The sequence below is a fragment of the Streptomyces cyaneus genome (assembly GCF_004028635.1).
In the GTDB taxonomy this organism is placed as follows: Bacteria; Actinomycetota; Actinomycetes; order Streptomycetales; family Streptomycetaceae; genus Streptomyces; species Streptomyces cyaneus.
Genome location: NZ_RQJW01000003.1, coordinates 1,093,272 through 1,469,982, shown reverse-complemented (window position 1 = coordinate 1,469,982; position 376,711 = coordinate 1,093,272). Strand labels below are relative to the sequence as shown.

The window sequence follows — 376,711 nt, the reverse complement described above, 5'->3', positions numbered from 1 at the left end:
GGCTGGGGCGGGCCGTGGTGGTCCGCGGTGTGGTGGTGTGCGCGGCTAGGTGGGCTGGGGCGGGCCGTGCTGTGGTGTCCGTGGCTGCGGCTGGCGGGGTGGTCTGCGGTGCCGTGGTGTCCGCAGTTGTGCGAGCGGGGGCGGGTTGGCTTGTGGTTGTTACTGCGGCTGCTGGGATGGCCCGTCGGGCGGTCGTGGCCGCATGTTCTGTAGTCGTCCGCGGCTGCTGGGGCGGCCCGTTCTAGCGGCGGTGTAGTGAGGCACGTGGCTGCGCGGGTTGGGGCGGGCGGTCGTGTGGTGCTGGCTGGGGGGAGGTTGGTGTCTGGCGTGGCTGTCAGGGGTGGGGGTGTGGCGTTCTGGGGCCGTTGTCTTCTGGGGTTTCCGTGCCTGCCAGGTTGCCGAAGTCACGGTCCGGGGGTGGGGAGGGAGGGGCCACGTCGAGGCCGTAGTGGTGGTAGAGCTGGAGTTCCTGTTCGGGGGAGAGGTGGCGGCCTACGCCGAAGTCGGGGGCGTCCTTGATCAGGGCGCGCTCGAAGGGGACGTGGAGGCTGCCCTCGACCAGCTCGCTGGGTTCGAGGGGGACGAAGGCGTCCCGGGAGAACAGGCCGGTGCGTATCGCCGCCCATTCCGGCACTCCGGTCGCGTCGTCGAGGTAGACCTCGTCGATGGTGCCGATCTTGGTGCCGTTGCGGTCGAAAGCCTTGCGGCCGATCAGATTGCGCGGATCGATGTCGGTCTGCACGGGCCCTCCACTTGGTCGCAACTCATCCGTAAGCACTACGAAAAGGCACATTGGGGAGCGCGGCCACTCGAAGGTTCGTGCGTTGACCCCGCTGGTAGGCTGGCAAGCGGCTGCTGACCCCGTGCGGGAGAGTCCTCCGGACACCATCCGGAGGCGCCGAAGGAGCAAATCCTCCCCGGAATCTCTCAGGCACACGTACCGCACGGACGAGGTCACTCTGGAAAGCAGGGCGGGTGTCGACGGCTTCCGCTCTCACCGACGGTGAAAACCGGGAACCTTGTGGTGCCCCGGTGAAGCTCTCAGGTTGAGATGACAGAGGGGGAGGCCGTCCGGGTACCCGCGCCGTGGTGCCCCTCGAAGGTCGTGTCAGACCAGGAGGCCTCCGCAATGACCGCCCATCGCATTCCGCTCTCCGAGCTCGAACAGGGGATTCCCTTCGAGCAGCGTCATATTGGTCCTGATCATGAAGCTCGGGCCAAGATGCTCGCCCATGTCGGGTACGGCTCGCTCGACGAGCTCACCGCCGCCGCAGTGCCGGATGTGATCAAGAACGCCGACTCCCTTGATCTGCCGGGGGCGCGTACCGAGGCCGAGGTGCTCGCCGAGTTGCGGTCGCTCGCCGATCGCAATCAGGTGCTGGACTCGATGATCGGGCTCGGGTACTACGGGACCTTCACACCGCCGGTCATCCTGCGGAATGTCATGGAGAACCCGGCGTGGTACACCGCTTACACGCCGTATCAGCCCGAAATCTCGCAGGGCCGGCTCGAAGCCCTGCTGAACTTCCAGACCATGGTCGCCGACCTCACCGGCCTGCCGACCTCCGGTGCCTCTCTGCTCGACGAGGGGACGGCGGCGGCGGAGGCCATGGCCCTGTCCCGGCGTATGGGCAAGAACAAGAAGGGGCTGTTCCTGGTCGACGCGGATGTGCTTCCGCAGACCATCGCGGTGATCGAGACCCGTGCCGAGCCGACTGGTGCGGAGGTGGTCGTCGCCGATCTCAGCGACGGTATTCCGGCCGAGATCGCCTCGCGTGAGATCAACGGCGTGCTTCTTCAGTACCCGGGCGCCTCCGGTGTCGTACGGGACATCAAGCCCGTCATCGAGCAGGCCCATGAGCTCGGTGCCCTCGTCACCGTCGCCGCCGATCTGCTCGCGCTCGCGCTGCTGACGTCGCCCGGTGAGCTCGGGGCGGACATCGCGGTCGGGACGACGCAGCGGTTCGGTGTGCCGATGGGCTTCGGTGGGCCGCACGCCGGTTACATGGCCGTACAGGAGAAGTTCGCGCGCAGCCTGCCGGGGCGGCTTGTGGGTGTGTCCGTGGATGCCGATGGGAACAAGGCTTACCGGCTGGCCCTGCAGACGCGTGAGCAGCACATTCGGCGGGAGAAGGCGACCAGCAACATCTGCACCGCTCAGGTGCTGCTCGCCGTGATGGCCGGGATGTACGCCGTGTACCACGGGCCGGAGGGGCTGAAGGGCATCGCCCGCCGGACGCATCGGTACGCCTCCGTCCTCGCCGCCGGGCTCACGGCGGGTGGGGTCGAGGTCGTGCACGGTTCCTACTTCGACACGCTGACGGTGCGCGTGCCCGCGAAGGCCGCCGAGATCGTCGCCGCCGCCCGGCAGAACGGCGTCAACCTCCACCTCGTCGACGCCGACCACGTGTCCGTCGCCTGCGACGAGACCACCACGCGGGCCCAACTGGGCGCCGTATGGACGGCGTTCGGGGTCGAGGGTGACATCGAGGCGCTGGACGCGGTGACCGAGGAGGCCCTTCCTGGCGGGCTGCTGCGCAGCGACGAGTACCTCACCCACCCCGTCTTCCACCAGAACCGCTCCGAGACCGCGATGCTGCGTTACCTGCGCAGGCTCGCCGACCGCGACTACGCGCTGGACCGGGGCATGATCCCGCTCGGGTCCTGCACGATGAAGCTCAACGCGACGACCGAGATGGAGCCGGTCACCTGGCCGGAGTTCGGGCAGCTGCACCCCTTCGCGCCGGCCGAGCAGGCGCAGGGCTATCTGACGCTCATCCGCGAGCTGGAGGAACGCCTCGCCGAGGTCACGGGCTACGACAAGGTGTCGCTGCAGCCGAACGCCGGATCGCAGGGGGAGCTGGCCGGGCTGCTCGCCGTACGCGGGTACCACCGGGCCAACGGGGACGAGCAGCGGACCGTGTGTCTGATTCCGTCTTCCGCTCATGGCACCAATGCCGCCAGCGCCGTCATGGCCGGCATGAAGGTCGTCGTCGTGAAGACCGCCGGGGACGGTGAGATCGACGTCGAGGATCTGCGGGCGAAGATCGAGCAGTACCGCGACGAGCTGTCGGTGCTGATGATCACGTACCCGTCGACGCACGGTGTGTTCGAGGAGCACGTCGCCGACATCTGTGCGCAGGTGCACGAGGCCGGCGGGCAGGTGTACGTCGACGGCGCCAACCTCAATGCCCTGGTGGGGCTTGCCAAGCCGGGGCACTTCGGTGGCGACGTCTCGCATCTGAACCTGCACAAGACCTTCTGCATCCCGCATGGTGGGGGCGGTCCGGGCGTCGGGCCGGTCGGTGTGCGTGCGCACCTGGCGCCGTATCTGCCGAACCACCCGTTGCAGCCCGCCGCCGGTCCGGAGACGGGCGTCGGGCCGATCTCGGCCGCGCCCTGGGGTTCCGCCGGGATCCTGCCGATCTCGTGGGCGTACGTCCGGCTCATGGGCGGCGAGGGGCTCAAGCGGGCCACGCAGGTGGCCGTGCTGTCCGCCAACTACATCGCCAAGCGGCTGGAGCCGCACTACCCGGTGCTCTACACCGGGCCGGGTGGACTCGTCGCGCACGAGTGCATCATCGACCTGCGGCCGCTGACCAAGGCGACCGGAGTGAGCGTCGACGACGTGGCCAAGCGGCTCATCGACTACGGGTTCCACGCGCCGACGATGTCGTTCCCGGTGGCCGGAACGCTGATGATCGAGCCGACCGAGTCCGAGGATCTGATCGAACTCGACCGGTTCTGCGAGGCCATGATCGCCATCCGAGCGGAGATCGAGAAGGTCGGGTCGGGTGAGTGGCCCGCCGACGACAACCCGCTGCGGAATGCTCCGCACACCGCCGGGGCGCTGGGCGGGGAGTGGGAGCACGCTTACGGCCGTGAGGAGGCCGTGTTCCCGGCGGGGGTGTCCGTTGCCGACAAGTACTGGCCGCCGGTGCGCCGGATCGACCAGGCCTTCGGTGACCGCAACCTCGTGTGCTCCTGCCCGCCGCTGGACGCGTACGAGGACTGACTTACCGAGGGACCTCCCGTAGAGACCTAGGTGAATGAAGGGCTCCGCACTGGCCGTACCTGGCCGGGCGGAGCCTTTCTGCTTCAGGCGGTCTTCAGGGCAACTTCCGTCGCCTTGACCAGCGCGACGACGGGGGCTCCGGGGGCGAGGGCGAGGTCGGTGGTGGCGTCCCTGGTGATGGCCGCGGTCAGAGCGCCGCCCTCCACGGCGATCTTGACCGACGCCATCGCGCCGCCGGTGGCGATGCCGGTGATCGTGCCGGGGAGTTGGTTGCGGATGGACAGACCGTCGATCGGGGCCGTGGCGAGGGAGATCTCCGTCGCTTTCACGAGGGCCTTCACGGCGGTGCCTTCGGCCAGGCCGAGGTCCTCGACGGCCTCCAGGGTGATCGCCGCGGTGAGGTCCTGGCCGCCGTTGAGGCGGAGCTTCACCGTTGCCATGACCTCGCCGGGGGTGATGGCCGTGATCGTGCCGGGGAGTTGGTTGCGGATGCTCAGGGTCATGCGGAACGCCTCGCTGACGGTGGGAGGTGTGGGGGTGTGTTGTTAGTTGTGGCTTTTGTGGCGGTCCCTACCGTAGTGCGGAGCTCAGGAGATCCCTGACGCCTTGAGCACCGCCTGCGCCGTCGCGTCGTCGATCTGATGCCCCAGCCGCTCCAGTACGTCCGCTCCTTCACGCAGCGTCCCGCGTTGGCGTGAACGGCGTACCCCGGTGTCCAGCTCGTGCCACAGCAGCGGGTTGGCGACAAGGATCCGTGGGTCCAGTTCCAGGCGGCGGCCGTCCGTGTCCCACAGGGTCAGGTGCGCGGAGATGTCACCGTGCTGCCGTACCGTCACCAGCGCGTCCGTGCGCACCGACTGCCGTCGTACGAGGCCACGCACCGCCAGCCAGCCCGGGCCCGCGGTCACGCGCTGCGGGAGCAGGATCGCGAAGACCAGGGCCGTCAGCACCAGCCACAGCAGGGCCCGGGGCGGGGTCAGGGTCTGCGCGTCGTAGTCGACGAGCAGGGCCATGCTGAGGAAGGCCAGAGCGCAGCCCATGGCGAATCGGGCGTTGACGCGCCAGTGGCGGTCGCCGGTCGGGGCCGGACGCGGTCTACTTCCTCCGGACGGCACAGTGCTGACGGTAGGGGCCCCGGCGCCGGAACGGCTCACCGCTCACGGCGCTCTGACGCCATACGGTTCAACCTTGACGCGATCCTGATGGCTGCGGCCGTTTCAGCCGGTGTGTACCCGTGGCCTGCGATCCCGGTCCGGCTCGGCCTCGCGGAGCACCTCGCGGGTGACCGGGGCGACCTCGCCCTGGCCGAAGAGGAAGAAGCGCAGGAAGTTGGCGAAGGGATTGCCCTCGGTCCACTCGAAGTAGATGTGCGGGATGCAGCCGGTCGTGTCGCGGACGTGCAGGAGCAGGGCGGCCAGGGCGTTGGGGATGGAGGAGGACTCCAGGGTGAGGACGCGGTAGCGGTTGTGCAGGACCTCGCCGCGTACGGTCAGGCCCGCCTCGAACTCGGACGGGTCGGTGACCGTGACCTCCACGAAGACGAAGTCCTCCTGCTCCGGGACGTCGTTGTCCGCCCGGATCTGCTCGATCTTGTCGCGGTACTCGGCCTTGTCCCGGCGGTCCGGCTCGTTGGCGATGAACCGGATCCTGCGGCTGGCGATGTCCCTGACGAATCGTTCCGCCATGTCGTCCAGCGTCACGCTGGTCACGCGGAGCTCGAAGGCGCGCAGCAGCCGGGAGAGCAGCGAGATGAGGATGATGCCGGCGATGAAGCAGGCGCCGATCTTCACGCCGTCGGGGCGCTCGATGACGTTCACGACGGTCACGTAGAGGAACACCGCCGAGATGACCGCGAAGCCGATGGTCCAGTTGCGCTGGCCGGCCTTGCGGGCGGCGATGGTCACGGCGATGGCCGCGGAGCTGATCAGGACCAGTACGCCGGTGGCGTAGGCGCCGCCCTGGGCGTCGACGTCGGCGTCGAAGATCCAGGTCACCAGGAAGGCGACCAGGGTGAAGACGATGACCATGGGGCGGACGGCCCTGGCCCAGTGCGGGGCCATGCCGTAGCGGGGCAGGTAGCGCGGCATCAGGTTCAGCAGGCCGGCCATCGCCGACGCGCCGGCGAACCACAGGATGGCGATCGTCGAGACGTCGTAGACCGTGCCGAAGGCGCCGCCGAGGTACTCGTGCGCGAGGAAGGCGAGCGCGCGGCCGTTGGCCTGGCCGCCCGACTCGAATTCCTTCTCCGGGATCAGCAGGGTGGTGATGAAGCTGGTGGCGATCAGGAAGACGCTCATGATGAGCGCGGCAGCGGTCAGCAGCTTCTTCGTGTCCCGGATCCGCCCCGTCGGACGCACCTCGGTGTCGCCCGCATCGCCCTTGACGTGCGGCATCACGGCGACGCCGGTCTCGAAACCGGAGAGGCCGAGGGCGAGTTTGGGGAAGACGATCAGGGCGACGCCGATCATGACGAAGACGTTGCCGTGCTCGGCCGTCAGGGCGTTGGACCAGTCGGTGACCACGTGCTCCTCGGTGAGGACGTGGTACAGGCCGACGACCACGACGACGGCATTCAGCGCGAGGTAGACGGCGACCAGGGCGACGGCGACGCCGATCGCCTCCAGGAAGCCCTTGAGGAACACCGCGCCGAGCAACGCGACCAGGATCAGGGTGATCAGCAGCTGCTTGTCGTGCAGGGCGCTTTCCAGGTGCGGGTTCTCGACCAGGTGGGTCGAGGCGTCCGCGGCCGACAGCGTGATGGTGATCAGGAAGTCGGTGGCGGCGAAGCCGAGCAGGGTCAGGACGAAGAGCTTGCCCTTCCAGAAGGACAGCAGTCGCTCCAGCATCGCGATCGAGCCCTCGCCGTGCGGGCTTTCCTCGGCCACGCGGCGATAGACGGGCAGGGCGCCGGCCAGGGTGACGATCACCAGCACGATGGTCGCGATCGGGGAGAGCAGACCGGCCGCGAGGGCCGCGATGCCAGGCTGGTAGCCGAGGGTCGAGAAGTAGTCGACGCCGGTGAGGCACATGACGCGGTACCAGGGCTGGCCCTTGGGGGCGGGCTCCGGCTCGGCGTGCGGGCCCTGGGGACCGTGGCCCTTGCCCATGTCGGACAGCCCCTGCAGCATCCAGGCGCGCAGGCGACTGGGCGGCGGGTGTTCGGTCGTGGCGGCCATCGGCGTGCTCCTGATGTGCGGCTCTGCGTAGGGTTCCGGCCATCACGCGGACGGCCGCACCAGCGTATGCAGAGAGTGACGCATGGGCCCACGGATCGGGGGGCGCTCAGCGTCAAGCTTCCGTTAAGACTGGCCGGGTAGGCGTTGGCTGCACATCAACAATCGAGCTCGGGGCCTTGTGTGTGCCTTGTTGGGCTGTACGGGGGACGAGCGGGCGGCTTGCTGCCGGTGGATACCCAGCGTCATGGTGCGGGCGGGGTCCGTGCGGTGCTCGCGCGGCGAGTTGGGCGGGGGGTGTGGGCCCGGGCCGCCGTACGGCGCCTTGTCGGCCTCGTGGCCCGGCTGCACGAACAGCACGGTCTGGTCCTGCCCGAACTCGACCTGGGCGGCGGTCACGGCATCGCCTACCGGCCCGGTGAAGCGGCCCTGGACCTGACCCTGCTGGCCCGCAAGCTGCGTGCGGAGCTGACCGAGGCGTGCACGGCAGCGGGGCTCGCGGTGCCCCGCCTCATCATCGAACCCGGGCGGGCGGTAGCGGGCCCGGCGGGCGTCGCGCTCCACCACGTGCTCGCCGTCAAGCGCACCGGCGCGCACACGTACGTCGCCGTCGACGGCGGCATGAGCGACAATCCCCGTCCCGCCCTGTACGGGGTCCGGCACGCGTCCCGGCTGGTGGGTCGGCACAGCACCGCCGAGCTCCGCCGCGCCGACCCTCGTGACCGTGGTGGGCCGCCACTTCGAGGCGGGCGACGTAGTGGCCGCCGACGTCGAGCCCCCCGACGGCATCCGTCCCGGGGACCTGCTCGCCCATCCCGGCCGCCGGTGCCTGGCACCTGCCCATGGCCTCCGGCTACAACCTGGTCGGCCGCCCACCGGTAGTCGCCGTGAACGACGGCCATGCCCGGCTCCTGATCCGCCGCGAGTCCCTGGACGGCATCCGCAGCCGCCACATCGGCCTGTGACCGGCGCGCCCTCCCCGACTCGCCTCCGGCGAGAGGCGGCCCAAGCCTCGCCCGGAGGTGCCGTGCCCTTTCTGGAGTTCGCTCCGTAATGTTCGTCCGACAGGTCGAATGTTTCGGTGCGCCGTGTGGTCGTTGGGTAGCGGCAGGGGCCCGCCTTCAGGGGGCGCCGTCAGCGGGGGAAGGCTGAGAGTGACGGTCCGCCTAGGCCCCGTGCGGCAGTGCAGGGGCGGGGTCGGCGGGGCCGCCATGACAGTTGGCGGCAGATTCACCGCGTACAAGGGGTTGCCACCGTTTGGCAGCTGTCCTTAGGGTGCGGCAACAACGCAGCTTTCTGGATCAACTCCGAAACTTTCGATCCAGTGGACGGCCGTGGACGGGCCGTCCCGTACTCAAGGAGCGCATGATGGGCGACCCGGGACTGTCCCGCCGCGGCTTCCTCGCCGCCTCCGCCGCAGCCGGTCTGGGCATGACGGCACTGAGCGGTTGCGGCGGCGACTCGGACGGAGGGTCGTCGGACGGGACGACCACCATCGAGTGGTGGAACATCTCCACCACCGAGCCGACCAAGGGCGTCTGGGCGGCGCTGGCCAAGAAGTTCGAGGCCCAGAACCCCAAGGTGAAGATAAAGATCGTCCAGATGGAGAACGACGCCTACAAATCCAAGATGACGGCACTGACCGCCTCCGGGAAGCTGCCCGACATCTTCCACACCTGGGGCGGCGGCGTACTCAGGCAGCAGGTCGACGCAGGCCTCGTCGAGGACCTCACCGACCGGACCAAGGACTTCGCCGGCAGCCTGCTGCCGGTCGCCAAGGAGCCGTACCTCCTCGACGAGAAGGTGTACGGCATCCCGTTCGACATGGGCATGATCGGCTTCTGGTACAACAAGGCGCTCTTCAAGGACGCCGGCATCACCGAGCCGCCGACCACCTGGAGCGGCTTCCTCGACGCCGTGCGCGAGCTGAAGGCGAAGGGCACCACGCCGCTGGCCCTGGCCGGCAAGGAGAAGTGGCCCGGCATGTACTACTGGGCCTACCTCGCGATGCGCACCGCCGGCGCCGCCGCCCTGCAGAAGGCCTACGACGACAAGGACTTCACCGGCGACCCCTTCGTCCAGGCCGGTCAGCACCTCCAGGAGCTCGTCGACCTCCAGCCGTTCCAAAAGGGCTTCCTCGGCGCCGCCTACTCCACCCCCACCGGCCAGGCCGCGGCCGTCGGCAACGGCAAGGCGGCGATGGAACTCATGGGCCAGTGGGCCCCGGTCGTGCAGGCGGACTCCGGCAAGGGCCTCGGTGACGACCTCGGCTTCTTCCCCTTCCCGGCGGTCGACGGCGGCAAGGGTGCGATCACCGAGGTGTTCGGCGGGGGCGGCGGGCACGCCCTGCGCAGCGGGGCCCCGCAGGCCGCCGTCGACTTCCTGAAGTTCTTCGCCTCCGAGGCGACGGACGTGGAGCTGGTCAAGAAGACCGGCGTTCTCCCCGTGGTCCCGGCGGCCGAGAGCGCCATCGCCGACCCCAACATCAAGGCCGTACAGGCGCAGCTGAAGGGCGCCACCGGCTTCCAGCTCTATCTCGACCAGGCGTACGCGCCCGCCGTGGGCCAGGAGGTCAACGACAGCGTGGCCGCGCTCATCGCCGGGTCCAAGTCCCCCCAGCAGGTCACCGAGTCCATCACACAGGCCGCGAAGGAAGAGCAGTAGCCGGCGATGACCTCCACGTTCCTGCCGGACAAGCGGACCGGCCCCGACGTCGACGTCCCGCCCATGTCCGCCGGCGCGGCCAAGGGGCGGGCCCGGCGGCGCGCACTGCACTGGCTCACCGCGGTCGCGTTCCAGGTGCCCGCCCTGGTGCTCTTCCTCGTCCTGGTGCTGCTGCCGATCCTGTTCGCGCTGTACGCGGCCTTCTTCCGCTGGGGCGGCTTCGGCATGCCGTCCGACTACATCGGCACCGACAACTTCACCCGGCTCTTCCAGGACCCGGTCTTCCTCGGGGACCTGTGGCGCTGCCTGGTCCTGGTCGTGCTGTCGGTCGCCGTCCAGCTGCCGTTCGCGCTCGCCATGGCCGTACTGCTCAACCAGAGACTGCGCGGCCGTGCCGTGTACCGGATGCTGTTCTTCGCGCCGTACGTGCTGTCCGAGGCCATCACGGGCGTGCTGTTCAGCATGATCTTCGCCCCCGACGACGGCCTCGCCGACCAGCTCCTGGGCCACGTCGGGCTGGACGGGCTGGGCGGCGAGTGGTTCGCCGACCCGTCCATGGTGATGGCGACGCTCTTCCTGGTCATGACGTGGAAGTACTTCGGCTTCCACATGATGCTCTACCTGGCCGGACTCCAGTCCATCCCCCGGGAGTTGACCGAGGCCGCGCTGATCGACGGCGCGAACGCCTGGCAGCGCTTCCGCAGTGTCACCCTGCCGCTGCTCGCGCCCACCCTGCGCATCAGCGTCTTCCTGTCCGTCATCGGGGCGATCCAGCTCTTCGACCTGGTCTGGGTCACCACCGCGGGCGGCCCCGACCACCACTCCGAGACCATGGCCGTGACCATGTTCCAGTACGGCTTCAAGCGCTACCAGGTCGGCTACGCCAGCGCGATCAGCGTGGTCATGTTCGGCATCAGCCTCGTCTTCGCCCTCGCCTACCAGCGGTTCGTGCTCCGCCGCGACCTCGAAGGGGCCACCACGACGATGAGGGGAGACGCCAAGTGACGGCCACGTTGGGCAAGTCGGCCAAGCCGAGCAAGCTGAGCAAGCCGAGCAGGTCGGGCAAGCCGGCGAAGCCGGGCCGGAAGAGCCTGCCCCTGCACCTGATCCTCGGCGTGGTCGGCGCCGTCATGGGCCTCCCGCTGCTGTACGCCGCCCTGTCCGGCTTCAAGTCCACCGACCAGCTCTCCCGCAACCCCGTCGGGCTGCCCGGACCGTGGGTGCTCTCCAACTACGGCGACATCCTGGGCTCGGGCGACTTCTGGCGGCTGGTCGGCAACAGCACGCTGATCGCGGTGGCGACGACCGTGCTGGTGGTCGCCGTGTCCGCGCTGGCCGCCTTCTCCTTCGCCCGATTCGCCTTCCGTGGGCGGGAGTTGCTGTTCACGCTGTTCACGATGGGGCTGATGTTCCCCTTCGCGGTGGCGGCCCTGCCGCTGTTCCTGCTGCTGCGTTCCATGGGGCTGCTCGACAACCCGCTGGGCGTGATCCTTCCGCAGGCCGCCTTCGGGCTGCCGATGACGATCATCATCCTGCGCGGCTTCTTCCGGGAGATCCCCGGCGAGCTGGAGGAGGCCGCCACGGTGGACGGGTGCGGACCGCTCGGGTTCTTCTGGCGGGTCCTGCTGCCCATGGCACGACCGGCGCTCGGCACGGTCTCGGTCCTGGCCGTCGTCACCAGCTGGAACAACTTCTTCCTGCCGCTTCTGGTGTTCACCGACTCGACCTGGTGGACCCTGCCCATCGGCGTCCAGCAGTTCCAGGGCCAGTACTCGGCGGACTACGCACGCGTGTTCGCCTACCTCGTGCTGGCCATGGTCCCCGCCCTCGCCTTCTACTCGGTCGCCGAGCGCCAGCTCGTCGGCGGCCTCACCGCCGGCGCCACCAAGGGATGACGCGCGCAGGCGGACGTACGGCTCGACACACCACCGATCCGTGAGGAGTCGCACCATGCGCAGTACGACCACCCGCTCCCGCACCCGGCTCAGACTCGCCGGGGCCCTCGCCGCCGTACTGGTCGCGGCCGGCGTGGCCACCGGCCCGGCGGCGCAGGCGGACGAACGGCACGGCAAGCAGCCCACCCTCGCCGACCTCGCCGAGCGCCACGGCCGCTACTTCGGCAGCGCCACCGACAACCCCGAGCTCGTCGACGAGCCGTACAAGGCGATCCTCGGCAGCGAGTTCGACCAGATCACGCCGGGCAACGGCATGAAGTGGTACGCCACCGAGCCCCAGCAGGGCGTGTTCGACTTCTCCGAGGGCGACGAGATCGTCGACCTCGCCCGCGCCAACCGCCAGAAGGTACGCGGCCACACCCTCGTCTGGCACAGCCAGCTGCCCGGCTGGCTGACCGGCCGCGAGTGGACGGCCACCGAGCTGCGGGCCGTACTGAAGAAGCACATCCAGACGGAGGTACGGCACTACCGGGGCAAGGTCTTCGCCTGGGACGTCGTCAACGAGGCGTTCAACGAGGACGGCACGTACCGCGAGACGATCTTCTACAAGACGCTCGGCCCCGGCTACATCGCCGACGCCCTGCGCTGGGCCCGCCAGGCCGACCCGAAGGTGAAGCTCTACCTCAACGACTACAACATCGAGTCGATCGGCCCGAAGAGCGACGCCTACTACAACCTCGCCAAGGAGCTGAAGGCCGAGGGCGTACCGCTCGACGGCATCGGCCTCCAGGCCCATCTGGCGCTCCAGTACGGCTATCCGACCACGCTGGAGGACAACCTCCGGCGCTTCGCCAGGCTCGGACTCGACACCTCGCTCACCGAGGTGGACATCCGGATGATCCTCCCCGCGACCGAGGAGAAGCTGGCCCAGCAGGCCGACTGGTACGCGGACCTGACCGACGCCTGCCTCGCGGTGCGCCGGTGCGTGGGGCTCACGATCTGGGACTACACCGACAAGTACAGCTGGATCCCGGCGTTCTTCGAGGGCCAGGGCGCGGCGCTGCCCTGGGACGAGCAACTGCGTCCGAAGGCGGCGTACTTCGCGCTGCGGGAAGCACTGAAGTAGGCCCCGACTACGGTGGGTGACCGGCCCCGGACACACATCGGGGCCGGCTCGCAGTCAGGGTCTGCGACCGGCCCCTGGGGTACGCCGGGCGTCCGTCTCGGCGCCCGGTGGTGCGGGCTCTCCGGCGTGGTCCGCCGGCAGGCCTTACGCGGCGGTCATCACCTTGCCGGTGCCCAGCGGACGGTGCGGGGCGATGATCTGACCGTCCGGCAGGAGCTCACCGGTGTCCTCGAAGAGCAGAACACCGTTGCACAGCAGGCTCCATCCCTGCTCCGGGTGGTGCGCCACGAGACGGGCGGATTCCCGGTCGGCGGAGTCGGCTGAGGGGCACGGTGGCTGGTGCTGGCACATGGATGGGATCTTTCGCTCTGTCGTGATGTGTGAAGTGGCTGTGGTGTCTGTTTCGCGGCGTGAAGCTTCGTTCATGGCCGCCCCCCGTTTGTGATTGGTCGGTCGGAACCCAGTGTTGCCCCACGGGCGTGAATCCGCAGGCATTTCGCAGCACCGCTTCTCACAGGTTGATGACGCATCGCCAGCGCGGACGGTTCATTCCAACTGCACTGTCACTTCGGGTGGTTCGAAGTGGTCGGATGGGGCTAGTCCGGAGGGGTCGGGGGACTTGGGGGCTCATTCGAGCGCATTCTCGCTCGTACGAGTTATTTACGGTTCGTGTGTGCGTGTTTTTCTTGTCCCGTACGAGCCTAATCCCACCGCTCCGATCCCACCGCAAACAGCGCCGTACCCCGCCACCCGGAATCGGGCAGCGGGGTACGGAGCCGCTCGCGCGGTGCGCTGTCAGGCGGGCGAACCGAGTAGTGGAGGCAGTGGAGCCGGGGTCGCCCGATGTGTGAGCACCGGGAGCAGTTCGGCGACCCGGTGCGGCACGTGGGCCGCGATGCCGGGCGGGGCCGGGGCCAGCGGCACGAGGATGTCCGTGCCGTCGGGGTGCCCGGTGGTGCCGTCCGCGGTGCAGTCGCTGTGCAACCAGAGGGTCAGCATGTAGAGGGCGGGGAACGACAGCAGGCGCGGTTGGTAGGCCTGCGTGATCGTCTCTGCCTGGCGCAGCGCCCGCTCGGTGGAAGCGATGTAGGGGCCCTCGAAGAAGTGCGAGAAGGCCCAGCCGTCCGGGGTCAGCCGGGTCTCGGCCGCGGCCACCGCGCGGTCGCCGCAGCGGATCAGGAAACGCCAGCCGGCCAGTCGGGTCGCGGCCACCCCTGCCGGGGTGATCTCGTCCACGACATGGACGGGCAGCGGGAGTTCGGGGGTCGCGGGCCCCTGGGCGGCGCGCAGGGAGGGAGTTCGGGCCTCGAGGACCGCGGTGGGCGAGCTGAGTGCGGTCAGGACGGAGCGAAGTGCGGGCGCGGGAGCCGGGGGGACATGCAGCGGCATGGTGGGTCGCCTCTCTCGTTCGACAGGCACGGTGGCGCGAGGGCGTGGCGGGGGCGGACGGCGCTGTCAGCTCACGAAGGTCAGAGAGGCGGGGGCCGGGGTCTGTGAGCGAGAGACGTGGGTGAGGCCTGCCGTACGTCACCTGGACGGCAGGTCCTGGACCGCGGGCGCCAACCCTCTGCCTTGATTGCGGAGTTTATACGACGAGTGTTCAGACGGTGTTTCGTCTAACCGCTTTTGGTGCACCCGGCAAGGGTTCATTCGGTCGGCGATATGCGGGAATCATCCCGATTCCCAGCCGGTCCTGCGGCGATGACCTCGGAAAATGCCCCGGCTGCGGTCGGCCAATTGTCATCGGCGTTTTTCACGAGTTCGTGAGCCGACCGAAACTGCACAGTGGTCCATGCCTGGTGAATGTGCCGCCGGTCACCTCCGACAGCCTAGCGGGCGTCGGCCTCGCGCGGGACGTTATCGATCGCTTCGGCTGGGCATCATCCCACCTGACCCGGGAGACCGGCGGCCGGATCCGCCGGGCGGGCCCTAGAGTCCGCCCATCCGAGGAGGGAAGCTTCGATGGGGGAGAAGGTCGTGGCAGGTCGGTTCGATCTGTCCGATCGCCAGCGCTACCGCCACAAGCTGCGGCAGTGCCTGACGGGTCTGGAGCGGCTGCTGGAGGCGAAGCGGTTCGACCGCCCCAAGAACCTCATGGGGCTGGAGATCGAGTTGAATCTCACCGGTGCCGACGGTATGCCAAGAATGTTGAATGGACAGGTACTCGAGCGGATCGCGAGCCGCGACTTCCAAACAGAACTCGCCATGTTCAATCTGGAAGTCAACATAGCCCCACATCGATTGCAGGGGCGGGTATTCGACCGGCTCGCCGAGGAACTCCGTACATCACTGGCATATGCCGACCGAAAAGCCGGTGAGCTCGACGCGGGAATCGTGATGATCGGCATTCTGCCGACCCTCGACCGCGACGACCTGGTCTCCTCGAACCTCTCCGACGTCGATCGCTACGCCCTCCTGAACGACCAGATCGTGGCCGCCCGCGGCGAGGACTTCACGCTCGACATCGACGGCGTGGAGCATCTGACGTGCACGTCGAAGTCGATCGCACCCGAGGCCGCCTGCACCTCCGTGCAGCTGCACCTCCAGGTCACCCCGGGCCGCTTCGCCGACGTGTGGAACGCGGCCCAGGCGGTCGCCGCGGCTCAGGTCGCCGTGGGCGCCAACTCGCCCTTCCTCTTCGGGCGGGAGCTGTGGCGCGAGTCCCGCCCACCGCTGTTCCAGCAGTCCACCGACACCCGCCCGCCCGAGCTCCAGGCCCAGGGCGTACGGCCGCGCACCTGGTTCGGGGAGCGGTGGATCTCCTCCGCGTACGACCTCTTCGAGGAGAACCTGCGCTTCTTCCCGGCCCTGCTGCCGATCTGCGACGACGAGGACCCGCTCGCCGTCCTCGACGCCGGCGGCGTACCCAAGCTCGCCGAACTCGTCCTGCACAACGGCACCGTGTACCGCTGGAACCGCCCGGTCTACGGCATCGCCGACGGCGTCCCGCATCTGCGCGTGGAGAACCGCGTGCTGCCTGCCGGGCCCACTGTCACGGACGTCATCGCCAACGCGGCCTTCTACTACGGCGTCGTCCGCGCCCTCGCCGAGGAGTCACGGCCGGTGTGGACCCGGATGCCCTTCGAGGCGGCGGCCGCCAACTTCGACGCGGCGTGCAAGTACGGCATCGACGCGCGGCTGCGCTGGCCCCGTCGGGGGCGGTACGGCGGGACGACCGAGGTCGACGCGGTGAGCCTCGTACGCGACGAGCTGCTGCCGCTGGCCGAGGTCGGCCTGGAGGCGTGGGGAGTCGAGTCGGCCGACCGGGATCTCTACCTCGGGGTCATCGAGGAGCGGTGCCGCAGGCGCATGAACGGGGCGTCCTGGCAGTCGGCCACCTTCCATCGGGCACTGGAGTCGGGGCTGAGCCGGGAGGCGGCACTGGCGGCGACGACCCGCCGGTACCGCGAGCTGATGCACCGCGGGGATCCGGTGCACACCTGGCCGGTGGGGTTGCTGGAGCCGGTGCCGCTGGGGTGACGGCCGGGACGAACGCCGAGGCGCCCGGCCGGGACGAATGCCGGGGCGCCCGGCCGAGTCAGGTCCGTCAGCCCTGCCTGCCCGGGGTCCCCGCCTCGACGATCGCCTTGAGGATCACCGACTGGATCTGGGACGGGTCCGTCACCTCGTGGCCCGAGCCTCCCGTCGCCTCGGCGATGCGGTCGGCCCCCTCGCGGTCGGCGTCGGGGCCGACGGCGATCATGATGAGGGGGACCGGGCGCTCAGGGCTGGTCAGCCGCTCCAGCTGGGCGATGAGGTCGGTGCGCGAGATGCTGCCCGGGTCTTCGTTGACGCCGTCGGTGAGGATCACCAGGGCATTGAACTTGCCCTTGGCATAGGAGGCCGTCGCCTCCTTGTACGCGGCCAGCGTGGTGTCGTACAGGCCGGTCGCGCCGTTGGGCACCGGCGCCAGGTCGCCGAACGCCGTGGACAGGCGGTCGCGCTGGGTGCCCTCGCCCTTCGGGGCGCCGAGCCGCTCGGTCGGCACGCGGACGCGGTAGTCCTTGTCGCCGTCCAGCTTGGTGGAGAAGTCCCACAGACCGACCTCGTCGTCGGGCGTGAACGTGGCGAGAGCCTGGAGCAGCGACGCCTTGGTGACGTCCATCCGGGACCGCCCCGTGCCCGCAACCGGCTCGGACATGGACGCGGAGGCGTCCACGACCGTCGTGATCCGCGCGCTCTGCACGGTGATCGTCCACACCCCGAGCGCCTCCTGGAGGGCGACCTCCGAGGCCGGCCGGCCCGGCGGCTTGGCGTACGGCTGCGGGCTGCTGCCACCGGCCCGAGCGACCAGAGCGTCCGAGACCTCGTCGTCGGAGGTCCGGAAGCCGTACCGCTCCAGCAGCCGCTGCTGTCGGGGATCACGCAGGTAGCTCATGAACCGGATCGCGGCCCGGCTCTCGTCGGTCGTCAGCCCCGTCTCTTCGAGGAGCGTGTACGGGTAGTCGAGCCGGGGCGAGCCGTCCTTCGGATGGAAGAAGTCCAGGCTGCCGCCGTCCGCCCTGGAGTTGTACGTGTACGCCGTCTGCTCGCTGACGACCAGCGCCTGGTTCCGCTTCGGGTTGCCCTGCTCCGTGCCGGAGGAGTCGCGCGGCAGGGTGTCCAGGACCTGGCCGTCACTGTCGGAGACGCGCTGCGACAGCGCCTTCATCAGCGCCGCGGCCTGGATGTCCCCACCCTCGACCCCGGCGGCGGCCGAGCTCAGCCGGGTGAGGGCGAGCAGCCCCGTCGCGCTGCGGGTGGGGTCGGCCGCGCCGAGGCGCAGTGAGTCGTCGCGCAGGCCGGCACCGGCCAGCTCCAGCCAGCCGTACGTCTTCTTCGGCCACCCCAGCGACTTCGCCGCCGCGGGCACCATCGCCACCCCGACCGGCGTGGAGGCGACCTGGCCCACCGTGGAGACCTGGGCCGTGCCGCCGTCCGCCGTGAGCCGCTGGATCCACACATCCGAGTCCGGGACCCACACCTGCGCGTCGGGGTCCTCGCCCGCCAGGAGCGTGTCCGCGACCTTGTACGGCTCCTGCGCGCTCACCGTCACGGCGACGCACCGGCCGTCGGAGGTGAGGTCGGCGTCCCGGGCCTGCTTCGCCGCCGCTTCGAGGGCGGGGGCCAGGTCGGGGGAGACGGCCAGGGTCAGCCGCACCGGGTCGTCCTGGCAGGAGGAGCCGAAGGAGAGCAGCCCGCCCTTGACCGCGGCGGCCATGCCGCCTGCGACGGCCAGGACCAGGACCGTCGCGACGGCCACCGTACGGCGGCGTGTCCGTCGGCGGGGGTCGGGCCGGCGGGGGTCGCGTCGGCGGGGGGCGCTGCCGCCCGCCCCATACTGATCGGGCAAGCTGTGACGTCCCATGACGGTGGTGCCCCTCCCTGTTGCCCTGCTGAACCTCGTGCCGGAGTCCGGCCGTATGGCAGGCAAAGGGGCGGTACGCCCCGTACGGCGCCCGTCCCCCCAACGGCCTGTCGCGCACGGTCTTCGTAACTGCTTTCGAGACCCTAGCGGCGCGGTGATGAGGATGAGGCGGGATTACTCAACTGGAGGCAGGAGTGCAGGGCGAGGCAGGCCCCGTGGCCGATTCTTTTCCGCACGAGCGGCCCGAGCGACGGATTCTCCGTGATGAGACGCTGCTCGTTCTGGGGCTTTCGCTCGGTGCGAGCGGTGTGTCCGCCCTGATCAGTTTTATCGGTTCGGTCACCAAACCGGGCGGTCTGAAGGATCAGGCAGCCACCCTCAACGCCTCGGCCGCGCCGGGCCGGCCCTGGCTGGATCTCGCCTGGCAGCTCTTCGGAATCACCACTGCGCTGATTCCCGTCGCCCTCGTCGCGCACTTCCTGCTGCGCGAGGGACAGAGCCTGCGCACCCTCGGCTTCGACCGCACTCGCCCCTGGCCGGACCTCGGCCGTGGAGCGGCCGTCGCTGCGGTGATCGGCAGCACCGGAATCGCCTTCTACCTGGCCGCCCGTGGACTCGGCTTCAACCTCACCGTGGTGCCCGAGGCCCTGCCCGACGTGTGGTGGAAGTACCCGGTGCTGATCCTGTCCGCCCTGCAGAACGCGATCCTCGAAGAGGTCATCGTGGTCGGCTATCTGCTGCGCCGACTGGGCCAGTTGGGCTGGACGCCCGGCACCGCGCTGATGGCCAGTTCCGTACTGCGCGGCTCCTACCACCTCTACCAGGGCATCGGCGGCTTCCTGGGCAATATGGCGATGGGCGTGGTGTTCGTCTACCTGTACCGGCGCTGGGGTCGGGTGGGTCCCCTGGTCGTGGCGCATTCCCTGCTCGACATAGGGGCGTTCGTGGGGTATGCGCTGCTGGCCGGGAAGGTGGGGTGGCTGCCGACGGCGTGAGCCTCGTCGAGGGGGCGTACGACGGCCTCGTACGCCCCCTTCGTCATGGCTGGTCGGCCCTGCCGACCGTATGCCGGCCCTGCCGACCCAATGCCGGCCTGGCATGACCGAATGCCGACCCGCCTAGGCGATCAACTCCCCCTCGATGACGGTCACCGCGCTGCCGCTCAGCAGGGTGCGGTCGCCGCGCAGTTCGGTGCGGACGCGGCCGGAGCGCGGTGAGGCCTGCAGGCCGGTGAGTTCGGCCCGGCCGAGGCGCTCGGACCAGAAGGGAGCGAGGGCCGTGTGGGCGCTGCCGGTGACGGGGTCCTCGTCGATGCCGACGTTCGGGAAGAAACAGCGGGAGACGAAGTCGTAGCCCCGGGTGGGGTCCTCGGCGCGGGCGGTGGCGATGATGCCGCGCTCGGAGTAGGCGCCGAGGGCCTTGTGGTCGGGGGTCAGGGCGTGGACCGTCTTCTCGTCGGCGAGTTCGATGAGCAGGTCGCCGACGTTCGGGCCGGTGTCGAAGGCGGCGAGCGGCTCGGCGCCGAGGGCTTGCGCGACTCCGTCCGGCACCTCGACCGGCGTGAGCGGAGCGGTCGGGAAGTCGAGCGTGAGGGAGCCGTCCTCGCGGGGTGTGGCGACGAGGACGCCACTGCGGGTGGCGAACCGCACGGGCCCCTCGTGGGCGCCGGTGCTGTGCAGCACGTGGGCCGTGGCCAGCGTGGCGTGCCCGCACATCGCCACCTCGGCGACGGGAGTGAACCACCGCAGCGCCCAGTCGGCTTCCCCGCCCGTGTCCAGCCGGTGCGCGAACGCCGTCTCGGCGTGATTGACCTCCATGGCCACCTTCTGGAGCCAGTCGTCCTCCGGGAAGGCGTCGAGCAGCAGGACCCCGGCCGGGTTGCCGGCGAAGGGGCGGTCGGTGAAGGCATCGACGATTCGAATCCGCATGACGCCGACGCTAGAGGGTGCGGCAAGGAGGCGGCCAAGGCCAATTCGGGGGCGCTGGACCGATTTCGGGAGGGCGGGCCGCGATCGACGGCACCCTACGGCCGCGTACCGATGGCGTGGTTGATCGCGGAGGCGACGTCGTGAGCCGTGTGGGTGGGGTGGCAGGAGCCGTGTGTCCAGGGCCGTCCGTCCGTCACCCACACGCTGCGAAGTCCGAGCGCGTCGGCGCCGGCGATGTCGGCGTGCGGTGAATCGCCGATGACCCACGCGCCGCGCAGAGGGGCGCCGACGGCTGTGGCTGCCGCCTGGAAGATCTCCGGTGCGGGCTTCTTGTGGCCGACGGCCTCGGAGATGACCCAGCCCTGGACGAGTCGGTCGAGCCCGGTGTTGCGGATCTTCGTCTCCTGCTGAACGGTGCGGCCGTTGGTGACGATGACGCAGGTCCAGCCGTCGGTCTGTGCGTTCACCAGTGCCTGGCGGGAGGAGTGCGCCAGCCGGACGCGGTCGGCGGCGCCGGTGTCGAGCAGGGTTCGGACGGCGGTGGCCGGCACGGCGTCCCCGTATCGGCCGGTCATGGCTGCGGCCAGCTCATCGCGGGCGGTGTACCCACCGGCGTCCGTGGCCATCAGCCACGTGAGGTCCGAGGCCGGCAGGCCGTGCTCGGCGAGGAAGTCGGCGGCGGCGAGACGGAAGGCCGCGTCGCGGTCGACCAGCGTGTTGTCGAGGTCGAGCAGCAGCAACGGCATGGCCGGCAGTAGATCACGGACTCCTGTCTCAGTTCGTCTCTGTCACGGCCTACGATCGGGGCGACATCACTCCATCGACTGCAGGATGCGGTCGAGTGTCCGGCGCCCCATTCTGCTCATCGTCGGATTGCTCTCGACGTAGTACCAGACAACACCCATCGCCTGTTCGAACGCCCATGCCTTGCCGCGCTCCCACTCCAGATCGTCACAGACCAGTGTCCGCCGGAGCACTTCCCGCGGGCCTGGCTGCAACAGGTGCCAGGCACTGACCAGATCCAGCGCGGGGTCGGCCGGGCCGAAGCCGCCGGTGTCGAGTACGCCGCTGAGCCGGTCTCCCGCGACCAGTACATTGCCGGGAATCAAGTCACCATGGCTCATCACGTCGGCACCCGTGCGTGGCAACTCCCGAAAGCGGCTCCACACCTGGCGCAGCCGGGGCACGTCGAGCAGCCTCTTACTCTCCTCGAAGCACTTCGCCATCCAGTCGTCGTGGTGAGCGAGAACGCCGCCACGACTTTCACCGCTGAAAAACCGCCCCCGCGTCTCGGCGCCCCGCAGGGCTGCGATGAAGGCCGCAAGGTCCTTGGCAAACGCGTCCGACCCACTCGGGTCGGCATCAAAGGCGATCGTTCCCGGCAGCCATGTCTGGACCGACCACGGCATGGGGTAACCCGCTCCAGGCTTTCCCAAGGCGACGGGTTCCGGGGCGGGGAACCGAGACACCTGTGCCAGCTCCGCGCTCGCCTGGGCTTCCTGTTCCAGAACCGCCAGCGCCTCGGCAGCGTCGGCCAGACGCAGTGGGAAACGTGCAGAGAGGTCGTTCCCGATGCGGAAGATGGCGTTGACCGTCCCGGTCGGCGGCAGGCGTTGGATCGTCTTGCCGCTCCACTGAGGGAACTGTTCTTGGATCAAGGTCGCAACGATTTCGGTGGTCACGTCCACTTGGTCATCGTGCATGGTCATCTCTCGCAGGCTCTTCCACCAGTTCAATTCGAAAACGCCGGAAGCAGACCAGATCAACTGAGACGACAGCCAGTATTCATACGCCAGGGTCCAGATCAACTGAGATTTTCGGGCACAGACACCGTGGATGCCGGTAGCGCGACAGCCACCGGACGGAGCCGTCCGCGCGGCGGACGAAGTAGTCCGGGGCGTGACGACGCTCCCGCTCGCCGTCATGCCAGTGCAGCCAGAACGGCTGCGAGCCAATCATCACCACGCTCGGGTCGAAGTCGATCAGCAGCAACTGGTCCCGCTCCAGCCACGACTCGAAGCCGACGTGCCGCCCGGTCGTCGCCGCCCAATGCCAGCCCGGGAAGTGACGCTCACCGCGCGACCAGCGAAGCGCGCGTACCGGACGGACATCCTCGAACCGGCCCGTCCGCAGTCCCGTAGCGGACGCCCGACGACACCCATGCACCGCGTCGACGTACGACAACTCGACGCACGGCCCTGCGTGATCCACCCCAGCCGGTACGGCCGTCCAGCACTCCCAATGCACTCAGCAGCGCGCTTCGGCATCCTTGCCATGCGAGCTATTCCGATATATCGTTGAGCCATCGCGACAGATCAACGATGGAATGGAGTGATTGCGATGCGTTCCCATGGATTCGAGCGTGGACACGGTGGGCACGGTCACCACGGCCGGGGCGGCTTCGAGGGGCTTCGTGGCGCCTTCGGGCCCTTCGGGCCGGGCGGGGGCCCGGGGTTCGGTGGGCCTGGATTCGGACCCGGCCCCTGGGGGCCGAGGGGTGGTCGCGGCGGACCGCGGGGGAGGGCCCGGCGCGGTGATGTGCGCGCCTCGATCCTCGCCCTGCTGAAGGACCGCCCGATGCACGGCTACGAGATGATCCAGGAGATCGCCGAGCGCAGCGGCGGGGCGTGGAAGCCCAGCCCCGGCTCGGTGTACCCGACCCTCCAACTGCTGGAGGACGAGGGCCTGATCGCCAGTGAGACCGAGGGCGGCAAGAAGCTGTTCTCGCTCACCGACTCGGGCCGCGAGGCAGCCGAAGCGGGGCCCGAGGCGCCCTGGGAGGAAGCCTCCCGTGGCGTCGACTGGGAAGCCCTCGGTGAGATCCGTCAGGCCGGCTTCGGTCTGATGGAGGCCTTCGGGCAGGTCTGGAAGACGGGCAACAAGGAGCAGCGCGAGAAGGCGCTGGCCGTCATCAACGAGTCCCGCAAGAAGCTGTACCTGATCCTCGCCGACGAGGACTGAGGCGAGGAGTGGGAAGAGCCGGCGGCCTCCCCGCCGCGGGCGAGGTCGCCCGTGAGTGAAGGTGCCCCGTGGAGTGATCCGCGGGGCGCCTTCGTGTGTGCTGTGCGGGCGTTCAGGTCACCAGCCCGGCCAGCTTGCGCAGCGACTCGTTCAGGGCGGCCGTCGCCGAGTCCTTCAGCTTGCCCGCCATCAACGACACCGCCGCGCCCGTGAACTCCCCGTCGATCCGCACGGCCGTGGCACCGTCGCCGTCCGGGGTCAGCGTGTAGCGCGTGGCCACGGTCACCGCCATCGGGCCCTTGCCGCGAATGGCGAGCAGGCGCGCCGGTTCCAGTTCCTCGATGGTCCACTCGACCTCGGCCGGGAACCCCATGAGCTTCATGTTCTCCTGGAAGGTCCCGCCCACTTCGAGGGCCGCGGGGCCGCCGCTCGGGAAGCTGGTGTGGGTGGCGTTCCACTGTCCGTACGCCGACCAGTCCGTCAGCTGCGCCCAGATCTTCTCGGCCGGTGCCTCGATGTGTGCCTCCGCGCTGACTTCGGCCATGCGACCACCCCTTCGTCTCGGGCTTCGGTGTCGCGGAACGTAGCCGTGGGGCGTGGAACATTCAATACTGATGAACCGTCAGAAAATGTGGAGACGTCGGCTGAGCCCGCCCGATCGGTCCCCGACCGCCCGCGTCGAGTTCGGGGCCGGACCCGCCGGCCGGCTGTGTTCCGGCTAGGCCCGCCGGCTCAGCCCACCAGCCGTATCACCGCCGCGTACACAAGGCGGCGCGCGCCCCTCGGGGTCGGTCGGCGTGATCTCATCCGTAAGGAGGAGATTTCGGCCGGGGGAGTCCACTCTGTGTGGGACGCGAAAATGCTTCCTCTCGGGGATGACTCGGCTCGAAGTGGTTGATGGGGTGGGGATGTGCAACCCCGTATCCCCCGGCAGTCGGCCCAGGAGCAGGACTGTCGGCGCCCGGACGCCGCGGCGGACGATGCCAGGCTCAGCGACGAGCTGGCAGCGGTGATCTCCGGTGCCCGCCGCCGGGCGGTCAGGGACGGGGACCGGCAGATCGACACGGCTCATCTGCTGCACTCGCTCCTCGAGCGCGACCCGGACGTGTACGCCGTCTTCGGCGACGGCCCCCAGATCGCTCGCCTGCTCGGCTACCTCGTGCAGCGCAGCATCGGCTACGGCCTGCGCTGGCAGGGCACCGTCGAGGACTCCGGCGCCGTCCCCGTGGTGCTGGACGGCGAGGGCTTCTCCCCGTTGGCGGCGAGCGCCATGGAGTACGCCGGCCGACGCGCCGCCCTGCGTGGCGATCCACGTGCCCGCGGCATCGATCTCCTCGCGGCGATCGTGACGGACCCGCAGGCACGCGCCGTGGAGGTTCTCGCCCGCGCCGGCATCGACGCGAACGCGGTACGCGCCGGTATCGACCAACGACGGGACGAGTACGCCGCCGACGGCGAACGGGCCAGCTAGGTCGACACCCTCGGCGCGCTGGACCTCGCCGCCCGGCGCGCCGACTCTGCCCCGGCTGGACCTTGGCCGCCTGGTGCGGCAGGTCTGGCGCAGCTGAACCCTCGCGGCCCGGTGCGCGGCTATCCGCCCGGCCGGGCCTTCGCCGCCTGGCATCCCGACGCGTCCTGCCGCTGAGCCCTCGTCACCTGGCTTCCCGACGTGTCCCGCCGTTGGACCTTCGCCGGCCGGTGTCCTGACGTGTTCCCTCGTTGGGCCTTCGCCGCCCGTTGGGCCGACGCCGCCCAGCATTCCGTCCGGCCCCAGCTCCTACGTCCCCACCGCGAGCTGCTCCCCGCCCGGTGCCGTGGGCTGCTGTCCATTCGGGCTGCTAGAGGCTCCCCGCCCGGCCGTGGGGCCGCTACCCATCCCGGCGGCGGGCAGCCCACCCCCGCCGTGCGCCCCACCCCACCCCTGCCGCGAGCCGTTCCCTGCCCGGCCGTGCGCCGCTGCCCGCCCAGGCCGCGAGGGCTCCCCACACCGCCGCGAGGGGCTCCCCGCCCCGCTGTGCGCCACTGCCCCCCAGCAGCAGCGGCCTCCCCACGGCCGCGAGCCACCCTCACCCCCCCCGAGCCCCGACCTCACACCACCCCATCCCCAGTCCACTCGGCGAGACAGGTGTCATCGGGGATGACGCTCATGTCATCGCCTGTCATCATGTGCCCGTGCGTATGTCTGAAAGCAGTCAGTTCGGCCGTGGCAAGGGCGTCGGGCTCGGGCTGGCGATCGGGTCCGCGGTCGCCTTCGGTGGGTCGGGTGTCGCGGCCAAGCCGCTGATCGAGGCGGGGCTCGACCCGCTCCATGTGGTGTGGTTGCGCGTGGCCGGCGCCGCCCTGGTGATGCTGCCGCTCGCCGTGCGCCACAGTGCGCTGCTGCGCAGCCGTCCCGCGCTGCTCGCCGGGTTCGGCCTGCTCGGCGTGGCCGGAGTACAGGCGTTCTACTTCGCCTCGATCTCCCGGATACCGGTCGGTGTCGCGCTGCTCGTCGAGTACTTCGCCCCCGCCCTGGTGCTCGGCTGGGTGCGGTTCGTGCAGCGGCTTCCGGTGACGCGTGCGGCCGCGCTCGGCGTGGTCCTCGCGGTCGGGGGCCTCGCCTGCGTCGTCGAGGTCTGGTCGGGCCTGAGCTTCGACGCCCTCGGCCTGCTCCTCGCGCTCGGCGCCGCCTGCTGCCAGGTCGGCTACTTCGTCCTGTCCGACCAGGGCAGCGACTCCGGCGAGGCAGCGCCCGACCCGCTCGGCGTCATCGCGTACGGCCTGCTCGTCGGCGCCGCCGTCCTCACCGTCGTCGCCCGCCCCTGGAACATGGACTGGTCGGTCCTCGCCGGCACTGCCCACATGAACGGCACCCCGGTCGCCGCCGCCCTGCTGCTGGCCTGGATCGTGCTGGTCGCCACGGTCGTCGCCTACGTCACCGGTGTGCTCTCCGTGCGACGGCTCTCGCCGCAGGTCGCGGGAGTGGTGGCGTGCCTGGAGGCCGTCATCGCGACCGTCCTCGCCTGGTTCCTGCTCGGCGAGCACCTCTCCGCGCCGCAGATCGTCGGCGGCGCGATCGTCCTGGCCGGCGCCTTCATCGCGCAGTCGTCCGCGCCCGCCAAAAGCCCCGCCGAGCCGGTGGCGAGTGGCGGCCCGGAAAGGGAATTGTCCGCCCGCGGAAACGTTGCATAAGCTGCGTGACCATGCCTTCGACACTCGTTCTTCCGCCTCCGGCCGCCTGAGGCGGGCCCTCCGGAAGCCGCGCCCCGATGCCTGACGGGAACTGAACCCGCGCATCGCCGGGCGGAACGGTGCTGCCCGCAGAAGAAGTCCACGGACCCCGCTGACCCGGGGCTCCTTCCCGAACTTCCGCGCACTCGCGCGTCTGCGGAGAACAACTCGTGTCGAACACTGACTCCGGCCTGCCCATCGGGCGAGGCCTCCTCTATCTGATCGTTGCCGGTGCCGCCTGGGGCACCGCCGGCGCGGCCGCCTCACTGGTCTACCGGACCAGCGACATGGGGCCGATCGCCCTCTCCTTCTGGCGCTGCGCGGTCGGCTTCGTGCTGCTCCTCGCCGTCCGCGTCCTGCGTCCGCGTGCCCGGCCCGCACAGCTGACCGCCGCCGTATCCGAACCCCTCGGCCGCAAGGCGCTGCGGGCCGGAGTCACGGGTGTCGGGCTCGCGGTGTTCCAGACCGCCTACTTCGCGGCCGTCGAGGCCACCGGACTGGCCGTGGGCACCGTCGTCACCCTGGGTGCCGGACCCGTGCTCATCGCGCTCGGCGCCCGGCTGACACTGGGCGAGCGGCTCGGCCGCGGGGGCGTCGTGGCGGTGGCCGGTGCGCTCACCGGGCTCGCGGTGCTCGCGCTGGGCGGCGAGGGCGCGACCGTACGACCGTGGGGCGTGCTCCTCGCGCTGGTGTCCGCGGCCGGGTACTGCGTGATGACCCTGCTGACCCGCAAGTGGGGCCGCGACGGCGGGGCCGACGCCGCCGGTACGACCGTCTGGGCCTTCGCGGTCACCAGCCTGTGCCTGCTGCCACTCGCCCTCGCCGAGGGACTGCTGCCGCACACGGCCGACTTGGCCCGGCTCGGCTGGCTGCTGGCGTACATCGCTGCCGTGCCCACGGCTCTCGCGTACGCCCTCTACTTCGCGGGCGCGGCCGCCGTACGGTCGGCCACCGTGTCCGTGATCATGCTGCTGGAGCCGGTCAGCGCGACGGTGCTCGCCGTCGTCCTGCTCGGCGAACACCTGACGGCGCCGACCCTCGCCGGCACCCTGCTGATGCTCGGGTCGGTCGCGGGTCTCGCGGTGGCGGAGACACGCGGGGCGCGGCGGGAACGGGAGGAGGAGCAGGAGCGGGAACCGCTGCCGGCGTGACGCCGAGGGGCCCCGCACCACACGGGTGAGGGGCCCCTTCGCCGCGAAGCCGGCATCGTCAGGCCGGTCGGCGGCGCAGCATGTGCTCGAGCGCCGCCGCGTCACGCGGACCCGCCCGGCCCGCCAGCTTCCCCGCGATCCGGTCCTGGACCTCGCCCGACCGCCTGCCCCCGAACTTGAACTTCGCGCGCACACCGGTCACTTCGAGCCGCAGCCCGCGGATGCCGGACAGCAGCCTGCCGTACGGCGCTTCACCGACCGCCACCTCCGCCGAACCGCCCTCCGGCTGGAAGTGACCGACCTGGCGGTTGAGCAGGGCCGCCTTCTCGGTGGGATCGTCCACGACGAGGGCCCGGCACCGGAGTTGGACCGCCGCGTAGAAGCTGGTCGGCTCTCCGTGCTCGGACGGTTGATCCGGTGCCGCCTGCCAGGGGCCGGGCACGTACACGTAATCGTCGACCACGCTCAGCACGACCTCCGGGTTCGCCAGCAGCGCCGGCCACATCGGATTGGGGCGGGCCAGATGTGTGACGACCTCACCGCGCTCGGCGTCGTAGGTGAAGTGCAGCGGCTGGACATGGGGCGGCTCGCCGTCCAGCCCGTTGACGACGAGCTGCCCGAAGTCGTGGACGTCCAGCCACCGCTGCCACTCCGCGTCGTCGCGGGGCGCGTCCCAGGGGTGGATCAGCATCACAGGGATCCGAGATAGTCGGGGAGCTCGGTGCCCGGGGCCAGGTCGGGGTCCCCGACGGGCGCGTCGTAGCCCTTGCGCAGCGGGACGACGCCGGCCCAGTGGGGGAGGGCGAGGTCCTCGGGCTCGTCGTTCACACCGCCGGTGCGGAGCTTGGCGGACACCTCGTTCAGGTCGAGGCGGATGACGGCGGTGGCGGCCAGTTCCTTCTTGTTGGCGGGGCGGGAGTCGGCCGACCGGCCCGGCACCACGTGGTCGACCAGGGCATCGAGGGCGACCCGCTTCTCCTCGGGGTCCGTCACGTCGTACGCGAGGCCGTGCACCACCACGGACCGGTAGTTGATCGAGTGGTGGAAGGCGGAGCGGGCCAGGATCAGCGCGTCGACATGCGTGACCGTCAGACACACCGGCAGCCCCGGGTCGGCCTGGCCGGTCATCCGCAGCGGGCGCGAACCCGTCGAGCCGTGCACGTAGAGCGTCTCGCCCACCCGGCCGAACAGCGTGGGCAGTACGACCGGCACGCCGTCTCGCACGAAACCGAGATGGCAGACATAGGCCTCGTCGAGGATCGCGTGCACCAGCTCCTTGTCGTACGACGCCCGGTCCGGGGAGCGCGTGGGGACGGTGCGGTCGGTCGGCGTGTAGGCGGCGGTCGGCGACGTCGGCTGCCGGGTCTCCTGCATTGCGCTCTCCATTGCACTAGTGCATAATCTGGTTTGTGCTAGGAGAATATCGGATCGAAGGGCGACGCGCAGCCGAGATCGCGGCGAGCGTCGAGCGTGCGGTCGGGTCCGGGGAGATGGGGCCGGGTCAACTGCTGCCGCCCATGCGGGAGTTGGCGATCGAGCTGGGCGTGAATCCCAATACGGTCGCCGCCGCGTATCGCATCCTGCGTGAGCGCGGGGTGATCGAGACCGCGGGCCGCCGGGGAAGCCGGGTGCGGCCCAGGCCGGCCACGACCGGGCGCGAGTACGTCCGGGTGGAAGTGCCCGAGGGTGTGCGTGACGTGGCGAGCGGCAACCCCGACCCGGCGCTGCTGCCCTCGTTGGCGAAGGCTTTCGTGGCCGCGGCCGAGCAGAGTGACCGGGAGCCGGTGTTGTACGGGGACGATCCCGTGGAGCCGGAGTTGGCGCGGATCGCCCGGGACCGGATGGCCGCCGACGGGGTGCCGGAGGGGCCGCTGGTCGTTGCCGCCGGGTCGCTCGACGCCATCGAGCGCGTCCTCGTGGCCCACCTCAAGCCCGGGGATACCGTCGCTGTCGAGGACCCGGGCTGGGGCAGCCTGCTGGATCTGATCCCGGCACTGGGGTTGCGCACGGTCCCGGTCGGCGTCGACGACGACGGGCCGCTGCCCGACGACGTACGGCGAGCCCTCGACGCCGGGGCCCGCGCCCTGATCGTCACCGACCGCGCGCAGAATCCCACGGGTGCCGTGGTGAGCGCCACGCGCGCGCTTGCCCTGCGTTCCGTGCTCCGCGAGCACCCGGAGATCCTGCTGATCGAGGACGACCACGGCCACGGCATCGTCGACCTGCCCCTGCACCCCCTGGCCGGCACCACCCGCAGTTGGACCTTCGTCCGCTCGGTCGCCAAGGCGTACGGCCCCGACCTGCGGCTCGCCGTACTCACCGGGGACCCCGTCACCGTCGACCGGGTGCGCGGCCGGCAGTGCCTCGGGCCCGGCTGGGTGAGCCGGCTCCAGCAGCGGGCCGTGGTACGGCTGTGGACCGACGACGCCCAGGACCCGACCGCGGTGGCGGCGGCGTACGGCAGCCGACGCGACCTGCTGCTGAGGGCGCTGGCCGAACGCGGGGTCGAGGCCTACGGGCGCAGCGGCCTGAACGTCTGGATCCCGGTCCCCGACGAGACGGGCGCCGTGGCCCGCCTGCTGCACGCCGGTTGGGCGGTCTCCCCCGGGGCGCGGTTCCGGATGAGCGCGCCGCCCGGGATCCGCATCACGATCTCGACCCTGGGTACGGACGAGGCCGGACCGCTGGCGGATGCGGTGGCCTCCGCCATCGGCCCCGCACCAGCGAGGAGTTACGTATAGGCACGGTCCTTGCGGTCCATTCGGCTAGGCACCCCGCCGAACTTGAGTAAGCGCCGCCCCCGCCAGCACGATCACCGCACCCACCGGCGTCGACCAGCTCAGCGACTCCCCGAGCAGGGCGACACCCGCGGCCGTGGCAATGACCGGAATGAAGTACGTGACCATCTGGGCCGTCGTCGGACCGACTTCGGCGACCAGGCCGTACTGGATCAGAACGGCGATCCCCGTGCCCAAGGCCCCCAGCGCCACGACCGCGAGCAGGGGCAGCAATGGAAAGCGCGTCGGCAGGGATGTGAACAGCGGTGTCACGACGGCGAGTTGCAGCGTCGCCAGCAGCAACTGCGCCCCGGTCAGCGACAGATGCGAGTAACCGGACCCGGCGAGCGTGCGACGGACGTAGATCCAGCCGATCGGGTAGCTGAGCGAGGCCAGCAACGCCATCGCCACACCCCCGGCATCCAGCCCGGCGAAGCCCTGCCAGGCCCCGAGCACCGTCAGCACACCGAGGAAGCCGATGCCGAGCCCCGCGACCCTGACCCGCGTCGGCCGGTCCTCCGAGAGGGCGACGAGGGAGAGGGCCATGCCCCACAGCGGCGAGGTCGCGTTGCAGATTCCCGCCAGCGTGGAGGGGATCGTCAGCTCGGAGTAGGCGAACAACGAGAACGGCAGCGCGTTGAGCAGGAACGCGGCGACCGTCAGATGCCCCCACGTGCGCGCCCCGCGCGGCAGCCGCGCCCGCTTCACCGCCATCGCGGCCGCCAGCACCGCCGTACCGAACACCAGCCGCCCGAGCGTGACTTGGAAGGGGGCGTAGCCGCCGGTGCCCACCTTGATGAGCAGGAAGCTGAAGCCCCAGATCAGGGAGAGGACAGCGAAGCGCAGCCGCCAGTCGAGGCGGGCGCGGGGGAGTGGGCGGGCAGCGGCTTCGGCTTCGACTTCGGCCGGGTTGCGGGAGGCGGTGACAGCGGTCATGTCAGCAACCATGCTGTAGCCGATCTCGTAGCACAATCGAGATTTCGCACGCGATATCTCGTAGCATTGCTTACATGTTGAATCTGGAGCGCCTGCGCACCCTCGACGCCCTGGCCCGGCACGGCTCGGTCAGCGGCGCGGCTGAGGGGCTGCACATCACGACGTCCGCCGTGTCGCAGCAGATGTCGAAGCTGGAGCGGGAGGTCGGCCAGCAGCTCCTCGCCAAGAACGGCCGGGGGGTACGGCTCACCGACGCGGGTCGGCTACTGGCCGAGCACGCGGCGCGCATCCTGTCGCAGGTCGAGCTCGCCCAGTCCGATCTGGAGGCGCAGCGCGGAAAGGTCGTCGGCGAGCTGAGACTGGCGGCGTTCCCGACGGGCGCCCGTGGGCTGTTCCCGGCCGCGCTCTCCGCCCTGCGCACGGCGCACCCCGGGCTGCGCGTGCGCTCGTGCGAGCTGGAGCCGGAGAGCGGCATCGCCGGAGTGATCCGCGGCGACCTCGACCTGGCCGTCGTGCTCGACTGGTACAACAAGCCGATGGCGCTGCCCGAGGGCCTGGTCAAGGCGCACATCCTGGACGATCCGGCCGACGTGGCGATGCCCGCCGGGCACCGGCTGGCCGATCGGGACGAGGTGGACCTCACCGAGTTCGCCGAGGACGAGTGGATCACTTGGGGCGAGGGCGAGTTCTGTCATGAGTGGCTGATGTTCACGCTGCGCTCCAAGGGCATCGAGCCACTGCTCAGCCACCGCGCGCCCGAGACACACACCCAGCTCGCGCTGGTCGCGGCCGGGCTCGGCGTGTGCATCGCGCCGCTGCTGGGGCGCCATCCGATGCCCGCGGGGGTGGTGACCGTGCCGCTGAAGCAGCGGGTGCGGCGCCATGTGTACGTCGTCTGGCGGGCCGACGCCGACCGCCGCCCGTCGATCCGGGCGGCGGTGCGGGCGCTGCAGGAGGCGGGAGAGAACGTCTCCTGACGCCGCCTACAGCCCTCCCAGCTTCCGGAAGTCCCAGGACACGATCTTCTCGGGCGTCAGCCGCACCCACGCGTGCCGCCCGTCGTGCGGCATCTCGTCGAGGCCGAAGTTCTTGCGCGCGAACAGCGTCTCGGGCACGTCGAGTTCGGCGCGCAGCTCGCCCACGCGAGGGCTCTCGCCCACGAACTCGACGGTGCCGGACAGCTCGACGCCGCGCAGCTGCTCGTACTCCTCACCCGTGTCCACGACTACGGCGACCCTCGGATCGCGGCGCATCTCGGCCCACCGCTTGCTGCGGACGACCGAGTACAGCCACAGCGAGGTGCCGTCCCAGGCGAACCACAGTGCGCTGACATGCGGGAAGCCATCGGCGGACACCGTGGCGACCCGGCAGGTGCGCTGGGCGGTGAGGAACTCGTCCAGCTCGCCGGGCGTCATCATGATCTTCCGGCCCCGGCGCTGAGTGACGGTCATGCGGCCCCCTCTTCTCTCACGTCGTGTCAGAGGAGAGATCCTCTGACATCACGTCAGAAAAGGATGAGTCGTCTTCCGTCCACACGCAATGGTGGTTCCGTCCTCACTCGAACGTGGCTACGCTCGCCGGCCCACGCCGCCGTCGATCACAGGGGGAACCATGCCGTCGTCCGCAGAGCTCAGCGAACTCCTCGACCCCGCGACCACCGTCCTGCTCACCGTCGAGTGCCAGCAGGGCGTCGTCGGTCCGGACAGCGCACTGCCCGAACTCGCCAAGGAGGCCCGCTCCTCGGGAGCCCTCGTCAACGTCGCCCGGCTGGTCGCGGCCGCCCACGAGAGCGGCGTCCAGGTGATCCACGCGGTCGCCGAACGCCGCCCCGACGGCCGCGGCGCCAGCCGCAACGCCCGCCTGTTCCGCGCCGCCGAACGGCTCCCCGTCCAGCAGCTGTCCGGCACGACCGCCGTACGCGTGGCACCGCCGATCGAGGTCGCCGAGGAGGACTTCGTCGTACGACGGCTGCACGGCCTGTCCCCGATCCAGGGCACCGAGGTCGACGCCCTGTTGCGCAACCTCGGCTGCCGCACGCTGATCGTCACCGGCGTCTCGGCCAATGTGGCGATCCCGGGCGCCGTCTTCGACGCCGTGAACCGGGGTTACGCCGTGGTCGTGCCCCGGGACGCCATCGCAGGGGTGCCCTCCGACTACACCCCCGCGATGATCCGCCACACCCTCGCATTGGTCGCCACGGTCGCGACCACGGACGAGGTACTGGGCGGCTTCAAGCGTCCACGCCGTACGGCTCGGGCGTGAGCCCTGCCCTGCGCCGCCGGGTCAGGCGAGCGTGATCGAGTCGCCCGCCACGCTGATCTGCTTGGCCTCCAGCGGCTCGGTGGCGGGCCCCTTCTTCACGCTGCCGTCGAGGACGGAGAACTGGCTCTTGTGACAGGCGCAGGTGATCGTGTCGCCCTGCAGGTCCGTCATCGGACATTGCCGGTGGGTGCAGATCGTCGAGAAGGCCTTGTAGTCGCCCGCCGCCGGCTGCGACACCACCACCTTCTCGTCGCTGAAGACCTTGCCGCCGCCCTCCGGGATGTCGGCGGTCTTCGCGAGCGCCGCACCACCGGCACCGGCCTCGCTGGACGAGCCGCCCGCTTCAGTGGTCGCGCCACCACCGGCGCCGCCCTGTCCGGTGGACGAGCCGGACGCGTCGTCGTCCGACCCGCACGCGGTCAGCGCCGCGGCGAGCCCCGCCGCGCCGACCGTCGCCACGACGGTACGGCGACTCGGGCCCGACACCGGCTGAACTGATTCGCTGGTCATGCTGACGTTCCTTCCGCGGATTCCTGATCTGGCGAGAGGTACGGTCCTTTGGGACCGGCTGTTCAGACGCAGTCGAAATCCTGACCCGGTCCGGTGAAGAGGTGGGTAAAGCGGAGCTGTCGGTTCCCTGTCCGGGGCTGTCGATCTGCTGTCGGCGCAAACCGCCCCCGCCCGCCCGGCCGTCCCGTGCCCCCGCCTCCGCGCCAGTAGCCTGGGGCGATTCTCTGAGGAACATCATCTGGAGGTGGCCCGCAGGGCGCGGGGCCTCTCTCGCCCAGCCAACTGTCGCGTATTCCTTGGTGATTGAGGGATCGTGTCAGCGTGTGTGGTCGCAGGGAGCGTGGTGGCGCCAGGCGCCTCCGGCCTCCAAGTCCTGTGACCGCGTAGGGACATGAGCGGCTGGCGCCGCCCCCGCGCGCCGATGTGCCACCTGTGCACCCGTGCGCGGGGCGCTCTCTAAGTGCCTGGTGGGCACGCTAATGAGAGTCGGCTTCACCTGCGTCCAGCGGCAGGAGGTTTGGGCATGGCAGCACCGCGCATGACTCGGCGACACAGAGGGATCCTCCTGAGAATAGGCGGACGGTCGGGGACCCGGTCGAGGTGGCTCCTGCTGGGCGTCTGCCTGATCATGAGTGCCTTCGGCTCCAGCACGACATCGATGGCCGCTGCCACCCAGCCGTCGGCCCAGCAATGCGACGAGGTGCCGACCGGCGTCGCCGCCCGCGATCACTGGCTGAGGTTCAGGGTGCCGCCCGGGCTCATGCCGGACCCTCAGTTCGACGGGCGCCCGGCGAGGATCCAGGTGCATCGCGTGCAGCCGGTGTACGCGAACGGCAAATGCCCAGGAGTGCCCAAGAGGGCCGCAGTGCTGATCCACGGCCGCAGCGTCACCGCCTCGCCAAGCTTCGACCTGCGCCACCCCGCCCCGGAAGGTGGCTCGCTCAGCATCCAGGACGGCCTCGCGCGGGCGGGAATCGACACCTTCGCCCCGAGCTTGCTCGGCTACGGCCACTCGACGCGCTTCGACGAGGGCCTGAACGATCCCGGCAACGCGAGCCTGAGGCCCTACCTCGCGGACGGCACCTGTCCGTACCCCGAGGGGTGCGACCGCACCCACAACCCGATCTTCACCCTCGATCAGCAGGGGACCCTGCTCTTCACCAATCCGCTGGGCGGGGAGAGGCGCGCACACTCAAGCAATCACCGCTTTGCGGGCACCGACGTCTGGGTACGCGATATCCGCCAGGTCATCGACGACGCCATCACGCGCGCGCAGCCGACGGACGGCAAGGTCACCCTGCTCGGCTATTCGCTCGGCGGGCCGCGCGTCGGGCGGACGCTGTACGCAGCCAACCCCAACCCGCTCCTCCCCGGAAGCGCCGACGTCATCGCGAAGGTCAACCGGGCCGTGTTCATGTCGTCGCTCTTCGGTGGTCCGACTGAGGAGACGGAGCCCTCGACGGGCTTCGTCACGTTCCCGCTGACGCTTGACCGCCGCCCGAGGGCACCGGTGCTGCCGCCGGATCGCGAGGCCGAGTGCACCGGGCGGGTCGTCCCCGGCAGCCAGGATCAGTTCTGGAAGCAGATCATGGAGCAGGACACCGAGGGGCGGAACTGGGGCGGGGACGAGCCCGGCAACCCGACCGGCCTCAACCGCTCGCCGACGTTCTCCAGCTACGGCTGGAACACCGCCGTCGCGGGGCAACTGACCCCGCCCACACTGGTCATCCACGGTCTCGACGACGCCACCGCGCTGCCGGCCAACGCGCCCGCCATCTTCAACGCGCTCCCGGCGTCGATGACGAACAAGGTGCTCGTGCAGCTCCAGTGCGCAAGCCACCAGATGCAGATGGAGGGCTGCTCCGGCCCGCGCTGCACACCGGAGTCCGGAACGCCCTACGGCGGCCGCCCCGGCGAACCGTGGGCCGGCCCCCATGCCACGGTCAAGGCGGCGCTGATCGAGTGGATCAGCAGCGGGACCTTCAACGGCGCCGCGAACGGACAGTTCACCGTCGACGAAAGCGGCGTGGCCAGCGCCAGCCCATAGAGGGACCCCGGGCTCTCAGTTGACAGCGGGGGGGCTTCGCACGAGAGAACAGAAGCACCCCCTGCGGGCCCGCCTACGACGCTCATGCGGGCCAACTCGACTGCTCACAGGCCAGATCAATACTCAGTCACATGTGTGGTGACTGAGCGTTCCAGTGGCCAGTGAGCGTCGTAGTTGGCCAGCTGAGCGTTCGGCTTCCGTCAGTCCCGGCTGCGGGGCCGGTAGCCGTGGAAGAGCTGGTCGGCAGGGACCAGGCAGGGCCACCGGCTCCTGCAAAGCCGCGACGCCGCTGCCCAGTACGACTGCGTCCTCGCCGCCCTCCAGGATGGCGAGACTGAGCATCCCGGCTGCCGCCGGAGGACGGCCCTGCACCAAGTTCGAGACCCCTGAGATCTCAGTCGGTGGCCTGGGGTTGTGCCGGGCCGAGGTAGGACACAGCGGTCTGATCGGCGTGCGGGGCGAGGAGGTCCTGAAGTTCGTTCGCTGCGACCTTGAGGAGATCGCCGTCGCGGTCGGCGTGGAGGGTTTCGAGGATGAAGGCGACGTGGGTGGAGTCCTCGGTGACGCGGGTGCGGTGGGCGTCGCGGTGGTTCCAATGGCGGGTCAGGACCCCGTTCGTGTCCGCGTAGATGATCTCGCCGGGCTTGGGGTGCTCGATGGTGTCGGGTTCGCCGAGCGGGGTGAAGGACTCGGTGCCGTCCGCGTGGCGGATGTCGACGTCGCCGGTGACGTGGTCGAGGTCGAAGGCGCCGGCGGGCAGGCCGTGCCGGACGGAGACGGCGTTGTAGGAGTCGACGGCCGGGTTGATACGCGGCAGGCTCCCCTTCTTCGCGAGGCGGCGGCCGAGCGCGTCGACGCTGGGGCGGATACGGCGGGGGTTGGTGCCGAAGGAGCGGTAGGCGGTGTGCCAGGCCTCGATGCGGGGGTCGGCCTCGTCGGCGGGGTGCCAGGTGCCGTGGGCGAGCTGTTGCTCCAGTTCCTCCACGGCGGCGGCGGTGTGCGGCCAGGACTCACGGCCGCGCAGGCCGGTGGCGGTGACCAGGGCGATCAGGGTGTCGGGGAAGGCTTCGGCGACGGCGGGGGCGATGCGGAAGGCGGGCATGGGCGGAGTTTCCGTTTCCTGGGGGCGAGGGCGGGGGCGGTCAGGACTTCCAGGGACCGATGCGGTCGAGGCGGCGTAGCTGCTGGCGTGCGGTGGGCACGTCCAGGCCTCGGCCCCGCTCGGTGAGGCGTTCGGCGACAGTGCTGCGGTGTTCGAGGGGCTTGTGGTCGTCGTACTTGAACTTGGCCCGTACGTCGGTGACTTCGAGGCGCAGCCCGCGGATGCCCGAGAGCATCCGGCCGTACGGCGGCTTGTCGACCGCTACGGGGGCGTGGTCGCCGTCGGGCTGGAAGTGCGCGAGCTGGCGGCGCAGCAGCTCGGCCTTGGCCTCGGGATCGTCGACGATCTCGGCGCGGCAGGTGAACTGGACGGCAGCGTAGTAGCTGGTGGGGACGCCGTCGGCGGGTGGGATGCCGGGCTTGGCGCGCCAGGGGCCGGGGATGAACGCGTAGTCGCCGATGACGGTGAAGACGACGTTCGGGTCCTGCTCGATCGCCTTCCAGGCCGGGTTGGGCTTGGCGAGATGGACCAGGAGACGGGTTCCGTCACAGGTGAAGTGGGTGGGGACGACCATGGGCGGGTGGCCCGGCAGGCCGTTGACGCTGAGCTGCCCGAAGTCGTGGCCGTCGGCGATCCAGGTCTGCCACTCGGCTTCGTCCAGACCGGCGTCCCAGGGGTGGACCAGCATGCTCATCTCCATGGTTGTGAGGGCCTGCTCAGGTCAGGGCGAGGAGGCTGACGGCGACGGCGGCAGTGCCGAGGCCGGCGAGCTGGGCGCGGTGTATGCGTTCGGCGAGCACGCCGCGGGCGAGCAGGACGGTGCCGGCCGGGTAGAGGGCGGTGATGACGGCGACGACGGTGAGGTCCCCGCTGCGGGCGGCGAGCAGGAAGAGCAGGTTCGCGATGGAGTCCAGCACACCGGCGGTCGCCGACAGCGCGTAGGCGGGCCGCTCGGGGCCCAGCCTGCGGTGCATCAGCCCGGCCGCGGCCAGGGTGACGGCGGAGGAGACGGCCCGGCCCACGATCAGCGGGGCCACACCGCTGTCGGACGGTGCCTGGTGCAGGAAGACCAGCTGCAGGGCGATGGCGGCGCCCGCGCCGAAGGCCAGCAGCAGAGCCGTACGGGAGGGGCGCGTCGAGCCCGTGCCGTGTCCGGCGCTGACCAGCACCACCGCGACCAGCGCGAGCGGCAGACCCACCAGCCCGGTGGCTGCCAGGTGCTCGCCCTGCAGCAGGCCGACGCCAACGGGCAGCGCTGCGGAGACCAGCGCGGTCACGGGTGACAGCACGTTCATCGGGCCGATCGCCAGAGTGCGGTAGAGCAAGGCGAACGCGGCGGCCGAGGCGACGCCCGAGGCGGCACCCCAGCCCAGGGCTCCGGGGCTGAAGGAGGCGCCGAGCAGCGGCCACAGCAGCAGCTCGACCGCGAGACTGGCCGGGGCGGCGATCATCACCGTACGCAGCACATGAGCTTTCCGGGCGCCGAGACCGCCGAGGAAGTCGGCGCATCCGTACGCGAGTGAGCTGCCCAGAGCCAGCAGCAGAGCGAGCACAGCACAATCCCTTAACATTCAGTGGAACGACCACACCGTACAGCGAATCGACCGAATGCCACAACCGATCGACCGTACGGTGCATTGGAATGTCCAGCCGCAAGGAAGGTGACCAGGTGGCGGAGACAGCCGCAGCCCTGCGAACGGTCGCGCACAACGTCCGGGCGGCACGCATGCGCGCGGGCCTGTCCTTGGACGAACTCAGCCGCCGCGCCCAGGTCAGCAAGGGCGCCCTCGTGGGACTGGAGAAAGCCCAGGGCAACCCCAACCTGGCCACGCTGGTCCGGCTTGCCGACACTCTGGGCATCTCTGTGTCCGCCCTGATGCAGGGATCGCCCGAAGGCCGTGTACGGGTCGTGGCCGCCGACACCGTGGCACCCCTGTGGACGGGCGAGCGGGGTGGCGAGGCCCGGCTCATGCTGACGACCTCGGGGCCGGCTCCGGTCGAGGTCTGGCGCTGGCGACTGGAACCGGGCGAGGAATACCCCAGCCACCCCCACCAGGCCGGTGTCGTGGAGACCGTCAGCGTCACCTCCGGCCGGATGACCCTGGTCGTCGACGGCAGCGAGCACACCGTCGAAGCCGGCCAGACCGCCACGTTCGACGGCGACACCGCGCACACCTACCGCGGCGTCGGCACCGAGACCTGCCACCTGATCATGACGGTCCACCTTCCGCCCGGTCCGGCATCGACGACCTGACCCACGGCACAGCACACTCGTCACAGCGCCGCGGCCACCGCCGACAGCAGGCGCCACAGCCGGGTGTGGGGCGTGGGGACGGGGATGGCCCGGTTGGTGAGGAAGGGGATCGCGGGTGTTCCATGCCGGCCCCGCGATCACCGAGGATGCGACCCGGCCCCAGCCCGTCATGCTCGCGCAGCCGTCGCGACGTTGCTCGGGACACCTTGATCTGCTCCATGGCTCGCGCATGCGTGAGGAACCGGGTCAGGGCCGGCGACGGCGGTGTGTCGATGCGCTGGACGAAAACGGTCTGAGGCGTGCCGCTCGACAACAGCGGCGGGCAGCAGGGTGAGGCCCATGTCGGCGCCGACGCAGCCGAGAATGCCGTCCAGCGTTCCGAACTCCATGCAGCGAACGCCGATGGCGCCCCGCGCCTGCAGGATGCTCTCCAAGCGCCTGCGGTAGGAGCAGCCGGTACGGAATACGAGAATCTTCGGGTCGCGCATGACCCGCCGTGACGAGGACGAGGAGTTCGAAGACGCGTACCGTCGACATGCCCTCTTCGGTGGCCGATGAGCTGAAGCGCCACGTCGAAGCGTTCCCACCGGTGGAGGTGGAGCTTGCGTGGGGGAAGCCGGAGCGGCAGGGGAGGAAGTTCTCCCCGCTGCTCACCACACGACTCGGCAACTCGTCGCGGTGAACACGTGGAACACCTACACCCGAGGGAGCGAAACCCTGGCAGTGGGTGGCGGCCGGAGGGGCTGTCGTGGCCTTGGCGCGGTGGCTCGCGCACTCCTCGCCCGCGATCACCCTCGGTTACTATGCTCACTTCATGCCGGAGGCCGGAAGCAAGGGGCGCACCGCCATCGTCGGACTGCTTGGGGAGCGGGGAGATCGGCATGCCAGCCGAAACTCACCAGATTCTCCCCAGGCTCGTTGACGGGTGATTCTCGCAGCTCCACTCCGCCAAAGGCGGCCGCGGATTGCAAGGTTGAAGAAACGGGTGGCCTGGGAAAATGTTGCAAGAGGTCACCGTGACCCGCTACATCACGCCCCTGCGTGAGGGCGGTTCACTGCCGGGGCTCGTCGAGGCCGACGACTTCGGGACGTACGTCCTGAAGTTCACCGGCGCCGGACAGGGCCGCAAGACGCTGGTCGCCGAGGTCGTTTGCGGTGAACTCGCCCGCAGGCTGGGCCTCAGGGTGCCCCGCCTGGTGACCGTGGAGCTCGACCCGGTTCTGGGGCTCGGCGAACCCGACCAGGAGGTGCAGGGGCTGCTCAAGTCCAGCGGCGGCACCAACCTCGGCATGGACTTCCTCTCCGGTGCGCTCGGCTTCGACCCCCTCGCCTTCGAGGTGAGCCCCGAAGACGCCGGCCGGATCGTCTGGTTCGACGCCCTGGTGAACAACGTCGACCGCTCCTGGCGCAACCCCAACCTGCTGATGTGGCAGGGCGAGTTGTGGCTCATCGACCACGGCGCGACCATGATCTGGCAGCACAACTGGCCCGGGGCACAGGCCTCGGCGGCCCGCCCGTACGATGCCGTCGGCCATGCCCTCGCCTCCTTCGCGCCGGATGTGCGGGCAGCCGCGGCCGAGTTGGCGCCGCTGGTCACCGAGGAACTGCTCGCCGAGGTGACCGCCGAGATCCCCGGCGTGTGGCTTGAGGACGAGCCGGGGTTCGAGTCGGCGGACGCACTGAGGAAGGCGTACGCGCAGCCACTGCTCGCACGGGCCGCCGTCATCCACGAACGCATCGAGGGGATCAAGTGAGCGAGCGCACCCTGGGGACCCGTTCCCGCACGCAGGACGTCTTCGAGTACGCGCTGCTGCGGGTCGTCCCGCGCATCGAGCGCGGAGAGTGCCTCAACGCGGGCGTGCTCGTGTACTGCCGCGCCCGGTCCTTCGTCGCCGCCCGGACCCACCTGGACGAGAGCAGACTGCAGGCACTCGACCCCGCTGCCGACGTCGCCGGCGTACGGGCCGCACTCCGTGCCGTCGAGGGCGTCTGCGCGGGCGGCGACGCGGCGGGACAGGCCGGGGCCGACGACGCCGGGCGGCGCTTTCGCTGGCTGATCGCGCCCCGCTCGACGGTAGTCCAGCCGGGGCCCGTGCACACCGGGCTGACATCGGATCCGGCGGCGGAGGCGGAGCGGCTGCTCGATCTGTTGGTGAAGTGACGGATCGGGTTACAGATCGGGTTACGGATCAGGTAATGGATCACATGCGCGCGGTGGCCGTTGACACCGCGTGCCAGGACTTCTAGCGTCACGTCCATCGAAGGTACTAAGCGGTCGCTCACCCGAGGAGAGTCATCCATGTCCACCACTGAGCAGCGGGTCGCCGTAGTCACCGGCGGAGCGCGCGGCATCGGCGCCGCCACCGCCGTACGACTGGCCGCCGAAGGCCGCGCGGTCGCCGTGATCGACCTCGACGAGTCCGCCTGCAAGGACACCGTGGAGAAGATCACCGCGGCCGGCGGCAAGGCCATCGCGGTCGGCTGCGACGTCTCCGACGAGGCGCAGGTCGAGGCGGCCGTCGCGCGGATCGCCGAGGAGCTCGGCGCCCCGACGATCCTGGTCAACAACGCGGGCGTGCTGCGCGACAACCTGCTGTTCAAGATGAGCGTCGCCGACTGGGACACCGTGATGAACGTCCACCTGCGCGGCGCCTTCCTGATGTCCAAGGCCTGTCAGAAGCACATGGTGGACTCGGGCTTCGGCCGTATCGTCAACCTCTCCTCGTCCTCCGCGCTCGGCAACCGCGGCCAGGTCAACTACTCGGCCGCCAAGGCCGGCCTCCAGGGCTTCACCAAGACCCTCGCCAAGGAGCTCGGCAAGTTCGGCGTCACCGCCAACGCCGTCGCCCCCGGCTTCATCGCCACCGAGATGACCAAGACCACCGCCGACCGCGTCGGCATGGGCTTCGAGGACTTCAAGGCCGCCGCCGCCACCCAGATCCCCGTCGCGCGGGTCGGCGAGCCGGACGACATCGCCAACGCGATCGCCTTCTTCACCGGCGAGGCGGCCGGCTTCGTCTCCGGCCAGGTGCTGTACGTCGCCGGCGGACCGCTCGACTAGGGAACTGGGGACACACGGACATGACTGCACTGCCTGAACTCTCCGGCAAGGTCGCCCTGATCACGGGCGCCAGCCGCGGCATCGGCTACGGCGTCGCCGAGGCGCTCGTCGCCCGCGGTGACCGCGTCGTCATCACCGGCCGGGGCGAGGACGCCCTCAAGGAGGCCGTCGAGCAGCTCGGCGCCGAGCGCGCGATCTACGTCGCCGGCAAGGCGCACGACGAGGCCCACCAGGCCGCCGCCGTCGAGCGCGCCATGGAGGCCTTCGGCCGGGTCGACTACCTGGTCAACAACGCCGGCACGAACCCCGTGTTCGGTCCGCTCGCCGACCTCGACCTGGGCGTCGCGCGCAAGGTCTTCGAGACCAACGTGATCTCGGCACTCGGCTTCGCCCAGAAGACCTGGCACGCCTGGCAGAAGGACAACGGCGGCGCGATCGTCAACATCGCCTCCGTCGCCGGCATCGCGCCCTCGCCGTTCATCGCCGCCTACGGCGTCAGCAAGGCCGCGATGATCAACCTCACCCAGCAGATGGCGCACGAGTTCGCGCCCAAGGTGCGGGTCAACGCGATCGCCCCGGCCGTGGTGAAGACCAAGTTCGCCCAGGCCCTGTACGAGGGCCGCGAGGCCGAGGCCGCCGCTGCCTACCCGCTGGGCCGGCTCGGCGTGCCCTCCGACATCGGCGGCGCCGCCGCGTTCCTCACCTCGGACCAGTCCGACTGGGTCACCGGGCAGACGCTCGTCGTCGACGGCGGCATCTTCCTCAACGCCGGCGTCGGCTGACGCACGGGACGCGACACCGGCATCGGCACCGACACGGGCGCCGCTGGACACCAGCGGCGCCCGTGTCGACGTATGGGGAGATCAACAGCCCTTGACAACGTAGTCACCGCAGAGGTGAGCAAGTGCTCCTGAGACTGGAGGTCCACCGGCCGGAACACTGCGGTATGTTTTGCCGACCCTTGGCATGGCAGATCGAGGAGCGTGCGCGTGTTCAACCGGATCCGACGCCTGCGGCAGGTGGCGGCCATCGCGTCCATATCGTCCCTGGTGGCAGGGTGCGGTGTCCTCTCGTCCGATTCGACGGAAGAGGAAGGGGCGATCGTCGTGGGGACGACCGCCGCCCCCAGCACCCTTGATCCCGCCGCGTCCTGGGACAGCTCCTGGGAACTGTTCCGCAACATCTACCAGACGCTGCTCAGCTACCCCTCGGGCTCGAGCGCGCCCGAGCCCGACGCTGCCGAGAGCTGCCAGTTCACCGACAGCTCGAACATGAAGTACAAGTGCGAGCTGCGCGACGGCCTGAAGTTCTCCGACGGGCACACCCTCGATGCGCAGGCGGTCAAGCACTCGATCGACCGTATCCGGAAGATCAACGTCAACGGCGGCCCCGCCGGTCTGCTGGGCAGCCTCGAACGGGTCCAGGTGCTCAACGACCGAGAGGTCGTCTTCCACCTCAACAAGGCCGACGCGACCTTCCCGTTCGTGCTTGCCACGCCCGCCATGTCGATCGTCGACCCCGAGGACTACCCGGCCGACAAGCTGCGCGAGGACGACACCGTCGTCGGGTCAGGGCCGTACACCCTCGATTCCTACGAAGAGGGCCAGCAGGCCGAGCTCGTCAAGTACGACGGCTACCGCGGGTACTCCGAGCGCAAGAACGATGCGGTGACCATCCGGTACTTCCAGGACTCGCCCACCATGGTCTCCGCGCTGCGCGACAAGGAGCTCGACGTCGCCTTCCGTGGCCTCGCCGCCGACGACATCGTCGACATCCAGGCCGACGACGACGACCATCTCCAGCTGATCGAGGGCTCCGGCACCGAGATCAACTACCTGGTCTTCAACCCCAAGGACCCGACGGCGGGCAAGTCCGCCGTCCGCAAGGCCATCGCCCAGGTCGTCGACCGTCCGGCGATCGCCCACAAGGTCTACAAGGACACCGTCGAGCCGCTGTACTCGATGGTCCCCAAGGGCCTGACCGGACACACCACGGGCTTTTTCGACGACTACGGCGATCCCAGCAAGGCCAAGGCCGGCAAGATCCTCACCGAGGCGGGCATCACGACCCCCGTCCCGCTTGAGCTCTGGTACACCAGCGACCGCTACGGCTCCGCCACCAAGGCGGAGTTCCAGGAGCTGAAGAGCCAGCTCGAGGCGTCCGGTCTCTTCGAGGTGACCCTCAAGAGCCGCCCCTGGAAGTCGTACGTCACGGGCTACCAGAACGGCGAGTACCCCGTGTTCGGACGCGGCTGGTTCCCCGACTTCCCGGACGCGGACAACTTCATCGCGCCGTTCGTCGGCAAGCAGAACGCGCTCGGTACGCCGTACGTGACGCCCAAGATCACCGAGACCCTGCTGCCCAACTCCCGCGCCCAGAGCGACCGTGCCAACGTGGTCAAGGACTTCGAGGAGGCCCAGCGGATCCTCGTCGAGGACGCGCGACTGCTGCCGCTGTGGCAGGGCCGGCAGTACGTGGCCGCGAGCGCGGAGATCTCGGGCGCCGAGCGGGCCCTCGACCCGTCGACGATCATGATGGTGGGGGAGCTGTACCGCAAGACCAGCTGGTAGCGGCGGGATGTGCGGTGGGCGGGGCGATTGTCAGTGGCCGCCTGTAGGTTCGGAGGCCTGGAAGTGACCGCGGGGCGGTCACCTCTCACCGTTCGCCGCACATCGTAAGGAAGTTGACGTGACCGACATCGCCATGCTGCCCGAGTCCTGGCGCGGGGTTCTGGGTGACGAGCTGCAGCAGCCCTACTTCAAGGAGCTGACGGAGTTCGTCGAGGAGGAGCGGGCGAAAGGTCCCGTCCACCCGCCGCGCGAGGAGGTCTTCGCCGCGCTGGACGCGACGCCGTACGACCAGGTGAAGGTCCTGATCCTCGGTCAGGACCCGTATCACGGCGAGGGCCAGGGACACGGCCTGTGCTTCTCGGTCCGCCCCGGGGTGAAGACGCCGCCGTCGCTGCGCAACATCTACAAGGAGATGAAGGAGGAGCTCGGCCTCCCCGTCCCCGACAACGGCTATCTGATGCCCTGGGCCCAGCAGGGCGTCCTGCTGCTCAACGCCGTGCTCACGGTCCGCGGCGGTGAGGCGAACTCGCACAAGGGCAAGGGCTGGGAGAAGTTCACCGACGCGGTGATCCGTGCCGTGGCCCACCGGCCCGACCCGGCGGTGTTCGTGCTGTGGGGCAACTACGCGCAGAAGAAGCTTCCGCTCATCGACGAGACGCGGCATGTCGTGGTCAAGGGAGCGCACCCCTCGCCGCTGTCGGCGAAGAAGTTCTTCGGGTCCCACCCGTTCACGCAGATCAACGAGGCGGTGGCCCGCCAGGGGCACGAGCCGATCGACTGGCGGATCCCTGACCTGGGCTGACCCACCCCACCGGGTCGGTCCTTCGCCGGACCGGCCCGGCCCCGTACGGAGCCGCCTGACCGGGATTGCCGGTGCGTGCCGTTAGCGTCGGGAGGGACCAGCCGACGAGGGCCCGGAGGACGCGGTGGCGGAGCAACAGGAGCAGGCGGCACCGGACGCGGTGCTGACGCGGATCGGGCAGGTCGTCATTCTGCATCACGCCGGGGACCGCGAGGAGGCCCGGCGCCGGTTGCTGGACCTGTGGACGGAGCTGGGCGAGGACGGCGACCCGCTGCACCGCTGCACGCTGGCGCACTACCTGGCGGACACACAGGACGACCCCTCGGACGAACTGGCCTGGGATCTGCGGGCGTTGACGGAGGCCGAGGGTGCCGGCGGCGCGCTTGCCGTGCGGGCTCTGTATCCCTCGCTGCATCTGAATCTGGCCGCCGACTATGTGAAGCTCGACCGCGCGGAGGCCGCCCGCGTGCATCTGCGTCGGGCGCGGGGAGCCGCGGGGGAGTTGCGGGACGACAGCTACGGGGACGGGGTGCGGGCGGAGCTTCGGCGGCTGGAGGCGTGGCTGGGGGAGGGGCCGTAGTGGTTGGGAGGGCCGTAAACGCTGAGTGGGACCGTAGGGGCTGAGAGGGATGTCCCCCCTGGCCCCTGCGGGGCGGCGCTTCGGCTAGGCAGGCGGCCGGCCGGCGTCGGCCCGCCCCTCAACGGCCGTACGTCTGCTCGCAGATCCTCGACTCCGGGCTGTCCGCCCTCCAGCCGCCGTACTTCTTGCCCAGCCCGCAGAGGTCCGAGTTCCCTCGCGGGACCTCCTTGCGGATCGACTCCGACACGTCGGGGACCTCGATGCGCGGCCGCTTCGGGGCGTCGACGGCGGGGCGGTGGGGTTCCCGGTGCTCGGGCCGGGGGTGGGGATGGGCGTGGGGGTGTGAGCGAGGGGCCACCGGTGTGTGCGCCGCTGGTGGGGCGGTGGGGGGCGCGGAGTGTGCGGCGGACTTCGTGGAGGCCGGGCTCGGGGACGAGCCGGTCAGCGCCAGGGCCTCACGGGCCGGTGCCTCCACGATCCGCGGGTCCGCCTGATCGCCCGGCCGGGGCGCCGGCGGCTGGGACGGTGCCGTGGGCGGGACGGGCGACGGTGAGCGCGGGACCGTCACGCAGCCCGAGAGGGCCGAGACGGCCACGGTGACCAGGAGCGTTGCGGTGGTCGTCGTTCGATGCACCCGTGCAACTCTGCTGGGTGCGGCGGCTGTTGGGACAGCGGACAAGCAGAGGTTGCTCCGCACGGGTGATCTCTGTCCCCGTACGGGCGGTGCGGGGCCGTCGCGGCTGACGTCAGTCGCCGGTGGCGCCGTCGAGGCGCTCGCGGACCAGGTCGGCGTGGCCGTTGTGGCGGGCGTACTCCTCGATCATGTGGGTGATGATCCAGCGCAGATTGAACTGTTCCCCCCGCCGGCTCCGGCCCTTGGAGACGTCGTCCAGGCCGAATGCGGCCGCGTTGCGACGCGCGTTGTCGATCTCGGCCTGCCAGGTGGTGTGCGCCTCGGCCCAGGTGTCGGCCTCGGTGAAGTGGAAGTCGCCGTCCCGGTCCTCTTCGCTGCAGTAGAGCAACCCGAGGTCTTCGTCCAGGAGGATCTCGTGGAACCAGAATCGCTCCACCTCCGCCATGTGCCGCACCAGCCCCAGCAGGGTCAGCTCGGACGGCTCCACGGAGGCGGTTTTGAGCTGGGCGTCGGTCAGGCCTTCGCACTTCCACGCGAGGGTCTGCCGGTGATAGTCCAGCCAGCCCTCCAGCATGGTGCGCTCGTCGGCAGTGGTGGCGGGCTCATTACGTTCGATGGTCATGCCCGAATCCTCGCCCAACTCCCCTGAACTCACCATCAGTTTTACGCTGCCGGAGCGCCTCGCTGCCGGGTGCTCATCAGTCACCAGGGCGGTGAGCTGGTCGCGGACGCGGGCGTCCGTCGCGGCGAAGCAGGCGCGCAGCTCGGGGCGGCACCTCGCCTCGAGGCCATCGCCGGCCGGCGGCCGCCGCAGGCGCCGTATGCTGCCGAGAAGACCCGGCAGGCAACCACCAGAGGAGAACACCCCGTGAAGGTCGGCTGCATCGGACTCGGTGACATCGCGCAGAAGGCCTATCTGCCGGTGCTCGGCGTCCAGCCCGGGGTAGAACTGCATCTGCAGACCCGTACGCCCGCGACGCTCGCCCGGGTCGCCGACGGCCTCCATCTGCCGTCGGAGCAGCGGCACACGGACCTCGAATCGCTGCTCGCCCAGGGTCTCGACGCCGCCTTCGTGCACGCGCCCACCGTCGTGCACCCGGAGATCGTGACGCGGCTGTTGGAGGCGGGCGTGCCCACGTACGTCGACAAGCCGCTCGCCTATGAACTCGCCGACTCCGAGCGGCTGGTGGCGCTCGCCGAGCGGCGCAACGTGAGTCTCGCCGTCGGCTTCAACCGGCGTTACGCCCCCGGCTACGCGCAGTGCGCCGACCATCCGCGCGAGCTGATCCTGATGCAGAAGAACAGGATCGGGCTGCCGGAAGAGCCGCGCTCGATGATCCTGGACGACTTCATCCACGTCGTGGACACCCTGCGCTTCCTGGCGCCGGGCCCGGTCGACGACGTGACCGTGCGCGCCCGCGTCGAGGGCGGGCTGCTGCACCACGTCGTGCTGCAGCTCGCCGGGGACGGCTTCACCGCGCTGGGAGTGATGAACCGGCTCAGCGGCTCGGCCGAGGAGGTCCTGGAGGTGTCCGGGCAGGACACCAAGCGTCAGGTGCTCAATCTCGCCGAGGTGATCGACCACAAGGGTCAGCCGACCGTGCGGCGGCGCGGCGACTGGGTGCCGGTGGCCCGGCAGCGCGGCATCGAGCAGGCGGTGCTGGCCTTCCTCGATGCCGTGCGCGCGGGCAAGGTGCTCAGCGCCCGGGACGCGCTGGCGACCCATGAGCTGTGCGAGCGGGTTGTACGTGCGGTTCAGGAGCGGGGCGCCTGAGCCGCGGCCGCAGGGTTCGTACGCCCTCGCTCGCACCCCAGGCAACGATGACCAGCAGCGCCGCCTGGACCGGCCAGTCACCGAAGCGGACGTACGGTGTGGTGCCACCGGCCAGCGGCACGGCGTAGACCGCGCTGGTGCTCTTGTCCGTACCCAGCCAGGAACCTATGCGCTGTCCGCTCGGGCCGTACACGGCGGAGACGCCGGTCAGCGTCGCGTGCACCATCGGCCGGCCGGTCTCGGCGGCACGCAGCGCGGCGAGCGAGGCGTGCTGCTCGGGCGCCCAGCTCTGCTGGAAGGTCGAGGTCGCCGACTGGGCGATCAGCACTTCGGCGCCGTCCTCGGCGAGATTGCGGCTCATGTCGGCGAACGCGGACTCGAAGCACACCATCGGACCGATCCGCAGCCCGTGCCCGGCGTCCATCACGACCTGCTCCGTGCCACGCCTGCGGTCCTCGGCCGCCGCCTCGCCCACGGAGGTGGCCCAGCCGAGCAGCGAGCGGAGCGGTATGTACTCCCCGAAGGGGACCAGCCGCATCTTGTCGTAGCGGGCGCCGGTACGGCCGTCCGGGCCCACGAGGATCGAGCTCTTGTAGATGCCGGGCTTGTCGGAGCGCCGCGCGTCCACGTTGACCAGGATGTTCGCCCCCGTCTCGCGCGACAGTGCCGCGAGCCGCCGGGCGAAGTCGGGCCGGTCGTCGAGGTCGTAGCCGACGCTGCTCTCGCCCCAGACGACCAGGTCGACGTCCTGGCCGGCCAGCTCGCGGGTGAGCTGCTCCTCCCGGTCGAAACGCCGTTCGGCCTTGCCCGCCCCCTGGATGACGCCCGGCTGCACGACGGCGATCCGGACCCGGTCCGAGACGTCGGGGCGTGGGGACCACACCCAGGCGGCCGAGGTGGCGACGGCCGTGGCGAGGAGCCCGGCCACCGCCGGCAGCCGGCACCTGCGCAGCACCACCAGCACGGCGACCGCGACATTGACGGCCACCACCAGGAAGCTGATCAGCCACACCCCGCCCACCGAGGCCAGCCGCAGCGCGGGCTCCACCTGCCACTGACTGGAGCCCAGCACGCCCCACGGCCCGCCGAGCCCCTGCCAGGAGCGGACGAGCTCGATCAGTAGCCAGCCCGACGGCAGGACGGCGAGGGACGCGGCGACCCGTCGCGGGGACGGATTCCCGCTGAGGAAGCGGCGCACCAGCCCGCCCCAGGGGGCCCACAGCGCGCCGAGCAGGGCGGCAATGACGAACGTGAACACATGCAGGTTCGGCAGCAGCCAGTGGTGCATCGCCAGCATGAAGCCGAACCCGCCCCACCAGCCGTCGTAAAGCGCCCGCTTTCCGGTCGGCGCGGAGCGCAGCAGCGCGATCCACGGGACCAGGGCGACGTACGCGAACCACCACAGCGACGGCTCCGGGTAGGCGAGCACGGGCAGCGCACCGGCCAGCGTGGCGGCGGCCGAGCGCCGCCACGGCGAAGCGAGCCAGTGGCCGATCCTCTTCATGCGGCGCCTCCCTGCCCTGTGGGTCCTTCCAGTGTGCTCGCAGGCACTGACAGCGGACAGTGGGCCTCCGCTCAGTCGATCACCGCCGGCGCGGTCCGGCCGGGCATCCGGCGCCACTTCTCCTGCACGACCACCTCGCGCAGCCGCCAGCCGTCGTACGTCCGCAGTAGCCCGAAGGTGTACCGGCCGCCGCACACGAAATCGGGGGCGGCAACGGCGTCGCCGTTCTCGGCGAAGCGCATCGGATTGACGTAGTCGGCCTGGACCCCGGCCGTGTCCCCGGCATCCTGCTCGAGGACCCCGAAGCGCACCCGGCGGTTGACGATGAGATGCTGCCGCATCGAGAAGACCCGCATACTGTCCGCGAGCCAAGCGGCGACCTGCCCGGCGTCCCCCTCGATGCCACCGGCCGAGCGGTAGTCCGCGCGCCCGTCGGGGGCGAAGAGGTTCCGGTACGCCGTCCAGTCGCCGTCGTCCACGGCCACCGCGTAGTCGGTGATCAGTTCGTCGACCGCGAGCCGGTCCCTCAGGGTCGCAAGCTCCACACGCTGCGTCATCGGCTCAGTGTTGAGCATGAGGTGGACGGAGCCAAGAGGGCGTGCGGCGATATTCGGTGGATGTCGGCGGGGCCGGGGGCGAGGCTGTCCCCGTGAACGACCAAAACCAACAGACCGAGCCCAAGTTCCGCATACGCGCACACCACACCGAATCCACGGTGACCGTCTATCAGGCCTACCGACCCCAGATCGGCAGGGCCGCCGCCCGCGACGGCCGTTTTCCGGCCTCCTGGAGCCGCGACCGCATGACGTGGGTCAAGCCGTCGTTCCTGTGGATGATGTACCGCTGCGGCTGGGCCACGAAGGAGGGCCAGGAGACCGTCCTCGCCATCGAGATCAGCCGCGAGGGCTTCGCATGGGCACTGCGCCACGCGTGCCTCTCGCACCACGTCCCCGCCCTGCACGGCGACCAGGGCGCCTGGAAGCGGCAGTTGAGGACGGCACCCGCGCGCGTGCAGTGGGATCCGGAGCGGGATCTGCACCTCAATCCCTTGCCGTACCGATCCCTGCAACTGGGGCTCACCGGCGAGGCGGCCGCCCGGTATGCGGACGAGTGGATCGTCGGCATCCAGGACGTGACACCGCTTGCCACGGAGATCCACGCGCGCGTGCGGGCGGGCGAACTGGAGCGTGCGGCCGAGCTGTTGCCTCAGGAGCGGCCGTATCCGGTGGAGGACGAGGTCCTCGCTCATCTACGAGCCCGGAGTGACCAGTGATCGTCGCAGCTGTTCGAAGGCGGTGGGGCTGGCCTGCGGGGCGGGAACTCCTTGCCCTGCTGCAGCGCACTTTGACGAGGACGACGTCCTCGGCCAGGGACAGCGACAGGCAGTCCCGGAGGATCCGGGGGCCTCACGCCGCCTCGATGACCTCACCGCGGATGGCGGCTGCCCATTCGACCACCAACAGCTCGTACTCCGCGCGCTCCTGTGCCGACAGGGAGCCGCCCGCGCGCAGCCACAGGGCGCGTATCTCCTCGTTCACCTCGGCAGCAGACCGCACGGAACCAGGGCCTAAGGAATGGGGGGACATGCGGACAAGCCTAGGGGCAAGGACTGACAGTGCGCTACCGGACGGCTACGCACAACGTATGTGATTGGTCACGGATTTCGCGGTGGGGTGCTCGTACTGACTCGCCGGTCAGCGGGCCGGACGCTCAGTCGGTCCAAACGACGACACACTGCCCGCGTCGCGCTGCCCCGCCGTAGCACCCCCGCATCGCCGCGAAGTGTCCGACCAGGTAGTCCCGCACGTCACCGTTGAATCCGCGCCCGAACCCGCAAGCGGCGGCCGCGCCCTCGGTGGTGGCCGGCAGGTCCGCGAGGACGGCGTCGATGTCGACGGCGTCGAGGGCACGGGCGATGTCCCCGCCAGGGTCCCCGGAGACCGCCCTGTCGAGCAGCGCGATCAGGTCCGCTTCGGTTCCCTGCGTACGGCAGTACCGAATGAGGCCCCACACTGCCCAGTCCGTGTCGAGGAGATCGTCGGACGGCGGCTCCCAACCGGGCGCCGCCCCCGGTGAGTCGCGTGCCGAGGTGCGGCAGCGCTCCAGGTACGCCGGGGTCACGCGGGCGAACTGTTGGGTGAGGGCCACGGCTCCGGACTCGATCAGCCCGCCGACTCCGCCGCGTGCGGGCTGAGGGCGCCCGTTGCCACGAGGGCGATGATGACTATGCCGAGCGCGATGCGGTACCAGACGAACGGCATGAAGCTCTTGGTCGAGATGAACTTCATGAACCATGCGATGACCGCGTAGCCGGTCGCGAAGGCGATCACGGTCGCGAAGATCGTCGGGCCCCAGGAGACGTGGTCGCTCTCCAACGCGTCCTTGAGCTCGAAGAGGCCGGAGGCGAGGACCGCCGGGATCGCGAGGAGGAAGGAGTAGCGGGCCGCGGACTCGCGTGTGTACCCCATGAAGAGGCCGCCGCTGATGGTGGCGCCGGAGCGGGAGACTCCGGGGATGAGCGCCGCGGACTGGCACAGGCCGAAGATCAGGCCGTCCTTGACGTTCAGGTCCTCGAGGCCCTTGCGCTGCTTGGCGGCGCGGTGCCGGCCCCCCGACTCGTCGCGCGCGGCCAGCCGGTCGGCGACGCCGATGATGATGCCGACCACGATCAGCATCGTCGCCGTGATGCGCAGGTCGCGGAAGGGGCCCTCGATCTGGTCCTTGAGCGTGAGGCCGAGCACACCGATCGGGATCGAGCCGACGATCACCAGCCAGCCCATCTGCGCGTCGTGATCCTGTCGCATCTCCTTGTTGGTCAGCGATCGCGCCCATGCCGAGATGATCCGCCCGATGTCCTTGCGGAAATAGATCAGTACCGCGGTCTCCGTGCCGATCTGGGTGATCGCCGTGAAGGCCGCACCGGGGTCCTCCCAGCCCGAGAACGCCGCGGTCAGGCGCAGATGCGCGCTGGAGGACACGGGGAGGAACTCGGTCAGCCCCTGGACGAGTCCGAGGATGAGCGATTCAAACCAAGACATGAAGTTACGGAGTCCAAGTGCTGATCGTGGCAACGGGCGACGGGGACACCGCGTCGGCGGCGCAGAGATCGCGAGTGTCGAGGGGCAGCGTAGCGTCCCGCGATGACAGCCCCGGCACAGGGGCCGGGCGGGCGCTCGCCTATCCCGGCCATACCGGTGTTGACCTGCGCCGGGGCCGCCGCTTACGTTGCTGCGAGCTGAAAGCGCTTGCTGTCGATGCCTGCGCCCGTGTCCCGTAGGAGTCTGATCACGTCCATGGCTAGATCCGAGACCGCCCCGCTCGCCGGCCGCCGCATCAGGGTCGCCGTGCTCGGCACCGGAGCCATCGCCCGCGACTCCCACCTGCCCGCGCTCGCCAGGCTCGCCGAGGAGGGCGAGACGGAGATCGTGGCCGCCGTCGACATCGCCGCGGAGTCGGCCGAGGACTACTGCGCGGCGGCGACTGCGGCTGGGGCCGCGGCTGGGTCTGGGCTTGGCACTGGGGCAGGGGCATGGGTTGGGGTTGAGGCAGGGGCTGGGGCAGGGTCTTGGGTTGGGGCTGGGGCGCCGCGCGCCTATACCGATCTCGACCTGATGCTCCAGGAGCAGCGGCCCGACCTGGTCATCATCTGCACGCCGCCGACCCTGCACCGCGACCAGACCGTCGCCGCGCTGCGTGCCGGTGCCTGGGTGTGGTGCGAGAAGCCGCCGGTGCCGAGCCTCGCCGATTTCGACACCGTGGAGGCGGAGGAGGGCAAGGACGGCGGCCCGTACGCCTCGATCGTCTTCCAGCACCGCTTCGGCTCGGGCACCCGGCACGTACGAAGCCTGCTCGCCGAGCAGGCCATGGGCCGGCCGCTCGTCGCGCACTGCCAGACCACGTGGTACCGCGACACCGCCTACTACGCCGTGCCCTGGCGTGGCCGCTGGCAGACCGAGGGTGGCGGCCCCGCGATGGGGCACGGGATCCATCAGATGGATCTGCTGCTCGACCTGCTCGGCCCATGGAGCGAGGTGCGGGCCATGGCGGGGCGCCTGGTGCACGACGTGGAGACGGAGGACGTCTCGACCGCGCTCGTCCGGTTCGCGAACGGCGCGATGGCGACCGTCGTGAACAGCGTGCTGAGCCCCGACGAGGTCAGCCGCATCCGCATCGACTGCGAGCGGGCCACCGTCGAACTCACCCACCTGTACGGCCACCGCAACGACAACTGGGTCATCACCCCGGCCCGGGACGTGCCGGACGCCGAGGCCGGGGCGTGGCAGGACTTCGGCGCGGACGTGCCCAGTTCGCATCTGGAGCAGCTGCGGGAACTGGTCGCGAGCATGCGCGCGGGGGAGCGGCCGCGCAGCAGCGGCGCGGACGGGCGGACGAGCCTGGAGCTGATCGCCGCGCTGTACAAGTCGGCGTTCACGGACGCGACGGTGAAGGCGGGGGAGATCGGGCCCGGCGACCCCTTCTATACGGCGATGCACGGGGGTGCGCCCGGCTGGGCGCCCCTCCTGGGGGATCAAGGCGCCTCCGGTCAGCGGGTCGCCTCCGGTGAGCTGGTCGCCTCCGGCGAGGAGGTCGCCGCGTGACCGGGCTGCGTATCGTCCATGCGCACGGCGACCGCATCACGGTGACCGAGCCGGTCACCGGCGTCGAACTGCTCGCCTACGTCTACGGCCCGGAGGCAGCCTGGGAGGCCCCGAAGCCGTACGTCCACCCGCTGCGGACCCTCGCCGGGGACATCGTCACCGACTATCGGCCCAACGACCACCGGTGGCACAAGGGGCTGTCGCTGACGGCCTCGCATCTGTCGGGGGCGAACCTGTGGGGCGGCAACACCTATGTCCATGGGCAGGGGTACCTCGAACTGCCCGAGCGGGTCGGGTCGATGGCGCACATCGGGTTCGACGAGGTCTCGGCGGACGGTGACCGTGTCGTCATCGCCGAGCGGCTGACGTGGCAGCCACACAGTGGTGAGGTGTGGGCCGACGAGCAGCGCCGGGTCGAGGTGCACGACGTCGAGGCGGAGTCGGGGTCGTGGGCCCTGACCTGGGTGAGCGCCGTGACGAACCGGCGTGACGAGCCGCTGCGGTTCGGCAGCCCCACCACCGCCGGGCGCGAAATGGCCGGCTACACAGGCCTGTTCTGGCGTGGCCCGCGCGCCTTCCAGGGCGGCCGGATCATCGCCCCGGACGCCGAGGGCCCCGGCTTGATGGGCGCGCAGGCGCCTTGGCTGGCCTACTCCGGTGAGCACGACGGCACCGACGGTCAGGCGACCCTCGTCTTCGCGCACGCCCCCGAGAACGACCACGCCGGTGAGCGAGGCGCCCACCCGGCCCACTGGTTCGTTCGGAACGAGCCCTTCGCGGGCGTGGCCCCCTCCTGGGCGTTCCACGACGAGCTGGAGCTGGCACCCGGCGAGACCCTCACCCGCCGCTACCGGGTCGTCGTGGCCGATGGGGCCTGGGACCGGGAAGAGATCGCCAAGTATCTGCAGACGCACCCCTGGTAGACGCACCCCTGGTAGACGCGGGCTCGGGCAGGCGCGGGGCTGGGGTGGCGTTCGCGTCGGACGGGACTGTCGGTCCGGTCACGCCGCCGACGGACCGGCCACCGTCCATCCGGGCGCCTGAGGGTGCGCCGTGAGGTCCGCGTGGTCCACTGTGCCGCCGCACGCCTGGCAGGTCACGAGCGGGACCAGTTCGTTGCCGCAGATGTGCTCGATCACCATGGGGCGGTCGTCGTCCTTGCGGAGGTGGCGGTCGCCCCACGCCATGAGGGTCATCAGGACCGGCTCCAGCTCGAGCCCCGCCTGTGTGGGCCGGTACTCGTACCGCTGCGGGCGCTCGCTGTAGGCGCGCTTGGTCAGGATGCCGGCCTCGACGAGACGGCGCAGCCGGGTGGCCAGGATGTCGCGCGGGGCGCCGATGTTGCGCACGAGCTGGTCGAAGCGGCCGTTGCCGAGGCACACCTCGCGCAGGACGAGCAGGGAGTACTTCTCGCCGACGAGCGTCAGGGCATCGGCGATGGAACAGGGGCGCGGGTCTTTGGTGGCGGCCATGACGCTCAGTTTAGGGGAGGGTTCGGGTTTCCAACTTAATGGGTTTGATTTTCCAACTCACAGGGCTATGGTGAGTTCAAATTTCCTACTCACCGGTAATCGCGGAGGCCCGCACCATGCGTGACGCAGTCATCGTCGAAGCCGTACGCACCCCGATAGGCAAGGGCAAGCCGAACGGCTCCCTCGCGCACATCCACCCCGTCGAACTCCTCGCCCACACCCTGCGCACCCTCGTCGAGCGCTCCGGCGTCGACCCGGCGCTCATCGACGACGTCATCGGCGGCACCGTCGACCAGGTCGGCGAGCAGGCCATGAACACCACCCGCTACGCCGCCCTGTCGGCCGGCTTCCCGGAGACGGTCCCGGCGACCACCGTGGACCGCCAGTGCGGCTCCTCCCAGCAGGCCGTGCACTTCGCCGCGCAGGGCGTCATCTCGGGCGCGTACGACCTGGTCGTCGCCTGTGGCGTCGAGTCGATGAGCCGCGTGCCGATGTGGTCGAACGTGCCGCCCGGCAAGGACCCCTTCGGCCCCGGCATCGCCGAGCGCTACCCGGAGGGCCTCGTCCCGCAGGGCATCAGCGCCGAGCTCATCGCCGCCAAGTGGTCGATCACACGCGAGCAGATGGACGCGTTCGCCGTCTCCTCGCACCAGAAGGCGGCCGAGGCCTGGCAGCAGGGCCGTTTCGATGCCGAGGTCGCGCCCCTGGACGGCGTCTCGCGCGACGAGTGCGTACGACCCGGCAGCTCCCCTGAGATCCTCGCCGGTCTGAAGCCCGCCTACTACGACCCGGCCTTCGCCGAGCGCTTCCCGCAGATCGAGTGGAACGTCACCGCGGGCAACGCCAGCCCCGTCAACGACGGCGCCTCCGCGGTGCTCATCACCTCAAGTGAGACGGCGGCCCGCCTCGGCCTGCGCCCGCTCGCCCGGCTGCACAGCTTCGCCGTCACCGGATCCGACCCGCTGCTCATGCTCACCGGGGTCGTCCCGGCGACCGAGAAGGTGCTGCACAGGGCGAACCTGCGCCTCGACGACATCGACCTGTTCGAGGTCAACGAGGCCTTCTCCAGCGTCGTCCTGGCCTGGCGGCAGGAGACCGGCGCCGACCTCGCCAAGGTCAATGTGCACGGCGGTGCGATCGCCATCGGCCACCCCCTCGGCGCGAGCGGGACCCGTCTGACGACGACCCTGGTGCATGCGATGCGCGAGCGCGGCGCGCGCTATGCCCTGCAGACGATGTGCGAGGCGGGTGGCCTCGCCAACGCGATGATCCTGGAGACGGTGTAGCCGTTTGCGGGATCGGCGTCGCGGTTCAGCGGCCCCGCAGGTGGTGGCGCTTGCGCCAGGCCACTACCACGCCCGCCAGTGCCGGTAGGGCGATGCAGGCCAGCGCGATCAGGAAGGCGGGGGACGTCGGTGCGGAGGCGCGGGCGCCCGCGACCACGTACGCGGCGGTGTTGGGGATCGAGCCGAGCGCCGTCGCGAGCAGGAACGGGACGTAGCCCATGCGGGAGACGGCGGCGGCGTAGTTCGCGGCCCAGAACGGCACACCGGGGAACAGTCGCACCGCCAGCATCGAGCGGAAACCGTGCCGGCTGAACTGGCCGTCCGCCGCCTTCAGCCACCGGCCCCGCAGCAGCGGGCGCAGCGCGTCCTGGCCGAGCAGCCGGCCCAGCGCGAAGGAGATGCCGGCACCCAGCACCGTGCCCGCCAGAGACACGCCGATGCCCCACCCGGAGCCGAAGAGCGCGCCCGCCGCGAGGTTCAGCAGCGGCCGCGGCACGAACGCCACCGTGACCAGCCCGTACGCCACGGCGAACAGCACCACCGCGGCCGAGCCCTCGACGTGCGGCGGCCAGCCGTTCGCCAGAAGCTTCTGCGGTTCGAAGAGCAGCACGGACGACGCGGCCGCCGCGAGCAGCACCACCAGCAGGGACAGCCGCGACCACGGCGAGAGCAGCGCTCTCGAACAGCGCGCGGTGAAGCCCGCGGGTGCGGGTATGGGCGCCGGCATGGGCGCGGGGACGGCGAGTTGCGTGGCGGTGGCCCGGGGAGAGGCAGTGGCGGTGCCCCCAGAGCGGGTGGTGGCATCGTCGAGCATTCGGCGACAGTAACCGACGAAGATGTGTGATCGCCGTATGGTTCGTCTCATGCGCGTCACAGGTGCGGGAACGTGGGAAGTTCCCCGCAGCGTTCTCGCCGACTCGGTCCTGGAGCGGCTCACCGCCGCGTACGCCGCCGCGGCGGACCCGGAGCGGGCCGCCACCGCTCAGGCGTACATGAAGGACGTGGCCCCGTTCCTCGGCATCCCCACACCCGAGCGCCGCGCCCTGTCCCGCACCGTCCTCGAGGGCACCGCGCGCCCCGACGAGACCGACTGCACCGCCATCGCGCTGCGCTGCTGGCAGTTGCCCGAGCGCGAGTACCACTACTTCGCCGTCGACTATCTGCGCCGCCACGTGCGGCGCTGTTCCTCCGGCTTCCTGCCGGTGACCCGGCACCTCGTCACCACAGTCCCCTGGTGGGACACCGTCGACGCGCTCGCCGCGCACGTCGTCGGCGGGCTGGTCGCGGCCGACCCGAAGCTCACCGCGGACATGGACGCCTGGATCGTCGACGACGACCTGTGGGTGGCTCGCACGGCCCTTCTCCACCAGCTGCGCTACAAGGAAAGCACCGACGCCGAACGCCTCTTCACCTACTGCCTGCGCCAGTCCGGGCACCCCGACTTCTTCATCCGCAAGGCGATCGGCTGGTGCCTGCGCGAGTACGCCAAGAGCGACCCGGACGCCGTACGGGCCTTTCTGGAGCGGGAGCGGGGGCGGTTCGCGCCGCTGTCGGTGCGGGAGGCGCTGAAGAACATCGGCGCCTGAAGCCCCGTGCCGCACGTCCCGTGCCGCAAGTCCCGTACCGCGAAAAACCATTCGACGTCGGGCAAAGCGTCGACGATGATCGACCTCATGTTCCGGCACGCCTTCGTCCTCGCAGCATCCGCAGTCGCGGATGCTCCGAAGGCTGCCGTTCCGGTCTTCCTGGCCGCAGTCGACGGCGCCCGAAGCTGACCCTCTCCGGACAGTCCGGCGGACCCCGCAGGGGGAGGGTCGGCAAGTCCTTGGGGTCCCCATCTCCTTCGCCGAGACTTCTGTAGAGACTTCGAGGTACAGCCATGTCCAAGACGGCATACGTACGCACCAAACCGCATCTGAACATCGGCACGATGGGCCATGTCGACCACGGCAAGACCACGTTGACCGCCGCCATCACCAAGGTCCTCGCCGAGCGCGGATCCTCTACGTTCGTCCCCTTCGACCGCATCGACCGGGCGCCGGAGGAGGCCGCGCGCGGCATCACCATCAACATCGCGCACGTCGAGTACGAGACCGACACCCGGCACTACGCGCACGTCGACATGCCGGGCCACGCCGACTACGTCAAGAACATGGTCACCGGCGCCGCGCAGCTCGACGGGGCGATCCTCGTCGTCTCCGCGCTCGACGGGATCATGCCGCAGACCGCCGAACACGTGCTGCTCGCCCGGCAGGTGGGCGTCGACCACATCGTCGTCGCCCTCAACAAGGCCGACGCGGGTGACGAGGAGCTCATCGACCTCGTCGAGCTGGAGGTCCGCGACCTGCTCAGCGAGCACGGCTACGGCGGCGACGCCGCGCCCGTCGTACGGGTCTCGGGGCTGAAGGCCCTGGAGGGGGACCCGAAGTGGACGGCGTCGATCGAGGCGCTGCTCGACGCGGTGGACACGTACGTTCCGATGCCGGAGCGGTATGTGGACGCGCCGTTCCTGCTGCCCGTGGAGAACGTGCTCACCATCACCGGGCGAGGGACGGTCGTCACCGGGGCTGTCGAGCGGGGCACCGTGCGGGTCGGAGACCGGGTCGAAGTGCTCGGGGCCGACGTCGAGACCGTGGTCACAGGGCTGGAGACCTTCGGCAAGCCTATGGACGAGGCGCAGGCCGGGGACAACGTGGCGTTGCTGCTGCGGGGGGTTCCGCGGGATGCCGTGCGGCGGGGGCATGTGGTCGCGGCGCCGGGGAGTGTGGTGCCTCGGAGTCGGTTCTCGGCGCAGGTGTATGTGCTCTCGGCTCGTGAGGGTGGGCGTACGACGCCGGTCGCCACGGGGTATCGGCCGCAGTTCTACATCCGCACGGCGGATGTGGTGGGTGACATCGACCTTGGTGAGGTGGCTGTCGCGCGGCCCGGGGAGACGGTCACGATGACCGTTGAGCTGGGGCGTGAGGTGCCTTTGGAGCCCGGGCTCGGATTTGCCATCCGTGAGGGTGGCAGGACCGTGGGCGCGGGGACCGTGACCGCCGTCGTGTGAGGGTGGTGCGGTGCGTGGGGGACTGCGGGGCCGTCGTGGCTGGTCGCGCAGTTCCCCGCGCCCCTTGAGGGGCGCTCCCGTGCCCCTCGTAGAGAGCTCCCCGGCACAATGAGCAGGTGAGCGATCCGATACCTGTCACCCGCGCTGTCGACTACGGCACCGCCAAGCTGATGCCCGACGTCGATCGGAAGCGGGCCTGGTTGCTCACCGTCGACGGGGCGCCCCAGTCGTATGTCGATCTCGACGAGCCGACGTATTTGGAGTTCGAGTACGCCCGGCGGCTCGGGCATGTCCTCGACACCGTCGCCGAGCCGGGGCAGGCGCTGGACGTGCTGCACCTCGGGGGCGGGGCGCTCACCCTGCCCCGGTATGTGGCGGCCACCCGGCCCGGCTCGCGGCAGGACGTCGTCGAGGCGGATCGAGGGCTGACGGAACTGGTCGTCGAGCATCTGCCGGTTGCGGACGGGGCCGGCATCCAGTTGCACGCCGGGGACGCCCGGGACTGGCTGGAGGCGGCCCCGGACGACTCGGCCGACGTGCTCGTCGCCGATGTCTTCGGCGGGTCACGGGTGCCGGCGCATCTGACGTCGGTCGAGTACGCGCGTCAGGTCGAGCGGGTGCTGCGGGGGAGCGGCGTGTATCTGGCGAACCTCGCCGATGCCGCGCCGTTCACCTTCCTGCGCTCCCAACTCGCCACCTACGCCACCCTGTTCGAGGAACTGGTGCTGATCGCCGAGCCCGGCGTGCTGCGAGGACGTCGCTTCGGAAACGCGGTGCTCGTCGCCGCGCACCACCCCCTCGACACGCCCGCCCTGGCCCGGCTCACCGCCTCCGACGCCTTTCCGGCCCGCGTCGAACACGGGCCCGCCCTGCGGCAGTTCATCGGCGGCGCGCGGCCGGTGCGGGACGAGGACGCCGTACCGTCACCCGAGCCCCCCGACGGGGCTTTCAGCATCGGCTGAGTCGAGCCGGGTTCCGGCGCTCACCTGCTTGGTACGACGTCGTAGGTTCCGTACGTCCGGTACGCACAGCACCGCCGCCGTGACCACCACGACCAGCGCGGCGCAGCCCCACAGCGCCGACGTGCGCCCGAACGCCGCCTCCGCCGGACCCGCCAGGGCCGTCGCCAGCGGGACGAGGGCGACCGAGCCGAACCAGTCGTACGCCGCGACCCGGGACAGCTTGTCCTCCGGTATCTCCTGATGGAGCGCGGTCATCCAGGAGACGCCGAACACCTCAAGCGTCACGCCGGTCAGGAACATCACTGCGCAGAGCACGGTGATCGGCACCGGTACGGCGAGCGCCGCGGAGGGGAGGGCGAGCGGGAACACGCACAAGGTGCCGGCGAGCAGCAGGCGCCGCGGCTTCCAACGGGTCATGAGCAGGGCCCCCGCGACCGTGCCCGCCCCGAAGAAACCGAGGGCGACGCCCCACGGACCCGCCCCGCCCAGATGGTCCCGGGCGACCAGCGGGCCGTAGACCGCGTCGGCGGCGCCGACGACCGCGTTCGCGATGGAGAACTGGACGACGATGCCCCACAGCCACGGCCGCCCGGCGAACTCCCGCCAGCCGTCCCGGAGATCGGCGAGCATGCCGCCGCCCTGCGTGCGCCGCGGAATGTGACTCACGTCGAGGAAAGCCCGCAGGGACCCGGCGACCGCGAAAGCCGCCGCGTCCGCCGCCAGCACCCAGCCCGGCCCGATCGCGGCCACCATCGCACCGCCGAGCGCGGCACCGCCCACCGCCGCCCCCTGCATCGCCATCCGGAACACCGCGAACGCCCGGCTCGCCTGCTCCCCCTGGACCGACGACAGCAGCATGCCCTCGGCCGCCGGGCTGAAGAAGGCCTGGCCGGTGCCGCCGAGGGCGGTGAGCAGCATCATCTGCCACAGCTGCGCTTCCCCGCCGAGGATGAGCATGGCGAAGGCGGCCTGGGAGAGGCAGTTGAGGGCGTTGGCCGCGACCATCACCCGGTGTCGGGGGAGGCGGTCCGCGACGGCGCCGCCGATCAGTAGGAAGAGCACCAGGGGCAGGGTGCGGGAGGCGGCCACCAGACCCACGTCGCCGCCGTCGCCGCCCGCCTCCAGCACCGCGAACGCCGCGGCGATCAGCGCACCGTGACTGCCGAGGTTCGTGACGAACGCCGAGGCGGTCAGCAGGCTGTAGTTGCGGCCCGCCCAGGAGGGGCGGCGGGAACGGCGGAGGTGCTCGGGGGCGGAGGTCACCGGGCGACTATCGCCGTCCGGACCTCGATCTGCCAAACGAATTGCAGGTCACGGGCCGGGCGCAGCACTCCGGCTCGCGGGTGGTCCGGCTCGACCGGTGGCTCGACCGGTAGTGATACGACGCTCGTCACACAGGCCTGTTCCCGCACCCTACCCGCGGGTAACATGACCGCCATGAGCGCAGACCAGATGTCGATCGGCGAGATGCTCGCCGCCACCGTGCCGATGGCCCGGACCCTGAACCTCGAGTTCCTGGAGACCACGCCGGACAAGGCCGTGGTGGCTCTGCCGGACCAGGGCGAGTACCACAACCACGTGGGCGGGCCGCACGCCGGCGCGATGTTCACGCTCGGCGAGTCCGCCAGTGGCGCGATCGTGCTGGCCGCGTTCGGCGACCAGCTCTCGCGCGCCGTGCCGCTCGCCGTGCGGGCCGAGATCTCCTACAAGAAGCTCGCCATGGGCGCCGTCACCGCCACCGCGACGCTGGGCCGCCCGGCCGCCGAGGTCGTCGCGGAGCTGGACGCGGGGGAGCGGCCCGAGTTCCCCGTGGCGATCGAGATCCAGCGCGGCGACGGGGCTGTGACCGGGGAGATGACCGTCGTCTGGACCCTGCGGCCGAACGGCTGAGCCAGCCGTACGGCTGAGCCGGTCGTCCGGCAGCAAGAAGGGGCCCCGTGTGTGGGGCCCCTTTGTCTTTGGTGCCGCGAGCTCTCAAGCGGCGAGCCGGTTGCGCTCCTGCCCGCCGTCCTCCTCCAGTCCTGCCACGAACTCCTTAAGCCAGGCCACGAACTCCGGCCCCAGGTCGTCCCGGGCGCACGCCAGCCGTACCACCGTGCGCAGATAGTCCGCCCTGTCGCCGGTGTCGTAGCGCAGCCCGTCGAAGACGACTCCGTGAACCGTTCCGCCCGTCGCCAGTTCCTGGAGGGCGTCAGTGAGCTGGATCTCGCCGCCGCGGCCGGGCGGGGTGCGCTCCAGGACACCGAAGACGGCCGGGTCGAGGACATAGCGGCCGATGACCGCGTAGCGGCTCGGCGCGTTCTCGCGCGACGGCTTCTCCACCAGGCCGGTGACGCGGACCACGCCGTCCTCGCCGGACGGTTCGACGGCCGCGCAGCCGTAGAGGTGGATCTGTTCCGGCGGGACCTCCATGAGTGCGACCACGCTGCCCCCGTACTGGTCGCGGACCTCCAGCATCCGGCTGAGCAGGGTCTCGCGCGGGTCGATGAGGTCGTCGCCCAGGAGAACGGCGAACGGCTGGTCGCCGACGTGATGACGGGCGCACAGCACCGCGTGGCCGAGGCCGAGCGGGTCGCCCTGGCGGATGTGGTGGATGTCGCCGAGCCGGGCCGGGTCGCGCACCGCGTCCAGCCGTACTGTGTCGCCCTTGGCGGTGAGTGCCTGCTCCAGCTCGAAGGCGTTGTCGAAGTGGTCCTCGATGGCCCGCTTGTGCCGGCCGGTGATCATCAGCACGTCGTCGAGCCCGGCCGCCGCGGCCTCCTCGACGACGTACTGGATGGCCGGCTTGTCGACGACCGGCAGCATCTCCTTGGGCGTCGCCTTCGTCGCGGGCAGAAACCGGGTGCCGAGGCCCGCGGCCGGGACGACCGCCTTGCGGACCGTCCGGGTGGCACGGGGCGCGCCGTCCGAATCAGGGGTGGGTGTCGTGTGGGGGACGATCATGCGGCTCATGCTGGTGCACGGGGATGAGAGCACGCCGAGAGAAACCTCGGAGCTTGCTGTGCAGCATGCGGAGTTGAAGATTCCGTGGACCGATGGTCTTTGGCTGCACACAACTTGGCGCCCTGTTCGGTGGCGGTATCGAAAGCTGGTGCTGATACCGCCGGTAACCCTTCGGAATTCGCCGGTTTTTGAATGTTGGTCACTCGGACTTCTTGTTTCTTGTGCGTTGCTTGTGCGAAAGTGAGCGACCCGATAGCCGGTCCTTAGGTGACGCGGCCCAGGTATGCACCAATCAGGCACCTGCTTTTCCGACGGACGTGTATTCCGCATGCCGTCCTGCGGCTGGGAAGGAAATGGTTCAGTGCAATCCCCCTACCCCCCACGACCGCCGTACCCGCCCCGGCCCGGGGTGAGCCCCGGAGAGTCCGACCGCGATCTCCTCGCGAGTCCGGGACGGGCCGGGACGGATCCCCACACCGTCCCCCTGCTGATGGCCCGGCACTGGCGCGCTACGTACGACTACGCGGCCATCTGCCTGGCGTCCACGGCAAGTTCGGCCTCCATGGTGGCCGCCGCGGCCTTCCATCGCGTGCTCGGCAGGCCGGCCGCCGGCGCGCTGCGCCCCCAACTCCTCGCCGCCGTACGGGACCTGGTCAGGGAGTGGGCCGCCGACGACGGAATTTCCGCCCTGTTGCCGGAACTCGGCAAACCGACCGGAGGGCGCGGGCTGCGCGCCGCACGGTCCGTGACGCCCGAAAGGCGGCAAATCGCCGAGCGTGCATTTCGGGCTCTGTCGGGGGCCTCGCAATGCCTCCTGTGGCACACCGAGGTCGAGGCGGAACCGATAACCATACCCGCCGGTCTGCTGGGAGTGGACGCGGGCACCGCGTCGGCGGCGCTGGAGGGAGTGCGGGAGCAATTCCGGCAGGGTTGTGTCCGCGCCCACCGCGAACTCGCGCCCACCCGGGAATGCCGCTACTACAACCGTCTCCTCGACGTCCCCATTCGCCGGGGCGGCGGCCTGCTGCCCGATGTCCAGCAGCATCTGACGGAGTGCCGTTACTGCCGCCACGCCGCAGAACAGCTCAGCCATTTCGAGGGCGGCCTCGAAGTGCTCCTCGCCGAAACCGTGCTCGGCTGGGGCGCCCGGCGCTATCTCGACTCCAGGCCCGGGCGAGGCGGCTCCGGATCGGCGCCGGACGCCCGCCCGCGCCGGGGCGGACGGCACCGCCCGGCGCCTCCCGCCCCGCCGCGCGGACGCGCGAAGGCCGTCGCGGTGGGCGTCGCTGTGACCTCCCTGGCCCTGCTCGTGACCGTGCTCACCGTCAAGGGCTGGTCCGAGGAGAACGGGGCGCCGGACCCGGGGGCCACCTGGGGCGCGCCCAGCGGTCAGACCGTCCACCCCGGCGCCGTCTCCCCGCCCTCGCCCTCCTCCGGCGGGTCACCGTCGGCCGCCTCGGCCGAGGAACCCGTCGCGATCGCCCAGGGCAGGCTCCGCAACCTCGACCGCGGCCTGTGCCTCGACCTCCGCGACGGCAAGGTCCGCAGCGGCACCCGAGCCGAGCTGGCGTCGTGCTCGTCCGCCGCGTCGCAGCAGTGGTCGTACCAGGACAACGGTCTCCTGCGCAGCGCCGCCGTCCCCACCCTCTGCCTCGACTCCGACCCCGACACGGGCACGGTCGTCCTGGCGAACTGCCTCGCACACGCCGGCGAGGTGAGCTACGACCTCACCGTCCACGGGGAGCTCCTGCTGCGCCGGTCCGAAGGGCTGGCGGTCGCGTGCGGCAAGGGCGAGCGCGTGGTCGTCACCGAACGGGACGGTTCCGAGGCGCAGCGCTGGATGCTCGACGGCGGCCTGGCGGACGTACGCAAGGCCGAGCCCGGGGCGAAGGAGGGGAAGCGGGACGAGAAGGGGGAGGGTGGCCCGCCCGTAGAGCCCGAGTCCGACTCCCCGGACGCCGACGCTCCCGAGCGACCCGAGGCCGACTCCCCGCAGGAGGATCCGGAGCCGCGATACGAGACGCGCTACGTCCAGGACGATTTCGGCTCCGATTCCGGCTCTGGCTCCGGCTCCGATTCCGGCTCTCACTCCGGTGGCCGGGCCGAGCCCGCCACCCCGGTCGATGTCGTCGTGACCCTTCCGGCCGAAGCGTCGGCCCCCGTGTCCGCCGTCGTCGGCACCGTTGTGACGACGGCCGATTCCGCCCTCCACTAGTCATGGAGCTCAGGGGCCACTCCGCCGGGGTGGCCCCTCCTTCGACTCTTGGCGCCATTCAGCCGTTTCTCGTTCACTTCATTGACACGAGTCACCGGCGCTCATAGTTTTCCCGCCGCATACAGCAGCTGGAGGTGGACCGGTGATACGTCGTATGTCCGTCGCACTGTTGGCCCTCGCGGCCGCGCTCATCACTCCCGTACCCGCGCAGGCCGCCGACCCCCCTGTCGTCCGCACCGAAGCGGGCTGGGTGAGAGGCGAAACCACCGCCGAGGGACGGCAGTTCCTCGGCATCCCCTACGCCGAGCCGCCCGTCGGAAAGCTCCGCTGGAAGGAGCCGCGGCCGGTCCGGCCCTGGCAGGGAGTGCGTACGACAGGGGAATTCGGCAACAAGTGTGTGCAGAGCGCGAGTTGGGACCCCGGCTATGAGCAGCCCAGCCACACCGAGGACTGTCTCGGCCTCAATGTGTATGTCCCCGAAGGCGCCGCACGCCGGGCCGTACTGGTCTGGTTCCACGGCGGGGGCCTGACCGCCGGGGCCGGTCAGGACGTCGTCCCGGACACCTTCGCACGGCAGACCGGCACTGTCGTCGTGACCGTCAACTACCGCCTCGGCGCGATGGGCTTCCTCGCGACGGCAGGCCTCGACGGCGAGGCACCCGACAGGGTCTCCGGCAACTTCGGCATGCTCGACCAGCAGGCAGCACTGCGCTGGGTGCGCGCCAATATCGACCCTTTCGGCGGCGACCCCGGCCGCGTGACCATCGCCGGCGAGTCGGCGGGCGGCCGCTCGGTCTGCACCCAGCTGGCCTCGCCGAAGGCCAAGGGGTTGTTCCGGGCGGGGATCATCCAGAGCGGGGCGTACGACGACTGCGCTGCGCGTACGCACGAGACGGCCGTGGCGCAGGGTGCCGCCTTCGCGCAGCAGCTCGGCTGTGCCGACCTGGCCTGTCTGCGCGCCAAGCCGGCCGCCGAGATCCTGGCCGCCCAGGGCGCCTTCGACTGGGGGCCGGTGACCGGCGGCGCCTTCCTGCCGAGGCAGCCGCAGGAGGCCTTCGCACAGGGGGCCGCAGCCGGCGTGCCGGTCATGAACGGGGCCAACCAGGACGAGGGACGGCTGTTCGCCTTCGCCCGTTTCGACCTGAACGGCACCCCGCTCACCGCCGACCAGTACCCCACGGTCATGCGCACGGACTACGGCGACGAGGCGCTCGCGCGCTACCCCCTGCCGTCGTACCCCTCCCCGACCATCGCGTACGCCACGGCTCAGGGCGATCAGTTGTTCGCCTGCCCGGCCCTCCGCCTCGACGGCGCGCTCGCCGGACGAGGCAAGGTCTACGCGTACGAGTTCGCCGACCGCACCTCCCCGCCCTTCGCCTCCCTGCGCAACCTCGGCACCGACTTCGACTTCGGCGCGACCCACGTCAACGAGGTGCAGTACCTCTTCAAGCACTTCGGCCTTCAGTCACCGCTGAACGCCGAGCAGCGGACGCTGTCGCGGCAGATGATCCAGTACTGGGGCTCCTTCGTCCGGGACGGGGTGCCGCGGGCCGCCGGCCAGCCCACGATGCCGACCCGGCCGGGGACGGTGCTGACACTGCGCACAGTGTCCGCCGGCGGGAACGTGCCGAGCAGCACTGCTCACGGTGAGCACCAGTGCAACCTCTGGGACTCGGAGACCGTCACACAGAGCGGGTAGGCTTCCCCGGCGCACGCTCACAGCCGAGCGTGCGCCGGGAACACAGCGTTCAGTACATGGGAGGAAGCGGCGTTGCACGTCCAGGAATGGCTCGAAACGGTGCCCCCGCTCGCCATCTATCTGCTGGTCGGCGTGGTCATCGGCCTGGAAAGCCTGGGCATCCCGCTGCCCGGCGAGATCATCCTGGTCTCCTCGGCGCTGCTCGCCTCACAGCACGGTGAGATCAACCCCTTCGTACTCGGCGCCTGCGCGACCGCGGGCGCGATCATCGGCGACTCCATCGGCTACGCCATCGGCCGCAAGGGCGGCCGCCCACTCCTGGCCTGGCTGGGCGGGAAATTCCCCAAGCACTTCAGCGAAGGCCACATCGCCACGGCCGAGCGCTCCTTCCAGAAGTGGGGCATGTGGGCCGTCTTCTTCGGCCGCTTCGTCGCCCTCCTGCGCATCTTCGCCGGCCCCCTCGCGGGCGTCCTGCGGATGCCGTACTGGAAGTTCCTCATCGCCAACGTCTTCGGCGGCATCCTCTGGGCGGGCGGCACGACCGCGGTCATCTACTACGTAGGAGTGGTCGCCGAGTCCTGGCTGAAGCGCTTCTCGTGGCTGGGCCTGGTCGCGGCGGTCCTGATCGGCCTGACATCGATGCTGATCATCAAGCGCAAGGCGAAGAAGGCGCAGCCCGCACAGCCGGAACCGGAACCTGTTCCTGCCGGGGACTGAGGCGCCCTCAAGGGGCGCGGGGAACTGCGCGACCAGCCACATGCGGCCCGCAGACCGCACACAGCCTTACTCCCCGTGCTCTTCCCGATGAGCCTTCGCCAACTCGGCATACATGGTTCCGTTGAGGGTGACGCCCTGCTGCTCTTCCTCGCTCAGAGGCCGCCTGACCTTCGCCGGCACCCCCGCCACAAGCGACCCGGGCGGCACCTGCATCCCCTGCGGCACCAACGCCTGCGCGGCCACCAGAGACCCGGCACCGATCACGGCACCGTTCAGCACAGTCGCCCCCATCCCGATGAGGCAGTCGTCCCCGACAGTCGCCCCATGCACCACGGCATTGTGACCGACCGACACCCTCTCCCCGATGGTCACCGGGAACCCGGGGTCGGCATGCAGCGTGCAGTTGTCCTGGATATTGGACTGGGCCCCGACGGAGATCCGTTCCACGTCACCCCGGACCACCGCGCCGTACCAGACACTGGCCCCCGCCTGAAGCGTCACGTCCCCGATCACCGACGACGTCGGCGCCACGAACGCAGCCTCGTCGATCTTCGGTTCCCTGCCCCCGATACCCATGACCAGCGCCTTGTGCGTCATTGCCCTCTCCTTGCCGCCGACGTCGTAGACGAACCGTACGACACCCGGTGGGGCGAAGATCACAGGCCCTCGACCGCATGAGGGAGCCGAACGCTCAGTACGGTAAGCGGGTGCTCAAGCGCAAGAACACGTTCTCGTCCTGGCGGCGCAGCCTCACGCAGCGCGCCGTCCACGCGGGCTGGGCCTGGGCGCAGCGCACGGGTTCGGTGACCGCCGAAAACCCCGGCCGATTCCACTTCGGCTCGATCGGCGAAGCCACTCGCCTCGCCTTCCCGCTCGGTACCGTCTTCGGCGAACCCTGGATCCACCTCGGCTCCCACTGCATCGTCGGCGAGCAGGTGACGCTGACCGCCGGTCTGATGCCCGACCTCGACCTCGGCCCGGAGCCGATCCTGCGCATCGGGGACGGCGTCGTGCTGGGCCGCGGCAGCCATGTCATCGCCGACACGACGGTCACCATCGGCAGCGACTGCTACTTCGGGCCGTACGTCTACGTCACATCCACGAACCACTCCTACGACGATCCCCACGAGCCCATCGGCAAGCAGTGGCCGCGGATGGAACCGGTCGAGATCGGCCCGGGGTGCTGGATCGGCACCGGGGCCGTGATCCTGCCCGGCGCGCGGATCGGGCGGAACGTGGTGGTCGCGGCCGGTGCGGTGGTCCGGGGCGTGGTGCCCGATCACGCGGTCGTGGCGGGGGCGCCCGCCCGTGTCGTACGGCGCTGGACGCCCGACGACGGCTGGCAGCCGCCGCTGCGGACCCCTGCGCCGGTTCCGATCCCCGACGGAGTCACCCCCGAGCAGCTGCAGGCGCTGGCCGAGCTGGACGAGGAGACGGCGGCGAAGCTGGCCGAGCTGGACGAGGAAGCGGCTGCTCGACTGGCCCAGGTGGACGCGGAGTCCTGAGTCAGCCGGTCGCCAGCAGCACAGTGCCGACCAGTGCGAGCCCCGCACCCGCGGCCTGCACCGCCTGCAATCGCTCCCTGAGGATGCCGCGCGCGGCCAGGGCGGTCACCACCGGGTAGAGCGAGGCGAGTACGGCGGCCACGGTGACCGGGCCGTGGTGGGCGGCGACCACATAGGTGCCGTTCGCCGCGACATCGGCGAGGCCGACGAAGGCGAGCGCCGGCAGCGTGCGCCAGGGGAAGCCGCCGTCCGGGAGAGCGGTGCCGCCCCGCCGCACGGAGACGTACAGCGCGAGGCCGCCCGCCGCGACGTTCACCACGCGCTGGACGAAGAGCGCGAGGAACAGGCCGGTGATGGTGGTCGACGCCTCCGCGATCAGCGCGAACACCGTGCCGAAGCCGAACGCCGCGACCAGCGTGAGCAGGATGGCCTGCCGCTGTACCGGCGCGCCCCGCAGCTGCGGTCCGCCCGCCAGCACGACGCCGAGCACGGCGACCGCGATCCCCGCGACCTGCATCAGGCCGGGCCGCTCTCCGACGAAGAGGCCCACGCCGACCGGGACCGCCACTCCCACCGTGCCGAGCGGGGAGACCACGCCCATCGGGCCCAGTGCGAGCGCCTTGTAGAAGCAGAGCAGGGCGACCGGGCCCACCACGCCGGCGGCGACCGCGAACCACAACTGGTCACCGGCCTCACTCCAGCCGCCGGTGGCCACCACGATCACGCCGAGCACGGCCGCGGCGATCGCCTGCGAGACCACCACCACCGTGAGCGCCGGGGTGCGCCGGGTCAGCAGTCCGCCGCCGAAGTCGGCCAGCCCCCACAGCAGGCTGGTGGCCAGGGCGAAGAGTGCTGTCACGGATGCCTCGCAGTACAGTTCGGTGCACGATGGGGTGCACCTCACCGTAGTGCAGTGAACTGGACCCTGTCATCCAGAATATTTGACCCTAGTTTTGGCCCCTCTCTTGACCTCTCTTTTGGCTCCGGAACGATGGACGGAATGTGGCGGACCTCGACCTGCTGACCCAGTCCCTGGCGCGCAACGTCAAGCACTGGCGGGCGGTGCGCGGCTTCACCCTGGACGTGCTCGCGGCCAGGGCCGGCGTCAGCCGCGGCATGCTCATCCAGATCGAGCAGGCGCGCACCAACCCGAGCCTCGGCACGGTGATCAAGATCGGCGACGCGCTCGGGATCAGCATCACCACCCTGCTGGACTACGAGCAGGGCCCGAAGGTGCGCGTCGTCTCGGCCGACCAGGTGGTACGGCTCTGGCACACCGACGCGGGTAGCTACAGCCGGCTCCTCGCGGGCACCGAGGCGCCGGGCCCGCTGGAGATGTGGGAGTGGCGGCTGATGCCGGGCGAGAGCAGCAGCTCGGACCCGCACCCCGTCGGCACCTTCGAGATCGTCCACGTCACGGCGGGCGAGCTGACCCTCACCGTCGAGGGCGAGCAGTACCGCGTCCCGGCCGGTGCGAGCGCCACCTTCGAGGCCAACGCCCCGCACACGTACGGCAATCAGAGCGACGCCCCGACGGAGTGGGTGCTCGCGGTGTCGGTGCCGCCCGTCCGCTGAGATGCCCGGTCGAGGGCCGGTCAGGTGCTGTTAGCGTGCGCTCATGGACGCACCCATCGGACACTTCGACAACGCCACCCCGGCCCCCGACTGCCTCGACGAACTCACCCGCCCGGTCGCCGACGCCGTACGCCACTGGAGCGGCAGCGTCCCCGCCGACCAGCTCGTCTATGTCGAGACCGACCCGCAGTGGGCCGACACCGCCGTCTTCGTGGAGCACTACGGGCAGGAACTGCTCGAGCAGTCCGCGAACTGCGTCGTCGTCGCGGGCAAGCGCGGCGGCGAGACGACGCTGGCCGCGTGCGTGGTGCTCTCCACCACCCGGGTCGACGTGAACGGCGTCGTACGCCGCCAACTCGGCGCCCGCAAGGCGTCGTTCGCCTCGATGGACACGGCGACCGGCGAGACCGGCATGGAGTACGGCGGCATCACCCCGATCGGACTGCCCGAGGGCTGGCCGGTACTGGTGGACTCGGCCGTCGTCGACCTCCCGTACGTCCTGGTCGGCAGCGGGCGCCGGCGCGGCAAACTGCTGGTGCCGGGCAAGGCGTTCGCCGAGCTGCCGGGGGCGGTCGTACTGGAGGGGCTCGGCGTCGCCTGAGTTCAGGCCGCGGTGTGGTGCGCCAGGGCGAGATGCGGATCCGCCTCGCCCGGCGCCGGTGCCGGGTCGGCGTGGACGAGGGCCGCGGTGAGCCGGGGCACGGCATGCAGCAGGGCGTGTTCGGCGTCGACCGCGATGGCGTGCGCCTGCCGTACCGTCGCCTCGCCGTCCACGACGACCGCCACCTCGGCGCGCAGCCGGTGCCCGATCCAGCGCAGCCGCAGCTCGCCGACCTCGCGTACGCCCGCGACCTCCCGCAGCGCCTGCTCGGCCCGGTCCACGAGGGCCGGGTCCACGGCGTCCATCACCCGCCGGAACACCTCGCGCGCCGCGTCCCGCAGCACCAGCACGATCGCGGCCGTGATCGCCAACCCCACGATCGGGTCCGCGAGTTGCCAGCCCAGCGCCGCGCCGCCCGCGCTCAACAGGACGGCCAGTGAGGTGAATCCGTCCGTACGGGCATGCAGTCCGTCCGCGACGAGCGCGGCCGAGCCGATCGCCCGGCCGACCCGGATCCGGTAGCGGGCCACCCACTCGTTGCCCGCGAACCCGACGACCGCGGCCACGGCGACGGCCGGTATCTGCTCCACCGGCCGCGGATCGAGGAGGCGGTCGACGGCCGTCCACGCCGCGAAGGCCGCGGACGCGGCGATCGTCAGCACGATGACGATGCCCGCGAGGTCCTCGGCCCGCCCGTAGCCGTACGTGAAGCGACGCGTCGCCGCGCGCCGGCCCAGTATGAAGGCGATCCCGAGCGGTACGGCGGTCAGCGCGTCCGCCGTGTTGTGCACCGTGTCGCCGAGCAGCGCCACCGAACCGGAGGCGACCACCACGACCGCCTGAGCGAGCGCCGTCACGCCGAGCACCGCCAGCGAGACCCACAGCGCACGCATGCCGCGGGCCGAGGACTCCAGGGCGGAGTCGAGCTTGTCGGCCGTCTCGTGGGAGTGGGGTTTGAGGAGGTGGGCGAGGCGGTGGCGGAGGGGTGACGGGGTGTGGGTGGTGTGCGGGTGCCCGTGCCTGTGCCCGTGTGGGTGCCGGTGTGGGTGCTCGTGGTGGTCGTGTGTCTGCCCGTGATCGTCATGGTGCTCGTGCGAGTGCCCGTGATCGTCGTGGTGGGCGTGGTGCCCGTGCGCGTGACCGTCGCTCACAGCGATCCCCTTCTCGTGCGTGGGAGTGGACGTGTGACCGCCCACGAGGCCATTATGTGCGTATGAGCGCACGCATGCACCTATCACCTGCGCACGATGCGCACCCGCGCACCCCGGGCGAGGAACAGTTCGCGCTCGCCGCCGAACTCCTGGCCCTGCTCGGCGACCGCACCCGCCTCACGCTGCTGCATGCCCTGACGGCAGGGGAGACCGACGTCACGACACTCACCGAGGCCTGCGGCGCGGCCCGGCCTGCCGTCAGCCAGCACCTGGCGCGGCTGCGTCTCGCGGGGCTGGTGAACACCCGCAAGGAGGGACGCCGAGTGATCTACTCCCTGCGCGACGGTCATCTGCGCCGCCTCGTCGACGAGGCGCTGAACGTGGCGGACCACCGGCTCAGCGACCGGCCCCTGCACGACTGACCGATGGCCGGCCTCGGTGATAATCGGCTCCGCCACGCCCAACGGAACGACCGGAGGCCACCGTTGCCCTCGATACATGACTTCGCGACCTGGGAGCCGGTACTGCGGCTCCTGCGGGAGAGCAACGCGGAGAGCCTTGCCGCCCCGGGCGGCCACGTGGCGGGCCGAATCGACCAGTACGGGTGGAGTCTGCCGCTCCAGCGCCGACGTCCGCGGCCCGGGCAGGCCGCTCAAGTCGAGGACCACCAGGACGAGTTCGATGCGGCGGAGCGGGTGCGCAGCGCGCTCGCGGAGGCCGGCGTCGACGGGTACTCGTTCGTGGCGGAGATCTCCCCGGCCGGGCGGACCGTACTCCACCTGCTCGGTCCGAGCAGCGCTGTGGAGCCCGGCATCGGCGGCCCGCACCCGGGTTCGCTCGTCCTGGTCGAGGACGCCGTTCCCGAACCTTGGCGCCGCCTGCCCGAACCCGTGCCCGGGGCGGTGCCGGCGCCGTCCGCGGACCCGGCCGCGCTGGAGCGGACGCTGCGCGAGCGGATCCCCGATGCCATCGGCGCGACCGAGGCGGAGATCGCCGCCGCCCAGGCGCGCCTCGGCGTCGCGTTGCCCGACGAGCTCAAGGCGCTCTACCGGGTGACGCGGGCGCGGTGGGAGGACTGGGGCGACTACGAGACGGCGGAGCGCGTTTACGACGCGGTCGGCTGCGAGCTGTTCTCCCTGGACGGCCTGTACGTCGCCGACGCGCCGAGCCGTCCCTGCCCCTGGCGGTTCGCGGCGATGGAGGCGGTCGTGACCGCGCCCGACGCCGCGGTGCAAGGGGTGGTCGGCTCGCCCGGCTGGATCGTCTTCGGTGACACGGGCGGCGGGGACCGGATCGCAGTCGACCTGACCCCGGGTTCGCACGGACACACGGGGCAGATCATCGTTCTCGACCACGAGGAGAACATCGGCGCCCACCTGCTCGCGGAGTCGCTCACCGACCTCGTGCTGAACCGACGCGAGGACTGGTACACCGGCCGCCGCGGGGACGAGCTGCCGGCCGTGGCCAGGGTCAACAGGGCGAGCCTGCCGAGTGTCCGGGCCGCCGCCCACCCGGAGTTGGAGGTCCTGTCCATCGGCGTGTGGGAGGGCGAACCGCTCAGCCTCGCGCCCGTCACCGGCCTGCCCCGCCTGCGTACCCTCACCGCCTACCCGGGCACGCTCGCCGACCCGCTGGAGATCGCCAAGCTGACCGGGCTCGAATTCCTGGAGCTCGGGCCGCAGGAGTGGCGGGTTCTCCTCGATGCCGGAGCCGTCCCACGGAGTCTGTCGGCCGCCGCCATCGAAGTGCACGGCGATCGGCACCCACTCCCGATCGTGGAACTCGCCAACGACATCCTCGCCCTCTGGGACCGCCCTCCGATCACCCGGACCGTCGTCGAGGGCGACCTCGGTCCCGAGGCGTAGTCAGTAAAGGTGCAATCAGTGGAGGCGTGTCAGTAGTCGGCGTTCTTGCCCAGATACTGCTCCGCGAACGCTCTGGCCGCCGTCGGGGAGCCGAAGATGCGGCGGAGGCGGGCCAGGGTGGTGCCCGCGCGGTACGGGTCGCCCGATGACGTGCCGTGGTAGACCTCGGAGAGCCAGTGGGAGAACTCCTGGTAGTCCCACACCCGGCCCAGGCAGGCCGCCGAGTAGCCGTCCAGGCCGGTGCCGTCGCCCTTCGTGACGTACGCGACGAGTCCGTCGCCCAGCAGGAAGGCGTCGTGCAGGGCGAGGTTCATGCCCTTGGCGGCGATGGGGGCGGTCAGGTGAGCGGCGTCGCCGGCCAGGAAGAGGCGGCCGAACACCATGGGCTCGACCACGTAGTTGTGCATGTCGAGGACGCGCTTCTCGATCAGCCGCCCCTCGGTCAGCGGCGGCGCGCCGTTCGCCCCGAGCCGCTGCTGCAGCTCCGTCCAGACCCTGTCGTGCGACCAGTTCTCCGGGTCGTCGCCGGGCGGGCACTCGAGGTAGTAGCGGGTCACCTCGGCGCTGCGCGGCATGTGCCCGGCGAACCCGTTCGGATGCATGCCGAACAGCACACAGTCGGCGGACGGCGGCGCCTCGGCGAGCAGCGCCAGCCAGCCGATGCCGTAGTCACTGCGGGAGATGTGGGCCCGGTCGGCCGGCAGCGCGGCGCGCGTCACCCCACGCGCCCCGTCGCAACCCGCCACGAAGTCACAGTGCACGACCTCCCGTCGACCCGTCTCCGGGCAGATGTACGACACCGAAGGCCGGTCGGTGTCGAGGTCGTGCAGCTCCACGTCCCGCACACCGAAGCGTATGGCGCCGCCGCGCACGTCCGCGTACTCGCGCACCAGGTCCGTCACCAGGAACTGCTGGGGGTAGACCCAGTGATGAACCCCCGTGAGCTCCCCGTACTCGAACCGGTAGCGCTCCCCGGCGAACCGGAACTCGCACTCGGTGTGCCGCTGCGCCCGCTCCAGCAAGGTGTCCGCCAGGCCCCGCCGCTGGAGTCCGTGTACGGCCCACTCCTCCAGGACTCCCGCCCGCGGCCGCTGCTCGATGAACTGGCGTGTCTCGGTCTCCAGGACCAGACAGTCGACGGACGCCGCCCGCAGGATGTTGCCGATGGTGAGACCGGCCGGTCCGGCGCCGACGATGACGACCGGGAAGCCTTGCGGGGCACCGGAGTTGGTGTGGGGGGAGGTGGAAGTCACCCGAGCATTATGGGGCGGCTGACGTGGGGAGGGGAGGGCTCCGGGGTGGCTCGGTGCATCGGCGGGAATCGACTTATCGCCGCCGCCCGGTCAGCCCAGGCGCGGAATCTCGATCGCCGGGCAGCGGTCCATCACCATCTCGACGCCGGCGGCGCGGGTGCGGTCGTACGCGGCCTCGTCGATGACGCCGAGCTGGAACCAGACGGCCTTGGCGCCGATGGCCGCGGCCTCGTCGGCGACGGCACCGGCGAGGTCGCTGTTGACGAACACGTCGACGACGTCGACCTCGAAGGGGATCGCGTCCAAAGAGGGATATCCCTGCTCCCCGTGGACCGTCTCCGCCTTCGGGTGCACGGGCACGATGCGCTTGCCGTAGCGCTGGAGGACGTCGGCGACCCCGTACGCCGCACGCCGCTCGTTCGTGGACAGACCCACGATCGCCCAGGTGTCACCGAGCTCGGTGAGGATCTTGCGGACTGTCGCCGGGTCGCCGTACACGCTCGGCCTCCTTGGGATGCGGGCAGGGGCTGCTGCCCTGGACAACAGCGGGTGGGGTGCGGTGATTCCCGGCGGTGGCGACCTGGTGCCCTGCGATCTCCCGCCGAGCAGCGAACTGCCTTGCGTCGGGCGGGAGTTGATTCAGTCGGCCATGGCCTCGCGGACGAGGGCCGTGTCGACGAACTGCTCGAAGCGGACGATCAGCCCGCCGCGGACGGTGAAGTGGTGGGCGACGCGGACGTCGATCGCCTTGCCGGTCGCCTTGTTGGTCGCGGTGTACCGGGCGAGGACGACGACGTTCTCGCCCTCGGTGACATAGGTGTCGTCGTGGGCGATCCAGTCGTCCCAGTCCTGGCCGAGCTTCTCCATGACGTTGCTGGTGACGCCGTCGGGGGTGCGATAGGTGCCGGCGAGGGGGAAGCCGGCCATCTCCGTCCACTCGACGTCGGGGGCGAGAGTGGCGCGCAGGGCTGCCAGGTCACGGTTGGCCGAGGCCAGGTACTGGCGGCGTACGACGTCGGCGGGTGCGGTGGAGGTCGCGAAGTCGGTGCTTTCGTGCGCCACGGAGGTCAGCCCCACTTCATCTCGCCCTTGGCGACCTTCGCGCCGATCTGCGCGGCGATCACCATGCCGTTGCCCGGGTAGCGCTTGACGAGGGCGTCCGTCAGGGCGGCACCGTCGGCGGCCTTGCCGAGCTCCTCCTCGAAGGCGACGAGGTAGTCACGGGTCGCGGTGATCGCGGAGGCGTCGGCGGGGGCATCGGGCAGGCGGTGGCCGGGGACGACCAGCTCCGGCTGGAGGGCGGCCATCTCGTCGAGCAGGTCGATCCAGGCGGCGCGGTCGGCGGGGGTGGCGGTGTCGGCGACCCAGACGTGCTCCTGCTGGAAGAGCAGAACGCCGCCGAGGAGCGCGCGCTGCTCGGCCTGCCACAGGTAGTGACGGTCGGGCAGCGCGGCCGGACCGCCCTTGAGCTCGAAGAGGTGGCCCTCGAGGGTGAGGTCGCCGGTCAGCGGCTCGAGGTCGACCAGGCGGGTGGGCAGGTTCTGGCCCAGGGGCGCCCATGCCTTGAGCTTGCCCTCGTAGGAGTGCTGGATGTGCTCGATCGTCTGCGGGGTGGCGACGAACCGCGCGCCGGGGAAGGCGTCGGCGATGACCTCGGCGCCGAAGTAGAAGTCGGGGTCGCCGTGGCTGATGAAGACCGTCGTCAGCGTCCTGCCGGAGTCGAGGATCTCGGCGGCCAGGCGGTGGCCGTCGGCGCGGGTGAAGGCGGCGTCCACGAGCAGGGCCTCGTTCTCGCCGGTGACGAGGGTGGCGGTCTTGTTCTTGCTGCCTGCCGGGAAGTCCAGGTCCAGGACCTTGAAGGACAGGGTGCTCATCGGTGGCTCCTTGACGGGACGTGGTGGGTGGGGGCGGGGGAGAGGTTCAGGGGGTGAGTACGGCCGCGAGCCGCGCGTCGACCTCGTCGGCGGTGGCGTGGCCGTAGGCCAGGGGGGTGACACGGTCGCCGTCGACGGCGAGGAGGGTGGGGAAGCCGGTGACGCCCAGTTCGGCCCCGAGGTGGAAGTCGGCCCGTGCTGTCGCCCGCGCCTCGGGGGCTTCGAAGGCGGTGACCACGGCGTCGGCGTCCAGCCCGGCCCGCTCGGCGAGCTTCCGGTAGGTCGCGGGCTCGGAGAGGCTCAGGCCGTCGACGTAGAAGGCCCGCTGCATGGCCATGACCAGCTCGGCCGCACGATCCGGGGCGATCTGCCGCAGGGCGGCGACTCCCCGCGCGGCGTCCTCGGAGTCCATCACGAACGACCCGTCGGCGATCAGCCGCTCGTACGCGTCGCCGAACTCGGCGCCGGTCTGTTCGGCGATCTTGGCGTTCGCGCCCTGGACGTAGCCGAACTCACCGATCGGCAGCCGACGGGTCCCGGTGAACAGGCCGCCGGAGACCACCACCACCGGCAGCTCCGGGTGGCGGGAGGCGACCTCGCGCAGGGTGCCGGAGAACCCGTGCGACCAGCCGCAGTAGGCATCGAAGACGTAGACGAGCTGCATGGAGATCCTCGGCACGGCGCCCGCCGGATGCGAGCGATTCATCTGACAGAACAGTAACTGATGAGTCAGATATTTCCTTGTTCGTGTGACCGTGACCACACCTCTGTCCGTTTTGCTCAGTGCACCAGCGCTGCCGATCAGCCGCAGCCCGAGGAGCGCCTCAGGGCAGGCGAGGCAGCTCGTTCCGGGCCGAGTGACTGAGGAGGCGCAGGTTCTCGGCGAACCGCTCTCGGTCCTCGGGAGGCAGCGGCGCCAGGAAGTAGCGGCGGATGTTCTCCACGTGCAGCCGGGACGCGCGCACGGTGGTCTCCTCGCCCAACGGGGTCAGACGCACCAGTCGCCCGCGCCGGTCGCCGGGGTCCTCGGCCCGCTCGACCAGTCCGGCCGCCTCCATCCGGTCCACGAGACGTGTCACACCGCCTGTGGTCAGCACCTGCTCCTGGGCGATGGCCCGCATCGGCATCCCCGGTCCACCGGTCCGCCCGAGGATCAGCAGCACCTCGAACATCAGGTGGCTGATGCCGCACTCCCGCTCCAGGGCCCGCCCCAGGATGTACTCCAGCCTGTTCGCGGCCCCCTGCAGCCGCCCGAACGCCAGCACCAGCGCGTTGTCCGCCGCCTCTTTCGGCGACGAGATCTCCGCCTGCTCACCCACGTCCCCACCGCCCGTCCGGTCCGCCACGCCCTTCATCCCATGATCATGCCGTGTTCCCGGGCCGGACGGGCCGGTCCCGACCCTGCAATGCCCGGATCCGCCGATCGTGACGGACCCGGGCGCCCGCTTGGGGCACCGGCGGCGGGTCGCCGCCGGTGGTGTTCACCTCATCGCACCTCCCGCGCGTAGGGCGCGACCGTGATCCGGTCGATCAGCGGCGCGTTGCGGGAGCGGAGCAGCACGCCGGGGAAGGTGTCCGAGGCGTAGGTGGTGCCGTCGAAGTTCGGCAGTTCCTCGGAGCGCAAGACGATCGTGTTCTGCCCCTTCCTGAGCTGGACCGGGACGGTCAGCTCCCAGAAGTTGTTCTGGTGGAAGCTGTGCGGGAAGCCGACGCGCCGTATCTCACCGCCGTTGACGGTGATGTCGGCGTGGCGCGCGAGCGGGTCCGGGTTGTAGTGGGTGGCTTCGGACTGCTCGGGGTTGGAGTAGCGGATGCGCAGCGCGTACAGGCCGGCGCGGTCGGCGGAGACGGTGAACGTCGCCGTGTTGTCGTTGCCCGGGGCGCCGCCGATGCCGGTGATCGCCGTTCCGTCGGTCGCCAGGGACAGCGGGGTGAGCGTGGCCGAGCCCACGAGCTCGGCGTCCCGTGCCTCATACGTACGTGTCGGGAGCGCGCCCTCGGTGGGTGTGACCGTGAGGCGATCGACGAGGGTGGCGGACGAACCCCCGGTCAGCGTCACCTTGTTGACGCCACCCGACAGGGAGACTGCCACGCTGCGCTTCCCCTGCGACAGGCGCAGGACGTCGTGCCCGTTGACGGCGAGTCGGGCGCCCGTGCCACCGAGGGTGTCGACCTTGAGGGTGGCCTCGCGGTCGGCGGGCGAGTAGACCCAGAACGTGGCGGTCCCGTCCTTCGGGAGCCGGACCGCGCCCGAGCCGGTGGCGGGGACTGCGGCCTGCTTCGGCAGGTCGTAGACGGGCCGCGCGTCCCCGTCCAGCCAGGCCAGCTCGCCCTCGTACACCTGGGTGGCGGCCGAAGCCTCCGGCAGGGAGAGCATGAGGCGGTCGACGATGGCGTCGCCCTTGGTGGCGCGCTTGCCGTCGAGGCTCTTCGCGGCGAGCGTGAGGGTGTGCTTGCCCTTGGTGAGCTGGACCTTGGTGTCGGTGTGGTCCCACACCACCCACTTGTAGCCGAGCGGCAGATGCAGCTCCTGCTCGCTGTCCGCCTTGCCGTCCACGCGCAGGAAGACGTTGGTGGGACCTTGTTCCTTCACCTTGTCGAAGGTGTTGAGGGAGTTGGCGAAGACGCTCAGGTCGTAGGTGCCGTCCTCGGGCACGTCGACGGTGAAGTCGAGCGTGACGTCCGAGCCGGCGCGCAGGCCGCCGACGTCGTAGCCGCCGGAGGTGTAGAACTTCGACACATCGCGCGGCGACCCCTCCGGGCCGTTCTTCGAGTAGCCGGACCCGGTGTGGGCGGCGTCCTCCGCCTCGTACGACCCCTGCCAGCGCGCCGGCGGGGACTGCGTGCTCCTCGCCTTTCCTGCCGGGCTGAGGACGATCTCGTACGCCGAGGACTCCTTCAGCGTCGGCAGCCCGCCGTCGCCGAAGTCGACGACTACCTCGCCGTCGTCACCGACCTTCAGGTTCGTCTCCGTCAGCAGCTTCGGGCCGGAGTTGTCGCCGACCTGCCCGCTCCACTCGATCTCGCGGACCCAGGCGTGCACGCCGTCCCCGAAGACGTTCTTCGGGACGCCCGCGAAGGTGATGTGGCCCTTGCCGTCGGACCCGCCGAAGATCAGCCGGGCCTGCCGCTTCTTGGCGTCCAGCGTGGCGACGCCCTGCATGGTGTAGTTCTCGCCGGGGAACGGCGGGGACACCCGCACCGTGTGCCCGCTCATCGAGGCGTACGAGTTCAGCAGCCACCACTGGCCGTTGCCGCGGTTCGACTGCACCGCCGAGTCGGAGAGGTTGCCGTCGATGTTCCAGTAGGCGATGTCGGCGTCAACCTTGGACTCCTCGATCGCGGACACCCACTGGATCATCTGGCCGGGGACGGAGGTGTGGTAGTTGAAGGCGTACTCGTTGATGTTGATGGGGAGTTGGGTGCCCTCACGCTCGGTGCCCTTGAACAGCTCCTTCTCCCACGCCCGGTACTTGGCGACGCTCTCGCGCACCGCCTCCGGGTGGCTCAGCTCGTGCCAGGTGATGACGTCCGGGAGGGTGCCGGCGGCGAGGGTGTGGGTGAGGAAGCCCTTGACCTGGTCGTAGAGGACGCTGGTGTTGGGGCCGGCGATGCGGGCGCTAGGCATCTTCCCCTTGATGAGCTTGTAGGCGTCGTCCCAGGCGGCGAAGAAGTCGTCGGGGTCGTTGAGCCAGCTGATCTTGTTGTAGCTCCACTCGCCGGTGCCGAACATGTTGCCTTCGGGCTCGTTGAACGGCACGAAGACGATGTTGTCCTGGTACTGCTCAGGCAGTTGCAGGACCTGGTCGACCTGCTTGGCCAGCTTCTCCTGGTAGAGCTTGAGCTTCTGCGCCGGGGTGTCGCCCGGCCACTGGTACGGGAAGCCGCGGTGGATGTCGGTCATGTAGATGTACACATCGCCGTCGGTGGAGTCCGCCAGCGGTTTCACCACCTCCAGCGCGTCGGCACCTGGGTGCTGCGGTCCGTCCTGCGCCTTGGTGGAGACCGTGCGCAGACCCATGCCCTCGATGAGGTTGTTGGTGGGGACGTCCGGTCCGTACAGGCCGTAGAGGGTGCCGGACGCGCCGCCGTGGAAGGCGCCGGTGTCCGAGCCGAGGTCGACGGTGAGCTGCCCCTCGCGGACCACCGTGACCGTGGCCTTCACGGCGCGTCCGGCCGCCGTGCCCGACACCGTGAAGGTGCCCGGCCGGGCGTACCTGTCGGACGGTACGGCGTCCCAGGTGATCGGCAGGTCACGGTCGTAGCCGTCCGAGAAGGAGGACCGGACGGCGGTGGGGAGGGACGGGGCGGTACCCGTCGTCGTACGCACCTCGAAGGACGTCTTCGAGAGGTCCTGGACCGTGGGCATGGCCCCGACCGTACCGGCCACCTGCTCGGCGTTCAGCGCCGCGTGCCACACGGTGAAGTCGTCGATCGCCCCCTTGAGCAGCGGGTCCGGCCAGAAGGACTTGCCGATGTAGCCGGCCGCCGTGGCCGAGCCGTCCAGCAGCTCCTTGGCCTTGATGCCGGTCGCGGCGGAGGAGACCGCCACGCCGTCGAGGTAGGTGGTGAGCTTGCCGGCCGTGGTGTCGAGGGTGACGGTGACCGTCCGCCACTCGTTCGCGGGAAGCGCCGCATAGCCGCGGACCTGTGCCTCCGCGCCGCCTCCGCCGGTGGTCACGGAGGTCTGGAACAGGCCGCCGCCGTTGTACGGGGTGCTGAAGAGGTACTTGGTGGTGTTGGTGCCCAGATCGAAGATTCGCTGCCAGGACGACTTGTCGCCGCTCCACTTCACACGGGCCGAGACCGTCAGGTCGGTCGCGTCGCCGACGACCTCCCGGGGCAGACGGACGTACGCGCCGTCGGAGGTGGGCGCCCCGCCGGGCAGGGACAGGGCCTTGCCGCCGCCCGTGCCGTCGACGGACTGGGCGGTGGAGCCGTTCACCAGGGTCGCCGTCAGGCCGTTGCCGGAGCTGTCGGTGATCCTGCCGGACGTGAGGTCGTCCTCGTCGAAGGTGTAGCGGGCGGCGGGCTGGGGCGCGTCGGCTGCCTGCGCGGGGACGGCTGGTGCGGTCAGCAGGCCCGCGCCGAGAGCGACGGCCATGGCGGCCGGGGCTCGGCGCCGGGCGGGTCTTTCAGCGGATGGCATGGATTGCGTCCTCAATCCTCGAGTAACGGGTGCTGGGTCGGGGCGGCATCTGTCGAACCGTCTGTCGAGTCCGTCGAACCGGTTCGATCGTCCGAGCCGCTGAGGTGCGGGATCTCGTCGTGCAGCGGGTAGGGCGGGCCCGGCATTCCGGGGAAGGCGCGGGACGGGCTCGCGGTCGTCGGAAGGATCACTTCATCGAACCGGTTCGCGAAGCTAGCACCGGGACTCCCGGGCATCAATCCCTCTCGCGCAAGGTTCTACCGGGTGAATTGCCCGGACGTGGAAGTACGGCCCGAGGTGTTGACAGGCGCCCGGGCGGTTCCTACCTTCACTTCACGCGAACCGGTTCGACAACGGTCCGCGTTCGAACCGGTTCGACGAAGGAGTCCCGTGAACATCGGTGAGATCGCCCGGCGGGCCGGTGTCTCGCGGAGCACCGTGTCCTACGCGCTGAGCGGCAAACGCCCGGTCTCGGAGGACACCCGACGCAAGATCCAGCAGGTCGTCGACGAGCTGGGCTACCGGCCCAGTGCCAGTGCCCGTGCCCTGGCCAACGGGCGGACCAGCACGATCGGCCTGGTCTTCCCGCCGGCCGGCAACCACTACACCGGCATGCAGCTGGACTTCATCGGCAGTGTGGTGGAGGCCGCCGCGGCCTACGACTACGACGTGCTGCTCTCGCCCAGCGGCGTCGACAGCGACCGTTCCTTCCAGCGGCTGCTGGGGGAGCGGCGCGTCGACGGCGCGATCCTGATGGAGATCAGACTGGAGGACGACCGGGTCGATCACCTGGCCGCCCTGGACTTCCCCTCCGTAGCCATCGGCCGCACCGCCCATCAGGAGGGCAGCTGGTGGGTGGGCCTGGACCACACCGCCCTGGCGGCGGCGTGCGTCCACCATCTGGCGGACCTCGGCCACCGCCGGGTCGCCTTCGTCAACCGGCCCGAGCAGCTACTGCGGGCGGGGTACGAGTCCGCGCACCGCGGCCTGGACGGTTTCACCAAGGCCGCGGCCGAGCGCGGGCTGACGGTGCGGACGTACTGCTGTGGGGACGACGCCGCCTCGGGCCAGGCCTGTGTGGAACGCATCCTGCACGACGACCCGGCCACCACGGCCCTGGTCACGCTGAACGAGGCGGCCCTCGGCGGCCTCTACCGGGGGCTCGCCGTGGCGGGCCGCCATGTGCCGCGCGACTTCTCCGTGACCGGGGTCGTCGCCAGCCGCTGGGCGGAGACGGTGACCCCGCAGCTCACCGCGGCGGACGTGCCGGCGGAGGAGATGGGCCGGCGCGCCGTCGAACTCCTGATGGAGCGGCTCGACCAGCCCGACGGACCGCCCCGGCACCACCTCCTCGTGCCGCCGATCTCCCTGCGAGCCAGCACCGGGCCCGCCGGGACCGGTACTGCGCCCTGACCGCACCCGCGTAGTTCTCCTCAACTCACTTCACTTCACCGCTCGTTCGAACCGCTCCGCAGCGCCGTTCGTCGTGCCCTCTTTCCCTCGCTCGTGCCCTCGCCCGGTGCCCTCGCCCCCGTGTCCTCGGCACCGGCATGCCCAAAACAAAGGAACCCTGGCAATGAACAGCTCCTCCAGACAGCGCCGTCTGACCGCCGCGGCCCTCACCGCCCTGGCCGTCGCCACCACCGCCACCGCCTGTGGTTCCGGCTCCGGTGGCAGCGGGGCGAACGCGGCGGACAGCGGTACGTACACCATCTGGGACCCGTACCCGCAGTTCGACAAGGGCTCGGCCTGGGCGAAGCTGCTGGACTCCTGCGGCACCGAGGCCGGCGTCAAGATCAAGCGGACCGCCTTCGACACCAGCGACCTGTCCAACAAGGCGCTGCTGGCCGCGCAGCAGGACAACTCGGCGGACGTCCTCATCGTCGACAACCCGGTGGTGTCGACCCTGGCCGAGGCGGGCGTGCTCACCACGACCGACGACAACAAGCTGGACACCTCCAAGGTGGACCCCAACCTGCTCGCGGCCGGCCAGTCGGACGCGAAGACGTACGGCACACCGATCGGCGCCAACACTCTTGCCCTCTATTACAACAAGGAGGTGCTGAAGGAAGCCGGCGTCGACATAGCCTCCGTCAAGGACTGGAAGTCGCTGACGGCGGCGCTTCAGAAGGTGAAGAAGGCGGGCAAGAAGGGCGTCACGTTCTCCGCGATCGGCACCGAGGAGGGCAGCTTCCAGTTCCTGCCGTGGTTCTGGGGATCCGGCGCGAAGCTCACCGAACTCGACTCCGCGCAGGGCGTCTCCGCGCTGTCCCTGTGGAAGGACTGGCTCGACAAGGGCTACGCGCCCAACTCGGTCATCAACAACACCCAGACCACCAGCTGGCAGGAGTTCGCGAGCGGCGACTACGCCTTCGCCGAGAACGGCACCTGGCAGCTCGCCAACGCCGAGAAGGCGGGCTTCGACTACGGCGTCCTGCCCATCCCCGGCGCCGACGGAGGCAACGCCTCGGCCCCGACCGGCGGCGAGTTCGTCACCGTCCCGGTCCAGGGCGACACCGGCCGATACGCCACCTCGCAGAAGCTGGTCACCTGTCTGACCAGCACCGACAACCTCTACGACACCGACACCACCCTGTCCTACGTGGCCCCGACCAGCGAGGTCCAGGACAAGCAGGTCGCGGCGAACGCCGAGCTGAAGCCGTGGGTCGACGCGGTCAAGGCGGCCAAGGGACGCACCAGTGACGAGCTGGGCACCAAGTACCCCAAGATCTCGGAGCAGATGTGGAAGGCCGTCCAGTCCGCCCTCAGCGGCTCGACGTCCCCGAAGGACGCGCTGAGCGCCGCCCAGTCCGCCGTCAAGTGAGCGCACCCCAGGGCCCGTTGATGAGTCACACGACCGAAGTGCCGCACCGCCGGCCCACACCGGGCCACAGCGGTGCGGGCCCCACCACACCGCCCCGGGCACGGCGCCGCCCCGGCTCCCAGCAGTTCGCCGCCTGGGCGTTCCTCGCCCCGGTGACCCTCTACCTCGTCCTCTTCTACGCCTATCCGCTCTACCGCAACATCGACCTGAGCCTGCGCAACTACACGGTCCGTTCCTTCGTCCAGGGCGACGCGCCGTTCACGGGCGTGGAGAACTACCGGACCGTCTTCGACGACCCGACGTTCGCCCCGGCCCTGCTGCACACCGTGGTGTTCACCGCCGTGTGCCTGGTCTTCCAGTACGTCATCGGTCTGGCCCTGGCGGTCTTCTTCAACCAGCACTTCCGGCTGTCGGCGACCCTGCGCGCGCTCTTCCTGGTGCCCTGGCTGCTGCCGCTGATCGTGTCGGCCTCCACCTGGTCGTGGATGCTCAACAGCGAATCCGGTGTCGTCAACGCCCTGCTGGGCGCCGTCGGCGTCGACCAGGTCAACTGGCTGACCTCGCCGTCCTGGTCGCTGACCTCGGTGATCATCGCGAACATCTGGATCGGCGTCCCGTTCAACCTGGTCGTGCTCTACAGCGGCCTCCAGTCCGTTCCGGCCGCGCTGTACGAGGCCGCAGCCCTCGACGGGGCGGGTGCCTGGCGGCGGTTCTGGAGCATCACCTTCCCGCTGCTGCGCCCGGTGTCCGCCATCACCCTTCTGCTGGGCCTCGTCTACACGCTCAAGGTGTTCGACATCATCTGGATCATGACCAAGGGCGGCCCGGCGGACTCGTCCACGACCTTCGCCACCTGGTCCTACCAGCTCGGCTTCGGCAACCTCGTGCCCGCCTTCGGCCCGGGCGCGGCCGTCGGCAACCTGCTCGTGGTCGCCGCCCTGGTCTTCGGCCTGGTGTACGTCCGGGTGCAGAGAAAGCAGGCGCTGTCATGAACCGAAGCGGCAAGCGTACGTGGGGGAAGACGGCCGTCGGTGTCCTGCTGACCGGGATCATGCTCTTCCCTGTCTACTGGATGCTGAACGTGTCGTTCACCCGCGACCAGGACATGCGCAAGAGCCCACCGGACCTGTTCCCCGTCCACGGCACCCTCGCGGGCTACCGCACGGTCCTCGACGAGCAGTTGCCGTATCTCGGCACGAGCCTCGTCATCGGCCTGGGCACGGTCGTCCTCACCGTGGCCCTGTCCGCCCCCGCCGGCTACGCCCTGGCCAAGCTGCGCCCCCGCGGCGGCGGTGTGCTCAACTTCCTCCTCCTGGCCGCCCAGATGATCCCCGGCATCATCTTGGCGATGGGCTTCTACGCCATCTACCTCCAGCTCGGCCTGCTCCAGTCCGTCCCCGGCCTCATCGTCGCCGACTCCACCCTGGCCGTCCCCTTCGCGGTCCTGATCTTCACCGCGTTCATGTCCGGCATCCCCGGCGAACTCCTCCAGGCCGCGAAGACGGACGGCGCCGGGCCGCTGCGCACCTTCTGGTCGATCGTCCTGCCGATGAGCCGCAACGCCGTCGTCACGGTCTCCCTGTTCGCGTTCCTGTGGTCCTGGTCCGACTTCGTCTTCGCGGGCACGCTCGTCAACGGCGGCGCCCACGAGCCGATCACCCTCGGCATCTACCACTACATAGGCAACAACAACCAGGAGTGGAACGCGATCATGGCCACCGCCGTCGTGGCCTCGCTGCCCGCCGCGGTCATCCTCGTCCTCGCCCAGCGCTATGTCGCCGCCGGTGTGACCGCCGGCGCGGTCAAGGACTGACCCCTTCCGCCTCGCCCCCACGGACCACCGTCCGTTCGCCCGCCGGACGGTCGGCCACCCCTGCCCGAGAAACGAGTGACGCTGTCATGACCGCCGACCGCCCCGGCCCGGACTTCTCCGTCGACGACATCCCCTTCAGCACCTACGGATCCTGGTTCGGCATCTCCCCCGTGGTGGCGGAGAAGACCCGCGCCGAGGACCTCCACCTGGTCTCGCACCAGAACGGCATGCACGCCGTCCTGCGCCTCATGCCGCTCGATGCCGGGACGGGCGAGCGGGCCGAGACCCGTGTGGAGGCCGGCCCGGGCCTGCTGAGCTGGGTCGGCGCGAGCGGCCGCGTGGACCTCGCCTACGAGTCGCCGGACACCGTACGGCTGCGCGGTACGGGGATGCCGTTGCGTGTCAGTGCGGCGGCCCGGACGCTGACCCCGTTCAGCGGCACCTACTTCTTCCGCGACGCGGCCGCCGACGCGTACGTCTTCACGTCGTACGAGACCGGTCGCCGCTACCGCGTCACCGTGCTCTCCGGCACGGCCGACGCCGTCGGCGCCCAGGCCCTGGGCGACGCCGACCGCGGCCTCACCGTCGCCGCCGGCACGGACGCCGAGGTGCCCTGGGAGATCGCGGTCGAGGAAATCGACACCGCCCGCCCGCCGTACGCCTCGGCGGTGACCTTCGGCAAGGTCGTCGAGGCCGCGCGCAACTCCTTCGCGGACTTCGTCGACAGGGTCGCCCCCTGGCGCTCGGCCGCGACCCCGGCCGCCGAACTCGCCGCGTACGTCCTGTGGTCCGCGACGGTACGCCCGGTCGGTCTGGTCACCCGGGCCGCCGTCCTCATGTCCAAGCACTGGATGGACAAGGTCTGGAGCTGGGACCACTGCTTCAACGCCCTGGCCCTGGCCCCCGGCCACCCCGAACTCGCCCGGGACCAGTTCCACCTGCCCTTCGACCACCAGGACGAGACCGGGGCACTGCCCGACTCGGTCACCCACTCCGAGGTCCTGCGCAACTTCGTCAAACCGCCCATCCACGGCTGGGCGTTCGGCCACCTGCGCCGTCGCCTGACCACCCCGCCGGGCCGGGCCGAACTGGCCGAGACGTACGACAGGCTGGAGCGCTGGACGGACTTCTGGCTCACCGCACGCCGCGCCCCCGGCGCCGCGCTGCCCCACTACCAGCACGGCAACGACAGCGGCTGGGACAACGCCACCACCTTCGACCCCGAACGCGTCGTCGTCACCGCCGACCTGGCCGCCTTCCTCGTCCTCCAGCTCCGCGAACTCGCCGACCTGGCGACGCGGTTGGACAGACCCGACGACGCCCGCCGGTGGACGCGGGCCGCCGAGACGACCCAGGCCGCGATGCTCGAAGAGCTGTGGAACGGTGACCGGTTCGTCGCCCAGGGCGTCGACAGCGGCGACACCTGGGACAGCGCCGGCCTCCTCGACCTGATGCCCATCGTGCTGGGCGAGCATCTGCCGGAGGAAGTCAGCGGTGTGCTGGCCGCCCGGATCGAGGCCCACCTGACCCCGTACGGGCTGGCCACGGAAGTCACCACCTCGCCGCACTACCTCTCCGACGGCTACTGGCGCGGCCCCATCTGGGCACCGGCCACGGTCCTCATCGAGGACGGTCTGCGCCGTGCCGGGCACCACCGGCCGGCGGACGAGATCAGCGCCCGTTTCCGCGCCCTGTGCGAGGCCCATGGCTTCGCCGAGAACTTCGACGCCCTGACCGGAAGGGGCCTGCGCGACCGCGCCTACACCTGGACCGCCGCGAGCTACCTGCTCCTCGCCGAAGCGCACGCACACCGGGACGGCAGCTGACCGGCCCTCTCCCCACCGCCCCGGGACCGCTCGGGGCCCCGGTCACCCTCCCTCCCCCCAGGAGCGCACAATGAAGTCGCCCACACGGCTTGCCGACCCCTGACGCGCACCAGACGCCGAGCGGTCTCGTCCGCCGCCGTCCTCCTGGCCACCCTGGCCACGACCCTGGTGCCCGCCGCCCCGGCACAGGCCGCGGACACCAGCGTCACCATCGACTTCGCCACCGCCGGCGGCGCGCCCACCTACCACGCATCCGGCATGATCTACGGGATGACGCCGAACGGCTCACTCCCGCAGGACCACTTCTTCAAGGACATCAAGTGGCACCTGATGCGGGCCGGCGGCGCCCAGCTCAACAGCGGCGGCTACGCCACCAGCCTCGCCGACTACCAGACCCGCTGGAACTCGACCCTGGCCCAGTACAAGCGCACCGCAGCCCTCGGCGGCACCTTCGTGCTGCTCCCGCACGACCTGTGGGGAGCGGACGGCACCACCAACCAGGGCCGGCCGGGCGACAACGGTGACTGGACGAAGTTCGACGCCTTCGTCACGCAGCTCATAGGCGACGTCCGCGCCAACAACATGACGGTCCAGTGGGACCTGTGGAACGAGCCCGATCTCGAAGGCGGTGTCTTCTGGAGCGCCTCGCAGGCGCAGTACCTGCAGATGTGGTCGCGCACGACGAGCCCGGCGCCCCGGCCACCGACGTCGGCCGCGCCAACTCGACCCTCGCCGCGGCGGGGCTGGTCAACACCCGCCCGTACCAGATCAACGAGTACGCCACCCTGTCCATGCAGTCCCCGGGCGGCGGCGCCTGGTTCATCGGCCGCCTGGAGCGGGCCGGCGCCGACGGCATGCGCGGCAACTGGGCCTCCGGCACCGGTCTGCACGACAACGAGGCCAACCTGCTCACCAAGAACAGCGCCGGCCAGTACCTGCCGCTGGGCGAGTGGTTCATGTACCGCTACTACGGCTCCCAGACCGGCAACATCGTCAACTTCGTCCCTGGCACCAACACCGACGGTCTCGCCACCAAGGACAACACCGCGAAGAACGCCAAGATCCTGCTCGGCAGCAACGGCAACACCGGCACGGTCACCGTCAACCTCACCGGTCTGGGCGCGACCTCGGTGGTGGAGAACAGCAGGGTCCGTGCCGTCGTCCAGCGCGTCCCCCACAACAACGGCGCCGCGGTGGCGGGCCCCGAGACGATCTCCGACACGACGGTCTCGACCGTCGCGGTCAGCCAGAACAGCGGGCAGTGCCTGGACGACACCGGCCTGAGCACCGCCAACGGCACCCAGTACCAGCAGTGGTACTGCGAGGGCGGCCACCAGCAGATGCTGGACCTCAAGCCGGTGAGCGGCAAGGCGAACACGTACACCGTGGTGAACGAGCTCAGCGGCAAGTGCCTCGACGTCTCCGCCGCGTCCGCCGCCGACGGCGCCGCCGTCATCCAGTACACCTGCAGCGGCGGCACCAACCAGCAGTTCACGCTCAACCCCGTCACCGCACTCGGCAACGGCAAGGACTACCAGCTGGTCGCGGTGCACAGCGGCAAGTGCGTCGACGTCAGCGAGGTCTCGACCACAGCCGGCGCGAAGATCCACCAGTGGACCTGCGACCCGGCGAGCGTGCTGAACACCAAGAAGAACCAGATCTGGCGCCTCCTCGGCAAGGGTTGAGCACAGACGCCCCTCCGAGCGGTCCCCGAGCCGCATGGCCGTCCGGTGATCCTGCCGGACGGCCTTGACAGGAGGTCGGCAGTCGGGCTTCCTTAGACGCGTTGCGTATGGCGGCACTGTTGTGTGTTGCGCAACTTAGCTTATTCCCTACACCGCGGAGTAGCGCTACAGATGACTCGCAAGCCACCTGCTGAGGACCCCGGCGACGCCCGTCTGCGGGTCGGCCCCCCGAAGGAGTACGCCGCCGGCCTCCCCGCGGTCACCTCCTCGCTGCGGCACGCCGGCGAACAGATGGGGGCCCGCCGCAGCCTGCTCACACTGCTCCGGGTGAATCAGAAGGAGGGCTTCGACTGTCCGGGGTGCGCCTGGCCGGAGCCCGACCACCGGCACAAGGCGGAGTTCTGTGAGAACGGTGCCAAGGCCGTCGCCGAGGAGGCCACCGTACGCCGGGTGACCCCGGACTTCTTCGCCGAGCACACCCTGGAGGACCTGCTTCCGCGCAGCGACTACTGGCTCGGGCAGCAGGGACGCCTCACCCACCCCATGTACCGCCCGGCCGGCGCCGACCGCTACGAGCCGATCTCCTGGGACGACGCGTTCGCCGTGATCGCCCGCGAGCTCGGCGCGCTCGATCACCCGGACCAGGCCGCCTTCTACACCTCCGGACGGGCGAGCAACGAGGCCGCGTTCCTCTACCAGCTCTTCGTCCGCGGCTTCGGCACCAACAACCTGCCGGACTGCTCCAACATGTGCCACGAGTCCAGCGGCTCGGCCCTGGTGGAGACCATCGGCATCGGCAAGGGCAGCGTCAGCCTGGAGGACCTCTACGAGGCCGATCTGATCCTCGTGGTCGGCCAGAACCCGGGCACCAACCACCCCCGGATGCTCTCCGCGCTGGAGAGGGCCAAGCAGCAGGGCGCGCGCGTCATCGCGGTCAACCCGCTGCCCGAGGCGGGGCTGCTCCGGTTCAAGAACCCCCAGAAGCCGTCCGGCGTCATCGGCGGCGGCACCAAGCTGGCGGACCAGTTCCTGCAGATCAGGCTGGGCGGCGACCAGGCGCTCTTCCAGGCCTTCAACCGCATGCTGCTGGAGGCGGAGGACGAGGCGCCCGGCAGCTGCCTGGACACCTCGTTCATCGAGCGGTACACGCATGGCTTCGAGGAGTTCGCCGAGCACGCCCGCAAGGCGTCGTGGGAGGAGATCCTCCAGGCCACCGGGCTGCCCGAGGACGAGATCCGGACCGCGTTCGGCCATGTGCCGGCCGCCAAGAAGATCGTCGTCTGCTGGGCGATGGGACTGACCCAGCACAAGCACTCCGTGCCCACCATCCGGGACGTCGTCAACTTCCTTCTGCTGCGCGGCAACATCGGCCGCCCCGGCGCCGGTCTCTGCCCGGTGCGCGGCCACTCCAACGTGCAGGGCGACCGCACGATGGGCATCTACGAGAAGCCGGACGCCGCCTTCCTGGACCGGCTCGGCGCCGAGTTCGCCTTCACGCCCCCGCGCCGCCACGGCCACGACGCGGTCGACAGCATCCGCGCCATGCGCGACGGCGACGTGAAGGTCTTCGTCGCGCTGGGCGGCAACTTCGTCGCCGCGGCCCCCGACACCGACCTGACCGAGCAGGCGCTGCGCAGGTGCCGGCTCACCGTCCAGATCTCCACCAAGCTCAACCGCTCGCACGTCATCGCCGGGGAGCAGGCCCTCATCCTCCCGTGCCTCGGCCGCACCGAGGCCGACCTGCGGCCGGACGGGCCCCAACTGGTCACGGTGGAGGACTCCATGGGCATGGTCCACCTGTCGCGGGGACGGCTCACCCCCGCGTCCGAGCACCTGCTGAGCGAGGTCGCGATCATCTGCCGGACGGCCCGAGCCACCCTCGGCGAAGCACACCCGCAGGTGCCGTGGGAGGAGTTCGAGGCGGACTACGACCGCATCCGCGACCGCATCGAACACGTCATCCCCGGCTTCGAGGACTTCAACGCCCGGGTACGGCAGCCGGGCGGCTTCGCCCTGCCCCACCCACCCCGCGACGAGCGCCGGTTCACCACGGCCACCGGCCTGGCCAACTTCACCGCCAACCCGCTGGAGAGCCCCAAGGTCCCGCCGGGCCGGCTGCTGCTGCAGACGCTGCGCTCCCACGACCAGTACAACACCACCATCTACGGCCTGGACGACCGCTACCGCGGCATCCAGCAGGGCCGCCGGGTCCTCTTCCTGCACCCCGACGACCTCACCGAGCGCGGCCTGTCCGACGGGGACCTCGTCGACATCGTCAGTGAGTACGGGGACGGGGTGGAGCGCCGGGCACACGCCTTCCGGGCCGTGTCGTACCCGACCCCCCGAGGCTGCTGCGCCGCCTACTTCCCCGAGACCAACGTCCTCGTACCCCTGGACTCCACGGCGGACATCAGCAACACACCCACGTCGAAGTCCATCGTCGTACGGCTGGAACCGGCGTCCGCCGACGCGTAGGCCGTCGCTCCCGCCGCGCCGCTGTCAGAGCTGCGGAGGCTGGTTGCCGGTGAGGATCTGCGTCGCCGTCTCGGTGACGTTCCTCAGTGTGCGCGGATCGGCCGCGGACTTGCGCAGATGGAAGAGGAACTCGGTCTTGCCGTCCTTACGGTGGACCTTGATCTCCACCTTGGTCTGGAGCCAGGAGACCAGTGCCGCCAGGACGACGATGCCGGTGACCGCGGTCTCCACGGCGAGCTGGTCGTCGACAGGCGGGTCCGCCGCGATCGGGGCCGCGACGGGCGCGGTGTCGGCGTCCTCCAGCACGACGGCGAGCAGGCGGCGGGCCGCGGCTGTGGCGGAGGCCTCGTCGCCGAGGACGCCCTCCAGGTCCGCGCCGTCCGTCAGCGCGCGCAGGGACTCGCGGGCCTCGGACTCGGTGAGCGGAGCGGAGGGCTCCGCGGTGCCTCGCAGCTCCTCGGTGAACTCCTGGAGGACGAGGACCAGGGCACGATCGTCGAGGGTGTCGGTCAGGGACATCTGTCATCTCCAGTCGCCGTTGAGGATCATGGGGGCGAAGTGGTAGGGGTGGGCGAGCCACGGGGCTTCGGCGCGGTCGAGCAACTCCCGTTGGGCACGCCAATAGCAGCGCCAGAGCGGCGCGTCCGAATCGGCGGTCATCCGTGCGTAGAGGGCGGAGACGAGCCGGCCGGAACTCTCCTGGTGGACGTTCCAGAGCGTGGACAGCACGGAGCGCGCGCCCGCCTGGAGGAACACCCTGGTGAGTCCGGCGGACTCGTCGCCACGGTTGGTCTCTGCCTGCCATGCCGAGGAGCAGGCCCGCAGGGTGATCAGCGCGGGCACGGCGGGTTGATCGGCGAGCTGGGAGGGACGCAGCAGCGTGAGGCTGCGTTGTGCGACCGACATGCGCCGGATGTGCTTGGTGGGCGGCCGGCGCGTGCCGTAGGCGCTGAGTACGAGCCCTGACTCCATCGGATGGGCCGGGTCCGTGAAGCCGTGGCAGGTGAAGTGCGCGACGTCGACGTCCCGCAGCGCGTCGAGGACCACCGCCGGGTCGGCGGCCGCTCCGGTGAGTTCGGTGACGTCCCAGCCCGCCGCCCCCAGCAGCCCGCCGTCCGTCTCGAAGAGCGCGGGGTTCGGATCCTCCTGCGCGGCGACGCCGACGAACAGCGCGCGGCCGGTGCGCCGCAGCGGGGTGTTCCTGCGCAGGACGGGGGCGAGCACGCTCAGACTCGGGCAGTACGTCACACAGTTGCGCTGGACCAGGCGGGTGCCGTCGGCCAGGGGCAGGGCGTGCAACGGGATCAGGTGCAGCGGGCCGTGGGGCGCCGCGCAGATCAGGGTTCCCGGGGCGGTGGACCGGACGAACGCGGTCAGGCGAGGCCCGAGCGAATCGAGGAAATCGATGCTGCGGCGGTGCGGTGCCCGGGCTCTGAGCGGGGCCAGCGGCGGGAAGCCCTCCGGGTCGCCGTTGAACGTCCTGCGCAGTTCCTCGGCCGCGCCCCGCAGTTCGTCCCGGCCGACGCGCACCCGCTCGGCCCGCAGGCCCACGCCGGTCGCGACGAGGAACGAGTAGGTGTACTGGCTGCCGCAGAAGAAGGACACGAAGGCCATGCCCTCCGGTGGTGCCACCCGCGCGAGCAGGGTCTCGACGTCGTCGGCGGTCAGCGGGGACACCGCGAGGCGGGCGAGCGTGGTCGGCGACTTCGCCTCCTCGTGCAGATCGAACGCGAGCCGCCAGGCGGTGGCCTCGTCGAGGCCCAGCGCGCCGGGCATGCCCACCAGGAGCCCGAGGAGTTCCTCGTAGATGCTGAAGTGCTCGCTCACCAGCTCGGCCCGTCGGTCGGGGACCTGGGTGCGGGCGAGTAGCCGCTGTACGTGCCGACGGGCTTCCTGGAGCATCTCCAGCGCGTCCCGCGGGCGGTCGAGCCGGTGGGCGAGCGCGGAGGCGAAACTCACCCGGACGCGCAGGCAGTCCAGGCTCTCGGGGTCGCGGGCCGACATCTCCGCGAGCAGGTCGGCGAGGAGTGCGTGTCCCTCCTCCTCGCGGCCCGCCTCGATGAGTTCCGTGGCCAGCCTCGGGCCGATCAACGACCGGTGCGGCCCGGAGTCGGACTGCGCGTACGCGTCCTCCAGCAGGCCACGCAGTTCCTCGCGGTCGCCGTCGGCTTGCTTGCTGCGCAGGGCGTAGTCGGCGAGGGCGGTCCGGTAGTGGCCGGCCGTCATGCCCGTCACCAGCGCCAGGAGATACATCTGTTCGGCAGCTTCGTCGTCGCCGAGTGCGGACAGCGCGTCACCGAGACCGAACCAGCTGATGATCTCCCCTTCGTCGCCCAGCGGCAGCGTCGCCCGCGCGTTGATGGCGTCGCGGAAGCAGTCGTGGGCGCCGGCGGCATCCCCCATCTGCAGGAGGATCTGGCCGATGTTGTTGAGCGTGGGCGCCACCTTGCGGTGCTGCTGGTCGCGGCGGGCGTCGGTCAGGATCTCCTCGAACGCCTGGAGGGCTTCCCGCTGTCGCCCCGCCTTCAGCAGGGACGCCGCGTGGTTCGTCGCGGCGGTGAACCGGATGCGCTCGTCCCTGGTGCGTTGCGCGGCCGCCACGGCCGCCGAGTAGTCGGCCGCACCGAGGTCGTACTCGCCGAGGTCCTCCTTGATCAGGCCCCGGAGGTTCAGGACGTGGGCCCGCAGGTCCGACATCCACGGCTCGGTCAGCAGCGCCAACGCGGAGTCGGCGTGCGACAGCGCGGCGCTGGTGCGGCCCAGAGAGCGCAGGTTCCTGGCGAGTGAGTGGTGGAGGCTCTGCGCGACGACCGTGTGGTCCTGGGACTCGACTTCCGCCAGGCCCTCGTACGCCTGCCGCACGGCCGCCTCGGCGTCTCCGCTCCTCTCCAGCAGCGCCACACGCGCGGCGAGGATCTGGAATCGGACATCCTCCGCGCAGTCGGCGGCGTCCGGCTCGGCCCGGTCCAGCTGCCACAGCGCCGCCCGTGTCGCGTCGCGTCGGCGCAGGACCGCCGACCACAGGAGCCGGCCCAGGACCCTTTCGTCCGGCCCGCCCCAGCACACGGCCACGACGGCACAGACGGCCGCGTGACGGTCGACCTCAGCGCCCCGCGCCTGTGCGAACCAGGACCGGACCAAGGGCGCGGCGGCCTTGGCGAGTTCGGGATGCCGGCGAGCGTAGAGGTACTGGTCGAGCAGGGAGTCGAAGGCGAGCAGCCGGTCCAGGAGATCCGTCGGCGTCGCAGGCGGTCCGACGCCCGCGAGGGCCGATCGGGGCAGGGCGGCCTCGACCTGGGGCAGCAGCGAGAGCAACAGGCCGCTCTCGGCGTGCCGCCCGGCTTCTTTCGCGGCGGCCGACCGCGCGCGCATGTCGGCCAGCAGCTGCGCGCCGTCGAACGGCAGCTCCGCCTCCAGGAGGGCGGGCAGCTGCTTGAGCCGGTCCAGGAGCAGCAGGCGCTCGATGATCGGGCCCGTTGAGGTCACGGTGTGCGCACCGAGTCGTAGTGGGCCCGGAAGGCCTCCCGCGACGCCGGATCCGGCGCGAGGGCGAGGGCCGCCGCGCAGTGCCGGTCCGCTCGCGGCCCGTCCCCGGCCACGCCGTAGACCAGCGCCAGCGCGCCCTGTGTGGCGAAGCCCAGCCCCTCGGCGTCCGCGAGGCCGTCGGCCAGCCACAACGCCTCGGCGAGGCTTCCCTGGGCGACCTCGGCCTGCATCAGGCAGTGCTGGACATCGCGGTTGTTCGGGGCCTGCCGGTACTGCGAGCGGAGCTCGCGCAGGGCGCCGTGCGCGTCCTCGGTGCCGGAGCAGGCCACCTGGAGCAACCGGTCCGGATCGGCCTGGGTCGCGTCCGGCATGGATCGCGAGTGGTCCAGCATGGGCGACCGGGGGGCGGCCCGCTCCAGCGCCAGCAGCGCCTCGTGCCTGACGGACTCGGCACCGGCGTGGTAGCTCACCGCCACGAGGAGTTCGAGGACCTGCACATGACCGTTGTCGACCCGGCGTGCCTGTTCCAGTGTGTCGAGTACGTCCGGCCAGTCCACCCCGGTGCCGGGTGTGACGGCCAGCGTGTAGAGCGATCTGGCCAGCGTCACGTGCTCGTCGATGCCGCCGGGTCCGTCGGCCAGCCGCTCGGACAGGTAGGCGGCCCGCTGCCGCTGGAAGTCCACCTCGGTCTCGCGCCACCGCAGCCATCCGCGCAGGTCGGCCAGTTGGTGAACGGCCGCGGGCAGCTCGGGAGCCGCCTCCAGGACGCGTTCCAGTTCCCGTGCCGCCCGCTGTGCGCTGCCGATCTGGATGTAGGCGGTGGCGAGGTCGCAGCGCACGGCCAGTTCCTCCGGCGTCGCGTCGGCGAGGAACTCCAGCAGCGGGACCGCCTGCATCGGCTGTCCCGCGACCAGATGCGCCGACGCCAGCGCGTGCAGGTTGCCGGCGGGGCCGTCGGCCATGGCCACCGACTCCAGCGCCGTCAGATCCCGGGGGTCCCCGGAGGTGACGAACCGCTTGTAGCACTCGACGACCTGGGGGCTTGAATGCTCCCCCTGGTACTGAGGACTCCAGCCGACCACCGGTTCATCGCTCACGCCCGACCACCCCCGCGTCCATGGTCCTCCTGCGGGTGCCACCACGTCCGGGCTTCGCCCGCTTTCCACAACCGGACGTGCACCGTCACCCGCTCGGGCCCGTCGAGCTCCTTGACCCCCGGTCGGCCCTCCACGATGCTGTGTTGCGACACATGAGATGTGTGCCGTAATGAGAAACATCTGCAGGACCTCTGATTCAAGTCTCGACCAGCCGAGGAGTGGCCATGACGCACCAGGTCCGTGCTGTCGTCGCGCGGGGCAAGGGCGCCCCCGTCAGCCTGGAAACGATCATCGTGCCCGACCCGGGTCCGGGTGAGGCGCTGGTGAAGATCGAGGCCTGCGGGGTCTGCCACACCGATCTGCACTATCGCGAGGGCGGCATCAACGACGACTTCCCGTTCCTGCTGGGCCATGAGGCCGCGGGCATCGTGGAGTCGGTGGGGGAGGGGGTCACCGACGTCGCGCCCGGCGACTTCGTGATCCTCAACTGGCGTGCCGTGTGCGGCCAGTGCCGTGCCTGTCTGCGCGGGGAGTCGTGGTACTGCTTCAACACCCACAACGCCAAGCAGAAGATGACCTTGCTCGACGGCACCGAGTTGTCGCCCGCCCTTGGGATCGGCGCGTTCGCGGAGAAGACGCTGGTCGCGGCCGGGCAGTGCACCAAGGTCGACCCGACCGCGTCGGCGGCCGCCGCCGGTCTGCTGGGATGCGGCGTGATGGCGGGCATCGGTGCCGCGATCAACACCGGCAACGTCGGCCGGGGCGACTCGGTCGCCGTCATCGGCTGCGGTGGTGTCGGGGCCGCGGCGATCGCCGGGGCGAATCTGGCGGGCGCGGCGAAGGTCATCGCCGTCGACATCGACGACCGCAAGCTGGAGACCGCCTCGAAGCTGGGCGCAACCCACACCGTCAACTCCAAGTCCGCCGACGCGGTCGAGGCGATCCGCGAGCTGACCGGCGGCCACGGCGCCGACGTCGTCATCGAGGCGGTCGGCCGCCCGGAGACCTACAAGCAGGCGTTCTACGCCCGCGACCTCGCCGGCACGGTCGTCCTCGTCGGCGTGCCCACCCCCGAGATGAAGCTCGAACTGCCGCTGCTGGACGTCTTCGGGCGCGGCGGCGCGCTGAAGTCCTCCTGGTACGGCGACTGCCTGCCGAGCCGGGACTTCCCGATGCTGATCGACCTCTATCTCCAGGGCCGCCTGGACCTCGACGCCTTCGTCACGGAGACCATCGCGCTGGACGAGGTCGAGAAGGCCTTCGAGCGGATGCACCACGGCGACGTGCTGCGTTCGGTGGTGGTCCTCTGATGGCCGCCCGCATCGAACACCTCGTCACCTCGGGGACGTTCTCCCTGGACGGCGGCACCTGGGACGTCGACAACAACGTGTGGATCGTCGGCGACGACACCGAGGTGATCGTCATCGACGCCGCGCACGACGCCGACGCCATCGCCGAGGCCGTCGGCGACCGGCGCCTCATCGCGATCGTGAGCACCCACGCGCACAACGACCACATCGACGCCGCGCCCGAACTCGCGGCCCGCACCGGCGCCCCGGTCCTCCTGCATCCGGACGACCTGCCGCTGTGGAAACAGACCCACCCCGACCGGGCGCCGGACGCCGAACTGACCGACGGCCAGGGCCTCACGGTGGCGGGCGTCGAGCTGACCGTGCTGCACACGCCCGGCCACGCCCCCGGGGCGGTCTGTCTGTACGCACCGGCCCTGAAGGCGCTCTTCAGCGGCGACACCCTGTTCGCCGGCGGGCCGGGCGCGACAGGGCGGTCGTACAGCCATTTCCCGACGATCATCGACTCGATCCGGGACCGGCTGCTGACGCTGCCGGCAGACACCGTCGTGCACACGGGGCACGGTGACAAGACCACCGTCGCAGCCGAGGCCCCGCACCTGCAGGAGTGGGTCGACCGCGGTTTCTGACGCCCGCCTGCGACCCTCACACGCCCGCCCTCGGCTCGCGTTCGCCGCGAGCCGAAGCGGCGGGCTGTTGTTGTTCTATGTGAGCTCAGTTTTTTATGGCGCAACGAGATGAATGGCCTCAGAGGGCCCTCTGAACGCCTTGACAAGGGTTCTGGGCCGCCCCCAGACTGATGTTGCGCTTACCGCAATCCGTTTCGTTATACGCACCGAGGTGTCATGATGATTCCCGCGTGCCGTCTCGAGGACCTTCCGCGAGGCGAGGCCCACCGGCTCGACATCGATCCGCCGGTTTCGGTGTTCCACACCGACGACGGCGAACTCTTCGCCATCGACGACACCTGCACCCACCAGGACGCGTCGCTCGCCGACGGCTGGCTGGAGGGCTGCGAGGTGGAATGCCCGCTGCATGCTTCCAAGTTCGACCTGAGGACCGGCGCGGTCGACGCCCCGCCGGCCAAGCTCCCGGTCCGGACGCACGAGGTCGTCGTCGAGGACGGCATGATCCACGTCCGTCTGTCCATGGACGCGCCCAACCTGCCGCCCTGCATCTCGGCCCGGCTCGCCGGGGGTCCCGCGTGAGAACGGTCGCCGTGGTCGGCGCCTCGCTGGCCGGGCTGTCGGCGGCGCGCTCACTGCGCAAGCAGGGCTACGGCGGCAGGCTGGTCGTCATCGGGGACGAGCTCCACCGCCCCTACGACAGGCCCCCGCTGTCCAAGGGGTTCCTGGCCGGCACGCTCGGCGAAGCCGAACTCGCCCTGGAGACCGACGACGAGGACCTGCAGGCGGAGTGGCTGCTCGGCGTCCGGGCCACCGGACTCGACCACGCGCGGCGCGTCGTCCGGCTCGGTGACGGACGGGAGGTGCAGGCCGACGGCGTCGTCATCGCGACGGGCGCAGCGGCACGCATCCTCCCCGGGTCCGAGGGCCTGGCCGGAGTGCACACGCTGCGCACCCTGGACGACGCCCGCGCCCTGCGGGACGAACTGACCCGCGGCGGACGCCTGGTGGTGATCGGCGGAGGCTTCATCGGAGCCGAGGTCGCCTCCACCGCGTACGCCCTCGGGCACGACGTGACCGTCGTCGAGGCGGCCCCGACCCCGCTCGCCGGGCCGCTCGGCGAGACGATGGGCGCCATCGTCTCCGCCCTCCACGCAGACCACGGCGTACGGCTGGTGTGCGGCGTGGGCGTCAAGGGGCTGAGCGGGGAGACCCGCGTCGACGCCGTCCTGCTGGAGGACGGTCGCAGCATCCCCGCCGACATCGTGGTGGTGGGGGTGGGCGCCCGCCCGAACGTCGAGTGGCTGGAGGATTGCGGCATCGCTCTCGACAACGGCGTCAAGTGCGGCGCCGACGGCCGCACCAGCCTGGCCGGCGTGGTCGCGGTCGGTGACTGCGCCAACTGGTACGACCCGCGCGCGGGGTTCCATCGCCGCGTCGAGCACTGGACCGGCGCGCGCGAGCGCCCCGACGCCGCGGTCGCCACGCTGCTGGCGGGCGGTGCGCTGGAACCGGGTGTGCCCCGGCCGCCGTACTTCTGGTCCGACCAGTACGGCGTGAAGATCCAGTTCGCCGGTCACGCGGCCGGCGCCGACAGCGTCACCATCGAGGCGGGCGCCGCGGACGACCGCGACGTCCTCGCCGTCTACCGGCGGGCCGGAGACCCGGTCGCCGTACTCGGGATGAACCAGCCGCGGCTGTTCACGCGCTGGCGCAAGCAACTCGCCGCCACCGCGTCCTGATCGCGCCCGCATCTTGACACCGCCCGCATCTTGACACCGCCCCAGCGGCATCCAATGCTGCGGTTGCACATGGCACGCAGCGTTGCTCCATACACAACACCGTCCGGAGTCGCTCTCCCCGGCGCGTGAATGACCCCTCCACGACGTTCTCCCGAGGAGTGCACCGTGACCTCGACCAGCCTGCCGGACAGCCTGATCGCCACTCTCCCCGGCTCCTCCTACACGGACCCGGGGATCTTCGCCCAGGAGCAGGAGCGCATATTCGAGACCATGTGGTTCTGCGTGGCGCGCGCCTCCGAACTGGCGAAGCCCGGTGCCTTCCGCACCGTCGACGTGGGCCGCGAGAGCATCCTCGTCACCAGGGCGAGGGACAACAGCATCCGTGCGTACTTCAATGTGTGCCGGCACCGCGGAGCCAAGCTCTGCACCGAGGAGACCGGCGAGGTGAAGCGGGCCTTCCAATGCCCGTACCACGCCTGGACGTACGACCTGAACGGCAAGCTCGTCGCGGCACCCAACCTCACCAAGATGCCCGACGTGGGCCGTACCGAGTACGGCCTGGTGAGCGTGGCCGTGCGTGAATGGCTCGGCTATGTCTGGGTCTGCCTCGCGGAGAACCCGCCCTCCTTCGAGAAGGACGTCATCGGCGAGGTCGTCTCCCGCCTCGGCGACGTCGAGTCGATCGAGCGCTACGACATCGACAACCTCTCCGTCGGCAAGCGGATCACGTACGACGTGAAGTCGAACTGGAAGCTCATCATCGAGAACTTCATGGAGTGCTACCACTGCGCCACGATCCACCCCGAACTCACCGAGGTGCTCCCGGAGTTCGCGGACGGCTACGCCGCCCAGTACTACGTGGGCCACGGCGCGGAGTTCGGCGAGGAGGTCCAGGGCTTCACCGTCGACGGCTCGGAGGGTCTGGACCGCATTCCCGGGGTCGCCGACGACCAGGACCGCCGCTACTACGCGATCACCGTCCGGCCGCAGGTCTTCATCAACCTCGTGCCCGACCATGTGATCTTCCACCGGATGTACCCGGTGGCGGTGGACCGCACGATCGTCGAGTGCGACTGGCTGTATCTGCCGCACGTCGTCGAGAGCGGCAAGGACGTCAGCCGGTCCGTGGAACTCTTCCACCGCGTCAACCAGCAGGACTTCGACGCCTGCGAGCGCACGCAGCCCGGCATGAGCTCCCGTATGTATGCCAAGGGTGGTGTGCTGGTGCCCAGCGAGCACCACATCGGCGCGTTCCACGACTGGGTGAACGAGCGCCTGGGCACACCTCAGGGGTGAATCGGCCGATGACTCAGCCCAGGTAGCCCATCCGGTGGCTGATCTCCTGGGCGCCCTTGAGCAGCACCGGGGAGAGTTCGTGCAGGCGCTCCTCGGTCAACCGGTAGCCGGGCCCCGAGGCGCTGAGTGCCGCGATGACATCGCCGTCCCGGTTGCGGACCGGGGCGGCCATCGCGTGCAGACCGACCTCCAGCTCCTCCAGGGTGAAGGAGTAGCCCCGCTCCCGGGCCTCGGCGAGGTTCTTCTCGAGCTTCGTCTTCGCGGTGATGGTGCGCGGGGTGACCTTCTTCATGCCGGCCTCGGACAGCAGCGCGGCGCGCTCCTTGGAGGGCAGATACGCCAGCAGGATCTTGCCGCTGGAGGTGGCGTGCAGCGGGGTCAGCTGGCCGACCCAGTTGTGCGCGGTGATGGCTCCCGGACCCCGCACCTGGTACAGGTTGATCGCGTAGTGCTCCTGCATGACCGCGATGTTGACGGTCTCGCCGAGCTCCTCGGCCAGACGTTCGCAGACCGGCCGGCCCTGCTGGGTGATGTCGATACGGCCGGTGACCGCGCCCGCCAGGCGAACGATGCCGAAGCCGAGCCGGTACTTGCCGCGCTCGCCGGCCTGCTCCACCAGACCGCGCGCCTCCAGGGCACCGAGCAGGCGGAAGGCGGTGGACTTGTGCACCTCGATCTCGCCCGCCACCTCGCTGACGCCCGCTTCGCCACGCTGAGCGAGGATCTCCAGGACGCTGATGGCGCGGTCGACCGACTGGACGCCGCCCGTTTGCGAATTCGACGTTTCTGTGTCAGGGCTGTAGTTGCTCACAGTGAAACTATACGCGTAGTAAACAACGTCACTGCAAGTAACGCCGCCGAAACGAAGACCCAGAAGTTGCGCCGTTCGCAACCTGGTGCGTATGACGCTACTGGGTCTAGCATGCCTCGCACATCTACGGCGCGAGCGAGACGAGGCACCATGGCTCCCTTGCAGTACGACTTCGTCATCGTCGGCGGCGGTTCGGCCGGCAGTGCACTGGCGAACAGACTCTCCGCCGACCCGGCCAACCGGGTCCTGGTCCTGGAGGCGGGCCGGTCGGACTACCCGTGGGACGTCTTCATCCACATGCCCGCGGCGCTGACCTACCCGATCGGCAGTCGGTTCTACGACTGGAAGTACGAGTCCGAGCCCGAGCCCCACATGGGCGGCCGACGCGTCTACCACGCGCGCGGCAAGGTGCTGGGCGGCTCCAGCAGCATCAACGGCATGATCTTCCAGCGCGGCAACCCCATGGACTACGAGCGCTGGGCCGCCGATCCGGGCATGGAGGCATGGGACTACGCGCACTGTCTGCCGTACTTCCGGCGCATGGAGAACTGTCTCGCGGCCGACCCCGACGACGAGTTCCGCGGCCATGACGGCCCTCTCGTCCTCGAACGCGGGCCGGCGACCAACCCCCTGTTCAGCGCCTTCCTCAAGGCCACCGAGGAGGCGGGCTACGCGCCCACGGACGACGTCAACGGCTACCGGCAGGAAGGGTTCGCCAAGTTCGACCGTAATGTCCACCGTGGACGCCGACTCTCGGCCTCGAAGGCCTACCTGAAGCCGGCGATGAAGCGGCCGAACCTCACCGTCAAGACCCGCGCCCTCGTCACCCGCGTCCTCTTCGAGGGCAAGCGCGCCGTCGGAGTCGAGTACCAGCGCGGCCGGGGCGCGCTCCAGCAGGTCCGCGCCAAAGAGGTCATCCTGTGCGGCGGCGCCATCAACTCCCCGCAGCTGCTCCAGCTCTCCGGGGTCGGCAACGCCGAGGAACTGCGGGCGCTGGGCATCGACGTCGTGCACGACCTCCCCGGCGTCGGCGAGAACATGCAGGACCACTTGGAGGTGTACATCCAGTACGGCTGCAAGCAGCCCGTCTCCATGCAGCCGTACCTGGCGAAGTGGCGAGCCCCGTTCATCGGTCTGCAGTGGCTGTTCCGGAAGGGCCCGGCCGCGACCAACCACTTCGAGGCCGGCGGCTTCGCCCGCAGCAACGAGGACGTGGACTACCCCAACCTGATGTTCCACTTCCTGCCCATCGCGGTCCGCTACGACGGCTCCGTGCCCGCCGGCGGCCACGGCTACCAGGTGCACGTCGGACCCATGTACTCCGACGCCATCGGCTCGGTGAAGATCAAGAGCAAGGATCCGCGCGAGCACCCGGCGCTGCGCTTCAACTACCTCTCCACCGAGCAGGACCGCCGCGAGTGGGTCGAGGCGATCCGGGTGGCCCGCAAGCTCCTCAACCAGCCCGCGCTCGCCCCCTACAACGACGGGGAGATCTCACCCGGACCGTCCGTGGAGACCGACGAGGAGATCCTCGCGTGGGTGGCCAAGGACGGCGAGACCGCCCTGCACCCGTCCTGCACCTGCAAGATGGGCACCGACGAGATGGCGGTCGTCGACCCCACCAGCATGCGCGTGCACGGCGTGGAGGGCCTGCGGGTCGTCGACGCGTCGGTGATGCCGTACGTCACCAACGGCAACATCTACGCCCCGGTGATGATGGTCGCCGAGAAGGCCGCCGACCTGATCCTCGGCAAGGAGCCGCTGGCACCGTCGAAGGCCGCGTACTACCGCCACCGTGACGTCCAGAAGCAAACGGAGTAGGTGTTGAGTCCGACAGGGCTGAGGGAGCTGCTGAACAGCGTCCGCTACGAGGTGCTGCCCGCGAAGACGACCGAGGACAAGGTCCTCGCCCATGTCCCGCGCGACGTCGTCGTCACCGTGACGGCGTCGCCGGTCAAGGGCCTGGAACCGACCCTCGACCTCGCTACACGCCTCGCCGGGCACGGCTACCGGGTGGTTCCGCATGTGCCGGCGCGGCTGCTGCGGGACGACGTACACCTGAAAGAGGTCACGGGCCGGCTCCGGGAGGCCGGCGTGGACGACGTCTTCGTCCCCGCCGGTGACTCCGACCCGCCGGCCGGGGTCTACGACGGGGCGCTTCCGGTGCTGCGCCGGCTGAGCGAGCTGGGCAGCCCCTTCGCCCGCGTCGGCGTCACCGGCTACCCCGAGAGCCATCCGCTCATCGACGACGACGTCACCGTGCAGGCGATGTGGGACAAGCGTGAGCACGCCACGTACATCGTGAGCAACCTGTGCTTCGACCCGCGGGTGCTGGGGGAGTGGCTCGTTCGTATACGGCGCCGGGGCATCACTCTGCCGGTCCATGTGGGCGTCGCGGGGCCCGTGCAGCGGGCGAAGCTGCTGGCGATGGCCACGAAGATCGGGGTGGGGGAGTCGACGCGCTTCCTGACGAAGCACGCCTCGTGGTTCGTGCGTTTCGCGGCCCCCGGTGGGTATGCGCCCGAGCGGCTGCTGTCCCGCACGCAGGAGGCTCTCACCGCCCCCTCGGCGGGCGTGGCCGGACTGCACCTGTTCACGTTCAACCAGATCGCCGAGACGGAGCGGTGGCGCCGCGCGCTGCTGGACCGGCTGGGCGGCTGAACCGGGAGAAGGATGGCAACGAACACCGACTGGCAGCTGACCCGAACCTTCACCAGCACATCGGGCGACATCCGCTGGGACCGGCTGGGGCAGGCCGACGGCCCGCCGGTCGTCCTGCTGCACGGCACGCCCTTCTCGTCGTACGTCTGGCGTTCCGTGGCCCGTTCGCTCGCCCGGGACCACCAGGTGTTCGTCTGGGACATGCCCGGCTACGGAACCTCCGAGAAGGCGGCGGGGCAGGATGTGTCCCTGGCCGCGCAGGGCCGGGTCTTCACCGAACTCCTGGGCCACTGGGGCCTGGTGGAACCGCTCGTGGTCGCCCATGACTTCGGCGGTGCGGTCGCCCTGCGGGCGCATCTGCTGCACGGTGCCCGATACCGGGCCCTCGCCCTGGTGGATCCGGTCGCGCTGGCGCCGTGGGGCTCCCCGTTCTTCCGGCTCGTCGGCGAGCACGCCGACGTGTTCGAGCGGTTGCCGCCCGCGCTGCACGGCGCCCTGGTGCGCGAGTACGTCGGTTCCGCCAGCAGCCCCGGCCTGCACTCCGCGGTCCTCGACCGGCTCGTCGAGCCCTGGCTGGACGGCCCGGGCCAAGCGGCCTTCTACCGGCAGATCGCCCAGGCCGACCAGCGCTACACCGATGAGATCCAGGGCCGGTACGGCGAAATCGGCATGCCCACGCTCGTCTGCTGGGGCGAGGACGACACCTGGATCCCGGTGGCGAAGGGGCGCGAGCTCGCCGCTCTCGTCCCCGGCGCGCGGTTCGAACCCATCAGCGGTGCGGGCCACCTCGTCCAGGAGGACGCCCCAGCGGAACTCACGGCCGCGCTCATCGCCTTCCTCCAGCAGTCGCCGTGACCGGGGGCGGCGCGCCCGGCGTCGTATACGACCAGGGCGGGGCCCACGACAAGGGCGGGACCGGAATCCGGTCCCGCCCCGTTGTGCGGGCCTCTCAGCGGAAGACCACCGTGCGGTTGCCGTCCACCATCACGCGGCTCTCGCTGTGCCACTTCACCGCATGCGCGAGCACCTGCGCCTCCACGTCCCGACCGACCGTGACCAGGTCGCCGGGGTCGAGCGAGTGGTCCACCCGGACCACGTCCTGCTCGATGATCTGCCCCTCGTCCAGGTCCGGCGTCACATAGTGCGCCGTCGCGCCGACGAGCTTCACTCCGCGCCGGTAGGCCTGCTCGTAGGGGCGTGCGCCCTTGAAACTGGGGAGGAAGGAGTGGTGGATGTTGATGGCGCGGCCCTCCAGCTCCTTGCACAGGTCGTCGGAGAGGACCTGCATGTAGCGGGCCAGTACGACCAGGTCGACGTCCAGCTGACGCACGAGCTCCAGCAGCCGCGCCTCGGCTTCGGGCTTGGTGTCCTTGGTCACCGGGATGTGGTGGAAGGGGACACCGTACGTCTCCGCCAGCTTCTCGAAGTCCCGGTGGTTGGAGACGATCGCGGGGATCTCGATGTTGAGGGCGCCGGTGCGCCGGCGGAAGAGCAGGTCGTTGAGGCAGTGGCCGAACTTGGACACCATGATCAGTGTCCGGGTCGGTGTGGCCGCGCCGCTCAGCGCCCAGGTGATGCCGTAGGCCTGGGCCACGGGACCGAACCGGTAACGCAGCTGTTCGAGATCGACGTTCGGATCCGAAACGTCGAAGTGGACCCTCATGAAGAAGCGACCCTGAAGTCGGTCGTCGAACTGCTGGCTTTCCAGGATGTTGCCGGAGTTCCTGACGAGAAAGCCGCTCACGGCGTGCACCAGTCCCGCGCTGTCGGGACAGGAGAGGGTCAGGACGTACTCGCGGCCAGGGTGCGGTCGAGGGGACATGTGCGGCCTCCGTCGGTGCGTAATGCACAACATGGTGAGCGATACGCAACATGGTCGGCTCGGCGCCGCTTGTGGTCAAGGGCGGGTGGGTAAAGGCGCGCATGGCGAAATCGTCATCAGCCAACCTCTTGACGCCGGTCTGTCCATTCGACACTGTGTTCCACCACAAGCAATCGGGTGCACGATGCGCAACGAATTTCCATCGAAAGGCTCGTCGCGTGGCAGACCTGTACGTGGATGGCGAATGGCGGGATCCGGTCGCCGGTGGGCAGCGGGACATCCGATGTCCTGCCGACGGCACGCTTTCGGCGACCGTATCGGAGGCGACCCGCCCCGACACCGAGGCCGCGATCGCCGCGGCCCGCCGCGCCTTCGACGCGGGGGACTGGCCGAACACCCCCGAGCGTGAGCGCGGCGCGCTGCTGCTGCGCACCGCCGACATTCTCGAGCGCGACGCCAAGGTGTTCGCCCGCGCCGAGTCCTTCGACACCGGCAAGCGGCTGGTGGAGAGCGAGTACGACATCGCCGACGTCGTCTCCTGCTTCCGCTATTACGGCGGCCTCGCGGGCACCGACGCCGGCCGCGCGATCGACACCGGCCGCGACGACGCCATCAGCCGGGTCGGCTACGAGCCGGTCGGGGTGTGCGGGCTCATCACCCCCTGGAACTACCCGCTGCTGCAGGCCAGTTGGAAGGTCGCCCCGGCGCTGCTCGCCGGCAACACGATCGTTCTGAAGCCCAGCGAGCTCACCCCCTCCACTTCCATCCTGCTGATGAAGGCGCTGGAGGAGGCGGGGATCCCGGCGGGCGTCGCGAACCTCGTCCTGGGCACCGGGCCCGAGGTGGGCGCACCGCTCTCCGAGGACCCGGCCGTGGACATGGTCTCCTTCACCGGAGGGCTGGAGACCGGCAAGCGGATCATGGCCACCGCCGCCGCGACCGTGAAGAAGGTCGCGCTGGAGCTCGGCGGCAAGAACCCCAACGTCGTCTTCGCCGACGCCGACTTCGAGACGGCCGTCGACTTCGCCCTCACGGCCGTGTTCCTGCACTCGGGCCAGGTCTGCTCGGCCGGGGCCCGGCTGATCGTCGAGGACTCCCTGCACGACCGGTTCGTCGACGAGGTCGTCCGCAGGGCCCGGCAGATCCGCCTCGGTGGCCCCTTCGACCCCGAGGCCGAGACCGGAGCGCTGATCTCCGCCCAGCACCTGGAGAAGGTCGAGGCGTACGTCGCCGCGGGGATCGCCGAGGGCGCGGTACTGCGCTGCGGCGGCGCCCGGCCCGACGACCCCGCGCTGGCGAACGGCCACTACTACCCGCCGACCGTCCTCGACGAGTGCCGGCAGGACATGCGCGTGGTGCACGAGGAGTCGTTCGGGCCCGTGCTCACCGTGGAGCGCTTCACCGACGAGGACGATGCCGTACGCATCGCCAACGACACCGAGTACGGGCTCGCCGGAGCCGTCTGGACGCAGGACGCCGGCAAGGCCCAGCGGGTCGCCCGGCGGATGCGCCACGGCACGGTGTGGATCAACGACTACCACCCCTATGTGCCGCAAGCGGAATGGGGTGGCTTCGGGCACTCGGGCGTGGGCCGGGAGCTGGGACCGACCGGCCTGAACGAGTACCGAGAGCCCAAGCACATCTGGCAGAACATCCAACCCCGGCCGCAGCACTGGTTCCGCGGCTGAACGCCGAAAGAAGGTCGAACGTGACCACACAGACCGAGGTGCCGCAGCGGCGCGGCACGCCCCAGGACTCGGGCTCCACCCCGGTCATCTCCGTGCGCAGGCTGTGGAAGGTGTTCGGGCCGAAGGCCGACCAGGTGCCGGACTCCGAGGAGCTGTGCGGCCTCACCCGCCGCGAGCTCATGGACCGCACCGGATGCACCGCCGCCGTACGCGACGTCCACTTCGACGTCTCGCCCGGCGAGGTCTTCGTCGTCATGGGCCTGTCCGGCTCCGGCAAGTCCACGCTGGTGCGATGTCTGACCCGGCTGATCGAACCCACCGCGGGTGAAATCGTCTTCGAGGGTGAGGACATCCGCCAGGCCGACGACAAGCGCCTGCGCGATCTGCGCCGTCGCAAGTTCTCCATGGTCTTCCAGCACTTCGGTCTGCTGCCCCACCGCCGCGTCGTCGACAACGTGGCGTTCGGTCTGGAGATCCGCGGCATGAGCAGGGCCGAGCGCACCCGGCGGGCCCAGGAGGTCGTCGAGCTGGTCGGCCTCGCGGGCTACGAGAACTCCTACCCCGACCAGCTGTCCGGCGGTATGCAGCAGCGTGTGGGCCTCGCCCGGGCGCTGGCCGGCGACCCGGACGTGCTCTTCTTCGACGAGCCCTTCTCGGCGCTCGACCCGCTGATCCGCCGTGACATGCAGAACGAGGTCATCCGCCTGCACCACGAGGTCGGCAAGACGATGGTGTTCATCACCCACGACCTCTCCGAGGCCCTCAAGCTGGGCGACCGCATCCTGATCATGCGCGACGGCAAGATGGTCCAGTGCGGCACCGGCGACGAACTGGTGGGCGCCCCCGCCGACGACTACGTCCGTGAGTTCGTCAAGGACGTCCCGCGCGGCGACGTGCTCACCCTGCGCTGGATCATGCGCCCCGTGGAGGACGGCGACGCCCTGGACGGTCCCGAGCTGGGCCCGGACGTCGTGGTGAAGGAGGCCACCCGGGCGGTGCTCGCGGCCGACAAGCCGGTCAAGGTCGTCGAGAACGGCAAGCTGCTCGGCATCGTCGGCGACGAGGAGATCCTCGCGGTGGTCGCCGGGCAGGAAGGCGGCGCGTGATGACCGTCGCCGTGGAGAAGACCGAGAAACCACAGAAGACCGGGTCCGTCGAGCCGCCCGCTCCCGCCGAGAGCGTGCGCAAGGTCAGCCGGTCCATGGTGGTCGGCGCGATCCTGGTCGTCTGGCTGGTGCTGTTCGTCGTACTGCGCGGCAAGCAGACCCTCGCCCTGGCGGCGGCCGACCTGACCGATCTGCACCGGTGGTTCAACGACGTCAACGACTCGATCGGCGCGAACCGCAACTCCAACCCGCTCTTCCTGTACTTCTTCAACGAGATCCGCCTGGTCATCGACTCCCTGGTGACCTTCGTCCAGGAGCTGATCTCACAGCCCTCCGTCGGCCGGCCCGTCCCGCAGATCGGCTGGCTCGGCGTGGTCGGCATCGCCGGCTATGTCTCCTGGGCCGTGGGCAACTGGCGGGTCGCTCTGCTGGCGGTGGCCGGCTTCACCTTCCTCGGCCTGCAGGGCCTGTGGCAGGAGAGCATGGACACCCTGGCGCTCACCGTCTCCGCCGTCTTCGTGGCGCTGGTGTTCGCGATCCCGCTGGGTGTGTGGGCAGGGCTGTCCGATCGGTTCAACCGGTTCGTGACGCCCTTCCTGGACCTCATGCAGACCATGCCGACCTTCGTCTACCTGGCCCCACTGACGCTGTTCTTCCAGATCGGCCCGGCCTCCGCCACGATCGCCACGCTGATCTACGCGGCGCCGCCGACGATCCGCATCACCGCGCACGCCATCCGCTCCGTCCCGGAGACGACGGTGGAGGCGGCCGACTCGCTGGGTGCCACGCGACGGCAGTCCCTGATGAAGGTCCTGCTGCCGATGTCCAAGCGGACCGTGGTGATGGGCGTCAACCAGACCATCATGGCCGCCCTGGCCATGGTGACCATCGCCGCCCTGATCGACGCGCCCGGCCTCGGCAAGACCGTCGTCCAGGCGCTCCAGACCCTCGACGTCGGCACGGCCTTCAACGCGGGTCTGGCCATCGTCGTCATGGCCATCGTGCTGGACCGGGTCACCACCGCGGCGAGCGCACGCCAGGAGGCCGCCCGCCTTTCGAAGAACCGCTTCATCACCTGGCGACGCCCGCTGCTGGCGGCCGGTGCGGCGGTCACGGCGGTCCTGGCCTATCTGTCCCACACCTATCTGTGGGCAGCGGAGTTCCCCGGCGAGGGGAGCACCGGCAGCACCATCAGGAGCACGGCGGACAGCGTGACCACCTGGGTGCAGGACAACCTCTCGGGCGTCACCAACGCCTTCCGGGACGCCCTCACCAACAGTCTGCTCAACCCGTTCCAGGCGCTGCTCACGGACTCCCCGTGGTGGCTCGTCGGCGCGGCACTGATCGCGCTCGCCGTCGTCCTCGGCGGCTGGCGCGCCGGTGTCACCACGGCCGTCTGCGTGGGTCTGCTGGTCGGCACCGGTGTGTGGTCGGACGGCATGACGACGCTGGCGTCCACCCTCGTCGCCACGGTGCTCGTGATGCTGCTCGGCGTCGTCTTCGGCGTCTGGATGGGACGCAGCGCGCTGGTGGACCGGCTGATCCGGCCCACCCTGGACGCGGCCCAGGTCATGCCGCCGTTCGTCTATCTCGTGCCGTTCCTCGCGCTGTTCGGCGCGACCCGCTTCACGGCGATCGTCGCCGCCGTCGTCTACGCGGCTCCCGTCGCCATGAAGATCATCGCGGACGGGGTACGGAACGTGCCCGCGACGACCGTGGAGGCGGCCACCTCCGCCGGGTGCAACACCTGGCAGATCATCACCAAGGTTCAACTGCCGATGGCACGCGGCGCCCTGACTCTCGCGACCAACCAGGGCCTGATCTATGTGCTGTCGATGGTTGTGGTCGGCGGCCTGGTAGGCGCCGGCGCCCTCGGCTACGACGTCGTGGCCGGCTTCTCGCAGGGACAACTGTTCGGGAAGGGGCTCGCCGCAGGGCTTGCCATCGTCCTTCTCGGAGTCATGTTCGACCGGATCACTCAGGCAGCGGCGCGGCGTACCAGCGCGTAAGGAGCAACTGACCATGGCAAGGCAAGCAAGACAGTGGAGAGTCGGCGCGGTCGGCATAGCGGTCCTCGGCCTCACCCTCACCGCCTGCAGCGGTGCGAAGGTCGGTGACAGCTCCTCGGACGCCGGCGGCTCGGGCGGCTCCGGCAAGTGCGGCACCTTCAACCTCGCGGTCAACCCTTGGGTGGGCTACGAGGCCAACGCGGCCGTCATCGCGTACGTCGCGGAGCACGACCTCGGCTGCAAGGTCACCCAGAAGGACCTGAAGGAAGAGATCGCCTGGCAGGGCTTCGGGACGGGCGAGGTCGACGCCGTCGTCGAGAACTGGGGTCACGACGACCTGAAGAAGAAGTACATCACCGACCAGAAGACCGCCGTCGACGCCGGCCCGACCGGCAACGAAGGCCTCATCGGCTGGTACGTGCCGCCGTGGCTGGCCAAGGCGCACCCGGACATCCTCGACTGGAACAACCTCGACAAGTACGCGGCCGAGTTCAAGACCTCCGAGTCCGGCGGCAAGGGCCAGCTCCTCGACGGCGACCCGTCGTTCGTCACCAACGACGAGGCGCTGGTGAAGAACCTGAAGCTGGACTTCAAGGTCGTGTACGCGGGCAGCGAGACCGCCCTCATCCAGGCCTTCCGCAAGGCGGAGAAGGACAAGGAGTGGGTGATCGGCTACTTCTACGAGCCGCAGTGGTTCATGTCCGAGGTGCCCCTGGAGAAGGTCAAGCTGCCCGAGTACAAGGAGGGCTGCGACGCCGACCCCGAGAAGGTCGACTGCGACTACCCCGTGTACAAGCTGGACAAGATCGTCAGCAAGAAGTTCTCCGAGTCCGGCAGTCCCGCCTATGACCTGGTGAAGAACTTCACCTGGACCAACGACGACCAGAACGTCGTGGCGAAGTACATCGCGGTGGACAAGATGACCCCCGAGGCCGCGGCCAAGAAGTGGGTCGAGGCCAACCGCGACAAGGTGGATGCCTGGATCAAGTAGGCCCTTCACGGATGCCCGGTGGGCGGTGCGTACGGACGCGCACCGCCCACCGGGCATTGCTGTTTCTCAAGCCATTTCTCAAGCCGCTCTCCGACGTCACCGGACCTCTTGACACCCACCTGGACGGCAGGCACATTGAGTTGCGCAACCTGAATCATGTTGCGCAGAAAGCAACTCAACCGGAGGTGCGGCGATGGCGGGACCGCGTGTGGTCATCATCGGAGCGGGAGTCGTCGGCGCGGCTCTCGCGGACGAGATCTCGGCGCGGGGCTGGACCGAGGTGACCGTGGTCGACCAGGGGCCGCTCCCGGCCACCGGAGGCTCGTCCTCACACGCCCCCGGCCTGGTCTTCCAGACGAACTCCTCGAAGACCATGACGGAGCTGGCCCGCTACACCGTCGAGAAGTTCTGCTCCCTCGACGTCGACGGCAAGCCCTGCTTCCTCCAGGTCGGCGGCCTCGAAGTGGCGACCACGCCCGAGCGCCTCGCGGAACTGCACCGCCGGCACGGCTGGATCACCGCCTGGGGCATCGAGTCCCGGCTCCTGACCGCCGACGAGTGCGTCGAGAAGCACCCGCTTCTCGACCGTGACAAGGTCCTCGGCGGCCTCCTCGTCCCGACCGACGGCCTCGCCAAGGCGGTCCTCGCCGTCGAGGCGCAGATCCGCCGGGCCACCGAGCGCGGAGTGCGCTTCCTGGCCCGCCACGAGGTCCTCGACGTCCTGAAGGCCGACGGCGAGGTGACCGGCGTCCTGACCGACCAGGGCGAGATCCCCGCCGACATCGTCGTGTGCTGCGCCGGCATCTGGGGCCCGAAGATCGCCCGCATGGCCGGCATGAACCTCCCGCTCACCCCGCTCGCCCACCAGCTCGCCTGGACCGGCCCGATCCCGGCGCTCGCGGGCCAGACCGAGGAGGCGGTCCGCCCGATCCTGCGCCACCAGGACGCCGACCTCTACTACCGCGACCGCTTCGACGGCATCGGCATCGGCTACTACGGCCACCGCCCGATGCCCATCACCGCGGACGAGATCCTCTCCTTCGACGAGGCCGACGAGATGCCGTCGGTCCTGAAGTTCACCGAGGACGACTTCGCGCCCGCCTGGACCGAGACCCAGTCCCTGCTCCCCGCGACGCAGGAGGCCAAGGTCGAGGAGGGCATCAACGGCCTGTTCTCCTTCACCACCGACAACTTCCCGCTCCTCGGCGAGTCCCAGGACGTCAAGGGCTTCTGGGTCGCCGAGGCCGTCTGGGTCACCCACTCCGCGGGCGTCGGCCGGGCCATGGCCGAGTGGCTGGTCGACGGCCACTGCTCGTCCTTCGACCTGCACGAGTGCGACGTCAACCGTTTCGAGCCGCACCAGCTGTCCCCGGAGTACGTCCTCGCCCGCGACTGCCAGAACTTCGTCGAGGTCTACGACATCCTCCACCCCCTCCAGCCCTCTGGCGACCCGCGCCCGATTCGCACCAGCCCCTTCCACGCCCGCCAGCAGGAGCACGGCGCCTTCTTCCTGGAGGCGAGCGGCTGGGAACGCCCGCACTGGTACGAGGCCAACGCGAAGCTGGTCGAGGGCCGTTCCATCCCCACCCCGAACGACTGGGCCGCCCAGTTCTGGTCGCCCATCGTCGGCGCCGAGGCACAGGCCACCCGCGAGACCGTCGCGATGTACGACATGACGGCACTCAAGCGCCTGGAGGTGAGCGGCCCCGGCTCCGCCGAGTTCCTGGAGCGCCTGTGCACCGGCAAGGTCGCCAAGTCGGTCGGCTCGGTCACGTACACCCTGTTCCTCGACCACGACGGCGGCATCCGCAGCGACGTCACCGTCGCCCGCCTCGCCCGCGACCTCTTCCAGATCGGCGCCAACGGCAACCTGGACCTCGACTGGCTCAGCCGCCACCTCCCCGCCGACGGCACCGTCCAGGTCCGCGACATCACCGCCGGCACCTGCTGCATCGGCCTGTGGGGCCCGCTGGCCCGCAAGGTCCTCCAGCCGCTGACGGACGAGGACTTCACCAACGACGGCCTCAAGTACTTCCGCGCCAAGCGCGCCTACATCGGCAGCGTCCCGGTGACGGCGATGCGGCTGTCGTACGTCGGCGAACTCGGCTGGGAGCTGTACACCACCGCCGACCAGGGCCAGAAGCTGTGGGACACCCTGTGGCAGGCGGCGAGGCCGCTGGGCGGCGTCATCGCCGGCCGCGGCGCCTTCAACAGCCTCCGCCTGGAGAAGGGTTACCGCTCCTTCGGCACCGACATGACCTACGAGCACGACCCCTACGAGGCCGGCGTCGGCTTCGCCGTCAAGCTCGACAAGGGCGACTTCATCGGCAAGGCGGCGCTGGAGCGCCGTAAATCCGACGTCCGGCGCAAGCTGACCTGCCTCACCATCGACGACCCGCAGTCGGTCGTCCTCGGCAAGGAGCCGGTGTACGACGGCGACCGCCCGGTCGGCTACGTCACCAGCGCCGCCTACGGCTACACCATCGGCAAGGGCATCGCGTACGCCTGGCTCCCGGCCGAGCTCACCACTCCCGGCACGCCCGTGCAGATCGGCTACTTCGACCAGCGCGTCGATGCCGTCGTCGCCGAGGAGCCGCTGTTCGACCCCACCATGTCCCGCCTGCGTGGCTGACACCCCCGCGTCGACTCCGAGGGAAGGAACACCGCCGGTGAACGCACAGCTGCTCGACGGCAAGGCGACCGCCGCCGATATCCGCCGCGAACTCGCGGAACGCGTGGCCAAGTTGACGGCCACCGACGGCCGCCCGCCCGGCCTGGGCACCGTCCTGGTGGGCGACGACCCCGGCAGCCACGCCTACGTCGCCGGCAAGCACCGCGACTGCGCCCAGGTCGGCATCGCCTCCATCCGACGGGACCTGCCCGCCGATGCCTCACAGGAGCAGGTCGAGGAGACGATCGACGAACTCAACGCCGACCCGGCCTGCACCGGCTACATCGTCCAGCTCCCGCTGCCGCGCCACCTGGACGCCAACGCGGTACTGGAACGCATGGACCCGGCCAAGGACGCCGACGGCCTGCACCCCGTCAACCTCGGCCGGCTCACCCTGGGCGTCGAGGCACCGCTGCCGTGCACCCCGCGCGGGATCGTGGAGCTGCTCCGCCGCCACGACGTACCGCTCGCCGGAGCGCGCGTCTGCGTGATCGGCCGGGGCATCACGGTGGGCCGCCCGATCGGCCTCCTCCTCACCCGCCGCTCCGAGAACGCCACCGTCACCCTGTGCCACACCGGCACCAAGGGCCTGGCCTGGCACGTCCGCGAGGCGGACATCGTCATCGCCGCCGCCGGCTCGCCCGGACTGGTCACCAAGGACATGCTGCGCCCCGGCGCCGCGGTCCTGGACGTCGGCATCACCCGCACCGACCAGGGCCTGGTCGGCGACATCCACCCGGACGCCGCCCAGGTCGCCGGCTGGATCGCGCCCATGCCCGGCGGTGTGGGCCCCATGACCCGAGCGATGTTGCTGGCCAACGTCGTCGAGGCCGCCGAGAGGAACGCCACCGCCGTATGAACGCGAACGTCCCCAAGCACCCGCGGTACTCGCAGTACCCGCACCTCGCAGAAGCCCTTTCAGAAGACGGAGACGTCCGATGAGCTCCCGTACCCCCGGCGCCGACCTCCCCGACCACCCCGACTTCCTGTGGCGTAATCCCGAGCCCAAGAAGTCGTACGACGTGGTGATCGTCGGAGGCGGCGGTCACGGCCTGGCCACCGCGCACTACCTCGCCAAGAACCACGGCATCACCAATGTCGCGGTGCTGGAGAAGGGCTGGCTCGCGGGCGGCAACATGGCCCGCAACACCACGATCATCCGCTCCAACTACCTGTGGGACGAGAGCGCCGGCATCTACGAGCACGCCCTCAAGCTCTGGGAGGGCCTGGCGGACGAGCTCGACTACCCGATCCTCTTCTCCCAGCGCGGCGTGCTGAACCTGGCCCACAGCCTCCAGGACGTCCGCGACAGCGTCCGCCGCGTCGAGGCGAACCGCCTCAACGGCGTGGACGCGGAGTGGCTCGACGCGGACGGCGTCAAGGAGGTCTGCCCGATCGTCAACATCTCGCAGGACGTGCGCTATCCGGTCCTGGGTGCCACGTACCAGCCGCGCGCGGGCATCGCCAAGCACGACTACGTCGCCTGGGGCCTGGCCCGCTCGGCCGACGCCGCCGGCATCGACATCATCCAGAACTGCGAGGTCACGGGTCTGGACGTGATCGGGGGGCGAGTGGTCGGGGTCCAGACCAACCTCGGCCCCATCGCCGCCGGCAAGGTCGCGCTCTGCTCGGCGGGCCACACCTCGGTCCTCGCGGCGATGGCGGGCATCGAACTCCCCATCCAGAGCCACCCGTTGCAGGCATTGGTATCGGAACTCCTCGAGCCGGTGCACCCCACGGTAGTGATGTCCAACGCGGTCCACGTGTACGTCAGCCAAGCCCACAAGGGCGAGCTGGTGATGGGCGCGGGCATCGACGCGTACAACTCGTACACCCAGCGCGGCGCCTTCCACATCATCGAGGAGCAGATGGCGGCGGCCCTGGAGCTGTTCCCCGTCTTCGCCCGCGCCCACGTGCTGCGCACCTGGGGCGGCATCGTCGACACCAGCCCCGACGCCTCACCGATCATCGGGCTCAGCCCCGTCGACAACCTCTATCTCAACTGCGGCTGGGGAACGGGCGGTTTCAAGGCCACTCCGGGCGTCGGCTGGGTCTACGCCCACACCATCGCCCACGACACCCCGCACGCCCTCAACGCCCCCTTCTCGCTCGACCGTTTCACCACCGGCGCGCTCGTCGACGAGCACGGCGCTGCCGCGGTGGCCCACTAGGGAGCCGAACCCATGCTGCTCATCCCCTGCCCGTGGTGCGGGCCCCGCGACGAGGCCGAGTTCCACTACGGCGGCCAGGCCCACGTGCCGTACCCGGAGAACCCGGCGTCCCTCTCCGACGAGGACTGGGCCCGCTACCTCTTCTTCCGCGACAACCCCAAGGGCCCCTTCGCCGAACGCTGGAGCCACTCGGCGGGCTGCCGCCGCTGGTTCAACGCGGTGCGGGACACGTCGACGAACGAGATCCTGACGGTGTACAGGACGGGTGAGGAACGCCCGGCGGCCGTGGAGTCACGTCCGGTCATTTCCCAGCCGGGTCCGGTCACTTCTCAGCCCAGCTCGGCAGAACCAGCCCGTCCGGCGTTTGAGGACGAGGCCCTTTCGGGGCCGAAGCGGGGGTCTGGGGGCGGCAGCCCCCAGGATGGGACGGGTAGGGGCGGCGGGGGCGCTGCATCCATCAGCGGCTCCGCCGCGGGCCAGCCGTTCCGCCACACCACGCGCGGCCGAGTGGACCGCGAAACCCCCCTCACCTTCACCTTCGACGGCACCGAATACCAGGGCTACCGAGGCGACACCCTCGCCTCCGCCCTCCTCGCCAACGGCGTCATCCAGGCCGGCACCAGCATCAAGCTCGGCCGCCCCCGAGGCATCTTCTCCGCAGGCGTCGAAGAACCCAACGCGGTCATCCAGATCGAGGAACCCTTCCCGGAGCCCATGCTCCCCGCCACGACCGTAGAGCTCTACGACGGCCTGGTCGCGACCAGCCTCCCCGGCCAGGGCCGCCTCGCCACCGACCCCGACCCCGCCCGCTACGACGCCGTACACGCCCACTGCGACCTGCTGATCGTCGGCGCCGGCCCGGCCGGCCTCGCGGCAGCGGCGGCCGCGGCGAGAAGCGGCGCCCGCGTCATCCTCGCCGACGACCAGCCGGAACTCGGCGGCAGCCTCCTCGGCACGGCCCAACACCTCGACTGGATACGGGAGGTGACGGAGCAGCTCGACGCCGCCCCCGAGGTCCGCGTCCTGCCCCGCACCACCGTCTTCGGCTACTACGACGACAACCACCTCCTCGCCGTCGAGCGCCGCACCAACCACCTCGGCGCCGACGCCCCCGAGAACGTCTCCCGCGAACGCGTCTGGCGCATCCGCGCCCGCCGGGTCGTCCTCGCCACCGGCGCCCACGAGCGTTCGCTGGCCTTCGCGAACAACGACCGCCCCGGCGTGATGCTGGCCTCCTCGGCCCGCACCCACGTCAACCGCCACGGCGTCCTGCCCGGCCGCCACGCGGTGGTCTTCACCACCAACGACAGTGCGTACGAGGCGGCCCTGGACCTCGCCTCGGCGGGCCTGGCCATCGCGGCGATCGTCGACACCCGCCCCGAACCGGGGGAGTGGGCCGAGCGCGCGAGGGCGGCGGGTATCGAAGTCCTCCCCGGCCACGCCGTCACCGGCACGGAAGGCGGCGAGGCACGCCTCACCGCCGTGACCGTCGCACCGTACGGAGAGTCCGCGGGGCGGCGCGAGTTCGCCGCCGACCTGCTGCTGGTCTCCGGCGGCTGGAACCCGGTGGCGCACCTGTTCAGCCAGTGCGGCGGCAAGCTGCGCCACGACGAGACGCTGGGCTCCTTCGTCCCCGACGCCTGCCGTCAGGCCGTCGAGGTCGCGGGCAGCGCGAGCGGCGCCCTCGACCCGGCCACGGTCCTGGCGCAGGGCGCGGCCGCCGGTGCCCGCGCCGTCGAGGCCGAGGGATACACGACCGAGGCACCGCGCCTGCCGGAGGTGCCCGCGCAGCCGCGGCCGACGCCGCCGATGCACGTGTACGTGGTCCCGGGGGACACGGACGGCCCCGCCTTCGTCGACCTCCAGCGCGACGTCACCGTCGACGACCTGGCCCGCGCGACCGGCGCCGGTCTGCGCTCGGTCGAGCACACCAAGCGCTACACCACGGCCGGCACCGCCAACGACCAGGGCAAGACCTCCGGCGTCCTGGCCAGCGGCGTCGTCGCCGAACTGCTCGGCGTGGACATCTCGGCGCTCGGCACGACCACCTTCCGCCCGCCGTACATGCCGGTCTCCTTCGCCGCCCTCGCGGGCCGCGACCGGGGCGTGCTGAGCGACCCGGTGCGCACGACCGCCATCCACGAGTGGCATGTCGCGCACGGCGCCCTGTTCGAGAACGTCGGCCAGTGGAAGCGCCCCTGGTACTACCCGCAGGCCGGCGAGGACATGGAAGCCGCCGTACTGCGCGAGTGTGCCGCCACCCGCGAGAGCGTCGGCTTCATGGACGCCTCCACGCTCGGCAAGATCGACGTGCAGGGCCCGGACGCCGGCGTCTTCCTCGACCGGCTCTACACCAACATGATGAGCACCCTGAAGGTCGGCATGATCCGCTACGGCGTCATGTGCCGCCCGGACGGCATGGTCTTCGACGACGGCACCGTCATCCGCGTCGCCCCGGAGCGCTTCCTGGTCACCACGACAACGGGCAACGCCGCCGCCGTACTCGACTGGATGGAGGAGTGGCACCAGACCGAGTGGCCCGAGCTGAAGGTGCACTGCACCTCCGTGACCGAGCAGTGGGCCACGGTCGCGCTCGTCGGCCCGAAGTCCCGTGAGGTCCTCGGCTCGCTCGCGCCCCAACTCGCCGTGGCCAACGACGACTTCCCGTTCATGGCCTGGCGGGAGACGAGCGTCGCGGGCATCGAGGCCCGGGTCTGCCGGATCAGCTTCTCCGGCGAACTCGCCTTCGAGATCAACGTGTCGCCGTGGCAGGGCCTCGCCCTGTGGGAGGCCGTGTACGAGGCCGGCGCCCCGTACGGCATCACCCCGTACGGCACGGAGACCATGCACGTCCTGCGCGCCGAGAAGGGCTACCCGATCATCGGCCAGGACACCGACGGCACGGTCACTCCGCAGGACCTCGGCATGAGCTGGGTGGTGTCGAAGAAGAAGCCGGACTTCGTGGGCAAGCGGTCCTACGCCCGCGCGGACACGTCCCGCCCCGACCGCAAGCACCTGGTCGGCCTGCTCCCCGAGGACCCGGGCACCTTCCTCCCGGAGGGCACCCACCTGATCGCCGACGGGGTGCTGCCGGCCCCGCCCGTCCCCATGCTCGGCCATGTCACCTCCAGCTATCGCAGCGCCGCCCTGGGCCGGACGTTCGCGCTCGCCCTGATCAAGGGCGGCCGGGACCGCATCGGCGAGCGGCTGTACGCCCCCGTCGGCGACCAACTGGTGCCGGTGACCGTCGCCAGCCCTGTCCTCTACGACCCCGAGGGAGCTCGCCGCGATGGCTGACACCGCCCTTACCGCCCCGCTCCGCAGCCCGCTGTCGCACGTCGCGGACCGCCTGGCCGCCGCGACCCGCTCGTCCGAGGGTGCGATCAGGCTGGCCGAACTCCCCTTCCTGGCCCAGCTCAACGTGCGCCTCGACGCCAAGGGAGCGGCGGCGGCAGCCGTCGGCCTCGCACTGGACCTGCAACTGCCGCTCCAGCCGAACACCGTCGTCCGCGCGGGGGAGTCGACCGCACTGTGGCTCGGCCCGGACGAGTGGCTGCTGGTGGGGCCGCCGGGGAGCGAGCGGGACCTGGAGAGCCGGATCCGGGAGGCCGCCGGCGACGAGCACGTCTCCGTCACCGACGTCTCCGCACAGCGCACCACGCTCCTGGTCACGGGCCCGCGCGCCCATGACCTGCTGGCCCACGGCTGTCCGCTGGACCTGCATCCGCGGGCCTTCGGCTCCGGCCGCTGTGCCCAGACGACGCTGGGCCGCACCCAGGTCGTCCTGGTCGCCCGGGACGAACCCAGGGCCGGATTCTGGGTCCTGGTGCGCTCGACGTTCGCCGGCTATCTGGCGGACTGGCTGCTCGACGCGGCGACCGAGTACCGCTGAGAAAACCCGGCGGGCCCGCACCCCGCCGGCCCCTGTGGGAGCTCCGCTCAGGAGCTCCCACAGGGCTTTGCGGTCGTGGCGGAACTGCGACGCGTCCTGCCCGTCGTCCGGGAGCTCTCCGAACTCTCCGCGGCGGGCGCCATGGCCTCGCCGACCCCGCGATGCTGCCGCTGATGGCCTGCTGATGCACTGGCGTGGACACTCCGCCGGTATGCAGGCGAACGCCGTCTACGACGACGTCGTCACCGACGTGCTCGACGAACTGCGGCTGAGGCTCGACGCCGCGCTGGAGGCGGGAATACCGCCGGGCTGCCTGGTCGTCGACCCCGGGCTGGGCTTCGCCAAGACGCCCGACCACAATGGGGAGCTGCTGGGCCGCCTCGGGGACGTCATGGCCCTGGGACACCCGGTCCTCGTGGGCGCGTCACGCAAGTCGTTCCTGGGCAGTCTGCTGGTGGACCGGACGACGGGACAGCCCCGTCCCGCGCGGCTGCGCGATGCCGCGACCACCGCCGTGTCCGTGCTCGCCGCCGCACAGGGCGTCCGGTGTCTGCGCGTGCACGATGTCGCATCGACTGCGGACGCGATACGAGTGACGGCCCGCTGGGGCGTCGAGGCGGCGGCGTCGGCAGGGTCGCCGCTGGGCTGAGCGCCGCACCGGCCGAACGCCGCAGCGGCCGAATGCCGTCGTACCGAGCGCCCCTGTGGGGCCTCAGCCGAGATGGCCCATACGGCGGCTGATTTCGTCCGCGCCGCTGATCAGCGCGGGTGCGAGTTCGTGGATGCGTTCCTCGGTGAAGCGGTATGTGGGGCCGGAGGCGCTGAGGGCGGCGATCACCTCGCCGTCGCGGGAGCGGATCGGGGCCGCCATGGCGTGCAGCCCGATCTCGAGTTCCTCCAGCGCGACCGCGTATCCGCGCTCGCGCGCCTCGGCCAGGTTCTTCTCCAGCTTGGCCCTCGAGGTCAGGGTGTGCGGCGTCAGCTTCTGCGTCCCCGACGCGGCGAGCACGCCGGCGCGCTCCTTCTCCGTCAGATGGGCCAGCAGGATCTTGCCGCTCGACGTGGCGTGCAGCGGGGTGAGCTGGCCGACCCAGTTGTGGGTGCCGACCGCGCCCGGGCCGCGTACCTGATACAGGTTGACCGCGTAGTGCTCCTGGAGGACGGCGATGTTGACCGTCTCGCCGACCTCCTCGCTGAGCCGCTCGCACACCGTGCGGCCTTGCTGGGTGATGTCGAGGCGGCCCGTGACGGCGCCGGCCAGGCGTACGATCCCGAAGCCCAGCCGGTACTTGCCCCGCTCGGCCGTCTGCTCGACCAGGCCGCGCGTTTCCAGGGCCCCGAGCAGACGGAACGCGGTGGACTTGTGCACGTCGATCTCGGCGGCCACCTCGCTGACGCCCGCCTCGCCGCGCTGGGCGAGGATCTCAAGGACGCTGACGGCGCGGTCGACGGACTGCACCCCGTTCACCGCGGGACCCGCTGTTTCGCTATCTGCGGTGTAGTTGCTCATCGCGCAACTATACGCACGGGTCTTCGCGGGTTCCATGGGCCTTTGTGCGTCCCGCAGGGGCCGTGGAAAACGGCGGGAACGGCCGGATCCGGCCGCCCGCATGGTCGCACGGCCCGCCTCGTCAGCGGAAGACCACTGTGCAGTTCCCGTTCACCAGCACCCGGCTCTCGCTGTGCCACTCCACGGCGCGGGCGAGCACCTGGGCCTCGACGTCACGGCCGATGGTGACCAGTTCGTCGGGGTCGCGCGAGTGGTCCACGCGGACGACGTCCTGCTCGATGATCGGGCCTTCGTCGAGGTCGGGCGTGACGTAGTGGGCCGTGGCCCCGACGAGCTTCACACCGCGCTGGTGCGCCTGGACGTACGGCCGGGCCCCCTTGAAGCTCGGCAGGAACGAGTGGTGGATGTTGATGGCCTTGCCGTCGAGCTGCTTGCACAGGTCGTCGGAGAGGATCTGCATGTAGCGGGCCAGTACCACCAGGTCGACGTCCAGCTCGCGCACGAGCTCCAGCAGCCGTGCCTCGGCCTGGGCCTTGGTCTCCTTGGTCACCGGGACATGGTGGAAGGGGATGCCGTAGCTCTGCGCCAGGGGCTCGAAGTCACGGTGGTTGGAGACGATCGCCGGGATCTCGATGTTGAGCGCGCCGGTGGACCTGCGGAAGAGCAGGTCGTTCAGGCAGTGGCCGAACTTCGACACCATGATCAGCGCGCGGGTCGGGGTCGAGGCGTCATGCAGCTGCCAGCTGATCCCGTACGCCTGGCCGACGGGGCCGAAGCCGGTGCGCAGGTCCTCCAGGGAGATGCCGGGGTCCGTGACGTCGAAGTGGACCCGCATGAAGAAGCGGTCCTGCAGTCGGTCGTCGAACTGCCGGCTCTCCAGGATGTTGCCGGAGTGGCTGATGAGAAAGGTGGTCACGGCGTGGACGAGACCGGCCTGGTCGGGGCAGGAAAGGGTGAGGACGAACTCACGGCCGGGCTGCGGTCGAGGAGACATTGCCTTCCTCCGTCGTCAGGTGGTGCGAATTACGCAACACGGTGAGCTATGCGCAACATGATTGGGCGCGGGGGCCCAAGTGGTCAAGGGGTGGTCCGGCGGAAGTGGTCCAGGCGCTCCTGGCCAGGTAGTGCACAGCATGCCCGTGGGTGCCCGGAGTCCGTTTTTCGACGGGATGGCAAGTTCGCGCGACCGGCCGCTTGACAGTGGGTGTCCGCAGGGAGACAGTTTGGGCGGTCGTTGCTTATAGCGAAGAGAGTTGTGTAATACGCAACTCAACCTCAAGTGGCGGCTTGCCCCCGGGGTCTCGCCCTGGCTGGGGTGAAGTTCCCTCCCTCCCTCCCGCCATCCAGAACATCAGGCCGAAGATCCCGAAGCTCCCGAAGATCGCATTCGGCCGTCCCCTCGACGAGGAGATCGACCGTGACACACGAGGTACGCGCCGTCGTCGCCCGGCAGAAGGGCGCACCGGTCTCGGTGGAGACCATCCTGGTGCCGAACCCGGGCCCCGGTGAGGCCCTGGTGCGGGTGCAGGCCTGCGGTGTCTGCCACACCGATCTGCACTACCGGGAGGGCGGGATCAACGACGAGTTCCCGTTCCTGCTCGGCCACGAGGCGGCGGGCGTCGTCGAGTCGGTCGGCGAGGGCGTCACCGACGTCGCGCCCGGCGACTTCGTCGTCCTCAACTGGCGTGCTGTCTGCGGCACTTGCCGGGCGTGCGGCAAGGGCGAGCCGTGGTACTGCTTCGCCACCCACAACGCCACCCAGCCGATGACCCTGGCCGACGGCACCCCGCTCTCCCCGGCCCTCGGCATCGGCGCCTTCGCCGAGAAGACCCTGGTCGCCGCCGGCCAGTGCACCAAGGTCGACCCGGCCGCCCGGCCCGCCGCGGCCGGCTTGCTCGGCTGCGGGGTGATGGCCGGGTTCGGCGCCGCGGTCAACACCGGCGGAGTGGGCCGCGGCGACTCGATCGCGGTGATCGGCTGCGGCGGCGTGGGCATGGCCGCGATCGCGGGCGCCAAGGTGGCCGGTGCGAGCCGGATCATCGCGGTGGACGTCGACGAGCGGAAGCTGAAGTGGGCCGAGCAGTTCGGCGCCACCGACACCGTCGACTCCTCCCGGACCGACGCCGTCGAGGCGATCCGTGAGCTGACCGGAGGCTTCGGCGCCGACGTCGTGGTGGACGCGGTGGGCCGCCCCGAGACCTTCAAGCAGGCTTTCTACGCCCGCGACCTGGCCGGCACCGCCGTCCTGGTCGGCGTTCCCACCCCGGAGCTGACCCTCGACCTGCCCCTGCTGGACGTCTTCGGCCGTGGCGGGGCGCTGAAGTCCTCCTGGTACGGCGACTGCCTGCCCTCCCGGGACTTCCCCGCCCTGATCGACCTCTACCTCCAGGGCCGCTTCGACCTGGGCGAGTTCGTCACCGAAACCATCACCCTGGAGGACGTGGAGGCCGCGTTCGCCAAGATGCACCACGGCGACGTCCTGCGCTCGGTGGTGCTCCTGTGACCGCGCGCATCGAACGCCTCGTCACCTCCGGCACCTTCGAACTGGACGGCGGCTGCTGGGAGGTCGACAACAACGTCCGGCTGATCGGCAACGACGACGAGGTCACCTGAATCTGCATCTTCCGCACCTGAATCTTCCGCGTCTGAATCTTCCGAAGGTGACACGATGACCATCACGAACCTGCCGCCCAGCCTGATCCCCACGCTGTCCGGCGAGTACTACACCGACGCCGAGGTCTTCGCCCAGGAGCAGGAGCGGGTCTTCGAGGCCATGTGGTTCTGCGTGGCCCGAGCCCCCGAGCTGGCCAAGCCCGGCGCCTTCCGCACCTGTCAGGTCGGACGCGAGAGCGTGCTCGTCTCCCGCTCGCGGGACGGCTCGATCAAGGCGTTCCTCAACATCTGCCGGCACCGCGGGGCCAAGCTGTGCACCGAGGAGTCCGGCGAGGTCAAGCGCGCCTTCCAGTGTCCTTACCACGCCTGGACCTACGGTCTGGACGGCAAGCTGGTCGCCGCCCCCAACCTGACGTCGATGCCGGACATCGACCGGACCGAGTACGGCCTGATCGACGTCCATGTACGCGAGTGGCTCGGCTATGTGTGGGTGTGCCTCGCCGACGAGCCGCCGTCCTTCGAGGCCGAGGTGATGGGCGCGGTCGTCGAGCGGCTCGGCGACGTCGAGTCGATCGAGCGCTACGGCATCGACGACCTGAAGGTGGGCCGCCGTATCACCTACGACGTGAAGGCCAACTGGAAGCTCATCATCGAGAACTTCATGGAGTGCTACCACTGCGCCACGATCCACCCCGAACTCACCGAGGTGCTCCCCGAGTTCGCGGACGGCTACGCCGCCCAGTACTACGTCGGGCACGGCGCCGAGTTCGGCGAGGACGTCCAGGGCTTCACGGTGGACGGCTCCGAGGGCCTGGACCGCATCCCGGGCGTCGCAGAGGACCAGGACCGCCGCTACTACGCGATCACCGTCCGTCCGCAGGTCTTCATCAACCTCGTGCCCGACCACGTGATCTTCCACCGGATGTACCCGATGGCACCCGACCGCACGGTCGTCGAGTGCGACTGGCTGTACCTGCCGCACGTCGTGGAGAGCGGCAAGGACGTGGAGCGTTCGGTGGAGCTGTTCCACCGGGTCAACCAGCAGGACTTCGACGCCTGTGAGCGCACCCAGCCGGCGATGAGCTCGAAGGCGTACGCCAAGGGCGGCGTCCTGGTGCCCAGCGAGCACCACATCGGCGAGTTCCACACCTGGCTGCAGAACAAGCTCGAGGTGCGCCCCACGCGCTGACCCCACCCCAGAAACGCCCGCCCACCTGCTGTTACGGCCCCTCCGGCCGGTGGGCGGGCCATGGGGCTGCCCCGCTGGGCAGGTTGCGAATCACGCAACGTTGAGCATCATCGGAAATTGATATGCGACGCCTCCCTTGACAACGCCCGCGCCGCGCGGAAAGCATGTTGCGTATAGCGAATGTCGTTGTGTTATGTGAGACAACTCCCCGTCTGGAGCCGGCATGAGGAGCATCACCGTCGTCGGAGCGTCGCTGGCAGGACTGAGCATGGTCCGCGCGCTGCGCGCAGAGGGCTATGACGGCGAGATCGTCGTCGTGGGGGAGGAGCGCCACACTCCCTACGACCGACCCCCGCTGTCCAAGGACTTCCTCAAGGGGGACATCGACGCCGAGGGGCTCGCGCTCGGCGACGCGGACGAGTACGAGGTCCTGGACGCGCAGTGGCTGCTCGGCGAGCGCGCCGTGCGGCTCGACCCCGTCGCCCGCACCGTGACCCTGGCCGGGGGACGGCATGTGCGCACCGACGGCATCGTCATCGCGACCGGCGCCGGCCCCCGCACCCTCCCCGGCACCGACGGGTTGGCCGGCGTTCACACCCTGCGCACCCTGGACGACGCCCAGGCCCTGCGCGCCGAACTGCTCGACGGCCTGCCCAGGGTCGTCGTCATCGGTGCCGGGTTCATCGGCGCCGAGGTGGCCTCCACCGCACACCGGCTCGGGCTCCACGTCACCGTCGTCGAGGCACTCCCCGTACCCCTTGAGCGCCAACTCGGGCGCGAGATGGGGCTGGTGGTCTCCTCCCTCCACAGTGATCACGGGGTCCGGCTGCTGTGCGGAACCGGCGTGGCGGAACTGATCGGCGAGCGCCGGGTCGCGGGCGTACGGCTGGCGGACGGCCGCGTGCTGCCCGCCGATATCGTCGTGGCCGGTGTGGGCGTGCGGCCCAACACCGACTGGCTCGCCGGGTCCGGCGTGCAGGTGGACGACGGCGTGGTGTGCGACGCCGGCTGCTCGACCGGCGTCCCGGGCGTGGTCGCCGTCGGTGACGTCGCCCGCTGCCCCAACCCGTTCACCGGACGGCACGCCCGCATCGAGCACTGGAGCAGCGCCACCGAGCAGGCGAAGACCGCCGCCCGCACCCTGCTGACCGGTTTGTCGGCCCCCGCCCCGCTCACCGCGCCGTACTTCTGGTCCGACCAGTACCAGTCGCGCATCCAGGTCGCCGGATACGTCGCCCCCGGCGCCGAGCCCGAGGTCGTCGAGGGCGACATCGACAGCCGTACCTTCACGGCCGTCTACCGGCGCGAGGGCACCCCCGTCGCCGTGCTCTCCCTCAACCAGCCGAAGTTCTTCAACCGGCTCCGCCGCACTCTCGTCCCCGCCGCCGCAGCCGTCGTGTCATGACCTCCGCGCCCCGCCTCTCCCTGGAATCCGCGGGGGAGACCGCCCTGAGCATTCCGCGGCACCTGCGTTACACCTGGGACCACGAGTGGCTGGTCGTGGACGAGGGCAACGCCACCGTCGGCATCACCGCGTTCGCGGCGAAGGCCCTCGGTGACGTGGTCGACGTCCGTCTGCCCGCGGTCGGTTCCTGGGTCGAGGCGGGGGAGAGCTGCGGGCGGATCGAGTCACTGACCGCCGTCAGCGGCCTGTACGCGCCTGCCTCGGGCCGGGTCCTGGAAGTCAACACCGCGCTGACCGACGACCCCGGCGTCGTCAACTCCGCCCCCTACACCGGCGGCTGGCTGTTCCGGCTGCGCGTCGAGAACATCGCCGGTGCGCTGTCCGCCGATGCCTACGCCGCCCACTGTGCCCACACCCAAGGAGACCGCCGATGACCCTGTTCAACCAGCCCCTGCACGAGCTCGACCCGGCCATCGCCGCCGCGCTCGACGCCGAGCTGGAGCGCCAGCAGTCCACCCTGGAGATGATCGCCTCCGAGAACTTCGCGCCGGTCGCAGTGCTGGAGGCTCAGGGTTCGGTCCTGACGAACAAGTACGCCGAGGGCTATCCGGGCCGTCGTTACTACGGTGGCTGTGAGCACGTCGACGTGGCCGAGCAGATCGCCATCGACCGGATCAAGGAGCTGTTCGGCGCGGAGTACGCCAACGTGCAGCCCCACTCCGGTGCTTCGGCCAACCAGGCGGCCCTGTTCGCGCTGGCCCAGCCCGGCGACACCATCCTGGGTCTGGACCTGGCGCACGGCGGCCACCTCACCCACGGGATGCGGCTGAACTTCTCCGGCAAGCAGTTCAACGTCGTCCCCTACCACGTGGACGACTCCGGTTTGGTGGACATGGCCGAGGTGGAGCGGCTGGCCAAGGAGCACCGGCCGAAGGTGATCATCGCGGGGTGGTCGGCGTACCCGCGGCAGCTGGACTTCGCGGAGTTCCGGCGGATCGCCGACGAGGTCGAGGCGTATCTGTGGGTCGACATGGCGCACTTCGCCGGTCTGGTCGCGGCCGGGCTGCACCCCAACCCCGTCGAGTACGCGGACGTGGTCACCTCCACGACGCACAAGACCCTCGGCGGGCCGCGCGGCGGCATCATCCTCGCCAGGCAGGCCTTCGCGAAGAAGCTGAACTCCTCGGTCTTCCCGGGCTTCCAGGGCGGCCCGCTGGAGCATGTGATCGCGGCCAAGGCGGTCTCCTTCAAGGTCGCCGCGTCGCAGGAGTTCAAGGAGCGCCAGCGCCGTACGGTCGAGGGCGCGAAGATCCTCGCCGAGCGGCTGACCGCGCCGGACGCCCGTGAGGCCGGGGTGAACGTGCTGTCCGGCGGCACGGACGTGCACCTGATCCTGGTCGACCTGCGCAACTCCGAGCTGGACGGGCAGCAGGCCGAGGACCGGCTCCACGAGGTCGGCATCACGGTCAACCGCAACGCCGTCCCGAACGACCCGCGCCCGCCGATGGTGACCTCGGGCCTGCGCATCGGCACCCCGGCCCTGGCCACCCGCGGCTTCCAGGCCGAGGACTTCGCCGAGGTCGCCGACGTCATCGCCGAAGCGCTGAAGCCCTCGTACGACACGGTCGCCCTCAAGGCCCGGGTCAAGACGCTGGCCGACAAGCACCCGCTGTACGCCGGCCTGTAACCGACACCCTCCCGCAGGGGCGTGCCGTGACCGCTCGGCACGCCTCTCCAATCCCACGGAGTATGGCGTGGCAATCAGCGTCTTCGACCTGTTCTCCATAGGCATCGGCCCGTCCAGTTCGCACACCGTCGGTCCGATGCGCGCCGCGGGGATGTTCGTCGCCCGGCTGAAGCAGGACGGCGCGCTCGCCCAGACCGCAGCCGTACGGGCCGAGCTGTTCGGCTCCCTCGGCGCCACCGGCCACGGCCACGGCACTCCCAAGGCGGTACTGCTCGGCCTGGAGGGCTACGAGCCGCACACGGTCGACGTCGCCCAGGCCGACCTGGACGTCGAGCGGATCCGAAGCACCGGACGCATCCGCCTCCTCGGTGCCGAGATCGGCCCGGCCCACGAGATCGACTTCGACGCCTCGACCCAGCTGGTCCTGCACCGCCGTCGGTCGCTGCCGTACCACGCCAACGGCATGATCCTCTTCGCGTACGACGGCGACGGCGTACCGCTGCTGGAGAAGACGTACTACTCGGTCGGCGGCGGCTTCGTCGTCGACGAGGACGCAGTCGGCGCGGACCGGATCAAGCCCGACGTCACGGTGCTGGCCCACCCGTTCAGCACCGGCGACGAACTCCTGCGCCTCACGAAGGAGACCGGCCTGTCGATCTCCGCGCTGATGCTGGAGAACGAGAAAGCCTGGCGCACCGAGGAGGAGATCCGCGCGGGCCTGCTGGAGATCTGGCGGGTCATGGAGGCCTGTGTCGCACGCGGGCTGGGCCGTGAGGGCATCCTCCCCGGCGGTCTGAAGGTCCGTCGGCGGGCCGCGGCGGCCGCCCGGGCACTGCGCAGCGAGGGCGACCCGGCGGCCCGCGCCATGGAGTGGGTGACCCTCTACGCGATGGCCGTGAACGAGGAGAACGCGGCCGGGGGCCGGGTCGTCACCGCCCCGACCAACGGCGCGGCCGGCATCATCCCCGCCGTCCTTCAGTACTTCCTCGCCTTCGTGCCGGGCGCTGCCTCCGAAGGAGAAAAGGAAGACGGCATCGTGCGCTTCCTCCTCGCGGCGGGCGCCATCGGCCTGCTCTTCAAGGAGAACGCGTCCATCTCCGGCGCCGAGGTCGGCTGCCAGGGCGAGGTCGGCTCGGCCTGCTCGATGGCCGCCGGTGGTCTCGCCGAGGTGCTCGGCGGCAGCCCCGAACAGGTGGAGAACGCAGCCGAGATCGGCATGGAGCACAACCTCGGCCTCACCTGCGACCCGGTCGGCGGCCTCGTCCAGATCCCCTGCATCGAGCGCAACGGCATGGCCGCGGTCAAGGCCGTCACCGCCGCCCGCATGGCGCTGCGCGGCGACGGCCGCCACCACGTCTCCCTCGACAAGGTCATCAAGACCATGAAGGAGACCGGCGCCGACATGAAGGTCAAGTACAAGGAGACCGCCCGCGGCGGCCTCGCCGTCAACGTCATCGAGTGCTGAAGGGAGAGACGGACGGAACAGGGGAAAGGGCCGCAGCCATGCTCATCGACACCTACGGCCGAGTCGCCACCGACCTGCGGGTCTCGCTCACCGACCGCTGCAACCTGCGCTGCACGTACTGCATGCCGGAGGAGGGCCTGCGCCGGCCGGTCAGGCCCGACCTGCTCACGGACGACGAGGTCGTACGGCTCGTCCGGATCCCGGTGACCGAACTCGGCGTGGACGAGGCCCGGTTCACCGGCGACGAGCCACTGCTGCGCCCCACCGCCTTCAAGACCCTGACCCGGCGCGACCGCCACCGAGACGTGCTGGCGAGCCTGCGCACCCGCTTCACACTCACCCCGGAGCCGAACGAGGCCCGCGGCTCCGCACCCGCGGGCAGCCCGACCGGCCGATGTCTGCCATCGGGGGCTGACGCCCGAGCCCGCAGGGGGAACGACGTCCACCGACAGAACTGGGAGTGAGGCCATGGGACGGGTCACCGAGCGACGGCGCGTGGTGCGCATCCGGGACGGCGCGCTGAACACGCGCCCGGACACGCTCGTGGCGGAGGAGCCACTGGAGATCCGGCTCGGCGGCAAGCCCCTGGCGATCACCATGCGCACCCCCGGGGACGACTTCGCGCTCGCCGCCGGCTTCCTGGTCAGCGAGGGCGTCTTGAGCCGCGCCGAGGACGTGGCGAACATCGTGTACTGCGCGGGCGCCACCCAGGACGGCTCGAACACGTACAACGTCGTCGACGTGCAACTCGCCCCCGGCGTACCGCTGCCCGACATCACGCTCGAACGCAACGTGTACACCACATCGTCGTGCGGCCTGTGCGGAAAGGCCGGCCTGGACGCCGTACGCACCACGGCACGCTGGCCGATCGCCGACACACCCCCGGTCCGGGTCACCCCGCAACTGCTGGCCGACCTGCCCGATCAACTCCGGGCAGCACAGCGGGTGTTCGACCGAACGGGCGGTCTGCACGCCGCCGCGCTGTTCTCGCCCGAGGGCGAGCTCCTCGACCTGCGCGAGGACGTCGGCCGGCACAACGCCGTCGACAAGCTGATCGGCCGCGCGCTGCGCAACGGCGAACTGCCGCTGTCCCGCACCATCCTGCTCGTGTCCGGGCGCGCGTCCTTCGAGCTGGCGCAGAAGGCGGTCATGGCGGGCATCCCGGTGCTGGCGGCGGTCTCGGCGCCGTCCTCCCTCGCCGTGGATCTGGCGGCGGAGACGGGGCTCACCCTCGTCGGCTTCCTGCGTGGCAGTTCCATGAACGTGTACGCGGGCGAGCAGCGCCTCGACCTGCGTGCCGGGGCCATGGCCGGAGACCCGGCGAGGTGAGCCCGCACATGACCCGCCTCGATGAACTCCAGGACGGCCGCACCCTCGTCGGCCCGCCCCGGCCCCGCCCCCGGCCACCCGGCGCCCACGACCGCCCCCGCCGCGTCGCCATGCTCAGCGTGCACACCTCGCCGCTGCACCAGCCCGGAACCGGCGACGCGGGCGGCATGAACGTCTACATCGTCGAACTGGCCAAGCGCCTCGCCGCCATCGACATCGAGGTGGAGATCTTCACCCGGGCCACCTCCGCCGCACTCCCGCCCACCGTCGCACTCGCGCCCGGCGTCCTCGTACGGCACGTGGCCGCCGGACCCTACGAAGGCCTGGCCAAGGAGGACCTCCCGGCCCAGCTCTGCGCCTTCACCCACGGCGTCACGCAGGTCTGGGCCGACCACCACCCCGGCCACTACGACCTCGTCCACTCCCACTACTGGCTCTCCGGCCACGTCGGCCGGCTCGCCGCCGAGCGCTGGGGCGTCCCGCTCGTCCACGCCATGCACACCCTGGCCAAGGTCAAGAACGCCAACCTGGCCGACGGCGACACCCCCGAGCCCGCCGCCCGGGTGCTCGGCGAGACCCAAGTCGTACGGGCCGCCGACCGGTTGATAGCCAACACCGAGAAGGAGGCGGGCGAACTTCTCCGTCACTACGACGCCGACACCGCCCGGGTCGCCGTCGTCCATCCCGGTGTCGCCCTGGAGTGCTTCCGCCCCGACGCCCGGGGTGTCGAGGCCGGACGCGCCGCCGCCCGGGCCCGCCTCGGCCTCCCGCAGGACGCGCTGATCCCGCTGTTCGTAGGGCGCATACAGCCGCTGAAGGCGCCCGACGTCCTGCTGCGCGCGGTGGCCCGGCTGCTGGCGGAGCGGCCGTGGCTGCGGGAGCGGATCGTGGTGCCGGTCGTGGGCGGGCCCAGCGGCAGCGGCCTGGCCAAGCCGGAGGGACTGCAGAAGCTGGCGGCCCGGCTCGGCATCGGTGACGTCGTGCTGTTCCGGCCGCCGGTCGGGCAGGACCGGCTCGCCGACTGGTACCGGGCGGCGTCCGTCCTGGTCATGCCGTCCCACAGTGAGTCCTTCGGGCTGGTGGCCGTCGAGGCACAGGCCTGTGGCACCCCGGTGATCGCCGCCGAGGTCGGTGGGCTGCCGGTGGCCGTACGAGACGGGGTGAGCGGCGTTCTCGTACCCGGGCACGACCCGGCGGACTACGCGCGGGCGCTCTACGGCTTCGCCGACGACCCGGCCCGCTCGGCCCGGATGAGCGAGGCCGCTGTCCGGCACGCCCGGTCCTTCGGCTGGGCCACGGCCGCGACGGCGACGGCGGACGTCTACACGGCGGCCCTGCTGCGGCGAGGCTGCGCTTCCCGCGCGGTCGGCGAGGGACAACTCCAGTAGCCGCGGCCCGAACTCCTGTCCGGGCGGGCCGCCGCGCAGTACCGTGCGGGCAGTCCGCACGGCAGGGGGTGGCGATGCCCGGGTACGACATGCGCGCCGGGCGCGTGAGTGGGCGCTACGCGCGCGTGGGCGGCCCGTACACGCGCGTGAGTGGGCCGTACACGCGCGTGAGTGGGCCGTACAACCATGGATGACCAGCGAACTCCCGGCAGCCGCGAGGTCCGCCACGATGTCCGGAAAGCGGGCCGGATGGCTGCGCACGGCGGTCCGTCCGCCTACGCTCGCTCCGTGCTGCGCATCACCGACGCCCGAACCGGCGAGCCCGTCGACGCCGCCCCCGCCCGCCGGGGCCTGACCCGGATCGAGGCGCATACGGAAGGCTTCGACATCACCGCCCTGCGGATCGTGCTGGTCGCCGATCTCCTCGTCCGTGCCCTGGAACTCGGCGGTACGCCGGTCTGGGCGCTGCTCGACGAGGAGCGGCAGCAGGCGGAGCTGCGGGCCGGGGCCGCGGCGCTCGGCATCCGGCCCTTCGAGGACGGCCGGGACGCCGCGTCGGGACTGGGTGAGGCACAGGTCATCCACGTCGTGCGGCAGACAGGCGCGGAGCCCGACGGAGTACGGGTCGCCGTCGCGCCCGTGCACGCGCAGGCGCCGCCCGAGGAGGCCGACCCCGCCGCCCTGCGTCTCGCGCTGCTCTCCCGGCGCACCGGCGTGCCCGTACGGCTCGACACGGCCGCACTCGCCGACGCCCACGACACGCTCGTACGCTGGCGCGCTGCCGTCGCCGCTTGGGCGCAGCGGCCGTCGCGGCCCATCCCCGACGAGGTGCGGGCCGAACTCCGCACCGCCTGGGAGGACGACCTCGACGTGCCCGGGGTGCTGGGAGTCCTGCGCTGGGTGGAGACCTCGCCGGACCTGCCGGACGGCGCCCGCTTCGAGACGTACGCCTACGCCGACCGCCTCCTCGGTCTCGACCTGGCCCGTGACCTCGGGGCCCCGGCATGACCGCCCGTATCGGAGCCGGCCCGCTGCGCCGTCTGGTCGTCCTGCGGCACGCCAAGTCCGCCTGGCCCGACGGAGTCGCCGACCACGAGCGCCCCCTCGCCCCGCGCGGCCGCCGGGACGCCCCGGTCGCGGGCCGGAGGCTGGCCGAGGCCGACTGTCTGCCGGACCTCGCGCTGTGCTCGACGGCCGCACGCGCGCGTGGCACGTGGGAACTGGCGTCCGCCGAGTGGGGGACGCCGCCGCCGGTGCGCCACGATCCGCGCCTGTACGCGGCCGACGTGCCGGAGCTGCTGGAGGTCGTGCGCGAGGTCTCGTCCGAGGTGGAGACGCTGCTGCTGGTAGGGCACAACCCGGGCCTGGAGGATCTCGTGCTCGAACTCGCCGGGGACGGGCTCGACGAGACGCTGGACGAGGTCCGGACGAAGTTCCCGACATCGGCGATCGCCGTACTGGCCTGGCATGGCACCACCTGGCGGGCCCTCGCGCCCGGCATGGCGCTGCTGACGGACGTGATCGTGGCGCGCGGCAAGAAGAAGTGAGCCGATCACCGGCCGGGCTCTGTGGTGTCGGACCGTCGGCATAGGCTGGCCCGATGCAGGACGAGTACCGCACAGTCGCCCACGCGGGCGTGCACGAGACCGAGGTCAACCGCTCACGCTTCCTCTGTGCGCTCGCCCCGGCCGCCACCGAGCAGGAGGCCCAGGACTTCATCGCCACCGTCCGCAAGGAGCACGCGGATGCCACCCACAACTGCTGGGCCTACGTCATCGGCGCCGACGCCGCGATCCAGAAGGCCAGCGACGACGGCGAACCGGGCGGCACGGCAGGCGTCCCCATGCTCCAGATGCTGCTGCGTCGCGACATGCGCTACGTCGTCGCCGTCGTCACCCGCTACTACGGCGGCGTCAAGCTCGGCGCGGGCGGCCTCATCCGGGCGTACGGCGGAGCCGTGGGCGAGGCACTGGACACGCTCGGCACACTCACCAGGCGCCGGTTCCGGCTGGCCACGGTGACCGTCGACCACCAGCGCGCCGGCAAGGTGGAGAACGACCTCAGGTCGACGGGGCGCGAGGTGCGGGACGTGCGGTACGGGGAGGAGGTCACCATCGAGGTCGGTCTGCCGGACGCCGAGGTGGAGGCGTTCCGGGCGTGGCTGGCGGACGTGACGGCGGGGACGGCCGGGTTCGAGCTCGGGGGAGAGGCGTACGGGGACGCGTGACGGCTGGGCGCCGGCCTCGGTCACGCCAAGGCAGGCCGCGGCGATATGTCCGTAACAGGCGTATTGCGGGCCTGGCATGACGGGGCGATACGGGAGTAACCGCCCGTGCTGTCAGACCCTGCCGTTAGTCTCGGGGATCATGAGGCTGCTGCACACTTCCGACTGGCATCTCGGCCGGGCGTTCCACCGAGTCAACATGCTCGGCGCCCAGGCCGAGTTCATCGGCCATCTCGTCACGACCGTGCGTGAACACGGCGTGGACGCGGTGGTCGTGTCGGGAGACGTGTACGACCGGGCGGTGCCGCCGCTCGCCGCGGTCGAGCTGTTCGACGACGCCCTGCACCGGCTCGCCGATCTCGGTGTGCCGACGGTGATGATCTCCGGGAACCACGACTCGGCGCGCCGACTCGGCGTGGGCGCGGGCCTGATCGGCCGCGCGGGCATCCATCTGCGCACCGAGCCGTCGGCGTGCGGCACACCGGTCGTGCTGCGCGACAACTTCGGCGACGTGGCCTTCTACGGGCTGCCCTATCTCGAACCCGCCCTGGTCAAGGACGAGTTCGGCGTCGACAAGCCCGGGCATGAGACGGTGCTCGCCGCCGCCATGGACCGGGTGCGCGCCGACCTCGCGTCACGCGCGCGTGGCACACGGTCGGTCGTCCTCGCGCACGCCTTCGTCACCGGGGGCGAGGCCAGCGACAGCGAGCGGGACATCACCGTCGGCGGGGTGGCCGCGGTGCCCGCCGGCGTCTTCGCCGGCGTCGACTACGCGGCACTGGGCCATCTGCACGGCTGCCAGACCATCACCGAGCGCGTCCGCTACTCGGGCTCGCCGCTGCCGTACTCCTTCTCGGAGGCCGACCACCGCAAGAGCATGTGGCTCGTCGACCTGGACGCCGACGGCGCGGTCACGGCCGAACGCATCGACTGCCCGGTGCCGCGTGCGCTGGCCCGGATCCGCGGGACGCTGGAGGAACTGCTCGCCGATCCCGGCCTCGCCCGGCACGAGGAGGCGTGGGTCGAGGCGACGCTCACGGACGCGGTGCGCCCCGCTGACCCCATGGCCCGTCTCGCCGAGCGCTTCCCGCACACGCTCAGCCTGGTCTTCGATCCCGAGCGGGCGCCGGACGATCCCGAGGTGTCCTATGCGCAGCGGCTCGCCGGCCGGAGCGACCAGGAGATCGCGGAGGACTTCGTGGCGCATGTGCGCGGGGCCGGGCCCGACGAGCGCGAACAGGGCGTGCTGCGGGACGCCTTCGACGCGGTACGGGCCGACGAGGTCGTGCGGGAGGTGGCGCGGTGAGGCTCCATCGCCTCGACGTGACGGCTTTCGGGCCCTTCGGCGGCTCTCAGACCGTCGACTTCGACGCGCTGTCGGCTGCCGGGCTCTTCCTGCTGCACGGACCGACCGGCGCCGGCAAGACGTCCGTCCTGGACGCCGTCTGCTACGCGCTCTACGGCTCCGTGCCGGGCGCCCGGCAGAGCGGTCAGGGCGGCATGAACCTGCGCAGCGACCACGCCGCGGCCGGTACGCGCACAGAGGTCCGCCTAGAACTCACCGTCGCCGGACGCCGCTTGGAGATCACCCGGCAACCACCCTGGGAGCGCCCCAAGAAGCGCGGCACGGGTACGACGCTCGACAAGGCGCAGAGCTGGCTGCGCGAGTACGACGCGCGGGCCGCGACCTGGAAGGACCTCAGCCGCTCGCACCAGGAGATCGGCGAGGAGGTCACCCAGCTGCTCGGCATGAGCCGCGAGCAGTTCTGCCAGGTCGTGCTCCTGCCCCAGGGCGACTTCGCCCGCTTTCTGCGCGCCGACGCCGAGGCCCGCGGCAAGCTGCTGGGCCGCCTCTTCGACACCCAGCGCTTCGCCGAGGTCGAGAAGCGCCTCGCCGAGCGCCGGCGGGCGGCCGAGACGCAGGTGCGGGACGGCGACGCGGCGCTGCTGGCCGACGCCCACCGCATGCAGCAGGCGGCGGGCGACGCCATGCGGTTGCCCGACCTCGCACCGGGCGAGCCGGGCCTGGCCGACGCCGTCCTCGCCGCCGCCGCCGTCGCCCGCAGCACCGCCCGCGAACAGCTGACCGTCGCCCACTGCCGTCTCTCGGCTGCCGAGTCCGCCCAGGCCGCGGCCGACCACGCACTGGCCGACGTACGCGAAGTGGCCCGGCTGCAGCGGCGGTTCGCCGAGGCGCGGGAGCGGGCCCGGCTGCTGGACGAGCGGGCCGACGCGCACCGGGAGGCGCAGGCACGCATGGAGCGGGCCCGCAAGGCCGAGGCCGTGGCACCGGCGCTGGAGCTGCGGGAGGCCACCGACGCCGAACACCGGCGGGCGGCCGCGGCAGAGGCACGCGCGCGTGCACTGCTGCGAGGCGCCTTCGGTGCGGGAAGTGCCTTCGGCGGGGGAGACGCCTTCGGTGAGGGAGACGCGGGGGGCGGGTCGGATCGCGGTACGGGCGACGGACCTGGCGGCCAGCCCGCAGCCGGCCACGCGGACTTCCGGCCGGAGGGCGTCTCGGCAGGCGGGCGCGGCGGAGCCCTTGGGGCGCACGCCTCTGCCCGGACCCCGGACACCTTCGCCGACGCCGGTGCCGCAGGGCTCGCCGCCGCCGCGCGTCGGGTCGCCGAGGAGCTGGGCGGGCTGGAGTCGGCCCGGCGCGGTGAGCAGCGGCTGGCCGCACTCGTCGCGGAGCGCGCGGATCTGGATCGCCAGGAGCGGGCGGACGACGACGTCCGGCTGGAGGCGGAGGCCTGGCTCGCCGGGTGGGAGGAGACCCGGGCCGCACTGCAGGCCCGTATCGAGTCCGCACAGGAGGCCGCGAGCCGCGCCGATCAGCTGGCCGTGCAGCGCGAGCCCGCGCGGCAGCGGCTCGCCGCCGCGCGGATGCGCGACCAGCTGGCCGGTGACACGGAAACGGCCGCTCGCCAGGCCTGTGACGCCCAGGAGTCGGCACTCCAGGCCAAGGCGCACTGGCTGGACGTCAAGGAACAGCGACTGAACGGCATCGCCGCCGAACTCGCCGCGCAGCTCAAGGACGGCGAACCCTGTGCCGTCTGTGGCGCCACCGACCACCCCGCGCCCGCCCGCAAGGACGTCGGACACGTCGACCGGGAAGCCGAGGAGCGCGCGCTGGCCGCATACCAGCAGGCCGAGGAACGGCACGCCGAGCATGAACGGCGCCTGGGCGTCGTAAGGGAAGCCCTGGCCGCCGCGAGCGCCGAGGCCGGCGACCTGCCGACAAACCAACTCGCGGAAGCCGCAGACAAGTTGGAGCGGCTGTTCACGCAGGCCCGCAGGGACGCCTCCGTGCTGCACTCCGTCCACGAGGAGCTGCGGCGGGCCGAGGAGGAGCACGAGCAGCGCACCGCCGCCCACCAGCAGGCGGCCGTCCGAGCCGCCGCCCGGGTCGGCCACCGTGAGCGGTTGGACCGTGAGAAGGGCGCCCTGGAAGCGGAGCTGGCCCAGGCCCGTGGCGCCGCCGACAGCGTGGCCGCGCGGGCCGCGCAGCTGGAGCGGCAGGTCGCGCTGCTCACCGACGCCGCCGACACCGCGCGCGCCGCCGAGGACACCGCCCAGCGGCTCAAGGACGCCGACGCCCGTCTGGCCGACGCCGCCTTCCGCGCGGGCTTCGACACCCCGCAGGCCGCGGCCGCCGCGCTCCTCGACGACACCGCCCACCGCGAGCTGCAACGACGGCTGGACGCCTGGCAGTCCGAGGAGGCGGCCGTACGCGCCGTCCTCGCCGAGGCCGACACCGCGGCCGCCGGCCGGCAGTCGCCCGCCGACCTCGTTTCCGCGGAGCGCTCCGCCTCGGCCGCGGCACAGCGCGTCCGCGACGCCGCCTCCGCGCGCGACGCGGCCGCCCGACGCTGCACCGAGCTCGACCGGCTGTCCGCCCGCGCGGCCACCGCCGTACGCCAACTCGCCCCGCTGCGCGACGAGTACGACCGAGTGGCCCGCCTCGCCGCTCTCACGGCCGGCACCTCGGCGGACAACGAACGCAAGATGCGCCTGGAGTCCTACGTGCTGGCGGCCCGCCTCGAACAGGTCGCCGCCGCCGCGACCGTACGGCTGCAGCGCATGTCGTCCGGCCGCTACACCCTCGTCCACTCCGACGACCGGGCCGGCCGCGGCCGCAGCGGGCTCGGGCTGCACGTCGTCGACGCCTGGACCGGGCGGGAGCGGGACACGGCGACGCTGTCGGGCGGTGAGACGTTCTTCGCCTCCCTGGCCCTCGCCCTCGGCCTCGCGGACGTCGTCACCGACGAGGCCGGCGGGGTCCGCCTCGACACGCTCTTCATCGACGAGGGCTTCGGCAGCCTCGACGACCAGACCCTCGACGAGGTGCTCGACGTCCTCGACTCCCTGCGCGAGCGCGACCGCAGCGTCGGCATCGTCAGCCATGTCGCCGATCTGCGGCGGCGGATCCACGCGCAGCTGGAGGTCGTGAAGGGGAGATCGGGGTCGGTGCTGCGGCAGCGGGGGCACTGAGCGAGGGGTGTGGTGAGTCAGGGGTGTCGTGAGCGAGGGGCGTCGGGTGGCGTCAGTGACCCAGTGGCCGGCGCGGCAGCGGGGACGAGTAGACGACGCTCGTCGTCACCGAGCCCAGCGTGCCGATCTTTCCGGACACCTCCTCCAGGTGCCGCATCGACCGCGCGGTGACCTTGATGACGAAGCAGTCGTCGCCCGTCACGTGATGCGCCTCCAGGATCTCCGGTGTCGCGGCGACCAGGTCGTGGAACGGCTTGTAGTTGCCGTTCGGATAGCGAAGGCGCACGAAGGCCAGAATCGGCAGGCCCAGCCGCTCGGGGTCGACGACCGCCGCGTACCCCTGGATGACGCCCGCCTCCTCCAGTCGCCGCACCCGTTCCGTGACCGCGCTCGCGGACATGGAGACGGCCCGGGCCAGCTCGGCGAAGCTGGCGCGGCCTTCGCGCTGGAGGACATCGAGGATGCGCCAGTCGGTGGCGTCCGGGGAATACGCGGTCATGTCCGAGGAATAGCAGGGGAATCCCTGGCAGATCAAGGTCTGCACCGTGGAACGGCCCTTCAGGAAGCGGATCACCGGCCGTAGATTTCTGATCATCGAGATCCGCCAGGGAGGGACCAGATCATGACCGCCGCCGTGACCACCACCACCGAGACCACCACCACCAAGACCACCACCACCGTGAACCCCGTACTGGGCGTCGCGCCCGCCGCGCCCGCCGAAGCCGCCGCCTACTTCCGGGCGAGCCTCGTCTTCCATGCCGACGTGTCCGACGTCGCCGCCGCGCTGGCGGCCGAGGGCGACCCCGGGTTCGTGGTCCTGGACTCCCGTTCCACCGAGTCCTGGGACCAGGGCCACATTCCCGGCGCGATCCACCTCCCCCACGCCCTCATCCCCGAGCAGGCCGCGCAGCTCCTCGACAAGTCCGTGCCCGTCGTGACCTACTGCTGGGGGCCCGGCTGCAACGGCGCGACCCGGGCCGCCCTCGCCCTCGCCGAACTCGGCTACCAGGTCAAGGAGATGCTCGGCGGCTTCGAATACTGGGCACGCGAGGGCTTCGAGTTCGAGACCTGGCAGGGCCGCGAGCGCCGTGCAGCCGACGCGCTGACGGTGCCCGTCGATGTGGAGAACTGCGGGTGCTGAGGCGGGTGTTGGGCAGCGTGACCGCGTGAGCCCCCGGTGCGTGTAGGTTCTGCTGCCATGGTGCGATACGCGAAACCGGGCGCGGTGGAGTGGGTGGAGTCGGGAGGCGGCCCCCTGATAGCCGTACCCGAGACGGTGCTGCCGTTCTGGGCGGGCGCCGACGGCGACGAGACGGCCTCGGACTACGACCGGGCCTGCGAGGTCGACGGCTCCGTCGGACTCCTGCCCGTGGGCGACAGCGCGGCGCTGGTGTTCGGTGACGAGCCCGCCTCGACCTCCTATCTGCCCGACCACGGCATCTTCGTACGCTGGTGCGCGGCCGACTCCGAGGAGGAACTCCTGGCCAGGGTTCCGGCCGCCCTGGCCACGGCGATCTGGGAACACGAGGTGCGCTGGAACGTGCCGGGAACGGTGGTCCTGTTCGACTCGGCCTGGCCGGGACCGGAGACGGAACGGACCGAGCACCTGCGGGTGGCCCTGGAGCCGGGGACGTACGCGGTCCGTGCAGCCCAGGTGCAGCCCGGCCCGGAAACCTGGTTGGGGCTCGTCCAATTGCGACGGCTGCCGCACTGACACCACGGGCGTCGGGGGACCGGCTGACATCACGGGCATCGGAAAGCCGACTGGGACCACGGACGTCGGAAAGCCGACTGGGACCACGGACGTCGGAAAACCGACTGGAACCACGTACGTCGGAAAACCAGGTGCGCCGAACCCGGCGGATCCCCATCATGATCTTCCATGCCCCGACTCCCGCACCCCGCCCCCGAAGCCCTGCGCCGCGACCCGCTGCCCCTGCGCGGTCGGACCGCCCTGGTCACCGGGGCCGGCAGACGCGCCGGAATCGGGCATGCCGTGGCCCGGCGGCTCGCCGCGTACGGGGCGAGTGTCTATCTGCACCACCATGTGCCGCACGACGCCGCCATGCCGTGGGGAGCCGACCGGCCCGAGGACGTCGTCGCGTCCGTGCGGGAGGCGCTCGGTGATCCGGATGCCCAGGTCCTCGCCGGGCCCGGCGACCTCTCCGACCCGGCCGCGCCCGCCGAACTGGTCGCCACGGCCACGGCAGAGCTCGGCGGACGACTCGACATCCTGATCGCCAACCACGCACTGAGCGGCTCGGACGGCACCCTCGACGAGATCGACGCCGCCATGCTCGACGCGCACTGGGCGGTCGACACCCGCTCCGTGCTGCTGCTCGTCCAGGCCCACGCCCGGCTGCGGCCGGCCGGCCCCGGCGGGCGCGTCGTGATGATGACCTCCGGCCAGGACATCGCGGACGGCATGCCCGGCGAGATCGCCTACGCCCTCCAGAAGGGCGCCCTCGCCTCGATCACCCGCTCCCTGTCGACCACGCTCGCCGAGCGGGGGATCACGGTGAACACCGTCAACCCCGGCCCCGTGGACACGGACTACCTGACCGGCGAGGCGTACGAGGCCGTGGCGGCCCGCTTCCCCGCCGGCCGGTGGGGCATGCCCGACGATCCGGCCCGCCTCATCGCCTGGCTCGCGACGGACGAGGCGGGCTGGATCACCGGTGAGGTCATCAACTCCGAGGGCGGATTCAGGCGTTGATCCGGCGGTGCGTCAGAGCTGGGCCAGCTCGTCCACCAGGTCGTCCAGACCCAGGGAGCCCTGGGACAGGGCCGCCATGTGCCAGGCCTTGAGGTCGAAGGCGTCGCCGTGCCGCTCGCGCGCCTTGTCGCGGCCCAGCAGCCACGCCCGCTCGCCGAGCTTGTAGCCGATGGCCTGGCCCGGGATCGTCAGATACCGGGTCAGCTCGCTCTCCACGAAGTCCGCCGGACGGCTGCTGTGCGAGCCGAAGAACTCCTGGGCCAGCTCCGGAGTCCAGCGCTCGCCCGGGTGGAACGGGGAGTCGGCCGGGATCTCCAACTCCAGGTGCATGCCGATGTCGACGATGACGCGGGCGGCCCGCATCATCTGCGCGTCGAGGTAACCGAGCCGGTGCTCCGGGTCCGTGAGGAAGCCGAGCTCGTCCATGAGCCGCTCCGCGTACAGCGCCCACCCCTCGGCGTTGGCGCTGACCCCGCCGATGGTGGCCTGGTAGCGGGAGAGGTTCCCGGCGACGTACGTCCACTGCGCGAGCTGGAGGTGATGGCCGGGGACGCCCTCGTGGTACCAGGTCGAGACCAGGTCGTAGACCGGGAAGCGAGTCTGGCCCATCGTCGGCAGCCAGGTGCGGCCCGGACGCGAGAAGTCCTCCGACGGGGCCGTGTAGTACGGCGCCGCCGCACCGCCGGGCGGCGCGATGCACGACTCCACCTTCCGCACCGGCTCGGCGAGTTCGAAGTGCGTGCCGTCGAGCTTCTCGATCGCCTCGTCCATCAGGCCCTGGAGCCACTCGCGGACCTCGTCGACGCCCTCGATGTGCTTGCCGTGCTCGTCCAGGTGGGCCAGCGCCACCCACGGCGTCGCGGCACCCGGAAGGATCTTCTCGGCCTCCTTCTTCATCTCACCGAGCAGCCGGTGGAACTCGGACCAGCCGTACGCGTACGCCTCGTCGAGGTCGAGGTCGATGCCGTTGAAGTAACGGGCCCAGCGGGCGTAGCGCTCGCGGCCCACCGTGTTCGGGGCGCCCTCGATCGCCGGCACGTACACATCGCGCATCCAGTCCCGCAGCTCCACCACGGCGGCCGTCGCCCCGCGGGCGGCCTCGTCCAGCTCCGCACGCAGCGACTCGGGACCGGCCGAGGCGAAGTCCTCGAACCAGCCGCGGCCCTCACCGGAGTCGGACCACTCGGTGAGCTGCTCAACGAAGGTGGCGGTGGGACGCGGAGCCGCGTACAGCTTGCGCTCCAGACCCAGCGCGAGGGACTCGCGGTAGCCCGCGTACGCGCCCGGCACCGCGCGCAGCCGTTCGGCGATCGCCGCCCAGTCCTCGTCGGACTGGTTCGGCGTGACGGTGAAGACCTCGCGCACCGAGTGCGCGGGCGTGGCCATGTTGCCGACCGAGCGCAGGCCCTCCTCGGCCTCGTGCACGGCGAGTTCAGCGGTCAGCCGCTCGCGCAGCAGGCGCGCACACCGGCGCTCGATGTCACTGTCCGCGCCGGGCCGACGCTCGGCCTCGTCGAGTCGCGCGAGCGTGGCCCGCTGGAGCTGCGCGAGCGCCTCCTGGCCCGCGGGCGAGAGGTCGGGGAGCTTGCTGGAACTCTCCTTCACGCCGAGATACGTACCGGTGATCGGGTCGAGGGTGATGAGCTCGTCGACATAGGTGTCGGCGACCTCACGGGGCAGCGGGCTCTTGGTCTCAGACATGCGGTCCATCCTCATACGGCGACCGCCGCCGCGTCAGCCTGGTTTCATCAGGCCTTGCCCCAGGTCAGCCGGATTTCGCTGAGGGCTTGTCTCCCGGCGCGTCGGGTGGCAGCAGGGGCCCGCAGTCCCACTGCTGGAAGATCAACCGTGTCTCCACCCGCGCCACTTCACGCCGGGACGTGAACTCGTCCAGCACCAGCCGCTGGAGATCCGCCATGTCCGCGACCGCGACATGCACGAGATAGTCGTCCGGCCCGGTCAGGTGGAACACGGTCAGCGACTCCCGCAACGCCCGGATCCGCTCCACGAACGGCCCCACCAGCTCCCGCCGATGTGGCCTGACCTGTACGGACAGCAGCGCCTGAAGCCCACGGCCCAGCTTGGCCGGATCCAGCCGGAGCTGATGGCCGAGGATCACGCCGGAGCGGCGCAGCCGCGTCACCCGGTCCAGGCAGGTCGACGGCGCCACCCCGACCTGCGCGGCGAGGTCGCGATAGGTGGCCCGGGCGTCGTTCTGCAGAAGCCGCAGCAGATGCAGGTCGACCGGGTCCAGTACGACAGATTCGGCCATTCGCCGAACGTAACACGGTCCACGTCCGCTGCGACCCGGCCGATGTTCACTCTTCCGCCAACGGATCCAGCGAGCAGGGAGGCATACGCCGGTATGCACGGGTACGACGACATACGCACCGCATCCAGAGCACTCGCCACCGAGGCCGTGCACGCCGGCCGCGACGATCTGGCCCGGCAGGGGCTGCACGCCCCGCCGATCGACCTGTCCACCACCTACCCCTCGTACGACAGCCGCGGCGAGGCCGCCCGCATCGACGCCTTCGCCACGACCGGCGCGGAGCCGGACGGCCCGCCCGTCTACGGCCGCATCGGCAATCCGACCGTCGCCCGCTTCGAGACCGCCCTGGCCCGCCTTGAGGGCACCGAAGCGGCGGTGGCCTTCGCCAGCGGGATGGCGGCGCTGACCGCGGTTCTTCTCGTACGGGCCTCGATGGGCCTGCGCCACGTCGTCGCCGTACGTCCGCTGTACGGCTGCAGCGACCACCTGCTGACCGCCGGCCTGCTGGGCTCGGAGGTGACCTGGACCGACCCCGCCGGGATCACGGAGGCGCTGCGTCCGGACACGGGCCTGGTGATGGTCGAATCTCCGGCGAACCCCACACTCGCCGAGGTGGACCTGCGGGCGATGGCCCATGCCTGCGGCTCGGTCCCGCTGCTCGCGGACAACACCTTCGCCACGCCCGTGCTCCAGCGCCCCGCCGAACAGGGCGCACGGCTGGTACTGCACAGCGCCACCAAGTACCTCGGCGGGCACGGTGACGTGATGGCGGGCGTCGTGGCCTGCGACGAGGAGTTCGCCGGACGGCTGCGGCAGATACGGTTCGCCACGGGCGGTGTCCTGCACCCGCTGGCGGGGTACCTGCTGCTGCGCGGCCTGTCCACCCTGCCGGTACGGGTCCGGGCCGCCTCCGCGACCGCCGCCGAACTCGCCCGCCGTCTCGCCGCCGACCCGCGCGTCGCCCGCGTCCACTACCCGCGCATCGGCGGCGCCATGATCGCCTTCGAGGTCCATGACGACCCGCACGAGGTCATCGCCGGCGTCCGCCTGATCACCCCCGCCGTCAGCCTCGGCAGCGTCGACACCCTGATCCAGCACCCGGCGTCCATCAGCCACCGCATCGTGGACGCGGACGACCGCCGGGGCGCCGGCGTGAGCGACCGGTTGTTGCGGATGTCGGTGGGACTGGAGGATGTCGAGGACCTGTGGGCGGATCTGGACGGTGCGCTGGCGCGCCCCGGAAGGGGCGCGGGGAACTGCGCGACCGGCCACAGTGAACCCGCAGTCGCCGGCCGCGCCACAGCCCCTACGGCGCTTCGGTCCTGACTCCCACGGCGCTTTCCTGCTCTCCCAGCGGGGCATCAGCGTCGAGCCGGGCTGTGATGACGAGGGTCCCCTCCTCGATCTGGTAATCGAGGGGGAGCCCCAACCCACGCATCGCCGCGACCATCCCGGTGTTGGACGACTGCGTCACGGCGTACACGCTCTCGCAGCCCGCCTCGATCGCCATCCCCACCAGCCTGCGCAGCAACTCGCTGCCGATGCCCCGCCGCTGCCACGCGTCCTCCACGAGCAGCGCGACCTCCGTCTCGTCACCGTCCCACAGCAGATGACCGAGCCCGACGATGCGCCCCGACGCGGTCTGCACGGAGAGCGTCCGTCCGAACCGCGGACTGAGCAGATGGTTGAGATAGCGGTCGGCATCGCCGACCGGCCCGTGGTACCGCATCCCGAGCGTCCGCGTCGAGCACCGCTCGTGCATCTCCCTGGCGGCCCGAAGGTCACCGGTGTCCGCCCGCCGCACGGTGATGTCGTTGCCCTCCGGCAGCGTCAGCACGTCCTCGCTGCGCGGCACGCGCAGGCCGAGCCGCGCGTCCAGCTCCACCAGCGCCCGCGCCCGCGCGAACTCGGTCGGCGTGAACGGCAGATACGGCCGCTCCACAGTGATCACTCCACCTTCCGGCGCCCGCAGCCGCATCACGGTGTCCTCCAGGGCCCCTTCCATCGGTACCGGCTCCGGCCCCCGGCCGCCCCCGGCCGGCACGGCGGGCAGCGACCGGATGGTGCACCGGCCCAGCAACTGCCGCAGCGCCAACGGAAGTTCCGCCGCGTCCAGCGCGGTACGGGTGGCGAGGCCCAGCACCCGGGTCGGCGCGTCCACCAGGTCATGGGCGTCGGCCCGCTCGATCCAGGTCCCGGCACCGCCGGCCACGGAGACCGCCCGGGTGATCTCGGCCGCCGTGAGATCGCCGGGCGCACGCAGCAGGAACTCGTCGACCGTGCCCTCGGCCAGCGGATGCGTCTGCAGGCTCAGGATGTCCACCCGCAGCCCGGCGAGGGCCGTGCACAGCGCGGCCAGCGACCCGGGTTCGTCCTTCACCGTCGTCCGCATCCGCCACAGCACACTCTCCCCGGGCACCGTCGTGGCCGCGTCCTGCGACAGTTCCGGCTGGTCCGAGTGGCTCGACTGGCTCGACAGTCCGGCGTCGGACTGCCCGGTCCGCCCCGCGGAGCGCGGCCGGGCACCGGTATCACCTGTCGGCGGTGCGTGACCGTGGCGGCGTGCCCACCATGTGTGGAACCCCGCCGTGGCGACCAGCACGGCCGCCGAGACCAGCAGCACCGTCGGCCCGTCCGGCCCGTGCCCGATCAGGTTCGCCACCGCGTCGGCCACCGCCACCGCCGTGAAGAGCGCGGCCAGTTCGATGACGTCACGCCGCCAGTGGTGTACAGGACGTCCGTGCTTCGCACGCGTCACATCAGACATGTCTCGACTCATGCACCCACTGTGAAGGAACGGTGTTGCGTGATCACGAACGCTTTGTGACCGGGCGGTAAAGAACCCTTATGCCAGTTTTGTAGGTTTTTCAATAATGCTGCAGCACCGCAGCGCTACAGGGCCGACCGGGACGGTGCCCTGCCCCGTCAGGCAGCCACCGGCTCCGCCAGCGCGCTGCGCAACCGCCGGGCCTGGGTCACCAGCCGGGACGACCCACGGCGCTCCGCCGTCCCCGCCAGGTGCGGCAGTTCCTCGCGTGCCTCCGTTCGCTCGGCGCATTCCGCGGCCACGGCCAGGAGGTCCGCGAGCCCTCGTGCCGGTGCGGCCGCTTCTCCGGTCGCGAGATCGGCGAGCAGGATGGGCAGGGTGTGCCGAAGCATCCCCCATATGGTGGCGTTCGCCCCCGTGGCGGCCGCCGTCCGCACCGACTCCACGAGACGCGACGTCTTCACGGCCCCGCGCAGCACCAACTGCCCCAGATCCGCGCCCAGCCAGGCCGCGTCGAGTTGCCCGCGCGCAGCCAGCACCAGCAGGGCGTCCACGGCGGCGAGCCGGTCCTCCGGATGCCGCGCACCGAGCCCGTACGCCACGCAAAGGTGTACGGCCTCACCCGCCTCGCCGCCCGACTCGGCGAGGAGCGGGAGGATCGCGGCGGCGCCCCGGGTGTCGTCCACGGCGACCGTGGACAGGTCGCGCAGCAGCCTGACCGCGACCAGTTCACGCCGCTCGGGCAGAAGGGCGAGCCAGTGCTGACGTATGGAGTCCTCCCAGTGGTAGCAGTGCCAGCGCTCGCGGTAGACGCTCACCGGTCGGCCGAGGGGCCGGAACTCCGGCGGGAAGTCCTCCTGTAGCTCCAGGAGTTCACCGAACTCCAGCAGGATGCGCGGACCGGCCGTCCGCCGTCTCTCGGCGGGCAGAGCCGAGTCCTGGGCGGTGAGCCACCTCGCGAGCCGTGTCCCTTCCGCGGTGCCGAGCGCGGCAGCACGGGACGCTGCCGCCGCGGCCGCCGCACGGTCCTCGCGCCGCACCCGCAGCAGCGCCTGCGCGAAGTCGGCCGCCGAAACCCGTGCGCCACGGCGCCGGTACTCGTCGAGGCGACTCACGAGTTCGTCCGGCTCCAGCAGACCCGTGCTCCAGGTGGGGGTGGAGAGCAGGAACGGCAGCGGCTCGGTACGGATCCGGTACGCCACCTCCCAGATACGGGCGTTGAAGGCACGAGCGAGGGCGCCGTGGACGCACTCGAACCCCGACGTCCCGTGCTGGACCGCGGCGTGGAGATCGGCGGTGGGCACCTTGTCGAGCAATGTCGCGAGGAGGAGCTCCAGGCTGTGCGGCCGGTTGCCGAAGTAGTCGCTCGGCCGGATCTGCGGGGACTCCGCGGTGACCCACCACAGGCGCGCCACCACGGGGCCGAGGGCCTCCACCAGAGCGGCCCTGTCCTGGTGCGCGTGGCGCACCAAACCGTCCAACGTGCGCTCGAACGTCGATACGTCCGCAACCGACGCCAGCAACGCACTGACCTCTTCGGCGAGTTCGGCCACCGAATCCGGCGTCGGTGCGATCCGTACCGGCTCGGGTGCGGGCGGCAGGGTCTCCTCGTACGGCTCCGGCTCCAGGAGCGCCGGAGCCACCCCCAGGCCCTGGACCGCCCGCGCTCGCAGAACCGGGATCAACTGCTCGGCGGCCGAGGCCAGTTCGTCCCGCACGTACACGCCCCGGACCTTGCCGATGTGCCGTTCCACCAGCTTGAGCGCCCGCTCCTGCACGTCCGAGTCCTCGTGCCCGAAGGCCTGTGCGGCGGCGGGCAGCAGCTCCTCGGCGGCGGACGGATCGCGGGCGATTGCCTTGCCCAGCAGCACGAGCTGGGCGCGCACGAGCTTCTTCTCGGTGCGGAAGAGGACGGCGCCCGACATCTCGACCAGTTGGTGCGTGGTCAGTTCACCGTCCAGGGCCAGTGACGCGAGCACCGCCTGGGCGTGCGCGGCCACGACGGATGCGGCGTCGCAGGCCAGTGCCAGCCAGTCGGCCGTGTGCTCCCGCTCCTCGTCCCGGGTGAGGGCGAAGGCCCGCAGCATGCGCAGGAACACCCGGTGGTCGGCGGCCGGACCGCCCCGCAGCAGCCGGGCCAGACATGCGTCGACCGTCGCCTTCCGGTCCAGGACGCCCTCGGCGGTGAGCCGGGCGAGCGCCTCGGTCCAGCTGTTCGGACCCTCGGTCGAGGCCCATGCCAGACGGCTGCCGATGTCGTTCGTCTCGAAGAGCGCGGCCGCGAGCTGCGCGAGGTGCGGGTCCTTGCGCAGCCGGTCCAGAACCGTGTCGCCGCGCTGCCAGACGTGGCCGATGTGCTCCACCCACCCGTGGACGTAAGCCTCGGTCGTCGGCACCGGGCAGCCGGAAAGCCGCACCAGGCCCGCCATCAGCTCATACGGCACCCGCGCCCCGACCGGCCGCTCGGCGATCCGGTGCGCCACATCGGCGAGCCAGCCAGGTGCCCGGTCGCCCAGGACGTCGATCAGCACTCCCGGTGACGCGGGCCACCAGCGCATGTCGGAGGCCGCCAGCCAACTCGCCACACCCGCCGCACCGGTCTGACACGCGGCCCCCGCCGCATGCAGGGTCGGATAGGCGCGGCGGGACTGCGTCGTCCACTGATCCGCCCTCAGCTCTTTGCGCAGTGCCCTCAACTCGGGGAAGAGGGCCCGCCGTTCGGCGTCCGTCATCCCGTCCAGCAGACTCACCGCGTCGGCCGTCCGCCCGGCCCTTACCGCGTCCATCAGTGAACTCATCGTGCACCCCCGTCGACTCGTGCCATGTCCTCCTGCGCGGAAGCGATGCCTCGCCGCACCATCCGCACCGCCAGCGCGTGCTTGCACGGCCCACGCCCGCCCCGGTACTTCGCCCACCACAGACAGCTGCAGCTGAGCACTCCCGCCTCGTCGCGCACCCGGTGCACATGGCCGTCCTCGGCCGTCACCGTCCCCACGGCACCGTCCAGTGCGACCGCGCCCGCCGCCACCAGCGCGCGGGCCGAGCGCAACCGCGGATTGTGGCGCTCCACGCGCTCGGCGTCGTACGGCAGTTCCCGGTGGAAGTAGGCCGCCTCCGCCGTGTCGTACCCGACCCGCCCCGATGTGCCCAGGCGGATCAGGGCCGCCCGGACGCGCTCGGGCGCGAGCCCCGAGGCTGCGGCCAGGTCGGCGACGTCGATGCGGGGCTCCCAGGCCAGCAGCACCGCGACCAGCTCCGCGTCCTCGGCGACCTCGTCGGTGGCGAGCGCGTCGAGGACGCCGCCCTCGCCGGAGAAGCCGCGCGAGGCGTCCGGCGACAGTGTCAGCGTCAGCCGCATGCCTGGCAGGACCGCCTCCCAGGCACTGGCCGTCGCGGCGCCGCCGCCGGTCACGGCGGGGCCGTACACCCGCAGGGCCGTGGCATGGCGCAGCACCCGCTGGAGCGCGATCAGTCGCTCCGGGCCGGGCAGGCACACCGCACCGGGCACCGCGCGCGTGGTCGGCCGCAGCCCGCTCCCCGAGGGCACCACCCACCGCGCGCCCACCGAGGCGCCGCGCGCCCCACCGCGCGGCAGCGCGCGCAGGAACCGCACGGCCTCGGCGGCCGGCAGCTCGGCCCGCAGATCGAAGCCCGCCGCTGTCACCTGCGCCTCCGCGAAGCCCCGCAGCCAGCGGTCCGGGAGCGGGACCTTCTTCTCCACGACCGGGCCGTCCAGCGTGGTCACGGCCAACTCCTCGGGGCCCACCCGCAGATGGAGCGGATCGTCCGCGCCGATCCTGGACAGAGCCTCGCGCAGGGGGTTGTTGACGTCGACATTCGTCGTGCCGTGCCCCACCTCGCCGCCGTCGAGGCCCGCCTCCAGCACGTCCAGGCGGGCGTACACCCCGCAGCAGCCGGAGAAGGACTCGAAGCGCAGCCGGTCGCCGTTGCCCGTCACCACCGGGTCGAGGGAGGCGCGCAGCTGCCGCTGGTAGTAGCGCGCGGCCGCCACGTCGGCCACCGCCAGCAGTCCTGCCGAGGCGACCTGAGGAGACGTCAGGAAGCCCGTGAAGAACCGCGGATGGTCCTCGACACCCGAGGGCGTCGCACCCCGTGAGGTCTCCAGCCCCAGGTGCCGGCCGTCCGCTGAGGACTCCAGCACGGAGGGTCGGCGATAGGCCACGGCCTGTAGAGATCGCGTCATGGAAAAACCGTAGAGGCGACCACTGACAATCGGCCCTGACCTGCGAAAACCTGCTGCGGTGAAGGGAGTTCGCCCGGCGTCTCCCACGGCCGGAACGACCGTGCCGCACACCGGGGGATGACACCGGTGCGCGGCACGGGTTTCAGGCTACGGGAATCACTGGCCGACCCGGCCCGGCTGCAGCACCTGCGTGAACAGCACGGTGCCGTCGGACTCGCGCAGGCGCACCGTCAGCTCGCCGCTGCCGCCGTCGATGTCGACCTCGCCGAAGAACTGGTAGCCGCCGGCGGGCGAGACGTTCGCGGTCGTCGGCGCCTTGATGAACACCCGCTCCGGGCCGAAGGTGTTGTCCAGGGTGTTCGCCGGGAACGCGCCTGCGTTCAGCGGGCCGGAGACGAACTCCCAGAACGGCTCGAAGTCGGTGAAGGCCGCCCGCGAGGGCTGGTAGTGCTGGGCCGAGGTGTAGTGCACGTCGGCGGTCAGCCACACCGTGCCGGTGATCCTGCGGTGCTTGATGAACCGCAGCAGCTCGGCGATCTGCAGCTCACGCCCGAGCGGAGCCCCCGGGTCGCCCTGCGCGACGGCCTCGATGTTCGGCTTGCCGTCCGTGCCGTCCGGCACCACCAGACCGAGCGGCATGTCCGAGGCGATCACCTTCCACACGGCTCGGGAGCGGGACAGTTCGCGCTTGAGCCAGTTCAGCTGCTCGGCGCCGAGGATGCCCTGCGCGTCGGTGGCCTGGTCGTCCGTCGAGTTGGCGTTGCGGTAGGTCCGCATGTCCAGCACGAACACGTCCAGCAGCGGACCCTGATGGATCACCCGGTAGACCCGGCCGTCGGGGCGGCGCAGGGTCGAGATGGGGAAGTACTCCGAGAAGGCCTGCCGGGCGCGAGCGGCCAGGACGTCGATGTTCTTCTCCGTGTAGCGGGCGTCGCCGAGGATCTCACCGGGGTACCAGTTGTTGGTCACCTCGTGGTCGTCCCACTGGATGATGGACGGGACCTGGGCGTTGAACCGCTTGAGGTTCTCGTCGAGGAGGTTGTAGCGGAAGTTGCCCCGGAACTCGGCCAGGGTCTCGGCGACCTTGGACTTCTCCTCGGTGGTGATGTTCCGCCAGGTACTGCCGTCGGGCAGGGTGACGGAGGCCGAGAGCGGGCCGTCGGCGTAGATGTTGTCGCCGCTGCAGATGAAGAAGTCCGGGTCCAGCGCGGCCATCGCGTCGTAGATCCGGTAGCCGCCGAAGTCCGGGTTGATGCCCCAGCCCTGTCCGGCCAGGTCGCCCGACCAGACGAAGCGCACGCCGTCACGCCGCCGTGCCGAGGGCGTGCGGAAGGTGCCGGTGACCGGCTCGCCGGTGCGGCGCGGGTCGTCCGGGTCGGCGAGCAGTACGCGGTAGTGGATCTGCTCGCCGGAGGGCAGGCCGCGCAGCCGGGTCGTGCCGGTGAAGTCCGTGTCGGCGCCCAGCAGCGGGCCCTGCCATCTGCGCGGGTTGCGGAACGACTCGGTCGCGGACGTCTCGACGATCATCCGGGCCGGACGGTCCGACCGCACCCACACCAGCCCTGAGTCGCAGGTCACGTCCCCCGTCTGCACGCCCCAGCCCGCCTTGGGGCGTCCCGACAGGGCGAACGCCGGTGCCGAGCCGAGCGCCGTGGGCAGGGTGAGCGCCGCCGAGGCGGCGAGCGAGCCGCGCAGGACGCTGCGACGGCCCGGGAACGGACGGTGTGACATGGAGGCCTCCAGGGGCGGGATCCGGCCAGTGTGCAGTGCCACAACTACTGGTGCGCCGCAGCGCACACGCAAACCACAAGTGAACAACTGACCGCATCGGCAAGGGAACCGGGAAGTAGTGCGGGAGACATGCAGCCGCAGGGTTCCGGTCACCTACCGGCAGACGCACTGCCCCGGCCGGCGATCGACTCCGCCATCAGCCGCACGCCCGCCCGGATCCGCGCGGGCGACACGTGCGCGTATCCCAGGACCAGTCGGACGCCCGGCTGTCCGCTGTCACCGGCACGCGCGTGTGCGTAGTCCGTCAGGGGGCGCACCGCGACACCGGCCGCGGCCACGCGCGCGAGGAACCGCTCCTGGGGCCCGTACCGTTCCGGCAGTGCGGCGATGACGTGCAGCCCCGCCGCGATCCCGGTCACCTCGGCCCCCGGAAAGTGCTCCTCCAGAGCGCCGACCAGGGCGTCCCGACGCTCCCGGTACGCACGCTGGCAGCGGCGCAGCTGCCGGTCGTAGTCGCCGCGCTCCAGGAACCGGGCGAAGAGGGCCTGATCCAGGGTCGGATGGCCGAGATCCATGGTCCGCTTCCGCTCGACGACCTCCTCGGCCAACGCCTCCGGTACGAGCAGCCAGCCGAGCCGCAGCCCCGGGGCGAGGGACTTGCTGACCGACCCCGCGTAGGCGACGCGCTCCGGGTCGAGGCCCTGGAGCGCGCCGACGGGGGCGCGGTCGTACCGGAAGTCGCCGTCGTAGTCGTCCTCGAGGACGAAGCCCTCGACGGACCGCGCCCAGTCGAGCAGCTCGGTGCGGCGGCGGGCGGAGTAGGCGATGCCCGTGGGGAACTGGTGGGCCGGCGTCGTGACGACGGACCGTACGCCCGACTCCCGCAGTGGGCCCAGGGCGAGCCCTTCGTCATCGAGCGGGAGCGGCAGGGTGGTGACGCCGGCGGCGGCATAGAGGGCGTCGTGCTGCGGGCTTCCGGGGTCCTCGACTCCGATTTCGCGCATCCCGCGCGCGTGCAGCACGAAGCCGAGCAGCGTCGTCGCCTGCGCCACGCCGGAGACGACCACGATGCGCTCGGGGTCCGCGACCACGCCCCGGCGGCGAGCGAGCAGTTCCGCGAGAGCCGTACGCAGCCGGGGCAGCCCGCGCGGGTCGGGATAGCCGAGTTCGTGGTGCGGCAGCTCGGCCAGCACCCCGCGCTGGGCCGCCGCCCACGCGGCACGCGGAAACAGCGACATGTCCGGCGTGCCGGGTACGAAGTCGGCCCGGGCGTCGGTGGCACGCGGAGCGAGGTCACGCGCGCGTGTGCGAGCGGCCCGTACCGCATCGCCCACCCAGGTCCCGGCACCCCGCCCGCTGCGCAGATAGCCCTCCGCCGTCAGCTGCTCGTACGCCTCGGTGACCAGCCCGCGCGACACGCCGAGGTCGGCGGCGAGATCCCGGCTCGACGGCAGCCGCGTACCGGGCGCGAGCCGCCCTGACCGGACCGCCTCACGCAGCGCCGCCTGCAGCGAACGCCCACGCGCGCGTGCAGGCGCCGACGCGGCAGGCAGCAGCAACTCCCAGGCAGGGGAGGGAACATGACGGTCCGCGTCGCCTGGGGAGGGCGTCGTAGGGGGCGTCGCCGGCTCGGTGGGACCGCCGGCCGGGGGAGCGGCGCCGGAACGCCTCGCCCTGCTCGGATCGCTGGCGGACGGCGTCGCAGGGTTCCTCGCGCACACGCCCCGTCCAGCGGCCGTCGGCGTGGCTCGAGGCGTGGGAGCGGATCGCGCCGACGTGGTGGAGTCGCTGGCGGGCGGGCTTGTTGTGGGTTCGGTCTGCCTGGCCCGGTCGCTGGCGGACAGCCGTGCCGTGCGTTCCTTCGGCCCCGTGGGATCGCTCGCGGACGACCTCGCAGTGGGTCCCACCTGCCCAATGGGATCCGTCGCCGACGGCGTCGCGGCGGACCGCGTCGACCGCCCGGCGGAATTGGTCTCCGATGGAGTCATGAGAGTGGACCTTAATCCGGACCGCAGCGCTGCCTAGCGTCGCTGCCATGAACGCCACCACCACGCGCGGTGCCCTTCTCGCCGCGCTCGCCTGTGTCCTCGTCGGAGGGTCCTTCACCGCCAACAGCCTCCTCGGCGACTACCCGTACGCAGGCGGCCAGTCGCTGCGATACGGCCTCGCCTGTCTCCTGCTCGTCCCACTGGCGGGGCGGGGTGCCACGGCCCGGCTGCGGACACTCGCCGCAGGTCAGTGGGCCCGCCTCGCGGTGCTGGCGGCCGTCGGCATGGTCGGCTTCAACCTCGCCGTCATCGCCGCCGAGCGCACGGCTGAACCGGCGGTGCCCGGTGTCTTCGTCGGCTGTGCGCCCGTGGTCGTGGCCGTCGTCGTCCCCCTGCTGGACGGACGCCGACCCCAACGCACCGTCCTGTACGGGGCGTTGACCGTCGCCGCAGGCGCGTTCGCGGTCCAGGGCTGGGGCCGCACGGACGGCACAGGCATCGCCTTCTCCGCGTGCGCGCTGGTGGGCGAGGTCGGCTTCGCGGTCCTCGCCGTGCCCGTGCTGCGGCCCCTGGGGCCGCGGTTGCTGTCCGCCACCGTGTGCGGGATCGCCGCCGTCGAGTCCGCGGCGGCCGGACTGCTGGTGGACGGCACCGCGTGGCTGCGGCGCCCCGACGCCACGGAGACCGTCGCGCTGCTGTGGCAGGCGGTGGTCGTGACCGTCGTCGGCTTCGTGTGCTGGTACATGGGCATGCAGCGGATCGGCGCCGAGCGCGCCACGCTCTTCTCCGGCCTCATCCCGGTCGCCGCCGCCTGTACCGCCCCGCTCGTCGGAACCGGCTCCTACGGCGCCGTCCAGGCCCTGGGCAGCGCCTTGGTCGGCGCCGGAGTCGCCCTGGGCTCCGGCGCGTTGACGCGTGCCCCGCGCGGGTCAGCGGCTGCCGTCGAGGATGACGCGCGCGACCAGGGCCGGGTCGTCGTTCATCGGGCAGTGGCCGCAGCCGGGCAGCCGGACGAGACGCGCCCGGGGAATGATCTGCTTGGCGCGCACCCCCTGCCGACGCACGAGGAGCATGTCCCTGGTGCCCCACGCCACGGTGACCGGGATCCCGGGGATGTCGTCGGCGAACTGGACGGCCCGGCCGGCCCGGAGGGTCTGGTCGAAGCCCGTGGCCCGCGCCAGCGCGAGCGTCTCGGCGACCACGGCCTCGGGTGAACGGCGGCCCGGACGGGCGTAGATGGTGCTCGTCAGGACCGTACGACCGGCCGCCGACCGGGAAAGCTGCTCCACCAACGGCAGCGGCAGCCGCCGGGAAATGTGCCGCATCGCGAGCAGCACGCCGAAGGCATAGCGTCGCTCGGCCTCGGACCAGAACCCGGCCGGGGACAGGGCGGTGACGGACCGCACGAGCTTCTCGCGGCCGAGCTCCAGCGCGATGAGTCCGCCCAGCGAGTTGCCCACGACATGCGGCCGGTCGAGTTCCATGGCCTCACAGAAGGCCGCGAACACGGCCGTCGTCGTGGCCAGGTCGTAGCCGAGGCTGTCCGGCAGGCCCGGAGAAGTGCCGAATCCCGGCAGGTCCACGGAGATCACGTCGCGCTCGGCCGCCAGGATGTCCATCACCGGGTCCCAGACCTGCCGGTGGTGACCGATGCCGTGCAGCAGGAGCAGCGGTTCGCCGCGCCCCACGCGCGCGTAGTCGACGCTCACGCTCTGCGGGCCGCGGGGTGAGGGGACTTTGAAGGAGACGGTGGCGGACATGGGGTGCTCCTCGTCTGGGACACGCTGACGGACGGCGTAGACAGCTTGTCAGCAATTGCTACCGGCGGGTAGTCCCCTGGTGGCCGCCAACCTGGAAGACAGTGGGCCCTCAACCCGTCACACACCCCCAGGTGTTGAACTCCATGAACCCGGCACCGCCGATTTCGCCTGGACACGGCCGGGCGCGTCGGCTGGGATGGTGAGGTGACCACCGACACCGAGACCGACGTCTTCGAAGAGCACCGCCCCGTTCTCCTGGGGGTCGCCTACCGCATGCTCGGCCGCGTGGCCGACGCGGAGGACGTGGTGCAGGAGGCATGGTTGCGCTGGTCCGGCGCCGACCGGTCGGAGGTGCGCGAGCCGCGCGGCTATCTGGTGCGCATCACCACACGCCTCGCCATCGACCGGCTGCGCCAGGTCAAGGCGCGGGGCGAGACCTATGTCGGCCCCTGGCTGCCGGAGCCGTACGTCACCGACTTCGGGCATACCGTCCCGGACACCGCGGAGCGGGCCGTCCTCGCCGACTCCGTCTCCCTCGCCGTCCTCGTCGTCCTGGAGTCGCTGTCGCCGCTGGAGCGGGCGGTGTTCGTCCTCAGGGAGGCTTTCGGCTATCCGTACGCCGAGATCGCCGCGATGCTCGACCGCGGCGAGGCGGCGGTGCGGCAGCTGGCCGGGCGTGCCCGCAAGCACGTCGACGAGCGGCGGCCCCGCTACGAGGTCGACCCCACCCAGCGGCGCGACCTCACCGAACGATTCCTGGCCGCGGCCGCCGGTGGCGACCTGGAGGGGCTCATGTCGTTGCTGGCCCCGGAGGTCCGCCTCGTGGGCGACAGCGGCGGAAAGGCCAAGGCGCCGCTGCGGGTCCTGGAAACGGCCGACAAGGTGGGCCGTTTCATCGTCGGCGCCGCCCGCAAGGGCGTTGCCGATCTGTCCTGGCGCTTCCTGGAGATCAACGGCGGACCCGCGGTGCTGGCCCTGTCCGGGGGCAAGCCCGATTCGGTCTTCCAGCTGGACGTGCTGGACGGACGCATCCAGGCCGTCTACATCATCCGCAACCCCGACAAACTGACGGCACTGGCAACGGCCTAGACCCCGCCGCCGCGTCCCGGACGTGGCGGCGCACGCCTCTCCCGTGAACGCTCCCGGCAATTGGTCTTGACCAAGGGTGAGGGCCGCCCTATGGTCGCAGAGAAGTGCAACAACCTTTAATAAACAAGGGCGCTAAAACGCCGATGGGCCACGGCGATTGCGGAGGACAGGGTGGGGACCACGCAGCTGGAATCGGTGCCGGAACCGAAGTACTGGCACCTGAGGACCGTGCTCAGTGAGGCATTGGAATCCGAGTTCTCCGTGGGCGAGATCCTGCCCAACGAGCGCGACCTGGCCGCCCGCTTCGGCGTCGCCCGGGCCACGCTCCGCCAGGCACTGGAACAGCTCGAACTGGAAGGCAGGCTGCAGCGCCGCCGAGGTGTCGGTACGACCGTCGCGCCGCCGCGCGTGGGCGTGGCCGTCGGCACCGAGCAGCACGTCTGGCCGGGTGCGGCCGACGACGTATGGCAGCCCGCGGACTGCGCACTGGCCGTTCCGCCCGCATCCGTCGCCGACGCCCTGGAAACCGGCCGGGACGAGCCCGTGCACATCGTGCGTCGCTCCCGTGTGACGCATGGGCAGCCCGTCGCCGCCGAGCTGCTGTACATCCCGCAGTCGTCGGTGCCCGACCTCTCCGCCATCGACGCCCCGTCCGCAGCGGCACGCGCGCGTGCCGTGCTGCGCGAGCTGCAGCGCCGGGAACTGGAGGGCCAGGAGAACGCCGTCGAGCTGGGCTCGGCCCGCGCGGACGACGCCAAGGAGCTGGATCGTCTGCCGGGGGCGCCCGTCCTCGTCGTGACCACCCGCTACATCGCCGAGGGCCGCACCGCAGCGCTCTCCGTCGCCACGTACCGCGCGGACACGTGCCGGCTGACCTTCGGCGACTCCGGCGGCGTGGAGATCCACCAGGACCCGGAACGCCGGGCGTCCTGACCGCTGTACCGGCACATACCTCGCGCCCCGGATCCGCTCCGGGGCGCGACGCGTTCCAGCAGCGCGTTCAACGGAAGCGCGTTCACCAGCACACCCAGCCCTGCACCGGGTGAACCGGCCACTGACCGCCGAGCGTCAGCGCCGCCCCGTCACCGTCCCCTCCACCGCGAACAGCTGCTCCTCCACATGGTCGAGAGCGAGCCGCAGCGCCCCCGTCGCCACCGCCGCCTCGCCGAGGAGGGACAGGGCGACCTTCGGCGGGCGCAGGCAGTAGCGGGCCAGCTCGCGCCGCAGTGGTTCCAGCACGCCGTCCAGGCCGGCCGCCCAGCCGCCGACGACGACCAGCTCGGGGTCGAGGGCGAGGACCAGGGCGGCGACGTCGTGGACCAGGCGCTGGATGAAGCGGTCGACGGCCGCCAGGGCCTGCTGGTCGCCCTTGCGGGCCTGCGCGAAGACCTCGGCGACGGCGTGCTCGTCGAGGGGCCGCAGCGGCTCGTCCGTGGTGGACAGCAGGGTCTCCGGGGTCGCCTCGCGGCCCAGCAGATGCAATGCGCCGATCTCGCCGGCCGCCCCGCCGAACCCCCGGTGCAGCTGCCCGCCGATCAGCGAACCGGCGCCCGGGCTCAGCCCGGCCAGCACGAACACCACGTCGTCGGACTCGGTGGCCGACCCCTTCCAGTGCTCGGCGACCGCCGCCGCGTTGGCGTCGTTCTCCACCAGGACCGGGCACTTGAAGGACCGGCTGAGGCGCTCGCCCAGCCGCAGCCCCGTCCACTCGGGCAGCGCGGCGCCCAGCCGCACGGTGCCGTCCGCCTCGACGATGCCCGGCGTCGCCACGCCCACGGCCCGTAGCGAGCTGCGTGCGACCCCGGCCCGGCGCAGCAGCTCGGCGACCGCCGTACGCAGCCGTTCGAGCCGCTCGTCGGCCGGAGCCGTCTCGTCGACGTCCTTCGCGATGGCGCCGAGCACCCGGCCGTCCAGGTCGGCGAGGAGCGCGGCGACCCGATGCGAGCCGATCTCCACGCCCAGCAGATGACCGGCCTCGGCCCGGAACCGGAACCGCCGCGCGGGCCGCCCCTGCCGCCGTACGACGCTCTCGTCGGCGGCCTTCTCGACGACATAACCCGCCTCGATGAGGCCTTCGACGACGCCCTCGACGGTCGGGCGGGACAGCCCGGTGACCCGGGTGATCTCCGTCAGCGTCGCGGCGTCCGTGGCACGCAGCGCGTGCAGCACCACCGCGGAGTTGATCCTTCGCAGCAGCGAGGGATCCCCGCCGGTCAGCTGCCCCAACGTCCGTCCTCCCAGCTCGTGCGCATGTTGGGCGGATGCTACTCGCCGGGAGGGGCGTGGGCGAGAGGTGGGCACCCGCCGGCCCCCCGCCAGGCTCACCCCGGCGCCACGAACCCCGACTCGTACGCCGTGATCACGGCCTGGGTGCGATCCCGCGCCCCGAGCTTCGCCAGGACGGCGCTCACATGTGACTTCACCGTCTCCGTCCCGACGACCAGGCGGGCGGCGATCTCCGCGTTCGACAGACCGCGGGCCATCAGCCGCAGCACCTCGGCCTCCCGATCGGTCAGCCGGGCCCGCTCCAGCACGGCGCGCGCCGCCCGGTTCCCGCCGTCGTCGCCGTACTGCGCGGCAAGCTGCCGCACCGAGGCGGGGAACAGCAGCGACTCGCCCTCGGCGACCAGCCGCACCGCGTGCACGATCTCGGCAGGCCGGGCCCGCTTCAGCAGGAACCCGTCGGCACCGGCCCGCAGCGCCTCGTACACGTACTCGTCGTTCTCGAAGGTCGTGATGACGACGATCTTCGGCGGCTCGTCGACCGTCCGCAGCACCGCGCGCGTGGCCTCGATCCCGTCCAGCAACGGCATCCGCACATCCATGGCGACCACGTCCGGCCGCAGCTGCCGGACCAGCGGAATCACCGCCGCCCCGTCGGCCGCCTCCCCGACGACCTCGATGTCGGGCTGCGCCTCCAACACGGCCCGCAGACCGGCGCGTACGAGGGGTTCGTCGTCGACTAGGAGAACGGTGACCGGCATCCGGTCAGCGTAGATCAGCGCAGCGGCAGTTCTACATGCACCTGCCAGTCACCTTGATCCGGCCCGGTCCGCGCGCGTCCGCCCAGCAGGGCCGCGCGCTCGCGTATGCCGCGCAAGCCGCTGCCCCTGCCGGGCCCGGGTATGTCGGCGCCGAGCGGATTGCGGACCTCCAGGCCGAGGGTGCCGTCCGTGACCTCGATGCGGATCCGTACCGGGACGCCGCCCGCGTGCCGCAGCACATTGGTCAGCGACTCCTGGAGGATGCGGTAGCCCTCCCGGGAGACGGGGCCCGGCACGGTGTCCAAGGGCCCCCTCATGTCGACGTCGACCTTCGCGCCGGAGGCACGCGCGGACTCCAGCAGACGGTCGGCGTCCGTGAGCGTCGGCCGACTGCTGACCGGCCGTTCGGACTCGCGCAGGATGCCGAGGACGCGCTCCAGGTCCTCCAGCGCGGCCCGGCCGGTCTCCTCGATGGCGTCCAACGCCCGGTCGGTGAAGGCCGGGTCACCCGCCGCGCGCGCGGCACCCGCCTGCACCACGGCCACCGTCAGGGCATGGCCGATGGAGTCGTGCAGTTCGCGGGCGATGCGGGTGCGCTCCAGGAGCTGCTCGGTGCGCTCCTCCATCGCTGCGAGGCGCTCGGCGGGGGAGGGGCCCAGGAGCCGGTGGGCCAAGGCGGTGATGAGCCTGCCCGAGCCGACCACGGTCAGCGCCAGCGCGACCAGCGATACGGGCGCGAGCAGGGCGTGCCACCAGTGGTGGCCGGCGAGGTGGAGCAGCACGCTCCCCTCGCCGCCGTGGCCGAGCGCCGACAACACCAAGTCCACTGAGGCGAGCAGCAGTTGGACGGTGAACATCGAGGTCGCGCAGCCGAGCAGGAGCCGCGCCTCCAGCCACACGACGAGCCGCCCGCGGTCGCTCCAGGAGGCGGACGGCGCGACGACGATGTCGGTGCTCCCACTGTCGTGCCGGTGACCGGTCAGCAGCAGCCTCGCCTGCAGCCCCTCCACGGTGCGCATCGCGGGCACCAGCCCGACGGGGGCGAGCAGCACGGCCGCCAGCGCCCAGGTCCACCACGCTTCCTCGATGAAGAGCAGCATCGACGGCCACACGATGGCGATGAACAGATGCAGCAATCGTGTGTACGTCACCGCCCGGCCGAACGGGCGCAGCAAGCTGACCATTTCGTCATCGTGCCAGCCACCACTGACAACGGACCTCCCCCGCACGGGGGAGACGATCTCCTCGGGCGGGGGAGGCCCCGCCCCCTCCCTGACGGCCAGGCTGCTGCCATGACCAGCATCGACGTCCAAGACCTGACCAAGGAGTACGGCACCCGCCGGGCCGTGGACCACCTCACCTTCCGCGTCGAGCCCGGCCGCGTCACGGGCTTCCTCGGCCCCAACGGCGCCGGGAAGTCCACCACCATGCGGCTGGTGCTCGGCCTCGACCGGCCCACCTCCGGAACCGCCACGGTCGGCGGCCGCGCCTACGTCACGCTCCACGAACCCCTGCGCCATGTGGGCGCGTTGCTCGACGCCCGGGCCGCGCACGGCTCCCGCACCGCTCGCGACCATCTGCGGGTCCTGGCCGCGAGCAACCGCATCCCGAACCGCAGGGTCGACGAGGTGCTGGAGGAGACGGGGCTCGCGTCGGTGGCGCGCCGCCGGACGAAGACGTACTCCCTGGGCATGCGCCAGCGGCTCGGCATCGCCGCCGCTCTCCTCGGCAACCCCGAGGTGGTCATGCTCGACGAGCCGTCCAACGGCCTCGACCCCGAAGGCATCATCTGGATACGCGAGTTGCTGCGTCGCCTCGCGGGCGAGGGACGCACGGTCCTGGTCTCCAGCCACCTCATGAACGAGACCGCGTCCTTCGCCGACCACCTCGTGGTCCTCGGCCGGGGACGCCTGCTGGCGGACACCCCGATGCGGGAGTTCATCCACGCACGCGTGGAACCCCGCGTCCGCATCCGCACCACGGACGCCACCGCCCTCAAGACCGCCCTCGCCCGCCACGGCCACGATGCCGTCGAGCACGAGGACGGGCACTGGACCGTGCACCACGCGCGCGTGGACGACATCGGCCGCCTCATCTCCCAGGCAGGTGTGCCGGTACTCGAACTCGCCGCAGAAGAGGGCACGTTGGAGCAGGCCTATCTCGATCTGACCGCGACCGAGACTGAGTTCACCGCACGGCCCCTGGAGGTCTGACCATGTCATTCGTACCCGTGCTCCACACGGAGTGGCTCAAGATCCGCACGCTGCGCTCGCTCCCGGGAGCGCTGCTGGCGCTGTTCGCCGTGACCACGGCGTTCTCTGCGGTGGCCGGTGCCTCCGAGGACTCCGACCCGGAGTTCGACCCTCTCTCCATGGCGCTGTCCGGTGTCCTGCCGGGCCAGATCGCAGCCATCTCGTTCGGCGCGATGGCTGTGTCGTCGGAGTACCACGGGGGTGCGCTTCGACTGTCGCTCGCCGCGGTCCCCCAGCGTGGACGGTGGTTCGCCGCCAAGGTGACGGCGATCGCCGTGCCGACCCTCCTCGTCGGCCTGGTCACCGCCTTCACCGCGCTCGTCGCGGGACGCGCGGGACTCGGCTCCGCGGCGAGCGGGCTCACCGCGGCCGAGCAGGTGCGCGGGGTCGTGGGCTGCGCGATCTACCTCATGCTGATGGCCTTGTTCGCGGCCGGCCTCACCGCCCTGCTGCGCAGCGGTGTCGCCACGCTGTCCGTCCTGATCCCGTTCATCCTCGTGGTGTCGTTCGTGATCGGCGACGCGGCGGGCACCGTCGCGGACTTCCTGCCGGACAGGGCGGGGCAGATGGTGATTCACCGGACCTACGACGGCACGCTCGGGCCATGGTCGGGACTGATGGTGACCGCGCTGTGGACGGCGGTGGCGTTGCTGGCGGGGGCGTGGAGCGTGCGGCGACGGGACGCCTGACGGCACGCCAATTGTCAGTGGGGCCGGGTTTACTGGACCACATGAACATCGCACGGCACATCGCCCTCATCGACGAGCTGTGCTTCCGCCCCTTCCCGGCGGAGCACGGCTCGTCGGACGTCGGCGACGAGGGCCCCGGCTACCACGTGGTGGTGTTAGAGAGGAGCCAGGGCGACTGTGGGACACGGGCGGCGACGGTGGAGCAGTACGAGAAGTACCGGGACGCCCTTTACGAGTTGCTCGAGCCCCGCTGGGGAGAGACGGATCCGTTGAACCTGCAGACCACTGTGCTGCGCACCGCACGAGAGGAGATACCGGAGCCCTGGGCCTCACTGAGCGCACGCGCACGCGTCGCCTACCTCTGGGAGGCGGAGGGGACGGGCCGTTGGGTCGCGGTGGCCGTCGCCGACCGGGACGAGGCCGACGACGTGCAGCTTTTGGCCGTAGTCACGGAAATCGACCCACCGTGACCCGTCAGGCCTCCTGCGCCTCAGCCCTCTTCCGCCGCCACCCGCAACCGCTCGAACTCCTCCGCCATCGTCGCCGCCGTCCAGTGCGCGTTCAGCCCGCTCGGATTCGGCAGCACCCACACACGCGTGTCCCCGATCACCCGCTCCTGTGGCCCCACCTGAGCCCTGCGGTCGTCGAGCGCGGCCCGATATGCGGTGACGCCCACCACGGCCAGCCACCGCGGCCGTAGCCGCGTCACCTTCGTCGCCAGCAGCCGCCCGCCCTCGCGGTACTCCTCGGCGCTCAGCTCGTCGGCCCGCGCGGTCGCCCGCGCGACGACGTTCGTGATGCCGAGCCCGTAGGACGGCAACTCACCCTGCTCCGACGGTTTCATGAGCCTCGGCGTGAACCCGGACAGATGCAGGACCGGCCAGAAACGGTTGCCGGGGCGGGCGAAGTGATGGCCGGTCGCGGCCGTCATCAGACCGGGGTTGATGCCACAGAACAGCACATGGAGGCCGTCCGCGACGACGTCCGGCACCAGACGGTCGCGAGCGGCCTCCAACTCCTCGGCGGTGAAGCGCGTCATGGCCTGCAGCGCGTCAGAGGATCGCTCCGGGCGTGTACCCGGCGGCCTCCGGGCGCTGCTTCACGATCTCCTCGATACGGCCCACCACGACGCCGACCTGGTCGGCCGCGGCGCCCGTGAAGGACAGCTTGTCGGCCATCAGCGCGTCCAGCTGGTCACGGTCGAGCGGGATGCGCTCGTCGGCGGCGAGCTTGTCGAGCAGCTCGTTGCGCTCGGCGCCCTGCTCGCGCATCGCCAGCGCGGAGGCGACGGCGTTCTCCTTGATCGCCTCGTGCGCCAGCTCACGGCCCACGCCCGCGCGCACCGCGCCCATCAGCACCTTGGTGGTGGCGAGGAACGGCAGGTAACGGTCCAGCTCACGCGCCACGACCGCCGGGAACGCACCGAACTCGTCGAGCACCGTCAGGAACGTCTCCAGCAGACCGTCCAGCGCGAAGAACGCGTCCGGCAGCGCGACCCGGCGCACCACCGAGCAGGACACGTCGCCCTCGTTCCACTGGTCGCCGGCCAGCTCGCCGGTCATCGAGGCGTAGCCGCGCAGGATCACCATCAGGCCGTTGACGCGCTCACACGACCGCGTGTTCATCTTGTGCGGCATCGCGGAGGAGCCGACCTGGCCCGGCTTGAAGCCCTCGGTCACCAGCTCGTGCCCGGCCATCAGCCGGATCGTCTTCGCCAGCGACGACGGCGCCGCCGCCAGCTGCACCAGCGCGGTCACGACCTCGTAGTCGAGCGAGCGCGGGTAGACCTGGCCGACCGAGGTGAACGCCTGCGAGAAGCCCAGGTGCCCGGCGATCCGGCCCTCGAGGTCCGCCAGCTTCGACGCGTCCCCGCCGAGCAGGTCCAGCATGTCCTGAGCCGTGCCCACCGGGCCCTTGATGCCACGCAGCGGGTAGCGGCCCAGCAGCTCCTCGACCCGGCTGTAAGCGACGAGCAGTTCGTCGGCGGCGGTCGCGAAGCGCTTGCCCAGCGTCGTGGCCTGCGCGGCGACGTTGTGCGAGCGGCCGGCCATGACCAGCTCGCCGTACTCGCCGGCCAGCTTGCCGAGGCGCGCCAGGACGGCAACCGTACGGTCGCGGATCAGCTCCAGCGAGAGCCGGATCTGCAGCTGCTCGACGTTCTCCGTGAGGTCGCGGGACGTCATGCCCTTGTGCACGTGCTCATGCCCGGCGAGGTCGTTGAACTCCTCGATCCGCGCCTTCACGTCGTGCCGCGTGACCTTCTCGCGCTCGGCGATGGAGGCCAGGTCGACGGTGTCGAGGACGCGCTCGTAGTCGGCGATCGCCTCGTCGGGAACCTCGATCCCGAGGTCCTTCTGGGCCCGCAGCACGGCGAGCCAGAGCTGCCGCTCGAGCTTCACCTTCTGCTCGGGGGACCAGAGCGTGGCGAGCTCGGTGGAGGCGTAGCGTCCGGCGAGGACGTTCGGGATGCGGGGCTTGGCGGGCGCAGAAGTCACGTGTACGGAGTTTACCCGGCGCCCAGGAGGGCCCGGTTCGTCCCTACGGTCCGGAGCAGCGCAGGTCAGCGGTGTTCCGGACGCGGTCCTTCTGTCCTCTTTTCTGCCTCCGGTGTCCCCCGGCCGTCGGAGCGAGGCCGCCCGCCGCCTACGGGCGATCGGGTGAATTCCCCGGCCGCCGACGCGTCCTCGTTTCTAAGACCTCCATATCTCGTTCATAGTCTGCAGGTCGTGGCGAGTTTGAACGTGCGGCATCACGGCTCCTGCGATGACCTTGCGAATCCCGGCAATCGACAAGATCGCGTCAATGACCGACGTCGGATTCCCCATTCCGCCTGAGAGAAAGACAACGAGAATGCGACAGGCCCTGACCAGGGGGTTGATCGTGGCCGCCGCCGCGACCAGCACCCTGTCTCTATATGGCACATGGGCGTCTGCTGCCCCCCGTATGCAGGGGACCGTGGTGAACTCCGCCGCTGCACTGCCGGGCCGTTCGGATCCATGGGACTCGGACGGGCCGGAGGGACTGGACGACAAATTTGGCGAGATGCAGGAAAAATTCGGCGCGATGCGTGAAAAATTCTATGAGCTGAATGACAGGCTCGGCGGGATTGATCACCCGGAGCCCGTTTCCGGAAACGACAGCTCTGGATATGGCGACTCCGGTTACGGCGCCGACAAGCCGAGCGACCACGGCTACGGCGCCGAGAAGCCGAAGGATCACGGCTACGGCCACGAGAAGCCGAAGGACCACGGCTACGGCGCCGAGAAGCCGAAGGATCACGGCTACGGCTACGAGAAGCCGAAGGACCACGGCTACGGCGAGGACAAGCCGAGCGGCTACGGCTACGGCTACGGCGAGGAGGAGTCGAGCGACAAGGGCTACGGCTACGGCGAGGAGGAGCCGAGCGACAAGGGCTACGGCTACGGCGAGGAGGAGCCGAGCGGTTACGGCGCCGAGGAGCCGGATGAATGCGGCTACGGATCCTGCTACGGCGACTCACCCGAGCCCTCGCCCAGCAAGACGCCACCGCCTCCCCACAAGCCCGAGCCGACGCCTCCGCCGAAGACGCCGCCCACGAAGCCGGATCACCCCAAGATGCCCGAGACCGGCGCTGAGAGCGTCATCGCAGGCGTGGCCGCCAGTGGGGCGCTGCTGATCGCCGGAACCGTCCTGTACCGGCGGAACCGGGCGGCGGCCCGTCGCTAGCGCACCGGGGCCCGTTACCGCGCTGCCACCCGCACAGCCGTAACGCCCGATCGCAGACACACATACGAGAGCGCCCGGTACCCCACCAGGGACCACCGGGCGCTCTCCGTGTCCGGGCCTAAGCCGCCGGGCCCTCGTACGGGAGCAGTTCCGGCCGCTTCGGGGGCAGTCCGTCCCCGGACGACCGTCCCGTGAGCCGCCGCCCGATCCAGGGCAGCAGATACTGCCGGGCGAACCGCACGTCCGCGACCCGCCGGGCAGCCCACCCCGGCGGCATCGTCGCCGGCATCGGTGTGCGCCACTCGGTGTCCTCGGGGCCGTAGCCGAGCGCCTGCCAGACCGCCTCCGCGACCCGGCGATGCCCCTCTGCCGTCAGATGCAGCCGGTCGACGTCCCACAGGCGGGGGTCGCCGAGCGACGGAGCCCCGTACAGGTCGACGACGACCGCGCCGTGCCGCTCGGCCAGCGCGTCGACGCAGGCGAACAGCTCCTCCATGCGCGGCCGGAACCGCTCCAGGACCGGCCCCTGGCGTCCCGGGCTGCGCATCAGCACCAGCTGCCGGCACGACGGGGCGAGCTTCTCCACGGCCTCCTCCAGGAGTCCGCGCACCCGCCCCATGTCGCACTTGGGGCGGAGCGTGTCGTTGAGCCCGCCGACCAGTGTGATGACATCGGCGCCCATCGCGGCCGCCACGTCGACCTGCTCTTCGACTATCTGCCCGATCAGCTTCCCGCGCACCGCGAGGTTGGCGTACCGGAAGTCGGGCGTGTGGGCGGCCATCCGCCCGGCGAGGAGGTCGGCCCAGCCCCGGTAGGAGCCGTCCGGGAGCAGGTCCGACATGCCCTCGGTGAAGGAGTCGCCGACCGCGACCAGGCTGGTGTGAGTGGGGTTCGTCTGCATGGCGACAGAGATCGTACCCGGGCTCCATACCCAGCGGTCGGTCGGCCCGGGCGCCGCCGGACCGACGCTCGGACGGACCCGGCTGTCAGGCCCGCTGTCCGAACAGCTCCCGCAGCACGTCCTCCATGGTCACGATCCCAGCCAGCCGGCCGTCGCCGCCGAGCACGGCCGCCAGATGCGTACGGCTGCCCCGCATCGCCGTGAGCACGTCGTCCAGACGCGTGCTCTCCCGCACGCGCGCGATGGGCCGCATGTCCCGCACCTGGAGCGGCACGTCCCGCGGGGAGGCGTCGAGCGCGTCCTTCACATGCAGATAGCCCACGATGCGGCGGCCCTCGTCGACGACCGGGAACCGGGAGAAGCCCGACTCGGCCGACAGCCGCTCCAGCTCCTCCGGCGTGACGCCCACGCGCGCGTAGAGGACACGTTCCAGCGGAAGCACCACGTCACGCACCGGCCGGCGGCCCAGTTCCAGCGCGTCGTGCAGCCGCTCCCGCGCGCGCTCGTCGATGAGGCCGGCCTCGCCGGAGTCGCGCACCAGGCGGGCCAGCTCGGCGTCCGAGAAGGTCGCGGTGACCTCGTTCTTGGTCTCGACGCGCATCAGCTTCAGCAGCGTGTTGGCGAATGCGTTGATCGTGAAGATCACGGGACGCAGCGCCCGGGACAGCGCCACCAGCGGCGGACCGAGCAGCAGGGCGCTGCGCACCGGTTCGGCCAGCGCGATGTTCTTCGGCACCATCTCGCCGAGCAGCATGTGCAAGTACGTGGCCAGGGCCAGTGCGATCACGAAGGACACCACGTGCCCGGCGCTCTCCGGCACGCCCACCGCGTGGAACACCGGCTCCAGCAGGTGCTCGATGGCGGGTTCCGCGACCACACCGAGCACCAGCGTGCACAGCGTGATGCCCAGCTGCGCGGCTGCCATCAGCGCGGACACGTGCTGCAGGCCCCACAGCACGCTCTTGGCGCGCCGGTCGCCCTGGTCGGCGTACGGCTCGATCTGTGAGCGCCGCACCGAGATCAGCGCGAATTCGGCGCCCACGAAGAAGGCGTTGACGACCAGCGTCGCAAACCCGATGAGCAGCTGTACGGCGGTCATCGTCCGCCCTCCTTCTCGTGGTCGGTCGCCGGGTCGTCGAGCGGCGCGTGCAGCAGCACTCGCGCGGCCCTGCGGCCCGCGGCGTCCACCACGTCGAGCCGCCAGCCGGCGACCTCGACCCGGTCACCGACGTCGGGGATGCGGCCGAGCTCGGCCGCGACGAGACCGGCCAGCGTCTCGTACGGTCCCTCGGGCGCTCTCAGCCCGACGCGTGCGAGCTGGTCCACCCGGGCCGAACCGTCGGCCGAGTACAGCGCCCGGCCCTCGTCGTCACTGCCCGCGTGGGCGAGGTCGGGCGTCTCGTGCGGGTCGTGCTCGTCGCGCACCTCGCCGACGACCTCCTCGACGATGTCCTCCAGCGTGGCCACGCCCGCCGTACCGCCGTACTCGTCGATGACCACGGCCATGGTGCGCTTGCCGGACAGCCGGTCGAGGAGCCGGTCGACGGTGAGGGTCTCGGGGACGAGGAGCGGCTCGCGCATCAGCTCGGCGACGGAGACGCGCGGTCGGCTCTCGGCGGGCACCGCCAGGATGTCCTTGATGTGCGCGGTGCCCACGACCGCGTCGAGGCTGCCGCGGTAGACGGGGAACCGCGACAGGCCGGTCGCCCGCGTCGCGTTCGCCACGTCCTCGCAGGTCGCCTGGGCGTCCAGGGCGACGACCTGGACGCGGGGGGTCATGACGTTCTCCGCGGTCAGGTCGGCCAGGTTCAGGGTCCGTACGAAGAGCTCGGCGGTGTCCGCCTCCAGGGCGCCTTCCCGGGCGGAGTGCCGGGCCAGGGCGGCCAGTTCCTGGGGGCCGCGGGCGGCGGCCAGCTCCTCGGTGGGTTCCACGCCGAAGCGGCGCACGATGCGGTTCGCCGTGTTGTTGAGGTGGGTGATGAAGGGTCGGAAGATCGCGCTGAACCAGCGCTGGGCGTTGCCGACCGTCTTGGCCACGGCCAGGGGCGAGGAGATCGCCCAGTTCTTGGGCACCAGCTCGCCGACCACCATCAGTACGACGGTCGACAGAGCCGTACCGATCACGAGCGCGATCGAACTCGCCGTCGAGCGGGAGATGCCGATCGACTCCAGGGGGCCCGCGAGCAGCGTGGCGATCGACGGCTCGGCGAGCATGCCGACGACCAGGTTGGTGACCGTGATGCCGAGCTGGGCGCCGGAGAGCTGGAACGTCAGATTCCGTACGGCCTTCAAGGCACCGGAAGCGCCCCGCTCGCCGCGCTCCACGGCCCGCTCCAGCTCGCTGCGCTCCACCGTGGTCAGCGAGAACTCGGCCGCGACGAAGGCACCGCAGGCCAGCGACAGCAGAATCGCCACCAGCAGGAGGATCACTTCGGTCATCGGGTCACCTCCGTCCCATGGTCGGACAGGGTGGGGAGGAACGCGCGATGTCGAGGACTGGGAGGCTCGCCCATGGGCGGACGCTCACACCTTTCATCTCATTGGGGGACCGAAGTGGCCCCCCAATAGTAAAGGACGGGCAAAGTGCTCCAAGGTGCGGTCAGCCGGTGATCTGCCGGTGATCAGCCGGTGTTCAACAGATCACCCGTCGGCGATCAGTCCGTGAGGTGCTTCACCCACCGCCGCCACTGTTCCTCGGGCGTGTACCCGGCCGCGCGCCAGGCATGGTGCGCGGTCTCGTTGCGCTCCAGGACCATCGCGTCGCCGCGGCGCCCGCCGAGTCGTACGAACCGCTCCTCCGCGGCGGCCAGCAGCGCCGAGCCGATGCCCCGGCGGCGGCGCTCGGGGTGCACCGCCAGCCGGTACAGATGACAGCGCCAGCCGTCGAAGCCCGCGATCACCGTGCCGACCAGCTCACCGTCGAGCTCCGCAAGGATCAGCGCCTCGGGATCGCGGGCGACCAGCCGCTCCACGCCGTCCCGGTCGTCGCTGATGCTCGTGCCCTCGGCGGCTGTCTTCCAGAAGGCCAGCACGGCGTCGAGGTCGTCGGCCGTCGCGGCCCGTATCCGCAGTTCAGTCATGCAGCGATCCCAGCACGGGCGACGAAGCGGGACGCGGATTTCCAGTATCCGGACGGCTACTTGCCGCGCAGCCGCTCGATCACCGGCGCGAACGCCTCCATGTGCGGCTCCAGGACGGTCAGATACGAGAACCCGTACCGCTCCCGCTGGGCCAGCACCTGCTTGGCGATCTGCTCCAGGGTGCCGACCAGGAGGATCGGCAGGTCCAGGACCTGCTCCAGGGTCAGTTCCGGAACACGGTCGAGGAGGGGCTGGACCGCGTCCGCACGGTCCTGTGTGACGGCCACCATCTGCAGCAGCAGGTTCAGCTCCGCCGGTTCCTTCCGGCCTGCCGCGAACTTCCGGTAACGGGCCACCCGTTCGTCGAGCTGCTCGGCCGTGACGGGGAGGAGCCGCCCGGTCGTGCTCTCCGGGTCCGGGTACGCGCCTCCGAACGCGGCGACGTCGGCGTGCTCGGCGGTCAGCCGCAGGACGCGGTCGCCGTTTCCGCCGATCAGCAGCGGTACGCGCGGCTTCTGTGCCGCCTGCGGTTGGTGTTCCTCCGAGCCGAGCAGCCGCTCCAACTCCTCGACCGTGCGCCGCAGATGGTCGACGCGCTCGCGAGGAGTGCCGAAGGGCAGCCCCGCCGTGTCGTGCTCGGCCTGTACGTAGCCCGCGCCCAGCCCCAGTTCGAGCCGCCCGCCCGTCAGGGCGTCGGTCGTGGCCACCTCCCGGGCGAGCAGGGCCGGGTTCCAGAAGCCCGCGTTGAGCACGAGCGTGCCCAGGCGCGGCCGCTCGGTCGCCTCGGCCGCCGCGACCAGGGCCGGGAACGGCGCGGGCATGCCCAGATGGTCGGGCACCAGGATCACGTCGTAGCCGAGCTCCTCGGCCCGGCGGCACTTGGCCCGCCACTCATCGGCCGGGGCTGGGGTCAGCAGGTTGACGCCGAAGCGGAACGGACGCGGGCTCGCCGGGCGCGACATGAACTCTCCTCATCCTCAAGGGACTTGAGTCTCAAGGGACTTGAGCACTTGCCGCGATTCCATCACTCGTGCGCGATGGCCGCCAGCACATTCATGCGCGATGCACGCAACGCGGGCAGCAGCGCCGCCACGATGCCCACGACCGCCGAGCCGATCACCACCGCCACGATCGTGCCCCAGGGGATCGCCAGCGCCGTCATGCCCTGCAAAGCCAGCACCTGCTGGGTGCACACGCCCCACACCAGCCCCAGCGCGAGGCCCAGGACCGCGCCGAACACGGCGATCACCACCGACTCCAGCCGGATCATCCGGCGCAGTTGCCGCCGGGCCAGCCCGATGGCCCTGAGCAGCCCGATCTCCCGGGTGCGCTCGACGACCGACAGAGCGAGGGTGTTGACCACGCCGAGCACCGCGATGATGATCGCGAGGCCGAGCAGCGCGTACACGAGGTAGAGCAGCACGGCGATCTGGTCGTGCACCAGCTGCTTGTAGTCGGCGATGTCCCGGACCTGCACCTGGGGATACGGGTCCAGCGTCTCCTCCAGGTTGCCGCGCAGGTCGTCGGCGCCGGTGCCGGAGGCCGCGTTGACGTACACGGCCGCGTCCTGCCCGCCCGGCGCGTACCGCTGCAGCGTGCCCAGGCCGAAGTAGATCCCGCCCTGCGCGCCGAACCCCTCGGCGGACTCCTGGTCGGTCAGGGCGCCCACCGTCAGCTCGGCCCGGCGATCGCCCTGGAACTCGACGGGGAGGGTGCTGCCGACGCGCACGCCGTGGTCCTCGGCGAAGTCCTTGTCCATGGCGAGGCGCCCGTCCGCGAGCGCGGCCGCGCTGTCGCCCTGCGCGTAGGTGATGTTGGCGACCTTGTCGAGCTCGGGTTCGTAGCCCGCGGCGGTCGTCTTCACCCGGTCGCCGTCGGGGAGGCGTACGGCGATCGTCGTGAACTGCGAGCGTACGACCAGCCCCACGCCCTCGGTGTCGCGGATCTTGTCGGTGATCTCCTGTGGGAAGGGCACGAAGTTGCCGTTCTGCACCACGAAGTCGGCGCCCAGCGTCTTGTCGATCTGCTGGTCGAACGACTTGGTCATCGAGGCGCTCGCCACCGACATCCCGCCGACCAGCGCGAGGCCCACCATCAGCGCGGCGGCCGTGGCCCCGGTCCGGCGCGGATTGCGCAGGGCGTTGCGCTGGCTCATCCGGCCGATGGAGCCGAACAGCGCGGGGAAGGCCCCGCCGAGGACACGGATCACGGGGCGTACGAGCAGCGGTCCCGCGATCACGGTCGCGATGAGCGTCAGCAGGACGCCGAGACCCAGCAGGGACGCCGCCGCCGACGTCTTGGACGACACGGCACAGCCCACGAGCGCCGCCGCACCGGCCGCCCCGACCACCGACCCCAGCACCGCGCGCAGCCGCAGCGGCCGCCCGATCTCGGCGATCTCGGCGTCCGCGAGGGCCGCCATCGGCGAGACCCCCGCCGCCCGCCGGGCCGGGAGGTAGGCCGCGACGAAGGTGACGCCGAGGCCGACGACGTACGCGGTCACCGGCGTCCCCCAGCCGATGACCATCTCGGTCGTCCTGATGTTCATGCCCATCAGACCCATCAGCTCGATGAGTCCGACGGCCAGCCCGATGCCGGCCGCGAGGCCCGCCGTCGAGCCGACCAGCCCGAGCAGCAGCGCCTCGGTCAGGACCGAGCGCCGCACCTGACGCCGGTCCGCGCCGAGCGCCCGCAGCAGGCCCAGCTCGCGGGTGCGCTGGGCGATCAGCATCGAGAACGTGTTGACGATCAGGAACACGCCCACGAGTACGGCGACCCCGGCGAAGCCGAGCATCACGTACTTGATGATGTCGAGGAACCCGCCCAACTGCTCGGCGTCCGACTCGGCCTGCTCCTCGGCGGTGCGCAGCTCGTAGGTGCCGGCGTCGGTGCCGAGCGCGTCGGCCACGCGCCGCTTGAGCTCCGTGTCGCTGACGCCCTCGGCGGCGTCGACCGAGATGCCGGTGGCTGCCTTCGGGTCGCCCAGCAGCCTCGTCTGTGCGGTGGCGGGGTCGAAGAACACCAGTGCGGCACCGGGGTTGGTGGTGGTGAAGGTGACGATGCCGACGACCTCGACCGGGAAGGAGCCCTCCTGCCCGATGACCGTGAGGCGGTCGCCGATCCGCACGTCCTTGCTGTCGGCGGTGTCCGCGTCGACCAGCACCTGCGAGTCGCCCTTGGGAGCGTGGCCGGAGGTGAGCTCCACGCCGCTGCGCTCGGTCGGGTTCCAGGCGGTGCCGATCGTGGGGGCACCGGTGGTCGGGCCCACCGACTCGCGGTCCTTGTCGGCGACGGTGAGGCCCTCCACGTCCACTTCCGCGCGGGCCGCCGCCACGCCTTGGGCCCGGGCGAGGCGGTCGGCGAGCGAGGCCGGCAGGGTCAGGGTCTGCCCTGAGGGCACGGTCTCGTCGAGGGTCTCCTTCGGCGTGACGGTGACGTCGGCGGCAGTCGAGGCGAAGAGCCGGTCGAAGGTGCGGCTGACGGTGTCCGAGAAGATCAGGCTGCCCGCGACGAACGCCACGGAAAGGATCACCGCCAGGGCGGAGAGCAGCAGCCGCCCCTTGTGGGCTAGGAAGCTGCGGAGGGTCGCCTTGAGCACGGGGTCAGCGCTCCTCGGGGGACGTGGGCTCGCCGTCCCCGAACTGGCTGCGGATCACGTCGAAACCGGGGGTCTGGGGGTTTCCCCCAGTAAAGAGGCGCATGCGCTCGAGTACGGCCTCCGCCGTCGGCCGCTCCATCTCGTCCACGATCCGGCCGTCCCCCAGGAAGAGCACCAGGTCGGAGTGGGCGGCGGCGCCCGGGTCGTGGGTGACCATGACCACGGTCTGCCCCAGCTGGTCGACGGCCTCGCGCAGGAAGCCGAGCACTTCCAGTCCGGCCCGCGAGTCGAGGTTGCCGGTCGGCTCGTCCGCGAAGATCAGCTCGGGCCGGGAGGCCAGCGCACGGGCGCAGGCGACGCGCTGCTGCTGGCCGCCGGAGAGCTGCGAGGGCCGGTGTTCGAGGCGGTCCCGCAGTCCGAGGGTGTCGATGACCTGGTCCAGCCACTTGTCGTCGGGCTTCTTGCCGGCGATGTCCATGGGCAGGGTGATGTTCTCGGCCGCGTTCAGGGTCGGGATGAGGTTGAACGACTGGAACATGAACCCGATCCGGTCCCGCCGCAGCCGGGTCAGCTCGCGATCCTTCAGCCCGGTGATCTCGGTGTCGCCCAGCCACACCTGCCCCGCCGAGACGTTGTCGAGGCCCGCCAGACAGTGCATCAGCGTGGACTTCCCGGAGCCCGACGGCCCCATCACCGCAGTGAAGCGTCCGCGCGCGATGTCCACGTCCACCGAGTCGAGGGCGAGCACCGTCGTCTCGCCCGAGCCGTACGCCTTGGTCAGACCGCGGGCGCGGGCCGCGATCCCGTCGGCCGACCCGGGGCCCGGGGCATGCTCCGCAGCTGCTGTGGACAAGGCCGCCTCCTCACGGACGTCACGGACTCCTCGCCCCGCCGAGCCTAATGTGACCCAACGCACACTCGGTATCCTCCCGAGGTCCCGGTCGGTCTCCGCCCCAGGTCGGGCCCCCGATATCGATGTAAGGGGCACCCTCCACCCCTGGGTGACCTCTTGTCGTTGCTAGCATCCGAGCGCTAGCTTTTAGGTATGGCGAAGACCCAGCTCAACGTGAGAGTCGACGAAGGCACGGCCCGCGCGGCACGCGAACGCGCCCTGGCCCGCGGCATGAGCGTCAACCGCTACATCGAGGAGCTGGTCAGAAAGGACACCGGGGAGGTCGGCCACACATTCGTGGACGCCGCCGCCGACTTCATGAAGCAGTACGAGTCCGTCTTCGCCGAGGAATTCGGCACGGAGCGCGAAGGTCGCCGCTGATCCCTTGAGCAATCTGACCATCGACCTTGCCTGGCTGCTGATGCTCGCCGAGAAGCGGACGCCGGGCGACCCCCAGGTCACCGACTGGGGCGCTCTCGTCGCCGCCGTCGCCCGCCATCAGGCCGAGATATTCGACGTCCCCGTCTACGACAGTCCGCAGGCCCGTGCCGCGGCCCTGCTCCAACTGCTCATTCACGTCCCGGCATTGGAGCGCTCCAACGCGCTGTTCGCCTCCGCCGTGGCCTACGCCTACCTGGTCGCCAGCGGCCTCAAGGTCGTCACCTCGCCCGAGCAGGTGCGTGACCTGGCTCGCCTGGTCAAGAGCGGTGAGGCCTCGGTCGAGGACATCGCGCGCGAACTGCGCCAGTGGAGTCTGTGAAGCGGAGTCCGTGAAGCGGAGTCCGTGCTCAGCCGGGCTGCTCCTCCGTCGGCCGCCATGCCGTGCCCAGCACGCAGTACGACGAGGGGAGCACCGGCCCCTTCTCCGGCATCATCACCCGCCGGTGGGGGCCGAGTTCGAACCCGGCCTCGCGCAGTGCCGCGACCGGGTCGCGCGAGACATGGCAGCCGCCGCTCACCAGCGGCCACACCGTCCGGTCCAGCGCCCGCTGCGTGAGGAGCATCGCCCGCCCGCCGCCCCGACCGTGCTCGAAGAACCGCACCACACCGCCGGGCCGCAGCACCCGCCGCACCTCACCGAGCGCCCTCGGCACGTCCCGCACGCTGCACAGCACCAGCGAGAGCACCACCGCGTCGAAGGCCTCGCTCTTGACCGGCAGCGCCTCCGCGGCACCCGGCACCACGTCCACCGGTACCCCGGCGCGCAGGGCGGACTCCACCGCCAGCTTCCGCAGCAGGCGCTCCGGTTCGATGGCGACGACCTCCGAGACGGCGCTCGGATAGTGGGCGAAGTTCAGACCGTTGCCCGCGCCGATCTCGATCACCCGGCCGGACAGCCCGGCCAGCAGCCGGTCGCGGACGCCGCCCATGCCCAGTCGGGTCTCGGCGTTGACGCTGATCCGGGCGTAGCAGCGGGCGAACAGCGGGTGGTGCACGGCATCCCGTGACACCTTGCCGGAGCCGGCGGACCGTAGGGCCATGGGGGACCTCCGTGGCGGGACGGGACTCACTCCCGATTGTCCCCCGTACGGCACCGGCGCACCCCCCGCTGTCGCAGTGGTTGTCGTTCAGGCGGGCTCGGCCCGCAACCTCAGCCGATGAAGTCCCGGACCTGCTCGTACACGCCGTGGTCGTTGTTCATGTCGGTGTGCGAGACGCACCCGACCTCGACGTTCGTCGCGCCGCTGAGGATCGCGGTGGTGTCGGGGGTGAGCGCGTCGTCGCAGTTCGACCAGTAGCTGGCGTACGACACGCTGCCCGGGGTCTCGTCGCCGGAGTTCAGGGCGGTCAGGAACGAGCTGCCGGTGTTCATCTCCGAGCAGGACGTGTACAGCCACGCACACCACGAGGCGGTGGAGGTGCCGTGGTTCACCCCGGCCGTCGAGACGAAGTCGTCCACGTACGACGTCCCGCCGAGGTTCTTGAGGAAGTAGCGGGAGCTGAGCGCGCCCATGGAGTGGACGACGATGTCCACCTTCGAGGCGCCGGTCCGGGCGAGCACGTTTCTGATCTCGGTCTGAAGTTGCCGGGCGGTGGTGGCGTTCGACTGGGCCCAGTCGTACGACCAGGCGTCCAGCTCGGCGGAGCTGTAGCCGTCGGCCTTGAAGTAGCCGACCCAGTCGTCCCAGCTGCTCGCCGAGCTGCTCAGGCCGTGCACGAAGACGACGGGGTCGTGGGTGGCGGCGTGCGCGGGTGTGGGGGAGAGGGACAGTGACAGAAGGAGCGAAGAGGCCAAGGCCGTCACGGCCGCGGCGATGCGACGCTTGCTGCGCTGCATGATGCCTCCTGAAACGTGTGGGGTTGTCAGGAGTGTCGAGCCGGTCTACGCGCGCCGCATCGGCGAAATCGCCGGTCTTTACGGTTCAATTAACTCGCCAGTAACGTCATTTGTGTGGTGACTCCGGTGAACCCCCCGCCCCTCGACCGCACTTCGCCACCGCGGCTCACGGGCCCGTGGTGGCGACAGCCGGCCGCCGCCCTTCCCGAGGGCGTCCGCGTACGGGTGCTGCGTGCCGTGTACGGCGATGTGCGCGCCGCCGCCGAACTGGTCCCGCGCCTGACCGACCGCCAGGCGGCGGGCGTCGACCCGCTCCCGACAAAGCCGGCGGAGCTGGCCCCGGCCTTGCTGCGTGAACGCCGGGCGGAGACAAGGGCGTTGCCCGACGACACACGCCTGCTCCTGCTCCTCGCCGCGGCCGACCAGTACCCGGTCTCCACCGACGCCTTCCTGCGCGCCGTCATGGCGGCCCGCCTCGACACCCGGTCCCTGGACGCCGCCGAGGCGGCCGGCGTCGCGCACGCCGGAGCGGGCGGGGTGGTGTTCCGCGACGCGTGGACACGGATCGCGGCCTACGAGACGGGCTCCCCGGCCGACCGCCGCGACGTCCACCGCCTGCTGGCCCGGGTGCTGAGCGGCGTGGGGGAGACGCCGTGGCGTTCCTGGCACCGGGGTGCGGGGGCGCTGGGCCCCAGCGGGCGGCTGGCCGCGGAACTCGGAGCCGCCGCGGCCAAGGCCGGTGACGCGGGCCGGCTGTCCTTGGCGCGTGCGCTGGCGGAACGGGCGGCCGAGCTGTGCCCCGACCCGTCCGAGCAGGCCCGCCTGATCGCCCGGGCTGCCGCCTACGCCTGGCAGTCGGGCGACGGGGACCGGGCGCGCAGGCTGGCGGCCACCACCTCCGACGACGCTCTGACCGGGGTGCTCGCCCTTCGGGCGGGAAACGCGTCGGAGGCGTTCGACGCGCTGCTGACGGCGGCGACCACCCCGCCCCCGGCACGCACCGCCCCTGGGCCCGCAGCGCCTCCCGTCGGCCCGGTCCCCGCAGCGCCTCCCGTCGGCAAGGTCCCCGCACCGCCGGCCGCCCTCGCCGCCCCAGGCGCTGTGCGGTCGTCCTCCGTCGACGCCTCCACCCCCGTCGCGTCAGCCACAGCCGTAGCCCCCACCCCCACGCCCCCTCCCACCACCGACCCAGCCGCCCACTTCCTCGCCCGAGCCACCGAAGCCGCCATCTACACCGGAGACATACGACGCCTGCGCGAGGCCACCCGCGTCGCCGATCGGCTCGGCGTGGTGCCGCCGGGCACGCTGAGCGGGCTCGTGGCCGCCTTCGACGGGCGGTACGAGGATGCGCGCGATCTGCTGAAGCAGGCGGCCGGGCGGTGCGGGCCGGGGGGTGATCCCACCGTCCTCATTCACGCCGGGATCGCCGAGCTGCTCCTCGGCGACCACACCCGCGCGGCCACGGCGACCGTCCGCGCGGCCGCCTCCGCACGGGCGCTCGGCACCCCGGTCGCCGTGCCGCAGGCGATGGAGTTCCGTGCGTACGCCGACTTCTGGACCGGACGCCCCAGAGCCGGCGAGGCCGCCGCGACGGACGCGCTGTGGCAGGCCCACGCCACAGGTCAGGACAACGGCGCCTGTCATCTGCAGGCCGCCCTCGCCATGTTCGCCGCGCTCACCGGAGACGCGGACGTCTGCCGCGAACGTGCCGCGACCGCACGGTCGTACGCCCTCGCCCGGGGCCTGGGTCTGCCCGCCGCCCTCGCCCAGTGGGCGCTCGCCTTCCTCGACCTCGGCGTCGGCGACTTCGCCGCCGCGGCCGCCCGACTGCGCGCCCTGGCCGGATTCGGCCCGGGCCACGGCCACCGGGCCGTCCGCCACCTGGCCACCCCGCACTACGTCGAGGCCGCCGTCCGCACCGGCGACACCCGTGTGGCCCGCGTCGCGCACGCCGACTACCACCGCTGGGCGAGCACCGTGCGCAGCCCCGACGACCTGGCCCTCAGCGCCCGCTGCCGCGCCCTGCTCGCGCCCGGGGAGGAAGCGGTGGACCACTACCGCACGGCACTCGACCTGCACTCCCACGGCACCCGCGACTTCGAACGCGCCCGCACGGAGCTGCTGTTCGGCAGCGCCCTGCGCCGACTGCGCCGCCGTACCGAGGCACGCGACCGCCTGCACAGCGCCCTGGAGGCGTTCGACTCCTTCGGCGCCCCGCACTGCGCGGACCAGGCCCGCACCGAACTCCGTGCCCTCGGCGCACCCGCCGCACCGACCGCCAACGCCACGGGACACCCCACGGCCCGCCTGACGGCCCAGCAACTCCTGGTGGCCCGGATGGCCGCCGACGGGGCCACCAACCGGGAGATCGCCGCCCGCCTCGCCCTCAGCCCGCGCACGATCGACCACCACCTACGAGGCGTCTTCACCCGCCTGGGAATCCGCTCCCGTATCGAACTGGTACGACTCATCGCCGAGAGCGACGAAGGCGAGGCCGGCTAGCCGCCGGACCAGGCGCGGGCGACGGCATGACGACCTGTCACGAGCGCCTCAGGGCGCCGCCCGCCCCCGAAAGCCCTCCGCGTCCCACGTCCCGAACAACCGCGGCGCCAGCCAATCCGGCGCCGCGACACGGAAGTCGGTGGGCGCGAGCGCCCCCGCGCCGGCCGGTACCGCGCCCAGCAGCGGCGCCGCCGCCACGTCCGGCAGATCCGCGACGTTGCAAAGAGACGCCAGATCGGGCGCCTCGGGCCAGCTGCCGATCACCACGCCCAGCAGGTCCAGCCGTCGAGTCCGCAGTTCACGCGCCGTCAACTCCGTCGTGTTGAGCGTGCCCAGGCCCGCCGAGGCGACCAGAAGGACCGGCGCCGCCATCAGTTCGGCCGCGTCCGCCAGCGTGCCGCCGGCCTCGTCGAAGCGGACGAGCAGCCCGCCCGCCCCCTCCACCAGCACCAGGTCGTGCTCGGCGGCCAGCTTGGCGGCGGCCTCGGCGATCTCGTGCGGCCGGACCGGAGGGCGGCCGGCCCGGCGCGCGGCCGTCGCCGGGGCCAACGGCTCCGGATACCGGGCGACCTCCGCGGTCGTCACGGCCCCCGCGAGCCGCGCCACCTCCTCCGCGTCACCACGCTCGTCCGGCGTCACGCCCGTCTGCGCGGCCTTCAGCACCGCAACCGACCGGCCCGCCGCCACCGCGGCCGCCGCGACCGCGGCCGTGGTGACCGTCTTGCCGACCTCCGTGCCCGTGCCCGTGATCACCAGTACCGGCATCTCAGCCCTCCCGCGCTGCCGCGCCCACCGCGCGGGCGATCCGTGCCACATCCGCGTCACCCGTGACGTACGGCGGCATCGTGTAGACGAGGTCGCGGAACGGCCGCAGCCACACCCCCTCGCGGACGGCGGCCTCCGTGGCCGCCTTCATGTCGATGGGGTGGTCCAGCTGCACGACCCCGATGGCGCCCAGGACCCGTACGTCCTTCACGCCCGGAATATCTGCCACGGGCGCCAGCCCCTCCCGCAGCCCCGCCTCGATCCGCTCGACCTCCGTCAGCCAGTCCTGGCCGAGCAGCAGCTCGATCGAGGCGCAGGCGACCGCGGCCGCCAGCGGGTTGCCCATGAAGGTCGGGCCGTGCGCGAGCACGGGCACCTCGCCCCGCGAGATCCCGTCGGCCACCCGCGAGGTGCACAACGTGGCGGCCATCGTCAGGTAGCCGCCGGTCAGCGCCTTGCCCACGCACATCACATCCGGCGTCACCGCCGCATGGTCCGCCGCGAACAGCGCGCCCGTGCGACCGAACCCGGTCGCGATCTCGTCGAACACCAGCAGCACGTCGTGCGCGTCGCACGCCTCGCGCAGCACCCGCAGATACGCGGGGGAGTGGAACCGCATCCCGCCCGCGCCCTGCACGACCGGCTCGACGATCACAGCGGCCAGTTCATCGGCGTGCTGCGCGATCAGCGAGCGCAGATGGTCGGCGTACGACTCCTCGTACTCCGCCGGCGGCGGGTCCGCGAACACCTGGCGCTGGAGTACGCCGGTCCACAGCTCGTGCATCCCGCCCTCGGGGTCGCACACCGACATCGGCTGCCAGGTGTCGCCGTGGTAGCCGCCGCGCCAGGTCAGCAGCCGCTGCTTGCCGGGGCGGCCCAGCGAACGCCAGTACTGCAGGCACATCTTGACCGCGACCTCGACCGACACCGACCCGGAGTCGGCGAGGAAGACATGCTCCAGGCCGTCGGGCGACATGTCGACAAGGAGCTTCGCCAGGCGTACGGCGGGCTCGTGCGTGAGCCCGCCGAACATGACATGGCTCATGCGCGACAGCTGCTCGTGCGCGGCCTCGTTGAGCACGGGGTGGTTGTAGCCGTGGATCGCCGACCACCAGGACGACATGCCGTCCACGACTTCGTCCTGGGCTCCGTCCGCCGTCCTCAGTCTGAGGCGTACCCCGCTCGCCGACTCCACGACCAGCGGCTCGATGCGGCCGGGCATGGGGCCGTACGGATGCCAGACGTGCCGCCGGTCGAGCTCCAGCAGCTCGGGCACGGTCCATTCGGGCATCGCGTGCAGGTCAGGCATTGGGCGCGAGGTCCGTGCCGGCACCCCGGCGGCGTACGGCGACCAGGTCGGTGCGCGGCTCGGCGGCGACCGGCGCGGCAGCGGCCGTACCGCACACACCGCCACCCTCGTGCGACCCGCACCCGGCGCCCTCGTGCGACCCGCACCCGGCGCCCTCGTGCGAACCGCACCCCGCGCTCTCGTGCGAGCCGCACCCGCCCCCGGCCGTCGCCGCCCGGTGCTCGGGCAGTGTCACCTGGTCGGCGCCCTCCACCTCGAAGCCGGCGTCCGCGATCATCTCCAGGTCGGCCTTGCCCGCCTGGCCCTCGCTGGTGAGGTAGTCGCCGAGGAAGATCGAGTTGGCCAGGTGCAGGGCGAGCGGCTGCATGGTGCGCAGATGCACCTCGCGGCCGCCCGCGATACGCACCTCGACGTCAGGGCAGACGAACCGCACCATCGCCAGGATCCGCAGACAGCGCTGCGGGGTGAGGTTCCACTCCTTGGCCAGCGGGGTGCCCTCGAACGGGATCAGGAAGTTGACCGGCACCGAGTCCGGGTCCAGCTCGCGCAGCGAGTAGACGACGTCGACCAGGTCCTCGTCCGATTCGCCCATGCCCGCGATCAGACCCGAGCACGCCGACAGGCCCGCCGCGTGCGCCTTGTGCACGGTGTCGACGCGGTCGGCGTAGGTGTGGGTGGTCGTGATGTCCGCGTACGTGCCCTCGGAGGTGTTGAGGTTGTGGTTGTACGCATCCGCGCCCGCCTCGCGCAGCCGCTCCGCCTGGCCGTCGGAGAGCAGACCGAGACAGGCGCACACCTCGACGCCCTCGTTCTGGTCCTTGATCGTCTTGATGGTCTCGGAGACCCGGTCCACGTCTCGGTCGGTCGGGCCGCGCCCGGACGCCACCAGACAGACCCGCTTGGCGCCACCGGCCAAACCGGCGGCCGCGGCCTGCGATGCCTCGTCCGGCTTGAGCCAGGTGTACTTCAGGATGCCGGCGGTGGAGCCGAGCCGCTGAGAACAGTAGGAGCAGTCCTCCGGGCACAGGCCCGACTTGAGGTTGACGAGATAGTTGAGTTTCACCCGTCGGCCGAACCACTGCCGGCGTACCTTGCCGGCCGCGGCCACCACATCGAGCAGGTCGTCGTCGGAAGTGGCGAGGACGGCCAAGGCTTCCTCGCGGGTCGGCAGCTCGCGCCGAAGCCCCTTGTCCACCAGCGTGTTCAGCAGGTCCATGGGAGCTGATCCTGACGTACGGAGGGGCTCCGAGCCAAGGAGACTTCGGACAACCCTGCCACTTCGATGTGTGGGTATTGCCACACCGTGCGCCGTCGGTCGTGCGACTAGTGTCTGTGCACTGCCTACAAAAGCCCGGAGGAGTCATGGCGTTCGGCTGGATCGACGAGCAGGCGGAGCTGCGCCGCCGCGCCGGACTCGTACGGACCCTGCGCCCCCGCCCCGCGGCCTCGCCGCTGCTCGATCTCGCGAGCAACGACTACCTGGGCCTGGCCCATCACCCCGAGGTCACCGAAGGCGCGGCGCGGGCCGCGCGGACGTGGGGCGGCGGCGCGACCGGATCCCGGCTCGTCACGGGCACTACGGAACTGCACACCGAGCTGGAGCGCGAGCTGGCCGACTTCTGCGGCTTCGAGGCGGCGCTGGTCTTCTCCTCCGGCTACGCGGCCAACCTCGCCGCCGTCACGGCACTGGCGCCGCACGGCTCGCTGATCGTCTCCGACGCGGGGAACCACGCCTCGCTGATCGACGGCTGCCGGCTGGCGCGGGGCACCACGCAGGTCGTCGCGCACGCCGAACCGGACGCCGTGCGCAAGGCGCTCCAGACGCACGACGGGCCCGCCGTCGTCGTGTCCGACACCGTCTTCTCGGTCGACGGCGACGCCGCCCCGCTGGGCGGGCTCGCCGAGGCGAGCCGCGAACACGGGGCCGGGCTGGTCGTCGACGACGCCCACGGCCTCGGCGTGCTCGGCGACGGCGGCCGCGGCGCCCCGCACGCGGCGGGACTCGCGGGCGCCGACGACGTCGTCGTGACGGTCACGCTGTCCAAGTCGCTCGGCAGCCAGGGCGGAGCCGTCCTCGGCCCCGCCCGGGTGATCGACCACCTGGTCAACGCGGCCCGCACGTTCATCTTCGACACGGGCCTCGCCCCCGCGGCGGCGGGCGCGGCCCTGGCGGCACTGAGACTGCTGCGCCGCGAGCCGGAGCGTGCGGCGCGGGCGCGCACGGTGGCGAACGAACTGCACACCCGGCTGACGGCCACGGGACTTCAAGCCGTACGTCCGGACGCCGCGGTCGTCTCCGTGCGCGCGCCGTCCCCCGAAGAGGCCGTGCTCTGGGCGGCCGAGTGCCGTACGGCAGGCCTCGCCGTGGGCTGCTTCCGTCCTCCTTCCGTCCCCGACGGCATCTCACGGCTGAGGCTCACCGCCCGCGCGGACCTCTCCGAGGGGCAGATCGAACGCGCTGTACGGGTCATCGGCGAGACACGACCATGAGTCGGCGTGACACGGCCCTGCCGCCGCACCTGGCGTAAATGATCAGAGTTGGTCAGAAATGATCGGAACGGTCAGGACTGGCACGGTCAGGACTGGAACGCGGTCGTGAAGCCCGCCCAGCTCTCGGGGGAGAAGAGCAGCGCGGGTCCGGCCGGGTCCTTGGAGTCGCGCACGGCGAGCAGTCCGATCCAGGGACCGGAGCGCGGCCGTGCCGTCTCGACGCAGTTGTTCGCTCCCGTGCTGTAGCTGCTGCGCAGCCATCGCACACCGTGCAGGTCGGTGGTGGAAGGTACGTTCCGAGGCAGTGCTGTCATGGTGCCTCCTTACGCGCCGCCGCCTATCGCGGCGATGTAATCCAGCGATTCCTCGGGCGAAAGGGCGTGGATCCGAAGGGCGTTGAAGGCCTCCGTGTAGGCCTGGAGGTCTTCTTTCCGTTCGAGGTAGAGGCTACTCGTCAAGTGGTCGAGAACAACCACATCCAGATCAGAAGTGCGCGAAAATGAGAAGATAACGAAAGGCCCGGTGATGCCGATATGCTCCCCGGCCCCGAACGGCAGGACCTGCAGCCGGACTTGGGGCAGTCGCGCCGACTCCATCAGCCGTCTCAGCTGCGCCGCCATCACCTCGGGCCCGCCGATCTCCCGGCGCAGCACCGCCTCGTCGAGCACCGCGCTCAGTCGCAACGGTGGATCGGCGTGCAGCACGTCCTGCCTGGCCAGACGGACCGCGACCAGCGCGTCGAGCCGTTCGTCGGCGGCGTCGGGTTCGTCGGCGAGTGAGCCCACCGCGGCCCGCGTCACCGCCCGGGCGTACTCGGGCGTCTGGAGCAACCCGGGCACCACGGAGGTCTCCAGCGTGCGCATCGCGCTCGCCTGGGACTCCAGGCTGATGAAGTCCCGGTACGTCGGCGGCAGCACTCCGCGGTACGCGTGCCACCAGTGATGCCGGCCGCCACCCTCGTCGGACCCCGCCAACACCAGGAGCAACTCCCGCAGTTGGGAATCCCCGACGCCGTACGCGTCCAGCAGTAACCGCACATCGGCCGGTTTCACCCCGCTGGCGCCGGTCTCGATCCGGCTCACCTTGGACTGGTGCCAGCCCACCAGCCGGGCCGCCTCACCACTGGTGAGCCCGGCACCGGTGCGCAACGCACGCAGTTCCGCGCCCAGTTTCCGGCGGCGCACCGCGGGACCGTGCTGCATGGGCAACTCCTTACTCCAACCGAGCCGCCCAAATACGCTCTGCCGTCGCAGAGTTCACCGCTTCGAGCGACAGATATATGCATATCTTGGTGGATCGGCACCCTGACGGCCCTGGTAATGGCAGTCTGGCGACGAAGCACCAGTCCGGGACCGTACTCGAACCATCCGCTCCATGTCGGACTGCGGTCCCGTTGGGAAAGGGACGACGTCGCCATGGCAGATCACCTGGAAGCATCCGTCACTCTGCCGAGCGATCCCGCCTCGGTCTCCGCGGCCCGGTCCTACGTGGTCACCACCCTCGCGGAATGGGGACTGCCACCGGACACGGAGGCGGCCGACACCATCCGGCTGATCGTCTCCGAACTCGCCACCAACGCCGTACAGCACACCCTCGGGCAGTCACCCACCTTCACGGTGGACCTCGAGCTCGACCGTGACGAACACCTGCGCATCGGGGTCACCGACAGCCACCCGCGGTTCCCCAAGCGGTTGCCGGCCGCCGTCCAGCAGGACAACGGCCGTGGCCTGGTCATCATCCGCTGGCTGACCGCGGAGTGCGGAGGCAAGCTGAGAGTGCGGCCCACCCGCGAAGGCGGCAAGACCGTTTCCATCGAACTGCCGTGGACCGCGGCCGCGGAGCCGGTGCCGGCTGCGGGACAGCAGGAACCGTGACCCTCAGGGCTGTGACGGCTGCCCGGCCCGCCCGAACGTGCCGCGCAGCAGCGCCCGGAAGGCGTCCGCGGCGGGAGCCGCCTCGTCACTCCGGAAAGCGACCGAGATCGTACGCCGCAGCTCTGCGCCCTCCAGTGCCCGCACCCCGACCGGAGTGACCGACGTGCGCGCCACCATCTCCGGTACGACCGCGACCCCGAGCCCCGCACTGGCCAGCGCGCACACCAGGAGGTATCCCGGCGTCGGGACCCGCACCGAGGGCGTGGCCCCGGCCCCGGCCAGCACCGCCTCGACCGCCCGCCGGGCCGGAGCGTCCGGCGCCATGCTGATCAGGGGCTGCCCCGCGAGCTCGGCGAGTGGCAGCCGTGCGGCCCCGCTGGTGAGGACGTGGCCCGGAGCGGACACCAGGACCAGTTCCTCGACGAGGATCGGCTCGATGCCGACGGAGGACGGCAGGGGGACCGGGTTGCCGGGTGCGTAGGTGTGCGTGAGCGCCAGATCGACCTCACCGGCCGCGACGGCGGCGACCCCGGCCGAGGGTTCGTAGTCGGCGACCGTCAGCTCCACATCCGGATGCGCCCGGCGGAAGGCGCTGAGGGCCGGGGGCAGCAGATGGATGCCGGCGGTCTGGAAGGTGCCGAGCCGGAGGGTCCCGCCGGTCAGGCCGGTCAGCCGGGCCAGTTCATGCCGTGCCCGGTCGAGTTCGTCGAGCACCCGCCGCGCCCGGGCCACCAGCAGCTCGCCCGCGCCGGTCAGCCGAGCCCCGCGGTGGTGCCGTACCAGAAGGGCGGTGCCGGCCTCGCGCTCCAGTTTGGCCAGCTGCTGGGAGAGTGCGGGCGTGGTGTAGCCGAGCCGCTCGGCGGCCCGGGTGATCGATCCCGCCTCGGCGACCGCCACCAGGGCGGCGAGGCGGGTCGGGTCGTACACGGCGGGTCTCCTTCGAGTGCGGCGCCCGAGCGACTGAGCCGGACGGGCTGTCTGAAGCAGCAGCCTAAAGCATTGCTTAAGGAGTACCCAGGATATTCGAAATACCTGCTGAAGGCTCCGGCGCGGCAGGCTGGCCGCATGGACGCTCAGCTCATCGCCTTCACCGGGGTCTCCGCCGGCCTGGTCGCCATGCCCGGGGCCGACTTCACCGTCGTCGTACGCAACGCCCTCGTCTCCCGCCGGGCCGGCATCGTCTGTGCGCTCGGGATCGGCGCCGGGCTGCTGGTCCATGTGACGCTGGCGGTGGTGGGGGTCGCCGCGGTCCTGGCCGCCGTACCGGCGTTGTTCCGCGCGCTCCAAGTGGTGGGCGGGATCTATGTGCTGTATCTGGGTGTCCAGACGCTGCGGCAGCGGGGCACCGAAGGGGAGAGCGCGCAGGAGGATTCCACCGCGCGACCGCTCCGGCAGGGCTTCGTCACCAACGCCCTCAATCCGAAGGCGTCCCTCACGTTCCTCAGCGTGCTGCCGCAGTTCGTGCCCGCGGGCGCTCCGGCGCTGCCCCGGACGCTGCTGCTCGCGCTGATCGTGGTGGCGATCGCGCTCGTCTGGTTCCAGGTGGTGGCCCTGCTGGTGGACCGGCTCGGCAGGTGGCTGCGCCGGCCGCGCACCGCACGGGCGGTCACGACCGTCACCGGCGCCGCGCTGACGGCCTTCGGCGTGGCACTCCTCGCCGGGCCGCTGCTGGCCGTCTGACGGCCGTTCACGGAGACGGCCTTCAGTCCGTGCCGCCGGTGCCCCGGGGGCGTTGACGGCGCGTCAGGCGGCCGTCAACGCCCCCGGGAAGGTCACTTGACCCGGCCGTACCACACGCTCCTGGTCCAGATCTTCTGCAGCCTCACGACGTCCCCGCTCTTGGGGGAGTGCCAGATCTTTCCCTTCCCGGCGTAGATGCCGACGTGGTAGACGTTCGACCCCGAGTGGAAGAACACCAGGTCTCCGGCCTTGCGGTTGCTCGCGGAGATGTGGCGGGTCTTGTTGTACTGCTGGGCCGCTGTACGGGGCAGCTTCTTGCCGGCCTTCTTGTACGAGTACAACGTGAGCCCGGAGCAGTCGAACCTGTGCGGGCCTGTGGCGCCCCACTTGTACGGGGAGCCCTGCTTGGAGGCCGCGATCTTAAGTGCTTTCGTCGCCGGCGTGGCGGCTTCGGCCTCGGGGGCGAAGCCGGGCGCCACGATCGAGCCGCCCACTGCGGCGATGGTGAGAGCCGAGGCCGTACCGGCCCGGACCATGAGCGACGGGACACGATTGAGCGCAGTCATGCGCAACCCTTCGTCAGCCGCCTGTGAAGGATGACCTGTCGGATTCGGGCTGGCGAAGTTGCCCGGCCGCGTTGCCACGGCTTCACCCCAAGGGTTGCTCGGATCGAACGAACGTCCGCTCCGGCGACCCGTCTTGCTCGGGTCCTCCACTCCTGCCGATCCACTCCTGTCGACCGGTCATCCGGGCGGCGGCAGGACTCGGCGTCCGCCCGGACCGCCCCGCCGCTGTGGCGGGGGCTTGTCGTCAGACAGGGATCTTGACGCACGGATGAACGAAAAACCCAACGGAACCGGGGATTTGTGGCGTTACTCACCACTCGTCCGTTCGGGTGGACACCCCTGTGTATGAGCGGATGTCCAGGTGATCGACGAGTCCCGGACCAGCGACGGAGCACTCCATTCCGCTTTTGGGTCATGTCTGTTGCGCAACTTGAGGGGCTCGCAAAAGGACAGGTTTCTACGCCGAAAGGGGGTACGTCTTTTGGTCCGTTTCAGGTCCCATCCGGACGCATCGTCAGTGGGTCGAGGCGTCCGGAACCGGTCTGGACGAGTCGTCAACTGTCGGAGCGCGGCGGCACCGTGACGCGAGCCGTGCGGCGTTCCCCGTCCAGCACGCGCAGCGCACGCGCCAGCGTGGGGGAGTGCAGCTCGCTCTCGCCCCGCTGGTGCATCAGGGTCAGCGCGTCCCGCAGTTCGGCCGCCTTGCCGACGAGCGCCTGGGCGGCGCGCAGTCCGCGGTAGGTATCGCCGTGCTGTGTCGGGTTGATCCGGCCGAGCAGGTCCACCACATCGAGATAACGGTCTATCAACTCCCCCTCCGCGCGCGTCAGCGCGGGCAGAGGGGGCAACTCGGGTGGAAGCACCGGACGATCACCGCCCCGTGGGTGGGGCGAGGGTGGCCTTGCGGCTGGGGATGATCCGGTCCACCAGCCCGTACTCCAGCGCCTCCTGGGCGCTGAGGATCTTGTCCCGCTCGATGTCCTCGCTCACCTGCTCGCGGCTGCGTCCGGTGTGCCGGGCGAGCATCTCCTCCAGCCGGGCCCGAATGCGCGTCAGTTCGTCGGCCTGGATGGCCAGATCGCTCGCCTGGCCCTCGACCGGCTCGGGCAGCCCCGGCTGATGGATCACCATTCGGGCCCCCGGCAGCGCGAAGCGCTTCCCCGGAGTCCCCGCGGCCAGCAGCACCGCGCCGGCCGACCCGGCCTGGCCCAGGCAGATCGTCTCCACGTCGCAGGTGACGAACTGCATCGTGTCGTAGATCGCCGTCATGGCGCTGAACGAGCCGCCGGGCGAGTTGATGTACAGCGAGACGTCCTGGCCCGGGTCCTTGTGCTCCAGATACATGAACTGGGCCATCACGTCGTTCGCCGAGATGTCGTCTATCTGCGTGCCGAGAAAGACGATCCGCTCCTCCAACAGCTTCGAGTACGGATCCTGCGTCCTGGTGCCGTAACTCGTGCGCTCGGTGAACTCGGGCAGCACATGGCGGGCGGTCGGTCGGGTCATGGCTCACGCTCCCTTGGCGGGGTGCCTGTAAAAAATGTACAGGACGTACATGACGTAATGTAGGGAGCATGGCCTACGAGATTCCGGTGACGCAAGCCAGAGCTGAGCTCGCCGAACTGATCAATCGCGTGGTGTACGGCGGTGAGCGCGTCGTCGTGACGCGGCACGGCAAGCCCCTCGTCGCCCTTGTCTCCGCCTCTGACCTCGAACGACTCGAGAAGCTCGGGGAGCCGGCGGAGCTCGCCGAGGAACAGGTGATCAGCGCGGTCTCCAGCGTCCGCGAGGTCGCTTCCGCTCCCCGCGAACGGCAGCGCTTCGGTATTGCTGCCGAACATCGAGGGTCGAGCCCTTCGTAGCCGCCCTTCTCGGGAGTCCGGCGCGGAAACGACGAGACCGCGCACCCCCGTCCGCTGCAGCGGGGGCGCACGGCCGGTTGGGTGTGGCTGGACGGCTGGTCAGCCGACGGCGGCGAGTTCCTTGTCCCTTGAGGGCTCGGTGTTCCGGGTGCGGGACTTCATGGCGCCTCCGAGCAGTAGGGCGCCCAGGCCCAGCGCAGCCCACCAGGTCAGGGTCAGAGCGGGGCCGGTCGCCGCGGCGCCGTCGAAGAACGACACCGAGCGCAGCAGGCTCGCACCCGCGCCCGGCGGCAGCCACTGACCGATCGCGCCGACCGGCTCGGGCAGCATCTGCGGGGCCGAGGAAGCCCCGGAGAACGGGTTGCCCAGGAACATCACCACGAACGACGCGATGCCGATGCCCGCGGTCCCGATCAGGGCGGCGAGTCCAGCCACGGCGGCACTCACGGCCAGCGTCGACAGAGCGAACACCCCGGCCTCCGCCCACCAGTCGCCGGTGAGGACCTCCAGCCAGCTGTGCGCGAGGGCGGCCGCGGTCACGCCGATCAGGGCGGCGGCGCCGGCCAGGGCGGTGACGGCGCGGATGCCGCGCAGCCCCAGGAGGGTCACCGCCGCGCCGGCCGCCATGCCGGCCAGGGCGAGCGGCAGGACGCTCGCGTTGAGGGCGGCGCCGCGCGGGTCGGTCTCGGGTGTGGGCACCACGTCGACCGTCTTGACCTCGGTGCCCTCGGCGGCGGCTTGCTTCGCCACCGTCTGCTGGAGCAGTTGGGCGACCGTCGGGCTCGCGGCCGAGGCCGTCAGCAGTTCGGGCCCCTGGGCCGTGACGACGATCGCTCCGTATACGGTCCGGTCCTCGATGGCGTCCCGGGCGGCGGCCTCGTCTGCGTAGCGGTGGATCTCGAACGCGCCCTCGTGCCCGTTCAGCTGCTTCTCCACCTGGGCCGTGGCGGCGGCCGGTCCCGCCACACCGAGCGGCAGGTCCCGGGGGGCGGTGCGGGCGGCGGGCCAGGCGAAGGCCCACAGGGCGAGGGCGGCGAGGACGGGGACGAGGACGACGACCGCGATCAGGCGGCGGGTGGACATGGGAACTCCCTGAGGGGTCCGAGGGCCTAAAAAGAAGGATCGTTCGTTTTAGTTACGTCGCCACGGTGCAGCGGATGCGGCTCCTTGTCAAGAAGGAATGTTCGTTTTACGTTTCGGTCATGGCCCGCGTATCCCAGGAACACCTCGACGCCCGCCGCCGGCAGATCCTCGACGGCGCCGCACTGTGCTTCGCCCGCAACGGCTTCCATGCCACGTCGATGCAGGACGTGCTGAAGGAGGTCGATCTGTCGGCGGGGGCCGTCTATCGCTACTTCAGCGGCAAGGAGGCGCTCATCGCCGCGATCGTCGGGGAAGTGCTCGGACAGGTCCGCGACGGTTTCGAGGAGGCGGCCCGCAGCAGCCCGCCCCCGCCTCCCGACCTCCTGGTGGCCTCGGTGCTCAGCCGCGTCCTCGCCTCCAAGGAGTCCTTGACCGTGAACGGGCAGCCCGCGTTCCCACGGCTGGTCATCCAGGTGTGGACGGAGACACTCCGCAATGACGAGCTCGCGGGCCTGCTGCGCGAGGGCTACGGCGCCGTGCGGGAGGCCTGGGGGCGGATCGTCGAGGCGTACCAGGACGCGGGGACGATGCGGTCGGACGTGTCCCCGGACCACGTGGCCCGCACGATGATGGCCGCCGCGATGGGCTTCCTCGCACAGCAGGCCCTGTTCGGGCCGACGCCGAGCGACATCCTGCGGGACGGTCTACGGGCGTTGATGAGCGTGCAGGATCACAGCTCGGTTAACTTGCTTGAAACTCGGTCCAACTAGCCTGCCCATCCACGCCACCAGGGACTTTGCCCCGGGGGCTGCGGCAACCGGACCCCGCACGGTCCGGAGCGAGGACTGTGAGGTGGGACGTGCAACTGACCCCGCACGAGCAAGAGAGGCTGCTCATCCACGTGGCGGCCGACGTGGCCGAGAAGCGCCGGGCCCGCGGGCTCAAGCTGAACCACCCCGAGGCGGTCGCCCTCATCACGTCGCACATCCTCGAGGGCGCCCGTGACGGCCGTACGGTCGCCGAGCTCATGGCCTCCGGGCGCAAGCTGCTCACCCGCGACGACGTCATGGAGGGAATCCCCGAGATGATCCACGACGTCCAGGTCGAGGCGACCTTCCCGGACGGCACCAAGCTCGTCACCGTTCACGACCCGATCGTCTGAGGGGGCGGCGATGATTCCCGGAGAGATCCTGTTCGCCGACGGCCCGATCACCTACAACGAAGGCCGTGAGGTCACCCGCCTGACCGTCCTCAACGCCGCCGACCGGCCCGTCCAGGTCGGCTCCCACTACCACTTCGCCGAGGCCAACCCCGGTCTGGACTTCGACCGCGCCGCAGCCCGCGGCAAGCGGCTGAACATCGCCGCCGGCACCGCCGTGCGCTTCGAGCCCGGGATCCCCGTCGACGTCGAACTCGTCCCGCTCACCGGCGCCCGTGTGGTGCCCGGACTGCGCGGGGAGACCGGAGGTGCCCTCGATGCCTGAGATCTCCCGTGCCGCGTACGCCGATCTGTTCGGCCCGACCACCGGCGACCGCATACGGCTGGCCGACACCGACCTGCTGGTCGAGATCGAGGAGGACCGTTCCGGCGGTCCCGGACTCGCCGGTGACGAGGCCGTGTTCGGCGGCGGCAAGGTCATCCGCGAATCCATGGGCCAGTCCCGTGCTACGCGCGCAGAGGGCACGCCCGACACCGTCATCACGGGCGTCGTGATCATCGACCACTGGGGCATCGTCAAGGCCGACGTGGGCATCCGCGACGGCCGGATCACCGGCATCGGCAAGGCGGGCAACCCCGACACGATGGACGGGGTGCACCCGGACCTCGTCATCGGCCCCGAGACCGAGATCATCGCCGGCAACGGGCGGATCCTCACGGCCGGCGCCATCGACGCGCACGTCCACTTCATCTGCCCCCAGATCGCCGACGAGGCGCTCGCCGCGGGCATCACCACCCTCATCGGCGGCGGCACCGGACCCGCCGAGGGCTCGAAGGCGACCACGGTCACCCCCGGCCCCTGGCATCTGGCCCGGATGCTGGAGGCGATGGAGGAGCACCCCGTCAACTTCGGCCTGCTGGGCAAGGGCAACACCGTCTCCCACGAGGCGATGCTGTCCCAGATCCGCGGCGGCGCGCTCGGCCTCAAGCTGCACGAGGACTGGGGCTCCACCCCCGCCGTCATCGACGCCTCGCTGACCGTCGCCGACCGGACCGGCATCCAGATCGCGATCCACACGGACACGCTGAACGAGGCCGGCTTCGTCGGTGACACGCTGGCCGCCATCGCCGGACGCGGCATCCACGCGTACCACACCGAGGGTGCGGGCGGCGGGCACGCGCCGGACATCATGACCGTCGTCTCCGAGCCGCACGTGCTGCCGAGCTCGACCAACCCGACCCGGCCGTTCACCGTCAACACCGCCGAGGAACACCTCGACATGCTGATGGTGTGCCACCACCTCAACCCGGCGGTGCCCGAGGACCTCGCCTTCGCCGAGTCCCGCATCCGCCCGTCGACGATCGGCGCGGAGGACATCCTCCACGACCTCGGCGCGATCTCGATCATCTCGTCCGACGCCCAGGCCATGGGCCGCGTCGGCGAGGTCGTCATGCGCACCTGGCAGACCGCCCATGTCATGAAGCGGCGGCGGGGCGCGCTGCCCGGGGACGGGAGCGCGGACAACCACCGGGTGCGGCGGTACGTCGCCAAGTACACGATCAACCCGGCGGTCGCGCAGGGTCTTTCCCACGAGGTCGGCTCCGTCGAGAGCGGCAAGCTCGCCGACCTGGTGCTGTGGGAGCCGGCCTTCTTCGGCGTCAAGCCGCACCTCGTCATCAAGGGCGGGCAGATCGCGTACGCGCAGATGGGCGACGCCAACGCGTCCATCCCGACGCCGCAGCCGATCCTGCCCCGGCCGATGTTCGGCGCGATCGGACGGGCGCCCGCCTCGAACTCGGTCAACTTCGTGGCACCGCTCGCGATCGAGGACGGACTCGCCGAGCGGCTCCAGCTCGGGAAGCGGTTCGTGGCCATCGAGTCGACGCGCGGGGTCACCAAGGCCGACATGCGGCAGAACGACGCGCGGCCCGAGGTGCGGGTCGATCCCGACAGCTTCGCCGTGCACATCGACGGGGAGCTGGTGGAGGCCACGCCTGCCGCCGAACTGCCCATGGCCCAGCGTTACTTCCTGTTCTGAGGGCTGGGTTGTCGATGTCACGGGCAGCACTTCTCGTCCTGGCCGACGGCCGCTTTCCCGCCGGGGGGCATGCGCACTCCGGCGGGGCGGAGCAGGCCGTCAAGGCGGGGCGGATCACCGGGGCCGCGAGCCTGGAGGACTTCTGCCGGGGGCGGCTGCACACGACCGGCCTTGTCGCGGCCTCGCTCGCCGCGGCTGCCGCGCTCGGGGTCGACGCGGTGGCCTTGGACGAGGCCGCCGATGCCCGCACCCCGTCGCCCGCCCTGCGGGTCGCCGCGCGCAAGCTGGGGCGGCAGTTGATGCGGGCCGCTCGGGCGACCTGGCCTTCAGCGGAGCTCGACGACCTGGCTCGGCGCTTTCCCAAAGGGGCCCATCAACCGGTGGTGCTCGGGGTGGCGGCGCGGGCGGCCGGCCTGGGAGCGGTCGATGCGGCGCACTGTGCGGCGTACGAGAGTGTGAGCGGCCCGGCGAGTGCGACGGTTCGGTTGCTGAGTCTCGATCCGTTTGAGGCTACGGCCGTGCTGGCTCGGTTGGCGCCGGAGTCGGACCGCGTTGCGGATCGGGCGGTGGAGGCGGCCCGGCGCGTGGTCGACGGCGGGATCGACGAGTTGCCCGCGGGTTCCGCTCCGCTGCTGGAGATCGGGGCGGAGGTGCATGCGGCTTGGGCTGTACGGCTGTTCGCGTCGTAGGGGCTCCTTCGCCCCCGCCGCCCCTACCCAATCCCATCCCCAGGGGCGCTGCCCCTTCGACCCCGCCGCTGGGGCTGCCGCCCCAGACCCCGCTTCGGCCCTGAAGGGGCCTTGTCCTCAAACGCCGGACGGGCTGATTTCACCGCCCTACGCCCAGAAGGAGCCGCCCCGTGCACCTCGACCACTCTCACGACGGCCCCTCCGCCGTCAGCGCTGACGCTCACCGTCCCGACGGATCGCGCCGTGCCCTGCGCATCGGGCTCGGGGGGCCGGTCGGGTCCGGTAAGACCGCGACCGTCGCCGCGCTCTGCCGTGCCCTGCGTGACGAGCTCTCCCTCGCCGTCGTCACCAACGACATCTACACGCGTGAGGACGCCGAGTTCCTGCTGCGCGAAGCCGTATTGCCGCCCGAGCGGATCACTGCCGTGGAGACCGGGGCCTGTCCGCACACCGCGATCCGGGACGACATCTCCGCGAACCTCGAAGCCGTCGAGGATCTGGAGGACGAGGTCGGCCCCCTCGACCTCATCCTCGTCGAGTCCGGCGGGGACAACCTCACCGCGACCTTCTCCAAGGGGCTCGTCGATGCGCAGATCTTCGTGATCGACGTCGCCGGTGGGGACGACATTCCGCGCAAGGGCGGGCCAGGGGTGACCACCGCCGACCTGCTCGTGGTCAACAAGACCGACCTCGCGCCGTACGTCGGCTCCGACCTGGCGCGGATGGCGGCCGACGCCAAGGCACAGCGGGCCGAGCTGCCGGTCGTCTTCCAGTCGCTCCGCAGCGAGCCCGGCGTGCGCGACGTCGCCGACTGGGTGCGGGCGCAGCTCGCGGCGTGGACGGCGTGACCGTGGCAGCTGGAGTACGGGCTCTCGCGCGGATCGTCGCCCGGGACGACGGCCGGGGCGGCACCTCGCTGCCCGTGCTCGAGGGCGACGGACCGCTGGCGCTCCGGCGGACCCGGGGGAGCGGCGCCGAGGCGCGGGTCGTGCTCGTCGGCGCGATGAGCGGGCCCCTCGGCGGCGACCACTTCACCGTGGAGGCCGACGTGGAGGCCGGCGCCCGGCTGCGCGTCGGGTCGGCGGCCGCCACCATCGCGCTGCCGGGACAGAGCAAGAGCGAGGCCCGCTACGACGTACGGCTCACCGTCGCCGACGGGGGTGAACTGCACTGGCTGCCCGAGCAGTTGATCTCCGCCCGGGGCAGCGATCTCTACGTCACCACTCGCGTCGACGTCGGCGCGGCGGGGCGGCTCGTGCTGCGCGAGGAGCAGGTGCTCGGGCGGGTGGGAGAGGAGCCGGGGCGGCTCAGCAGCCGCATCCGGGTGGGTGTCGCGGGTCGGGTTGTTCTCGATCAGGAGCTCGCCTGTGGGCCCGGTGCGCCGGGTGGCTGGGACGGACCGGCCGGGCTCGGCGGGCATCGGGCCGTCGGGCAACTCGTCGTCGTACGGCCCGAGTTCGCCGAGGCACCGGTGGCGGCTCGGGTGCTGGGGGAGAACGCCGCCGTCGTGCCCCTCGCCGGCCCCGCCGCACTGGTGAGTGCCGTGGCGGCGGACGCGCTGCGGCTGCGCAGACAGCTCGACGAGGCGCTCGCGGCGCTCGAGTCCCTCGACTGAGCGCCGCCGGGAGCCGCCGGTCTCTCGGGCAGTTCTTCCGGGTCGGCTACCGCCCCGTCAACTGATGGGCATCCGAGGGAACTTGCGCTCCTTCTCCACCTTGGCGGCGGCCTCCTCGGCCTTGGCGACGGCCGCGTACTGGTCGACGTACTCCTGCTCGGAGAGCGAGAGGATCGCGTACATGATCTCGTCGGTCACCGCGCGCAGGATCGCCTTCTCGTTCTCCATGCCGGCGTAGCGGGAGAAGTCGAGGGGCTTGCCGAAGCGGATGGTCACCGGGTGGAGGTTCGGGATGACCTTGCCGGGCGGCTGCGCCTCGAACGTGCCGATCATCGCGCAGGGAATGACCGGGACGCCGGCCTTGAGCGCCATCACCGCGACGCCGACCTTGCCCTTGTAGAGCCGGCCGTCGTGCGAGCGGGTGCCCTCCGGGTAGATGCCGAGGAGCTCGTCCTTGCTCAGGACCCCGAGTCCCTCGCGGATCGCGGCCTGGCCCGCCTCCTTGCCGGTGCGGTCGACCGGGATCTGCCCGGCGCTGCGGAAGAAGGCAGCGGTCAGGCGCCCCTTGAGGCCCGGGCCCGTGAAGTACTCCTTCTTCGCGAGGAAGGTGATGCGCCGCTTGAGCATGGCCGGCATCAGGAAGTGGTCCGAGAACGACAGGTGATTGCCGGCGACGATGGCCGCGCCTGTGGCCGGCACGTGCTCGAGGCCCTCTATTCGGGGGCGGAAGACCAGTCTCAGCAGAGGTCCCAACAACACGTATTTAAGTACGTAGTAAAACAAAGGGGTCGCTCCTCACTCCGGCGGGTCACTTCCAACCGCCGCGTTCTGGCAGGTCAACCGGCGTGCCGTGGGGCTGCCAGTGTAGGCGCAGGGGTGACAGGCCGGAACCGGGTCGGGTCGGACGGATACCGACCAATACCGAATGTCCTGACTGGAAGTCAGGAACCTGGCGGGCGGCGTCGCTTGCGGGTGGGGAGGACCGCCGGACCAGCCTGGTGTCCCCGGCAGGTGTGCGGCAACCCGGCGGCGCGGTTTGGCGTGATCACGGTTACCGGGTGGCAAGTCGCCCGCCCTTGCGGGGAGCCGTCTCCTCTGCTCGTTCATCACAGCCGCACGATGATCAGTGCCGTGTCGTCGGTGGCGCCTCCCGGCGGCAACAGCTCCAGCAGGACGGCGTCGGCGAGGGCCTCGGGGTCGGCCGTACGGTGGCGTACGAGGGCGTCGGCGAGGCGGGTGAGTCCCGTGTCGATGTCCTCGTGGCGGCGTTCGATCAGGCCGTCGGTGTACAGCGCGAGCGTGGCGCCGTCGGTGAACGTGGTGACGGCCTGCGGTCTCTGGATCGGGTCGGGGCGCGCGTCCAGGGGGGTGTCGGTGGCCATGTCGAGGAACTCCACGCGGCCGTCGGCGTGGATCAGCACGGGCGGCGGATGGCCCGCGCTGCTGTAGGTGATGGTGCGGGCGTCGAAGTCGATGAACGTCGTGGCCGCGGTGGCCGATTCGGCGCCGTCGACGACATGGGCGTACCGGCCCAGCACGTCGAGTGCCTGGGCCGGGCCGTCGGCGACCCGGGAGGTGGCGCTGAGCGCGCTGCGCAGCTGGCCCATCACGCCGGCCGCTTCGAGGCCGTGGCCGACCACGTCGCCCACGGAGACGCCGATACGGTTGCCGCCCACCAGATCGACCACGTCGTACCAGTCGCCGCACACGTTCAGCGCGCCGACCGCAGGCCGGTAGCGCACGGCAGCCCGATGGTTGCTCACCTGCCGGCCGGCGGGCAGCATCGCCTCCTGCAGGGCGAGGGCCACCTCGCGCTCGCGGGCATGAGCCTGGCGAAGCCGTTCGTTGAGCTCCTGCAGCTCACGGGCGCGCGTGTACAGCTCGGCCTCCAGGACCCGCGCCCGGCTGTCGCCCCCCTGCCTGCCGCGCAGGCGGATGAGCTCGGTGACCTCCTCCACCCGGTGCACGATGAGCGCCACCTGTCCGTCGGGGCCGAAGACGGGCGCGTTGACCGGGCTCCAGTAGCGCTCCACCCACTCGCCGGGGCGGGAGGGATCCTCGACGTCGTAGCGCTGCAGTGCCATGGTGTCGCGCTCACCGGTGGCCACGACGCGCAGCATCGACGCCTGGACGTCGCGCATGCCGGTGGCGGCGGGGTCCTTGGGCTTCTCGGGGAAGACATCGAAGATGTACCGGCCCACCAGTTGTGCGCGGGTACGCCCGGAAAGGCGCTGGAAGTCCTCGTTGGCGTCGGCGTAGACCAGCTCCGGGGTCAGCAGCGCCACCATTCCGGGCAGGCCGTGGAACACCGCCTCGTAGTCGATCGCCTTCTCGTTCATGGCTCCCGCCTCACCACCGGGATCGGACCAGTTTCGCACGCTGTGTGACTTATGTACCGATGTACTACACCTCCAGGAACACGGCAGGTCAGGGCGATGGATCCGTCAGGGACTGCTCGGCCCAGATGATCTTCCCCTCGGGGACGAAGCGGGTGCCCCACCGCTGGGTGAACTGGGAGACCAGCAGCAGCCCGCGCCCGCCCTCGTCGGTGGTGCGCGGATGGCGCAGGTGCGGGGCGGTGGCGCCGCCGTCGAAGACCTCGCAGATCAACGCGCGCTCCCTGATCAGGCGCAGCCGGATCGGTCCGGTGGCGTACCGGATCGCGTTGGTGACCAGCTCGCTGACGACCAGTTCCGTCGTGAACGCGAAGTCCTCCAGGCCCCACTCCGACAGTTGCCGGGCGGCCGTCTTGCGTGCGTCGGCGACGGCGGCCGGGTCGGCCGGCAGGTCCCAGTCGGCGACCTGCTCGGCGCCGAGGAGGCGGGTGCGGGCCATCAGCAGGGCCACGTCGTCGTGCGGGCGGTCCGGGACCAGCGCGTCGACCACGGTCCGGCAGCGCAGGTCCAGCGAGCCGGCGCGCCGCTCCAGGGCCGCCCGCAGCCGGTCCCGGTCGGCGTCGATGGCCCAGTCGTCCCCGTGCGCCAGCAGTCCGTCGGTGTGCAGGGCGAGCGTGCTGTCCGCCGGCAGGGCCAGCTCGACCGACTCGAACGGGGGGCCTCCCACCCCGAGCGGCGCTCCCTGCGGAAGGTCGACGAAGGTGACGCCGCCGTCGGGCCGCACGACCGCAGGCGCCGGATGCCCGGCGGCCGCCATGGTGCACTGCCCGTCGACCGGGTCGTAGATGACATACACGCACCCGGACCCCACGGACTGGGTGATCGCGGCCTCCTCCACGCCCATCTGGACGGCCTCCTCGCGGGCCGACCGCGCGACCAGGTCGTCGAGATGGGCCAGCACCTCCTCGGGCGGCAGATCCAGCAGGGCGAGGGTCCGTACGGCGGTCCGCAGCCGCCCCATCGCCGCGGCGGCGTCGATGCCGTGCCCGGGCACCTCGCCCACCACCAGGGCGACGCGGGCGCCGGACAGCGGAATGACGTCGTACCAGTCACCGCCGAGGCCGGTCAGCTCGTCGGCCGGCCGGTAGCAGGCGGACACCTCCACCGCGTCCTGCTCGGGCAGCTGGTGCGGCAGCAGGCTGCGCTGCAGGACCAGCGCCGCGTCACGCTCGCGGGTGTAGCGCCGGGCGTTGTCCACACAGACGGCCGCCCGGGAGACGAGGTCCTCGGCCAGGTTCAGGTCGTCCTCCTCGAACGGCTCCTGGCGGTGGCGCCGGAAGAAGGTCGTGACGCCCAGGGTGACGCCCCGCGCACGGATCGGCACGATCATCACGCTGTGCAGGCCCAGTTCGAGGAAGATGGCGGCTCGCCCGCCGCGCGCGTGCTGGGTCCATGCCTCCCCGAGCGGGTCCAGTCGCTCCGCACGCCAGGACCTGGCCGTCATCAGGCAGCGGATCGGAGGCGAGCCCGCCGGATAGGTGACCACCTCGCCGATGCCGACGACGGCCTCCGGCACCCGCTCGGTGGCCGAACGGTGCCCCGTGCGCCGCAGCGGCACCGTACCCGTGTCGCTCAGCGGCCCGGCCGTGGGCTCCCCACCCCCCAGCACCGATTCCAGCAGGTCCACGGTGACCAGGTCGGCGAGTCCCGGTACGGCCACGTCGGCCAGCTCCTGGGCGGTGCGGGTGATGTCCAGGGAGCGGCCGATGTGCTCGCCGGCCCGGTCGAGCAGGGCCAGGCGCTGCCGGGTGCGGTGCCGGTCGGTGATGTCCTCGACCGTGTAGTACACGCCCATGGGGTGGCCGTGGCCGTCGTCGAGCCGGGTGAACGACATCATGTGCGCGGTCTCGCGCAGCGGTGCGGAGCGGGCGTGGCCCACGTGCTCGTAGCCGACGATCGGTTCGCCGGTGGTCAGCACGCGGCGCATCTGGGCCTCGATGGACTCGGAGTCCAGGCCGGGCTGGATGTCCGCGAGCCGCAGACCGAGCCGACGGGTCGGCGGGCCGCCGCCGTACTGTGCGAGGGCGCTGTTCGACCAGACGTACCGCAGGTCCGTGTCGACGATGGCTATGCCGACGGGGGAGCGGGAGACCATCTGCTCCAGTACGGCCCGGCTCATGTCCCAGCCGGGCGCCTCGTCGAGCTCCGACAGGAGTGCGAGCCAGCGCGAGGGGCCCTGCGTGTCCAGGGCCGCGGTGATCCGCACCATGAGCCTGACCCGCGGCCCGTCCCTGCGCAGGCCCGTCAGCAGCCCCACCCAGCCGCCGTCCGCGCGGCACCGCTCGATCAGCTCCGGCACCCGCCCCGCGTCCTCGGCGCTCAGCAGCTCGGCGACGCTCCGGCCCACCGCCTCGGAGGCCGCGTACGCCAGCAGCCGCTGCGCGTCCCTCGTCCACCCCGTCACCCGGCCCTGCGCGTCGAGCAGCACAGGCACGGCGTCCGCCACGTCGAACCCCTGCCGGGCAACGCCCCGCTCCTCGTCTGCGCCCACGGCCGACCTCTCTGTCGCTGAGAGCGGTCTACCACCTCTTGTCCCCATCTTCACCCTTCCGGTCAAGGCCGCCTCTTTGCGGGGGCCGGGCGTGTGCGGGGAGGAGGGGGACCGGGGGAATGGCGGGGGCGAGGAAATGGGGGGGCGGGGCGGTCTGTGGGGGGATGGCGGAGTTGAGGAAGGGCGGCGGTGTGCGGGTGGATGTGGGTGGCGGGAGCGGGTCCGGTGGGCGTGGTGGGGTGCCGGGGGGCACATCGCGGGGGAGCCGACGGGGTGAAGGCGGGAAACGGCTGCGGACGTGAGGGGCGGCGGGGGCCGCGCACGGGTGAGGGCCGGCGGGGTGGAGGCCGCGGACCGGTGGCCGACGATGAAGGGCTCGGGGCGCGGACGCGACGGCAGGCCGACAAAGGCACGATGCGAAGCGCCTGTCCTCCTCTCCCTCCTCCCTCCCCGCAAAACAGCCCGGCCCCCATGTCCAGGGCCGGGCTGCCGTGCCAAGCTGTCGTACCGGGACGTCTACGCCAGTACCTTCTCCAGCGCCCCCAGTGCCCCCGTCAGCTCGTCCGGCGTGATCGTCAGTGGGGGTGCCAGGCGGATCGTGGAGCCGTGGGTGTCCTTGACCAGGACGCCCTCGCGCAGGAGCCGCTCGCCGATCTCGCGGCCCGTGCCGGCCGTCGGGTCGATGTCGACGCCCGCCCACAGGCCCCGCGCGCGGAAGCCGACGACGCCCTTGCCGAGCAGGGCCGCGAGGCCGCCCCGCAGGACCACGCCCAGCTCGGCGGCCCGGCGCTGGAACTCGCCGGTCTCCAGGAGCTCGACCACAGCCGTACCGACCGCGGCGGCCAAGGGGTTGCCGCCGAACGTCGAACCGTGCTCGCCCGGGCGCAGCACGCCGAGTACGTCACGGCGGGCCACCACCGCCGACACCGGCACGATGCCGCCCCCCAGCGCCTTGCCCAGCAGGAGCACGTCCGGGACGACCGCCTCGTGCTCGACGGCGAGCGTACGGCCCGTGCGGCCCAGGCCCGACTGGATCTCGTCCGCGATGAACAGGCAGCCCTTGCGGCGGGTCAGTTCGCGCACCCCCGTGAGGTAGCCGTCGTCGGGAATGAGGACGCCCGCCTCGCCCTGGATCGGCTCCAGCAGCACCGCCGCCGTCGTCTCGTCGACCGCCGCCTCCAGCGCCGCCAGGTCGTTGTACGGCACGATCCGGAAGCCCGGCGTGAAGGGGCCGAAGCCCTGCCGCGCCGTCTCGTCCGTGGAGAACGACACGATCGTCGTCGTACGGCCGTGGAAGTTCTCCGCGGCGACCACGATCGTCGCCTGGTCCGCCGGCACGCCCTTCACCTCGTACGCCCACTTGCGGGCCACCTTGATGCCGGACTCGACCGCCTCGGCGCCCGTGTTCATGGGCAGCACCATGTCCAGGCCGGTCAACCGGGCGAGCCGCTCCGCGAATTCGGCCAGCTTGTCGTTGTGGAAGGCGCGGGAGGTGAGGGTCAGCCGGTCCAGCTGGCGGTGCGCCGCCTCGATCAGCGCCGGGTTGCGGTGGCCGAAGTTCAGGGCCGAGTAACCGGCCAGCATGTCGAGGTAGCGGCGGCCCTCCACGTCCTCCACCCACGTGCCCTCGGCGCGCGCGACGACCACGGGCAGCGGGTGGTAGTTGTGCGCGAGGACCGGCTCCTCGGCGCGGATCAGGTCGGCGGAAGAGCGGGTGGTCACGGGAGCGGTCATCAGCGGATCTCCTGGGTGCAGCACTTGATGCCGCCGCCGGCCTTGCGGAACTCCGACAGGTCGACGGGGACGGGGACATAGCCGCGGTCGGTGAGGGCGCCGGCGAGGGCCTCGGCCTGGGGCGCGATGAAGACGTTGCGGCCGTCGGACACGGAGTTCAGACCGAACGCCATCGCGTCCTCGCGGGTGGCGAGCACCGCCTGCGGGTACAGCCGTGCGAGCACCTCACGGCTGCCCGGCGAGAAGGCCTCCGGGTAGTACGCGATGTTGTCGTCGTCGAGCACGAACAGCGCCGTGTCGAGGTGGTAGAAGCGCGGGTCGACGAGCGTCAGGCTGATCACCGGGTGGCCGAAGAACTCCTGCACCTCGCGATGGGCCTCACGGGTCGTCCGGAATCCGGTGCCGGCCAGCACGTACCGGCCCGTCCAGACCAGGTCGCCCTCGCCCTCGCAGACGGACTCGGGCCGGTACACGTCGTAGCCGGCCGCCTTGAACCAGGTGTCGTAGTGCGTGGACTCGGGGCGCCGCTCGGGCGCGTGGAAGAGGGAGCCGAAGACGCGGCCGTCCACGACGACCGCCGAGTTCGCGGCGAAGACCATGTCGGGCAGGCCGGGGGCGGGCTCCACCGTGTCGACGGCGTGGCCATGGGCGCGGTAGGCGCTGATCAGCGCCTGCCACTGAGCCTGGGCGAGATCGACGTCGACGTGGGCGTCGGGCTGCATCCAGGGGTTGATCGCGTACTGCACGGCGAAGTGTCTGGGTTCGCAGACGAGATACCGCCGCCGGCGCGGCACACGGGAGTCGGGCACCGAGGGGTTCCTCCGCTTCCTGGGAGTGTCGACTGAGGGTTGACACCAAGGTAGGAAGTGCCGGATACGAGCGACAAGGAAGAAATATTGCGTGTCGGCGCAGGAATGCTGCGTAGTTTCTTCGGAAGACGCAGGCCTGCTGCGCACCCCGAGTGTTTAACGGGATGTCTGCTCGGGCGCCGGCTGGCTCGCTCCCGCCTCGGGGCTCTCCGGGAGCAGATGGGACAGCACCATCACGCTGATCGTCTTCCGGATGAACGGCTCGACCCGGATCCGCTCCAGCACCTCCTCGAAGTGCTCCACGTCCCGCGCCCGCACATGCAGCAACGCGTCCGCGCCGCCCGTCACCGTCATCGCCGCGGTGATCTCCGGATGGTTGCGGACCACCTCCGCGAGGCGCCGCGGCGGGGCCGCGCCCTCGCAGTACACCTCGACGTACGCCTCCGTACGCCAGCCCAGCGCCGACGGCTGGACCGTGGCCGTGAACCCGGTGATCACGCCCGTGTCGCGCAGCCGGTCCACCCGCCGCTTCACCGCCGTGGCGGACAGCCCGACGCTCGTGCCGATCTCGGCGAAGCTCGTCCTGGCGTTCGCCATGAGAGCGGTGATGATCTTCCGGTCGAGTTCGTCGAAGGACGCCGCGCCGCTGTTCATGAGGGCACTGTAAGCGGCGCGACACCCAGCGCGAACGTCCAGCCGGAGCACATGTCCAAGCGTGCGAATTACTCCTACACTCCGGATTCATGCTGCGCGCCCTCGCCGTCGACGACGAACGCCCCTCGCTGGAGGAACTGCTCTACCTCCTGAACGCCGACCCCCGCATCGGCAGCGCGGAGGGCGCGGGCGACGCGACCGAGGCGCTGCGCCGGATCAACCGCGCCCTGGAGTCGGGGCCGGGCGGGCCCGAGGCGATCGACGTCGTCTTCCTCGACATCAACATGCCCGGCCTGGACGGACTGGACCTGGCCCGGCTGCTGACCGGGTTCGCCAAGCCGCCGCTGGTCGTGTTCGTCACCGCCCACGAGGACTTCGCCGTCCAGGCCTTCGACCTCAAGGCCGTCGACTACGTCCTCAAGCCCGTCCGCAAGGAGCGCCTGGCGGAGGCGGTCCGTCGCGCCGTCGAACTGCGTGCCGCCGAGCTCCGCGACACCGCCCCCCGCATACCCGTGAGCGAGCCCGACCCCGACCACATACCCGTCGAGCTCGGCGGCGTGACCCGCTTCGTCTCCGTCGACGACATCACCCACGTCGAGGCCCAGGGCGACTACGCCCGCCTGCACACCGACAAAGGCAGCCACCTCGTCCGCATCCCCCTGTCGACCCTGGAGGAGCGCTGGCGCTCCCGCGGCTTCGTCCGCATCCACCGCCGCCATCTCGTCGCCCTGCGCCACATCGGCGAACTCCGCCTGGACGCGGGCACCGTCAGCGTCATGGTCGGCTCCGAGGAACTCCAGGTCAGCCGACGTCACACGCGCGAGCTGCGGGACCTGCTCATGAGGAGGTCGTGACGATGCCCAGCAACCCCGCCGACCGCCGTGTCGTCGTCACCGGCCCGCCCCGGCAGGCCCGCCCGGTCTCCGGCTACTACCGCCCGCGCACCGAGATCGACGAGCAGACCACCCTCGGCCACACCTACGTCCGCTCCCTGATGCGCACCCAACTGCGCACCGCCCTCGCCGTGTTCGCCGTCCTCGGCCTGCTCGTCGGCCCGCTGCCCCTGCTGTTCGCCGCGATGCCGGACTTCCGCCACCTGGAATGGGCGATCCTCGGCTTCGGCCTCTACGCCCCGCTGGTCCTGCTGGCCCGCTGGTTCGTGCGCCGCGCGGAGCGCAACGAACGGGACTTCGTACGGCTCGTCGAAGACCGCTGAGCGCTCCGCTGGAAGGGCCGGGATATGCCGTCGATCGTCCGCAGCGCCATCGTGGCTGGTCGCGCCACGCGGCGGAGCCGCAGATGGATACAGCCCCGCGCCCCTTCAGGGCACTGCAGAACCGCAGCCGACATCGCCCGACCTGCTGAGACCGCTGAGCCAGAGGAACCGATGCGGCCGTGAACTCCAGCTATGCCGTCCCCGCCGTCGCCCTCGTCGTCCTCGCGACGATCCTCGTCGGCGCCTTCGGCCTGCGCATCTCCCGCACCACCTCCGACTTCTACGTCGCCTCCCGCACCGTCGGCCCCCGCCTCAACGCGGCCGCGATCAGCGGCGAGTACCTCTCCGCCGCCTCCTTCCTCGGCATCGCGGGCCTGGTCCTCGTGCAGGGCCCGGACATGCTCTGGTACCCGGTCGGCTACACCGCCGGATACCTCGTCCTGCTGCTGTTCGTCGCCGCCCCGCTGCGCCGCTCCGGCGCCTACACCCTCCCCGACTTCGCCGAGGCCCGCCTCTCCTCCCAGGCGGTACGGCGGCTCGCGGGCGCTTTTGTCGTCGGCACGGGCTGGCTGTATCTGCGGCCCCAACTCCAGGGCGCCGGGCTGACGTTGACGGTGCTGACGGACGCACCCGACTGGCTCGGCGGAGTGATCGTCGCCGTCGTCGTGGTCGCCATCGTCGCCGCCGGCGGCATGCGCAGCATCACCTTCGTGCAGGCCTTCCAGTACTGGCTCAAACTCACCGCCCTGCTCGTCCCCGCGCTCTTCCTGATCCTCGCCTGGCAGGGCGACGGCGCCCCCCGGCACGCCTTCGACGAACCGGCGACCTTCCGCGAACAGCGCGTCGTCCGCGTCGACGGCACCCTCAACCTGAAGCTCGACCGACCCCTGACCGTCACCGTGAGCGGCACGATCGACGGCCGCAGCCACGACGACAAGGAGCTCCAGCTCGCCGCCGGCACCCACCACATCGAGGGCGGCACCCGCCTGACCTTCGCCAAGGGCGCCGAGGTCCCCGAACCCGACCGCTCGGCCAACGGCGGCCTGTCCCCCTCGCAGGCCGAGAGCCGCGGCGAACGCCCGCTGTACGCCACGTACGGACTGATCCTCGCCACCTTCCTCGGCACCATGGGCCTGCCGCACGTCGTCGTCCGCTTCTACACCAGCCCGCACGGCGTCGCCGCCCGCCGCACCACCGTCGCCGTGCTCGGCCTGATCGGCGCCTTCTACCTGCTGCCCCCGGTCTACGGCGCCCTCGGCCGCCTCTACGCCCCCGAACTCACCCTCACCGGCGACGCGGACGCCGCAGCCCTGCTCCTGCCCGACCGCATGATCGGCGGCCTGGGCGGCGACCTGCTCGGCGCGCTGGTCGCGGGCGGCGCCTTCGCCGCGTTCCTGTCCACGGCGTCGGGCCTGACCATGGCCGTCGCGGGCGTCCTCACCCAGGACGTGCTCCCGTCCCGGGGGGTACGGCACTTCCGGCTCGGCACGGTCCTCGCCATGGCCGTCCCGCTCGCCGCGAGCGCCCTGGTCGGCGGGCTCCCGGTCGCCGACTCGGTGGGCCTGGCCTTCGCGGTCTCCGCGTCGTCCTTCTGCCCGCTGCTCGTCCTCGGCATCTGGTGGCGGCGGCTGACCCCGCCCGGCGCGGCCGCCGGAATGCTGGTGGGCGGCGGCTCCGCGCTGCTCGCCGTCGCGGCGACGATGGCCGGCTTCCCGGGCTCCGGGGCGCTGCACGCGCTGCTCGCCTGGCCCGCGCTCTGGTCGGTGCCGCTGGGCTTCCTCACGATGATCCTGGTGTCCCTGGCCACCCCGGGCCGGGTGCCGGCCGGGACGGCGGCGATCCTGGCGCGGTTCCATCTGCCGGAGGAGCTGCGGGCGGAGGTGAAGGCATGAGAGCTCTCATCGCCGGACGGCGGGAGGCGGTGACGGTATGAGCGGGTTCATCGCGGGCCTGTGCGTGGCCATCCTCCCGCTGCTCGCCGCCGGCTTCTGGCTGGGCCGGCGCACGGCCCGCCCCGAGAACCTCGGCGGCCTCGGCACCCCCGTCGAGCATGCCACCTTCGAGACCCTGCACACCGCCTCCCTCGCCGCACCCCCGCTACGGGCCGGACTCACCGAGGAGACCGCCCGCAAGTCGGCCCGCCGGCTGCGCTCACTGCTCGGCACCGACGCGCTGTGTCTGACGGACCAGAAGGACGTGCTGGTCTGGGACGGGGTGGGCGGCCATCACCGTACGGAGATCATGGAACTCCTCGCCGGCCCCCTGGAGTCGGGCCGTGGCGAGGCCTTCCCGCTCACCTGCGACACCCCCGACTGCCCGGTCCGTTGGGCCGTCGTCGCCCCGCTCACCGTCGACGACCGCGTCCACGGGGCGCTCGTGGCCTGCGCGCCCCGCGAGTCGGCGGTGCTCGTTCGGGCGGCCGGAGAAGTGGCCCGCTGGGTCTCCGTGCAGCTGGAGCTGGCCGACCTCGACCAGTCCCGCACCCGCCTGATCGAGGCCGAGATCAAAGCCCTGCGCGCCCAGATCTCCCCGCACTTCATCTTCAACTCGCTCGCGGTGATCGCCTCGTTCGTACGCACCGACCCCGAGCGCGCCCGCGAACTGCTCCTGGAGTTCGCCGACTTCACCCGCTACTCCTTCCGCAGGCACGGCGACTTCACCACCCTCGCCGACGAACTCCACGCCATCGACCACTACTTGGCGCTGGTACGGGCACGCTTCGGCGACCGCCTGTCGGTCACCCTCCAGATCGCCCCGGAGGTGCTGCCGGTCGCCCTGCCCTTCCTGTGCCTGCAGCCGCTCGTCGAGAACGCCGTCAAGCACGGCCTGGAGGGCAAGGCCGACAAGTGCCGCATCCAGATCACCGCGCAGGACGCCGGCGCCGAGGCCCTCGTCGTCATCGAGGACGACGGCGCCGGGATGGACCCCGTCCTGCTGCGCCGCATCCTCGCCGGCGAGGTCAGCCCGTCGGGCGGCATCGGGCTGTCCAACGTCGACGACCGGCTCCGGCAGGTGTACGGCGACGACTACGGCCTCGTCATCGAGACCGCCCTGGGCGCGGGCATGAAGATCACCGCCCGGCTGCCCAAGTACCAGCCGGGCGTGCACTCCGCGGGACGGCTCACCCGGGAGTGAGAGCCTGTGACACAGGCTCTGCGGCTCAGGTGCTGCGGCTGGCCACCATCCCCAGCGTGATCAGCCCCAGTACCACCCACCCGAACCACAGCCAGCCATTGCTCCCGAGCGCCACCGTGTAGGCGGTCACCACGACGAGTCCGCCGACGGTGAGCACCCCCATCGCCTTGGTGGACCCGTCCGTAGAACCGCTAGAACCGCTAGAACCGGGCATCGCAACACCCTCCTCATGGTTCGTCCCCCTCCATGGTGCCCCCGTTCTGCCTCCGTACGGTGCACACGACGAAATGAGTGCCGTTCTTCCAGGACCCCTCGCTCGTCCAGGAGCCCGCTGTGTACACGGAAGGGTCGAATCCGTACTCGCGTGGCGGCACCTCCCGGGCGCACGCCGTGTCCGACTCGGTGCGCGCCTCGGTCAGCGTGACGTCGGCGCCCAGTCGCGTGAAGCCGAGTACCTGCTCGTCATGCGGCTCCGCGCAGGACACCAGGCGGGCGTCCCGGTGGGAGCGCACGTCCAGACAGTCCCGCCGCTGCATGGTCGCCGTGTCGGCGAAGGCCGACCCCGCCTTCCGATGGTCGCCCAGCGGCCCGTATACCGGCCCGTGCGCGCCCAGCACCAGACAGGCGGTGCGCCGCCCGGCCGCCTCGAACCCCGCTTCCGTCGGTACGACGGCGAAGCTGCGGACGTCCGCGAGCCGTCCCCGGATCTCCTCCGTCCGCTCCTCACAGGCCGCCGGCCCCTTCTCGCGCGCCTCGGCGGCGGAGGCGGCCGCGACGAACGCCATCACCTGCCCGTCGGGTGCATTCGCCCCGCAACCGGGATCCAGACTCAGCCGGGGCGTGCCCCGGAAGGGGGCGGTGCCGGGCCAGTCGGCGAGCACGCAGTCACCGCCCTTCAGCGGATCTCCGAGCGCGACCGTGTCGCCGTACGGCCGCTCCGTCCCGCCCGTCTCCGACTGCTGTGCCATGGCGTACCAGACACCGGCCCCCGCGAGCGCCAGCCCGAGGAGTCCGGCGAGGACCGCGTGGAGGACGCGCGGGCGGGCCGGATTCCGGTCGCCGGGCCAGGCGCTGAAGCCCCGCAGCTCGCCGGGCCGATCGGCCAGGGAAGCCGCGCCCAGCGGACCCCGGGGCGGCTCGGGCAGCGAACCGAAGCCCTGCGGCCCACCGGGCTGCCCGGCCACGGAGCCCGGGCCATGCGGCCCCTCGGGCTGCCCGGACGGGGGACGGAAACCCTGTCCGCCGCCGGGGCGATCCGACGCGGGCGGCGAGCCGAAACCCGGCGCGTCGGGCGCGGGCCCCGGCGGCGGCGCCCCGCCCCAGTGCGGCTGCGAACCGAGGTCGGTCTGGGTCCGCGCGTACGCGTCGACCTCCGGAGTGACGATCCGCGACAGCGCCGCCTCCGCCTGCGCCGCGGACATCCGCCGCTGCGGATCCTTCTCCAGCAGCGCCCGCAGGACGGGCTCCAGCGCCCCGGCCCGCCCGGCCGGCCGGGGTTCCTCCATGACCACCGCGGTGATCTCCGCCAGATGCGACTCGCGGTCGAAGGGAGCCCGGCCCTCGACGCCGTAGTACAGCGTGCAGCCCAGCGAGAACAGATCGGCGGCCGGCGTGGGCGCCCCGCCCGTGACCCGCTCCGGCGCCAGATAGCCCGACGTACCCACGAGCACCGACGCCAGCGTGTACCGCGTCTCCCCGGCGTCCGGCTGCACCGAGATGCCGTAGTCGGTGAGCAGCACCCGTCCGTGCGGCGCCCCGGTGCGGTCCGGCGCCAGCAGGATGTTCGCCGGTTTCACGTCCCGGTGCATGACGCCCCGCTCGTGTCCGGCGGTCAGCGCGTCGAGCACGGCGAGCCCGATGCGGGCGCACTCCGCGGGCGCGAGCGGGCCGCGCTGGTCGATGAGGTCGCGCAGGTTGACGGCGCCGGCCACGTACTCCATGACGATCCACGGCAGCCCCTCGTGCTCCAGCACGTCGTGCACGGTCACCACATGCGGGTGCCCGCGCAGCCCCGCCGCGTGCCGTGCCTCCGCGCGGGCGCGGGCCACCCGCGCCTCGTGCTCGTCGGCCTCGGCCGGGTCCCGGAACACGATCTCCTTGAGCGCGACCTCGCAGGCGAGTCTCTGGTCGTGGGCGAGCCAGACATGTCCCATACCGCCGCTGCCGAGCCGGTTCAGCAGCAGATAACGGCCGGCGATGATCCGGCCCACTCCCGACGTCGGTGATCCTGAAGGCATCCGGTGACTCCCGGGTTCTGCGTTCTGCGGGGCGCTGCGTGATTGCTATGCGTTCGTGCGCGAGGTGCGCTCGCCGGTGGACGGGGCGCCGGTCGCCGGATCGGTCGTGGCAGGCGCGCTGGTCTCGGGCGGCGGGGCGCTGCTGGTGACCGGGGCGCTGGTCGGGGGCGAGCTCGTGGTCTGCGGTGGTGAGCCGGTCACGGGCGGGGGTGGTGAGCTGGACGTGGGGTCCTTGGTCGACGGGGGCGGGGTGGAGCTTGGCGGCGGGTTCGAGGAGGGCGGCGCGGAGGAGGGCGGGCCCGAGGACGGGGGCCCGCTCGTGAGGCCGGGGCTTGTCGTCCCCGGGCCGGAGGACGAGGGCGGCGGCGTCGAGGTGGACGGCGACGAGGACGTCGGTGGCGAGGACGTGGACGGCGGCGTCGAGGTCGACGGATCCCGAGTCGGCTGCGGTGTCGTCGAGCCCGGGGGAGTGGACGTCCCACCGGACGAGTCACCGGACGTGTCACCGGAGGTGCTGGCCCCGGCCACGCTCAACATCACGTACTCCCCGAACCGCAGCTGGGTCCCGGCCGGCGGATCCGACGCCGTGACCCGGGCGTCGTCCGGCGGCAGCCCCGCTCCGTCGAAGGCGACCGCGAGCCCCTTGTCGGCCAGTTGCCGACCGGCCTGCCCGAACGTCGTCCCGGCGAGGTTGGGCACCGAGCGCCGCTCGCGCGCGTCGAACGCGGTGTCGTCCTCGCCCGTGGTGCCGACGGGACGGTTGATGCCCCGGTCGGGTTCATGGACATCGACGAGAGCGAGCCGCTCCACTTCCCGCGCAGCGGGCCGCACGGCCACCACGGACGACTTTTCGTACCCCTTCCACTCCTCGTTCCGCCCGTCGAATTCGACCTTTATCCGGGTCGTGTCACCCTCGAAGGGCCGCAGCGGATTTCCACACGAGCACTTCACGGCAGGAAGACCCTCCGCATCGACGAGAATCGCGATTCCCGTCTGAAGCAGCGCGTTGAAAGGGACGGCCTTGCCCTTTTTGTAGTCGTGGTTCTTCACGAGAGTGTCGTGACGCAGGAGTACCGGCGTGAGGCGATCGAGATAATCCGGAATCTCGGCCGTGGTGATCGAGAGCGCCGCCGCCCACGCCTGTGCCTTGGGCTCATTGGCGGAATCGGCGAGGAACTCCTTGAGCCGTACGACGTCACAGACCGTCGGCTGCTTGGAACCCCCGTAGAGGCCAGGAGTGTCGCCCCGCTGCAGACCTCCGTGCGCCGTCTGGGCCCTGACCTGCTGGTCCCGCCCCAGGCCCTGGCTCTCGTCGAAGAAGGGCGCGAGCGACGGAACCCCTGAGGCCACCGCCCGCACCACGAACAACGGTGCGTCCCGATCGCACCCGCTGAGCATCAGAACGAAGACCAAAAGGACGGCGATCCTCCGAATCGCCGATTTTCCGGCCCTGTGTACGAAAACGCGAAGCGCCATTACCGCTCCCCCCGGCGGTTCCCCCGACGCGCTTCATGCTACTGAAAGGCGAAGCCTTTCGGTTTCGTCAGTTTCCGCGTGCGTTCAATGAGGCCAAATAGGCGTTGTACGCCTCAAGTTCCTTGTCGCCGTCCCGGTCGGCGGCCCGGTCCTTGCGCTTGGCCTGCCGCTGCTCCGAGCCGTACCACTGGAACAGCAGCGCGATCAGCACCAGCACGGACGGAATCTCACTGAACGCCCAGGCGATGCCGCCGGCCGCGTTCTGGTCGGAGAGCGCTTCGATGCCGAGCGAGGCGGGCGGGTTCTTGAACGTCTCGACCATCGGCTCAGACGCCATCATCAACGCGATACCGAAGAACGCGTGGAACGGCATCCCCGCGAACAGCTCCAGCATCCGCATCAGATACCCCGGCCGATGCGGACCGGGATCCACGCCGATGATCGGCCAGAAGAACACCACACCCACGGCGAGGAAGTGCACCATCATCGCGATGTGGCCGGTCTTGGAGCCCATGAGGAAGTCGAAGATCGGTGTGAAGTACAGCGCGTACAGGCTGGCGATGAACAGCGGAATGGTGAACGCCGGATGCGTGATGATCCGCATGTACCGGCTGTGCAGCAGGGCCAGCAACAACTCCCGCGGTCCCTTGCGCCCCCGCGCCGCGGGCGGCATCGCCCGCAACGCCAGGGTGATCGGGGCGCCGAGCAGGATCAGGATCGGCGACAGCATGCTGATCACCATGTGCTGCACCATGTGCACGCTGAACATGACCATGCCGTAGTCGTTCAGCCCGGTGCACATGACCAGCATCACGGACAGCACACCGGCGACGTACGAGACCGTCCGCCCGGCGGACCACGAGTCCCCACGCCGCCGCAGCCGCACCACACCCCACGCATACAGCGCGAGCCCCACCAGGCAGGCGACGAGGAAGAACGGGTCGGCCGACCACTGAAGACCCCGTCCCAGCGTGAACGGCGGCAAGTCCATGGTCATGCCGTGCCCGCTGTGATCCATTCCGGCGGCTCCTGATTCGTGGGGGTTGTGCAAGTCTGTCCGCACACAGACTAGAACTGCCCCCGGCCGCAGCTGCGGCCGGGGGCAGACTGTTCAGCCCTGTGCGACGTGATCTATACGACGTGATCTAGAGGACGCACTCGGCCTCTTCGTACCGCTCCACGGGAACCGTCTTCAGCGTCTCCACGGCCTCCGCCAGCGGCACCATCACGATGTCCGTTCCCCGCAGCGCCGTCATGTGGCCGAACTCCCCGCGGTGCACGGCCTCCACCGCATGCCACCCGAACCGGGTCGCCAGCACCCGGTCGTACGCGGTGGGCGTACCGCCCCGCTGCACATGCCCGAGGATGACCGGCCGCGCCTCCTTGCCCAGCCGGTGCTCCAGCTCGATCGACAGCTGGCGCGCGATCCCGGCGAAGCGCTCGTGCCCGTAGATGTCCTTGCCGCCCTCGTCGAAGGCCATCGTGCCGGGAGCCGGCTTGGCCCCCTCAGCGGCGACGACGATCGCGAACCGCTTGCCCGCGTCGAACCGCTCGCCGACCCGTCGAGCCAACTCCTCGATGTCGAAGGGCCGTTCCGGTACGACGATGGCGTGCGCGCCGGCCGCCATGCCGGAGTGCAGCGCGATCCAGCCGGTGTGCCGGCCCATGACCTCGACGACCAGCACCCGCTGGTGCGACTCGGCGGTGGTCTTGAGCCGGTCCAGGGCCTCGGTGGCCACACCGACGGCCGTGTCGAACCCGAAGGTGACGTCCGTGACGGCGATGTCGTTGTCGATGGTCTTCGGCACACCCACGACGGGCAGACCGCTGTCCGACATCAGCCGGGCGGCCTTCAGTGTGCCCTCGCCGCCGATCGGGATGATCGCGTCGAGGCCGAGCTCCTCGACATGGCCCTTGGCCCGCTCCACACCGTCCCGCAGATGGGAGGGCTGGACCCGGGAGGAACCGAGGATCGTGCCGCCGCGGGCGAGGATGCCACCCACCGCGTCGAGGTCGAGCTTGAGGTAGTCGCACTCCAGGAGGCCCTTCCAGCCGTCCCGGAAGCCGATGACCTCGTCGCCGTGGTCGACGACGGCACGGTGCACGACGGACCGGATGACGGCGTTCAGGCCGGGGCAGTCGCCGCCGGACGTGAGGACACCAATGCGCATAGCCCGAAAAACCTTCTCCACGTGGGCCGGGACCGGACCACGCTGTCCGGCTCGAATCCCCGCCACCCTAGCGGCATCAGGGGGCGGGGCCGAAGCGTGCGTCCGCCTGCTGGACGACCCCGCTCACCTGTGCGGACGGGCCGTCAGACGGGCTGGTTACGACAGGCTGGAGGCCAGGTGTCAGGCGGGCTGCTGGGCTGCCGCGATGCGCTCGCTCCGCAGTGCCTCGTACCAGCGGTCGTCGGTCGGCGGCAGGGCGTTCACGTCCAGCGCCAGCTTCAGCAGCAGATCGGCGATGAGCGGGTTCCGGGCGAGCACCGGCCCGTGCATGTACGTACCGAAGACGGTGTCGTTGTACGCCCCCTCCGTGCCGTCACCGGTTCCGTTGCCGTTGCCCAGGCGGACCTTGGCGAAGGGGCGGGCGGTGGGGCCGAGGTGGGTGACGCCCTGGTGGTTCTCGAAGCCGGTCAGCGGGGGCAGGCCGAGGCGCGGGTCGATGTCCCCGAGGACGTCACCCACGCACCGCTCGCCCTCACCGCGCACGGACACCACGTCGATCAGCCCGAGGCCGGGCTCACGCTGACCGAGGTCGTTGATGAACTCGTGGCCGAGGATCTGGTACCCGGCGCACACCGAGAACACGATCGCGCCGTTCTCGACGGCCCGGTGCAGCCCGCCGTCCCGGCGCAGCCGCTCGGCGGCCAGCCGCTGCGGACGGTCCTCGCCGCCGCCGATCAGATAGATGTCGCCGGAGGTCGGGATCGGCTGGTCGCTGCGCACGTCGAGACGGGCCACGTCGAGGCCGCGCTGCCGCGCACGGCGCTCCACGACCAGGACGTTGCCCTGGTCGCCGTAGGTGCTGAGCAGGTCCGGGTAGATCCAGACGACCCGCAGTTGGTTGTCGCTCACTTGAAGTCCCCTGAAGTCTCGTGCTCAGTTGCCGACGCGGCGGCGCAGGTCCTGGAACGCGGTGTAGTTGGCGATGACCTCGATCCGGCCCGGCGGGCTCATCTGCACGGCCTGGTCGAGGTTGTCGCAGACCTGGAACTGCTGGTTCGCGACCTCCAGACGCACCGCGAGGTCCAGCTTGCGGTCGCCGATGACGCAGATCGGGTGCCCGGTCAGGCGCGTGTAGTCGACGTCCCACAGCCAGGAGGTGTCGGTGCCGTCGGCGCCGCGCGCGTTCACCGAGAGGATCACCGGGGTCGGCGGCGGGTCGATGAGGGAGAACGTCTCCAGCCAGCCGGCCGGGTTCTTGGCGAGCAGCAGCCGCAGATCCCGCTCCTGGAACTGCACGACGTCGTAGCGCCCGGCGACGGCCTGCACCTGGTACATCCGCTCGAGGGCGACCTGCGGCGGCACCCCGAAGACGGCGGCCACGGCGGCCGACGACGCCGCGTTGGCCTTGTTGGCGCGCCCGGGCAGCTGCAGATGGATGGGCCAGGCGGATCCGTGCGGGTCGAGGACATGATCACCGGAGAGCGCCCAGCTCGGCGTGGGACGGCGGAAGCCGCACTCCCCACAGAACCAGTCGTCGCCCGGGCGCTGCATCACACCACCGCACGACGGGCAGGACCAGGCGTCGTCCTTCCACATCTGCCCGGCGGCGACCCAGATCACATTCGGGGACGACGAGGCCGCCCACACGACCAGCGGGTCATCGGCGTTGGCGACGATCACGGCCTTCGAACCCGCGAGCCCCTCGCGCCAGTTCTCGGCGAGCATGCGTGTCTCGGCGGCTCGGTCCAGCTGGTCACGGGAGAGGTTGAGCAGCGCGATGCACTTGGGGTCGGTGTCCCGGGCGACCCCGGCGAGGTACTTCTCGTCGACCTCGATGACGCCGTAGCGCGCTTCCGAGCTGCCCGCGAGCGCCGAGGTGATACCGGCCGGCATGTTGGCGCCGAGCGCGTTGGACACGACGGGCCCGGCGGCCCGCAGGGCTTCAGCGATGAGCCGCGTCGTGGTGGTCTTCCCGTTGGTCGCCGAGACCAGGACCACGTCCAGGTTCTGCGCGAGCCGCGCGAGCAGGTCGGGGTCGAGCTTGAGTGCCACCCGGCCGCCGATCACCGAACCGCTGCCGCGCCCCGCAGCGCGCGATGCCGCAGCGACCGCCTTGCCCGCGGTCACGGCGAGCTTGGCCCGCGGCGTGAGCGGGTCCGAGTTCCCTGACATCAGTTCTCGATCCTCCTTGCGTACGCGCCGCGCCTCCGACTGCCGGCAACGTGGTGGTGGTCAGCCTATCGAGATCCATTCGCACTCCCGAATCGCCGTACCCTTGCGGCCATGCGGAACGGCTCCATTCCGGGCGCGCACGGGCGCGTCCGACCCCTCACCCTGCTCGGCGACCCGGTGCTGCACGCACCCTGCAAGGAGGTCACCGACTTCGGCCCCGAATTGGCGACGCTGGTGGAGGACTTGTTCGCGACGATGTACGCGGCCCAGGGCGTGGGCCTCGCCGCGAACCAGGTCGGGGAGCCGTGGCAGGTGTTCGTATACGACTGCCCGGACGACGAGGACGTACGACACCTGGGCCATGTGGTGAACCCACGGCTCGTGGAGACGGACGGCGTGGTGCTCCGCGGCCCGGAGGGCTGCTTGTCCCTGCCTGGCCTGGAGGCGGGGACGGAGCGGTACGACCATGCGGTGGTCGAGGGTTTCACGATGACGGGGGAGCCGGTGACGATCCACGGCACGGGGTTCTTCGCCCGCTGCCTCCAGCACGAGTGCGACCACGTGGAGGGCGCGGTGTACACGGACCGTGTGACGGGCTGGCGCCACCGCCGCCTGATGCGACAAGTGGCCCGAGCGTCCTGGCGTCGGTGACAGTCACGCCCTCAGGGGCGCGGGGAACTGCGCGATCAACCCCCACCGGCCCGCGGCCGCATCACAACCTCAGAACCCCGGACCGCCCATCTTGTCCCCGGCGGCAGCCAACCGTCCCCACAGAAGGTCGGCCAAACTACGCACCAACTCCGCGCGCGTACAGGGCCGTTCACCCAGCCACCAGTCCCCGGCCGCATGCATCATCCCGACGATCCCATGCCCCCAGACCCGAGCCAGCTGCTGACTCCCCGGCCCGAGATCCAACCGCTCCTCGATGACGGTGGCCAGCTCCTCGCCCATCCTGCGGAGCAGCGGCGCGCTGTGCTTGCCGACGTCGAAGCCCGGGTCGCCCGGCTGGCCGCCCTCCGCCGGATGCATCAGGAACCGGTACACCTGAGGCCGTGCCTCGATCGCCGCGAGGTAGGTGTCGAGCGTGGCCTCGACCCGCTCCCGCCGGTCCGCCGGGGCATCCAGCGCGGCCCGCAGGGAGTCCAGCAGCGCGTCCGTGTGACGCTTCGCCAACGCCGCGTAGAGTCCACCCTTGTCGCCGAAGTGCCGATACAGAATCGGCTTGGTGATGCCCGCCTCCGCCGCGATCGCGTTCATCGAGGCCTGTGGGCCGTCGCGCAGCACCACCCGATCGGCGGCCTCCAGCAGCTCACGCCGACGGCGGTCGGCCGACCGCTGCTGTTCGGTCCGCTGTGTGGTGTCCATGAGCTCTCCCCCTGAATCTTTGACGCCTGCGCAAACTAACACTCACGCTGCCTCAATCATCGAACGGGCTGCCGATCGGTCATCGCGGGTTGACATTACCTACTCGCGGGTAACAAACTAGGGTTACCGCTAGTAACAAGCATCGAGCATGCACGTACGCCGCTGGAGGGGTCATGGCCGAGTTCACCATGGAGCTCAACGACGAACAGAAGGAGGTCCGGGACTGGCTGCACGGCTTCGCCGCCGATGTGATCCGCCCCGCGGCCGCCGAATGGGACGAGCGTGAGGAAACTCCCTGGCCGGTCATCCAGGAGGCCGCGAAGGTCGGCATCTACTCGCTCGACTTCTACGCCCAGCAGTACTTCGACCAGACCGGTCTCGGCATCCCCATGGCGATGGAGGAGCTGTTCTGGGGTGACGCGGGCATCGCCCTGTCGATCGTCGGCACCGGTCTCGCCGCCGTCGGCGTGCTGGCCAACGGCACCGAGGAGCAGATCGGCACCTGGGTGCCGCAGATGTACGGCGATGCAAACGATGTCAAGCTCGCCGCGTTCTGCTCCTCCGAGCCCGACGCCGGGTCGGACGTGGCCTCGATGCGTACGCGTGCCGTCTACGACGAGGCCAAGGACGAGTGGGTGATCAACGGCACGAAGACCTGGGCGACCAACGGTGGCATCGCCAACGTCCACGTGGTCGTCGCGGTCGTCGACCCCGAGCTCGGCTCCAAGGGTCACGCGTCCTTCATCATCCCGCCGAACACGCCGGGGCTGGCCCAGGGCCAGAAGTTCAAGAAGCACGGCATCCGTGCCTCGCACACCGCCGAGGTCATCCTGGACAACGTGCGGGTGCCGGGCTCCTGCCTGCTGGGCGGCAAGGAGAAGCTGGACGAGCGGCTGGCGCGGGCTCGGGAGCGGGCCAAGGCGGGCGGCGAGCGTGTGAAGAACGCGGCGATGGCCACGTTCGAGGCGAGCCGCCCTGCGGTCGGAGCCATGGCGGTGGGTACGGCTCGGGCGGCTTACGAGGTTGCCCTCGACTACGCCATGACGCGTGAGCAGTTCGGGCGGCCGATCATCGACAACCAGGGTGTGGCGTTCCAGTTGGCCGAGATGCGGACGCAGATCGATGCCGCGCGGCTGCTGGTGTGGCGTGCGTCCTGGATGGCGATCAACGGGAAGCCGTTCACTGCGGCCGAGGGGTCGATGTCGAAGCTGTTCGCCAGCGAGACGGCGAAGAAGGTCACGGCGCAGGCGATACAGATCCTGGGCGGCAACGGCTACACGCGGGAGTACCCCGTGGAGCGGATGCACCGGGACAGCGCCATCTACACCATCTTCGAAGGGACGAGTGAGATCCAGCGGCTGGTGATCGCCCGTACGTTGTCGGGGATGCCGATCCGGTAGCGCCGCGGGGTCTCTGCGCGATGCGGTCTGCGGGGCGTCCGTGGTTGCTCGCGCAGTTCCCCGCGCCCCTTGAGGGCGTTGCGGATGCCGACCTGAAAGGGGCGCGGGGAACTGCGCGACCAGCCCGGACAAACCCGCACCCGGCATCGAACCGCTATTCCTACGGCGTGGTGCCGCTGCTGTGCGCAATGCACGCCACATCAATGCGATCCGCAAGCTTCGCCAGCTCAATGGTCAGCGCAGCCACCGTGTCCTCGTCGAGCCCGTCCTCCCCGGCCTCGACAAGGTGCAGCCACCGACCACCCACCGTACGCAGCAACTTGCTCACATCGGCCGCAGCCACCTGCAAGGTCCCGTGGGCATCGACGATCAGCGGCAGAGTCACTTCGCGGTTCACACCCGGGATCGTAGCCGCGCAGCGTTCACGCACCGTGCCAAACGGTAGTGATGTTGCAGAACTCCCGGATTCCGTGCCCGGACAGCTCACGCCCGTACCCGGACCGCTTCACCCCGCCGAACGGGAACGCCGGATGGGACGCCGTCATCCCGTTGACGTACACGCTCCCGGCCTCCAGATCCCGTACGAACCGGTCGACCTCGGCCTCGTCGCGGGTCCACACGTTCGAACTCAGCCCGAAGGGCGAGTCGTTGGCGATCAGCACCGCCTCGTCGAGATCGCCCGCCCGGTACAGCGTGGCGACCGGGCCGAACGCCTCCTCCCGGTGGATCCGCATCTCACGGGTGATGCCGGCGAGGACGGTGGGCGCGTAGTACCAGCCGGGTAGCTCGGGGCGCCGGAGCTGGTGACCGCCGCACAGCACCGCCGCTCCGCTGCGCCGGGCGTCGTCGACGAGCTCCGCCAGATCGGCCCGCCCCTTCTCGCTCGACAGCGGGCCGACTTGCGTCTCCTCCTGCATCGGGTCGCCGACGACGAGCGCCTTCATGCCCTCGACGAACCGTTCGGCGAAGGCGTCGTAGACGTCGGTGTGCACGATGAACCGCTTGGCGGCGATGCACGACTGCCCGGTGTTCTGTACGCGTGCGGTCACCGCGATCTGCGCGGCACGGTCGAGGTCGGCCGACGGCATGACCACGTACGGGTCGCTGCCGCCCAGCTCCAGCACCGTCTTTTTGATCATCTCCCCGGCGGTGGCGGCTACCGCGCGGCCGGCCGGCTCGCTGCCGGTCAGCGTGGCCGCTTTGACGCGGTCGTCGCGCAGGACGTCGTCGACCTGTCCGGAGCCGATGAGCAGGGTCTGGAAGCAGCCCTCGGTGTAGCCCGCGCGGTGGAACAGGTCCTCGAGGTAGAGGGCGGTCTGGGGGACGTTCGAGGCGTGCTTCAGGAGGCCGACGTTGCCCGCCATCAGCGCCGGGGCCGCGAAGCGGATCACCTGCCAGAGGGGGAAGTTCCAGGGCATCACCGCGAGGATCGGCCCCAGCGGGCGATAGCGCACCCGTACCCGCGAGGCGCCCGAGTCCTTCACGTCGAACTCGGCCGGCTCCTCGTCGGCGAGCAGGTCCTCGGCGCGGTCGGCGTACCAGCGCATCGCCTTGGCGCACTTGGCGACCTCCGCCCGCGCCTGCGTGATGGGCTTGCCCATCTCGGTGGTCATCACCCGGGCGATGTCCTGCTGGTCCTCTTCCAGGAGATTCGCAGCTTGGAGCAGCAGGCGACCGCGGTCGACGAAGCTCGTCATCCGGTACGTGCGGAACGTGGCCTCGGCGAGCTGAAGCCTGCGCTCGATCTCCTCGGCACCCATGGCCTCGTACGTCTTGAGCGTCTCGCCGTTCGCCGGGTTGACCGTTGCGATGGGCATGACCGACCTCCTGGCAGCGGACTGATGCTTCGACCTTCGCGCGAGGCGATCGGTACCGCAACGCGTGTACGGCCGCTCAGGCCGAGTGCTCCGCCAGCCGGTCGAGAAACGTGGCCTGGGCCTTGACGAGCACCTCGCGCGCCCGGTCGACGGCCAGCCACTCCACCCGGTCCAGTTCCGGGAAGTCCTGGGTCTGTCCCGAGCGCGGCGGCCACTCCATCCGGAACGTGCCGGGGACTACCGTCGCGGGGTCGAGGTCGGCCTCGACCGCCCACACCGTGACGGTCTTGCCGCCTGACTGCCTGACCTCGCCGAGAGGTACGGCCTCCCCGTCGGGCGGCGCCAGCCCCAGCTCCTCCTGGAACTCGCGGCGGGCCGCCTCCCAGGCGGGCTCGTCAGGGTCGTACTCGCCCTTCGGGACCGTCCACGCCCCGGCCTCGCGCTTGGCGAAGAACGGGCCGCCCATATGGCCGAGCAACACCTCCAGGCCGTCATCGGTGTGGCGGAAGAGCAGCAGGCCCGCGCTGTGCTTCCCACGGGACGACGTCACGACCTCACCTCCGCGGTCATGGCTTCACCTCGGGGTGGGCGGCGAGCAGGGTCTCGACCGTGTCGGCCTCCTCCGGCCGCTTGTCCTCGCGGTAGCGGACCACGCGCGCGAAGCGGAGGGTGACGCCGGCCGGGTAGCGGGTGGAGCGCTGCAGGCCGTCGTAGGCGATCTCGACGACGAGTTCCGGGCGGACGGTCACCACCCAGCCCTTGTCCTGCACGGCCAGCTCCTGGAGCCGACCGGTCTGCCAGGTCAGCATCGCGTCGGTCATGCCCTTGAAGGTCTTGCCGAGCATGGCGAAACCGCCGTCCGCCGTACGGGCCCCCAGGTGGAGGTTGGAGAGCTTGCCGGTGCGGCGGCCGTGGCCCCATTCGGCGGCCAGCACCACCAGGTCGAGGGTGTGGACGGGCTTGACCTTCAGCCAGGACGCGCCGCGCCGGCCCGCGCTGTAGGGGGCGGCGAGGGCCTTGACGACCACGCCCTCGTGGCCGCGTTCCAGGGTCTCGGCGAGGAAGTCCTCGGCCTGCTGGAGGTCCTCGGGGCCGGACACCAGCGTGCGGCGCACCCGCATCGGCTCGGGGACCAGCCGGGCCAGTTCCGCGTGCCGCTCGGTGAACGGCAGGTCGAGCAGGTCGCGGTCGTCGACGGACAGGGCGTCGAAGAAGACGGGGGAGACGGGGACCTCCTTCGCCGCCGTCGCCACGTCCACGCGGGAGCCGACGCGGCCGGCGGTCTCCTGGAAGGAGCGGGGGCGGCCCGCGTCGTCGAAGGCGATGACCTCGCCGTCCAGGATGAAGCGCTCGCCTCTCAACTCCATCGCGGTCGCTGTAAGTTCGGGAAGCCGGTCGGTGATGTCGTCGAGGGTGCGGGTGTAGACCCGAACCGTGTCGCCGTCGCGGTGCAGCTGGACCCGGATGCCGTCCAGCTTCTCCTCGACCGCACAGGCGCCGAGCTTGTCGACCGCCTCGGCCACCGCGGAGGCGCTGTGCGCCAGCATCGGCAGGACCGGGCGGCCGACGGTGAGCCGGAAGCGGTCGAGGGCGGCGGGGCCGTCCGAGAGCAGGGCCTCGGCCACCGTCTGGAGCGACCCGGCGAGCATCACCGCCCGCCGGACGTCGGCCGGCGGTGCCTGGGTCGCCTGGGCCAGGCCCTCCACCGCCACGGCGTCCAGGGCGCCCTGCCGCACCTCGCCGGTGATCAGCCCGAGCAGGAAGCGCTGCTCGTCCTCCGTGGCCGCGCCCATCAACTCACCCACCAGACGGGCCCGTTCGGCCTGCGAGCCGGTGCCGGACACCTTGCCGAGCTCGGCCAGCCGCGCGTCCACCTCGCGCACGGTGAGGGTCGGCTCGGCGGCCGGGGCGACCGGGCGGCTCAGCACCTTCCAGCCGATGCCGAGCCGCCCCTGCGGCAGCCGTCCCGCCAGATACGGGATGACGATCGGCACGTCGTCCGCCTCGGCGTCCCGGAAGAGTTCCGCCAGCAGAGCGATCTTCCGGGACCGTGCCGAGGTAGCGGCGACCTCCTGGGACACGCGGGCCAGCCGGGTCAGCAGCATGCAGCCATGGTGCGACGTGCTCCGCTGGATTTCACCCGGACGAACGGCTATTGCCGCGATGGGTCGTCGATCGTCCGCGGGTCCGTCGCGGCTGGTCGCGCAGTTCCCCGCGCCCCTTTGGGCGTCGCGTCAAGGTCCGTGAAGAGTAGCTCCCCGTTGATGAAAGCCCCCGCTCGGTAACCGCCCGCCGCCGCGTTCACGACCTGCTCGGAGAAACCCATCGCGTTGCCTACCGCCCAGACGCCCGGCACCGAGGTGAGCCCTGTCGGGTCGACCACCGGATACGAGCCGAAGGGGGTCTCCGTCAGCTCGGCGCCGAGCTTCTCCAGCAGATGGGTCTGCGGGATCGCGCGGGGCGCGACGAACAGCACCTCGCGGGCGTGCACCGTGCCGTCGGCCAGGCGCACCCCCGCGAGCCGGTCGTCCTCGATCACCAGTCCGGCCACCGCACCGGGCACCACCTTCACCCCGGCCGCCGCGAGCCTGCGCAGGTCGTCGTCCGAGAGATCGGACTCGGCGACCTCGTGCAGGAAGAAGGTCACGTCCTTCGACCACTGCGACACCATGAGCGCCTGGTGCACGCTCTGCGGGGTCGTCGCCAGCACGCCGAAGGCCTGGTCACGGACCTCCCAGCCGTGACAGTACGGGCAGTGCAGCACGTCCTTGCCGAAGCGCTCGGCGACGCCGGGGACCTCCGGCAGCTCGTCCTTGAGGCCGGTGGCGATGACGAGCCGTCGAGCGTGCACGTGCCGTCCACTGGCCAGCGCGAGCGCGAAGTCCCCACCGCGCGTGACGTCCACCGCCCGGTCCCGGACCAGCTCCACGCCGTACCGCGCGATCTCCTCGCGCCCGATGGCGAGGAACTCGGCCGGCGCCATGCCGTCCCGGGACAGATAGCCCTGCATATGGGCGGCGGGCGCGTTGCGCGGTTCGCCGGCGTCGACGACCAGGGTGCGGCGCCGGGCGCGGCCCAGGACGAGGGCGGCGGACAGGCCGGCCGCGCCGCCTCCGACGACTGCGACCTCGTACTGCTCGGTGTGCTTCTCGGTCATGGTGACCACCTCCACGACGACGGTCGCCCGGGTGCCGCGGGATTGACAAACGTGTTTGCTGATTCTGCAATACAGGCATGAGCACCGACGACGTTCTCGCCGAAGTGGGGCCACGGCTCAGAAGGCTGCGCAAGGACCGGGAGGTGACCCTCGCGGCGCTGTCCGAGACGACCGGCATCTCCGTGAGCACCCTGTCCCGGCTGGAGTCGGGCCTGCGCAAGCCCAGCCTGGAGCTGCTGCTGCCGATCGCGCAGGCCCACAAGGTGCCGCTGGACGAGCTGGTCGGGACGCCGCCGGTGGGCGACCCGAGGGTAAAGGCCGAGCCTCTCGTGCGACACGGACGCACCTACTGGCCGCTCACCCGGCAGCCCGGCGGCCTCCAGGCCTTCAAGGTGCTGGTACCGGAGCGCAGGGAAGAGCCCGAGCCGCGCACCCATGAGGGCTACGAGTGGCTGTACGTGCTGTCGGGGCGGCTTCGGGTCGTACTGGGCGAGCACGACGTGGTGATGGCGGCGGGAGAGGCGGCCGAGTTCGACACGCGGGTGCCGCACTGGTTCGGGTCGACGGGGGAGGGGCCGGCGGAGTTCCTGAGCCTGTTCGGGCCGCAGGGTGAGCGCATGCACGTACGGGCGCGCCCCCGGAAAGCGTGACGGACGCGACTGTTCCCGGCGGACTGTTCCCTGATCGGCAAGCGACCGCTTAGTATGCGAAGCGACCCCGGTCAGACGAAGCAGTCCCCCGTGGAGGCCCCGCATGCAGGCATGGCAAGTGCACGAGAACGGCGAGCCGAGCGAGGTGATGCGCCTCGAGGACATCGAGACGCCCACGCCCGGTGACGGCCAGGTCCTGCTGAAGGTGCGTGCCGCGAACATCAACTTCCCGGACGCGCTGCTGTGCCGGGGCCAGTACCAGGTCCGGCCGCCGCTGCCGTTCACGCCGGGCGTGGAGATCTGCGGCGAGACCGAGGACGGGCGCCGTGTGATCGCCAACCCCGCGCTGCCGTACGGCGGCTTCGCCGAGTACGCCGTCGCGGACGCCGCCGCACTGCTGCCCGCGCCCGACGCACTCGACGACGCCGAGGCCGCCGCCCTGCACATCGGCTACCAGACCGGCTGGTTCGGCCTGCACCGGAGGGCCGGGCTGGAAGCCGGGGAGACGTTGCTCGTCCACGCTGCCGCTGGAGGGGTCGGCAGCGCGGCCGTGCAGCTCGGGAAGGCGGCGGGCGCGAGGGTCATCGGTGTCGTGGGCGGGGCCGACAAGGCCGCCGTGGCCCGGGAGCTGGGCTGTGACGTGGTGGTCGACCGGCGGAGCGAGGACGTCGTCGCCGCCGTGAAGGAGGCCACCGGAGGCCGGGGCGCGGATGTGATCTACGACCCCGTGGGCGGCGAGGCCTACACGCAGTCGACCAAGGTCGTCGCCTTCGAGGGACGCATCGTGGTCGTCGGCTTCGCCAGTGGGACCATCCCGAGCCCCGGCCTCAACCACGCCCTGGTGAAGAACTACTCGATCCTCGGCCTGCACTGGGGCCTGTACAACACCAAGAACCCGAAGCTGATCCAGCACTGCCACGAGCAGCTCACCGAGCTGGCCACCCGCGGCGCGATCAAGCCGCTGGTGAGCGAGCGCGTACCGCTGGGCGGGGCCGCGGCCGCCGTCCAGAAGGTCGCCGACGGTGTCACCACCGGCCGTATCGCCGTCGTGCCGTCGCTGTCGCTGGAGAACGGAGCCGCCGCATGACGATCGACGCAGCCGAACTCCGGCGCCGTACCGCTCAGTTGCTGGCGGCTCACCCGCCGGCCACGACCGACCGCCTGGAGTTCCTCAAGGCCCGCTTCGACGCGGGACTGGCCTGGGTGCACTACCCGGAGGGCCTCGGCGGGCTGGGTGTACCCCGCTCCCTCCAGGCTGTCGTGGACGCTGAGCTGGAGGCTGCCGGAGCCCCCGACAACGACTCGCGCCGCAACGGCATCGGGCTCGGCATGGCCGCCCCGACGATCCTCAAGTACGGCACCGAGGAGCAGAAGCAGCGCTTTCTGCGGCCGCTGTGGGTGGGGGAGGAGGTCTGGTGCCAGCTGTTCAGCGAGCCCGGCGCCGGGTCCGACCTCGCCGCGCTGGGTACCCGGGCCGTCCGTGAGGGCGACGACTGGGTGGTCAACGGGCAGAAGGTGTGGACGTCCGGCGCCCACAACTCCCGCTGGGCCATCCTCATCGCCCGCACCGACCCGGATGTGCCCAAGCACGCCGGCATCACGTACTTCCTCTGCGACATGACCGACCCCGGCGTCGAGGTCCGGCCGCTGCGTCAGATCACCGGCGAGGCCGAGTTCAACGAGGTCTTCCTGACCGACGTCCGCATCCCGGACTCGTGCCGCCTCGGTGAGGTCGGTGACGGGTGGCGGGTCGCGCAGACCACGCTGAACAACGAGCGCGTCGCCATCGGCGGCATGCGGCTGCCCCGTGAGGGCGGCATGATCGGCCCGGTCTCGAAGACGTGGCGCGAACGCCCCGAGCTGCGCACCCACGACCTGCACCAGCGGCTGCTGAAGTTGTGGGTGGACACCGAGGTCTCCCGCCTCACGGCGGAGCGGCTGCGCCAGCAGCTCGTCGCGGGCCAGCCCGGCCCCGAGGGTGCCGGCATGAAGCTCGCCTTCGCCCGCCTCAACCAGGAGATCAGCGGCCTTGAGGTCGAACTCCGCGGCGAGGAGGGCCTGTTGTACGACGACTGGACCATGCGTCGGCCCGAGCTGGTGGACTTCGTCGGCCGCGACGCCGGCTACCGCTACCTCCGCTCCAAGGGCAACAGCATCGAGGGCGGGACCACCGAGGTTCTGCTGAACATCGTCGCCGAGCGCGTTCTGGGCCTGCCCAGTGAGCCGCGCACCGACAAGGACGTCGCCTGGAAGGACCTCGCCCGATGAGCACCCAGCCCGACCTGCTGTACTCGGAGGAGGAAGAGGCGCTGCGGGCCGCCGTGCGGGACCTGCTCGCCGACCACTGCGACGCCCCCGGTGTCATCGCACGCACCGAGTCGGACGCCCCGCACGACCTGGCGGCCTGGAAGGCGCTCGCCGACGGCATGGGCCTGGCGGGGCTCCTCGTCCCGGAGGCGAAGGGCGGCCAGGGTGCCACGCACCGCGAAGTCGCCGTCGTCCTGGAGGAGTTGGGGCGCGCCGTCGCTCCCGTGCCGTACCTGACGAGCGCCGTCGTCGCGACCGAGGCCCTGCTCGCCTGCGAGGACGAGGGCGGCCTGCTCGCCGAACTGGCGTCCGGCCGGCGGATCGGGGCCCTCGCCGTCGCCCTGAACGTCGCCCCCAGCGGCGTCTACAAGGTCGTACGGCATGAAGACGGTGCCCTCTACGGGGAGTTGACCGGTATCGCGGACGCGGCCGTCGCCGATGTGCTGCTGGTGCCCGCGGACGACGGCGGGCTGTACGCGGTGGACGCCGATGCCGTCACCGTCACCCCGCAGGTGTCCCTGGACCTGACCCGGCCGGTGGCGACCGTGGTTCTTGAGGGTGCGGCCGGCCGCCTGCTGGGCGACGCCGAGCCCGCCGTACGACGCGCGTTGCGCGCCGGGGCCGGGCTGCTCGCCTCCGAGCAACTCGGGCTCGCCGAGTGGACGTTGACCGAGACGGTCCGCTATCTGAAGGACCGCAAGCAGTTCAACCGTCCCGTCGGCGGCTTCCAGGCCCTCAAGCACCGGCTCGCCCAGCTGTGGCTGGAGGTCGTCAACCTGCGCGCCGCCGCGCGGGGCGCCGCCGACGCGCTCGCGACGGGCGACGACGTCGATGTGGCGGTGACGGTCGCCCAGGCGTACGCCGCGCCCGTCGCCGTGCACGCCGCCGAGGAGGCACTGCAACTGCACGCCGGTATCGGGATGACCTGGGAGCACCCGATCCATCTGTACCTGAAGCGGGCCAAGGCCGACTCGATCGCCTACGGCACCGCGGGCGCCCACCGTGCGGCGCTGGCCGAACTCGTCGACCTCCAGGCTCCCTGACGTACACCTGAGCGAAGCGCACGGAAAGCCCGCCCCACCTGGGGCGGGCCTTTTCGTGTGCCCTGCACGGACGAAGTGAACGCCGGACGGCAGTCCGGCCAACTCCCTGCCCAGCTCTGCTGTTTGTGGCTTCGGAATCGCATACTCGCAGCGGTCCCCTACGCCCCTATCGCCCCTGTCAGGGAGGCAGAGCATGGCCCTCACCACCCGTCGCAGAGCCCTCACCACCCTCGGCGCCGCCCTCGCGGGCACCGTCGCCCTGCCCGCCCCCCGTGCGCTGGCGGGCGAACCGAAGCACGGTCCGCGCCCCTTGTGGCGGGCGCACGCCCACAACGACTACGAGCACCCGCGCCCCCTCCTCGACGCCCTCGACCACCGCTTCGGCAGCGTCGAGGCCGACATCTACCTGGTCGGCGACCAGCTCCTGGTCGCCCACGACCCCGAGGACCTCGACCCCAGCCGCACGCTCGAGTCCCTCTACCTCGACCCGCTGGCGGCCCGCGTGCGGGCCAACCACGGCTCGGTCTACCGGGGTTACCGCAGGCCGATCCAGCTGCTCATCGACATCAAGACCGAGGGCTCCTCGACGTACCTCGAACTCGACAAGCACCTGAAGCGCTACAGGCACCTGTTCACGACGTATGCCCACGGCCGGGTGTTCCCGGGCCCGGTCACCGCCGTGGTCTCCGGTGACCGTGCCGCCCGGGTGCCGATGGAGGCCCAGACCGTCCGCCGGGCCTTCTACGACGGCCGCCTCGCCGACCTCGGCAGCTCCGCGCCCGCCTCTTTCATCCCGCTGATCAGCGACAACTGGACGCTCAACTTCACCTGGCTCGGCGTGGGCGCCTTCCCCGAAGCCGAGCGGCAGAAGCTGCGCGGCATCGTCCGGGCGGCGCACTCCCGAGGGCAGAAGGTGCGCTTCTGGGCCACCCCGGACGTGGCCGGTCCCGCCCGGGACGCCCTGTGGAGCGAACTGGTCGCCGCCGACGTCGACTTCCTCAACACCGACGACCTCGCCGGTCTGGAAGCATTCCTCGACGCCCACCGGACGGCCTAGGCACACCTCCCGGCACACCGCGTCGGACACCACACGTTCGGAGTACAGCTCAGCCGCCCGGACGAACCCTCCGCTACGCCACACTTGCGGCCGAAGGCCGTGAACCGGGCAAGGCGGCGTGGCGGAGGAGGTTGACGATGGCCATTTCCATCTCTGTGGTGTTGCTGCTGTTCATTCTGGCGGTGATCTTCGTGCGCAGCGGCGGGCTGAAGATCACCCACGCGCTGGTGTGCCTGCTGCTCGGTTTCTACCTGGCCAGCACGAGCATGGCGCCCACCATCAACAGCGGTCTGACGGCCACGGCGGACATCGTCAGCAGCCTCAGACCGTGAGGCCCAGGCCCTGAGGATCAGGGCGTCGAGAACACTCCGATGCCGTTCGGGACGGGGCGTTCCACGCCGTCGGACGGGTGATTGCGTACCGAGACCCTCGCCGCTCCCGGCTCGCGGGCGACCAGCGTCGACGAACCGCCGCCGTCCAGGCTGAAGGCGTCGGACGAGCCCAACTCCCGCATCACGGACGCCACTTCGGCGACGGTCAGGCCGGTGCGGAACTCGGGTGCGCCGTCCAGCGCGAGCAGCAGCAGGCGTCGGCCACCGTCCGAGATGCCCACGGCGGTGCGCACGGCCGAGGCCCTGTTGTCCAAGCCGGGCAGCGGCTGTCCGTCGTCGAGCACGGGGTAGCCGCCGAGGGCGAAGCGGTACGGGATCCGTGACGCCGACGCCACCAGCCGGTGCCGTACCTTCACCCGCTCGCCGGCGAAGAGCTTCCGCAACTGCTGCGCGCCCGCCTCCCGGCCGACGAGGACGGTGGTGCCCGAGGAGATCGGCCCGCTCCCCGGAGTATCGGCGGTCGACACGACCTTGCCGCGGCGGACCGTCACCTCGTAGGTGTCGGTGCTGCACGGAGCCGCACGGTCCGTGTCCGTGCCGCAGGTGGCACGCACCCGGGAGGCGCTGCCCCACGCGGCGGTGAACGCCCCGATGGAGCCCACCGGCAGCGCGTACTGGTTGAGCCCGCGCAGCGGTAGCCGGCCCTCGCCGGTGCGGATCGAGCCGACGAGGCTCAGGCCGTCCAGCCGGGCCCTGCGGTCGACGCCCACACCGAGCACGTTCTCGGTGCTCGTGCCGGGCGGCAGTGCCGGCCCGAAACGCTGGCCGTTCGGCACCGCCGCCTTCAGTGCCCGGCCGCGCGCGATCGCCGGACCCACGCTCGCGCCGGTCGCCTGGACACCCGGGTGCTGGGCCTCGCTGATGTTGAAGAAGTCACCGTTCACGCCGGCGACGGCCCCCTGCGCGGTGGCCTGCTGCGAGACGGTCGCCCGCGCCGCCACCGCTCCCGGATGCAGCAGATCGAGACGTACGTGCGGATTGCGCAGGTCGACGGTGAGTACGTGGGCGTGAGTCGTGCCCCTCCCCGCCGCGATGTCGAACTCGTCGTACGCGACACCCGGCGCGATCTCGGTGCCCGGCTGGGCGGCGCCGGCCGGGGCCGCCCCCACCAGGGCCGCACCGGCCAGCGCGCTGAGTGCCGTGAGCAGCGTGAGCGCCGCTCTGCCTGCTCCGAACCGTTTCTGACGACGTGTCATGGTTCCCCCCTGATGTCGCGTCAAATGTCCCAGGGCTCAGGGGAAGTGCACCAGACGGCGATGACCTGCAGGGTTGCTAGGCGCCGACGACCCGCGAACGGGTGAGGAAACGCACCCCCTCGGGTGCCTCCAGCGAGAAGCCGCTGCCCCGCCCCTCGACGACGTCGACGATCAGCCGGGTGTGGCTCCACGCCTCGTACTGACTGCGAGCCATCCAGAACGTCACCGGCTCCGCCACCCCCTCGACGTCCAGCTCCGCGAGCAGCACGTCCGAGCCGCCCGTGCGGAACTCGCCCGCCGGGTAGCACATCGGCGCGCTGCCGTCGCAGCAGCCGCCGGACTGGTGGAACATCAGCGGGCCGTGCGTCGCGCGCAGACGGCGCAGCAGGTCGGCGGCCGCGGGAGTGAGCTCGACGCGCGGGGTCTCCTCATACATGGCGGCAAGGGCAGCACAGGCAACGTTGCGAGAGGGTTGCGCCCGTTCCGGCAAGCTCCGACCACCCGCTCCGACCACCCGTTCTGACTAATCTGCTCGGGTGGCCATCGAGTTGACGCTGCTGACGTCCGTCGCCCACCGGGGCAAGGAGATCACCGCACCCCGCCTGCGCGCCCTGCTCGCCCTGCTGGCCCAGGAGCGGCGGGCGGGATGCGGCACGGGGCGGCTCGTGGACGGGCTGTGGCCGGACGAGCAGCCGGAGAACCCGACCAAGGCGCTGCAGATCCTGGTCTCGCGGGCCCGCTCGCTGCTGGGCGGCGAGGTCATCGCGAGCACACCCACCGGCTACCGCATCGCCCTGCGCGAGGACCAGGTCGACGCCTGGGCCGTCCAGCTGCACGCCGCCGCGGGCACGGAGAAGGCGCGGGCCGGCGACCATCACGGCGCGGTCGCCGAGACCGAGGAAGGGCTCGCGCTGTGGGACGGCGGCCCGGCGCAAGGCGGACCCCTCGGCGACCCCGTGGCGGCCCTGCGCCTCGAACTCGCCGCCACGCACCGGGCGTTGGCGCGATTGCGGGCGCTGTCGTTGGCGCGTTCGGGGCGCCGGGAGGAGGCTGCCGGGTCGCTCGGCGAGCTGGTGGAGGCACATCCCCTCGACGAGGAGCTGCTGCTGGAGCTGATGCGCTGTCAGACGGCAACGGCAGGAGCGGCCGCCGCGCTGACGGCGTACGACACCTATCGGCGCCGCCTGCGCGACGAGCTCGGCACGGATCCGGGGCCCGCCCTGCAGGAGCTGCACCAGGAGCTGCTGCGCGGCGAGGCGCCGGCCGTCCGGCGCGGCGTACCCCACGAACCCAACCCGCTGCTCGGCCGGGACGCCGATGTCGACGCCGTGCGGCGGCTGCTGCACAGCGCCCGCGTCACCTCGGTCGTCGGCCCCGGCGGCCTCGGCAAGACACGGCTCGCGAGTGCCGTCGCCCGGGACGCCGAGCAGCGCGTCGTGCACCTCGTGCCGCTCGCCGGTGTCCGCCAGGACGCCGATGTCGCCCCCGAGGTCGCCTCCGCGCTGGGCGTCGGCGAGGGGCTGCGGCCCGCTGCGGGGGGCGACCCGATCGCCGGCATCGTGGGAGCGCTGGGCTCCGGGCCCGCGCTGCTCGTCCTGGACAACTGCGAGCAGGTCGTCCAGGGCGTCGCCGACCTCGTGCAGGGACTCGTGTCGAGGACGAGGGACCTGCGCGTCCTCACCACCAGCCGCGCCCCGCTAGGACTGTCCTCCGAGACCGTCTACCCCCTCGCTGAGCTCGACCTCGCCACCACCGTCGAGCTGTTCGAGCAGCGCGCCCGCGCCGCCCGCCCCGACGTCGACCTGCCCGCCGGCCCCGTGGCCGCCCTCTGCCGCCGCCTCGACGGCCTGCCGCTCGCCACCGAACTCGCCGCCGCCCGCGTCCGCGTGCTGTCGGTCCCGGAGATCGCCCGCCGCCTGGAGGACCGCTTCGCCCTGCTGCGCGGCGGTCCCCGCGACGCACCCCAACGCCATCGCACCCTGCACGCCGTCGTCGACTGGAGCTGGAACCTCCTCGAGGAGCCCGGGCAGGCCGCCTTGCGTGCCCTGTCGGTCTTCCCGGCCGGCTTCACCGCCGAAGCGGCGGAACAGCTCGTCGACGACTTCGACGCCTTGGAGGTCCTCGAGGATCTCGTCGACCAGTCCCTGCTCAAGGTGACCGACACCCCGCACGGCACCCGCTTCCGGATGCTGGAGACCGTGCGGGAGTTCGCGGCCGCGCATCGGGAGCGGGCCGGTGAGGAGGAGGCGGTCACCGAGCGATTCCTGGGCTGGGCACGGGACTTCGGGGTCGCTCACCACGACGCGCCCTTCGGTGCCGACCCGTTCGCGTCCTGGCATCTGATCCGCGCCGAGCAGGACAACCTCGTGCACGCCCTGCGGCTGGCACTCGGACTCGCGGACGGGGACACCGTCGCCGCGGTCACGGCCGTGCTGGGAAGCCTGTGGTCCACGGAGGCCAGTACCCACTACGCCCGGCTGATGGCCCTCATGGAGGACACCGCGCCGCTGCTCTCCCACTACCGGCCGGCCCCCGAGTACGTCGAGCCGGCCCGCACCGCCGCCGCCCTGCTGACCGCCAACTCCTTCCTCGGCCTCGGCCCCGGCGCTCCGCGCACCCTCGTCACGCTGCGCCGCCTGCCGCCCGCCCCGCCGAACACCCTGGTCCGGGCCGTGGCAACGGTGCTGAGCGCCCTTCCGGAGGTACTCGCACCCGGCGGCCGCGGCACCCTCGATGCGCTGTGCGACAGCGACGAGCCGCTGCTCGCGGGCATCGCCAACGGCGCCGCCAGCTATGTGTGGGAGCACGACCGCCAACCCGACCGGGCCGTCACGGCCGCCCGCCGGATGCTCGACGCGGTCGGCGACCAGGACATCCCGGTGCTTCGCATCTGGCCGAGGGCCCGGTTCGCCGAACTGTGCCTGCAGATGGAGCGCGGCGCGGAGTCGATCGGGCCCATGAAGGCCGCGCTCGAATCCCTCGACGAGTACGGCGAGTGGACCGACTCGATCGGCCTGCGCTGGGGGATCATGCTGGCCAGCCTGCAGGCCGGGGAGCTCGACGAGGCGGAACACTGGCTGGAGCAGGCGCTGCGGTACCAGCGCGAGATCGCCGCGCCCGATCCGTTCACCCCCGACCTGGGCGCCCGCGCCGAGATGGCGCTCGCGCGCGGCGACATCGAGACGGGACTGGGCCTGTGGCGCCGGACCCTGGACCGGCTGGCGCACATCGCGCATTCGATACCCGGCGGTGAGATGCTGATGGAGGCCTGGGGGCCGGAACTCCAGTCGGTCGCCGTGACCGCACACGCCCGGCACGGCCGGGCGGACCTCGTCGAAGATCTCCTGGCTGCCTTCCCTGACCGCCTCACGACCCTGTTGACCAGCTCACCGGCCGTCCAGCCGGCCTACTTCCCGCTGTGCGGCGCGCTGCTGCTCGGGCTGGGCACGGCCGATCTGGCGAAGGGGGACGCGGGCGGCGTTCGGCTGATCGCGCTCGCCGAGCAGTTCCGGTATCTGCGCAGCTTCCAGCCCACGATGTCCTCGGCCCGCGCCCGCGAGGACGCCGAGAACGCCGACAAGGCGGCGTACGAGGACGCGGTGTCCACGTACGCCGCCCTGGACGACGACGGGCTGCGCGAGGCCGCGCTCGGCCTGGTGCGGGGCCGGTTCACAGCCTGACCGGCAGGCCCAGCAGGTGGAAGCCGTCGCCGGGCCAGTGCCCGAAGCGGAGGGCGGCGCGGTCCACGGCCAACTTCGGTGCCGTGGGCCGGTTGAGGAGAAGCTCCTCGAAGACGACGCCCGTCACCAGTCGGCCGAGCGCGGCGCCGATGCAGTAGTGCGGGCCGTGTCCGAAGGCGAGGTGACCGTCGCCCCGGCCGAAATCCCGTGTCACATCGAGGCGTTCGGGGGCGTCGTACACGGCCGGGTCGTGGTCCGCGGAGAACAGGGCCACCGTCACCGCCTCGCCCTTCACCAGCGGTGTGCCGGCGAACACGAAGTCCTCGGTGGCGTACAGCGTCGCGCCCATGCGCACCAGCGTGACGTACCGCAGCAGTTCGGGGACCGCGCGGCCGAGCAGCTCCGGCTCGGCGCGCAGCCGTGCCAGCTGGTCCGGGTGGTCCAGCAGGGCGAGGGCGGCGTGGGCCAGGAACAGGGCGGGCGGGGTGATACCGGTGTTGATCAGCAGGAAGAAGACGGTGACGATCTCGTCGTCGGTCATGCCGCCGTCCGCCAGCAGTGCCGACACCAAGTCGTCGGAGGGTGCGTCACGACGCCGGGCGACCAGGTCCTTCGCGTACTCCACGACACCGCCGAGCCCTTCGAGGACGCGGCTGCCGTCGCCGTACGCGAAGTCCCGGATCCACCCGCACACCCTGTCCTGGTCGGCCGCGTCCACGCCGACCAGCGCGCAGATCACGGCCGTGCACAGCGGGTAGGCGAACTCGCCCAGCAGATCGGCCTGTTCGCGCTCGGCGAGGGCCTCGATCAGCTCCTGTGCCGTCTTCTCGACGAAGGGGCGCAGTGCGGCCACCCGGCGGGCGGTGAAGGCGCGGGTGAGGGGGTTGCGGCGGCGGGTGTGCTCGTCTCCGTCGAAGAGGGCCAGGTGGCCGGAGAGGTACTGGGCGTACTCGGGCGGGATGCCGTCGAGGCCCTGCGCCAGCAACTCGGCCTGCGGATCCGGCATCGCGGAGTCGGCGATCGTCGAACGGTCCCGGACCAGACGCGGCTCGCTCAGCGCGGCCCGCACGTCCTCGTGGCGGGTGACCAGCCGTACGGGGGTGTCGAGGCCCGGCAGGAGGACGTGGCCGAGGCCGGGGCGGGAGCGCAGGTCGGCGTAGGCGCCGACGGGGTTCTCGACGAGTTCGGGGGTGAGGCGGACGGCGGTCATGGCAACTGCCCTTCTGCAGTGGTCCAGTGATGCATCGATGCAGTGGTCCAGTGGTGGTGTTCAGTGGGCGTCGCGGTCGAAGAGGCGCAGCGACCACACGAACCCGAGGGCCGCGATCCCCGCGCTCCATGCCACCGCCATCCAGCCGTTGTGCCCGATCCCCGTGCCGGTCAGCAGCCCGCGCACGGTCTCGATGACCGTGGTGAACGGCTGGTACTCGGCGAACCAGCGGATCCAGGACGGCATCGAGTCGACCGGTACGAAGGTGCTGCTGACGAAGGGCAGCAGGAACGAGATCGGCAGCGGGGCGTTGCTGGCGCCCTCGGGCGTCTTGCTGATCAGTCCCAGGGCGACCGAGAACCAGGTCAGCGCGAGGACGAAGAGGACGAGCAGTCCGCAGGCCGCCAGCCACTCCACGGGGCTCGCGTCGGGGCGGAAACCGATGGCGAGGGCGACGGCCATCAGCAGGACCAGGGTGATCGCCGTCTGGATGACGCTGCCGACGACATGGCCGACCAGGATCGACGCCCGGGAGATCGCCATCGTGCGGAAGCGGGCGACGATGCCCTCGGTCATGTCCGTACACACGGCGACCGCGGTCGGCACCGCTCCGACGCCCGCGGTCATGAGCAGGATGCCGGGGACGAGATAGGCGAGGTAGGCGGTGCGGTCGCCGCCCTGGCCGATTCCGGTGCCGAGCGCGGAGCCGAAGACGTACACGAACAAAAGCAGCAGGAAGACGGGGATGAGCGCGACCTGGAGCGTCATCGAGGGGTAGCGGCGGGCGTGCAGGAGGTTGCGCCGCAGCATGGTGAGCGAGTCGCCCAGGTGCGGGGTGGTGGGCTGGGCGGCGGTGGTCATCGGGTCCGCACCTTCTCGTGCTCGGGGCGGCCGGTGACCGCGAAGAAGACGTCGTCGAGATCGGGGGTGTGCATGGTCAGGGAGTCCACGGCGACGCGGGCGCCGTCGAGGGCGTCGAGCAGGGCGCGCAGGGTGTGGACGCTGCCGTCGCCCGGGACCTGGAGGGTCAGCGCCTCGTCGTCCCGCAGGCCCACGCCCAACACCTCGGCGGCGCGGGCGAGTTCGGCCGGGTCGAGGAAGCGGAGCCGGACATGGCCGCCGGGGACGAGCCGCTTCAGCTCGTCCGCGGTGCCCTCGGCGACGATCCGGCCGTCGGTCAGGACCGCGATGCGGTCGGCGAGTTGGTCGGCCTCCTCCAGGTACTGGGTGGTGAGGAAGACCGTGACCCCGCCGTCGACGAGTTCGCGGATGATCTGCCACACGGCGTGCCGTGCTCTCGGATCGAGACCGGTGGTCGGCTCGTCGAGGAAGATCACCTCGGGGGAGCCGACCAGCGTCATCGCGAGGTCGAGGCGCCGGCGCATGCCGCCGGAGTAGGTGGCGGCGGGCTTCTTCGCGGCGTCCACGAGGTCGAAGCGTTCGAGCAGCTCGGCGGTGACGCGCCTGCCCTCACGCCGGTCCAGGTGGTGCAGGTCCGCCATCAGCGCCATGTTCTCCTCGCCGGTGATCAGGTTGTCGACGGCGGAGAACTGGCCGGTGACCCCGATCGCGGCGCGCACGGACTGAGGTTCGGCCACCACGTCGTGCCCGGCGATACGGGCGGTGCCGGCGTCGGCACGGATCAGGGTGGAGAGGATCTGGACGGTGGTGGTCTTGCCGGCGCCGTTCGGGCCGAGCAGCGAGAAGATCGTGCCGCGCGGCACCCGCAGGTCGATGCCGTCGAGGACGACCTTCGCGCCGTACGCCTTGCGCAGCCCCAGGGCCTCGATGGCCGGGGGTGCCTGACCGGGGTGCTGCCGTGGTGAGTTCATGCCCCGGAGCATGCGGGGGGCCGCCTTCGGCGCGGTTTCAGTGCGGTTTCAGGGTGCCGGAGGGACTGGAACGAGTCGACCTGAGTACTTGAAGGGAAAATCGTTCTGGTCATGTCAGTGGGCGCTGTTAGCCTCCTGCGGCCCGTGTGATCCACGGGCCCACCAGGGGAGGAGAAACTTTGAACAGTGCCAGAAACAGCGCGAGCCGGCACAGACCCGGCCGCCTTGCGGTGGGTTGCCTTGTCACCGCCGCGATCCTGAGCGCGCCCGGCGTCGCCCACGCCGCCGACAACCTGCCGCCGCGTCAGCCGCTGGTCCAGGATCTGCAGACCGGTACCAAGGCGTGCGCCACGGGGGAGCAGAAGGCGTACGTCGGCGAGCCGCCGACACTGCGGGCCGTGCTGTACGACCCGGAGGAGGACAACCAGCCGGCCGAGGCCAACCTGGTCAGCGGCGAGTTCGAGGCCTGGTGGACGGATGCCGACGGGGCCGAGCAGCGCCGCACCTACACCACGTCCGAGACCCTGTCCGGCACCCGACAGCTCTGGCGCATGCCGCAGGACATCCCGGCGAACACGGTCGTTTCCTGGCACGTGCGCGCGAAGGACGGCACCGCGGCCTCCGCGTGGAGCTCCGAGGGCGACGGCTCCAACTGCGAGTTCGTGTACGACGACGCCAGCCCCGAGAAGGCGGTCGTCACCTCCCCGGACTACCCCGAGGACCAGTGGCAGGACGGCGTCGGGGTCTACGGCAGCTTCACCATGGACTCCCCGTCGGACGACGTCGCGCAGTACGTCTACAGCTTCCTCGGCGGCCCGCAGCTGACCGCCCGCCCCGCCGAACTCGGCGGCCCCGTCACGATCCGCCACCTGCCGCTGCAGACCCGCCCGGACCGACTCAGTGTCCGCGCGATCGACCGCTCGGGCCGCAGCAGTACGACCACGACATACGCGTTCCTGGTCAAGTCGGGCCGCGCCCCCGTCGCCCATTGGACCCTCGCCGACGCCGCCGGCTCCACCGCCGCCGCGGCCGAGACCGGACCCGCAGCCGGTGCCGGCTCCGGGGTGACCTTCGGCGCGAGCGCACCGCGCGGGACCGCGCTGCCCTCCGTGGCGAGCCTCGACGGCAGCAGCCACGCCTTCCTCACGCCGGCCGCCCCGGCCGTCGACACCGGCAGGACCTTCGCCGTCAGCGCCTGGGCGCGGCCCGCGCAGACGGACCGGAACATGGCCGTGGCAGGCCAGGACGCGGGTGACTCCGCCGCCTTCGAACTGGGGATGCGCACCCGGGACGAGGGCCCGGTGTGGTCGTTCACCGTCGGCGGCGCCCGCATCACGGGCGGTACTCCGGAGACCGGCGAGTGGGCCCACCTGCTGGGCCTGTACGACAAGGAGACCGGTCGGGCGCAGCTCTACGTCAACGGCCACGAGGTCGGCACGAAGACCGAGGCAACGCCGGCCGAGACCGCCGGCGCTTTCCAGATCGGCCGCTCCCGCAACGGCGACGGCTACCGGGACCGCTGGCACGGTGAGATCGGCGACGTCCGCGTGTACGACCGGGTGGTCGCTCCGGCCGAGATCACCGAAAACGCGTACCGCAGGCCGATGTTGCTCGGCCACTGGTCGTTGGAGACCGCCACGGACGGCGTGAGCCCCGAGCAGAGCGGCAAGGCGCCTCTGACGCTCGGCCCGGGCGCCTCGATCCACCGTGGCCCGGACGGCTCCTGCCTCCCCGAGCTCGATCCGGACTGCCCGTTCGTGCCCTACCCCCTCGTCGGTGACGGCCACCTCCAGCTGGACGGCGAGACCGGGTACGCGGCAACCGAGAGCGCCGTCGTGGACACCTCGGACAGCTTCACCGTCGGCGTGGTCGTCCGCCTCGCCGACGCCGAACCGGCCGCTGCGATGACCGTCCTGTCCCAGGCCGGTGAGCACACGGACGCCTTCAAGGTGCGCTACGACCCGTCGGTCCACGCCTGGCAGCTGGTGATGCCGCAGAGGGACGAGGCCGGGGCGCCCGAAGTCGTCGTCGCGCAGATCGAGGCCGCGGACGGTGGCGAGGGCCAGGGACACCGGCTTGCCGTGGTCTACGACGACGCGACCGACCGGATCAAGCTCTACCTCGACGGCTACACCAACGCCGATGCCACCGCCACTCTCCCGAACGGTTGGCACAGCTCCGGCGCCCTGCAGATCGGCCGGGCCAAGGCCGGTGACGGCTGGGGCGAGTACCTGCACGGTGACGTCGACGAGGTGCAGGCCTATGCCGGGGCCCTGCGGGACGGCGACATCGGCGGTCTGGGGTGGGGCACCGACCCCTGCCTCTGCTGAGTTGTACGGGCGTGCCCTGAGCCAGGCCGAGGTCGCGGCGCCGGCTCAGGGCACGTAAGGCGGTCTGCGTCAGTTGTCGCCCACCGTCACTACGCCCGTGGTCCTCGCGCCGGTGGCGTTGTCGTAGACGACGTCACCGGTGGACTTCTTCCAGATCTTGATACGGAAGGTGTCCGGGCCGTCCGTGGCGGTGATCCGGAAGCCGTAGCCACTGCTGCCGTTCACGGTGCCGGAGCCCTGGTACACGGCCCGCGTGTCCGTGACCACGAGCCAGTCGGAGCCGGTGGAGCGGAACTTCAACTTCGCCGCGCCGAAGTCGAAGGTCGCCTTTCCGCTGGGGACGGTGGCTCCCTTCGGGTAGGCGGCGGCGAAGGAGAACGCCGCATTGCCCGTCAGGTTCGGCTTCGCCGGGTAGGCGCCGGCCGGCGAGGTGATCACGCCGGTGCCGAGGGCCGGGCCGGCCGAGCGGTCGTAGACGATCAGCTCGGGCAAGGTGGTGCTGTCCGAACCGGCGTCGTTGTCGGTGACGGTGATGACCGGACGGTGGATTCCGGCCTTGGTGTAGGTGTGCTCGGCCCGGCAGGTGGAGCCGTCGACCGTGCCGGCCGTCGGCTCGGTGCCGTCCTTCCAGTCGACCCGGCAGGTGTGGGAGTCACCGACGTCGGCGTCACGGAACTCGGCCACGACGGTGGTGCGGTCGCCGACCGGTGCGGGGGACGTCGGGCCGGTGGCGGAGACGATCGACGGCTTCCTGTTGACGATCGGGTCGATGCTGGTCAGGGTGGGGACGACCTTCTTGATCAGGCCGTCGGAGTCGAACTCCAGCTTGTCGACGGTCGTTTCGCGGTGGGTACCGTCACCGCCCGGGACGGCGAACCGGTGGTAGGCGATGTACCACTCGTCGGTCTTCGGGACGTACACCACCGAGTGGTGGCCGGGGCCCTTGATGCCGAGGGAGAGGTCCTTCTCCAGGATCACACCGCGCTTGGTCCACGGGCCGGTGGGGGAGGGGCCGGTGGCGTAGGCGACGCGGTAGTTCTCGTCGCGGGTGTCGTTCTCCGACCACATGAAGTAGTAGGTGCCCTTGCGCTTGATGACGAAGGTGCCCTCGTTGTAGCCGCTGGGCGTGATGTCCTTCATCTTCGAGGTGTCGACGGAGGTCATGTCGGCGTTCAGCGGAGCGACGTACGCACGGCCGTTGCCCCAGTACAGGTACGACTGCCCGTCGTCGTCCGTGAAGACCGCCGGGTCGATCATCTGGCCGCTGAACTGGCCCGCCTTGAGCAGCGGTTGGCCGAGGGCGTCCTTGAAGGGACCGGTCGGCGAGTCGGAGACGGCGACACCGATGTTGGCGTCGGCGCAGAAGTAGAAGTAGTACTTCCCGTCCTTCTCGGCGATCGTCGGCGCCCACGCCCTGCTGTCCGCCCAGGAGACGTCAGGACCGAGGTCGAGGATGACGCCGTGGTCCTTCCAGTGGACCAGGTCGGTGGAGGAGTACGCCTTGAACTGCGTGCCGCTCCAGCCCTCGAAGCCGTCGGTCGTCGGGTAGAGGTAGTAGGTGTTGCCGAAGCGGACGATGTTCGGGTCGGCGTTCAGGCCTGGCAACACCGGGCTCTTCATGACGATCGCCGAGACCGTCCAGGTGCGCTTCTTGCCGTCGGAGCCCGTCACCTCGTACGTCACCGGCTTGCTGAAGTCCTGCACGCTGCCGGAGGCGGGGCTGATCGCCGCTCCGTGGGCGAGCGAGAACTCCGGTGCCAGCGCGGTGAGATCGGTGCCCTCCTTCATCGGCAGCGTGATCCTGCTGCCGGCGTTGTCGACGAGGGCGTCGACCTTCAGCGCGGGGTCCGTGGCCTTGGCGATGCCCGCGGTGTTGCCGCTGAGCTCCATGACCTCCGCTGCCGTGAGGGCCCGGTCGTAGATGCGGAAGTCGTCGATCTCGCCGCCGAAGTACGGGTCGGCCGCGTACAGGGACCGGCCGATGTAGCCGCTGTAGTTCTTGTTCGCGTCGTACAGCTCGGACGGCTTGATGGTGACGCCGGTCGCCCGGGCCGCCTGGATGCCGTCGACGTAGAGGACCATCGTGCCGGTCGTGCCGTCGAGGGTGACGGTGACGTGCCGCCACTCGCCGGGCGTGAGCTGCGAGCCGGCCGTCAGTTTCGACTCCGCCGACCAACTCGCCTTCGTGATGGCCGAGTACAGGCTGGAGCCGCCGTTGGAGGGGGTCGCGAAGAGGTACTTGTTGCTGTCGGGGCCGAGCCCGAACAGCCACTGGAAGCTGTCGCCGCCCTTCCACTTGGCGTACGTCGACACGGTCACGCTGTCGGCGTTCTTCAGCACGCCGTTCGGGATACGGACGTACGGCGAGGTGGTCGAGCTGCTCGAACCGCCGGACATCCGGAACGAGCCGCCCTCGATGCCGGTGCCGAAGTCGGGCGTACGGACGTAGGTGCCGTGGTAGCCGTGGCCGCTGGAGTCGCGGGCGATGTTGCCGCCGGTCTCGTCGAAGTCGTACTGCAGGAGCAGGTCGGCCGGGACGTCCGGGCCCTCCTGCGACACGGTGACCTCGGCCTGGACCGGGATCGCGGCGCCGTCCGGCAGGCTTCCGGTCACGGTGAAGGTGCCGGGCTGCGCGTACTTCGACTCCGGGACGTCCTCCCAGGTGACGGCGACGGGGCGCTTGACGCCGTCGGCGTAGGTGGCGATCACGGTGGCCGGCAGGACCGGCGCCTGACCGGTCTTCGTCGTCACCTTCACGCCCTCGACGCTCTCCACGAGCTGGTCGGGCTGGTAGGCGCGCAGCAGGCGGTCGTACTCGGCCTGGGTGACCGGCAGGACGGTGCCGTGACGGGGCTTGGCGGGCAGGTCGTAGCCGGTGGACGGGGTCCAGGTGCCGGAGGCGAGGTCGGTCGTCTCGAAGGGGATGTAGCCGCGGCCGCCGAACTCGTCGAGGAACGCGTACCACTTGTCCTCGGTGTTCGACTTGAACACCAGCGGCCCCTCGGCCGCGCTCATCGCGCCCTTGCCGATGCCCTCGGCGACGGCGTCCCAGGACAGGTTCAGCAGGGAGTCGCTCTTCTCCTCGAAGATGAACTTGCTGTTGGGGGTGGAGGAGGTGTTGTTCCGCTCGTCCTTGGAGAGGCGGAAGTACGTCCCGTCGTGCGCGATCACCGTGGAGTCGATGACGGAGTAGCCGCGGTCGATCCAGACCTTGGGCTCGCTGAAGGTGTAGAAGTCGCGGGTCGTCGCGTACATCATGCGGTTGTACGTGTCGCCGGAGTGCGCCTCGTTGTCGTACAGCTTCGACGCCCAGAAGACGACGTACTCACCGCGCTGTGCGTCGTAGAAGGCTTCCGGCGCCCAGGTGTTGCCCGCGCTGTCCGGAGAGACCTTGACCAGCCGCTGGTTCGTCCAGTGCACCAGGTCGGTGGACTCCCACACCATGATGGACTTGCTGCCGGTGCGCTGGGACGCGTCCCAGTCGCCGTTGCCGTAGATCCTGAGGTCGGTGGCGATCTGGTAGAACTTGTCGCCCTCCGGGGAGCGGATGATGAACGGGTCGCGCAGGCCCTTCTCGCCGAGCGTGGAGGTCAGGACCGGCTTGCCGTCGTTCAACTCCCGCCACTTCAGCGGGTCGTTGCCCTTGCTGAGGGCGGCGTAGAGCTGTTCGCCGTCCGCGGTGCCCTCGCCGGTGAAGTAGCTGAACATGTAGCCCTTGAGGGCCGCCTCGGCGGGGAGTTCCGGGACCTTCGCGGTGAAGGTGCGGGTCGCCTTCGCCTCGCCCTTGGTGACCGTCGCGGTCAGCTCGACGGTCGTGGCCCCGTCGCCGTGCGCGGGGCGGTGCACCACGCCGTCGGCGGAGATCACGTCGGACCGGGCCGAGGACCAGGTGACGTCGGTGCCGTAGGAACCGGTCGCCGGGAGGGTGAGGTTGCCGCGGACGTCGTCGAGGTTGTGCACGGTGAGGGACTCGGCGGCCTGACGCGTGGCCGTCTCGTCGTCGAAGGCGGCGAGGACCGTGACGTCGAAGGTCCTGGTGTCGGTCACCGTGCCCTTCTTCAGGGTCGCCGTGAGCGTGGCGTGGGCGTCCGGTTGGCCGGCCGCGGGGCGGGTCACCGCGCCGGAGTCGGACACGACCGCCGGGTTGTCGCTGGCCCAGCTGATCGAGGAGCCGCCGGCCGTGCCGGTCCGCGGCAGGTCGAGGTCGGCGGTGACGGCGCTGGTGTCACCGAGGCTCAGCGCGGCCTTGTCGTCGGCGACGCCCTGCGTGGCGACGGGGAGGGCGAGCTGCTCGACCTCGGAGCCGGCGAGGGCGCGGTCGTAGACCCGGAAGTCGCGGATGCGGCCCTTGAAGAGCCTGTCGCCGGGGTAGACCGACTTGCCTATGTAGTTGGCGGTGGTGGTGCCCGAGCCGATGGCGCCGGGGGTGATGGTGACCGAGGTGTTGCGGCCGACCTCCACGCCGTCCTCGTACAGCACGCCGGTGCCGCCGGTCTGGGCGTAGGTGATGTGCTTCCACACCGAGCGGGTCAGATTGTGCGAGTCGGCGGGCCGGGTGGTCTGCTCCGTGGACCAGTTGCCGGTCGCGATGGACGTCCGGTAGGAGTTGCCGGTGGTGAACAGGTAGCCGTTGCCGCTGCTGCCGCTGGAGTTGCCGAAGCCGTAGATGAAGTACGGCGTGGACTGCGCGGAGTCGATCCGCACGTCCATCGACACGGTGATCGCGTCCATGCCCTTCATGACGTCGTCCGGCACCTTGATGTAGGTGTCCGAGCCGTTGAAGGCGAGCCCCTGGCCGGTCCCGGACCAGTCGGCGGCGCCGCCCACCGTGCCGTTGCGGCCGTTGCCGGAGGCGTCGGTGACGGTGCTGCCCGAGGTGGCGTCGAGCTTGTACCAGAGGGCGAGACCGTCGGTGATCTCGGCCGGTCCGGCCGTGTCCGCGGCCTGCGCGGGAACGGTCGGTGCGGCGAGTCCCAGGAGCAGCGACGCTGCGGTCAGTCCGGCGAGTCGGCCCGCCAGGCGTCTCGCGCGACCACGGACGCGTGCGATGTACGGCATGTGGAGTCCCTGCTGAGGCATGGCGGGGCCGCGGCCATGGGCACCCTGCCGTTTCGGCTGTGTGACGTCGTGTTGCGAGAGTGTCAAACGGGGTGTGGTGCAGCGTCAAGAGGTTTCGAACAATGTCCGACAGGTCGAACGTCAGCGATCCCGCCTCGCGCGGCGTGCCTCGGTCAGCATGGGGAGGAGGGGCAGCAGGGAGATCACGACCACAAGGGCGACCAGCGGCAGCAGGAAGTCGTCGGCGTCGGGGACGGTGGACCCCAGGGCGTATCCGGCCAGGACGAGGCTCTGCGTCCAGAGCAGCCCGCCGACGATCTGCCAGACGGTGAAGGTGCGGGTGGGCACGCCGAGCGCGCCCGCCGCCGGGTGCAGGACGGTGCGCACCATCGGGATGAAACGACCGATCACCAGGGCCTTGCCGTAGCCGTAGCGAGCCAGGAGCCGCTCCGCCTGTGCCACCGTCTCCCGCACGCCCCGTTTCGAGGTGCGGGCCAGCAGGGCACGCCCGCCGTGCCTCCCGAGCAGGAAGCCGACCTGGCCCCCCACGAGGGCGCCGACGGCCGCGCCCAGCAGCACCTGCCACAGCACCAGCCGAGGTGCCTGCTGGGCGGTCCCGGCGCACAGCACACCCGCCGGGAACAGCAGCGTGTCACCGGGCAGGAAGAAGCCGAAGACCAGCAGGCCCGACTCCGCGAAGATCACCACGAGGACACCGAGCGCACCGAAGGTTGCCAGCACCGAGGCACCGTCCATCGGGTTGACGGCGATCACCGCCATCACCTCCCGACCGTCCTCACAGGTCGCACTCCCTCAAGCATCCCGTGCCAGGAGGGGTTCCTCCACGCGGCCCTCCACGCGGTCCTCCACCGGGCGGGGCTCTGTTCGTAGGACTCGGCGATGACTGGCCTTGGCTGTGCGGGGGAGTCGTCGTCGCCCAGCCGCGGCGTGGTTCGAAGTCTCAGTCGAGGACCTGATCGCCGGGCAGCGGCAGTTCGAACCAGACCACCTTGCCCGTGCTCACCCTCGTCGCTCCCCAGCGCAGTGCCAGTTGGTCGACCAGGAACAGTCCTCGGCCGCCCTCGTCGCTCAGTCGGGCGTGCCTCATCCTCGGCACCATCGGTGAGTCGTCGCCGACCTCGCAGCGCAGGACGTCCGTGCAGAGCAGTCGTAGCGTGATCGGCCGGGAGGCGAAGCGTACGGCGTTCGCCACCACTTCGCTGACCAGGAGCTCGGTGGACTCCACCAGGGAGTCGAGTCCCCAGAGGTGGAGTGTCCTGCGGGTCAGCCGACGGGCCTGTCCCGCGGTCTTCGGGCGCGGGGCCATGTACCAGTACGCGACGGTCTCCGGGAGGATGCCCTCGAACCGGGCGGCGAGCAGCGCGATGTCGTCGTCCCGGTCTCCGGCCCCCAGGGTGCCGAGCGCCTCGTCGCACAGTGTTTCCAGCACCGGGGGCGCGGCCCCCGACGCGGCTGCCTGCAGCCGGGCCCGCAGGCGCTCCACTCCGGTCAGCACGTCCGAGTCACGGGACTCGACCAGCCCGTCGGTGTACAGCAGCAGCGTCGCCCCGGCCGGCGCGTGCAGCTCGGTGGACTCGAATCCGCCGATGCCCACGCCGATCGGCGCCCCGGGCGGGACCTGCAGAATCTCCCCGCGGCCGTCGGGATGCAGGAGCACCGGCGGCAGATGGCCGGCGTTGGAGATCAGCAGCCGGTGCAGGACGGGGTCGTACATGGCGTAGAGGCAGGTCGCGGTGTGCTCGGTGCCGAGGCGCCCGGCCTGCTCGTCCAAGTGGTGCAGGACCTCGTCGGGGGGCAGGTCGAGCAGGGCCAGGGTCTGCACGGTGGTGCGCAGCTGGCCCATGATCGCGGCCGATGTCATGGAGTGGCCCATCACGTCGCCGATGACGAGGGCGACGCGGTTGCCGGGCAGCGGGATCGCGTCGTACCAGTCGCCGCCGACCTGCGCGGTCCGCGAGGCCGGAAGATACCGGCTGGCCAGCTGGACTCCGGGAGGCTCGGGCAGTGACGGCGGGAGCATCGTGCGCTGCAGCGTGTCCGCGACGGACGCCTCGCGCGCGAACAGCATCGCCTTGTCGATCGCGAGAGCGGTGTGGGTGGCGAGCTGGGAGGCCACGAGGATGTCGTCGCCGGTGAAGTCGGGCCGGCCGGGTCCGCGGAGGAGGACGACGCTGCCCAGGGCATGGTGGCGGCCGTGCAGCGGGGCGATGATCAGCCGTTGCCCCGGCGGCATGGTTTGCGGAGTGTTCGTGGCGCCCAGCAGTTCGGCCGCGGTGGAGACGACGCCCGCGGTGTTCCCGAGCACCGGCCGCCCGTCCTCCAGCAACTTGGCGAGCTGACCGTCGGCGCTCGGGGGTACGACTTCCGCCGCCTGCACGGGCCGCTCGGAGCCCGGGGGGTCCGGGAAGCCAGGGGCGGCGGCGGGGGTGGTCGGGCCCTGCGCGGAGACGCGGTCCGTGGTGTGCAGCCGCAGGACGCCGGGAGCGGCGGCGACCTCGTCGCCGACCGGCAGCGGATCGTACAGATGGATGAAGGCAGTGTCGGCGAAGGCCGGGACGGCCGCGCGGCACAGCTCGTACAACGTCTCGTCGAGGTTCATACCGCGGGCGATCTGCCTGGTCGCCGCGTCGAGATAGCGGAGCCTGTCGGTCTGCGGCTCGATGACGTCCGACCTGTCGCGGACGTCCGGCCCGGCGGGGGCATCCGGCCCGGTAGGGACCTCCGGCCCGTGGCGGTCGCCCGGTCCGTCGCCGACGTCTGGTCCGTCGCGCCGTGGATCTTCCAGCCCGCCGGCAGGGGCTCCCGCGGCCGTCAGGAGCATCGCCGGGGCACTGTCGTCCGAACCGGAACGAGCTTGTGACTGCGACAGGTCCCGAGCCTCGTCGGCACGGCCGCTGGGCCTGGACAGGGGCGACGGAGCGGGGGGCTGCGACTGGGGCGGCCGATGCGGGAGCGCGGCGTGCTGCTGCGCGCCGGCCGCCTTCCTGCCGGTGCCTTTGTCGGCCCCGAGCCGCTTCGTCATGCGTGTCCTTCCCGCCGTGCGGGCCCGCGCCGGAGCGGGCGGATCAGGAGTCGTCAGCCGGGCGCCGTCGGCAGCGCAGGAAGATCTGCACCTCGGGCTGGACGTCCGCGGTTGCCGGAGCGTACGTGTACGAGGACTCGTCGGTGATCTCGAAGCCGGCCCCCTCGACGACGTCACGCAGCTCGTCCCTCAGATAGCCGGAGACACGGATGTTCTCGCCGATGAACGGGATCGAGAAGTCGTCCACATCGGCCTCCACCATCGACAGCGCGAACAGACCGCCGGGAACCAGCAGGTGGTGGACGGTTCGCAGCGCGAGCGGGATCTCGGCGCGCGGGAGCATGAGCAGCGAGAAGAAGGCCGCCACCGCGTCGAAGCGGCCGAGGTCCAAAGGGCCTCCGGGCCGCAGATCCGCGATGTCCGCCCGATGGAACTCCCCGGCAGGCACCTGCTGGCGGGCCAGCGAGACCATCCCGTCCGACAGATCGACACCGACGACCTCGAAGCCCGCCTCCGCCAACTGGCGCGCCGTCGGGGTCCCGGTGCCGCACCCCAGATCCAGCACGCGGGACCCGGCCGCCAGGGACGCCCCGAGCCACTCGGCGGACGCGACCTGCCCTTCCTTGTGCGGAAAGGCCTCGTCATAGCGCTCACCGAGGGCGTCGAAAGCCTCGGCCTGACCTGTGCGGTCGAGCCGCATGTCGTCGTAGTCGACCTTGTCGGCGGAGCTGCTCACGGGGATTCTCCTCTGACGCGTATAGGTGATTTTGGCATATTTGTACGGGTGTGGCGGCGGCCTGGCTGGTTGGTCCAGGCGGCTGTCGGCTCGTCGTCGAGCCCCTCATGCCCCCGACGCGGGTCGGACCGTGAGGATCTGCTGGGCATGGCCGACCGGGCCGTCGACGTCGTGCAGGACCGTGCTGGTGAGGCCCTGGCCGGAAGGCCCGAAGGTGACGGTGGTGTCCAGTCCGGTCCAGGCGCCTCGTGGCCGACGGTGAAGGTGGACGGTCAGGTCGACGTTGGGGAAGATCCACGCGGTGGGCGGCTGCCGGACGGCGATGCCGTTGGCCGTGTCGACCAGGGCGAGATACGACGCGAGCGGGCTGACGGGAACGCCGGCGACCAGATCCAGCGGCGTGGAGAGCCAGACGGTCGCCCGGCCCGGCCGGGGCGGTGTGACGGGTCGGACGTCCAGAGAGGCTATGTAACCGCCGGGCCACACCTCGGACATCGGCCACGAGGCGAGTGATTCCGGCGAGGTGAGACGGTCGTCGGAGCCGCCCGCCACCGCGGAGGTGTCGTGGCCGGACAGGAACCATGCGCGGGCCCGGACGACCGGGCGGTCGGCGATCCGTACGACCGCTTCGAGGAGTTCGATGGTCCGCCCGGGCCGGACGGTCTCCACCTCGATCTCGCACTCGTCGAGGGCGAGGCGGCCGAGGATGTCGTAGCTGATCCGGGACAGAACCAGGCCGTCGTCCGGCCGGGCGGCCCGGTGACGGTCGATGGCGTGCGCGACGAGCCCGCCCAGCGGACTGAAGTGCTGCTCGTCCGTGCTCCAGGCTCCGCCCGCGTGGATCGTCGGCTTGTAGCGGTGGTCGTCGATGAGTTCGTAGTAGCTGTCGGGGGTCAACGGATGTCGCTCCTGCGGGAGTTGAGGGAGTGGAAGGAGTCGATGGAGCTGAGGGAGTGAGGGAGTCGAGGCGGTTGCGCGGGTTCGCCGGTCGGGGGTTCAGAGGGCGTTGAGCAGGACGACGTACACGGCCGTGCCCGCGCCCACGCTGAGGATGGTGCGCCGCCCGAAGGCCAGGTGGACGCCGGCCGTGACGGCGACGGCGAGCAGCGCGTACCAGGTGCCGTGTACGTCGGCCGTGACCGTGCCGTGCAGGGCGGTCACGGCGAGGATGGCGAGGATGCCGACCGGCATCCACACCGCCAGTCGCCGCACGATCGCCGAGCCGCGCAGTCGGCCCAGCACGGCGAAGGGGACGGCGCGCAGGGCGAGCGTGATGCTGAAGACGATCGCCAGGACGGCGACGAGATACGAAGTGCTAGGCACCGGCGGCCTCCTGGACTGTGCGGCGGGCGGTGACGGCATGGCGGGGCAGGAGCAGGCCGACGAACAGCAGCAGTGCGGTGAACATGGCCATGCCCGGGGTGAGGATCAGTGCGACCGCCACGCTCGCGCCCGCCAGCAGCAGGGACGGAAGCTCCTTGCGGGAGCGGAACGCGTCCAGGGTGAGCACGATGAACAGGGCGCACAGGGCGAACTCCAAGCCCTTGATGGGAGCCGGCAGAGCCGCGCCGAGGGCGACACCGACGAGTCCGCCGCCGACCCAGTACGCCTCGCACGCGATCTGCATGGCCAGCAGTCGGGGCGCCGAGCGCTCGTGCTCGGGCAGGGAGGCGTTGACGGCGTACGCCTCGTCGATCATGGCGTAGACGGCGTACGCCCTGGCCACCGGGTGCTTGACCAGGTGGAGCGGGAACGAGAAGGCGTAGAAGACGTGCCGGAAGTTGACCACGAGGACGGTCAGAGCGACCGCGGCGAGCGGTGCGCTGGTGGCCACCATGCCCACCAGCAGCAGCTCAAGCGAGCCGGCGAACGCGGCCAGGGACAGGGCCGGGGCGAGCCACCAGGGCAGCCCGGCCTGGATGATCAGCAGGCCGAGGGCGATGCCGAGCGGGAAGATGCCCAGACCGGCGGAGAAGGAGTCGCGGATGCCCTGGGCGATCTGTATTCGGCGGGTGGTCGGGGTGGTTGGGGTGGGAGCGGCCCAGTGGGGAAGTACGTCTTGTCGCACGGGTCCATCGTCTCGTAAAAGCCGTGACAGATGGTTGCGAATATTGCGGTGCCCAGCCCTCATCCAGCAATATTCTGACTGTGGACGCGATCGACATGGCAATCATTGCCGAGCTGGAGCGGGACGGGCGGCTGACCAACGTGGAACTGGCCCAGCGGGTCGGGCTGACCACCGGGCCATGTCTGCGCCGGGTGCAGCGGCTGGAGGCCGACGGTGTCATCCGCGGCTACCGGGCCGTGATCGACCCGGCCTCCGTGGGCCGTTCCTTCGAGGTCCTGATCGACCTCAGCCTTGAGGCGCAGGACGCGGAGACGGTGGAGCGCTTCGAGAAGACCCTGGCGCAGACGGAAGAAGTGCTGGAGTTGCGGAGGCTGTTCGGCAGCCCCGACTATTTCGTCCGCGTGGCTGTCGCGGATCTGCCGGCCTACGAGGCGTTCCTCAGTCAGCGGGTCATGACGATCCCCCGGATCAAGAACGTCACCTCGCACTTCACGATGAAGACCGTCAAGCCGGGCCTGTAGGGGGTGCGGTGTGAGAGGGCCTCGACCAGGAACCTCCCCATGACCCACGGTTGTCGTGTCAGGTCGGCGGACGATACAGCCACAATCTGAGCAGTCGGCTGAGCGACGGCATGATCAGGTAGGTCAGGGACGGCAGGAGTACGGCCGGGAAGACTGCGGCGCGCAGCGGCAGAGGCCAGTCTGCGGTCGCGGGCACGACCAGCCATTGCAGCAGGAGCACGAGGGGGTAGGCGGCCAGGAGAGTGGTCAGAGCCATTTTCCAGCGGGGTGGGGAGTGCACGGTCGTGCCCGGCAGGCTGAACCAGGTCTCCATGCCGGACGTGGACTGCCGCTCGCTACTGACCTCGGTCGCGATGTCGGCGATCCGCCGGTGCCATTCCGCTCGCTCGGGGGAGGCCAGCCATGCCTTCAGTCGCTCCGGGTCGCTGAAATGCGCGATGGCATGGAACAGGTGCCCTTCCTCGGGCCGTACCCAGACGACACCCTCGCTGCCCGGGAACTTCGAGGCGGTCCGTGTGACGCCGTGCGTCCACTCCTCGAACTGGTCCTCCCGGCCGGGCCGTACCTGCCAGGTGAAGACGGCGGTGACGGCTCGTTCCCGCTGTGTGCCGGGTGTTCTGATCGTGCTCATGAATGACCGGGTGCCACGGGGGTCACGGCCCATGCGCGGGATACCGGGGGGATTCCGGGTGGCGATCGATCGCGCGTTCGACTATGGCCCCGGTCCGCCACACATATGACGGCATGGCCGGCCGGCATGGGCGTCGCTGGCCGGCATGGGCGTCGCGGGCTCGGCGGCCGGGCGGCCGGCCGACCGCTGGACTACCCGGAGTTCGAGCCGCCGTGGGCCGAACTTGCCACCAGGGAAAGGCGGTTCATCCGCGTCCGGGGCCGCCGATCGACCAGCCGTTGGCTCGGCGGAGTGCCGCCCGATGACACGGACCGCGACGGGACGGATGTGCGAGGATCGCCAGGTGAATGATCTACGCGTCCGACCGGCCGCTGAAGCCGATCTGGCGTCCCTCGTCCGCCTCCGTGACGACGCGGCCCGCTGGATGCTGGCCCGGGGTATCACCGGGCAGTGGCGGCCGGGGGAGTTGACCGAGGGTCATTTCCGCCAGGTCATGGAGCATGGTGAGGTCTGGCTCGCGGAGGTCGGCGGGCGCATCGCCGGCGCCTGGGAGTTGTGGTGGGAGGACGAGGCCGCTTGGGGCCCGCAGCCGCCCGTGGCCGGATACGTGCACAGGCTCATGGTCGACCGTCGCACCGCCGCGCCCGGGAGGGGGCTGCAGCTGCTGAGGGCCGCGGAACGCCGGGTGGCCGCGGCGGGACGTACGTGCGTGCGCTTGGACTGCTTGGCCGGTAACGAACAGCTCAACGCCTATTACCGCGACGCCGGTTACCGCGTCGTGGGCCACAAGGAGGGCAAGCCGCAGCCGGGCGGGGCGCCCAAGTCCTTCACGCTGCTGGAGAAGGCCCTTCGGTGAAAGGCCCCCTTCGGTAAGCGGGAGGCCGGGCAGGCCGGGCAGCCCGAGATGATTCACCTTCACCTGGCAAAGGGCGTGACTTCGCCCTTGCTGATCCCCTGTGCAGAACCCTTTACGTGGCTGTCATGTCCCTGTAGCTTCCGCGCTGCAAGCCCTTTCAGGAACTTTCCGGTTGGTTTTGCAGGGACGCGTGAACCGCCCGGGATCCGCCCCGTATTGGAGTGGCCATGAGATCTGCACCTCCGCGCCGCCCACGAAGCCCCCTCGTGGCGTTCGTGGTGGCGACCGGGCTGCTCGGGCTGCTGTCCACAACACCGGTCGTAGAGCCGGCGCCGCCACTTCAGCCGGTGGCCGATACGGCCGACACGGCCAACACGGCGACGGTCTTCTTCTACACGAAGACCAAGAACTGGTCGTCGACGTATCTGCACTACGCACCGGACGGCGGGGCCTGGACGACCGTCCCCGGCGTGCGGATGGAGAGCGCCTGCACGGACTGGGTGAAGAAGACCGTCGACCTCGGCTCGGCCGCCGGGCTGCAGGCCACCTTCAACAACGGCAGCGGCACCTGGGACAACAACGGCGGGAACAACTACGCGCTGGGCACCGGCACCATCACGGTCAAGGACGGTGTGATCGCCCACAGCGACCCGTGCGCCGACACCGGCACGGGCACCGGCAACCAGGCCACCGTCTACTACTCGACCGCGACTTCCGGCTGGACCACCGCCAACATCCACTACGCGCTCACCGGCGGATCGTGGACGACCGTGCCCGGCGTCGGCATGGAGTCCGCCTGCACCGGCTGGTGGAAGAAGACCCTCGACATCGGCACCGCCACCTCGCTGAAGGCCGCGTTCAACAACGGCAACGGCGTCTGGGACAACAACAACAGCGCCGACTACACGATCCCGACCGGCACCACGACCGTGAAGGACAAGACGGTCACCACCGGCGCCACCAACCCCTGCGGCGCCGAGGAGCCCGACACCGAGGCGCCCACCGCCCCGGCCAAGGTCACCGCGAGCGCCACCAACACGTCGATCGTGGTGAGCTGGGACGCCGCCAACGACAACAAGGGCGTGACCAAGTACCAGGTCACACGCACCGGCGGAACCAAGGGCACCGTCGTCACGGACGTAGGCTCAACCGTCCACTCCGACACGGGACTTGAGGAGAAAACGGCCTACACCTACACCGTGAAGGCCGTCGACGCCGCCGGGAACACCTCACCCGCCTCCGCCGAGGCGACCGCGACGACCAGTGAGAAGGCCCCCGCCCCGGCCGCCGGCACCCCGCTCGGCACCGACCCCCGCAAGGACCCCATCTACTTCGTTCTCACCGCCCGTTTCCACGACGGTGACAGCTCCAACAACCGCGGCGGCAGCCAGCACACCAAGTCCGGCAACGCGGCGAACAACGACCCCATGTTCCGGGGTGACTTCAAGGGCCTGGTCGACAAGCTCGACTACATCAAAGCGCTCGGCTTCTCCGCGGTCTGGATCACCCCGGTCGTCCTCAACCGCTCGGACTACGACTACCACGGCTACCACGGCTACGACTTCTACAAGGTCGACCCGCGCCTGGAGTCGGCCGGCGCCACCTACCAGGACCTCATCAACGCTGCCCACGCCAAGGGCATGAAGATCTACCAGGACGTCGTCTACAACCACAGCTCCCGCTGGGGCGCCAAGGGCCTGTACACGCCCACCGTGTACGGCGTTCGCGACTCCCAGTGGAGCTGGTACTACGACGAGAAGAACGAGGGCTTCGAGTACGACGGCCTGACCGTCGAGCCCAAGTCCGGGAAGTCGTACTACAACGGCGACCTGTGGTCCACCACCGAACCCACCGGCAACACCTGCGTCAACTGGGGCAAGCCGACCGGCGGCAAGAGCGCCGAGGGCTACACGCTCTACAACTGCCAGTGGCCGAGCCCCACTTCGGGCATGTTCCCGAAGGCGTACTACCACCAGTGCTGGATCGGCAACTGGGAGGGCGAGGACTCCCGCTCCTGCTGGCTGCACGAGGACCTCGCCGACTTCAACACCGAGTCGACGCCCGTGCAGAACTATCTGATCGGCGCCTACAACAAGTACATCGACATGGGCGTGGACGGCTTCCGTATCGACACCGCCGTACACATTCCGCGGGTGACCTGGAACCGCCGCTTCCTGCCCGCGATCCACGACCGCGTGACCCAGAAGTTCGGCACCACGGCGGCCCAGAACTTCTTCGTCTTCGGCGAGGTCGGCGCCTTCGTCAACGACAAGTGGAACCGCGGATCCGTGAACCACTCCGCGCAGTTCTTCACCTGGAAGGAACGCAAGGAATACAGCGCCGACGACGAGACGGCGGCCATCGAGCAGTTCAACTACGAGAACAACCTAGGCACCGGCAACCAGCCGACATCGACCAACGCCTTCCTGAACGGCAACAGCTACCACACCCCGGATCGCAGCCAGTTCTCCGGCATGAACGTCATCGACATGCGCATGCACATGAACTTCAGCGAGGCGCAGAACGCCTTCAGCAACGGCAAGGACTCCGACGACAGCGTCAACGACGCCACGTACAACGTCGTCTACGTCGACAGCCACGACTACGGCCCCAACAAGTCGAGCACCCGCTACACCGGCGGTACCGACGCCTGGGCCGAGAACATGGCGCTGATGTGGACGTTCCGCGGCATCCCGACCCTGTACTACGGCTCGGAGATCGAGTTCCAGAAGGGCAAGCAGATCGACTGCGGGCCGACCTGCCCCCTGGCGTCCACGGGCCGCGCGTACTACGGCGACCACCTTCAAGGCACCGTCACGGCCTCGGCGTTCGGCACCGCGGACTCGGCAACCGGCGAGGTCGCCACCACCCTGGCGCAGCCGCTCGCGAAGCACCTCCAGCGCCTGAACCAGATCCGCCGTTCCGTCCCTGCCCTCCAGATGGGCCAGTACTCGACCGGCGGCATCAGCGGCTCGATGGCGTTCAAGCGCCGCTACACCAGCGGCGACACCGACAGCTTCGCGCTCGTCACGGTCACCGACGGCGCGACCTACACCGGCATCCCGAACGGCACCTACCGGGACGCCGTCACCGGCGACGTGAAGTCCGTCTCCAACGGCACGCTCTCCGTGACAGCGCCGGGCAAGGGCAACCTGAGGGTGTACGTGCTGAACGGCCCCGGCAAGATCGGGACCGACGGTCCCTACCTGAAGTAAGCGGTGCGCGGGCCCGGGGGAGCACGAACCCCGGGCCCACCCGGTGTCGGGTAGCTTGCCGGGCGTGAGTATGTGGATCTACTTTCAAGGGCTGGAATCCTCCGGGCGGCAGTATGGCTGGAGACCGGCTTCTTCCAGCTGAACGACCTTTACTGGCCCCGGTCGGCGCCGGGTGGCGACGGAGAACTCCCCGTTTTCGGTGGCCGACACATACGGGACCCCGGCGGCGGCCCCGGCCAGGTGGCGCTCGACCCGCCGGACGTGGCGCGCACGGCGGCGTACCTGGAGCGGTTCTCGTTCCCGGACCGGTGGCAGGAGTGGCGGCAACTGCCGTCGTCCGAGCCGAATGAGGAGCTGCGGGACCGCCTGGCCCAGTACCACGAGGACCTACCCGAAGGTCTTGGTACGGTGCGCAGGTTTGCACCGCTGGAAGGGTTGTGGCGGCGATCGAGGGGGAGGGGCCAGGCGACGATGCAGGTGTCGGAGCTCCCACGTGCGGTGGCCGCGGCCATGGCGACGGCCTCATCCCTTGGCCTGACAGTCGACGACGCGGTCGTTCTCCATGACTCGAACAAGCTCACTTTGCGTCTGCTGCCTTGCGACGTCCTGGCCCGGGTGGCACCTGTGGCACATCAGGTCGCACAGTTCGAAGTCGACCTTGCTCAGCGGCTCGCCGAATCCGGGTGCCCGGTGGCCGCTCTCCAGCCTCGGGTGGAGCCGGGCGTCCATGAGCGTGACGGCTTCGTGGTCACGCTATGGACATACTACGACCCTGTGACACCGCAAGAGGTCTCACCAGCCGACTACGCCCATGCGCTCGGGCGGCTGCATGCCGGCATGCGAGGGCTCGATGTCCCGACGCCGCACTTCACGGATCGAGTCGAGCAGGCTCAACAACTCCTGGCGAACCGCGACCGTACTCCGGCGCTGGCCGACGCGGACCGGGAGCTGCTCGGCGACACGTTGCGAAGGCTGAGGCGAGTGATCGCCGAGCGCGGCGGCGCCGAGCAGCTGCTGCACGGCGAGCCGCACCCGGGCAACGTGCTCACCACGAGGAACGGGCTGCTGTTCATCGACCTTGAGACATGTTGCCGTGGGCCCGTCGAATTCGACCTCGCCCATGCGCCCGAAGAAGTCAGCGAGCACTATCCGGGTGTCGATCAGGACTTGCTGCGCGACTGCCGGATCCTCGTGCTGGCGATGATCACAACGTGGCGCTGGGATCGAGGCGACCAACTCCCCAACGGGCGCCGACTGGGCAGAGAGTGGCTCAGCCAGATCCGAGCGGCACTCAAGCGCAACGGCCTGGATTCCCACGGCTGATCGCGAACCCTCGAGGTCGTGCCTTGTCTCAAAGTCGTCAGCAATGGATCAATGGGTTCTAGGCTCGGATCCACCTTGTGATCCCGAAGGAGCCAGAACAGTAGTGACGGACAAGCGAGTTGTCATCGTGACCGGTGGAGGTACGGGCATTGGGGAGGCCGTCGTACGCCTGCTGCGCGAGGAAGGGCACCACGTGGTTGCCTCCGGCCGGCGGAGCGAACCATTGCGGCGTCTCGAACGGGAGACCGGGGCACTCGCGTATCCGTCCGATGTGGGGGACCCCGACGCCGCCGACGGTCTCGTCCGAGCAGCCCTGGCCGCGTATGGACGACTCGACGGGCTTGTGCTGAATGCGGGTATCGGGCGCGGTGGAACCGTAGGCGACTTGTCGCTGGAGGACTGGGACGAGGTGATGCGTACCAACGTCACCGGCCCGCTGCTGCTCCTGCGCGCAGCGATCCCGCACCTGCTGGAGGCGAGCGGGGCGGTCGTCGCCGTCGCTTCGGTGTCCGCGCTGCGCAACGGCACGAGCAACGTCCCGTACGCCACGTCCAAGGCAGCCTTGCTCCAGCTCTGCCGTTCCGTCGCCGTCGATTACGGGCGTCAGGGAGTGCGGGCCAACATCGTGTGCCCGAGCTGGGTGAAGAGCGAGATGGCCGACCGGCGCATGGCGCGCTTCGCCGCGGAAGCGGACCTCCAGGGAGACGGCGTGGCGAACGCCTATGAGGAGGTGACCAGGCTCCTGCCCCTGGGCCGGCCGGGTGAGCCGCGGGAGATCGCGGAGGCGATCGGCTGGCTGCTGTCCCCGGCAGCGTCGTATGTCAATGGTGCCGTGCTCACCGTCGATGGCGGGGCGACGGCCATTGATCCCGGGACGCTCGCGTTCGACTTCCATGTGGCGCCACGCCGTGACGAGGTCTCCTGACACTCCTCGGTGAACACCGCTGCGCCTGCAACTCTCCGGCCTGATATGCCTGTTGACCAGTCTGGCGTCAGGGCTGCTGGGCCGGAGAGAGCCGGTCGTGGCAGGGGAGTGCGTCGGCCATGGACGGCCACATCCGGGCGATCCCCAGTAAGGTCGCCGGGCTGCCGTGAACCACACCCGGCAGGGGACAGGGGGCGGACGGCGATGCACCGACGAGCTTGGCGCGCCGGGCCTGCCCCAGCACACCGGCGACTGCGGCTGCGGCGAGACGATCGGCTCGCACCCCGGCCCGCCGGGCGTGCCGGTGCGCCTCCTCGTAGGCGCCGGGCTGGACGTATCGCTGCAGATCCAGGAACGCGTCATACGTCTCGATGGTCTGCCTGTGCGCCTGCAGTGCCAGCGGGGAACGCGGTCGCAGCACCTCCTGGAGCCTGGTCCGCTGTGGCCTGGCGAGCGCCACTTGGGGCACCGCCTTCACGAGATCGCGCCACAGCGGCCACAAGAGCCAGGTGGTCCGCAGAGCAGTCCACGACCGAACGAGGGCGGTCGCGGTAGGGACCAGCAGTGATGCCGCCCGGATGAAGCCGTGGACGCCCATGATCAGTGACAGGTAGGGGAGCATGCCGGGGCTGCCGCCGTACAGGTGCCAGAGATAGCCGCACCAGAACACGACCGCGAGGACGCTCCCCATCGCGAACAGCCGCAGCGACCAGACGAGATCGCGATCTCCGGTACGCAGGCTGTACAACCAGCAGACCACAAGGGCGACGGCGTCACCGACCAGATGGGCGACGATCAGGATCAACCAGTAGGCGGAGGCCGCATCGGCCGGCCCCTGAACGGACGCGGTTCCCTCGCCCGACTGATCGACCCGCAGCAGGCCCAGGATGAGCAGCGAGCCCATGGAGGCCGGCAGCCCCACCATCACGCAGAGACGCAGGTGGCGAGTACGTGTGGAGTCGACCATGAAGAGAAGGACCAGCCCAGCGCTGAGGACGCCGATCACATTGCGGGCCAGAGCAACCGTGCGGAGTTCCAGTCCGGCGTTCGTGAGCCATTCGACGATCACGGGCTGAAAGAGGGTGATGGCGATGGTCGCGGCCAGGACCGTGAGCCACAGGCCTCGTTGGTGCGGCTGACGCAGAGCGGGCCGGGCCCGCCAGATGAGGGCGAACCACAAGGTGAAGACGCTGCCGAGTCCTACCTGGGTCGCCAGCTCACTCGTCGACATCGACCGTCACTCCCAAGAACGCGCCGAGTCGTCCCAGAGGGCCGGCCACCGGGCCGGTCTTCCCGGCGCTCTGTATCAGGCTGGCGATCATCTCGGCTTCTTGTTCCTCGGCGGTCGTGTAACTGGTCCGTGCCATCAGCCGCTTGACGAGATGGGGCTGAAGACCGCTGAGGAGCTGACCGGTCAGCTCCTCACCCCGGACCGTGATGCCCCGGTGGTGGTCGCACAGCACATGGCCGATCTCGTGCAGGATTATGTGTTCTCGGTGGAGGGGCGCGGTCCGGGCTTCGTAGAAGACGAAATCGGCGTCGTCGGTACCCAGCCAGAGACCGCAGGCTCCGGCGACCGCTGCCTGCTCGGGTAACTCCTTCAGCACGAGTGGACGGCCCCTGAGTTCCTCCACCCGCTCACGGACCGCGTCGAAGGAAAGTGACCGGTGCACTCCGAGATCACGCAGGATCGCTGCGCATTTCCGCTGCAACTCTGCATACTCGCCCGTTCTCCTCACCTGCTGTCACCCCCGTCCCCGGAAGAGGAAACGGTGAAAGGCGCCTGGGTGCTTGCATGAGCGGGCGTAGTCCCTCTTGCTCTCACTGGCTTGCTCTCACTGGCCGTTGCTGCCCCGACCGTCCGCAGGGCTCCTCCGGCCGGAACGGTTGTGACGTCCCCCCGTGTCGGACTCGTCGGACATCGCGTTCACGAGGGCGAGTAGGGCGTCGAGCCCCGCGTCCGACAGTCCGTCGGCGCGGAAGGCCAGCGTACGTACCTTGCTGTTCCCCAGGGCAACGGCGAACTCCATCTGGCGCCGCACCCTCTCGGAGACGTCCTCGTCGGTGAAGTAGTCCGGTGTGACGCCGAAATGCTCTGCCAGTACGCGGAGATGGTCGCGGGTCACGTTCCGCTTCCGCCCCGTCGCCAATTCCCAGAGATAGGTGGCCGAGAACGTACGCCCTGTGCTCTCGCGGATTTCCTCGGCGATCTTGCTATAGGGAGGCCGGTTGCCCCGGTAGTAGGCATTGACGATGTCTTCAAGCCGTCGGGCCAGGGAAGACGGTCCTGTCATTCCGTTGTCGGCACTGGTGCTACTGGCCAAGTCTCCAACTCCCGGGCGAGAAACTCTCCTGCGTACAGCGGACAGGGTGTCCCACTCAACCTGAGCGTCCGCCCGCTCAACCTAAGCGTCCGCCTGCGGCCTTGGACACTCTCGTCCGGCCACTCGGCCGATTTTGGCTCAATCTTGTCCTGTACCGCGCAGGGTGAGTGGGTGGGGGAGGTGTTCGGGCCGAAGATGGCGCCAGGGAGCGCCAGGGAGCGCCAGCGGATCAGTTGACACACTTTCATCCGCTGACTACGGTCCCGAATGCTTGCGTCGGCCTTCGGTTGCACGTATCGCCGGCTGACCACCGGCGGACATGACGCTGTGGTGACCTGCCGAGAGCCCTTCGTGGTACGTCCGGCGCCGCACCGGTGCCGTGAAGAAAAAACACAAGGGGGTCACAGGGATGACATCCGCGCCACCAATTGATTCGGTGCGAACAAGAACGCAGAGATAGCGGAGCAGCCCCGCCACGTCGTCCCCCGGCTCCGCAGCGCGCCATCACCGCCCCCACTCGGTTTTCCGCGGTCGGTCCAGCCCGGCGCGCCCCTGGCGGATCAGTGCCGTCCCACACGAGTGGGCCGCAGCCGGCGCCTACGACACCACATGACCCACGAACCGCAAAGTCGAGTCGAGGAGACAACGCCTTGGTCTGCCTGCACCTCACGGTCGAGGACCTTTCTCGCATCCGCTTCGTCGGCTCCCTCGGACCGGACCTCGAAGGCCGGTTCGCCGCGCTCAGATACGCGGACGCGCGGCCGGACGAGTTCGTGGAATGGCGCATGAAGGTGCGCAGAAGACTGCGCCGCGCAAGCACCCCCGGCGCGCCGGGTGCCGGCTTTCCGCGACGGGCGCCGGGGGCGGCACCGCACGCTGATGCACGCCGCTTCAGCTCGGCAGCCATAGCGCCCTTCTGGGGGCGCATACGGAACTACCTCGAACTGGAACGTGAGGAGCGCGGCCGCGCCATCCTCTCCGGCGGTGTGGACAGCGTTCTCAACGAGCTGCATCCTTCGATCAGTTGGCGCGCCCCGCTCCTCCAGGTGGACAACGAGCAGGAAGGGCGGAGCGCCGATCTCCTCGGGGAGGGACTGGTCATCGCCCCGTCGCTGTTCGCGCCTGCCCCGATGGTCCTCGACACGGAGACGGGCGGGCAGGGCGCTCCCGTCCTCGTCTACAACGTCCCGCCCACCACCGACTCCGCGGCCGGACTCTGGCAGCAACAGGAAGAGGACCGGACCGCTGCTCTGAGCGAACTCCTCGGCCACACACGCGCGAACGTCCTGCAATCCTTACGATCGCCGGTCTCCATCGGGGAGATCTCGCGCCGTCTCGACCTCTCTCACCCCTCCGTCAGCAAACATCTGGCTGTCCTGCGCAGGTCCGGACTGGTCGCGGTGGAGCGCCGGGACAACCGAATGCTGCATCGCCTGACCCACCTCGGCGAGGCAGTTCTCGGGCGGCAGGACTGACCGCCGGCGGCGGCCAGGTAGGGAGAACCGGAAGACGAGGTCTCGACCTAGCTGTCATGACCTTGATGGGCAACGGGGCTGCAATTGACCGCGTGATGGTTCACCGGCTTGAGAAGACGGTTGCGGGACGGGCGCTCACCGTCCGCCGCCAGTGGAGGCCCCGACCCTGGTGGGTCGCCGGATGGTGCCTGGCTGCCGTATGGGCACTGGGTTTTCCTCTGGTCTCGCACCTCCCGACGCACCGCGCCTGGGGCTTGAGCGCGGGGATCGGGTATGTGTGTGCGGCGATCGTGGCCGCTCGGCTGCAGTGGCCCCGCGCCCGTACGGCCTCGCTGCTGTGCGCGCTCGTGGGAGCGGTCGTAGTGCCGCTGGTCTACCTCGTGTTGACGGGCACCCAGCAGAGCGAGGTGGGCGTCATCGAGCGCTCCGGCGTCCTGATGCTGCATCAGGGCACGCCCTACCTGGAGGATCCGCACGAGGTCGCCGACTACACGCCGTATCTGCCGGGCATGGCCCTGCTCGGGATGCCGCGCGCCCTGCTCGGCGCGGATCACTGGGCGCTGCGCCTCCTGGGCGACGCACGCCTGTGGTGCGCCTTTGTCTTCCTCATCGGCCTCGAGGGAGGCCGCCGGGTGCTCAACACGCCTGATGCGGGCCGGCCTGCCGGGGACGGCCGCCTTTCGTACAGGGCGGCGCTCGCGGCGCTGATCGCGTCACCCCCGGTCGCCCTGCCGTTGTGCGTCAGCGGCGTGGACCTCCCCCTGACCGGACTGTTGTGCCTGGCGCTGGCCTGCGCCGCGCGAGGGCGGCCGGTGGCCACAGGGCTGGCGCTGGCCGCGGCCTGCTCGCTGAAGTGGACGGCGTTGCCCGCGGTCGCCGTCGCCGTCGCGTTCCTCGGATGGGCCCATGGGAGGCGGGCGGCGGTGCGCTGCGCGGTCGTGGCCTCGGTCGGGGCCCTGCTGCTGGTTGTGCCCAGTGCGGTCCTGTCGCCTCAGCCGATGGTCCAGCAGGTGCTGGCCTTCCCCACCGGACGGGCAGATGCGGTGACTCCGGCGGACAGCCCGCTTCCCGGCCACCTGCTCGCGGAGCTGGGACCGGTCGGCTGGTACCTGGCGGTCGGACTGCTCCTGCTCGGCGCGCTCGCCGTCGGTGCCTCGCTACTGCTGCGGCCACCGACCGGGCTGGCCTCCGCCGCACAGCGTCTTGCGATCGGCCTGTGCGTCGGTTTCCTGCTGGCTCCAGCCGGCCGGTTCGGCTATCTCGCGCTGCCGATCGTCCTCGTGGTGTGGGCCCGACAGGCCGCGCCGCAGCGCCCGTCGAGGGTGGTCCGGCGCGAGACGGTCCGCCCGCGGCCCGACGCGGACGCTCCTCCCGTGGGCGTCGCACATCTCCCCGGTGCTGTCGCCGTCGGCTCCGTGCCCGGGGGTGAAAGCCGGTGACCGTGCGCCGGTTCGGTCCGGGACGCGGCGAGGGGCGCGGAGGTGCGTCGGTGTCCGGTGCGCGGCGCGTGTCCGGTGCGGCTGCGGCGCTCACCTGGTCGGCACGCCGTATGTCCTGTGTCGAGGACGAGGTGGCCGGCGTCGCGGAGTTCGTAGGGCCAGGAGATGTGTGCGTGGACGTCGGTGCCGAATACGGTCTCTACACCTGGGTGTTGTCGGCGCTCGTCGGCCCTGCGGGGCGGGTGCACAGCATTGAGCCGCTGCCCGGCCCGGCCCGCTGGCTCCGTGCCGCCTCGCGCATCCTGGGCTGCGGCAACGTCACCGTCCATCGAAGCGCTCTCGGTGCCCACACGGGCCATGGCGAACTGAGCCTGCCCCGCAGATGGGGGCTTCCCGTCCACGGCCGTGCCTATCTCGTCGAGGGGGCCACCGGTCCGGGACCGAACGTGGAGTTCCCTACGTCCCGCCCGGTGCCCGCACCGCTGCGCACCCTGGACGAGCTCGTGCGGAGCGAGGCGATCGAGAAGGTCGGTTTCGTGAAGGCCGACGTCGAAGGAGCCGAACTCGGTGTCCTCGACGGTGCGCACCAGACCCTGTCGACTCATCGGCCCCCGCTGTTGCTCGAGGTCGAGGACAGGCATCTGCGCAAGTACGGCGCCCGGCCCCCGGAGGTCCTGCGGCGCCTTCGGGACTACGGCTACCGGCCGCACCGCTGGCAGGCCGGCCGCTGGATCCATGCCCCGCATGTCAGTGACGACTGCCGCAACTACCTGTTCACGACCTGACCGCCCACGACCGAAGGCTGTGCCGACGCCCATGGGGACCACTCTGGTCATCACCAACGACTTTCCACCCCGGCAGGGAGGTATCGAGACGTTCGTCCACGCGATGGCGACACGCGTGCCGGACGACGATGTCGTCGTCTACACGTCGAGCGAGCCGGGACACAGGGAGTTCGACGCGACGCTGCCGTTCCCGGTGATACGGGACCGCAGCCGCACCCTGCTGCCGACCCGTCGGGTCGGTAGGCGCGCCGTCGAGATCATGCGGGCCTTCGGCTGCGACCGCGTCTGGTTCGGCGCGGCCGCGCCGCTGGCGGCCATGGCACCCACGCTGCGGCGTGCCGGGGCCCGGCGCATCGTGGCCACGACCCACGGCCACGAGATCTGGTGGGCGTACACGCCAGGGGCCCGGCAGGTGCTGCGCAGGATCGGCAATGGTGTGGACATCGCCACCTACCTCGGCGACTACACCCGGGATCGCATCGCTCCGGCTCTGGGCCCAAGGGCGCGTCTGAGCCGGCTGGTGCCCGGTGTGGACGTCCAGGCTTTCCGACCGGACGCGGACGCGGCCCCGGACCTGGAGGCCGCGCGGCGTCTGCGGGAGCGCCTCGCCATCCGGGACCGGAGGGTCGTGCTGTGCGTGTCCCGGCTCGTGGCCCGCAAGGGGCAGGACGTCCTCATCCGTGCCCTGCCTCTGGTCCAGCGGGTGGTGCCTGACGCGGTGCTGGTGCTGGTCGGCAAAGGGCCGGGGGAGCGAGGGCTTCGCGCGCTCGCCCGCCGGTACGCCGACGGCTCGGTCGTCTTCGCGGGCGGCGTGAGCCATGCCGACACAGCGGACTACTACGCGCTCGCCGACGTCTTCGCCATGCCGTGCCGCACCCGTAAGGCCGGGCTCGAGGCGGAGGGCCTCGGCATCGTGTTCCTGGAAGCCCAGGCGAGCGGGCTGCCCGTGATCGCAGGGGACTCCGGTGGTGCTCCCGACACGGTCCTCGACGGCGAGACGGGACGAGTGGTCGACGGCCGGGACGTCGAGGCCGTCGCCAAGGCCATCGCGCTGACCCTGCTGTCCCCGGACCGAGCCGACATGGGCGCGGCAGGGCGGCGTTGGGTGGAGAAGGAGTGGACCTGGGACGCCTCCGCCCACCACCTGACGGCGTTGCTCACGCCCACACCTGAATCACTCCCCGGGCCGGACGAATCCGGAGCCGGTCGGCCCACCTGATTCGGCGTCAGTGCCCGGCATGCTCCCGCAGATGCGCAAGCACGGCCAGCACCCGGCGATTGCCCTCGGTGGGATCGAGGTCCAGCTTCATGAAGATATTGCTGGAGTGCTTGACCACCGACGCCTCAGTGATGACCAGTCGTTGGGCGATCGCCTGGTTGTTGAGCCCCTCGGCCATCAGCGCGAGCACCTCCCGCTCTCGGGGCGTCAGGCGTCCCAAGGGCCGGTCTGCCGACTGCTGCTGCAGCAGCACGCGGACCACCTCGGGGTCGATGACGGTCTGGCCCGCCGCGACCCGCGTGAGCGCGTCCAGGAACTCGGAGACCTCACCGACCCGGTCCTTGAGGAGGTAGCCGAGCCCCCCGGCGCCGTCCCCGCCCCCGCTGAGCAGCTGCGTGGCATACGCCGTGGCCACGTACTGCGACAGCACCAGCACGGGAAGCCGGTCGTGCCGCGCCCGCAGGGCGAGCGCGGCCTTCAGGCCCTCGTCATGGAAATCCGGCGGCATACGCACATCCGTGATCACGACGTCGGGCCGGTCCGCGTCCACCGCGTGCGCCAGCGCCTCGGCGTCCCCGACAGCGGTGACCACCTCGTGGCCGCTCCTGGTCAGCAACTCCACCAGCCCTGCACGCAGTAGCACCGCGTCCTCCGCCAGTATTACGCGGAGCACGGCACCTCCACCCGCAACTGCGTCGGGCCGCCCATGGGACTGCTCACGATGAGTCTGCCTCTCTGAATAGCCAGTCGATCCGCCAGGCCGCGCAGGCCGGCTCCTGCCACCGGATCCGCCCCGCCTCGGCCGTCGTCGGTGATCAGCAGTGTGAACCGGTCCCCGTCGACCCTGCCGACCACACTGATCCGGGATGCGCCGCTGTGCTTGGAGGCATTGGTCAAAGCCTCGGTGACGCTGAAGTAGGCCATCGACTCCACGGCGGTCGGCAGCCTGTGCGGCAGCTCGATGTCGACCGTGACCGGAATCGGATTGCGCAGCGCGACCTCCGCCACCGCGGCGGTCAGACCGTGGTCGGTCAGTACCTGGGGATGGATCCCGCGCACGAGGTCGCGCAGTTGGTCCAGTGCGAGGCGCGCCTCGCCGCGAGCCCGCGAGATGAGTTCGGCCGTCGGCGAGTCGTGACCGCGCAGCTCCAGCTCCGCGAGCCCCAACGTCATGGTGAGCGCCACCAGTTGCTGTTGGGCGCCGTCGTGCAGGTCACGCTCGATACGGCGGCGTTCGGCCTCGAAGGCGTCGACCAGACGGGCCCGGGACCGGGTCAGCTCGATCACCCGGCTGCGGAGGTCCTCGTCCCGGGCCGACAGCAGGAACCAGGCCGCGCGCACCTGTGCTCCGACGAGCAGGCCTCCCGCGTACGCACACACCGTCAGGCCCAGCAGTCCGGCCACCGATCCCGGCAGCGCCTGCACGGGATCCGAGATCGGCTCCCCCGGAACGAGCATCACGGTGTCGGGGGCGATGGCCCACACGATGACGGGCACGACGGTGAGAAGTACGGACAGGCCCAGCAGGGCGACAAAGCCGACGCCGACCGCGGTGACAACCGTGGCGAGCGACACTGCGTAGCCGAGCTCCCGCCACGTCGCGCGTTCCCGCAACCGGGTGCGGAACCAGGCCGCCGCGCTGACCCCGGAGAGGGATCCGTGCGGGTCGGGCAGCGGCGTGGGATCGACCCAGCGCAGGCGTCGCCGCTCCACCGCGCCGACGGGTACGCCGATGACCGCGGCGGTCGCGAGAAGGAGCACGCCGATACCGAGGACGGAGAGGCCGAGCCCCAGGAAGAGCAGGGCCGCGAGGGTGAGCAGGAGGGCGAAGCCGAGGAGCGTGCCGCTGAGCAGAAAGGCCCAACAACGCCACGGCCACCAGGAGACGAGGAAGCGCAGCGGCCGCCGCCTGAGCGCCGCCCAGACGGCCACGCTCGGATCGCCGCGGTGCTCGTCGGTAGCCGGGTCCGGGGGACGGGCCGTTTCAGGCACGGCTAAAACGGCGGATCGGTCCCGCACCTCATCTCCTCCTGTCGGCCTTCGCCTCACGATCTTCCCAGCACTCTAGCCCCCTGCCCGGGCACCGGCGGTAGGGAAAACCCTCCCCTCAAGACTCCTCACAGGCCCACTGTCCCGTGCCCGTCACCGTGCTGGACTGGCATTCCCGCCCCCGACCTCAGACGAGGACGCCGCCGCCATGTCACTGGCCTCCGACATTCATCTTCCCGCCGTCCAACTGGTCAATGTCTCCATGGCCTACCGCGGTGCCGCCGGGGAGGTGCCGGTGCTGCACGACGTCACCGTGGGTTTCCCCGAGCGGTATCTGACCGCGGTCATGGGTCCTTCGGGCTCGGGGAAGACCACGCTCCTGCACTGCGCCGCGGGGCTCGAGCGGCCGATCGGAGGCAAGGTCTTCCTGGGGAACACGGAGTTGGACACCGGTGACGACCGGGCACTGACCGAGAGCCGCCGTCGCCGGATCGGCTTCGTCTTCCAGCAGTTCAATCTGCTGCCCATGCTCACGGTGTACGAGAACGTCGCGCTGCCGCTGCGGTTGAGCGGGGCCCGCGTGCGGCGGCCCGTCGTCATGGAGGCTCTGCGCCAAGTGGGGCTGGAGGACAAGGCCGGGCGTCGGCCCGCCCAGCTCTCCGGCGGTCAGCAGCAGCGTGCCGCCATCGCCAGGACCCTGGTCGTCGAGCCCGAGCTCGTCTTCGCGGACGAACCGACCGGCTCGCTCGACCGGGCCACGGGCCGCCAGGTCATGGACCTGCTGCGGCACGTGGTGGACAAAACGGGCCGCACCGTCGTCATGGTCACGCACGACCCGGTGGCGGCCGCGTACGCGGACCGTGTGATCTTCCTGGTGGACGGGCAGGTCATGGGCAAGATCGACCATCCCTCGGTCGACGAGATCGCCGCCGAGCTCGGTCGCTGGGAGTCTTGATGTGGCGTCTGTCGCTGCGGTCGGTACGCCACTACTGGGCGCTGCACCTGGGCACCTTCGTGGCGCTGGCGCTGGGGGTGGCCCTGATCGGGGTCTGCGGCACCACCCTGGCCGCCACGTGGGCCGTACGGCAGCCGTCCACCGCCGGCGGGCAGTCGGTGACCCTCCGGGACGGTTCGGGGAGTCGGCACACCCTGGTCGGCGGCACCGTGGACATGGGCGGGGTACAGAGCGTCCTCGCCATGGCCGGAGTGATCTCCGCGTTCGTGACCGTCTTCGTCATCGCCGGCACCTGTGCGTTCAGTGTGGCACTGCGGCGCCGGGACATGGGCCTGCTGAGGCTCGTCGGCGCTCAGGGGACTCAGGTGCGCCGCCTGGTGATCGGGGAGTGCGCCGCCTTGGCGGTGCCGGCCGGTCTGGTCGGCTGTGCGGCGGCCGCCGTTGCCGCGCCGTGGGCGGTCCGGGGCATCGACGGAACCGGTCTCTCCCCGGTTCCGCTGCGGCCGGGGCCACTTGCGGGTCCGCTGGTGTTCGCGGCCGGCGCCGGGCTCGTCATCGCCGTACTCGGTGCGCTCGCCGCGTCGCGGCGAGCCGCCCGGGTGGGCCCCACTGAGGCACTGCGCGAGGCGGACCTCGACTCCCAGGTGATGACCGTCGGCCGGGGCTGCTTCGGCATGCTCTTCCTCGTTGCCGGCACCGTGATGGTCATGATCGCTCCCGGAGCCGGCGCGGAAGCGGCAACTCCCCTGGCCCTGTTCGGCACGATGGCCCTGACACTGGCCGCCGCGCTGTTCGGCCCCGTGTATCTGCCGCGACTGGTCAGGGCGCTGTTGACGCCCGTGAAGTGGACCCGCTCGGTCTCGGGCCGCTTGGCGGTGGCGGCGGTGAGCACCTCACGCCGCCGAACGGCCTCACTTGTGGGCCCCGTCCTGTCCATCGTGGCGATCGTCGGCATCTTCACATCGGTCATGGCCACCACGGGCGCTGCCGGTGACGCGGACGAGCGACACCGGACGGTGGGACAACTCGTGATCGAGCCCCGCTCCGGGGAAGGGCTCACCCGAGGCCAACTCGCCCGGTTGCGCGAGACCCCCGGCGTGCGTGCGGTCTCGGCTCCCGCAGCGCTCGAACTCGCGGTCGCGGGGCCCTACTCGGCGTGGAAGGAGCAGGGCGCGGTCACCGACCTCACGGCACTGGTCCGCACCCATCGCATCACCGTGGTCGAAGGCACCGCCACGGCACTTCGCCCGGGCACCGTCGCCGTCTCCAAGGAGTTCGCCGACTGGTACGGCTACCACAAGGGCAGCCGCCTCACCTACGGCCTGTTCGGGGGTGCGCCCGCCACGGCCAGGGTCGCGACCGTACTGGACGGCGGCAGCGTCGTCCCCCACGTGTTGCTGCCGACGACCGTCTCCGCCGAGGCGTCCGCTCCCACGCGGGCCACGGTGCTGCTCGACGGCGCGACGGCCGGCTCGCCCGCTGCTGCGGGGGCGCGGCTGGCCGACCGGCTCGGTGCCGACCAGGTCCGGGTGACGACGACGTCCCGCTGGTTCGCCGACACCAGCACGGATCAGCAGCGGCTGAACCGGTTCGTGCTCCTCGTCCTGACCGGTCCTGCCTGCGCCTACGCACTGATCGCAGTGGCAAGCACACTCGTGATGTCGTACAGCCGCCGCTCCCGGGAGGTCGCCGGGCTGCGGGTGGTCGGCACAAGCCGGGCGCAGCTCCTACGGATGGCGCTGTGGGAGACGCTCACCACCACCGCCGTGGGAGCGGGCATTGCGGCGCTCATGGTCGGCGTGGGTTTGTGGGCCTACCGCGGAGCTCTGCGCGTCTTCGACGGCACCGTCCCGGTCAGTGTCCCGTGGACGCTGCTGCTCTCCCTCGTCGGCGCGTGCCTGGCCGTCGCCGTGACCGTCGGACAGATCGCCATCCGAAGTTTGCTCAAGCAAGCAAATGTCACGATGCTGGTAGCTCGGCAGTAAGTGCGCGGCAGAAGCGGCGCGGCGAGGCTCGAGGAGGTATGTGGCACTCCTCGCCATCACCGGCCTATGCTGGGCGCCCACTTGTCGCGTGAACCAGTGCCGTATGTCAATGGCCGGCGGGTCGGTCGCGTGTTCTTGATCGTTCCTGAAGGTGGGGGTCGCCATGCGCGTCGTGATTGCGGAGGACTCCGCACTCTTACGGGCCGGTGTCGTGAGACTGCTGACCGATGAGGGCATCGAGGTGGTGGCGCAACTGGGCGATGCCGAGAACATCGTCGGCACCATCCGGCAGGGGATGCCCGACGTCGTGATTCTGGACCTCAGAATGCCACCCACCTTCGTGGACGAGGGATTTCGGGCGGCGCTCGACATCCAGAAGAATTTTCCCGACGTGGGGGTCCTGCTCCTCTCGCAGTACGTGGAACATTCCTATGCCGAGGAGCTGGTGCGGTGCGCGCCGGGTGGCGTGGGGTATCTGCTGAAGCAGCGAGTCGGGGACTTCGAGGAGTTCCTTGCCGCGGTACGGAGAGTTCATCGCGGGGAAACGGTGCTGGATTCCGAGATATACCGGAAGTTCGTCGGCAGCCCGCGGGAACGTCGCGCCGCGGACCTGTTGACGCCCCGTGAGCTGCAGGTCATGGAACTCATGGCGACCGGACTCACCAACGGCGGCATAGTCAAGCGGCTCGGTGTGTCGGAACGCGCCGTGGAAAAGCATGTGACCTCCATTCTTGCGAAGCTCCGCATCCCGAATTCGGGGGAGGACCACCGACGCGTGCTGGCCGTCCTGGACTATCTGCGCGGGGTCAAGCAGCGCCGTGGCCCGGGCGACTGAGCTCGGTGGTGGGGGCAAGGCCGGGGCGCGGCCGGGTTCCGGCTCCGTACCGGGTGCTGGCCGGGCTGATCTATCTCTCCATCGGCAGCCTGGCCGGCCTCCTGCTGGTGCCGCTGATCGTCGTCTCGCTGGTGTTCAGGGCCGTCCTGCTGCTGTTGTTCGTCTGCCCGCCGCTGGTCCTGACCCTGATCGTGCGGTCGGTCACCGCCCTCGTCCGTCACCTCGTGCGTTCCGTAGGCCACGACACGGGTGACCTGCCGCGGCGGGAGACGCTGGCCGGAGCGCTCGCCGGGGAGGCGAGGAGCCGGATCGCGGTACTGCGTCCGGGACTCGTCCCCAGCCTGACCCTGCTGCACGCCGTCGCCGAACTGGAACGGCTGCTCGCCGGCTTCATGCGGGGCGGCACCGTCGACACGCCGGGCCCCCCGCGCGAGGGGGGTGCGAAGGAGCGGCGGGAGGGGGCGCCGGAGGCGGGCTGGGGCGACATCGGATACCTGGGCCTGCTGCTGCTCGGCACCCTCTGGCTGATCCCGCTGTTCGCGCTCGCGCTGCCCGTCATCGCCTTCGTGGTCAGCCTGCCCATCGGCCCGCCGGAACAACTCGCCTTCGGACCCGGGACCACGGTGGTGGTGGAGGGGGCGGCCGTGCGCCTGCTCGTGGCCGCGTGCTCTTTGGTGCTCTTCGGCACGCTCATGCTCCTGATCTTCTGGATGGGCAAGATCCGGGCGCGGATGGTCGATCGGATCCTCGGCCGTATCGACGAGGCCGAGCAGCAGCGGCGCGCGGAGGCCGCCGAGCGGCAGCGGATCGCCGCACTGCGCGTCAACGACGCCGACTACCGGCGTCTCGAACGGGATCTGCACGACGGTGCCCAGGCCAGGCTGTCGGTCCTGCTGCTGCGCCTCGCTCATGCGAAACGGCGCAAGGACAAATCCCTCGAGGCGTTGTCCGACATGGTCGACGAGGCGCACCAGGAGATCGGAAAGGCGCTCGATGAAATCCGTGACCTGGTCCACGGAATTCAGCCACCGATTCTGAGCGACCGAGGAATCGACGCGGCGGTCACCGCGCTCACGGAGCGATTCCATGTGCCCGTCACCGTGTCCAGCGGACTGACCCGCCGACCGGATGTCAGGGTCGAGTCGACGGCCTATTACATCGTCGCCGAATGCCTCGCCAACGCCGTCAAACACGCGTCCGCCGCCTCGATCGACGTCTCCTTGGAAGAGGCGGAGGAGCAGTTGTACGTCATCGTCACCGACGACGGCGTGGGGGGTGCCTCGCCGCAGACCGGAACCGGTCTCCGCGGCCTCGTCGACCGGGCCGCGGCGCTCGGCGGCACGGTGCAGATCACCAGTCCGCAGGGCGGCCCCACCACCGTGCGAGCGATCCTCCCCTGGTCGGACAACGCGCTCTGACCTGCTGTTTTTCTCGTCAGTGAAACTCCTTGCCGCGCTCTGTTCGGTTGATCAACGATGGGGGGGTGCGGTTATCCGAACCCCTTGAGTGCGGGTAGCCGCACCTGTGGCTCCGACGAGGGATGGTCCAGCGGCAAGGGGGAGAACGTGGAATCACGGTCAATAACGGAATTACTCCACGAGCTTGCCCGGAAGCACATGGTTCCCGGCACACAGCTCGCATTGCACATGAACGGCAAGACGCTCTCCGCCGCCGTCGGGGTGACCGACACGCAAAGCGGTGACCCGGTGTCCTCGGACACCCCGTTCGCCTTCGGGTCGGTGAGCAAGGCGTTCACCGCAACCCTGATACTGGAGTTGGTTTCCGACGGCGACCTGGAACTCGACGCACCCGTGTGCGAGTACGTTCCGGAATTGCGGCAGGCGGCCGACGAGGAGATGTCGGCCGTGACGCTGAGACAGCTTCTCAGCCATACCGGTGGACTTGTCGCGGACTATGAACTCGACGATTCCTCAGAACAATCCATGCGCCGCTATGCGGCCGGTGTGGCGACCACGCGGCTGCTGCACCACCCCGGTCGCTGCTTCTCGTATGCGAACACCGGATACAACCTCCTCGGCCGGTGCGTCGAGGCCGTCACCGCTATGGAGTGGCACTCGGCGGTGCGGGACTTTCTGCTGCGCCCTCTGGGGATCGGTCCCGTGTTCCTGCACCGGTCGGACGGGGGCTCCGCGCGCCGACCGGCCACCTGCCACGCGGTCCGCCCCGATGGTCACCAGGCCCGTCCCGTGGGGCTGTTCCTGCCTCCGACATGGGCGCCGGCCAGCGCACTCGCGGGCAGTGCCGAGGACCTGGTCGCCTTCGCGCGGCTGCACATGGGCGAACATCCGGCCGCGGACACCCTGCTGGATGACGAGCATCGGCGGGACATGCGTACGCCGGTGCCGGCCGCCGATGCGTTCGGGATGGCCGACGGGTGGGGCCTTGGCCTCGCCTGCTACTCGGGCCCGGACCGTCGTCCGCACGCCGCCGCGCCGACGTGGTACGGCCATGACGGCACGGTCGACGGAGGCAGTTGCCACCTGCGTTTCCAGCCCGAGACCGGCTTGGCGGTGGCCCTCACCACCAACGCGACCACGGGCTCGCTTCTGTGGAGCGACCTCGTCGAGGAACTGCGCCTGCGCGGCGTACCCGTTGCCGACTACCGTCCCGACGTGCCCGACGCGCCGCCGGCCGAGTGGCCCGAATCGACCGGCCTGCTGGGCGAATACGGCAACGGTGACACCCGCTTCTCGCTCCGCCCCCACCAGGGAGGCATACGGCTCAGCGACCGCACGGGCCTCGTCGCCGATGTGACGCTGCACGACCGGATGATCTTCACGGCGCAACGCGTCGACGCCGTCGAGGCCTCCTACACGGGCCGGTTCGTGCTCGACGGCGACACGGGCGCAGTCGCCCTCATGCAACTCGGCGGACGCTCCGCGCAGCGCCTGACGTCCGCGGCCTGACCCGCCCGCCCCACGAACCCGGCACACCCGGCCCCGGAGCCGTCGGCCTACGTCGGCCTGCGTTGACCTGCGTTGACCTGCGTCGACCCTCACGTCCGACGCCGCCCCCAGCGCCCCGCATACCCGGATCCCCCCACCCCATCCCCCCACCCCCATCCCCCCACTTCTTCCGTTCCAGGCTTCCGGCTGCCCGGTCCTGCCCGCTCGCAGACCGCGCCGCCAAGCCGCCGTCCCTGGAGGTACAGCGTGGCTCGCGCCGACATGCCGGTCGACCGGGATCTTCCGCACCTGGTGGAGTTCTGGCGACGCCGGCTGGAGGGCATCAGCCCCCTGGAACTGCCGGTCGACCGCCCCCGCCCGGTCGTCCGCGAGACGAGCGTGTCGGCGTACGACCTCGACGTGCCGGACACCGTGGCCGCGGCTGTCGCCCACTTGGCCGCACAGCACGGCGCCACGCCCGGCGAGATCCTGGTCGCCACCGTCAGCGCTGTCCTCGTCCGGTACTCGGGGCAGGACGACATCGCCCTCGGCACCGTCTCCCCGCGTACCGGGCACACCCTGGTCCTGCGGACCCGCACCGACAGCGGGGCTTCCTTCGAAGAGCACCTGGGCGAGGCCCGCCGGGTGATGCGCGAGGCGCTCGACAACGACGGCGTACCGTTCGCCCGGCTGGTCGAGGCGCTGGCCCCGGCCAACGACACCAGCATCACCCCGCTCATCCAGGCCATGGTGGTGCTGCGCGACGAACTACCCGACCCGGCGCCGGAGTTCGACGCCCTCGACCTGTCGATCGAGTTCGGGCTGGGCGGACCTGGGCCCACCACGCGCATCCGGTACAGCACCGCCCTCTTCGACGAGACGACCGTCGCCCGGCTGGCGGGCCACCTGAACGCCCTGCTGGTGGCGGCCGCCGCCGATCCCGGCCGCCGCCTCTGCGCGCTGCCCATGCTGACGCACGCCGAGTCCGAGCAGGTCGTACGCGCGTGGAACGCCACCGACCGCAACGTACCCACCGGCACCTTCCCCGAACTCTTCCACCGGCACGTCACCGCACGTCCGGACGCCACCGCCGTCGTGGATGAACACGGCTCGGTGACCTACCGGGAACTCGACGAGCGCGCCAACCGTCTGGCCCACCACCTACGCGCGCTCGGCGCGGGACGTGACACGTTGGTGGGGCTGTGCGTGGAGCGCGACGCCGGGATGGCGGCGGGCCTGCTCGGCATCATGAAGGCGGGCGCCGCCTACCTGCCGCTGGACCCCGGATACCCCGATGAGCGGCTCGCCTACATGCTGGGTGACTCCGGCGCCCGGCTCGTCGTCACACAGGAGAGCCTGCGCGACCGGCTCCCCGAGAGCGGTGCGGTACTCGTCGACCGCGACCGGGCCGAGCTCGAACGCGGGCCCGGCACCGCCCCGGACGTGGAACTGCACCGGGACGACCTCGCCTACGCCATCTACACCTCGGGCTCCACCGGAAAGCCCAAGGGCGTGCTCGTCTCCCACGCCGGCGTCGGCAACCTCGCGGCGGTGCAGATCGAACACTTCGACGTCGGGCCCGACAGCCGCATCCTGCAGTTCGCCTCTGCCAGCTTCGACGCGGCGTTCTGGGAGATGTGCATGGGGCTCCTCACCGGCGCCACGCTCGTCATGGGGTCCAAGGAGGCCATGCTTCCGGGGGAGCCGCTCGCCGAGTACGCCACCCGGCACGGAGTCACGCACGCCACGCTGACGCCGGCGACCGTGGCCGTACTGCCCGACGGGCACGGCCTGCCCGCCGACGCCACGCTGATCGTCGCGGGGGAGGCGAGCACCGGGGACCTCGTGGCGCGCTGGTCCGCGGGACGCCGCATGATCAACGCCTACGGTCCGACGGAGTCCACTGTCTGCGCCACCATGAGCGCACCGCTCAGCGGCGCCACCGTCCCGCCCATCGGTACGCCCATCGCCAACACCCGCATCTACATCCTCGACGACGCGCTTCAGCCGGTCCCCGTCGGCGTGCGCGGCGAGCTGTACATCGCCGGCATCGGTCTGGCACGCGGCTACCACGGCCGTCCCGGCATGACGGCGGAACGTTTCATCGCCGATCCCTTCGGTGAGCCGGGCAGCCGTATGTACCGCTCCGGCGATGTGGCACGTTGGCGCGCCGACGGCGACCTGGAGTACCTGGGGCGCTCGGACGACCAGGTCAAGGTCCGCGGGTTCCGCATCGAACTCGGCGAGATCGAAAGCGCGTTGACCCGACACCCCGACATCGGCCAGGCCGTGGTCCTCACCCGCAACACCAACCTCTTCGCGTACGTCGCGGCGGCCGGAGCACGCCGCCCCGAGCCCGTCGAGCTGCGCGACTACCTTGCCGCCGAACTTCCCGAGTACATGATCCCGTCGGTGGTCACGGTTCTCGACGCCCTGCCCCTGACCCCCAACGGCAAGGTGGACCGCCGTGCCCTGCCCGAGCCCGGAACGGTACGGGAGGACGAGGAACCGGGCCACGAGCGGGCTGCTCCCCGCAACGCAGTCGAGGAGACCATCGCCGCGGTGTGGGCCGAGGTGCTGGACACCGACGCGTTCGGCGTCGACGACGACTTCTTCGATCTGGGCGGCAACTCGATTCTCTCCGTGCGCGCCGTCTCCCGGCTGCGCCAGGCACTGGGCGTCCGGCTGTCGCCCCGCGCCCTCTTCGACGCACCCACGGTCGCGGCCCTCGCGGCGCGGGTCGCCCCCGACGAGGAGGGCGCCGACACGGCGATCCCGCTCGTCTCCCGGGACGGGGAGCTGACCATGTCCTTCGGGCAGCAACGCCTGTGGTTCCTGGAGGACTTCGACCCCGGCAGCGCCGAGTACCACACCGCCCTCGGTCTTCGGCTGACCGGTGACCTGAACGCAGACGCGCTGCGCGCGGCGCTCGGCGACCTGGTTCGCCGGCACGAGTTGCTGCGGACGACGTTCGGATTCGTCGGCGGTCGAGGTGTCCAGGTCGTCCACCCCGCCCTCGCCCCGGGCTGGAGCGTCGTCGACCTCACGGGCGTACCGGACGACCTGCGCCAGGAGCGGCTGAACGCCACCGTGTCCGAGGAAGTCGCCCGGCCCTACGACCTCGAACACGGCCCGCTGTTGCGGGTGCGGCTGGTGCGCCTCGGCGACGAGGAGCACGTGCTGGTGCTCGGCATGCACCACATCGTCACCGACGGCTGGTCCATCGGCGTGATCGTGTCGGAACTCGGCGACCTGTACGCGGCCCGAGTCCACCACCGGACGGCCGAACTCCCCGAATTGCAGCTGCAATACGCCGACTTCGCGGCCTGGCAGCGCGGCCGCCTGTCCGATCGCGGGCTGCTGGAGCACGAGGTGGACTGGTGGCGGCAGCGCCTGACCGGCGTCGCTCCGCTGGAGCTGCCGACCGACCGTCCCCGCCCCCCGATCCGCTCCTCGGCCGGTGAGACCTACGGCTTCGAGCTGCCCACCGACGTCGTCGAGCGACTGCGGGCCCTGGCCGGCAAGCACGGCGCCACCCTCTTCATGGCGCTGACGGCCGCGGTCAAGGCCGTGTTCGCCCGGTACACGGGCCAGCAGGACATCGCCGTCGGCACCGTGTCCTCCGGGCGCACCCGCGCCGAACTGGAGCCGCTTGTCGGGTTCCTGGCCAACACCCTGGTCCTGCGCTCGCACGTCGACCCCGAGCGGTCGTTCGCGGAGCTGCTGGAGCGGGTCAAGGAGACCGCACTGGAGGCGTTCGCGCACGAGGAGGTGCCGTTCGAGCGGGTGGTGGAGGCCGTCCAGCCCGAGCGCGACGCCAGCCGGACGCCCCTGATCCAGGCCATGGTCGTCCTGCAGAACGCCCCCGTCGCACCGCCGCACTTCCCCGGCGTCGAGGTCCACGACCACCTGGTACGGCGGGAGGCCGCGCCCTTCGACCTCACCGTCGAGTTCTTCGAGACGGACGGCTCCGTCGCCGCCCGCATCGGCTACAGCACCGCCCTGTTCGACGAGGCGACCATCACCCGCTTCGGCGACCACCTGACCGTGCTGCTCGACGCCGCCACCCAGGACCCGGGCCGGGCCCTGGCCGCGTTGCCTCTCCTCACGGACACCGAGTTCCACCAGCTCGTCCACGGGTGGCACGGCGCCCGGCAGGACACCTTCGAGGGCACGTTCCCCGCGCTCCTCGAGGCCCGAGCGGCCGAGCGCCCCGAGGCACCCGCCGTCGAGGACGACGTCACCAGCCTCACCTACCGCGAGGTCGACGAGCGCGCCAACCGGCTCGCTCACCATCTGCGCGACCTCGGCGCCGGCCCCGGCAGCCTGGTCGGCCTGTGCGTCGAGCGGGGCGCGGACCTGGTGGTCGGGCTGCTCGGCGTCATGAAGGCGGGCGCCGCCTACCTTCCGCTGGACCCCGGCTATCCCACCGACCGGCTCGCGTTCATGCTGACCGACTCCGGCTGCACCCTGGTCGTCACACAGGAGCAGGTCCGCGACCGGCTCCCCGACACCGGCGCGGTCGTCGTCGACGTCGTACGGGACCGCGACCTGGTGGCGAGCCGCCCGGCCACCGCGCCCGAGGTGGACCTGGGCCCGGCCGACCTGGCGTACGTGATCTACACCTCCGGCTCCACCGGCACCCCCAAGGGCGTCCTGGTGCCGCACGCCGGCATCGGCAATCTGGCGTCCGCCGAGATGGACCGGCTGGCCGTCACCCCGGACAGCCGGGTCCTGCAGTTCGCCTCCGCCAGCTTCGACGGCGCCGTCATGGAAGTCCTCATGGCCCTGGCCGCCGGCGCCACCCTCGTGCTGCCCCCGCACGGCCCGATCGTCGGCGAACCCCTCCAGCGGTTCCTGACCGAGCGGCGCATCACCCACACGCTGCTCGCCCCCTCGGTGGTCGCCACCCTCGACCCCGAAGGCCTCGCCGGACTGCGCACCCTCGCGGTCGGCGGCGAGGCCTGCACCGGCGACCTCGTGGCCCGCTGGGCCCCGGGCCGCCGGATGATCAACGCGTACGGCCCCACCGAGAGCACGGTCGTCGCCACCATGAGCGCCCCGCTCACCGCCGGCCCGGACACCCCGCCGATCGGCACCCCGCTGCCCAACACCCAGGTGTATGTCCTGGACGGCACCCTCCAGCCGGTCCCGGTCGGCGTCGCGGGCGATCTGTACATCGCGGGCGTCCACCTGGCCCGCGGCTACCACGGCAGGCCGGGCCTGACGGCGGAACGCTTCGTGGCCAACCCGTTCGGGCACCCGGGGGAGCGGATGTACCGCTCCGGAGACGTGGCCCGGTGGCGGACGGACGGTTCGCTGGAGTATCTGGGCCGTGCGGACGACCAGGTCAAGATCCGCGGGTTCCGCATCGAACTCGGCGAGATCGAGGCCGCGTTGGCCCGGCACCCGGATGTGCGGGACGCGGTGGTCGCCGTCCACCAGGAGGGCTCCCGGCGCCGGCTCGTCGCCTACGTCGTCGGCTCCGCCGAGCTGAACCCCGGCGGGCTGCGGGAGTTCCTGTCGGGTTCGCTGCCGGAGTACATGGTTCCGGCGGTGTTCGTGCGACTGGAGCGGTTGCCGAGCACACCGAGCGGCAAGGTGGACCGTCGGAACCTGCCCTCGCCGGAGCCGGGCACCGAGCAACTGGGCAGCCGGTACGTCGCTCCACGTACGGGCAGGGAACAGGTGCTCGCGGGGGTGTGGGCCGACGTACTCGGGGTGGACCGGGTCGGCGTCCACGACAACTTCTTCGAGCTCGGCGGCGACTCGATCCTCTCCATCCAGGTCGTGACCCGCGCCCGGCAGGCCGGCCTGAGGGTGACCTCGAAGCTGATGTTCGTGCACCAGACGGTCGCCGCCCTGGCCGAGGCCGTCGAGGTCGCCGAGGCTCCGGCCGCGGTGGAGGAAACCCTGTCCGGCCGCGTGGAGTTCACGCCGATCCAGCGGTGGTTCTTCGCCGAGCACACCGTCAACCCGGACCAGTACGCGATGTCGGTACAGGTGGAGCTGGCCCCCGGTACCGAAGTGGCGCTGCTGGAGCGCGCGTTGAGGGCGGTCGTGGAGCACCATGACGCGCTGCGGATGCGGTACACGCGCACGGTTGAAGGCTGGGTGCAGGAGTACGGCGACCCGGTCACCGAGGGCCTGCTGGTCACCGGCGACCCTGCGGACGCGGACGCGGCGGCGCTCGCCGCGCAGGAGTCGCTGGAGCTGGCGTCGGGTCGGCTGGTCCGGGGCGTGTTCTTCGACGGAGCCCTTCGACCGCGCCTGTTCCTGGCCGTGCACCACTTGGTGATGGACGGTGTCTCCTGGCGGATCGTGCTGGAGGACCTGGCCACCGCCTACGAGCAGCTGGCCGCCGGCCACCCGGTGGGCCTGGGGGCGAAGACGAGCAGTTACCAGCGCTGGTCCGACCGCCTCACCGAGCACGTCCGCTCCGGCGCCCTCGACGACGAGATCGCCCACTGGCAGAACGTCGGCGGAGTCCGTGAAGTCCCCCAGGACACCATCGCGCCCAACCTGTTCGGCGACACCTCGGCGGTGTCCGTGCGGCTGGACAGGGACGAGACCGAGGACCTGCTCCAGCGGGTACCGCCGGTCTACCGCACGCAGATCAACGACGTGCTGCTGGCCGCGCTGGGCCGGGTGCTGGAGCGGTGGGCCGGCGCGCCGGTCGCGGTGAACCTGGAGGGCCACGGCCGCGAGGAACTCTTCGACGACGTCGACCTGTCCCGCACCGTCGGCTGGTTCACCACCATCTACCCGGTGCTGCTCGACATCCCGGCCGGCGACTGGGGCACCGCCCTCAAGGGCATGAAGAGCCGCCTGCGCAAGGTCCCGGGCCGGGGCCTGGGCCATGGGGCCCTGCGGTTCCTGTCGGCCACTGGTGGCGAGGCCCCCGCCTGGCCGGTGGAGCCGCAGGTCAGCTTCAACTACCTGGGCCAGTGGGACAACGGCAGCAGCCAGGACGGCCTCGTCCGGGCCCGGCTCGGCGCGCTCGGCCGCGACCAGGCGCCCGAACAGCCGCGCCCGCACCGCATCGACATAGTGGCCGCCGTGAACGAGGGCCGCCTCCAGATCGACTGGATCCACTCCACCGCCAACCACCACACCGCCACGGTCGAACGCCTGGCCGATGAGTTTGTCACCGCCCTGCGTGAGGTCGTGCGGCACTGCCTGCTGGAGTCGAGCGGTGGTGCCACTCCGTCCGACTTCCCGTTGGCCGGGCTGGACCAGGCCGGTGTGGACCGGGTCGTCGGGGACGGCCGGGGTGTGGAGGACGTGTACCCGCTGACGCCGATGCAGAGCGGCATGTTGTTCCACAGTCTCGCCGAGCCGGACGCGGGCGCCTACTTCGAGCAGATGACGTACGTGCTCGACGGGGTGAGCGACCCGGCCCTCCTCGAACGCGCCTGGCAGCACGTCGCCGGGCGGATCGACGTACTGCGCGCGTCGGCCGTGTGGGAGGACGTCGACCGGCCGCTGCTGGTCGTGCACCGCCAGGCGCCCGTCCCGACCGCCCACCTGGACTGGCGCGGCCTGTCCGAGTCCGAGCAGCGCGTGGAACTCGAGCGGCTGTCGGCCGAGGAGCGAGCCCGGGGCCTGGACCTGTCGCGGGCACCGCTGCTGCGGCTCGCCCTGATCCGCCTCACCGACACCGCCGTCCGGGTCGTCTGCTCCTTCCACCACATCCTGCTGGACGGCTGGAGCACGTTCGACGTCCTGGCCCAGACCCACGCCGCGTACGGCGCGTTGCTGGCCGGCGACGAGCCGGTGCTGCCGGTACGGCGCCCGTTCCGGTCGTACGTCGAATGGCTGGCGGGGCAGGATCTGGTCCAGGCCGAGACGCACTGGCGCGACCTGCTCACCGGCTTCACCACCCCGACCGCCCTGCCCTACGACCGCCGCCCCACCGCCCACCACAAGGCGCACACCACCGCGCGCCTGCAGCACCGGCTGACCCCTCAGGCGTCCACGGAACTGCAGGCGTTCGCCCGCCGACACCGGCTGACCGTGAACGCGGTGGTGCAGGGTGCCTGGGCACTGCTGCTGTCGCGGTACGCCGGTGCGCGGGACGTGGTGTTCGGTGCGACCGTGGCGGGCCGCCCGGCAGAACTGGCCGGCGCCGACGCGATCGTCGGCATGCTGATCAACACGCTGCCGGTGCGCGTCGACGTGGACGGCCGGGCCCCGGTGGCCGCGTGGCTGGCCGGGGTGCAGCGGGCGCAGGTGGAGGCCCGGCAGTACGACTACGTGCCGCTGCCCGGCATCCGGTCCCTCAGCGAGGTCGAGGGCGGCGCGAACCTCTTCGACAGCCTGCTGGTCTTCGAGAACTACCCGCGGGACGACAAAACGGCCGCCGAACACGGACTGCGCCTGCACGGCCTGGAGGGCGGCGAGGCCACCAACTACCCGCTCAACCTCATCGTCTACGCCACCGACCGCCTGGAGTACACCCTCGCCTACGACGCCGACCTGTTCGACGCGGCCACCGTCGAGCGGATCGCCGCGCACCTGGACGCCCTGCTCGCCGGGATCACCGTCGACCCCGAACGGCCCGTCGCGGTCGTGCCGATGATGGCGGACAGCGAGGTCCGGCAGGTCATCGACGAGTGGAACGACACCGCGAGGGATCTCCCGGACGCCACTTTGCCCGAGCTGTTCGCGGCCCGCGCCGCACGGCACCCCGACGCGCCCGCCCTGTCGTACGCCGAACAGACGCTGACGTACCGCGAGCTGGACGAGCGGGCCAACCGGCTCGCCCATCTGCTCGTCGCCCGGGGCGCGCGGCCCGACACGGCCGTCGGCCTGTGCCTGGAGCGCGGGGCGGACACGATCGTGGCGCTGCTTGCGATCCTCAAGGCGGGCGCCGCATACCTCCCGCTCGACCCGGGCTACCCGGTCGACCGGCTCGGCTACCTGCTGAAGGACGCCGGAGTCGAACTCGTCGTCACCCGCGAGGAGTTCCGGGAGCGGTTGCCGCTCACCGACGCCCACCTCGTGGACCTGGACGCGGACGCCCTCGAGGTGGCCCGGCAGCCGGTAGCGGCCCCGGCCGTCGAGATCACGCCCGACCACCTGGCGTACGTCATGTACACCTCGGGCTCGACAGGCATGCCCAAGGGCGTGCTGACACCGCACCGGGCCGTCGTACGCCTGGTGCACGACGCCGACTTCACCGACGTCGGCGAGGGCGATGTCGTCGCGCAGTTCGCGCCGCTCGCCTTCGACGCGGCCACCTATGAGATCTGGGCCGCCCTGCTCGGCGGGGCCCGGCTGGCGGTGCATCCGCCGGCTCTGCCCAGCGGCGCCGAACTCGACCGGTTCCTCAAGCAGGAGCGGGTGACGCACCTGTGGCTCACCGCCGGGCTGTTCCACCAGCTCGTCGACGACGAGATCGGGGCGTTCGACGGGCTGCGCCAGCTCATCGCGGGCGGCGACAAGCTGTCCCCCGAGCACTGTGCCCGCGTCCTGCGCGCCCACCCCGGCCTGCGCCTGACCAACGGCTACGGCCCGACCGAGGCGACGACGTTCACCGCGACGCACGACCTGCTCCACGGACACTCCGCCGACGCCCCGGTCCCGCTAGGCACCCCGATCGGCAACACCCGTGCCTACGTCCTCACCGACGATCTGCGGCCCGCGCCGGTCGGCGCACCCGGCGAGCTGTACATCGCCGGCGAGGGACTGGCCCGCGGCTACCTCGGGCAGGGCGCGCTGACCGCCGAGCGGTTCGTCGCGGATCCGTACGGCCCTCCGGGCACCCGGATGTACCGCTCCGGCGACCTGGCCCGCTGGAACGCGGACGGCACCCTGGCCTTCCTGGGCCGGAGCGACGGACAGGTCAAGGTGCGCGGCTTCCGTATCGAGACCGGCGAGATCGAGGCCGCGCTCGTGGCCCGTCCCGAGGTCGCCGACGCCGTGGTCGTCGCCCGGCGGGACGGGGACCGCACCGTCCTCGCCGCCTACGTCGTCGCGCCCGGCCGGGACGAGTCCGCCACGGCCGCGCTGCGCGCCCATCTCGCGGCGACCCTGCCGGCCCACATGCTGCCCACGCACTACGTGCTGTTGCCCGCCCTGCCGCTGAACACCAACGGCAAGGTGGACCGTCGCGCGCTGCCCGCACCGCAGGACAACGCCGAGCCGGCACCCGAGCACCAGCCGGCCGGCACCCCCACCGAGGAGTTCCTCGCGGACACCTGGCGGGAACTGCTGAACGTCGAACGCGTCGGCGTCCACGACAACTTCTTCGAGCTAGGCGGCGACTCGCTGCTCGCCCTGCGGATGACCTCCCGGGTCAATGCGGCTTTCGGCGTCGAGCTGTCGCCCAGGACCGTCTTCGACCGGCCGACGGTCGCCCGGATCGCGACCGAGATCGAGGACCGGATCCTCACCGAACTGGAGGCGGACGCCACACCTGCGGCCTGACCTCCTGACCGTCCCACCCCCTTTTTGGAAAGGCACAGCCATGCCCAACCCCTTCGAGCAGAACGACCGTTCCTACCACGTGCTCGTCAACGACGAGGGCCAGCACTCGCTGTGGCCCGTCACGAACGACACCCCTGCGGGCTGGACCGTCGTCCTCGCCGACAAGCCCCGCGAGGAGTGCCTGGCCTACGTCGAGGCCAACTGGACCGACCTGCGGCCCAAGAGCCTCACCCGCCGCTGAACACACCCACATCTCCCGAGGGATTCCCGATGAACACGCCCGCGTCCCGTGAAGACCGCATAGCCGCGCTGCCCGCCCACCTGCGCGAGAAGCTCGCCAGGCGTCTGGCCGTGCGGGCCGGAACGCAGGCCGGGTCCGTCATCCCCCGGGCCCCGCGCGACCAGGACCCGCCCATGTCCGCCGGTCAGCAGCGCCTTTGGTTCCTGGCCGACTTCGAGCCCGACAACGCCGACTACAACTCCGCGCTCGCGCTGCGCCTCACCGGAAAACTCGAACCCGAGGCGCTGCGCGCGGCAGTGTCCGACCTGACGGCACGACACGAGGCCCTGCGCACCACGTTCGCCACGCACGACGGACAGGGGATGCAGGTCGTGCACGAGGAGGCCGCTCCCGAGTGGCGGGGGGCGGACTTGACGGGCATGGCCGTGGACCAGCGCGAGGAGCGGGCCCGCGAGCTGGTCCGGGAGGAGATGGGCAGGCCGTACGACCTCCGCAGCGGCCCGCTCGTACGGGTGCTGCTCGTCCGGCTCGCCGCCGAGGAACACCTCCTCGTGCTCGGCATGCACCACATCGTCACCGACGGATGGTCGCTGGGCATCGCCGCCCGCGACCTGGGCGAGCTGTACGCGGCACGCATCGAGAGGCGGGACGCCGAGCTGCCCGAGGTCCGTGTCCAGTACGTCGACTACGCCGTCTGGCAGCGCGGGCGACTGGACGCGGGCGGGCCGCTGGACGAGCAGGTGGCCTGGTGGAAGGACCGGCTGAAGGGCCTGGAGCCGCTGGAACTGCCCACCGACCGGCCGCGTCCCGCCGTCCGCACCTCCGCCGGCGCCATCCACACCTTCGAACTGCCCGAGACCACCGTCGACGGTCTGAAGACCCTGGCCCACGACCGGGGTGCCACCCTCTTCATGGTCCTCACCGCCGTCGTCAAGGCACTCCTCGCCCGCTACTCGGGTCAGGAGGACATCGCCGTCGGCACCTCCTCCGCCGGACGCGGCCTGCCCGAACTCGACCAGCTCGTCGGCATGCTCGTGAACACCGTCGTACTGCGCACCCGGGTCGAGCAGCAGGCCACCTTCGACGAGCTGCTGGGCCAGGTCAAGGAGACCGTCCTGGAGGCGTTCGCCCGGCAGGAGGCACCGTTCGACCGGATCGTCGAGGCCGTCCAGCCCGAACGCGACACCAGCCGCACGCCCCTCGTCCAAGCCAGTGTCGTCCTCCAGAACACCCCGGCCGCGTCCCTGGCCCTCCCCGGCGTCGACACCGCCCCCTACGCCTTGCAGCGCGATGCCTCCCTCCTCGACCTCACCTTCGAGTTCGAGGAGCGCGACGGCAGGCTGTACGGCCTGGTCGAGTACAGCACCGATCTGTTCGACGCGGCGACGATCGCCCGCATGGCTTGCCACCTGCACGTTCTCGCGGACGGCGCGATCAACGACCCGCGGCGGACCGTCGCCACCCTCCCCATGCTCACCGACGAGGAGTGGACGCAGGCCGTACAGGGCTGGAACGCCACGGATCACGCGCACTCCTGCGACACCCTCGTCCACGAGCGGTTCGCCGCACAGGCCGAGAGCAGCCCCGATGCTGTCGCGGTCATCGGCAGCGACCTGACGCTCACCTACCGCGAACTGGACGAGTCCGCCAACCGCCTCGCCCACGCGCTGCGCGCACAGGGCGCCGGCGCGGACACTCTGGTCGGTCTGTGCGTCGAGCGCGGCGTAGACATGGCCGTGGGCCTGCTCGGCATCCTCAAGGCGGGCGCGGCCTATGTGCCGCTCGACCCGGCCTTCCCGGCCGACAGGCTGGCGTACATGGGGCAGGACGCCGGTGTCCGGCTGATCGTCACCCACGCCGCCACCCGCGACCGCTTCACCGCGACGGACGCCGACCTCGTCGATCTGGGCGCTCTGGCCGACCGGCCGTCCCATGCCCCGGACGTCACCGTCGCGCCCGGCGACCTGGCCTACGTCATCTACACCTCGGGCTCCACCGGCAACCCCAAGGGTGTAGCCGTCGAGCACGCCAACGTCCGGCACATCTGCGAGGCCTGGGACGAGCGGTACGGACTGCGGGAGCTGCGCCTGCGCTTCCTGTCCGTGTCCAGCCTCTCGGTCGATCTGTTCTTCGCGGACCTCATCCGTTCGGTTCTCTTCGGTGGCGCCCTGGTCATCGCGCCCAAGGAGGTCGCCACCGAGCCGTCCGACCTCCTCGACCTCATCGAGGAGACCCGGGCCACCGGCATCGAGATCGTGCCCTCCCTGCTCAACGCCGTACTCCAGGAGGTCGAGCGGCGCGGGGGCGGCTTCCCGGGGCTCCGGCTGATCTCCGTCGGCTCCGAGGGCTGGCGTGTGGAGGACTGCCGGGCCCTGCTCCGCCAGGTCCGCGAGGACGCCGTCGTCGTCAACGCGTACGGCGGCACCGAGGCCACCGTCGACTCCACCGTCTTCACACCCACCGAGGACACCCTGCGCGACGGTGTGTACGTTCCCGTCGGCCGGCCCCTGCCCAACACTCGGGTGTACGTCCTCGACGCCGCGATGCAGATCGTCCCCGTCGGAGTACCGGGTGAGATCTGGATCGGCGGCGACGGCGTGGGCCGCGGCTACCACGACCGCCCGGACCTGACCGCGGAACGGTTCGTACGCAGCCCCTTCCGCGACGGTGAGCGGCTGTACCGCACCGGGGACCGCGCCCGCCGACTGCCCGGCGGAGACCTCGAGTTCCTTGGCCGCGCCGACGATCAGGTGAAGATCCGCGGCTTCCGCATCGAACTCGGCGAGGTCGAGAGCGCCCTGCTGACCCATCCGGACGTCGAGGACTGCGTGGTCGTCGCCAGCCAGGAGGACAACGGCCGCCGACGCCTGGTCGCCTACGTCGTCACCAGCACCGACCTGCCGACGGCCGAACTGCGGGAACACCTGTCGTCCGCGCTGCCGGACTACATGGTTCCGGCGGTCTTCGTGCGCCTGGGCCGGCTGCCGCTGACGCCCAGCGGCAAGGTCGACCGCCGTTCCCTCCCCGAGCCGGAGGTGGACACCAGCCGGCTCGCCACCACGTACACGGCGCCGCGCACCGAGGCCGAGGAAACCCTCGCCCGCGTTTGGGCCGACGTCCTCGGCGTGGAACGGGTCGGTATCCACGACAACTTCTTCGAGCTCGGCGGCGACTCGATCCTTTCCATCCAGGTCGTCTCCCGCGCCCGTGAGGCGGGACTGCGGTTGACGTCGAAGCTGCTGTTCCTGCACCAGACCGTCGCGGCGCTGGCCGAGGCCGCGGAGATCGCTGAAGCCCCGGCCCAGGTGGAGGCGTTCGTCGGCGGTCGCGCCGAACTGACGCCGATCCAGGCGTGGTTCTTCACGGACCACACGGTCGATCCGGATCACTACGCGATGTCCGTGCACGTGGAGCTGGCCCCCGGTACCGAAGTGGCGCTGCTGAAGGGCGCGTTGAGGGCGGTCGTGGAGCACCATGACGCGCTGCGGATGCGGTACACGCGCACGGCTGAGGGCTGGGTGCAGGAGTACGGCGAGACGGTCCCCGACGGCCTGTTGGTCACCGGCGACCCTGCGGACGCGGACGCGGCGGCGCTCGCCGCGCAGGAGTCGCTGGAGCTGGCGTCGGGTCGGCTGGTCCGGGGCGTGTTCTTCGACGGAGCCCCTCGACCGCGCCTGTTCCTGGCCGTGCACCACTTGGTGATGGACGGTGTCTCCTGGCGGATCGTGCTGGAGGACCTGGCCACCGCCTACGAGCAGTTGGCCGCCGGACACCCGGTGGACCTGGGGGCGAAGACGAGCAGTTACCAGCGCTGGTCCGACCGCCTCACCGAGCACGTCCGCTCCGGCGCCCTCGACGACCAGATCCCCCACTGGCGCAGCGTCGACCCCAACCACGCGCCCCGGTTCCCCAAGGACCACGACGGGGAGAACCGCACCGCGCACGAGCGCACCGTCGACGTGCGCCTGGGCCGGGAGGAGACGGAGGCGCTGCTGCATCGCGTGCCGGCCGTCTACCGCACCCGCATCAACGACCTCCTGGTCAGTGCACTCGTGCGCACCCTCGCCGACTGGACCGGAGAGCAGCGCCTGGTCGTCGGGCTGGAGGGCCACGGCCGCGAGGAACTCTTCGCGGACGTCGACGTGTCCCGTACCGTCGGCTGGTTCACCACCCACTTCCCGGTCGCCGTGACGCTGCCGGCCGGCCGCGACTGGGACACGGTCATCAAGTCGGTGAAGGAGCAGCTGCGCGCCGTTCCCGGCAACGGCCTCGGCTACGACGCGCTGCGCTTCCTCGCCCCCGAGGACGCCCCCGGCCGGGCCCTGCGCACCGACCGGCTGCCCGAGGTCAGCTTCAACTACCTCGGCCAGTTCGACGGTACGACCCACGCCGACGGCCTGATCCGCGACCGGCTCCCGGCCCTGGGTGACGACCACGCCGCCGACGAGCAACGGCCGTACCTGCTCGACGTCGTCGGCATGATCGAGGACGGCCGGCTGGGCTTCACCTGGATCTACTCGGACGCGGTCTTCGACCCTGCCACCATCACCCGCCTGGCCGGTGAGTTCGCGGGTGGGTTGCGTGAGGTGGTACGGCATTGCCTGCTGGCGTCGAGCGGCGGTGCCACTCCGTCGGACTTCCCACTGGCCGGGTTGGACCAGGCGGGCGTCGACCGGGTGGTGGGGGACGCACGGGATGTGGAGGACGTGTATCCGCTGACGCCGATGCAGAGCGGGATGCTGTTCCACAGTCTCGCGGAGCCGGATGCGGGCGCCTACTTCGAGCAGATGACGTTCGTGCTCGACGGGGTGAGCGACCCGACCCTCCTCGAACGCGCCTGGCAGCACGTCACCGAGCACCTGGAGGTCCTGCGCGGCTCTCTCGTCTGGGACGACGTGGAGCGCCCCCTGATGGTGGTGCACCGGCACGTCGACACGCCCGTCACACACCTGGACTGGCGCGGCCTGCCCGAGCCCGAGCAGCGCGAACACCTCGACCGGTACCTCGCCGAGGACCGCGCCCGGGGCCTGGACCTCTCCCGCGCGCCGCTGCTGCGGCTCGCCCTGATCCGCGTCACCGACACGAGCGTCCGGGTCGTGCGCACCTCCCACCACGTGCTGCTCGACGGCTGGAGCACCTTCCAGATGCTCGACGAACTCTCGGCCGTCTACGGCGCATTGCTCGTCGACGAGACACCCGTGCTGCCGGTACGCCGGCCGTTCCGGTCGTACGTCGAGTGGCTGGAGGGGCAGGACCTGGCGCAGGCGGAGGCGTACTGGCGGCAGCTGCTGGCCGGGTTCGGGGCTCCCACCGCTCTGCCCTACGACCGGCGTCCCGCCGCCAGCCACCGAGCCCAGGCCCGCAGCCGCCTGGTCAACCGGCTCTCCCCGGACGTCTCCGCCGAGGTGTACGCGTTCGCCCGCCGCCACCGGCTGACCGTGAACGCCGTCATACAGGGCGCCTGGGCGCTGCTGCTGTCCCGCTACACCGGCGACCAGGACGTCGTCTTCGGCGCGACCGTGGCAGGCCGCCCCGCCGACCTCCCCGGCGCCGACGCGATCGTCGGCATGCTGATCAACACCCTGCCGGTCCGTATCGACGTGGACCCCGACGCACCCGTCGCCGACTGGCTGGCCGAGGTGCAGCGGGCACAGGTGGATGCCCGGCAGTACGAGTACGTGCCGCTGCCCCGCATCCACGCCTGGAGCGGCATCGAGCGCGGCGCGAACCTCTTCGACAGCCTCGTCGTCTTCGAGAACTTCCCGATGGACGACCGCGCGGCAGCCGAGCAGGGCCTGCGCCTGCACGGCCTGGAGGGCGTCGAGGACACCAACTACCCCCTCAACCTCGTCGCTTACGCCGGTGACGAACTCGCCTACGCCCTCGTCTACGACGCCGACTTCTTCGAGCCCGCGAGCGTGGAGCGGTTCGGCCGGCACCTGGAGAGTCTGCTGACGGGCCTGATCGCCGACCCTCACCGACCGCTCGCCGAACTGTCCTTCGTGTCGGACGACGAGGAGGCCCGGCGGACGGTCGACGAGTGGTCGGGGTCGTCCGGGGTCGAGGTTCCGGCGGGGTGTGTGCATGAGTGGGTGGCTCGGCGGGCGGCTGAGTCGCCGGGTGCGGTGGCGGTGTCGTGTGGTGATGAGTCGCTGTCGTACGGGGAGTTGGAGGAGCGGGCGAACCGGCTGGCGCGTCATCTGCGGGCGCTGGGTGCTGGGCCTGGCCGTTTGGTGGCGTTGTCGGTCGAGCGTGGTGTGCAGATGGTGGTCGGTCTGCTCGGGATCCTGAAGTCGGGCGCCGGTTATGTGCCGTTGGATCCGGCGTATCCGGGGGACCGGCTGGCGTACATGCTGTCGGATTCCGGTGCGGAACTCCTGGTCACCCATCGCGGGCTGCAAAAGCAGTTCCCCGGTGTGGAGGCGACGGTCGTCGACCTCGACAGCGACTGGCCGGCGATCGCGGAGTTGCCCGGCACAGCCCCCGAGGTCGAGGTCTCCGGCGATGACGTGGCGTATGTGATCTATACGTCGGGTTCGACGGGCCGTCCGAAGGGTGTGGCGGTCGAGCATCGTTCGGTGCTGAACCTGCTGGCCAACTGCCAGTTGCTGTACGAGTTCGGCTCCGAGGACGTGTGGACGGTGTTCCACTCGTACGCGTTCGACTTCTCGGTGTGGGAGCTGTGGGGCTGCCTGGTTTCGGGTGGCCGGGTTGTGGTGGTGCCGCAGGATGTCGCCCGCAGCCCGGAGGCGATGTGGCAGCTGCTCGCGAACGAGCGGGTGACGGTGTTCAACCAGACGCCGTCGATGTTCCGTGAGCTGGTCGAGCACGGCATCACGGTTGAGGCGCCTCCTCTCGACGCGCTGCGGTATGTGATCTTCGGTGGTGAGGCGCTGGAGTCGAAGCATGTCTCGGGGTGGTTCGAGCGGTTCGACGGCTCGGATGCGGCCCGGCTGGTGAACATGTACGGCATCACCGAGACGACCGTGCACGTCACTTACCAGGAGGTGCTCGCCGAGCATGTCCGCGGCGGCGGTCGTATCCCGGCCGGGCGGCCCCTGCCGAGCTACCGGGTACTGCTCCTCGACGGCGCCGGGATGCCCGTACCGGTGGGCGTGCCGGGGGAGATCTATGTGGCCGGGCCCGGTCTGGCGCGTGGGTATCTGCATCGGCCGGGGCTGACGGCGGAGCGGTTCCCGTTGAACCCGTTCGGGGTGCCGGGGGAGCGGATGTACCGCTCCGGTGATGTGGCGCGGTGGCGGGCGGACGGCACGCTGGAGTATCTGGGGCGTGCGGACGATCAGGTGAAGATCCGGGGTTTCCGGATCGAGTTGGGTGAGATCGAGAGTGTGCTGGTCGGTCATCCGGTGGTGCGGGATGCCGTGGTGGTCGTGCATCAGGGGGCGGACGGTCATCGTCGTCTGGTCGCGTATGTCGTGGCCGACGGTGAGCTGCCGACGGCCGAGCTGCGCGAGTATCTGTCCGGCTTGCTGCCGGACTACATGGTTCCGGCGGTGTTCGTGCGCTTGGACCGGCTGCCGTTGACGCCCAGCGGCAAGGTCGACCGCCGCTCTCTCCCCGAGCCGGAGGTGGACACCAGCCGGCTGGCCAGCACGTACACGGCGCCGGGCACCGAGGCCGAGGAGACCCTCGCCCGCGTCTGGGCCGACGTCCTCGGCGTGGAACGAGTCGGTATCCACGACAACTTCTTCGAGCTCGGCGGCGATTCGATCCTCTCCATCCAGGTCGTCTCCCGCGCCCGCCAGGCACTGGGCATCCCTCTCTCGCCGCGCCTGCTCTTCGACGCCCCGACGGTGGCAGGCCTCGCTGCGGCTGCCGCTGCCGCCGTCACGCCGGAGCAGGTCATGACCAGCTCGGAGATCCCGGCGGTCCCGCGCGACGGCGACCTGCCGATGTCGTACGGCCAGCAGCGGCTGCTGTTCCTCGAGGACTTCAACCAGGGCAGCAGCGAGTACCACTCGGCCGTCGGCATGCGCCTCACCGGCGCGCTGGACGTGACCGCCCTCCGCGCCGCCGTGGGCGACCTGGTCACCCGGCACGAGGCGCTGCGCACGACGTTCCACATGGTGGGCGACCGTGGGGTGCAGAAGGTGCACGTCGGGCTGGAACCGGAGTGGCGGATCGTCGACCTCACCGGCACCCCGGAGGCGGACCGTGAGGAGCGGCTTCGGTCGCTCGTACGGGACGACCTGGTGCGGCCGTACGACCTAAAGGCGGGGCCGCTCGTACGTGTGTTGCTCGCCGAGGTCGGCGACGACGAGCACGTGTGCGTGCTCGGCATGCATCACATCGTGACCGACGGCTGGTCCATGGGCATTGTGGCCCGCGAGCTGGGCGAGCTGTACGCGGCCCGGGTGCAGCGGCGCGCCCCCGATCTCGCCGAGGTCCCGCTCCAGTACCCGGACTTCGCGGCCTGGCAGCGCGCCCGGCTGGCCGACGGCGGGCTGCTGGAGGAGCAGCTGGAGTGGTGGAAGGAGCAGCTGGACGGAATCTCGCCGCTGGAGCTGCCCGCCGACCGGCCGCGTCCTGCGGTGCGTACGTCGGCGGGTGCGGTGCTGGACTTCGAGGTGCCGGGCGAGATCGTCGCCGGCCTCAAGGAACTGGCGCGGGAGCGGGGCGCGACGCTGTTCATGGCGTTGACGGCCGCGGTCAAGGCGGTCTTCGCCCGGTACACCGGCCAGGAGGACATCGCGGTCGGCACGGCCACCTCGGGCCGGGGCCAGGGAGCCATGGAACACCTCGTCGGGTTCCTGGTGAACACCGTCGTGCTGCGCTCGCATGTCGAGTCCTCGATGACCTTCCACGAGCTGCTGGGCCAGGTCCGAGAGACCGTTCTGGAGGCGTTCGGCCACGAGGACGTGCCGTTCGAGCGGCTCGTGGAGGCGGTCCAGCCGGACCGCGACACCAGCCGGACGCCCCTCGTCCAGGCCATGGTGGTCCTCCAGAACACACCCGGCGCCACCCCGGACCTCGGCGGCCTGCACGTCGACCGCTACCCGCTCGACCGCGACACCGCGCTGTCCGACCTCACCCTCGAATTCGAGGAACACGACGGCGGATTGCGCGCTCTCGCCGAGTACAGCACTGACCTCTTCGACGCGGCCACCATCGCCCGGTTCGGCGAACACCTGACGGCACTCCTGACCGCCGCCGTCGCCGACCCGCACCGGCCCCTGTCCACCCTTCGGCTGCTGTCCGCCGGGGAGGCGGAACGGCTGGTGACGGAGTGGTCGGGGTCGGCCGGGGTCGAGGTTCCGGCGGGGTGTGTGCATGAGTGGGTTGCGCGTCGGGCGGCTGAGTCGCGGGGTGCGGTGGCGGTGTCGTGTGGTGATGAGTCGCTGTCGTACGGGGAGTTGGAGGAGCGGGCGAACCGGCTGGCGCGTCATCTGCGGGCGCTGGGTGCTGGGCCTGGCCGACTGGTGGCGTTGTCGGTCGAGCGTGGTGTGCAGATGGTGGTCGGTCTGCTCGGGATCCTGAAGTCTGGCGCCGGTTATGTGCCGTTGGATCCGGCGTATCCGGGGGACCGGCTGGCGTACATGCTGTCGGATTCCGGTGCGGAACTCCTGGTCACCCATCGCGGGCTGCAAAAGCAGTTCCCCGGTGTGGAGGCGACGGTCGTCGACCTCGACAGCGACTGGCCGGCGATCGCGGAGTTGCCCGGCACAGCCCCCGAGGTCGAGGTCTCCGGCGATGACGTGGCGTATGTGATCTATACGTCGGGTTCGACGGGCCGTCCGAAGGGTGTGGCGGTCGAGCATCGTTCGGTGCTGAACCTGCTGGCCAACTGCCAGTTGCTGTACGAGTTCGGCTCCGAGGACGTGTGGACGGTGTTCCACTCGTACGCGTTCGACTTCTCGGTGTGGGAGCTGTGGGGCTGCCTGGTCGCCGGCGGTCGTGTCGTGGTGGTGCCGCAGGACGTCGCCCGCAGCCCGGAGGCGATGTGGCAGCTGCTCGGGCAGGACCGGGTGACCGTCTTCAACCAGACGCCCTCCATGTTCCGCGAGTTGATCGAGCACGCGGTCACGACTGGCGCTCCCGCGTTGCCGGACCTCCGTTATGTGATCTTCGGTGGTGAGGCGCTGGAGTCGAAGCATGTCTCGGGGTGGTTCGAGCGGTTCGACGGCGCGGATGCGGCCCGGCTGGTCAACATGTACGGCATCACCGAGACGACCGTGCACGTCACCTATCAGGAGGTGCTCGCCGAGCACGTCCGCGGCGGCGGTCGTATCCCGGCCGGGCGTCCCCTCCCGAGCTACCGCGTCCACCTCCTGGACGAGCTGGGCGCCCCGGTGCCGATCGGTGTCCCCGGCGAGATCTACGTCGCCGGTCCTGGCGTGGCCCGCGGCTATCTGAACCGTCCTGGGCTGACGGCGGAGCGGTTCCCGTTGAACCCGTTCGGGGCGTCGGGGGAGCGGATGTACCGCTCCGGTGATGTGGCGCGGTGGCGGGCGGACGGCACGCTGGAGTATCTGGGGCGTGCGGACGACCAGGTGAAGATCCGGGGTTTCCGGATCGAGCTGGGTGAGATCGAGAGTGTGCTGGTCGGTCATCCGGTGGTGCGGGATGCCGTGGTGGTCGTGCATCAGGGCTCGGACGGTCATCGTCGCCTGGTCGCGTATGTCGTGTCCGGCGCAGATCTGCCGACGGCCGAGCTGCGCGAGCACCTGTCCGGCTCGCTGCCGGACTACATGGTTCCGGCGGTGTTCGTGCGCCTGGACCGGCTGCCGCTCACGCCCAGCGGCAAGGTCGACCGCCGCTCTCTCCCGGAGCCGGAGGTGGACACCAGTCGGCTGGCCAGCACGTACACGGCGCCGCGCACCGAGGCCGAGGGGACCCTCGCCCGCGTCTGGGCCGACGTCCTCGGCGTGGAACGGGTCGGCGTCCACGACAACTTCTTCGAGCTCGGCGGCGACTCGATCCTTTCCATCCAGGTCGTCTCCCGCGCCCGTGACGCCGGGCTCCGCGTGACCTCGAAGCTGATGTTCGTGCACCAGACGGTCGCGGCGCTGGCCGAGGCCGCGGAGGTCGCCGAGGCCCCGGCCGATGTGGCGGAATCCCTGCGCGGACGCGTCGAGTTGACGCCGATCCAGCGGTGGTTCTTCGCGGAGCACACCGTCGCCCCCGACCACTACACGATGTCGGTCCACGTGGAGCTGGCCCGCGGCACGGACGGGTCGGTCCTGGAGCGCGCGCTGGCCGCCGTGGTGGACCACCATGACGCGCTGCGGATGCGGTACACGCGGACGCCTGACGGCTGGACGCAGGAGTACGGCGACCCGGTCGCCGACGGCCTGCTGGTCACCGGCGACCACGCGGATGCGGCCACGGCGGCCCTCGCCGCACAGGAAGCGCTGGAGCCCGCGTCGGGCCGGCTGGTCCGGGGCGTGTTCTTCGACCGGGGTGCCGAAGCACCACCGAGCCTGTTCCTCGCGGTACACCACTTGGTGACGGACGGCGTCTCCTGGCGGATCCTCCTGGAGGACCTGGCCACGGCCTACGAGCAGCTCGCCGCGGGCCATCCGGTGGACCTGGGCCCGAAGACGACCAGTTACCAGCGCTGGGCGGCCCGCCTCGCCAAGCACGTTCGTTCCGGTGCCCTCGACGGCGAGATCGCCTACTGGCGGAACGCGGGTGGTCTGCGCCAGGTGCCGCGTGACGGTGACGCGGGCGAGGACGCGGGCGTCCCGAACGTCGCCGGTGCCGTCGCCGCCGTATCGGTCCATCTGGACCACGCCGACACCGACGCCCTGCTGCAACGGGTGCCCGCGCTGCACCGCACGCAGATCAACGACGTGCTGCTGGCCGCGCTGGGCCGGGTGCTGGAGCGGTGGGCGGGTGCCCCCGTGGCGGTGAACCTGGAAGGGCACGGGCGTGAGGAGCTGTTCGACGACGTCGACCTGTCCCGCACCGTCGGGTGGTTCACCACCATCTATCCGGTGTCGCTCGACGTGCCGGACGGCGACTGGGGCACCGCCCTCAAGGGCATGAAGCGGCTCCTGCGCAGGGTGCCGGGCCGCGGCCTCGGCTACGGCGCCCTGCGCCACCTGTCGCCCGCCGGCGCCGAGGCACTGGCCGGTCCTGCCCAGCCCGAGATCAGCTTCAACTACCTCGGCCAGTGGGACGGCACGACCCAGGGCGACGGACTGATCAGGGACCGACTGGACGGCCTGGGCCGCGACCAGGCGCCCGAGCAGCCGCGCCCCCACCTGATCGACATCGTGGCGGCGGTGAACGAGGGCCGGTTGCAGGTCGACTGGCTCCACTCCACCGCCCACCACACCACCGACACCATCGAGCGGCTGGCGCAGCAGTACGTGACCGCGCTGCGGGAGATCGTCGAGCACGCACGCTCCGGTCGCTGACCCCTTGCACGAAAGGAAACCCATCCTCATGGCCGACTATGTCCTCAGCGAGGACGAGAAGTACGTGACCGGGCAGATCGCCGACGCCTTCCTGGCCCGGCACCAAGTATGGGAGCCGTACCAGTACCCGGAGCGGATCCAGGCCGAGGCCGAGAAACTCCCGCTGGGCTTAAGGCAGTTCATGGTCGCCTCCCGCGCGGACGAGGCCGCGGTCATCACCGTGTCCAACCTGCCCGTGGACGAGAACCTCGTGCCCACACCGGCGAGTTGGCAGATCGCCGAGAAGGAGGGCGCGGCGATCCGCGAGGAACTCGTCCTGCTGCTGGTCGCCTCCTTGCTGGGCGACCCGTTCGCCTGGTCGAACCAGCAGAACGGCCGCCTCGTCCACGACGTCTGCCCTTCCAAGGGGCAGGAGACCTCGCTGACCAGCGCCAGCAGCCAGACCCAGCTGACCCTGCACACCGAGGACGTGTTCCACGCCTGCCGGGGCGACTACGTGGCGCTGATGTGCCTGCGCAACCCGGACGGGGTCGGTACGACCGTCGCCCGCGTGGACGCCGTCGACCTCGACGACTCGGTGCGGGAGGTACTGCACCAGGACCGGTTCCGGTTCTACCCGGACGACTCGCACGAGTACGGCACTGTCGAAGGCACCGCCGCCGGTCTGGACGAGCGCCCGCACGACAGGGGTGCCGTGCTGTTCGGGCCCGCCGAGTTCCCGTACCTGCGCATGGACGCCGACTTCACCAGCCCGCTCTCTGGTGACACCGACGCCGAGCGGGCCATGGCCGAATGCGCGGAGCGGCTCAACGCGAGCGCCGAACGCGTCGTGTTGCGCCCCGGCATGGTCGCCTTCCTCGACAACTACCGGGTGGTGCACGGCCGGGACGTGTTCACCCCCCGCTACGACGGCACCGACCGCTGGCTCAAGCGCACGAGCGTCGTCCGCGACCTGCGCCGCACCTACGTGCACACCGGGAAGCGGTCGCGGGTGCTCGCCTGACCGCCCCCGCCCCACCCCGTCGTACAGGTCGTCGTACCGGCGCCGTCGTACTGGTGTCGTCGTACCGGCGTCGTTGTCCAGGCAAGGAGCATCCGTGGCTTCACCACCGGCCGGCAGGGCCGGGTTCACCCTGCTGTGGACCAGTCAGACCTTCGGCGAATTCGCCTACAGCATCGCGGTGATCGTGCTGCCGTTGCTCGCCCTGACGATCACCGGATCGGCCTCCCAGGCCGGCCTGATCGGCTTCGTCGACGCTGTGGCCCTGCTGCTGGCGGGGCTTCCGGCGGGTGCCATCGCGGACCGGTACGACCGCAGGACCGTCCTGCTGTGGTGCGAGGCCGCTCAGGTGGCCGCGTTCGGCAGCCTGGCGCTGGCCCTGTGGGCCGGTACCGCCGCCTTCTCGGCGCTGCTGCTGCTGGCCCTGGTCAACGGCGTGGCGACGGCGGTGGCACTGGCCTCGGGAGAGGCGCTGATTCCTGCCCTGGTGCCCGCGGAACGGCTGTCCGGCGCCGTCGCGTTGAACTCGGCGCGCACCTTCGCCGGACAGCTCGTCGGCACCTCCGCCGGCGGCTTCCTGCTGGCTCTGAAGAATGCGTTCCCGTTCGTGGTGGGCTGCGCCGCGCACGGGATCGGGCTGGTGCTCCTGCTGTTTCTCGGCAGCGGAACGGGGAAGGGTGCAGGGCCGAAGCCCGAGCGCGGCCGCCCCCTCGACGAACTGCTCGACGGCGTGCGATGGATCGCCCGCCACCCGTTCCTGCGCGTGGGCCTGTTCCACGCGACGGTGACGAATCTGTTCTTCGGCACCGTCTACTTTGTCGTGATCGCCTCGGCGAAGGCGTCCGGCATGAACTCCGGGCTGATCGGCGCGATGGCGGGCCTTCTCGGCGTCGGCGGCCTGCTGGGGGCGCTCGCCGCGCCCTCGCTCCAGCGCCTGCTCACCGGGGCGCGTCCCGTCTTCTTCGTGCAGTGGCTGTTCGCCACGCTCACCGCCGCGATGGCGGTCCTGCCGGGTGGCTACACCCCGGGCGTCCTGCTCGGCCTCATAGCCTTCGCCGCGCCGACCGCCAGCGCCTACTTCACCACCCAGCAGCTGGCCCTCACCCCCGACACGCACCGGGGGCGGGTGGTGAGCATCGCCAACATCCTCAGCGGGGGCGGCGGCGCGATCGCCCCGCTGATCGGCGGGGTGGCGTACGACCTCGCCGGACGGCTCGTCACCTTGCTGGCCTGTGCCGCCCTCATGGCCGTAGTCGCCCTGTCCGCGCTGGCGAGCCGTGTCCTGCGGGAGGGAGCCGGCTCCCACGGCACCCCGGCGGGTGCGCTCCCTGCCCACGAACCCTCGAGAAAGACGGCTCCCGATGGACCTGGCAAATCCGGATCTGTACACCACTGAAGAGCGCTTCCAGATGTGGGAGGAGTACGTCTCCTCGGACGCGAAGGTGTGGAGCGAACCGGGTATCGCACCGAACGGCTTCTGGTCGGTGTTCTCCCACGAGGACTGCGCGGCGCTGCTCTCCCCGAAGGCGCCGTTCACCTCCGAGTACGGCATGATGATCGGCTTCGACACCGAGCACGCCGACCAGTCCGGTGGCCGCATGATGGTGGTCAGCGAGGGCGACTGGCACACCACCCTCAAACGGCTCGTCGGCCCGTTCCTGTCCCGGCTGCGCGCCCCGGAACTCCAGAGCGTCCTCGGCACCGAGACCCAGGAAGTCCTCACTCGCATGCGGGCCCAGCCGGTCACCGACGTGGCTGCGGAGGTCGGGCCGCGCATCCCTGCGGCCGTCGTGTGCGAGGTCATCGGGGTGCCACTCGCCGATCGCGAGCGGCTGATCGAGCTCACGAACCACGCCTTCGGCGGGCACGACACCGGCTTCGACAAGATGACACCCGCCGAGGCGCACTCGGAGATCCTCTTCTACTTCTACGAGCTGATCGCCGAACGGGAGAAGAACCCGGGCACCGACCTGGTCAGCACCCTGCTCGCGGACGGCCGGCTGAGCACCGAGGACGTCCTCATCAACTGCGACAACGTGCTGATCGGCGGCAACGAGACCACCCGGCACGCCATCACCGGCCTCTTCCACATCTGCCAGCGGTTCCCGGAGGTCCTCGGTGCGCTCCGGGCGGATCCCGGCCTGCTGGACCAGGCGGTCGAGGAGGTCGTCCGCTGGACCTCCCCGGCCATGCACGTGCTGCGCGTGGCCACCGAGGACTGCGAGATCGGCGGCCACGAGTTCACCAAGGGAGACCCGGTCGTCGCCTGGCTGTCGGCCGCCAACCGTGACGCCCGCCGCTTCACCCAACCGCACCGCTACCAGTACGACCGCCACCCCAACCGGCACCTCGGCTTCGGCAACGGCCCCCATCACTGCCTCGGAGCCGCGCTCGCCCGCATCGAACTGCGCGAACTCTTGCGGCAGCTCTCCCAGGAAGCGCGCGCGGTCAGCCCGGAGAGCGAGCCGCAGTGGATGCGCTCCAACCTGGTCCAGGGCTACAGCGGTCTTCCCGTTTCGATCGATTGGCGATGACGAGCATGCAACCGGCCCCGAAGTCCCAGCAGTCCCGGCCCTCGCCCTGGCTGGCCCGATACCGCGCCAACCCTTCCGCCGCCCGCCGCGTCGTCTGCTTCCCGCACGCCGGCGGAAGCGCCAGCTTCTACCGCCCCTGGGCCCAACACCTCGGCCCCACCTACGAGTTGCTGGCCGTGCAGTACCCCGGACGGGAGAACCGGTACGCCGAACCGCTGATCCCCGCCCTCGACGAGATCGCCGCAGCCGCCGCACACGCCCTCCTCGCCGAACCCGTCCGCGAAACCGTCCTGTTCGGCCACAGCATGGGCGCCGCCGTCGCCTACGAGACCCTGCGGATTCTGGAAGCCGAGGGAGCCACCCATTTCACCCGGCTGTGCGTGTCGGGCCGACGCATCACCGACTTCTCCGAGGAGATCGACCCGGTTCCGCGCACCGACGACGAACTCATCACCGCCATGACCGGACTCGGCGGCACCCAGACCGAGGTGCTCCACGAACCGGATCTGCGGGAGATGTTCCTGCCCATCATCCGCAACGACTACCACCTCATCGACACCTATCGCCCGCCGCGCGACGCCACACCGATTCGAGCCGACGTCATTGCCTTGCTCGGCGACAACGACCCCCAAGTCGACCGACGTCAGGCGACGGAATGGGCATCCGTAACCGCCGGCACTTTTGCGTCGCATGTTTTCCCCGGAGGGCACTTCTATCTCATGGACCACGCGCAGCAAGTGATCGAGCTGATTACCGGGGACTTCTCGGCTTGAGAGCGACATCGTCTCGTACGGATCGATAGCAAACTCACGAGAATTGGGAGGGTGCATGCCCAGTTTGTAGTCGGGCGTGGAACAGTGGCTGGCGGAGTAGACGATGAACGTCCTGCCGCCCCGCTGAAGGACTTCGGCGCCCTCGTTGATCGCCCCGCCCACCGTCTCCCAGCTGTATGTGGGGGTGGAGAGCACGCGGCGGGTTCCGGCGGCGGTCCACGGGTTCGACAGCGGCTGGATGAACATCGGGTCCAGACCGGCGCTCTCCAGCACATGGATCCGCTGCGTGCCCAGGTCGTACGGCTCCCGTCCGGCCGTGTAGTAGCGTCCGCCTCCCGCAAGCGCCACCGGCGGCGGACCGCGTTACGGGATGGCCCTCGGGCTGGTGAGCGTTGTCCGACCCCGCGCTCCGTCGCCGTATGAGCGCTGACGTTGTCGCGTGACCCGGGCGGGCTCGGCCTTCCGCCGAGCCCGCCCGCCACGCCGGCTCCATACCGGAGGCGGACTCGTGTCACGCCGTCAGCGCCGCAGTGTCAGCAGACCCGGCCGGTAGGGCCATTGGCCGTAGTCGCCGCCGGAGTTGGGGTCGCGTCCCTGGTAGAGGAACTGCAGGTTGCAGGGATCGACAGTGAAGGTCTGATCGGCGCTGGTGCGGATCAGTTCGCCATGGCTGATGTCGTTGGTCCAGGTGGCGCCACTGTTGGCCTTGCCGGCGAAGGGGTTGCTCTCGGTCGCGGCCTGGGGTGTCCATGAGCCGTTCAGACTGGTGGCCGTGAACGAGCGGAAGTAGCGGCCCTGCGAGCCGATCGCTTCGACGATCATGAGGTAGCGGTTCTGGCCCTGGAGCTTGTAGACCTGCGGGGCTTCGAACAGGTTGTTCGTAGTATCGCTCATGATCGTTGTGTAGCTCGAGCCGAAACTGCTCGGGAAGTTCGCGATCGGCATGCCGGCCCGGTAGATCTTGCCGTTGTCACCGGCGAAGAACAGGTACATGTTCGTGCCGTCAGCGATGAGCGTCTGGTCGATGGGTCCTGTTCCGGAGTCGGGGAGGCTTCCGGAGAAGAGCGTCTGCTGTGCTGACCAGCCATTGGGGTTGGTGGGGTCGCTCGACGTCCGGTAGGAGAAGGCGCTCCCACCTCCCCACTGGTAGGCGAGCACCCAGATGTTCTTCGGCGCGAAGTAGAAGAGCGTGGGCGCGACGGTGGAATTCGACATCGCGTTCTGGCTGGCCGAGGCCATCTCCGGCCAGTTGGTGAACAGGCCGAAGTTCATCGAACCCCAGCCCGTTCCCGGTCCCGCGCCGTGTGTCGTCGCATAGACGAGGTGCTTGCCGTTGTAGGGGGCGACGGTGAAGTCCTTGAGCGAGGCCCACCCAGCCTTGGGCTGCGCCAGCGCGCCCGTCGATGTCCAGCGGTATGTCGACGGAAGATCGCACGGGCCGGGGTTGGTGCCGCCGACCTTGACGAGCTGCCACTGCTGGTTGGCGCCACCCCAGTCGTCGTACTGGACGATGTTCGCGTTGTCGGAGGCGGAGCCGCCCTGTACTTCGAGGGCCTTGTTGCTGTGGCGCGCGATGAGCCGCACGTAGCCGTCCGAGCTGTCGGCCAGTCGCCACTGCTGGTTGGTGCCGTTCAGGTCGGCCCACTGGACTATCGAGCCGCCGTTGGCGGTGGAGAAGTTGTGGACGTCAAGCACCTTGCCGGAGTGGCGGGACTTGATGCGGAAGTAACCGCCGCCGGAGTCGACGAACTGCCACTGCTGCTGGTTCTGATCGTTCCGGGTCCATTGGGTGATGCGGGCGCCGTCGTTGGTTGCCAGGTTGTAGACGTCCAGGGCCTTGCCGCTGTTGCGGTTGACCAGCACATACGAGGCGTTGGGGTCAACGGTCGCCGCGGCGGCGGGCTGGGCACCGAGGAAGGTAGCCACGAGCAGCAAGGGCGCAAGGGCGGCGAGTAAGCGTCTTAGACGGACCGGGGACGGATGGCGAAACCACATCAGAGGGCCTCCTTCAGGGGGCGGGGGTGAGGTGACTCCGATGAACCGCGGAGCGGATGTGCCGGGGGACAGGGACAATCTCGAAAGTTTCGAAGAAATCCCGGATGCTTCGACGCCACAAGCTAGGAATGTGGGGCCCTCTGGTCAAGGCCTGTCGCCGATCTGTCTACAAACAGCGCCTCTTCTTTGGGTCTGACGAGCTGCCGTGTCGACGGGAAACACTCCAGAGTCTGCGGATACAGCCGCTAGGCATCCGCCGACGGCGGCGCCGGGGGTTCGCCGTCCGGCTCGCCGGGATTTCCGAATGTTTCGGACCAGAAACCGAAACTTCTTCTGCGGAGAGTATTGACGATCCATCGTCAATACCTCAATCTCCCAGTCTGAGAACCGGCCATAGTTCGAGATAGCGAACAACGCGCCGGAGTACCTGCGCCACCCCGTTTCGTTCCGGTGAGGTTCGCACCAGCGCATCCTGGCTGTTCGCGCAGTTGGAGAGGTGCGCGACGCCGCGTGGCGGTCCCCCGGCTGAGCCGCGATGGAGGTACCCCCATGCCTGTGTCGAAACACCGCCGCCGCCCGCCGTACGTCACCCGATGGCCGACCGGGTGCCGTCCGTGCCGGTTGAGATCGTCCCGGTCCCATGACCGCGGTGTCCGGTGATTCCGTGCTGCCCGGGTTCCGGCCCACCCCGTCCGTCTGCCGAGGGGGAGCGGACGACGCATTCCCCTCCGCTTCAGTCCTTCCGTGATTTCTACCTTGGAGGCACAGTCATGGGCTCGTATGCCCTTCCCAGACCGGTTATCCGCCGGAAGATCCGCGGCCTGCTGTTGGCGCTGGTCGTCGGCGTCCTCGGTGTGGTCGCCGCACTGGTCGCGCCGCCGACCGCACACGCCGCCGAGAACACGCTCGGCGCCGCGGCGGCGCAGAGCGGCCGCTACTTCGGCACCGCCATCGCCTCGGGCAGGCTGGGCGACTCGGCGTACACGACGATCGCGGGCCGTGAGTTCAACTCGGTGACGGCCGAGAACGAGATGAAGATCGACGCCACCGAACCGCAGCGGGGCCAGTTCAACTTCACCGCCGGTGACCGCGTCTACAACTGGGCGGTGCAGAACGGCAAGCAGGTGCGCGGCCACACCCTGGCCTGGCACTCCCAGCAGCCCGGCTGGATGCAGAGCCTCAGCGGCAGCACGCTGCGCCAGGCGATGATCAGCCACATCAACGGCGTGATGGCCCACTACAAGGGCAAGATCGCCCAGTGGGACGTCGTGAACGAGGCCTTCGCCGACGGCAGTTCGGGAGCCCGGCGCGACTCCAACCTGCAACGCACCGGCAACGACTGGATCGAGGTCGCCTTCCGCGCCGCGCGCGCCGCCGACCCGGCCGCCAAGCTCTGCTACAACGACTACAACGTCGAGAACTGGACCTGGGCCAAGACCCAGGCCATGTACGCCATGGTCCGGGACTTCAAGCAGCGCGGCGTGCCGATCGACTGCGTCGGCTTCCAGTCGCACTTCAACAGCGGCAGCCCCTACAACAGCAACTTCCGCACCACCCTGCAGAACTTCGCCGCCCTCGGCGTCGACGTGGCCATCACCGAACTCGACATCCAGGGCGCCCCGGCCACGACCTACGCCAACGTGACCAACGACTGCCTGGCCGTCCCGCGCTGCCTCGGCATCACCGTCTGGGGTGTGCGCGACACCGACTCCTGGCGAGCGCAGGACACGCCGCTGCTGTTCAACGGCGACGGCAGCAAGAAGCCCGCCTACACCGCCGTCCTCAACGCACTCAACGGCGGCACCTCCACGCCCCCTTCGGGTTCCGGACAGATCAAGGGCGTCGGGTCGGGGCGCTGCCTGGACGTGCCCAGCAGCAGCACCACCGACGGCACCCAGCTCCAGCTGTGGGACTGCAACAACGGCACCAACCAGCAGTGGACGTACACCGCCGCCGGTGAGCTCAGGGTCTACGGCAACAAGTGCCTGGACGCCGGCGGCACCGGCAACGGCACCAAAGTCCAGATCTACAGCTGCTGGGGCGGCGACAACCAGAAATGGCGCCTCAACTCCGACGGATCCATCGTCGGCGTCCAGTCCGGCCTCTGCCTCGACGCCGTCGCAGCCGGCACCGCCAACGGCACCCTGATCCAGCTCTACTCCTGCTCGAACGGCAGCAACCAACGCTGGACCCGCACCTGATGGGACCTGCCACAAAGGAAAGGGCGAATCGATGAAGACCTACGGTGCGGCTTCCCCCGCCCCGCCACCCAGACATCGCTGGTGGTCCCGGATCGCCGCCGTGGTGGCGGCGACCTCCGCAATCGGCATGCTCACCGCGGTGAATCCGGCGCCCGCCGAGGCGGCGACGGTGGACACCAACGCCTGGTACGTCCTGGTCAATCGCAACAGCGGCAAGGCGCTGGACGTCTCCGGCACGTCCGCCGCCGACGGCGCTCGGGTCAGCCAGTGGACACGCAACGACGCAGCCAACCAGCAGTGGCAGTTCGTGGACTCCGGCGACGGCTTCTACCGCCTCAAGGCCCGCCATTCGGGCAAGGTTCTCGACGTGGCCGGCGCCTCGACCGCGGACGGTGCCGCGATCCAGCAGTGGGCCGACCACAACGGTGCCAACCAGCAGTTCCGCCTGGCCGACTCCGACGCGGGCCACGTCCGGCTGATCAACCGCACCAGCAGCAAGGCGGTGGAGGTGCAGGGCGCCTCCACCGCCGACGGCGGCAACGTCGTCCAGTACGCCGACTGGGGCGGCGCCAACCAGCAATGGCAGATGATCAAGCTGTCGTCCGGTGGCGGCGGTGGATGCGGCAGCGCCCCGACGCTGGCGAGCGGTACGCACACGATTCAGAGCGGCGGCAAGAGCCGCAGCTTCATCCTGAGGGTTCCCGCCAACTACGACAACAGCCACCGCTACCGGCTGATCTTCGCGTTCCACTGGCGGGGCGGAACCGCTGGCGACGTCGCCTCGGGCGGCACGAGCGGGAACGCCTGGTCCTACTACGGCCAACAGGAACAGTCGAACAACACCGCGATCCTCGTCGCCCCCCAGGGCCTCGGCAATGGCTGGGCCAATTCGGGCGGTGAGGACATCACCTTCGTCGACGACATGATCCGGCGCATCGAGGGCGGCCTCTGTGTCAACCCGGCACAGCGTTTCGCCACGGGATTCAGCTGGGGCGGCGGTATGAGCTACGCACTCGCATGCAGCCGGGCGAACGTCTTCCGGGCCGTCGCGGTCATCTCCGGCGCCCAGATCAGCGGGTGCAGCGGCGGCACCCAGCCCATCGCCTACTTCGGAATCCACGGCATCAGCGACAACGTCCTCAACATCGGGCAAGGACGGTCCCTGCGCGACACATTCGTCCGCAACAACGGCTGCACCCCCCAGAGCCCGCGCGAGCCCGCGCCGGGAAGCCGAACGCACATCACCACCACCTACGCGGGCTGCCGTGCGGGATACCCGGTCCAATGGGCCGCGTTCGACGGAGGCCACATACCCGGTCCGGTCGACGGCTCCTCCGGCGAAAGCGGCGTCGCCACGTGGACCAAAGCAGAGATCTGGAGGTTCTTCGCACAGTTCTAGTGACATGCCCGCACCATGGAGTGGAGCCAGGATGATCCTGGCTCCACTCCGTCGGCGTATATCCCAGACAGAAGGACGGACCGGCCTTCTCAGGAGAGCCCCCACGCCTTCGGACTGGTCACGGCCGGCGAACGGGCCGTGGGAGAAGTGGCGTTCGAAGAGCACGCCCTCGCGGAGGGAGGTCTTGCCCGCCCGGTCACGGCCTCGCAGGCCGCCACGGCCGCGGGTTTGCTGAACGAGGGCGAGGGTGGCGGTGATCTCGGCGGCCTCCTCCAGGAGATGGTCGGCGGGCCACGCTGGAGATCGGGCCGGCCCGCTCGGCCTCGACGGCGCCGCGCGTGCGCCCGGTCAGGATCAGGCCCATCGTCTTGGCCCGGCCTTCTGTAACACTCTCTACAGGCGCCCCTTGGAATAGACCAACTGGACCGCCGTCGGGACGCCCAGGAGTCACCCCGCCGGCCGAAACAGCGCATTCTGCGCACCAGTTGCGGGCCGTGGATCGCCATTTTGCGTCGGCAGAACTCGCGCCTGCGGCTAACACCATGAAGCGCCGGGGACCGCACCTACAGGTATCCCGGCTCGCCCTCGGCGAGGAACCGCGTCAGGGATCGCGCCAGCGCCTCCAGGAACTGCCGAGCTCGACCAGGTGGCTGACATAGGAGAGGCCGCCACCGTTCGAGCCAATGACCAAGCCACCGGCCTCCTGGTCCGCCCCGACAGGAACCGCGCCGTACTCCTTGAGCCGCAGAAGGACATCACGTGCGGGGTCGACGAAGTTCTCCAGGCGACTCCCCACAGATGTCCGGAGGGACGGTTCCGATGGTGTGGCCGTGGTGGTCAAGGAGGCGGCCCAACAGCTTCTCGTGCCGCATGGTGATCACCCGTTCGACGATGTCGAGCTCGGGGTGAGCGGCGGCCAGGTGTGTTTCGAAGCGAAGGACGTCGGTCACCGAATGCAGGTTGGCCTGCAGAATGAGGTTGTTGGGGCGGCTGATCGCGGCGCAGTTGCGCGTCTGCGGCAGCCGAATCAGGGCGTGTCCGATCTCTGGCAGGTTCGCCGGTGCGACTCTGGCCCAGAATGTGGCCGCCACGGGCCAGCCGCCCAGAGGGCGGGCGAAGTCGCAACGAAAGCAGGCTGGTTTCTCTGTGGTCGTCCTCGCGACGGGCGTGGCCTGCGGGTGGGGTGTGACGGATGCGGTGTCTGCTGCCGCGTCGCTGGACGCGGCCATCTTGAGGAGGGGGAGTGCCGCGATGAGTGTTCCGGCGGTGGAGGATGCTCAGGACGCCGACGCCCATGTTGTCCATGATCGCGCCGACAGCCAGGGGGCCGATACCTCCACCGAGTGCTCCGGCGCCGCTGAGGGCGGCCACCCACCTTCCGGTGGAGTCGATGACCGAGGCCGCGGCGAGTATCTGTACCAGGACGGACAGCCAGCACGTCTGCCAGATGACGGCGGTGACGATGAACAGGGTGGGGCTGTGGGTGACGATGAGGAGCCCCGAGCTGAACGCTTCGACGACGAACCCGGTCATCGAGCGCGGGCGACCGAAACGCTGCGTGCTGAGTGGCACCAGGGCCGGGTGTGCGGTGTGCGCCGGGCTTGGCCCGGCCCGACGGTCACCGGGTGATGGCGGCTCGGCATCGGCGCGTCAGTGGTCCCCGAGCCTGGACGGTCAGGCATTGACCTTCCGCAGCAGACGGGTCGGGAGCCGGGCCAGCAGGTATTCGACGACGGTCCAGGGCACTCGGGGCACTGTCGCGTGGACGGCGCCGGACTCGATGCGGTCCATGATCTTGCGGGCGCCCGTGCGGGTGTCGATGAGGAACGGTCGTTTGTCGCCCAGGGATTCGTTGATCGGGGTGTCGATGTAGCCGGGGGCGACCGTGGTCACGGTGATGCCGCTGTTCCACAGCTCGCCTCGGAGCGACTGAAGGTACCTCGTGAGCCCTGCCTTGGAGGCGCAGTACGGCGCCCCGCCTGGCAGGCCCGCCCCGGCCACGACGGAGCTGAAGCCCACTACCTGCCCGCCGCCCTTGCCGCGGAAGTGTGCGACGGCCGCGTCGATGGTTGCCATCGCACCCAGCAGATTGACGTCGACCACCGCGCGGTGCGCTTCGAAGTGGCCCTCTCCGATGTTGCCCCCTATGTCGACCCCCGCGTTGGCGATGACCATTCCGAGTCCGCCGAATTGCCGGGCCGCGTCGTCGATCGTCCGCGCCACGGAGTCGTGCTCGGTCACGTCGAGGGCGGCCACGGTCACCGAACGCTGCGGGAACGCGGAGGTGAGCTGTGCCCGCAGTTCTTCCAGGAGCTCGATTCTGCGCGCAGTGAGGTACACGTCGTAGCCGCGGGCGCACAGCTCGGCTGCCAGCGCCTTGCCGATGCCCGAGCTGGCACCGGTCAGGAACGCGGTTCTCGCGGGCAGCGGGGGCCGGCCCGGGTCGACGAAGGGCAGCTTCCCGAGCAGGCGGCGCGCGGTGGGCAGTTCAGTGGCGTTCATCGGGCACCGTTCCTGTGATCCGCGAGCGCTTTCACCGTGCGTCCGTCGGGAGTGGGCCTGCAGCACAGCTCTTCCTGGATGGCTGTCATGCGCTGTCCTTCGTGGAGTGTCGGAGAGGGGGCAACGACCCCGGCGCCATCATGACCACTCATCCAAAGCATGTCAACGCTGGTGACACCTAAGCTGACACCGGTGATGGCACCAGTGTTGACACCGATGGTTGGCCAAGCCAGAGTGAGGCCGTCGAAGCTCGGCATGTCCATGCGATGAAGGGGATCAGTAATGCGCTTTGAAGCGGGTGGATGGCTGCTGGGAGCCGCCGCGGCGGGCGCCGGGGCGGTGTGGCTGTGGCGCCACCAGGACGAGGTGATGACCCGCCGCCCGGTCAATGAGTGGACGTTCACTCACATGAATCTCCTCCTGCCCACCGAAGACGTCCGCCGCGGCGGGGATGTGTTCCCCCTGCCCCGGCGACCGCGCCCCCTGGAAGTGACCTACGGCTTCGAGGGGCGGGAGCGGAGCCTTGCCGAACTGCATGCCCGAACGAACACCACCTCCTTCGTCGTGCTGCATGGCGGCGAGATCGTCCACGAGTCGTATCCAGGGCGCTTCGCCGGGAACGACGTACGGTTCCAGATGTTCTCGATGACCAAGTCGGTGACGTCGATGCTGATCGGGATCGCCCTCGACGAGGGGGCGATCAAGGATGTGACCGAGCCGGTGACGGCGTACTGCGAGGGGCTGGTGGGCACCGCCTTCGACGGGGTGACCATCGAGCATCTGCTCGACATGAGCAGCGGGGTGGGTGACCTGGAGACCTACACCGTTCGGGACAGTCTGATCAACCGGTTCGCCGAGGCTGCCACAGGGGGCGGCTCACTGCACGAGGTCGTGTCCTCAGCCAAACGTTCGACCGAGGCCGGCACACAGTTCAACTACTCGACGATCGACACCCAGGTCCTGGGATGGGTGCTGGAGTCCGCCACCGGCCGCTCCCTCGCGCAGTACACCACGGAGCGCCTCTGGAGTCGCATCGGCGCTGAGCACGACGCGTACTACTGGCTCACCCGGGCGCATCCGCGCACCGCGATCGCCGGCGGCTCACTCAATGCCACCGCCCGCGACATGGCCCGGCTCGGGCTGCTGATGTCCCGTGGCGGAGAGCTGAACGGGCAGCGCATCCTGCCCGAGGAATGGGTGAAGCGCAGCCGGGGACGCGGGGTGCCGCACCTGGAGGTCGGCGCGCTGGGCCCCAGCGGCTACCCGCACTACGGGTACAGCAACAAGTGGTGGACACTCGGCGGCGAGCGACGTCCGTTCACCGCGGTGGGGATCCACGGCCAGTACCTGTATGTGGACCCGGACGCCGACGTGGTGATCGTCAAGACCAGCGCGTGGCCGACGGCGGACGACCCCTCGCGTGACGCGGAGTCCATCACGGCGCTGCGGGCGGTGGCCGACCACCTGCACGAGGACCACCGTTGACAACGCCGTAGATAAGATGACGGCCATGACACGCGCGAAGACCAACTCGGCACAAGCCACTCCCGCGCGGCGGAAGCAGCGTCCGGCATCTTTTCTCACCCCGGATCTGATCCTGGACACCGCAATGGCCGTGATCGAGACGGACGGTCCGCAGGCGCTCACCTTCCGTCGGCTGGGCACCGATCTGGGCGCCGACCACACCGCCGTCCTGCGGCACTTCCGCAGCAAGGACGACCTGCTGCTCGGCCTGGCCGCCCGGCTGGTCGGCGATGCCCTGCACGACTTCGCACCGTCGGAAAGCTGGCGTGAGACCCTCGCGTCGCTCGCCCGACGGATCCGTGCCGCATGCCTGCGGCACCCGGGCGTGGCCGTCCTGGTCGCGGCCCGCACCTCGCGGCGCGAGCCGGAGTTCCAGGGCGCCGACGTGGTCATCGGAGCCCTGCTCCAGGCCGGCCTCCATGGACGCGAAGCGGCCTCGTACTACCGGGTCCTGGCCGAAATGGCACTCGCCGCCAGCGCCTTCGAGGCTTCCTTCAACGTGCTGGACAAGGCCGCTCAGGAAGGCGACCGGCTGGCCTGGCGCCGCGAGTACCTGGCGGCCTCGCCACAGCGGTACCCGAACCTGGCACAGGTCGCCCCCTATCTCGCGGAAATCGACGAAGAGGACCAGTTCGAGACCGCGCTCGGCCTGCTCCTCGACGCCGTGGAGCTCCGCGCGCAGCGCGCCCGCGCAACCCGCGCAGAAGGAAGCGAACATACGGAGAACTGACGCCTCGTCGGGCAACAGGGCAATGGACGCGACCGCGCAAGCGCTGGCGGAGTCCCTGTCGACTTGGCTGACGTGGCCGCCCTCGACCTCGACTTCGCCGTGTGGACGCGCCAGGGGGCGCCGCGCAGGCGCAGGGGCGCATTCGGCTGCGGCGCGTCGAAAGCGTTGCTTCGGTAGACGCTGCCCGTCGCCGACTGCGTCTGTATCCCCTGGTCCTGCACACAGAATCAGCACGGAGGGCGCCGTGCGTGGTCCAGCTCGGCGCCCTCTGCTGTTCGTCGTCGGTCTTTGGGCTATGACCAGGGCAGGACCAGGGCGCCCCAGGCGACGACGGGGCCGAGGGCGACGATTCCGCCGGTGTAGCCGATGACCTGGCGGTAGAAGCGGCGGGTGTCCACGCCGCGGGCGTTGCTGAGGACGAGTGCGCCGTTGGTCGAGAAGGGCGAGGTGTCGACGATCGTCGTGGAGACGGCGAGCGCGGTGATCAGTCCGACGGCGCTGAGGTGGCTGGAGAGCAGCAGCGGTACGGCGATGGGGATGATCGCGGTGAGGATCGCGGTGGAGGAGGCGAAGGCGGAGGTGATGGCCACGGTGAAGCACAGCAGCAGGGCGACGACGAGCGGGGCGCCGAGGCCCGCCGCGTGCTCGGAGATCTTCTCGATGACGCCGGCCTTCTCCAGCATCGCGATGTACGTCATCATGCCCGCGACCAGAAGCAGGGTGGACCAGCTGACGCCGTCCACGGCCTTCTCCTGCCGCTTCATGTCCACCAGGGCCAGCAGGGCGCCGGCAGCCAGCGCGAGGAAGCCGATCTCCAGGTGGAAGCCGAGCGCGCCGACGACGAGGGCCACCAGAGAGGCGAGGGTGAGCCACTGCCGCCAGTCGGGCCTGCCGGAGACGGCGAGGTCCTCGTCGTCGGCTGCCTCCGCGGCGCCCTCGACCAGGGGGGCGGGACGCTTGGCGAGAAGGGCGTAGGTGAGGATCGAGAGCACCAGGTTGATCACGAAGCTGGCGCTGAACAGCGCCACGGCGGAGACCTGCACATCGGTCTTGTCGACGAGGCCGAGCACCAGCGCACCGGAGACGGCCAGCGGGGAGAACGCGCCCGCGTGCCCGCCGCTGATCACCATCATGCCGACGACCAGCGGGTTGAGCTTGTAGCGGTAGGCGAAGTTCATGCCGATCGGCGCGAGGATCGCGACCGCGGCCGGGGTGAACGTACCGAACGCCGTCAGCAGGGCGGCCACCAGGAACAGCACCCAGGGGATGAGCTCTACCTTGCCGCGTACCAGCCGCACCCCGGCCGCGACGAGCCAGTCGATGGTGCCGTTGCGGCGGGCGACGGAGAACAGGTAGGTGACTCCGACGATGGTGACGAAGAGCTTCGCCGGGAACCCCTCGAAGATCTCGTCCTCGGTGAGGCCGAGCGAGACGGTGCCGACCGCGAAGGTGGCGACGAAGGCGAGGATGCCCAGATTGATCGGCAGCACGGTGCCGACCACGAACATCACCAGCAGGGCGCCTATGGAGATCACTTCAGCAGACATCTTTGTCCTTGGTGCGGTGGGGACGGGGTGGCGCGCCCCGAGGGCGCGAGGGTATCCCGGTGCGGACGGCTGGGAGTCGGCCTCACCGAGGTGATGTTCGTCGCGGCTCAGGCGGCTTGCGGGCTGCCTGCTTCCGGTACGTAGATGCGGGCGTCGGCGAGCAGACGGGCCGCGCGCTGCACGGTGACCCGGTGCGGCAGGCCGTCCCTCACATCGCTGCAGCGGACCGCGACGACGCCGGCGGGCGTGCCGAGGCGCAACCACTCGTCGGTCGGGCCGCCCGTGATCCGGGAGACCACGGACCCCTCCAGCAGCCCGGCCGCCGCGACGGCGACGGCAGAGGTCAGGCCGATCGCGGGGTGCGGGGCGTTCATGCTGAGCATGCGCACCGAGATGTCGTAGTCCTCGGCACCGACCGGTTCACCGAGGGGGGTGGTGTACGGCACCGGCGGGCCCACCAGGCCCACCTTCGGCACCGCGTCGCCCGGTTCCTCGCCCGGCCGGAGCAGCCCCATCAGGGGTGCGGCGGTATGACGGACGGTGCGCAGCCAGGGGACGTCCGAGCTCATCCGCTCCAGCGACTCGGCACCGGTACGCCCGGCACTGGCGGCGTCGACAAGGACGACCGGCGCTCCTGCGGTCACCATGCTCACGCGTACCGGCTCGGCGGCGCCGACCCGCAGGTCCTGGGCGGTCCTGCCGGTGGGAAGCAGCAAGGCAGTGGTACCGGCGGGGTTGCGGAAGGTGAGGCCGACCGCGACCCCGCCGGCACGGGTGCCGGGTACCGTCTGGCGGCCGAAGTGGTGCACCACGCCTCCGGGGGTGTCGACGATCCCTTCGAGGACCGCGCCGGTATTGGTGTTGCACATCACCACGCGTGTCCGGTCGCCGGTGACCGGAACCATTCCTTTGGTCACCGCGTACAGGGCGACGCCGGTGGCGCAGTTGCCGCAGTTGCTCGTCCACTCCACCGAGCCCGTCCCGATGCCGACTTGAGCGAACAGGTAGTCGACATCGATACCTGGCCGGGGTGAGGCGCTGACCACGGCCGCTTTCGAGGTGGTGGGGGTTGCCCCGCCGACCCCGTCCAGCTCCACGGGGTCGGTGGCGCCGTACGCGGCGACCAGCAGCCTTTCGAGGTCGCCACGGTCGGCAGGGACTTCGACCTGGTTGAACAGCCAGCACTTGCTTGTGCCGCCACGCACCAGGGTCGCGGGAATGTGCACGTCTGAGGCTCTTCCTGGATCAACGGAGGTAGGTGGAAAGGGCCGAGGCAGCGGTTACGGGCGCATTGCGGGCCGGTGAACCGCTCGGCGATTGCGGAGACCTTCGCAGAGGCATGACTTCGGAACAATCGCAGTTCGCTTCACGTGGGTTTAGCTCAGCTAAAGTCGACGGCATGCTCAACGTGCGCCGTCTGCTGCTGCTCACCGAGGCCACCGAACGCGGTTCACTCACTGCCGCGGCGGAAGCCCTCGGCATGACCACCTCCGCCGCCTCCCAGCAGATGTCCCTGCTGGAACAGGAGGCAGGGCAGCCCCTCATCGAGCGGCTGCCACGCGGTATCCGCCCCACCCCGGCGGGTGCCGCGCTGGCCGAGCGAGGTCAGGCGATCCGCCGTGAACTGCGCGCAGCGCAAGCCGACTTGGACTCGTTCACGGCCCTCGACCAGGGCACCTTGCGGCTCGGTTCCTTCCCTACGGCGAGCGCGTCCTTGCTGCCGCTCGCGCTCACCCGCTTCCGCCGCCGCCACACCGGAATCCGCATCGAGGTACGCGCCGGGGTCCTCGCGGAGCTCAGGGAGATGCTGCACACCGGTGAGGTGGAGCAAGGGCTGCTCTGGGACTACGAATGGAACCGCCTCGACGATCCGGCGCTCACCCTCACCCACCTGCTGGACGACCCCACGGTGCTGGTCGTCCCTGCCGACTCGCCCCTGCGCACACATCCTTCCGTGCGCCTCGGCGACCTCGCCGACCAAGAGTGGATCATCCGCGCCGACAACCACCCCGTCGCCGACGTCCTGCGCCGAAGCTGTCGCCAGGCGGGATTCGAGCCGCGCATCGCCTACTCATCGCACGACTACCAGGAGGCACAGGCCATGGTCGCCGCCGGTCTCGGCATCGCGCTCGCACCCCGCCTGGCCCTCACCAGCCGACGCAGCGACGTGCGCCTCCTGCCGTTCGCCTCCGACGTCCCGGCCCCCACCCGCCGTATCCTCCTCGCACGCGCCGCGGCACGCCCCGCCACCCCACCCGCCCAGGCGATGGCCCGCGTCCTGCGCACGGTGGCGCAGCGATTCACCGCCCCGGACCTGCACCGGGCCCAGCTCGGGGCGGTCCGGCGGGGCTGACGGTGCGGCCACGAGCTGCGCCCCAAAACAGCGGCTCGCACTGGTCTCGAGGAACATCAGGCGCCGCGGGTCTCAGCGCACGCCGACCGCCGAATGATGCCCCCTCCCGAGTGCCGGTCGCATTCTGCTCTGCCCGCTGGGCAAGGCGCGGCTGTGGAGGAGGACCAGAGAAGATCTCCGTCCTCAGTCGAGGTCACGGAGCTCGACGCCGACCAGGCAAGCCGAGGTTCACGCCTCATCGAGCAGTCCATGCAGGAGTGCGGTCGCGTCAGCCAGGGCGCGGAGTCTGAAGGGTGAGCCGGATTTCGGTCCGTGACTGGTCCGGAAGTACTGGTCAGGAGCGGGACAGCGGTGGGAGGAACTGGGAGTGATGACGTAAGTCGGTTCTTGCCCCGGATGGACCGAGAGGAAGGCGCCTGACGGGCAAAAGCCCAGGTCAGGCGCCTTTTTTCGTGCCTCTAGAAGAAGCCCAGCTTCCTCGGCGAATACGACACCAGAAGGTTCTTGGTCTGCTGATAGTGCTCCAGCATCATCTTGTGCGTCTCCCGCCCGATGCCCGACCCCTTGTAGCCACCGAACGCCGCGTGCGCCGGGTAGGCGTGGTAGCAGTTCGTCCACACCCGGCCCGCCTGGATGGCGCGGCCCGCGCGGTACGCGGTGTTGATGTCCCGTGTCCACACGCCCGCGCCGAGGCCGTACAGCGTGTCGTTGGCGATCTTCATGGCGTCGTCGAAGTCGTCGAAGGACGTCACCGAGACGACCGGCCCGAAGATCTCCTCCTGGAAGATCCGCATGCGGTTGTCGCCCTCGAAGATGGTCGGCTGGACGTAGTAGCCGCCCTTCAACTCGCCCTCGTGCTCGATGCGTTCGCCGCCCGTGAGGACCTTGGCGCCTTCCTGCCGGCCGATGTCCAGGTACGACAGGATCTTCTCCAACTGGTCGTTGGAGGCCTGCGCGCCGATCATCGTGTCCGTGTCGAGCGGGTGGCCGGTCTTGATCTGCTCGGTGCGGGCGATCGCCGCCTCCATGAACTCGGCGTACTGGCCGCGCTGGACCAGCGCCCGGGACGGGCAGGTGCACACCTCGCCCTGGTTGAGCGCGAACATCGTGAAGCCCTCGAGGGCCTTGTCCCGGAAGTCGTCGTCGGCACCCCAGACGTCGTTGAAGAAGATGTTCGGGGACTTGCCGCCGAGTTCGAGGGTGACCGGGGTGATGTTCTCCGAGGCGTACTGCATGATCAGACGGCCGGTCGTCGTCTCGCCGGTGAACGCCACTTTGGCCACCCGGGAGCTGGACGCCAGCGGCTTGCCCGCCTCTACGCCGAAGCCGTTGACGACGTTGACCACGCCGGGCGGGAGCAGATCGGCGACCAGGCTGAGCCAGTAGTGGATGGACGCCGGGGTCTGCTCGGCCGGCTTGAGTACGACCGCGTTGCCCGCGGCCAGCGCCGGGGCGAGCTTCCACGTCGCCATGAGGATCGGGAAGTTCCACGGGATGATCTGTGCGACCACGCCGAGCGGCTCGTGGAAGTGGTACGCCACCGTGTCGTCGTCGACCTCGCCGAGCGAGCCCTCCTGGGCCCGGATCGCGCCGGCGAAGTAGCGGAAGTGGTCGATGGCCAGCGGAATGTCGGCGGCCAGCGTCTCGCGCACCGGCTTGCCGTTCTCCCAGCTTTCGGCGACCGCCAGCTGCTCCAGGTTCGCCGCCATGCGGTCGGCGATCTTGAGCAGGATGTCGGCGCGCTCGGTCACCGAGGTCCTGCCCCATGCGGGGGCGGCGGCGTGCGCCGCGTCGAGCGCCCGTTCCACGTCCTCCGCCGTACCCCGCGCGATCTCGGTGAACGGCTGCCCGTTCACCGGCGACGGGTTCTCGAAGTACTGCCCCCGGACCGGCGGCACGTACTCACCGCCGATGAAGTGGTCGTAGCGCGCCTGGTAGGAGACGATCGCGCCCTCGGTGCCGGGCGCCGCGTAACGGGTCATGCTGGTCTGCCTCCCTGCAGAAGCGCTGCCCGCCGTTGGGCAGCTCTCGGCGCGAGGCTAGGGACGTCGAGGTTGCAAGTACGTTGCGCGGGGCGAGGGTTCGGTGAGGGTTATGGCCGGCGCTCCCAGGAGGGCCGTGCGGACGGCGCCGACAGTTCGGACTCCAGCGCGGCCAGCCGCGACCGCGCCGCCGCCGTCGGGCGCACCGTGGCGAGCGCCCGCCATACGTCGAGGTCGTCCTCGCCCCACGGCGCGTGCGCCCAGTCGGCCAGCAGGTCGGGGTCGCGGCGGGCGATCAACGCCGTACGGAGTCCGTCGGCGAGGCGGCGCCTGAGCCGCACCACCGCCGGTGCCTGGGAACCGGGCAGCAGCGGTCCGGCGTACGCCATGGCCGCGCCCGTGACCGCACCGGTCTCCAGACGACGCTCGACGACCGCCACATCCGACTCGACCGGCACCGTGAGCCGGTAGGGCCGCGAGCCGAGCAGCCCGGGGCCGAGTATCCGGCGCAGGCGGGCCAGTTCGGCGCGCAGCGTCACCGGCGTCACCGACTCGTCCTCGTACAGCGCGCACAACAGCTCGTCCCCGGTCAGCCCCTCCGGATGGCGGGCCAGCAGTACCAGGATCTCGCTGTGCCGGCGACTGAGCCTGACCCGGCGGCCACCGCTGACGAACTGTGCCTCGTCGCGGCCCAGCGCGGACAGCTCCGGTGTGTCTGCCGCGGGCACCGGCGGGGCGAGCAGCGCCAGATGGGACTCCGCGGCACGCGCGACCGCCTGCACGAACCCCAGGCTGTGCGGATGCGCGAGCCCGTCGCCACCGGTGATGTCCACCGCCCCGAGCACTCGCCCGGTACGCGGATCGTGCACCGGCGCCGCCGCACAGGTCCAGGGCTGCACCTGGCGGATGAAATGCTCGGCCGCGAACACCTGCACCGGCCGGTCCACTGCGACCGCCGTGCCCGGCGCGTTCGTCCCGACCGCGGTCTCCGCCCACCGCGCGCCCGGCACGAAGTTCATCCGCCCCGCCCTGCGCCGGGTCATCGGATGGCCCTCGACCCACAGCAGCCTGCTGTGCGCGTCGCACACCGCGAGCAGATGCTCGCCGTCGGCGGCAAACGTGCCCAACAGCTCCCGGAACAGCGGCATCACCCGCGCCAGCGGATGCTCTGCGCGATAGGCGCCGAGATCGCTGTCCGCGAGCTCTACGCTCGCCGTCCCGTCCGGGCCCACCCCGGCCCGCGCGGAACGCCGCCACGAATCGGCCACCACCGAACGCACCGGCTGCGGCACTGTGCCCACCTCGGTGAACGTCTCGTGCGCACGACGCAGTACCCGGACACGCTCGGCGGGGTCGGCCCCCGGTTCCAGGGCCACCCACGGATCGGTCAACTCGGCCTCCCCGGACGGCGATGCGGCTGGGGACATCGTCACTCCGGGTACGCGGGCGGACAACCTTTTCGACGGGGCTCACCTGAGCGGGCACACCGGTTCGGTCGGTTGCGGCCCGTCTCAGGCCGAGTTGACCAGTCGTATGTAGCGCGTCCAGTCCCAGTGCGGACCAGGATCGGTGTGATCCGTGCCAGGAACCTCGTAGTGCCCGATGATGTGCTCCCGGTCCTTGGGGATGCCGTACCTTTCGCAGATCGCCGCCGTCAGCAGGGCCGACTTCTCGTACAGGACGCCGGTGAAGAAGCCGGGTTGGTCCACCCAGCCCTCGTGCTCTATGCCGATGCTGCGCGCGTTGTGGTCCCAGTCCCCGGCGTGCCAGGCGATGTCCGCCTCGCGGACGCACTGGGAGGTGTGTCCGTCTCCTGATCGGACGACGTAGTGGGCGGACACCTTCTTCCTGGGGTTCTCGAAGACGAACAGGGTCTTGGGGTAGGTGGTCTGTGTCACATGGATGATCACCCGGTCGACCAGGTGGGTCGTGGGGCGGTTCGCCCCCGTGTAGTTGGCGGTGCTCGCCGGTCGCCACGCGGCGAGCGGGTAGTCAGGCCCCGGGACATGGGCACCGGCCCGCCGTTCGGGGAGCAGGACGTACGGGACGGAGGCGAGGGCGGTGCCCTGGAGGATGCGCCGTCGGGTGGGGCGTGGTCTTGCGCGTTCCAAAGGAGGGATTGCCTTTCGGTGTTGATGCCGGCGGGGATGCTCAGCGCAGAGTCGCTGCTGTCTCCCACAGCCGGCCATGAAGTCCGCGGTGCGTCTCGTGTGCGGGCAGCCACTGCTTGCGGACAGGTCGAGCTGGGATATCCGAAAGGCGTCCTCCAGTGGCCGGGCCGAACCCGTCGAGATGATGTGCGTGTCCGACTCGATGCGGGGCCAGGGCGTGGCGAGCCCCTTGAGCAACTCGACGATCACCACGGCAACCCGATCGCGTCGCGCCGCAGCCCTGCACTGTCCTGCCCCGCCGTATCCCCCGACATGTGAATCCCCCATTCACGCCGATGCGCCCCGTCGCCATGACACAACAGCTGCGCCTCGCGTGAATCACGGTACGGCGCGGTCGGGTTGGGCAGAAGAGCGAGCCGGATTTCCGTGGACAGCCGCGGGATTGTGGATAACTCGCTCACTCACACGAGTGAACTCATCCTGGAATCAGGCCCGTTCCGCCACCGCCACCGGATCGTCCAGCACCGCTCGCACCACCGAGTGCGCGGCCCCCAGCAACGGCCCCTCGGGACCCAGCCGCGACACGGACACCGGACAGGCGGGCCCCGCGGTGCGCCGGTCCAGCTCGGCCTCCAGCGACGGCAGCAGCCAGGGGGCGAGCCCCGCCAGCGCGCCGCCCAGCACCACGCTCTCGGGGTCCAGCAGATTGACCGCGCCCGTCAGCGCGACGCCGAGCGCCGTTCCCGCATCGCGCAGGGCCCGGCGCACGTCCTCGTCGCCCTCGGCGGCCCGCCCGGCGAGCAGCCCGACGCGGTCCTCGTCCGACTCCAGACCGGCCGCCCGCAGCACCGCCTCCTCACCGGCGTACTGCTCCAGACACCCCCGCCCCCCGCACGGGCACTCCGGCCCGTCCGGCTGGACCGGGACATGCCCCAACTCACCGGCGAAACCACGCGTTCCGTGCAGCAGCCCGCCGTCCACCACGACCGCCGCACCGATGCCGATCTCCGCCGACACGTGCAGGAAGTCTCGCGGAGTCCCCTCGCCGAGCCAGAGTTCGGCGAGGGCGCCGAAGTTGGCCTCGTTGCCCACGGTCAGTGGGAAGTCCACGGGCAACAGAGGACCGAGATCCGTGTCCCGCCAGTCGAGGTTCGGTGCGCGTACGACCGTACGGGCGTCCCGCGCGACCAGACCCGGCACGGCGACTGCCAGGCCGGCGGGCCACAGCCCCTCGCGCTCGGCCTCGGCGAGAACCCGGCGCAACAGCTCAATGAGTTCCTCGATCACCGGTTCGGGGGCACGGCCACGGTTCGCGCCGTGCCGCACCGCCCTGGACCGCACCTCGCCGCGCAGGTCGACCGCGCAGACGGCGAGGTGGTCGACGCCGACCTCCGCCCCGATCCCGGCCGGACCGTGCCCGCTGACGGCCAGCGCCGATCCGGGACGGCCCACCCGGCCGGGCCGCTCGGGGCCGAGTTCCTCCAGCAGTCCCGAGCGGATCAGCTCGTCGACGAGGGTGGACACCGCGGCACGGGTCAGCCCTATGTGGGAGGCGACGGCGGCACGCGAGAGCGGCCCCTCGGCACTCACCGTGTGCATCACCCGTGCGAGGTTGCGGCGGCGCATGCCCTGCTGGGTGTTGGGCAACGCGCGGCCGGGGCCGGCCGGGTGGGCTTCGTGCAGTGGTGCGGTCATGCCTGAAGTCAGTCCTCAGTGAGCTTCGGGGCTCCGCTGAAGCAGCGGAGCCGCGTCGGAGAGTACCCCGCTGATCCTGGCCAGCGTCTCCTCGTCCCGCTCCACGGCGTCGAGCACCGGCCCGCGCGTGGTGTTCCAGCGCCGGGCGACCGCGGCCGGATCCTCGCCGGTCAGCAGGCCGGCCGCCTGGGCCGCCGCGCCGAGCGCGACCAGTTCCTTGGCCTCGGGGACCTGCACCGGGCGCCCCGACAGCCGCCGTACGGTCTGCTGCCAGGCCGTACCCCGGGCGCCGCCGCCGATCAGCAGCAGCGGGGCCGAGCGGTCCGCGTCCTCGTCCAGGACCAGGTCCAGGGCACCGAGCAGCGCGTGGACCGCGCCGTCGTAGGCGGCCTGCAGGAGCTGGCCGGCGGTCGTGTCGTGGCGCAGGCCGTGCAGGAGGCCGGAGGCGTTCGGCAGGTTCGGGGTGCGTTCGCCGTCCAGGTAGGGCAGGAGCGTGAGGTCGGTGGTGGGTTCCACGGCCTCGCGGTCGAGGCCCAGCAGGGTCGCGAGGCGGTCGACGGCGAGCGTGCAGTTCAGGGTGCACGCCAGCGGCAGCCAGTCGCCGTGCGCGTCGGCGAAGCCCGCCACGGTGCCGGTCGGGTCGGCGGGGCGCCGCTTCGAGACCGCGTACACCGTGCCCGACGTGCCGAGGCTCAGCACGGGCATGCCGGGACGCAGCCCGAGGCCCAGTGCGGCGGCGGCGTTGTCGCCGGTGCCGGGCGCGACCAGGGTGCCCTTGGAGAACGGCAGGTCGTGGCTGTCACGCACGGTGCCCGCGACCTCGCCGGGCCGGACGACTCGGGGCAGCAGCGCCGGGTCGAGTCCCACGCGCGCGAGGATCTCGTCGTCGTACGACTCCGTCCCCGACGCCCACCAGCCCGTACCGGAGGCATCGCCGCGGTCGGTGGTGCCCAGCCCGGTGAGGCGTTCGGTGAGGTAGTCGTGGGGGAGGCGTACGGCCTTGGTGGCCCGGACGGCCTCCGGCTCGTTCTCCGCCAGCCAGGCCCACTTCGTGACCGTGAACGAGGCGGCCGGGACGGAGCCGGTGCGCTCGGCCCAGAACTTCGCGCCGCCCAGCTCCTCGGTCAGGCGGTGGGCCTGCGGCGCCGAGCGCACGTCGTTCCACAGCAGAGCCGGACGTACCGGCTCGCCCCGGTCGTCCAGCGTGACCAGGCCGTGCTGTTGCCCGCCGATCGACACCGCGGCGGCCTCGTGCGCGGCGTCGCCGCACTGGCGCAGCGCCTCGCACAGGGCATCCCACCACTGGCGCGGGTCGCTTTCGCGGCCGGCCCCGGAAGACACCGTGTGCGGCGCCTGGCCGCTCGCGACGACCTGCCCGGTCGACGCGTCGACGACCAGCGCCTTGGTGGACTGGGTGGACGTGTCCACGCCGACGACGAGCGGACCCTCGGCTGCTGACATCGGGTACTCCCTTTTCCGCGGCTCTGCGGGATCTGACCTGCTGTTTCGAGGGTGCCCCGGATGACCACGACCCGGACCTCACCCCTTCAGGGACATCTTGTCCCTTCCCAGGGACGCGTCGGCATACTAATTTGTAAACCGCCATGACGAAATAGTCGTAGCGAGTCGTAGCAAGCAGTCGTCCGCAAGCAAGGAGCCGCGGCATGAGCTACCAGCCCACCCCCGAGGACAGGTTCACCTTCGGCCTGTGGACCGTCGGCTGGCAGGGACGGGACCCCTTCGGCGACGCCACGCGCCGTGCCCTCGACCCGGTCGAGACGGTGCAGCGCCTGGCCGAGCTCGGCGCCCACGGCGTCACCTTCCACGACGACGACCTGATCCCCTTCGGGTCCTCGGACACCGAGCGCGAGGCGCACATCAAGCGCTTCCGTGAGGCCCTCGACGCGACCGGCATGAAGGTCCCGATGGCCACCACCAACCTCTTCACACACCCCGTCTTCAAGGACGGCGCGTTCACCGCCAACGACCGCGACGTGCGCCGCTACGCCCTGCGCAAGACGATCCGCAATATCGACCTCGCGGCCGAACTGGGTGCCGAGACGTATGTCGCCTGGGGTGGCCGCGAGGGCGCCGAGTCCGGCGCCGCCAAGGACGTGCGCGTCGCTCTCGACCGCATGAAGGAGGCCTTCGACCTCCTCGGCGAGTACGTCACCTCCCAGGGCTACGACCTGAAGTTCGCGATCGAGCCCAAGCCGAACGAGCCGCGCGGCGACATCCTGCTGCCGACGGTCGGCCACGCGCTGGCGTTCATCGAGCGCCTGGAGCGCCCCGAGCTGTACGGCGTCAACCCCGAGGTCGGCCACGAGCAGATGGCCGGGCTCAACTTCCCGCACGGCATCGCGCAGGCGCTGTGGGCGGGCAAGCTCTTCCACATCGACCTCAACGGCCAGTCCGGCATCAAGTACGACCAGGACCTGCGCTTCGGCGCCGGAGACCTGCGCTCGGCGTTCTGGCTGGTCGACCTTCTGGAGAGCGCCGGTTACACCGGGCCCCGCCACTTCGACTTCAAGCCGCCGCGGACCGAGGACCTCGACGGCGTGTGGGCGTCGGCCGCGGGCTGCATGCGCAACTACCTCATCCTGAAGGAGCGTTCGGCCGCCTTCCGCGCCGACCCGGAGGTCCAGGAGGCCCTGCGCGCCTCGCGCCTGGACGAACTGGCGCAGCCGACCGCGGCGGACGGTCTCAAGTCGCTGCTCGCGGACCGCACGGCCTTCGAGGAGTTCGACGTCGAGGCGGCCGCCGCGCGCGGGATGGCCTTCGAGCGCCTCGACCAGCTGGCGATGGACCACCTGCTGGGCGCCCGCGGCTGAGGCCACACGCGCGTGCCCGACGCCGCCTGGCCGCGTGTGACCGCCCTTGGAGGGAACCGGTCACACGCGGTACGGGTCGTCGACCGGTCTCCGCGCGAAATGTTCCGGAATCATGCGATCCAAGGCATGGGCCCGTATCAACTCCTGCGCGGGGGTCGCGCCCTGACCTGTGCGAGGCGACCCTTGACGGTATGGCCATGCCGCCCGTACCGCCTCAGCCGCCCGGGCCCCCGGGTGACACGCCGCCTCCGGGCGGCTTCGGACCGCCCCCTGAAGGCTTCGGCCCCGGACAGGGGACAGGCGGCGGTCATGAGCCCACCAGGGGATACGGGGCCCCTGGAGGCTACGGTCCTCCTCCGGGTGACAGCGGCCCGACCTCGTACGGTGGCTGGCCGCCGCCGGAACCGCCCGAGGGAGGCGGTGGACCGGGGCGTCGGCGGAATCCGCTCTTCATCCTGCTCGTCGCCATCGTGGCCGTCGGTGCCGTCGTGGCCGTGGTCCTGATGGTCTCGGGCAGCGACGACTCGCCCGACGAGAAGCCGCCCGCCGAGAGCAGCACGAGCGGCTCGCCCAGGCCGTCCTTCAGCATCCCGACCAAGCTGCCCAGCAGACTGCCGAGCGAGCTGCCGACATCGCTGCCTTCCGGGTTCCCCACCGAGCTGCCCAGCGGCTTTCCGAGCGGTCTCGAATCGCTCCTTCCTTCGCTGGCGGACGAGCTGCCGTAGCCAAGGCACCGGCTGGGTGCGGATGCGCGCGGTACGCGTGCGTGGCGCTCCGCAGCGGCCACACATGCGTGCCACACGCGAGCAAGGTGTCTTGAATCGGCCGTCAGGTGCCGCGCAGTAACCGCACGTAGATCACTACCGACGTCTCCACACCACTGTCGACCAGCCGGCCCTGCGCGTCGAACACGCCCGCGCTTTCCGGCCTCCTGAGGAGCAAGTGCGCTGACAGCGGCCGGATTTGGAGCCGGCGAGGAACACGGTACGACCGTGCCGTGAATGCGGGACGACGGGCGCTCACCGAGCATGGGCCCTACGGCTGTTCCTCCTCGGTCGCAAGCTGCGCCGAGGCCAACGCTGTTGCAGGATCCTGCGCAGGGCCTCCCGCCGGTACCCAGCGGCCGCGTTCCTCTCGGTACGGCCACCAGCGTCCGTCCCGTCCCAGACGCAGTTGGCTCGGCGCACCGATGACCGTCCACCGGTTGCCCTGCGCCCGCAGCGACGGTCGTTCGTCCTCGTCCCAGGCCGAGTCCAGGGCGGCACGCGCGCGTGCGAGCGCCTCGCCTTCGACGGTCCACTCCTCGTCGAGCACGGACAGCGCGGCGACGCCCCCGAGGCGCCAGGCGCGTACGGCCGGCGCCAGCCCCTCGTGGCCGCGTCCCGAGCCGTCGGCCAGCCGCTGTGCCACGCTCACGGAGGAGGAGCCGGAGGCCGCCAGACGGACCGCGTCCTGGTCGAGCGTCAACTCCGCTTCTATGGCTTGCTGTTCCGGACCGGCGCGCAGAGCCTCCGCCAGCATGCGGTGCGCTTCCGCGGCGGTCCGGGCGGCCAGGAACTCCAGCGCGGACGGGTCGACGCCGGGTGCTGGAGGCGTCTCGGTGTCCAGGGAAGGTGGTACTCCCGGCTCTGCGGGCAGCTCGGGCAGGACGGGCAGCGGCGGCAGGATGTCGCCTGTCGCGTACGCCTCGGCGGCCTCCACGCCCTCCGGCTCGGACGACGCGGACGGTTCCGACGACTTGTGCGCGGGCGTGGCGCTGCGGGCCTGGAGGTCGTCCAGGAGGCCATGTTCGCCCCGTCCGCGCATCAGCAGCAAGACGAAGGGGTCCTGGTCCAACAGCCGTGCCACCTGGTAGCAGAGGGCCGCTGTGTGGCCGCAGTGGTCCCAGGCTTCGCAGCCGCATTCCGGCTCCAGATCACCCATGCCGGGCAGCAGCTCGATGCCTGTGGCGGCGGCGTCCTCCACCAGGTGCGGTGGCATCTCGCGATCGAGCAGTGCGGCGACATGGCCGGCCCGCTCGACGGCCATGTCAAGGAAGCGGTCCCACTGTTCGCCGGTCAGTTCCTCCAGCAGTACGTCGGCCCGGTGCGCTGTACGGTCGCGGCCCTGCACGACGGCCGTGATGCGTCCCGGGCGCACCGACACCGCACCGACCGCTCCCGCGCGTGCGAGCCTGCGGCCGGCCTTGAGCTGCTCCGAGTCCAGCGCCGTCTCCTCCAGCGCCTTCAGCCAGGCCTGACCCCACCAGGTCTGTGCGAACCCCCGCCCGCGCGCGGGCGGCAACGCGGCGAACGTGCGCTCCATGTCACCGTCGTGTCGAGTCATCGTGCGCCCCCTCGCAGTTCCACCAGATCGGCCAGCTCCGCGTCTGTCAGCTCCGTCAGCGCCGCCTCGCCGGCGCCGAGCACCGCATCGGCCAACTCCCGCTTGCGGCTCAGCATGTCGGCGATACGGTCCTCGATCGTTCCCTCGGCGATGAGCCGATGCACCTGCACGGGCCGGGTCTGGCCGATGCGGTACGCGCGGTCCGTGGCCTGCGCCTCGACGGCGGGGTTCCACCAGCGGTCGTAGTGCACGACATGTTCGGCGCGGGTGAGGTTCAGGCCGGTGCCCGCCGCCTTCAACGACAGCAGGAAGACGGGCACTTCGCCGTCCTGGAAGCGCCGCACCATGGCCTCGCGCTCGGCCACGGGGGTTCCGCCGTGCAGGAACTGCGAGGGCATGGCGCGGGCCGCCAGATGCTGTTCGATGAGGCGTCCCATGCGCACGTACTGTGTGAAGACCAAAACGCTCGACCCCTCGGAGAGGATGGTGTCGAGCAGCTCGTCCAGCAGTTCCAGCTTCCCCGACCGCCCGGGGATCCTCGGCCGCTCCTCCTTGAGGAACTGCGCCGGGTGGTTGCAGATCTGCTTCAGAGCCGTCAGGAGCTTCACGACCAGACCCCGCCGCGCCATGCTGTCGGCTCCGGAGATCTCCGCCAGCGTTTCGCGGACCACGGCCTCGTACAGACCCGTCTGTTCCGCGGTGAGGGACACGGCACGATCCGTCTCCGTCTTCGGTGGCAGCTCCGGCGCGATTCCGGGATCCGACTTGCGCCGACGCAGCAGGAAGGGTCGTACGAGCCGGGTGAGGCGTTCCGCGGCGGCCGGATCCTGGCCGCCCTCGACGGCCTGCGCATAACGCGCGCGGAACGTCCCGAGGCGGCCCAGCAGGCCGGGCGTCGTCCAGTCGAGGATCGCCCACAGTTCCGACAGATTGTTCTCCACGGGGGTGCCGGTGAGCGCCACGCGCGCGCGTGCGCCGATGGAGCGCAGCTCCCGCGCGGTCGCCGAGTAAGGGTTCTTCACGTGCTGGGCCTCGTCCGCCACGACCATGCCCCACGGCACCTCGGTGAGCCGGCGCGCGTCCATCCGCATCGTGCCGTATGTGGTGAGCACGAACTCACCGTCCGCCACGGCCTCCAGATCACGCCGAGACCCGTGGAATCGGCGCACACGCGTGCCGGGCGCGAACTTCTCGATCTCGCGCTGCCAGTTGCCCATCAGGGAGGTCGGACACACCACCAGCGTCGGACCGGCTGACGAGGCGTCGGCCTGCCGGTGCAGATGCAGCGCGATGAGCGTGATCGTCTTGCCGAGGCCCATGTCGTCGGCCAGACAGCAGCCCAGACCCAGGGACGTCATCCGGGCCAGCCAGCTCAGGCCACGCCGCTGGTAGTCCCGCAACGTCGCCGCGAGCGCGGCGGGCTGGCCCACCGGCTCCTGTCCCTCGGGGTCCGCGAGGCGCTCGCGCAGCGCCCCCAGCCAGCCCGTGGGCCGCACCTCGACCTGGCGGCCGTCCACCTCGGTGGAGCCCGTCAGAGCGGCGCCGAGCGCGTCGATGGGCGTCACCTTGCGATCCTGCTGCGCGCGGGCCCGGCGCACCTCCTGAGGATCGACGAGGACCCACTGGTCGCGCAGCCGCACCATGGGGCGGTTCGTCTCTGCCAGCCGGTCCAGCTCCTCGCGCGAGAGCTGCTGGTCGCCCAGCGCGAACCACCAGTTGAAGGCGAGCAGCGCGTCGGCGGACAGGAACGACGGCGTGTCCGAGGAGACCCTGCCGGGCGCGGACTCGTCGTCCGGCGGACCGATCACCGCGCGGGCCGTCAGTGTGCGGGCCAGCGCCCTGGGCCAGTGCACGTCGACGCCGGCCCCGGCGAGGGCTCGCGTGCCCGCTCCCAAGAGGTCGGTCACCTCGTCGTCGGCGAGTTCCACGGCGTCCGGCACTGCGGCCGAGAGCAACGGTGTCAGCGGATTCCAGGCCCGCGCGGCCCGGCGCAGCGCCAGCAGGGCGTCCATCCGCGCGCGCGGACCGAAGACGCCGGATCCCGCCCACACGTCGCCCGCATCCGCCACCAGTGTCGGATCACTCACGCTGTGCACCTGCAGCACCGCCCGGAACGACAGCCCTGCGTCATCCTGCGTCGCCGTGTCGAGGCCGGGCACCTCGAGCCGCAGAGAGAGCCGTACGCCCGCGTCGTGGCCGGAGGCGACATCGGCGGCCCACGCACGCTGTTCGGGCAGATGCTGCGGCTCCTGAGCCGCGTAGGCGGGTGTGCCTGTCACGAGCGCCGCCGCAGGGGAGCGGGGAAGCGCGTCGGCCACCGCGTCCAGGAAGGCCCGCAGCAGCCGCTCCGGGTCCGGCAGCCTCAACGGCTCGACGCCCTCCAGCGGCACGGCGTGCGCTTCTGGCGGCATCGCGGCGGCAAGATCGCGGATGCGTTCGACGTCCTCCGGGCGCAGGGGACCGGCGCGCCAGGCGTCATGATCCTTTGCCGAGAGGCCGGGCAGCAGCAGGCCGCGTGCCACGAATTGCAGGGCCAGCACGGCGGCCGTGCCCCAGAACGCGGCCGCCCGGTGAGCCTGCGCGGAGGCACGCACCCGCGTGAGCACAGGCAGGGCGGCGCGTACCGGCAGCACAACGGCCGGCACGTTCACCAGCTCGACGCCGTCCTCGCCGGGCAGGACGACGGACAGCTCCTCGAAGGAATCGGACGCGACGAGCGGAACAGCGACGCCGTCGGTTCGCCAGAAGGCGACCCGGCCGGTGCGAGCCGGATCACCGGGTACGAAAACGGCTCGGCAGCAGGCCAGTTCGGAGATCTCGGACGGTGTTGCCTCGGGAAGCCTCGGCACGCTCTACAGCACTCCTCAAATTTGACTACTCAGGCGAGTGGCCGAGGGTACAGCATCGCGAGGAATCACCCGGCATGCCTGCATCATGACCTGGGTCACACATCGGCCGGCTGGGTATCTCCCCTGTGCGGAGCCCGGTGCGTCGACCGCACATCGACTGTCATCGGATCTCCGTGACCAGTAGGGGCCGCACCTCAGGGTCGTCTCAGGGTCGCGGTTCGGAACCGCTGGAAGCGCGGACCCGTTTTCAGGTCAGAGAGCGGCAGTGGCCGCGAAGGAGGCGACGCACATGTCGAAGAACGCGAAGATCGCCGCAGGAGGTGTGGCGGTCGGTCTCATCCTGCTGATCTGGCTGCCCTGGTGGGCGGCGCTCCTGATAGTCCTGGGGGTCCCGGCCGCCGCGTATCTCACGCTCGACCCGTCACAGCGGCGCAGGCTGCGCCGCGCCACGCGCAAGGAACTCGGTCGCTGACATCACCTGGCCGCCGTAGCGACCGGAGTGGACAGCGCGCAGGAGTTGAGCACATCGCCGCTCGCGGGCCTGCCGACAGTACGGTCCGCGGGCGGTGGAGTGCCACGCTCCACCCATGAGACGAGCGCGTCGAAGGCCGACCGGTAGCAGGGCAGGATCGGCCGGAGCCGGTCGGGATAGGTGTCGTACAGCCCGTCGACGTGCGTGCCGCCCGCGATCGTGAAATAGCGGTGCAGTGCGCCCCGCCCGCTCGAGTCGACCATGCGGGCGTACATGTCCGAGTCGGCGGCCTTCGGCAGCAGCGCGTCCAGATCGCCGTGCAGGGTGATCAGAGGTCTGCCGATGCGCCCGGTCAGCGCCACGCGGGCCACGGCGCGGCGGACGGACGCCGGGCGCGACGCATAGGCGTACGTGGCATCGGATGCGCACGGCGACAGGATCTGTCCCGGCGTGGTCCCGGCGGACGGGCCGGGACAGCCGGGGTCGTACGCCGGGTCGAACTCGGCGCGGTAGATCTTCTGCGTGACCCCCCAGTAGGCCTGCTCGTGGTAGGGCCACAGAAACTCGGAGCCGCGCGCGAAACCGACCGCGTACAGGTCCTCGTCCCGCGCGGAGCCGAGCATGCGTGCCACTGCCGTGGGTAGGGAGGTGAGCAGGTTGGGGCCGTCCGCGGTCCACAGGGCGCCCTCCCAGTCCACGCCGCCGTCGTACAGCTCGGGATGGTTCTCCAGCTGCCAGCGGGTGAGGTAGCCGCCGTTGGAGATGCCGGTCATGTACGTACGGCGGGGAGCGTGGCCGTAGCGCTGCGCCACCGCCTTGCGGGCGGCCCGGGTGAGCTGGGTGGTCCGTGCGTTCCATTCGGCGACCGCGTCCCCGGGCCGCTTGCCGTCGCGGTAGAAGTCGGCGCCGTTGTTGCCCTTGTCGGTCGCCGCGTAGGCGTACCCCAGTGCGAGCACCTGGTCGGAGATCGCCGTGTCCGTTGCGTACTGCCTGCGGGTGCCCGGGGCTCCGGTGACGACCAGTCCGCCGTTCCAGCGGTCCGGCAGCCGGATCACGAACTGTGCGTCGTGGCGCCAGCCGTGTGTTGCGTTGAAGCGGGAGGAGTCCGGGAAGTAGCCGTCGATCTGGATCCCGGGAACCCCGGCCGGTGTCCGGGTGCCCCGTGCCGTCAGTCCGGCCTGGTCGGCCATGTCGGTGTGCGGCGTGCCGGCGAGCCCGGACGTGGTCAGATCCGCGAGGCAGGCACTCTGCTGGAAGGCCGCGCCCGGCACTCGCAGGCGCTCCTCACGGGAGCAGTGGTGTTCGTCAACTGCCGTGGCCGTTGCGGGAGTCGGCCAGGTGAGGGCGGCGGTCAGCAGCGTGGCGGCAACGAACGGAACACCTTGGGACAGGCGCATGAGGCCTCCTGGAAGGCGGGAGTCGAGGGCAGCAGAGAGAGCGGAGCCGCGAAGGCTGCCTCATGCTGCGTCCCTGGCTCCGCGCCTTCCATGGGCTGGGGCCACATGGAACGCCGCCGCCCAATGGGGCCCGGAGACACGCCGCTGCGCAGGGACCCAAGACTGGTGGGAGGACACCCGGTGCCTCTCCGTGAGGGCAATGACTTCGGACGGGAGGCGTGGCGCACGCCGTCCCGGCGGTCCCTGGACGCTCCGTACACGGCAGCCGTGCCGGATGCCAGGGCCGTGACGGAGACGGCAGCTGCGCCGGACGCTGGCAGGCGTCCCAGGGCCGCCGCCCGCTGCCGTGTCGCCGGCGTATGGCTCAGCTGGGGCGGACGGCCATCTTGTCGAGCGCTTCCAGCAGCCCGGGCAGCTCAGGGCCCCGGCCCACCGGCAGGACCTCGCCGGGTTCGTCGTCGAGAAGTACGAACGCGATGTCGTCGGTCCTGGCGACGAGCGACCAGCCGGGGCCGTCCGCGCGCAGCGTCCGCGCGTCGCCCGGCGCGAACGACGACCGGACGCGGCCGAGGGGCGGTGGGGAGTCCACGTACGCGCGTGCCTCGGCGAGGACCCGCCGGATGCCGCTGTGGCCGCCCTGGCTGTTGCCCTGCTCGCCCATCTGGGCCTCGCCCTGGCTGTGTCCTTGTTCGCCCCTGTCGCCCTCGCCCGCCGCCTCGGCGGCCTTCGATGTGCCGCCCGCTGTCGCGAAGTCGGCGTCGTCGAGCTGCTCCCGCCAGATCGCCCACTGCAACGCGATCTCGTCGGCGCCCAGGCGCCGCTGGGCCGGCCCCCACACGCTCGTGTCCGGCGGCGCGAGCGGCGGACCGTCCGCGATCTCGGGGCCGGGATCGTGCGGCGCGGGCACATTGGGGGCGGCGACGGCGACCGCGAGAGGCCATCCGGGCAGTGCGGCCACGACCGTACGTTCGTCGGGTGACAGGTCGTACTCCATGCCGCAGTCCCAAGAGGCGATGGCGACGGCGACCAGGGAGACGTCGTCGATGACGACCGTCCACCGCGCGCCGTCGCCGTCCTGGCCGAGTACCAGACCGTAGCCGTCGGCGAGCGGCGCGAGGCCGAGCGCCGCGCAGGCCTCCGGATAGTCGTCGCCCAGCACGCTCGGGAACTTCGCCGGCGTCAGCAGCACCGCCGTGAGCACATAGAGCGCATCGTCCGCGGCGGCGACGGCCTCCTCGTCCGTCCCGGCCATCCCAGCCTCCCCATCGGTTCGTCCATCGGCGCGCACCCTAATGCGACCGGAAGCCGCTTGTCACGACTCCCAGACACACCCGGAGCTGCAGTTTTCCGAACGGACGGGGCGAATCGACCGCGATTGCCCGCCGTATCAGGCCGCCGGGAGCCCCAGGAGCGACCGGGCGACGGTCTGCGGCGACTCGTCGCGCTCCCGGGCGAGCGCGATGACGGCCCGGCATGCCAGCTCGCTCACCCCGAACGACAGCGCCTCCGGAGATACCCAGCCCGCGGCCTCGTCGATCTGCTCCTGGTCGTCCTCCGCGCACGCCGACACATATACGGCGGCGGCCTCGAACAGATTGTGCGTCTGCCTGTCCCTGCCGGTATCCGCCTCCGTACGCATGGAACGGAGAAATCTCGCCCACGACTTGCGCACCCTGCCCCACATGATGATCGCCTTCCCCCTGTGTGGCTCACGTGATTGATCGTCCATCTTCCCCTAGTCAACCTAGAGTTGGAGTCTCGGCGACAGAAGGGGGACGCGTGCATCGACCGGTCAGCCGCCGAGTGAGGCGATCGTCTCGCGCAGCCAGGTGAGTTCGGCCCGGGAGGTGGCCCGGGCGATGGTCAGGATGCCGCGCCGGAAGGGGTCGTCCAGTTCCTCGGCGCGCAGTGGCCGGTCACCGTCGTAGAAGAAGCTGGCGGGCTCCTCGAGGAAGGCCAGCCGGCGTCGTAGTACCGCGGACTGGGCGGCCGCGTCGTCCAGGTGCCGCAGGAAGGCGAGCACCGTGAACCACCGGTTCTCGTCGCTGATGTCCCGCGGGTCGGGCTCGGCGAGCCGGTGGCGCAGCTCCCGTCGGCCCGCTTCGGTCAGCGTCAGCACGTGACGCGGAGCGGCCACAGCTCCGGGCTCCGTGGCACGGGCCAGCAGGTCCGCCTTTTCCAGCCGCTTGATCGCGGGGTACAGCGTGCTCTCGGCGACCGGTTTCACGTGCCCCGTCAGCGCTGAGATGCGTTTGCGCAGCTCATAGCCGTGGAGCGGGGTGTCGTAGAGGAATCCGAGGATGGCGAGCTCCAGCATGTCCACATTCTCGCTCAGAGCCGGTGTACATCCGAGATTCAGTACATCGTGTTATTGATACATCGGTTGCGAGGTATATCGTGGAATGGTCACCAAGGCTCAGGAGTGGTGACCAAGGCTTCAAGGACCAAGACTTCGAGGGAGGACGCGATGAGGCAGGCCGAGTTCGACGGCAAGGGCAGTTGCATCCGTTGGACGGAGACGCCGGGGGAGGGGCCCGCGCGCGTGTATGTGCACGGACTGGGGTCGATGTCCTCCGTGTACCACGCCCATGTCGCGGCTCGGCCCGAACTCACAGGTCGACGTAGCCTGTTCGTCGACCTGCCTGGGCACGGCATCAGCGACCGGCCCGAGAACTTCGGCTACCGGCTGGAGGAGCACGCCGACGCCCTCGCGGCGGCGCTGGACGCGGCGGAGCTGAGCGGTGCGGAGTTGGTCGCGCACAGCATGGGCGGCTCCGTCGCCATCGTGCTCGCTCACCGTCGCCCCGACCTCGTATCCCGGCTCGTCCTCACCGAGGCCAACCTCGACGCCTCGCCACCGCCCGCTGCCGGGAGTGCATGGATCACGGCCTACGAGGAGGAGGAGTTCGTCGGCGGCACGCACGCGCGCGTGCTGGAGGCGGTCGGGCCGCTGTGGGCGGCGACCATGCGGTTGGCCGACCCGCGCGCCCTGCACCGCAGTGCCACGTGGCTCAGACGCGGCTACGAGCCGATCATGCGTGAAATCCTCGAAGAGCTGTCGATCGACCGCGTGTACCTTCAGGGAGAGCTCAGCGGTGAACTCCCGGGCAGGCAAGCCCTGGAGGCCGCGGGCGTGCGCGTGGTGACCGTGCCCGGCGCCGGCCACAACGTCATGTTCGACAACCCGGACGCCTTCGTGGCGGCCGTCGCCGGGCGAGGCTGAGAGGCATCAGGGCTCGCGTACCGCCAGCGCCAGGAAGCGGTCGTCCTCGTCGACGTACGACGTCATGCGCCATCCGGAACCGGCCAGCAGCGGCCGGAGGTTGGGCTCGGCTCGCAGGTCGCCCGGCGTGATCTGGCGGCCTTGGCGTGCCGCGAGCGCCGCCCTGCCGATCGGGTGGAACAGTGCGAGCGTGCCGCCACGGCGTACCACTCGGGCCAACTCCCGCAGGTTCGTCGACGGATGGGGCAGGTGCGCGATGAGGCCGGCCGCGAACACGGCGTCGAGCGACTCCGACCGCAACGGCAGCGCGGCGACGTCGGCGAGCAGCAACTGCCCGTCGGCGCCGCGTCCGGCCCGTACGGCGGCCTCCAGCATGGCCGGGGTCAGATCGGCCCCCAGAACCACTCCCGAGGGCCCCACAGCGGCACGCAGGGGCGGCAGGGCGCGCCCGGTGCCGCAGCCCGCGTCGAGCACGCGGCCCCCCTCGCGCAGCCCGAGCTCGGCTACCGCGGCCGCGTAGGCGGGCCCGTCGTCGGGGAACCGGCTGTCCCAGTCGGCGGCGCGGGCCGTGAAGAACTCCTGCACATGTGTGTGGTCGTCGCTCATGTTCCGCATGATCCCTCACCGGCACGGATGACGCCGCTGTGCACACGTTCGAGCGTGACGCGATCGTTCCGGTGCATCTGTGCGTCATATTCCAACACCTTTCGAAATGCGCCCCCTTCGTGCGCCCGTGCCGCCGCTAGCGTCCCGGGGTCATGGGACACCTGGACCACGCCGCCCTGGGTTGGCTGACCCCCGTGCTGTCGTACGTGATGGCCTGCATAGGCGCCGCGCTCGGCCTGCGCTGCACCGTCCGCGCGCTCGGCGCCACCGGCCGGTCGCGCCGCAACTGGCTCGTCACCGCGGCCTCGGCGATCGGCACCGGCATCTGGACCATGCACTTCGTGGCCATGCTGGGCTTCAGCGTCAGCGGCACCGACATCCGCTACGACGTGCCACTCACCATCGTGAGCCTGCTCGTCGCCATGACCGTCGTCTGCGTCGGCGTCTTCGCCGTCGGCTACAGCCGTGACCGGACCCGCGCCCTCTTCCTCGGCGGGCTCACCACCGGGCTCGGCGTCGCGAGCATGCACTACCTGGGCATGGCCGCCGTACGACTCCACGGCGAGGTCACCTACGACCCCGCCCTCGTCGCACTCTCCGTCCTGATCGCCGTCGTCGCGGCGACGGCGGCCCTGTGGGCGGCGCTCAACATCAAGTCGCCCGTCGCCGTCACCATCGCCTCCCTGATCATGGGCGCGGCGGTCAGCAGCATGCACTACACCGGGATGTTCGCCGTCGGCGTGGACGTCACGCCCTCCGGTGACGTCCTGCCCGGGGCCACGGCGATGCAGTTCATCTTCCCCCTCGCCGTCGGCCTCGGGTCCTATCTCTTCCTGACCTCGGCCTTCGTCGCGCTGTCGCCCACCACGGGGGAGCGCGAGGCATCCGCGTCGGCCCAGCGGTCGGTCGAGAGCGTCGCCGGCTAGCGGCGGTCCGGACCGGTGACGGCCCGGGAAGGCACGCCCCGAACCACTTCCGAGCGAGGAGGCCATGCGTACACCCCGTAGGACCACCCCAGCCGGCGCCGAGACGCCGTCCCCGCCCCCCGTGCGCGGCCGCCGCGCCCATGCCGGACCGCCGGCCGACGAAGGCCCGGAGGAACCTACGGGTGTGGCGCTGGACGACCGACCCACGCGCGTGGAGCGCTGGCGCATACGACCGCGCACTGTCCGCGCCAAGATCGTCTGTCTGCTGATGGTGCCGGTCGTCTCACTGCTGGCCATGTGGGCCTACGCCACCGTCAGCACCGCTCAGGACGTCTCCAGGCTGCGCCAGTTGCAGCGCGTCGACGCCGAGATCAGGGCCCCTGTCGCGGCCGCGGTCGCCGCCCTCCAGGCCGAACGCGAGGCCGCGGTGCGTTATGCGACCGACCCTTCCGCCGGACAGGGCGACGACTTGAAGAGGCTCGCGGAAGGCACCGACACTGCGGTGGCGCAGCTGCGGCTCGGCGACCGCAGCACCGTCGCCGACAGCGAGGAGCTCCCGGCCGGCGTGGCCCGGCGGCTCGAGGCCTTCGTCACCGGCGCCGAGCAGCTGAGCAGTGTACGCAGTGCCGTTCTCGACCGCCGCTCCGGCTGGGACGAGGCGTACGGGCGGTACACGAAGACCATTGCGAGCGCGTTCTCGGTGGGCGGTGCGCTCACCGGTATCCAGGACGCCGAGCTCGGCTCCGACGCGCGCGTGCTGCTCGAATTCGCCCGCGCGGGCGAGGCGCTGGCCCAGGAGGACGTGGTGCTGGACAGCGCACGCCTCGCCGGGCGCCTCGAGGGAGAGCGGCTGAGGCTGTTCACCGGCGCCGTCGACACCCGCCGTACGCTCACCGAGTCCGCCGTCGCGGACCTGCGCGGCCCGGAACGCGCCGCCTGGCAGAGCCTCGCCGGAGGCAGCGCCTACGCGACCGTGGCCGCCGTCGAGGACAAGGTCCTCGCCACCGCACCAGGCGTACGGGCGATCGACGCCGCGGCGGAAGCCACCTGGAGCAAGGCACACGCACGCGTGCAGGGCGCAATGCGGACGATCGAGCAGGACGCCGGGCGCGGAGTCGCGGACAGCGCCGATCCCTTCACCCGCGGTCTGCTCACCCCGGCCGGCGCTGCCGTCCTCCTCGGCCTCGCCGCCGTCGCCGCCTCTCTCGTGATCTCCGTACGCATCGGCCGCGGCCTCGTCGTCGAGCTGGTCAGCCTGCGCAACGGCGCCCTGGAGATCGCCCGGCGCAAACTACCCGAGGCCATGCTCAAGCTGCGCGCCGGTGAGGAGATCGACATCCAGGCCCAGGCGCCGCCCGGACCACCCGCCGAGGACGAGACCGGCCAGGTCGCCGAGGCGCTGGGCACCGTCCACCGCGCCGCGCTCCGGGCCGCCGTGGAGCGCGCCGAGCTCGCCAGCGGCATCTCCGGGGTCTTCGTCAACCTCGCCCGCCGCAGCCAGGTCCTGGTGCACCGCCAACTGAGCCTGCTGGACAGCATGGAGCGGCGCTCCGAGGACCCGAACGAACTGAGCGATCTCTTCCGGCTCGACCACCTCACCACCCGCATGCGGCGCCACGCCGAGAGCCTGATCATCCTCTCGGGAGCGGCACCCGGGCGGGCCTGGCGGATGCCGGTCTCCCTGACCAACGTGGTCCGCGCGGCCGTCTCCGAAGTCGAGGACTACGCGCGCGTGGAGGTACGACAGCTCCCCGAGGCGTTGGTCATCGGCGCAGCCGTCGCCGACCTCACCCACCTCCTGGCGGAGATCGTCGAGAACGCCGCCCAGTTCTCACCGCCCCACACGCGTGTGCGCATCACAGGCGAGCCCGTCGGCAACGGTTACGCCGTCGAGGTCGAGGACCGCGGCCTGGGCATGGGCAAGGAGACCCTGGCCGAGGCAAACCGGCGCATCGAACAGTCCGAGGCGCTCGACCTGTTCGACAGCGACCGGCTCGGCCTCTTCGTCGTCAGCAGGCTCGCGGCCCGGCACGGCATCAAGGTGCACCTGCGCACCTCGCCCTACGGCGGCACCACCGCGGTCGTCCTACTGCCCACCGCCCTGCTGCACGACGCCATGACGGAACGTTCCCCCGGCAAGAAGGCGGGCAGCGAGCGGCCCGCCGAGCGCGAGTACGCGCGCGTGCCCGCCGCCGACCGGAACCAGGAGTCCGTCCACGCGGTCGTCGACCGGCCCGCACTGGTGGCTCCCGCACCGGCCGCGGCCCAGGCCCCCACGACCGACACCCCACTCCCCGGAGTCACCACCTTGCGACTGCACCGCCCGCCGGACGACTCCGAAGCCTCCGACGACCTCCCACGCCGCGTGCGGCAGGCGAGTCTCGCCCCCCAACTGCGCGAGGGGCGCCCCGAGGAGCCGGCGCCGCCGCCCGCCGCCCGCGACGACGACCAGCGCACCCCCGAACTCGTACGGGACCGCATGGCGGCCTACCGCGAGGGATGGGCGCGCGGCGGCGGCAGGCAGCCCGGCCGCGGTGCCACTCCCGATTCCACAGCGCGCAGCGACAGCAGCGAAGGAGACCCCGCATGATCCAGGATCCGAGCATGAGAGCCGCCCAGCAGTCGGGCGAACTCGACTGGCTGCTCGACGACTTGGTGCTGCGAGTGAGCGAGGTGCGGCACGCCGTGGTGCTGTCCAACGACGGACTCGCCGTCGGCGCGTCGACCGGCCTCCGCCGCGAGGACGCCGAGCACCTCGCCGCGGTCGCCTCCGGCTTCCACAGCCTGGCCAAGGGCGCGGGCCGGCACTTCGGCGCCGGCGGGGTGCGCCAGACCATGGTCGAGATGGACGACGCCTTCCTGTTCGTGGCAGCCGCCGGCGACGGCTCCTGTTTGGCCGTCCTCACCGCTGTGACCGCCGACATCGGACTCGTGGCGTACGAGATGGCACGGCTGGTCAAACGCGTCGGCGAGCACCTCTACACGCCAACACGCGTGGCAGCGCGGCCGCCCGCCGCAGGATGAGCCGGAAGGGCGGTCCGCGCGCATGACCGACGACATGACGGGCGCCCCGCGCGAGCAGGGCAGCCAGTGGTACGACAACGAGGCCGGGCCCCTCGTCCGCCCGTACGCCATGACGGGCGGACGCACCGACCCCGGCCCCACCGGGGTGCGCTTCGACCTGATCGCACTCGTCACACTGGACGCCGCCGCGCCCGGAACCGACGACGACACCGCGCTCGGGCCGGAACACCGGGCCCTCATCGAGTTGTGCCGACCGGAGACGCAGTCGGTCGCGGAACTCGCCGCGGGCGCAGATCTACCCGTGGGGGTCGTCAGGGTGCTCCTCGGCGACCTACTGGAAATGGGCTGCGTCACCGTCAGCCGTCCGGTACCGCCCGCACAGCTTCCGGACGAACGGATCCTTCGCGACGTGATCGAAGGATTGCGGGCCCTGTAGATGACATGCCAGAACCAGCCAAAAGCGGTCCAATCCCACGAAGGGCAGCCGCAGTTGTCATGATGCTGACTTCGCACAGTGACGTCGACCGATGCCGGCACTCCCGAGAGAAGTGATCGATGGTCTCCGAGCACTCCGACGCCTCCGACGGCGAGACGGCCGCCCTGGCGCTGAAGATCCTTGTCGCCGGCGGATTCGGCGTGGGCAAGACCACCATGGTGGGCGCGGTCAGTGAGATCCGGCCGCTGCGCACCGAGGAACTGCTCAGCGAAGCCGGGCAGTTGGTGGACGACACCGACGGCGTGGACCACAAGGTCACCACGACCGTCGCCATGGACTTCGGACGCATCACCATCCGGTCCGGCCTGTCCCTCTACCTCTTCGGCACCCCAGGTCAGGACCGCTTCTGGTTCCTGTGGGACGAGCTGTCACAGGGCGCCCTGGGTGCGGTGGTCCTCGCGGACACCCGGCGCCTGGAGGACTGCTTCCCCGCGGTGGACTACTTCGAGCACCGGCACATCCCGTTCGTCGTGGCCGTCAACTGCTTCGCGGGCGCCCGGACGTACGGCGCCCACGACGTCTCTCGCGCCCTCGACCTGGACCGGGGCACACCTGTGGTGCTCTGCGACGCCCGGGACCGCGACTCGGGAAAGGAGGTGCTGATCCGACTCGTCGAGTACGCAGGACGGATGCACACCGCCCGGCTGCTCGACTCCGTGGGCTGACTGCTTCTGCGCAGGCCGACTGCCCCCCCCGTGGGCCGACCGGTTTTCAGCCGCGGTCGACCCCTGGCCCGGACCGGCCCTCGGACCGCTCTCAGTCCGCGACACTCTTCTCCGCAAGTACCTTCTCGATTGTGACGCGGACCAGGAGTTCACCCGGGACACCGTTGCGGGCCCCGAACTCCTCCGCGCGTTCCTCGCCCATGTACCGCGCCCCGATGCGACCGGCCCAGTGCCTCAACTCCTCGAGATCCTCCGAGATCCTGGCGATGCCCTGAAGCACCACGAAGTCGTACGGCGGCCGGTCGACGTCCACGCACAGCGCCACCCGGCCGTCACGGACCAGATTGCGGCCCTTCACACTCGACTTGCCGGTGTTGAACACCACCTCGTTGCCGTCCAGCACGAACCAGATCGGCGTCACATGCGGACTCCCGTCCGCTCGCACGGTCGACAACTTTCCGGTGCGTGTGCCCTGCGAGACGAACGCCCGCCATTCCTCATCGGTCATCTTCTGCGCCATGCCCCCATCCTCCTTGCCCGCGGGCCGGATCGTCGGGAAGGGTGGCGAAGAGTTCCTCCGGTGCAGGGGGAGACATCTACACGGGGAGACCGGAACATGGCGCAGAACCAGGGACTTGGCTGGTTGCTGGACGACCTGACGGAGCGCGTCGATCATGTGCGGCACGCGCTGGTGCTGTCCAACGACGGTCTGGTGACAGGTGCGAGCACGGGACTGCGGCGGGAGGACGCCGAGCACCTCGCCGCCGTCTCGTCCGGACTGCACAGCCTCGCCAAGGGCTCGGGACGGCACTTCGGCGCGGGCAGAGTGCGCCAGACGATGGTCGAGTTCGACGACGCCGTGCTGTTCGTCACCGCGGCGGGCACCGGCAGCTGTCTCTGCGTGCTCAGCGGCGCGGAGGCGGACATCGGCCAGATCGCCTACGAGATGACCCTGCTCGTCAACCGGGTCGGCGAGCACCTCGACGTGGACGCCCGACAGCCCGAACGGGCACCGATCACAGACGTCTGACCTGCTGATTCATCGCCCCCGTGGAGTTATCCACAGGCTCGCCACGAGATCCGCCCGACCGGCTACGGTTTTTGTCACGGCGAGCGCACAGAGCGTGAGCCACTGACTCCACGGGGGAGACCGACCATGTCAGGCGACACCGCCACGAAACCGCACCACCTCTCGTATACGCCGAGTCGCGCGGCCCGCGAACTGGGGCTGAAGCGAGGCGAGCTGGACCTCGCCGTTCACCTCGGACTCATCCGGACCGTGCCGGACGAGGGAGGCGGGGGCCGACGCGTCCCGTGCTCGGAGATCGACCGGCTGCGTTCGGGGGCCGGGTTCCCCGACTCGCTGCAGGACCGCGTGAAGGTGGTGGGTACGACAGAGGGCGCGGGCGTCATGGACGTGTCCGTCGGCAGGTTCACGCGCCTGGCACGCCTGGGGCTGGTCGTGCCGGTGAAGTGGTACCTCAATCGCTATCGAGCCGTGGTCTGGCTGTATCTGGCCGAGGAACTGGAGCAGTTCGCCGCCGACGAGAACAACGCCCCGCTGCTGAACGACCGACGTATGCCCGAAGCGCTGCGCGGCATGCTGGATGCGGGCGTGGATCTGCGGGCGCGCAACTGGCGTGGACGTCATCGGGGATTCCTGCTGCGACTGGCCGACGACCCGTGGGAGAGTGCCGGCGCGCTGGCCGCCTTCCTCGACCCCGTCCAGATCGCGGAAATCGTCCCCGACCCTTATGAGCGCTCCCATCTGAACCGCTTCCGGCCAGGACCGCCGGCATCCGGCGCACCGGGTTCACCCGCCGCGCACCTCGCCGAGAGGATCATGACGGCGGACGACCCGGACGAGATCGGCCTGTTGCGGGCCGACCTGACGGCAGTACTGGAAGCGGCACGACAGAGGCGGCCGGCCCCGCGTCCGACGGCGACGCGGGCCCCGGCACATCCGGTGCACATCGGATCGCCCCGGCCGCAAGAGCCGGAACCGCCACGCGGCCTACTGAGCCGGCTGCGTCGCAGAAACCCGCGGGCTACAGCGCTCTGAACAGACCCTCCTGGACGACGGACACCAACAGGCGCCCTTCCAGGTCGTAGATCCGGCCCCGGGCGAGGCCCCGTCCACCGGTCGCGATCGGTGACTCCTGGTCGTACAGGAACCACTCGTCCGCGCGGAAGGGCCGATGGAACCACATGGCGTGGTCCAGCGACGCGATGTCGAAACTCCGCGGGCCCCACAGGGGTTCGACCGGGATGCGGACGGCGTCCAGGAGCGTCATGTCACTGGCGTAGGTCAGCGCACAGGTGTGCACGACCGGATCGTCGCCGAGCGGCCCGACCGCGCGCATCCACACGGCACTGCGCGGCTCGCCGTCCTTGACCTCCTCGGCGGTCCAGCGCAGCCGGTCCACATAGCGGATGTCGAAGGGCTGACGGCGCGCCATCCGCTCCAACTGCTCGGGCAGCGCGCCCAGATGCTCCCGGATCTCGTCGGTGACCGTCGGCAGCGACCCCGGATCCGGCACCTTGCGGGCCGGCGGCAGCTGGTGCTCGAAGCTCCCTTGCTCAGGCTGATGAAAGGAGGCGGTGAGATTGAAAATCGTGCGGCCCTGCTGCACGGCGGTGACCCGGCGGGTCGTGAACGACCTGCCGTCCCGCACCCGTTCGACCTGGTACACGATCGGCACGCCAGGCCTGCCCGGACGCAGGAAGTACGCGTGCAGCGAGTGCACCGGACGGTCGCCGTCCGTGGTGCGCGCGGCGGCTACCAGGGCCTGCCCGGCCACCTGCCCGCCGAAGACCCGCTGCAGGGACTCCTGCGGGCTGCGGCCGCGGAAGATGTTGACCTCGATCTGCTCCAGGTCGAGCAGGTCGACGAGCCTCTCGGCCGGGTTCGTCGTCATGGGTGGGATTCTCCTGTGCTCACAGCTGGCCTACGTCGGTGACGCGGACCACCGCGCGGCCCTCCGCGTCGGAGGCGGCGAGGTCGATCTCCGCGCTGATGCCCCAGTCATGGTCGCCGTTCGGGTCGTCGAAGATCTGGCGGACGCGCCACAGGCGGTTCGCCGGTTCCTCCTCGATCACCAGGAGCTTGGGGCCACGGGCGTTGGGACCGGTGCCGAGGTCCTCGTACTCGTCCCAGTACTTGTCCATCGCCTCACCCCAGGCCTCGGCGTCCCAGCCGGCCTCGGCATCCATCTCGCCCAACTCCTCCACCTGGTCGAGCGCGGCGAGTTCGACACGACGGAACATCGCGTTGCGCACGAGGACGCGGAAGGCGCGCGCGTTGGTGGTGACCGGCTTGACCTCGTCGGCCTTCTCCTGCGCCTCCTCGGCGGTCATCTCCTCCGGGTTGGCGAGCTGCTCCCACTCGTCCAGCAGGCTGGAGTCGACCTGGCGCACCATCTCGCCGAGCCACTCGATCAGATCCTGCAGATCCTCGGACTTGAGGTCGTCCGGGATGTTGTGGTCGAGGGTCTTGTAGGCGCTGGCGAGGTAGCGCAGCACGATGCCCTCGGTGCGGGCCAGCTCGTAGAAGGACACCAACTCCGTGAAGGACATCGCCCGCTCGTACATGTCCCGGATCACGGACTTCGGCGACAGCGGATGGTCGCCGACCCAGGGGTGGCTCTTGCGGTACGTGTTGTACGCGTGGAAGAGCAGCTCCTCCAAGGGCTTGGGGTAGGTGATGTCCTGGAGGCGCTCCATGCGCTCCTCGTACTCGATGCCGTCCGCCTTCATCGCGGCAACGGCCTCACCCTTCGCCTTGTTCAGCTGGGCGACGAGGATCTGCCGCGGGTCGTCCAGGGTGGACTCCACGACGGACACCATGTCCAGGGCGTAGGACGGCGACTCCGGGTCCAGCAATTCGAACGCGGCCAGGGCGAAGGTGGACAGCGGCTGGTTCAGCGCGAAGTCCTGCTGGAGGTCGACGGTGAGGCGGACGATGCGGCCGGAGGCGTCCGGCTCGTCGAGCTTCTCGACGATGCCGCCGTCCAACAGCGAACGGTAGATCGCGATCGCGCGCCGGATGTGCCGCAGCTGCTGCTTGCGCGGCTCGTGGTTGTCCTCCAGCAGGTTCCGCATCGCCTCGAAGGCGTTGCCAGGCCGGGCGATCACCGACAGCAGCATCGTGTGCGTGACCCGGAAGCGGGAGGTCAGCGGCTCCGGTTCGGAGGAGATGAGCTTGTCGAAGGTGCTCTCCGTCCAGCCGACGAAGCCCTCGGGCGCCTTCTTACGGACGACCTTGCGGCGCTTCTTCGGGTCGTCGCCGGCCTTGGCGAGCGCCTTCTCGTTCTCGATGACGTGCTCGGGCCCCTGGGCGACGACGAAACCCGCCGTGTCGAATCCCGCGCGCCCGGCGCGGCCGGCGATCTGGTGGAACTCGCGGTTGCGCAGCGTGCGGACGCGGCTGCCGTCGTACTTGGTCAGGGCCGTGAACAGCACCGTGCGGATGGGGACGTTGACACCCACGCCCAGCGTGTCCGTGCCGCAGATGACCTTCAGCAGACCGGCCTGCGCGAGCTTCTCCACCAGACGGCGGTACTTCGGCAGCATGCCGGCGTGATGCACACCGATGCCGTGCCGCACGTAACGCGAGAGGTTGCGGCCGAACTTGGTGGTGAAACGGAAGTTGCCGATCAGCTCGGCGATCTGGTCCTTCTCCTCGCGCGAGCACATGTTGATACTCATCAGCGCCTGCGCCCGCTCCACGGCCTGCGCCTGCGTGAAGTGCACGATGTAGACCGGCGCCTGCTTGGTCTGCAGCAACTCGGTCAGAGTCTCGGTCATCGGGGTGAGCTTGTACTCGTAGGACAGCGGCACGGGACGGGTCGCCGAGCGGACCACCGCCGTCGGGCGGCCGGTGCGCCGAGTGAGGTCCTTCTCGAACATCGAGACATCGCCGAGCGTCGCCGACATCAGGATGAACTGCGCCTGCGGCAGCTCCAGGATCGGGATCTGCCAGGCCCAGCCACGGTCCCCCTCCGCGTAGAAGTGGAACTCGTCCATGACGACCTGGCCGACGTCCGCCTGCTTGCCGTCGCGCAGCGCGATCGACGCGAGCACCTCGGCGGTGCAGCAGATCACGGGCGCGTCGGCGTTGACGGACGCGTCGCCGGTCAGCATGCCGACGTTCTCCGTGCCGAAGATCTTGCACAGCTCGAAGAACTTCTCCGAGACCAGCGCCTTGATCGGAGCGGTGTAGAAGGTGACCTCGTCCCGGGCCAGCGCGGCGAAGTGGGCGCCCGCGGCGATCATGCTCTTGCCGGATCCGGTGGGCGTCGACACGATCACGTTCGCGCCGGAGACGACCTCGATCAGCGCCTCCTCCTGATGGGGGTAGAGCGTGAGACCACGCTCCTCGGCCCACGACTCGAAGGCTTCGTAGAGGGCGTCGGGGTCTGCGGTCGGCGGCAGCTGATCGATGAGGGTCACCCACCCATCTTGCCTGCCCTCCTGCTCCACAGGGGAATCGGATGCAGGGTCGAAGATCGCGAACGCTACGCTGTGTCGCCGACGACAAGTCAGCGAACCCGGTCAACTGGACAGCGGCACACGAGGAATGGGGCGGGCAACGGCGATGATGGGACCAGCACACTCACTGTCGGGAGCCGCTGCCTGGCTCGGCGTCGGAGCGGCCGCCGCCGCGGCCGGGCACGGGATGCCCTGGCCCGTCCTCCTGGCCGGCGCGCTGATCTGTGCCGGCGCGGCCCTCGCCCCGGACCTCGATCACAAGGCGGCCACCATCTCGCGGGCGTTCGGACCGCTGTCGCGCTGGCTGTGCGAAATCGTCGACAAGTTGTCCTACGCCGTCTACAAGGGCACGAAGAAGCAGGGCGACCCGCGTCGTTCCGGTGGGCATCGCACGCTCACGCACACATGGCTGTGGGCGGTCCTGATCGGCGGGGGCGCCTCGGTCCTGGCGATCACCGGTGGCCGCTGGGCGGTGCTGGCCATCCTGTTCGCGCACATGGTGCTGGCCATCGAGGGGCTGCTGTGGCGCGCGACCCGTGGCTCCAGCGCCGATGTCCTGGTGTGGCTGCTGGCCGCGACCAGCTCGTGGATCATCGCCGGGGTCCTGGACAAGCCGGGCAACGGCTCGGACTGGCTGTTCACAGCGCCGGGCCAGGAGTATCTGTGGCTGGGGCTGCCGATCGTGCTGGGCGCGCTGGTGCACGACATCGGGGACGCGCTGACGGTGTCCGGCTGCCCGATCCTGTGGCCGATACCCGTCGGGCGCAAGCGCTGGTACCCGGTGGGACCGCCCAAGGCGATGCGGTTCCGGGCGGGCAGCTGGGTCGAGCTCAAGGTGCTGATGCCGGTGTTCATGGTGCTCGGCGGGGTGGGCTGCGCGGCGGCGCTCAACGTCATCTGAGCGGGACGGGGCGGGCGCGGTGCCATCTGAGTGGGAGAGGGCGGGCAGGTCGCCGCCCCGGTGATCCGCCCGCGGGACCGAGCCGTCTTGCAGCGTGCATCTCAGGTCTGGTCTCCGGGTCAGCCGCAGCGTGCCCCGGCTCAGCCGCAGCGTGCCCCGGCTCAGCCGCAGCGTGCCCCGGCTCAGCCGCAGCCTCCCCCGGCTCAGCCGCCGCGTCCCGCGGCTCAGCCGCCCTGCCCTGTTCCGCCGCCGTAGCGCCGCTCGAAGGCGGCGACGCGGCCCTCGGAGTCCAGCGTTCGGGCCTTGCCGGTGTGGAAGGGATGGCTCTCCGAGGAGATCTCCACGTCGACGACCGGGTAGGTCTCGCCGTCGTCCCAGTCGATGGTCTGCTCGCTGGTCGCGGTGGACCGGGTCAGGAAGGCGTAACCGGCGGAGCGGTCGCGGAAGACGACCGGGTGGTAGTCGGGGTGCTTGTCCTGCTGCATGCGAACTCCTCGTGTGGCGGCACTGGCAAGGGCCGACGGAGCGGGCCCGAGGGCGCGGTGGCTGAGGCACAGGGACTGCGGGGCCAGCCGTGCAGGGGGTGCGGGTCAGCCGGACAGGGAGTCCTCGTCGACGATGTGCATGGCGGCCTCCTCGGCGGACGCCGCCGCACCGTCGATACCCACGTCCGTCGCGACGAGCGCGCTCTCCTCGTCCTCGTGGGCGCCCTCGTCGGGTGCTACGAGGCGGCCGGAGCGCATGGCGCCGACCTCGTTGTCGAGGAGCTCCCCGTCGGTGCCCTCGGCGTCGCCGATGCCATCGCCGTCGGGGGCGACGACATCGGGCAGCTCCTCGGCGAGCCGCTGGTCGAGCGTCTCGCCCTGCTGACGCTCGGCGGCCGTCACATCGGCGCGCTCCACCGCCCACGGCCGCTCCGGAGGGGACCAGCCCCGGTCCAGGGGGTCGTCGACGCCGTCGTTCTCCAGGGTGTCCTCCACGTCGAGCAGCCCCGTGTCCTCACGTTGACCGGATGCGTCGGGCTGGTAGACGTCGTCCCCCCATCCGTCGGCGCTGTTCACGGGTACCTCCAGGTGGTGGGGACGGGCCCGAACTCACTGCGGTCGGCGGCGGGCCGCCGCGGCGGGGGGCACAGGCCGCATCCGGCGCGAACCGCATGGTTCCCGGGTGCTCCCCGAACCGGTGCCGCTATCCAGCCTTCCACCCCTTTTCGCCCCGGCGCAACGGCACAGCGCAAGGGCACGCGCTCCGGATCAGCCGACCCCCGGAACCGCGCCGCCCCGCCGGGCCACCCCCGCCCGGCCAGCCCCACCTCTGCCAGCCGTCCGATGACAGCCACGTCCGTGCCCTCGGTCACTGCGAGCCGTGCCTCTCAGCCACGGCGCCCCGCACACCGGGCCACGGTCGGCCGAGGTTCCCGGCCTGGGCCGACCGCGTCCTCGGCTCCAGTCGGCCGAGGCACCCGGCCGACCCCACTGCGCTTCCAGCCGCGCACCTCGGCAGACCAGAGTCCCCAGCCTCAGCCGGCCGGCCGTCCCGGTCTGCTCGGCCACGGTGCCCGTCCTGGCCCACCGCCCGTCCGGGCACGCTCCGCAACCGCTCGCGCCTCAGCCGGCCGCAACCCGTGCCCTTCCCCTCGGCCAGGGCTCCCGTTCCGGTCCACCATCCGCTCCGGCCCTCACTCACCCGTGCCAGGACCGCCACAGCGCCGCATAAGCCCCATCGGCGCTGACCAGCTCGTCATGGCTGCCCAGCTCGCTGATGCGGCCGTTCTCGACGACCGCGATGACGTCGGCGTCGTGGGCGGTGTGGAGGCGGTGGGCGATGGCGACGACCGTGCGGCCGTCGAGGACACGGGCCAGGGAGCGCTCCAGGTGGCGGGCCGCGCGTGGGTCGAGGAGCGAGGTCGCCTCGTCCAGGACCAGCGTGTGCGGGTCGGCCAGCACCAGGCGGGCCAGCGCGATCTGCTGGGCCTGGGCCGGAGTGAGCGCGAATCCGCCCGAGCCGACCTCGGTGTCCAGGCCGTCGTCGAGCGCACGGGCCCACGCGTCCGCGTCGACCGCGCCCAGCGCCGCCCACAGCTCGGCGTCGGTCGCGTCGGTGCGGGCCAGCAGCAGGTTGTCGCGCAGGGCGCCCACGAAGACGTGGTGCTCCTGATTGACGAGGGCCACATGGGAGCGGACCCGCTCGGCGGTCATCCGGGACAGTTCCGCACCGCCGAGGGTGATGCGGCCGTCCCGGGGTGCGTAGATACCCGCGAGCAGCCGCCCCAGCGTGGACTTGCCCGCCCCGGAGGGCCCGACGAGCGCCAGCCTGGTGCCGGGCGGGACCTCCAGGGAGACCTTGCGGAGTACGTCCACGCCCTCCACGTAGCCGAAGTGCACCCGGTCGGCGTGCACGTCGCGGCCGTCGGGCGCCAGCAGGGCGTCCCCGGCCTCCGGCTCGATGTCCCGGACCCCGACCAGCCGGGCCAGCGACACCTGGGCCACCTGCAGCTCGTCGTACCAGCGCAGGATGAGCCCGACGGGGTCCACCAGCATCTGCGCGATCAGGGCACCCGTCGTCAGCTGACCGACCCCGATCCAGCCCTGGAGGACGAACACGCCGCCGACCATCAGGACCGAGGCGAGGAGCATCACGTGGGTGACGTTGATGAACGGGAAGAGCACCGACCGCAGCCAGAGCGTGTAGCGCTCCCACGCCGTCCACTCCTTGATGCGCCGCTCCGACAGCTCCACGCGGCGCTCGCCGAGGCGGTGGGCCTCGACGGTGCGCCCGGCGTCCACGGTCTCGGCGAGCGCGGCGGCCACGGCGGCGTACCCGGCGGCCTCCGAGCGGTAGGCGGACGGCGCCCGTTTGAAGTACCAGCGGCAGCCGGTCACCAGCAGCGGCACGGTGAGCAGTACGGCGGCCGCGAGCGGGGGAGCGGTGATGACGAGCCCGCCCAGCAGCAGGAACACCCACACCACACCGATCGCCAGCTGGGGCACGGCCTCGCGCATCGCGTTGGCCAGCCGGTCGATGTCCGTCGTGATCCGGGACAGCAGGTCGCCCGTCCCGGCCCGCTCCAGGACACCGGGCGGCAGCCCGACCGACCGGACGAGGAAGTCCTCGCGCAGATCGGCCAGCATCCGCTCCCCGAGCATCGCGCCGCGCAGCCGCACCTGCCGTACGAACACGGCCTGGACGACGAGAGCGGTCGCGAACAGCCCGACGGTGAGCTCCAGATGCAGCTCCCGCGCGCCGACTCCGTCCGACACCCGCTCCACCAGCCCGCCCAGCAGCCAGGGCCCCGCCATCGAGGCCACGACGGCGACCGTGTTGACGGTGATCAGCAGCAGGAAGGCACGGCGGTGCCGACGGAACAACTCGACCACATAGGCGCGTACGGTCGCGGGGGCGCCGACCGGCAGGGTGTTCGCCGTCGTCGGGGCCGCCGGGTCGTACGCCGGTGGCGCCACGCCGATCATGCTGACTCCTCGATCTCTTCCAGTTCCTTCAGTACGTGGTTGAGGGCGGCCGACCCTGACCGTGGGCCCTCGCCCACCGCGTCGTCCTCGTTCAACGCGGTGTGCAGGGCGGCCTCTTCGTCGGTCTCCCTGGTGACCACGGCCCGGTACCGCGGTTCGCCGTGCAGCAACTCGCGGTGCACGCCGACCGCCGCGACCTCTCCCTCATGGACGAGCACGACCCGGTCGGCGCGGTCCAGGAGCAGCGGTGAGGAGGTGAACACCACCGTCGTGCGCCCCGCCCGCAGGTCCCGCACGCCCTGTGCGATCCGTGCCTCGGTGTGCGAGTCGACGGCTGAGGTCGGCTCGTCCAGGACGAGCACCTCGGCATCCGTGATCAGCGACCGGGCGAGCGCGAGGCGCTGGCGCTGGCCGCCGGACAGGGACCGGCCGCGTTCGGTGATGCGGGCGTCCATCGGGTCCTCGGCGTCGAGGGATCCCTGGACCAGTGCGGCCAGCACGTCCTCGCACTGCGCGGCGGCCAGCGCCTCCTCGGGACCGACATCGCCCGACCGCGGCACGTCGAGCAGTTCGCGCAGCGTGCCGGAGAGCAGCACCGGGTCCTTGTCCTGCACGAGGACGGCCGTACGCGCGCAGTCGAGCGGCAACTCGTCGAGCGGGACGCCGCCCAGAAGCACCGGCGTGCCCTCCTCGGAGCCGTGTCCGCCCAGCCGTTCGGCCAGTCGCCCCGCAGTGTCCGGGTCGCCGCACACCACGGCGGTGAACCGGCCGGTGGGGGCGAGCAGTCCCGTGGCCGGGTCGTACAGGTCCCCGGAGGGCACGTCGGACCCGTCGCGCGACCCTTCGGTGTCGGTGACCCGCTCCAGCGACAGCACCCGCGCGGCCCGCCGGGCGGAGGGACGTGAGAAGGAGTACGCCATCGCGATCTCTTCGAAGTGCCGCAGCGGATAGGTGAGGATCATGATCGAGCTGTAGACGGCCACCAGTTCGCCGACGGTGACCCGGCCTTCGCGGGCCAGGTGGACGCCGTACCAGATGACCACGATCAGCAGCAGCCCCGGCAGCAGCACCTGGATCGCCGAGATCAGGGACCACATCCGGGCGCTGCGCACGGCCGCGTGGCGCACGTCCTGCGACGCGCGACGGTAGCGGTCGAGGAAGAGTTCCTCGCCGCCGATGCCACGCAGGACGCGCAGACCGGCGACGGTGTCCGAGGCCAACTCGGTGGCGCGCCCGGCCTTTTCGCGCTGGAAGTCGGCCCGTCGGGTCGCCCGGGGCAGCAGCGGCAGTACGGCGATCGCCAGGACGGGCAGGCCCACGGCGACGATCACACCGAGCGCCGGCTGGTAGACGACCAGGCCGACACAGACCACCACGATGGTGACCGCCGCCGCCGTGAACCGTGACCAGGCCTCGACGAACCAGCCGATCTTCTCGACGTCACCCGTGGAGACGGCCACGACCTCACCGGCCGCGACGCGCCGCGTCAGCGCGGAGCCCAGCTGCGCGGTCTTGCGGGCCAGTACCTGCTGGACTCGGGCGGCCGCGGTGATCCAGTTGGTGACGGCGGTGCGGTGCAGGAAGGTGTCGCCGATGGCGTTTCCGGCGCTGCACAGTGCCAGGAGCCCGCCGGCGAGGGCGAGTCGCGCCCCCGAGCGGTCGACGACGGCCTGGATGGCGACGCCGACGCAGAACGGCAGCGCGGAGACGGACAGGAAGTGCAGCAGCCCCCAGGCCAGGGACTTGAGCTGTCCGCCCAGCTGGTTCCTGAAGAGCCACCACAGGAATCGGGGACCCGAGCGTGCGTCCGGCACACCTGGGTCGGGATACGGAAGGTCTCGAATCTGCATGACGTCCCAGTGGCTCGTGTCAGTGGGGGATGGGATGGGGATGGGGAGGCGATCGGATACCGGCGCGCGGAACGGATCGCGCACGGCGGCAGCAAACCGTGACAGGTTCGCGTCGCAGCGTGTCCGGACGCAAACGGTTTTCCGCGCCGCCGCACAGATCCGGCTGTCCATCCGGCGGCCCATCAGGCCCGTCCGGCGGCGGCTCATCTGGCTGGCCGCCCGGTTGTCGTCGGACGTGGCCGTCCGGTTGTCGCTCCGCCTGATGCCCCGAACGCGGTGCGACCATGGAGTGATGTGGAACGGCGGAGCGCGCAACGGTGGAGTACGGCATGCCATGGTCGCAACAGCGGCCCTCGGATCCCTCCTGGTGACCTTGACGACCTTGACCGCGTGCGGCGGCGCGCAGCACGGCGGGGGCGGGGGTGGAGGCGGGGACGTCGGCCAGGCCGCACCCACCCGGCCGGCCACGACCTCCGATCCGACGCGCATCCCGGACGTGGCCGATCGGTGGCAGCGACGCATCCCCGACAACTCCCGCCAGGTCGTGGCGGTCTACGGCGAGGGCAAGGACTCCCCGAACTCCACGGTCGTGCTCTACACCAAGCACGGCTCCACCTGGGACCGCACCCGCAGCTGGCCCGCGCACAACGGCAAGAAGGGCTGGACCACCGACCACCACGAGGGCGACAACCGCAGCCCCGTCGGCGTGTTCACGCTCAGCGACGCGGGTGGCGTACTGAAGGACCCCGGAGCCAGGCTGCCGTACACGCGGTCCACGGCCTTCGCGGCGCCGCGCTGGTGGGGGAAGTCGTACTGGCACGACTTCGACTACGTCATCGCCATCGACTACAACCGCGTCAAGGGCACCCCGCCCAACGACCCCACCCGTCCCGAGGGTGAGCACAAAGGCGGTGGCATCTGGTTGCACATGGACCACGGCAGCGGTACGTCGGCCTGTGTCAGTCTGTCCGAATCGGCGATGGAGTACCTGCTGCGCACGCTCGATCCGGACCGGCATCCTGTGGTGGTGATGGGGGACAGGGCGGACCTGAAGAGCTCGCACTGATGGGGGAGGCCTGAAGAGGCGTCATTGCGAGGGATGCCCAACTCCCCGTAGAACACCGGCCATGAAGAGACGGATCGTCATGTCCATGTTCGCAGGGGCGACCCTCCTGGCGAGCACCCTCCTCGGAGCGAGCCCCGCCCCCGCGGCGGAATCCGCGGCCGAGATCGCGGCGGAAACCGCGGCCGGCACCACAGCGGAAACTGTGACGGCCCGTGCGGCCGAGCCCCAACCCGCCGACGTCCCCGCCGAGTTCGGCACCGACTGGCACGACCCGATCACCGCCAGCCCACCCCTCACCAAGCCCTCCGGCAAGTCCTGCCAAGTCACCGTCGCCGAGGCGCAGTTCCGCGACTTCACCCCCTACAAGGGCACCTTCACCCCGCCCCAAGGCTGCGGCGACCGCTGGAGCAAGGTCGTGCTGCGGATGGACGGCAAGGTCAAGGGGCGCCAGTACGACCGGCTCGGCTATCTGCACGTCGGCGGGGTCGAGATCTTCCGTACCTCGACTCCCGAGCCGTCACCGGACGGCATCGAGTGGTCCGTCGAGAAGGACGTCACCCGCTACAGCGACACCTTCCGCGGCAGCCAGGACGTCGAGATGCTGATCGGGAACGTCGTCGACGACACGTACACCGGCATCATCGACGTCAAGGTGACGCTGACGTTCTACGCCGGCCGCCCTGCCACCGCTCCCGACCGCGTCCTCACCCTCCAGGACGGCGCGCTCACCACCCCGCGCAACAGCCGACGCATCGTCGCCGAGGTGTACGCCACCGGCTCCGGCGGGGGCTGCGAGGAGTTCTGGTATCTGTCGGTGCCCGACGCGGCGCCCTACTCCTGCAAGGCCGCCGACGGCCCCTACCGTGAGGTGCAGATCAAGGTCGACGGTCAACTCGCCGGAATCGCCGCGCCGTTCCCGCACGTCTGGACCGGCGGCTGGTCCAACCCCTTCCTCTGGTACGTCGTTCCGGGGCCGCGCGCCTTCGACGTCAAACCGATCGAGTACGACCTGACACCGTTCGCCGGCATCCTCAACGACGGCCGCCCGCACCGCGTCGAGGTCTCCGTCATCGGCGTCCCCGAGGGGCAGAGCGGCTGGAGCGCGCCCGTGAACGTCCTCGTGTGGCAGGACGCGAAGAGCGCCCACGTCACCGGGAAGCTCACCGCGCACCAGGCCGACGACCTCGCCAACTCCTCGACCTACACGCCCGGTTCGGAGCACCGGGTGGACACCGAGGGCGGTCACCGGCTGACCGTCTCCGGATACGTCGACACCTCGCACGGCCGGGTGACGACCACAGTGAGCCGGTCGCTCACGAACAAGTCCGCGCACCGCTGGACCGACGGCGAGAACGTCGACGCCCTCGACGCCACATGGACGGACACCCAGTCGGTCACCGTCGACGGACGCGGACCGGCCCGAACGACCCGTACGCAGCGGACGTACACGATGGACGGCTCGGTCACGATCGGCGCGGGCGACCGGCTGCGCACCGTGCTGACCCTCGGTGACCGTGCCACGGCCGTGACGGCCCAGGACGGGCGGCGGACCGTGTGGTCGCGGCTCGACGACACCGTCGAGGGCGATGCCTCATGGACGTTGAACGTGCCACGCGATCAGCGGCGGGCGGTCGGTACGACGAGCGAGCGCTATCGGCTGTACGGCTCGGGCGGCTGCTACGACCGGCTGCTCACCAGTGTCCAGGGAGTGCTCACGGAGGATCGCAGGGGCTGCTGAGACGGATGGTGTGCGGTGCGTCACTCGGGGCGCGATTTACACGGATGCAACACGGGGGTCTTGTGTCAGGACAACATGACCCTCAAAGTGATCGGCACGGAATCCGCTTTCCGTATGGCAGAAGTCCCAACCGTCCCTGGGGGCTTCTGTGTGCCGCCGTCCCCAAGGAGTGCCCGTGCCGCCGTCCGTACCGTCCCTGCCGCGACGCGTCGCACGCATGCTGCGTACCTCTCTCTTCGCGCAGGTCGCCTGCGCGCTCGTGCTCGGAATCGTCGTCGGGAAGCTGTGGCCCGGCTTCGCCGCGGACCTGCAGCCGCTCGGCGACGGTTTCATCCGGCTCATCAAGACGATCATCTCGCCGCTCGTGTTCTGCGTGGTCGTCGTCGGCATCGCCAAGGCCGGCGACCTGAAGGCGTTCGGCCGGATCGGGCTCAAGGCCCTGATCTGGTTCGAGGTCGCGAGCACGCTCGCGCTGCTTATCGGGCTCCTCGCCGCCAACGTGGTCCAGCCCGGGTCCGGTATGAACGTCGACCCGTCCACGCTCGACACCTCGGCGGTCGACGCGAAGACGGGCGGCGGACACCTGCCGTCGACGACCGAGTTCGTGCTCAACGCGATTCCCACCTCGTTCATCGGGGCCTTCGCCGAGAACTCCCTGCTCCAGGTGCTCATCCTGGCCTGCCTGGTGGGCGCCGCGCTGCTGCACCTCGGCCACACCAAGGTGCCGAAGGTACTGCCCGCCATCGAGCAGGCCCAGGAGATCATCTTCGCGATCGTCGGCTTCGTGATGCGACTGGCGCCGATCGCGGTGTTCGGTGCGATGGCCGTCCTGATCGGCAACTACGGCCTGGGCGTGATCGAGACCTACGGCAAGCTGATCATCCTGTGCTACGCGGCCGCGGCGCTCTTCATCGCGCTCCTCGCCGTCGCCCTGAAGGTGGTCACCGGGCTCAGCCTCTGGAAGTTCCTGCGCTACATCCGTGAGGAGATGCTCCTCGCGCTCGGCACCGCGTCCACCGAGTCGGTCCTGCCGCGCGTGATGCAGAAGCTGCGCAAGGCCGGCGCCCGCGACGACTCCGTGGGCCTGGTGCTGCCGACGGGCTACTCCTTCAACCTCGACGGCGCCTCCCTGTACCTGTCCATCGGCACGCTGTTCATCGCCCAGGCCGTGGGCGTCGACCTCAGCTTCAGCCAGCAGATCACCGTGGTCCTGGTGCTGATGCTGACCAGCAAGGGCATGGCGGGCATCCCCGGCTCGGCGTTCCTCGCCCTGTCCGCGACCGCGTCCTCGCTGGGCGCCATCCCGGCCGGAGCCGTCGCTCTGCTCCTGGGCGTGGACCGCATCATGGACTCGATGCGCGTCGTCACCAACCTGCTCGGCAACTGCGTCGCCGTCTTCGCGGTCTCCCGCTGGGAGGGCGCCCTGGACAAGGAGCGGGCGAAGAAGGTCCTGGACGGCGAGATCGTGGTCGACCTGGACGACGACGAGTCGGAGAAGGCGGAGAAGGCGGAGAAGACGGGGCTGAAGAAGCCCGGGACGACGGAGTCCGAGGAGTCCGTCGCCGTACCGGTCCCGACCACCAAGGAGACGGCCGCCGAGGCCGGTTGACGGTCACTGCCGACAGGATCGCGGCCACCGCCCAGCAGTACGGAGCGGTGGCCGCGTTCTGTCACCACGAGAGCCGGCTCATGAGCAGGTGTCCTGGTAGGGAAGCGACGGAACGAAGGACGCCCACTCCACCTCGCCGAGTCCTCCGCCGGCGAGAGCGCATGCCAGTTCCGTCGGCCCGCTGCGCGCGTCCGCGATGGCGCCCACGTCCCACAACCGCACCGCGCCATCCGCGCCATCGGTGACGAGTGTTCGGGAATCGGGGGAGAAGGCCATGGTGAGAACGGCTCCCTCGTGGCCGGTGGCCGCCTGGCCGCTGAGGTTGAGGGGGCCGTCCTGGTCCGGCGACCAGATCACGATGGTGCCGTCGGTCGCACCGGTGGCGGCGGTGGTTCCGTCGGGCGAGAAGGCGATCGCGGAGATCGCCGTACTGTGCCCTTTGACCGGAAGTCCCAGCCTGCGGTGCGGTTCGTAGGCTCCTGCGATCTCCCACAGCGTCAGCGTGCCGTACGGACTGCCGACGGCGAGGATCCGTCCCGCGGGGTGGAACTCCACCGCCGAACCGACGTTGCCCGGGCCCGGCAGTTCACGGGCCCCGCTCCCCGGCATCGGACCGGAGTCGCCGACCGGCCACAGTTGCACGGCAGCTCCCACCAAGTTCCCGCGCTCCCGGACCACTTGGGAGAGCGGCTGGTAGGGCGCCACGCGTGCCATGGTGTCGGTCTGTCGGCTGAACGCCACGCGCGTGACGAACTGTGGATAGACGGTGCCCATCGTGAGGGGGATCGCCGTGGAGCCGGTCCGCCAGCGCACCACATAGGCATTGTCAGAGAGGTGCAGCGTCTTGCCGTCGGGGGTGTAACTCAGGGTGGTGACCCGATCGAGCGTGGTCTGGGGGGTCTCGCCGCGCCGTACCGGCCGCCTCGCATCGCGGACGTCCCACAGCTCGGCCCTGCCGCCGCCTCCGCCCACCGCCAGCACTCTGCCGTCCGGGCGGAACGCCAGGGCGGTCACCCCGCCCTTGATACGCGTACGCACGGTGGAGATCCGGACGGCACCGTCCGGCGAGGAGATGTCCCAGCAGTCGATCCGGCCGTCCTCGCGCGCTGTGACGAGGACACGCCCGTCCGCCCGTACGGCCAGGGAGGGGGAGTCGGAGGGCAGTTCGTCGCCCAGGCGTTGCGGGTGGCCCGGTCGGCGGAGGTTCCACACTGTCGCATGGCCCCCGGCGGAGCCACCGTGCTGCACCATGACGCGCTCCCCGTTCGGTGAGAAGCGGATCGCGACGGCCTCACCCTCCTGGGGCGCGGGGAACGCGGCGCCCCGGCGGGCCCGGGAGGGTTCGGTCAGGTCCCAGAGCACGGCGCTGCCGTCGTCGCCGATGGTCGCCAGGGTCCGGCCGTCCGGGCTGAAGACGGCGGCGCGGCCCGCGTCCGACAGCGTTTCGAGCAGCGCGGGATGCTCCGGGTCGGTGACGTCCCAGCGGACCACTCCGCCGACCGCGGCCGCGGCGATGGTCCGCCCGTCCGGGCTGAAGGACACCTGGGAGATCGCGTACGGGTCGGAGAACGCTTCGGACTTGAGCGACGGCAGGCGCAGGCGTGTCACCTCGCGCCGCGGGGCGCCGGCGCTCCAGACGGTGACCGCGCGGTCGACGGCCACCGCGATCAGGCGGCCGTCCGGCGAGACCGCCGGAGGGGCGGCCCACTCGGACGGGGCGTCCGCATCAAGCTTCGGCCGCACGCGGAGGGGCGCACCGACCGCCGTCGGCCGGGAAGGCCGGGAGGTGTCCCACAGCGTCACCGTGCCGTCCATGTGGCTGAGGACCAGACGTCTGCCGTCCGCGCCGAACTCCGCGCCGGTCATCAGCTCGTTCGTACCGAACGCCGGCGACACGGTTGCCTCGGCCGCGTCCTGAGCACCCACTGCGCGCACCCGCACCCGCATGTCCTCATCGACGGTGGCCAGCAACTTCCCGTCGGGACTGAGGGCGACCGCCGCCCCGATGTCCTGGCGCCGCAGCAACCGCCCCGGACGGGTTCCACCGACGGCGTGCACGTCCAGGAGTTGGCCCTCCGCTTCGGCCTTGGCGACCTGGACGAGGAGGCGGTCGCCGGCGTCGTCCGCGAAACCGACGCCCTCACCCGAGAAGGTCGCGGCCAGCCTGGTGGTGCCCAGCGTCTTGACCAGACTTGCTCGCACCTTGGCGGTGCTGTGCAGCTGATCGGCGGCCATACCCACCTGCAGGGCCAACCGCGGGTCACTCTCGCGCAGTTGCTCGGCCTGCGCGGCGAGTCCCTCCGCCGTGGCGATCAACTCCCGCTCCTCCACGTCTCGTTTGGCCTGTTCCTCTCGCTTCGCGTAGGCGAAGGCGAGGGCGGCGGCGATCAGCAGAAGGACAGCCATCAGGGACAGCGCCGTGAAGGCCCCGCGACGAAACCGCCGACTGCGCCGCTCGCGCTCCTTGTGGTGGTCGTCGCTGCGCCGGAGGAACTCCCTGACGTGGGGAGGCAGGGCGCGCTTCTGAGCGGCCCAGTCGAGCGTGGCGTTCAGATCGGAGCGCTGAAGGAGATCATCGTTGCTCTGCGTCGCCTCCCAGGTCCGCTGCTGAGACTCGACCCGGCGGAGCCAGGCATCGAACGGTCCGTCCCGTCGCACCCACGCCCTCAAGTCGTCCCAGGTGCCGATGAGGTACTCATGGACCAGCTCGACCGTCGGCCGGCCCTTGTACCTGCCGCCCGGCGGAGTGTGCGTGATGACGAGCCGGTGGCGGGCGAGAACGGCCAGGACCTCGTCGAAGGCCGAGTCCTCGGTCAGATCGCGCAGGTCCTCGACCGAGCGGGCCTGGCGGACATCATCGGTCTGCCCCGTCTCGTCGTGCCGGACGAGGGCACTGAGGATGCGCTCGGCAACCGGCCGCCGACCGGGGCCGAGTTCCCGGAAGGCCCGCTCGTACGATCCGTTCAGGCTTCCCCCGAGCCCGCCGATCCTCTCGTACGCCTCGTGGGTCAGCCGGTTGTCGCCGCGGTTCTCCCACAGCAGCGTCAGGGTCTTCTCGAGCAACGGCAGCAAGGAGACCTCGGCCCTGCCGTCCGCGGCACCGCGACGACCCGCGGCCAGCGCCTCGGCGACGATCGCTTCCGGCAGGCCCTCCTCGAAACGCAGGCCGACACTGTGGGCGGGCTTGGTGACGATGGCGCGCAGTTCCTCGGCGTCCAGTGTGGAGAAGAGGTCGATCTGCCCCTGCTTGACGGCCTCCAGCAGCTCCGGCGCGAGCGTATGCAGTCGGTGGTAGAAGTCGACACGCATGACCAGAAGCACCACGACCGACTCGTAGGAGCGGATGACCTCGGTGAGTTGCCGGAGCGCGTCCACGCTGTGGGCGGGCAGCTCGGCACCGGCACCCGCCGTGGTGAGCAGTTCCTCGAACTGGTCGAAGACCAGCAGCAGACGGACGTTGTCCGGCTCGTCCGCCAGCCGTCGCCGGACGGCGGTGAGCAGCCCGTCGGCACGGACCCCCGGCAGTCCCTCCCGTTCCAGGCCACCGGCCCAGTCCTGACCGGCCCGTGCGGTGCAGGTGAGCCAGCCGTCCGGCAACTCGGGGCGTACGCCTGCCTGCACCAGGGACGACTTGCCGGAACCGGAGGGCCCCTGCAGCAGGACGCCCCGGCGCCGCCTCAGCTCCGTGAGCACCTTGTCCCGCGCCGTGTCACGGCCGTGGAACCAGTGACTGTGCTCCTTGCCGAACGGTTTGAGGTCCAGATAGGGACAGGTGTCCTGGGCGGCGAGAGCGGGGCAGCGGGCGCGGAGCGTCTCACCCGGCGTCACATACGCGATGTTCACGCCGCGTTGGTGACGGTCGGGGGCGGTGATCGCGGTGACCATGCCGATCACGAGCCCGGATTCCTCGTCCAGGATCGGTCCGCCACTGAACCCCTGGGCCAGTGAGTTCGCAGCGTCCAACTGCAGGAGTACGCGACCGTCGGCATTCAGGTAACCCTGCACCGTGCCCGTTCCGTAGCGGCCGTCGTCAGGTGCCTGGGCAGGAAAGCCGAACGACCGCACCCGCTGACCGGCGAAGCCCTCGGCGGATCCGACAGCGAGCACGGGAAGGCCGGGGGGTGTCTCACCCAGCAGGACGACGGCGATGTCGTCGCCGTCCGGGTCCCGCCACTGCTCGGCGAGGACCGTCCCGATGGCCTGCGGCGCGTCCTCGGCCTGCGGAAAGCGCATCCGGACGGCGTCCCCCGGGCCGTGACCCGCCCCCTGAAGGACGTGCGCACAGGTGAGCAGCAGGCCGTCGCCGGCCAGGAATCCCGCCCCCGCCACGGCGCCGTCCGGTGCGAGGATCTGCGCGACGGCGGCCGCGTCCGCTGGGCCGGGCGACTGCCGCGCCTCCTGCCCGCCGCCCGGTTGCGTCAGCACGGTCGCCCGGCCTCAGCTCGCGGGCTCGCCAGGGTTCGCCGCGCTGCTCTCGGCGTCCGCGGCCCGGCCCGCCTTGACGGGCCCCGACAAGTCGGCCGGTACGTCGTCCGGGCCTACCTGCGCCATAGCTGGTACCGCCACATGCCCTCCCCCACACATGCTCGTTCGCTCGCTCAACGTAGCCGACCGGACACGGCCCGGGAGACGGTTCGGCAGTCCCGGCGGTGCCGACCGCTCAGCAGCCGCTCAGCAGCGCCCCTCGGCGCCCCCGTCGATCAGCGTGTCCAGCAACTCGCCCAGCACCTCGCGCTGTTCCTCCGTCAGCGGCGCCAGAATCTCCTGAGCCGCCGACCGCCGCGCACCGTGCAGTTCCCGCAGGGCCCCCCGCCCGTCGTCGGTGAGCTCGATGCGGATCACCCGCCGGTTCGTCGGATCCGGCGCCCGCCGTACCTTCCCGCTCGCCTCCAGCCCGTCGACCAGCGTCGTCACGGCACGCGGGACCACCTCCAGGCGCTCGGCGAGGTCGGCCATGCGAGGTGGCGAGTCGTAGTGCGCGAGCGTGCGCAGCAGGCGGGACTGGGCCGGGGTGACGCCCAGGCCGCACTCCTGCAAGTGCCGTTTCTGGATCCGGTGCACCCGACGGGTGAAGCGCAGCAGCTGCTCGGCGAGCGGGCCGTCGGGATCGGGCATGGTCATGCGGGAACAATATCAGGACAACATTCATTGTGAGCATAGGTAACAATGAGCTAAGCTCCGTCAGTCCGTTTCGCCACACCTCCCGTAGGAGCCCATGCACCCCGACAACGAACCCACCTGGACGCCACCCGCCGCGGAGCAGGAACAACCCCGGCAGGTGCGCCGCATCCTGCGACTCTTCCGTCCCTACCGAGGACGCCTGGCCGTCGTCGGCCTCCTTGTCGGCGCCTCGTCACTGGTCGGCGTCGCCACACCCTTCCTCCTCAAGGCGATCCTCGACGTAGCGATCCCCGAGGGCCGCACCGGCCTGCTCACCCTGCTCGCGCTCGGCATGATCCTCAGCGCGGTCCTCACCAGCATCTTCGGCGTGCTGCAGACCCTCATCTCCACGACGGTCGGCCAGCGCGTCATGCACGACCTGCGCACCGCCGTCTACGGCCGCCTCCAGCGCATGTCGCTCGCCTTCTTCACCCGCACCCGCACCGGCGAGGTCCAGTCCCGCATCGCCAACGACATCGGCGGCATGCAGGCCACCGTCACCTCCACCGCGACCTCCCTGGTCTCCAACCTGACCAGCGTGGTCGCCACGATCATCGCGATGATCGCCCTCGACTGGCGCCTGACCGTCGTCTCGCTGCTCCTGCTCCCGGTCTTCGTCTGGATCAGCCGCCGCGTCGGCAGGGAACGCAAGAAGATCACCACCGAGCGCCAGAAGCAGATGGCCGCGATGGCCGCCACGGTCACCGAGTCACTCTCGGTCAGCGGCATCCTGCTCGGCCGTACGATGGGCCGCTCCGACTCGCTCACCACGGCCTTCGCCGACGAGTCCGAGCGGCTGGTCGACCTGGAAGTGCGGTCGAACATGGCCGGCCGCTGGCGCATGGCTGTCATCGGCATCGTCATGGCCGCCATGCCCGCCGTCATCTACTGGGCCGCGGGAACGGCCCTCCAGCTCGGCGGCCCGCAGGTCTCCATCGGCACGATCGTCGCCTTCGTCTCGCTGCAGCAGGGCCTGTTCCGCCCGGCCGTCAGCCTGCTGTCCACCGGCGTGCAGATCCAGGCCTCGCTCGCGCTCTTCCAGCGCATCTTCGAGTATCTCGACCTGCCCATCGACATCACCGAGCGGAAGGATGCCGTCCACCTCGACGGCATCAAGGGTGAGGTCCGCTTCGAGAACGTCGAGTTCCGGTACGACGGCAAGAGCGGCCCGATCCTCGACGGCATCGACCTCACCGTCCCGGCGGGCGGCAGCCTCGCGGTCGTCGGCCCGACCGGCGCCGGTAAGTCCACGCTCGGCCACCTCGTGCCGCGGCTCTACGACGTGACGGGCGGCCGCGTCACCCTCGACGGCGTCGACGTGCGCGACCTCGACTTCGACACCCTCGCCCGCGCGGTCGGCGTCGTCTCGCAGGAGACGTACCTCTTCCACGCCTCCGTCGCCGACAACCTGCGCTTCGCCAAGCCGGACGCCACCGACGAGGAGCTGCACGCGGCGGCCGAGGCGGCGCAGATCCACGACCACATCGCCGCCCTGCCCGACGGCTACGACACGATCGTCGGCGAGCGCGGCCACCGCTTCTCCGGCGGTGAGAAACAGCGCCTGGCCATCGCCCGTACGATCCTGCGCGACCCGCCTGTCCTCATCCTCGACGAGGCGACCAGCGCCCTGGACACCCGCACCGAACACGCCGTTCAGGAGGCCATCGACGCGCTGTCCGCCAACCGCACCACCCTCACCATCGCGCACCGGCTGTCCACCATTCGGGGCGCCGACCAGATCGTGGTCCTCGACGCCGGGCGCGTCGCCGAACGGGGCACGCACGAGGAACTGTTGGAGCGGGAGGGGCGGTATGCGGGGCTGGTGCGCCGGGACGCCCAACTGGAGCCGACGACGTGACGTTATGTCGGGTTTGTAAGTATTTGCGGGATACCGTGCCCGCATGCACTTCAACACTCCGCCACGGAACACGATTCGACTGACGCACCGGGGCCGTATCGCTCTCATCGCCGCCGGTGCCGTCGTGGCCGGCGCCGCCGTGGCGGTGCCGCTGCTGATCCTCGGCGAGGAGGAGCCGGCGCGGCCCACCTCGCTGGTGATCCCGGAAGGCTGGCGCGCGAGCCAGGTGTACGAGGCCGTCGACAAGGCCCTCGCCCTGCCGCCCGGGTCCACCAAGAAGTCCCTCGGCAAGCTCGACCTCAAACTCCCGAACGACGCCGACGGCAACCCCGAGGGCTACCTCTTCCCGGCGACGTATCCACTGGAGCACAACGGTACGAAGGCGACGCCGGACTCCCTGCTGTCGGCCATGGTCGACACCGCCAACAAGAAGTTCGGCGGCGCCCCGATCGCCGCCGGCGCCCAGCGCAACGCCATGAACGTCTATCAGGCGGTCACCATCGCGAGCATCGTCCAGGCCGAGGCCGGCAGCAAGGCCGACATGGGCAAGGTGGCCCGGGTCGTCTTCAACCGGCTCGAACGCGGGATGCCGTTGCAGATGGACTCCACCATCAACTACGCGCTGGGCCGCTCCACGATCAAAACCACCGAGGCCGACACGCGGATCGAGAGCCCCTACAACTCGTACCAGCGCATGGGCCTGCCGCCCACGCCGATCGACAACCCCGGCGAGGACGCGATGCGCGCCGCGATCAGCCCGGCCCCGGGCGACTGGCTGTACTTCGTCACGGTCAAGCCCGGCGACACCCGCTTCACGGCCGACTACGCGGAACACCAGCGCAATGTCGCGGAGTTCAACGCCCAGCAGAAGGCGAGCCCGGCCGGCCCGAAGCCGGCGAGGTGACGCTCGGGGCATCGGATGGCGGCCGGGGCGTCGGCCGGTTGCGGAGGGATACGAGTCACGGTGACCGGTGCCGGAGGGTACGTGCCTCGCATGCCTGCCGGGCCTGGCAGGCATGCCAGTGACGGGGCGTACCTCCACCGCGCCGGGCCGCAAGCTGCTCGGGGTTGCCGGCCGGTAGCTACCAGCCGCCACGCCGCCCGTCGCCAGGCACCCCGCAGCGAGGCCGGTCGCGGCCGGCTCGAAGGTGGCCGAACCGACCGCCGAAGGTCACGCCGCCACCGGCTCCTCGGTCAACAACCGCCTGATGTCCCGTACGGCCGCGCGGCCGGCCCGGTTGGCGCCGATCGTGCTGGCGGAGGGGCCGTATCCGACCAGGTGGATGCGGGGGTCGGCGACCGCGCGCGTCCCGTCCACCCGGATCCCACCGCCCGGCTCACGCAGGCGCAGCGGGGCCAGATGGTCGATGGCGGCCCGGAAACCGGTCGCCCACAGGATGACGTCGGCGGCAACGTGTCGACTGCGTCGCCCGTCCCGCCACTCCACTCCGTCCGGCGTGATCCGGTCGAACATGGGCTGCCGGTCCAGGACCCCGTCCGCGAGCCCCTGCCGGATGGCGTCGTTGAGGGGCAGCCCAGTGACGGAGACGACGCTCTTCGGCGGCAGGCCCTGCCGGACTCGCTCCTCGACGAGCGCGACGGCCGCCCGGCCCACATCCTCGCTGAACGGGCCCTCGCGGAACACGGGCGGGCGCCGGGTGACCCACGTCGTGGCGGCCGCGTACCGGGCGATCTCCAGTAGATGCTGGGTGCCGGAGGCGCCCCCGCCCACCACGACGACCCGCTTCCCGGCGAACTCCTCCGGCCCGGGGTACTGCGCGGTGTGCAACTGCCGCCCCCGGAACGTCTCCTGACCGGGGTAACGCGGCCAGAACGGCCGGTCCCAGGTGCCGGTCGCGTTGATCAGCGCCCGCGTCGACCAGGTCCCGGCCGAGGTCTCGACGAGCAGCCGCCCGTCCGGGCCCTCGCGCACGGCACGCACGTCGACGGGCCGCCGCACCCGCAGGTCGAAGGTCCGCTCGTAGGTGTCGAAGTACTCGGCGATGACCTCGGACGAGGCCCGCTCGGGATCGGCGCCGGTCAGCTCCATACCGGGCAGCGCGTGCATCCCGTGCACCTTGCCGTACGTCAGCGAGGCCCACCGGAACTGCCAGGCGCCGCCCGGGCCGGGGGAGTGGTCGAGCACCACGAAGTCACGGTCCGGCTCGAACCCGGTGCGCCGCAGGTGATAGGCGCTGGACAGTCCGGCCTGACCAGCGCCTATGACGACCACGTCGACTTCCGCGACCACCTCGGTATTGTTCACGCTTCCACTAACCACCTCGGGGGCGCGGATCTTCCCCCGAGGTCGCCGAGGTCCCCGACGTCCCTGCGCCCCCGGAGATCAGCGCCCGCCCGCGACGAGCAGCGGAACACCCGCCTCGGCCTCCGCCGCCGTACCGTCGAGCAGACCGCGCGCCGCCAGCTCGGGAATAACCCCCTCCCCGAACCAGTACGCCTCCTCCAGATGCGGATACCCGGACAGCACGAAGTGCTCGACGCCCAGCGCGTGGTACTCCTCGATCCTCTCGGCGACCTCGGCATGGCTCCCGACCAGCGCGGTCCCCGCACCACCCCGGACCAGACCGACGCCCGCCCAGAGGTTCGGGTAGATCTCCAGATCGGCACGGGAGCCGCCGTGCAGGGCGAGCATGCGCTGCTGCCCCACCGACTCGCTGCGCCCGAGCGCCGCCTGCGCGGCCGCGACCGTGTCCGCGTCGAGGTCGTCGAGCAGCCGGTGGGCGGTCGACCAGGCGTCGGCGGACGAGTCACGGGAGATGGTGTGCAGCCGGATCCCGAACCGGACCGTACGGCCCTCCCGCTCGGCCAGCGAGCGGATCCAGTCGATCTTCTCCTTGACCTGCGCGGGCGGTTCGCCCCAGGTCAGATACACGTCCGCATGCCGCGCCGCGACCGGCCCGGCCGCCGGGGACGAACCACCGAAGAAGAGCTGCGGCAACGGATCCGGCGGCAGCGCGGTCAGCCCGCCGTCGACCTGGTAGTGGGCGCCGCGGAAGTCGTACGGCTCACCGCGCCACACCCCGCGTACGACGGACAGGAACTCGTCCGTACGCGCATACCGCTGATCGTGGTCGAGACGGTCGCCGAAGCGACGCTGCTCGGCCGAGTCGCCGCCGGTGACGACGTTGAGCAGCAGCCGCCCGCGCGTGACGCGCTGGTACGTCGCCGCCATCTGCGCGGCGAGCGTCGGAGAGATCAGGCCCGGCCGGAACGCCACCAGGAACTTGAGGCGTTCGGTGTGCTGGGCGAGGGCCACGGTGGTCAGCCAGGCGTCCTCGCACCAGGTACCGGTCGGGGTGAGGACCGCCTCGAAGCCCAACCGCTCGGCGGCCTTGGCGATCTGGGCCAGGTAGTCGATGTCGGGGGCGCGTACGCCGATCGGTTTGCTGGCCTGGTTGGGGCCGTAGGCGTGCCGGTCCACCAGGGTGCGGCCGTCGCCGCCGGTCGGCAGGAACCAGTGGAGATGGACGGCCATGTCACGAACCCTCCGTGGCGCGGGCCTCGGTGGTCGACGGCGGCAGGTCACCGTTGTACCGCGTGTCCACGAACTCGCCGAAGTCCACCTTCTTCGGGATGAGCTTCAACTCGGTGAAGGCGTCGGCGATCTCCTGCTCGGAGGCGATGAGCGGCTTGTCGACCGCGACCGAGATCCGGGTGGCGTTGGTGCGCTTCACGGAGGCCAGCGCGACTTCGTAGGGCAGCCCGGTGTCCTTCGCCCAGACCTTGGCCCACTCCTCCTTGTGGTCGTTGACCCAAGCCGTGGCGCGCCGCAGCCGCTCCAGGTAGTCCTTGATGGCGGCGGCCTTCTTCTTGTCCCCCAGGGCGGCGGGCGCCGCGACCTGGAAGGTGAGGCCGTTGGTGATTCCGTCGCCGGTCGTCAGGATCCGGCCCTGCTTGGCCACGAGCACCTGCGAGGTGTACGGATCCCACACGGCCCACGCGTCCACCTTGCCGGCGGTGAACGCGGCCAGGGCGTCGGCCGGCTGCAGGTACTTGACGTCGACGTCGCTCAACGTCAGCCCGGCCGCCTTGAGGGACGCGACGAGCTGGTAATTGGCGGAGGAGCCCTGCGCCACGGCGATCGACTTGCCCTTGAGCTGCTCGGGCTTCGTCAGCTTCGAGTCGTTCGGTACGAGGATCGCGTCACCCTTGGAGGCCCCGTGGAAGGCGGCCACCACCGTGATCTTCGAGCCCGCCCCCGCCGCGAAGACCGGCGGGGTGTTGCCGACGCCGCCGATGTCGACGGCCTTGGCGTTGACCGCCTCGAGCAGCGGCGGACCGGAGGTGAAGGTGGACCACTTGATCTTGTAGTCGAGGTTCTTCAACTCTCCGGCGGCGCGCAGGATCGCCTCCGAACCGCCCTTCTGGTCACCGACGTTGAGGGTGAGGGAGCCCGAGCCGTCGGTGTCGCCGCCGGTCGAGGCCGACGAGCTGCCTCCGCAGGCGGACAGGAGCAGGGCCAGGGGGAGAAGCAGCGCGGCGGGGACGAGGCGACGTCGCATGACGGATCCGTTCTGTGGAACTGAGGGTGGAAGAAAAGGGGTTGGGGTCGGGGGTGACCGCCGGGGTTGGGGCTGGGGGCCTCAGGCTGCTTCGGCCGCGGTGTCGACGCCGAGGCGTTCGAGCAGGCCGGCGCGCAGCTCGGCGAACCGGGGGTCGGTGATGTCGCGGGGGCGGTCGATGTCGATGCGCTGTTCGTGCGCGATGACGCCGTCGTCCATCACGAGGACTCGGTCGGCGAGGAGTACGGCCTCCTCGACGTCGTGCGTGACGAGCAGAACCGCGCAGCCGCGCCGCTGCCACAGCTCGCCCACCAGGCGCTGGGCCTTGATACGGGTGAGCGCGTCGAGCGCGCCGAACGGCTCGTCGAGCAGCAGCAGATCGGGTTCGCGGACCAACGCCCTTGCGAGAGAGGCGCGTTGAGCCTCGCCGCCGGAGAGCGTCTTGGGCCAGGCATCCGTACGGTGCTCCAGGCCGACCTCCTTGAGGGCCTGCTCGGCGACGGCACGGCCGGGCTTGCCCGGCAGGCCCAGCAGCACATTGCGCCACACCTTCTTCCACGGCATCAGCCGCGGTGCCTGGAACGCGACGGCCTTGCGGCGCGGCACCAGGACGGTGCCCTCGATGTCGCGGTCGAGGCCGGCGAGGATGCGCAGCAGGGTGGACTTGCCGCAGCCGCTGCGGCCGAGGAGAGCAACGAACTCGCCTGGTCGGACGTCCAGTTGAAGCCGGTCGATGACCGCACGCCCGTCGAAGGAGCGGGTCAGCCCCTCGACGTGCACGGCCTGTGCGGCCTGCACGGTCCCGTTGGCCCGCACGGCCTGAGTGGCCTGCGCGGTCTGATCGGCTTTGGGGTTCACCGGCCGGTGAACGTCGGTCGCCATTGCAGCAGCAGCCTTTCGAGGGAGCGGACGATGAAGTCGGCGAGCAGGCCGAGGAAGGCGTAGACGATCAGGCAGACGACGATCACGTCGGTCCGCAGGAAGTCCCGCGCCTGAACCATGAGGAACCCGATGCCGGAGTCGGCGTTGACCTGCTCGGCGAAGACGAGGGCGAGCCAGGCGATGCCGAGCGAGTAGCGCAGGCCGGTCAGGGCGCCCGGCAGCGCACCGGGCAGCACGACATGCCGCACGAGCCCCCACCTGGACAGCCCGAGGGACTCCCCGGCCTCGATCAACTGGGAGTCCACGCCGCGGATACCGGCGTAGACATTGAGGTAGAGCGGGAAGGTCACGCCGAGCGTGATGATGGCGACCTTGGGCGCCTCGCCGATCCCGAACCAGATGATGAACAGCGGGATGAGCCCGACGAAGGGCACGGTCCGCAACATCTGCACCGGCGCGTCCACGAGGTCCTCACCGATCCGGAACAGGCCCGAGACCAGGGCGAGTCCGGTACCGACGACGGTGCCCAGCGCCAGCCCGCCGGCGACGCGCTGGAGGGACGTCCCCATGGCCGAGGGCAACGAGCCGTCGGCGATCAGATCACCCGCGACCTGGGCTATGCGACCGGGCGAGGCGAGCACGTCCGCGGTCAACAGGCCTGTGCTGCTGAGCAGTTGCCACAGGATGAGGAGCAGGACGGGGCCGGTGGTGCGACGCAGCCAGCGGGGGACGCGGGTGCGGCGGGAGGAGGTGGGGAGGAGGGGGACTACATCGACGGCGGGTGGGTTCTCAAAGTTGGATTTGAGGGGAATATCCGTCTCGGCAGAGCTGGGTGGGGCATGGCTGATGCTCATGGGTGCTCCAGGGGGCGATGAGCGTCGATGGGGACGCGCTTCAGCGCCGCCGGGTCAGTTCAGGACCGGGCGGATACGGGGAGGAAGCGTGGGTGAAGAGAGAAGAGGGGCGTCAGCAGCCGCGGCGACACGCGGCGGAGGCCACCCGCAGCAGGTCGATGTGACCGCGCGTGGTGAGCAGGGCTGAACGCAACATGCCGCTGAAAGTAGCCAGATGGCGCGCCGACGGTCAACGGTGTCTCGCCAAGTGGACCTCGTGTATCACGGCGGCCGTCTCGGGCCGTCCCCTGGCGTGCGAACTGCGGTGCATGGGCGAGGATGGACGACATGTCAGATGCCTTCACCACCCGAGTTCTGAACGTCGCCTCCGGCTCCTCGGAGAGGGTCGTGGACATCACCCGCGACTGCGAGGCCTTCCTGCGGGAGGCGGCGGCGGGCCGCGACGGCCTCCTGAACGTCTTCGTGCCGCACGCCACAGCCGGCATCGCGATCATCGAAACGGGAGCCGGCAGCGACGACGACCTCCTGACCGCCCTGCACACCCTCCTCCCCGCGGACGACCGCTGGCAACACCGTCACGGCAGCCCCGGCCACGGCCGTGACCACGTCCTCCCGGCGATCGTCCCGCCGCACGCGACGCTGCCGGTGCTGGATGGGCGGCTGGAGCTCGGAACGTGGCAGTCGGTCTGCCTCGTGGACACCAACAGGGACAACCCGAACCGGAAGGTCCGCCTGTCGTTCCTGGGTTGACGCGGCGTACGGTGGAATTCACCTTCCGCAGGTATTCGATGTGTGACCGTGAAGGTGTGACCGTGCTAAACTTGATAATAGTTGCAGT

311 protein-coding genes, 6 pseudogenes and 2 riboswitches are annotated in these 376,711 nt (G+C 70.8%); of the genes and pseudogenes, 164 read left to right on the top strand and 153 right to left on the bottom strand.

Features of this window, described 5'->3' with window-relative positions; all coding sequences use genetic code 11:
* Positions 1-334: 334 nt before the first annotated feature.
* Positions 335-742, bottom strand: a complete 408-nt coding sequence (locus EHO50_RS15330) for a PRC-barrel domain-containing protein (protein ID WP_181449617.1) — start codon at positions 740-742, stop codon at positions 335-337.
* A gap of 114 nt (positions 743-856) precedes the next feature.
* A riboswitch (glycine riboswitch) is annotated at positions 857-953 on the top strand.
* Between the two features lie 176 nt (positions 954-1,129).
* On the opposite strand from EHO50_RS15330, the gene gcvP reads away from it, so the two are divergent.
* Entirely contained in the window at positions 1,130-4,015 is a 2,886-nt protein-coding gene (gcvP, locus tag EHO50_RS15325) for an aminomethyl-transferring glycine dehydrogenase (protein ID WP_128430624.1), read from the top strand.
* Positions 4,016-4,098: 83 nt separating this feature from the next.
* Here the strand turns inward: gcvP and EHO50_RS15320 are convergent, their stop codons facing one another.
* The 3 genes from EHO50_RS15320 to EHO50_RS15310 form a co-directional block, all read right to left on the bottom strand.
* On the bottom strand, positions 4,099-4,518 hold the full coding sequence (locus EHO50_RS15320; protein ID WP_128430623.1) for a TOBE domain-containing protein: 420 nt from the start codon (positions 4,516-4,518) through the stop codon (positions 4,099-4,101).
* 84 nt (positions 4,519-4,602) lie between these two features.
* Positions 4,603-5,055: a hypothetical protein gene (locus EHO50_RS15315; RefSeq protein WP_246101178.1), complete on the bottom strand. Its 453-nt coding sequence runs from the start codon at positions 5,053-5,055 to the stop codon at positions 4,603-4,605.
* Between the two features lie 177 nt (positions 5,056-5,232).
* Positions 5,233-7,191, bottom strand: coding sequence for an APC family permease (locus EHO50_RS15310; protein ID WP_128430621.1), 1,959 nt, complete (start codon positions 7,189-7,191; stop codon positions 5,233-5,235).
* A 306-nt stretch (positions 7,192-7,497) separates the two neighbouring features.
* Between EHO50_RS15310 and EHO50_RS15305 the strand changes: the two are divergent.
* The 5 genes and pseudogenes from EHO50_RS15305 to EHO50_RS15285 all read left to right on the top strand — a co-directional run.
* A pseudogene (locus EHO50_RS15305) lies at positions 7,498-8,153 on the top strand (diaminopimelate decarboxylase family protein); the annotation flags it as partial.
* 403 nt (positions 8,154-8,556) lie between these two features.
* The gene (locus EHO50_RS15300) at positions 8,557-9,852 is read left to right on the top strand and encodes an extracellular solute-binding protein (protein ID WP_128430727.1); all 1,296 of its coding nucleotides are present in this window, start codon (positions 8,557-8,559) and stop codon (positions 9,850-9,852) included.
* Between the two features lie 6 nt (positions 9,853-9,858).
* Positions 9,859-10,857: a carbohydrate ABC transporter permease gene (locus EHO50_RS15295; protein WP_128430620.1), complete on the top strand. Its 999-nt coding sequence runs from the start codon at positions 9,859-9,861 to the stop codon at positions 10,855-10,857.
* A 125-nt stretch (positions 10,858-10,982) separates the two neighbouring features.
* Positions 10,983-11,747: a carbohydrate ABC transporter permease gene (locus EHO50_RS15290; RefSeq protein WP_128430726.1), complete on the top strand. Its 765-nt coding sequence runs from the start codon at positions 10,983-10,985 to the stop codon at positions 11,745-11,747.
* Positions 11,748-11,802: 55 nt separating this feature from the next.
* Positions 11,803-12,873: an endo-1,4-beta-xylanase gene (locus tag EHO50_RS15285; protein WP_128430619.1), complete on the top strand. Its 1,071-nt coding sequence runs from the start codon at positions 11,803-11,805 to the stop codon at positions 12,871-12,873.
* 144 nt (positions 12,874-13,017) lie between these two features.
* Here EHO50_RS15285 and EHO50_RS15280 read toward each other — a convergent pair whose 3' ends face one another.
* On the bottom strand, positions 13,018-13,224 hold the full coding sequence (locus EHO50_RS15280; RefSeq protein WP_030053671.1) for a DUF5999 family protein: 207 nt from the start codon (positions 13,222-13,224) through the stop codon (positions 13,018-13,020).
* 444 nt (positions 13,225-13,668) lie between these two features.
* On the bottom strand, positions 13,669-14,262 hold the full coding sequence (locus EHO50_RS15275; RefSeq protein WP_128430618.1) for a hypothetical protein: 594 nt from the start codon (positions 14,260-14,262) through the stop codon (positions 13,669-13,671).
* Between the two features lie 573 nt (positions 14,263-14,835).
* Between EHO50_RS15275 and EHO50_RS15270 the strand changes: the two genes are divergently transcribed.
* A complete protein-coding gene (locus EHO50_RS15270; RefSeq protein ID WP_128430617.1) occupies positions 14,836-16,353 on the top strand; it encodes a glutamate-cysteine ligase family protein in 1,518 nt (505 codons plus the stop codon).
* A 67-nt stretch (positions 16,354-16,420) separates the two neighbouring features.
* Here EHO50_RS15270 and EHO50_RS15265 read toward each other — a convergent pair whose 3' ends face one another.
* The gene (locus tag EHO50_RS15265) at positions 16,421-18,220 is read right to left on the bottom strand and encodes a substrate-binding and VWA domain-containing protein (RefSeq protein ID WP_128430616.1); all 1,800 of its coding nucleotides are present in this window, start codon (positions 18,218-18,220) and stop codon (positions 16,421-16,423) included.
* 194 nt (positions 18,221-18,414) lie between these two features.
* On the opposite strand from EHO50_RS15265, the gene EHO50_RS15260 reads away from it, so the two are divergent.
* On the top strand, positions 18,415-19,215 hold the full coding sequence (locus tag EHO50_RS15260) for a CPBP family intramembrane glutamic endopeptidase (RefSeq protein WP_128430615.1): 801 nt from the start codon (positions 18,415-18,417) through the stop codon (positions 19,213-19,215).
* 123 nt (positions 19,216-19,338) lie between these two features.
* Here EHO50_RS15260 and EHO50_RS15255 read toward each other — a convergent pair whose 3' ends face one another.
* The 4 genes and pseudogenes from EHO50_RS15255 to EHO50_RS15240 all read right to left on the bottom strand — a co-directional run.
* Positions 19,339-20,148 carry a PhzF family phenazine biosynthesis protein gene (locus EHO50_RS15255; protein WP_128430614.1) on the bottom strand — a complete coding sequence of 270 codons (810 nt, stop codon included), beginning with the start codon at positions 20,146-20,148 and terminating at the stop codon, positions 19,339-19,341.
* Between the two features lie 95 nt (positions 20,149-20,243).
* Positions 20,244-20,894: an HAD family hydrolase gene (locus tag EHO50_RS15250; protein WP_128430613.1), complete on the bottom strand. Its 651-nt coding sequence runs from the start codon at positions 20,892-20,894 to the stop codon at positions 20,244-20,246.
* A 66-nt stretch (positions 20,895-20,960) separates the two neighbouring features.
* Entirely contained in the window at positions 20,961-21,857 is an 897-nt protein-coding gene (locus tag EHO50_RS15245) for an aminoglycoside phosphotransferase family protein (protein WP_128430725.1), read from the bottom strand.
* 118 nt (positions 21,858-21,975) lie between these two features.
* A pseudogene (locus EHO50_RS15240) lies at positions 21,976-22,314 on the bottom strand (TnsA-like heteromeric transposase endonuclease subunit); the annotation flags it as partial.
* A 174-nt stretch (positions 22,315-22,488) separates the two neighbouring features.
* On the opposite strand from EHO50_RS15240, the gene EHO50_RS15235 reads away from it, so the two are divergent.
* On the top strand, positions 22,489-23,109 hold the full coding sequence (locus EHO50_RS15235; protein ID WP_128430612.1) for a PadR family transcriptional regulator: 621 nt from the start codon (positions 22,489-22,491) through the stop codon (positions 23,107-23,109).
* Between the two features lie 112 nt (positions 23,110-23,221).
* Here EHO50_RS15235 and EHO50_RS15230 read toward each other — a convergent pair whose 3' ends face one another.
* A complete protein-coding gene (locus EHO50_RS15230) occupies positions 23,222-23,653 on the bottom strand; it encodes a type II toxin-antitoxin system Rv0910 family toxin (RefSeq protein WP_128430611.1) in 432 nt (143 codons plus the stop codon).
* 366 nt (positions 23,654-24,019) lie between these two features.
* Between EHO50_RS15230 and EHO50_RS15225 the strand changes: the two genes are divergently transcribed.
* From EHO50_RS15225 to EHO50_RS15215, 3 genes are all read left to right on the top strand, one after another.
* Entirely contained in the window at positions 24,020-24,580 is a 561-nt protein-coding gene (locus EHO50_RS15225; protein ID WP_128430610.1) for a Clp protease N-terminal domain-containing protein, read from the top strand.
* 707 nt (positions 24,581-25,287) lie between these two features.
* Positions 25,288-26,280 (top strand): EamA family transporter, encoded by a 993-nt coding sequence (locus EHO50_RS15220; protein ID WP_425472180.1) that lies wholly within the window; start codon positions 25,288-25,290, stop codon positions 26,278-26,280.
* Positions 26,281-26,489: 209 nt separating this feature from the next.
* A complete protein-coding gene (locus tag EHO50_RS15215; protein WP_128430608.1) occupies positions 26,490-27,470 on the top strand; it encodes a DMT family transporter in 981 nt (326 codons plus the stop codon).
* Between the two features lie 58 nt (positions 27,471-27,528).
* Here EHO50_RS15215 and EHO50_RS15210 read toward each other — a convergent pair whose 3' ends face one another.
* Positions 27,529-28,161, bottom strand: coding sequence for an FMN-binding negative transcriptional regulator (locus tag EHO50_RS15210; RefSeq protein WP_128430607.1), 633 nt, complete (start codon positions 28,159-28,161; stop codon positions 27,529-27,531).
* Entirely contained in the window at positions 28,161-28,844 is a 684-nt protein-coding gene (locus tag EHO50_RS15205; protein WP_128430724.1) for a pyridoxamine 5'-phosphate oxidase family protein, read from the bottom strand. The genes EHO50_RS15210 and EHO50_RS15205 overlap by 1 nt, the downstream gene beginning before the upstream one ends.
* A 35-nt stretch (positions 28,845-28,879) precedes the next feature.
* Here EHO50_RS15205 and EHO50_RS15200 point away from each other — a divergent pair, with 35 nt between their 5' ends.
* Positions 28,880-30,211 (top strand): aminotransferase class I/II-fold pyridoxal phosphate-dependent enzyme, encoded by a 1,332-nt coding sequence (locus EHO50_RS15200; protein ID WP_128430606.1) that lies wholly within the window; start codon positions 28,880-28,882, stop codon positions 30,209-30,211.
* A gap of 24 nt (positions 30,212-30,235) precedes the next feature.
* On the opposite strand, the gene EHO50_RS15195 is transcribed toward EHO50_RS15200, so the two are convergent.
* Positions 30,236-31,183, bottom strand: a complete 948-nt coding sequence (locus tag EHO50_RS15195; RefSeq protein ID WP_181449616.1) for a DMT family transporter — start codon at positions 31,181-31,183, stop codon at positions 30,236-30,238.
* Between the two features lie 74 nt (positions 31,184-31,257).
* Here EHO50_RS15195 and EHO50_RS15190 point away from each other — a divergent pair, with 74 nt between their 5' ends.
* Positions 31,258-32,160, top strand: a complete 903-nt coding sequence (locus tag EHO50_RS15190) for a LysR family transcriptional regulator (protein ID WP_128430604.1) — start codon at positions 31,258-31,260, stop codon at positions 32,158-32,160.
* A 6-nt stretch (positions 32,161-32,166) separates the two neighbouring features.
* On the opposite strand, the gene EHO50_RS15185 is transcribed toward EHO50_RS15190, so the two are convergent.
* The gene (locus tag EHO50_RS15185) at positions 32,167-32,634 is read right to left on the bottom strand and encodes a pyridoxamine 5'-phosphate oxidase family protein (protein WP_128430603.1); all 468 of its coding nucleotides are present in this window, start codon (positions 32,632-32,634) and stop codon (positions 32,167-32,169) included.
* 160 nt (positions 32,635-32,794) lie between these two features.
* On the opposite strand from EHO50_RS15185, the gene EHO50_RS15180 reads away from it, so the two are divergent.
* On the top strand, positions 32,795-33,445 hold the full coding sequence (locus tag EHO50_RS15180) for a cysteine hydrolase family protein (RefSeq protein ID WP_128430602.1): 651 nt from the start codon (positions 32,795-32,797) through the stop codon (positions 33,443-33,445).
* A gap of 21 nt (positions 33,446-33,466) precedes the next feature.
* Here EHO50_RS15180 and EHO50_RS15175 read toward each other — a convergent pair whose 3' ends face one another.
* Complete coding sequence (locus EHO50_RS15175; RefSeq protein ID WP_128430601.1) at positions 33,467-33,955, bottom strand: Rieske (2Fe-2S) protein; 489 nt, start codon at positions 33,953-33,955, stop codon at positions 33,467-33,469.
* A 523-nt stretch (positions 33,956-34,478) separates the two neighbouring features.
* Here EHO50_RS15175 and EHO50_RS15170 point away from each other — a divergent pair.
* Positions 34,479-36,002, top strand: coding sequence for an alpha/beta hydrolase family protein (locus EHO50_RS15170; RefSeq protein WP_128430600.1), 1,524 nt, complete (start codon positions 34,479-34,481; stop codon positions 36,000-36,002).
* A 394-nt stretch (positions 36,003-36,396) separates the two neighbouring features.
* Here EHO50_RS15170 and EHO50_RS15165 read toward each other — a convergent pair whose 3' ends face one another.
* Genes EHO50_RS15165 through EHO50_RS15155 form a run of 3 tightly spaced genes read right to left on the bottom strand, consistent with a single transcriptional unit; the run spans position 36,397 to position 38,657 of the window.
* A complete protein-coding gene (locus tag EHO50_RS15165; RefSeq protein WP_128430599.1) occupies positions 36,397-37,104 on the bottom strand; it encodes a B3/B4 domain-containing protein in 708 nt (235 codons plus the stop codon).
* 40 nt (positions 37,105-37,144) lie between these two features.
* Complete coding sequence (locus EHO50_RS15160) at positions 37,145-37,792, bottom strand: FMN-binding negative transcriptional regulator (protein ID WP_128430598.1); 648 nt, start codon at positions 37,790-37,792, stop codon at positions 37,145-37,147.
* 28 nt (positions 37,793-37,820) lie between these two features.
* Complete coding sequence (locus EHO50_RS15155) at positions 37,821-38,657, bottom strand: DMT family transporter (RefSeq protein ID WP_128430597.1); 837 nt, start codon at positions 38,655-38,657, stop codon at positions 37,821-37,823.
* 116 nt (positions 38,658-38,773) lie between these two features.
* On the opposite strand from EHO50_RS15155, the gene EHO50_RS15150 reads away from it, so the two are divergent.
* The gene (locus tag EHO50_RS15150) at positions 38,774-39,358 is read left to right on the top strand and encodes a helix-turn-helix domain-containing protein (protein WP_128430723.1); all 585 of its coding nucleotides are present in this window, start codon (positions 38,774-38,776) and stop codon (positions 39,356-39,358) included.
* A 167-nt stretch (positions 39,359-39,525) separates the two neighbouring features.
* Here EHO50_RS15150 and EHO50_RS46025 read toward each other — a convergent pair whose 3' ends face one another.
* Positions 39,526-39,846, bottom strand: coding sequence for a LysR substrate-binding domain-containing protein (locus EHO50_RS46025; RefSeq protein ID WP_425472179.1), 321 nt, complete (start codon positions 39,844-39,846; stop codon positions 39,526-39,528).
* Positions 39,847-40,356: 510 nt separating this feature from the next.
* Between EHO50_RS46025 and EHO50_RS15135 the strand changes: the two genes are divergently transcribed.
* The 7 genes from EHO50_RS15135 to EHO50_RS15105 all read left to right on the top strand — a co-directional run bounded on the left by EHO50_RS15135 (position 40,357) and on the right by EHO50_RS15105 (position 46,371).
* Positions 40,357-41,112: a HipA family kinase gene (locus EHO50_RS15135; protein WP_128430595.1), complete on the top strand. Its 756-nt coding sequence runs from the start codon at positions 40,357-40,359 to the stop codon at positions 41,110-41,112.
* Positions 41,109-41,519, top strand: coding sequence for a DUF3037 domain-containing protein (locus EHO50_RS15130; protein ID WP_128430594.1), 411 nt, complete (start codon positions 41,109-41,111; stop codon positions 41,517-41,519). Before EHO50_RS15135 ends, EHO50_RS15130 begins: the two co-directional genes overlap by 4 nt.
* A 138-nt stretch (positions 41,520-41,657) precedes the next feature.
* A complete protein-coding gene (gene fabG, locus EHO50_RS15125; protein WP_128430593.1) occupies positions 41,658-42,419 on the top strand; it encodes a 3-oxoacyl-ACP reductase FabG in 762 nt (253 codons plus the stop codon).
* A gap of 20 nt (positions 42,420-42,439) precedes the next feature.
* Positions 42,440-43,201 carry an SDR family oxidoreductase gene (locus tag EHO50_RS15120; protein WP_128430592.1) on the top strand — a complete coding sequence of 254 codons (762 nt, stop codon included), beginning with the start codon at positions 42,440-42,442 and terminating at the stop codon, positions 43,199-43,201.
* Between the two features lie 207 nt (positions 43,202-43,408).
* Positions 43,409-44,989, top strand: a complete 1,581-nt coding sequence (locus tag EHO50_RS15115) for an ABC transporter substrate-binding protein (protein WP_128430591.1) — start codon at positions 43,409-43,411, stop codon at positions 44,987-44,989.
* Between the two features lie 118 nt (positions 44,990-45,107).
* Positions 45,108-45,791 carry a uracil-DNA glycosylase gene (locus tag EHO50_RS15110; RefSeq protein WP_128430590.1) on the top strand — a complete coding sequence of 228 codons (684 nt, stop codon included), beginning with the start codon at positions 45,108-45,110 and terminating at the stop codon, positions 45,789-45,791.
* Between the two features lie 124 nt (positions 45,792-45,915).
* The gene (locus tag EHO50_RS15105) at positions 45,916-46,371 is read left to right on the top strand and encodes a tetratricopeptide repeat protein (RefSeq protein WP_128430589.1); all 456 of its coding nucleotides are present in this window, start codon (positions 45,916-45,918) and stop codon (positions 46,369-46,371) included.
* A 118-nt stretch (positions 46,372-46,489) separates the two neighbouring features.
* Here EHO50_RS15105 and EHO50_RS15100 read toward each other — a convergent pair whose 3' ends face one another.
* Both EHO50_RS15100 and EHO50_RS15095 read right to left on the bottom strand, forming a co-directional pair.
* Positions 46,490-47,005, bottom strand: a complete 516-nt coding sequence (locus EHO50_RS15100) for a hypothetical protein (protein ID WP_128430588.1) — start codon at positions 47,003-47,005, stop codon at positions 46,490-46,492.
* A 112-nt stretch (positions 47,006-47,117) separates the two neighbouring features.
* On the bottom strand, positions 47,118-47,627 hold the full coding sequence (locus tag EHO50_RS15095) for a DinB family protein (protein WP_128430587.1): 510 nt from the start codon (positions 47,625-47,627) through the stop codon (positions 47,118-47,120).
* Positions 47,628-47,873: 246 nt separating this feature from the next.
* Here EHO50_RS15095 and EHO50_RS15090 point away from each other — a divergent pair, with 246 nt between their 5' ends.
* Complete coding sequence (locus tag EHO50_RS15090) at positions 47,874-48,779, top strand: Gfo/Idh/MocA family protein (RefSeq protein ID WP_128430722.1); 906 nt, start codon at positions 47,874-47,876, stop codon at positions 48,777-48,779.
* Here the strand turns inward: EHO50_RS15090 and lnt are convergent.
* Together lnt and EHO50_RS15080 are read right to left on the bottom strand one after the other, a co-directional pair.
* Positions 48,703-50,283: an apolipoprotein N-acyltransferase gene (gene lnt, locus EHO50_RS15085; RefSeq protein WP_128430586.1), complete on the bottom strand. Its 1,581-nt coding sequence runs from the start codon at positions 50,281-50,283 to the stop codon at positions 48,703-48,705. The genes EHO50_RS15090 and lnt overlap by 77 nt on opposite strands.
* Positions 50,284-50,354: 71 nt before the next feature.
* A complete protein-coding gene (locus tag EHO50_RS15080; RefSeq protein WP_128430585.1) occupies positions 50,355-50,840 on the bottom strand; it encodes a nuclear transport factor 2 family protein in 486 nt (161 codons plus the stop codon).
* A gap of 92 nt (positions 50,841-50,932) precedes the next feature.
* On the opposite strand from EHO50_RS15080, the gene EHO50_RS15075 reads away from it, so the two are divergent.
* Positions 50,933-51,556: a DUF4291 domain-containing protein gene (locus EHO50_RS15075; protein ID WP_128430584.1), complete on the top strand. Its 624-nt coding sequence runs from the start codon at positions 50,933-50,935 to the stop codon at positions 51,554-51,556.
* A gap of 133 nt (positions 51,557-51,689) precedes the next feature.
* Here EHO50_RS15075 and EHO50_RS15070 read toward each other — a convergent pair whose 3' ends face one another.
* The 3 genes from EHO50_RS15070 to EHO50_RS15060 form a co-directional block, all read right to left on the bottom strand.
* Positions 51,690-51,869, bottom strand: coding sequence for a hypothetical protein (locus EHO50_RS15070; protein ID WP_078504336.1), 180 nt, complete (start codon positions 51,867-51,869; stop codon positions 51,690-51,692).
* Positions 51,870-51,993: 124 nt separating this feature from the next.
* On the bottom strand, positions 51,994-52,431 hold the full coding sequence (locus EHO50_RS15065) for a DUF1877 domain-containing protein (protein WP_128430583.1): 438 nt from the start codon (positions 52,429-52,431) through the stop codon (positions 51,994-51,996).
* Positions 52,432-52,445: 14 nt separating this feature from the next.
* The gene (locus EHO50_RS15060; protein ID WP_128430582.1) at positions 52,446-53,321 is read right to left on the bottom strand and encodes an undecaprenyl-diphosphate phosphatase; all 876 of its coding nucleotides are present in this window, start codon (positions 53,319-53,321) and stop codon (positions 52,446-52,448) included.
* Between the two features lie 255 nt (positions 53,322-53,576).
* Between EHO50_RS15060 and EHO50_RS15055 the strand changes: the two genes are divergently transcribed.
* Together EHO50_RS15055 and EHO50_RS15050 are read left to right on the top strand one after the other, a co-directional pair.
* Positions 53,577-54,881 carry a Gfo/Idh/MocA family protein gene (locus EHO50_RS15055; RefSeq protein WP_128430581.1) on the top strand — a complete coding sequence of 435 codons (1,305 nt, stop codon included), beginning with the start codon at positions 53,577-53,579 and terminating at the stop codon, positions 54,879-54,881.
* Positions 54,878-55,804 carry a DUF6807 domain-containing protein gene (locus EHO50_RS15050; protein ID WP_128430580.1) on the top strand — a complete coding sequence of 309 codons (927 nt, stop codon included), beginning with the start codon at positions 54,878-54,880 and terminating at the stop codon, positions 55,802-55,804. The genes EHO50_RS15055 and EHO50_RS15050 overlap by 4 nt, the downstream gene beginning before the upstream one ends.
* Positions 55,805-55,882: 78 nt before the next feature.
* Here the strand turns inward: EHO50_RS15050 and EHO50_RS15045 are convergent, their stop codons facing one another.
* Positions 55,883-56,353, bottom strand: a complete 471-nt coding sequence (locus tag EHO50_RS15045; protein ID WP_128430579.1) for a winged helix-turn-helix transcriptional regulator — start codon at positions 56,351-56,353, stop codon at positions 55,883-55,885.
* A 116-nt stretch (positions 56,354-56,469) separates the two neighbouring features.
* On the opposite strand from EHO50_RS15045, the gene EHO50_RS15040 reads away from it, so the two are divergent.
* Positions 56,470-57,639, top strand: a complete 1,170-nt coding sequence (locus EHO50_RS15040; protein WP_128430578.1) for a thiolase family protein — start codon at positions 56,470-56,472, stop codon at positions 57,637-57,639.
* A gap of 25 nt (positions 57,640-57,664) precedes the next feature.
* On the opposite strand, the gene EHO50_RS15035 is transcribed toward EHO50_RS15040, so the two are convergent.
* Positions 57,665-58,453, bottom strand: a complete 789-nt coding sequence (locus EHO50_RS15035; protein ID WP_128430577.1) for a TVP38/TMEM64 family protein — start codon at positions 58,451-58,453, stop codon at positions 57,665-57,667.
* Positions 58,454-58,502: 49 nt separating this feature from the next.
* Here EHO50_RS15035 and EHO50_RS15030 point away from each other — a divergent pair, with 49 nt between their 5' ends.
* From EHO50_RS15030 to EHO50_RS15020, 3 genes are all read left to right on the top strand, one after another.
* Positions 58,503-59,225, top strand: coding sequence for a DNA alkylation repair protein (locus EHO50_RS15030; protein WP_128430576.1), 723 nt, complete (start codon positions 58,503-58,505; stop codon positions 59,223-59,225).
* A 293-nt stretch (positions 59,226-59,518) separates the two neighbouring features.
* Entirely contained in the window at positions 59,519-60,688 is a 1,170-nt protein-coding gene (tuf, locus tag EHO50_RS15025) for an elongation factor Tu (protein ID WP_128430575.1), read from the top strand.
* Positions 60,689-60,804: 116 nt separating this feature from the next.
* The gene (locus EHO50_RS15020; RefSeq protein WP_181449615.1) at positions 60,805-61,650 is read left to right on the top strand and encodes a spermidine synthase; all 846 of its coding nucleotides are present in this window, start codon (positions 60,805-60,807) and stop codon (positions 61,648-61,650) included.
* On the opposite strand, the gene EHO50_RS15015 is transcribed toward EHO50_RS15020, so the two are convergent.
* Positions 61,612-62,913: an MFS transporter gene (locus EHO50_RS15015; protein ID WP_128430574.1), complete on the bottom strand. Its 1,302-nt coding sequence runs from the start codon at positions 62,911-62,913 to the stop codon at positions 61,612-61,614. The two genes, EHO50_RS15020 and EHO50_RS15015, sit on opposite strands and share 39 nt — an antisense overlap.
* A 189-nt stretch (positions 62,914-63,102) precedes the next feature.
* On the opposite strand from EHO50_RS15015, the gene EHO50_RS15010 reads away from it, so the two are divergent.
* Complete coding sequence (locus EHO50_RS15010; protein ID WP_128430720.1) at positions 63,103-63,540, top strand: DUF4442 domain-containing protein; 438 nt, start codon at positions 63,103-63,105, stop codon at positions 63,538-63,540.
* Positions 63,541-63,624: 84 nt separating this feature from the next.
* On the opposite strand, the gene galU is transcribed toward EHO50_RS15010, so the two are convergent.
* A complete protein-coding gene (gene galU, locus EHO50_RS15005) occupies positions 63,625-64,593 on the bottom strand; it encodes a UTP--glucose-1-phosphate uridylyltransferase GalU (RefSeq protein ID WP_128430573.1) in 969 nt (322 codons plus the stop codon).
* 490 nt (positions 64,594-65,083) lie between these two features.
* Between galU and EHO50_RS15000 the strand changes: the two genes are divergently transcribed.
* From EHO50_RS15000 to EHO50_RS14990, 3 genes are all read left to right on the top strand, one after another.
* Positions 65,084-66,808 carry an RICIN domain-containing protein gene (locus EHO50_RS15000; RefSeq protein ID WP_246101156.1) on the top strand — a complete coding sequence of 575 codons (1,725 nt, stop codon included), beginning with the start codon at positions 65,084-65,086 and terminating at the stop codon, positions 66,806-66,808.
* A gap of 154 nt (positions 66,809-66,962) precedes the next feature.
* Positions 66,963-68,507, top strand: a complete 1,545-nt coding sequence (locus tag EHO50_RS14995; protein WP_128430572.1) for a carboxylesterase/lipase family protein — start codon at positions 66,963-66,965, stop codon at positions 68,505-68,507.
* Positions 68,508-68,579: 72 nt separating this feature from the next.
* Entirely contained in the window at positions 68,580-69,224 is a 645-nt protein-coding gene (locus EHO50_RS14990; protein WP_128430571.1) for a DedA family protein, read from the top strand.
* Positions 69,225-69,290: 66 nt separating this feature from the next.
* Here EHO50_RS14990 and EHO50_RS14985 read toward each other — a convergent pair whose 3' ends face one another.
* Positions 69,291-69,821 (bottom strand): gamma carbonic anhydrase family protein, encoded by a 531-nt coding sequence (locus EHO50_RS14985; RefSeq protein WP_128430570.1) that lies wholly within the window; start codon positions 69,819-69,821, stop codon positions 69,291-69,293.
* 110 nt (positions 69,822-69,931) lie between these two features.
* On the opposite strand from EHO50_RS14985, the gene EHO50_RS14980 reads away from it, so the two are divergent.
* The gene (locus EHO50_RS14980; protein WP_128430569.1) at positions 69,932-70,729 is read left to right on the top strand and encodes an acyltransferase; all 798 of its coding nucleotides are present in this window, start codon (positions 69,932-69,934) and stop codon (positions 70,727-70,729) included.
* A 1-nt stretch (position 70,730) separates the two neighbouring features.
* Here the strand turns inward: EHO50_RS14980 and EHO50_RS14975 are convergent, their stop codons facing one another.
* Positions 70,731-71,588, bottom strand: a complete 858-nt coding sequence (locus EHO50_RS14975) for a DMT family transporter (RefSeq protein WP_128430568.1) — start codon at positions 71,586-71,588, stop codon at positions 70,731-70,733.
* Positions 71,589-71,731: 143 nt separating this feature from the next.
* Here EHO50_RS14975 and EHO50_RS14970 point away from each other — a divergent pair, with 143 nt between their 5' ends.
* Together EHO50_RS14970 and EHO50_RS14965 are read left to right on the top strand one after the other, a co-directional pair.
* Positions 71,732-72,304 carry a helix-turn-helix domain-containing protein gene (locus EHO50_RS14970; protein WP_128430567.1) on the top strand — a complete coding sequence of 191 codons (573 nt, stop codon included), beginning with the start codon at positions 71,732-71,734 and terminating at the stop codon, positions 72,302-72,304.
* Positions 72,305-72,347: 43 nt separating this feature from the next.
* Entirely contained in the window at positions 72,348-72,905 is a 558-nt protein-coding gene (locus EHO50_RS14965) for a YbaK/EbsC family protein (RefSeq protein ID WP_128430566.1), read from the top strand.
* 2 nt (positions 72,906-72,907) lie between these two features.
* On the opposite strand, the gene EHO50_RS14960 is transcribed toward EHO50_RS14965, so the two are convergent.
* Positions 72,908-74,056 carry a cation diffusion facilitator family transporter gene (locus EHO50_RS14960; RefSeq protein ID WP_128430565.1) on the bottom strand — a complete coding sequence of 383 codons (1,149 nt, stop codon included), beginning with the start codon at positions 74,054-74,056 and terminating at the stop codon, positions 72,908-72,910.
* 62 nt (positions 74,057-74,118) lie between these two features.
* On the opposite strand from EHO50_RS14960, the gene EHO50_RS14955 reads away from it, so the two are divergent.
* Together EHO50_RS14955 and EHO50_RS14950 are read left to right on the top strand one after the other, a co-directional pair.
* On the top strand, positions 74,119-74,478 hold the full coding sequence (locus EHO50_RS14955; protein WP_164904835.1) for an ArsR/SmtB family transcription factor: 360 nt from the start codon (positions 74,119-74,121) through the stop codon (positions 74,476-74,478).
* A gap of 63 nt (positions 74,479-74,541) precedes the next feature.
* A complete protein-coding gene (locus EHO50_RS14950) occupies positions 74,542-75,921 on the top strand; it encodes an SMI1/KNR4 family protein (protein ID WP_128430563.1) in 1,380 nt (459 codons plus the stop codon).
* Between the two features lie 29 nt (positions 75,922-75,950).
* Here EHO50_RS14950 and EHO50_RS14945 read toward each other — a convergent pair whose 3' ends face one another.
* The 7 genes from EHO50_RS14945 to EHO50_RS14915 form a co-directional block, all read right to left on the bottom strand.
* Complete coding sequence (locus EHO50_RS14945) at positions 75,951-77,174, bottom strand: 4-hydroxybenzoate 3-monooxygenase (protein ID WP_128430562.1); 1,224 nt, start codon at positions 77,172-77,174, stop codon at positions 75,951-75,953.
* 90 nt (positions 77,175-77,264) lie between these two features.
* Positions 77,265-77,672, bottom strand: coding sequence for a CoA-binding protein (locus EHO50_RS14940; RefSeq protein ID WP_128430561.1), 408 nt, complete (start codon positions 77,670-77,672; stop codon positions 77,265-77,267).
* Between the two features lie 141 nt (positions 77,673-77,813).
* Positions 77,814-78,236 (bottom strand): nuclear transport factor 2 family protein, encoded by a 423-nt coding sequence (locus EHO50_RS14935; protein WP_246101155.1) that lies wholly within the window; start codon positions 78,234-78,236, stop codon positions 77,814-77,816.
* Between the two features lie 5 nt (positions 78,237-78,241).
* On the bottom strand, positions 78,242-79,048 hold the full coding sequence (locus tag EHO50_RS14930; protein ID WP_128430559.1) for an MBL fold metallo-hydrolase: 807 nt from the start codon (positions 79,046-79,048) through the stop codon (positions 78,242-78,244).
* Between the two features lie 46 nt (positions 79,049-79,094).
* Positions 79,095-79,712, bottom strand: a complete 618-nt coding sequence (locus EHO50_RS14925; RefSeq protein ID WP_128430718.1) for a DsbA family protein — start codon at positions 79,710-79,712, stop codon at positions 79,095-79,097.
* A 160-nt stretch (positions 79,713-79,872) separates the two neighbouring features.
* Positions 79,873-80,367, bottom strand: coding sequence for a MarR family winged helix-turn-helix transcriptional regulator (locus EHO50_RS14920; RefSeq protein ID WP_128430717.1), 495 nt, complete (start codon positions 80,365-80,367; stop codon positions 79,873-79,875).
* Positions 80,368-80,534: 167 nt separating this feature from the next.
* Positions 80,535-84,197 (bottom strand): LamG-like jellyroll fold domain-containing protein, encoded by a 3,663-nt coding sequence (locus EHO50_RS14915; RefSeq protein ID WP_246101154.1) that lies wholly within the window; start codon positions 84,195-84,197, stop codon positions 80,535-80,537.
* Positions 84,198-84,587: 390 nt separating this feature from the next.
* On the opposite strand from EHO50_RS14915, the gene EHO50_RS14910 reads away from it, so the two are divergent.
* The 7 genes from EHO50_RS14910 to EHO50_RS14880 all read left to right on the top strand — a co-directional run bounded on the left by EHO50_RS14910 (position 84,588) and on the right by EHO50_RS14880 (position 94,820).
* Positions 84,588-85,610, top strand: coding sequence for a LacI family DNA-binding transcriptional regulator (locus tag EHO50_RS14910; protein WP_128430558.1), 1,023 nt, complete (start codon positions 84,588-84,590; stop codon positions 85,608-85,610).
* Positions 85,611-85,773: 163 nt separating this feature from the next.
* On the top strand, positions 85,774-87,021 hold the full coding sequence (locus EHO50_RS14905; RefSeq protein WP_128430557.1) for a sugar ABC transporter substrate-binding protein: 1,248 nt from the start codon (positions 85,774-85,776) through the stop codon (positions 87,019-87,021).
* A gap of 20 nt (positions 87,022-87,041) precedes the next feature.
* Positions 87,042-88,013 (top strand): carbohydrate ABC transporter permease, encoded by a 972-nt coding sequence (locus EHO50_RS14900; protein ID WP_128430556.1) that lies wholly within the window; start codon positions 87,042-87,044, stop codon positions 88,011-88,013.
* Complete coding sequence (locus EHO50_RS14895) at positions 88,010-88,834, top strand: carbohydrate ABC transporter permease (RefSeq protein ID WP_128430555.1); 825 nt, start codon at positions 88,010-88,012, stop codon at positions 88,832-88,834. The genes EHO50_RS14900 and EHO50_RS14895 overlap by 4 nt, the downstream gene beginning before the upstream one ends.
* 86 nt (positions 88,835-88,920) lie before the next feature.
* Complete coding sequence (locus EHO50_RS14890) at positions 88,921-90,660, top strand: amylo-alpha-1,6-glucosidase (protein WP_128430554.1); 1,740 nt, start codon at positions 88,921-88,923, stop codon at positions 90,658-90,660.
* A gap of 668 nt (positions 90,661-91,328) precedes the next feature.
* Positions 91,329-92,345, top strand: a complete 1,017-nt coding sequence (locus tag EHO50_RS14885) for an RICIN domain-containing protein (RefSeq protein WP_246101153.1) — start codon at positions 91,329-91,331, stop codon at positions 92,343-92,345.
* 171 nt (positions 92,346-92,516) lie between these two features.
* Positions 92,517-94,820, top strand: a complete 2,304-nt coding sequence (locus EHO50_RS14880) for an FdhF/YdeP family oxidoreductase (protein WP_128430553.1) — start codon at positions 92,517-92,519, stop codon at positions 94,818-94,820.
* A gap of 24 nt (positions 94,821-94,844) precedes the next feature.
* Here EHO50_RS14880 and EHO50_RS14875 read toward each other — a convergent pair whose 3' ends face one another.
* The 3 genes from EHO50_RS14875 to EHO50_RS14865 are packed head-to-tail and all read right to left on the bottom strand — an operon-like array spanning position 94,845 to position 99,403.
* Complete coding sequence (locus EHO50_RS14875) at positions 94,845-95,339, bottom strand: hypothetical protein (protein WP_128430552.1); 495 nt, start codon at positions 95,337-95,339, stop codon at positions 94,845-94,847.
* Positions 95,340-95,342: 3 nt separating this feature from the next.
* Positions 95,343-98,306, bottom strand: coding sequence for a CHAT domain-containing protein (locus EHO50_RS14870; protein WP_128430551.1), 2,964 nt, complete (start codon positions 98,304-98,306; stop codon positions 95,343-95,345).
* Positions 98,303-99,403, bottom strand: coding sequence for a tetratricopeptide repeat protein (locus tag EHO50_RS14865; protein ID WP_128430550.1), 1,101 nt, complete (start codon positions 99,401-99,403; stop codon positions 98,303-98,305). The genes EHO50_RS14870 and EHO50_RS14865 overlap by 4 nt, the downstream gene beginning before the upstream one ends.
* A 224-nt stretch (positions 99,404-99,627) precedes the next feature.
* Between EHO50_RS14865 and EHO50_RS14860 the strand changes: the two genes are divergently transcribed.
* The 5 genes from EHO50_RS14860 to EHO50_RS14840 all read left to right on the top strand — a co-directional run bounded on the left by EHO50_RS14860 (position 99,628) and on the right by EHO50_RS14840 (position 104,377).
* The gene (locus EHO50_RS14860) at positions 99,628-100,713 is read left to right on the top strand and encodes an S-(hydroxymethyl)mycothiol dehydrogenase (RefSeq protein WP_128430549.1); all 1,086 of its coding nucleotides are present in this window, start codon (positions 99,628-99,630) and stop codon (positions 100,711-100,713) included.
* Positions 100,713-101,342: an MBL fold metallo-hydrolase gene (locus EHO50_RS14855; protein ID WP_128430548.1), complete on the top strand. Its 630-nt coding sequence runs from the start codon at positions 100,713-100,715 to the stop codon at positions 101,340-101,342. Before EHO50_RS14860 ends, EHO50_RS14855 begins: the two co-directional genes overlap by 1 nt.
* A gap of 216 nt (positions 101,343-101,558) precedes the next feature.
* Positions 101,559-101,921, top strand: coding sequence for a bifunctional 3-phenylpropionate/cinnamic acid dioxygenase ferredoxin subunit (locus EHO50_RS14850; RefSeq protein ID WP_128430547.1), 363 nt, complete (start codon positions 101,559-101,561; stop codon positions 101,919-101,921).
* The gene (locus EHO50_RS14845; RefSeq protein WP_128430546.1) at positions 101,918-103,081 is read left to right on the top strand and encodes an NAD(P)/FAD-dependent oxidoreductase; all 1,164 of its coding nucleotides are present in this window, start codon (positions 101,918-101,920) and stop codon (positions 103,079-103,081) included. The genes EHO50_RS14850 and EHO50_RS14845 overlap by 4 nt, the downstream gene beginning before the upstream one ends.
* 165 nt (positions 103,082-103,246) lie before the next feature.
* Entirely contained in the window at positions 103,247-104,377 is a 1,131-nt protein-coding gene (locus tag EHO50_RS14840; protein WP_128430545.1) for an aromatic ring-hydroxylating oxygenase subunit alpha, read from the top strand.
* Positions 104,378-104,390: 13 nt separating this feature from the next.
* On the opposite strand, the gene EHO50_RS14835 is transcribed toward EHO50_RS14840, so the two are convergent.
* The gene (locus EHO50_RS14835; RefSeq protein WP_128430544.1) at positions 104,391-105,188 is read right to left on the bottom strand and encodes an IclR family transcriptional regulator; all 798 of its coding nucleotides are present in this window, start codon (positions 105,186-105,188) and stop codon (positions 104,391-104,393) included.
* A 150-nt stretch (positions 105,189-105,338) separates the two neighbouring features.
* On the opposite strand from EHO50_RS14835, the gene betA reads away from it, so the two are divergent.
* The 3 genes from betA to EHO50_RS14820 are packed head-to-tail and all read left to right on the top strand — an operon-like array spanning position 105,339 to position 108,704.
* On the top strand, positions 105,339-107,009 hold the full coding sequence (betA, locus tag EHO50_RS14830; protein WP_128430543.1) for a choline dehydrogenase: 1,671 nt from the start codon (positions 105,339-105,341) through the stop codon (positions 107,007-107,009).
* A gap of 3 nt (positions 107,010-107,012) precedes the next feature.
* The gene (locus tag EHO50_RS14825) at positions 107,013-107,849 is read left to right on the top strand and encodes a methylenetetrahydrofolate reductase (RefSeq protein WP_128430542.1); all 837 of its coding nucleotides are present in this window, start codon (positions 107,013-107,015) and stop codon (positions 107,847-107,849) included.
* 12 nt (positions 107,850-107,861) lie between these two features.
* Positions 107,862-108,704, top strand: a complete 843-nt coding sequence (locus tag EHO50_RS14820; protein WP_128430541.1) for an alpha/beta fold hydrolase — start codon at positions 107,862-107,864, stop codon at positions 108,702-108,704.
* 94 nt (positions 108,705-108,798) lie between these two features.
* On the opposite strand, the gene purU (EHO50_RS14815) is transcribed toward EHO50_RS14820, so the two are convergent.
* Positions 108,799-109,671: a formyltetrahydrofolate deformylase gene (gene purU, locus EHO50_RS14815; protein WP_128430540.1), complete on the bottom strand. Its 873-nt coding sequence runs from the start codon at positions 109,669-109,671 to the stop codon at positions 108,799-108,801.
* A gap of 218 nt (positions 109,672-109,889) precedes the next feature.
* Here purU (EHO50_RS14815) and EHO50_RS14810 point away from each other — a divergent pair, with 218 nt between their 5' ends.
* The 10 genes from EHO50_RS14810 (at position 109,890) to EHO50_RS14765 (ending at position 124,848) form a co-directional block, all read left to right on the top strand.
* Entirely contained in the window at positions 109,890-111,359 is a 1,470-nt protein-coding gene (locus EHO50_RS14810; RefSeq protein ID WP_128430539.1) for an aldehyde dehydrogenase family protein, read from the top strand.
* 20 nt (positions 111,360-111,379) lie between these two features.
* A complete protein-coding gene (locus EHO50_RS14805; RefSeq protein WP_128430538.1) occupies positions 111,380-112,465 on the top strand; it encodes a quaternary amine ABC transporter ATP-binding protein in 1,086 nt (361 codons plus the stop codon).
* On the top strand, positions 112,465-114,474 hold the full coding sequence (locus EHO50_RS14800; RefSeq protein ID WP_128430537.1) for an ABC transporter permease: 2,010 nt from the start codon (positions 112,465-112,467) through the stop codon (positions 114,472-114,474). The genes EHO50_RS14805 and EHO50_RS14800 overlap by 1 nt, the downstream gene beginning before the upstream one ends.
* A gap of 13 nt (positions 114,475-114,487) precedes the next feature.
* Positions 114,488-115,465, top strand: coding sequence for an ABC transporter substrate-binding protein (locus EHO50_RS14795; protein ID WP_128430536.1), 978 nt, complete (start codon positions 114,488-114,490; stop codon positions 115,463-115,465).
* Positions 115,466-115,658: 193 nt separating this feature from the next.
* Entirely contained in the window at positions 115,659-118,097 is a 2,439-nt protein-coding gene (locus tag EHO50_RS14790; protein ID WP_128430535.1) for a GcvT family protein, read from the top strand.
* 37 nt (positions 118,098-118,134) lie between these two features.
* Positions 118,135-118,995 (top strand): bifunctional methylenetetrahydrofolate dehydrogenase/methenyltetrahydrofolate cyclohydrolase, encoded by an 861-nt coding sequence (locus tag EHO50_RS14785; protein WP_128430534.1) that lies wholly within the window; start codon positions 118,135-118,137, stop codon positions 118,993-118,995.
* A gap of 79 nt (positions 118,996-119,074) precedes the next feature.
* Complete coding sequence (locus EHO50_RS14780) at positions 119,075-120,307, top strand: sarcosine oxidase subunit beta family protein (RefSeq protein ID WP_128430533.1); 1,233 nt, start codon at positions 119,075-119,077, stop codon at positions 120,305-120,307.
* 12 nt (positions 120,308-120,319) lie between these two features.
* Positions 120,320-123,604: a sarcosine oxidase subunit alpha family protein gene (locus tag EHO50_RS14775; protein WP_128430532.1), complete on the top strand. Its 3,285-nt coding sequence runs from the start codon at positions 120,320-120,322 to the stop codon at positions 123,602-123,604.
* Positions 123,597-124,199: a sarcosine oxidase subunit gamma gene (locus EHO50_RS14770; protein ID WP_128430531.1), complete on the top strand. Its 603-nt coding sequence runs from the start codon at positions 123,597-123,599 to the stop codon at positions 124,197-124,199. Before EHO50_RS14775 ends, EHO50_RS14770 begins: the two co-directional genes overlap by 8 nt.
* 211 nt (positions 124,200-124,410) lie before the next feature.
* Positions 124,411-124,848 carry a dihydropteroate synthase gene (locus tag EHO50_RS14765; RefSeq protein WP_246101152.1) on the top strand — a complete coding sequence of 146 codons (438 nt, stop codon included), beginning with the start codon at positions 124,411-124,413 and terminating at the stop codon, positions 124,846-124,848.
* A 63-nt stretch (positions 124,849-124,911) separates the two neighbouring features.
* On the opposite strand, the gene EHO50_RS14760 is transcribed toward EHO50_RS14765, so the two are convergent.
* Both EHO50_RS14760 and purU (EHO50_RS14755) read right to left on the bottom strand, forming a co-directional pair.
* Entirely contained in the window at positions 124,912-125,709 is a 798-nt protein-coding gene (locus EHO50_RS14760; RefSeq protein WP_128430529.1) for an IclR family transcriptional regulator, read from the bottom strand.
* A gap of 121 nt (positions 125,710-125,830) precedes the next feature.
* The gene (purU, locus tag EHO50_RS14755; RefSeq protein WP_128430528.1) at positions 125,831-126,703 is read right to left on the bottom strand and encodes a formyltetrahydrofolate deformylase; all 873 of its coding nucleotides are present in this window, start codon (positions 126,701-126,703) and stop codon (positions 125,831-125,833) included.
* 423 nt (positions 126,704-127,126) lie between these two features.
* On the opposite strand from purU (EHO50_RS14755), the gene EHO50_RS14750 reads away from it, so the two are divergent.
* From EHO50_RS14750 to EHO50_RS14680, 15 genes and pseudogenes are all read left to right on the top strand, one after another.
* Entirely contained in the window at positions 127,127-128,212 is a 1,086-nt protein-coding gene (locus EHO50_RS14750) for an S-(hydroxymethyl)mycothiol dehydrogenase (protein ID WP_128430527.1), read from the top strand.
* Positions 128,209-128,316, top strand: a pseudogene (locus EHO50_RS14745) (MBL fold metallo-hydrolase); the annotation flags it as partial. The gene EHO50_RS14750 and the pseudogene EHO50_RS14745, both read left to right, overlap by 4 nt.
* 61 nt (positions 128,317-128,377) lie before the next feature.
* Positions 128,378-129,511 carry an aromatic ring-hydroxylating oxygenase subunit alpha gene (locus EHO50_RS14740; RefSeq protein WP_128430526.1) on the top strand — a complete coding sequence of 378 codons (1,134 nt, stop codon included), beginning with the start codon at positions 128,378-128,380 and terminating at the stop codon, positions 129,509-129,511.
* Between the two features lie 223 nt (positions 129,512-129,734).
* Positions 129,735-130,916, top strand: coding sequence for an NAD(P)/FAD-dependent oxidoreductase (locus EHO50_RS14735; protein ID WP_128430525.1), 1,182 nt, complete (start codon positions 129,735-129,737; stop codon positions 130,914-130,916).
* Positions 130,913-131,350: a glycine cleavage system protein GcvH gene (gene gcvH / locus EHO50_RS14730; protein ID WP_425472176.1), complete on the top strand. Its 438-nt coding sequence runs from the start codon at positions 130,913-130,915 to the stop codon at positions 131,348-131,350. The genes EHO50_RS14735 and gcvH overlap by 4 nt, the downstream gene beginning before the upstream one ends.
* The gene (gene glyA, locus EHO50_RS14725) at positions 131,347-132,603 is read left to right on the top strand and encodes a serine hydroxymethyltransferase (RefSeq protein WP_128430524.1); all 1,257 of its coding nucleotides are present in this window, start codon (positions 131,347-131,349) and stop codon (positions 132,601-132,603) included. The genes gcvH and glyA overlap by 4 nt, the downstream gene beginning before the upstream one ends.
* A 67-nt stretch (positions 132,604-132,670) precedes the next feature.
* Positions 132,671-134,068 carry an L-serine ammonia-lyase gene (locus EHO50_RS14720; protein ID WP_128430523.1) on the top strand — a complete coding sequence of 466 codons (1,398 nt, stop codon included), beginning with the start codon at positions 132,671-132,673 and terminating at the stop codon, positions 134,066-134,068.
* Positions 134,069-134,106: 38 nt separating this feature from the next.
* Positions 134,107-134,388, top strand: a pseudogene (locus tag EHO50_RS14715) (radical SAM protein); the annotation flags it as partial.
* A gap of 148 nt (positions 134,389-134,536) precedes the next feature.
* Complete coding sequence (fdhD, locus tag EHO50_RS14710; protein ID WP_128430522.1) at positions 134,537-135,397, top strand: formate dehydrogenase accessory sulfurtransferase FdhD; 861 nt, start codon at positions 134,537-134,539, stop codon at positions 135,395-135,397.
* An 8-nt stretch (positions 135,398-135,405) separates the two neighbouring features.
* Positions 135,406-136,785: a D-inositol-3-phosphate glycosyltransferase gene (gene mshA, locus EHO50_RS14705; RefSeq protein WP_128430521.1), complete on the top strand. Its 1,380-nt coding sequence runs from the start codon at positions 135,406-135,408 to the stop codon at positions 136,783-136,785.
* Between the two features lie 249 nt (positions 136,786-137,034).
* Entirely contained in the window at positions 137,035-137,793 is a 759-nt protein-coding gene (locus EHO50_RS14700) for a hypothetical protein (RefSeq protein WP_128430714.1), read from the top strand.
* A complete protein-coding gene (locus EHO50_RS14695) occupies positions 137,790-138,332 on the top strand; it encodes a SixA phosphatase family protein (RefSeq protein ID WP_128430520.1) in 543 nt (180 codons plus the stop codon). Before EHO50_RS14700 ends, EHO50_RS14695 begins: the two co-directional genes overlap by 4 nt.
* 53 nt (positions 138,333-138,385) lie before the next feature.
* Entirely contained in the window at positions 138,386-139,012 is a 627-nt protein-coding gene (locus EHO50_RS14690) for a YigZ family protein (RefSeq protein ID WP_128430519.1), read from the top strand.
* Positions 139,013-139,151: 139 nt separating this feature from the next.
* A complete protein-coding gene (locus EHO50_RS14685; RefSeq protein ID WP_128430518.1) occupies positions 139,152-140,315 on the top strand; it encodes an exonuclease SbcCD subunit D in 1,164 nt (387 codons plus the stop codon).
* Positions 140,312-143,503, top strand: coding sequence for an AAA family ATPase (locus EHO50_RS14680; RefSeq protein ID WP_128430517.1), 3,192 nt, complete (start codon positions 140,312-140,314; stop codon positions 143,501-143,503). The genes EHO50_RS14685 and EHO50_RS14680 overlap by 4 nt, the downstream gene beginning before the upstream one ends.
* A gap of 52 nt (positions 143,504-143,555) precedes the next feature.
* Here the strand turns inward: EHO50_RS14680 and EHO50_RS14675 are convergent, their stop codons facing one another.
* Positions 143,556-144,002 (bottom strand): Lrp/AsnC family transcriptional regulator, encoded by a 447-nt coding sequence (locus EHO50_RS14675; RefSeq protein ID WP_128430516.1) that lies wholly within the window; start codon positions 144,000-144,002, stop codon positions 143,556-143,558.
* A gap of 123 nt (positions 144,003-144,125) precedes the next feature.
* Between EHO50_RS14675 and EHO50_RS14670 the strand changes: the two genes are divergently transcribed.
* From EHO50_RS14670 to EHO50_RS14660, 3 genes are all read left to right on the top strand, one after another.
* Positions 144,126-144,644 carry a rhodanese-like domain-containing protein gene (locus EHO50_RS14670; RefSeq protein ID WP_128430515.1) on the top strand — a complete coding sequence of 173 codons (519 nt, stop codon included), beginning with the start codon at positions 144,126-144,128 and terminating at the stop codon, positions 144,642-144,644.
* A 57-nt stretch (positions 144,645-144,701) separates the two neighbouring features.
* Positions 144,702-145,217 (top strand): immunity 21 family protein, encoded by a 516-nt coding sequence (locus EHO50_RS14665; protein ID WP_128430514.1) that lies wholly within the window; start codon positions 144,702-144,704, stop codon positions 145,215-145,217.
* A gap of 168 nt (positions 145,218-145,385) precedes the next feature.
* On the top strand, positions 145,386-146,219 hold the full coding sequence (locus EHO50_RS14660; protein WP_128430513.1) for an SDR family oxidoreductase: 834 nt from the start codon (positions 145,386-145,388) through the stop codon (positions 146,217-146,219).
* Positions 146,220-146,231: 12 nt separating this feature from the next.
* Here EHO50_RS14660 and EHO50_RS14655 read toward each other — a convergent pair whose 3' ends face one another.
* Positions 146,232-147,920, bottom strand: a complete 1,689-nt coding sequence (locus EHO50_RS14655) for a DUF885 domain-containing protein (RefSeq protein ID WP_128430512.1) — start codon at positions 147,918-147,920, stop codon at positions 146,232-146,234.
* A gap of 64 nt (positions 147,921-147,984) precedes the next feature.
* Positions 147,985-148,491, bottom strand: coding sequence for an Lrp/AsnC family transcriptional regulator (locus EHO50_RS14650; RefSeq protein WP_128430511.1), 507 nt, complete (start codon positions 148,489-148,491; stop codon positions 147,985-147,987).
* Positions 148,492-148,584: 93 nt separating this feature from the next.
* Here EHO50_RS14650 and EHO50_RS14645 point away from each other — a divergent pair, with 93 nt between their 5' ends.
* Entirely contained in the window at positions 148,585-149,817 is a 1,233-nt protein-coding gene (locus EHO50_RS14645; protein ID WP_128430510.1) for a trans-sulfuration enzyme family protein, read from the top strand.
* On the opposite strand, the gene EHO50_RS14640 is transcribed toward EHO50_RS14645, so the two are convergent.
* The 5 genes from EHO50_RS14640 to pdxR form a co-directional block, all read right to left on the bottom strand.
* Entirely contained in the window at positions 149,798-151,258 is a 1,461-nt protein-coding gene (locus EHO50_RS14640) for a GNAT family N-acetyltransferase (RefSeq protein WP_246101151.1), read from the bottom strand. The two genes, EHO50_RS14645 and EHO50_RS14640, sit on opposite strands and share 20 nt — an antisense overlap.
* 158 nt (positions 151,259-151,416) lie before the next feature.
* Positions 151,417-154,056, bottom strand: a complete 2,640-nt coding sequence (locus EHO50_RS14635) for a DUF7824 domain-containing protein (protein ID WP_128430508.1) — start codon at positions 154,054-154,056, stop codon at positions 151,417-151,419.
* Positions 154,053-155,462, bottom strand: a complete 1,410-nt coding sequence (locus EHO50_RS14630) for an SWIM zinc finger family protein (RefSeq protein ID WP_128430507.1) — start codon at positions 155,460-155,462, stop codon at positions 154,053-154,055. The genes EHO50_RS14635 and EHO50_RS14630 overlap by 4 nt, the downstream gene beginning before the upstream one ends.
* A gap of 156 nt (positions 155,463-155,618) precedes the next feature.
* The gene (locus EHO50_RS14625; protein ID WP_128430506.1) at positions 155,619-157,193 is read right to left on the bottom strand and encodes an alkaline phosphatase D family protein; all 1,575 of its coding nucleotides are present in this window, start codon (positions 157,191-157,193) and stop codon (positions 155,619-155,621) included.
* Positions 157,194-157,342: 149 nt separating this feature from the next.
* Positions 157,343-158,752, bottom strand: coding sequence for a MocR-like pyridoxine biosynthesis transcription factor PdxR (gene pdxR / locus EHO50_RS14620; protein ID WP_128430505.1), 1,410 nt, complete (start codon positions 158,750-158,752; stop codon positions 157,343-157,345).
* 476 nt (positions 158,753-159,228) lie between these two features.
* On the opposite strand from pdxR, the pseudogene EHO50_RS14615 reads away from it, so the two are divergent.
* Positions 159,229-160,017 (top strand): annotated as a pseudogene (locus tag EHO50_RS14615) (EamA family transporter); the annotation flags it as partial.
* Positions 160,018-160,110: 93 nt separating this feature from the next.
* On the opposite strand, the gene EHO50_RS14610 reads toward EHO50_RS14615, so the two are convergent.
* Positions 160,111-160,941: an alpha/beta fold hydrolase gene (locus EHO50_RS14610; RefSeq protein ID WP_128430504.1), complete on the bottom strand. Its 831-nt coding sequence runs from the start codon at positions 160,939-160,941 to the stop codon at positions 160,111-160,113.
* Positions 160,942-161,145: 204 nt separating this feature from the next.
* Here EHO50_RS14610 and EHO50_RS14605 point away from each other — a divergent pair, with 204 nt between their 5' ends.
* Positions 161,146-162,030, top strand: coding sequence for an RNA polymerase sigma-70 factor (locus tag EHO50_RS14605; protein WP_128430503.1), 885 nt, complete (start codon positions 161,146-161,148; stop codon positions 162,028-162,030).
* Between the two features lie 171 nt (positions 162,031-162,201).
* Entirely contained in the window at positions 162,202-162,963 is a 762-nt protein-coding gene (locus EHO50_RS14600) for a GntR family transcriptional regulator (RefSeq protein ID WP_128430502.1), read from the top strand.
* 135 nt (positions 162,964-163,098) lie between these two features.
* Here EHO50_RS14600 and EHO50_RS14595 read toward each other — a convergent pair whose 3' ends face one another.
* The 3 genes from EHO50_RS14595 to EHO50_RS14585 all read right to left on the bottom strand — a co-directional run bounded on the left by EHO50_RS14595 (position 163,099) and on the right by EHO50_RS14585 (position 166,198).
* Positions 163,099-164,256 (bottom strand): ROK family protein, encoded by a 1,158-nt coding sequence (locus tag EHO50_RS14595; protein WP_128430501.1) that lies wholly within the window; start codon positions 164,254-164,256, stop codon positions 163,099-163,101.
* Positions 164,257-164,351: 95 nt separating this feature from the next.
* Positions 164,352-165,014: a response regulator transcription factor gene (locus tag EHO50_RS14590; RefSeq protein WP_128430500.1), complete on the bottom strand. Its 663-nt coding sequence runs from the start codon at positions 165,012-165,014 to the stop codon at positions 164,352-164,354.
* 14 nt (positions 165,015-165,028) lie between these two features.
* Positions 165,029-166,198 (bottom strand): sensor histidine kinase, encoded by a 1,170-nt coding sequence (locus EHO50_RS14585; RefSeq protein ID WP_128430499.1) that lies wholly within the window; start codon positions 166,196-166,198, stop codon positions 165,029-165,031.
* A 108-nt stretch (positions 166,199-166,306) separates the two neighbouring features.
* On the opposite strand from EHO50_RS14585, the gene EHO50_RS14580 reads away from it, so the two are divergent.
* From EHO50_RS14580 to EHO50_RS14570, 3 genes are read left to right on the top strand one after another with little or no spacing between them, the layout of a single operon-like run.
* Positions 166,307-167,227: an ABC transporter ATP-binding protein gene (locus EHO50_RS14580; RefSeq protein WP_128430498.1), complete on the top strand. Its 921-nt coding sequence runs from the start codon at positions 166,307-166,309 to the stop codon at positions 167,225-167,227.
* 2 nt (positions 167,228-167,229) lie between these two features.
* Positions 167,230-167,955: an ABC transporter permease gene (locus tag EHO50_RS14575; protein ID WP_128430497.1), complete on the top strand. Its 726-nt coding sequence runs from the start codon at positions 167,230-167,232 to the stop codon at positions 167,953-167,955.
* Between the two features lie 41 nt (positions 167,956-167,996).
* Positions 167,997-168,425 (top strand): hypothetical protein, encoded by a 429-nt coding sequence (locus tag EHO50_RS14570; RefSeq protein ID WP_128430496.1) that lies wholly within the window; start codon positions 167,997-167,999, stop codon positions 168,423-168,425.
* A 20-nt stretch (positions 168,426-168,445) separates the two neighbouring features.
* Here the strand turns inward: EHO50_RS14570 and mug are convergent, their stop codons facing one another.
* Both mug and purB read right to left on the bottom strand, forming a co-directional pair.
* On the bottom strand, positions 168,446-168,994 hold the full coding sequence (gene mug / locus EHO50_RS14565) for a G/U mismatch-specific DNA glycosylase (protein WP_128430495.1): 549 nt from the start codon (positions 168,992-168,994) through the stop codon (positions 168,446-168,448).
* 13 nt (positions 168,995-169,007) lie between these two features.
* Positions 169,008-170,450, bottom strand: coding sequence for an adenylosuccinate lyase (gene purB, locus EHO50_RS14560; protein ID WP_128430494.1), 1,443 nt, complete (start codon positions 170,448-170,450; stop codon positions 169,008-169,010).
* Between the two features lie 568 nt (positions 170,451-171,018).
* Here purB and EHO50_RS14555 point away from each other — a divergent pair.
* On the top strand, positions 171,019-171,660 hold the full coding sequence (locus tag EHO50_RS14555; protein ID WP_128430493.1) for a hypothetical protein: 642 nt from the start codon (positions 171,019-171,021) through the stop codon (positions 171,658-171,660).
* A 118-nt stretch (positions 171,661-171,778) separates the two neighbouring features.
* Here EHO50_RS14555 and EHO50_RS14550 read toward each other — a convergent pair whose 3' ends face one another.
* The 7 genes from EHO50_RS14550 to EHO50_RS14520 form a co-directional block, all read right to left on the bottom strand.
* A complete protein-coding gene (locus EHO50_RS14550) occupies positions 171,779-172,561 on the bottom strand; it encodes an SGNH/GDSL hydrolase family protein (RefSeq protein ID WP_128430492.1) in 783 nt (260 codons plus the stop codon).
* A gap of 85 nt (positions 172,562-172,646) precedes the next feature.
* A complete protein-coding gene (locus tag EHO50_RS14545; protein WP_128430491.1) occupies positions 172,647-173,660 on the bottom strand; it encodes a hemolysin family protein in 1,014 nt (337 codons plus the stop codon).
* Positions 173,657-175,000: a hemolysin family protein gene (locus EHO50_RS14540; RefSeq protein ID WP_128430490.1), complete on the bottom strand. Its 1,344-nt coding sequence runs from the start codon at positions 174,998-175,000 to the stop codon at positions 173,657-173,659. The genes EHO50_RS14545 and EHO50_RS14540 overlap by 4 nt, the downstream gene beginning before the upstream one ends.
* A 215-nt stretch (positions 175,001-175,215) precedes the next feature.
* Positions 175,216-175,641: a GNAT family N-acetyltransferase gene (locus tag EHO50_RS14535; RefSeq protein ID WP_128430489.1), complete on the bottom strand. Its 426-nt coding sequence runs from the start codon at positions 175,639-175,641 to the stop codon at positions 175,216-175,218.
* A gap of 56 nt (positions 175,642-175,697) precedes the next feature.
* On the bottom strand, positions 175,698-176,603 hold the full coding sequence (locus EHO50_RS14530) for an LLM class F420-dependent oxidoreductase (RefSeq protein WP_128430488.1): 906 nt from the start codon (positions 176,601-176,603) through the stop codon (positions 175,698-175,700).
* Positions 176,604-176,665: 62 nt separating this feature from the next.
* The gene (locus EHO50_RS14525; protein WP_128430487.1) at positions 176,666-179,239 is read right to left on the bottom strand and encodes an ABC transporter permease; all 2,574 of its coding nucleotides are present in this window, start codon (positions 179,237-179,239) and stop codon (positions 176,666-176,668) included.
* A 4-nt stretch (positions 179,240-179,243) separates the two neighbouring features.
* Positions 179,244-180,092: an ABC transporter ATP-binding protein gene (locus EHO50_RS14520; RefSeq protein WP_128430486.1), complete on the bottom strand. Its 849-nt coding sequence runs from the start codon at positions 180,090-180,092 to the stop codon at positions 179,244-179,246.
* Positions 180,093-180,284: 192 nt separating this feature from the next.
* Between EHO50_RS14520 and EHO50_RS14515 the strand changes: the two genes are divergently transcribed.
* Positions 180,285-180,512 carry an antitoxin gene (locus EHO50_RS14515; RefSeq protein ID WP_128430485.1) on the top strand — a complete coding sequence of 76 codons (228 nt, stop codon included), beginning with the start codon at positions 180,285-180,287 and terminating at the stop codon, positions 180,510-180,512.
* Between the two features lie 4 nt (positions 180,513-180,516).
* Positions 180,517-180,891 (top strand): fic family toxin-antitoxin system, toxin component, encoded by a 375-nt coding sequence (locus EHO50_RS14510; RefSeq protein WP_128430484.1) that lies wholly within the window; start codon positions 180,517-180,519, stop codon positions 180,889-180,891.
* Positions 180,892-180,919: 28 nt separating this feature from the next.
* Here EHO50_RS14510 and EHO50_RS14505 read toward each other — a convergent pair whose 3' ends face one another.
* Both EHO50_RS14505 and EHO50_RS14500 read right to left on the bottom strand, forming a co-directional pair.
* On the bottom strand, positions 180,920-181,612 hold the full coding sequence (locus tag EHO50_RS14505; RefSeq protein ID WP_128430483.1) for a class I SAM-dependent methyltransferase: 693 nt from the start codon (positions 181,610-181,612) through the stop codon (positions 180,920-180,922).
* Positions 181,613-181,722: 110 nt separating this feature from the next.
* Positions 181,723-182,409 (bottom strand): esterase/lipase family protein, encoded by a 687-nt coding sequence (locus EHO50_RS14500; RefSeq protein WP_128430482.1) that lies wholly within the window; start codon positions 182,407-182,409, stop codon positions 181,723-181,725.
* Between the two features lie 117 nt (positions 182,410-182,526).
* Here EHO50_RS14500 and EHO50_RS14495 point away from each other — a divergent pair, with 117 nt between their 5' ends.
* On the top strand, positions 182,527-184,911 hold the full coding sequence (locus EHO50_RS14495; protein ID WP_246101177.1) for a helix-turn-helix transcriptional regulator: 2,385 nt from the start codon (positions 182,527-182,529) through the stop codon (positions 184,909-184,911).
* Between the two features lie 48 nt (positions 184,912-184,959).
* Here EHO50_RS14495 and bioD read toward each other — a convergent pair whose 3' ends face one another.
* The 3 genes from bioD to bioB are packed head-to-tail and all read right to left on the bottom strand — an operon-like array spanning position 184,960 to position 188,201.
* Complete coding sequence (gene bioD / locus EHO50_RS14490) at positions 184,960-185,676, bottom strand: dethiobiotin synthase (RefSeq protein ID WP_164904834.1); 717 nt, start codon at positions 185,674-185,676, stop codon at positions 184,960-184,962.
* A gap of 1 nt (position 185,677) precedes the next feature.
* A complete protein-coding gene (locus tag EHO50_RS14485) occupies positions 185,678-186,967 on the bottom strand; it encodes an adenosylmethionine--8-amino-7-oxononanoate transaminase (RefSeq protein WP_128430713.1) in 1,290 nt (429 codons plus the stop codon).
* Between the two features lie 10 nt (positions 186,968-186,977).
* On the bottom strand, positions 186,978-188,201 hold the full coding sequence (gene bioB, locus EHO50_RS14480; protein WP_128430479.1) for a biotin synthase BioB: 1,224 nt from the start codon (positions 188,199-188,201) through the stop codon (positions 186,978-186,980).
* A 146-nt stretch (positions 188,202-188,347) separates the two neighbouring features.
* Between bioB and EHO50_RS14475 the strand changes: the two genes are divergently transcribed.
* Positions 188,348-189,475, top strand: coding sequence for an 8-amino-7-oxononanoate synthase (locus tag EHO50_RS14475; protein ID WP_128430478.1), 1,128 nt, complete (start codon positions 188,348-188,350; stop codon positions 189,473-189,475).
* A gap of 86 nt (positions 189,476-189,561) precedes the next feature.
* Here the strand turns inward: EHO50_RS14475 and EHO50_RS14470 are convergent, their stop codons facing one another.
* Both EHO50_RS14470 and EHO50_RS14465 read right to left on the bottom strand, forming a co-directional pair.
* Complete coding sequence (locus tag EHO50_RS14470) at positions 189,562-189,789, bottom strand: DUF397 domain-containing protein (RefSeq protein ID WP_128430477.1); 228 nt, start codon at positions 189,787-189,789, stop codon at positions 189,562-189,564.
* 9 nt (positions 189,790-189,798) lie between these two features.
* The gene (locus EHO50_RS14465) at positions 189,799-190,677 is read right to left on the bottom strand and encodes a helix-turn-helix domain-containing protein (RefSeq protein WP_128430476.1); all 879 of its coding nucleotides are present in this window, start codon (positions 190,675-190,677) and stop codon (positions 189,799-189,801) included.
* Between the two features lie 213 nt (positions 190,678-190,890).
* Between EHO50_RS14465 and EHO50_RS14460 the strand changes: the two genes are divergently transcribed.
* Positions 190,891-191,349 carry an ATP-binding protein gene (locus EHO50_RS14460; RefSeq protein WP_128430475.1) on the top strand — a complete coding sequence of 153 codons (459 nt, stop codon included), beginning with the start codon at positions 190,891-190,893 and terminating at the stop codon, positions 191,347-191,349.
* Positions 191,350-191,352: 3 nt separating this feature from the next.
* On the opposite strand, the gene EHO50_RS14455 is transcribed toward EHO50_RS14460, so the two are convergent.
* On the bottom strand, positions 191,353-192,276 hold the full coding sequence (locus EHO50_RS14455; protein ID WP_128430474.1) for a LysR family transcriptional regulator: 924 nt from the start codon (positions 192,274-192,276) through the stop codon (positions 191,353-191,355).
* A gap of 138 nt (positions 192,277-192,414) precedes the next feature.
* Between EHO50_RS14455 and EHO50_RS14450 the strand changes: the two genes are divergently transcribed.
* Positions 192,415-193,029, top strand: a complete 615-nt coding sequence (locus EHO50_RS14450; RefSeq protein ID WP_128430473.1) for a LysE family translocator — start codon at positions 192,415-192,417, stop codon at positions 193,027-193,029.
* A 92-nt stretch (positions 193,030-193,121) separates the two neighbouring features.
* Here EHO50_RS14450 and EHO50_RS14445 read toward each other — a convergent pair whose 3' ends face one another.
* From EHO50_RS14445 to EHO50_RS14435, 3 genes are all read right to left on the bottom strand, one after another.
* Positions 193,122-193,595, bottom strand: a complete 474-nt coding sequence (locus tag EHO50_RS14445; RefSeq protein WP_128430472.1) for a C40 family peptidase — start codon at positions 193,593-193,595, stop codon at positions 193,122-193,124.
* 3 nt (positions 193,596-193,598) lie between these two features.
* A riboswitch (cyclic di-AMP (ydaO/yuaA leader) is annotated at positions 193,599-193,731 on the bottom strand.
* A 418-nt stretch (positions 193,732-194,149) separates the two neighbouring features.
* Positions 194,150-194,458 carry a hypothetical protein gene (locus EHO50_RS14440; protein WP_128430471.1) on the bottom strand — a complete coding sequence of 103 codons (309 nt, stop codon included), beginning with the start codon at positions 194,456-194,458 and terminating at the stop codon, positions 194,150-194,152.
* 7 nt (positions 194,459-194,465) lie between these two features.
* Positions 194,466-195,101 (bottom strand): ATP-dependent Clp protease proteolytic subunit, encoded by a 636-nt coding sequence (locus EHO50_RS14435; RefSeq protein ID WP_128430470.1) that lies wholly within the window; start codon positions 195,099-195,101, stop codon positions 194,466-194,468.
* A gap of 68 nt (positions 195,102-195,169) precedes the next feature.
* Between EHO50_RS14435 and EHO50_RS14430 the strand changes: the two genes are divergently transcribed.
* Entirely contained in the window at positions 195,170-195,457 is a 288-nt protein-coding gene (locus EHO50_RS14430) for a type II toxin-antitoxin system Phd/YefM family antitoxin (protein WP_128430469.1), read from the top strand.
* Between the two features lie 99 nt (positions 195,458-195,556).
* Here the strand turns inward: EHO50_RS14430 and EHO50_RS14425 are convergent, their stop codons facing one another.
* The gene (locus EHO50_RS14425) at positions 195,557-196,540 is read right to left on the bottom strand and encodes an ABC transporter permease (protein WP_128430468.1); all 984 of its coding nucleotides are present in this window, start codon (positions 196,538-196,540) and stop codon (positions 195,557-195,559) included.
* 119 nt (positions 196,541-196,659) lie between these two features.
* Between EHO50_RS14425 and EHO50_RS14420 the strand changes: the two genes are divergently transcribed.
* From EHO50_RS14420 to EHO50_RS14390, 7 genes are all read left to right on the top strand, one after another.
* Positions 196,660-197,310, top strand: a complete 651-nt coding sequence (locus EHO50_RS14420) for a TetR/AcrR family transcriptional regulator (RefSeq protein ID WP_128430467.1) — start codon at positions 196,660-196,662, stop codon at positions 197,308-197,310.
* 89 nt (positions 197,311-197,399) lie between these two features.
* Entirely contained in the window at positions 197,400-197,702 is a 303-nt protein-coding gene (locus EHO50_RS14415; protein ID WP_010355509.1) for an urease subunit gamma, read from the top strand.
* Between the two features lie 10 nt (positions 197,703-197,712).
* Positions 197,713-198,024, top strand: a complete 312-nt coding sequence (locus EHO50_RS14410) for an urease subunit beta (RefSeq protein WP_128430466.1) — start codon at positions 197,713-197,715, stop codon at positions 198,022-198,024.
* Entirely contained in the window at positions 198,017-199,738 is a 1,722-nt protein-coding gene (locus EHO50_RS14405; RefSeq protein WP_128430465.1) for an urease subunit alpha, read from the top strand. Before EHO50_RS14410 ends, EHO50_RS14405 begins: the two co-directional genes overlap by 8 nt.
* A gap of 14 nt (positions 199,739-199,752) precedes the next feature.
* Complete coding sequence (locus tag EHO50_RS14400) at positions 199,753-200,427, top strand: urease accessory protein UreF (protein ID WP_128430464.1); 675 nt, start codon at positions 199,753-199,755, stop codon at positions 200,425-200,427.
* Between the two features lie 170 nt (positions 200,428-200,597).
* Entirely contained in the window at positions 200,598-201,275 is a 678-nt protein-coding gene (gene ureG / locus EHO50_RS14395) for an urease accessory protein UreG (protein WP_128430463.1), read from the top strand.
* On the top strand, positions 201,263-202,042 hold the full coding sequence (locus tag EHO50_RS14390) for an urease accessory protein UreD (RefSeq protein ID WP_128430462.1): 780 nt from the start codon (positions 201,263-201,265) through the stop codon (positions 202,040-202,042). The genes ureG and EHO50_RS14390 overlap by 13 nt, the downstream gene beginning before the upstream one ends.
* Positions 202,043-202,099: 57 nt before the next feature.
* Here the strand turns inward: EHO50_RS14390 and EHO50_RS14385 are convergent, their stop codons facing one another.
* The 6 genes from EHO50_RS14385 to EHO50_RS14360 form a co-directional block, all read right to left on the bottom strand.
* On the bottom strand, positions 202,100-202,825 hold the full coding sequence (locus tag EHO50_RS14385) for a lysophospholipid acyltransferase family protein (protein WP_128430461.1): 726 nt from the start codon (positions 202,823-202,825) through the stop codon (positions 202,100-202,102).
* 323 nt (positions 202,826-203,148) lie between these two features.
* Positions 203,149-204,381 carry a PP2C family protein-serine/threonine phosphatase gene (locus EHO50_RS14380; RefSeq protein WP_128430460.1) on the bottom strand — a complete coding sequence of 411 codons (1,233 nt, stop codon included), beginning with the start codon at positions 204,379-204,381 and terminating at the stop codon, positions 203,149-203,151.
* Between the two features lie 88 nt (positions 204,382-204,469).
* A complete protein-coding gene (locus EHO50_RS14375) occupies positions 204,470-206,929 on the bottom strand; it encodes a SpoIIE family protein phosphatase (RefSeq protein ID WP_128430459.1) in 2,460 nt (819 codons plus the stop codon).
* A gap of 516 nt (positions 206,930-207,445) precedes the next feature.
* A complete protein-coding gene (rocD, locus tag EHO50_RS14370; protein WP_128430458.1) occupies positions 207,446-208,663 on the bottom strand; it encodes an ornithine--oxo-acid transaminase in 1,218 nt (405 codons plus the stop codon).
* Positions 208,663-209,472 carry a dimethylargininase gene (gene ddaH, locus EHO50_RS14365; RefSeq protein WP_128430457.1) on the bottom strand — a complete coding sequence of 270 codons (810 nt, stop codon included), beginning with the start codon at positions 209,470-209,472 and terminating at the stop codon, positions 208,663-208,665. The genes rocD and ddaH overlap by 1 nt, the downstream gene beginning before the upstream one ends.
* Positions 209,473-209,628: 156 nt before the next feature.
* Positions 209,629-210,126 (bottom strand): Lrp/AsnC family transcriptional regulator, encoded by a 498-nt coding sequence (locus EHO50_RS14360; RefSeq protein ID WP_128430456.1) that lies wholly within the window; start codon positions 210,124-210,126, stop codon positions 209,629-209,631.
* A gap of 89 nt (positions 210,127-210,215) precedes the next feature.
* Between EHO50_RS14360 and EHO50_RS14355 the strand changes: the two genes are divergently transcribed.
* From EHO50_RS14355 to EHO50_RS14340, 4 genes are all read left to right on the top strand, one after another.
* Positions 210,216-210,980, top strand: coding sequence for a LytR/AlgR family response regulator transcription factor (locus EHO50_RS14355; protein ID WP_128430455.1), 765 nt, complete (start codon positions 210,216-210,218; stop codon positions 210,978-210,980).
* A gap of 2 nt (positions 210,981-210,982) precedes the next feature.
* On the top strand, positions 210,983-211,342 hold the full coding sequence (locus EHO50_RS14350; protein ID WP_128430454.1) for a hypothetical protein: 360 nt from the start codon (positions 210,983-210,985) through the stop codon (positions 211,340-211,342).
* A 179-nt stretch (positions 211,343-211,521) separates the two neighbouring features.
* Positions 211,522-213,234, top strand: a complete 1,713-nt coding sequence (locus tag EHO50_RS14345) for a sodium/solute symporter (RefSeq protein WP_128430453.1) — start codon at positions 211,522-211,524, stop codon at positions 213,232-213,234.
* A 37-nt stretch (positions 213,235-213,271) separates the two neighbouring features.
* Positions 213,272-214,477, top strand: coding sequence for a sensor histidine kinase (locus EHO50_RS14340; RefSeq protein WP_128430452.1), 1,206 nt, complete (start codon positions 213,272-213,274; stop codon positions 214,475-214,477).
* Positions 214,478-214,502: 25 nt separating this feature from the next.
* On the opposite strand, the gene EHO50_RS14335 is transcribed toward EHO50_RS14340, so the two are convergent.
* The 7 genes from EHO50_RS14335 to EHO50_RS14305 form a co-directional block, all read right to left on the bottom strand.
* Positions 214,503-214,691: a hypothetical protein gene (locus EHO50_RS14335; RefSeq protein WP_128430451.1), complete on the bottom strand. Its 189-nt coding sequence runs from the start codon at positions 214,689-214,691 to the stop codon at positions 214,503-214,505.
* Positions 214,692-214,704: 13 nt separating this feature from the next.
* Positions 214,705-216,714: a serine/threonine-protein kinase gene (locus tag EHO50_RS14330; protein WP_164904833.1), complete on the bottom strand. Its 2,010-nt coding sequence runs from the start codon at positions 216,712-216,714 to the stop codon at positions 214,705-214,707.
* A gap of 45 nt (positions 216,715-216,759) precedes the next feature.
* Positions 216,760-218,127, bottom strand: a complete 1,368-nt coding sequence (locus EHO50_RS14325; protein WP_342786922.1) for a DUF6777 domain-containing protein — start codon at positions 218,125-218,127, stop codon at positions 216,760-216,762.
* A 130-nt stretch (positions 218,128-218,257) separates the two neighbouring features.
* Positions 218,258-219,208, bottom strand: a complete 951-nt coding sequence (locus tag EHO50_RS14320; protein ID WP_128430449.1) for a cytochrome c oxidase assembly protein — start codon at positions 219,206-219,208, stop codon at positions 218,258-218,260.
* Between the two features lie 127 nt (positions 219,209-219,335).
* Positions 219,336-220,361: a 6-phosphofructokinase gene (locus EHO50_RS14315; RefSeq protein WP_128430448.1), complete on the bottom strand. Its 1,026-nt coding sequence runs from the start codon at positions 220,359-220,361 to the stop codon at positions 219,336-219,338.
* A gap of 180 nt (positions 220,362-220,541) precedes the next feature.
* Positions 220,542-221,270 carry a type 1 glutamine amidotransferase gene (locus EHO50_RS14310; protein ID WP_128430447.1) on the bottom strand — a complete coding sequence of 243 codons (729 nt, stop codon included), beginning with the start codon at positions 221,268-221,270 and terminating at the stop codon, positions 220,542-220,544.
* A gap of 24 nt (positions 221,271-221,294) precedes the next feature.
* Positions 221,295-222,533 carry a MurT ligase domain-containing protein gene (locus tag EHO50_RS14305; protein WP_128430446.1) on the bottom strand — a complete coding sequence of 413 codons (1,239 nt, stop codon included), beginning with the start codon at positions 222,531-222,533 and terminating at the stop codon, positions 221,295-221,297.
* A 111-nt stretch (positions 222,534-222,644) separates the two neighbouring features.
* Between EHO50_RS14305 and def the strand changes: the two genes are divergently transcribed.
* On the top strand, positions 222,645-223,184 hold the full coding sequence (def, locus tag EHO50_RS14300) for a peptide deformylase (protein ID WP_128430445.1): 540 nt from the start codon (positions 222,645-222,647) through the stop codon (positions 223,182-223,184).
* Positions 223,185-223,253: 69 nt separating this feature from the next.
* Here the strand turns inward: def and EHO50_RS14295 are convergent, their stop codons facing one another.
* Positions 223,254-223,898 carry a TetR/AcrR family transcriptional regulator gene (locus EHO50_RS14295; RefSeq protein WP_128430444.1) on the bottom strand — a complete coding sequence of 215 codons (645 nt, stop codon included), beginning with the start codon at positions 223,896-223,898 and terminating at the stop codon, positions 223,254-223,256.
* 173 nt (positions 223,899-224,071) lie between these two features.
* Between EHO50_RS14295 and EHO50_RS14290 the strand changes: the two genes are divergently transcribed.
* Entirely contained in the window at positions 224,072-225,298 is a 1,227-nt protein-coding gene (locus tag EHO50_RS14290) for an acyl-CoA dehydrogenase family protein (RefSeq protein ID WP_128430443.1), read from the top strand.
* Positions 225,299-225,458: 160 nt separating this feature from the next.
* Here the strand turns inward: EHO50_RS14290 and EHO50_RS14285 are convergent, their stop codons facing one another.
* The 5 genes from EHO50_RS14285 to EHO50_RS14265 all read right to left on the bottom strand — a co-directional run bounded on the left by EHO50_RS14285 (position 225,459) and on the right by EHO50_RS14265 (position 230,272).
* On the bottom strand, positions 225,459-225,695 hold the full coding sequence (locus tag EHO50_RS14285; protein ID WP_062697809.1) for a DUF6213 family protein: 237 nt from the start codon (positions 225,693-225,695) through the stop codon (positions 225,459-225,461).
* Between the two features lie 25 nt (positions 225,696-225,720).
* Positions 225,721-227,115 (bottom strand): NADP-dependent succinic semialdehyde dehydrogenase, encoded by a 1,395-nt coding sequence (locus tag EHO50_RS14280; RefSeq protein ID WP_128430442.1) that lies wholly within the window; start codon positions 227,113-227,115, stop codon positions 225,721-225,723.
* A 76-nt stretch (positions 227,116-227,191) separates the two neighbouring features.
* Positions 227,192-227,665 carry an NUDIX hydrolase gene (locus tag EHO50_RS14275; protein WP_128430441.1) on the bottom strand — a complete coding sequence of 158 codons (474 nt, stop codon included), beginning with the start codon at positions 227,663-227,665 and terminating at the stop codon, positions 227,192-227,194.
* Between the two features lie 16 nt (positions 227,666-227,681).
* Positions 227,682-229,220: an ATP-dependent DNA ligase gene (locus tag EHO50_RS14270; protein ID WP_128430440.1), complete on the bottom strand. Its 1,539-nt coding sequence runs from the start codon at positions 229,218-229,220 to the stop codon at positions 227,682-227,684.
* Between the two features lie 47 nt (positions 229,221-229,267).
* Positions 229,268-230,272, bottom strand: coding sequence for an NAD(P)/FAD-dependent oxidoreductase (locus EHO50_RS14265; RefSeq protein WP_128430439.1), 1,005 nt, complete (start codon positions 230,270-230,272; stop codon positions 229,268-229,270).
* Positions 230,273-230,349: 77 nt separating this feature from the next.
* Between EHO50_RS14265 and EHO50_RS14260 the strand changes: the two genes are divergently transcribed.
* The 6 genes from EHO50_RS14260 to EHO50_RS14235 all read left to right on the top strand — a co-directional run bounded on the left by EHO50_RS14260 (position 230,350) and on the right by EHO50_RS14235 (position 235,661).
* Positions 230,350-230,922, top strand: coding sequence for a helix-turn-helix domain-containing protein (locus EHO50_RS14260; RefSeq protein WP_128430438.1), 573 nt, complete (start codon positions 230,350-230,352; stop codon positions 230,920-230,922).
* 103 nt (positions 230,923-231,025) lie between these two features.
* Positions 231,026-232,009: an NADPH:quinone oxidoreductase family protein gene (locus EHO50_RS14255; protein ID WP_128430437.1), complete on the top strand. Its 984-nt coding sequence runs from the start codon at positions 231,026-231,028 to the stop codon at positions 232,007-232,009.
* Positions 232,006-233,190 (top strand): acyl-CoA dehydrogenase family protein, encoded by a 1,185-nt coding sequence (locus EHO50_RS14250; protein ID WP_128430436.1) that lies wholly within the window; start codon positions 232,006-232,008, stop codon positions 233,188-233,190. The genes EHO50_RS14255 and EHO50_RS14250 overlap by 4 nt, the downstream gene beginning before the upstream one ends.
* On the top strand, positions 233,187-234,272 hold the full coding sequence (locus EHO50_RS14245) for an acyl-CoA dehydrogenase family protein (protein ID WP_128430435.1): 1,086 nt from the start codon (positions 233,187-233,189) through the stop codon (positions 234,270-234,272). Before EHO50_RS14250 ends, EHO50_RS14245 begins: the two co-directional genes overlap by 4 nt.
* Before the next feature lie 193 nt (positions 234,273-234,465).
* The gene (locus EHO50_RS14240) at positions 234,466-235,329 is read left to right on the top strand and encodes a phosphatidylinositol-specific phospholipase C/glycerophosphodiester phosphodiesterase family protein (RefSeq protein WP_128430434.1); all 864 of its coding nucleotides are present in this window, start codon (positions 234,466-234,468) and stop codon (positions 235,327-235,329) included.
* Between the two features lie 137 nt (positions 235,330-235,466).
* Positions 235,467-235,661: a hypothetical protein gene (locus EHO50_RS14235; RefSeq protein ID WP_128430433.1), complete on the top strand. Its 195-nt coding sequence runs from the start codon at positions 235,467-235,469 to the stop codon at positions 235,659-235,661.
* A gap of 17 nt (positions 235,662-235,678) precedes the next feature.
* Here EHO50_RS14235 and EHO50_RS14230 read toward each other — a convergent pair whose 3' ends face one another.
* Together EHO50_RS14230 and EHO50_RS14225 are read right to left on the bottom strand one after the other, a co-directional pair.
* On the bottom strand, positions 235,679-236,917 hold the full coding sequence (locus tag EHO50_RS14230; RefSeq protein ID WP_128430432.1) for a phosphodiester glycosidase family protein: 1,239 nt from the start codon (positions 236,915-236,917) through the stop codon (positions 235,679-235,681).
* A 76-nt stretch (positions 236,918-236,993) separates the two neighbouring features.
* Complete coding sequence (locus tag EHO50_RS14225; protein WP_128430431.1) at positions 236,994-237,353, bottom strand: DUF779 domain-containing protein; 360 nt, start codon at positions 237,351-237,353, stop codon at positions 236,994-236,996.
* Between the two features lie 100 nt (positions 237,354-237,453).
* On the opposite strand from EHO50_RS14225, the gene EHO50_RS14220 reads away from it, so the two are divergent.
* Positions 237,454-240,597, top strand: a complete 3,144-nt coding sequence (locus tag EHO50_RS14220; protein ID WP_128430430.1) for an ATP-binding protein — start codon at positions 237,454-237,456, stop codon at positions 240,595-240,597.
* Here the strand turns inward: EHO50_RS14220 and EHO50_RS14215 are convergent.
* From EHO50_RS14215 to EHO50_RS14205, 3 genes are read right to left on the bottom strand one after another with little or no spacing between them, the layout of a single operon-like run.
* Positions 240,587-241,807: a cytochrome P450 gene (locus tag EHO50_RS14215; RefSeq protein ID WP_128430429.1), complete on the bottom strand. Its 1,221-nt coding sequence runs from the start codon at positions 241,805-241,807 to the stop codon at positions 240,587-240,589. The two genes, EHO50_RS14220 and EHO50_RS14215, sit on opposite strands and share 11 nt — an antisense overlap.
* Positions 241,808-241,867: 60 nt before the next feature.
* Complete coding sequence (locus EHO50_RS14210; protein ID WP_128430428.1) at positions 241,868-242,668, bottom strand: ABC transporter permease; 801 nt, start codon at positions 242,666-242,668, stop codon at positions 241,868-241,870.
* Positions 242,665-243,639, bottom strand: coding sequence for an ATP-binding cassette domain-containing protein (locus EHO50_RS14205; protein WP_128430427.1), 975 nt, complete (start codon positions 243,637-243,639; stop codon positions 242,665-242,667). The genes EHO50_RS14210 and EHO50_RS14205 overlap by 4 nt, the downstream gene beginning before the upstream one ends.
* 761 nt (positions 243,640-244,400) lie before the next feature.
* On the opposite strand from EHO50_RS14205, the gene EHO50_RS14200 reads away from it, so the two are divergent.
* Positions 244,401-245,969: a LamG domain-containing protein gene (locus EHO50_RS14200; protein WP_246101176.1), complete on the top strand. Its 1,569-nt coding sequence runs from the start codon at positions 244,401-244,403 to the stop codon at positions 245,967-245,969.
* Positions 245,970-246,038: 69 nt separating this feature from the next.
* Here EHO50_RS14200 and EHO50_RS14195 read toward each other — a convergent pair whose 3' ends face one another.
* The 7 genes from EHO50_RS14195 to EHO50_RS14165 all read right to left on the bottom strand — a co-directional run bounded on the left by EHO50_RS14195 (position 246,039) and on the right by EHO50_RS14165 (position 256,874).
* Entirely contained in the window at positions 246,039-251,027 is a 4,989-nt protein-coding gene (locus tag EHO50_RS14195) for a family 43 glycosylhydrolase (protein ID WP_128430426.1), read from the bottom strand.
* A gap of 141 nt (positions 251,028-251,168) precedes the next feature.
* Entirely contained in the window at positions 251,169-251,801 is a 633-nt protein-coding gene (locus EHO50_RS14190) for a DedA family protein (protein WP_128430710.1), read from the bottom strand.
* Between the two features lie 187 nt (positions 251,802-251,988).
* Entirely contained in the window at positions 251,989-254,070 is a 2,082-nt protein-coding gene (locus EHO50_RS14185; RefSeq protein ID WP_128430425.1) for a SpoIIE family protein phosphatase, read from the bottom strand.
* Positions 254,071-254,113: 43 nt separating this feature from the next.
* A complete protein-coding gene (locus EHO50_RS14180) occupies positions 254,114-254,770 on the bottom strand; it encodes a class I SAM-dependent DNA methyltransferase (protein ID WP_128430709.1) in 657 nt (218 codons plus the stop codon).
* A 141-nt stretch (positions 254,771-254,911) separates the two neighbouring features.
* Positions 254,912-255,703 (bottom strand): thioesterase family protein, encoded by a 792-nt coding sequence (locus EHO50_RS14175; RefSeq protein WP_128430424.1) that lies wholly within the window; start codon positions 255,701-255,703, stop codon positions 254,912-254,914.
* Positions 255,704-255,802: 99 nt separating this feature from the next.
* The gene (locus EHO50_RS14170; protein ID WP_128430422.1) at positions 255,803-256,129 is read right to left on the bottom strand and encodes a branched-chain amino acid transporter permease; all 327 of its coding nucleotides are present in this window, start codon (positions 256,127-256,129) and stop codon (positions 255,803-255,805) included.
* A complete protein-coding gene (locus EHO50_RS14165) occupies positions 256,122-256,874 on the bottom strand; it encodes an AzlC family ABC transporter permease (protein WP_128430419.1) in 753 nt (250 codons plus the stop codon). The genes EHO50_RS14170 and EHO50_RS14165 overlap by 8 nt, the downstream gene beginning before the upstream one ends.
* Before the next feature lie 95 nt (positions 256,875-256,969).
* Here EHO50_RS14165 and EHO50_RS14160 point away from each other — a divergent pair, with 95 nt between their 5' ends.
* Positions 256,970-257,395, top strand: coding sequence for an Lrp/AsnC family transcriptional regulator (locus tag EHO50_RS14160; protein WP_246101149.1), 426 nt, complete (start codon positions 256,970-256,972; stop codon positions 257,393-257,395).
* Positions 257,396-257,453: 58 nt separating this feature from the next.
* Here the strand turns inward: EHO50_RS14160 and EHO50_RS14155 are convergent, their stop codons facing one another.
* Entirely contained in the window at positions 257,454-258,026 is a 573-nt protein-coding gene (locus EHO50_RS14155; RefSeq protein WP_128430413.1) for an antibiotic biosynthesis monooxygenase, read from the bottom strand.
* 325 nt (positions 258,027-258,351) lie between these two features.
* Between EHO50_RS14155 and EHO50_RS14150 the strand changes: the two genes are divergently transcribed.
* The 4 genes from EHO50_RS14150 to EHO50_RS14135 all read left to right on the top strand — a co-directional run bounded on the left by EHO50_RS14150 (position 258,352) and on the right by EHO50_RS14135 (position 264,345).
* Entirely contained in the window at positions 258,352-258,882 is a 531-nt protein-coding gene (locus EHO50_RS14150; RefSeq protein ID WP_164904849.1) for a GNAT family N-acetyltransferase, read from the top strand.
* Positions 258,883-259,109: 227 nt separating this feature from the next.
* Positions 259,110-262,097 carry a carbohydrate binding domain-containing protein gene (locus tag EHO50_RS14145; protein ID WP_128430408.1) on the top strand — a complete coding sequence of 996 codons (2,988 nt, stop codon included), beginning with the start codon at positions 259,110-259,112 and terminating at the stop codon, positions 262,095-262,097.
* Between the two features lie 471 nt (positions 262,098-262,568).
* On the top strand, positions 262,569-263,420 hold the full coding sequence (locus tag EHO50_RS14140) for a phosphotransferase enzyme family protein (protein ID WP_128430708.1): 852 nt from the start codon (positions 262,569-262,571) through the stop codon (positions 263,418-263,420).
* Between the two features lie 103 nt (positions 263,421-263,523).
* Positions 263,524-264,345 carry an SDR family NAD(P)-dependent oxidoreductase gene (locus EHO50_RS14135; protein ID WP_128430405.1) on the top strand — a complete coding sequence of 274 codons (822 nt, stop codon included), beginning with the start codon at positions 263,524-263,526 and terminating at the stop codon, positions 264,343-264,345.
* Between the two features lie 67 nt (positions 264,346-264,412).
* Here EHO50_RS14135 and EHO50_RS14130 read toward each other — a convergent pair whose 3' ends face one another.
* The 3 genes from EHO50_RS14130 to EHO50_RS14120 form a co-directional block, all read right to left on the bottom strand.
* Complete coding sequence (locus EHO50_RS14130) at positions 264,413-265,576, bottom strand: MAB_1171c family putative transporter (RefSeq protein WP_128430402.1); 1,164 nt, start codon at positions 265,574-265,576, stop codon at positions 264,413-264,415.
* Positions 265,563-266,018 (bottom strand): regulator component, encoded by a 456-nt coding sequence (locus EHO50_RS14125; protein WP_246101148.1) that lies wholly within the window; start codon positions 266,016-266,018, stop codon positions 265,563-265,565. The genes EHO50_RS14130 and EHO50_RS14125 overlap by 14 nt, the downstream gene beginning before the upstream one ends.
* A 162-nt stretch (positions 266,019-266,180) precedes the next feature.
* Positions 266,181-266,669, bottom strand: a complete 489-nt coding sequence (locus tag EHO50_RS14120; protein ID WP_128430396.1) for a hypothetical protein — start codon at positions 266,667-266,669, stop codon at positions 266,181-266,183.
* Positions 266,670-267,319: 650 nt separating this feature from the next.
* On the opposite strand from EHO50_RS14120, the gene EHO50_RS44995 reads away from it, so the two are divergent.
* From EHO50_RS44995 to EHO50_RS14100, 4 genes are all read left to right on the top strand, one after another.
* Positions 267,320-268,144, top strand: coding sequence for an ArsR/SmtB family transcription factor (locus EHO50_RS44995; RefSeq protein ID WP_246101147.1), 825 nt, complete (start codon positions 267,320-267,322; stop codon positions 268,142-268,144).
* Positions 268,145-268,398: 254 nt separating this feature from the next.
* Positions 268,399-269,583 (top strand): glycosyltransferase 87 family protein, encoded by a 1,185-nt coding sequence (locus EHO50_RS14110; protein WP_246101146.1) that lies wholly within the window; start codon positions 268,399-268,401, stop codon positions 269,581-269,583.
* A gap of 50 nt (positions 269,584-269,633) precedes the next feature.
* Positions 269,634-270,368: an FkbM family methyltransferase gene (locus EHO50_RS14105; protein ID WP_246101145.1), complete on the top strand. Its 735-nt coding sequence runs from the start codon at positions 269,634-269,636 to the stop codon at positions 270,366-270,368.
* A gap of 31 nt (positions 270,369-270,399) precedes the next feature.
* Positions 270,400-271,587: a glycosyltransferase family 4 protein gene (locus tag EHO50_RS14100; RefSeq protein ID WP_128430392.1), complete on the top strand. Its 1,188-nt coding sequence runs from the start codon at positions 270,400-270,402 to the stop codon at positions 271,585-271,587.
* Between the two features lie 7 nt (positions 271,588-271,594).
* Here EHO50_RS14100 and EHO50_RS14095 read toward each other — a convergent pair whose 3' ends face one another.
* Together EHO50_RS14095 and EHO50_RS14090 are read right to left on the bottom strand one after the other, a co-directional pair.
* The gene (locus tag EHO50_RS14095; RefSeq protein ID WP_128430389.1) at positions 271,595-272,260 is read right to left on the bottom strand and encodes a response regulator transcription factor; all 666 of its coding nucleotides are present in this window, start codon (positions 272,258-272,260) and stop codon (positions 271,595-271,597) included.
* A complete protein-coding gene (locus EHO50_RS14090) occupies positions 272,248-273,579 on the bottom strand; it encodes a sensor histidine kinase (RefSeq protein ID WP_128430387.1) in 1,332 nt (443 codons plus the stop codon). Before EHO50_RS14090 ends, EHO50_RS14095 begins: the two co-directional genes overlap by 13 nt.
* 205 nt (positions 273,580-273,784) lie before the next feature.
* Between EHO50_RS14090 and EHO50_RS14085 the strand changes: the two genes are divergently transcribed.
* The 12 genes from EHO50_RS14085 to EHO50_RS14030 all read left to right on the top strand — a co-directional run bounded on the left by EHO50_RS14085 (position 273,785) and on the right by EHO50_RS14030 (position 307,619).
* Positions 273,785-274,531 (top strand): ABC transporter ATP-binding protein, encoded by a 747-nt coding sequence (locus EHO50_RS14085; protein WP_128430384.1) that lies wholly within the window; start codon positions 273,785-273,787, stop codon positions 274,529-274,531.
* Positions 274,531-276,516, top strand: coding sequence for an FtsX-like permease family protein (locus EHO50_RS14080; protein WP_128430381.1), 1,986 nt, complete (start codon positions 274,531-274,533; stop codon positions 276,514-276,516). Before EHO50_RS14085 ends, EHO50_RS14080 begins: the two co-directional genes overlap by 1 nt.
* A gap of 163 nt (positions 276,517-276,679) precedes the next feature.
* Complete coding sequence (locus tag EHO50_RS14075) at positions 276,680-277,351, top strand: response regulator transcription factor (RefSeq protein WP_128430379.1); 672 nt, start codon at positions 276,680-276,682, stop codon at positions 277,349-277,351.
* Between the two features lie 5 nt (positions 277,352-277,356).
* The gene (locus tag EHO50_RS14070) at positions 277,357-278,769 is read left to right on the top strand and encodes a sensor histidine kinase (protein WP_246101144.1); all 1,413 of its coding nucleotides are present in this window, start codon (positions 277,357-277,359) and stop codon (positions 278,767-278,769) included.
* An 84-nt stretch (positions 278,770-278,853) separates the two neighbouring features.
* Positions 278,854-280,278 carry a serine hydrolase domain-containing protein gene (locus EHO50_RS14065; RefSeq protein ID WP_246101143.1) on the top strand — a complete coding sequence of 475 codons (1,425 nt, stop codon included), beginning with the start codon at positions 278,854-278,856 and terminating at the stop codon, positions 280,276-280,278.
* Between the two features lie 246 nt (positions 280,279-280,524).
* Positions 280,525-290,688: a non-ribosomal peptide synthetase gene (locus EHO50_RS14060; protein ID WP_128430374.1), complete on the top strand. Its 10,164-nt coding sequence runs from the start codon at positions 280,525-280,527 to the stop codon at positions 290,686-290,688.
* 40 nt (positions 290,689-290,728) lie between these two features.
* Positions 290,729-290,929, top strand: coding sequence for an MbtH family protein (locus tag EHO50_RS14055; RefSeq protein ID WP_128430371.1), 201 nt, complete (start codon positions 290,729-290,731; stop codon positions 290,927-290,929).
* A 29-nt stretch (positions 290,930-290,958) separates the two neighbouring features.
* On the top strand, positions 290,959-303,312 hold the full coding sequence (locus tag EHO50_RS14050; RefSeq protein WP_128430369.1) for a non-ribosomal peptide synthetase: 12,354 nt from the start codon (positions 290,959-290,961) through the stop codon (positions 303,310-303,312).
* A 28-nt stretch (positions 303,313-303,340) separates the two neighbouring features.
* Positions 303,341-304,315, top strand: coding sequence for a TauD/TfdA family dioxygenase (locus EHO50_RS14045; RefSeq protein WP_128430366.1), 975 nt, complete (start codon positions 303,341-303,343; stop codon positions 304,313-304,315).
* Between the two features lie 94 nt (positions 304,316-304,409).
* Positions 304,410-305,708: an MFS transporter gene (locus EHO50_RS14040; protein WP_128430363.1), complete on the top strand. Its 1,299-nt coding sequence runs from the start codon at positions 304,410-304,412 to the stop codon at positions 305,706-305,708.
* Positions 305,674-306,846 (top strand): cytochrome P450, encoded by a 1,173-nt coding sequence (locus EHO50_RS14035; RefSeq protein WP_128430361.1) that lies wholly within the window; start codon positions 305,674-305,676, stop codon positions 306,844-306,846. Before EHO50_RS14040 ends, EHO50_RS14035 begins: the two co-directional genes overlap by 35 nt.
* Positions 306,843-307,619, top strand: a complete 777-nt coding sequence (locus EHO50_RS14030) for a thioesterase II family protein (RefSeq protein WP_246101142.1) — start codon at positions 306,843-306,845, stop codon at positions 307,617-307,619. Before EHO50_RS14035 ends, EHO50_RS14030 begins: the two co-directional genes overlap by 4 nt.
* A gap of 54 nt (positions 307,620-307,673) precedes the next feature.
* Here the strand turns inward: EHO50_RS14030 and EHO50_RS44990 are convergent.
* Both EHO50_RS44990 and EHO50_RS14020 read right to left on the bottom strand, forming a co-directional pair.
* A pseudogene (locus EHO50_RS44990) lies at positions 307,674-307,943 on the bottom strand (family 43 glycosylhydrolase); the annotation flags it as partial.
* Between the two features lie 195 nt (positions 307,944-308,138).
* Positions 308,139-309,614: a non-reducing end alpha-L-arabinofuranosidase family hydrolase gene (locus tag EHO50_RS14020; RefSeq protein ID WP_128430358.1), complete on the bottom strand. Its 1,476-nt coding sequence runs from the start codon at positions 309,612-309,614 to the stop codon at positions 308,139-308,141.
* A gap of 770 nt (positions 309,615-310,384) precedes the next feature.
* Between EHO50_RS14020 and EHO50_RS14010 the strand changes: the two genes are divergently transcribed.
* Both EHO50_RS14010 and EHO50_RS14005 read left to right on the top strand, forming a co-directional pair.
* Positions 310,385-311,815: an endo-1,4-beta-xylanase gene (locus EHO50_RS14010; protein WP_128430355.1), complete on the top strand. Its 1,431-nt coding sequence runs from the start codon at positions 310,385-310,387 to the stop codon at positions 311,813-311,815.
* A 31-nt stretch (positions 311,816-311,846) separates the two neighbouring features.
* On the top strand, positions 311,847-313,214 hold the full coding sequence (locus EHO50_RS14005) for an RICIN domain-containing protein (RefSeq protein WP_425472173.1): 1,368 nt from the start codon (positions 311,847-311,849) through the stop codon (positions 313,212-313,214).
* Between the two features lie 755 nt (positions 313,215-313,969).
* On the opposite strand, the gene EHO50_RS13995 is transcribed toward EHO50_RS14005, so the two are convergent.
* Both EHO50_RS13995 and EHO50_RS13990 read right to left on the bottom strand, forming a co-directional pair.
* On the bottom strand, positions 313,970-314,443 hold the full coding sequence (locus EHO50_RS13995; RefSeq protein ID WP_128430352.1) for a hypothetical protein: 474 nt from the start codon (positions 314,441-314,443) through the stop codon (positions 313,970-313,972).
* Between the two features lie 445 nt (positions 314,444-314,888).
* Positions 314,889-315,716: an SDR family NAD(P)-dependent oxidoreductase gene (locus EHO50_RS13990; RefSeq protein WP_128430350.1), complete on the bottom strand. Its 828-nt coding sequence runs from the start codon at positions 315,714-315,716 to the stop codon at positions 314,889-314,891.
* Between the two features lie 282 nt (positions 315,717-315,998).
* On the opposite strand from EHO50_RS13990, the gene EHO50_RS13985 reads away from it, so the two are divergent.
* Positions 315,999-317,201 carry a serine hydrolase domain-containing protein gene (locus EHO50_RS13985; protein ID WP_128430347.1) on the top strand — a complete coding sequence of 401 codons (1,203 nt, stop codon included), beginning with the start codon at positions 315,999-316,001 and terminating at the stop codon, positions 317,199-317,201.
* 25 nt (positions 317,202-317,226) lie between these two features.
* Positions 317,227-317,970, top strand: a complete 744-nt coding sequence (locus EHO50_RS13980) for a TetR/AcrR family transcriptional regulator (RefSeq protein ID WP_128430344.1) — start codon at positions 317,227-317,229, stop codon at positions 317,968-317,970.
* Positions 317,971-318,263: 293 nt separating this feature from the next.
* Here EHO50_RS13980 and EHO50_RS13975 read toward each other — a convergent pair whose 3' ends face one another.
* Positions 318,264-319,517, bottom strand: a complete 1,254-nt coding sequence (locus EHO50_RS13975; protein WP_246101141.1) for an SLC13 family permease — start codon at positions 319,515-319,517, stop codon at positions 318,264-318,266.
* Positions 319,518-319,624: 107 nt separating this feature from the next.
* Positions 319,625-320,743, bottom strand: coding sequence for a PrpF domain-containing protein (locus EHO50_RS13970; RefSeq protein WP_128430341.1), 1,119 nt, complete (start codon positions 320,741-320,743; stop codon positions 319,625-319,627).
* Positions 320,744-320,916: 173 nt separating this feature from the next.
* Here EHO50_RS13970 and EHO50_RS13965 point away from each other — a divergent pair, with 173 nt between their 5' ends.
* On the top strand, positions 320,917-321,870 hold the full coding sequence (locus tag EHO50_RS13965; protein ID WP_128430339.1) for a LysR family transcriptional regulator: 954 nt from the start codon (positions 320,917-320,919) through the stop codon (positions 321,868-321,870).
* A 458-nt stretch (positions 321,871-322,328) separates the two neighbouring features.
* On the opposite strand, the gene exaC is transcribed toward EHO50_RS13965, so the two are convergent.
* From exaC to xylB, 5 genes are all read right to left on the bottom strand, one after another.
* Positions 322,329-323,852, bottom strand: coding sequence for an acetaldehyde dehydrogenase ExaC (exaC, locus tag EHO50_RS13960; RefSeq protein WP_128430337.1), 1,524 nt, complete (start codon positions 323,850-323,852; stop codon positions 322,329-322,331).
* Between the two features lie 110 nt (positions 323,853-323,962).
* Complete coding sequence (locus EHO50_RS13955; RefSeq protein ID WP_128430334.1) at positions 323,963-325,279, bottom strand: GAF domain-containing protein; 1,317 nt, start codon at positions 325,277-325,279, stop codon at positions 323,963-323,965.
* An 84-nt stretch (positions 325,280-325,363) separates the two neighbouring features.
* Positions 325,364-325,963 (bottom strand): N-acetylmuramoyl-L-alanine amidase, encoded by a 600-nt coding sequence (locus EHO50_RS13950; protein WP_181449613.1) that lies wholly within the window; start codon positions 325,961-325,963, stop codon positions 325,364-325,366.
* A 486-nt stretch (positions 325,964-326,449) separates the two neighbouring features.
* A complete protein-coding gene (locus EHO50_RS13940; RefSeq protein ID WP_128430329.1) occupies positions 326,450-327,658 on the bottom strand; it encodes an ROK family transcriptional regulator in 1,209 nt (402 codons plus the stop codon).
* A 15-nt stretch (positions 327,659-327,673) separates the two neighbouring features.
* A complete protein-coding gene (gene xylB / locus EHO50_RS13935; RefSeq protein WP_128430326.1) occupies positions 327,674-329,119 on the bottom strand; it encodes a xylulokinase in 1,446 nt (481 codons plus the stop codon).
* 203 nt (positions 329,120-329,322) lie between these two features.
* On the opposite strand from xylB, the gene xylA reads away from it, so the two are divergent.
* Both xylA and EHO50_RS44980 read left to right on the top strand, forming a co-directional pair.
* Positions 329,323-330,489, top strand: coding sequence for a xylose isomerase (gene xylA, locus EHO50_RS13930; RefSeq protein WP_128430324.1), 1,167 nt, complete (start codon positions 329,323-329,325; stop codon positions 330,487-330,489).
* A gap of 470 nt (positions 330,490-330,959) precedes the next feature.
* On the top strand, positions 330,960-331,214 hold the full coding sequence (locus tag EHO50_RS44980) for a hypothetical protein (protein WP_246101140.1): 255 nt from the start codon (positions 330,960-330,962) through the stop codon (positions 331,212-331,214).
* A 310-nt stretch (positions 331,215-331,524) separates the two neighbouring features.
* On the opposite strand, the gene EHO50_RS13920 is transcribed toward EHO50_RS44980, so the two are convergent.
* Positions 331,525-332,814, bottom strand: coding sequence for an SWIM zinc finger family protein (locus EHO50_RS13920; protein WP_128430321.1), 1,290 nt, complete (start codon positions 332,812-332,814; stop codon positions 331,525-331,527).
* Complete coding sequence (locus EHO50_RS13915; RefSeq protein ID WP_128430319.1) at positions 332,811-335,663, bottom strand: DEAD/DEAH box helicase; 2,853 nt, start codon at positions 335,661-335,663, stop codon at positions 332,811-332,813. Before EHO50_RS13915 ends, EHO50_RS13920 begins: the two co-directional genes overlap by 4 nt.
* A gap of 289 nt (positions 335,664-335,952) precedes the next feature.
* On the opposite strand from EHO50_RS13915, the gene EHO50_RS13910 reads away from it, so the two are divergent.
* The gene (locus EHO50_RS13910; RefSeq protein WP_053751218.1) at positions 335,953-336,135 is read left to right on the top strand and encodes a hypothetical protein; all 183 of its coding nucleotides are present in this window, start codon (positions 335,953-335,955) and stop codon (positions 336,133-336,135) included.
* Positions 336,136-336,137: 2 nt separating this feature from the next.
* Here the strand turns inward: EHO50_RS13910 and EHO50_RS13905 are convergent, their stop codons facing one another.
* From EHO50_RS13905 to EHO50_RS13890, 4 genes are all read right to left on the bottom strand, one after another.
* Positions 336,138-337,532 (bottom strand): tannase/feruloyl esterase family alpha/beta hydrolase, encoded by a 1,395-nt coding sequence (locus tag EHO50_RS13905; protein WP_128430316.1) that lies wholly within the window; start codon positions 337,530-337,532, stop codon positions 336,138-336,140.
* A gap of 364 nt (positions 337,533-337,896) precedes the next feature.
* Positions 337,897-338,784: a hypothetical protein gene (locus EHO50_RS13900; protein WP_128430313.1), complete on the bottom strand. Its 888-nt coding sequence runs from the start codon at positions 338,782-338,784 to the stop codon at positions 337,897-337,899.
* 135 nt (positions 338,785-338,919) lie between these two features.
* Positions 338,920-339,216: a hypothetical protein gene (locus EHO50_RS13895; protein ID WP_128430310.1), complete on the bottom strand. Its 297-nt coding sequence runs from the start codon at positions 339,214-339,216 to the stop codon at positions 338,920-338,922.
* Between the two features lie 108 nt (positions 339,217-339,324).
* On the bottom strand, positions 339,325-339,849 hold the full coding sequence (locus tag EHO50_RS13890; RefSeq protein WP_128430307.1) for a PadR family transcriptional regulator: 525 nt from the start codon (positions 339,847-339,849) through the stop codon (positions 339,325-339,327).
* 150 nt (positions 339,850-339,999) lie between these two features.
* Between EHO50_RS13890 and EHO50_RS13885 the strand changes: the two genes are divergently transcribed.
* The gene (locus EHO50_RS13885; protein WP_128430304.1) at positions 340,000-340,755 is read left to right on the top strand and encodes an alpha/beta fold hydrolase; all 756 of its coding nucleotides are present in this window, start codon (positions 340,000-340,002) and stop codon (positions 340,753-340,755) included.
* Between the two features lie 6 nt (positions 340,756-340,761).
* Here the strand turns inward: EHO50_RS13885 and EHO50_RS13880 are convergent, their stop codons facing one another.
* Positions 340,762-341,370, bottom strand: a complete 609-nt coding sequence (locus EHO50_RS13880; protein WP_181449612.1) for a class I SAM-dependent methyltransferase — start codon at positions 341,368-341,370, stop codon at positions 340,762-340,764.
* A 143-nt stretch (positions 341,371-341,513) separates the two neighbouring features.
* Between EHO50_RS13880 and EHO50_RS13875 the strand changes: the two genes are divergently transcribed.
* From EHO50_RS13875 to EHO50_RS13855, 5 genes are all read left to right on the top strand, one after another.
* Positions 341,514-342,287: an MHYT domain-containing protein gene (locus EHO50_RS13875; RefSeq protein ID WP_128430299.1), complete on the top strand. Its 774-nt coding sequence runs from the start codon at positions 341,514-341,516 to the stop codon at positions 342,285-342,287.
* A 64-nt stretch (positions 342,288-342,351) separates the two neighbouring features.
* A complete protein-coding gene (locus tag EHO50_RS13870; RefSeq protein ID WP_128430296.1) occupies positions 342,352-344,877 on the top strand; it encodes a sensor histidine kinase in 2,526 nt (841 codons plus the stop codon).
* Complete coding sequence (locus EHO50_RS13865) at positions 344,874-345,311, top strand: roadblock/LC7 domain-containing protein (protein ID WP_128430293.1); 438 nt, start codon at positions 344,874-344,876, stop codon at positions 345,309-345,311. Before EHO50_RS13870 ends, EHO50_RS13865 begins: the two co-directional genes overlap by 4 nt.
* A gap of 22 nt (positions 345,312-345,333) precedes the next feature.
* A complete protein-coding gene (locus EHO50_RS13860; RefSeq protein WP_128430291.1) occupies positions 345,334-345,747 on the top strand; it encodes a DUF742 domain-containing protein in 414 nt (137 codons plus the stop codon).
* Between the two features lie 119 nt (positions 345,748-345,866).
* Positions 345,867-346,472 (top strand): GTP-binding protein, encoded by a 606-nt coding sequence (locus EHO50_RS13855; RefSeq protein WP_128430288.1) that lies wholly within the window; start codon positions 345,867-345,869, stop codon positions 346,470-346,472.
* A 91-nt stretch (positions 346,473-346,563) separates the two neighbouring features.
* On the opposite strand, the gene EHO50_RS13850 is transcribed toward EHO50_RS13855, so the two are convergent.
* Positions 346,564-346,992, bottom strand: a complete 429-nt coding sequence (locus EHO50_RS13850; RefSeq protein WP_128430285.1) for a PPOX class F420-dependent oxidoreductase — start codon at positions 346,990-346,992, stop codon at positions 346,564-346,566.
* A 96-nt stretch (positions 346,993-347,088) separates the two neighbouring features.
* Between EHO50_RS13850 and EHO50_RS13845 the strand changes: the two genes are divergently transcribed.
* Both EHO50_RS13845 and EHO50_RS13840 read left to right on the top strand, forming a co-directional pair.
* Positions 347,089-347,502 (top strand): roadblock/LC7 domain-containing protein, encoded by a 414-nt coding sequence (locus tag EHO50_RS13845; RefSeq protein WP_128430283.1) that lies wholly within the window; start codon positions 347,089-347,091, stop codon positions 347,500-347,502.
* A 126-nt stretch (positions 347,503-347,628) separates the two neighbouring features.
* Positions 347,629-348,534 carry a DUF6397 family protein gene (locus tag EHO50_RS13840; protein ID WP_128430280.1) on the top strand — a complete coding sequence of 302 codons (906 nt, stop codon included), beginning with the start codon at positions 347,629-347,631 and terminating at the stop codon, positions 348,532-348,534.
* Here EHO50_RS13840 and EHO50_RS13835 read toward each other — a convergent pair.
* On the bottom strand, positions 348,521-349,390 hold the full coding sequence (locus EHO50_RS13835) for an acyl-CoA thioesterase (RefSeq protein ID WP_128430277.1): 870 nt from the start codon (positions 349,388-349,390) through the stop codon (positions 348,521-348,523). The two genes, EHO50_RS13840 and EHO50_RS13835, sit on opposite strands and share 14 nt — an antisense overlap.
* A 19-nt stretch (positions 349,391-349,409) precedes the next feature.
* Entirely contained in the window at positions 349,410-351,923 is a 2,514-nt protein-coding gene (locus EHO50_RS13830; RefSeq protein WP_128430274.1) for a DEAD/DEAH box helicase, read from the bottom strand.
* 145 nt (positions 351,924-352,068) lie between these two features.
* On the opposite strand from EHO50_RS13830, the gene EHO50_RS13825 reads away from it, so the two are divergent.
* A complete protein-coding gene (locus tag EHO50_RS13825) occupies positions 352,069-352,863 on the top strand; it encodes a metal-dependent hydrolase (RefSeq protein WP_128430271.1) in 795 nt (264 codons plus the stop codon).
* A 224-nt stretch (positions 352,864-353,087) separates the two neighbouring features.
* On the opposite strand, the gene EHO50_RS13820 is transcribed toward EHO50_RS13825, so the two are convergent.
* From EHO50_RS13820 to EHO50_RS13805, 4 genes are all read right to left on the bottom strand, one after another.
* Positions 353,088-353,348 carry a type B 50S ribosomal protein L31 gene (locus EHO50_RS13820; protein ID WP_128430268.1) on the bottom strand — a complete coding sequence of 87 codons (261 nt, stop codon included), beginning with the start codon at positions 353,346-353,348 and terminating at the stop codon, positions 353,088-353,090.
* A gap of 105 nt (positions 353,349-353,453) precedes the next feature.
* Entirely contained in the window at positions 353,454-353,924 is a 471-nt protein-coding gene (locus EHO50_RS13815; RefSeq protein WP_128430266.1) for a DUF5709 domain-containing protein, read from the bottom strand.
* Positions 353,925-354,545: 621 nt separating this feature from the next.
* A complete protein-coding gene (locus EHO50_RS13810) occupies positions 354,546-356,333 on the bottom strand; it encodes an ABC transporter ATP-binding protein (protein ID WP_128430263.1) in 1,788 nt (595 codons plus the stop codon).
* Positions 356,330-358,183 carry an ABC transporter transmembrane domain-containing protein gene (locus EHO50_RS13805; RefSeq protein ID WP_128430260.1) on the bottom strand — a complete coding sequence of 618 codons (1,854 nt, stop codon included), beginning with the start codon at positions 358,181-358,183 and terminating at the stop codon, positions 356,330-356,332. The genes EHO50_RS13810 and EHO50_RS13805 overlap by 4 nt, the downstream gene beginning before the upstream one ends.
* 334 nt (positions 358,184-358,517) lie before the next feature.
* On the opposite strand from EHO50_RS13805, the gene EHO50_RS13800 reads away from it, so the two are divergent.
* The 3 genes from EHO50_RS13800 (at position 358,518) to EHO50_RS13790 (ending at position 362,596) form a co-directional block, all read left to right on the top strand.
* Positions 358,518-359,249 (top strand): L,D-transpeptidase family protein, encoded by a 732-nt coding sequence (locus tag EHO50_RS13800; protein WP_128430258.1) that lies wholly within the window; start codon positions 358,518-358,520, stop codon positions 359,247-359,249.
* Between the two features lie 61 nt (positions 359,250-359,310).
* Positions 359,311-360,987: a peptide-N4-asparagine amidase gene (locus tag EHO50_RS13795; RefSeq protein ID WP_128430256.1), complete on the top strand. Its 1,677-nt coding sequence runs from the start codon at positions 359,311-359,313 to the stop codon at positions 360,985-360,987.
* Between the two features lie 175 nt (positions 360,988-361,162).
* Positions 361,163-362,596, top strand: a complete 1,434-nt coding sequence (locus tag EHO50_RS13790; RefSeq protein ID WP_128430254.1) for a cation:dicarboxylate symporter family transporter — start codon at positions 361,163-361,165, stop codon at positions 362,594-362,596.
* A gap of 78 nt (positions 362,597-362,674) precedes the next feature.
* On the opposite strand, the gene EHO50_RS13785 is transcribed toward EHO50_RS13790, so the two are convergent.
* The 3 genes from EHO50_RS13785 to EHO50_RS13780 all read right to left on the bottom strand — a co-directional run bounded on the left by EHO50_RS13785 (position 362,675) and on the right by EHO50_RS13780 (position 367,717).
* Positions 362,675-367,021 carry an nSTAND1 domain-containing NTPase gene (locus EHO50_RS13785; RefSeq protein ID WP_128430252.1) on the bottom strand — a complete coding sequence of 1,449 codons (4,347 nt, stop codon included), beginning with the start codon at positions 367,019-367,021 and terminating at the stop codon, positions 362,675-362,677.
* 12 nt (positions 367,022-367,033) lie between these two features.
* Positions 367,034-367,162 carry a hypothetical protein gene (locus tag EHO50_RS45625; RefSeq protein ID WP_281288199.1) on the bottom strand — a complete coding sequence of 43 codons (129 nt, stop codon included), beginning with the start codon at positions 367,160-367,162 and terminating at the stop codon, positions 367,034-367,036.
* 105 nt (positions 367,163-367,267) lie between these two features.
* Positions 367,268-367,717 carry a MarR family winged helix-turn-helix transcriptional regulator gene (locus EHO50_RS13780; RefSeq protein ID WP_128430250.1) on the bottom strand — a complete coding sequence of 150 codons (450 nt, stop codon included), beginning with the start codon at positions 367,715-367,717 and terminating at the stop codon, positions 367,268-367,270.
* Between the two features lie 94 nt (positions 367,718-367,811).
* Between EHO50_RS13780 and EHO50_RS13775 the strand changes: the two genes are divergently transcribed.
* Together EHO50_RS13775 and mltG are read left to right on the top strand one after the other, a co-directional pair.
* Entirely contained in the window at positions 367,812-369,614 is a 1,803-nt protein-coding gene (locus EHO50_RS13775; protein WP_128430248.1) for an ABC transporter ATP-binding protein, read from the top strand.
* Positions 369,615-369,657: 43 nt separating this feature from the next.
* Positions 369,658-370,518: an endolytic transglycosylase MltG gene (gene mltG / locus EHO50_RS13770; RefSeq protein WP_128430245.1), complete on the top strand. Its 861-nt coding sequence runs from the start codon at positions 369,658-369,660 to the stop codon at positions 370,516-370,518.
* 267 nt (positions 370,519-370,785) lie between these two features.
* Here the strand turns inward: mltG and EHO50_RS13765 are convergent, their stop codons facing one another.
* The 6 genes from EHO50_RS13765 to EHO50_RS46020 form a co-directional block, all read right to left on the bottom strand.
* Positions 370,786-371,895 carry an NAD(P)-binding domain-containing protein gene (locus EHO50_RS13765; protein ID WP_281288198.1) on the bottom strand — a complete coding sequence of 370 codons (1,110 nt, stop codon included), beginning with the start codon at positions 371,893-371,895 and terminating at the stop codon, positions 370,786-370,788.
* Positions 371,896-371,958: 63 nt separating this feature from the next.
* Positions 371,959-373,110, bottom strand: coding sequence for an LLM class flavin-dependent oxidoreductase (locus EHO50_RS13760; protein ID WP_128430241.1), 1,152 nt, complete (start codon positions 373,108-373,110; stop codon positions 371,959-371,961).
* Between the two features lies 1 nt (position 373,111).
* Positions 373,112-374,137 carry an ABC transporter substrate-binding protein gene (locus tag EHO50_RS13755; RefSeq protein ID WP_128430239.1) on the bottom strand — a complete coding sequence of 342 codons (1,026 nt, stop codon included), beginning with the start codon at positions 374,135-374,137 and terminating at the stop codon, positions 373,112-373,114.
* A gap of 81 nt (positions 374,138-374,218) precedes the next feature.
* Positions 374,219-375,019 carry an ABC transporter ATP-binding protein gene (locus EHO50_RS13750; RefSeq protein ID WP_128430237.1) on the bottom strand — a complete coding sequence of 267 codons (801 nt, stop codon included), beginning with the start codon at positions 375,017-375,019 and terminating at the stop codon, positions 374,219-374,221.
* Positions 374,992-375,873, bottom strand: coding sequence for an ABC transporter permease (locus tag EHO50_RS13745; protein ID WP_128430235.1), 882 nt, complete (start codon positions 375,871-375,873; stop codon positions 374,992-374,994). The genes EHO50_RS13750 and EHO50_RS13745 overlap by 28 nt, the downstream gene beginning before the upstream one ends.
* Before the next feature lie 112 nt (positions 375,874-375,985).
* Complete coding sequence (locus EHO50_RS46020) at positions 375,986-376,069, bottom strand: putative leader peptide (RefSeq protein ID WP_349817350.1); 84 nt, start codon at positions 376,067-376,069, stop codon at positions 375,986-375,988.
* Positions 376,070-376,200: 131 nt separating this feature from the next.
* Between EHO50_RS46020 and EHO50_RS13740 the strand changes: the two genes are divergently transcribed.
* Positions 376,201-376,623 carry a secondary thiamine-phosphate synthase enzyme YjbQ gene (locus EHO50_RS13740; RefSeq protein WP_128430232.1) on the top strand — a complete coding sequence of 141 codons (423 nt, stop codon included), beginning with the start codon at positions 376,201-376,203 and terminating at the stop codon, positions 376,621-376,623.
* The last annotated feature ends 88 nt before the right edge of the window (positions 376,624-376,711 follow it).

Bases quoted from the DNA above. Each gene is read 5' to 3' on its own strand.
- gcvP (WP_128430624.1), top strand. From the start codon at position 1,130: ATGACCGCCCATCGCATTCCGCTCTCCGAGCTCGAACAGGGGATTCCC.
- EHO50_RS15320 (WP_128430623.1), bottom strand. From the start codon at position 4,518: ATGACCCTGAGCATCCGCAACCAACTCCCCGGCACGATCACGGCCATC.
- EHO50_RS15315 (WP_246101178.1), bottom strand. From the start codon at position 5,055: ATGGGCTGCGCTCTGGCCTTCCTCAGCATGGCCCTGCTCGTCGACTAC.
- EHO50_RS15310 (WP_128430621.1), bottom strand. From the start codon at position 7,191: ATGGCCGCCACGACCGAACACCCGCCGCCCAGTCGCCTGCGCGCCTGG.
- EHO50_RS15300 (WP_128430727.1), top strand. From the start codon at position 8,557: ATGGGCGACCCGGGACTGTCCCGCCGCGGCTTCCTCGCCGCCTCCGCC.
- EHO50_RS15295 (WP_128430620.1), top strand. From the start codon at position 9,859: ATGACCTCCACGTTCCTGCCGGACAAGCGGACCGGCCCCGACGTCGAC.
- EHO50_RS15290 (WP_128430726.1), top strand. From the start codon at position 10,983: ATGGGCCTCCCGCTGCTGTACGCCGCCCTGTCCGGCTTCAAGTCCACC.
- EHO50_RS15285 (WP_128430619.1), top strand. From the start codon at position 11,803: ATGCGCAGTACGACCACCCGCTCCCGCACCCGGCTCAGACTCGCCGGG.
- EHO50_RS15280 (WP_030053671.1), bottom strand. From the start codon at position 13,224: ATGTGCCAGCACCAGCCACCGTGCCCCTCAGCCGACTCCGCCGACCGG.
- EHO50_RS15275 (WP_128430618.1), bottom strand. From the start codon at position 14,262: ATGCCGCTGCATGTCCCCCCGGCTCCCGCGCCCGCACTTCGCTCCGTC.
- EHO50_RS15270 (WP_128430617.1), top strand. From the start codon at position 14,836: ATGGGGGAGAAGGTCGTGGCAGGTCGGTTCGATCTGTCCGATCGCCAG.
- EHO50_RS15265 (WP_128430616.1), bottom strand. From the start codon at position 18,220: ATGGGACGTCACAGCTTGCCCGATCAGTATGGGGCGGGCGGCAGCGCC.
- EHO50_RS15255 (WP_128430614.1), bottom strand. From the start codon at position 20,148: ATGCGGATTCGAATCGTCGATGCCTTCACCGACCGCCCCTTCGCCGGC.
- EHO50_RS15250 (WP_128430613.1), bottom strand. From the start codon at position 20,894: ATGCCGTTGCTGCTGCTCGACCTCGACAACACGCTGGTCGACCGCGAC.
- EHO50_RS15245 (WP_128430725.1), bottom strand. From the start codon at position 21,857: ATGACCATGCACGATGACCAAGTGGACGTGACCACCGAAATCGTTGCG.
- EHO50_RS15235 (WP_128430612.1), top strand. From the start codon at position 22,489: ATGCGTTCCCATGGATTCGAGCGTGGACACGGTGGGCACGGTCACCAC.
- EHO50_RS15230 (WP_128430611.1), bottom strand. From the start codon at position 23,653: ATGGCCGAAGTCAGCGCGGAGGCACACATCGAGGCACCGGCCGAGAAG.
- EHO50_RS15220 (WP_425472180.1), top strand. From the start codon at position 25,288: ATGTCTGAAAGCAGTCAGTTCGGCCGTGGCAAGGGCGTCGGGCTCGGG.
- EHO50_RS15210 (WP_128430607.1), bottom strand. From the start codon at position 28,161: ATGCTGATCCACCCCTGGGACGCGCCCCGCGACGACGCGGAGTGGCAG.
- EHO50_RS15205 (WP_128430724.1), bottom strand. From the start codon at position 28,844: ATGCAGGAGACCCGGCAGCCGACGTCGCCGACCGCCGCCTACACGCCG.
- EHO50_RS15195 (WP_181449616.1), bottom strand. From the start codon at position 31,183: ATGACCGCTGTCACCGCCTCCCGCAACCCGGCCGAAGTCGAAGCCGAA.
- EHO50_RS15190 (WP_128430604.1), top strand. From the start codon at position 31,258: ATGTTGAATCTGGAGCGCCTGCGCACCCTCGACGCCCTGGCCCGGCAC.
- EHO50_RS15185 (WP_128430603.1), bottom strand. From the start codon at position 32,634: ATGACCGTCACTCAGCGCCGGGGCCGGAAGATCATGATGACGCCCGGC.
- EHO50_RS15180 (WP_128430602.1), top strand. From the start codon at position 32,795: ATGCCGTCGTCCGCAGAGCTCAGCGAACTCCTCGACCCCGCGACCACC.
- EHO50_RS15175 (WP_128430601.1), bottom strand. From the start codon at position 33,955: ATGACCAGCGAATCAGTTCAGCCGGTGTCGGGCCCGAGTCGCCGTACC.
- EHO50_RS15170 (WP_128430600.1), top strand. From the start codon at position 34,479: ATGGCAGCACCGCGCATGACTCGGCGACACAGAGGGATCCTCCTGAGA.
- EHO50_RS15165 (WP_128430599.1), bottom strand. From the start codon at position 37,104: ATGCCCGCCTTCCGCATCGCCCCCGCCGTCGCCGAAGCCTTCCCCGAC.
- EHO50_RS15160 (WP_128430598.1), bottom strand. From the start codon at position 37,792: ATGCTGGTCCACCCCTGGGACGCCGGTCTGGACGAAGCCGAGTGGCAG.
- EHO50_RS46025 (WP_425472179.1), bottom strand. From the start codon at position 39,846: ATGCGCGACCCGAAGATTCTCGTATTCCGTACCGGCTGCTCCTACCGC.
- EHO50_RS15135 (WP_128430595.1), top strand. From the start codon at position 40,357: ATGTTGCAAGAGGTCACCGTGACCCGCTACATCACGCCCCTGCGTGAG.
- fabG (WP_128430593.1), top strand. From the start codon at position 41,658: ATGTCCACCACTGAGCAGCGGGTCGCCGTAGTCACCGGCGGAGCGCGC.
- EHO50_RS15120 (WP_128430592.1), top strand. From the start codon at position 42,440: ATGACTGCACTGCCTGAACTCTCCGGCAAGGTCGCCCTGATCACGGGC.
- EHO50_RS15095 (WP_128430587.1), bottom strand. From the start codon at position 47,627: ATGACCATCGAACGTAATGAGCCCGCCACCACTGCCGACGAGCGCACC.
- lnt (WP_128430586.1), bottom strand. From the start codon at position 50,283: ATGAAGAGGATCGGCCACTGGCTCGCTTCGCCGTGGCGGCGCTCGGCC.
- EHO50_RS15080 (WP_128430585.1), bottom strand. From the start codon at position 50,840: ATGACGCAGCGTGTGGAGCTTGCGACCCTGAGGGACCGGCTCGCGGTC.
- EHO50_RS15070 (WP_078504336.1), bottom strand. From the start codon at position 51,869: ATGTCCCCCCATTCCTTAGGCCCTGGTTCCGTGCGGTCTGCTGCCGAG.
- EHO50_RS15060 (WP_128430582.1), bottom strand. From the start codon at position 53,321: ATGTCTTGGTTTGAATCGCTCATCCTCGGACTCGTCCAGGGGCTGACC.
- EHO50_RS15055 (WP_128430581.1), top strand. From the start codon at position 53,577: ATGGCTAGATCCGAGACCGCCCCGCTCGCCGGCCGCCGCATCAGGGTC.
- EHO50_RS15045 (WP_128430579.1), bottom strand. From the start codon at position 56,353: ATGGCCGCCACCAAAGACCCGCGCCCCTGTTCCATCGCCGATGCCCTG.
- EHO50_RS15040 (WP_128430578.1), top strand. From the start codon at position 56,470: ATGCGTGACGCAGTCATCGTCGAAGCCGTACGCACCCCGATAGGCAAG.
- EHO50_RS15035 (WP_128430577.1), bottom strand. From the start codon at position 58,453: ATGCTCGACGATGCCACCACCCGCTCTGGGGGCACCGCCACTGCCTCT.
- EHO50_RS15030 (WP_128430576.1), top strand. From the start codon at position 58,503: ATGCGCGTCACAGGTGCGGGAACGTGGGAAGTTCCCCGCAGCGTTCTC.
- tuf (WP_128430575.1), top strand. From the start codon at position 59,519: ATGTCCAAGACGGCATACGTACGCACCAAACCGCATCTGAACATCGGC.
- EHO50_RS15010 (WP_128430720.1), top strand. From the start codon at position 63,103: ATGTCGATCGGCGAGATGCTCGCCGCCACCGTGCCGATGGCCCGGACC.
- galU (WP_128430573.1), bottom strand. From the start codon at position 64,593: ATGATCGTCCCCCACACGACACCCACCCCTGATTCGGACGGCGCGCCC.
- EHO50_RS15000 (WP_246101156.1), top strand. From the start codon at position 65,084: ATGGCCCGGCACTGGCGCGCTACGTACGACTACGCGGCCATCTGCCTG.
- EHO50_RS14995 (WP_128430572.1), top strand. From the start codon at position 66,963: ATGTCCGTCGCACTGTTGGCCCTCGCGGCCGCGCTCATCACTCCCGTA.
- EHO50_RS14985 (WP_128430570.1), bottom strand. From the start codon at position 69,821: ATGACGCACAAGGCGCTGGTCATGGGTATCGGGGGCAGGGAACCGAAG.
- EHO50_RS14965 (WP_128430566.1), top strand. From the start codon at position 72,348: ATGGACGCACCCATCGGACACTTCGACAACGCCACCCCGGCCCCCGAC.
- EHO50_RS14955 (WP_164904835.1), top strand. From the start codon at position 74,119: ATGAGCGCACGCATGCACCTATCACCTGCGCACGATGCGCACCCGCGC.
- EHO50_RS14930 (WP_128430559.1), bottom strand. From the start codon at position 79,048: ATGAGCACCCTGTCCTTCAAGGTCCTGGACCTGGACTTCCCGGCAGGC.
- EHO50_RS14925 (WP_128430718.1), bottom strand. From the start codon at position 79,712: ATGCAGCTCGTCTACGTCTTCGATGCCTACTGCGGCTGGTCGCACGGG.
- EHO50_RS14915 (WP_246101154.1), bottom strand. From the start codon at position 84,197: ATGCCATCCGCTGAAAGACCCGCCCGGCGCCGAGCCCCGGCCGCCATG.
- EHO50_RS14905 (WP_128430557.1), top strand. From the start codon at position 85,774: ATGAACAGCTCCTCCAGACAGCGCCGTCTGACCGCCGCGGCCCTCACC.
- EHO50_RS14900 (WP_128430556.1), top strand. From the start codon at position 87,042: ATGAGTCACACGACCGAAGTGCCGCACCGCCGGCCCACACCGGGCCAC.
- EHO50_RS14895 (WP_128430555.1), top strand. From the start codon at position 88,010: ATGAACCGAAGCGGCAAGCGTACGTGGGGGAAGACGGCCGTCGGTGTC.
- EHO50_RS14890 (WP_128430554.1), top strand. From the start codon at position 88,921: ATGACCGCCGACCGCCCCGGCCCGGACTTCTCCGTCGACGACATCCCC.
- EHO50_RS14880 (WP_128430553.1), top strand. From the start codon at position 92,517: ATGACTCGCAAGCCACCTGCTGAGGACCCCGGCGACGCCCGTCTGCGG.
- EHO50_RS14875 (WP_128430552.1), bottom strand. From the start codon at position 95,339: ATGTCCCTGACCGACACCCTCGACGATCGTGCCCTGGTCCTCGTCCTC.
- EHO50_RS14860 (WP_128430549.1), top strand. From the start codon at position 99,628: ATGACGCACCAGGTCCGTGCTGTCGTCGCGCGGGGCAAGGGCGCCCCC.
- EHO50_RS14855 (WP_128430548.1), top strand. From the start codon at position 100,713: ATGGCCGCCCGCATCGAACACCTCGTCACCTCGGGGACGTTCTCCCTG.
- EHO50_RS14850 (WP_128430547.1), top strand. From the start codon at position 101,559: ATGATGATTCCCGCGTGCCGTCTCGAGGACCTTCCGCGAGGCGAGGCC.
- betA (WP_128430543.1), top strand. From the start codon at position 105,339: ATGGCTCCCTTGCAGTACGACTTCGTCATCGTCGGCGGCGGTTCGGCC.
- EHO50_RS14820 (WP_128430541.1), top strand. From the start codon at position 107,862: ATGGCAACGAACACCGACTGGCAGCTGACCCGAACCTTCACCAGCACA.
- purU (WP_128430540.1), bottom strand. From the start codon at position 109,671: ATGTCCCCTCGACCGCACCCTGGCCGCGAGTACGTCCTGACCCTCTCC.
- EHO50_RS14800 (WP_128430537.1), top strand. From the start codon at position 112,465: ATGACCGTCGCCGTGGAGAAGACCGAGAAACCACAGAAGACCGGGTCC.
- EHO50_RS14795 (WP_128430536.1), top strand. From the start codon at position 114,488: ATGGCAAGGCAAGCAAGACAGTGGAGAGTCGGCGCGGTCGGCATAGCG.
- EHO50_RS14790 (WP_128430535.1), top strand. From the start codon at position 115,659: ATGGCGGGACCGCGTGTGGTCATCATCGGAGCGGGAGTCGTCGGCGCG.
- EHO50_RS14780 (WP_128430533.1), top strand. From the start codon at position 119,075: ATGAGCTCCCGTACCCCCGGCGCCGACCTCCCCGACCACCCCGACTTC.
- EHO50_RS14775 (WP_128430532.1), top strand. From the start codon at position 120,320: ATGCTGCTCATCCCCTGCCCGTGGTGCGGGCCCCGCGACGAGGCCGAG.
- EHO50_RS14770 (WP_128430531.1), top strand. From the start codon at position 123,597: ATGGCTGACACCGCCCTTACCGCCCCGCTCCGCAGCCCGCTGTCGCAC.
- EHO50_RS14765 (WP_246101152.1), top strand. From the start codon at position 124,411: ATGCAGGCGAACGCCGTCTACGACGACGTCGTCACCGACGTGCTCGAC.
- EHO50_RS14760 (WP_128430529.1), bottom strand. From the start codon at position 125,709: ATGAGCAACTACACCGCAGATAGCGAAACAGCGGGTCCCGCGGTGAAC.
- purU (WP_128430528.1), bottom strand. From the start codon at position 126,703: ATGTCTCCTCGACCGCAGCCCGGCCGTGAGTTCGTCCTCACCCTTTCC.
- EHO50_RS14740 (WP_128430526.1), top strand. From the start codon at position 128,378: ATGACCATCACGAACCTGCCGCCCAGCCTGATCCCCACGCTGTCCGGC.
- EHO50_RS14735 (WP_128430525.1), top strand. From the start codon at position 129,735: ATGAGGAGCATCACCGTCGTCGGAGCGTCGCTGGCAGGACTGAGCATG.
- gcvH (WP_425472176.1), top strand. From the start codon at position 130,913: ATGACCTCCGCGCCCCGCCTCTCCCTGGAATCCGCGGGGGAGACCGCC.
- glyA (WP_128430524.1), top strand. From the start codon at position 131,347: ATGACCCTGTTCAACCAGCCCCTGCACGAGCTCGACCCGGCCATCGCC.
- fdhD (WP_128430522.1), top strand. From the start codon at position 134,537: ATGGGACGGGTCACCGAGCGACGGCGCGTGGTGCGCATCCGGGACGGC.
- mshA (WP_128430521.1), top strand. From the start codon at position 135,406: ATGACCCGCCTCGATGAACTCCAGGACGGCCGCACCCTCGTCGGCCCG.
- EHO50_RS14700 (WP_128430714.1), top strand. From the start codon at position 137,035: ATGGCTGCGCACGGCGGTCCGTCCGCCTACGCTCGCTCCGTGCTGCGC.
- EHO50_RS14695 (WP_128430520.1), top strand. From the start codon at position 137,790: ATGACCGCCCGTATCGGAGCCGGCCCGCTGCGCCGTCTGGTCGTCCTG.
- EHO50_RS14690 (WP_128430519.1), top strand. From the start codon at position 138,386: ATGCAGGACGAGTACCGCACAGTCGCCCACGCGGGCGTGCACGAGACC.
- EHO50_RS14685 (WP_128430518.1), top strand. From the start codon at position 139,152: ATGAGGCTGCTGCACACTTCCGACTGGCATCTCGGCCGGGCGTTCCAC.
- EHO50_RS14675 (WP_128430516.1), bottom strand. From the start codon at position 144,002: ATGACCGCGTATTCCCCGGACGCCACCGACTGGCGCATCCTCGATGTC.
- EHO50_RS14670 (WP_128430515.1), top strand. From the start codon at position 144,126: ATGACCGCCGCCGTGACCACCACCACCGAGACCACCACCACCAAGACC.
- EHO50_RS14665 (WP_128430514.1), top strand. From the start codon at position 144,702: ATGGTGCGATACGCGAAACCGGGCGCGGTGGAGTGGGTGGAGTCGGGA.
- EHO50_RS14660 (WP_128430513.1), top strand. From the start codon at position 145,386: ATGCCCCGACTCCCGCACCCCGCCCCCGAAGCCCTGCGCCGCGACCCG.
- EHO50_RS14655 (WP_128430512.1), bottom strand. From the start codon at position 147,920: ATGTCTGAGACCAAGAGCCCGCTGCCCCGTGAGGTCGCCGACACCTAT.
- EHO50_RS14650 (WP_128430511.1), bottom strand. From the start codon at position 148,491: ATGGCCGAATCTGTCGTACTGGACCCGGTCGACCTGCATCTGCTGCGG.
- EHO50_RS14645 (WP_128430510.1), top strand. From the start codon at position 148,585: ATGCACGGGTACGACGACATACGCACCGCATCCAGAGCACTCGCCACC.
- EHO50_RS14640 (WP_246101151.1), bottom strand. From the start codon at position 151,258: ATGTCTGATGTGACGCGTGCGAAGCACGGACGTCCTGTACACCACTGG.
- EHO50_RS14635 (WP_128430508.1), bottom strand. From the start codon at position 154,056: ATGAGTTCACTGATGGACGCGGTAAGGGCCGGGCGGACGGCCGACGCG.
- EHO50_RS14630 (WP_128430507.1), bottom strand. From the start codon at position 155,462: ATGACGCGATCTCTACAGGCCGTGGCCTATCGCCGACCCTCCGTGCTG.
- EHO50_RS14625 (WP_128430506.1), bottom strand. From the start codon at position 157,193: ATGTCACACCGTCCGTTCCCGGGCCGTCGCAGCGTCCTGCGCGGCTCG.
- EHO50_RS14610 (WP_128430504.1), bottom strand. From the start codon at position 160,941: ATGTCCGCCACCGTCTCCTTCAAAGTCCCCTCACCCCGCGGCCCGCAG.
- EHO50_RS14590 (WP_128430500.1), bottom strand. From the start codon at position 165,014: ATGCCGGTCACCGTTCTCCTAGTCGACGACGAACCCCTCGTACGCGCC.
- EHO50_RS14585 (WP_128430499.1), bottom strand. From the start codon at position 166,198: ATGGTCAGCTTGCTGCGCCCGTTCGGCCGGGCGGTGACGTACACACGA.
- EHO50_RS14580 (WP_128430498.1), top strand. From the start codon at position 166,307: ATGACCAGCATCGACGTCCAAGACCTGACCAAGGAGTACGGCACCCGC.
- EHO50_RS14575 (WP_128430497.1), top strand. From the start codon at position 167,230: ATGTCATTCGTACCCGTGCTCCACACGGAGTGGCTCAAGATCCGCACG.
- EHO50_RS14570 (WP_128430496.1), top strand. From the start codon at position 167,997: ATGAACATCGCACGGCACATCGCCCTCATCGACGAGCTGTGCTTCCGC.
- mug (WP_128430495.1), bottom strand. From the start codon at position 168,994: ATGACGCGCTTCACCGCCGAGGAGTTGGAGGCCGCTCGCGACCGTCTG.
- EHO50_RS14555 (WP_128430493.1), top strand. From the start codon at position 171,019: ATGCGTGAAAAATTCTATGAGCTGAATGACAGGCTCGGCGGGATTGAT.
- EHO50_RS14550 (WP_128430492.1), bottom strand. From the start codon at position 172,561: ATGCAGACGAACCCCACTCACACCAGCCTGGTCGCGGTCGGCGACTCC.
- EHO50_RS14545 (WP_128430491.1), bottom strand. From the start codon at position 173,660: ATGACCGCCGTACAGCTGCTCATCGGGTTTGCGACGCTGGTCGTCAAC.
- EHO50_RS14540 (WP_128430490.1), bottom strand. From the start codon at position 175,000: ATGACCGAAGTGATCCTCCTGCTGGTGGCGATTCTGCTGTCGCTGGCC.
- EHO50_RS14535 (WP_128430489.1), bottom strand. From the start codon at position 175,641: ATGACTGAACTGCGGATACGGGCCGCGACGGCCGACGACCTCGACGCC.
- EHO50_RS14530 (WP_128430488.1), bottom strand. From the start codon at position 176,603: ATGTCGCGCCCGGCGAGCCCGCGTCCGTTCCGCTTCGGCGTCAACCTG.
- EHO50_RS14515 (WP_128430485.1), top strand. From the start codon at position 180,285: ATGGCGAAGACCCAGCTCAACGTGAGAGTCGACGAAGGCACGGCCCGC.
- EHO50_RS14505 (WP_128430483.1), bottom strand. From the start codon at position 181,612: ATGGCCCTACGGTCCGCCGGCTCCGGCAAGGTGTCACGGGATGCCGTG.
- EHO50_RS14500 (WP_128430482.1), bottom strand. From the start codon at position 182,409: ATGCAGCGCAGCAAGCGTCGCATCGCCGCGGCCGTGACGGCCTTGGCC.
- bioD (WP_164904834.1), bottom strand. From the start codon at position 185,676: ATGCCGGTACTGGTGATCACGGGCACGGGCACGGAGGTCGGCAAGACG.
- EHO50_RS14485 (WP_128430713.1), bottom strand. From the start codon at position 186,967: ATGCCCGAATGGACCGTGCCCGAGCTGCTGGAGCTCGACCGGCGGCAC.
- bioB (WP_128430479.1), bottom strand. From the start codon at position 188,201: ATGGACCTGCTGAACACGCTGGTGGACAAGGGGCTTCGGCGCGAGCTG.
- EHO50_RS14475 (WP_128430478.1), top strand. From the start codon at position 188,348: ATGGCGTTCGGCTGGATCGACGAGCAGGCGGAGCTGCGCCGCCGCGCC.
- EHO50_RS14470 (WP_128430477.1), bottom strand. From the start codon at position 189,789: ATGACAGCACTGCCTCGGAACGTACCTTCCACCACCGACCTGCACGGT.
- EHO50_RS14465 (WP_128430476.1), bottom strand. From the start codon at position 190,677: ATGCAGCACGGTCCCGCGGTGCGCCGCCGGAAACTGGGCGCGGAACTG.
- EHO50_RS14460 (WP_128430475.1), top strand. From the start codon at position 190,891: ATGGCAGATCACCTGGAAGCATCCGTCACTCTGCCGAGCGATCCCGCC.
- EHO50_RS14450 (WP_128430473.1), top strand. From the start codon at position 192,415: ATGGACGCTCAGCTCATCGCCTTCACCGGGGTCTCCGCCGGCCTGGTC.
- EHO50_RS14445 (WP_128430472.1), bottom strand. From the start codon at position 193,595: ATGACTGCGCTCAATCGTGTCCCGTCGCTCATGGTCCGGGCCGGTACG.
- EHO50_RS14435 (WP_128430470.1), bottom strand. From the start codon at position 195,101: ATGACCCGACCGACCGCCCGCCATGTGCTGCCCGAGTTCACCGAGCGC.
- EHO50_RS14430 (WP_128430469.1), top strand. From the start codon at position 195,170: ATGGCCTACGAGATTCCGGTGACGCAAGCCAGAGCTGAGCTCGCCGAA.
- EHO50_RS14425 (WP_128430468.1), bottom strand. From the start codon at position 196,540: ATGTCCACCCGCCGCCTGATCGCGGTCGTCGTCCTCGTCCCCGTCCTC.
- EHO50_RS14420 (WP_128430467.1), top strand. From the start codon at position 196,660: ATGGCCCGCGTATCCCAGGAACACCTCGACGCCCGCCGCCGGCAGATC.
- EHO50_RS14410 (WP_128430466.1), top strand. From the start codon at position 197,713: ATGATTCCCGGAGAGATCCTGTTCGCCGACGGCCCGATCACCTACAAC.
- EHO50_RS14405 (WP_128430465.1), top strand. From the start codon at position 198,017: ATGCCTGAGATCTCCCGTGCCGCGTACGCCGATCTGTTCGGCCCGACC.
- EHO50_RS14400 (WP_128430464.1), top strand. From the start codon at position 199,753: ATGTCACGGGCAGCACTTCTCGTCCTGGCCGACGGCCGCTTTCCCGCC.
- EHO50_RS14380 (WP_128430460.1), bottom strand. From the start codon at position 204,381: ATGAACGAGAAGGCGATCGACTACGAGGCGGTGTTCCACGGCCTGCCC.
- rocD (WP_128430458.1), bottom strand. From the start codon at position 208,663: ATGACCGCTCCCGTGACCACCCGCTCTTCCGCCGACCTGATCCGCGCC.
- EHO50_RS14360 (WP_128430456.1), bottom strand. From the start codon at position 210,126: ATGAACAGCGGCGCGGCGTCCTTCGACGAACTCGACCGGAAGATCATC.
- EHO50_RS14355 (WP_128430455.1), top strand. From the start codon at position 210,216: ATGCTGCGCGCCCTCGCCGTCGACGACGAACGCCCCTCGCTGGAGGAA.
- EHO50_RS14350 (WP_128430454.1), top strand. From the start codon at position 210,983: ATGCCCAGCAACCCCGCCGACCGCCGTGTCGTCGTCACCGGCCCGCCC.
- EHO50_RS14340 (WP_128430452.1), top strand. From the start codon at position 213,272: ATGAGCGGGTTCATCGCGGGCCTGTGCGTGGCCATCCTCCCGCTGCTC.
- EHO50_RS14335 (WP_128430451.1), bottom strand. From the start codon at position 214,691: ATGCCCGGTTCTAGCGGTTCTAGCGGTTCTACGGACGGGTCCACCAAG.
- EHO50_RS14330 (WP_164904833.1), bottom strand. From the start codon at position 216,714: ATGCCTTCAGGATCACCGACGTCGGGAGTGGGCCGGATCATCGCCGGC.
- EHO50_RS14320 (WP_128430449.1), bottom strand. From the start codon at position 219,208: ATGGATCACAGCGGGCACGGCATGACCATGGACTTGCCGCCGTTCACG.
- EHO50_RS14315 (WP_128430448.1), bottom strand. From the start codon at position 220,361: ATGCGCATTGGTGTCCTCACGTCCGGCGGCGACTGCCCCGGCCTGAAC.
- EHO50_RS14305 (WP_128430446.1), bottom strand. From the start codon at position 222,533: ATGTCAGGGAACTCGGACCCGCTCACGCCGCGGGCCAAGCTCGCCGTG.
- def (WP_128430445.1), top strand. From the start codon at position 222,645: ATGCGGAACGGCTCCATTCCGGGCGCGCACGGGCGCGTCCGACCCCTC.
- EHO50_RS14295 (WP_128430444.1), bottom strand. From the start codon at position 223,898: ATGGACACCACACAGCGGACCGAACAGCAGCGGTCGGCCGACCGCCGT.
- EHO50_RS14290 (WP_128430443.1), top strand. From the start codon at position 224,072: ATGGCCGAGTTCACCATGGAGCTCAACGACGAACAGAAGGAGGTCCGG.
- EHO50_RS14280 (WP_128430442.1), bottom strand. From the start codon at position 227,115: ATGCCCATCGCAACGGTCAACCCGGCGAACGGCGAGACGCTCAAGACG.
- EHO50_RS14270 (WP_128430440.1), bottom strand. From the start codon at position 229,220: ATGCTGCTGACCCGGCTGGCCCGCGTGTCCCAGGAGGTCGCCGCTACC.
- EHO50_RS14265 (WP_128430439.1), bottom strand. From the start codon at position 230,272: ATGACCGAGAAGCACACCGAGCAGTACGAGGTCGCAGTCGTCGGAGGC.
- EHO50_RS14260 (WP_128430438.1), top strand. From the start codon at position 230,350: ATGAGCACCGACGACGTTCTCGCCGAAGTGGGGCCACGGCTCAGAAGG.
- EHO50_RS14255 (WP_128430437.1), top strand. From the start codon at position 231,026: ATGCAGGCATGGCAAGTGCACGAGAACGGCGAGCCGAGCGAGGTGATG.
- EHO50_RS14250 (WP_128430436.1), top strand. From the start codon at position 232,006: ATGACGATCGACGCAGCCGAACTCCGGCGCCGTACCGCTCAGTTGCTG.
- EHO50_RS14245 (WP_128430435.1), top strand. From the start codon at position 233,187: ATGAGCACCCAGCCCGACCTGCTGTACTCGGAGGAGGAAGAGGCGCTG.
- EHO50_RS14240 (WP_128430434.1), top strand. From the start codon at position 234,466: ATGGCCCTCACCACCCGTCGCAGAGCCCTCACCACCCTCGGCGCCGCC.
- EHO50_RS14235 (WP_128430433.1), top strand. From the start codon at position 235,467: ATGGCCATTTCCATCTCTGTGGTGTTGCTGCTGTTCATTCTGGCGGTG.
- EHO50_RS14230 (WP_128430432.1), bottom strand. From the start codon at position 236,917: ATGACACGTCGTCAGAAACGGTTCGGAGCAGGCAGAGCGGCGCTCACG.
- EHO50_RS14225 (WP_128430431.1), bottom strand. From the start codon at position 237,353: ATGTATGAGGAGACCCCGCGCGTCGAGCTCACTCCCGCGGCCGCCGAC.
- EHO50_RS14215 (WP_128430429.1), bottom strand. From the start codon at position 241,807: ATGACCGCCGTCCGCCTCACCCCCGAACTCGTCGAGAACCCCGTCGGC.
- EHO50_RS14210 (WP_128430428.1), bottom strand. From the start codon at position 242,668: ATGACCACCGCCGCCCAGCCCACCACCCCGCACCTGGGCGACTCGCTC.
- EHO50_RS14205 (WP_128430427.1), bottom strand. From the start codon at position 243,639: ATGAACTCACCACGGCAGCACCCCGGTCAGGCACCCCCGGCCATCGAG.
- EHO50_RS14200 (WP_246101176.1), top strand. From the start codon at position 244,401: ATGGACTCCCCGTCGGACGACGTCGCGCAGTACGTCTACAGCTTCCTC.
- EHO50_RS14195 (WP_128430426.1), bottom strand. From the start codon at position 251,027: ATGCCGTACATCGCACGCGTCCGTGGTCGCGCGAGACGCCTGGCGGGC.
- EHO50_RS14185 (WP_128430425.1), bottom strand. From the start codon at position 254,070: ATGACGAAGCGGCTCGGGGCCGACAAAGGCACCGGCAGGAAGGCGGCC.
- EHO50_RS14180 (WP_128430709.1), bottom strand. From the start codon at position 254,770: ATGCGGCTCGACCGCACAGGTCAGGCCGAGGCTTTCGACGCCCTCGGT.
- EHO50_RS14160 (WP_246101149.1), top strand. From the start codon at position 256,970: ATGGCAATCATTGCCGAGCTGGAGCGGGACGGGCGGCTGACCAACGTG.
- EHO50_RS14155 (WP_128430413.1), bottom strand. From the start codon at position 258,026: ATGAGCACGATCAGAACACCCGGCACACAGCGGGAACGAGCCGTCACC.
- EHO50_RS14150 (WP_164904849.1), top strand. From the start codon at position 258,352: ATGTGCGAGGATCGCCAGGTGAATGATCTACGCGTCCGACCGGCCGCT.
- EHO50_RS14145 (WP_128430408.1), top strand. From the start codon at position 259,110: ATGAGATCTGCACCTCCGCGCCGCCCACGAAGCCCCCTCGTGGCGTTC.
- EHO50_RS14140 (WP_128430708.1), top strand. From the start codon at position 262,569: ATGCAGGTGTCGGAGCTCCCACGTGCGGTGGCCGCGGCCATGGCGACG.
- EHO50_RS14130 (WP_128430402.1), bottom strand. From the start codon at position 265,576: ATGTCGACGAGTGAGCTGGCGACCCAGGTAGGACTCGGCAGCGTCTTC.
- EHO50_RS14100 (WP_128430392.1), top strand. From the start codon at position 270,400: ATGGGGACCACTCTGGTCATCACCAACGACTTTCCACCCCGGCAGGGA.
- EHO50_RS14085 (WP_128430384.1), top strand. From the start codon at position 273,785: ATGTCACTGGCCTCCGACATTCATCTTCCCGCCGTCCAACTGGTCAAT.
- EHO50_RS14080 (WP_128430381.1), top strand. From the start codon at position 274,531: ATGTGGCGTCTGTCGCTGCGGTCGGTACGCCACTACTGGGCGCTGCAC.
- EHO50_RS14075 (WP_128430379.1), top strand. From the start codon at position 276,680: ATGCGCGTCGTGATTGCGGAGGACTCCGCACTCTTACGGGCCGGTGTC.
- EHO50_RS14055 (WP_128430371.1), top strand. From the start codon at position 290,729: ATGCCCAACCCCTTCGAGCAGAACGACCGTTCCTACCACGTGCTCGTC.
- EHO50_RS14050 (WP_128430369.1), top strand. From the start codon at position 290,959: ATGAACACGCCCGCGTCCCGTGAAGACCGCATAGCCGCGCTGCCCGCC.
- EHO50_RS14045 (WP_128430366.1), top strand. From the start codon at position 303,341: ATGGCCGACTATGTCCTCAGCGAGGACGAGAAGTACGTGACCGGGCAG.
- EHO50_RS14035 (WP_128430361.1), top strand. From the start codon at position 305,674: ATGGACCTGGCAAATCCGGATCTGTACACCACTGAAGAGCGCTTCCAG.
- EHO50_RS14030 (WP_246101142.1), top strand. From the start codon at position 306,843: ATGACGAGCATGCAACCGGCCCCGAAGTCCCAGCAGTCCCGGCCCTCG.
- EHO50_RS14020 (WP_128430358.1), bottom strand. From the start codon at position 309,614: ATGTGGTTTCGCCATCCGTCCCCGGTCCGTCTAAGACGCTTACTCGCC.
- EHO50_RS14010 (WP_128430355.1), top strand. From the start codon at position 310,385: ATGGGCTCGTATGCCCTTCCCAGACCGGTTATCCGCCGGAAGATCCGC.
- EHO50_RS14005 (WP_425472173.1), top strand. From the start codon at position 311,847: ATGAAGACCTACGGTGCGGCTTCCCCCGCCCCGCCACCCAGACATCGC.
- EHO50_RS13995 (WP_128430352.1), bottom strand. From the start codon at position 314,443: ATGGCCGCGTCCAGCGACGCGGCAGCAGACACCGCATCCGTCACACCC.
- EHO50_RS13990 (WP_128430350.1), bottom strand. From the start codon at position 315,716: ATGAACGCCACTGAACTGCCCACCGCGCGCCGCCTGCTCGGGAAGCTG.
- EHO50_RS13985 (WP_128430347.1), top strand. From the start codon at position 315,999: ATGCGCTTTGAAGCGGGTGGATGGCTGCTGGGAGCCGCCGCGGCGGGC.
- EHO50_RS13980 (WP_128430344.1), top strand. From the start codon at position 317,227: ATGACACGCGCGAAGACCAACTCGGCACAAGCCACTCCCGCGCGGCGG.
- EHO50_RS13975 (WP_246101141.1), bottom strand. From the start codon at position 319,517: ATGTCTGCTGAAGTGATCTCCATAGGCGCCCTGCTGGTGATGTTCGTG.
- EHO50_RS13965 (WP_128430339.1), top strand. From the start codon at position 320,917: ATGCTCAACGTGCGCCGTCTGCTGCTGCTCACCGAGGCCACCGAACGC.
- exaC (WP_128430337.1), bottom strand. From the start codon at position 323,852: ATGACCCGTTACGCGGCGCCCGGCACCGAGGGCGCGATCGTCTCCTAC.
- EHO50_RS13955 (WP_128430334.1), bottom strand. From the start codon at position 325,279: ATGTCCCCAGCCGCATCGCCGTCCGGGGAGGCCGAGTTGACCGATCCG.
- EHO50_RS13940 (WP_128430329.1), bottom strand. From the start codon at position 327,658: ATGACCGCACCACTGCACGAAGCCCACCCGGCCGGCCCCGGCCGCGCG.
- xylB (WP_128430326.1), bottom strand. From the start codon at position 329,119: ATGTCAGCAGCCGAGGGTCCGCTCGTCGTCGGCGTGGACACGTCCACC.
- xylA (WP_128430324.1), top strand. From the start codon at position 329,323: ATGAGCTACCAGCCCACCCCCGAGGACAGGTTCACCTTCGGCCTGTGG.
- EHO50_RS13920 (WP_128430321.1), bottom strand. From the start codon at position 332,814: ATGACTCGACACGACGGTGACATGGAGCGCACGTTCGCCGCGTTGCCG.
- EHO50_RS13910 (WP_053751218.1), top strand. From the start codon at position 335,953: ATGTCGAAGAACGCGAAGATCGCCGCAGGAGGTGTGGCGGTCGGTCTC.
- EHO50_RS13905 (WP_128430316.1), bottom strand. From the start codon at position 337,532: ATGCGCCTGTCCCAAGGTGTTCCGTTCGTTGCCGCCACGCTGCTGACC.
- EHO50_RS13900 (WP_128430313.1), bottom strand. From the start codon at position 338,784: ATGGCCGGGACGGACGAGGAGGCCGTCGCCGCCGCGGACGATGCGCTC.
- EHO50_RS13895 (WP_128430310.1), bottom strand. From the start codon at position 339,216: ATGTGGGGCAGGGTGCGCAAGTCGTGGGCGAGATTTCTCCGTTCCATG.
- EHO50_RS13890 (WP_128430307.1), bottom strand. From the start codon at position 339,849: ATGCTGGAGCTCGCCATCCTCGGATTCCTCTACGACACCCCGCTCCAC.
- EHO50_RS13885 (WP_128430304.1), top strand. From the start codon at position 340,000: ATGAGGCAGGCCGAGTTCGACGGCAAGGGCAGTTGCATCCGTTGGACG.
- EHO50_RS13880 (WP_181449612.1), bottom strand. From the start codon at position 341,370: ATGCGGAACATGAGCGACGACCACACACATGTGCAGGAGTTCTTCACG.
- EHO50_RS13875 (WP_128430299.1), top strand. From the start codon at position 341,514: ATGGGACACCTGGACCACGCCGCCCTGGGTTGGCTGACCCCCGTGCTG.
- EHO50_RS13870 (WP_128430296.1), top strand. From the start codon at position 342,352: ATGCGTACACCCCGTAGGACCACCCCAGCCGGCGCCGAGACGCCGTCC.
- EHO50_RS13865 (WP_128430293.1), top strand. From the start codon at position 344,874: ATGATCCAGGATCCGAGCATGAGAGCCGCCCAGCAGTCGGGCGAACTC.
- EHO50_RS13860 (WP_128430291.1), top strand. From the start codon at position 345,334: ATGACCGACGACATGACGGGCGCCCCGCGCGAGCAGGGCAGCCAGTGG.
- EHO50_RS13855 (WP_128430288.1), top strand. From the start codon at position 345,867: ATGGTCTCCGAGCACTCCGACGCCTCCGACGGCGAGACGGCCGCCCTG.
- EHO50_RS13850 (WP_128430285.1), bottom strand. From the start codon at position 346,992: ATGGCGCAGAAGATGACCGATGAGGAATGGCGGGCGTTCGTCTCGCAG.
- EHO50_RS13845 (WP_128430283.1), top strand. From the start codon at position 347,089: ATGGCGCAGAACCAGGGACTTGGCTGGTTGCTGGACGACCTGACGGAG.
- EHO50_RS13840 (WP_128430280.1), top strand. From the start codon at position 347,629: ATGTCAGGCGACACCGCCACGAAACCGCACCACCTCTCGTATACGCCG.
- EHO50_RS13835 (WP_128430277.1), bottom strand. From the start codon at position 349,390: ATGACGACGAACCCGGCCGAGAGGCTCGTCGACCTGCTCGACCTGGAG.
- EHO50_RS13825 (WP_128430271.1), top strand. From the start codon at position 352,069: ATGATGGGACCAGCACACTCACTGTCGGGAGCCGCTGCCTGGCTCGGC.
- EHO50_RS13820 (WP_128430268.1), bottom strand. From the start codon at position 353,348: ATGCAGCAGGACAAGCACCCCGACTACCACCCGGTCGTCTTCCGCGAC.
- EHO50_RS13810 (WP_128430263.1), bottom strand. From the start codon at position 356,333: ATGATCGGCGTGGCGCCACCGGCGTACGACCCGGCGGCCCCGACGACG.
- EHO50_RS13805 (WP_128430260.1), bottom strand. From the start codon at position 358,183: ATGCAGATTCGAGACCTTCCGTATCCCGACCCAGGTGTGCCGGACGCA.
- EHO50_RS13800 (WP_128430258.1), top strand. From the start codon at position 358,518: ATGGTCGCAACAGCGGCCCTCGGATCCCTCCTGGTGACCTTGACGACC.
- EHO50_RS13795 (WP_128430256.1), top strand. From the start codon at position 359,311: ATGAAGAGACGGATCGTCATGTCCATGTTCGCAGGGGCGACCCTCCTG.
- EHO50_RS13780 (WP_128430250.1), bottom strand. From the start codon at position 367,717: ATGACCATGCCCGATCCCGACGGCCCGCTCGCCGAGCAGCTGCTGCGC.
- EHO50_RS13775 (WP_128430248.1), top strand. From the start codon at position 367,812: ATGCACCCCGACAACGAACCCACCTGGACGCCACCCGCCGCGGAGCAG.
- mltG (WP_128430245.1), top strand. From the start codon at position 369,658: ATGCACTTCAACACTCCGCCACGGAACACGATTCGACTGACGCACCGG.
- EHO50_RS13760 (WP_128430241.1), bottom strand. From the start codon at position 373,110: ATGGCCGTCCATCTCCACTGGTTCCTGCCGACCGGCGGCGACGGCCGC.
- EHO50_RS13755 (WP_128430239.1), bottom strand. From the start codon at position 374,137: ATGCGACGTCGCCTCGTCCCCGCCGCGCTGCTTCTCCCCCTGGCCCTG.
- EHO50_RS13750 (WP_128430237.1), bottom strand. From the start codon at position 375,019: ATGGCGACCGACGTTCACCGGCCGGTGAACCCCAAAGCCGATCAGACC.
- EHO50_RS13745 (WP_128430235.1), bottom strand. From the start codon at position 375,873: ATGAGCATCAGCCATGCCCCACCCAGCTCTGCCGAGACGGATATTCCC.
- EHO50_RS46020 (WP_349817350.1), bottom strand. From the start codon at position 376,069: ATGTTGCGTTCAGCCCTGCTCACCACGCGCGGTCACATCGACCTGCTG.
- EHO50_RS13740 (WP_128430232.1), top strand. From the start codon at position 376,201: ATGTCAGATGCCTTCACCACCCGAGTTCTGAACGTCGCCTCCGGCTCC.